At 65.8% G+C, this 454,980-nt stretch carries 407 protein-coding genes, 5 tRNA genes, 3 pseudogenes and 1 riboswitch (2 of these 416 only partly in view); of the genes and pseudogenes, 263 read left to right on the top strand and 152 right to left on the bottom strand.

The window, feature by feature from the left end; genetic code table 11:
• Positions 1-881, bottom strand: partial view of a DNA topoisomerase IV subunit B gene (locus tag NDB2M1_RS09835; protein ID WP_072381859.1) — the start only. 1,138 nt of this gene lie to the left of the window's left edge; 881 of the gene's 2,019 nt are visible here — the first part of the coding sequence; the start codon lies at positions 879-881; its stop codon lies off the left edge, out of view.
• Positions 882-962: 81 nt separating this feature from the next.
• Positions 963-2,126: a penicillin-binding protein activator gene (locus NDB2M1_RS09840; RefSeq protein ID WP_253185834.1), complete on the bottom strand. Its 1,164-nt coding sequence runs from the start codon at positions 2,124-2,126 to the stop codon at positions 963-965.
• Between the two features lie 40 nt (positions 2,127-2,166).
• Between NDB2M1_RS09840 and rsmI the strand changes: the two genes are divergently transcribed.
• The 5 genes from rsmI to NDB2M1_RS09865 all read left to right on the top strand — a co-directional run bounded on the left by rsmI (position 2,167) and on the right by NDB2M1_RS09865 (position 5,644).
• Complete coding sequence (gene rsmI / locus NDB2M1_RS09845; protein ID WP_083554777.1) at positions 2,167-3,003, top strand: 16S rRNA (cytidine(1402)-2'-O)-methyltransferase; 837 nt, start codon at positions 2,167-2,169, stop codon at positions 3,001-3,003.
• Positions 3,000-3,350: a YraN family protein gene (locus tag NDB2M1_RS09850; RefSeq protein ID WP_072381863.1), complete on the top strand. Its 351-nt coding sequence runs from the start codon at positions 3,000-3,002 to the stop codon at positions 3,348-3,350. The genes rsmI and NDB2M1_RS09850 overlap by 4 nt, the downstream gene beginning before the upstream one ends.
• A gap of 151 nt (positions 3,351-3,501) precedes the next feature.
• Positions 3,502-4,449: a glutathione synthase gene (gene gshB, locus NDB2M1_RS09855; RefSeq protein WP_072381865.1), complete on the top strand. Its 948-nt coding sequence runs from the start codon at positions 3,502-3,504 to the stop codon at positions 4,447-4,449.
• Positions 4,450-4,507: 58 nt separating this feature from the next.
• Complete coding sequence (locus NDB2M1_RS22015) at positions 4,508-5,074, top strand: hypothetical protein (protein ID WP_143146708.1); 567 nt, start codon at positions 4,508-4,510, stop codon at positions 5,072-5,074.
• A 249-nt stretch (positions 5,075-5,323) separates the two neighbouring features.
• Positions 5,324-5,644: an endonuclease domain-containing protein gene (locus NDB2M1_RS09865; protein ID WP_143146709.1), complete on the top strand. Its 321-nt coding sequence runs from the start codon at positions 5,324-5,326 to the stop codon at positions 5,642-5,644.
• 73 nt (positions 5,645-5,717) lie between these two features.
• Here NDB2M1_RS09865 and accC read toward each other — a convergent pair whose 3' ends face one another.
• From accC to NDB2M1_RS09890, 5 genes are all read right to left on the bottom strand, one after another.
• A complete protein-coding gene (gene accC, locus NDB2M1_RS09870; RefSeq protein ID WP_072381872.1) occupies positions 5,718-7,064 on the bottom strand; it encodes an acetyl-CoA carboxylase biotin carboxylase subunit in 1,347 nt (448 codons plus the stop codon).
• A 13-nt stretch (positions 7,065-7,077) separates the two neighbouring features.
• Positions 7,078-7,581, bottom strand: coding sequence for an acetyl-CoA carboxylase biotin carboxyl carrier protein (gene accB / locus NDB2M1_RS09875; protein ID WP_072381874.1), 504 nt, complete (start codon positions 7,579-7,581; stop codon positions 7,078-7,080).
• A gap of 123 nt (positions 7,582-7,704) precedes the next feature.
• A complete protein-coding gene (aroQ, locus tag NDB2M1_RS09880; protein WP_054123464.1) occupies positions 7,705-8,139 on the bottom strand; it encodes a type II 3-dehydroquinate dehydratase in 435 nt (144 codons plus the stop codon).
• Positions 8,140-8,216: 77 nt separating this feature from the next.
• A complete protein-coding gene (locus NDB2M1_RS09885; RefSeq protein WP_143146710.1) occupies positions 8,217-8,558 on the bottom strand; it encodes a hypothetical protein in 342 nt (113 codons plus the stop codon).
• Positions 8,559-8,614: 56 nt separating this feature from the next.
• A complete protein-coding gene (locus NDB2M1_RS09890; RefSeq protein ID WP_072381879.1) occupies positions 8,615-8,875 on the bottom strand; it encodes a 3TM-type holin in 261 nt (86 codons plus the stop codon).
• 267 nt (positions 8,876-9,142) lie between these two features.
• Here NDB2M1_RS09890 and NDB2M1_RS09895 point away from each other — a divergent pair, with 267 nt between their 5' ends.
• From NDB2M1_RS09895 to NDB2M1_RS09915, 5 genes are read left to right on the top strand one after another with little or no spacing between them, the layout of a single operon-like run.
• A complete protein-coding gene (locus NDB2M1_RS09895; RefSeq protein ID WP_253185835.1) occupies positions 9,143-11,599 on the top strand; it encodes a DUF1592 domain-containing protein in 2,457 nt (818 codons plus the stop codon).
• Positions 11,596-12,933 (top strand): DUF1552 domain-containing protein, encoded by a 1,338-nt coding sequence (locus tag NDB2M1_RS09900; RefSeq protein ID WP_072382595.1) that lies wholly within the window; start codon positions 11,596-11,598, stop codon positions 12,931-12,933. Before NDB2M1_RS09895 ends, NDB2M1_RS09900 begins: the two co-directional genes overlap by 4 nt.
• On the top strand, positions 12,926-14,251 hold the full coding sequence (locus tag NDB2M1_RS09905; RefSeq protein ID WP_171955362.1) for an ankyrin repeat domain-containing protein: 1,326 nt from the start codon (positions 12,926-12,928) through the stop codon (positions 14,249-14,251). Before NDB2M1_RS09900 ends, NDB2M1_RS09905 begins: the two co-directional genes overlap by 8 nt.
• 16 nt (positions 14,252-14,267) lie before the next feature.
• Positions 14,268-14,729: a c-type cytochrome gene (locus tag NDB2M1_RS09910; RefSeq protein ID WP_072381883.1), complete on the top strand. Its 462-nt coding sequence runs from the start codon at positions 14,268-14,270 to the stop codon at positions 14,727-14,729.
• Between the two features lie 7 nt (positions 14,730-14,736).
• Positions 14,737-15,411, top strand: a complete 675-nt coding sequence (locus NDB2M1_RS09915) for a cytochrome b/b6 domain-containing protein (protein WP_072381885.1) — start codon at positions 14,737-14,739, stop codon at positions 15,409-15,411.
• On the opposite strand, the gene NDB2M1_RS09920 is transcribed toward NDB2M1_RS09915, so the two are convergent.
• Both NDB2M1_RS09920 and NDB2M1_RS09925 read right to left on the bottom strand, forming a co-directional pair.
• Positions 15,408-15,941, bottom strand: a complete 534-nt coding sequence (locus NDB2M1_RS09920) for a phosphoribosyltransferase (protein WP_072381887.1) — start codon at positions 15,939-15,941, stop codon at positions 15,408-15,410. The genes NDB2M1_RS09915 and NDB2M1_RS09920 overlap by 4 nt on opposite strands.
• Before the next feature lie 80 nt (positions 15,942-16,021).
• On the bottom strand, positions 16,022-16,954 hold the full coding sequence (locus NDB2M1_RS09925) for a LysR family transcriptional regulator (protein WP_072381889.1): 933 nt from the start codon (positions 16,952-16,954) through the stop codon (positions 16,022-16,024).
• A 148-nt stretch (positions 16,955-17,102) separates the two neighbouring features.
• On the opposite strand from NDB2M1_RS09925, the gene NDB2M1_RS09930 reads away from it, so the two are divergent.
• The 27 genes from NDB2M1_RS09930 (at position 17,103) to NDB2M1_RS10055 (ending at position 50,802) form a co-directional block, all read left to right on the top strand.
• The gene (locus tag NDB2M1_RS09930) at positions 17,103-18,632 is read left to right on the top strand and encodes an adenosine deaminase family protein (protein WP_072381891.1); all 1,530 of its coding nucleotides are present in this window, start codon (positions 17,103-17,105) and stop codon (positions 18,630-18,632) included.
• Positions 18,633-18,878: 246 nt separating this feature from the next.
• The gene (locus NDB2M1_RS09935; RefSeq protein ID WP_072381894.1) at positions 18,879-21,263 is read left to right on the top strand and encodes a TonB-dependent siderophore receptor; all 2,385 of its coding nucleotides are present in this window, start codon (positions 18,879-18,881) and stop codon (positions 21,261-21,263) included.
• Between the two features lie 76 nt (positions 21,264-21,339).
• Positions 21,340-22,452 (top strand): purine nucleoside permease, encoded by a 1,113-nt coding sequence (locus NDB2M1_RS09940; protein ID WP_083554780.1) that lies wholly within the window; start codon positions 21,340-21,342, stop codon positions 22,450-22,452.
• Positions 22,453-22,467: 15 nt separating this feature from the next.
• On the top strand, positions 22,468-23,829 hold the full coding sequence (locus tag NDB2M1_RS09945) for an 8-oxoguanine deaminase (RefSeq protein ID WP_072381896.1): 1,362 nt from the start codon (positions 22,468-22,470) through the stop codon (positions 23,827-23,829).
• 13 nt (positions 23,830-23,842) lie between these two features.
• On the top strand, positions 23,843-25,219 hold the full coding sequence (locus NDB2M1_RS09950; RefSeq protein ID WP_253185836.1) for a uracil-xanthine permease family protein: 1,377 nt from the start codon (positions 23,843-23,845) through the stop codon (positions 25,217-25,219).
• A 99-nt stretch (positions 25,220-25,318) separates the two neighbouring features.
• A complete protein-coding gene (locus NDB2M1_RS09955) occupies positions 25,319-26,458 on the top strand; it encodes a bile acid:sodium symporter family protein (protein WP_072381900.1) in 1,140 nt (379 codons plus the stop codon).
• Positions 26,455-27,789 carry an AtzE family amidohydrolase gene (locus tag NDB2M1_RS09960; RefSeq protein WP_072381902.1) on the top strand — a complete coding sequence of 445 codons (1,335 nt, stop codon included), beginning with the start codon at positions 26,455-26,457 and terminating at the stop codon, positions 27,787-27,789. The genes NDB2M1_RS09955 and NDB2M1_RS09960 overlap by 4 nt, the downstream gene beginning before the upstream one ends.
• Positions 27,786-29,141, top strand: a complete 1,356-nt coding sequence (locus NDB2M1_RS09965) for an NCS2 family permease (protein WP_072381904.1) — start codon at positions 27,786-27,788, stop codon at positions 29,139-29,141. The genes NDB2M1_RS09960 and NDB2M1_RS09965 overlap by 4 nt, the downstream gene beginning before the upstream one ends.
• A complete protein-coding gene (locus NDB2M1_RS09970; protein WP_072381906.1) occupies positions 29,138-30,064 on the top strand; it encodes a 5'-methylthioadenosine/S-adenosylhomocysteine nucleosidase in 927 nt (308 codons plus the stop codon). Before NDB2M1_RS09965 ends, NDB2M1_RS09970 begins: the two co-directional genes overlap by 4 nt.
• Complete coding sequence (locus tag NDB2M1_RS09975) at positions 30,064-31,647, top strand: gamma-glutamyltransferase family protein (RefSeq protein WP_072381908.1); 1,584 nt, start codon at positions 30,064-30,066, stop codon at positions 31,645-31,647. Before NDB2M1_RS09970 ends, NDB2M1_RS09975 begins: the two co-directional genes overlap by 1 nt.
• On the top strand, positions 31,641-32,870 hold the full coding sequence (locus NDB2M1_RS09980; RefSeq protein ID WP_072381910.1) for an allantoate amidohydrolase: 1,230 nt from the start codon (positions 31,641-31,643) through the stop codon (positions 32,868-32,870). Before NDB2M1_RS09975 ends, NDB2M1_RS09980 begins: the two co-directional genes overlap by 7 nt.
• A gap of 43 nt (positions 32,871-32,913) precedes the next feature.
• On the top strand, positions 32,914-34,098 hold the full coding sequence (locus NDB2M1_RS09985) for a pyridoxal-phosphate-dependent aminotransferase family protein (RefSeq protein WP_083554827.1): 1,185 nt from the start codon (positions 32,914-32,916) through the stop codon (positions 34,096-34,098).
• Entirely contained in the window at positions 34,095-34,982 is an 888-nt protein-coding gene (puuE, locus tag NDB2M1_RS09990) for an allantoinase PuuE (protein ID WP_072381914.1), read from the top strand. The genes NDB2M1_RS09985 and puuE overlap by 4 nt, the downstream gene beginning before the upstream one ends.
• Entirely contained in the window at positions 34,979-35,359 is a 381-nt protein-coding gene (gene hpxZ, locus NDB2M1_RS09995) for an oxalurate catabolism protein HpxZ (RefSeq protein WP_072381916.1), read from the top strand. The genes puuE and hpxZ overlap by 4 nt, the downstream gene beginning before the upstream one ends.
• Positions 35,356-35,796, top strand: a complete 441-nt coding sequence (gene uraD, locus NDB2M1_RS10000; RefSeq protein WP_072381918.1) for a 2-oxo-4-hydroxy-4-carboxy-5-ureidoimidazoline decarboxylase — start codon at positions 35,356-35,358, stop codon at positions 35,794-35,796. Before hpxZ ends, uraD begins: the two co-directional genes overlap by 4 nt.
• Entirely contained in the window at positions 35,793-36,983 is a 1,191-nt protein-coding gene (locus NDB2M1_RS10005) for a urate hydroxylase PuuD (protein ID WP_216233992.1), read from the top strand. The genes uraD and NDB2M1_RS10005 overlap by 4 nt, the downstream gene beginning before the upstream one ends.
• Positions 36,983-37,312 (top strand): hydroxyisourate hydrolase, encoded by a 330-nt coding sequence (uraH, locus tag NDB2M1_RS10010; protein ID WP_171955363.1) that lies wholly within the window; start codon positions 36,983-36,985, stop codon positions 37,310-37,312. Before NDB2M1_RS10005 ends, uraH begins: the two co-directional genes overlap by 1 nt.
• 3 nt (positions 37,313-37,315) lie before the next feature.
• On the top strand, positions 37,316-38,737 hold the full coding sequence (gene xdhA, locus NDB2M1_RS10015; RefSeq protein WP_072381922.1) for a xanthine dehydrogenase small subunit: 1,422 nt from the start codon (positions 37,316-37,318) through the stop codon (positions 38,735-38,737).
• Positions 38,737-41,043, top strand: a complete 2,307-nt coding sequence (gene xdhB, locus NDB2M1_RS10020; protein WP_072381924.1) for a xanthine dehydrogenase molybdopterin binding subunit — start codon at positions 38,737-38,739, stop codon at positions 41,041-41,043. Before xdhA ends, xdhB begins: the two co-directional genes overlap by 1 nt.
• Positions 41,044-41,045: 2 nt before the next feature.
• Positions 41,046-41,981, top strand: a complete 936-nt coding sequence (xdhC, locus tag NDB2M1_RS10025) for a xanthine dehydrogenase accessory protein XdhC (RefSeq protein ID WP_143146741.1) — start codon at positions 41,046-41,048, stop codon at positions 41,979-41,981.
• Positions 41,978-43,273, top strand: a complete 1,296-nt coding sequence (gene guaD, locus NDB2M1_RS10030) for a guanine deaminase (RefSeq protein ID WP_072381928.1) — start codon at positions 41,978-41,980, stop codon at positions 43,271-43,273. Before xdhC ends, guaD begins: the two co-directional genes overlap by 4 nt.
• Positions 43,260-44,270 (top strand): adenosine deaminase, encoded by a 1,011-nt coding sequence (locus NDB2M1_RS10035; RefSeq protein ID WP_072381930.1) that lies wholly within the window; start codon positions 43,260-43,262, stop codon positions 44,268-44,270. Before guaD ends, NDB2M1_RS10035 begins: the two co-directional genes overlap by 14 nt.
• Before the next feature lie 70 nt (positions 44,271-44,340).
• Complete coding sequence (locus tag NDB2M1_RS10040) at positions 44,341-46,401, top strand: S9 family peptidase (RefSeq protein ID WP_072381932.1); 2,061 nt, start codon at positions 44,341-44,343, stop codon at positions 46,399-46,401.
• Positions 46,402-46,404: 3 nt separating this feature from the next.
• Positions 46,405-47,496 (top strand): nucleoside hydrolase, encoded by a 1,092-nt coding sequence (locus NDB2M1_RS10045; protein ID WP_371328196.1) that lies wholly within the window; start codon positions 46,405-46,407, stop codon positions 47,494-47,496.
• Positions 47,497-47,588: 92 nt separating this feature from the next.
• Complete coding sequence (locus NDB2M1_RS10050) at positions 47,589-49,097, top strand: AMP-binding protein (protein WP_072381934.1); 1,509 nt, start codon at positions 47,589-47,591, stop codon at positions 49,095-49,097.
• Between the two features lie 351 nt (positions 49,098-49,448).
• Positions 49,449-50,444: a hypothetical protein gene (locus tag NDB2M1_RS22020; protein ID WP_143146711.1), complete on the top strand. Its 996-nt coding sequence runs from the start codon at positions 49,449-49,451 to the stop codon at positions 50,442-50,444.
• The gene (locus NDB2M1_RS10055) at positions 50,437-50,802 is read left to right on the top strand and encodes a hypothetical protein (protein ID WP_143146712.1); all 366 of its coding nucleotides are present in this window, start codon (positions 50,437-50,439) and stop codon (positions 50,800-50,802) included. The genes NDB2M1_RS22020 and NDB2M1_RS10055 overlap by 8 nt, the downstream gene beginning before the upstream one ends.
• Before the next feature lie 141 nt (positions 50,803-50,943).
• Here NDB2M1_RS10055 and NDB2M1_RS10060 read toward each other — a convergent pair.
• Positions 50,944-51,020 (bottom strand) — tRNA-Pro (locus tag NDB2M1_RS10060).
• A gap of 169 nt (positions 51,021-51,189) precedes the next feature.
• On the opposite strand from NDB2M1_RS10060, the gene yajC reads away from it, so the two are divergent.
• The 3 genes from yajC to secF all read left to right on the top strand — a co-directional run bounded on the left by yajC (position 51,190) and on the right by secF (position 54,199).
• On the top strand, positions 51,190-51,537 hold the full coding sequence (gene yajC / locus NDB2M1_RS10065) for a preprotein translocase subunit YajC (RefSeq protein ID WP_072381939.1): 348 nt from the start codon (positions 51,190-51,192) through the stop codon (positions 51,535-51,537).
• Between the two features lie 63 nt (positions 51,538-51,600).
• A complete protein-coding gene (secD, locus tag NDB2M1_RS10070) occupies positions 51,601-53,208 on the top strand; it encodes a protein translocase subunit SecD (protein WP_072381941.1) in 1,608 nt (535 codons plus the stop codon).
• Positions 53,209-53,221: 13 nt separating this feature from the next.
• Positions 53,222-54,199, top strand: coding sequence for a protein translocase subunit SecF (secF, locus tag NDB2M1_RS10075; protein WP_054121209.1), 978 nt, complete (start codon positions 53,222-53,224; stop codon positions 54,197-54,199).
• Between the two features lie 112 nt (positions 54,200-54,311).
• Here the strand turns inward: secF and NDB2M1_RS10080 are convergent, their stop codons facing one another.
• Positions 54,312-55,502, bottom strand: coding sequence for a glycosyltransferase (locus tag NDB2M1_RS10080; RefSeq protein ID WP_253185837.1), 1,191 nt, complete (start codon positions 55,500-55,502; stop codon positions 54,312-54,314).
• Between the two features lie 31 nt (positions 55,503-55,533).
• Positions 55,534-56,103 carry a helix-turn-helix domain-containing protein gene (locus NDB2M1_RS10085; RefSeq protein WP_054121211.1) on the bottom strand — a complete coding sequence of 190 codons (570 nt, stop codon included), beginning with the start codon at positions 56,101-56,103 and terminating at the stop codon, positions 55,534-55,536.
• 135 nt (positions 56,104-56,238) lie between these two features.
• On the opposite strand from NDB2M1_RS10085, the gene NDB2M1_RS10090 reads away from it, so the two are divergent.
• The 3 genes from NDB2M1_RS10090 to NDB2M1_RS10100 all read left to right on the top strand — a co-directional run bounded on the left by NDB2M1_RS10090 (position 56,239) and on the right by NDB2M1_RS10100 (position 59,194).
• Positions 56,239-56,724 (top strand): DUF6456 domain-containing protein, encoded by a 486-nt coding sequence (locus tag NDB2M1_RS10090; protein WP_072381947.1) that lies wholly within the window; start codon positions 56,239-56,241, stop codon positions 56,722-56,724.
• An 89-nt stretch (positions 56,725-56,813) separates the two neighbouring features.
• Positions 56,814-58,628: a DUF885 domain-containing protein gene (locus NDB2M1_RS10095; RefSeq protein ID WP_072381949.1), complete on the top strand. Its 1,815-nt coding sequence runs from the start codon at positions 56,814-56,816 to the stop codon at positions 58,626-58,628.
• A gap of 239 nt (positions 58,629-58,867) precedes the next feature.
• On the top strand, positions 58,868-59,194 hold the full coding sequence (locus tag NDB2M1_RS10100) for a GIY-YIG nuclease family protein (RefSeq protein ID WP_072381951.1): 327 nt from the start codon (positions 58,868-58,870) through the stop codon (positions 59,192-59,194).
• A gap of 558 nt (positions 59,195-59,752) precedes the next feature.
• On the opposite strand, the gene NDB2M1_RS10105 is transcribed toward NDB2M1_RS10100, so the two are convergent.
• Positions 59,753-61,546 carry an ABC-F family ATP-binding cassette domain-containing protein gene (locus NDB2M1_RS10105; RefSeq protein ID WP_072381953.1) on the bottom strand — a complete coding sequence of 598 codons (1,794 nt, stop codon included), beginning with the start codon at positions 61,544-61,546 and terminating at the stop codon, positions 59,753-59,755.
• A gap of 166 nt (positions 61,547-61,712) precedes the next feature.
• Between NDB2M1_RS10105 and NDB2M1_RS10110 the strand changes: the two genes are divergently transcribed.
• The 3 genes from NDB2M1_RS10110 (at position 61,713) to NDB2M1_RS10120 (ending at position 64,251) form a co-directional block, all read left to right on the top strand.
• A complete protein-coding gene (locus NDB2M1_RS10110; RefSeq protein WP_143146713.1) occupies positions 61,713-62,015 on the top strand; it encodes a PepSY domain-containing protein in 303 nt (100 codons plus the stop codon).
• A gap of 116 nt (positions 62,016-62,131) precedes the next feature.
• Complete coding sequence (locus NDB2M1_RS10115; protein ID WP_054121216.1) at positions 62,132-62,809, top strand: response regulator transcription factor; 678 nt, start codon at positions 62,132-62,134, stop codon at positions 62,807-62,809.
• 119 nt (positions 62,810-62,928) lie between these two features.
• On the top strand, positions 62,929-64,251 hold the full coding sequence (locus NDB2M1_RS10120; protein WP_083554829.1) for a sensor histidine kinase: 1,323 nt from the start codon (positions 62,929-62,931) through the stop codon (positions 64,249-64,251).
• A gap of 7 nt (positions 64,252-64,258) precedes the next feature.
• On the opposite strand, the gene NDB2M1_RS10125 is transcribed toward NDB2M1_RS10120, so the two are convergent.
• Positions 64,259-65,152 carry a tyrosine recombinase XerC gene (locus tag NDB2M1_RS10125; protein WP_072381955.1) on the bottom strand — a complete coding sequence of 298 codons (894 nt, stop codon included), beginning with the start codon at positions 65,150-65,152 and terminating at the stop codon, positions 64,259-64,261.
• A complete protein-coding gene (gene hemW / locus NDB2M1_RS10130; protein WP_054121218.1) occupies positions 65,149-66,300 on the bottom strand; it encodes a radical SAM family heme chaperone HemW in 1,152 nt (383 codons plus the stop codon). Before hemW ends, NDB2M1_RS10125 begins: the two co-directional genes overlap by 4 nt.
• A gap of 170 nt (positions 66,301-66,470) precedes the next feature.
• Here hemW and NDB2M1_RS10135 point away from each other — a divergent pair, with 170 nt between their 5' ends.
• Positions 66,471-67,010 carry a CAP domain-containing protein gene (locus NDB2M1_RS10135; RefSeq protein ID WP_072381957.1) on the top strand — a complete coding sequence of 180 codons (540 nt, stop codon included), beginning with the start codon at positions 66,471-66,473 and terminating at the stop codon, positions 67,008-67,010.
• Here the strand turns inward: NDB2M1_RS10135 and rdgB are convergent.
• Complete coding sequence (gene rdgB, locus NDB2M1_RS10140) at positions 66,955-67,584, bottom strand: RdgB/HAM1 family non-canonical purine NTP pyrophosphatase (RefSeq protein ID WP_072381959.1); 630 nt, start codon at positions 67,582-67,584, stop codon at positions 66,955-66,957. The genes NDB2M1_RS10135 and rdgB overlap by 56 nt on opposite strands.
• Positions 67,581-68,297, bottom strand: a complete 717-nt coding sequence (gene rph, locus NDB2M1_RS10145; RefSeq protein ID WP_072381961.1) for a ribonuclease PH — start codon at positions 68,295-68,297, stop codon at positions 67,581-67,583. The genes rdgB and rph overlap by 4 nt, the downstream gene beginning before the upstream one ends.
• Positions 68,298-68,426: 129 nt before the next feature.
• Here rph and hrcA point away from each other — a divergent pair, with 129 nt between their 5' ends.
• Positions 68,427-69,491: a heat-inducible transcriptional repressor HrcA gene (gene hrcA, locus NDB2M1_RS10150; RefSeq protein WP_054121221.1), complete on the top strand. Its 1,065-nt coding sequence runs from the start codon at positions 68,427-68,429 to the stop codon at positions 69,489-69,491.
• A complete protein-coding gene (locus NDB2M1_RS10155) occupies positions 69,488-70,051 on the top strand; it encodes a nucleotide exchange factor GrpE (protein ID WP_054121222.1) in 564 nt (187 codons plus the stop codon). The genes hrcA and NDB2M1_RS10155 overlap by 4 nt, the downstream gene beginning before the upstream one ends.
• A gap of 130 nt (positions 70,052-70,181) precedes the next feature.
• Here the strand turns inward: NDB2M1_RS10155 and NDB2M1_RS10160 are convergent, their stop codons facing one another.
• Positions 70,182-70,850 (bottom strand): cysteine hydrolase family protein, encoded by a 669-nt coding sequence (locus NDB2M1_RS10160; RefSeq protein ID WP_072381963.1) that lies wholly within the window; start codon positions 70,848-70,850, stop codon positions 70,182-70,184.
• Positions 70,851-70,994: 144 nt separating this feature from the next.
• On the opposite strand from NDB2M1_RS10160, the gene NDB2M1_RS10165 reads away from it, so the two are divergent.
• Entirely contained in the window at positions 70,995-71,252 is a 258-nt protein-coding gene (locus NDB2M1_RS10165; protein ID WP_054121224.1) for a YMGG-like glycine zipper-containing protein, read from the top strand.
• Positions 71,253-71,258: 6 nt separating this feature from the next.
• Here NDB2M1_RS10165 and NDB2M1_RS10170 read toward each other — a convergent pair whose 3' ends face one another.
• Both NDB2M1_RS10170 and NDB2M1_RS10175 read right to left on the bottom strand, forming a co-directional pair.
• Entirely contained in the window at positions 71,259-71,753 is a 495-nt protein-coding gene (locus tag NDB2M1_RS10170) for a vgr related protein (RefSeq protein WP_072381965.1), read from the bottom strand.
• A complete protein-coding gene (locus tag NDB2M1_RS10175; RefSeq protein ID WP_083554783.1) occupies positions 71,750-72,292 on the bottom strand; it encodes a copper chaperone PCu(A)C in 543 nt (180 codons plus the stop codon). Before NDB2M1_RS10175 ends, NDB2M1_RS10170 begins: the two co-directional genes overlap by 4 nt.
• Before the next feature lie 168 nt (positions 72,293-72,460).
• On the opposite strand from NDB2M1_RS10175, the gene dnaK reads away from it, so the two are divergent.
• Together dnaK and dnaJ are read left to right on the top strand one after the other, a co-directional pair.
• Positions 72,461-74,368, top strand: a complete 1,908-nt coding sequence (gene dnaK / locus NDB2M1_RS10180; protein WP_072381971.1) for a molecular chaperone DnaK — start codon at positions 72,461-72,463, stop codon at positions 74,366-74,368.
• Between the two features lie 76 nt (positions 74,369-74,444).
• Positions 74,445-75,578, top strand: a complete 1,134-nt coding sequence (gene dnaJ / locus NDB2M1_RS10185; protein ID WP_072381973.1) for a molecular chaperone DnaJ — start codon at positions 74,445-74,447, stop codon at positions 75,576-75,578.
• Positions 75,579-75,773: 195 nt separating this feature from the next.
• Here dnaJ and NDB2M1_RS10190 read toward each other — a convergent pair whose 3' ends face one another.
• Positions 75,774-78,092, bottom strand: coding sequence for a patatin-like protein (locus NDB2M1_RS10190; protein ID WP_072382605.1), 2,319 nt, complete (start codon positions 78,090-78,092; stop codon positions 75,774-75,776).
• 379 nt (positions 78,093-78,471) lie between these two features.
• Between NDB2M1_RS10190 and NDB2M1_RS10195 the strand changes: the two genes are divergently transcribed.
• The 5 genes from NDB2M1_RS10195 (at position 78,472) to NDB2M1_RS10215 (ending at position 86,227) form a co-directional block, all read left to right on the top strand.
• Positions 78,472-79,857, top strand: a complete 1,386-nt coding sequence (locus tag NDB2M1_RS10195) for a TIGR03013 family XrtA/PEP-CTERM system glycosyltransferase (RefSeq protein ID WP_072381975.1) — start codon at positions 78,472-78,474, stop codon at positions 79,855-79,857.
• Positions 79,858-79,864: 7 nt separating this feature from the next.
• Complete coding sequence (gene prsK, locus NDB2M1_RS10200) at positions 79,865-82,006, top strand: XrtA/PEP-CTERM system histidine kinase PrsK (protein WP_072381977.1); 2,142 nt, start codon at positions 79,865-79,867, stop codon at positions 82,004-82,006.
• Positions 82,003-83,394 (top strand): PEP-CTERM-box response regulator transcription factor, encoded by a 1,392-nt coding sequence (prsR, locus tag NDB2M1_RS10205; RefSeq protein WP_231624919.1) that lies wholly within the window; start codon positions 82,003-82,005, stop codon positions 83,392-83,394. The genes prsK and prsR overlap by 4 nt, the downstream gene beginning before the upstream one ends.
• Positions 83,395-83,418: 24 nt before the next feature.
• Complete coding sequence (locus tag NDB2M1_RS10210; RefSeq protein ID WP_253185838.1) at positions 83,419-85,089, top strand: tetratricopeptide repeat protein; 1,671 nt, start codon at positions 83,419-83,421, stop codon at positions 85,087-85,089.
• A gap of 70 nt (positions 85,090-85,159) precedes the next feature.
• Positions 85,160-86,227, top strand: a complete 1,068-nt coding sequence (locus tag NDB2M1_RS10215; protein WP_072381979.1) for a CaiB/BaiF CoA transferase family protein — start codon at positions 85,160-85,162, stop codon at positions 86,225-86,227.
• 132 nt (positions 86,228-86,359) lie between these two features.
• On the opposite strand, the gene NDB2M1_RS10220 is transcribed toward NDB2M1_RS10215, so the two are convergent.
• Positions 86,360-87,427: a DUF475 domain-containing protein gene (locus tag NDB2M1_RS10220; protein ID WP_072381981.1), complete on the bottom strand. Its 1,068-nt coding sequence runs from the start codon at positions 87,425-87,427 to the stop codon at positions 86,360-86,362.
• A 44-nt stretch (positions 87,428-87,471) separates the two neighbouring features.
• Entirely contained in the window at positions 87,472-88,341 is an 870-nt protein-coding gene (gene panB, locus NDB2M1_RS10225; protein WP_072381983.1) for a 3-methyl-2-oxobutanoate hydroxymethyltransferase, read from the bottom strand.
• Positions 88,342-88,581: 240 nt separating this feature from the next.
• On the opposite strand from panB, the gene NDB2M1_RS10230 reads away from it, so the two are divergent.
• The 6 genes from NDB2M1_RS10230 (at position 88,582) to NDB2M1_RS10255 (ending at position 97,166) form a co-directional block, all read left to right on the top strand.
• Positions 88,582-90,102 (top strand): amino acid permease, encoded by a 1,521-nt coding sequence (locus NDB2M1_RS10230; RefSeq protein ID WP_054121235.1) that lies wholly within the window; start codon positions 88,582-88,584, stop codon positions 90,100-90,102.
• 110 nt (positions 90,103-90,212) lie between these two features.
• Positions 90,213-90,974 (top strand): hypothetical protein, encoded by a 762-nt coding sequence (locus tag NDB2M1_RS10235; RefSeq protein WP_253185839.1) that lies wholly within the window; start codon positions 90,213-90,215, stop codon positions 90,972-90,974.
• On the top strand, positions 90,883-92,457 hold the full coding sequence (locus NDB2M1_RS10240) for a DNA polymerase Y family protein (RefSeq protein ID WP_253185840.1): 1,575 nt from the start codon (positions 90,883-90,885) through the stop codon (positions 92,455-92,457). Before NDB2M1_RS10235 ends, NDB2M1_RS10240 begins: the two co-directional genes overlap by 92 nt.
• Positions 92,450-95,923 (top strand): error-prone DNA polymerase, encoded by a 3,474-nt coding sequence (locus NDB2M1_RS10245; RefSeq protein ID WP_072381989.1) that lies wholly within the window; start codon positions 92,450-92,452, stop codon positions 95,921-95,923. Before NDB2M1_RS10240 ends, NDB2M1_RS10245 begins: the two co-directional genes overlap by 8 nt.
• A 47-nt stretch (positions 95,924-95,970) precedes the next feature.
• Entirely contained in the window at positions 95,971-96,462 is a 492-nt protein-coding gene (locus tag NDB2M1_RS10250; RefSeq protein WP_072381991.1) for a GNAT family N-acetyltransferase, read from the top strand.
• 38 nt (positions 96,463-96,500) lie between these two features.
• Entirely contained in the window at positions 96,501-97,166 is a 666-nt protein-coding gene (locus NDB2M1_RS10255) for a phytanoyl-CoA dioxygenase family protein (protein ID WP_072381993.1), read from the top strand.
• Here the strand turns inward: NDB2M1_RS10255 and NDB2M1_RS10260 are convergent, their stop codons facing one another.
• Positions 97,167-99,854, bottom strand: a complete 2,688-nt coding sequence (locus NDB2M1_RS10260; RefSeq protein ID WP_072381996.1) for a coiled-coil domain-containing protein — start codon at positions 99,852-99,854, stop codon at positions 97,167-97,169.
• A 72-nt stretch (positions 99,855-99,926) separates the two neighbouring features.
• On the opposite strand from NDB2M1_RS10260, the gene NDB2M1_RS10265 reads away from it, so the two are divergent.
• The 4 genes from NDB2M1_RS10265 (at position 99,927) to NDB2M1_RS10280 (ending at position 103,968) form a co-directional block, all read left to right on the top strand.
• Entirely contained in the window at positions 99,927-100,232 is a 306-nt protein-coding gene (locus tag NDB2M1_RS10265; protein ID WP_054120905.1) for a hypothetical protein, read from the top strand.
• Positions 100,233-100,333: 101 nt separating this feature from the next.
• Positions 100,334-101,554 (top strand): hypothetical protein, encoded by a 1,221-nt coding sequence (locus NDB2M1_RS10270; protein WP_072381999.1) that lies wholly within the window; start codon positions 100,334-100,336, stop codon positions 101,552-101,554.
• 90 nt (positions 101,555-101,644) lie between these two features.
• Entirely contained in the window at positions 101,645-102,562 is a 918-nt protein-coding gene (locus NDB2M1_RS10275; protein ID WP_072382001.1) for a hypothetical protein, read from the top strand.
• Positions 102,559-103,968, top strand: coding sequence for a sensor histidine kinase (locus NDB2M1_RS10280; protein ID WP_083554784.1), 1,410 nt, complete (start codon positions 102,559-102,561; stop codon positions 103,966-103,968). The genes NDB2M1_RS10275 and NDB2M1_RS10280 overlap by 4 nt, the downstream gene beginning before the upstream one ends.
• 3 nt (positions 103,969-103,971) lie before the next feature.
• Here NDB2M1_RS10280 and NDB2M1_RS10285 read toward each other — a convergent pair whose 3' ends face one another.
• The 3 genes from NDB2M1_RS10285 to gltX form a co-directional block, all read right to left on the bottom strand.
• Entirely contained in the window at positions 103,972-104,163 is a 192-nt protein-coding gene (locus tag NDB2M1_RS10285) for a hypothetical protein (RefSeq protein ID WP_072382003.1), read from the bottom strand.
• A 30-nt stretch (positions 104,164-104,193) separates the two neighbouring features.
• Positions 104,194-105,480 carry a citrate synthase gene (locus NDB2M1_RS10290; protein WP_072382005.1) on the bottom strand — a complete coding sequence of 429 codons (1,287 nt, stop codon included), beginning with the start codon at positions 105,478-105,480 and terminating at the stop codon, positions 104,194-104,196.
• Positions 105,481-105,561: 81 nt separating this feature from the next.
• Entirely contained in the window at positions 105,562-107,034 is a 1,473-nt protein-coding gene (gene gltX, locus NDB2M1_RS10295; protein ID WP_072382611.1) for a glutamate--tRNA ligase, read from the bottom strand.
• Positions 107,035-107,062: 28 nt separating this feature from the next.
• Between gltX and NDB2M1_RS10300 the strand changes: the two genes are divergently transcribed.
• On the top strand, positions 107,063-109,297 hold the full coding sequence (locus NDB2M1_RS10300) for a ComEC/Rec2 family competence protein (RefSeq protein WP_083554785.1): 2,235 nt from the start codon (positions 107,063-107,065) through the stop codon (positions 109,295-109,297).
• On the opposite strand, the gene lexA is transcribed toward NDB2M1_RS10300, so the two are convergent.
• The 9 genes from lexA to NDB2M1_RS10345 all read right to left on the bottom strand — a co-directional run bounded on the left by lexA (position 109,291) and on the right by NDB2M1_RS10345 (position 118,158).
• The gene (lexA, locus tag NDB2M1_RS10305) at positions 109,291-109,983 is read right to left on the bottom strand and encodes a transcriptional repressor LexA (protein WP_072382007.1); all 693 of its coding nucleotides are present in this window, start codon (positions 109,981-109,983) and stop codon (positions 109,291-109,293) included. The genes NDB2M1_RS10300 and lexA overlap by 7 nt on opposite strands.
• Positions 109,984-110,059: 76 nt before the next feature.
• Positions 110,060-111,268, bottom strand: coding sequence for a molybdopterin molybdotransferase MoeA (locus NDB2M1_RS10310; RefSeq protein ID WP_253185841.1), 1,209 nt, complete (start codon positions 111,266-111,268; stop codon positions 110,060-110,062).
• A complete protein-coding gene (gene moaC / locus NDB2M1_RS10315) occupies positions 111,265-111,735 on the bottom strand; it encodes a cyclic pyranopterin monophosphate synthase MoaC (RefSeq protein WP_072382009.1) in 471 nt (156 codons plus the stop codon). Before moaC ends, NDB2M1_RS10310 begins: the two co-directional genes overlap by 4 nt.
• Before the next feature lie 168 nt (positions 111,736-111,903).
• Positions 111,904-112,284 carry a reverse transcriptase-like protein gene (locus NDB2M1_RS10320; protein ID WP_253185842.1) on the bottom strand — a complete coding sequence of 127 codons (381 nt, stop codon included), beginning with the start codon at positions 112,282-112,284 and terminating at the stop codon, positions 111,904-111,906.
• On the bottom strand, positions 112,277-113,065 hold the full coding sequence (gene trpC / locus NDB2M1_RS10325; protein ID WP_072382013.1) for an indole-3-glycerol phosphate synthase TrpC: 789 nt from the start codon (positions 113,063-113,065) through the stop codon (positions 112,277-112,279). The genes NDB2M1_RS10320 and trpC overlap by 8 nt, the downstream gene beginning before the upstream one ends.
• The gene (trpD, locus tag NDB2M1_RS10330) at positions 113,062-114,057 is read right to left on the bottom strand and encodes an anthranilate phosphoribosyltransferase (protein WP_072382015.1); all 996 of its coding nucleotides are present in this window, start codon (positions 114,055-114,057) and stop codon (positions 113,062-113,064) included. The genes trpC and trpD overlap by 4 nt, the downstream gene beginning before the upstream one ends.
• Positions 114,054-114,650 (bottom strand): anthranilate synthase component II, encoded by a 597-nt coding sequence (locus NDB2M1_RS10335; protein ID WP_072382017.1) that lies wholly within the window; start codon positions 114,648-114,650, stop codon positions 114,054-114,056. The genes trpD and NDB2M1_RS10335 overlap by 4 nt, the downstream gene beginning before the upstream one ends.
• A gap of 12 nt (positions 114,651-114,662) precedes the next feature.
• Positions 114,663-116,192, bottom strand: coding sequence for an anthranilate synthase component I family protein (locus tag NDB2M1_RS10340; protein ID WP_072382617.1), 1,530 nt, complete (start codon positions 116,190-116,192; stop codon positions 114,663-114,665).
• A 25-nt stretch (positions 116,193-116,217) separates the two neighbouring features.
• Positions 116,218-118,158, bottom strand: coding sequence for a SurA N-terminal domain-containing protein (locus NDB2M1_RS10345; protein WP_072382020.1), 1,941 nt, complete (start codon positions 118,156-118,158; stop codon positions 116,218-116,220).
• Positions 118,159-118,376: 218 nt separating this feature from the next.
• On the opposite strand from NDB2M1_RS10345, the gene tpiA reads away from it, so the two are divergent.
• From tpiA to NDB2M1_RS10370, 5 genes are all read left to right on the top strand, one after another.
• A complete protein-coding gene (gene tpiA, locus NDB2M1_RS10350; protein WP_072382022.1) occupies positions 118,377-119,141 on the top strand; it encodes a triose-phosphate isomerase in 765 nt (254 codons plus the stop codon).
• A gap of 91 nt (positions 119,142-119,232) precedes the next feature.
• The gene (secG, locus tag NDB2M1_RS10355; RefSeq protein WP_072382024.1) at positions 119,233-119,664 is read left to right on the top strand and encodes a preprotein translocase subunit SecG; all 432 of its coding nucleotides are present in this window, start codon (positions 119,233-119,235) and stop codon (positions 119,662-119,664) included.
• A gap of 174 nt (positions 119,665-119,838) precedes the next feature.
• Complete coding sequence (locus tag NDB2M1_RS10360; RefSeq protein WP_072382026.1) at positions 119,839-121,470, top strand: CTP synthase; 1,632 nt, start codon at positions 119,839-119,841, stop codon at positions 121,468-121,470.
• Between the two features lie 44 nt (positions 121,471-121,514).
• On the top strand, positions 121,515-122,198 hold the full coding sequence (locus NDB2M1_RS10365; RefSeq protein WP_072382028.1) for a Crp/Fnr family transcriptional regulator: 684 nt from the start codon (positions 121,515-121,517) through the stop codon (positions 122,196-122,198).
• Between the two features lie 52 nt (positions 122,199-122,250).
• Positions 122,251-123,570: an alpha-amylase family glycosyl hydrolase gene (locus tag NDB2M1_RS10370; RefSeq protein WP_072382030.1), complete on the top strand. Its 1,320-nt coding sequence runs from the start codon at positions 122,251-122,253 to the stop codon at positions 123,568-123,570.
• Positions 123,571-123,604: 34 nt separating this feature from the next.
• Here the strand turns inward: NDB2M1_RS10370 and NDB2M1_RS10375 are convergent, their stop codons facing one another.
• The gene (locus tag NDB2M1_RS10375) at positions 123,605-124,072 is read right to left on the bottom strand and encodes an Hsp20 family protein (RefSeq protein ID WP_054120925.1); all 468 of its coding nucleotides are present in this window, start codon (positions 124,070-124,072) and stop codon (positions 123,605-123,607) included.
• Positions 124,073-124,217: 145 nt separating this feature from the next.
• Here NDB2M1_RS10375 and grxC point away from each other — a divergent pair, with 145 nt between their 5' ends.
• From grxC to NDB2M1_RS10400, 5 genes are all read left to right on the top strand, one after another.
• On the top strand, positions 124,218-124,496 hold the full coding sequence (grxC, locus tag NDB2M1_RS10380) for a glutaredoxin 3 (protein WP_072382031.1): 279 nt from the start codon (positions 124,218-124,220) through the stop codon (positions 124,494-124,496).
• An 8-nt stretch (positions 124,497-124,504) separates the two neighbouring features.
• Positions 124,505-125,323, top strand: coding sequence for a carbon-nitrogen hydrolase family protein (locus NDB2M1_RS10385; RefSeq protein ID WP_072382619.1), 819 nt, complete (start codon positions 124,505-124,507; stop codon positions 125,321-125,323).
• A gap of 5 nt (positions 125,324-125,328) precedes the next feature.
• Positions 125,329-125,808, top strand: coding sequence for a DUF1178 family protein (locus tag NDB2M1_RS10390; RefSeq protein ID WP_072382033.1), 480 nt, complete (start codon positions 125,329-125,331; stop codon positions 125,806-125,808).
• Positions 125,809-125,848: 40 nt separating this feature from the next.
• Positions 125,849-125,925: transfer RNA gene (locus tag NDB2M1_RS10395), tRNA-Arg, on the top strand.
• Between the two features lie 67 nt (positions 125,926-125,992).
• Entirely contained in the window at positions 125,993-126,520 is a 528-nt protein-coding gene (locus NDB2M1_RS10400; RefSeq protein WP_072382035.1) for an iron uptake porin, read from the top strand.
• Between the two features lie 14 nt (positions 126,521-126,534).
• Here NDB2M1_RS10400 and NDB2M1_RS10405 read toward each other — a convergent pair whose 3' ends face one another.
• Positions 126,535-127,398: a response regulator gene (locus tag NDB2M1_RS10405; RefSeq protein WP_072382037.1), complete on the bottom strand. Its 864-nt coding sequence runs from the start codon at positions 127,396-127,398 to the stop codon at positions 126,535-126,537.
• A 249-nt stretch (positions 127,399-127,647) separates the two neighbouring features.
• On the opposite strand from NDB2M1_RS10405, the gene NDB2M1_RS10410 reads away from it, so the two are divergent.
• From NDB2M1_RS10410 to NDB2M1_RS23110, 3 genes and pseudogenes are all read left to right on the top strand, one after another.
• The gene (locus tag NDB2M1_RS10410) at positions 127,648-127,893 is read left to right on the top strand and encodes a hypothetical protein (RefSeq protein WP_054120930.1); all 246 of its coding nucleotides are present in this window, start codon (positions 127,648-127,650) and stop codon (positions 127,891-127,893) included.
• A gap of 15 nt (positions 127,894-127,908) precedes the next feature.
• A complete protein-coding gene (locus tag NDB2M1_RS10415) occupies positions 127,909-128,463 on the top strand; it encodes a heme NO-binding domain-containing protein (protein ID WP_072382039.1) in 555 nt (184 codons plus the stop codon).
• 1,308 nt (positions 128,464-129,771) lie between these two features.
• Positions 129,772-129,891 (top strand): annotated as a pseudogene (locus NDB2M1_RS23110) (response regulator); the annotation flags it as partial.
• 56 nt (positions 129,892-129,947) lie between these two features.
• On the opposite strand, the gene NDB2M1_RS10425 reads toward NDB2M1_RS23110, so the two are convergent.
• The 4 genes from NDB2M1_RS10425 to NDB2M1_RS10440 form a co-directional block, all read right to left on the bottom strand.
• Positions 129,948-132,272 (bottom strand): GAF domain-containing protein, encoded by a 2,325-nt coding sequence (locus tag NDB2M1_RS10425; protein WP_171955364.1) that lies wholly within the window; start codon positions 132,270-132,272, stop codon positions 129,948-129,950.
• 459 nt (positions 132,273-132,731) lie between these two features.
• Positions 132,732-133,373 (bottom strand): LuxR C-terminal-related transcriptional regulator, encoded by a 642-nt coding sequence (locus NDB2M1_RS10430; protein ID WP_072382046.1) that lies wholly within the window; start codon positions 133,371-133,373, stop codon positions 132,732-132,734.
• Between the two features lie 193 nt (positions 133,374-133,566).
• Complete coding sequence (locus NDB2M1_RS10435) at positions 133,567-133,962, bottom strand: PilZ domain-containing protein (protein ID WP_143146715.1); 396 nt, start codon at positions 133,960-133,962, stop codon at positions 133,567-133,569.
• 362 nt (positions 133,963-134,324) lie between these two features.
• A tRNA-Arg gene (locus NDB2M1_RS10440) sits at positions 134,325-134,401 on the bottom strand.
• 75 nt (positions 134,402-134,476) lie between these two features.
• On the opposite strand from NDB2M1_RS10440, the gene NDB2M1_RS10445 reads away from it, so the two are divergent.
• On the top strand, positions 134,477-135,265 hold the full coding sequence (locus tag NDB2M1_RS10445; RefSeq protein ID WP_072382051.1) for a queuosine precursor transporter: 789 nt from the start codon (positions 134,477-134,479) through the stop codon (positions 135,263-135,265).
• Entirely contained in the window at positions 135,265-135,663 is a 399-nt protein-coding gene (locus NDB2M1_RS10450) for a DUF1761 family protein (protein WP_072382054.1), read from the top strand. The genes NDB2M1_RS10445 and NDB2M1_RS10450 overlap by 1 nt, the downstream gene beginning before the upstream one ends.
• Before the next feature lie 59 nt (positions 135,664-135,722).
• Here the strand turns inward: NDB2M1_RS10450 and NDB2M1_RS10455 are convergent, their stop codons facing one another.
• The gene (locus NDB2M1_RS10455) at positions 135,723-135,944 is read right to left on the bottom strand and encodes a PspC domain-containing protein (protein ID WP_054120938.1); all 222 of its coding nucleotides are present in this window, start codon (positions 135,942-135,944) and stop codon (positions 135,723-135,725) included.
• Positions 135,941-136,087, bottom strand: coding sequence for a hypothetical protein (locus NDB2M1_RS22610; protein ID WP_171955365.1), 147 nt, complete (start codon positions 136,085-136,087; stop codon positions 135,941-135,943). The genes NDB2M1_RS10455 and NDB2M1_RS22610 overlap by 4 nt, the downstream gene beginning before the upstream one ends.
• A gap of 335 nt (positions 136,088-136,422) precedes the next feature.
• Between NDB2M1_RS22610 and rimP the strand changes: the two genes are divergently transcribed.
• The 6 genes from rimP to rbfA all read left to right on the top strand — a co-directional run bounded on the left by rimP (position 136,423) and on the right by rbfA (position 143,144).
• Positions 136,423-136,983 (top strand): ribosome maturation protein RimP, encoded by a 561-nt coding sequence (gene rimP / locus NDB2M1_RS10460; RefSeq protein WP_054120939.1) that lies wholly within the window; start codon positions 136,423-136,425, stop codon positions 136,981-136,983.
• A 3-nt stretch (positions 136,984-136,986) separates the two neighbouring features.
• On the top strand, positions 136,987-138,627 hold the full coding sequence (gene nusA, locus NDB2M1_RS10465) for a transcription termination factor NusA (protein ID WP_054120940.1): 1,641 nt from the start codon (positions 136,987-136,989) through the stop codon (positions 138,625-138,627).
• Positions 138,608-139,360, top strand: a complete 753-nt coding sequence (locus NDB2M1_RS10470; RefSeq protein WP_072382056.1) for a DUF448 domain-containing protein — start codon at positions 138,608-138,610, stop codon at positions 139,358-139,360. Before nusA ends, NDB2M1_RS10470 begins: the two co-directional genes overlap by 20 nt.
• A gap of 5 nt (positions 139,361-139,365) precedes the next feature.
• On the top strand, positions 139,366-141,951 hold the full coding sequence (gene infB / locus NDB2M1_RS10475) for a translation initiation factor IF-2 (RefSeq protein ID WP_171955366.1): 2,586 nt from the start codon (positions 139,366-139,368) through the stop codon (positions 141,949-141,951).
• 243 nt (positions 141,952-142,194) lie between these two features.
• Positions 142,195-142,731, top strand: a complete 537-nt coding sequence (locus tag NDB2M1_RS10480; RefSeq protein ID WP_072382060.1) for a DUF1697 domain-containing protein — start codon at positions 142,195-142,197, stop codon at positions 142,729-142,731.
• A 17-nt stretch (positions 142,732-142,748) separates the two neighbouring features.
• Entirely contained in the window at positions 142,749-143,144 is a 396-nt protein-coding gene (gene rbfA, locus NDB2M1_RS10485; protein WP_072382062.1) for a 30S ribosome-binding factor RbfA, read from the top strand.
• On the opposite strand, the gene NDB2M1_RS10490 is transcribed toward rbfA, so the two are convergent.
• Positions 143,141-143,734, bottom strand: a complete 594-nt coding sequence (locus tag NDB2M1_RS10490) for a YceI family protein (protein WP_083554787.1) — start codon at positions 143,732-143,734, stop codon at positions 143,141-143,143. The two genes, rbfA and NDB2M1_RS10490, sit on opposite strands and share 4 nt — an antisense overlap.
• Before the next feature lie 138 nt (positions 143,735-143,872).
• On the opposite strand from NDB2M1_RS10490, the gene NDB2M1_RS10495 reads away from it, so the two are divergent.
• The 7 genes from NDB2M1_RS10495 to NDB2M1_RS10525 all read left to right on the top strand — a co-directional run bounded on the left by NDB2M1_RS10495 (position 143,873) and on the right by NDB2M1_RS10525 (position 151,767).
• Positions 143,873-144,424 carry a GNAT family N-acetyltransferase gene (locus NDB2M1_RS10495; RefSeq protein WP_072382064.1) on the top strand — a complete coding sequence of 184 codons (552 nt, stop codon included), beginning with the start codon at positions 143,873-143,875 and terminating at the stop codon, positions 144,422-144,424.
• A complete protein-coding gene (locus NDB2M1_RS10500; protein ID WP_054120947.1) occupies positions 144,424-145,122 on the top strand; it encodes a site-2 protease family protein in 699 nt (232 codons plus the stop codon). Before NDB2M1_RS10495 ends, NDB2M1_RS10500 begins: the two co-directional genes overlap by 1 nt.
• Positions 145,119-146,018: a tRNA pseudouridine(55) synthase TruB gene (gene truB / locus NDB2M1_RS10505; RefSeq protein WP_072382066.1), complete on the top strand. Its 900-nt coding sequence runs from the start codon at positions 145,119-145,121 to the stop codon at positions 146,016-146,018. Before NDB2M1_RS10500 ends, truB begins: the two co-directional genes overlap by 4 nt.
• A 5-nt stretch (positions 146,019-146,023) precedes the next feature.
• The gene (rpsO, locus tag NDB2M1_RS10510; RefSeq protein WP_054120949.1) at positions 146,024-146,293 is read left to right on the top strand and encodes a 30S ribosomal protein S15; all 270 of its coding nucleotides are present in this window, start codon (positions 146,024-146,026) and stop codon (positions 146,291-146,293) included.
• Between the two features lie 171 nt (positions 146,294-146,464).
• On the top strand, positions 146,465-148,774 hold the full coding sequence (pnp, locus tag NDB2M1_RS10515; protein WP_072382068.1) for a polyribonucleotide nucleotidyltransferase: 2,310 nt from the start codon (positions 146,465-146,467) through the stop codon (positions 148,772-148,774).
• 117 nt (positions 148,775-148,891) lie between these two features.
• Complete coding sequence (locus tag NDB2M1_RS10520) at positions 148,892-151,027, top strand: PA5441 family protein (protein ID WP_072382070.1); 2,136 nt, start codon at positions 148,892-148,894, stop codon at positions 151,025-151,027.
• Positions 151,024-151,767, top strand: a complete 744-nt coding sequence (locus NDB2M1_RS10525; protein ID WP_253185844.1) for a DUF3142 domain-containing protein — start codon at positions 151,024-151,026, stop codon at positions 151,765-151,767. The genes NDB2M1_RS10520 and NDB2M1_RS10525 overlap by 4 nt, the downstream gene beginning before the upstream one ends.
• Here the strand turns inward: NDB2M1_RS10525 and NDB2M1_RS10530 are convergent.
• Both NDB2M1_RS10530 and NDB2M1_RS10535 read right to left on the bottom strand, forming a co-directional pair.
• Entirely contained in the window at positions 151,724-152,911 is a 1,188-nt protein-coding gene (locus NDB2M1_RS10530; RefSeq protein WP_253185845.1) for a GGDEF domain-containing protein, read from the bottom strand. The two genes, NDB2M1_RS10525 and NDB2M1_RS10530, sit on opposite strands and share 44 nt — an antisense overlap.
• Positions 152,912-153,036: 125 nt before the next feature.
• Positions 153,037-153,771, bottom strand: a complete 735-nt coding sequence (locus NDB2M1_RS10535) for a GcrA family cell cycle regulator (RefSeq protein WP_072382076.1) — start codon at positions 153,769-153,771, stop codon at positions 153,037-153,039.
• A gap of 122 nt (positions 153,772-153,893) precedes the next feature.
• On the opposite strand from NDB2M1_RS10535, the gene NDB2M1_RS10540 reads away from it, so the two are divergent.
• Positions 153,894-154,778: an ABC transporter permease gene (locus NDB2M1_RS10540; protein WP_054121047.1), complete on the top strand. Its 885-nt coding sequence runs from the start codon at positions 153,894-153,896 to the stop codon at positions 154,776-154,778.
• A 31-nt stretch (positions 154,779-154,809) separates the two neighbouring features.
• On the opposite strand, the gene hspQ is transcribed toward NDB2M1_RS10540, so the two are convergent.
• Entirely contained in the window at positions 154,810-155,190 is a 381-nt protein-coding gene (hspQ, locus tag NDB2M1_RS10545; protein WP_054120953.1) for a heat shock protein HspQ, read from the bottom strand.
• Positions 155,191-155,355: 165 nt separating this feature from the next.
• On the opposite strand from hspQ, the gene NDB2M1_RS10550 reads away from it, so the two are divergent.
• Positions 155,356-155,445: transfer RNA gene (locus tag NDB2M1_RS10550), tRNA-Ser, on the top strand.
• Positions 155,446-156,024: 579 nt separating this feature from the next.
• Here the strand turns inward: NDB2M1_RS10550 and NDB2M1_RS10555 are convergent.
• Positions 156,025-156,813, bottom strand: coding sequence for a phosphatase PAP2 family protein (locus tag NDB2M1_RS10555; RefSeq protein ID WP_072382078.1), 789 nt, complete (start codon positions 156,811-156,813; stop codon positions 156,025-156,027).
• 135 nt (positions 156,814-156,948) lie between these two features.
• Here NDB2M1_RS10555 and NDB2M1_RS10560 point away from each other — a divergent pair, with 135 nt between their 5' ends.
• From NDB2M1_RS10560 to NDB2M1_RS10575, 4 genes are all read left to right on the top strand, one after another.
• Positions 156,949-157,491, top strand: a complete 543-nt coding sequence (locus tag NDB2M1_RS10560; protein WP_072382080.1) for a heme NO-binding domain-containing protein — start codon at positions 156,949-156,951, stop codon at positions 157,489-157,491.
• Positions 157,492-157,664: 173 nt separating this feature from the next.
• Positions 157,665-158,201 carry a heme NO-binding domain-containing protein gene (locus NDB2M1_RS10565; RefSeq protein ID WP_072382082.1) on the top strand — a complete coding sequence of 179 codons (537 nt, stop codon included), beginning with the start codon at positions 157,665-157,667 and terminating at the stop codon, positions 158,199-158,201.
• A 35-nt stretch (positions 158,202-158,236) separates the two neighbouring features.
• The gene (locus NDB2M1_RS10570; RefSeq protein WP_072382085.1) at positions 158,237-160,159 is read left to right on the top strand and encodes a hybrid sensor histidine kinase/response regulator; all 1,923 of its coding nucleotides are present in this window, start codon (positions 158,237-158,239) and stop codon (positions 160,157-160,159) included.
• An 87-nt stretch (positions 160,160-160,246) separates the two neighbouring features.
• Positions 160,247-160,522 (top strand): hypothetical protein, encoded by a 276-nt coding sequence (locus NDB2M1_RS10575; protein ID WP_143146717.1) that lies wholly within the window; start codon positions 160,247-160,249, stop codon positions 160,520-160,522.
• Here the strand turns inward: NDB2M1_RS10575 and NDB2M1_RS10580 are convergent.
• Entirely contained in the window at positions 160,516-161,892 is a 1,377-nt protein-coding gene (locus NDB2M1_RS10580) for a WecB/TagA/CpsF family glycosyltransferase (protein ID WP_072382088.1), read from the bottom strand. The genes NDB2M1_RS10575 and NDB2M1_RS10580 overlap by 7 nt on opposite strands.
• Positions 161,893-162,277: 385 nt before the next feature.
• Between NDB2M1_RS10580 and NDB2M1_RS10585 the strand changes: the two genes are divergently transcribed.
• Genes NDB2M1_RS10585 through NDB2M1_RS10600 form a run of 4 tightly spaced genes read left to right on the top strand, consistent with a single transcriptional unit; the run spans position 162,278 to position 166,490 of the window.
• Positions 162,278-163,507 (top strand): oligosaccharide flippase family protein, encoded by a 1,230-nt coding sequence (locus tag NDB2M1_RS10585; RefSeq protein WP_083554791.1) that lies wholly within the window; start codon positions 162,278-162,280, stop codon positions 163,505-163,507.
• Entirely contained in the window at positions 163,504-164,433 is a 930-nt protein-coding gene (locus NDB2M1_RS10590) for a glycosyltransferase family 2 protein (protein WP_072382090.1), read from the top strand. Before NDB2M1_RS10585 ends, NDB2M1_RS10590 begins: the two co-directional genes overlap by 4 nt.
• A gap of 27 nt (positions 164,434-164,460) precedes the next feature.
• Complete coding sequence (locus NDB2M1_RS10595; protein WP_072382092.1) at positions 164,461-165,450, top strand: glycosyltransferase family 2 protein; 990 nt, start codon at positions 164,461-164,463, stop codon at positions 165,448-165,450.
• The gene (locus NDB2M1_RS10600) at positions 165,447-166,490 is read left to right on the top strand and encodes a glycosyltransferase family 4 protein (protein WP_072382094.1); all 1,044 of its coding nucleotides are present in this window, start codon (positions 165,447-165,449) and stop codon (positions 166,488-166,490) included. Before NDB2M1_RS10595 ends, NDB2M1_RS10600 begins: the two co-directional genes overlap by 4 nt.
• Here the strand turns inward: NDB2M1_RS10600 and NDB2M1_RS10605 are convergent.
• Genes NDB2M1_RS10605 through NDB2M1_RS10615 form a run of 3 tightly spaced genes read right to left on the bottom strand, consistent with a single transcriptional unit; the run spans position 166,432 to position 170,299 of the window.
• A complete protein-coding gene (locus NDB2M1_RS10605) occupies positions 166,432-167,736 on the bottom strand; it encodes a capsular biosynthesis protein (RefSeq protein ID WP_072382096.1) in 1,305 nt (434 codons plus the stop codon). The two genes, NDB2M1_RS10600 and NDB2M1_RS10605, sit on opposite strands and share 59 nt — an antisense overlap.
• Complete coding sequence (locus NDB2M1_RS10610) at positions 167,691-169,115, bottom strand: GumC domain-containing protein (RefSeq protein WP_072382099.1); 1,425 nt, start codon at positions 169,113-169,115, stop codon at positions 167,691-167,693. Before NDB2M1_RS10610 ends, NDB2M1_RS10605 begins: the two co-directional genes overlap by 46 nt.
• Positions 169,112-170,299, bottom strand: a complete 1,188-nt coding sequence (locus tag NDB2M1_RS10615; protein WP_072382101.1) for a polysaccharide biosynthesis/export family protein — start codon at positions 170,297-170,299, stop codon at positions 169,112-169,114. Before NDB2M1_RS10615 ends, NDB2M1_RS10610 begins: the two co-directional genes overlap by 4 nt.
• 429 nt (positions 170,300-170,728) lie before the next feature.
• Here NDB2M1_RS10615 and NDB2M1_RS10620 point away from each other — a divergent pair, with 429 nt between their 5' ends.
• Complete coding sequence (locus tag NDB2M1_RS10620) at positions 170,729-172,156, top strand: sigma-54-dependent transcriptional regulator (protein ID WP_171955367.1); 1,428 nt, start codon at positions 170,729-170,731, stop codon at positions 172,154-172,156.
• Positions 172,157-172,165: 9 nt separating this feature from the next.
• On the opposite strand, the gene NDB2M1_RS10625 is transcribed toward NDB2M1_RS10620, so the two are convergent.
• On the bottom strand, positions 172,166-173,299 hold the full coding sequence (locus NDB2M1_RS10625) for an aromatic ring-hydroxylating oxygenase subunit alpha (protein WP_216233995.1): 1,134 nt from the start codon (positions 173,297-173,299) through the stop codon (positions 172,166-172,168).
• Between the two features lie 95 nt (positions 173,300-173,394).
• Between NDB2M1_RS10625 and NDB2M1_RS10630 the strand changes: the two genes are divergently transcribed.
• From NDB2M1_RS10630 to NDB2M1_RS10650, 5 genes and pseudogenes are all read left to right on the top strand, one after another.
• Positions 173,395-175,008 carry a phytoene desaturase family protein gene (locus NDB2M1_RS10630; RefSeq protein WP_171955368.1) on the top strand — a complete coding sequence of 538 codons (1,614 nt, stop codon included), beginning with the start codon at positions 173,395-173,397 and terminating at the stop codon, positions 175,006-175,008.
• Complete coding sequence (locus tag NDB2M1_RS10635; protein ID WP_072382103.1) at positions 175,008-176,411, top strand: APC family permease; 1,404 nt, start codon at positions 175,008-175,010, stop codon at positions 176,409-176,411. The genes NDB2M1_RS10630 and NDB2M1_RS10635 overlap by 1 nt, the downstream gene beginning before the upstream one ends.
• Positions 176,412-176,413: 2 nt before the next feature.
• Positions 176,414-176,563: pseudogene (locus tag NDB2M1_RS23410) on the top strand (hypothetical protein); the annotation flags it as partial.
• Between the two features lie 356 nt (positions 176,564-176,919).
• Positions 176,920-177,039, top strand: a complete 120-nt coding sequence (locus NDB2M1_RS22620) for a TetR family transcriptional regulator C-terminal domain-containing protein (RefSeq protein WP_371328200.1) — start codon at positions 176,920-176,922, stop codon at positions 177,037-177,039.
• A 164-nt stretch (positions 177,040-177,203) separates the two neighbouring features.
• Positions 177,204-181,193, top strand: a complete 3,990-nt coding sequence (locus NDB2M1_RS10650; protein WP_072382105.1) for a non-ribosomal peptide synthetase — start codon at positions 177,204-177,206, stop codon at positions 181,191-181,193.
• Here the strand turns inward: NDB2M1_RS10650 and NDB2M1_RS23350 are convergent.
• Both NDB2M1_RS23350 and glpD read right to left on the bottom strand, forming a co-directional pair.
• A complete protein-coding gene (locus tag NDB2M1_RS23350; RefSeq protein ID WP_072382106.1) occupies positions 181,190-182,938 on the bottom strand; it encodes a M10 family metallopeptidase C-terminal domain-containing protein in 1,749 nt (582 codons plus the stop codon). The genes NDB2M1_RS10650 and NDB2M1_RS23350 overlap by 4 nt on opposite strands.
• 185 nt (positions 182,939-183,123) lie before the next feature.
• Positions 183,124-184,623, bottom strand: coding sequence for a glycerol-3-phosphate dehydrogenase (gene glpD, locus NDB2M1_RS10660; RefSeq protein WP_253185846.1), 1,500 nt, complete (start codon positions 184,621-184,623; stop codon positions 183,124-183,126).
• 251 nt (positions 184,624-184,874) lie between these two features.
• On the opposite strand from glpD, the gene NDB2M1_RS10665 reads away from it, so the two are divergent.
• The gene (locus tag NDB2M1_RS10665; RefSeq protein ID WP_072382110.1) at positions 184,875-186,179 is read left to right on the top strand and encodes an alpha/beta hydrolase family protein; all 1,305 of its coding nucleotides are present in this window, start codon (positions 184,875-184,877) and stop codon (positions 186,177-186,179) included.
• Positions 186,180-186,326: 147 nt separating this feature from the next.
• Here the strand turns inward: NDB2M1_RS10665 and NDB2M1_RS10670 are convergent, their stop codons facing one another.
• On the bottom strand, positions 186,327-187,337 hold the full coding sequence (locus NDB2M1_RS10670; RefSeq protein WP_083554794.1) for a LysR family transcriptional regulator: 1,011 nt from the start codon (positions 187,335-187,337) through the stop codon (positions 186,327-186,329).
• 97 nt (positions 187,338-187,434) lie between these two features.
• On the opposite strand from NDB2M1_RS10670, the gene NDB2M1_RS10675 reads away from it, so the two are divergent.
• The 5 genes from NDB2M1_RS10675 (at position 187,435) to NDB2M1_RS10695 (ending at position 192,538) form a co-directional block, all read left to right on the top strand.
• The gene (locus NDB2M1_RS10675; protein WP_072382112.1) at positions 187,435-188,391 is read left to right on the top strand and encodes a LysR family transcriptional regulator; all 957 of its coding nucleotides are present in this window, start codon (positions 187,435-187,437) and stop codon (positions 188,389-188,391) included.
• 138 nt (positions 188,392-188,529) lie between these two features.
• Positions 188,530-189,666, top strand: coding sequence for a TauD/TfdA family dioxygenase (locus NDB2M1_RS10680; RefSeq protein ID WP_072382114.1), 1,137 nt, complete (start codon positions 188,530-188,532; stop codon positions 189,664-189,666).
• A complete protein-coding gene (locus NDB2M1_RS10685; protein ID WP_072382116.1) occupies positions 189,663-190,382 on the top strand; it encodes a class II aldolase/adducin family protein in 720 nt (239 codons plus the stop codon). The genes NDB2M1_RS10680 and NDB2M1_RS10685 overlap by 4 nt, the downstream gene beginning before the upstream one ends.
• 111 nt (positions 190,383-190,493) lie before the next feature.
• The gene (locus NDB2M1_RS10690; protein WP_072382118.1) at positions 190,494-191,579 is read left to right on the top strand and encodes an alcohol dehydrogenase family protein; all 1,086 of its coding nucleotides are present in this window, start codon (positions 190,494-190,496) and stop codon (positions 191,577-191,579) included.
• 5 nt (positions 191,580-191,584) lie between these two features.
• Positions 191,585-192,538 carry an NAD(P)-dependent oxidoreductase gene (locus tag NDB2M1_RS10695; protein WP_072382120.1) on the top strand — a complete coding sequence of 318 codons (954 nt, stop codon included), beginning with the start codon at positions 191,585-191,587 and terminating at the stop codon, positions 192,536-192,538.
• A 139-nt stretch (positions 192,539-192,677) separates the two neighbouring features.
• On the opposite strand, the gene NDB2M1_RS10700 is transcribed toward NDB2M1_RS10695, so the two are convergent.
• The 6 genes from NDB2M1_RS10700 to NDB2M1_RS10725 all read right to left on the bottom strand — a co-directional run bounded on the left by NDB2M1_RS10700 (position 192,678) and on the right by NDB2M1_RS10725 (position 203,229).
• Positions 192,678-194,297, bottom strand: coding sequence for a GMC family oxidoreductase (locus tag NDB2M1_RS10700; protein ID WP_072382122.1), 1,620 nt, complete (start codon positions 194,295-194,297; stop codon positions 192,678-192,680).
• A 13-nt stretch (positions 194,298-194,310) separates the two neighbouring features.
• The gene (locus NDB2M1_RS10705) at positions 194,311-195,498 is read right to left on the bottom strand and encodes a mandelate racemase/muconate lactonizing enzyme family protein (RefSeq protein WP_072382124.1); all 1,188 of its coding nucleotides are present in this window, start codon (positions 195,496-195,498) and stop codon (positions 194,311-194,313) included.
• The gene (locus NDB2M1_RS10710; protein ID WP_072382126.1) at positions 195,495-196,937 is read right to left on the bottom strand and encodes an aldehyde dehydrogenase family protein; all 1,443 of its coding nucleotides are present in this window, start codon (positions 196,935-196,937) and stop codon (positions 195,495-195,497) included. The genes NDB2M1_RS10705 and NDB2M1_RS10710 overlap by 4 nt, the downstream gene beginning before the upstream one ends.
• On the bottom strand, positions 196,930-198,240 hold the full coding sequence (locus NDB2M1_RS10715) for an MFS transporter (protein ID WP_072382128.1): 1,311 nt from the start codon (positions 198,238-198,240) through the stop codon (positions 196,930-196,932). The genes NDB2M1_RS10710 and NDB2M1_RS10715 overlap by 8 nt, the downstream gene beginning before the upstream one ends.
• 29 nt (positions 198,241-198,269) lie before the next feature.
• Positions 198,270-200,252, bottom strand: a complete 1,983-nt coding sequence (locus tag NDB2M1_RS10720; RefSeq protein WP_143146720.1) for a tetratricopeptide repeat-containing sulfotransferase family protein — start codon at positions 200,250-200,252, stop codon at positions 198,270-198,272.
• A gap of 205 nt (positions 200,253-200,457) precedes the next feature.
• The gene (locus tag NDB2M1_RS10725; RefSeq protein WP_083554797.1) at positions 200,458-203,229 is read right to left on the bottom strand and encodes a TonB-dependent receptor; all 2,772 of its coding nucleotides are present in this window, start codon (positions 203,227-203,229) and stop codon (positions 200,458-200,460) included.
• A gap of 551 nt (positions 203,230-203,780) precedes the next feature.
• Here NDB2M1_RS10725 and NDB2M1_RS10730 point away from each other — a divergent pair.
• From NDB2M1_RS10730 to NDB2M1_RS10765, 8 genes are read left to right on the top strand one after another with little or no spacing between them, the layout of a single operon-like run.
• The gene (locus NDB2M1_RS10730; protein WP_072382132.1) at positions 203,781-204,992 is read left to right on the top strand and encodes an aromatic ring-hydroxylating oxygenase subunit alpha; all 1,212 of its coding nucleotides are present in this window, start codon (positions 203,781-203,783) and stop codon (positions 204,990-204,992) included.
• Positions 204,982-206,247 carry a cystathionine gamma-synthase family protein gene (locus NDB2M1_RS10735; RefSeq protein WP_083554798.1) on the top strand — a complete coding sequence of 422 codons (1,266 nt, stop codon included), beginning with the start codon at positions 204,982-204,984 and terminating at the stop codon, positions 206,245-206,247. The genes NDB2M1_RS10730 and NDB2M1_RS10735 overlap by 11 nt, the downstream gene beginning before the upstream one ends.
• A 3-nt stretch (positions 206,248-206,250) precedes the next feature.
• Positions 206,251-207,711, top strand: coding sequence for an FAD/NAD(P)-dependent oxidoreductase (locus tag NDB2M1_RS10740; protein WP_072382136.1), 1,461 nt, complete (start codon positions 206,251-206,253; stop codon positions 207,709-207,711).
• A gap of 1 nt (position 207,712) precedes the next feature.
• Positions 207,713-208,924 (top strand): NAD(P)/FAD-dependent oxidoreductase, encoded by a 1,212-nt coding sequence (locus NDB2M1_RS10745; protein ID WP_253185847.1) that lies wholly within the window; start codon positions 207,713-207,715, stop codon positions 208,922-208,924.
• Entirely contained in the window at positions 208,921-210,180 is a 1,260-nt protein-coding gene (locus NDB2M1_RS10750) for a sarcosine oxidase subunit beta family protein (RefSeq protein ID WP_072382138.1), read from the top strand. The genes NDB2M1_RS10745 and NDB2M1_RS10750 overlap by 4 nt, the downstream gene beginning before the upstream one ends.
• A 13-nt stretch (positions 210,181-210,193) precedes the next feature.
• Entirely contained in the window at positions 210,194-210,457 is a 264-nt protein-coding gene (locus tag NDB2M1_RS10755) for a sarcosine oxidase subunit delta (protein ID WP_072382140.1), read from the top strand.
• Positions 210,454-213,225, top strand: coding sequence for a 2Fe-2S iron-sulfur cluster-binding protein (locus NDB2M1_RS10760; RefSeq protein ID WP_072382142.1), 2,772 nt, complete (start codon positions 210,454-210,456; stop codon positions 213,223-213,225). Before NDB2M1_RS10755 ends, NDB2M1_RS10760 begins: the two co-directional genes overlap by 4 nt.
• Complete coding sequence (locus NDB2M1_RS10765) at positions 213,218-213,712, top strand: aminomethyltransferase family protein (RefSeq protein ID WP_072382144.1); 495 nt, start codon at positions 213,218-213,220, stop codon at positions 213,710-213,712. Before NDB2M1_RS10760 ends, NDB2M1_RS10765 begins: the two co-directional genes overlap by 8 nt.
• A gap of 48 nt (positions 213,713-213,760) precedes the next feature.
• Here the strand turns inward: NDB2M1_RS10765 and NDB2M1_RS10770 are convergent, their stop codons facing one another.
• The 3 genes from NDB2M1_RS10770 to NDB2M1_RS10780 form a co-directional block, all read right to left on the bottom strand.
• Positions 213,761-215,125: an FAD-dependent oxidoreductase gene (locus tag NDB2M1_RS10770; RefSeq protein ID WP_072382146.1), complete on the bottom strand. Its 1,365-nt coding sequence runs from the start codon at positions 215,123-215,125 to the stop codon at positions 213,761-213,763.
• A 103-nt stretch (positions 215,126-215,228) separates the two neighbouring features.
• A complete protein-coding gene (locus NDB2M1_RS10775; RefSeq protein ID WP_072382148.1) occupies positions 215,229-215,627 on the bottom strand; it encodes a PilZ domain-containing protein in 399 nt (132 codons plus the stop codon).
• A gap of 192 nt (positions 215,628-215,819) precedes the next feature.
• On the bottom strand, positions 215,820-216,527 hold the full coding sequence (locus NDB2M1_RS10780) for a pirin family protein (RefSeq protein WP_072382150.1): 708 nt from the start codon (positions 216,525-216,527) through the stop codon (positions 215,820-215,822).
• A gap of 128 nt (positions 216,528-216,655) precedes the next feature.
• Here NDB2M1_RS10780 and NDB2M1_RS10785 point away from each other — a divergent pair, with 128 nt between their 5' ends.
• Positions 216,656-217,585 carry a LysR family transcriptional regulator gene (locus tag NDB2M1_RS10785; RefSeq protein ID WP_072382152.1) on the top strand — a complete coding sequence of 310 codons (930 nt, stop codon included), beginning with the start codon at positions 216,656-216,658 and terminating at the stop codon, positions 217,583-217,585.
• Between the two features lie 3 nt (positions 217,586-217,588).
• Here the strand turns inward: NDB2M1_RS10785 and NDB2M1_RS10790 are convergent, their stop codons facing one another.
• The gene (locus tag NDB2M1_RS10790) at positions 217,589-218,782 is read right to left on the bottom strand and encodes an acyl-CoA dehydrogenase family protein (RefSeq protein WP_072382154.1); all 1,194 of its coding nucleotides are present in this window, start codon (positions 218,780-218,782) and stop codon (positions 217,589-217,591) included.
• A 147-nt stretch (positions 218,783-218,929) separates the two neighbouring features.
• Here NDB2M1_RS10790 and NDB2M1_RS10795 point away from each other — a divergent pair, with 147 nt between their 5' ends.
• Positions 218,930-220,201 carry an HD-GYP domain-containing protein gene (locus NDB2M1_RS10795; protein ID WP_072382156.1) on the top strand — a complete coding sequence of 424 codons (1,272 nt, stop codon included), beginning with the start codon at positions 218,930-218,932 and terminating at the stop codon, positions 220,199-220,201.
• Here NDB2M1_RS10795 and NDB2M1_RS10800 read toward each other — a convergent pair.
• Together NDB2M1_RS10800 and NDB2M1_RS10805 are read right to left on the bottom strand one after the other, a co-directional pair.
• Entirely contained in the window at positions 220,177-221,817 is a 1,641-nt protein-coding gene (locus tag NDB2M1_RS10800; protein WP_072382159.1) for an NAD(P)/FAD-dependent oxidoreductase, read from the bottom strand. The genes NDB2M1_RS10795 and NDB2M1_RS10800 overlap by 25 nt on opposite strands.
• Before the next feature lie 38 nt (positions 221,818-221,855).
• Positions 221,856-222,170, bottom strand: coding sequence for a PilZ domain-containing protein (locus tag NDB2M1_RS10805; protein ID WP_054120993.1), 315 nt, complete (start codon positions 222,168-222,170; stop codon positions 221,856-221,858).
• A 71-nt stretch (positions 222,171-222,241) separates the two neighbouring features.
• Between NDB2M1_RS10805 and maiA the strand changes: the two genes are divergently transcribed.
• Together maiA and NDB2M1_RS10815 are read left to right on the top strand one after the other, a co-directional pair.
• Complete coding sequence (gene maiA, locus NDB2M1_RS10810) at positions 222,242-222,919, top strand: maleylacetoacetate isomerase (RefSeq protein ID WP_253185848.1); 678 nt, start codon at positions 222,242-222,244, stop codon at positions 222,917-222,919.
• A gap of 35 nt (positions 222,920-222,954) precedes the next feature.
• Complete coding sequence (locus NDB2M1_RS10815) at positions 222,955-224,178, top strand: dipeptidase (RefSeq protein ID WP_072382161.1); 1,224 nt, start codon at positions 222,955-222,957, stop codon at positions 224,176-224,178.
• Here the strand turns inward: NDB2M1_RS10815 and NDB2M1_RS10820 are convergent.
• Both NDB2M1_RS10820 and NDB2M1_RS10825 read right to left on the bottom strand, forming a co-directional pair.
• The gene (locus tag NDB2M1_RS10820; protein ID WP_072382163.1) at positions 224,175-225,650 is read right to left on the bottom strand and encodes a Ppx/GppA phosphatase family protein; all 1,476 of its coding nucleotides are present in this window, start codon (positions 225,648-225,650) and stop codon (positions 224,175-224,177) included. The two genes, NDB2M1_RS10815 and NDB2M1_RS10820, sit on opposite strands and share 4 nt — an antisense overlap.
• A gap of 14 nt (positions 225,651-225,664) precedes the next feature.
• Complete coding sequence (locus NDB2M1_RS10825) at positions 225,665-227,827, bottom strand: RNA degradosome polyphosphate kinase (RefSeq protein ID WP_072382165.1); 2,163 nt, start codon at positions 227,825-227,827, stop codon at positions 225,665-225,667.
• A gap of 437 nt (positions 227,828-228,264) precedes the next feature.
• Here NDB2M1_RS10825 and NDB2M1_RS10830 point away from each other — a divergent pair, with 437 nt between their 5' ends.
• From NDB2M1_RS10830 to NDB2M1_RS10855, 6 genes are all read left to right on the top strand, one after another.
• A complete protein-coding gene (locus NDB2M1_RS10830) occupies positions 228,265-229,299 on the top strand; it encodes a sulfate ABC transporter substrate-binding protein (protein ID WP_054120996.1) in 1,035 nt (344 codons plus the stop codon).
• Between the two features lie 12 nt (positions 229,300-229,311).
• Positions 229,312-230,154 carry a sulfate ABC transporter permease subunit CysT gene (gene cysT, locus NDB2M1_RS10835; RefSeq protein WP_072382168.1) on the top strand — a complete coding sequence of 281 codons (843 nt, stop codon included), beginning with the start codon at positions 229,312-229,314 and terminating at the stop codon, positions 230,152-230,154.
• Positions 230,151-230,987: a sulfate ABC transporter permease subunit CysW gene (gene cysW / locus NDB2M1_RS10840; protein WP_072382170.1), complete on the top strand. Its 837-nt coding sequence runs from the start codon at positions 230,151-230,153 to the stop codon at positions 230,985-230,987. The genes cysT and cysW overlap by 4 nt, the downstream gene beginning before the upstream one ends.
• Positions 230,984-231,976, top strand: a complete 993-nt coding sequence (locus tag NDB2M1_RS10845) for a sulfate/molybdate ABC transporter ATP-binding protein (RefSeq protein WP_253185849.1) — start codon at positions 230,984-230,986, stop codon at positions 231,974-231,976. The genes cysW and NDB2M1_RS10845 overlap by 4 nt, the downstream gene beginning before the upstream one ends.
• Positions 231,973-232,143 carry a YezD family protein gene (locus NDB2M1_RS10850; RefSeq protein WP_072382174.1) on the top strand — a complete coding sequence of 57 codons (171 nt, stop codon included), beginning with the start codon at positions 231,973-231,975 and terminating at the stop codon, positions 232,141-232,143. Before NDB2M1_RS10845 ends, NDB2M1_RS10850 begins: the two co-directional genes overlap by 4 nt.
• Before the next feature lie 82 nt (positions 232,144-232,225).
• Positions 232,226-234,721, top strand: a complete 2,496-nt coding sequence (locus NDB2M1_RS10855; RefSeq protein ID WP_072382176.1) for a TonB-dependent receptor — start codon at positions 232,226-232,228, stop codon at positions 234,719-234,721.
• Positions 234,722-234,776: 55 nt separating this feature from the next.
• Here the strand turns inward: NDB2M1_RS10855 and NDB2M1_RS10860 are convergent, their stop codons facing one another.
• From NDB2M1_RS10860 to NDB2M1_RS10870, 3 genes are all read right to left on the bottom strand, one after another.
• Complete coding sequence (locus NDB2M1_RS10860) at positions 234,777-235,613, bottom strand: AIM24 family protein (RefSeq protein ID WP_072382178.1); 837 nt, start codon at positions 235,611-235,613, stop codon at positions 234,777-234,779.
• A gap of 74 nt (positions 235,614-235,687) precedes the next feature.
• Entirely contained in the window at positions 235,688-237,724 is a 2,037-nt protein-coding gene (locus tag NDB2M1_RS10865) for a putative bifunctional diguanylate cyclase/phosphodiesterase (protein WP_083554802.1), read from the bottom strand.
• A complete protein-coding gene (locus tag NDB2M1_RS10870) occupies positions 237,721-238,281 on the bottom strand; it encodes a heme NO-binding domain-containing protein (protein ID WP_253185850.1) in 561 nt (186 codons plus the stop codon). The genes NDB2M1_RS10865 and NDB2M1_RS10870 overlap by 4 nt, the downstream gene beginning before the upstream one ends.
• A gap of 266 nt (positions 238,282-238,547) precedes the next feature.
• On the opposite strand from NDB2M1_RS10870, the gene ahpC reads away from it, so the two are divergent.
• The 4 genes from ahpC to NDB2M1_RS10890 all read left to right on the top strand — a co-directional run bounded on the left by ahpC (position 238,548) and on the right by NDB2M1_RS10890 (position 242,033).
• A complete protein-coding gene (gene ahpC, locus NDB2M1_RS10875; RefSeq protein WP_072382182.1) occupies positions 238,548-239,111 on the top strand; it encodes an alkyl hydroperoxide reductase subunit C in 564 nt (187 codons plus the stop codon).
• Positions 239,112-239,296: 185 nt separating this feature from the next.
• A complete protein-coding gene (gene ahpF / locus NDB2M1_RS10880; RefSeq protein WP_371328201.1) occupies positions 239,297-240,847 on the top strand; it encodes an alkyl hydroperoxide reductase subunit F in 1,551 nt (516 codons plus the stop codon).
• Between the two features lie 181 nt (positions 240,848-241,028).
• Complete coding sequence (locus NDB2M1_RS10885) at positions 241,029-241,544, top strand: MarR family winged helix-turn-helix transcriptional regulator (RefSeq protein WP_054121006.1); 516 nt, start codon at positions 241,029-241,031, stop codon at positions 241,542-241,544.
• 84 nt (positions 241,545-241,628) lie between these two features.
• Entirely contained in the window at positions 241,629-242,033 is a 405-nt protein-coding gene (locus NDB2M1_RS10890; RefSeq protein ID WP_072382186.1) for a c-type cytochrome, read from the top strand.
• A 146-nt stretch (positions 242,034-242,179) separates the two neighbouring features.
• On the opposite strand, the gene NDB2M1_RS10895 is transcribed toward NDB2M1_RS10890, so the two are convergent.
• A complete protein-coding gene (locus tag NDB2M1_RS10895; protein ID WP_072382188.1) occupies positions 242,180-242,749 on the bottom strand; it encodes a phosphate-starvation-inducible PsiE family protein in 570 nt (189 codons plus the stop codon).
• A gap of 425 nt (positions 242,750-243,174) precedes the next feature.
• Here NDB2M1_RS10895 and NDB2M1_RS10900 point away from each other — a divergent pair, with 425 nt between their 5' ends.
• The 3 genes and pseudogenes from NDB2M1_RS10900 to NDB2M1_RS10910 all read left to right on the top strand — a co-directional run bounded on the left by NDB2M1_RS10900 (position 243,175) and on the right by NDB2M1_RS10910 (position 245,874).
• Complete coding sequence (locus tag NDB2M1_RS10900) at positions 243,175-244,473, top strand: sugar MFS transporter (RefSeq protein ID WP_072382191.1); 1,299 nt, start codon at positions 243,175-243,177, stop codon at positions 244,471-244,473.
• A 64-nt stretch (positions 244,474-244,537) separates the two neighbouring features.
• Positions 244,538-245,006: pseudogene (locus NDB2M1_RS10905) on the top strand (Rrf2 family transcriptional regulator).
• Between the two features lie 61 nt (positions 245,007-245,067).
• On the top strand, positions 245,068-245,874 hold the full coding sequence (locus tag NDB2M1_RS10910; protein ID WP_072382193.1) for an outer membrane protein assembly factor BamD: 807 nt from the start codon (positions 245,068-245,070) through the stop codon (positions 245,872-245,874).
• A 24-nt stretch (positions 245,875-245,898) separates the two neighbouring features.
• Here NDB2M1_RS10910 and NDB2M1_RS10915 read toward each other — a convergent pair whose 3' ends face one another.
• Together NDB2M1_RS10915 and NDB2M1_RS10920 are read right to left on the bottom strand one after the other, a co-directional pair.
• On the bottom strand, positions 245,899-246,963 hold the full coding sequence (locus NDB2M1_RS10915) for a glycosyltransferase family 4 protein (protein ID WP_054121011.1): 1,065 nt from the start codon (positions 246,961-246,963) through the stop codon (positions 245,899-245,901).
• A complete protein-coding gene (locus NDB2M1_RS10920) occupies positions 246,960-247,871 on the bottom strand; it encodes a UDP-2,3-diacylglucosamine diphosphatase (protein WP_253185851.1) in 912 nt (303 codons plus the stop codon). Before NDB2M1_RS10920 ends, NDB2M1_RS10915 begins: the two co-directional genes overlap by 4 nt.
• A 192-nt stretch (positions 247,872-248,063) precedes the next feature.
• Here NDB2M1_RS10920 and recN point away from each other — a divergent pair, with 192 nt between their 5' ends.
• The 5 genes from recN to NDB2M1_RS10945 are packed head-to-tail and all read left to right on the top strand — an operon-like array spanning position 248,064 to position 253,325.
• Complete coding sequence (gene recN / locus NDB2M1_RS10925; protein ID WP_072382197.1) at positions 248,064-249,740, top strand: DNA repair protein RecN; 1,677 nt, start codon at positions 248,064-248,066, stop codon at positions 249,738-249,740.
• Positions 249,737-250,420 carry a GNAT family N-acetyltransferase gene (locus tag NDB2M1_RS10930; protein ID WP_072382199.1) on the top strand — a complete coding sequence of 228 codons (684 nt, stop codon included), beginning with the start codon at positions 249,737-249,739 and terminating at the stop codon, positions 250,418-250,420. The genes recN and NDB2M1_RS10930 overlap by 4 nt, the downstream gene beginning before the upstream one ends.
• Positions 250,420-252,525 carry an NAD-dependent DNA ligase LigA gene (gene ligA, locus NDB2M1_RS10935; protein ID WP_072382201.1) on the top strand — a complete coding sequence of 702 codons (2,106 nt, stop codon included), beginning with the start codon at positions 250,420-250,422 and terminating at the stop codon, positions 252,523-252,525. Before NDB2M1_RS10930 ends, ligA begins: the two co-directional genes overlap by 1 nt.
• A gap of 3 nt (positions 252,526-252,528) precedes the next feature.
• Positions 252,529-252,834, top strand: a complete 306-nt coding sequence (locus tag NDB2M1_RS10940; protein WP_072382203.1) for a hypothetical protein — start codon at positions 252,529-252,531, stop codon at positions 252,832-252,834.
• Positions 252,831-253,325: a CinA family protein gene (locus NDB2M1_RS10945; RefSeq protein ID WP_072382205.1), complete on the top strand. Its 495-nt coding sequence runs from the start codon at positions 252,831-252,833 to the stop codon at positions 253,323-253,325. The genes NDB2M1_RS10940 and NDB2M1_RS10945 overlap by 4 nt, the downstream gene beginning before the upstream one ends.
• On the opposite strand, the gene NDB2M1_RS10950 is transcribed toward NDB2M1_RS10945, so the two are convergent.
• The 3 genes from NDB2M1_RS10950 to NDB2M1_RS10960 are packed head-to-tail and all read right to left on the bottom strand — an operon-like array spanning position 253,303 to position 255,795.
• Entirely contained in the window at positions 253,303-254,202 is a 900-nt protein-coding gene (locus tag NDB2M1_RS10950; RefSeq protein WP_072382207.1) for a 50S ribosomal protein L11 methyltransferase, read from the bottom strand. The two genes, NDB2M1_RS10945 and NDB2M1_RS10950, sit on opposite strands and share 23 nt — an antisense overlap.
• Complete coding sequence (gene bla / locus NDB2M1_RS10955; RefSeq protein WP_253185852.1) at positions 254,199-255,074, bottom strand: subclass B3 metallo-beta-lactamase; 876 nt, start codon at positions 255,072-255,074, stop codon at positions 254,199-254,201. The genes NDB2M1_RS10950 and bla overlap by 4 nt, the downstream gene beginning before the upstream one ends.
• Positions 255,075-255,081: 7 nt before the next feature.
• Entirely contained in the window at positions 255,082-255,795 is a 714-nt protein-coding gene (locus tag NDB2M1_RS10960; protein ID WP_072382640.1) for an SDR family NAD(P)-dependent oxidoreductase, read from the bottom strand.
• A 158-nt stretch (positions 255,796-255,953) separates the two neighbouring features.
• On the opposite strand from NDB2M1_RS10960, the gene sdhC reads away from it, so the two are divergent.
• The 5 genes from sdhC to NDB2M1_RS22625 all read left to right on the top strand — a co-directional run bounded on the left by sdhC (position 255,954) and on the right by NDB2M1_RS22625 (position 259,872).
• Positions 255,954-256,379 (top strand): succinate dehydrogenase, cytochrome b556 subunit, encoded by a 426-nt coding sequence (gene sdhC, locus NDB2M1_RS10965; protein ID WP_072382212.1) that lies wholly within the window; start codon positions 255,954-255,956, stop codon positions 256,377-256,379.
• A gap of 34 nt (positions 256,380-256,413) precedes the next feature.
• Positions 256,414-256,797 (top strand): succinate dehydrogenase, hydrophobic membrane anchor protein, encoded by a 384-nt coding sequence (gene sdhD / locus NDB2M1_RS10970; RefSeq protein ID WP_072382214.1) that lies wholly within the window; start codon positions 256,414-256,416, stop codon positions 256,795-256,797.
• Positions 256,798-256,800: 3 nt separating this feature from the next.
• Entirely contained in the window at positions 256,801-258,624 is a 1,824-nt protein-coding gene (sdhA, locus tag NDB2M1_RS10975) for a succinate dehydrogenase flavoprotein subunit (RefSeq protein WP_072382216.1), read from the top strand.
• Positions 258,625-258,656: 32 nt separating this feature from the next.
• Positions 258,657-259,031 (top strand): cupin domain-containing protein, encoded by a 375-nt coding sequence (locus NDB2M1_RS10980; protein WP_072382218.1) that lies wholly within the window; start codon positions 258,657-258,659, stop codon positions 259,029-259,031.
• Between the two features lie 421 nt (positions 259,032-259,452).
• A complete protein-coding gene (locus NDB2M1_RS22625) occupies positions 259,453-259,872 on the top strand; it encodes a hypothetical protein (protein ID WP_171955360.1) in 420 nt (139 codons plus the stop codon).
• Between the two features lies 1 nt (position 259,873).
• On the opposite strand, the gene NDB2M1_RS10990 is transcribed toward NDB2M1_RS22625, so the two are convergent.
• Both NDB2M1_RS10990 and NDB2M1_RS10995 read right to left on the bottom strand, forming a co-directional pair.
• Positions 259,874-260,473, bottom strand: coding sequence for a hypothetical protein (locus NDB2M1_RS10990; protein ID WP_072382220.1), 600 nt, complete (start codon positions 260,471-260,473; stop codon positions 259,874-259,876).
• 37 nt (positions 260,474-260,510) lie between these two features.
• Entirely contained in the window at positions 260,511-261,389 is an 879-nt protein-coding gene (locus NDB2M1_RS10995; protein WP_072382223.1) for a KPN_02809 family neutral zinc metallopeptidase, read from the bottom strand.
• Between the two features lie 252 nt (positions 261,390-261,641).
• Here NDB2M1_RS10995 and NDB2M1_RS11000 point away from each other — a divergent pair, with 252 nt between their 5' ends.
• The 4 genes from NDB2M1_RS11000 (at position 261,642) to NDB2M1_RS11015 (ending at position 266,450) form a co-directional block, all read left to right on the top strand.
• Positions 261,642-263,150: a M28 family metallopeptidase gene (locus NDB2M1_RS11000; protein ID WP_072382225.1), complete on the top strand. Its 1,509-nt coding sequence runs from the start codon at positions 261,642-261,644 to the stop codon at positions 263,148-263,150.
• A gap of 79 nt (positions 263,151-263,229) precedes the next feature.
• On the top strand, positions 263,230-264,687 hold the full coding sequence (gene guaB, locus NDB2M1_RS11005; RefSeq protein ID WP_054121029.1) for an IMP dehydrogenase: 1,458 nt from the start codon (positions 263,230-263,232) through the stop codon (positions 264,685-264,687).
• 9 nt (positions 264,688-264,696) lie between these two features.
• Positions 264,697-265,878: an RsmB/NOP family class I SAM-dependent RNA methyltransferase gene (locus tag NDB2M1_RS11010; protein ID WP_072382228.1), complete on the top strand. Its 1,182-nt coding sequence runs from the start codon at positions 264,697-264,699 to the stop codon at positions 265,876-265,878.
• A 65-nt stretch (positions 265,879-265,943) separates the two neighbouring features.
• On the top strand, positions 265,944-266,450 hold the full coding sequence (locus tag NDB2M1_RS11015; RefSeq protein ID WP_143146723.1) for a tetratricopeptide repeat protein: 507 nt from the start codon (positions 265,944-265,946) through the stop codon (positions 266,448-266,450).
• A gap of 4 nt (positions 266,451-266,454) precedes the next feature.
• Here NDB2M1_RS11015 and NDB2M1_RS11020 read toward each other — a convergent pair whose 3' ends face one another.
• Together NDB2M1_RS11020 and NDB2M1_RS11025 are read right to left on the bottom strand one after the other, a co-directional pair.
• Positions 266,455-266,940, bottom strand: coding sequence for an RNA pyrophosphohydrolase (locus NDB2M1_RS11020; protein ID WP_072382230.1), 486 nt, complete (start codon positions 266,938-266,940; stop codon positions 266,455-266,457).
• Positions 266,940-267,893 (bottom strand): alpha/beta hydrolase, encoded by a 954-nt coding sequence (locus NDB2M1_RS11025; protein ID WP_083554807.1) that lies wholly within the window; start codon positions 267,891-267,893, stop codon positions 266,940-266,942. Before NDB2M1_RS11025 ends, NDB2M1_RS11020 begins: the two co-directional genes overlap by 1 nt.
• Positions 267,894-268,127: 234 nt before the next feature.
• Here NDB2M1_RS11025 and NDB2M1_RS11030 point away from each other — a divergent pair, with 234 nt between their 5' ends.
• Genes NDB2M1_RS11030 through NDB2M1_RS11040 form a run of 3 tightly spaced genes read left to right on the top strand, consistent with a single transcriptional unit; the run spans position 268,128 to position 272,465 of the window.
• Positions 268,128-270,017 (top strand): 2-oxoacid:acceptor oxidoreductase subunit alpha, encoded by a 1,890-nt coding sequence (locus tag NDB2M1_RS11030; RefSeq protein ID WP_072382234.1) that lies wholly within the window; start codon positions 268,128-268,130, stop codon positions 270,015-270,017.
• Between the two features lie 13 nt (positions 270,018-270,030).
• Positions 270,031-271,044, top strand: a complete 1,014-nt coding sequence (locus tag NDB2M1_RS11035; RefSeq protein WP_072382642.1) for a 2-oxoacid:ferredoxin oxidoreductase subunit beta — start codon at positions 270,031-270,033, stop codon at positions 271,042-271,044.
• A 56-nt stretch (positions 271,045-271,100) separates the two neighbouring features.
• Positions 271,101-272,465, top strand: coding sequence for a cryptochrome/photolyase family protein (locus tag NDB2M1_RS11040; protein ID WP_072382236.1), 1,365 nt, complete (start codon positions 271,101-271,103; stop codon positions 272,463-272,465).
• Between the two features lie 138 nt (positions 272,466-272,603).
• Here NDB2M1_RS11040 and NDB2M1_RS11045 read toward each other — a convergent pair whose 3' ends face one another.
• The 3 genes from NDB2M1_RS11045 to purF all read right to left on the bottom strand — a co-directional run bounded on the left by NDB2M1_RS11045 (position 272,604) and on the right by purF (position 275,269).
• Positions 272,604-272,966 carry a PilZ domain-containing protein gene (locus NDB2M1_RS11045; protein WP_054121035.1) on the bottom strand — a complete coding sequence of 121 codons (363 nt, stop codon included), beginning with the start codon at positions 272,964-272,966 and terminating at the stop codon, positions 272,604-272,606.
• Positions 272,967-273,035: 69 nt separating this feature from the next.
• Positions 273,036-273,782 carry an SDR family NAD(P)-dependent oxidoreductase gene (locus tag NDB2M1_RS11050; RefSeq protein ID WP_072382238.1) on the bottom strand — a complete coding sequence of 249 codons (747 nt, stop codon included), beginning with the start codon at positions 273,780-273,782 and terminating at the stop codon, positions 273,036-273,038.
• Positions 273,779-275,269, bottom strand: coding sequence for an amidophosphoribosyltransferase (gene purF, locus NDB2M1_RS11055; RefSeq protein WP_072382240.1), 1,491 nt, complete (start codon positions 275,267-275,269; stop codon positions 273,779-273,781). The genes NDB2M1_RS11050 and purF overlap by 4 nt, the downstream gene beginning before the upstream one ends.
• A 185-nt stretch (positions 275,270-275,454) precedes the next feature.
• Here purF and NDB2M1_RS11060 point away from each other — a divergent pair, with 185 nt between their 5' ends.
• The 9 genes from NDB2M1_RS11060 (at position 275,455) to NDB2M1_RS11095 (ending at position 286,685) form a co-directional block, all read left to right on the top strand.
• Positions 275,455-276,696 carry a lipoprotein-releasing ABC transporter permease subunit gene (locus NDB2M1_RS11060; protein ID WP_072382242.1) on the top strand — a complete coding sequence of 414 codons (1,242 nt, stop codon included), beginning with the start codon at positions 275,455-275,457 and terminating at the stop codon, positions 276,694-276,696.
• On the top strand, positions 276,689-277,363 hold the full coding sequence (locus NDB2M1_RS11065) for an ABC transporter ATP-binding protein (protein ID WP_072382244.1): 675 nt from the start codon (positions 276,689-276,691) through the stop codon (positions 277,361-277,363). The genes NDB2M1_RS11060 and NDB2M1_RS11065 overlap by 8 nt, the downstream gene beginning before the upstream one ends.
• A gap of 110 nt (positions 277,364-277,473) precedes the next feature.
• Entirely contained in the window at positions 277,474-277,962 is a 489-nt protein-coding gene (locus NDB2M1_RS11070; RefSeq protein ID WP_072382246.1) for a glutathione peroxidase, read from the top strand.
• A 19-nt stretch (positions 277,963-277,981) separates the two neighbouring features.
• Complete coding sequence (locus NDB2M1_RS22040) at positions 277,982-278,392, top strand: hypothetical protein (RefSeq protein WP_143146724.1); 411 nt, start codon at positions 277,982-277,984, stop codon at positions 278,390-278,392.
• A 162-nt stretch (positions 278,393-278,554) separates the two neighbouring features.
• The gene (dnaE, locus tag NDB2M1_RS11075; protein ID WP_072382248.1) at positions 278,555-282,145 is read left to right on the top strand and encodes a DNA polymerase III subunit alpha; all 3,591 of its coding nucleotides are present in this window, start codon (positions 278,555-278,557) and stop codon (positions 282,143-282,145) included.
• A 23-nt stretch (positions 282,146-282,168) separates the two neighbouring features.
• On the top strand, positions 282,169-283,773 hold the full coding sequence (locus NDB2M1_RS11080; RefSeq protein WP_072382250.1) for a long-chain fatty acid--CoA ligase: 1,605 nt from the start codon (positions 282,169-282,171) through the stop codon (positions 283,771-283,773).
• Between the two features lie 3 nt (positions 283,774-283,776).
• Positions 283,777-284,202, top strand: a complete 426-nt coding sequence (locus NDB2M1_RS11085; protein WP_072382251.1) for a DUF1330 domain-containing protein — start codon at positions 283,777-283,779, stop codon at positions 284,200-284,202.
• Positions 284,203-284,278: 76 nt separating this feature from the next.
• On the top strand, positions 284,279-284,917 hold the full coding sequence (locus NDB2M1_RS11090) for a LemA family protein (protein WP_072382253.1): 639 nt from the start codon (positions 284,279-284,281) through the stop codon (positions 284,915-284,917).
• Positions 284,918-284,921: 4 nt separating this feature from the next.
• Positions 284,922-286,685: a M48 family metalloprotease gene (locus NDB2M1_RS11095; RefSeq protein ID WP_072382255.1), complete on the top strand. Its 1,764-nt coding sequence runs from the start codon at positions 284,922-284,924 to the stop codon at positions 286,683-286,685.
• Here NDB2M1_RS11095 and NDB2M1_RS11100 read toward each other — a convergent pair.
• From NDB2M1_RS11100 to NDB2M1_RS11115, 4 genes are all read right to left on the bottom strand, one after another.
• Entirely contained in the window at positions 286,682-287,764 is a 1,083-nt protein-coding gene (locus NDB2M1_RS11100; RefSeq protein ID WP_072382256.1) for a PA0069 family radical SAM protein, read from the bottom strand. The two genes, NDB2M1_RS11095 and NDB2M1_RS11100, sit on opposite strands and share 4 nt — an antisense overlap.
• A gap of 51 nt (positions 287,765-287,815) precedes the next feature.
• Positions 287,816-288,343, bottom strand: a complete 528-nt coding sequence (gene moaB / locus NDB2M1_RS11105; RefSeq protein WP_072382258.1) for a molybdenum cofactor biosynthesis protein B — start codon at positions 288,341-288,343, stop codon at positions 287,816-287,818.
• Positions 288,333-290,096 carry a lytic transglycosylase domain-containing protein gene (locus tag NDB2M1_RS11110; RefSeq protein WP_072382260.1) on the bottom strand — a complete coding sequence of 588 codons (1,764 nt, stop codon included), beginning with the start codon at positions 290,094-290,096 and terminating at the stop codon, positions 288,333-288,335. The genes moaB and NDB2M1_RS11110 overlap by 11 nt, the downstream gene beginning before the upstream one ends.
• Before the next feature lie 74 nt (positions 290,097-290,170).
• Positions 290,171-290,929, bottom strand: a complete 759-nt coding sequence (locus tag NDB2M1_RS11115) for a uracil-DNA glycosylase family protein (RefSeq protein ID WP_253185853.1) — start codon at positions 290,927-290,929, stop codon at positions 290,171-290,173.
• Between the two features lie 127 nt (positions 290,930-291,056).
• On the opposite strand from NDB2M1_RS11115, the gene NDB2M1_RS11120 reads away from it, so the two are divergent.
• The 7 genes from NDB2M1_RS11120 (at position 291,057) to NDB2M1_RS11150 (ending at position 299,198) form a co-directional block, all read left to right on the top strand.
• Positions 291,057-292,703 carry an electron transfer flavoprotein-ubiquinone oxidoreductase gene (locus NDB2M1_RS11120; RefSeq protein WP_072382264.1) on the top strand — a complete coding sequence of 549 codons (1,647 nt, stop codon included), beginning with the start codon at positions 291,057-291,059 and terminating at the stop codon, positions 292,701-292,703.
• Positions 292,704-292,760: 57 nt separating this feature from the next.
• Positions 292,761-293,090, top strand: coding sequence for a hypothetical protein (locus NDB2M1_RS11125; protein WP_072382266.1), 330 nt, complete (start codon positions 292,761-292,763; stop codon positions 293,088-293,090).
• A gap of 6 nt (positions 293,091-293,096) precedes the next feature.
• Entirely contained in the window at positions 293,097-293,912 is an 816-nt protein-coding gene (locus NDB2M1_RS11130) for a 4-(cytidine 5'-diphospho)-2-C-methyl-D-erythritol kinase (protein WP_072382268.1), read from the top strand.
• Complete coding sequence (locus NDB2M1_RS11135; RefSeq protein WP_072382269.1) at positions 293,909-294,637, top strand: N-formylglutamate amidohydrolase; 729 nt, start codon at positions 293,909-293,911, stop codon at positions 294,635-294,637. Before NDB2M1_RS11130 ends, NDB2M1_RS11135 begins: the two co-directional genes overlap by 4 nt.
• Positions 294,638-294,740: 103 nt before the next feature.
• On the top strand, positions 294,741-296,609 hold the full coding sequence (ilvD, locus tag NDB2M1_RS11140; RefSeq protein ID WP_072382271.1) for a dihydroxy-acid dehydratase: 1,869 nt from the start codon (positions 294,741-294,743) through the stop codon (positions 296,607-296,609).
• Positions 296,599-297,996, top strand: a complete 1,398-nt coding sequence (locus tag NDB2M1_RS11145; RefSeq protein WP_072382273.1) for a bifunctional ADP-dependent NAD(P)H-hydrate dehydratase/NAD(P)H-hydrate epimerase — start codon at positions 296,599-296,601, stop codon at positions 297,994-297,996. Before ilvD ends, NDB2M1_RS11145 begins: the two co-directional genes overlap by 11 nt.
• Complete coding sequence (locus NDB2M1_RS11150; protein WP_072382276.1) at positions 297,993-299,198, top strand: class I SAM-dependent RNA methyltransferase; 1,206 nt, start codon at positions 297,993-297,995, stop codon at positions 299,196-299,198. The genes NDB2M1_RS11145 and NDB2M1_RS11150 overlap by 4 nt, the downstream gene beginning before the upstream one ends.
• On the opposite strand, the gene NDB2M1_RS11155 is transcribed toward NDB2M1_RS11150, so the two are convergent.
• From NDB2M1_RS11155 to NDB2M1_RS11165, 3 genes are all read right to left on the bottom strand, one after another.
• The gene (locus NDB2M1_RS11155; protein ID WP_072382278.1) at positions 299,188-299,628 is read right to left on the bottom strand and encodes an MAPEG family protein; all 441 of its coding nucleotides are present in this window, start codon (positions 299,626-299,628) and stop codon (positions 299,188-299,190) included. The genes NDB2M1_RS11150 and NDB2M1_RS11155 overlap by 11 nt on opposite strands.
• Before the next feature lie 25 nt (positions 299,629-299,653).
• Complete coding sequence (locus NDB2M1_RS11160; RefSeq protein WP_072382279.1) at positions 299,654-300,082, bottom strand: MAPEG family protein; 429 nt, start codon at positions 300,080-300,082, stop codon at positions 299,654-299,656.
• 71 nt (positions 300,083-300,153) lie between these two features.
• On the bottom strand, positions 300,154-301,152 hold the full coding sequence (locus tag NDB2M1_RS11165) for a threonine ammonia-lyase (protein ID WP_072382644.1): 999 nt from the start codon (positions 301,150-301,152) through the stop codon (positions 300,154-300,156).
• Between the two features lie 71 nt (positions 301,153-301,223).
• On the opposite strand from NDB2M1_RS11165, the gene NDB2M1_RS11170 reads away from it, so the two are divergent.
• The 4 genes from NDB2M1_RS11170 (at position 301,224) to NDB2M1_RS11185 (ending at position 306,330) form a co-directional block, all read left to right on the top strand.
• Positions 301,224-302,429: a saccharopine dehydrogenase family protein gene (locus tag NDB2M1_RS11170; protein ID WP_072382281.1), complete on the top strand. Its 1,206-nt coding sequence runs from the start codon at positions 301,224-301,226 to the stop codon at positions 302,427-302,429.
• Positions 302,430-302,469: 40 nt separating this feature from the next.
• A complete protein-coding gene (locus NDB2M1_RS11175) occupies positions 302,470-303,666 on the top strand; it encodes a carboxynorspermidine decarboxylase (protein ID WP_072382283.1) in 1,197 nt (398 codons plus the stop codon).
• A 39-nt stretch (positions 303,667-303,705) separates the two neighbouring features.
• Positions 303,706-304,932, top strand: a complete 1,227-nt coding sequence (locus NDB2M1_RS11180; RefSeq protein WP_072382285.1) for a serine hydrolase domain-containing protein — start codon at positions 303,706-303,708, stop codon at positions 304,930-304,932.
• Positions 304,933-305,106: 174 nt separating this feature from the next.
• Complete coding sequence (locus tag NDB2M1_RS11185) at positions 305,107-306,330, top strand: type III PLP-dependent enzyme (protein ID WP_072382286.1); 1,224 nt, start codon at positions 305,107-305,109, stop codon at positions 306,328-306,330.
• A gap of 123 nt (positions 306,331-306,453) precedes the next feature.
• On the opposite strand, the gene NDB2M1_RS11190 is transcribed toward NDB2M1_RS11185, so the two are convergent.
• The 4 genes from NDB2M1_RS11190 to murI all read right to left on the bottom strand — a co-directional run bounded on the left by NDB2M1_RS11190 (position 306,454) and on the right by murI (position 312,773).
• Positions 306,454-309,390, bottom strand: a complete 2,937-nt coding sequence (locus NDB2M1_RS11190) for a TonB-dependent receptor domain-containing protein (RefSeq protein ID WP_143146726.1) — start codon at positions 309,388-309,390, stop codon at positions 306,454-306,456.
• A gap of 209 nt (positions 309,391-309,599) precedes the next feature.
• Positions 309,600-310,820, bottom strand: a complete 1,221-nt coding sequence (gene hemA, locus NDB2M1_RS11195) for a 5-aminolevulinate synthase (RefSeq protein ID WP_072382290.1) — start codon at positions 310,818-310,820, stop codon at positions 309,600-309,602.
• Positions 310,821-311,001: 181 nt separating this feature from the next.
• A complete protein-coding gene (locus NDB2M1_RS11200; protein WP_072382292.1) occupies positions 311,002-311,943 on the bottom strand; it encodes an MBL fold metallo-hydrolase in 942 nt (313 codons plus the stop codon).
• 26 nt (positions 311,944-311,969) lie between these two features.
• The gene (gene murI, locus NDB2M1_RS11205) at positions 311,970-312,773 is read right to left on the bottom strand and encodes a glutamate racemase (protein ID WP_083554808.1); all 804 of its coding nucleotides are present in this window, start codon (positions 312,771-312,773) and stop codon (positions 311,970-311,972) included.
• 82 nt (positions 312,774-312,855) lie between these two features.
• On the opposite strand from murI, the gene plsY reads away from it, so the two are divergent.
• From plsY to topA, 4 genes are all read left to right on the top strand, one after another.
• Positions 312,856-313,452 carry a glycerol-3-phosphate 1-O-acyltransferase PlsY gene (plsY, locus tag NDB2M1_RS11210; RefSeq protein WP_072382295.1) on the top strand — a complete coding sequence of 199 codons (597 nt, stop codon included), beginning with the start codon at positions 312,856-312,858 and terminating at the stop codon, positions 313,450-313,452.
• Complete coding sequence (gene dprA, locus NDB2M1_RS11215; RefSeq protein ID WP_072382297.1) at positions 313,449-314,588, top strand: DNA-processing protein DprA; 1,140 nt, start codon at positions 313,449-313,451, stop codon at positions 314,586-314,588. Before plsY ends, dprA begins: the two co-directional genes overlap by 4 nt.
• A gap of 93 nt (positions 314,589-314,681) precedes the next feature.
• On the top strand, positions 314,682-315,680 hold the full coding sequence (locus tag NDB2M1_RS11220) for a hypothetical protein (protein WP_083554809.1): 999 nt from the start codon (positions 314,682-314,684) through the stop codon (positions 315,678-315,680).
• A 122-nt stretch (positions 315,681-315,802) separates the two neighbouring features.
• A complete protein-coding gene (gene topA / locus NDB2M1_RS11225) occupies positions 315,803-318,382 on the top strand; it encodes a type I DNA topoisomerase (RefSeq protein ID WP_072382302.1) in 2,580 nt (859 codons plus the stop codon).
• A gap of 162 nt (positions 318,383-318,544) precedes the next feature.
• On the opposite strand, the gene NDB2M1_RS11230 is transcribed toward topA, so the two are convergent.
• The 5 genes from NDB2M1_RS11230 to lepB are packed head-to-tail and all read right to left on the bottom strand — an operon-like array spanning position 318,545 to position 322,467.
• On the bottom strand, positions 318,545-319,216 hold the full coding sequence (locus NDB2M1_RS11230) for a spermidine synthase (RefSeq protein ID WP_072382304.1): 672 nt from the start codon (positions 319,214-319,216) through the stop codon (positions 318,545-318,547).
• 12 nt (positions 319,217-319,228) lie between these two features.
• Entirely contained in the window at positions 319,229-319,975 is a 747-nt protein-coding gene (locus tag NDB2M1_RS11235) for a bestrophin-like domain (RefSeq protein ID WP_143146727.1), read from the bottom strand.
• A gap of 23 nt (positions 319,976-319,998) precedes the next feature.
• Positions 319,999-320,922 (bottom strand): GTPase Era, encoded by a 924-nt coding sequence (gene era, locus NDB2M1_RS11240; RefSeq protein WP_143146728.1) that lies wholly within the window; start codon positions 320,920-320,922, stop codon positions 319,999-320,001.
• A gap of 7 nt (positions 320,923-320,929) precedes the next feature.
• Positions 320,930-321,649 (bottom strand): ribonuclease III, encoded by a 720-nt coding sequence (gene rnc / locus NDB2M1_RS11245; RefSeq protein ID WP_072382646.1) that lies wholly within the window; start codon positions 321,647-321,649, stop codon positions 320,930-320,932.
• Positions 321,604-322,467, bottom strand: a complete 864-nt coding sequence (lepB, locus tag NDB2M1_RS11250) for a signal peptidase I (RefSeq protein WP_371328197.1) — start codon at positions 322,465-322,467, stop codon at positions 321,604-321,606. Before lepB ends, rnc begins: the two co-directional genes overlap by 46 nt.
• A gap of 154 nt (positions 322,468-322,621) precedes the next feature.
• On the opposite strand from lepB, the gene pgi reads away from it, so the two are divergent.
• From pgi to NDB2M1_RS11270, 4 genes are all read left to right on the top strand, one after another.
• Positions 322,622-324,145 carry a glucose-6-phosphate isomerase gene (gene pgi, locus NDB2M1_RS11255; protein ID WP_072382310.1) on the top strand — a complete coding sequence of 508 codons (1,524 nt, stop codon included), beginning with the start codon at positions 322,622-322,624 and terminating at the stop codon, positions 324,143-324,145.
• A 93-nt stretch (positions 324,146-324,238) separates the two neighbouring features.
• Complete coding sequence (gene gorA / locus NDB2M1_RS11260; protein WP_072382312.1) at positions 324,239-325,594, top strand: glutathione-disulfide reductase; 1,356 nt, start codon at positions 324,239-324,241, stop codon at positions 325,592-325,594.
• Between the two features lie 58 nt (positions 325,595-325,652).
• Positions 325,653-326,375: an SDR family oxidoreductase gene (locus NDB2M1_RS11265; RefSeq protein WP_072382314.1), complete on the top strand. Its 723-nt coding sequence runs from the start codon at positions 325,653-325,655 to the stop codon at positions 326,373-326,375.
• A gap of 12 nt (positions 326,376-326,387) precedes the next feature.
• Complete coding sequence (locus NDB2M1_RS11270; RefSeq protein ID WP_072382316.1) at positions 326,388-327,404, top strand: SDR family oxidoreductase; 1,017 nt, start codon at positions 326,388-326,390, stop codon at positions 327,402-327,404.
• 27 nt (positions 327,405-327,431) lie between these two features.
• On the opposite strand, the gene NDB2M1_RS11275 is transcribed toward NDB2M1_RS11270, so the two are convergent.
• The 5 genes from NDB2M1_RS11275 to NDB2M1_RS11295 form a co-directional block, all read right to left on the bottom strand.
• Positions 327,432-327,836: a cytidine deaminase gene (locus tag NDB2M1_RS11275; protein ID WP_072382317.1), complete on the bottom strand. Its 405-nt coding sequence runs from the start codon at positions 327,834-327,836 to the stop codon at positions 327,432-327,434.
• Between the two features lie 59 nt (positions 327,837-327,895).
• Positions 327,896-328,693, bottom strand: coding sequence for a molybdopterin-binding protein (locus NDB2M1_RS11280; protein WP_072382319.1), 798 nt, complete (start codon positions 328,691-328,693; stop codon positions 327,896-327,898).
• A complete protein-coding gene (locus NDB2M1_RS11285) occupies positions 328,690-329,538 on the bottom strand; it encodes a cytochrome b/b6 domain-containing protein (RefSeq protein ID WP_072382321.1) in 849 nt (282 codons plus the stop codon). Before NDB2M1_RS11285 ends, NDB2M1_RS11280 begins: the two co-directional genes overlap by 4 nt.
• Positions 329,539-329,662: 124 nt before the next feature.
• On the bottom strand, positions 329,663-330,793 hold the full coding sequence (locus tag NDB2M1_RS11290) for an ATP-grasp domain-containing protein (RefSeq protein WP_072382323.1): 1,131 nt from the start codon (positions 330,791-330,793) through the stop codon (positions 329,663-329,665).
• 4 nt (positions 330,794-330,797) lie between these two features.
• The gene (locus NDB2M1_RS11295) at positions 330,798-332,189 is read right to left on the bottom strand and encodes a cytochrome P450 (RefSeq protein WP_072382325.1); all 1,392 of its coding nucleotides are present in this window, start codon (positions 332,187-332,189) and stop codon (positions 330,798-330,800) included.
• 92 nt (positions 332,190-332,281) lie between these two features.
• Between NDB2M1_RS11295 and NDB2M1_RS11300 the strand changes: the two genes are divergently transcribed.
• Positions 332,282-333,040, top strand: a complete 759-nt coding sequence (locus tag NDB2M1_RS11300) for a hypothetical protein (protein WP_072382327.1) — start codon at positions 332,282-332,284, stop codon at positions 333,038-333,040.
• 15 nt (positions 333,041-333,055) lie between these two features.
• The gene (gene crtD, locus NDB2M1_RS11305; RefSeq protein WP_072382329.1) at positions 333,056-334,567 is read left to right on the top strand and encodes a 1-hydroxycarotenoid 3,4-desaturase CrtD; all 1,512 of its coding nucleotides are present in this window, start codon (positions 333,056-333,058) and stop codon (positions 334,565-334,567) included.
• Here crtD and NDB2M1_RS11310 read toward each other — a convergent pair.
• The 4 genes from NDB2M1_RS11310 to crtY are packed head-to-tail and all read right to left on the bottom strand — an operon-like array spanning position 334,536 to position 338,801.
• On the bottom strand, positions 334,536-335,519 hold the full coding sequence (locus NDB2M1_RS11310) for a phytoene/squalene synthase family protein (RefSeq protein ID WP_371328198.1): 984 nt from the start codon (positions 335,517-335,519) through the stop codon (positions 334,536-334,538). The two genes, crtD and NDB2M1_RS11310, sit on opposite strands and share 32 nt — an antisense overlap.
• A gap of 7 nt (positions 335,520-335,526) precedes the next feature.
• Positions 335,527-336,108 carry an LOG family protein gene (locus NDB2M1_RS11315; protein WP_072382333.1) on the bottom strand — a complete coding sequence of 194 codons (582 nt, stop codon included), beginning with the start codon at positions 336,106-336,108 and terminating at the stop codon, positions 335,527-335,529.
• Positions 336,109-336,114: 6 nt separating this feature from the next.
• Positions 336,115-337,599: a phytoene desaturase gene (locus tag NDB2M1_RS11320; protein ID WP_072382335.1), complete on the bottom strand. Its 1,485-nt coding sequence runs from the start codon at positions 337,597-337,599 to the stop codon at positions 336,115-336,117.
• 8 nt (positions 337,600-337,607) lie between these two features.
• The gene (gene crtY, locus NDB2M1_RS11325; protein ID WP_371328199.1) at positions 337,608-338,801 is read right to left on the bottom strand and encodes a lycopene beta-cyclase CrtY; all 1,194 of its coding nucleotides are present in this window, start codon (positions 338,799-338,801) and stop codon (positions 337,608-337,610) included.
• Positions 338,802-339,241: 440 nt separating this feature from the next.
• Here crtY and NDB2M1_RS11330 point away from each other — a divergent pair, with 440 nt between their 5' ends.
• Positions 339,242-340,750 (top strand): flavin-containing monooxygenase, encoded by a 1,509-nt coding sequence (locus NDB2M1_RS11330; protein WP_072382650.1) that lies wholly within the window; start codon positions 339,242-339,244, stop codon positions 340,748-340,750.
• An 80-nt stretch (positions 340,751-340,830) separates the two neighbouring features.
• Here NDB2M1_RS11330 and NDB2M1_RS11335 read toward each other — a convergent pair whose 3' ends face one another.
• The gene (locus tag NDB2M1_RS11335) at positions 340,831-342,144 is read right to left on the bottom strand and encodes a flavin-containing monooxygenase (protein WP_072382339.1); all 1,314 of its coding nucleotides are present in this window, start codon (positions 342,142-342,144) and stop codon (positions 340,831-340,833) included.
• A 1-nt stretch (position 342,145) separates the two neighbouring features.
• Positions 342,146-343,375 (bottom strand): cytochrome P450, encoded by a 1,230-nt coding sequence (locus NDB2M1_RS11340; RefSeq protein ID WP_072382341.1) that lies wholly within the window; start codon positions 343,373-343,375, stop codon positions 342,146-342,148.
• A 120-nt stretch (positions 343,376-343,495) separates the two neighbouring features.
• A riboswitch (TPP riboswitch) is annotated at positions 343,496-343,610 on the top strand.
• Between the two features lie 36 nt (positions 343,611-343,646).
• Between NDB2M1_RS11340 and thiC the strand changes: the two genes are divergently transcribed.
• Both thiC and NDB2M1_RS11350 read left to right on the top strand, forming a co-directional pair.
• Entirely contained in the window at positions 343,647-345,536 is a 1,890-nt protein-coding gene (gene thiC, locus NDB2M1_RS11345; protein WP_072382344.1) for a phosphomethylpyrimidine synthase ThiC, read from the top strand.
• 148 nt (positions 345,537-345,684) lie between these two features.
• Positions 345,685-345,939: a DUF5654 family protein gene (locus NDB2M1_RS11350; RefSeq protein ID WP_072382346.1), complete on the top strand. Its 255-nt coding sequence runs from the start codon at positions 345,685-345,687 to the stop codon at positions 345,937-345,939.
• A gap of 10 nt (positions 345,940-345,949) precedes the next feature.
• Here NDB2M1_RS11350 and NDB2M1_RS11355 read toward each other — a convergent pair whose 3' ends face one another.
• The 3 genes from NDB2M1_RS11355 to NDB2M1_RS11360 all read right to left on the bottom strand — a co-directional run bounded on the left by NDB2M1_RS11355 (position 345,950) and on the right by NDB2M1_RS11360 (position 347,069).
• On the bottom strand, positions 345,950-346,417 hold the full coding sequence (locus NDB2M1_RS11355) for a YaiI/YqxD family protein (protein WP_072382348.1): 468 nt from the start codon (positions 346,415-346,417) through the stop codon (positions 345,950-345,952).
• A gap of 46 nt (positions 346,418-346,463) precedes the next feature.
• Positions 346,464-346,601: a hypothetical protein gene (locus NDB2M1_RS22630; protein ID WP_171955371.1), complete on the bottom strand. Its 138-nt coding sequence runs from the start codon at positions 346,599-346,601 to the stop codon at positions 346,464-346,466.
• A 177-nt stretch (positions 346,602-346,778) separates the two neighbouring features.
• Positions 346,779-347,069 (bottom strand): hypothetical protein, encoded by a 291-nt coding sequence (locus NDB2M1_RS11360; RefSeq protein ID WP_072382350.1) that lies wholly within the window; start codon positions 347,067-347,069, stop codon positions 346,779-346,781.
• Positions 347,070-347,211: 142 nt separating this feature from the next.
• Between NDB2M1_RS11360 and NDB2M1_RS11365 the strand changes: the two genes are divergently transcribed.
• A complete protein-coding gene (locus NDB2M1_RS11365) occupies positions 347,212-347,535 on the top strand; it encodes a cystatin domain-containing protein (protein ID WP_072382352.1) in 324 nt (107 codons plus the stop codon).
• Between the two features lie 3 nt (positions 347,536-347,538).
• Here the strand turns inward: NDB2M1_RS11365 and NDB2M1_RS11370 are convergent, their stop codons facing one another.
• Genes NDB2M1_RS11370 through NDB2M1_RS11385 form a run of 4 tightly spaced genes read right to left on the bottom strand, consistent with a single transcriptional unit; the run spans position 347,539 to position 349,802 of the window.
• Complete coding sequence (locus NDB2M1_RS11370) at positions 347,539-347,841, bottom strand: alkylphosphonate utilization protein (protein WP_072382354.1); 303 nt, start codon at positions 347,839-347,841, stop codon at positions 347,539-347,541.
• Entirely contained in the window at positions 347,838-348,239 is a 402-nt protein-coding gene (locus NDB2M1_RS11375; RefSeq protein WP_072382356.1) for a DoxX family protein, read from the bottom strand. Before NDB2M1_RS11375 ends, NDB2M1_RS11370 begins: the two co-directional genes overlap by 4 nt.
• 3 nt (positions 348,240-348,242) lie before the next feature.
• Positions 348,243-349,079, bottom strand: coding sequence for a 2,3,4,5-tetrahydropyridine-2,6-dicarboxylate N-succinyltransferase (gene dapD, locus NDB2M1_RS11380; RefSeq protein WP_072382358.1), 837 nt, complete (start codon positions 349,077-349,079; stop codon positions 348,243-348,245).
• Between the two features lie 33 nt (positions 349,080-349,112).
• Positions 349,113-349,802: a pyrimidine 5'-nucleotidase gene (locus NDB2M1_RS11385; RefSeq protein WP_072382361.1), complete on the bottom strand. Its 690-nt coding sequence runs from the start codon at positions 349,800-349,802 to the stop codon at positions 349,113-349,115.
• Between the two features lie 98 nt (positions 349,803-349,900).
• Between NDB2M1_RS11385 and NDB2M1_RS11390 the strand changes: the two genes are divergently transcribed.
• From NDB2M1_RS11390 to folP, 3 genes are all read left to right on the top strand, one after another.
• Positions 349,901-350,524 carry a ribonuclease HII gene (locus NDB2M1_RS11390; protein ID WP_072382652.1) on the top strand — a complete coding sequence of 208 codons (624 nt, stop codon included), beginning with the start codon at positions 349,901-349,903 and terminating at the stop codon, positions 350,522-350,524.
• A 215-nt stretch (positions 350,525-350,739) separates the two neighbouring features.
• Complete coding sequence (locus NDB2M1_RS11395; protein WP_054123421.1) at positions 350,740-351,894, top strand: site-specific DNA-methyltransferase; 1,155 nt, start codon at positions 350,740-350,742, stop codon at positions 351,892-351,894.
• A gap of 127 nt (positions 351,895-352,021) precedes the next feature.
• Positions 352,022-353,122 carry a dihydropteroate synthase gene (gene folP / locus NDB2M1_RS11400; protein WP_072382363.1) on the top strand — a complete coding sequence of 367 codons (1,101 nt, stop codon included), beginning with the start codon at positions 352,022-352,024 and terminating at the stop codon, positions 353,120-353,122.
• On the opposite strand, the gene NDB2M1_RS11405 is transcribed toward folP, so the two are convergent.
• Positions 353,115-354,287: a CaiB/BaiF CoA transferase family protein gene (locus NDB2M1_RS11405; RefSeq protein ID WP_072382365.1), complete on the bottom strand. Its 1,173-nt coding sequence runs from the start codon at positions 354,285-354,287 to the stop codon at positions 353,115-353,117. The genes folP and NDB2M1_RS11405 overlap by 8 nt on opposite strands.
• 91 nt (positions 354,288-354,378) lie before the next feature.
• Complete coding sequence (locus NDB2M1_RS11410; RefSeq protein WP_072382367.1) at positions 354,379-355,797, bottom strand: sigma-54-dependent transcriptional regulator; 1,419 nt, start codon at positions 355,795-355,797, stop codon at positions 354,379-354,381.
• 157 nt (positions 355,798-355,954) lie between these two features.
• Here NDB2M1_RS11410 and NDB2M1_RS21770 point away from each other — a divergent pair, with 157 nt between their 5' ends.
• The 7 genes from NDB2M1_RS21770 to NDB2M1_RS11445 are packed head-to-tail and all read left to right on the top strand — an operon-like array spanning position 355,955 to position 361,936.
• Positions 355,955-356,089, top strand: coding sequence for an aa3-type cytochrome c oxidase subunit IV (locus NDB2M1_RS21770; protein WP_143146730.1), 135 nt, complete (start codon positions 355,955-355,957; stop codon positions 356,087-356,089).
• Between the two features lie 8 nt (positions 356,090-356,097).
• Entirely contained in the window at positions 356,098-357,228 is a 1,131-nt protein-coding gene (locus tag NDB2M1_RS11420; protein WP_072382369.1) for an NAD(P) transhydrogenase subunit alpha, read from the top strand.
• A 10-nt stretch (positions 357,229-357,238) separates the two neighbouring features.
• Positions 357,239-357,523 carry a proton-translocating transhydrogenase family protein gene (locus NDB2M1_RS11425; protein WP_072382371.1) on the top strand — a complete coding sequence of 95 codons (285 nt, stop codon included), beginning with the start codon at positions 357,239-357,241 and terminating at the stop codon, positions 357,521-357,523.
• On the top strand, positions 357,523-358,998 hold the full coding sequence (locus NDB2M1_RS11430; protein ID WP_083554814.1) for an NAD(P)(+) transhydrogenase (Re/Si-specific) subunit beta: 1,476 nt from the start codon (positions 357,523-357,525) through the stop codon (positions 358,996-358,998). Before NDB2M1_RS11425 ends, NDB2M1_RS11430 begins: the two co-directional genes overlap by 1 nt.
• Positions 358,999-359,039: 41 nt before the next feature.
• The gene (locus NDB2M1_RS11435; RefSeq protein ID WP_072382373.1) at positions 359,040-360,383 is read left to right on the top strand and encodes an APC family permease; all 1,344 of its coding nucleotides are present in this window, start codon (positions 359,040-359,042) and stop codon (positions 360,381-360,383) included.
• Positions 360,380-360,712, top strand: coding sequence for a hypothetical protein (locus NDB2M1_RS11440; protein WP_072382375.1), 333 nt, complete (start codon positions 360,380-360,382; stop codon positions 360,710-360,712). Before NDB2M1_RS11435 ends, NDB2M1_RS11440 begins: the two co-directional genes overlap by 4 nt.
• Positions 360,713-360,769: 57 nt before the next feature.
• A complete protein-coding gene (locus NDB2M1_RS11445) occupies positions 360,770-361,936 on the top strand; it encodes a deoxyguanosinetriphosphate triphosphohydrolase (protein ID WP_072382378.1) in 1,167 nt (388 codons plus the stop codon).
• On the opposite strand, the gene NDB2M1_RS11450 is transcribed toward NDB2M1_RS11445, so the two are convergent.
• Positions 361,933-362,067 (bottom strand): entericidin A/B family lipoprotein, encoded by a 135-nt coding sequence (locus NDB2M1_RS11450; protein ID WP_072382381.1) that lies wholly within the window; start codon positions 362,065-362,067, stop codon positions 361,933-361,935. The genes NDB2M1_RS11445 and NDB2M1_RS11450 overlap by 4 nt on opposite strands.
• Before the next feature lie 129 nt (positions 362,068-362,196).
• On the opposite strand from NDB2M1_RS11450, the gene NDB2M1_RS11455 reads away from it, so the two are divergent.
• On the top strand, positions 362,197-363,753 hold the full coding sequence (locus tag NDB2M1_RS11455) for a long-chain-fatty-acid--CoA ligase (RefSeq protein ID WP_072382656.1): 1,557 nt from the start codon (positions 362,197-362,199) through the stop codon (positions 363,751-363,753).
• Here the strand turns inward: NDB2M1_RS11455 and NDB2M1_RS11460 are convergent.
• Both NDB2M1_RS11460 and NDB2M1_RS11465 read right to left on the bottom strand, forming a co-directional pair.
• Complete coding sequence (locus tag NDB2M1_RS11460; RefSeq protein WP_253185854.1) at positions 363,750-364,652, bottom strand: DMT family transporter; 903 nt, start codon at positions 364,650-364,652, stop codon at positions 363,750-363,752. The genes NDB2M1_RS11455 and NDB2M1_RS11460 overlap by 4 nt on opposite strands.
• A 56-nt stretch (positions 364,653-364,708) precedes the next feature.
• Entirely contained in the window at positions 364,709-366,226 is a 1,518-nt protein-coding gene (locus NDB2M1_RS11465; RefSeq protein ID WP_171955372.1) for a CpaF family protein, read from the bottom strand.
• Positions 366,227-366,447: 221 nt separating this feature from the next.
• On the opposite strand from NDB2M1_RS11465, the gene NDB2M1_RS11470 reads away from it, so the two are divergent.
• On the top strand, positions 366,448-367,467 hold the full coding sequence (locus tag NDB2M1_RS11470) for a glycosyltransferase family 2 protein (RefSeq protein WP_072382387.1): 1,020 nt from the start codon (positions 366,448-366,450) through the stop codon (positions 367,465-367,467).
• On the top strand, positions 367,464-368,171 hold the full coding sequence (locus NDB2M1_RS11475) for a class I SAM-dependent methyltransferase (RefSeq protein WP_171955373.1): 708 nt from the start codon (positions 367,464-367,466) through the stop codon (positions 368,169-368,171). Before NDB2M1_RS11470 ends, NDB2M1_RS11475 begins: the two co-directional genes overlap by 4 nt.
• Here NDB2M1_RS11475 and NDB2M1_RS11480 read toward each other — a convergent pair.
• The gene (locus NDB2M1_RS11480; RefSeq protein ID WP_216233998.1) at positions 368,168-369,679 is read right to left on the bottom strand and encodes a hypothetical protein; all 1,512 of its coding nucleotides are present in this window, start codon (positions 369,677-369,679) and stop codon (positions 368,168-368,170) included. The two genes, NDB2M1_RS11475 and NDB2M1_RS11480, sit on opposite strands and share 4 nt — an antisense overlap.
• Before the next feature lie 104 nt (positions 369,680-369,783).
• Here NDB2M1_RS11480 and NDB2M1_RS11485 point away from each other — a divergent pair, with 104 nt between their 5' ends.
• The 3 genes from NDB2M1_RS11485 (at position 369,784) to NDB2M1_RS11495 (ending at position 371,425) form a co-directional block, all read left to right on the top strand.
• Positions 369,784-370,167 (top strand): GtrA family protein, encoded by a 384-nt coding sequence (locus NDB2M1_RS11485; protein ID WP_171955374.1) that lies wholly within the window; start codon positions 369,784-369,786, stop codon positions 370,165-370,167.
• Between the two features lie 77 nt (positions 370,168-370,244).
• On the top strand, positions 370,245-371,153 hold the full coding sequence (locus tag NDB2M1_RS11490; protein ID WP_072382393.1) for a DMT family transporter: 909 nt from the start codon (positions 370,245-370,247) through the stop codon (positions 371,151-371,153).
• A 2-nt stretch (positions 371,154-371,155) separates the two neighbouring features.
• Complete coding sequence (locus tag NDB2M1_RS11495) at positions 371,156-371,425, top strand: HNH endonuclease (RefSeq protein ID WP_072382396.1); 270 nt, start codon at positions 371,156-371,158, stop codon at positions 371,423-371,425.
• A 118-nt stretch (positions 371,426-371,543) separates the two neighbouring features.
• Here the strand turns inward: NDB2M1_RS11495 and NDB2M1_RS11500 are convergent, their stop codons facing one another.
• From NDB2M1_RS11500 to NDB2M1_RS11520, 5 genes are read right to left on the bottom strand one after another with little or no spacing between them, the layout of a single operon-like run.
• Positions 371,544-372,386: an HAD-IIA family hydrolase gene (locus tag NDB2M1_RS11500; protein ID WP_072382399.1), complete on the bottom strand. Its 843-nt coding sequence runs from the start codon at positions 372,384-372,386 to the stop codon at positions 371,544-371,546.
• The gene (locus tag NDB2M1_RS11505; protein ID WP_072382402.1) at positions 372,383-373,855 is read right to left on the bottom strand and encodes a biotin carboxyl carrier protein; all 1,473 of its coding nucleotides are present in this window, start codon (positions 373,853-373,855) and stop codon (positions 372,383-372,385) included. Before NDB2M1_RS11505 ends, NDB2M1_RS11500 begins: the two co-directional genes overlap by 4 nt.
• Positions 373,852-375,186 (bottom strand): acetyl-CoA carboxylase biotin carboxylase subunit, encoded by a 1,335-nt coding sequence (locus tag NDB2M1_RS11510; protein ID WP_072382405.1) that lies wholly within the window; start codon positions 375,184-375,186, stop codon positions 373,852-373,854. Before NDB2M1_RS11510 ends, NDB2M1_RS11505 begins: the two co-directional genes overlap by 4 nt.
• 4 nt (positions 375,187-375,190) lie before the next feature.
• Positions 375,191-375,640: an acetyl-CoA carboxylase biotin carboxyl carrier protein gene (locus NDB2M1_RS11515; protein WP_072382408.1), complete on the bottom strand. Its 450-nt coding sequence runs from the start codon at positions 375,638-375,640 to the stop codon at positions 375,191-375,193.
• 12 nt (positions 375,641-375,652) lie between these two features.
• Complete coding sequence (locus NDB2M1_RS11520; RefSeq protein ID WP_072382411.1) at positions 375,653-376,882, bottom strand: Tm-1-like ATP-binding domain-containing protein; 1,230 nt, start codon at positions 376,880-376,882, stop codon at positions 375,653-375,655.
• A gap of 146 nt (positions 376,883-377,028) precedes the next feature.
• On the opposite strand from NDB2M1_RS11520, the gene NDB2M1_RS11525 reads away from it, so the two are divergent.
• From NDB2M1_RS11525 to NDB2M1_RS11610, 18 genes are all read left to right on the top strand, one after another.
• A complete protein-coding gene (locus NDB2M1_RS11525) occupies positions 377,029-377,856 on the top strand; it encodes an IclR family transcriptional regulator domain-containing protein (RefSeq protein ID WP_072382660.1) in 828 nt (275 codons plus the stop codon).
• Positions 377,857-377,967: 111 nt separating this feature from the next.
• Complete coding sequence (locus NDB2M1_RS11530; protein ID WP_072382413.1) at positions 377,968-378,981, top strand: zinc-dependent alcohol dehydrogenase family protein; 1,014 nt, start codon at positions 377,968-377,970, stop codon at positions 378,979-378,981.
• Positions 378,982-379,038: 57 nt separating this feature from the next.
• Positions 379,039-379,617: a VOC family protein gene (locus NDB2M1_RS11535; RefSeq protein ID WP_072382416.1), complete on the top strand. Its 579-nt coding sequence runs from the start codon at positions 379,039-379,041 to the stop codon at positions 379,615-379,617.
• Entirely contained in the window at positions 379,614-380,855 is a 1,242-nt protein-coding gene (locus NDB2M1_RS11540) for an MFS transporter (protein ID WP_072382421.1), read from the top strand. The genes NDB2M1_RS11535 and NDB2M1_RS11540 overlap by 4 nt, the downstream gene beginning before the upstream one ends.
• Before the next feature lie 25 nt (positions 380,856-380,880).
• Complete coding sequence (locus NDB2M1_RS11545) at positions 380,881-381,813, top strand: helix-turn-helix domain-containing protein (RefSeq protein ID WP_143146731.1); 933 nt, start codon at positions 380,881-380,883, stop codon at positions 381,811-381,813.
• A 129-nt stretch (positions 381,814-381,942) separates the two neighbouring features.
• On the top strand, positions 381,943-384,468 hold the full coding sequence (locus tag NDB2M1_RS11550; RefSeq protein ID WP_072382428.1) for a TonB-dependent receptor: 2,526 nt from the start codon (positions 381,943-381,945) through the stop codon (positions 384,466-384,468).
• Positions 384,469-384,530: 62 nt separating this feature from the next.
• Positions 384,531-385,064, top strand: coding sequence for a 2,4'-dihydroxyacetophenone dioxygenase family protein (locus NDB2M1_RS11555; RefSeq protein ID WP_072382431.1), 534 nt, complete (start codon positions 384,531-384,533; stop codon positions 385,062-385,064).
• A 26-nt stretch (positions 385,065-385,090) separates the two neighbouring features.
• Positions 385,091-385,627, top strand: coding sequence for a 2,4'-dihydroxyacetophenone dioxygenase family protein (locus tag NDB2M1_RS11560; protein WP_072382435.1), 537 nt, complete (start codon positions 385,091-385,093; stop codon positions 385,625-385,627).
• A 13-nt stretch (positions 385,628-385,640) separates the two neighbouring features.
• Positions 385,641-386,174: a 2,4'-dihydroxyacetophenone dioxygenase family protein gene (locus tag NDB2M1_RS11565; RefSeq protein ID WP_054120233.1), complete on the top strand. Its 534-nt coding sequence runs from the start codon at positions 385,641-385,643 to the stop codon at positions 386,172-386,174.
• 13 nt (positions 386,175-386,187) lie between these two features.
• Positions 386,188-387,258, top strand: a complete 1,071-nt coding sequence (locus NDB2M1_RS11570; protein ID WP_072382438.1) for an aromatic ring-hydroxylating dioxygenase subunit alpha — start codon at positions 386,188-386,190, stop codon at positions 387,256-387,258.
• Positions 387,259-387,290: 32 nt separating this feature from the next.
• Positions 387,291-388,130, top strand: coding sequence for an SDR family NAD(P)-dependent oxidoreductase (locus NDB2M1_RS11575; RefSeq protein WP_072382439.1), 840 nt, complete (start codon positions 387,291-387,293; stop codon positions 388,128-388,130).
• Positions 388,127-388,444 (top strand): c-type cytochrome, encoded by a 318-nt coding sequence (locus NDB2M1_RS11580; RefSeq protein ID WP_253185855.1) that lies wholly within the window; start codon positions 388,127-388,129, stop codon positions 388,442-388,444. Before NDB2M1_RS11575 ends, NDB2M1_RS11580 begins: the two co-directional genes overlap by 4 nt.
• Entirely contained in the window at positions 388,441-390,060 is a 1,620-nt protein-coding gene (locus NDB2M1_RS11585) for an FAD-binding oxidoreductase (protein ID WP_083554816.1), read from the top strand. Before NDB2M1_RS11580 ends, NDB2M1_RS11585 begins: the two co-directional genes overlap by 4 nt.
• Positions 390,060-390,944, top strand: coding sequence for an MBL fold metallo-hydrolase (locus NDB2M1_RS11590; protein WP_072382443.1), 885 nt, complete (start codon positions 390,060-390,062; stop codon positions 390,942-390,944). Before NDB2M1_RS11585 ends, NDB2M1_RS11590 begins: the two co-directional genes overlap by 1 nt.
• Positions 390,932-391,690, top strand: a complete 759-nt coding sequence (locus NDB2M1_RS11595) for an SDR family NAD(P)-dependent oxidoreductase (RefSeq protein WP_072382446.1) — start codon at positions 390,932-390,934, stop codon at positions 391,688-391,690. Before NDB2M1_RS11590 ends, NDB2M1_RS11595 begins: the two co-directional genes overlap by 13 nt.
• A gap of 12 nt (positions 391,691-391,702) precedes the next feature.
• On the top strand, positions 391,703-392,710 hold the full coding sequence (locus NDB2M1_RS11600) for an alcohol dehydrogenase catalytic domain-containing protein (RefSeq protein ID WP_072382452.1): 1,008 nt from the start codon (positions 391,703-391,705) through the stop codon (positions 392,708-392,710).
• A 23-nt stretch (positions 392,711-392,733) separates the two neighbouring features.
• Entirely contained in the window at positions 392,734-393,369 is a 636-nt protein-coding gene (locus tag NDB2M1_RS11605; RefSeq protein ID WP_072382455.1) for a hypothetical protein, read from the top strand.
• Positions 393,370-393,391: 22 nt separating this feature from the next.
• The gene (locus NDB2M1_RS11610) at positions 393,392-394,228 is read left to right on the top strand and encodes an SDR family NAD(P)-dependent oxidoreductase (RefSeq protein ID WP_072382457.1); all 837 of its coding nucleotides are present in this window, start codon (positions 393,392-393,394) and stop codon (positions 394,226-394,228) included.
• On the opposite strand, the gene NDB2M1_RS11615 is transcribed toward NDB2M1_RS11610, so the two are convergent.
• Positions 394,225-395,697, bottom strand: a complete 1,473-nt coding sequence (locus NDB2M1_RS11615; RefSeq protein ID WP_072382459.1) for an MFS transporter — start codon at positions 395,695-395,697, stop codon at positions 394,225-394,227. The two genes, NDB2M1_RS11610 and NDB2M1_RS11615, sit on opposite strands and share 4 nt — an antisense overlap.
• A gap of 141 nt (positions 395,698-395,838) precedes the next feature.
• Positions 395,839-396,873, bottom strand: a complete 1,035-nt coding sequence (locus tag NDB2M1_RS11620) for a LacI family DNA-binding transcriptional regulator (protein WP_072382461.1) — start codon at positions 396,871-396,873, stop codon at positions 395,839-395,841.
• A 310-nt stretch (positions 396,874-397,183) separates the two neighbouring features.
• Here NDB2M1_RS11620 and NDB2M1_RS11625 point away from each other — a divergent pair, with 310 nt between their 5' ends.
• The 13 genes from NDB2M1_RS11625 (at position 397,184) to NDB2M1_RS11685 (ending at position 416,037) form a co-directional block, all read left to right on the top strand.
• Positions 397,184-399,982 carry a TonB-dependent receptor gene (locus tag NDB2M1_RS11625; RefSeq protein ID WP_072382463.1) on the top strand — a complete coding sequence of 933 codons (2,799 nt, stop codon included), beginning with the start codon at positions 397,184-397,186 and terminating at the stop codon, positions 399,980-399,982.
• 193 nt (positions 399,983-400,175) lie between these two features.
• Positions 400,176-401,726 carry a tryptophan halogenase family protein gene (locus tag NDB2M1_RS11630; protein WP_072382464.1) on the top strand — a complete coding sequence of 517 codons (1,551 nt, stop codon included), beginning with the start codon at positions 400,176-400,178 and terminating at the stop codon, positions 401,724-401,726.
• A gap of 23 nt (positions 401,727-401,749) precedes the next feature.
• The gene (locus NDB2M1_RS11635; protein WP_083554817.1) at positions 401,750-403,570 is read left to right on the top strand and encodes an alpha-amylase family glycosyl hydrolase; all 1,821 of its coding nucleotides are present in this window, start codon (positions 401,750-401,752) and stop codon (positions 403,568-403,570) included.
• Positions 403,567-405,195: an alpha-amylase family glycosyl hydrolase gene (locus NDB2M1_RS11640; RefSeq protein WP_072382468.1), complete on the top strand. Its 1,629-nt coding sequence runs from the start codon at positions 403,567-403,569 to the stop codon at positions 405,193-405,195. The genes NDB2M1_RS11635 and NDB2M1_RS11640 overlap by 4 nt, the downstream gene beginning before the upstream one ends.
• Before the next feature lie 17 nt (positions 405,196-405,212).
• Positions 405,213-407,270, top strand: a complete 2,058-nt coding sequence (locus NDB2M1_RS11645) for a glycoside hydrolase family 97 protein (protein WP_143146732.1) — start codon at positions 405,213-405,215, stop codon at positions 407,268-407,270.
• A gap of 4 nt (positions 407,271-407,274) precedes the next feature.
• Complete coding sequence (locus NDB2M1_RS11650; RefSeq protein ID WP_072382469.1) at positions 407,275-408,789, top strand: tryptophan halogenase family protein; 1,515 nt, start codon at positions 407,275-407,277, stop codon at positions 408,787-408,789.
• Entirely contained in the window at positions 408,789-409,697 is a 909-nt protein-coding gene (locus NDB2M1_RS11655; protein ID WP_072382663.1) for an alpha/beta hydrolase, read from the top strand. Before NDB2M1_RS11650 ends, NDB2M1_RS11655 begins: the two co-directional genes overlap by 1 nt.
• A gap of 122 nt (positions 409,698-409,819) precedes the next feature.
• Positions 409,820-411,268 carry a glucose-6-phosphate dehydrogenase gene (zwf, locus tag NDB2M1_RS11660; protein WP_072382471.1) on the top strand — a complete coding sequence of 483 codons (1,449 nt, stop codon included), beginning with the start codon at positions 409,820-409,822 and terminating at the stop codon, positions 411,266-411,268.
• Positions 411,261-411,872: a 6-phosphogluconolactonase gene (locus NDB2M1_RS11665; protein ID WP_072382472.1), complete on the top strand. Its 612-nt coding sequence runs from the start codon at positions 411,261-411,263 to the stop codon at positions 411,870-411,872. Before zwf ends, NDB2M1_RS11665 begins: the two co-directional genes overlap by 8 nt.
• Positions 411,872-413,692: a phosphogluconate dehydratase gene (gene edd, locus NDB2M1_RS11670; RefSeq protein ID WP_072382474.1), complete on the top strand. Its 1,821-nt coding sequence runs from the start codon at positions 411,872-411,874 to the stop codon at positions 413,690-413,692. The genes NDB2M1_RS11665 and edd overlap by 1 nt, the downstream gene beginning before the upstream one ends.
• Positions 413,693-413,820: 128 nt before the next feature.
• Entirely contained in the window at positions 413,821-414,789 is a 969-nt protein-coding gene (locus NDB2M1_RS11675) for a glucokinase (RefSeq protein WP_072382476.1), read from the top strand.
• Positions 414,790-414,882: 93 nt separating this feature from the next.
• The gene (locus tag NDB2M1_RS11680) at positions 414,883-415,665 is read left to right on the top strand and encodes an enoyl-CoA hydratase-related protein (protein ID WP_083554818.1); all 783 of its coding nucleotides are present in this window, start codon (positions 414,883-414,885) and stop codon (positions 415,663-415,665) included.
• On the top strand, positions 415,666-416,037 hold the full coding sequence (locus NDB2M1_RS11685; RefSeq protein ID WP_072382479.1) for a tRNA-binding protein: 372 nt from the start codon (positions 415,666-415,668) through the stop codon (positions 416,035-416,037).
• A 241-nt stretch (positions 416,038-416,278) separates the two neighbouring features.
• Here NDB2M1_RS11685 and aroB read toward each other — a convergent pair whose 3' ends face one another.
• Together aroB and NDB2M1_RS11695 are read right to left on the bottom strand one after the other, a co-directional pair.
• On the bottom strand, positions 416,279-417,388 hold the full coding sequence (aroB, locus tag NDB2M1_RS11690; protein ID WP_072382480.1) for a 3-dehydroquinate synthase: 1,110 nt from the start codon (positions 417,386-417,388) through the stop codon (positions 416,279-416,281).
• Positions 417,379-417,960, bottom strand: a complete 582-nt coding sequence (locus NDB2M1_RS11695; RefSeq protein ID WP_072382481.1) for a shikimate kinase — start codon at positions 417,958-417,960, stop codon at positions 417,379-417,381. Before NDB2M1_RS11695 ends, aroB begins: the two co-directional genes overlap by 10 nt.
• A 93-nt stretch (positions 417,961-418,053) precedes the next feature.
• Here NDB2M1_RS11695 and NDB2M1_RS22635 point away from each other — a divergent pair, with 93 nt between their 5' ends.
• The 5 genes from NDB2M1_RS22635 (at position 418,054) to NDB2M1_RS11715 (ending at position 423,541) form a co-directional block, all read left to right on the top strand.
• Positions 418,054-418,194, top strand: coding sequence for a hypothetical protein (locus tag NDB2M1_RS22635; protein WP_156309699.1), 141 nt, complete (start codon positions 418,054-418,056; stop codon positions 418,192-418,194).
• Complete coding sequence (locus NDB2M1_RS11700) at positions 418,191-420,080, top strand: hypothetical protein (protein ID WP_072382482.1); 1,890 nt, start codon at positions 418,191-418,193, stop codon at positions 420,078-420,080. Before NDB2M1_RS22635 ends, NDB2M1_RS11700 begins: the two co-directional genes overlap by 4 nt.
• 4 nt (positions 420,081-420,084) lie before the next feature.
• Positions 420,085-420,993 carry a tyrosine recombinase gene (locus tag NDB2M1_RS11705; RefSeq protein ID WP_072382484.1) on the top strand — a complete coding sequence of 303 codons (909 nt, stop codon included), beginning with the start codon at positions 420,085-420,087 and terminating at the stop codon, positions 420,991-420,993.
• 10 nt (positions 420,994-421,003) lie between these two features.
• Positions 421,004-421,948: an acetyl-CoA carboxylase carboxyltransferase subunit alpha gene (locus NDB2M1_RS11710; protein ID WP_072382485.1), complete on the top strand. Its 945-nt coding sequence runs from the start codon at positions 421,004-421,006 to the stop codon at positions 421,946-421,948.
• A 117-nt stretch (positions 421,949-422,065) separates the two neighbouring features.
• Positions 422,066-423,541, top strand: a complete 1,476-nt coding sequence (locus NDB2M1_RS11715; RefSeq protein ID WP_072382487.1) for a M48 family metalloprotease — start codon at positions 422,066-422,068, stop codon at positions 423,539-423,541.
• A 79-nt stretch (positions 423,542-423,620) separates the two neighbouring features.
• On the opposite strand, the gene NDB2M1_RS11720 is transcribed toward NDB2M1_RS11715, so the two are convergent.
• The 3 genes from NDB2M1_RS11720 to NDB2M1_RS21775 form a co-directional block, all read right to left on the bottom strand.
• Positions 423,621-423,803: a Flp family type IVb pilin gene (locus tag NDB2M1_RS11720; protein ID WP_072382489.1), complete on the bottom strand. Its 183-nt coding sequence runs from the start codon at positions 423,801-423,803 to the stop codon at positions 423,621-423,623.
• Between the two features lie 346 nt (positions 423,804-424,149).
• Positions 424,150-424,338 (bottom strand): Flp family type IVb pilin, encoded by a 189-nt coding sequence (locus tag NDB2M1_RS11725; RefSeq protein WP_072382491.1) that lies wholly within the window; start codon positions 424,336-424,338, stop codon positions 424,150-424,152.
• A 214-nt stretch (positions 424,339-424,552) separates the two neighbouring features.
• Positions 424,553-424,729 (bottom strand): Flp family type IVb pilin, encoded by a 177-nt coding sequence (locus tag NDB2M1_RS21775; protein ID WP_171955375.1) that lies wholly within the window; start codon positions 424,727-424,729, stop codon positions 424,553-424,555.
• 64 nt (positions 424,730-424,793) lie between these two features.
• Between NDB2M1_RS21775 and NDB2M1_RS11735 the strand changes: the two genes are divergently transcribed.
• From NDB2M1_RS11735 to NDB2M1_RS11760, 6 genes are all read left to right on the top strand, one after another.
• Positions 424,794-425,237, top strand: a complete 444-nt coding sequence (locus NDB2M1_RS11735) for a (deoxy)nucleoside triphosphate pyrophosphohydrolase (protein ID WP_253185857.1) — start codon at positions 424,794-424,796, stop codon at positions 425,235-425,237.
• 55 nt (positions 425,238-425,292) lie between these two features.
• Positions 425,293-425,369 (top strand) — tRNA-Arg (locus NDB2M1_RS11740).
• 224 nt (positions 425,370-425,593) lie between these two features.
• Entirely contained in the window at positions 425,594-426,706 is a 1,113-nt protein-coding gene (gene pdhA / locus NDB2M1_RS11745) for a pyruvate dehydrogenase (acetyl-transferring) E1 component subunit alpha (RefSeq protein ID WP_054122526.1), read from the top strand.
• A 1-nt stretch (position 426,707) separates the two neighbouring features.
• Entirely contained in the window at positions 426,708-428,069 is a 1,362-nt protein-coding gene (locus NDB2M1_RS11750) for a pyruvate dehydrogenase complex E1 component subunit beta (RefSeq protein ID WP_072382492.1), read from the top strand.
• A 41-nt stretch (positions 428,070-428,110) separates the two neighbouring features.
• Positions 428,111-428,641, top strand: coding sequence for a hypothetical protein (locus NDB2M1_RS11755; RefSeq protein ID WP_143146733.1), 531 nt, complete (start codon positions 428,111-428,113; stop codon positions 428,639-428,641).
• Positions 428,642-428,725: 84 nt separating this feature from the next.
• Positions 428,726-429,190 carry an EF-hand domain-containing protein gene (locus NDB2M1_RS11760; protein ID WP_072382494.1) on the top strand — a complete coding sequence of 155 codons (465 nt, stop codon included), beginning with the start codon at positions 428,726-428,728 and terminating at the stop codon, positions 429,188-429,190.
• 178 nt (positions 429,191-429,368) lie between these two features.
• On the opposite strand, the gene trmFO is transcribed toward NDB2M1_RS11760, so the two are convergent.
• On the bottom strand, positions 429,369-430,739 hold the full coding sequence (gene trmFO, locus NDB2M1_RS11765) for a methylenetetrahydrofolate--tRNA-(uracil(54)-C(5))-methyltransferase (FADH(2)-oxidizing) TrmFO (RefSeq protein ID WP_072382496.1): 1,371 nt from the start codon (positions 430,737-430,739) through the stop codon (positions 429,369-429,371).
• Between the two features lie 71 nt (positions 430,740-430,810).
• On the opposite strand from trmFO, the gene NDB2M1_RS11770 reads away from it, so the two are divergent.
• Positions 430,811-431,467, top strand: coding sequence for a lysoplasmalogenase family protein (locus NDB2M1_RS11770; protein WP_072382497.1), 657 nt, complete (start codon positions 430,811-430,813; stop codon positions 431,465-431,467).
• A 3-nt stretch (positions 431,468-431,470) separates the two neighbouring features.
• Here NDB2M1_RS11770 and NDB2M1_RS11775 read toward each other — a convergent pair whose 3' ends face one another.
• A complete protein-coding gene (locus NDB2M1_RS11775) occupies positions 431,471-431,815 on the bottom strand; it encodes a DUF952 domain-containing protein (RefSeq protein ID WP_072382498.1) in 345 nt (114 codons plus the stop codon).
• On the bottom strand, positions 431,812-434,529 hold the full coding sequence (gene gyrA / locus NDB2M1_RS11780) for a DNA gyrase subunit A (protein ID WP_072382499.1): 2,718 nt from the start codon (positions 434,527-434,529) through the stop codon (positions 431,812-431,814). Before gyrA ends, NDB2M1_RS11775 begins: the two co-directional genes overlap by 4 nt.
• 340 nt (positions 434,530-434,869) lie before the next feature.
• On the opposite strand from gyrA, the gene NDB2M1_RS11785 reads away from it, so the two are divergent.
• On the top strand, positions 434,870-436,201 hold the full coding sequence (locus tag NDB2M1_RS11785; RefSeq protein WP_072382666.1) for a hypothetical protein: 1,332 nt from the start codon (positions 434,870-434,872) through the stop codon (positions 436,199-436,201).
• An 80-nt stretch (positions 436,202-436,281) separates the two neighbouring features.
• Here NDB2M1_RS11785 and NDB2M1_RS11790 read toward each other — a convergent pair whose 3' ends face one another.
• Complete coding sequence (locus NDB2M1_RS11790; RefSeq protein ID WP_072382667.1) at positions 436,282-436,935, bottom strand: carbonic anhydrase; 654 nt, start codon at positions 436,933-436,935, stop codon at positions 436,282-436,284.
• A 66-nt stretch (positions 436,936-437,001) separates the two neighbouring features.
• Between NDB2M1_RS11790 and lipA the strand changes: the two genes are divergently transcribed.
• Together lipA and NDB2M1_RS11800 are read left to right on the top strand one after the other, a co-directional pair.
• The gene (gene lipA / locus NDB2M1_RS11795; RefSeq protein WP_072382501.1) at positions 437,002-437,943 is read left to right on the top strand and encodes a lipoyl synthase; all 942 of its coding nucleotides are present in this window, start codon (positions 437,002-437,004) and stop codon (positions 437,941-437,943) included.
• A gap of 6 nt (positions 437,944-437,949) precedes the next feature.
• Positions 437,950-438,411, top strand: a complete 462-nt coding sequence (locus NDB2M1_RS11800; protein WP_054122515.1) for a type II toxin-antitoxin system RatA family toxin — start codon at positions 437,950-437,952, stop codon at positions 438,409-438,411.
• Here NDB2M1_RS11800 and NDB2M1_RS11805 read toward each other — a convergent pair.
• From NDB2M1_RS11805 to NDB2M1_RS11815, 3 genes are read right to left on the bottom strand one after another with little or no spacing between them, the layout of a single operon-like run.
• Positions 438,372-438,875, bottom strand: coding sequence for a CinA family protein (locus tag NDB2M1_RS11805; protein WP_072382503.1), 504 nt, complete (start codon positions 438,873-438,875; stop codon positions 438,372-438,374). The genes NDB2M1_RS11800 and NDB2M1_RS11805 overlap by 40 nt on opposite strands.
• 4 nt (positions 438,876-438,879) lie before the next feature.
• Positions 438,880-439,437: a hypothetical protein gene (locus NDB2M1_RS11810; RefSeq protein ID WP_072382505.1), complete on the bottom strand. Its 558-nt coding sequence runs from the start codon at positions 439,435-439,437 to the stop codon at positions 438,880-438,882.
• Positions 439,438-439,450: 13 nt separating this feature from the next.
• Positions 439,451-440,608 (bottom strand): bifunctional 2-C-methyl-D-erythritol 4-phosphate cytidylyltransferase/2-C-methyl-D-erythritol 2,4-cyclodiphosphate synthase, encoded by a 1,158-nt coding sequence (locus NDB2M1_RS11815; protein ID WP_072382506.1) that lies wholly within the window; start codon positions 440,606-440,608, stop codon positions 439,451-439,453.
• A gap of 74 nt (positions 440,609-440,682) precedes the next feature.
• On the opposite strand from NDB2M1_RS11815, the gene dusB reads away from it, so the two are divergent.
• The 7 genes from dusB to hflX all read left to right on the top strand — a co-directional run bounded on the left by dusB (position 440,683) and on the right by hflX (position 450,185).
• Positions 440,683-441,723 (top strand): tRNA dihydrouridine synthase DusB, encoded by a 1,041-nt coding sequence (dusB, locus tag NDB2M1_RS11820; protein ID WP_072382507.1) that lies wholly within the window; start codon positions 440,683-440,685, stop codon positions 441,721-441,723.
• Entirely contained in the window at positions 441,720-442,832 is a 1,113-nt protein-coding gene (locus tag NDB2M1_RS11825; protein WP_072382509.1) for a two-component system sensor histidine kinase NtrB, read from the top strand. Before dusB ends, NDB2M1_RS11825 begins: the two co-directional genes overlap by 4 nt.
• Complete coding sequence (locus NDB2M1_RS11830) at positions 442,829-444,262, top strand: sigma-54-dependent transcriptional regulator (protein WP_072382510.1); 1,434 nt, start codon at positions 442,829-442,831, stop codon at positions 444,260-444,262. Before NDB2M1_RS11825 ends, NDB2M1_RS11830 begins: the two co-directional genes overlap by 4 nt.
• A gap of 162 nt (positions 444,263-444,424) precedes the next feature.
• The gene (locus NDB2M1_RS11835) at positions 444,425-446,611 is read left to right on the top strand and encodes a sensor histidine kinase (RefSeq protein ID WP_253185867.1); all 2,187 of its coding nucleotides are present in this window, start codon (positions 444,425-444,427) and stop codon (positions 446,609-446,611) included.
• A 26-nt stretch (positions 446,612-446,637) separates the two neighbouring features.
• A complete protein-coding gene (locus tag NDB2M1_RS11840; RefSeq protein WP_054122507.1) occupies positions 446,638-448,023 on the top strand; it encodes a nitrogen assimilation response regulator NtrX in 1,386 nt (461 codons plus the stop codon).
• A 225-nt stretch (positions 448,024-448,248) separates the two neighbouring features.
• The gene (gene hfq, locus NDB2M1_RS11845) at positions 448,249-448,824 is read left to right on the top strand and encodes an RNA chaperone Hfq (protein ID WP_072382514.1); all 576 of its coding nucleotides are present in this window, start codon (positions 448,249-448,251) and stop codon (positions 448,822-448,824) included.
• 23 nt (positions 448,825-448,847) lie between these two features.
• On the top strand, positions 448,848-450,185 hold the full coding sequence (hflX, locus tag NDB2M1_RS11850; RefSeq protein ID WP_072382515.1) for a GTPase HflX: 1,338 nt from the start codon (positions 448,848-448,850) through the stop codon (positions 450,183-450,185).
• Here the strand turns inward: hflX and mazG are convergent, their stop codons facing one another.
• The 6 genes in view from mazG to NDB2M1_RS11875 are tightly spaced (at most 56 nt apart) and all read right to left on the bottom strand, a layout consistent with a single transcriptional unit that may run on beyond the window.
• The gene (mazG, locus tag NDB2M1_RS11855; RefSeq protein WP_054122505.1) at positions 450,186-450,989 is read right to left on the bottom strand and encodes a nucleoside triphosphate pyrophosphohydrolase; all 804 of its coding nucleotides are present in this window, start codon (positions 450,987-450,989) and stop codon (positions 450,186-450,188) included. It lies immediately after the preceding gene.
• Between the two features lie 56 nt (positions 450,990-451,045).
• Entirely contained in the window at positions 451,046-451,216 is a 171-nt protein-coding gene (locus NDB2M1_RS22640; RefSeq protein WP_156309696.1) for a hypothetical protein, read from the bottom strand.
• A complete protein-coding gene (locus tag NDB2M1_RS11860) occupies positions 451,213-451,980 on the bottom strand; it encodes an MBL fold metallo-hydrolase (protein ID WP_054122504.1) in 768 nt (255 codons plus the stop codon). The genes NDB2M1_RS22640 and NDB2M1_RS11860 overlap by 4 nt, the downstream gene beginning before the upstream one ends.
• Positions 451,977-452,753 (bottom strand): TatD family hydrolase, encoded by a 777-nt coding sequence (locus NDB2M1_RS11865; RefSeq protein ID WP_072382516.1) that lies wholly within the window; start codon positions 452,751-452,753, stop codon positions 451,977-451,979. Before NDB2M1_RS11865 ends, NDB2M1_RS11860 begins: the two co-directional genes overlap by 4 nt.
• Complete coding sequence (metG, locus tag NDB2M1_RS11870) at positions 452,753-454,315, bottom strand: methionine--tRNA ligase (RefSeq protein ID WP_072382518.1); 1,563 nt, start codon at positions 454,313-454,315, stop codon at positions 452,753-452,755. The genes NDB2M1_RS11865 and metG overlap by 1 nt, the downstream gene beginning before the upstream one ends.
• Before the next feature lie 36 nt (positions 454,316-454,351).
• Positions 454,352-454,980: the 3' portion of a DNA polymerase III subunit delta' gene (locus tag NDB2M1_RS11875; protein WP_072382520.1), read on the bottom strand. It continues 334 nt past the right edge of the window; only the last 629 of its 963 coding nucleotides appear in the window; its start codon lies beyond the right edge, outside the window — the gene reads right to left on this strand; its stop codon occupies positions 454,352-454,354.

The following is a 454,980-nucleotide window of genomic DNA, read 5'->3' on the forward strand; positions in this document are numbered from 1 at the left end:
CACAGCGGCCAGGCGATCGCCCACTCGGCGCGGCCCATTTCCTCGCCGTTCGGCCCGGCCGGGAAGTCCTGCCGCCCGGTGAATGGAACGGAGGTGACGCATTCGCGGCCCGCGACTTGTTCGGCGAGGTGATCGCCGAGGCCACCGGGAAACTGGAACACCGCCTCGGTGGGAATGTCCGTCCCCGCGATGAGCGAGGGCGCGCACTTCCAGCGGATTTCGACGCCAGCAAAGAGGTAGGCCTTCGAGCGGACGAGCCGGAACAGGCGCGCGGGCTTGAAGCGCGCGTCCTCACCGAAGATTTCGCCGTCCGGGATGAAAGTGACGCTGGTTCCGCGCCGGTTGGGCGCCGCTCCGATGCGTTCCAGCTTCGTGGTGGGAAGCCCGCGCGAGAATTCCTGCGCGTAGAGTTCCTTGTTGCGCGCCACTTCGATACGGGTCAGCACCGAAAGCGCGTTGACCACCGAGATGCCGACGCCGTGGAGGCCGCCCGAGGTGGCGTAAGCCTTGCCCGAGAACTTGCCGCCCGAGTGGAGCATGGTGAGGATGACTTCGAGCGCGGACTTGCCCGGATACTTCGGGTGCTCATCCACCGGCATGCCGCGGCCGTTGTCGGTGATCGTGATCTTGCCCGCGGTGCCGTCCGGGCCTTCCTCGAGCGTGACCTCGATGCGGTTGGCATGGCCGGCAACGGCCTCGTCCATCGCGTTGTCGAGCACTTCGGCGGCGAGGTGGTGCAGCGCGCGTTCGTCGATACCGCCGATGTACATGCCCGGGCGGCGGCGGACGGGCTCCAGCCCCTCCAACACCTCGATCGCGGAACCGTCGTAGGTTTCCTCGGGGCTTCGGCCCGGCAGCTTGTCGAACAGGTCATCGGACATGGGAACGGCTATAGAACACGCCCGATTCCCGGAGCAATGGGGGGATGGTGCTTATCCGGGAATATCCCCGGTTTTGCGGGGTCAGGGATTGAACTTCGCCGGGGCCGGGCTTGCGGTCACGAAAGTGCCTGCGCCCACCTCGCGCACTTCCATCGCGCGTTCGGCGACACCGTTGGGATCGAAGCGGAACACGCCGTCTAGCCCGATGAAACCGTCGCGCGCGTAGAGCTTCGCGGTCGGGAACAGCGTGCCCGGCTTCCACGTCCGCGCGACGTTGAGCGTGAGCAGTACGGAATCGTAGCCGAGCGTCGCCAGCCGCGAGGGCGCGGCGCCGAAGCGGGTGCGGTAAGACTGCTCGAACTGGCCGAAGCGCTTGTCCGAAACGGCGGCGAACCACGCGCCGCGCATCGCGGGGCTCTTGGCGATCGCGGCGTCGCCGTTCCACAGCTCGGTGCCGAGCAGCTTCGTGCCATTGGCGGCCGGCGCGGCCATGAGTGCGATGCGGCCGCTGTCACCGATCAGCAGCGCGCCGACCGGGCCCTTCGTCAGCACGCGGCGGACCGCGCTGGAGACCGAGGTGTTCGAACGGTCATAGCTCTCGACCGAGGTCACCGTGATCCCGCGTGAACGGGCCGCGACCATCAGCGCTGTGGACACACGCTGGCCGTAGGCGCCGGTCGGGATAATCGCGCCGATCGACTTGATGCCCTTCTCCTGCGCGTAGCCGACGACGCGGGTGATCGCCTGCGACGGGACCTGGCCAAGCACGAAGACATCGCGGTCCGCAACGTTGGCGTCGTTCGAATAGGTGATCATCGGCACCTTGGCGGGCCGCGCGACGCTGGCGACCGCGACCACTTCGTCCGCCAGCAGCGGGCCGAGGATCAGGCGGTTGCCATCGAGGATCGCCTTGTTGGCGGCAAGGCCCGCGCCGAGCGCGGTGTCGTAGGTCGTGATGCGCACGTTGTCGGCATTGGTATCTAGCAGCGCCATCGTCGTCGCATTGGCGATAGCCTGCCCGACGGGAGCGTTCGGCCCGCTCATCGGCACGAGCAGCGCTACGCGGTGGCGGTCCGCGTCGGTCGGCAGAACGTTGGCGTCGGGCGTCACTTCAGCGGGCTTTGGCGGCGGCGGCGCCTCGGTCGGTTTGGGGATGACAGCGCAACCCGCGAGGAGTGCGATCCCTGCGCAGACCACTAAATGCCGGAGGCGCCCGAGTGCTGCCCCACCGCTTCCGAACATCATTGGCTTGCCGCTCCCTGGTAGCCGGTCCATGGGTACGCCTATGGATGCGCCCCTACTTGACCCCGGTCTCTATATAGTTGCGACCCCGATTGGCAATCTCGGTGACGTCACGCGGCGGGCAATCGACGTACTTTCACGCTGCGCTGTGATAGCCTGCGAGGATACGCGGGTGACCGGCAAACTCTTGCACCACCTTGGAATCAAGCGCCCGCTGCACCGCTACGATGATCACGCGAGCGATGCGGCGCGCGAGGCGCTGCTGGGCGAGATGACACGCGTGGCCGTGGCGCTGGTCTCCGATGCGGGCACGCCGCTGATTTCGGACCCCGGCTACCGCCTGGTGCGCGAGGCGCGGGCGCGCGGCATTGCGGTGACGACGATCCCCGGCGCGAGCGCGCTGCTGGCGGCGTTGACTTTGGCGGGCCTGCCGACCGACCGGTTCCTGTTCGCCGGGTTCCTGCCGAGCAAGGACAAGGCGCGCGGGGACGTGCTGGCAGAGCTGGCGGCGGTGCCGGCGACGCTGGTGTTCTACGAGACCGGGCCGCGGCTGGTGGCTTCGCTCGAGGCCATGATGCGCCTGATGCCGGGGCGCGAGATCGCGGTGGCGCGCGAGCTGACGAAGCTGCACGAGGAGTGCCGGACGGGCAGCGCAGCGGAACTGGCGGCATACTACACCGCGCATCCGCCCAAGGGTGAAATCGTGCTGCTGGCGGGGCCTCCCGGCGCACCGGAGAAGCCGGGCGAAGCGGATGTCGATGCTGAACTGCTCGCGGCGGTGGCGGAGATGCCCGCGTCGAAAGCGGCGGGTCTGGTTGCCAAGAAGCACGGGCTTGATCGCAAGACGCTCTATGCGCGGCTGATGGAATTGAAGGGGTGAGCAGGGCGGAAGCCGAACGGCAGGGGCGGCGCGGGGAGAGCCTTGCGGCGTGGTACCTCTGGCTGACGGGCTGGCGCATTCTCGCCAGACGCCAGCGGATCGGGGCGGGCGAGGTGGATATCGTCGCGCGCAAGGGCCGCACCGTCGCCTTTGTCGAGGTAAAGTGGCGCGCCACTGCCAGAGCGCTGGATGAGGCTATCGATGCAAGGCGGTTGCGGCGCGTGGCGCGGGCGGCGGAAGCCTTGGTGCCGCGCTTTGCCAAGCCGGGCGATGATGTGCAGATCGATGTGATCCTCCTTGCGCCGGGACACTGGCCGCGCCACATGGCCAACGTCTGGCAGCCTTAGGTTGGCCCTTCGGTTCTGTCTGGATAAAGAAACACCGCTCATGCTGAGCTTGTCGAAGCATCAACCGCGACGGCCCAGCCAGCACCCTTCGACAAGCTCAGGGTGAGCGGGGTAAGTGTAAGTTCGTCGCGTCCAGAGGATTTTCGAGCCCATGACCCTTCGCGTTGCCGTCCAGATGGACCCGCTGCATTCGATCAATATCAACGGCGATTCCACCTTCGCGCTGATGCTGGCGGCGCAGGCGCGGGGGCATGAGGTCTATCACTACGACGTCGGCGCGCTTTCGCTCGACGAGAACGACCGGCTGATCGCGCGCTGTGTGCCGGTGACGGTGCAGCATGTGGCGGGCGATCACTACCAGGCGGGCGAGGCGCGGCGGCTCGATCTGGGGCGCGATGTGGATGTCGTGCTGATGCGCCAGGATCCGCCGTTCCACATGGGCTACATCACCGCGACGCACCTGCTCGAGCGGATCGAGGGCGAGACGCTGGTGGTGAACAACCCGCGCAGCGTGAGGAATGCGCCCGAGAAGGTGATGGTGCTCGATTACCGGCGCTTCATGCCGCCGACGCTGGTCACGCGGTCAGTGGAAGAGGTGCGCGCGTTCCAGAAGCGGCACGGCGCGATTGTGGTGAAGCCGATCCACGGCAACGGCGGCAAGGCGATCTTCCGCGTTTCGGAAGAGGGCGAGAACCTCGGCGCGCTGCTCGAAGTGTTCAACCAGACCTGGCCCGAACCGCACATGGTGCAGGCCTTCCTTCCCGACGTGGCCAAGGGCGACAAGCGCATCGTGCTGGTGGACGGCGAAGTCGCGGGCGCGATCAACCGCAAGCCCGGCGAGGGCGAGTTCCGCTCCAACCTTGCGGTGGGCGGCTATGCCGAGAAGACCGAGCTGACCCCGGAAGAACAGGAAATCTGCGCCGCGCTGGGGCCGGAGCTGAAGCGGCTGGGGCTGATCTTCGTCGGCATCGACGTGATCGGCGGCAAGTGGCTGACCGAAATCAACGTGACTTCGCCGACGGGGATCGTGGCGATCGACCGGTTCAACGGGACCGATACGGCGGGGATGATCTGGGATGCGATCGAGGGGCGGGTTTAGGGGCTAGCCGAAACGCCGAGGCCTTCGTATGCATTAGCAGCAGTCTTGTGCTTGCCTGATGCTGATCTTGGAGGTTTCGGTGCTGAACATCTTGACCCAGATAAGTCTGGTGTATTTGGCCTCAATTGGAACCGATCCGGTCTTATCTCAAGAGAACTTGGATGATCTTGCGGCCTTTACGCAGGGTTATGGGGCGCCTGGTCATATTGCCGCACGGGCTAGCCGATTGGATGCCTCAGCATCGCCAAGCCTAGCAGCTGATGCAGGTAGCGATCAGGGGGCGCCATCTTCAGGTCATGTTACTCAAGCTGATCTTGAGCGCGGCATTGAATTGATGAGGGAGGATACTCGCCGACTCAAAGAGAAAAGCCGCAGAACAGAAGCAGAAACTCGCCAGATTGAAGCGCGTATTGCCGAAAAGGAAAAAAATATACGTATCCTTCAAGCACGACTGCAAGAAACATCTGCGTGCCTCGCTGCCTTGGACAATTTTATGATGAAATACAAGGCGAAGCATTCGTCTGGTGAAACTAGCTCCAAGGCAAAACAACTCATCGAGGACTACAGAAAGTTTTATGATAATCCTGGACTGCCATGTCCGGTAAATGCGGGTACTCCTTGGTAGTTTGCGATTTCTAGGGGGCCTGCTGGGATGCCGGACTCGGCTTTTGCTGGCGGTTTCCCCCTCCGACCCGCCTGCGGCGGGCCACCTCCCCATTTGTGCCTGCGGCAAAAATGGGGCGGACCTTGCCATATCGGATGTTTCTCCTTCAGGTCCTCCCTGTTTTGCGCAGCACAAACGGGGAGGTGGCATTGGCGCAGCCAATGACGGAGGGGTTTCTTGCCGAGGTCGAGACAACCGCGCAACGTACCCTTGGCGCGCAAGCTGCGCGCAGAGCCGAGTTTGCCGGAGACGCTGCTGTGGCGGCATTTGCGGCTTCAGCCGGATGAGGTGAAGATCAGGCGGCAGCATCCGGTTGGTGAGTGGGTGCTGGATTTCTATTGCGCTGCGGCCAAGGTGGCGTTCGAGATTGATGGCATTGCGCATCATATGGGGGATCGGCCTGCGCGGGACCAAGATCGCGATGAAGCGATGAGAGCGCTCGGGATCGAGGTGGTGCGGATAGCGGCGGCGGAAGTGTTGCGGTCGCCGGAGGATGTTGCGGAGGCGATTGTGCGCTATTGCAGGCGTTGATTACCCCTCCGTCAGCCCTGCGGGCTGCCACCTCCCCATTTGCACTTCGTGAAAATGGGGAGGACCTAGGTTGTCACCCCTGCTCCGAAAGCCACTGCTCCAGATACTTGATCGAGTAGTCCCCATCGAGGAAGTGGGGGTCGCTCAGGAGCTTCTGGTGCAAGGGAATCGAGGTCTTGACACCGCCGATGACCATTTCCTCCAGCGCGCGCTTCAGGCGCATGATGCAGCCTTCGCGGGTGCGGCCCGAGACGATGAGCTTGGCGATCATGGAGTCGTAGTAAGGCGGGATCTTGTAACCCGCATAGAGCCCGGAATCGACGCGCACGTGCATGCCGCCTGCCGCGTGATAGCTGGTGACGAGGCCGGGCGAGGGGGCGAAGGTGAACGGGTCTTCCGCGTTGATGCGACACTCGATCGCGTGGCCCTTGAACTCGATCTCTTCCTGCTTGACCGAAAGCGGCTTGCCGTCGGCGATGCGGATCTGTTCGCGCACGAGGTCGACGCCGGTGATCGCTTCGGTGACGGGATGTTCCACCTGCAGGCGGGTGTTCATCTCGATGAAGTAGAACTCGCCGTTTTCCCAAAGGAACTCGATCGTGCCCGCGCCGCGATAGCCCATGTCGGCCATGGCCTTGGCGACGATGCCGCCCATGCGATTGCGTTCTTCGGCCGAGATGACGGGCGAGGGGGCTTCTTCGAGCACCTTCTGGTGGCGGCGCTGGAGCGAGCAGTCGCGCTCACCCAGATGGATGGCATTGCCGTTGCCGTCGCCGAAGACCTGGAATTCGATGTGGCGCGGATTGCCGAGGTACTTCTCGATATAGACGGTGGCATCGCCGAACGCGGCCTTCGCCTCGCTGCCGGCCTGCTGCATCAGCGTCTCGAGCTGGTCGGGGCTGTTGCAGACCTTCATGCCGCGACCGCCGCCGCCCGAAGCCGCCTTGATGATCACCGGATAGCCGGCGGCCTCGGCGATTTCCTTGGCTTCCTTGATATCCGAGACCGCGCCGTCCGAGCCCGGCACGAGCGGCAGGCCGAGCGCGCCGGCGGTGCGCTTGGCTTCGATCTTGTCGCCCATCGTGCGGATATGCTCGGGCTTGGGCCCGATCCACGTGATGTCGTGCGCCTCGACGATATCGGCGAACTTGGCGTTTTCCGAAAGGAAGCCGTAGCCGGGATGGATCGCGTCGGCATGGGTGATCTCGGCCGCGGAGATGATCGCGGCCATGTTGAGATAGCTGTCCTTCGCGGCCGGCGGGCCAATGCAGACGGCATGGTCGGCCAGGCGCACGTGCATCGCGTCGGCATCGGCGGTGGAGTGCACCGCGACCGTCTCGATCCCCATTTCGTGCGCGGCGCGGTGGATGCGCAGCGCGATCTCGCCGCGGTTGGCGATCAGCAGTCGGGAAATGGCCATGGGAGGCGCGTCCTCAGGCGATGACGACGAGCGGCTGGTCGAATTCGACCGGCTGCGCGTTCTCGACCAGGATCGCGGTGATCTTGCCGCCGGTGGGCGCGGTGATCGGGTTCATCACCTTCATCGCCTCGACGATGAGCAGCGTGTCACCCGCCTTGACCGTGGAGCCCACCGAAATGAACGGCGCGGCGCCCGGTTCGGGGGTAAGATAGGCGGTGCCGACCATCGGCGAGCGCAGCGCATTGGTGTGCGTTTCGGCGGCGGGAGCTTCAGCAGCAGCGGCAGGCGCGGCGGCGGGCGCCGGAGCCGGCGCGGCGACCGGCGCTGGTGCATAAGTCGCCACCGGCGCGGCGGTCACGGTGCGCGCGACGCGGATCTTGCGCTTGCCGTCCTCAACTTCGATCTCGGTCAGGCCGGTATCGGAAAGGAGTTCGGCCAGTTCGCGCACGAGTGCGCTGTCGATGGCCATAGCCTTGTCGGCGTTTTGGGCGCTCTCGTCGCCGTGGTCATGCCCCATTTTATTGTCCTCGCGGGTGTGCCCAATCAAAGCGGGTTCCATGCCCGCCGCGCTTCGCAGTGGCAAGGAAAACCCGCAAGCGCGGCGTGGAAAAGCCCGATCTGGCCCCTTCGGGCCGAGGTCTCAAAGCTTGTGCGCGCCTTCGAGCGCGAGGAGGTAGCTGAGAGGGCCGAAGCCCGCGATTGTCGCCTTGGCGGCCATGCCGACATAGGACTTGTGGCGGAACGCCTCGCGCGTGTGCGGGTTGGAAAGGTGGACCTCGATCACCGGCGTGCGGATCGCCTTGATCGCATCATGGAGCGCGATGCTGGTGTGCGTGAAGGCGCCGGCATTGAGCAACACGGCCTTGGCACCTGTGGCCTGCGCTTCGTGAAGCCAATCAATAAGATGACCCTCGTGGTTCGACTGCCTGAGATCGATCTCGAGCCCGAGTTCGCGCGCTCGGTCCTCCAGCATCCCGGCAATATCGTCGAGCGTGGCCGAGCCGTAGATCTCCGGCTCGCGCGTGCCGAGCAGGTTGAGATTGGGGCCGTTGAGGACAAACACGGTCTGGGGCATGGCGGGCTCCGCGGAGGCAAGAACGCTTGTTCCAGCCCTGATAGAGCGTGGGCCTGCCTGCGCAAGCCCGCGCGAATTCAACCCTTGCCGTTGTCCGCCATGGGCGGCGGTGCTCCGGGCTCACCGCCATCATCAATAGACGCATTGGGGTCTTCGCCGTCCGGATTGTCGTTGGTCTGCACCACCGGTTCGGGCTGCGAGATCGCCGGCGGCTGGTTGGTTGCAGCAAGCGATTCGGCAGCCTTGGCCTTCTTTTCCGCCGCCTCGGCTTTCGCTTCGACAGCGGTCATGCGCTCTTCGAGCGCGCTCACGCGGTCTTCGCAGCCGCCGAGCAGGACCGACAGCACCGCAGTGGCGCTGACGAGGGCAAGGCGGCGAACTGCGGGCCGATGGGCAGGATTGTGGCGGTGTGCGTCCATGTTGCGCATCGTCTTAGCAGGTAAAGATTACCCGAAACTAACCAAGCGGGTGCTTTTCAGTGATCCGTGCCCCGCGCTTTGCCATACTGCCGCGCTGCCGTGTAGCCGAGGTAGGCCGCGCCGAAGAGCGCATAGAGCGGCTGAGGCAGGCCAGTGAAGTAGGCCGTCATCGCATCGGTCATCGAGCGGGCGGCGGCGGGGCGCACCGCGGCCAGCAAGCCAAGCGGAATTGCCCAGAGGATCATCGCATACATCACATAGAGGAAAGTCGGGCGGGCCAGCGCGACATAGCGGCGCAGTGCAGCAGTAGGGGTCATAAGCGTCCTTTCGGGGATGGAGGGACGCCGGACCAGATAGCGGCAAGGATCGATGTAGGAAAATGGTTTGGCGGCATCGCTTGCAGCCGCAGTCGGGCCCCAAGCGATAAATCGCGACCCCCTGTCCGGTTTATGGCAATGGACGTGCTGCACTGCGGTCAATAGGGCAGTGGCCATGCTGTCACGCTGGTGTAAGCAAGCGCGGCAGGACAGGTCAGGGGCAGACATTTGGTCGAGGTTTTGCGGCGGATTTCCTTTGGACGCGGCTTGCTGGCGCTGAGCGCGCTGGTCTCCGCCTCGTGCCTTTACGCCGCTGCCGACGATCCGGTCACGACGACCTCCGTTCCCGAATCCGGGCCTTCGCTGGGCGAGCGGCGGGCCGCGCTGGTCGAGCCGATGCTCGCGGACTATTGCTCGCGCTGCCACAACGATTTTGATCATGTCGCGGGGCTTTCGGTCGAGGGGCTGAAGGCGAGCGACGTCGCGGAAGGCCGCAATGCCGAGGCGTGGGAGAAGATCCTCCGCCGGGTGGCAGCGGGCGAGATGCCGCCGCATTCGAAGAAGCAGCCCGATCCCGCCTTGCGCGCCGATTTCGTTTCGTGGCTCGATGAGGGCCGCGCGCAGTATGTCATGGCGCATCCAGACCCGGGCGCTGCACCGGTGCGGCGCCTGAACCGGCGCGAATATGCCAATGCGGTGCGCGATCTGCTCGGCGTCGAAGGTGATTTCGCGGCCGCGCTGCCGCCTGACAATTCGGGCTTCGGCTTTGACAATATCGCCGACGTGCTGAGCGTCTCGCCCACCTTGATGGAGCGCTATGTCGCCGTGGCGGGCAAGGCGGCTCGGCAGGCGACAGGGCTGGTGCCGAAGCGCGATTTCGTGACGACCTGGCAAGTGGCCAAGGACGGTTCGGTGATGAACTCGGGCATTCCGGCGTTCAACGAGCGGGCCGCAACGGACCTGCCGCTGGGTTCGCGCGGCGGCACGGCGGTGCGCTACACCGCGCGGTGGGACGGGGCCTATGACGTCGCCGTCTGGCTCAATTCCAACACCAACAACGAAAGCGACCGCCTGCCGGAGGATCGCTATGCGCTGCGGGTGCCGATGAAGGCGGGGGTGCACAGCGTGGCCGTCTCGTTCCGGCGGCAGACCTGGCCGGACGAGGCGGTGCAAACCGTCCGCAACACCACCGATTATGTGCCGCTACCGCTCGAAAAGCCCGTGGACCTGCCGCTTGATGTGTGGGTGGACGGCCAGCGTGCGGGGACGATGACGGTGCCTTCGTTCCGCGTCCATCCGCGCTATTCGCAGCACAATTTTCCGCGCGACGTGCTCCAGCTCGATGTGGCGGGGCCGTTCGATGCGGGCGGGAATGCGGACCTTGCGAGCCGCAAGGCGGTCTTCGTGTGCCATCCGAAGCGTACGGTCGAGGAAGCGCCCTGCGCCAAGCGCATCCTTGGCGGCCTTGCCAGGCGGGCTTGGCGCGGGCCGGTCAGCGAGGCGGAACTGGCGCCGCTGCTCGAGATCTATGCCGACGAGCGCGCTGCGGGCGGGTTCGAGAGCGGCGTCGAGGCGGGGATCGAGGCGCTGCTGGTCTCGCCGCGCTTCCTGTTTGCTGTGGAAACGCCGGCGGCCGGGCCTGCAGGCAGCGTGGCGCGGCTATCGGACTACGATCTTGCGACGCGCCTCTCGCTATTCCTGTGGAGTTCGATCCCCGATGACCGGCTGCTAGCACTGGCCGGGCAGGGCAAGCTGCATCTGCCGGTGGTGCTCGCTGCCGAAATCGCGCGCATGCTAGCCGACAAGCGCGCCGAAGCGCTGACCGAGAACTTTGCTGGCCAGTGGCTCTATCTGCGCAATCTCGACCAGCAGCGGCCGGACATCACCGAGTTTCCGCAGTTCGATGTGCCCCTGCGCAGTGCGATGGCGACCGAGACGCGGATGTTCTTCAGCCATGTGCTCTCGGCCAACCGTCCGGTGACCGACTTCATCCGCGCCGACTATACCTTCCTCAACGAGCGGCTGGCCCGGCACTACGGGATAGAGGGAGTGCGCGGTCCCGCCTTTCGCAAGGTCGCGCTCGGCGCTGATCTGCCGCGCGGCGGATTGCTGGGGCAGGCGAGCATCCTCACCGTTACCAGCTATGGCAACCGCACCTCGGTGGTGAAGCGCGGCAAGTGGATCCTCGACAATATGCTCGCCTCGCCGCCCCCGCCGCCGCCCGCCGATGTGCCAGCGCTCAAGGCCGAGCATGACGGAAAGAAGCTCACCGCGCGCGAGCAGCTCGAATTGCACCGCGCCAACCCGGCCTGCGCTTCCTGCCACCAGCGCATGGATCCCTTGGGCTTTGCGCTGGAAAACTTCGACGCGGTCGGCGCATGGCGGACGCAGGATGCCGGGCAGGTGATCGATGCGGGCGCTGTGCTGGCGGACGGGACCGCGTTCAAGGGCTTTGCCGGGCTGCAGCAGATACTTCTCGACCGGCGCGAGGAGTTTGCGCGCGCCTTCACCGAGCGGCTGATGACTTATGCGCTGGGCCGGGGCCTCGGGCCGCAGGACATGCCAACGGTTCGTGCCATCGCGCGCGATGCGGCCAAGGATGATTGGCGGGTGCAGACGATCATCAAGGGCATCGTGATGAGCCCCAGCTTCACCTTGCGCCGGGTGCCTGCGCCGCCCACGGCCGTTGCACTCGCCGCCAGCGGATGGAGACCGCACCGATGATCGTGAAGCGTCCCGCCCTCAGCCGCCGCACCGTGCTGCGCGGGCTTGGCACCACGCTGGCGCTGCCGTTTCTGGAAGCGATGATCCCGGCGGCGCGCGCGGCGGACGGGGCTGCGCGGCCCAAGCGGCTTTCAGTGTTCTACACGCCCAATGGCATGACCATGGACGCCTATCGCCCGGCCACGGCGGGTGCCGACTATGTCCTGCCGCCCACCCTTGCGCCGCTGGAGCCGTTCCGCAGCGACATGATTGTGGTGAGCGGGCTGGGGCATCCGCAGGCGGCGGCGTTCGGGGACCGGCCGGCGGGGCACGGCCGCTCCTGCCCGGCGTTCCTGACCGGCGCGCATGCCCGGCAGACCGAGGGGCCGGACATTCGCTGCGGGGTGTCGATGGATCAGGTGTTCGCGGCGCATCTGGGCGAGACGACAACGATCCCTTCGCTCGAGCTGGGCATCGATCAGGCGAGCCTGCTGGGCAGCTGCGACATCAACTATTCGTGCGCCTATACCAACGGCATCTCGTGGTTGACGCCGACCGTGCCGCTGCCCGTCATGGCAAACCCGCGCGATGTGTTCGAGCGGCTGTTCGGCGACGGCGAGGCGCTCGATCCTGCCAGCCGGCTGGCCCAGGCGCGGCGGCAGGCCTCGATCCTCGACTACGTGCGCGAGGACGCGGCGCGGCTTTCGCAGGCGCTCGGTGCGGAGGACAAGCGCAAGCTCGACGAGTACCTCGATGCGACCCGCGCCATCGAAAAGCGCATCCAGCGCGCGGCGACGGGGCCGCAGGCGGAAGCGGGCAACTTCGCGCAGCCTTCGGGCATTCCGGCCGACTTTGCCGAGCACGTGCGGCTGATGATCGATCTGCAGGTCCTCGCCATGCAGGCTGACCTGACGCGTGTCGCGACCTTCATGCTGGGCCGGGAAATCTCGAACCGGACGTATCCCGAGATCGGCGTGCCGGATTCGCACCACATGCTCAGCCACCACGGCAAGAACGCCGACAAGATGGCCAAGCTCGCGCAGATCAACCGCTACCACATGGAATTCTTCGCCTATGCGCTGAAGCGGCTGAAGGAGGCCAAGGACGGGTCGGGATCGCTGCTCGATACGACGCTGGTAATCCGCGGCAGCGCGTTCGGCGATTCCAACGAGCATGATTTCATGGACCTGCCGGTCATTGTCGCGGGCGGGCTGGTGAAGGGCGGTCGCCATCTGGCCTTCGACAAGGGCACGTCGATGTCGAATCTGCTGCTGGCGGGGCTCAACCTGCTCGATGTGCCTGCCACGACGTTTGGCGACAGCACCGGTCCTCTGGCGGGGCTGGCCAGTGCGTAGGCTGGCGGCGCTGCTGCTGGCATTTTTGCCGCTGCCTGCATTGGCGCACGGAGTCGAGGATGTCGCCCGCCCGATTGCCGAGGATGATCCGGCGGCACTCGCGGCGGCGCTGGCGCATGGTGCGAGTGCCAATGCCGCGTTCGAATATGGCGAGACACCGCTGGCCCGCGCGGTCGAGACGCAGGACCCTGCGCTGGTGGACGTCCTGCTCAAGGCGCGCGCCCAGACCGACCGGGCCGATACCTTGGGCGTGACGCCGCTGCTGCTGGCCTGCGAGCGCGGCAACAGCGCAATCGTGGCGGCGTTGGTCGCGGCGGGCGCGCCCGTCGATCAATCCAATGCCGATGCGGTGACGCCGCTTGCGATGTGCTCGCGGTTTTCCGATGCGGACGCGCTGCGGGCGCTAATGGCGCGCGGCGCGGCGGTCGAGAGCGTCGATGTGCGCGGGCAGACGCCGCTGATGTGGGCGGCTTCGGCGGGCAAGCTCGAAGCGGTATCGGCGCTGCTGGCGGCAGGCGCGCAAGTGAACCGCGAGACGCCGAATGGCTTCACCCCGCTGTTCTTCGCATTGGCGAGCGGGAAAGCCGAAGTCGCCTCGGCACTGATCGCGGCGGGGGCGGACGTCAGGCATCGCGGGCCGGAGAACACCAGCGCGCTGCAGATGGCGCTTTACCAGAAGAACTGGGCGGCGGCCGAGCAACTCGTGCGGCTTGGCGGCGGCGATGTTGCCGAACTCGACCGCGAGGGGCGGCGCCCTTTGCATGTGGCGGCGGCAGCGGGCCAAGGCGCGCTGGTGGCGGCGCTGCTGGAGCGCGGGGCGGAAGTCGATGCGCTGTCCGGTCCCTCGAAGATCACCTGGGTGACCGAAGCCAATTTCGGCTTGCCGCCACCACCGGTCCAGCCGACGACCGCGCTGATGGCGGCAGCGAGGGCCGGGCAGGCCGATGTGATGTGGCAACTTGTGCGCGCCGGGGCCAATGAGCACTTTGTCGATGGGGCTGGGGTAAACCTCGTGCTGGCCGCCGCGCAGGGGCGCAATGCGTCGGCACTGGGTCTCGCCATTGAGCTGGCCGGCGATGCCAATGTGGCGGACAAGGACAAGACGACTGCGCTGCACATGCTGGCGGGTGGTCCCTACTTCACCGAGCTTCCGGCGATGCTGCGCGTGCTCGCCTCGCACGGGGCCAAGGCGGACCTGCCCAACGCCAAGGGCAAGACCGCGCTGCAGGTCCTTTCAGACGGGCTTGCCACGGTGCAGGCCGCATTCCATGAAGTCTATCCGGACAAGACTCCTGCCAACCTCGCGCTCTCGCACTGAAGAAGGACCGCAGCCGATGACCCGAGCGAAACCGATGCTCCTGACCGCCCTCGCCGCCGCGCTGGTTGCCGGCAGCGCGATTGCCAGCGCCGCTTCGCCCGCCGAGACAATCGCGACGCGGCAGGCGAACTTCAAGAAAATGGGCGGCGCGATGAAGGCGCTCAAGGACGAGCTTGGCGCCGGGGCGGACAAGGCCAAGCTGCTGGCCGCGGCACGCACTTTGGCGGCCACTGCAAGGCTGCAGGGCGGGTTGTTTCCGGCGGGGACCGGGCCGTCTTCCGGTGTGAAGACCGACGCGCTCCCTGCGATCTGGACACAGAAGCCCACTTTCGATGCCGCTGCCGGCAAATTGGTCGCTGAAGCAGACAAGCTGGCCGGGATAGCGGGTTCGGGGAATACGGCAGCAGTGCTGGCGCAGTTCAAGGTTGTTGGCGGCACCTGCGCGGCCTGCCACCGGCAGTTCCGCGCCGAGGAATAAGCGCCCGATGAGCACCGAAAGCGAGACCGTAAAGGTGTGGGACCCGTTCGTGCGGGTGTTCCACTGGAGCCTGATTACGCTGTTCTTCTTCGCCTGGTGGAGCGGCGAGAACCACGACATGGATCGCCACCGGCAAGCGGGATACGCCATCTTCGCGCTGGTCGTGTTCCGGATTTTCTGGGGCTTTGCCGGTGGCCGCACTGCGCGCTTTGCTCAGTTTCTGAAGGGGCCGGGCGCGATAATGGCCTACCTCAAGACCCACGATCCCGAAGCTCCATCTGACGGGCACAATCCGCTCGGCGGTTGGAGTGTGGTGGCGCTGCTCGCCGTGGTGCTCACCATCACGCTGGCAGGCCTCTTTGCGGTCGATGTCGACGGGATCGAATCCGGGCCGCTGGCCGATTGGGTGAGTTTTGATCAGGGCCGCATGGCATCCGAATGGCACGAAGGCGTGTTCAAGGCGGCGCTGGCGGTGATCGGCCTGCATGTGCTGGCCATCGGGTATTATCAGGTGCTCAATGCGCAAAACCTGATCGGGCCGATGATCACCGGCAAGCGCGACCGTGCGAAGGGTGAGGCGACGGCGGACGTGAAGTGGTCGCCAGTCGCAGCATTGGCCGGGATCGTGGTGGTCGCTGCGCTGACGTGGGCAGTGATGAACGGGTTCAAGTTCGGCGGTTAGCCGCCCAGCCGCTCCGGCACCGCCTGCGCTTCCTCGGCCAGCGTTTCGGCAGTCATCACCGCTTCCCACGGGAAGACGAACCAGCGCTTGTCCTCGGCGCGGTCGATCACTTCGGCGGTGTAGTCGACGCGCGCCTTCGAGCGGCAGTTGTCCTTGAGCACGGCGAAACGCAAATTGTCAGGATTGCAGCCGTTTTCGGCAAGTAGATTGCGGATGTAGACGATCGTGCCGCCGCTGTCGTTGATGTCATCGACGAAGAGCAGGCGCGTGCCGGTGGTGGACTTGTCCGCCACTTTGCCGAGCAGTTCGTCGGCAAAGCCGGGAACCTTCGATGAATGGTCGATCGAAAGCATCGGAACTTGCAGTTCGTGGCTGATGTAGACTGCGGGGACGAGACCGCCGCGGCCGATGCCGATGATGAAGTCCGCCTTCCAGCTGTCCTCGGAAAGGAGCCGCGACAGCTTGCGCACGCTGCTGAGAAAATCCTCGTAAGCGATGTAGTTGAGCACGGGAGCGGCAGCTTCGGTCATGGCGGGTCCGTTTGTCGGGCGGCAAAGCAGAGCCGTTACCGGTTCACCGCGCGGACCGCAATTGCGCCAGGGGGGCGTTTTCAACCGGAAATGCTGGCGCTCGGTCCGGGCCATGCCAGCAGACCGAAGGCGCTCTGGATTTCGCCGAGCACGATATCGGCGGCATAGCTCGGCGGGCGGGCAGAGGCAGTGCACAGCGCGAGCGTCATCGGGCGCAGCACTGGATCGGAAATGCGGGTGAACGAAAGCAGGCCTGCGCGCACTTCGGTCACCACGTCGAGCGAGGTGAGAATGCCGATGCCGACACCTTCCATCACGAGGCTGGTGATCATCTGGATGTTGTTGCTGGCCGCCTTGCGCTCCAGCGTCAGCCGCGTGGTGCCTTCGAGCACGGCGATCTGCTGGTTGACCGCCAGCGGGCTGGAAGGCACCACCACGGGCGAACCGACGCAGGCGGAAAACCGCGCCTCGGCCTGCTCGCCGAAGGGGTGGCCGGCGGGCGTGATGAAGCCGAGGTGGACTTCCACGAAGGCGCGCACCGTGATGTCACGATAGGATTCCGGGCCGAAGAACACGCCGAAATCGACTTCGCCCGAGGCAATCATGCGGCGCACCTGATCGTTGGATGCGACCTTGAGTTCGATGGTGATGCCGGGGTAGCGGCTCTGCAGGGCGTGGACTGCGGCGGGGATCACGCCCTTGGCCAGCGCATCGATCACCGCGATCTCGACATGGCCGCGCTTGAGCCCGCGCAAGTCCTCGATCTGCGCGCGCACCTCGGCAAGGCTTTTCTGCCAGCGTCCGCCGGCGGCCATCATGATCTCGCCCGCTGCGGTAAGGCGCAGGCCGGTGGGCAAGCGCTCGAACAGCGGCATGCCGATTTCGGCCTCGACGTTGAGGATCTGCCGGTCGATCGCGGAGGCCGAGACATTGAGCTCGTCCGCCGCCTTGCGGATCGAGCCGAGACGGCCGACCGCGAGGAAATAGCGCAGAAAACGGGAGAATGCCGGCACTCGTTATACCCTGCCTAATTTTCGCAACACCTTGCGCGATTCATTGCATTTGCGCGATACACGTCAAGGCCATAGTCACGCTGCAGTGCAAAAAATGGCGCAGTGCAAAGAACGGGGTTTTGAGTTGGGTCGCTGGGCAGGGGGATGGTTGGCAACGACAAGCTGCGCGCTCGGCGCGGGACTGTCTGCTGCGCCTGCCTTGGCCCAACCTGTCCTCAACGACACGGCGCGCGAGGCCGCCGTCGCCAAGCTCATCGAGGCTGCGCGCGAAAGCCCGCCGACGCTGCGCGTGCTGCTGCGCGGCATGCCCAAGGGCGGCGATCTCCACAATCACCTCGGCGGCGCGATCTATGCCGAGGATTACCTGACCTGGGCTGCGGCCAAAGGCTTCTGCGTCGACGGGACGGGTCTCAGCGTGGAACCGCCGCCGTGCCCGGCCGAGCGCGCGATCGCGACGTTCGCCGCCAATAACGAATTCGGCATGGACCGCCTGATCGACGCGATGTCGACGCGCGGCTTCCAGCGCGGAGTGGGGCAGAACGATGCCTCTGGCCACACCCAGTTTTTCCGCTCGTTCGATCGCTTCGGGAAAATGGGTGGTGAGACCGCGCAGATGCTGTCCGCCACGCGGCGCATCGCAGCGGGGGACAACGTTTCGTACCTCGAGCTGGATCACAATACGGTGACGCTGGTTTCCGTGGTGCGTGCGGCGGGTGATGCACCGATTGCAGAGGCTGAACTGTCGGCGGTCTATGCTCGCGAAGCGAAGCAATTTGCCCCGCTGATTCCGAAGGCGAGGGCCGAACTCGATGCTGACGAGGCGGCTTCTGCCAAGGCCATGGCCTGCGGCACGCCTGCTGCCGAAGCCGCCTGCAACGTCGCGGTGCACTACCTGTTCCAGGCGCTGCGGGCGTTGCCGCCCCGGCAGGTCTACCGCTCGCTCGTCCTGGGCTTCATGATGGCGCATGCCGATCCGCGCTACGTCGGCGTCAACATCGTGATGCCTGAAGACGCGTGGCTGGCGCGGCGTGACTATGCGCTCCACATGGCGATGATCCGCTTCCTTGCCGCGAAGTACCCGCGCGTGAAGCTCACGCTCCATGCCGGCGAAGTGACGCTGGGTCAGGTGCCGCCGGCCGACCTCAAGGACCATATCGCGCAGGCCGTGGCGGTGGGAGCGAGACGGATCGGTCACGGCACCGGCATCGCCTTCGAGGACAAGGCCGAAGACACCATGGCGCGCATGGCGCAAGAGGGGATCGCAGTCGAGATCAACCTCACCAGCAATGCAGTGATCCTCGGCGTGAAGGGTGCGGATCATCCGCTGAACCTCTATCGCGCGCATGGTGTCCCGGTGGTGCTTTCTACTGACGACGAGGGCGTCCTGCGCTCGGACATGACCAACGAATATGTCCGCGCGGTGCGCGAACAGGGACTGACCTATCCGGAGCTCAAGCAGATTGCGCGGGCAGGATTGCAGTATTCCTTCGTGCCCGGCGAGGCGCTATGGGCTGATCCGGTCAAGCTGGTGCCCGTGCTCGTCTGTGCTGATTTTGCCACACCTTCTTGCGCCAAGTATCTGGCGGGCAACGAGAAGGCGCGGCTGCAAGTCAATCTTGAACACCAATTTGCAACGTATGAGGCCGAGCGTCTGGCGCGGGCAAAGAAGGTGTCTTAAGAGCGTAATACGAATTGCCGCTTCGGTGGCGTCATAAAAAAAGCGGGCGCGCCCGGCCGAGGGGATGCTGCGAACAGCGGCATGACGGCGGGGAAGATGCCCGGTGGTTTGCGGGAGAGGCGCGGTTCAACCACGCGCATGGCAGCCTTCACGGCAGGTGAAGGCAGTGCGCCTTTTGCGTCCCAGGGGGTCTATTCGATGCTTCACCCGAACAATTCAGCGCGGTTTTCTGCGCCCCGTCACTTTATGAAAGGCCTTGTGGCGCTGCTTGGTTGCACCGCGCTCACCGCGCCCGCCTTCGCGCAGGAAGCGCCTGCAGCCGATGAGCCCAAGAAGGAAGAAATCGTCGTTGTCGGCTCGCTGAACGCGCTGCCGGTCAAGGACGTCGGCTCGATCTTCGGTTTCGACAAGAACCTCGTCGAGACCCCGCGCTCGGCCTCGACCGTCTCGAAGGAGCAGATCGAGCGCTTCGGCATCACCGAAATCTACGACCTCGTTTCGCAATCGCCGGGCGTGTTCACCAACTCGTTCTTCGGCGTCGGCGGCGCGCTCGACATTCGCGGCACCCCTGGCGAAGTCTACTTCCGCGGTATCCGCCGCCTCGACAACCCCGGCAACTACCCGACCCCGATCGGCGCGTCCGACCGCGTCGACATCGTGCGTGGGCCGGCTTCGCCGATCTATGGTCCGTCGAAGACCGGCGGCTACATCAACTTCGTGCCGCTGACGGCGCGTGCGGCCGGCGGCAAGTTCCTCGACAGCCCCGAGGGCCAGCTCTCGTACACCAGCGGCAGCTGGGCCCGCAACGTGCTCAGCGCGCAGGTGCGCGGTCCGGGCAAGATCGGCAATCAGGAATTCGGCTACAGCCTCTACGCCCAGATTGAAGACTCGGGCAGCTACTATCGCAACATGTCGACCCGCCAGACGATCCTGCAGGCGGCCTTCGATACCGACCTCACGCCCAATCTGCGCCTCGAGTTCGGCGGCATGCACCACAACTTCAAGGGCCAGCAGAACGGTGGCTGGAACCGCCTGACCCAGGACCTCGTCGACAACGGCAACTACATCACCGGCGATGCGCAGCCGCTCGACACCAATGGTGACGGGCAAATCTCGCATGCCGAAGCGCGTGTTGCCAACCTCAACCCGTTTGGCGGCTTCGCTTGCGGCGGCAACCCGTTTGCTTCGTCGATCACCGCGGCATGCTTCACGAATCCGGCGATGCGCCTCTCGAATGTCGGCACTGCCAAGCTCAGCCGCCGCGATACGCTGACGGCAGAAGACGACAAGCTCAACAACATCGCCAACACAGCCTACCTCGATCTTATCTTTGATGCTGGCAATGATTTCGAGATCAAGAACCAGTTCTTCTACGACGGTTACCGCAATGAGAACGAGAATCAGTACGGCTTCTCGCAGTTCCACAACTCTTATGTGATTGAAGATCGCATCGTCGTCTCGAAGGTTTTCAAGAACGATGTTGGTAAGTTCTCGCTCGAGTTCTCGCCATCCATTCGCTACACGAACTTCAAGCATGGCGAGGACTTCAACTACGAATACTTCAATCGCGTCGATCTGACCAAGGGCTACAACGCGCTTTCCGATCGCCTGCTGTCGACCGAGTGTGACTGCAACTACACCGGATATAATGTGGGCCATTACACCGACTATGGTGTTGCCGGTCTCGCCAACCTTGACTTCAACTTCGGTCTCGATCTGACGCTTGGCGCGCGTTACGACCATGTCAAGGTTGTCACGACAGATGTGGCCTCCAAGCTTGAAAATCCAGGCGGTGCGCGCTCGGCAGACACCTCGAAGGGCGGGTGGTCGTGGTCGGCCAGCGCGAACTACAAGCTGCCCCTTGGTCTGATCCCCTATGCGACCATCTCTCGCCAGTCGACGATCATCGCCGGGCAAGGCGCCGAGATCACCGCAGGTGATGCGCTGTCGGGCGCGTTCATCAGCGCTTCGAAGCTCTATGAAGGCGGCATCAAGGGTTCGTGGCTCAACAACCGGCTTTACGCGTCGGTCTCGGTCTACAAGCAGACCCGCGTGGATCGGAACGCGCAGGCCATCGTGACAAACCAGGCGGTCGAGACCAGGGGTATCGAGGCCGAACTGCGCTGGTCGGTCGACAAGCACTTCCTTGTCTCGGCCAACTACACGAAGACCAAGGTCGAGAACCTCACCGCGATCGGCAGCGGCGTGCTGTTCAGCTTCTTCGGCATCGAGGACCTGAAGGGCATTGATCCGGCGCTCTTCCTCGGCGGTCAGCCGATCGGTCTGGTGCCGATCCCCAACCGCAATGCTTCGCGCCGCGCCGGTATCCCCGAGGATCTCTACTCGGCGACCGCGACCTACTCGTTCGACAACGGCCTCGCGTTCGCCGGCAGCATCACGCATGTGCCGTCGGTGTTCTCGGGTCAGTCGCAGGTTGTCAGGCTCCCTGCCTACACGCTGGTCGATCTCAGCGCGTCTTACACCACCGGCCGGTGGCTGTTCCGCGCGGTCATGAAGAACGCGACGGATGCAAAGTACTTCCGCGCCAACTTCACGGAACTCTTCGGCAGCACGATCGCGCTGCCCGAGCGTCCGCGCAACTGGCAGGCCTCGGTCGTCTACAAGTTCTGACCGGGCGCAATGGGCGAGGGGCGGCAGGTGCCGTCCCTCGCACCTTCTCTGACATGATTTCAGGGTGATCCGACCCATGCGCTTTCTTGCGCCTCTCGCAAGCTTTGCCGCCGCCTTGCTGGCTCCCACAATTGCCAAAGCGGCGCCCGTCGCAGACGCCGCTACGCTTTCGGCGGTCAAGGCCTGCATTCCGGCCCGGCCCTGCGCGGCAAAGCTTCCGGTGCGCGTGGTCGTCGTCACCATGTTCGAGATCGGCAAGGATACCGGCGACAAGCCGGGCGAATTCCAGCTCTGGAAAGAGCGCCGCCACCTGACCGAAACGCTGGAGTTCCCGCAAGGTTGGCATAATCTCGCCTATGATCCTGAAACAGGCGTGCTGGCGATCGTGACCGGCATGGGTTCGATCAAGTCGGCGACCGCCACGCTGGCGCTGGGGCTTGATGACCGGCTCGATCTGTCCGAGGCGTATTGGCTGGTGGCCGGGATTGCCGGGATCGATCCCGAGGATGCCTCGGTCGGTTCGGCTGCCTGGGCGCGCTATGTGATCGACGGCGACATCGCGCACGAGATCGATGCGCGCGAAATTCCCAAGGATTGGACGAGCGGCTACTTTGCGCTCCACAGCAAGGGCCCGATGGACCCCACGCCGCTGGAGCCGGTCAATGGCGAGATGTTCGAACTCAATCCGGCGCTGCAGGACTGGGCCTTTGCACTGACCAAGGGCATGTCGCTGCCCGACGACGCGCGGATTGCCGAGGCGCGCAAGGCCTTCAGGGGCTACCCCAATGCGCAGAAGCCGCCGTTCGCGCTCAAGGGCGACAATCTGGCCGCGATGACCTTCTGGCACGGCGCGAAGATGACGCGGTGGGCCAACGATTGGACGAAGTTCTGGACCCGTGGGAAGGGTGAGTTCGTGACTTCCGCGATGGAGGAAACAGGGACGTTCCAGTCCATCGAATACCTGACCAAAGTGGGTAGGGCGGACCGCGACCGGGTGCTGGTGCTGCGCGCGGGTAGCAACTTCACGATGCCGCCGCCGGGAATTGATCCCGCGCCCTATCTGCTCGGCGAGAACCAGGGTTATGCCGGGATGACCGCGGCGCTCGAGAGCCTCTATGCGGTGGGCGGAAAGGTGGTCGACGAGATCACCACGCACTGGGACAAGTACGAAGCGAGCCCGCCGAAATGACGGGGCGCAGCTGACATGGCGCTGACGCTGATCCGCAATGCGGCGGTGGTCGCCGCGATGGACGATGCGGGCAGCGAAATTGCCGGCGGTGCGGTGGCGCTGCGCGATGGGGTGGTTCTCGCGGTGGGCACGACGGCGGAACTGGCGCCGCTGGCCGGCCATGCCGACGAGATCGTCGAAGCGGCCGGCTGCGTGGTGACGCCGGGACTGATCAACACGCACCACCACTTGTATCAGACGCTGACCCGCGCTTTGCCGGGGGCGACCGAGGCTTCGCTGTTCGGCTGGCTGAAGCGGCTCTATCCGGTCTGGGCGCGCTACACGCCCGATGACGTGTTCGCTGCGACGCAGTTGGGGCTGGCGGAACTGGCGCTATCCGGCTGCTCGCTGAGCAGCGACCATCTCTACCTGTTCCCCAATGGCGTGACGCTCGACGACACCATCCATGCCGCCGCCGGGATCGGGGTGCGCTTCCACGCGACACGGGGGAGCATGAGCGTGGGCGAGAGCGCAGGCGGGCTGCCGCCCGACAGCCTCGTCGAGCGCGAGGATGCGATTCTTGCCGACTGCATCCGCGTGATCGACCGGTTCCACGATGCCGCAGATGGCGCGATGGTGCGCGTGGGCGTGGCGCCTTGTTCGCCGTTTTCGGTGAGCCGGGAACTGATGCGCGATGCGGCGCTGCTGGCGCGCGACAAGGGCGTGATGCTGCATACGCACCTCGCCGAGGATGCCGATGACGTTGCCTTCAGTCTCGAGCGGTTCGGCTGCCGGCCGGGGCAATATGCCGAGGAACTGGGCTGGACCGGGTCCGATGTGTGGCATGCGCACTGCGTTCAGCTCGACCACGGCGAGATCGATCTGTTTGCGCGGAGCAAGACCGGCGTCGCACATTGTCCCGGCTCCAACTGCCGCCTGGGTTCGGGCGTGGCCCCGGTAAGGGCGATGGTTGATGCGGGTGTTCCGGTGGGGTTGGGAGTCGATGGTTCGGCTTCGAACGATACCGCGAACCTGCTCGGCGAAGCCCGGCAGGCGCTGTTGCTCCAGCGGGTGACCCATGGCGCGACCGCGTTTGCCGCGCGCGAGGCGCTGCGGCTGGCGACGCGCGGCGGTGCGGCGGTGCTGGGGCGGCCTGATCTGGGCCAGCTGAAGCCGGGCCTGCGCGCTGACGTGGCGGTGTGGGACATGGCCGATGTCGCCTCGACCGGCGCGTGGGATCTCGTTGCAGGGTTGGTGCTTGCGCCGCCTGTGGGCGTGCGCGACCTGTTCGTCGAAGGGCGCGCCGTCGTGCGCCGGGGCGACCTCGTGCAGACGCCGCGTGCGTCCATTCTTGCGGCGGCGCGCCGCTCGCTCGATCGGCTGATCGCAACCGGATAGGAGACTGCCTGCCGTGCCATTGCCTGTTTCGGTCAGCCGCTCCCAGGCCCGTGACCCGGACTTCTTCCCCGGCATGGCTCTCGCGCTTCCTCTGGGCATCCAGCACGTGCTGGCGATGTTTGTTTCGAACCTCACCCCGCCGATTATCGTCGCAGGGGCGGCGGGCTTCGGGTTTGGTTCGGCGGACCCTTCGGAACTCATCTACATGATCCAGATGGCTATGCTCTTCGCCGGGATCGCCACCTTGATGCAGACGGTCGGCTTTGGCCCCATCGGCGCGCGGCTGCCATTGGTGCAGGGAACGAGCTTTGCATTTATCCCGGTGATGATCCCGATTGTGGCGGGGCGCGGCGTCGGCGCGATGGCGGAATTGACCACGGCGGCGCTCATCGGCGGGCTGGTACATGGCGCGCTCAGCGTCTTCGTCGGGCGCGTGCGGTTTGCCTTGCCGCCGATGATCACCGGGCTTGTCGTGCTGATGATCGGTCTCTCACTGATGCGGATCGGGGTGCAATATGCGGCGGGGGGTGTGCCTGCGGTGGGTACACCCGCGTTCGGTGCAGGGACAAGCTGGCTGCTGGCCGGGGTGGTGGTTTTGGCGACGCTCGGCCTCAAGTTCTTCGCGCGAGGGATCTGGTCGACGGCATCTGTGCTGCTAGGGTTGCTGGCGGGCTATCTTGTCGCACTGGCGATGGGGCGGATTTCGTTTGCTGCGGTGGGCGCCGCGCCGCTGGTCATGGTCCCGCAGCCGTTTCACTTCGGCTTTGCTATCTCAGCTTCGGCGGTGCTGGGTTTCGTGCTCACGGGGTTCGTGTCCTCGATCGAGTCCATCGGTGATGTCGAGGCGATCTGCGAGGGAACGGCGGGGCGCCCTGCCACCGATGCCGAACTCAAGGGCGCTGTGGCGGCGGACGGTGCGGGGACGGCGCTGGCCGCGATCTTCGGCGCGATGCCCAACACCACATTCAGCCAGAACGTCGGCCTGATCGCGATCACGGGGATGATGAGCCGCCACGTGGTGACGCTTGGCGCGCTGTTCCTGATCGTCTGCGGACTGGTGCCCAAGATCGGCGCGGTGATCACCACGATCCCCATCGAAGTGCTGGGCGGCGGGGTGATCGTGATGTTCGGCATGGTCGCTTCGGCGGCGCTTTCCATGCTCTCGGGCGTCACGTGGAACCAGCGCAACATGCTGGTGTTCGGGGTGAGCCTGTCACTGGCGCTAGGCCTGCAGCTTGAGCCGACCGCGCTGGCGCACTTGCCGGAGACAGCGCGGATGCTGCTGTCTTCGGGCGTGCTGCCGGCGGCGATCATGGCGATCGTGCTCAACCTGATCCTGCCGCACGAAACGGCGGACGAGGAGCCGGTGCTCGCCGGGGATGGAGCATAGCCAAGTGGTGACGAGCGCTCTCTTTTTTGCAACAAACCGTCCGGTTCATTGCGCTCGCTCGGTAGGGTGCGGCGCGGCATAGCGGCGGGACCCATGGCCATGCGCATCACGATACCCAAGGTCGATCCGTTCCTGCTGTGGCTGGTGGGCTGTGTCGTGGCGGCCAGCGTGCTGCCCGCACGCGGGGCTGTGCTGACGGCGTTCGACGTTGCGGCGGACGGTGCGATCGTGCTGCTGTTCTTCCTCCACGGGGCCAAGCTATCGCGCGAAGCGGTCCTTGCGGGGATCGGGCACTGGCGGCTGCATCTGATGGCGCTGGCCTTCACCTACATCCTGTTTCCGGCGCTGGGGTTGGCGGCGGCGGCGCTGACGGGGCGGGTGATCGATCCCTCGCTGGCGGTGGGGCTGCTGTTCCTCGCGCTGCTGCCCTCGACGGTGCAAAGCTCGATTGCTTTTACCGCGATGGCGGGCGGCAATGTCGCGGCGGCAGTGTGCAGCGCATCGCTCTCGAACCTGCTCGGCATCGTGCTGACGCCGCTGCTGGTGGCGGTGTTCATCCATTCGGGCGGAAACGCCGGGATGGACGAGTGGGCCTCTGTGCAGAAGATCGGGACGCAGTTGCTGCTGCCGTTCCTGGCGGGGCACTTGCTGCGGCCGGTGATCGGCACCTGGATCGACGGGCACAAGAAGCTGCTGCAGCCCGTTGACCGCTCTTCGGTCCTGCTGGTGGTATATTCGGCGTTCAGCGCGGCGGTCGTGAACGGGGTGTGGCAGCGCGTCGGGCCGTTCGATCTCGGTGTGCTGCTTCTGGCCTCCGCCGTGATGCTCGCCATCGTGATCGCGGTGAACGGTGTAGCCGCGCGGGCGGCGGGCCTGAAGCGCGAGGATGCCATTGTCCTGCTGTTCTGCGGCTCGAAGAAGAGCCTCGTTTCCGGCGTGCCGATGGCGGGGGCACTGTTTGCTCCGGCGCAGGTGGGCATGGTGATCCTGCCCTTGATGATCTTCCACCAGTTGCAGCTGTTCGTCTGCGCGTGGCTGGCAGGGCGCTGGCGGCAGGAACTGGATGCGGCGGCTGCGGCTGCGGCACTGCCGCTCCCGCCGCAGGATGAAGCCGCAATGCTGGCGCGGGCCGGGGAGATCGATCTGCCGGTGCCGGAAGAATGCCGTCCGGGCGTGCAGGCCAACCTTGCACTTTTGACGCAGCATGCGCGGATCGCGCTGGGCGAGGGCGGCGCATGAGGACGGCGACTGCCATCGCGGCAGCGGTGCGTTCGGGCGACATCAGCGCTGCATCGGTTGCAGCGCGCACGCTCGATGCCTTGCGCGCCGACAGGCATGTGGCGGTGACCCGCGTACTGGCCGAGCGGGCGATGGCGGAAGCATCGGCGGTCGACGCCAGGATCGCGCGGGGCGAAGACGCCGGGCAGCTGGCGGGCGTGCCCTATGTGGTGAAGGACTTGTTCGACGTTGAAGGTTTGCCGACCACTGCGGGCTCGGCGGCACGGGCCAAGGGGCCTGCGGCTGCGGCAGATGCCGAATCGGTGCGACGGTTGCAGGCAGCGGGCGCGGTGCTTTGTGCGACGGTCAATATGGACGCCTTTGCCTATGGTTTTGCCACGGTGAACGCGGATTATGGGACGACGCGCAATCCGCATGATCCCGCGCGTCTGGCTGGTGGATCTTCCGGCGGATCAGCGGCAGCCGTGGCGGCGGGGCTGGTCCCGCTGGCGTTGGGGTCGGACACCAACGGTTCGGTGCGCGTACCCGCAAGCCTGTGCGGGCTCTATGGCCTGCGGCCAGCACGCGGCGATCTGCCGGTGGCCGGAACGTTCCCGTTTGCCGAAAGCTTTGACGAGATCGGGCCATTTGCGGCTGATTTGGGTGATCTTGCGATGGTCTGGGAGGTGCTGCGCGGCGGCGCCGTTGCGCCCAGCGCCGCCGCTCCAAGGATCGCTCGGCTCGGGGGGCGTTTCCGCGAGAATGCCGATCCGGCGCAGCTTGCCGCGATTGATGCGATTGCTCCCGATGCCCCGCTGCTTGTCCTGCCGGACGTCCCGAGGGCGCGCAGTGCGGCCTTCGTGATCACCGCGTATGAAGGCGGCCATTTGCACCGCGAGGCGCTCAAGGCCGATCCGTTCGGCTATGATCCGGCGGTACGCGACAGGCTGATCGCGGGAGCATTGCTGCCCGATGCGCTGTACGAGCGCGCCCTGGCGTTCCGGACCGAGTATGTGGCGCGGATCGAAGCACTGGTATCGGACTTCGATGTACTGCTCGCACCGTCCGCGCCTTGTTCCGCCCCGCTGATCGCGGATCCCATGATCCTGATCGACGGCGAGCCTAGCCCGGCGCGGTCCAATCTGGGCATCCATACCCAGTCAATCACGTTTACGGGCCTTCCTGTGCTGGCGGTGCCGCTCAAGCGTCCGGGCGCGCTCCCGTTGGGCTTGCAACTGATCGGCATGCGGGGCGGGGAAGGCGCGCTGCTGCGGCTGGCGCATGAACTTGAAGAACGGGGCGTGACCGGCGTGAGCATGCCGGCCGGGGCTTATGCGGGGGAAATGACATGACGGGCGAAGCGGCCACGGCCGAAAACACTGGGGGAATGCTGGAGGCCCGGTTCAAACTCAGCGAGCGCGGCACCGATGTGCGCACCGAAGTGCTGGCAGGGTTCACCACCTTCCTGACGATGGCCTATATCGTGCTCGTCAATCCGGCGATCCTTGGGCAGGCGGGGCTGCCGGTGGCTTCGGTAGCGGCGGCGACATGCTTTGCCGCGGCCTTTGCCTCGATCCTGATGGGCATGGTGGCGAACACCCCGCTGGCGCTGGCGCCGGGCATGGGGCTCAACGCCTATTTCAGCTTCACCGTGGTGCAGCAGATGGGCGTGCCCTGGCCGGTGGCGCTCGGCTGCGTGTTCATCTCGGGCGTCGCCTTCCTGATCCTGACGTTGACGGGCGTGCGCCAGCTGATCGTCTCGGTGATCCCGCAGCACCTGTTTGCGGCGGTGGCGGGCGGCATCGGGCTGTTCATCGGCTTTATCGGGTTGAAGGATGCGGGGATCGTGGTGGCCAATCCCGCAACGTTCGTGGCGCTGGGCAGCGTGACGCAGCCGGGGCCGGCGCTGGCGCTGTTCGGCCTCGTGATCATCGGCACCCTCAGCGTGTGGAACGTGCGCGCCGCGATGCTGATCGGGATCGTGCTGACGACGCTGGCCGGCTGGGTGATGGGCCAGGTCCATGCGCCGACCGAGCCCTACAGCCTCGCTGCACTGACGGCGACGGCGTTCAAGCTCGATATTCCGGGCGTTTTCGGGCTTTCTGGGAAGGCCGGGCTTGGGCTGCTGGAAATCCTGTTCGTGTTCCTCTTCGTCGATTTGTTCGACAATATCGGCACCTTGGTCGCGGTGACCAAGCGTGCCGGGCTGATGGACGCGGCGGGCAAGATCCCGGGGCTCAACCGCATCCTGATGACGGATGCGGTGGCGACGATGGTCGGCGCGATGGCGGGCACGTCCACCGTGACGAGCTATGTCGAAAGCGCGGCGGGCGTGCAGGCGGGTGGCCGCACGGGGCTGACGGCGGTGGTCTGCGGGCTGCTGTTCCTCGCGACGATGTTCGTGGCGCCTTATGCGAGCTTCGTGCCGCTGGCGGCGACCGCGCCTGCGCTCGTCGTGGTCGGCGGGCTGATGCTGCTGCCGCTCACCGAAGTCGACTGGGAGGATCCGATGGCGGCGATCCCGGCGTTCCTCACGGTCGCGATGATCCCGCTGACCTTCTCGATCGCCAACGGCCTAGCCTTCGGCATCACTGCCCATGCCTTGCTCAAGCTGCTCAAGGGTCAGGCCACGACGAAGGACTGGTTTCTCTACACGCTCGCCGCGCTGTTCGTGGCGCGCTTTGCCTGGATGGCTGCTGCATGATCCGTCTTGTTTTTCTGATGTTCGCCGCGCTGCTGGCAACGCCGGCGTGGGCGCAAAAGCTCGATGACACCCCGCGCACGGTGGTCATGACGGCGTTCTATCCCGAATGGCACTCGCTCGTGCCGACGATCAAGGATGCCAAGGAACACACGATCAACGGCAATACTTTCCTGACGGGGACGCTTGAGGGCAAACCGGTCGTGTTGATGCAAAGCGGCGTCAGCGTGGTGAACGCGGCGATGAGCACGCAGCTGGTGCTCGACCGGTTCAACGTGAAGCGGATCGTGTTTTCAGGCATCGCGGGGGGCGTCGACCCGGCGCTGTCCATCGGCGATGTTGTTGTGCCGGAAAACTGGGGACAGTATCTTGAAGGTTCGTTCGCGCGGAAGACCAAGACGGGATGGATGCCGCCGGACAAGGGCGATGCGGAGTCGCCCGCCAACTGGAACTTCATCTTCCCGCGCGGGACTTTGATCACCACGCCGAGCGCGCCGATGCAGCGGGTGTACCGCATTCCGGTCGACGCCGATTTGCTGGCGCTGGCGAAGAAGGTGGTGCCCACGATCACGCTCGAACGTTGCGTGCCCCCATCGGACAAGATGCGTGCGGGCTCAGCGCTGTGCCTGCCGCGCATGCCCAAGGTGCAGGTTGGCGGAACAGGCGTGACCGCGGGCATCTATGCCGACAACGCCGCGTTCCGCATCTACCTGCAGCGCGCGTGGAAGGCGCGGGTGCTTGATATGGAAAGCGCCGCGGTGATGCAGGTGGCGATGAGCAACGCGGTGCCGGCGATCGTGTTCCGGAGCCTGTCCGACCTCGCCGGCGGCGATCCGCACAAGAACATGGAATATGTCTTCGAGCACCTCGCCTCGGCCAATTCGGCGCATGTTGTGCGCGCCTTTGTCGCAGCGCTGCCAAACTGATGGGGCTGACAACCGTCTCGGGCCGCAAGGGCATCGTCACCGCGCCGCATCGGCTGGCGGCGGAGGCGGGGCTGTCCGTGCTGCAGGATGGCGGCAATGCGGTGGAGGCGACCGTGGCGGTCGCGGCGTGCCTTGCGGTCGTCTATCCGCATATGACCGGGATCGGCGGGGACGGGTTCTGGGTGATCCATGAGCCGGATGGCGCGGTGCATGGCATCCATGGCTGCGGCGGGGCGGCGGGGGCGATCTCGCTTGCGATGTACGCCGGGCTGGAGGCAGTGCCGTTTCGCGGACCGCTCGCGGCCAATACGGTCGCAGGGACGATTTCGGGCTGGGCGGCGGCGTTGGCGGGCGCGGGCGGCTCGCTGCCGCTGGACCGGCTGCTGCGCGATGCGATTGCCTATGCCGAAGCAGGTGTTGCAGTTACCGCGGGTCAGGCTGCTATCGCCGAGGCGAAGGGCCCGGAACTGCGTGTCCAGCCGGGTTCCTACGCAGCGATCTTCGAGCCTGAAGGGCGCCCGCTGCGCCGCGATGATGTGCTGCGCCAGCCTGCACTGGCGGAAACCTTGCGGCGGCTTTGTGACGAGGGCCTGGAGAGCTTCTACACCGGCGCGCTCGCGGCGGACATTGCGGCGGATCTTGTAGCGCTTGGTAGCCCGGTCTCGGCAGCGGACCTTGCGGCGCATGTCGGGACGCGGCCCGAACCGCTGACGGTGCGGTTTAAGGATGCGCGCCTGTGGAACTCGGCGCCGCCGACGCAGGGGTTTGCCTCGCTGGTGATCCTCGCGCTGTTCGATCGGCTGGAAGCGGATGTGGCGGACGGGTTTGCGCATGTCCATGGGCTGGTCGAGGCGACCAAGCAGGCCTTCCTGCTGCGCGACCGGCATGTCGGCGATCCGGCCTTTGCAGCGTTCGATTTTCAGGGCCTGCTGGACGATGCGGCGGCGCTTGATGCGCTGGCGGCCAAGATCGATCCGGCGTGTGCCCTGCCGTGGCCGCAGCCGCCGCAGTGGGGCGATACCTGCTGGTTTGGCGCCGCTGACGGCGAGGGGCGCGTCGCAAGCGCGATCCAGTCGACCTATTTCGAGTTCGGCTCGGGGCTGGTGCTGCCGAAGACCGGAATCACGTGGCAGAACCGGGGCAGCAGCTTCCGGCTGGCAGAGAGCGGCTGGAATGCCCTCAAACCCTATCGCAAGCCGTTCCACACGCTCAATCCCGCGCTGGCGAAGTTCGATGATGGGCGGGTGATGGCCTATGGCACGATGGGCGGGGAAGGGCAGCCGCAGACGCAGGCGGCGCTGTTCAGCCGGTACGCCCGGTTCGGCACAGACTTGCAGGAAGCGATCAGCGCGCCGCGCTGGCTGCTGGGGCGAACCTGGGGCGATCAGTCGACCACGCTCAAGCTGGAGGATGGCTTTTCGCCTGAGCTTTATGCTGCGCTCGAAGCGGCGGGGCATGCGGTGGAGCGGGTCGGGCCGCTGACCGCGACAATGGGGCATGCCGGGGCGATCGTGCGCCATCCGGATGGGCGGCTGGATGGCGCGACCGATCCGCGCAGCGATGGCGGGGTGGCGGCATGGTGAGCGGCGGCGCCCGGGCCGTTGCGCGCTGCGATGCGCTTGCCGTTCAGCCTTTCAGCGACAGTGCCGAGGGGCTGACGCGCACGTATCTCTCGCCTGCCTACCACGCGGCGCAGGAGCAGATTACGGCGTGGATGGCCGAGGCGGGCATGACCGTTTGGCGCGATGCAGCTGCGAACCTGATCGGGCGTTATGAGGGGCGTGAGCCTGGCGCTCGCACATTGGTGATCGGCAGCCATATCGATAGCGTGCGAAATGCCGGGGCCTATGACGGGCCGCTGGGGGTCATGCTGGGGATCGAAGCGGTTGCGGCGTTGGCCGCGAGCGATGTGCGCCTGCCGTTCGCGATCGAAGTCTACGCTTTCGGCGATGAGGAGGGGAGCCGCTTTCCTGCCGCCATGCTGACCAGCCGCGCCGTTGCGGGCACGCTTGATCACGCGACGCTGGACGTGGCCGACCGCGATGGCGTGCGGCTGGGCGATCTGCTCGATCTTGCGGCTTACCCATCGGCGAGACGCGAGGCGGGCGAGATCCTTGGCTATCTTGAGGCCCATATCGAGCAGGGGCCGGTGCTGGAAGCCGAAGGGCTGGCGCTGGGCACCGTGACCGGGATCGCGGCGCAATTGCGGTTCGAGATCGGGCTGTGCGGCACTGCGGGCCATGCGGGAACCACGGCGATGGCCCTGAGGCGCGATGCGGTGGCAGGCATGGCGGAAATGGTGCTCGCTGCTGAAGAGGTGGCGACGGCGGGGCCAGCCGATCTCGTCGCCACGGTGGGCGTGGTCGAGGTGCCTTCGGGCGCGGCCAACGTTATCGCGGGGCGCAGCCGGTTCACGCTTGATGTGCGCGCGGGCGATGCGGCGGTGCGGGACCGGGCGGCGGAAGATATCCTGCGCAGGTTCCGTGGGATTGCTGGGCGGCGCGACCTGGGGCTGTCGGTGCGGCAGGTACACGATCTGCCAGCAAGCCCTTGCGATCCGGCGCTGATGGACCTGCTCGATGCCGCAACGGCAGAAGCGGGGCACCGTCCGTTCCGGCTGGTGTCCGGCGCGGGGCACGATGCGATGATCATGGCTGCGCTCTGCCCCACCGCCATGCTGTTCCTGCGTTGCAGGGGCGGAGTGAGCCACAATCCGGTCGAGCATGTCGAGCCAGCGGATGCCGAAGCGGCGCTGGCGGTAATGTCCGGCTTTATCAGACTTTTGGGAGCGAAATGTGACGCTTGATCCCACCTTGTTCGGCGAGATCGATCCGCCGCAGCGCCTGCTGATGGGGCCGGGCCCGGTCAACGCCCACCCGCGCGTGCTGCGCGCGATGTCAGCGGACCTGCTCGGCCAGTTCGATCCGGAAATGACCGGGTTCATGAACCAGGTCATGGCGCTTTATCGCCCGGTGTTCGGGACCGCGAACCAGTGGACGATGCTGATCGACGGTACCGCGCGCGCGGCCATCGAGGCGTCGCTGGTGAGCCTTGTCGAGCCCGGTGACACGGTGCTGGTGGTGAACTTCGGGCGCTTCGGGCTGCTCCTGACCGAAATCCTCACGCGGCTGGGCGCGAAGATCGAGCAGGTCAGCGTACCGTGGGGCGAAGTCGTCCCGCTGGAGGCGATCGCCGAGACGATTGAGCGGTATGGCCCGAAGGTGGTCGCCACAGTGCACGGCGATACCTCGACCACGATGGCGCAGCCGCTCGATGGGCTGGGCGATTTGTGCAAGGCGGCGGGGGCCTATCTCTACGTCGATGCCTGCGCGACGTTGGGCGGCATGGAGATCGCGGCGGACCGGTGGGGCGTCGATGTGGTGACCGGGGGCCTGCAGAAGTGCCTTGGCGGGCCGTCGGGCAGCGCGCCGATCACGATTTCGGACCGCGCCGCGGAGCGCATCTTCGCGCGGCGGCATGTCGAGCAGGGGATCAGGCGCGCGGACATCGCGGACGGTGCGGGGCCGCGCATTCCCTCCAACTACTTCGATCTGGCGATGATCATGGACTACTGGTCGGAGAAGCGGCTCAACCACCATACCGAGGCGACTTCGATGCTCTATGCCGCGCGTGAATGCGCGCGGGTGGCGCTGGGCGAGGGGCTTGAAGCGCGCTTCGCCCGGCACCGCAAGGCGGGCGCGGCGATGACGGCGGGGGTGCGCGCGATGGGCCTCACCGTCTATGGCGATGACGCGCACCGGATGACCAATGTGACGGGCGTTTACATCCCGGCGGGCGTGGATGGCGAGGCGATCCGAACTGCGATGCGTGGGCATTTCGAGATCGAGATCGGGACCGCGTTCGGCCCGCTGCAAGGCAAGATCTGGCGGCTGGGCGCGATGGGCTACAACGCGATGAAGCACAAGGTGCTGCTGACGCTGGCGGCGCTGGAGGCCTGTCTTACGGCGGCTGGACATGCGGTTCCGCTGGGCGCGGCGGTACCGGCGGCGCTGGCGGCGTGGGAGGCGGCATGACCTCCGAGCGGGACCTCGCCGGCTATGGGGCGACACCGCCGGACGCGCGCTGGCCGGGCGGGGCCAAGGTCGCCGTGCAGTTCGTGATCAATTACGAGGAAGGCGCGGAAAACTCTGTCCTCAATGGCGACAAAGGTTCGGAATCGTTCCTTTCCGAAATGGTCGGCGCCGCGAGCCATCCGGCGCGGGCGATGGCGATGGAAAGCCTCTATGAATACGGCAGCCGCGCCGGTTTCTGGCGGCTGCACCGGCTGTTCAGCGAGCGGGGCGTGCCGGTGACGGTATTCGGCGTGGCAGCGGCGATGGCGGCCAATCCCGCGGCGGTCGAGGCAATGCTTGGGGCCGACTGGGAAGTGGCGAGCCACGGCTATCGCTGGATCGACTACCAGTATGTGCCGGAAGACGTGGAGCGCGAGCACATTGCCAAGGCGATTGCGCTGCATACCGAGCTGACCGGGGAGCGGCCGCTGGGCTGGTATCAGGGGCGGACATCGCCGAACACTGCTCGGCTGGTGGTGGAGGAGGGCGGCTTTCTCTACGATGCGGACAGCTATGCCGATGATGTGCCCTACTGGGACCGGCGGCATGGCAAGCCGCAGCTGATCGTGCCTTATTCGCTCGATGCCAACGACATGAAGATCGTGGCGCTCAATGGGTTCACCGAAGGCGAGCAGTTTTTCAGGTACTTGTACGATACCTTTGAGCAATTGCGCGAGGAAGGTGGCCGGATGATGTCGATTGGCCTGCACGGGCGGATCGCGGGTCGTCCGGGCCGGGCGCGTGCCGTGGCGCGGTTTGTCGATCATGTCATGGCGAGCGGCGACGCGTGGATCGCGCGGCGCGTCGATATCGCGCGGCACTGGCTGACGGAGCATCCGGCATGACGGTGAACGATCCGGTGCTGCTCGCCGAAGTGACGGCGGCGTTCCACGAGTACGAGCGCGCGCTGATGGCCGACGATCTGCTCGCGATGGACGCGCTCTTTCACGATTCACCGACAACCAACCGCTTTGGCGTGGGCGAAGTGCTGTGGGGGATCGAGGCCATCCGCGAGTTCCGCAAGGGGCGCGGCGGATCACCGCAGCGGCGGCTGGGGCATGTGGCGATCACCGTTTACGGCGATGCTTTTGCCACAGCGGATGCGGAGTTTTTCCGTGAGGGCTCTGAACGGCGCGGACGGCAGAGCCAGAGCTGGGTGAAGTTTTTCGACGGTTGGAAGGTCGTCTCTGCCCATGTCAGCCTTGAGGGAGCAACCTCGTGACGGCGTTGTTCGAGCATAGCCCCTGGATCGAGGCGCGTGCGGATGCGCTGCCTTCGAGCGGAGACCGGCATGCGGATCTTATGGCGGTTGTATACGCGGCAACGCCCGAGGAACAGCTCGCCCTGATCCGTGCGCACCCGGAGCTGGCGGGGAAGGCCGCCATCGACAAGACGCTGACCGAGGCCTCGGCGGCGGAACAGGCGAGTGCAGGGCTGGATCGGCTGACCGAGGCGGAGTTTGCGCAGTTCCATGCGCTGAATGCCTCTTATCGGGAGCGCTTCGGCTTCCCTTTCATCATCTGCGTGCGGCTGACCGACAAGGCGGGCATCCTCGCGGCGATGGAAGCGCGGCTGGCGCATGATCGTGAGACGGAGATCGCGACGGCCATTGCGCAGATCGGCGAGATCGTGCGGCTCCGCTTGGAGGATGCGCGATGAATATAGCCCTGAACATCGATCTCGCGGAATGGCTGAATCTGGCGATCCGCTGGTTCCACCTGACGGCGGGCATCGCGTGGATCGGCTCATCGTTCTACTTTGTCTGGCTCGACAACCATCTGGTGACGCCCAAGGCCGGTGAGGCTTCCGGCGAGGTGTGGTCGGTCCACGGCGGCGGATTCTATCACAAGCAGAAGTATCAGGTCGCGCCCAAGCAGATGCCGGAAGACCTGCACTGGTTCATGTGGGAGGCTTACACCACGTGGATCACCGGCTTTTCGCTGCTGGTGCTGGTCTACTGGGTGGGCGCCGCGAGTTTCCTGATCGACCCGGCCAAGGCGGCGCTGACGCCGCTGCAGGCCTCCGGAATCGGCGCGGCAGCGCTGGTCGCGGGGTGGCTGGTCTATGATGGCCTGTGCCGTTCGCCGCTCGGGCGCGATGACCGGACGCTGGGGGTGGTCTGGTTTGCGGTGCTGGTGGCTGCGGCGTGGGGGCTGTGCCAGATCTTCAGCGCACGCGGCGCCTATCTGCATGTGGGTGCGATCATCGGGACAGCGATGGTCGGCAACGTGTTCTTCGTGATTATCCCCAACCAGCGCAAGGTCGTGGCGGCGCTGGTCAAGGGCGAAGTGCCCGATCCGGCGCTCGGCAAGGCGGCCAAGGCGCGGTCCTTGCACAACAATTACATGACGCTGCCGGTGCTGTTCATCATGATCAGCCACCACTACGCGATGACCTTCGGCGCGGACCGGCCGTGGCTGGTGCTGGCGCTGCTGGGCGCGACGGGCGTGGCGGTCCGGCACGTGTTCAACTTGCGGCACAGGGGGCAGCCGCTGGGGCGGGCGATCCTCGTTGCGGCGATCTTGGCACTGGCAAGCGTGACCTATGTTTCGGCGGAGAAGGCGGGTGCCGCGAAGGCTACCGGCGGCTCGGCGGACTGGGCCAGCGTCGAGCCGATCTTCCAGAAGCATTGCGTATCTTGTCATGCCGAGAAACCGACCAGCGATCTCGTGACCGCACCGCCGCTGGGCGTGATGCTCGACAGCCATGAACACGCCCGCCAGTTCGCGGCGCGGGTGAAAAAGGTCGCGGTTGATGCCGAGATCATGCCGCTGGGCAACACGACCGGAATGACCAAGGCCGAGCGTGAGGCGCTGGGCCGCTGGATCGAAGCAGGAGCACCCTGATGACGACGCTTTCGACGCATGTGCTCGATACGATGCACGGCAGGCCTGCCGCGGGCATGCAACTGTGGCTGGAAGACGCGGATGGCGAGGCGCTGTTCGCGGGCGAAACCAATGCTGATGGGCGCTGTCCGGGCCTGCCGGACCTCGCGCCGGGGCGCTATGCGCTGACTTTTGCGGTGGCGGAATACTTTGCGGGCGAGGGGGTCACGCTGCCCGATCCGCCGTTCCTGGGTGACGTGCGTATCGCGTTCGGCGTCTCGGAAGAGGGGCACTATCATGTGCCGCTGCTCGTCTCGCCCTTCGCCTATTCGACCTACCGAGGGAGCTGAACCGTGGCCTTGCGCTTCCTGCTCGATGGCGAAGTTGTCGAACTGACGGCGCCCGATCCTGCGGGCACGCTGCTCGACCTGCTGCGCGGGCCGCTGCGGCGGACGGGCACCAAGGAAGGCTGCGCGGAAGGGGATTGCGGGGCTTGCACGGTGCTGGTGGGTGAGGCAAGCGAAGACCGCGTGCAATGGCGGGCGGTGAATGCCTGCATCCTGTTTCTGCCGATGGTGCACGGCAAGGCGGTGATGACGGTCGAGAGCCTTGGCGCCAAGGACAAGCTCAATCCACTGCAGGCGTGCATGGCGGCGAACGGAAGTTCCCAGTGCGGGTTCTGCACGCCGGGCTTCGTGATGTCGCTGCATGGGCGCGCGATCGGGGCGCTGGGGAGCGACCTGCCGGTGGCTGATGCCATTGCAGGCAACTTGTGCCGTTGCACCGGTTATGGACCGATTCTGGAAGCGGGAGAGGCGGTGTCCTCGCTCGCGCAGGATGATGCCGCAGTGCTGGCCGGACTGGCAGGGCTGGCAGGTGATGCGATGACGAGCGGCGTTTTCGAGGCTCGGCAGTGGTTTGTGCCGCGTAGTTCGGACGAGCTTGTCGAAGTGCTGGCGGTGCATCCCGATGCGCGGATCGTGGCAGGGGCGACCGACGTCGGCTTGTGGGTGACCAAGGGGCTGCGGGATTTGCAGACCGTGGTCTTCATCGGCGATGTGGCGGACCTGAAGGCCATCGAGGAAACGCCGGACGGCGTGCGACTGGGCGCTGGCGTGCGCTATGCCGAGGCGCATGGGGCGCTCGCGCGGCTGCATCCGGATCTGGGCGAACTGGTGCGCCGGATCGGGGGGCTGCAGGTGCGCTCTTCGGCCACGGTCTGCGGCAATATTGCCAATGGCTCGCCCATCGGGGATGGGCCGCCGGCGTTGATCGCGCTTGGGGCGGAATTGACGCTGCGGTCGTCCGCGGGGCGGCGGACAATGCCGCTGGAGGCCTATTTCCTCGATTACGGCAGGCAAGACCGGATGCCGGGCGAGTTTGTCGAAAGCGTGTTCGTGCCGCGTCCGGCGACGGGCACGGTGGTGCATGTCTCGAAGCTTTCGCGGCGGTTCGACAGTGATATCTCGGCGGTTCTGGGCGCATTTGCGCTGACGGTGGAGACGGGGGTGATCACTGCCGCACGGGTCGCGTTCGGCGGCATGGCGGCAACGCCTCGGCGCGCTGCGGGATGCGAGGCGGCGCTGGTCGGCCAGCCATTAAGCGAGGCGACCATAGCGGCGGCAGCGGAGGCCCTTAAAGGTGATTTCAGCCCGCTGACCGATGTGCGCGGCAGCTCGGCTTATAGGATCGAGGTAGCCTCGGCACTGCTGTGGCGGCTGTGGCACCGCGAGCGGGGCGTCGCGACGTCGGTGCTCGACGTGGAGGCCTGCTGATGGCCGAAGGGAACCCGCTCTGGCCCGAAGCGGCCATGCCGGCACTGGCGCATGACAGCGCGCACCTGCACGTCGCTGGGATCGCGCGCTATGTCGACGACGAGCCTGAGCTGCCGGGGACGCTGCATCTCGCGTTCGGGCTTTCGAGCGAAGCGCGGGCGCGGATTGTCAGCATCGATCTGGAGGCGGTGCGGGCCTATCCGGGCGTCGTTGCGGTCTACACGGCGGCGGATATTCCGGGCGAGAACAACGTCGGGCCAATTGCGCATGACGATCGTGTGCTGGCCGACGGCGAAGTGGTGAGCCATGGCCAGCCGGTGTTTCTGGTGGCGGCGGAGACGCGGATGGCGGCGCGCAAGGCGGCGCGGCTGGGCAAGGTAACCTACGAACCGCTCGAGGCCGCGATTACCGTCGAGCAGGCCCGCGCGGCGGGTTCGCGGATCGAGGCGGACCAGTGCATGGCGCGCGGTGATGCAGACGCTGCGCTCGCGGGGGCAGAGCACCGGCTGGCAGGTTCGCTGAAGATCGGCGCGCAGGATCACTTCTATCTGGAGGGGCAGGTCGCGCATGCGCGGCCGGGGGAGGACGGGCAGATCCATGTCGTCTCTTCCAGCCAGCACCCGAGCGAAGTGCAGCATCTGGTGGCGCATCTGCTGGGCAAGAGCAGCGCTGACGTCACCGTCGAAGTGCGGCGCATGGGCGGGGCATTTGGTGGCAAGGAAAGCCAGGCGGCACTGTTTGCGGCGGCGGCGGCGCTGGTGGTGCACCATACCGGGCGGCCCGCAAAGTTCCGCTGCGACCGCGACGACGACATGATCGTGACGGGCAAGCGGCATGATTTCGAGGTCGATTACGAGGTTGGGCATGACGCCGAGGGGCGGCTGACAGCGGTCAAGCTTCGCTTCGGCGGGCGCTGCGGCGCGACGATGGACTTGTCCCCGGGGATCAACGACCGGACGATGTTCCATGCCGACAACTGCTATTTCCTGCCGGATGTCGAAATCCTTTCGGAGCGGCTGAAGACGAACACGGTATCGGCGACGGCGTTCCGCGGTTTTGGCGGGCCGCAGGGGATGCTGGCGATCGAGCGCGTGTGCGACCATGTGGCGGCGCGGCTGGGGCTCGATCCACTCGAAGTGCGGCAGCGCAATCTCTACGGGCCGGGGCGCGATATGACGCCTTATGGCATGACAATCGAGGACAACATTGCCCCGCAAATGATTGCGCGGCTTCGGGAAACCTCGCGCTACGATGCTCGGCGCGAGGCGATTGCCGCGTTCAATGCGGGCTCGCCGCTACTCAAGAAGGGTATCGCGCTGACGCCGGTGAAGTTCGGCATCAGCTTCACCACCACGCACCTCAATCAGGCGGGTGCGCTGGTCCATGTCTATGCCGATGGTTCGATCCAGGCGAACCATGGCGGGACCGAGATGGGGCAGGGGCTGCACATCAAGATCGCGCAGATCGTAGCCGATGTGTTCGGCGTGGGTGTCGATACGGTGCGGATCACCGCGACGCGGACCGACAAGGTGCCCAATACGTCTGCGACGGCGGCCAGTTCGGGCGCGGACCTCAATGGCATGGCGGCATGGCGCGCGGCCATGGCGATCCGGGAGCGGATGGCGGATTTCCTCGCCGGGGCGTTCGGATGCGCGGCGGACGAGGTGCGGTTCACTGCTGAGGGCGTGATTGCGGGTGAGACGCGGCTTTCGTTTGCCGAAGCGGCGCGCAAGGCGTGGCTGGGTCGGATTTCGCTCTCGTCGACCGGGTTCTATGCGACGCCGGAGATCGAATACGATCGCGCCGCACACCGGGGGCGCCCTTTCTACTACTTCGCTTATGGTGCGGCGGTTTCGGAGGTCGTCGTCGACAGGCTGACGGGTGAGCACAAGGTGCTGGCTGTCGATATTCTGCATGATGTCGGTCGCTCGCTGAACCCCGCGATCGACCGGGGGCAGATCGAAGGCGGCTTCGTGCAGGGGCAGGGCTGGCTGACGACCGAAGTGGTGGAGTGGGACGCCAAGGGCCGCCTGCTCAACCATTCGCCCGCGACCTACAAGGTGCCGACCGCGTCTGACCGGCCCAAGCGGATGCGGATCGACTTGTGGGACGGCGAGAACGTTAAGCCAACGATCCACCGCTCGAAGGCGGTGGGCGAACCGCCGCTGATGCTGGCGAACTCGGTATTCTGCGCGATCTCGGCGGCGATTGCGGCGACGGCTCCGGAGGTGCGCGAACTCCCGAAGCTGGATGCGCCGGCAACGCCCGAGGCGGTGCTGCGCGCGCTTGCGAGTTTGCGTGCGTGACCATGTGGCTGAGCGATCTTGCGCGTCTGGCGGGGATTGGGCCGGTCGCGATGGTCAGCGTGCTGGCGACCGAAGGTTCCGCACCGCGCGGGGCCGGGACGCGGATGCTGGTGACGCCGGACGCGCTCTTTGGCACCATCGGCGGCGGCGCGCTGGAGTTTCGCGCGGTGGAGCAGGCGCGGGCGGTGCTGGACCATTCGCCGGGCACGTGGCGGGTGCAGGACTATCCGCTGGGGCCGCTGCTGGGCCAGTGCTGCGGCGGCCGGGTGCGGCTGCTGGTGGAGCATGTGGACCGGGCGGCGCTTGGCTGGCTGGCCGAGGCGGCGGAAGGCCGGGTGCTGGTGAGCATGCTGGGCGAACAGGGGATTGCCCGGCAGGTCGATGATTGCCCGCCGATTCCGGTTTCAGCGCGTGGTGACAAGCCTGGCGTGGGCGCGCGGATCGCCGAAGTGATCGGGGGGTATCGGCGGCCGGTGTACCTGCTTGGCGCGGGGCATGTCGGGCAGGCGATTGCGCGGCATGTCGAGGGGCTGCCGATCCGGCTGGCGTGGTTCGATGTGCGGGATGAACTCGCCAACATTGCAGGCGTGACGGTGGTGGCTGACGAGGCGATCGCAGGCTGCGTCGCGGATGCGCCGGACGAGGCGGCGGTGGTGATCCTGACCCATGATCATGCACTTGATTATCGCCTCACGTTGGCGGCGCTTTCGCGCGCACCACTGGCGTTCACCGGCTTGATCGGTTCGCTGACCAAGCGCGCGCGGTTTCTGGCGCGGCTGGAGCGGGACGGGGTTTCGGCGGAAGCGCGGGGGCGGCTGGTTTGTCCGATCGGGCTGCCGGGGGTGACGGGCAAGGAGCCTGACGTCATCGCGGTCGCGCTGCTGGCGCAAGTGCTGCAACTGCCGCAGGTGGCTGCGGTTCAGGCAGCGGCGGCATGAAGGGCTTTCGCGGGGAACTCCTGAGCTTGGCTCATGATCCGGCGGAAGGACCGGATGCTGTGCGCCATGAGGCTGATGGGCTGCTGGTGATTGACGGCGGGCGGATCGTGGCGCGAGGAGCGTACTCGAATATGGCGCCGCGCTTTCCCGGGCTTGCAGTGGAGCGGCTGGAGGGCCTGATCGTCCCCGGCATGATCGATGCGCATGTGCATTATCCGCAGTTTGGCCGGATCGCGAGCCATGGGGAACAGCTGCTCGACTGGCTGGAGCGGCATATCTTTCCGGCGGAAAAGGCCTTTGCCGACCCGGTCCACGCGGCAGCTGTGGCAGAGGAATTCCTCGATGAGCTGCTGCGGCATGGCACAACGAGCGCGCTGGTGTTCGGCACCGTGCACGCCGCTTCGGTCGAGGCGTTCTTTGCGGCGGCGGAGGCGCGCGATTTGCGCATGATCTGCGGCAAAGTGTTGATGGACCTTGGGCCGGATGGTCTGCGCGATAGCGTTCGGGAAGCGAGGACCGAGAGCGCGGCGCTGATCGCCAAGTGGCATGGGCGCGGGCGCTTGGGCTATGCGGTGACGCCGCGTTATGCGCTGACTTCAAGCGACGAGCAGTTGGCTGTCGCAGGGGAATTGCTGGCAGCGCATCCGGGTGTGTTGCTGCATACCCATCTGGCCGAAAACAAGGCGGAGATCGCAGCCGTGGCGGTGCGGTTTGCCGAGGCGGTCGATTATCTCGATGCCTATGACCGCTTCGGGCTGGTCACGGATCGCTCCGTGTTCGCGCATGGCGTGCATCTGCCGGACCGGTCTTGCGCTAGGCTGGCGGAGACGGGCGCGGGGATCGCGGTATGCCCGAGTTCCAACTTCTTCCTCGGCTCCGGTATGTTCGATTTCGGGCAGGCCGAGCGGCATGGGGTGCGGCTGGGTCTGGGCAGCGATATCGGCGCGGGAACATCGCTTTCGCTGCTGCATAATGGTGGTCTGGCGTATCAGGCCGGATTGCCGAACGGCTATGTGCTCGATCCATTCCGCGCGCTCTGGCTGGCGACAGGCGGGTCGGCGCGGCTGCTGCATATCGATGGCGAAGTGGGCATGCTGGCGGAGGGTCAGGAAGCCGATTTCGTGGTACTCGACGATGCCGCGACGCCGCTGATGGCGCGGCGGACGGCCGGGGCTTCACTGGCGGAGCGGTTGTTTGCACTGCAGGTACTGGGCGATGACCGGGCGGTGAAACAGACTTATGTTCTGGGTCGCTGCGTTTGGGACAGGGATGCGGGCCATGGACAAGCTTGAAGACTTCATCCGGAAGCTGCCCAAGGCGGAGCTCCACCTCCATATCGAGGGGAGCCTCGAGCCGGAGCTGATGTTTGCGCTGGCGGAGCGCAACGGAGTGCGCATTCCCTTCGCCAGCGTCGAGGACGTGCGGGCTGCCTATGCCTTTTCGAACCTGCAAGACTTTCTCGACATCTACTATGCAGGCGCGGGTGTCCTTCAGACCGAGGCGGATTTCCGCGATCTGGCGATGGCCTATTTCGAGCGGGTGGCAGCGGACGGCGTTGTCCATGCCGAGATCATGTTCGATCCGCAGACGCACACCGACCGGGGAATCGCGTTCGGTACAGTGATCGAGGGTCTGCTAGCCGCGATGGCCGATGCGGAGGCGCGGCTGGGGATCACATCGCGGCTGATCATGAGCTTCCTGCGGCACCTGAGCGAGGACGCGGCGTTCGAGACGCTGGCGATGGCCGAACCATGGCTCGACCGGATCACGGCGGTGGGGCTCGATTCCAGCGAGCTCGGCCATCCGCCGAGCAAATTCGCACGCGTGTTTGCGGCGGCGCGGGCCAAGGGCCTGAAGCTGACGGCGCATGCGGGGGAGGAAGGGCCTCCCGACTATGTCCACGAGGCGCTCGATGTGCTGGGGGTCAACCGGATCGATCATGGCAACCGGGCGCTTGAGGATGGCGCGCTGGTCGAGCGGCTGGCGCGCGAGGGGATGACGTTGACGGTCTGCCCGCTCTCCAATCTCAAGCTGTGCGTGGTGAACGATCTGGCGGCGCATCCGCTCGACCGGATGCTGGCGGCGGGGCTGAAGGCGACGGTCAATTCGGACGATCCGGCCTATTTCGGCGGCTATGTCCTCGACAACTTCAAGGCTGTGGCCGAGGCGCGGGGGCTTTCGCACGGGGATCTGGCTCGACTGGCGCGGAACAGCTTCACCGGCTCGTTCCTGCCGCCTGAAGCAGTCGCGCGGCATCTTGCTGCGATTGAAGCTGTTGCAGGCGAGTAAAACACCTCTTGCGCCGGTGCGGCCCGGCGGGCCAAGGGTGGCGCATCGCTTCATCACATGGGAATTATCCATGCTTCGCCAGACGCTTGCACTCCTGCTGCTATCGACTTCGCTGCCCGCTGTGGCCCAGAACGCACCAGCTGCAACAACCGAGCAGCCTTCGCGGCTGTTCACCGGTTCGGACCTGTTCGGGCTGGAAATGGCCTCCACCCCGCAGATCAGCCCGGATGGGTCGCGCGTGGCTTATGTCCGCAAGTCGGGTGATGTCATGGCCGACAAGATGCGTTCGGCGATCTGGCTCGTCGATGTGAAGAGCGGCGAGCAGGTGCCGCTGGCGGGGGCGGGTTCGCAGTTTTCTCCGGTCTGGTCGCCTGATGGCAAGCGGCTCGCCTATGTCGGCGCGGAGGAGGGCGGATCGCCGCAGCTCTATGTACGCTGGATGGAGAGCGGCGCGACGGCGCGGATCACCGGACTGCCTGATTCGCCGGCGAGCCTTGCATGGTCGCCCGATGGCAAGCAGATCGCTTATGTGATGCGCGTGCCCGGTGAGGCGACCAAGCTCGGCAGCGCGCCGGCCAAGCCCGAGGGCGCGAAATGGGCCGAGCCGCTCGAGGTCATCGATCGCGTGACGTACCGCGCCGATGGCGGGGGGTATCTCAAGCCGGGGTTCGATCAGGCTTTCATTGTTGCGGCTGACGGCGGCGCGCCGCGCCAGCTGACCTTTGGCAAGTTCGACGTTTCGGGGCCGCTCTCGTTCTCGCCGGACGGGCGCACGCTGGTGCTCTCCTCCAATCGCCGCGCAGACTGGGAGCGCGAGCCGAATGACAGCGAGGTGTTTGCGGTCGATGTGGCGAACGGGACGCTCAGCCAACTGACCAAGCGCTATGGGCCGGATCACAACCCGGTGCTCTCGCCCGATGGCAGCAAGATTGCCTATCTGGGCTACGACGATACGCGACGGAGCTATCAGGAAGACGTGCTCTATGTGATGGACCGTGACGGCTCCAATCCGCGCGCGCTGACGGCCTCGCTCGATCGCAGCATCGAGGATGTGCAGTGGGCGGCGGACGGGCGCGCGCTGCTCGTCTCGTATGACGACAAGGCGGTGCGCAAGGTGGCGCGGGTGGACCTTGCGGGCAAGCTGACGGTGCTGGCGGAGGGTCTGGCTGGTGGCGGGATCGACCGGCCCTACACCGGCGGCGAGTTCAGCGTTTCCAAGGGCGGGGTCATCGCCTGGACCGGCGATGCGAGCGGCGGCGCGCGCCCGGCGGACTTGTTTGTCGGCAAGCGGCAGGTAACGCAGCTGGACGCGACGCTGATGGCGGGCAAGACAATGGGGCGGGTCGAACCGCTTGAGGTGACGGCGAGCGACGGGCGCAAGATCGGCGCCTGGCTGGTGCTGCCGCCGGGCTACCAGCCGGGCAAGCGGATGCCGCTGATCCTCGAGATCCACGGCGGGCCGCACAGCGCCTATGGGCCGGTGTTCTCCTCGGACGATCAGCTTTATGCCGCGCATGGCTATGCGGTGCTGTTCACCAATCCGCGCGGGTCGACTTCGTATGGTAGCGAATTCGCCAACACGATCGACAAGAATTATCCGAGCGACGACTACGGCGACCTGATGAGCGCGGTCGATGCGGCGATTGCCAAGGGCGTGGCCGATCCCGACAACCTGTTCGTGACGGGCGGCTCGGGCGGCGGCGTGCTGACGAGCTGGATCGTCGGCAAGACCGACCGGTTCAAGGCAGCCGTGACGCAGAAGCCGGTGATCAACTGGATCAGCGAGGCGCTGACGATGGACGGCACCGGGTTCACCTCGCGCTACTGGTTCCGCAAGCAGCCGTGGGAGGATCCGATGGCGTATTGGAACCGCTCGCCGCTTTCGCTCGTCGGCAACGTGAAGACGCCGACGATGGTGGTGGTCGGCAGCGAGGACTACCGCACGCCGGTGAGCGAATCCGAGCAGTACTACGCCGCGCTGCAGATCCGCGGCGTGCCGACGGCGCTGGTCAAGGTGCCGGGAGCGAGCCATGGCGGGTTCACCGCGCGGCCTTCGCAATCGGCGGCCAAGGCTTCGGCAATCCTGGCGTGGTTCGACAAGTACCGCACCGACGCGAGCAAGGCGCAGTAAGGCGTGGGGCGGGTCCTTCTCGCGCTGGCGCTGCTGTTTGGGGTGATGGCTCCTGCGTGGGCAGCGAAGCCGAAGCGGCAGGTGATCATCGATGACGAGGGGTTCGCGATCCCGCATCTGATGCTGCTGGAGGATCCCCGCGTCGAGGTGCTGGGGATCACGACGGTCTCGGGCAATGTCTGGGCGAACCGGGCGACCGCGATGGTGCTGCGCGGGCTTGAACTGCTCGGACGGACCGAAGTGCCGGTGGCGGAAGGGGCGACCCTTCCGCTGCTCAACAGCGAGGCGCGCACCGAACGGTGGGAAGCGCTCTACGGCAAGCTGGTCTGGAAAGGCGCATTCATGAAGCAGTGGGCCGAGCCTACTGCGCAGTCCACGCCGCCTTATCACGGTCCGTTCGAGCCAGTGGACCTGCCGTGGGTCAATCCCAAGCTCAAGGCGCTGGACGAACCGGCCGCGCAGTTCCTGATCCGCACGGTGCGCGCACATCCGCACGCGGTGACGATCATTGCCTCTGGGCCGCTCACCAATCTGGCGCTGGCGCAGCGGCTCGATCCGGAGTTCGCCTCGCTGGTCAAGGAACTGGTGATCATGGGCGGGAGCCTGGCGCCGCGGCAGGTGCTGGAGGGCAAGTCCGCCTCCGACTTCGCGCGCGAGTTCGTGAATACGCCGCGGCGCGAGTTCAACATACGCTTCGATCCGGAGGCGGCGAGCATGGCCGCGCATGCGCCTTGGCCCAAGGTGACGATCATTCCATCCGATCCTTCGACCGCGACGCAGCTTTCGCCGACGCTGCTGGAGCGGCTGGCGAAGGCCTCGCGCCCACCGGTGGCGGCATTCCTGCGGCGGATGGAGCCGGGCTTTCCGATGTGGGACGAGATTGCGGTGGCGGTCTGGCTGGATCCTTCGATCGTCACGAAGTCCGAGCGGCTGTGGTATGATTTCAATACCGATTTCGGCGCGGGCTATGGCGACATGCTGACATGGCACGATGCCTATCGCCCGCACCTTGATGAGGGGCAGGCCGAGGTTGTGCTGTCAGTCGATGTGGCGCGGATGGAAAGCTTGATGGCGAAGGCGCTGGGAGAGCACTGATCGCGACCGAAAAGCGGGCCCCCCATGAAGTCCGGGGTGACGGGTGTTCGCACCGGCTCTAAGGACGCGAGAAATCTCCGGGAGCCGCCGCCATGAATGCCAATCTTGTTGCCGTCTTCCTCAGCCGCCATGCCGGGCATGAGGCAAAGCCCGCATGGCTGTGGCAGGGGGAAACGGTCTGCACGTTTGGCGAGCTGCCCGCGGCCATCGGTCGCTACCGCGCGGCGCTGGCACGGCTTGGTGTCTCGCGCGGCGACAGGGTGATGATCAAGGCGGAGAACTCGCCGGCATTTGCCCTGACCTATCTGGCCGTGCTCGCCTCGGGCGCGATCGCGGTGCCGGTGAATCCGGCCTATACCGCAAGCGAACTGGCCATGCTGATCGAGGATGCCGAGCCGGTGCTGCTGGTGCATGGCTCAGCGACGGCAGTACCCGAAGGCGGCACTCCCAAGCGAATGACGCTGGAGCCCGATGGCTCTGGCTCGCTCCCGGCGCTGGCCGCGGGGCTGGAGCCTGATCTCGCGGTAGAGGTCATGGAAGAAACCGACCTTGCTGCGATCCTGTTCACTTCGGGCACGACGGGGCGGCCGAAGGGCGCGATGCTGATGCACCGGAACCTGTCTTCGAATGTGGCGGCGCTGTTCGAGACCTGGCAGTTCTCGCACGCGGATTCGATCCTGCACAGCCTGCCGTTGTTCCATGCGCACGGGCTGTTCGTCGCGCTGCATCTGGGGCTCTACAGCGCCGCGACGGTTCACCTGCTGGGCAAGTTCGAGGCGGCCAGGGTGGTCGCCCTTCTGCCCACAGTCAGCGTCTTCATGGGTGTGCCGACCTTCTACACCCGGCTGCTGGAGCGGGCGGACTTCGGGCGTGAGGCGGTGCGGGCCATCCGCTTGATGATCTGCGGTTCGGCGCCGCTGCTGCCATCCGTCTTTGCCGAGATCGAGGCGCGCACCGGACACCGCATTCTGGAACGCTACGGCATGACCGAGGCGGCGATGATCACCTCCAATCCCTATGCGCCGGAAGGCCGTATTCCGGGGACTGTGGGCTTTCCGCTGCCGGGCGTGGAACTGCGCGTTGTCGGCGGTGAACCCCGCGTCGAACTGCCCGCCGGCGAGGTGGGCGAGATCGAGATTCGCGGACCCAACTTGTGTGCCGGATACTGGCGGCGGCCCGAGGCGACAGCGGAAGCGATCGGACCGGACGGGTTCTTCGTGACGGGGGATACCGGGTTCAAGGACGAGACTGGGCGCGTCACCATCGCGGGGCGCTCGAAGGACCTGATCATTTCGGGCGGGTTCAATATCTATCCGGCCGAGGTCGAGATGGTGCTGGCCGAAGTCGAAGGCGTGGCAGACGTGGCGATCATCGGCGTGCCCCATCCCGATTTCGGCGAGGGCGTCGTCGCCGTGGTGACGGCGGCGCGGGATGATCTCGATCCGGCGGCGATCGAAGCCGTGGCGCGGGAGAAGCTGGCGCGCTTCAAGCAGCCCAAAGCGATCCGCATCGTGCCCGAATTCCCACGCAATGCGATGGGCAAGGTGCTGAAAGCCGAGCTGCGGAAGCAGTTTGCTAGGCTGTTTTCGAAGGAAAGATAAGCTTGGTCGGGACGAGAGGATTCAAATCCGCCCGAAGCGCTGCCCGAACCGGATATTGATACCGAGGAGTCGTTGGCAAAGCGCGATGAAGAAGCGGTGCAGGCATTCTTGGCGTCACGGCGCGGGGAGGCCAGACCACATAGCGGCAGTACGCTGTCTCCTTTCCCGCGTCCAGCAGCTCGAACAGGCTCGCACCGCCCCTCGTTCACCCTTCGAGGCAGCTTAAGGCTCGTTCGATGCCTTCGCCGCCGAGACGCAGGTGGGCATCGAAGCGGGTCAGTTCGACAGCCGGGAAATGCCGCTGGTGCTGAACTGCATCCGCCGTTGGCACGATGATGGGGTTTCGGGGGTGTGGCATCGGGACAGGATATGAGAAATGGCGCGGCGACATGCGATTCACTATTAGCAGTTCAGCCCGACCATGATAGCATCAATCCTGAGATGAGAATTTCAGCAGCATCGGGGGGCGGTATGTTGGCAATTCGTTTTAAGAAAAGAAACGCAATAATCGGTGGAGCTATATACCTGTATATAGCATTTATGATTGTTGGTTTGGCTTTTCTATCTGGCATAGGCGCTATCTTGGCATTGGCGTACATTGGCGGGTGTATGTATGCTATTCACGCTATGATTGAAGGGGCTCATGCTAAGGAAAATAGCTCTACCTTCGAATTTAAGCGCTATTATGGCCTTGACGCCTTTGGCGTTGAGTGGTCGTCTTTTTTTCATGTCTTTAAATCGAAAGATTTGGTTTCAGAGGCGGCAATATCGCGGATTGGTGCAAGTTTAAATTCTGATCTGGTGAAGCATAGTTTGAAAAAAATTGATGTTGTTGATAAAGACTCTGATTTGTCTCAGCCAGAATTGCGCAGTTTTTTTTGCACAGATGGAATTAAAACTAGCCGTGGTGCTGTTGTTACATTTGTCATGTATTCCTCGCGGGTGGGTGACGTTCAAGGCTTGCGCTGGTGGATTATGGCGAGAGGCGTGTATGATCCAAATAAGAAATTTTGGTCAATTTTATATAGTCCAATTACACTACCATTTCTAATTGTTCCATACATAACTGGAAAATTAAAGCCTCTCAATTGGATAAGATCAACAGATCTTGGATTTTATAATGGTTTGGATATGCTGTCATTTTCAAGAAAGATGCAGTTTGTTGCATTCTATGCACTTGTCGATACACTCGAATCGTATGGCTTGGACGTCTCCGACCTTAAATCTCAAGTTGGAAGCGTTCTCAATATAAACGTTTCTGGAGGAAGCGCCAACTTTGGGAATGTTGTCCAAGGTGCTTTTAACAAAATTGGTGGCGGCGTCGGTAAAGGTAAAGGACATGAATAAGGGTATTTCTATAAATATAAATGGCGGCAATGCTGCAATTGGAACTGTTGTCCAGGGAGATTCCAACGAAATACGCGACAATCATCAGACTTCGTCGAATTACAGTCTCGAAAATAGCTTAACCGAGATTGCGGATGATCTCGCTAAATTGAGAGTATTTCTCAAGGAGAGAGCGAAGACGGTCGAAGAAGACCGTGCTGTTGTTGCTGTCGGTGAGGCCGAGGATGCCGCGCGCAAGGGGGATCGGCAAACCCTGCTAACCCTCCTGAAAAAGGCAGGCGAATGGTCGTTGAAAGTGGCAACCAATGTCGGAATGCCTGTTGCGCAAAAAGCGATCGAGGCAGCGTTGGGCTTGTAACCTAACTAGTGGGGTTTGGTTCGGGCTGAATCGGAAGGTTCAACGTTTTCACGTAGGCTATAAATGCGCTAGAAATTGACGCACATGCGGGGGTGGGCAGCTTTCGACACCCGCGTAAGCCATTGAAAATATTCGTTATTTTGGTCGGGACGAGAGGATTCGAACCTCCGACCCCCACACCCCCAGTGTGATGCGCTACCAGGCTGCGCTACGTCCCGACCGGAAGGCGCGCCTATAGGCAGGGCGTGGCGGGAGCGCAAGGCTTCTTGATCGCTGATTGCAGATGGCCCGCGCAAAGTTGCCTAACCCATGCCAAACTGCTAGCGCGCCTGCGATTGCTGGCCGCCTGCGCCAGACCTGCTCTTAGCGAAAGTTTCCGTGTCCGCCATGACTGGTCCTGCCCTGCTTTCCCTCCTTGCCGCCGCTGCCCCTGCTGCCGCTCCGGCCGAGCCGCCGGCTTACCTGCAGTTCCTGCCGCTGATCGCGATGGCGGGCATCTTCTACTTCCTGATCCTGCGCCCGCAGATGCGCCGTCAGAAGCAGCAGCAAGAGAAGATCGCGGCGCTCAAGAAGGGCGACCAGGTGGTGACCGCCGGCGGCCTCATCGGCAAGGTGATCAAGGTCGAGGACCAGACCGTCGATCTCGAGCTCGGCCCCAATGTGCGCGTCCGTGCGGTGCGCGCGACGCTCGGCGATGTGCTGCCGCCTGCCGGTTCGGCGCCTGCGAACGATTGATGCTGCGGCCCGCGTTCCCATCTTGGCGGACGCGTGTGGCCCCCTTCAGGAAGACTTCTTTCGATGCTTGAATTCTCGCGCTTGAAGGCGATCTGGCTCTGGGTGATCACGCTGGTGGCCGCCGCCGCCGCCATCCCCTCGATTACCGCCACCATGGGCCTCGCGCTCCCCGCCGGCATCTATGCGCCCAAGGTCAATCTCGGGCTCGACCTTGCAGGCGGCAGCCACATCCTGCTCGAAGCCGATCCCAGCCAGGTGCGCCAGCAGCGCATCGAGGGCATGGACGAGTCGGTGCGCAACAAGCTCAAGCAGGCCAATCCGGATATCCGCATCAGCGACATTTCCAACCGCGATGGCGCGCTGACGTTCCTCGTCGAGGACCCGAGCAAGGTCGACGCGGTGCGTGAGGCGATCCTGCCGCTGACCAATGGCGCGGGGCTGACCGGCGCGCGCGACTGGACGATCAACGTGATCGACGGCAACCGCTTCGTGCTGACGCCGACGCCTGAAGGCATCGATCTGGCCGTTGCGCAGGCGATGGAAACTGCCGTGGAAGTGGTGCGCAAGCGCATCGACGCGCTCGGCACGCGCGAGCCGACGATCATTCGTTCGGGCCCCAATCGCATCGTGGTGCAGGTGCCGGGCCTGCAGGACCCGCAGGCGCTCAAGAACCTGCTGGGCCAGACCGCCAAGCTCGAGTTCAAGCTGGTCGATACGACTGCTCTGCAGAGCGATATCCAGCGCGGCGTGGCGCCTCCCGGCAGCGAGATCGTGCCTTATGCGGCGGGCAAGGACGGCGCGCCGGTCGGCTCGATCGCGGTCAAGCGGCTCGGCGGTATTCGCGGCGATCAGCTGACCAACGCGCAGGTCACCAACAACCAGCAGACCAACGAACCGCAGGTGGCGATCACCTTCAACACCGAAGGCGGTGCGCGCTTTGCCAAGCTGACGACGCAGAACGTCAACAAGCCTTTCGCGATCATCCTCGATGGCAAGGTGCTGTCTGCGCCGAATATCAACGAGCCGATCCTTGGCGGCAGCGCGGTCATCTCGGGCAACTTCACCACGCAGGCGGCTAGCAACCTTGCGATTTCGCTGCGGTCGGGTGCGCTGCCGGTGGACCTCAAGGTTGTCGAGGAGCGCACCGTCGGGCCGGACCTTGGCGCAGACTCGATCCGCAAGGGCATGATCGCGATGGCGGTCGGCACGCTGGCGCTCGTCGCCTTCATCCTCGCGGTCTATGGCCGGTTCGGGATGTATGCCTGCATCGCGCTGGTGTTCAACGTGCTGATGATCCTTGGCATCATGGCGCTGATCGGCACCACGCTGACCCTGCCAGGCATTGCCGGCTTCGTGCTCACGATCGGCGCGGCGGTGGACGCCAACGTCCTGATCAACGAACGCATCCGCGAAGAGCGGCACCGCGGCCGACGCGTGTTCCAGGCGGTCGAGATGGGCTACAAGGAAGCCAGCCGCGCGATCTTCGATGCCAACATCACCAACGTGATCGCGGCGGTTTCGATGGCGGCGTTCGGCACCGGCCCTGTGCGCGGCTTCGCCATCGTGCTCCTCATCGGTATCGCGACCTCGGTGTTCACCGCGGTGACCATGACCCGCATGTGGGTCGCCCAGTGGCTGCGCAAGGCGCGGCCCACCGAAATCGCGCTCTAAGGAACCAGCCGCCATGAAGCTCCTCAAGCTTGTTCCCGACAACACCAACATCAAGTTCCTGCGCTGGCGCGGTCCGTTCTACGTGATCAGCCTGCTGCTGATGGCGGCGAGCCTTGGCCTCGTGTTCACCAAGGGGCTCAACCTCGGCGTCGATTTCATCGGCGGCCAGATGATCCGCGTGACCTTCACCCAGAGCGCGGAAGCCCCCGTTGCGCCGCTGCGCAGCGAGATCGAGGCGCTTGGTTACGGCGAGCCGATCATCCAGCGGTACGGCAAGCCCAACGAAATCTCGATCCGCATGAAGCTGCCCGAAGGCGCGGACCACGACAGCGGCCTATCGGACAAGATGGCGCGCACGATCACGGCGGATATCAAGGCCAAGCATGCCGATGCGCGCGTCGACGGTGTGGATTCGGTTTCGGGCAAGGTTTCGGGCGAGCTGTGGCACAGCGCCGTGCTCTCGCTCGGCCTCGCGGCGCTGGCGGTGGCGGCCTATATCTGGCTGCGGTTCGAATGGCAGTTCGGCGTGGGCGCATTGTTCAGCCTCGTCCACGACGTGACGCTGACGCTCGGCATGTTCGCGGTTACGCAGATCGAGTTCGACCTCACGATTGTCGCGGCCCTGCTGACGCTGATCGGTTACTCGCTCAACGATACCATCGTCGTCTACGACCGCATCCGCGAGAACCTGAAGAAGTATCGCAAGATGCCGATGCCGGAACTGCTCGATCTTTCGGTCAACGAAACGCTGCACCGCACCTTGGCGACCTCGCTTTCGATGCTGATCACGCTGACGGCGCTGCTGCTGCTGGGGCCGGGGGTGATCTTTGGCTTCACCGCGGCAATCACGCTGGGCATTTTCGTCGGGACCTACAGCTCGATCTACATGGCCGCGCCGATCCTGATCTGGCTGAAGGTCACCTCCAAGAGCTTCGTGCCGACCGAGAGCGCGCTCGACAAGCAGGAGCGGCTGGCGCGCGAGGGGGCTTGAGCTCGACCCTCGTGCGGACATCCTTCGACAAGCTCAGGATGAGCGGGGGTTGGGGGTGTTTTCCTCTACCTGCACCGCTCGTGCTGAGCCTGTCGAAGCACTTCGCGGGGCGTCAGCTTCCTGAAGCAGCCTTCTCGTAGATCGCAGCAAGCGCTGCGGCATTCGCATCCCAGCTGAAGCGGGCCGCGGTGGCGGCGGTTTCGGTCTGGGCCGGCGGGGCTGCCAGCAGGTCGGTTATGGCGGCAGCTATGGCGACCGGAGTGCGTTCGGCAAGTCGGCCGGCGGCGAGGCGGTCTACCACTTCGGGGGCGCCGCCGACGGGCGGGATGACCAATGGCGCGCCGCAAGCCAGTGCCTCGATCCACGCGTTCGCAAGGCCTTCGCGTTCCGAAGGCAGGACCATGACATCGGCGGCGGCGAGCAGCACCGGCAGGACATCGTGGCTGACGTTGCCGAGGAAATGCACGCGGGTGGCGACACCATGCGCGGCGGCGTGGGCGCGCAGTGCGGCTTCGTCGGCGCCGGTACCCGCGAGCGCGAGGTGGATATCGCCCGGCAGGCTGGTGAGTGCTTCGATGGCGAGGGCCTGGCCCTTGATCGCGATCAGCGCGCCGACGCAGACGGCAAGGCGGTCGTTGGGCCGCAGCGCGAGGCCGGGAAGCTGATCAGCCAGCCGCGCACGGGCTTCGGCTCGGGGCAGCGGCTGGAAGCGCGCGTGGTCGAGGCCGGTGTAGTGGACGGTGATGCCGCCGGGCGGTTCGAGGCCAAGCGTTTGCATATCGCGCGCAAGCGCGCCTGATACCGAAAGAACGGCGGCGGCGCTGCGGGCAGCGCGGCGCATCTGGGTGAGGGCGGGCGGGCGCTCGCCCCAGAGGTGGATGTCCGAACCGCGCGCCTTGATCGCGTGGGGGAGGCCCAGTGCTGCGGCGACTGCGGCGGCGGCGGGGCCATCGGGATAGAAGAATTGCGCATCGACGAGGTCGAACGCGGTTTCTGCGTGAAGCCGGCGCGCGAGTGGCAGGACCGCGCGGGTGATGGCCCAAGGATTGAAGCGACCCGAAAGGCCGGGGATCAGCAGAAAACGGGGATGATGAACGGTAACCGGTCCGCTTGCCTCGACCGGCGGGACCGCGGCGAGCGGCTTGTAGCGGCCCATCGCGCTGAAGGGTGCGGGCGGCAGGCCGATGGGGTTGATGATAGTGACGTCCCAATCCCCGCGTGCTGCGAGCGTTTCCATCTGGCGCGCCACGAAGCGGCCGAAACCCGTGCGACCGGGCGCGGGATAGAGCGTCGAAATCGACAACAGGCGGCGCTTCACCGGCAATGCGCGAAGTTCAGAGCGAGCGGACGAGCAGCTCGGCCACGCCGATCCAGGCGGGGTGATCGATCACCACTTGCCGCTGGCCGACGCCGGGGGGGAGTAGTGCGACGCGGTCGCCGTCGCGGTCGATCATGCGGCCGAAAGCGAAGCGGCCGCCGGGGCGGGGCGCGAGCACATCGCGGTTGAGCGCGCGGGCGAAATCATCCGGGCCGACTTGCCGCAGCCAGACCTGATCGCCAGCGCGGTACTCCCCGGCACTCGCTTCGACCGTCATGACCACCAGCTGCGCAGATCCGGGGCCGACCGGAAAGACGGCGGACATCGGCTTGCTGAGCGCTTCCGCACCGGTTGCGGCGAGGCGGGCGATGATCTGCGGCTCGCTGTCAACCTCTGCCTTCACCAGCAATTGCGGATCGACATCGAGCGCGGCGGCGATGCGGTTCATCCAGCCGAGCGAGAGCGAGCGCATGCCCGTCTCGAGACGGCCGATGGTTTGAGCTGTTGTCGGCGGCGCACAGCGCGCGGCGACATCGGCCAAGGTCAGGCCCTTTTGACGGCGGATATCGCGGATGCGGTTGATCATCTTGGGGGCACTTTCAGAGGCCTCATGCGTACTTTTACAGCTTTTGTGCGCTGCGGCAAGTTTTGTGCTTTCCTACAGCAACGACTCTCCGGCAATAACACGCTTGTTCCTGATTTGTTTCTTGGGGAGAGTGCCATGGCGCAGTTTCTGGTGGAGCGTGAACTGACCGAGGAAGGGCCGCGGCGGGTGGATGGGGTGCGTCCCGGTGCCAAAGGCGCTGCGGTGCGCAGCGTCAAGGTCAATCTCGCCGAATCGCCGCTGTCGTGGCTCCATGCGCGCGGGCATCTGAATGACCGCCAGTTTGCTGCGGGCGAACGGCTTCGCGCGGACTGGGAGCGGGCGGACCTGGCGCCGTCGGTCACGATGCGCTGGGATCCGGTGCGCATCGCCGGGGGCGAGCGGGGCCTGACGCCGGGCGAACGACAGCTTGCTGCAAAGCGGCGCTTCGATGGCGCGATTGCTGCGGCTGGGCCGGGGCTGGCGGATATCCTCTGGCGCGTGGTCTGCGCGGGCGAGGGCGTCCCGGCGGCCGAGAAGGCGCTCGCGTGGCCGGCGCGCAGCGGCAAGCTGGTGCTGGAGCTGGCGCTGGACCGGGTGGCGGGGTTCTACGGCATGTTATGAGGATTTCCCCAGAACGGCAGGACTTGTACCTTGTCTCTCTCGTGGGGGATGTGCGAGCGATCGGATGAGCCGATACGGGAGCCTAATCCATGGAAAGACGCGAATTTCTGGCCGGTGCAGCAACGGCAACGCTGGCCGCTTGGCTTCCGCCGAGGGCGTTTGCAGCAGGTGCTGCGGCTCCGGGTGACGCGGCCTTTGCTGCGCTGGCGGACAAGCTGTTTTACGACAACCTGCTGCTGACGCCGCAGCATGCCACCGGCTTGGGACTCGATACGGGTGTTCGGGCCGCGCTGCGTTCGCGGCTTGATGACAAGAGCGAGGCGGGCCGCGCGGCGGGAGAAGCGTTCGACCGGGCAGGGCTAGCGGCGATGAGGGGCGTTGATCCCGCTTCGCTCAGCCCCGCGGTGCGGCGGCAGCGCGAGATTCTGGCCTATATGTTCGAGCGGCGGCTGGCGGGCGTGCCCTTCGGGATTGACGGCGTACAGCAGCCCTATCCGATCACGCAGCAGCAGGGCGTCTATTTCGATGTCCCTGACATGCTCGACAGCCAGCATCCGGTGGAGACCGCGGCGGATGCAGAGGCCTATCTGGCGCGGCTCAAGGCGTTTGCCTTTGCGCTCGATGAGGACAGCGCCGGGCAGAAGCGGCTGGCGGCGCGCGGGCTGATCGCGCCGCGCTGGTCGCTTGAACTGGCGCTGGGGCAACTGGCCAAGCTGCGTTCGCCGGCGCCCGAGGCAAGTTCGCTGGTGCTCTCGCTGTCGCGGCGGACGACGGCCAAGGGCATTCCCGGTGACTGGGCCGGGCAGGCGGCGAAGATCGTGAAGGACATGGTCTATCCCGCGCTCGACCGGCAGATCGCGCTGATCAAGGCGCTGCGGCTGAAGACCCCGGCGGGCGATGGCGCATGGCGCGTGAAAGGCGGCGATGCGATTTATGCCGCGGCGCTGGCCGAGGCGACGACGACCAAACTAAGCCCGGAGGAAGTCCACAAGATCGGGCTTGAGCAAGTGGCCGACATTACGGCCAAGCTCGATGCGACCCTCAAGGCGGCGGGCTATACCAAGGGCAGCGTGGGCGAGCGGCTGACCGCGCTCAACCATGCGCCGGATCAGCTTTATCCCGATAGCGATGCGGGGCGCAGCGACCTGATTGCTTCGCTCAATGCCGGGATCGCGGCGATGGCGAAGAAGCTGCCGCAGGCCTTTGCGAACTATCCGAGCGAGCCGCTGGAAATCCGCCGCGTGCCGGTGGAGATTCAGGACGGGGCTTCGAACGGCTATTACTACAGCGCCAGCCTCGATGGCTCGCGCCCGGCGATCTATTGGATCAACTTGAAGTCGGTTGGCGACTGGCCGCGCTATTCGCTGCCTTCGCTGACCTATCACGAGGGCATTCCGGGGCACCACCTGCAGGGTGGGTATGCGCAGAAGGGCGGTGCGCTGCCCTTGTACCTCAAGGATTATTTCCTCTCGGCGCATGGCGAGGGCTGGGCGCTCTATGCCGAGCAACTGGCGGATGAACTAGGCGGCTATTCGCCGCTCGAGCGCGCCGGGTATCTCCAATCGTTCCTCTTCCGCGCGGCGCGGCTGGTGGTCGATACCGGCATCCACCACTACCGCTGGAGCCGCGAGAAGGCGACGGCCTACATGGTGGCGACGACGGGCTTCGCGCAGCCGCGCAGCCAGCGCGAGGTGGAGCGCTATTGCGTGCTGATCGGGCAGGCGTGCAGCTACAAGATCGGCCACACTGCATGGGTCGGCGCGCGGGCCAAGGCGCAGGCGGCGCTGGGCGACAAGTTCAGCCTGCCGTGGTTCCACGGGATACTGGAGGAAGGCACGATGCCGCTGTTCATGCTGGAAAAGCGCATCGAGGAGCGGACGGCGGAGCGGTTGGCGGCGGGGTGAGGGGCTGGTGTCTGGGGCCAGTAGCACCCGGCGGGCGCCGTGCCGGGCGGTGAGGCCCAAAGGTAGCCAAGCCCCGTGTCAAGCACGGGGCGACGGAGAAGGTGATTGCAGGAATGTCCGGAACCCACCCACTTTCAGCCATCATGGCGCATCAATTCGCCATCTAAAACCGACCGTCGCCCCGTGCTTGACACGGGGCTTGGCTTCCCTCGCAGCCTCGCGTTTGGCATGAGGAAGCGATGGAAAAAGGCGGCTGGGTCTACATCATGGCGAACCGCTACCGCGGCGGGACGTATGTCGGCGTCACGTACGATTTGATCCGGCGGGTTTGGCAGCACCGCGAGGGGCTTGGCTCGATCCACGTAAAGGATTTCGACAAGACCAGGCTCGTCTACGCCGAACGGCACGAGGAAATCGAACCAGCCATCGCACGGGAAAAGCTCGTCAAAAAATGGCGCCGGGAATGGAAATTCGCGCTGATCGAGGCAGACAATCCCGCTTGGCTCGACCTTTGGGACCAGTGGTACCCGGCAGGAGGCAGGCCGCTGGGCAACGCTGGTAAGTAGCCAAGCCCCGTGTCAAGCACGGGGCGACGTTGGGTTTTAGGTGGCGATTTGATGAGCCATGATGGCTGGGATTGGTGGAAAGCGGACGTTGACCCAGTATCGCCGAGGAGTATCTTAGGCAGATGAGACCGTCCCTCAGTGCGCTGCTGTTGCTCCTCGTTGGCGGATGCTCGGAATCCTGCACAAACACCCTTGTCACAAGTGCAATCGCTCCAGATGGAAGACTCAGCGCTGCATTGTTCCAACGTGACTGCGGGGCGACCACTGGCTTCTCGACACAGATTTCCGTATCTGCTTCCGGAAATCAGCCCAGCAGCGCTGGAAATGCATTCCGTGCAGATGATGATCATGGGGCAGCCGCAGCGGGTGCATGGGGCGGCCCTTGGGCCGAAGTGAAGTGGTTGGCCCCAGACCACCTGCATGTCCGGTATGCCGTCAAATCTCGCGTATTCGAGAAGGCTGATCAAATAGACGGCATTCGTCTGACATATGAGGCGGTGAAGCGCTAAGCGTCCGTTTGTGGTGCGATTGCTCTCCACCCGACCGAACCCAACGTCGTTACCCCTCCACCATCTCCGCCAGTTCCAGCCAGCGCTCTTCCGCCGCATCCTTCTCCGCGCGAGCCTTGTCGATTGACGCGGTGAGGGCAGCGAAGCGGTTGGGGTTCTTGGTGTAGAGGTCGGGGTCCGCCAGCGCGGCTTCGTCGCGGGCGATGGCTTTTTCCAGCTCGGCGATGTGGTCTGGCAGCAGCTCGTAGTCGCGCTGGTCCTTGTAGGTCAGCTTGGCCTTCTTGGGCGGCGGAGGCGGGGGCGGTGCGGCGGCGGGTTTGTCCGCCGTTTCGCGCGCGACGGGCTTGCCGGCCAGCCGTGCCTTGCGCTGCTTTTCCCAATCGGCATAGCCGCCCGCGACCACATCGACCTTGCCCGAGCCGTCCATGCCAAGCGTGATCGTGACGGTGCGATCGAGGAAATCGCGGTCGTGGCTGACGATGAGGACGGTGCCGTCGTAGTCCGAAATCACTTCCTGCAGGAGGTCGAGCGTTTCGAGATCGAGGTCGTTGGTCGGCTCGTCGAGCACGAGGAGGCTTGAGGGGCGGGCGAATTCGCGTGCGAGCAGGAGCCGCGAGCGTTCGCCGCCGGAGAGCGTGCCGACGCGCGCTTCGACCATGCCGGGATCGAACAGGAAGTCCTTGAGGTAGCCGTGGATGTGCTTGCGCACGCCTTGTACGTCGATCCAGTCACTGCCTTCGGCGACCACATCGCGGATGCGCTTTTCGGGGGACATCAGGCTGCGCTGCTGGTCGATGATGACGGGGGTGAGCGTTTTGGCCAGCGTAACGGTGCCGCTGTCCGGCTCCAGTTCGCCGGTGAGGAGCTTCAGGAGCGTGGTTTTCCCCGCGCCGTTCGCGCCGACGAGGCCGATGCGGTCCTTGCGGGTGATGCGCAGGGAGAAGTCCTTGACGATCACCCGTTCGTCGAAGCGCTTGGTGATCTTGTCAGCGACGATCACCGCCTTGCTCTTGGCATCGTCGCTGGCGAGGGTGAGCTTGGCCGCGCCTTGCGGGCTGAGCATCGCAGCGCGGGTGGCGCGCATCTCCCAGAGCTTTTCGAGGCGGCCCATGTTGCGCTTGCGCCGCGCGGTGACCCCGCGTTCGAGCCAGTGGGCCTCGATCTTGAGCTTCGCGTCGAGCTTGTCAGCCGCGCGGGCTTCCTCGGCGTAGACCGCTTCCATCCACGCTTCGTAGCCGCCGAAGCCGATCTCGCGGCGGCGGATCGCGCCGCGGTCGAGCCACAGCGTCGCCTTGGTCAGGCGTTCGAGGAAGGTGCGGTCGTGGCTGATGACGACGAAGGCGCCGGTGTAACGCTGCAGCCAGCCTTCGAGCCATTCGATCGCGGCGAGATCGAGGTGGTTGGTCGGCTCGTCGAGCAGCAGGAGGTCGGGTTCGCTGGCAAGCGCGCGTGCAAGCGCGGCGCGGCGGCGTTCACCGCCCGAGGCGCTGTCGGCCTTGCGCGACAAGTCGATGCCGAGCTGGCCGGCGATGGATTCGACTTCGTGGCGCGGCGGGGCGTCCTTGCCCGAAAGGGCGAAGTCCATCAGCGTGTCGTAGCCGGTGAAGAACGGGTCCTGCTCCAGCGTGACGACGCGCGTGCCCGGCTGGACCGAGCGGGTGCCTTTGTCAGCATCGATGAGGCCCGCGATCAGCTTGAGCAGGGTCGTCTTGCCCGCGCCATTGCGGCCAATGAGCGCGAGCCGGTCGCGCGGGCCGATCTGGAGATCGAGGTCCTTGAACAGCCAGCTGGTGCCCTGGTTGAGGCCGAGGCCTTCCCAGCTGAGGATCGGTGCTGCTGCCATGATGGAGGCGCGCTTAGCGGGGAGGCGCGGCGAGGTCCAGTATGAGCTTGGCACCGGCGCGCCTGATCTGCCATAACAGCGCAACAGGGAAGCGGTCATGGGGTGGGGACCTCGCACCGCGCGTTCACAAGCTATTCAAAGGCCTCAGGCTATGGCGCTTCGCATCATGCGTTGGACTTCCACACTTTTCGCCCTTGGCCTTCTGGTTTCATTTGCCCCAGCAGCGGACGCGCAGCAGCGCCGTGCCGACGAGCAGCGCGAGGCACGGCTCGATCTGCGCAATGGCAGCGTGCGCTCGCTGCGCGAGATCGAGGCGCGCGTGCTGCCGATGAAGCGCGGCATGCAGTACCTCGGGCCTGAATACGATCCGACCGCGATGGCCTACCGCCTCAAGTTCATTCAGGACGGACGGGTCGTATTCGTCGATGTGGACGCGCGCACCGGCCAGATACTGGGCGAATCGCACTGATTCCCCCAGTCTTGCGCGAAGCAGAACGGCCCGTTCCTTGACCGTTCAGGTTTGCCGCTCCATCACTTGGGGCGAATAGTGGTCCCGCCCGCAGCGGGCGCAGCAAGGGGCAAGCGATGCGCATTCTGATCGTCGAGGACGAACCCACCCTCGGCAAGCAGCTCAAGTCCACGCTCGAAGCCAATGGCTATGCCGTCGATCTTTCGGTCGACGGCGAGGATGGGCACTTCATGGGCTCCACCGAGGACTACGACGCGGTGATCCTCGATCTGGGCTTGCCGGAGATCGACGGGCTGACCGTGCTTGGCATGTGGCGCAAGGAGGGGCGCAAGTTCCCGGTGCTGGTGCTGACCGCGCGTGACAGCTGGTCCGACAAGGTGGCGGGCCTCGATGCGGGGGCGGATGACTATCTTGCCAAGCCCTTCCAGAGCGAGGAACTGATCGCCCGCCTGCGCGCGCTGATCCGCCGCGCTTCGGGCAATTCCTCGTCCGAACTGATCGCGGGCGGCGTGCGGCTCGATACGCGTTCGGGCCGGGTGACGCTGGACGGCGAGCCAGTGAAGCTGACCGCGCAGGAATACAAGTTGCTCTCGTACCTGCTCCACCACAAGGGCAAGGTGGTGAGCCGCACCGAACTGATCGAACATATCTACGATCAGGATTTCGACCGCGATTCCAACACGATCGAAGTGTTCGTCACGCGCATCCGCAAGAAGCTGGGTCCTGATGTGATCACCACGATCCGCGGGCTCGGCTACAGCCTCGACGATCCCGCGCAAGGCGGGCGCGGCTGATCCGGCCGGGGGCGCACGGCGTGGAGCACAGCGTGATTGCCCCCGGGGAAGATACTGCCGCCGTGCAGGCCGAGGCGCCGCGCTCGACTGCGCCGCATACAGGCTCGCTCTCGCGGCGCATGCTGCTGATTGCGGTGGCGTGGATTTCGGTGCTGTTGCTGGGCGGTGGTCTGGCGCTCGATCGGACGATGACCGGCCTCGCCACGCGCAACTTCGACGATCAGCTGGGCTATATGCTGACCGCCATGGTCGGTTCGGCAGAGCTAGGGCCGGACGGCGAAGTGTTCTTCAACCGCGCTTTGGGGGACCAGCGGTTTCTGGAGCCGAACAGCGGGCTCTACTGGCAGATCAGCGGCAAGGGGCATGAGGACTTCCCCTCGCGCTCGCTGTGGGACCGCACGCTGAAGCTGAAAGGCGACCACTTCGACGGCAATCCGCACGTCTATGACAGCGAGCAGTTCGGCGAGGAACGGCTGCGGATCATCGAGCGTTCGGTGATCCTGCCGGGGAGCCCGATCAAGTGGCAGTTTGCGGTGGCTGCCAGCCGCAGCGATCTCGACGCGCAGATCCGGCGCATCCGGGCGATCCTGATCTGGTCGTTCGTGGTGCTGGGGCTGGGCCTGATCGCGATGGCGGCGATGCAGACCTACTACGGCCTCGGCCCGCTGCGCCGCGTGCGCCGCGCGATTGCCGACATGCGCGAAGGGCAGGCGCGGCGGGTGGACGAACCGCTGCCGCTGGAAGTCCAGCCGCTGGTGGAGGAAATCAACGGCCTGCTCGAACATTCCGAGCGGCAGGCCGAGGAAGCGCGCACCCATGCCGGCAACCTCGCCCATGCGCTCAAGACCCCGCTGACTGTGGTGATGAACGCGGCGACGGCCAAGGCCGATGACCTCTCGGACACGGTGATCCGCGAGGCGGCGGTGATGCGGCGGCAGGTCGACCACCACCTTGCGCGGGCGCGTGCTGTTGGGCGCCGCGCGACGGGGCTGGCGCGCGCCAGCGTGGGTGAAAGCGCCGAGGCGGTCGAGCGCGCGGTGGTGCGGCTCTATCCGCATGTGCGCTTCGATATGGATGGCAACCGCGAGGCGAGCGTCGCGATCGAGCGGCAGGACCTCGACGAGATCCTCGGCAACCTGATCGAAAACGCGGCGAAATATGGCGGCGGCTCGGTCTTTGTGACGATCGATGCGGTGCCGGATGATCCCAGGCATTGTGAGATCTGGATCGAGGATGACGGGATGGGCATTCCGGCCGAAGCAAAGGACAAGCTCTTCGCGCGCGGCGCGCGGCTGGATACGGGCAAGCCGGGAACGGGTCTGGGGCTCGCCATCGTGCGCGATGTGGCGGAGCTCTATGGCGGCTCGATCACGCTGGGTGAGAGCGAAGATCTGGGCGGGCTGCTTGCGGTGCTGCGGCTGCCGCGCGCGGCAGGGAAGTAGCGGCGTTTCAGGCGCGCGGATGTGCTGAGCGGTAGACATCAAGCAGCGTTGCGGCATCGACTTTGGTGTAGATCTGGGTCGAGGACAGGCTGGCGTGGCCGAGCAGTTCCTGCAGGCTCCTGAGGTCTGCGCCAGCGCCCAGCAGGTGCGTGGCAAAGCTGTGGCGCAGCGCGTGGGGTGTGGCGGTAGGCGGCAGACCAAGGGCCACGCGGGCCCGGGCGACGGCGCGCTGGATCATCGCCTGCGCCAGCGGGCCGCCTTTGGCACCGCGGAACAGCGGAGCGCTGCGCTCGAGCGGGTAGGGGACCTTCGCGGCGTAGTCCTCCACTGCCGCTTGCACGATGGGCAGGATGGGGACGACCCGCTGGCGGCCGCCCTTGCCGGTGACGGTGAGTGCATCGCCCAATGGCAGGACGGCGGCGGTGAGCGAGAGCGCTTCGGCTATGCGCAGGCCTGCGCCGTAGAGCAGCAGCAGGACGGCGCGGTCGCGGGCGCCGATCCATGGTTCGGCGCCTTCGTCCGCAACCATCGCGGCGAGGTTCACCGCGTCGTCGGGCGTGACGGGGCGGGGCAGGCCCTTCTTGATGCGGGGGCCGCGCAGGCGGGGCGTAGCCGCATCGGGCGCGCCGGTTTGCGTGCGGGCAAAGGCGAGGAAGGCCTTGAGCGCTGACAGTTCGCGCGCGGCTGATACGTTGCCGAGCCCATCGGCGCGGCGCTCAGCGAGCTGGCGGCGAACGTCGCCGACTTCCAGCTTCGCAAGTGTGGACCAGTCCTGCGGAGGCGGCAGAACTTCCAGAAAACGCGCCGCAGTGGCGACATAGGCGCGGACGGTGTGCGGGGAGCGGCGGCGGGCGAGGGCGAGGTGGTTGCCCCAGGCTTCGAGCAAGTCAGCGACGCTCATGCCGCCACGAGTCCGGCCGGGACGAGCTCGCCGAGTAGGCCATCGAGCAGCGGCATGCCGGCATCGGTCACGACAAGGCGGTCGCCGCGCTCGGTGAGCAGGCCTTGCGTGATGTAGAACGCGCGCTTGGCGGGGGCGATCAGGTCAGTTTCGGCAAGCCCGAAGCGCTGCGCCAGCACAGCCGAGGCGATGCCTTCGCCAAGCCGCAGCCCCATGAGGATCGCTTCGGCGGCCTGCTCGCGGATACCCAGTTCGCGGATTTCGGCAATGCCGTGGAGCTGGGCGGCGACAGCTTTGAGATAGTTTTCCGGTTTCTTGTGGCGCACCGTCGCGAAGCCGCCGCGCCGGCCGTGGGCACCGGGGCCGATGCCGACGTAGTCCTGATAGCGCCAGTAGACGAGGTTATGGCGGCTTTCCTCGCCGGGGCGGGCGTGGTTGCTGATCTCATAGGCGGGCAGTCCGCCGGCAGCGGTCCGCTCGCGGGTGAGGGCGAAGAGATCGCCCGCCATGTCGTCGTCGAGCGGGGTAAAGCGGCCTTCGCGCACCAGCGTGGCGAAGCGGGTGCCGGGCTCGATGGTAAGCTGATAGAGCGAGAGGTGACCAGTGCCAAGCGAGAGCGCGCGGGCAAGTTCGGCCTCCCACAATTCGGGCGTGTGATCGGGCCGGGCATAGATCAGATCGAAGCTGACGCGGGCGAAATGGCGCTGCGCCAGGTCCAGCGCGGCGAGGCCTTCGGAGGCATTGTGGAGGCGGCCGAGGAAGGCGAGCGCCTTGTCGTCGAGCGCCTGCAGGCCGAGCGAGACGCGGTTGATACCGGCACCTGCCAGCGCCGCGAAGTTGGCCGCTTCAACTGACGAGGGATTGGCCTCCAGCGTGATCTCGATGTCATCGGCAAAACGCCAGTGGCGGCTTGCGGCTTCGATCAGCGCAGTGACCAGCGCTGGCGGCATCAGCGAAGGCGTGCCGCCGCCGAAGAAGATCGAGGTGAGCTCCCGCCCGCCGGTCAGCGCGGCTTCATGGGCCATGTCGGCAAGCAGCGCATGCTGCCACTCGGCTGCGTCGATGCCCTCACGGACATGGCTATTGAAATCGCAGTATGGGCACTTGGCGAGGCAGAACGGCCAGTGGATATAGAGGGCAAAGGCCATGCTTCTTTCCAGCCTGAGTCGGGCGGGCAAAGTCAAGGGCCAAAGCCTTGGGGACAGCGGTTATGCCAAAACATGCAGCGCTTGGGCTCGTTACTTTCGTTTGCCTTGTTGCCGCATCGCCAGCGGCGGCGCAGGTTGCCGTCACTCCGATGGAAACAGTGGGACCTCGCTTGCTCGTAGCCCATAACGCCGAGCGAATTCGGCTGGGACTGAAGCCGCTTGTGTGGAGCGCGAAGCTTTCCGAGCATGCGAAGAAGTGGGCGCAGACGCTCGCAACCTCCGACATGTTCGAGCACGCCCCGGTCGGGGCTGATGGCGGCGAGGGGGAGAACCTCTGGACCGGGACCAAGGACGATTACACGCCCGAGGAGATGATCGGCTTCTTCATCGACGAGGGGAAGCTGTTCAGGCGGAGCAAGTTCCCCGACGTTTCGACCACCGGCCAATGGACAGATGTGGGCCACTACACGCAGATCGTGTGGAAGGACACGCGCGAGGTGGGCTGCGCGATCGCCAGCAATCCGCGCAGTGATTATCTTGTCTGCCGCTACTTGCCGGCGGGCAATGTCATCGGCCAGCAGGTCTACGACTACAAGGCGGCGGATCGGCTGGCCAAGGCCGCGACTGCTCCAGCCGGAGCGGCTCCGGCGACGGTCAGTCCGTCAGCGCCGAAGAAACGAGCTTCGAAAAAGCGTCGGCGCGGTGGCTGATCCTGTGCTTCTCGGCGGGGTCGAGCTCGGCGAAGGTGCGCGTATCGCCTGAGGGCACGAAGACGGGATCGTAGCCGAAGCCCATCGTGCCGCGTGGCGGCCAGGTGAGCGTGCCCATGGCACGGCCTTCGAACACGGCCTCGCGGCCATCAGGCCATGCGATCGCTAGGACGCAGGCGAACCAGCAGTTGCGCGGGGTATCCGGGCCGAGCTCGGCGAGTTTGCCCTCGACTTTGCCCATGGCCATGTACCAATCGCGGCCCGGACCGCCTTCGAAGGGCGCGGCTTCGGCCCAGTCGGCGGTGTAGACGCCGGGGGCGCCATTGAGGGCCGCGACGCAGAGGCCGGAATCATCGGCGAGTGCGGGCAGGCCTGCCGTGCTTGCAGCGGCATGGGCCTTGATGAGCGCGTTCTCGGCGAAAGTCGTGCCGGTTTCGGCAGGCTCGGGCAGGCCGAGTTCGCCGGCCGAAATGCAGTCCATGCCGTAAGGTTCAAGCAGGGCCCGGATCTCGCGCAGTTTGCCCGCGTTGTGTGTGGCGATGACGAGTTTTCCGGGCTCCAGCAGGCGTGTCACCGCGAGACGGCCTTTTCCTGCGCGGCGAAGATTTCGGCGCAGCCGATGCGGGCGAGGCGCAGGAGGCGCAGGAGGCCTTCCTCGTCATAGGTCGCGCCTTCGGCGGTGGCCTGGACTTCGGCGATTTGGCCGCCCTCGATCAGCACGAAATTGGCATCGGCGTCGGCCGAGCTGTCCTCGATGTAGTCGAGATCGAGCACCGGGGTGCCCTGATGGATGCCGCAGGAAATCGCGGCGACCTTGCGGGTGAGCGGGTCTTCGGAGATCGCACCCGCGTCCATCAGTTTCTGCACGGCAAGGCGCAGCGCGATCCATGCGCCGGAGATCGAGGCGGTGCGGGTGCCGCCATCGGCCTGGATGACGTCGCAGTCCAAGGTAATCTGGCGTTCGCCGAGCTTCTTGAGATCGGTGACGGCGCGCAAGGAGCGGCCGATCAGGCGCTGGATTTCCTGCGTGCGACCCGATTGCTTGCCCTTGGCCGCTTCACGGCTGCCGCGCGTGTGGGTGGCGCGGGGGAGCATCGAGTATTCCGCCGTGACCCAGCCTTCGCCCTTGCCGCGCATGAACGGCGGCACGCGCTCTTCCACCGAGGCCGTGACGAGCACCTTGGTATCGCCGAAGCCGATCAGCACGGAGCCTTCGGCGTGCTTGGTGAAGCCGGTTTCGACAGTGATGGCGCGCATTTCATCTGCGGCGCGGCCTGAGGGACGCATGGGAACTTCCTTTGCTCAATGTTTCCGCAGCCTTTAGCCAGCCGGTAGCGGAAGGGAAGGCCCCTCCTCACGAAAAGGCGGGGACGCCGATCCCTTTCATGGCCGGCGAATCTGCCCTAGATATGGGGCATGGCAGGACCCGGTCTGACCGAACTTTCCACGCGCGCTCGCGAAATCTTCCGGCTGGTGGTCGAGGGCTATATCGCCAGCGGCCATCCGGTCGGTTCGCGCACCTTGGCGGGGAGCGGCGGCGTGGCGCTTTCGCCTGCCTCGATCCGTTCGGTCTTGCAGGAACTGCAGGATGCGGGGCTCCTGGCGGCGCCGCATACCAGCGCGGGGCGGATGCCAACGGAGGTGGGCCTCAGGCTGTTTGTCGACGGGATCATGCAAGTGGCTGAGCCATCTGCGGCCGACCGCGCGCAGATCGAGCGGGGGCTGGCGGAAGGCGGCACGATCGAGGCGGCACTGGCGGCGGCTAGTTCGGCGCTGTCCGATCTTTCGGCGGCGGCGGGCGTGGTCATGGTGCCGCGGCGCGAGGTTCGGCTGGCGCAGGTTTCGTTCGTGCCACTGGGGCAAGGGCGCGCACTCGTCGTGCTGGTGGGCGATGACGGGAGCGTCGAGAACCGGGTGATCGATCTGCCCGGCTCGGCCAGTGCGGTGACGCTGGAGCAGGCGGGGAATTACCTGACGGCGCGCGTGGCAGGCCGTACGCTGGGCGAGGCCCTGCAGCTCATCCGCGCGGAGATTGCGGGTGGGCGCTCGGCGCTAGATACTGCGAGTGCTGCGCTGGTGGAGAGAGGGCTTGCGGTGTGGAGCCGCGACGCGGCGCAGCGGCCGGTGCTGGTGGTGCGCGGGCAGGCCAACTTGCTTGATGAAGCCGCGCTTGGAGATATCGAGCGGGTGCGGCAATTGCTCGACGAACTGGAAAGCGCGGAAGCCATCGCGGGCGTGCTCGATGCTGCGCGCGAAGCGGACAGCGCGCGCATTTTCATCGGCAGCGAGAACCGGCTGTTCTCGCTTTCGGGCTCCTCGGTGATCGCGGCGCCGTGGCGCGACGGGGAGGGGCGCGTGGTGGGCGTTGTCGGCGTTATCGGACCGACGCGGTTGAATTATGCGCGGGTTGTCCCCATGGTTGATTTCACGGCTCAATCCTTGAGCAGGATCATCACCCAGGACGGATTTGGTAGAAAATGACTGAGAACGACACGCGCCCGCAGGATGCCGAAGTGGCTGCCGAGCTGGAGGGTGTGCCCTCTGAACTGACGGAGGGTGGCGATGCGCTGGCCGATGTGGTGGAGGCGCTGAAGAGCGATCTCGAGGCGGCCAAACAGGACGTACTCTATGCCAAGGCCGAGACGCAGAACGTACGTCGCCGCATGGAAAAGGAAGTGGCCGATACGCGCGCCTATGCCGCGACCTCGTTCGCCCGCGACATTCTGTCGGTCGCCGACAACCTCTCGCGCGCGCTCGAATCGATCCCGGCGGAGCTGCGCGAGGACGACAAGATGAAGAACCTCGTGGCGGGGCTGGAAGCCACGGGCCGCGAGATCGAGAAGGTGTTCGCCAGCCACGGCATCAGCCGGATTGCCGCCAAGGGCCTGCCGCTCGATCCGCACCAGCATCAAGCCATGCTGGAGATTCCGTCGGCCGATGTGGAGCCGGGCACGGTGCTGCAGGAACTGCAGGCCGGCTACATGATCAAGGACCGCCTGCTGCGCGCAGCGATGGTGGCGGTGGCGAAGAAGCCGGATTGAGGCTGATTTCCGTTTGATCCAATCCCCCAATCCGCTCACCCTGAGCTTGTCGAAGGGTGCTGGCGCTGCCGTTGTGCTTGATGCTTCGACAAGCTCAGCATGAGCGGGTTGGTGTAAAAACTTTGGTTATTCAGCGCAGCAGCGCCACGACCTCGTCCGTATCGTAAAGATCAGCGAACACGAACGCCATGCTGTGCAGCGTGGCGGCGTGTTCGGCGTCGGTCAGCGCGGCATTGGCATCGCCTGCAAACAGCACGCGGTAGTTGAATTGCATCGCATCGCGCGCAGTGCTTTCGCAGCAGCAGTTGGTGAGCGTGCCGGTGATCACCACGGTATCGATCCCGCGCGCCTTGAGCACGGCGTCGAGGTCGCTGGTGCCGGGGGTGAAGCCGCTGAAGCGGTGCTTGTCGACGACTGCATCGCCGGGCTGAACATCGAGCGCGGGCCAGAAATCGTGGTAGTGCGCGCCTGGCGTGAAGGCGGCACGGTGGGTGGCGGCGCCTTCACCGAGGCGGCGGACGAAAACCGACCAGCTTGCTGCATCGGGCGTGGTGAAGCGCAGGAACACGTTGAGTCCGCCTGCTTTGCGGACGGCGTCGCTGATGCGGTTGATGTTGCCGACGATCTCCCGCGCCATGGGGACTTCGACCGGCGAGCCTTCCTCCATGAACCCGTTCTGCATGTCGACACAGATGTGGGCGAGGCGTGTCGGGTCGATGTCGTCAAACACATTGCGCACGCCCCCGCGCGCGGCGGCGGCGGCATCGAGAATGGTGTGGGTGTCGACGGCGTGGGGCATTTCGGCGGTCCTTCTCCTGCGCGGCAAAAATGCCACGGCTGGGCGCATTCGCGCCAGATCCGGCCAGACGGGCTTTCGCGTGGCGGAACCGGAACTGCGGGCAGGCGTTTGTGACCTTGAGGCGGGCCTTGAGGAGACCGAACGATGAACCGCAAGTTCCTTCTTCCAGTCATGGCTCTTGCCGCGCTTTCCACGGCGGGCTGCGCGCGCAACTATGCCGGGGAGGGCGCGCTGGGTGGCGCCGCAGCCGGCGCCTTGCTGGGCGGCGCGAGCGGCGGCGATGTCGGCACCGGAGCCGCGATCGGCGCGGCGGCGGGCGCGCTGGGCGGCTCGCTGATCAAAAAGCACGGCCGCTGCTATCGCCATGACCGCTATGGCAACGAGTACGAGGTCCGCTGCTGAGGCTGGTCAGGCGAGGCTAATTGGGAACGGCAGGACGGATTGCAGTGACGCAAGCGGGGGCGCCGCCGGGTGCGGTGCCCCTTGGGCTGCGAGAAAGGCGTGCGCGACCAGTTCAGCCTGCTGTTCGATACCGTAGGCGGAGAAGCGCCGTGCCGGATTGAACTGGTACTCGTAGCGGCACAACGGGTGGCGCATCAGCGGCAGGTAGAAACGGCCGCGCTGCTGGCTCTGCCAGACGTGGACGAGTTCGTGGATGAACAGGCTTTGCAGGCCGAGCGGAGCCGAGCTGAAATCGTCACGATAATGCGGCCCGGCGGGATGGAAATGGATGTGCCCCATCGGCGCCATGACGGTCCCGCGCGGCTGGAACGGGAACCAGCGCCAGCGGCGGATGCGCACCGGCGCGAGATCGATGGCATCGCCGAAGACGCTGTGCGCTAAGACCAGCTCGCCCGGCGTGAGGGACCGTTCGGCGCCGGGCGGAAGCGTGTGGACGCTCACATGTGGTCCATCATGCCTTCCATTGCGCCGGTTTCCTCAACCTTGGCGAAGGTGCTGACCTTGTCGCCGTTGGCGAGGGTGAAGGTGACTTCGACATCCTTGCCCGGCTTTACCGTATTGGCGAGATCGAACAGCATGACGTGATAGCCACCGGCCTTGAACTCGGCGGGCTGGCTTTCGCTGAATTCGACCGCGTTGACCGGTTCCATCGTGGAGACTCCGTTCTCGGTCTTGCTTTGGTGCATCTGCGCGCGGCCGGCGCCGTCGACGTGGACGGCGACAAGGGTGTTGGCCTTGCCCGCCGTCTGCTGGATGGTGAAATAGAGCACGCCCGGGTTGCCGGGCACTGCGGGCAGCTTGATCACCGGTTCGATCACGCTGACATTCGGCGCGTTGTCGGGTGCGGCAGGGTTTGCTGCGCCTCCGGGGGCGGCTGCGGTGCTGGCACCGGCTTCGGGCGCGCTACCGCTGCAGGCCGAGAGCATCATGAGGCTCGCGGCGGCGGCAGAGGCAAGGGCAAGGGAACGAACGGGGGGCATCGAGGCGCTCTCCAGTCTTGAATCGAGACGTAATATAGGCGCAGGCGCAGGCCTTGTCCCGGAAAGAAGGCGACCTATATCGCCCTGTGAAGGAGCTGCATAGACGAAGGCTTGCCCGGTTCGGGGGGCCGCACCCGCAGCGTCCAAAGGGCAAGGAAACAGGACGACATGGCTAAAGTTATCGGTATCGACCTCGGCACGACCAACAGCTGCATCGCGGTGATGGACGGCGGCACTTCGAAGGTCATCGAAAATTCCGAAGGCGCGCGCACGACGCCCTCGATCGTCGCTTTCACCAAGGATGGCGAGCGCCTGATCGGGCAGCCGGCCAAGCGCCAGGCCGTGACCAACCCTGACAACACGATCTTCGCGGTGAAGCGCCTGATCGGTCGCCGCTTTGAGGATCCCATGACCCAGAAGGACATGGCGCTGGTTCCCTATGGCATCGTCAAGGGCAAGAACGGCGACGCCTGGGTCAAGGCGGGCGGCGAAGACTACAGCCCCTCGCAGATTTCGGCCTTCATCCTGCAGAAGATGAAGGAAACCGCCGAAAGCTACCTCGGCGAGACCGTGACGCAGGCGGTGATCACCGTACCCGCCTACTTCAACGACGCGCAGCGCCAGGCGACCAAGGATGCCGGCCAGATCGCGGGCCTTGAAGTGCTGCGCATCATCAACGAGCCGACCGCGGCCGCGCTCGCCTATGGCCTCGACAAGCAGGACGGCAAGACCATCGCGGTCTACGACCTTGGCGGCGGCACATTCGATATCTCGGTGCTCGAGATCGGCGACGGCGTGTTCGAGGTGAAGTCCACCAACGGCGACACCTTCCTCGGCGGTGAAGACTTCGACAACGTGCTGGTCGAGTACCTCGCGGACAAGTTCAAGTCGAAGGAGAACATGGATCTCCGCACCGACAAGCTGGCGCTGCAGCGCCTGAAGGAAGCGGCCGAAAAGGCCAAGATCGAGCTTTCGAGCGCACAGACGACCGAGATCAACCTGCCGTTCATCACCGCGCGCATGGAAGGCGGCAGCACCACCCCGCTGCACCTCGTCGAGACGGTGACGCGTTCGGATCTTGAAAAGCTGGTCGCCAAGCTGATCGAGCGCACGCTTGAGCCCTGCCGCAAGGCGCTGGCCGATGCGGGCGTGACCGCGAAGGACATCGACGACGTCGTGCTCGTGGGCGGCATGACCCGCATGCCGCGCGTGCGCGAAGTGGTGAAGGAGTTCTTCGGCAAGGATCCGCACACCGGCGTGAACCCGGACGAAGTCGTCGCCATGGGCGCGGCGATCCAGGCCGGCGTGCTGCAGGGCGACGTCAAGGATGTGCTGCTGCTCGACGTGACCCCGCTTTCGCTGGGCATCGAGACGCTTGGCGGCATCATGACCAAGATGATCGACCGCAACACGACGATCCCGACCAAGAAGAGCCAGGTCTACTCGACCGCCGAGGACAACCAGCAGGCGGTGACGATCCGCGTGTTCCAGGGCGAGCGCGAGATGGCGCAGGACAACAAGCTGCTAGGCCAGTTCGATCTCGTCGGTATTCCGCCGGCGCGGCGCGGCGTGCCGCAGATCGAAGTCACCTTCGACATCGACGCGAACGGTATCGTGAACGTAAGCGCGAAGGACAAGGGTACCGGCAAGGAGCAGCAGATCCGCATCCAGGCCTCGGGCGGCCTTTCGGACAGCGACATCGAGCAGATGGTGCGCGATGCCGAGAAGTTTGCCGAAGAGGACAAGAAGCGCCGCGAGGCGGCCGAGGCGCGCAACAACGCCGACAGCCTTGTCCACGCGACCGAGTGCCAGCTGGAAGAGAACGGCGACAAGATCGACGCTTCGCTGAAGGCCGAGATCGAGGAAGCCATTGCCGACGCCAAGAAGGCGATCGAGGGCGGCGACCCGGCCGATATGAACGCCAAGACCCAGGCGCTCACCGAAAAGGCGATGAAGATGGGCCAGGCGATCTACGAGAAGGAGCAGGCTGCTGCGGCTTCTCCGGGCTCCGAGGCTCCGAAGGGTGCCGAGGACGTGGTCGACGCCGAGTTCTCGGAAGTCGACGACACCAAGTGATGTTGCGCTGAGCCGGCCCGCTGCCTGCCTCGTATGAGGCATGGTGGCGGGCCGGTCGCCTTGAGGTGGGACCGCAATGTCGGCAGAGATTGATTTCTACGAGCTGCTCGAAGTCGAGCGCACCGCGGACGAGAAAGTCCTCAAGTCCGCCTATCGCAAGCTGGCGATGAAGTATCACCCGGACAAGAATCCGGGCTGCCAGGACAGCGAAGCCAAGTTCAAGCAGATCAACGAGGCCTATGCCTGCCTCTCCGATCCGCAGAAGCGGGCGGCCTATGATCGCTATGGCCATGCCGCGTTCCAGCAGGGCGGCGGTGGGGGCGGCGGCGGCTTTGCGGGCGGCGGCGATTTTGGCGATCTCGGCGATATCTTCGAGACCATCTTCGGGGGCGCATTCGGCGGCGGCGGGCGCCAGCAGGCGCGGCGCGGCGCGGACCTGCGCTACGACATGGAAATCACGCTCGAGGACGCGTTCCACGGCAAGTCGGCGGAGATCGCGGTCGAAGTGGCGCAGAGCTGCCAGCCTTGCGGCGGCACCGGCGCGACGCCCGGTACCTCGGCAAGGCGCTGCAACTTGTGCGGCGGACACGGCAAGGTGCGCGCGCAGCAGGGCTTCTTCATGGTCGAGCGCACCTGCCCGACCTGCCACGGCCGCGGCGAAGTGATCGAGAGCCCCTGCAAGAGCTGCCGCGGCGAGGGCCGCGTCGATGCCGAGCAGAAGCTCGAAGTCCAGATCCCGGCAGGTGTCGACAACGGCACGCGCATCCGCGTTGCGGGGAAGGGCGAGGCCGGGCCGTTCGGTTCACCGGCGGGCGACCTCTACATCTTCCTCCATGTGAAGCGCCACCGCATGTTTGAGCGCGAGGGCACGACCTTGCTCACGCGCTGCCCGATCAGCTTCACCAAGGCGGCGCTGGGCGGCGAGATCGAGATTCCGGGCCTCGACGGGGCGCGGCACAGGATCGAGATCCCGGCCGGCATCCAGTCCGGCAAGCAGCTGCGCAAGCGCGGGGCAGGCATGCCCGTGCTGCAGGGCCGGGGCGCTGGCGATCTGGTGATCGAGATTCAGGTCGAGACGCCGACGAAGCTCTCCGCGCGCCAGCGGGAGTTGCTGCGCGAGTTCCAGGCGACCGAGACGGGCGAGGAAACCCCGCAATCAAAGGGGTTCTTTGACAGGATCAAGGATGCGTGGAACGATCTGACGGAGTGAGCGCTCAGGTCAGGCGCACATTGGTCGCTGAGTCTTCACGAGGTTCGGCTGCGCTTCCGACCCCAGTTCCGCTCACCCTGAGCTTGTCGAAGGGTGCTGGCGCGACCGTCGAGGATGATGCTTCGACAAGCTCAGCATGAGCGGTCCGGGGCAGGCGGCACGGGATAGGGTGAGCCACAGCGGATCTGGCTGAACTCAGCTCTCGGCAAACATCGCGTGCACTTCCGCAATCACGCCATCGACCATGCCTGCCTCAGCGGTCAGGCGCGGCTTTTCCTCTTCAAGGATGGCGAGGAATACGTCGCGCTTGAAGCTGCGGATCACACTGTATGCCAGCGGCGGCTCGGCAGTCGAGGCGATCAGGTCCACCGTGCGTTCAGCGCCGTGGAGGCGGCCCCAAAGGTAGTCGTTCTCGCGGTAGGCCCGCGCGAAGAACGCGCCGAAGTGGAAGAATTCGATGCCCTTGAGGCAGGCGCTCGTGCCGCCGGTGCGGATCGACATCGCGTCTTCGGGCGAAATGCGGTCGACCTTGACCGGATCGAATTCGCCCATGCCTTCGCCTTGCAGCAGCGGCAGGGTGGCGACATCGTAGAACGGGAAACCGAGATAGGCATAGAGGAAGCGGCGGCGCAGCGGCTTGCTCATTGCGGCAAGGCCTTCGACGATCATCGCATCGACGACAAGATCGATGCCGGTGAGATCGCGGCGAGCGGCGATCTCCTCAAGGACGGCGGCCGGGCGGACCAGTGCCTTGGCGGCAACATCGGCAAAATCCTCGCCAAGACCCGCCGCGGTCTGCTTGGCCTGATAGAGTGCCTGCGCGTGGTAGACGATATCGCGCGCAGCCTCGCGTTCGGCGAGCGAGATGCCTTCGGCTTCTTCCCAGTCCTGCGTCAGCCGCCGCGCCAGCAGCTTGAGGCGCCGCACCCGGAAGGCAAGGTCATGCGCACGGAAGAAGGCGATGGCCTCCGTCGTCGCGCCGCCCTTGGCTTCGGCCAGGCGGTCGAACCCCAGCATGGCGAGGTGCGTCCAGAGCGCGGCTTCCACGGCGCCGCGCTCGGGCACCTCGATCATTGCTTCCTCGACGACTTGCGCCAGGTCCGCGACCACGCCGGCGAGCTTGACTTGCGCATAGCCGTGGAACGCGAATCCGGCCTGTTCGGCGGCGGCCTGCTGGGCCTTGGCGCGCCATGCGGTAAGGCGCTTCAGGTTCGGTTGATCGAAGAAGAACGTGTAGCCGAACAGGCGCTCGACCGCCGTATCGATCTCGCCGCGCAGGGTATCGACGATGAGCCGGAGGCGCGCGCGTTCACGCGATTGGGCTTCGAGCGCTTCGAGGTTGTCGCGGATCGGCTGTTCGCGCGGGATCGAAGACAGCGAACCGAAGATCGCCGAGAAGAAGCCGACCGAGCGCTCCATGTGATCGGGCATGCGCATGCGGTCGGGGCTGGGGTCGATGTATACGAAGCGCCGGTCCACCTCTCGCTGGGCGGGGCGATCGCGCAGCACCGCCATGGCGGGGGCAAACGGGCGGTTGACGAGCACTGCACCATCCACCAGCGCGACTTCGGCAAGCTGGCCGCGCTTCCAGCGGCTCGGCATCACGCGCTTGAGGAAGGCTTCGCGGCCATACCACGCAAGGTCGCGCTCGTGGGTCAGCTGGTCCATTTCCGCGAGCATCAGCGGGGGGAAAGCGCCCGGAAAGCTTGCGGTGGAGCGCGCTGCAAAGACGAGTTCGGGGCGCTCGGCGATGTCCTCGCCCGCGCCGGAAGCTGCATTGCGGCGGAAACCGATGGCGAGGCGGTGTTCGCTTTCCTCGACCACTGGGGGGCTGTTGAGCCTGAGGTCTTCGAGGTGGCCGTTGAAGTCGGTCGCGGTTACGAGCAAGTCGAGCGGGTGGCCGGCGGGGAGCAGCGGCGGCGTGTTGCCTCCGGTTTCCGCCATGGCATCGAGCGCTTCGGCGAGCAGGCGCGAGAAGCCGATGCCGCTGAAGGGCGGCGCGAACCAGCGCGCGCGGATCAGATGCGAGAGCTTGAGGCGCACTTCCTTGCGGGTCCTGGCCGAACCCACTGTGCGGCTGACGACATTGCCGGGGCGCTTGAGCAGGAACCACACCAGCGGCTGCGCCCAGAACTTGGCGAAACGGCTCCATGGCCGCGCATCGGGATCGAGCAGGATCTCGACGTCGGCCCGCTCCAGCCATAGCGTCGTCAGCGGCTCAAGGCTCTGCCCGCTGGACAAGGCCTGCGCAAGGAAGACCCCGTTGATCCCCCCTGCGCTTGCACCCGAGATGATGTCGGGCAGGATGCGCAGCTTGAGGTCGCGCGTGGAAACCAGCGTGTCGAGCATGCGGCGATAGACCGCCTCCGCCCCGGAACTCGGCGGGCTTTCCTCATGAAACGCGCGGCTGGCGCGCGTGGCGTACCAGATTTCCTTGGTGACGCCGTGCATGTAGACCGCAAGGCTGATGCCGCCGTAGCAGACCAGTGCGAGCCGCAATTCCTTCTCCCGCATGGCCGGCAACATGACACCGCACGGCAGCGGGCGCCAGTGCGATGTGCGCCTTTTGGCGGAACATCGGTGCGCCCCAGTGGATTACTCCCATGCGGTGGGTGCAATGGAAGGAAGCTGTCATGAGCGATGCGCGCTAGAACAACGCCGTCGCCGAAGCCGCGCATGATGTCGGCAAGGCTGCATCAAAGGCGGGCGACGCGGCGGAGAAGGCGGCTGACAAGACTGCACCGCAGAACTGACCGGATTTGTAAAACGCGCCGACAAATCGGCAGTGCGCGAGGCCGCGGCGGCACGTTTTCCTTGATTTCGGGCGCTTGGATGCCTTCGGAGAGGTGTCAAGTTTACCGACGGTTTACGCCTTTGCGCGTATGTCTTCCGCATGATCCGGCTGTTCAAACTCTACATCCCGAACGCGGTGTTCCTGCTGGCACTGCTGGATTTCGTTCTGCTGATCGCCTCGGGAGAGCTTGGCTGGTCGGTCCGCGCGCACCAGATCGGGATCGACAGCGGCGTGCTGGCCGACCGGTGGATGCCGCTGCTCATCTTTGCCGGCCTGGTCCAGCTGGCGATGATCGCGGTCGGGGTCTACGGATCGGACGCCCTGCGCTCGATGCGCTATGCCACCGCGCGGCTGCTGGTGGCGATCAGCCTTGGCATCATTGCGCTCTCGGTCGTCTACTTCCTGCTGCCCGGCCACACCTTGTGGCGATCGAACCTGTTCTACGCGATGTTCATCGCAATGGTGCTGCTGGTGTTCATCCGCATCCTGCTCGGCGGCCTGCTCGGCACGGCGGTGTTCCGGCGGCGCGTGCTGGTGCTGGGGGCAGGCGACCGGGCGGAGCGGCTGCGCCAGCTCGGTGAGCGGATCGAGGCGGGTTTCGTCATCGTCGGCTTCATCGGCATGAGCGACAGCGCCCCGGTGATCAAGGAAGCGATCAACCGCAATGCGATCCACAACCTGACCCGCTATGTCGAGAACCTCGGCGTCAGCGAAGTGGTGCTCGCGCTGGAGGAGCGGCGCAATGCGCTGCCGCTGAAAGATCTGCTGCGGATCAAGACCACCGGTGTCCACGTCAACGATTTCTCGACGTTCATGGAGCGCGAGACGGGACGCGTCGATCTCGACACGGTCAATCCCAGCTGGCTGATCTTTTCGGACGGGTTCTCGTCAGGCCGGATGATCTCGAGCGCGATGAAGCGCATTTTCGATATCTGCGCCAGCCTTGCGCTTCTGCTGCTGACCGCGCCTGTGATCGCGCTCTTCGCACTTCTGGTGAAGCTCGACAGCCGCGGCCCGGCCTTCTTCCGCCAGACCCGCGTCGGGCTCTATGGGCAGAATTTCAGCCTGATCAAGCTGCGTTCGATGCGCACCGATGCCGAGAAGGCGGGTGCGCAGTGGGCCGCCAAGGACGATCCGCGCGTGACCCGCGTCGGCCGCCTGATCCGCAAGTTGCGCATCGACGAGCTGCCGCAGGCGTGGACCGTGCTCAAGGGTGAGATGAGCTTTGTCGGCCCCCGTCCCGAGCGGCCGGAGTTCGTCTCCGACCTCGAGGAAAAGCTGCCCTACTACGCCGAGCGGCACATGGTGAAGCCGGGGATCACCGGCTGGGCGCAGATCAACTATCCCTATGGCGCCTCGATCGAGGATTCGCGCCACAAGCTCGAATACGACCTCTACTATGCCAAGAATTACAGCCCGTTCCTCGACCTGCTGATCCTCCTCCAGACGCTGCGCGTGGTGCTCTGGAACGAAGGCGCACGCTGAGCAGGCCATGCACAGCCCGCTCGAATGGACCGGCCTCAGCCAGTGGAGCAATCTCATCGCGGCGTTCGCGGCGATGCTGCTCACCGTGTGGCTGGTTGACCGGCACCGGCGAGGCAAAGAGACCAGCCGGGCGCTGATCGCGGCCCTGGCGTTGACAACGGCCTGGTGTCTCCTCGCCTCCTCGTTCGGGCAGAACGTGGCGATCACGCAAGTCTTCGAGCTCATCCGCAACCTCGGCTGGCTGGGGATCGTCTACTCGCTGTTCGCGCGCGACAATCGGCATACCAGCGTGGTGCAGGTGCGTCCGGTGCTGGCGGTACTTGCGATGGTCGAGCTGCTCCAGGTCGTGCTGCTCGTCCTGGCGATCCGCTTTGCCGGGATCGACTCCGCTGCCGCGATGATCTTCCAGCTTTCGGTGATGTTCCGCCTGCTGTTGACGACGGGCGCGCTGGTGCTGGTGCACAACCTCTATGTCGGCGCGATCAGCGGGCAGCGCGATGCCGTGCGCTGGACTGCGCTCGCGCTCGCGCTGATGTGGGGCTATGATCTCAATTTCTACACGATCGCCTATCTCGGGCATCTTATCCCGCAGGAAATGGTGGCGCTGCGGGGCCTGATCCAGATCGGCGTGGTTCTGCTGGTTTCGGTCGGGGCAATGCGCGGAGGCTCGGCGCTGCGGTTCTCGCCCAGCCGCTCGGTGGCGTTCCAGTCGCTTTCGCTGCTCGTGATCGGCGGTTACCTGATCCTGATGGTGGCGGCGGCCCAGTCGGTCGCATGGCTGGGCGGCGATGTCAGCCAGCTGGCGCAGCTGGGCTTTGCCTTTGCAACAACGGTGGTGATCCTCGCGCTGGTGCCATCGGGGCGGCTGCGCGGCTGGCTCAATGTGATGCTGGCCAAGCACTTCTTCCAGCACCGCTATGACTACCGCGCCGAATGGCTGCGCTTCACCCGCACGATCGGCCGCGGCGGGCCGGGTGCTGCGCCGCTGCACGCGCGCGTGGTGCAGGCGCTGGCGGACATCACCGACAGCGCCAGCGGCCTCATGCTGATACCGGGCGAGGGCGGCGATCTCGTGCTGGCCGCGCGCTGGCAGTGGCCGACGGCCGAAGTGCCGGCTGAGGCAATGCCGGTGGAAACCGCGCAGTTCTTCGAGCGGCGCGGCTTCATCGTCGACCTGGATGAAGTGCGCGCCGGGACCGACCATGAAGGCGAGGCGGCGCTGATGCCGCGGTGGCTGGTTGAGGAAACCGGAGCCTGGGCGCTGGTTCCGCTCGTGCATTTCGACAGGCTGGTGGGGCTGGTCGTGCTCGGCCGCCCGCCGCTCGCACGCAAGCTCGATTGGGAGGACTTCGACCTCCTGCGCGTCGTCGGCCAGCAGCTTGCAAGCTACATCGCCGAGCACAACGGGCAGAGCGCGCTGCTCGAGGCAAGCCGGTTCGACGAATTCAACCGCCGCATCGCTTTCGTGATGCACGACATCAAGAACCTCGCCAGCCAGCTCGCGCTGCTGGCGCGCAATGCCGAGCGCCATGCCGACAACCCGGCCTTCCGCAAGGACATGCTGGTGACGCTCACCAACTCGGCGGACAAGCTCAACGCGCTGCTGGCGCGGCTATCGCGTTACGGCGCTGGCGGCGTGCAGCGGCTGGAAGCGATCGATGCGGCTGAAGTGATCGAAGCCGTCGCCGCGCGTTATCGCGAGGCCGGGGGCGAGTGCCCGGTCTATGCAACTCCGGGCCAGCCATGCCTCGTCACGGCGAGCCGCGAGACGCTCGAACAAGTGCTCGCGCATCTCGTTCAGAACGCGATCGATGCCAGTCAGCCCGGCATGGCGGTGCTGCTCCAGACCCGGCTCGACGGCTTCAATGGCGTCATTGAGGTGGCCGACACCGGCAGCGGGATGAGCGCGGACTTCGTGCAGAGCCGGCTGTTCACGCCCTTCGTCTCGACCAAGGCGGGCGGCTTCGGCATCGGTGCATTCGAAGCGCGCGAATTGGTGCGGGCGATGAACGGGCGCCTTGAAGTGGAGAGCCGCGAGGGGCTCGGCAGCCGGTTCTCGGTGCGCCTGCCGCTGGTGGTGGCGACCGAACTCGAAACACATCCTGACGTTGCGTCAGACGACAAGCCCAGTGACAAGAAAGTGGCATGATGATCCAGGACCGCCCCCCGGCGCCCGCGAAGGCGCTCCCCAAGCTCCTCATCGTCGAGGATGATCCGGGCCTGCAGGCGCAGCTCAAATGGGCCTACGAGGATTTCGAGGTGCTCATCGCGGGCGACCGCCAGACCGCGCTCGCGCTGCTGCGGTCGGAAGAGCCGGCGGTGGTGACGCTTGACCTCGGCCTGCCGCCCGATCCGGATGGCACCAGCGAAGGCTTTGCCGTGCTCGATGCGATCATGGCGCTGAAGCCCGATACCAAAGTGATCGTCGCCAGCGGCCATGGTGCACGGGAAAGCGCCCTCAGGGCGATCCAGCAGGGCGCCTATGATTTCTACGCCAAACCGGTCGATATCGATGCGCTGGGCCTGATCGTGCGCCGCGCGCTGCATCTCCACAAGATCGAGGCGGAGAACCGCCAGCTTGCCGAGCGGGCGCCCGAAGGCAACAAGGTGCTGGGCCGGATGATCACCGGTGCGCCGGAAATGGTGAAGGTCGCGCGCACGATCGAACGCGTGGCGGGCACCAATGTCTCGGTAATGCTGCTGGGCGCGAGCGGGACCGGCAAGGAACTCCTTGCGCGCGGGCTGCATGAGGCGAGCCCGCGGCGACAGGGTGCGTTCGTTGCGATCAACTGCGCGGCGATCCCGGAAAACCTGCTCGAAAGCGAGCTGTTTGGCCACGAGAAAGGCGCGTTCACCGGCGCGGTCAAGACCACCGAGGGCAAGATCGAGCAGGCGAGCGGCGGCACGCTGTTCCTCGACGAAGTGGGCGACATTCCCTTCCCGCTGCAGGTCAAGCTGCTGCGCTTCCTGCAGGAGCGCACGATCGAACGCATCGGCGGGCGGCGTTCGATCGAAGTCGATACGCGCATCGTCTGCGCGACGCACCAGAACCTCGAGGCGATGATCACTGACGGTCGGTTCCGTGAGGACTTGTTCTACCGCCTTGCCGAGATCGTGATCCGCATCCCGAGCCTCGCCGAGCGGCCGGGCGATGCAGCGCTGCTGGCCAAGGCCTTCCTCACGCGGTTTGCCGCCGAGATGAACCCCTCGGTCAAGGGCTTCGCGCCCGATGCACTGGCCGCCATCGACGCGTGGACCTGGCCCGGCAACGTGCGCGAACTCGAGAACCGGGTGAAGCGCGCGGTGATCATGGCCGATGGCAAGCTCGTCTCCGCGAGCGACCTCGACCTTGCCGAGCCGGGCGAGGACGAGGCCAACCCGCTCAACCTCAAGTCCGCGCGCGAGGCGACCGACCGCAAGATGATCCGGCATGCTCTGGCGCGCAGCGAGGGCAATATCTCGAACACGGCGCGCCTGCTGGGGATCAGCAGGCCGACGCTCTATGATCTCCTCAAGCAGTACGACCTCCAGCACTAAGCGGGCATGCAGTTTGCCGGTCTCATGCCCCAAGTTCCGCTCATGCTGAGCTTGTCGAAGCATGCCTGCACAGCGGTTGCGCGGGCACCCTTCGGCAGGCTCAGGGTGAGCGGTGTGGGGGGACGCGGTATTCTTGTGGTTGCGGTGGGCGTGCTGCTGCTGGCGGGCCCGGCCGTCGGCGCCTCGCGGCTCGACGATCTGCGTGCCAAGGCGCAGGCGGCGATCGAGCGGCGCGATCCGGTCTCGGCCGAAGTCATGCTGCGCGCGGCAATCAAGAACGGTGCGCGCGAAGACGAACTGCGCGCGCATCTGGGCGAGGCGCTGCTGGCCGAGGGCGACCGGGCGGAAGCGCGCAAGGTGCTCGAAGGCGGAAGCTTTGCTCCCGGCACCGAAGCGCTCGGCTGGCGTGTGCGTGGCCAGATTGCGCTGGCCGAGGGCAATCTGCGCGGTGCGGCGAATGCCTTTGATGCGGCGCTGAGGGCCAATTCCAAAGATTCCGACCTCTGGGTCGCGATTGCCGCGCTGCGTTTCTCGGGCGGGGAACAGCTGCAATCGATCGAGGCTGCGGACCGCGCCGTCGCGCTCGATCCGAAGAATGCCCGAGCGCTCGCCTTCCGGGGCCTGCTGATCCGCGAGCAGTATGGCCTCGCCGCCGCGCTGCCATGGTTCGAGGCGGGGCTCAAGGTGCGGCCTGATGATCCGGCGCTGCTCGGCGAATATGCCGCGACGCTGGGCGACATGGGTGACTACCGCGCGATGCTGATCGTCTGCCGCAAGCTGGCGCAGGTCGATCCCAAGAACCCGCGTCCGGCGTTCCTGCAGGCGGTGCTGGCGGCGCGGGCCGGGCAGACCGACCTGGCGCGCACGATCCTGCAGCGCACCGGCAATGCCTTCCGCGACATGCCGGCGGCGATCCTGCTGACGGGCGTGCTCGAATACCGCGCGGGGAACACCAACGTGGCGGTCGAACAGTTCGACCGGCTGGTGCGGCTGCAGCCCGACAATCTGGAGGCGCGGCAGATCCTGCTGCGCGCGATGGCGCGGCAAGGGAGCGACCAGCCGCTGGTAGCCCGGTTCGACGGCGACGCCGACAGGGCCTTCGCGGTGCCCTATACGCTGCGGCTGGTCGGCCAGAGCTGGCGGCGGCTGGGCAACAAGGCGCGGGCCGATGCGCTGTTTGCCCGTGCTGCCCATCCCATGGCGCATGGCCCGGTGCCGCTGCCGACGCAGTTCAGCGCGTCCGTGCTGGGCGCGGCCTATATTGACGCGCCGGGTCAGGCGCAGACGACAGTGCCCTATATCCGCGCGCTGCTGAAGGAAGGACGCAAGGACGAGGCGCAGGCTGCTGCAGACCGTTTGCGCGATGCCAATCCCGGCGCGGCGGAAGCGCACCTGCTGGCCGGGGATGTGCGCACCATGCGCGGCGACATGGCGGGCGCCCTGGCCGACTATCAGAACGGCGCATCGATCCGCTTCAACGAGCAGGTGCTGCGGCGGATGGACGCCACACTACGGGCGCTCGGCCGCATCAGCGACGCTGATTCCATGACCTCGCGCTATCTCGCGCAGAACCCGCAGAGCGTGCTGGCGATGAAGCTGCTGGCCGCCTCGTGGGCCAAAGGGCCGCGACGGGATGCTTATGTTGCCGTGTCGCGCGCACTCGCAGCGCGCGGTCAGCCCGAAGCGGTGCAATAAGGCTCGACAGCGGCGCGATCGCGCGGCAAACCTCGTTTCAACCGATCGGTTAAAACATAAGGGGTGAGAGATGGCTGGTGCGCTGGAAGGTCTGACGGTTCTCGAGTTTGCGGGCATCGGCCCCGGTCCCTTCGCCTGCATGATGCTGGCCGACCACGGCGCCAAGGTCATCCGCATCGACCGTCCCGGCAAGCCCGGCCGCACCGGCGATGCCGGCAACCGCGACATCCTGAACCGCAACCGCATGCGGATCGAGCTCGACCTCAAGGATCCCGCCTCGATTGCCCGCATCCGCGAGCTGGTGAAGACCGCCGACGCACTGATCGAAGGCTACCGCCCGGGCGTGATGGAGCGGCTCGGGCTCGGGCCGGACGTGCTGCTCGCCGACAATCCGCGCCTTGTCTATGGCCGCATGACCGGCTGGGGACAGGATGGCCCGATGGCGCCGCTGGCTGGGCATGACATCAATTACATCGCGCTGGCTGGCGCGCTGCACACTTATGGCGCGGCGGGCGGCAAGCCGCAGTTCCCGGTCAACGCGGTGGGCGATTTCGGCGGCGGCGGCATGGTCATGGCGTTCGGCGTGCTGGCGGGCGTGCTTTCGGCCCAGCGCACCGGCAAGGGGCAGGTGATCGACTGCGCGATGGTCGATGGCGCGGCGGTGCTTTCAGCGATGACCTGGACGTTCTTCGGCAACGGCCAGTGGAAGGATGAGCGCGGGGTCAACTTGCTCGACGGCGGCGCCCACTTCTATGACACGTACGAAACGAGCGACGGCAAGTGGATCGCGCTGGGTTCAATCGAGCCGCAATTCTACGCGCTGCTGATGGAGAAGTCGGGGCTTGGCGCCGATCCCGCGATGGCGGCGCAGCACGATCAGTCACAGTGGCCCGCGCTCAAGGCCAAGGTCGCGGGGCTGATCAAGACCAAGACGCGCGCCGAGTGGGAAGCGATCATGGACGGCACCGACATCTGCTTCGCGCCCGTCCTCAGCCTCAAGGAAGCGCCACATCACCCGCACAACGCGGCGCGCGGCACCTTCGTGGAGGATGGCGGGATGACGATGCCCGCGCCCGCGCCGCGCTTCCTCGGCACGCCTGCGCCTGCGCCGAAGCTGGCGTCCGTGCCGCTCGATTGAGGGGCGGAACCTCGGACAGGTCCCAAGTCCGCTCACCCTGAGCCTGTCGAAGGGTGGTGGCGCGACCGCCGGGCATAATGCTTCGACAAGCTCAGCATGAGCGGGTTTGGGGGGAGTGCATTCGAAGGCGGCTCACTCCGCCCGCAGAGCTTCCTCGATCTCGCTATCGGGGAAGCGGCGCTTGTGGCGGACCGACCACAACAGCGAGAGGCCGATGAGCACCGCGCCGATGAGGCCCGTGACGGTCTCCGGAATCTCCACATGCGCCGAGATCAGCATGATCGCGGCCAGCGCCACGATCGCCCAGAATGCGCCGTGTTCGAGGTAGCGATATTCCGACAGCGTACCGTTGCGCACAAGCATGAGCGTCAGCGACCGCACGAACATCGCACCGATGGAAAGACCGAGTGCGATGACAACCATGTTGTTGGAAAGCGCAAACGCCCCGATCACTCCGTCAAAGCTGAACGAGGCATCGAGCACGTTGAGATAGAGGAACCCGCCAAGGCCCGAGCGGACGACCTGCCCGGCCGCCTTCTGCGCCGCTTCCTGCATTTCCAGCAGCGTGCCGATGGCTTCCACCGCGATGAACGTCACGATCCCCAGCGCGCCCGCGCCGAGGAACGTCAGCGCCTCGTCCGCCGGGAGCAGCAGCGACACGCCGTAAAGCGCGAAGAGCAGGATCGCGATTTCCGCCGCCTTGATATCGGCAAACCGCGCCAGCACGCGCTCGATGCCGGTGATCCAGTGCACGTCCTTTTCGCCATCGAAGAAGAACGAAAGGCCGACCATCGCCAGGAACGCTCCACCAAAACCTGCGATGCCGACATGTGCGCTGGAAACAATGGCTTCATAGCGCGCCGGCTCGGTGAGCGAGATGCGCAGCGCGTCCATCGGCCCCATGCCCGCCGCAATCGCGACAATGGCGAGCGGGAACACGATGCGCATGCCGAACACCGCGATCACCATGCCCCACGTCAGGAACCGGCGCTGCCAGATCTCGTCCATCTCGCGCAGCACGACGGCGTTCACCACCGCGTTGTCGAACGAGAGCGAGACCTCGAGCACCGAGAGCATCACCACGATCCACAGAACGCTGAGGGTCGCGGGCAACGATGCGGTCTGGAACCAGCCGTAGACGGCCGCCAGCGCAAGGCAGACAAGCGTGAAGGCGATCGAACCGCCGAAGTTCTTGAGCAAGTTGTGGTCCCGTGGTGGCCAGGTGATACCGGCCGGTTCGTCCCTTACTTCGGCTGATACGTCTGTTCCACCCCCGGAAAGGTGCGGGCGCGCACTTCTTCGGCATAGGTCGCGGCGGCGGCGGAGATCGTTTCGGCGAGGTGTTCGTAGATTTTCACGAAGCGCGGGGTGCGCTCGAACATGCCGAGCATGTCGTCGGTGACCAGCACTTGTCCGTCGCACTGCGCCGAAGCGCCGATTCCGATGGTGGGGCAGGGGACGGCCTGCGTGATCGTCACCGCCAGCGGCTCGACCACGCCTTCGACGACGATGGCGAAGGCGCCTGCCTCGGCAATCGCGCGCGCATCGCCGACGATCTTTTCCGCTTCCGCTGCGCTGCGCCCGCGCGCGTTATAGCCGCCGAGCACATTGACCGCCTGCGGAGTGAGACCGACATGGCCCATCACCGGGATGCCGCGCTGGGTCAGGAACGCTACCGTTTCAGCCATCGCGACCCCGCCTTCGAGCTTGATCGCATCGCACCCGGTTTCCTTGAGCACGCGCGAGGCGCTTTCGAACGCGTGCTGCGGCGAGCTTTCATAGGCGCCGAATGGCATATCGACCACGACCGCCGCGTGATACGAGCCGCGCACGACGGCGGCGCCGTGGGCGCACATCATGTCGAGCGTTACCGGCACGCTGGAGGGCAGGCCGTAGATGACCTGACCGAGCGAATCCCCGACGAGCAGCAGGTCGCAATGCGCATCGAGCAGCTGGGCCTGGCGCGCGGTATAGGCGGTCAGCATGACCACCGGCTGCGCCGTCACTCCGTCCACCTTGCGCTGGCGGATGCCGGGAATGTTGAGCCGCTTCATCGGCGCCGGCGTCGGGTGCGCGCGGCTGGTCGAGGTGTCGAGAACGTAGGTCGTGGACATTCGCGAGGTTCCCTGTCGCTGGGCTTGCGCTTTTAGACCAATGTCACGAAGCCGCAAGGCTAGGTCCGTTTCGGTTTATGACTGTTCCGCGGCGATCCACGGGCCCGTGGAAAAAGCGCTTTGCGGCGGCGATTGGCGGCGCTAGCACTTGTGTCAGCAAAACCTGGTGATCGGCAGCCGCGCCCGCGCAATGGGTGGGCAGGGCGCATGTGGCATGCCGGACCAAGGCGGGAGATATCAATGTTCGGTCGCGTCAAACCTCTCGACGCCATTCTTGCAACTGCCGAGAAGAAATCGCTGCATCGTTCGCTCGGCGCGTTCCAGCTCACCATGCTCGGCGTCGGCGCCGTCATTGGCACTGGCATCTTCGTGCTGACCGCAGAGGCGGCGCAGAAGGCGGGGCCCGGCATGATGATCAGCTTCATCATCGCCGGTTTCGTCTGCGCGGTGGCGGCGCTGTGCTACGCGGAAATGGCCGCGATGGTGCCGGTCTCGGGCTCGGCCTACACCTACAGCTACGCCGTGATGGGCGAGCTTGTGGCGTGGATGGTCGGCTGGGCACTGATCCTTGAATACGCGATCGCGGCAGGGGCGGTCTCGGTCGGCTGGTCGGGCTACATGGTCGGCTGGCTCAACACGAGCTTCCATCTCGACATACCGCTGACACTTGTGCGCGGTCCGTTTGATGGCGGGGTGATCAACCTGCCGGCGATGGCTATTGCGGGCCTGATCACTTGGTTGCTCGTGCTTGGTACCAAGGAAAGCGCTACGGTGAACGCTGTGCTCGTGGCGATCAAGATCACCGCACTTTCGCTGTTCGTCGCGCTCACGCTGCCGGTGATCCACACTGGCAAGTTCGTGCCTTTCGCGCCCAACGGTTTCAGCGGGATTTCGGCGGCCGCGGCTTCGATCTTCTTCGCTTACGTCGGCTTCGATGCGGTTTCCACCGCAGCGGAGGAAACCAAGAACCCGCAGCGCAACATGCCGATCGGCCTGATCGGCAGCCTCGGTATCTGCACCGTGTTCTACATGCTGGTCGCCGCCGGGGTGATCGGCACAGTCGGTGCGCAGCCGATGGCCGGCCCCAATGGCGAGATTCTCTCGCCGGGTACGCCTGCACTGTCGGCCGCCTGCGCCGCGATCCAGGACAATGCCGTCGTCTGTTCGAAGGAAGCACTGGCCTGGACGCTGCGCATCGTCGGCTATCCCTTCGTCGGCTGGTTGGTCGGCGCGGCGGCGATCCTTGCGCTGCCTTCGGTCATCCTGATGATGATGTTCGGCCAGACCCGCATCTTCTTCGTGATGAGCCGCGACGGGTTGCTGCCGGAGTTCTTCTCGAAGATTCACCCGCGCTTCCGCACGCCGCATGTGATCACGATCATGACCGGCGTGTTCGTTTCGGTTTTCGCCGCTTTCTTCCCGGTGGGCCTGCTGGCCGACGTGTCGAACTCCGGTACGCTGTTTGCTTTCGCTGCGGTTTCGGTGGCGGTGATCGTGCTGCGCCGGACCGAGCCCAACCGGCACCGTCCGTTCCGGACCCCGGCGGTGAACATCGTCGCGCCGATCTCGATCGCGGGCTGCATCTATCTGTTCTTCAGCCTCTCGGCGGTGACGATCCAGCTGTTCTTCGGCTGGGCGATTGCGGGCCTCTTCGTCTATTACACCTATAGCCGCAGCCGCAGCCATGTCGGGCGCGGCACGGTCGAAGTGCACGAGGGAGACAGCGACGTGCCGCCGCAGCCGGTGCCTCCGGTCGCCTGACCGGTTGCGCCAGCGCCTTTCAGAAGGGCCGCTTCCCCCGGGGAGGCGGCCCTTTTGCATGGAGGGGCAGGGGCGCTTGCATGGCGGGAGAATAAGAACATAATAGGAACATGAACCGAATCGAAGCCTGTTCCGAAGTCCATGTTCTTTCCCCGCCGCTCCCTGCCGGATTGCGGCGCGGGTCTGCGCCGCGTGTGCTGTCCAAGTCCGCACGCTGGAAGCCGGGGATCGCCGCCTCCTGCCGCCATACCGAAGTCTTCGCATCCGGCGGAGAGGCGACCGGCGCGGCGCTTGCATTGGCTCTGGCGCGTGATGCCCTGCATGCAGAGGCGGAGGATCAGCGCCCTTGGCTCTGGGTGCAGGACAAGGCGGCGCTGCGGCTTTCGGGCCGTCCCTATCGCCCGGGCCTGCCGGAGCATCTGCGCCACCGCCTGATCCACGTCGCCGCCAACACGCCAGAGGATGCACTTTTCGCGCTGGAGGAAGGGCTGCGCTGCCGCGATCTTGCCTTCGTGATCGGGGAGATCGCGGGCAATCCGCGCGCGCTCGATTTCACCGCCTCGCGCCGCCTCAGCCTGGCGGCGGAAAAGCACGGCACCGCGCTGTGGCTGGTGCGGCTCGATGCGCGGACCGATCTCGGCTCGGCACGGATGCGCTGGCGCGCCGCTGCTGCCGCCTCGCCGCCGCCGCGCTGGAACCCGCAAGCGCCGGGCCAGCCTGCATGGCAGGCCGAGCTTTTCCGCGCGCACACCTTTCAACCCGGACACTGGACCTTGCGTGATGACGGCAATGCTCTCGTCGCAGCCCCTGTCGCGCCGGATCATGGCGATCTGGTGCGCGGATCTGGCGCTCGATCGCTGGCGGCTGGCTGAAGGCTGCAGGCGGGGGCAGGGGAGCGACGCCGCCCCGCTCGCGCTGATTGCCGAAACCGCCCACGGCCCGCGCATCGCGGCGGTGAACATTGCGGGCGCTGAGCAAGGCGTGCGGACCGGTGCAATGCTGGCGGACGCGCGCACGCTTTGCCCTTCGCTTGCCGTGCGCCCGGCCGATCCCGCCGGAGACCTCGCCTTCCTCGAAGCCCTCGCGCTCTGGGCGCAGCGCTGGGGGCCGTGGTCTGCGCTCGATCCGCCCGATGGCCTGATTGTCGACACGACCGGCGCGGCGCACCTGTTCGGCGGAGAAGCGGCATTGCTGGCGGACGCCCGCGCACAGTTGCGGCGGCGCGGCCTTCTTGCGCGCGTGGCGATGGCTCCTACGGCAGGCGCCGCTTGGGCCCTGGCGCATTATGGCCCCGATGGCGCGGTGCTGGAGGGCGAGGCGATGCTCGAGCGCCTCGGCCCGCTCCCGGTCGCGGCGCTGCGGCTCGATGACGAGGTGCTTCTCCTGCTGCGCCGCCTCGGCCTCAAACGGATCGAGGACTTGGCCGGTATCGGCCGCGAAGCGCTCGCCCGCCGTTTCCGCACCCGCCGCGCGCCTGCCGCCAATCCGCTGGTGCGGCTCGACCAGCTCCTTGGCCGCGTTCCCGAGCCGCTGCTGCCGGTGATCGGCCAAGAGCAGCCGATGGTCCAGCGCCGCCTGATGGAGCCGATCCGCCACCGCTCCCTGCTTGACCGCGTGCTGGCAGACCTTGCCGAGGACATGGCGCGCGCGCTGGAGGCAAGGGGGGAGGGCGCGCGCAGGCTCGAGCTGGCGGCATGGAAGGTCGATGGTGATGTCCTCGCGCGGCGGCTGGAGATGGCGGCTGCCACGCGCGATCCCGCGCATGTCTGCCGCCTGTTTGCAGCGCGGCTCGATGATCTCGACGCCGGCTTCGGGATCGAACTCGTGCGCCTCATCGCACCGTGGACCGAACCGCTGGCCCTCGCGCAAGCCGATCTCGATGCCGCTGCCGAGCGCCACGGCACCAGCCTTGCCGCCTGCATGGACCGGCTGACCGTGCGGCTGGGCGAGGGGGCGGTGCGCCGCCCGCTGCCGCGCGCCAGCCATCTGCCCGAACGCGCCCAGCGCTGGACACCGCCGCTGGCGCCGCAGCCTGGCCTGCAGGAAGACTTCGCGTTCCACGAACGGCCTCTGAAGCTGCTTGATCGGCCCGAACCCATCGCGGTGATCTACGAGGCACCAGACGGGCTCCCGCGCCTGTTCCGCTGGCGCGGCGGCGTCCACGAAATCGCCCGCGCCGAAGGACCGGAACGCATCGCCCCCGAATGGTGGCGCGAACGGAGTACCGTGCGCCTGCGCGATTATTACCGCATCGAGGACAGCACCGGCCGCCGCTACTGGATCTACCGCCACGGCCTTGCCACCGATGGTCGCGGCGACGCACCCGAATGGTTCCTGCAGGGGTTTTGTGCCTGAAGGCCCGCTCACCCCGGGCAGGCGGCATGTTTCGCCCGATCAATTCTCGGCAGCGCCTGTCCGCGCGCCTTTCGTCGAACTCGGCCTTGTAACCTGCTTCTCGTTCCTGCGCGGGGCTTCCGACCCGGTCGATCTCGTCCTCGCTGCCCACCGCCTCGGCTACGATGCCATGGGCGTGGCCGATGCCAATTCGATGGCCGGTGTTGTGCGCGTGCATGGTGAGGCAAAGGCGCTCGGCCTGCGCCCGGTGATCGGCTGCCGGATCGAGACGGTCGAAGGCCTCGCCTTCCTCGCCTATCCGACCGACCGGGCCGCTTATGGCCGCCTCTGCCGCCTGATTTCCGCCGGTCGCATGGCCCGCCCCGATGGCGAGTGGCAGGCCAAGGGGGTGTGCGAGATCGACCTTACGATGCTCGCCGCGCACAGCGAGGGGGTGCATCTCGTGCTGCTGCCACCCGATGATCTGGAGCAGACACTCACGATCGCGGCCGAGAGCAACGTGATCCCCCTCCCGCTTGCGGGAGGGGTTAGGGGTGGGCAGGCGGCAAGCGCTACGCCCGAACAGCCCACCCCCGACCCCTCCCGCAAGCGGGAGGGGGGAAGTCACAGGCTTTCCCTGCCTTTTCCTGCGCTTGTGCCCAGACTTGTCCACAGCCTGCCGAGCCTGCGCCACATGGCCGCGAGCTACCTCTACAGCGGGGACGACATCGCCCGGATCAACGCGCTCGATGCCATGGCCCGCGAGCATGGCCTCAGCCTGCTCGCGACCAACGACGTACATTACCACGAGGCTGCGCGGCGTCCCCTGCAGGACGTCATGACCGCGATCCGGCACAAGACCACCGTCGCGCGCGCGGGGCACCTGTTGCATCCCAATGCCGAGCGGCACCTGAAGTCGCCCGACGAGATGCTCCGCCTGTTCGAGCGCTGGCCCCACGCCATCACGGCTGCCCGCGACCTCGCCGACGCCTGCACCTTCAGCCTCGACGAACTGCGCTATGAATATCCCGAGGAAATCTGCCCCGAAGGCCGCACCCCGCAGGAATGGCTGGAGGAGCGGACCTGGGTGGGGGCAGATGGCCGCTACCCCTCCGGCGTACCCGAAAGCGTGCGCACCACGCTGCAACGCGAACTGGCGCTGATCGGCAAGCTGAACCTCGCAACCTACTTTCTGACCATCAAGGATATCGTTGATTTTGCGCGCAATCAGGATCCACCGATCCTGTGTCAGGGGCGCGGCTCGGCGGCCAATTCGGCGGTCTGCTACTGCCTCGGCATCACGGCGGTGGACCCGGCGCGCCACGCCCTGCTGTTCGATCGTTTCATCTCGGAAGAGCGCAAGGAACCGCCCGATATCGACGTCGATTTCGAGCACGAGCGGCGCGAGGAAGTGATTCAGTACATCTACCGCCGCTATGGCCGCCAGCGCGCCGGGCTCTGCGCGACGGTGATCCATTACCGCCCGCGCATGGCGATCCGCGAGGTGGGCAAGGCGATGGGCCTCACCGAAGACGTCACCGCTGCGCTTGCGCGCACCGTCTGGGGCGGGTGGGGCAGCGAGGTGGCGGAGAAGAATGTCGCGCAGGCTGGGCTCGATCTTTCCGATCCACACCTCAAGCGGGTTCTCAAATTAACCGAGCAGATGATTGGCATGCCACGCCATCTTTCGCAGCATGTCGGCGGCTTCATCCTCACGCAGGGGCCGCTGACCGAGACGGTGCCGATCGGCAATGGCGCCATGGTGGACCGCAGTTTCATCGAGTGGGACAAGGACGATATCGACGCGCTCGGCATCCTCAAGGTCGATGTGCTGGCGCTCGGGATGCTCACCTGCATCAGGAAATGCCTCGATCTCCTCGGCGAGCATCATGGCCGCACCCTCACGCTTGCCACGGTCCCGCGCGAGGATCCGGCGGTCTACGCCATGCTGTGCAAGGGCGATTCGCTGGGGGTGTTCCAGGTGGAAAGCCGCGCGCAGATGAACATGCTGCCGCGCCTGCGCCCGCGCGAGTTCTACGATCTCGTGATCCAGGTCGCCATCGTGCGCCCCGGGCCGATCCAGGGCGACATGGTCCACCCCTACCTCCGGCGGCGGCGGGGGGAGGAAGCCGTCAGCATCCCCGCGCCGGGCCCCGCCTTCGGCCCGCCGGACGAACTGACCTCGATCCTCGGCCGCACGCTCGGCGTGCCGATCTTCCAGGAACAGGCGATGAAGATCGCGCTCGATGCGGCGAAGTTCTCGGGCGCCGAGGCCAACCGCTTGCGCAAGGCCATGGCGACCTTCCGGCGGCGCGGGATGGTCGAGGAACTGCAGGACATGATGGTAGAGCGCATGACCGCGCGCGGCTATGACCGCGACTTCGCGCAGCGCTGCTTCAACCAGATCCGGGGCTTCGGTGAATACGGCTTTCCCGAAAGCCATGCCGCCAGCTTCGCCCATCTCGTCTACGTCTCGTCATGGATCAAGTGCCACTACCCGGCAGCGTTCGCCTGCGGCCTGCTCAATTCGCAGCCGATGGGCTTCTACGCGCCGGCGCAGATCGTGCGCGATGCAGTGGAGCATGGTGTCATCGTGCTCCCGGCCGATGTGAACCATTCGATGTGGGACTGCACGCTGGAGGAGGACGGCGCGGCGCTCCGGCTTGGCCTGCGCCAGATCGATGGCCTCCCTGAACATGTCGCCGCCGCGCTCGTTTCGGCGCGCGAGGCGGGCGGGAGATTTGCCGATGCCGGAGCGCTCAAGGCGCGCGCGGGGCTTTCGCCCGCGATGATCGAGCGGCTCGCGGCGGCCGATGCGCTGGGCTCGCTCGGCCTCTCGCGGCGGCAGGCGCTGTGGGATGCGCGCAGCCTGGTCGCCGCACCGCCGCTGCCGCTGTTCGCCGCCGCCGATGCGCGCGATCAGGGCGAGGAACGCGTGCGAACCCGTCTGCCCATGATGCCGCTCTCCGAGGAAGTCGTTGCCGACTACCAGACGCTGCGGCTCTCGCTGAAGGCGCACCCGATGGCCTTCCTGCGCGCCGAGCTCGCCGAACGCGGCTTCGTGCGCGCGGCAGACCTGCGGATGCGCAAGGTGCGCTCGATGGTGCGCGTGGCCGGCGTCGTGCTGGTGCGCCAGCAGCCGGGCAGCGCCAAGGGCGTGTGCTTCATCACGCTGGAGGACGAGACCGGGGTGATCAACCTCGTGATCTGGCCCGATCTCAAGGAAAAGCAGCGCAGCGTGGTGATGGGGGCGCGGCTGATGGAAGTGCGGGGCCGCGTGGAATACGATGACGAGGTTATCCACGTGATCGCCCAGCACCTGACCGACGCCAGCGAAGGCCTCGCGCGTCTGTCAGACGATGCGCTCCAGCCTGCGATGGCACGTGCCGACGAGGTCAACCGACCTGTCGTCGGCCGGATGGGGCCGCCCGCGCGCAGCCATCCACGCAACGTGCGGGTGATCCCCAAGTCGCGCGATTTCCACTGACGGAAGTTGCCACAATTGCGCCGTGAGAAGCCCTTAGGCCCCGCCGCATGGAAATCGTGAGACTGACCCCCGATGATGCGCCGCGCTTCCTCGCGCTGCGCCGCGCCATGTTCGATGCCGAAGCGATGAGCTTTCGCGGTGCCGCCGCGGATGATGCGGCACTGGGCGAGACCGCCTGGCGCGACCGGCTGGCGCGCGATCATGTCTATGCCGTGATGCAGGAAGACGGCCCGTGGCTCGCCGTCGGCGGGCTCAGCCGTCTTGCGGGCGAAAAGCTCGATCACAAGGGCCTCGTCTGGGGCATGTACGCGGTGCCTGCCGCACGCGGTACCGGTGCTGCCGCGCGCATTCTGGATGCCTTGGAAGAAGCTGCCCGCACTATCGGCCTGCGCCAGCTGCAACTCACCCTGATGGCCGACAACGCGCGGGCGAAAGCGCTCTATGAACGCCACGGCTATGAGCTCTATGCGATCGAGCCGGAATCCGTGCGGCGCGGCGACGTCTATGCCGACGAAGCGCTGATGTGGAAGCGGCTGTAGCGCTTCATCTTCTGGTCTGACAGTCGTACAAACCCAGCATGATGCAATTGGAACGGGACGGAGCAGAGCATTGTCCGGGGTCGGCCTTGTCCGTGCTGCCGCGGTTGCTCGATGCATTGCATGACCTGCAAGAAGGCAGAGCAGGCGTCAGGCTTTCCCATGCCTGCGGTCTTGCTGATGTCCTGGCTTCGTGTGGTGCCATCGGTGCTATAGCCGCTCGTTTCTGCCACACGGACGTCAAGCCGGTCCGCGCCGTTCTCTTCGACAAGAGCGCAGAGCGAAACTGGGGGCTTGGATGGCATCAGGACCGGACGATCTGCGTGAAGGCACGCCATGATACACCCGGCTTCGGCCCATGGACGACCAAGGCAGGTCTGACCCATGTGGCGCCGCCCTTCAGGTATATCGAGCGGATGATCACGCTCCGCGTTCATCTTGATGACGTTACGATCAACAACGCGCCGCTGCTGGTTGCGCCGGGCTCGCACAAGCTGGGTTTCATTCCTGTCGGCCGGGTCGGGTCTGTCGTCGCTGCATGTGGCCGTGAAGCCTGCCTTGCCCGGTCTGGCGACATCTGGGCCTACGCAACGCCCATCCTTCATGCGTCCGATCCAGCGCGCCAGCCCGCCCGTCGGCGGATCCTGCAAATCGACTATTCGGCAGACGAACTGCCAGAGGGCCTCGACTGGCTAGGCGTCAACTGATCAGGTCCGCAGCCGCTCGATGCCCTGCGCGAGAGCGACGTAGAGCTTGCCCATGTCGGACGACAGCAGCGTCACGCCCAGTGCGTGACCGTCTCGCGTCGAGAGCAGCTGGCGCAGCATCGCTTCGAAATCGTGAATATAGCGGTTCACGTGGCCGCGGAATTCGCCGTCGCTCTCGTAGTGCTGCTGCACCGCGCGGGCTTCGCCGGTTTCGAGCAGGCTGACCGCGCGGCGGGTGAAGATGCCGCGGTCACCGCGCAAGTACGAAGCCCAGGCGGTTTCGGAAACGTCCGCCGAGAGCACCTTGGCGATGTCGATGGCCGCGGAATTGAGCGATTCGGTGATCAGCGCGGTGCGGCGCGCGAAATCGTTGTCGACTTGCTCCTCGGCGCGTTCGCGGGCGCGGGCAACGCGGTTCTCGAGGTTGCCTGCGAGTTCGTCCACCTTGGCGAGCTGGTCGCGCATCTGGATCGCGGTCTCACGGCTGGCGGCCGCAGCGCTGTCGATCGCTTCCTCAAGCCGGGCGACGAGTTCGGCGCCGCGTCCTTGCAGCACGCGCACGATGGCGCCCGAAAGCTGGCCGTCGATATCGCGCGAGAGCGCCTCGCTGTCCTCGCGCGCGGCGGCAAGGAGGGCGCGCAGTTCGCCGAGGCGCGCTTCCTGCTCGGCGGCCTGGGCAGTGAGCGTCTTCTGCATGCGCGCGGTATCGGCCATGGCTGCCTTGAGGCCGCTGCGCGTGCTTTCCACGTCCTGCGCCAGCGCGTGGCTCGATTCGCCTGCTTCACCGAGTGCGGCGCGCATCTGCCCGACCCGGTCTTCGAACGCGGCGAGGCCGGCTTCGGCGCTGCCCAGCGCGGCGGGCAGCACGGTTCCGGCATGGTTACCGCCTGCCTGAATGAGCTCCAGCAGACGCACGGCCGAATCGGTCAGGGCGCCGATCTGCCCGTCCGTGCCGGTCAGCGCTTCTCGCATGTCCACGAGGTGCTGGGTGAGCGTGGCGAGGGCGCGGTCGATGGTCGCCGCGCTCGTGTCGCCCGCCTCGCCCGATGTCTTGAGCGTCGCGCTGAAGGCCGCAACCTTGGCGGCAATCGCATCGCACTGCTGGCCGAGCGCCCGGGCTTCCTCCAGCTGGCGCTGGCGCTGCGCTTCGACGGCGGTGTCGAGATCGGCAAGCTTGCGGGCCAGCGCCTCGGCGGCTTCGGCCCCGGCGGCAGCCATGGCAGCACGACGTTCGCGGATCGCGCTGTCCAGATCGGCAAGGCTCTGCGTCAGCGCGGCGCGCTGTTCGGCGGAAGCGACCTCGAGATTGGCACGGCGGGCGGCCAGCTGTTCGTCGAGCAGGCTCGCGTCCTCTGCAAGGCGGCGGGCAAGTTCGGCGGCATTGGCCTCGAACGCGGCGAGCCGGTCGCGCGAAGCGGAGATCAGTGCCTCGTGGTCGCTGCCGATCGTTTCCACCGCATGGCGCAGCGCGACCAGCTGGGTCTCCGAACGTTCGGCAAACTGGCGCAGTGCGGTATCTTCCGCGCTGCTCAGCGATCGGCTGAACGCGCCGCTCTCCGCCCGCATCGCGGCAAAGCGCGCGCCAAGGGCCGCGAGCGTATCCTCTTCGCTGCGAATGATCGCCTCGCGCTGGCTGGCGAGCTCCTCGTTCAGCGTCTCGGCGCGGGCGCGGATGGCGGCGAGGGCAGCGACTTCCTCGGCATCGAGCTTTTGGCGATGGGCCTGCGCACCTTCCTCCAGCGCGGCAAGGCGAGCCTCGCTATGCGCGGTGATGCGCGCCGCGCTCTCCTCGAAGGCGGCAAGCGCAGCGTCCACGCGCTCGCGCACAAGGTCGACCTGCCGCTCGCTGGCCTGACCGAACTCGTTCAGCCGCAGGAACCCGGCAACAAGGTCTTCCAGCTGGGCATGGGCGGTGCGCCCGGCGTTGGCGATGGTGTTCGTGACGTCCTTTGCGGAATTGGCGATCACCGGCAGCTGGCCGCGCAGCTTTTCCATGTTTTCAAGCGCATGGTCGGAAACTGTGGCGATCTGCTCGACCTGCGCGCCGTTGCCCGCGATCAGCGCCTGCAATTGCGCCGCGTTGCTGCTGATCCGCTCCACCGCGATGCGCCCCAGCGATTCGAGATCGCGGCCTTGCGCTGCCAGAAAATCGCGCGCGAGCGAGAGTTCGGTGTTCACCGCCGCGAGCCGCCGCTCAAGCTGCTGCGATTCGATGCGGAGCAGCTGCGCGGCATCGCCGAAGCGCGCGGCCTCGCGCCGACTGCCGCGCCGCACAAGGAGCAGCGCCACAAGCACCACCAGCACCGGGGTCGACCAGGCGGAAAGCAGTCCGGTCCACACGCCCAGCGGCTGCGCCTGTCGGAACATGGCGAGATTGCCTGTGATGAAAGCGCCGGTCCACGCTGCAATCAGCGCACCGCTTACGGCAAGACCGAGCCACTCGCGTTCGAGCTTGACCGCTTCGCCTTCGTCGTCGTCCCAAACTGCCATGCTGTCTTCCGGGGTCGGCGCGACCGGCCAGCCGCCGTCCGCCGTGTCTTCGCTCGCAGCCATCAACGCCGCGCCGCCATCAGCGTCTTCCACCAGCGCTTCGCCGGCAAGGCGCTTGCCCAGCCGCACGGCGGCCGCCTGCGTAGCATCGTCATCCATGCCGCCTTCGATGGCGATGATCTTTCTTCCCCCGGCCATGTCTAAGGCTTTAACACACTTGTGACCGCCGCTTAAAGCGTGGGTTAACTGAATGACGATAATCCTGTGGCCATGGCTTACCTTGGCGATGCGATCGATGCCCATCTGGCTGCGGCAACCGGCGACGATGCGGAGCTGTTCCGCGAGCTGCGGGCGGCGTTTGTCGAAGCTGCGCGCCGACAGCTCGATCTGCTGGGCCGCGCGCGCTGCGACGGGAACTGGGAAATGGCAGCGCTGCGCTTGAAAAGCCTCGCCGCGACATTTCATGCCGAGGAACTGATCGCGCTCGCCGACGAAGCGCTGCAGGGCGCACCAGGAGAGCCTGCTGTGCTGCGAAACATCGCGGCGGCGCTTGATTCCATAGAACCAACCGACTGATTCGCCGCCGCACTTGGGCCACACCCTTGGCATCGCGGTCTTGCCGCCCTAGCATAGGGGAAAGGGAGGTCGCCGCCTTGCGGGTCGCATTGCTGTCGTTGATGGACGCCTTTCAGGGCGAGCCACAGGCCCTTCGCGGCCTGCTGTCGATTGGTGGCCGCTCGATCCTGCGCCATCAACTCGGCCTTGCCATGGCGCTTGGCTGCGCGAGGGTGGTGGTCCTGGCGGAAACGCTGACCAATGATCTCGTGATGCTCCAACATGCGGCAGAGGCAGGCGGGGCGCGGTTTCACGTGATCGCGTCTGCGCGGGCGCTTGCACCGCTGGTCGCTGCCGAGGATGAACTGCTGGTACTGGGCGAAGGCCTGCTTGCCATGCCGGAAGACGCGCTGCGGTTGCTCGGTGATGGACCGGTGGTGCTCACGCTTCCGGTCGAGACCGGCCTGCCGCTCGGTTTCGAGCGCATCGATATCAATAGTGCCGGCGCGGGGGCGATGCTGCTGCCCGGCAAATTGATCGCAGCACTGAGCGATCTGCCCGGGGACTGGAACCCGGGCTCGGCTCTGCTGCGGATCGCTTCGCAAGCGCGGATTGTTCAGCGCGAATTGCCCGCAATGCTGCTCGATCAGGGCCGCTGGCGCCTGATCCGCGACGAGGGCGAGGCGCATCGGGCAGAGCCGGGCTGGGTGCGGCTGCACACGGCAAGTGCACAAGTCCGTTCGCCGGGATCGTGGCTGGCCGCCGGAGTGGTGCGCTCGCTTGGACCGGCGCTGCTCCATGCGGGGACGCGGCCCTATGTCATCGCGCTTGGCGCAGTCATCACCGCGCTGCTGGGCACCGGCGCGGGGTGGTTCGGCTGGTGCGGCCCGGGCTTTGTTATGCTGGCGCTGGCGTGGCTGGTGCAGCAGGTGGCCGGGTTGCTCGCGCGGGTCGAGCGGGATTCGCTGATCGGATCGTCCGGCGGCGCGCCGCTCGACCAGCTCGCCGACTGGGTGCTCGACGGGATGTTGATCACACTCTGTGCGTGGCGGACCGAGATTCCTGCGGTTGTCGGGGTTCCCTGGGGCATCGCCTGGTTTCCACCGGTCGTGCTGATCCTCCTGCTGCGCCTGCTCCAGCGCCTGCAGCCCGATGAAGCCTGGATCTGGTGGCTCAACGATCGCTTCGTCGTCGGGGCAATGCTGGCGCTGGCGAGCATTCTGTTGCCATTCGATTTCGTGCTGCGGCTGCTCGTGGTGACGCTGATGGTCGCCGGACTGCTCCTTGCGGGGCGCGGCGAGGGGCCGGGCAGCACTCTGCCGAGCGGAGGGCGGCCCGCGTGACGGCCAACCGCCTAACCCCGAATTAACCAGCCCGGGCCTAAGTTGGTGAGGATGGCCATCCCCGCATCTTCCGGCGCTCCGGCAAGCGCGATGTCTTCGCCGCTGGCGGACGACGTGGCTGCCGCGCGCGGTGCGGTGGCCCATGTCGTGCCGATCCTGCGCCATCTTCTGCGCAGCGACAACAACTCCATCTTCAGCGACGAGATCGTCGCGCGCGTGCGCGGCATGTTCGTCGATGTCGCGCGGCAGCTGGTGATCGCGCTGGCCGAGGCGGCTGGCCATGCCGAACCGGAGGGATGGGCGCACGAGGCGGCGGAGGAGCTCGCCCATGTACTGGCGGAAAATCCGGCCTTCCTCGAGCATTTCCACACGCTCGCGCTCGAATGGCAATGGACTGTCAGACTGGAGCGCAGTCGCGGGGTCGATCCGGTGCTCCCGCCGCTCCTGCAGTCGCGCATGGCCGATCCCGATGCGCAGGCGTCTGCCGGCGCGATGAACTTGCTCGCGGCTCAAGCGCGCTTCTGCCAGAGCCAGCGGCGCATGCAGCTGCCGCTGGGCGAACTGCCCGGCGATCTCGTGCACATTGCGCTCGTGACCCTGCGCGCTCATGTCGGCCTCGATGGTTCCGCCGAAGCTTATGCGCTCATTGCCGAACGCGGCGTCCGCGCGCGGATCGACGAGACGCGTTCGCGCCTCGCGCAGATGGGCCATGTGCTCGATGCCATGGGGGAAAAGGCAGCCGCCGCGCTTGAGGTGGACAAGGCTGGAGTCGCGCTGTTTCTCACCGCGCTTGCGCGCGGCTCCGGGCTCAGCCGCGAGGCGGCGATCATGGCAACGGTCGAAGGCCAGCTGCCGCGTTTTGTGCTCGCGCTGCGGGCTTGCGGACTGGTACCTGCCGCGGTCACACAAGCGGCGCTGGTGTTCCATCCCGAAGCCAACTTGCCGCAGGGCTTTGCGGACATCACGCCCGCCAAGGCCGCCGCGCTGCTCGCGCAGGCCGGCGCATGAGCGCGCTGCGCGAACGGGGCGCGGCGCCGAGTACGCCCGGCGGCGGCCTGATCCGTGCCCGCACCGACGGCGGAGACCGGCTCATCGCGGCTGACGAACCGCTCGCTGGTCTGCAACTGCGCTGCGGCAGCGCGATCCCCGGCCTGATCGCGGTCCCGGCCCTGCTGGCGCTGGTCCGCCGCGTCCGCCGGACCGGCCAGGCTGCCTCGCGCATGATCCTCTCGGTTGATGAAGGGCACTTCGTCACCGCGCTCGCTTCGGTCACGCCGCATGGCGAGGGCACAGCAATCGAGCTCACGCATTGGCAGCGCGGAGAGGAAACCGCGACCGACTTGCCCGTGCCCGAAGCGCTGCTGCATCATGTCGCCGAAGCTGAGATCCTGCTGGACGACGAGCAACGCGTGATCGTCGCCGATGTCCGCGCGGCCGATCTCTCCGGACTGGCCGCAGCTCTCGAGGCTGGTCGGGGGCGCTTCTGGACCGATTTCGTGACCATCGACCGGGTGAGCGATCTGATGACGGCGCGGCAAGGGCCGCTCCACTGGCGCTTGCTCGATGATGCGCCGTTCACGGTCGAGGGCTCGAAGCGCGGCTGGCGCGCTCGGATCATCCCGCGCGGGCAGGGCGGTTTCTCGCTGCTTGCGATCCCCGATGTGATCGAGACTTTGCCCTCCAGCTCCGCAGCCAGCGACGAAAAGGCGGATGCGGCGAACGCGCAGCCCGGATGGAACCGCCTGCTGGGCCGAGATCTCGCCCCCGCCCTGCGCCAGCCGATCACGCGGATCATCGCCAATGCCGAGACGATCCGCACGCGCCTCGCCGGACCGCTGGCAGAGGAATATGCCAGCTATGCGCGCGATATCGCCGATGCTGGACGCCACCTGATGAGCCTGATCGAGGACCTTGCCGATCTCGAAGCGGTCGAGGCTCCCGGTTTCTCTCCGGCGCCCGACCACATCGATCTGGCCGATTGCGCCCGCCGCGCTGCCGGCATCCTTTCGGTCCGCGCGCAGGAGCGCGGGATCACGCTGGTAACGCCGGATGCCGCTGCGTGCGTACCCGCAATCGGCGAATTCCGCCGCGTATTGCAAGTGCTGCTCAATCTCGTCACCAATGCGATCCGCTACAGCCCGGAGGGTACGCGCGTAACGCTCGAGACCGGCGAGGACGCGCGCTGTGCATGGATCGCAGTGCAGGACGAGGGCCAGGGCCTCGATGCCGAGCAAGCGGTTCGCGTGTTCGAGAAGTTCGAGCGGCTGGGCCGCAGCGGTGATGGCGGGACGGGCCTCGGCCTCTATATCTCGCGCCACCTCGCGCGGGCGATGGGCGGGGATCTCGTGGTCACCAGCGCCGCGGGCGAAGGCGCGCGCTTTGAACTGACCCTGCCGCCCGACCGGACGGCCTGAAGCTCAGCCTCGGCGCTGCGCCAGAAACAGCAGCCCGGCGCCTACCAGAGCCAAACCGCCGCCCCACAGAATCCAGATCTTCTGCTCCAGCATGAAGCTGGATGCCGGCCACATGATCAGGCCGGCGCCCTGGCCCATCCACAAGAGGCCCATGAGGAGCGCAAGCACGCCCAGGATACGCAGGATCAGGGTCATGTCACTCTCCTCACGATGTCTGCTCGCGCCTCAGCGCTCGCTGACGGGCACGTAGTCGCGCTGCGCCGGGCCGGTGTAGAGCTGGCGCGGACGGCCGATCTTCTGGCCGGGATCGCTGATCATTTCGTTCCACTGCGCGACCCAGCCCACGGTGCGGGCAAGCGCGAAGAGCGCGGTGAACATCGCGGTCGGGAAGCCGATCGCCGAAAGGATGATGCCTGAATAGAAGTCGACGTTCGGGAACAGCTTCTTCTCGATGAAGTAGGGATCGCTCAGCGCGATCTCTTCCAGCTGCAGCGCCGTCTCGAACAGCGGGTCAGTAACCTTCAAGGAGGCGAACACCTCGCGCACCGTCTGCTGCATCACCGTCGCGCGCGGGTCGTAGTTCTTGTAGACGCGGTGGCCGAAGCCCATCAGGCGGAACGGATCGTTCTTGTCCTTGGCGCGCGCGATGTAGTGCGGGATGCGGTCGGGCGTGCCGATTTCCTTGAGCATGTTGAGCGCGGCTTCATTCGCGCCGCCATGCGCCGGGCCCCACAGACAGGCGATGCCCGCCGCGATGCAGGCGAACGGGTTGGCGCCCGACGAACCCGCCAGACGCACCGTCGAAGTCGAGGCGTTCTGCTCGTGGTCGGCGTGGAGGATGAAAATGCGATCGAGCGCGCGCTCGACGATCGGGTTCACCTCGTATTCCTCCGCCGGGACCGCGAAGGTCATGCGCAGGAAGTTGCCGGTGTAGGAGAGGTCGTTGCGCGGATAGACGAAGGGCTGGCCGACCGAATACTTGTAGGCCATCGCCGCGATCGTCGGCATCTTGGCGATCAGGCGGTGCGCCGAAATCTTGCGCTGTTCCGGATCCGAGATGTCGGTCGAGTCATGATAGAACGCCGAGAGCGCGCCGACGACACCGCACATGATCGCCATCGGATGCGCGTCACGGCGGAAGCCGCGGTAGAACACCGAGAGCTGCTCGTGGACCATCGTATGGCGGGTGATCGTGCGGGTGAACTGTGCCAGCTCGTCCGCCGAAGGCAGTTCGCCGTTGAGCAGGAGGTAGCTCACTTCCATGAAGCTGGAGTGCTCGGCCAGCTGGCCGATCGGATAGCCGCGGTGCAGCAGCACGCCTTCATCGCCGTCGATGTAGGTCAGCGCGCTGTCGCAGCTTGCCGTGCTGGTGAAGCCCGGGTCGTAAGTGAACTTGCCCGTTTCGGCATAGAGCTTGCGGATATCGACCACGTCGGGGCCGATCGTGCCGCTCTTGATCGGCATCGTGACGGTCTTGTCGCCATCATTCAGGGTCGCCTGGTTGTCGCTCACGATCTACCCTCCTGTTCTGCTCATACTTCGGCGGCGCTGTGCCGGCCTGGTTGGGTTCGGGCCGGGGCCCGGAAAGTTACATCACGTGGTCTGCGCAGCCTGGTCTTTGACCCGGGCGAGCGACTCGTCTCGTCCCAGAAGTACCAGTACGTCGAAAATGCCCGGCGAGGTAGTCGTGCCGGTCAGCGCGGCGCGCAGCGGCTGTGCCAGCTTGCCCAGCCCGAGCCCGCGTTCTTCCGCCATCGCCTTGAGGGAAGCTTCCAGCGCAGCGGCTGTCCATTCCTCGGCGACAAGCCGCTCAGCCATCGCGCCAAGCAGTGCACGCGCATCGTCCGTCAGCAGGCCCGCTGCCTTTTCGTCGAGCGCCAGTGGCCGCTGCGCAAACAGGAACCGCGCGCCGGCGGCCAGTTCCATGAGGTCCGCCGCGCGCACTTTCAGCACCGGCATAGCGGTGGTGAGCAGCGCAAGGCCAGCTTCGTCCAGCCCTCCCAGCCGCTGCGCGACAAGCCCCGCCAGCCGCGCGTCATCGGCTTCGCGGATATAGTGCCCGTTGAAATTCTGCAGTTTCTTGAGATCGAAGCGCGCGGCGCCCTTGCCGACATCGCCGATCTCGAACCACTCGACCGCCTGCTCGCGGCTGATGATCTCGGCATCGCCGTGGCCCCAGCCGAGCCGGAGCAGGTAGTTGAACACGGCTTCGGGCAGCAGCCCCAGTTCGTCGCGATAGGCATCGACGCCAAGCGCACCGTGGCGCTTGGAAAGCTTCGCCCCGTCCGCGCCGTGGATCAGCGGGATATGGGCATAGGCCGGGTCTTCCCAGCCCGAGCCTTCGACCGCCTGCATCGCGCGGATCACCACCAGCTGGCGGAAGGCGTTGTTGATATGGTCATCGCCGCGGATCACGTGGGTCACCCCCATGTCGTGATCGTCGACCACAACCGCAAGCATGTAGGTCGGTGTGCCGTCCGAGCGCAGGATCACGTAGTCGTCGATCTCGACGTTCTGGACGGTGATCGGGCCTTGCACGAGATCGTCGATCGTGGTCGCGCCGTCACGCGGCGCCTTGATGCGCACGACCCACGGCTGGCCTTCGGGCCATGTCGACGGATCGGCATCGCGCCATTCGCTTTCGATGCGGAACGGGCGGCGTTCGGCCTGCGCCGCGGCGCGGCGGGCGGCGAGTTCTTCCTGCGTCAGGTAGCAGCGATAGGCGTGCCCGGCCGCCAGCAGCTTATGCGCGATTTCCGCATGCCGATCAGACCGCGCGAACTGGAATACCGGTTCCTCGTCACCGCCGATGCCCAGCCAGTTGAGCCCGTCGAAGATCGCCTCGATCGCCGGCTCGGTCGACCGCGCGCGGTCGGTATCCTCGATGCGCAGCAGGTAGGTGCCGCCGTGATGGCGGGCGAACAGCCAGTTGAACAGCGCGGTGCGCGCGCCGCCGATATGCAGGTAACCGGTGGGGGAAGGCGCAAACCGCGTCACCACACCCTTGCGAACAGCGGCAGTCCCCGCGCCCGATCCTGCAGAAACGGTGTCACTGGCGCTTGCCATTATGGGCGCAATCCTTCCTAATCCGGCCATGCCGCCGACTTTGGCCCAACCTCTTGGCGAACCTGCGACGCTGCGGACACGCCTCTGGGACAAACTCGCCGCCTTGTCCAGCATGCACCGCACCATGGAAGCGTTCCTCGCCGCCCGTTCGTTCGAGCGCGGACCGTGGCTTGCGGTGGGCTTCGGCCTTGGAATCGCTTGCTGGGCGGTGCTGCCGGGGCCCTGGCAATGGGCGGGCTTCGTCGCATTGTGCGGTGCGGCGGCGATGGGCGGCCTGCTCATCGACGCCGAGGGCGATATGGGACACTTGCGCGCTGCGCTGATCGGCATGGCGCTGATGCTCGCGGCAGGCTGCACCACGATCTGGGTGAAGTCCGAGCTGGTGGGCGAGCCGGGCATTGCGCGGCCCGAAGTCGCCATGATCCAGGGCCGGATTATCGACCGGCAAGTCGAAGGTGCGCGTGATCGGGTGAGGCTGCTCATCCGCGCGGAAATCGAGGGCCACGCCGAGCCGCTTCAGCTGCGGCTCAACCTGCCGGACGAGAACGACCAGCCCGGGCTTGTCGAAGGAGCCGAGGTCCGCCTGCGCGCCCGGCTCATGCCGCCGGCGCCGCCAATGCTGCCGGGCTCCTACGATTTTGCCCGCGCGGCATGGTTTCAGGGGCTCGCCGCCACGGGGAACGTGGTGGGTCCCGTGATGGTCGTCAGGCCGGCGAACGAGGGTTGGTCACTCCGGCAATGGCAGCAGGAACTGGCCGACCATGTCCGCGGGCAGCTCTCCGGTTCTCCCGGCACGATTGCCGCCGCCTTTGCCAGCGGCGACCGCGGCGCCATCGCACAGGGCGACGAGGATGCGATGCGCGATGCGGGCCTCACGCACTTGCTTTCGATCAGTGGCCTGCATGTCAGTGCTGTGATTGCGGGTGCCTATTTCCTGTCGATTAGGGTGCTCGCTCTATTTCCGTTCATCGCACTGCGCGTGCGTCTGCCTTTGCTGGCCGCAGGGGTCGGAGCGGCGGTGGGGCTATTCTACACCCTGCTCACCGGCGCCGAAGTGCCGACCGTCCGCTCGGTCGCGGGCTCGCTGCTGGTGCTCGCGGCGCTGGCGCTGGGCCGCGATCCGCTCTCGCTACGGCTGCTGGCGACGGCGGCGCTGATCGTCATGCTGCTCTGGCCCGAAGCCGTGCTGGGGCCGAGTTTCCAGATGAGCTTCGCCTCGGTCATCGCCATCGTCGCCTTCAGCACGTCCGCGCCGGCCAAGGCGTTTCTTTCACACAGCCACGAAGGGCGCATGACGCGGTTCGGCCGTCATCTGGCGATGCTGCTCATGACCGGCGTTGTGATCGAGCTTTCACTCATGCCGATCAGTCTGTTCCATTTCCACCGCGCCGGCATCTACGGCGCGGCGGCCAACGTGGTCGCCATCCCGCTGACCACAGTGCTGACGATGCCGCTGATCGCACTTGCGCTGGCGCTCGATCTGTTCGGCCTCGGCGCGCCGGCGTGGTGGGCGGTGGGCAAGTCGCTCGAGCTGCTGCTGTGGCTCGCCCATCTGGTGGCGGGTCAGCCGGGGGCGGTGACGATGATGCCGGGGATGACGGGCGGGATGTTCGCACTGTTCGTCGCCGGGCTGTTGTGGTTCGCGCTGTGGAGCGGGCGGGTGCGGCTGTGGGGCCTGGTGCCGATCGGGTTGGGCATGGCCGCGCTGCTGGTGACGCGCACGCCCGATGTGCTTGTCTCAGGCGATGGCCACCATGTCGGGATCACGGGGGAGGGGCCGGACCTGCTGGTCCTGCGCGCGGTGCGGGAGGAGAGCTACACGCGCACCGCGCTGCTGGAAAACGCGGGGATGACAGGCGATGCTGTGGCGCTGGAGGACTGGAAGGGCGCGCGCTGCAATCCGGACTTCTGCGCGATCTCGCTGGTGCGCGGCGGGCGCAAGTTCGACCTGCTGATGGCGCGGGGGAAAGACCTTGTCGCGATCCCGGTCCTGGCGGCGGCGTGCGCGCGGGTGGATATCGTGGTGGCGGACCGCCGCCTGCCCTCTGCCTGCAAGCCCCGGTTGCTCAAGGCGGACCGGGCCATGCTCGGCCAGACGGGCGGACTGGCAATCGATCTCGTCTCGGGCCGGGTCCGCACCGTGGCGGAAACCCAAGGCGAACATGGCTGGTTCCGCCGTCCACCACCGTGGCAGCCAAGGGCGAGGCGGCAGGGTCCGGCTCCAGCTGCTACCGGAGCGCCGAACCCCACACCCAGTCAGTGATAGCGGCGCAGCAGGCCTGCGAGCTTGCCCTGAACCTGCACTTCATGCGGCTGGTAATACTGCGGATCATAGGCCGCATTGGCCGGATCGAGCCGCACCATGCCGCGCTCGCGCCGCAGATACTTGAGCGTCGCTTCCTCGCCGCGCACCAGCGCCACCACGATCTCGCCATCTCGCGCCGTGTCGGTGCGGCGCACGAGGGCATAATCGCCATCGAGAATGCCGGCCTCGACCATCGAGTCGCCGGAGACTTCCAGCGCATAATGCTCGCCCGAACCGAGCAGCGCGGCGGGGACTGGTAGGGTGGAGGTGCCCTCAAGTGCTTCGATCGGCACACCCGCGGCGATGCGGCCGTGGAGCGGGATCTCGATCACATCGTTCGCAGGTTCGCGCGCCGGAGCGGGATTGCGCAGCGGGGCAAGCGCACTCGGCGCATTGGCCGCAGCGCGGCTGGCAGGCTTGGCGCCGCCGGCATCGCTGTCACGGATCACTTCCAGGGCGCGGGCGCGATTGGGCAAACGGCGGATGAAGCCGCGCTCTTCCAGCGCCGAGATCAGCCGGTGCACCCCCGACTTCGACTTGAGGTCGAGAGCTTCCTTCATTTCCTCGAACGAGGGGGAAATGCCGGAATCCTCAAGGCGGGTCTGAATGAAGGTCAGCAGTTCATGCTGCTTGCGCGTGAGCATCCGTGCGCACTCCTATGGTGAACGAATGCGGAACGAATAAGCAACGAATATTCACGCGTCAAGCAATTCCGTGCATTTACAGCAGGTATACTGGAACAAACGTACCAGCAGGCGTTTCGGCTTCGTTCGCTGGGCGGACTACAAGGGCGTTGGCGCGGGAAAGCGAGGACAGCGCGCCGCTGTCCTGCAAGCCGTCGAGCGAGACTTCGCCGCCATCCCAGACTGCGCGCAGGAATTCCATGCGGCTGCCTCCTGCCGGCATCGCTTCGCGCAGCCGGGCCGGAATGGGGCGCGGCATCGGGTTTCCGGCACCGAGCGCGGCGCGGATCAGGGGCAGGAGGAACAGGAATCCGGTGACGAAAGCAGCGGCGGGATTGCCGGGCAGGCCGAGGATCACCTGCGCACCCCGCCGCGCGACAAGGAGCGGCTTGCCCGGCTTGATCGCGACGCGCCAGAACGCAAGGTCCGCGCCGAGTTCGGCAAGCGCCGGGCGGACAAGATCGTGGTCCCCGACCGATGCACCGCCGCTGGTGACGATAACGTCTGCGTCGTCGGCGGCCTCGAACGCGGCTTTCAGCGCTTCGAGCCTGTCCGGGACCGGGCCGATGCGGGTGATGCGGACGGCGGGCTGGGTGGCGAGTGCCGCCAGCATCGCGCTGTTGCTGGCGGGAAGCTGGTGCGGGGCAAGGTCTGCGCCGGGCGCCGCCAGTTCATCCCCGCCATCGATCACCGCGAGTTCGAGCGGGCGGCGGACCGGGAGGTGGGCGTGCCCAGCCGTGATGGCGAGCGCGATCTGTGCGGCGCCGATCTTCGTCCCGGGTGCCATGAGGACATCGCCACTGCGGAAGTCCATGCCGGCGGGGCGGATGTGGCGTGCGCGCGGCTCCGGCGGCGTTCCGGTGAGGGTGAGCACCTCGCCGTCGCGGGCTGCATCCTCCTGGATCAGGACCATGTCGGCGCCGGCGGGGACAAGCGCGCCGGTGCTGATGCGCGCGGCCTCGCCGGGTCCGACAGTGCCGGCGAAGGGGCGCCCGGCGGCACTTTCGCCGATGACGCGCCACGGGCCGGGGAGATCGGCGGCGCGCAGGGCGTAGCCGTCCATCGCGGAGACATCGGCGGCGGGCTGGGTGCGCAGCGCGGTCAGTGGCTCGGCGAGGTGGAAGCCGAGGCAGTCGGCGGTCGCACGGTGCTCGATCGGCAGCGTGGGCGCCAGCTCCATCAGGCGGCGCTGGGCTTCCTCGAGCGGGAGGGGCGGGTTCGGGCGCGCAGGAGTCTGTTCGGTCAAGGTGCGCGCCAATCGCCCGATTTGCCGCCGCGCTTTTCGATCAGGCGGATGCCCTCGAGCACCATGCCTTTGTCGATCGCCTTGGCCATGTCGTAAATGGTGAGCAGCGCGACCGAGACCGCGGTGAGCGCTTCCATCTCGACCCCGGTGCGCCCGGTGAGCGAGGCAGTTGCGCGGGCTTCGACACCGTCCTCAACGAACGCGAATTCGACGCTGACGGCATCGAGCGCGAGGGGGTGGCAGAGCGGGATCAACTCCCCGGTGCGCTTCGCGGCCATGATCCCGGCAATGCGAGCGACGGCAAGGACATCGCCCTTGGGTGTCTTGCCATCACGCAGCGCTGTGAGCGTGGCGGCGTTCATGCGGATGCGACCGAGGGCCACGGCGAGGCGCTGCGTCTCCGGTTTGCCGCCGACATCGACCATGCGCGCGCGGCCTTGCGAATCGAGGTGGGTGAGCTCGCTCATCGGGCAAAGGCGACACAAGTTGACACGGTTGACACAGTCCTGAGTGAAAACTCCGGGCCTGGCTTTCTGGCGGGATCAGGCAGGGAGGAGACGAAGGAAAAGCGCGGTTTCATGCGGCGTTGATGCCATACCTCGGCGGTGTAGGACAGATGGCAATGCTGATAGCCCTCAGCGCGGCCATCCTTTGGCGAGGGCTATCCCGGCGAGGTTCTGCGCCCGCTTGATGCGGCGGATGCGGACGCGGGTGAAGGCGGCGGCCTTGGCCAAATAGCTTGCGTGGAAGCTGGCGAAGGGACCGGGTTTCGCGGTGCCGCTGGCCTGCGCGACGATCAGTGCGGAATCGCCGAGCAGGACGATGTTTCGTGCGCCGAGCTCGCTGGCCACGTCGAGCGCGCCAAGCAGGGCCTGCCATTCGGCCTCGTCGTTGGTGCCGTGACCGATGTCGCAGCGGTGCCAGACTTGCCCGCGCGTGGCGACGGCGGTTTCCATCGGGCCGGGATTGGGGCGGCAGCCGCCGTCGAAGAACAGCTTGAGCGGTGCTTCAGGCACCGAGCAGCGCGCGGGTGGCGGCGGTGACATCCGCATGGCGCATCAGGCTCTCGCCGACGAGGAAGGCCCTGGCGCCGGATGCAGCCAGCGAGACGACGTCCGCATGGCTGTTGATGCCGCTTTCCGCCACGAGGAAGGCGCCTTCGGGCGCCAGCGGAGCGAGGCGCGCGGTGGTGCCGAGATCGGTGACGAAGCGCTTCAGATCGCGGTTGTTGACCCCGATAAGGCGCGAGTGGAGGCGGGCGGCGCGCTCCATCTCTTCCTCGTTGTGGACTTCGACGAGGACGTCCATGCCGTGCTCGCGCGCGGCGGCCTCGATCTCGGCCATCTGGCCGTCATCCAATGCCGCGACGATGATGAGGATGGCATCCGCCCCGATGGCGCGCGCTTCGGCGCACTGCCAAGGATCGACCATGAAATCCTTGCGCAGAACCGGCAGCGCGCAGGCGGCGCGGGCGGCGACGAGGTAGTCCTCGTGGCCTTGAAAGTACGGCGCGTCGGTGAGGACCGAGAGACAGGTGGCGCCGCCAGCCTCATAGGCGCGGGCGTGGGAAGGGGGATCGAAATCGGCGCGGATCAGGCCCTTGGAGGGGCTGGCCTTCTTGATTTCGGCGATGAGGGCGAAACCGGTTTCGGCGCGGCTGCGGAGCGCTGCTTCGAAGCCGCGCGGGGCGGATTGCTGCGAGGCGCGCGCGGCGAGATCGGCGAGAGAGGACGCGGCCTTGCGGGCGGCGACTTCCTCGCGCTTGGTGCCCATGATTTTGGTGAGCGTGTCGGTCATTTGAGGGCAGCGATCCAGCAGTTGAGGAGCGCGTTGGCAAGCCCCTTGTCGATGGCTTCGGCGGCTTCCTCTACCCCTTCGTGCCAATCGGCAGCTTCGCCCGCGACGATCAGCGCGGCGGCGGCGTTGAGGAGAACGGCGTCGCGGTAGGGGCCGGGCTCGCCCTGGAGGAGCGCGCGCAGGGCGGCCGCGTTGTAGGCGGGATCGCCGCCGCGCAGGGCATCGACCGGAGCGCCGGGGAGACCGGCGTCTGCAGGTGCGATACGGCGCATGAGGACGTTGCCGTCCTTCACTTCGGCGAGTTCATTGCCGCCCGCGAGGCTGAGCTCGTCGAGGCCTTCATCGCCCGAGACGACGAGGCTGTGATCGGTGCCAAGGCGGCGGATGGCTTCGGCATAGATCGGCACATAGGCCGGGCGCGCAATGCCGACGAGCTGGCGGCGCACGCCCGCCGGGTTGGCGAGCGGGCCCATCAGATTGAAGATCGTGCGGCGACCGAGCGCCTTGCGGATCGGGGCGATCCGCGCGAGCGCGGGATGGTGGCGCTGCGCGAAAAGGAAGCAGATGCCGAGATCGGCGAGGGTGAGTTCGGCGGTTTCGGCGGCGCGGTCGAGGTTGAGGCCGAGCGCTTCCAGGGTGTCTGCCGCGCCTGCCTTGCTGCTGGCAGCGCGGTTGCCGTGCTTGGCGACGGGGATGCCGCAGGCGGCGACGACGAGGCTGACGGCGGTGGAGACGTTGAGCGTGTGGTGCCCGTCACCTCCGGTGCCGCAGACGTCGATGGCATGGGCGGGGGCGCTGATCGGGATCATCCGGGCGCGCATGGCGCGGGCGGCCCCGGCGATTTCGGAAGCGGTTTCGCTGCGTTCGGCGAGCGCGATCAGGAACGGCGCGATGGTCTCGTCCGGCACCGTGCCATCGAGGATCGCGGCGAAGGCGGCTTCGGCTTCCGCCTCTTCCAGCGGGGCTTCGGTGACTTCGGGAAGGACCTTCATGCCGCGAGGTGCGTGGGCATCTTCGCGGTGATGCCGCACATCTTGAGGAAGTTGGCGAGGAGGGCGTGGCCGTGCTCGGTCGCAATCGATTCGGGATGGAACTGCACGCCGTGGATGGGGAGCGTCTTGTGGCGGAAGCCCATGGCGTGGCCGTCGTCGGATGTCGCGTTGACGACGAGGCTCTCGGGCACGTTCTCGACCACGAGGCTGTGATAGCGCGTCGCGGTGAAGGGCGAGGGGAGACCTTCGAACAGGCCGGTGCCGTCATGCGTCACGGGCGAGGTCTTGCCGTGCATCAGCCCGCCGCGCACCACTTGGCCGCCGAAATGCTGGCCGATCGACTGGTGGCCGAGGCAAACGCCGAGCAGCGGCACCCCCGCATCCGCCGCCGCGCCGACGAGATCGAGGCTGATGCCCGCTTCGTTGGGCGTGCAGGGGCCGGGCGAGATCAGAAACCCCTGCGCGCCGGTGGAGATGGCCTGCCCGGCGGACATCGCATCATTGCGCACGACATCCACCTTCGCGCCCATTTCCATGAGGTAGTGGACGAGGTTCCAGGTGAAGCTGTCGTAGTTGTCGATAACGAGGATCATACAGGGGGTGCCTTATTGGCCGAAGCGGGGTTCGGAGGCGACGCGCAGGGCTTCGCGGGCGGCGGCGAAGAGCGCGCCGGACTTGGCTTCGCATTCGCGCTGTTCGTAGGCGGGATCGCTGTCTGCGACGATGCCCGCGCCGGCCTGGACGTGGAGCACGCCGTCCTTGAGGACGCCGGTCCTGAGGACGATGCAGCTGTCGACCGAGCCGTCGGGAGCGAAATAGCCGACGCCTCCGGCATAGGCACCGCGGGTTTCGGGTTCGAGTTCGGCGATCACCTCGCAGGCGCGGACCTTGGGCGCGCCGCTGACGGTGCCGGCGGGGAAGCCTGCGAAGAGCGCGTCCACGCTGTCGGCCCGGGCGGTATCGAGCTTGCCGACCACGTTCGAGACGATGTGCATGACGTGGCTGTAGCGCTCGATCGTGTAGCTCTCGGTGACCTTGACCGTGCCGGCGGCGGCGACGCGGCCGACATCGTTGCGGCCGAGATCGAGCAGCATGAGGTGCTCGGCGCGTTCCTTGGGATCGGCGAGGAGGCTCTGCGCATTGGCGCGGTCTTCGGCTTCGGTACGCCCACGGGGGCGGGTCCCCGCGATTGGGCGGATCGTCACTTCGCCGTCGCGGATGCGCACGAGAATCTCGGGGCTCGAGCCGACGATGGCGAAGCCGGGGAGATCGAGGAAGTAGAGGAACGGCGAGGGGTTGATCCGGCGCAGCGAGCGGTAGAGCGCGGCAGGCGGCAGCGGGAAAGGCACGGTGAAACGCTGGGCGAGCACGACCTGGAAGATGTCACCGGCCTCGATGTAGTCCTTGGCGCGCAGGACCATGCGTTCGTAGTCGGCGGGGGCCATGACCGGGGTGCGTTCGGCGGGCTCGGCGGCGTCGAGGCGCGGGTCGGCGGGGACCGGGTCGGCGAGGCGGGCGAGCGCGGCGTCGATGCGGTCGGCCGCAGCGGCAACAAGGCGCTCGGGCGCGCTGCCGGTTGGCCAGACGGGGGCGACTGCGATGAGTTCGTCGGAAAGGCGATCGAACACGAGGACGACGCTGGGGCGCACGAACAGCATGTCCGGCAGCTGGAGCGGGCTGGCGGGCGCGCGGGGGAGCTTTTCGACGAGGCCGATGGTCTCGTAGCCGAAGTAGCCGACGAGGCAGGCGAGCGACTTGGGCAGGCCTTCGGGCACGTCGATGCGGCATTCGCCGACGAGGTTGCGCAAGGCGGTGAGCGCGGTTTCCGGATGCGGGGCGAAGGCCTCGCGGTCGGTCTGCCAATTGCGGTTGATCTCGGCAGCGGCTCCCTCGGCGCGGAACACGAGATCGGGATCGAGGCCGAGCAGGCTGTAGCGCCCGCGCACTTCGCCGCCTTCGACGGATTCGAGCAGGAAATCGCCGCGGCCGGGCTGCATCAGCTTGAGCGCGGCGCCAACGGGTGTCTCGGTATCGGCGATCAGCCCCCGCCAGACGAGCGCGGGGCGGCCAGCGGCGAGGGCAGTGCGCGCCGACGCGCCGCCATCGGGCAGGAGGCCGGCGATTCCGGGCTCCATCGTGTCCACTGCCGCCGCCACGGGCTTACTGGCCGCCGGTGAGCTGCGTGCGCAGCGCGGCGATGGCGGCGTCGTTGCGCTTCACGCCGACGGCGTCGCGCACCGCCATGCGCAGTTCGTCGACATATTCGCGGCCGGTGATCTGCCCAAGTTCGAACTTGGCGCGGCCGATGAACGGGTCGTCCGCCTTGAGCACGCCGGGGGTGATCCTGGTCAGCACGACCACGAGGAAACCGGCCTTGTCCGGCGCATCGAGCTTCTTGGCGGTGCCCTGCGCCATCTCGAACATCAGCGAGAGCGGCGCGGGGATCTTGGGCTGCATCGCATTGAGCTGCTCGCGCGGCATGTTGACCGCCTGGGCCGCCGGGACCGCGACGCCGAGGGTCTTGACCGCCTCGGCCAGCGGAACCTTCTTGGCGAGGGCGGCGAGGAGCTTGTCGGTGGCAGCCTTGGCAGCGCCGTAGCCGCGCGAGGTCTGGAGGTCGGCGGCGACCTTGTCCTTCACTTCGGCAAGCGGCGGCGGGGCGGCGGGGGTGATCTGGCCGACGTCGAAGATCACGAAACGCTCGCCGGGCTTGAGTTCGGCGACCTGCGGCTGGCCCTCGCGCTCCATGCCGAAGGCGGCCGGGAGCAGCGGGGTGACATCGGCGTTGGGCTTGATGTCGGGACGGCCCGGGACAGTGCCGTTGGCTTCGAGCGGATCGGTGGTGATGATCGTGAGCCCGGCGCTCTTGGCCACATCGGCAAGGCCGGTGCCGCTGCCGAAAGCATCGTCGAACTTGGCCGAGAGGTCGGACAGTGCGGCCTTGCGCTTTTCGGCGGTGATCGCGGTGACAATCTCTGCGCGCGCCTGCTCGAGCGACTTGCCGGGGACCTGCGTGACGCCGTCGAGCCGGATCACGTACCAGCCGAGCGCGCCCTTGGAGGGCTGGGCAAGCTTGCCCTGCGCGGCGCTGAACACCGCGTCGGCCACGGCGGTCGAGCCCTGGCTGGCGAGGTTCGCGCGGGTGATCGCCGGCACCTTGCGCGCCGTGAGCCCCTTGGCAGAAGCAGCCGCATCGATGGCCTTGCCGCCCGCGATTTCAGCCGAAAGCGCCTTGGCGGCGGCTTCGGTCGGCACGATCACTTGCGTGAAAGTGCGTGTTTCGGTCGGCGCATAAGTCGCGGCGTTGAGCTTGTAGCGCGCGGCGATCTCGGCATCGCTCGGCGCAGGGACGTTCTTGAGCGAGGTCTCGTCGAAGATCGCATAGCGGATCGTGCGGCGTTCGGGGCGCTGATAGCGCGCGCCATTCGCCTTGTAGTAGGCAGCGACATCGGTGTCCGTCGGCGGTGTCTTGGGCGCAAAGGCGGAGGAGGGGATCAACTGGATCTGGCCCTCGCGGCTTTCCTTGAGCACACCGGCGTAACGCATCGCCACGCTCTGCGGCATCGAGGAGCCGATTCCGGCGGGAATCAGGACCTGCCGCGCCATCAGCCCCTTGGCGAGATCATCGCGCAGAACCGCATCGGAAATGCCCTTCTGGCCGAGCAGCGCCTTGTAGGCAGTCTGGCTGAACTTGCCGTCGGCGCCCTGGAACGCGGGCATCTTGGCGATTTCGCTGTCAACCAGACGGTTGCTGACACCCATGCCGACGCTGCTCTGGCGCGCCCATTCCATCAGCGCGGCGCGGTCGATCAGGCTGTCGACGACCTGCTCGAGGGCGCCTTGCGCGACGAAGTCCTTCATCGTCACGGCGGGGCTGTCTGCGCGGGCGTTTTCCAGCGCGTTGGTCATCGACCGCTGCACATCGACCGTGCCGATATGAGCCGAACCGACAGTGGCCGCGCGGTCTGCATTGCCCGCGCCGCCGAACTTGGCGTTGGAAAGGTCAGCCCCCGCGAACGAGAGTGCGATGAGCCCCAGGAACACCAGCGCGAAGGCGACGCCGATACGGGACTTGGTCATGGAACGGATAAAGCCGAGCATCGGGGCCTGTCATTAGCAGTGATAGGTTCGGAGCAACTCCTTGGGGCGCATTAGGGGGCAATGCCAATTCCCGCAATGCCCTGCTCTTTGTGCGGGTTGGCTTCCTCCCGGAAGTTAACCACCAACTTTGCGTAACGCGCGCTTTGCAAACCGGGCTGCGGTTTGATAGCGGCCCGGGACATGAGGAGGAATCGCATAGTGATAGCGTGCAAGGTCCTATGAGCCAGCGTCCCTACATCGTCGGCAACTGGAAGATGAACGGCAGCCGGGCCATGCTCGCTGAAGCGCGCGCCATCGACCGTGCGGCGCAGCGCTATCCCGATGTGGAAATCGCGCTTGCGCCGCCGTTTCCGTTTTTGGGGCCGGTGCGCGAGGCGGTCTCGGCAATCGGCGTCGGCGGGCAGGATTGCCACACTGCGGCCAAGGGCGCGCATACGGGCGACGTATCGGCTGCCATGCTGGCGGACATCGGCGCGGACTTCGTGATTCTGGGCCACAGCGAGCGCCGCCGCGACCATGGCGAGACCGATGCGCTCGTGCGCGCCAAGGCCGAAGCCGCGCTGGCGGCGGGCCTGAGCGTGATCATCTGCGTGGGCGAGACGCTGGACGAACGCGATGCGGGCAAGGCCGAGGCGGTTGTTTCCGCGCAGGTCGACGGTTCGGTGCCTGCTGGCGAAAGCGCCGCCGTTGCCGCTGGTCGGCTCGCGCTGGCCTATGAACCGGTCTGGGCGATCGGCACGGGCCGTGTGGCGGCGGTGGAAGACGTTGTCGCGATGCACGCCGCTGTCGGCGCGCGGCTGGCCGCGATCTTCAGCGAAGATGCGGACAAGGTGCGCATTCTCTACGGCGGCTCGGTCAACGGCGAAAACGCGGCGGGCCTGCTTGCAGCAGACGGCGTGCGCGGCGCGCTGGTGGGCGGCGCGAGCCTGACTGCCGACGCCTTCCTGCCGATCGTGGCGGCGGCTTCGCAGCCGGAAGGCTGATCCCTTCCGGGTTGTGCCGGGCCCTCCTGCGCCCTTGCACGCGGAGCCCCTACGCCCTAGATGCGGCCCATTCTTTTCAGGTTGACCCGCGATGTCTCTCTTCATTTTCCTTACCGTCGTGCAGGCGCTGGTGGCTGCCGCGCTCGTCGGCGTGATTCTCATCCAGAAGTCGGAAGGCGGCGGCCTCGGCGTGGGCGGCAGCCCGGCGGGCTTCATGTCGGCGCGCGGCGCTGCCGATTTCCTGACCCGCGCCACGACGGTGCTGGCGACCCTGTTCGTCGGACTCAGCATCCTGCTGGCCGCGCTCGCGGTGGGTACGACTTCGGGCCGCGAGATCGATACGTCGCTGCAGCGGACCGCGCCGGCCATTCCGGCAGACCCGCTGGCGCCGGCGCAGGGCGTTCCGGCGGCTGGTCCGGCTGAAACGCAGCCTGCTCCTGCTGCGGCACCGGCAGCACCCGCCAAGAGCGCCCCGGCGAAGGGAGCGGCGGCCGATCCGCTTGCGGGCGGCGCCAAGCAGTAAGGCATAGACGCCGGACTTTCCGGCACCATTTCACCTGTGCTCCTGGCCGCTCGCGTGGCGGACGGGAGCACGTGTTTGTTTTCAAGAGCTTCCGCTCCGCCTGTGGATTGCGACCGGGAATCCGGCGCAGACCGCTTGCGCATGCAGAGCCTAAGACGGTAAGGCCCACCTCCCATGGCGCGGTTCATTTTCATCACCGGCGGCGTGGTTTCCTCGCTTGGCAAGGGCCTCATGGCAGCGAGCCTCGCGGCGCTGCTGCAGGCGCGCGGCTTCCGGGTGCGAATCCGCAAGTTCGACCCCTATCTCAACGTCGATCCGGGCACGATGAGCCCCTACCAGCACGGCGAAGTCTTCGTGACCGACGACGGCGCTGAGACGGACCTCGATCTGGGGCACTACGAGCGCTTCACCGGCGTTTCAGCGCGCCAGTCGGACAACATCACTTCGGGCCGCATCTACCGCGACATCATCGCCAAGGAGCGCCGCGGCGATTACCTAGGCGCGACGGTGCAGGTGATCCCGCACGTGACCGACGCGATCAAGACCTTCGCCAAGGACGAGACCGACGACCTCGACTTCGTGCTGTGCGAGATCGGCGGCACGGTGGGCGATATCGAGAGCCTGCCGTTCATCGAGGCGATCCGCCAGCTGCGCAACGAACTGGGCCGCGAGGCGACCTGCTTCGTCCACGTGACGCTGGTGCCCTATATCGCCGCGGCGGGCGAGCTGAAGACCAAACCGACCCAGCATTCGGTGCGCGAGCTGACGGGACTTGGCATCCAGCCCGATATCCTGCTCTGCCGCTGCGAGAAGCCGCTGCCGGACAACGAGCGGGCGAAAATCGCTCTGTTCTGCAACGTGCGCAAGGAAGCGGTGATCCCGGCGCTCGATGCGAGCAGCATCTATTCGGTGCCGCTGCAGTACCATGGCGAAGGGCTCGACTCGGAAGTGCTGCGGCATTTCGGGCTTGGTAGTGCGGAGCCTGTGCTGTCGCGCTGGACCGACATCGTCGACCGCCACCAGAACCCCGAAGGCGAAGTGACCATTGGCGTCGTCGGCAAGTATGTCGGCCTGCAGGATGCCTACAAGTCGCTGAACGAGGCGCTGGTGCATGGCGGCATGGCGAACCGGGTGAAGGTCAATATCCGCTGGATCGACGCCGAGATCTTCGAGAAGGACGACGCCGAGATCGCGGCCTATCTGGAACCGATGCACGGCATTCTGGTGCCCGGCGGCTTCGGCGAGCGCGGAACCGAAGGCAAGATCGCCAGCGTGCGCTTTGCGCGAGAGCGGGGCGTGCCGTTCTTCGGCATCTGCCTCGGCATGCAGATGGCCTGCATCGAAGGCGCGCGGAACCTTGCCGGGATCGAAGGCGCCAGCTCTACCGAGTTCGGGCCTTCGGAAGAGCCTGTGGTCGGCATCATCACCGAGTGGATGACGCCCGAGGGCCTTGAAACGCGCGCGGCAGGCGGCGATCTGGGCGGCACGATGCGGCTTGGCGCCTATGAGGCGCAGCTTTCGGGCAACAGCCATGTCGCGCAGATCTACGGTTCGAACGCGATCAGCGAGCGGCACCGCCACCGCTACGAAGTCAACGTGGCCTACCGCGAGCGACTGGAGGCGAAGGGCCTCGTCTTCTCGGGCATGTCGCCCGACGGCCTGCTGCCGGAAATCGTCGAGCGGCCGGACCATCCGTGGTTTATCGGGGTGCAGTTCCATCCCGAGCTGAAGAGCCGCCCGTTCGAGCCGCATCCGCTGTTCAAGAGCTTTATCACCGCTGCCGTGAAGCAGGCCAGATTGGTCTGAGGGCCTCGTCTGATCGGGCGGGCGGCGCCAGAGGGGGACTTTGCATGGACGCTGCCACACTCGCCCAAATGCTCAGCGCGCAGAGCCTGCTGGCGGGATGCGCTGCAGAGGAGCTGGCCGATATCGCCGCGCGGGGCACGGTGCGCAGCTTCAAGCCCGGCACCTCGATCATCCTGCAGGGCGATCCGGGCGACACATTGTGGATCGTGCTGAAGGGCCTCGCGCGGGTGAGCATGGTGGCCGCCAATGGCCGCGAGATCGTGCTCGATTATGCCGAGCGCGGCGCGGTGCTGGGGGAGATCGCGTTTCTCGATGGCGGCGAGCGGACGGCGACGGTCGAGGCGATCGAGCCGGTCGAGGCGCTGGGGCTGACGCGCGCGGCCTTTGGCGAGATCGTCGGCAAGCATCAGGGCCTCGCGATGCGGCTGCTGCAGGCGATGGCGCGGCGGCTCAGGCAGAACAACACGGTGATCGAGGCAGACCGCGCCTATACCTCGGGGCCGCGGCTGGCGCGCTTCCTGCTGCGGCTGATGATGGGCGGCGAGGATGAGACGCGGCTGAAGATCGCGCTGAGCCAGGGCGAACTCGGCAACTTCGCCGGCATGTCGCGCGAGCAGATCAACCGCCAGCTTTCGGCGTGGGCGGACGGCGGGATCGTCGCGCTCAAGAGCGGGCAGGTGACGGTGCTCGACCGCGAGGCGCTCGTCGATATTGCCGAGGCTTGGTAAGCGTATACGAATACACAGTTTCCGTCGGGACGGTGCACGGTACCATGGCGGCATGATCCGCCATCTCACGCTCGCCGCGCTGCTTGCGCTACCCGGTCTCGCTCATGCCGAGCAGCCCCTGCCGATCACCGACGGGGTCAGCGCGGTCAAGCATCCCGCATGGTCGAAGCGGGCGACGATCTACGAAGTCAACATCCGGCAATACACGCCGGAAGGCACCTTCCGCGCCTTCGAGCGGCACTTGCCGCGCCTGCGCAAGATGGGGGTGGATGTGCTGTGGATCATGCCGGTCAACCCGATTGCGAAGAAGGAACGCAAGGGCTCGCTCGGCAGCTATTACGCGGTGAGCGACTACCTCGCGGTGAACCCGGAATACGGCGACATGGCCGACTTCAAGCATCTGGTGGCGCAGGCGCACCGGCAAGGGTTCAAGGTGATCCTCGACTGGGTGGCGAACCATACGGGGTGGGACCATGTCTGGACCCGCGAGCATCCTGACTGGTACAAGCGCAACGCGGCGGGCGAGCTTGAGGGGTATCACTATACCGACCTCAGCGACCACCACGAGGAAACCTGGGCCGATGTGATCGGGCTCGACTACAGCAAGCAGGCCGTGCGCGACGGGATGATCGCGGCGATGGCGTTCTGGCTGAAGGAAGCCGATATCGACGGGTTCCGCTGCGATGTGGCGTGGACCCTTCCGGTAGCGTTCTGGGAGCAGGCGCGGGCCGAACTCGATGCGGTGAAGCCGGTGTTCATGCTGGCCGAGGCCGATACGCCCGAAATGCAGGCGCGCGCCTTCGACATGACCTATGACTGGAAGCTCTATCACCTGCTGATCGATGTCGCGAAAGGCAAGGCGGATGCGCGCGATCTGGCAAAGCACTATACGGCGCCGGCGCGGGTCTATCCGGCGGGTGCGATGCGGATGACTTTCACCAGCAACCACGACGAGAATTCGTGGAACGGCACCGACAAGGAGCTTTATGGCGACGGTGCCGACGCTATGGCCGTGCTGGCGGCGACGCTGCCGGGCATGCCGCTGGTCTATTCAGGACAGGAAGATGGGCTGAACAAGCGCCTCAAGTTCTTCGACAAGGATCCGATCGTGTGGGGCAAGCATGCCCGCGCGCCGTTCTATGCCTCGCTGCTGGCGCTGAAGCACGCGCATCCGGCGCTGACGAGCGAGCATGTGCCGGGCAATCTCGAACTGATCGAGACGGGCAACCCCAATGTCTTCGCGTTTCGCCGGATCAAGGGCGCGGACCGGGTACGGGTTGAGGTCAACGTCTCGGGTGAGGCGCAGCGCTATACCGTGGCGGGGAAGGCGCGCAGCCTCGCGCCCTGGCGCTGGGTGATAGCGGCCAAATAGGGGGCGGCCCCGCGGGACCGCCCCTCTGTTCGGCTTACGCGGCGGCGCTGCTGTCGCCTTCGACGACGGTGAGCGGCTTGGCGTTGCTGCCGCCGATCAGCACCTTCTTGGGCTTCATCGCCTCGGGCACTTCGCGCACGAGATCGATCACGAGCAGGCCGTCAGCAAGGTCAGCGCTTTCGACGCGGACGAAATCGGCAAGCTCGAACCGGCGCTCGAACGCGCGGTTGGCGATGCCGACGTGGAGGAAGTGGCCGTCCTGCGCCTCGGTACGCTGGCCCTTGATCACCAGGAGGTTCTGCTGCGCGGTGATGTCGAGGTCGTGCGGCTTGAACCCGGCGACGGCGAGCGTGATGCGATATTCGTCATCGCCGCGGCGTTCGATGTTGAACGGAGGGTAATTGTCGCCGGCATTGGCACGGGCCTGGCGTTCGAGCAGGTCGAACAGGCGGTCAAAGCCCACGGTGGAGCGGCGATAGGGGGTGAAGTCGAAACGTTCCATGGTTGCAATCCTCGTGCTTGAGCAATTGGCATTCGGGCCGGACCCGAAATGGCGCCCGGCGGTTCTCTTGTGGCCATGCCCGCCTTGCGGCGCATGACACGAACAACCATGTGTGTTAGCGATTTTGCGTTTTCAAGAGGTCCCCATGAGCGAAGCTGCCAACCCCACTGCCACTGTCGAGATCTACACCAAGTGGGGCTGCCCCTATTGCAGCCGCGCGCTGGCGCTGCTCGGCCGCAAGGGCGTGAACGTCACCGAATACGACATCACGTTTGGCGGCGAAAAGCGCAAGGAGATGCTCGAGCGCGCGCCGGAAGCAATGACCGTGCCGCAGATTTTCATCAACGGCCGGCATGTCGGTGGTTCGGACGATCTGGCGGCGCTGGACGCGGCGGGCGAGCTTGATCCCATGCTCGCGGCATGAGCGCTGACATGCGGCGCGTCGCGCTGCTGCAGATGACGACGGGGATCGACCCCGTTGCCAATGCATCGACCATGGCGCGCGCGGCGGAGCAGGCGGCGGGTGAGGGGGCACTGATGCTGTTCACGCCCGAAATGTCCGGCCTGCTCGATCGGGACCGCGCGCGTGGCAGCCGCCATGTGGTGGCGGAAGACGAAAGCCCGGTGCTGGCCGAAGTCCGCAATGCGGCCACAAAGGCGGGTATCTGGGTCCATATCGGCAGCCTTGCGGTGCAGGCGGACGGCACGCGGTGGGCCAACCGGGCCTTCGTGATCACGCCGACGGGCGACATTGCGGCGCGCTATGACAAGATCCACATGTTCGATGTCGATCTGGCAACGGGCGAGACCTGGCGCGAATCCGCCGCCTATCAGCCGGGCGAGGCGGTGGTGACGGTGGACGACACGCCGCTGGGGCGGCTGGGCCTTGCCATCTGCTACGACATCCGGTTCCCTGCGCTGTTCGAGGCGCTGGGGCAGAAACGCTGCGATACCATCGCCATCCCGGCCGCTTTCACCGTGCCGACGGGCCGCGCGCATTGGCATCTGATGCAGCGGGCGCGGGCGGTCGAGGCCAGCGCTTTCGTGGTATCAGCTGCACAAGTGGGCCGGCACGAAGATGGGCGCGAGACCTATGGGCACAGCCTGGTGGTCGATCCTTGGGGCGATGTGGTGCTCGACATGGGCGGCGAGGGCGGTCTGGGTTTCGCCGATGTGGACCTTGCCCGAATTGCCGAGGTGCGCGCGCAGGTGCCCAGTCTTGCCAACCGGCGGCCGATCCCTACATCCTGATCAAGATGATTGTATTCGATCTTGAATGCCGTGCGGGCGGACACCGGTTCGAGGGGTGGTTCGCCAGTTCCGAGGACTTTGCAAGCCAGCAGACACGCGGGCTGGTGACGTGCCCGACGTGTGGCGCGCCCGAGGTGGAGAAGGCGCTTTCCGCGCCGCGCCTGACGCGCAAGAGCAACCAGCTGCCCGCAGTTTCCGCCAAGCCGCGAGCCGAACCGGCGCAGCCTGTTGCCTCCGGGCCGCTGCCGCCCGAGGCGGTGGCGATGCTCAAGGCCGTCGCGGCAGTGCAGACCGAAATGCTCAAGTCTTCGACCTGGGTGGGCGAGAACTTTGCCGAGGACGCGCGGGCGATGCACTATGGCGAGAAGGATCACGCGATGATCCACGGTCGCGCCAGCCCCGCCGAGGTGCAAGGCCTGATCGAGGAAGGCGTCCCCGTTGCGCCGGTGATCGTGCCGGTCGTGCCGCCGGGTGAGGTCAACTGATTGCCAGCGGCGCCTGCCGTGCGTAAAGGGCAGGGCAGGGGCGCCCGTAGCTCAGCAGGATAGAGCACCAGATTCCTAATCTGGGGGCCGTGGGTTCGAATCCCGCCGGGCGCACCACACTTCATCGATTGTTCTTGCCGCAGCCTTCCCGTACCTTCGCCGGTCGAATTGTCGGGGAAGCGAGATGCTGAAGCGGTTGCTGCCTGGGTTCCTGCTCGTCGTCTCAGTGCCGCTTTCGGCGCAGGTTACCTCGTTGGGCCAGCAGGGTGATGTCAGGCCGACCGATCCGGCGTTTCTCGCCCTGCAGCGGCTGGTGGAACACAATGGCTGCATTACGGGCTATCCCGATGCCACCTATAGGGGCAACCGTCCGCTGAGTCGTTACGAGTTTGCCGCCGGGCTCAATGCCTGCGCTGACCGGGTGCGGCAATTGACCGCTTCGGGGCAGGCGGTGGGCAGTCAGGATCAGGCGGATCTGGCAATGCTGGAGCGGGAGTTTGCATCCGAGCTTGCGACGCTGCGCGGTCGGGTCGGCGCGCTTGAGGAGCGGACGGGCAAGCTTGAGAAGCAGCAGTTCAGCACGACGACGAAGCTCACCCCGCCCGGCGACTTTCAGTTTGGCCAACCCGGCACTCCGCCGGCCAATCCGCGCAAGTTTCAGAAGCGGAAGCGCAAACAGCCGCCCGTGGCGGACGGTTCGGGCGGGAACTGACCGCGCAGAGAGGATCAGACGCCGACGCGGTCCCTCAGATAGGTCAGGTACTGGCGCATCGCGTCCATCGCCTCGTCGTTGATGGCGAGGAGATCGCGGCGGCGGTCGAGCGGGTCGGACCAGCGGCGGATAAGGCCCATGTCGACGAGGCTGCGGATCTGGCGCAGTGCGGTGCTCATCGGCACGCCGGCGGCCTGGCACACGCTGGAGACGGGGACGGTCTTCTGCTCGAGTCGCGCCGAGGTCAGATCGAGGAGAATATCCCACATCGGATCGGAGAACAGCGCCGGGTTGAGGAACTGGCCGCGCTGTTCGCGCATGCGCACCAGCTTGCGGGTGATCTTGAGCAGTTCAGCATCATCGACCGGGGCGAGCGGCGTGGACGGAGAGGCCGGCTGGCCCAAATCGCCAGGCGGCGCGCGCAGGCTGGCGCTGAGCGCGGCCAGCGAGCGTTCTCCGCACAGCCGCAGCCACTTGCGCATGGCGCGGCGCAGCGCGGCGGCAAGATCATCGCGGGAGACGGGTTTGGTGAGAAAATCAGCTGCTTCGTTGCGCATGGCGGCGACGGCGACATCGATGCTGCCGAAGCCGGTGATGACCAGCGTGACCAGCGGGCGCTGCGAAGCAAAACGGGAAGACAACTCGTCAAGCAGCGACAGGCCGGTCATGCCCGGCATCTGGACGTCCGTCACCACGATGCCGATGGTCTCGTCCTCGGCAATCGTGCGCAGGGCGGAGGCCGCATCGAGCGCATAGCCGCACTGGTATCCGAGCAGGTGCGCCGCTTCGACGACCTCCTCGGCCGTCGCCCGGTCGTCATCGACAACCAGGATCCGGCACTGTGCGTTGTCCCGCTCTGCAATTGCTTTCGCGTTCATGATCCTGCGTTGTATATCGTTTGTAACGGAGAATTACATCCGGTTTGAATTTTGTTCCCGTCAATTCAGCGCATGTCGAATGCAATCGCATCAATCAACGCCGGATTGGTGCCAATGTGGCACCGATGCGTGTCGATTGGATCACGGTAAATGCCTAGAACTACCGCCAAACTACCGTCCATGCTTAGTATTCGGTAATCAGTGCGATTTATGTGGGAGAACGGTAGCTTGGCGGGGGCTCAAATAGACATGGCGATTGAGAACGTTTCCAAGGTTTCGGACTGTCTGCATGAGCTGCGCCAGCCGCTCAATGTGATCGGGCTTGCCACCGGCAACTTGCGATCGGCGCTGTGCCCCGGCCTCTCGCGAGAGCAGGCCGACTACCTGAGCGCGAAGCTCGACCGGATCGACGAGCAGGTCACGCGGGTTTCGGCGCTGGCCGACCAGTTGGCGGCGGCGGCACAGGATGCGATTGCTGCGAAGCTGCAGGCCTGAGACGGAGCGCCCCTCATGTACGGAATGGCACACCGCGCGCTGCGGCAGATGATGCTGGATCGACTGGGTCCCTCGGCCTGGGCCAAGATCGAGCGCGAGACCAACACGGGGCCCGCCGACCTTATCAGCCTGTGCGTCTACGATGATTCCAAGACGATCGCGCTGATTTCCGCCTCGGCGGCGCATCTCGGCATGGCCGTGGAGGACGCGCTGCGCGTGTTCGGGCGCTATTGGGTGCGTTTTGCGGAACTCAGCTCGTTCGGTCCGATCATGGACTTCACCGGGCAGGACCTCGTCACCTTCATCAACAACCTCGACCGGATGCACCGTTCGGTCGTGCTGGCGATGCCCGATGCGCGGGTGCCTTCGTTCGAGCTGCTCAGCGAGACGCGCCAGCGGCTGCTGGTGCGCTACCGCTCGGATCGAAGCGGGCTCGAGATGTTCGTGATCGGGCTGCTCGAAGGCGTGATGGACCGGATGGGCGAGACGGGTACGGTCGACGTGGCCGCGCGCTTCGAGAACGGGCCGGGGACAGTGATCGATTTTGCCATCCTGCTCGACAGGACCTGAGCGGCGATGAAGCCCGCCGTCACCATTCGCGAATCGCAGCTTGGGGCGCTGTTCCGCGCCTATATCAAGGTCGATGCGGCGCTCGTGGTGCGATCTGCCGGGCCGTTCTTCCTCAGCCGCGAGACGGAAGTTGTGCCCGGCGCACGGCTGGCCGAGCTGTTTTCGCTGCGACATGACCGGCTGGACGAGCAGGCGGTGCGGATGGAGACCGCGATTCCGGCCATGGCGGACACGCCCGAGCGGCTGGAATTGTTCTGCAAAAGCAAGAACATCCGCCTCGCGGGCATCGTCTTCTCGACCGAGGATGGCGGCTTCCTGCTGGCGCTCAACATTGTGCCCGAGGACTTCATCATCGAGGGCCAGGGGCTCCACATCTCGGACTTTTCGCAGATCGATGCCTCCGTTCCCGCGCTGACGCTGATCGGCATGCAGCGCGCGCTGCTGGCCGAGGCGCGGCAGGCGGCGATCGATCTTGCCAATGCGCAATCGGAAGCGCTTGAGCTGCTGGATCGCACGCAGAGGCTGGGGCGCTACATCGTCCATGATCTGACCAACTATCTCTCGATCATCCGGCTCAACGTGGCCAATCTGGCGCAGTCTGGCGGGAACGCCGAGACGAGCCGCGCGGCGATCGAGGCGGCGACGCGGCATGTGAGCGACCTCGTGCTCTCGCTCGAGCGGCTGACCGGGCATCGCGACGTGGAAGCGACGCCGATCTCGGTCGATCAGACCATCCGCTCGAACCTCGCGTTCCTGTCTGCCGCGCTGCCGAGCGACTTTACGCTCGATTTCATCGGCGGCGCGGCGCAGGCGGCGGTACGGGTCGGGCGGACCGAGCTGGTGACGATGCTGACCAACGTGATCGTCCACGCGCGCGGGGCGATGCCGGATGGCGGCTCGATCACGATTTCCAGCTATCGGACCAGCGAGCCGCCCGAGCGCCATGCCGCAGCGGCCGCGCAGGATTGGGCGGTGATCAAGGTGATCCACGACGGTCCGGCGATCGATGATGAAACCGTTCGGCTCATGCTCGATCCGCAGACGCTGACCCCGCCGGAGGGCACCGACTTTCCGCTTCGTTCGGTGCGGACCTGGGCGCGCTCGGCGGGGGGGGACGCACGGATCACGGCGCTCCCTGCGGGAACCGACATCTGCATCCATTTGCCGATCAGCGGCGACGCAGACGAGCTGGAGCTTGCCCCGGCGGCTGGACCGGGGACCGCGTTGCCCCGAATGTCTCGGAGCGCCCGGGTGCTGGTCGTCGAGGATGAAGTCCATGCGCTCGACGCGGTGGTCGAGATTCTGCGCATGGAAGGCTATGCGGTGACACCGGCGCTGAATGCGGCGCAGGCGGTCGAGGCGCTGGCGGAGGCCGACTTCGACATATTGCTGACCGATGTGGTGATGCCCGAACGCAGCGGCGTGGAACTCGCTCACGAGGTGGAGGCGCGGCATCCGCGCATCGGGATCATCCTGATGAGCGGTTACCTGCCCGATGAAAGTCTGCTGCAGCCGCACTGGCCCATGCTGCGCAAGCCGCTTGATCTCGGTCTGCTGTCACAGACGCTCGCCTCGACCCATGCAAGGCTTGAAGGCACCGCGTTCAAGGCAGCTCTCGTCTCGGCCTGCCGGGTCTCGAGCTGGCCGATCAGCGTATCGACCGAGAAGGGCTTTTCCAGCAGCGGCCAGACGAGATCGGATTCGGCATGGCGCGCGGCATTGCCGGACATCACGATCACGCGCATGTCCGGGTTGGCCAGTGTGGCCTGACGGGCAAGCACGGTGCCGTCCTCGCCATTGTCGAGCAGCAGGTCGCAGATCAGCACATCGAACTTCTGCCGGGCCAGGGCGTCCAGCGCATCGCGCGAGGTGGTGAAGCCGGTCGGTTTGTGACCTGCGAGGCTGAGCGTCTCTAGCATGCCGCTGAGCAGATCGGGCTCGTTGTCGACGATCAGCACGCGCAGGCTGACGGGCTTCGGGGGCGGGAGCGCGACCAGACGGCGGGTGGCGCTATCGAGCGCGCCGGTGCTCGCAGGGAGCACGATCTGGACGGTGGTGCCCTCAGGGCTGCTGCTGAGCACGCGCGCTGTGCCGCCGTGGTGGACGGCGAAACGCAGCACTGCCGAGAGGCCAAGCCCCGTGCCCTTGTTGGGACCCTTGGTCGAGAAAAACGGCTCGAAGGCGTGTTCGCGCACGTCTTCGGTCATGCCCGAACCGGTATCGGCCACTTCGACGACGACGAGCGGCGTGCTGCGCAGGCTGGCGGGCAGGCCTTCGCGGCTGGGGCAGCCTTCGGGCGTAGCGCTGAGGAACGTGCGCAAGGTCAGCACGCCATGTTCGCCCATCGCATCGCGCGCATTGATGGCGAGGTTGACCAGCGCGTTGTTGAAGCCCGCGGGATCGATCTCGACCAGCAGCGGGTTGTCCCACAGCTGGACCTGCACGTCGATCCCGGGGCCGACGGCGGCGCGGATGAGCGCGACGAGGCGCAAGGTCAGGCTGTTGGCGTCGGCGACTTCAGGGATGCCGCGCGGGTGGCGGGCAATACCGAGCAGCGAACGGGTGATATCGACACCGCGCAGCGCGGCCTGGGCGATGAGCGAAAAGCGGTCGCGCGCGGCCTCGCTCTCGGCCTCGCGTCCGCCGATTTCGGCGTGGGTCGCGATGATGCCGAGGATGTTGTTGAAGTCGTGCGAAAGCTCGCCCGAGATCTGGCCGATAAGCTCCATCTTGCCGCTGTTGACGAGCCCGGCCTTGGCTTCGATCATGACGAGGCCCTGTGCGAGGCTGACACTCATTTCCTCGAGAATGCGCAGCTCGTCCTCGGCAAAGGCGCCCGGCTCGTCGGAATAGAGCGTAAGCGTGCCGAACGCACGGCCTTCATTGAGCAGCGGGAAGGCGGCAATCGCCTGGAAGCCCTGCCGGAGTGCTGCCTCCCGCCACGGCGCCAGTTCGGGGTCTTCGGCGACCGACTGGCAGACGGAGACCTTGCCGTCGCGCATCGCCCTTGCGGTGGGACCTTGGCCGAGCACCGGATCGTCGGGGCGGATATCGAGCGCGGTGATATAGTCCGTATGCGAGGCGGCGTGGGCGGTGACCCTGATTTTGGCCACCGGGCCCATCTCGCGCAGGCCGATCCAGGCGGCGGCATAGCCATCGCCTTCGATCAGGCTCTGGCAGACCAGCTTGTGGAGCTCCGAGCGTGACTGCGCCCGCGAAATGGCGGCGTTGACAAGCGCCAGCGCGCGCAGGGCCCGGCGATTGCGGATCATGCCGGCATGGGTGCGGCGTTCCTCGGTAACGTCGGTGGCAAACCCGATCCAGTACCCGGCGCGCTTGCCCTTCACCTCATGGGGATGAAACTTCACATGCATGATGCGCTCGTCGCCCGAGGCGGTCTTCATGCGAAATTCGGTGCGGAATGTTTCGAGCCCGGCCTGCCCGGCACGGATTTCGCGGCGCACGCGCTGGCGGTCTTCGGCATGAACGGCATCGAGCCGCGACTCGGCCGCCTGGAACAGCGTGAGCGCCTCGTGGCCCCAGACCTGCTCGTAGGTGCCGGTGACAAAGGCGGTTTCGCCCGAAGGGTAGCGCTCGATCCAGATGATCTGATCGATGGCATTGGCGGCAATCCGCGCGACGTCGAGTTGACCGAGCAGTTCCGCGCGGACAACGAGGAGATGGACGACAGCCCAGACAATCGCGACGAAAATCAAGGTGGTCACGGCAAGGGCGGGGAATGCGACGACCGCATGCAGTTCGGCGATCACCAGCACGGCGGCGACTGCTGCTGCTACTGGTGCCCACATCCGCGCTTTGCTGCGCAAGTCCGCCATTGTCCCCATGCCCCTTTTGCCGCAGCGACGACCGGCACTTGTTCTTGTGGACCGGAGCTTCCGGTTCGAGGTGCCTTGCCCCCCGGCAGGACGCCCCCTTCCATCACAGTACGCGTGTCAGGATTGCGACGCAAACCTCTGATAAGTGTTAACGGAACTTGGAGTATAGCGCCGGAACGGGCTGGGAACTCGCCCGTCCCGGCGCATAGGTCGAAACCTGGCCGATCTCCGCTCGCAACGGATGTGATCATGGCGGGCATCCTCTGGCAAAGGGTGAAGCCCGCTGGCAGGTCGATGACGGAGGTCTCTCGCCCGGGCATCTGATGCCCGGGCGCCTCTTCTGTTCTTGGCGCGCAAGACTTGGGGACGTTGCGCGCAATCCCTCGGCAGATGAAATCTGTGCGACCCGAAGGGAGTTAACGGTTCCCGCTGTCAGGCGTAGGCCGGGCTCATCGCGAATTCGGCGTTGGCCGGCTGGAACTCGCCCGAGCTGAGCGCGATCACGATCGCCTGGGCGGTGTTGCGGACATTGAGCTTGGACAGCACGTTTCGGCGATGGATGTCGACCGTGCGCGGGCTGATCGCCAGCTTGGCGGCGATGCGTTCGGTGGTGCAGCCGTTGATCACGTCGTTCAGTACCTGGCGCTCGCGCGAGGTGAGCATGGCGACCCTTTCCTTGGCGCGGCCACCCATGACCTTGGCCGGCTGGTTGCGGCGCAGATCGTCTTCGGCGCGGTGGATGGCGCGGTCGAGCAGGCTCGGCTCCGACGGCCAAACCACGAAATCGGATGCGCCTTCGCGGATCGCGGCAACCGCCTTTTCAAAGCCGGCGTTGCACGAAAACTCGACCTTGGCCGAAACCGGGGCGCGCTCGGTGCGATACTTGTCGATCTGCGCGCGGCAGGCAGACTCGTGCCGAATCATGAATACGACGGCGCGATCGATCTTGGCAGGAAGCTCCTCGACATCGTTGAACACCACGCTGCGAATGCCCAGCGAGCTCAGATTGTGCGAGATCTCGGCGCGCAGATGAACACTGTCTTCAACGACGTAAACAACTGTTCTATCGTTCATTTTTCCCGACCCGTGCAGAAGTTCGTTAGTGGAGCTTGCCTAGTTGGGATTTGCCCGTGCCGCCATCGATAACGGTGCCATTGCGGCAGCGAGTTTGGTTAAATTCGTACCACCGAAACCAAAGCTGCCATTTTGGTTTTAACTTGGGATCGCCCGAAGGCCGGGCATCTACAGCAGGAACAGCTGGTTAGTTTCAGATGCGACGAAGTGCGGCAAGGTCAGGCCGGCGATCGCTGACACGGTGCTTGGACTTGACCTCCCAGCTCGCGTTGCGCTCAGCAAGATCACGTAGCCGCTGCAGCGTGTCCATCATGATCTCGAGATTGATCGATTCGTCGAATTCAACGCCGAACACCTGATCGTTGACCCAGCGCACGGTGGCGGTGACGGTGCGGTTGTCGGGCAGCAGAATCTCGGCGAATTCGCCGCGGATAGGCGGCAGGCCCTTGCAGGTGCCGCACAGTCCGCGCGCGGAAATGTTGCGGATGACGATTTCGAACGAGGCGAGGCGCTCGGTCTGCATGTAGCCGCGCAAAAGGCGGCGTTCGCGCGGCTCTCGCGGGTGTTGGGGCAGGCTTTCTTGCTTCACGGCTCGCTCCATGGGACTCTTGTGCAAACTGTTGACTGTAGCTGGCGATCGGCTTGGACAGCGCGAGGATTGTTTATTATCCCGATATACCCGTAGTCAGCCGAGTATCGAGGCAGAGACAGTCTGCTTATTCTCGGGTTGGACACGGCAGCTCTGGCAATTGCGATCGGGCAGGGCCCACCGCATGACTGGCGCTGTTGTTAGGACAATTCAGGTGATTACAGCAGTGCTGCATCTTCATGGCATTCCCCCATTGATCAGGAGAATCTACGTGGCAGGTGTTAACGCGCGTTTGGAACCCGGGTAACCAAATAGACCGAGTTCATGCAAAAAAGGGCAGGACCGTCGGGGAAGGGGGAGGTTGGCGCGCCCTGCAGGATTCGAACCTGCGGCCACCGGCTTAGAAGGCTGGTGCTCTATCCAGCTGAGCTAAGGGCGCGCACGACGTGTTGCTCTGACCGTGCCTCATAAGGCCGCTTTGCCTGCCGTGCAAACCGCGTTAGCAACATGGTCCATGAACCAGCACCGCTTAGCCCGCATCGAAGGCAGCGCCGGCGCGCGCCGCCATTTCCGCTTCTTCGACTACCTGATGGCGGCATTCGTCGCGATCCTGCTGCTGTCCAATCTGATCGGGGCGGCCAAGCTGACGACGGTGTGGGGCTATACCTTCGGCGCGGGCATCCTGTTTTTTCCGGTGTCCTATGTGCTGGGCGACGTGCTGACCGAAGTCTACGGCTACGCCCACGCACGGCGCTGTGTGTGGGTGGGCTTCTTTGCCCTGCTGTTCATGGCGTTCATGAGCTACGTCGTGGTCGCGATGCCGCCGTCGGACGGCTGGGGCTGCGCGTCGAGCGGCGATCCGCGCTTTGCCGAAGTGGTGGCGAAGACCTCGGCCGGCGCGGTTTGCCAGACGACCTATGATTCGGTTTTCGGCAGCACCTGGCGCATCGTGATCGCCTCGGTTGTGGCGTTCTGGGCGGGCGAGTTCGTCAATTCCTTCGTGCTGGCGCGGATGAAGGTCTGGACCGGGGGCAAGTATCTGTTCACGCGCACCTGGGGCTCGACGATCTTCGGTCAGGCCGTGGACAGCGCGCTGTTCTATCCGATCGCCTTCCTGGGCACCTGGGCAACCACCGACGTGCTCCATGTGATGTGGACCAACTGGGCGCTCAAGGTCATCTGGGAGATCGTGCTGACGCCGGTGACCTATGCGGTTGTCGGCTTCCTCAAGGAGAAGGAGGGCGTCGACGTGTTCGACACCGACATCGACTTCTCGCCCTTTGCAACAACCGACGACGCCTGATGATCTACATCGTCCTCAATGGCGGTGCCATTCTGGCGGCGACCATGGTGGGGTTGCTGCTGGGGATGATCTGGCAGGTGCTGGTGGATCGTGGACGGACCGGCGGACCGGGCGTTGCGGGAACCCTCTTGCTCGCGTTTGTGGCCGAAGCATGGCTTTGCGCGATTCTGGCCGGAGCGCTGATCCTCGCGCCGCCCAAAGGCAGCGTCTGGACAATGACGATCGGCAGCGCATTTGTGATCTGGCTGGGCTTCGTGGTGCCGAGCCTTGCCGCGTCCTACCGCATGCGGTCCTTGCCCGTGCGTTCGGCGCTGGTCGATAGCGTTTACTGGCTGGTGGTGATGCTGGCGCAGGCGGTGGTGTTGCGCCTCATCGGGCTGGTGCCGCCGCCAGTTTAAACGACCATGGCCCTCCCCGGGGTGCGGGAAGGGCCATGTGGGGGGCAGGGCAGGCGGGCTCAATCGGCGATCAGGCCGATGGCGAGGTAGATCAGGATCAGCGAGCCGAAGCCGACCAGCGTGCCGACGACCCAGGCAACGCGCACCAGCGTGACATCGAGACCGAAGTAATCGGCGATCCCGGCGCTGACGCCCATGATCTTGCCGCGCTGCTTGTTGAGACGGAAGCCCCGAGGGGCCGGCGATTGGACCCCATGGTCCTCGAAGCGCAGGTCGCTCATGCTGCGTACACCGAGCTGACGGTGGCGGTGTGGAGCGGGCTCTGCACCGGGCTGGTGACCGCGGCGCCGACCATGGCGAAGGTGAGGGCGATCGCGGCGACTGCGCTGAAGATCGGGGCTGTGAAGTTGCGGATGGTGGTCATGTCGTGGTTCCCTTCTTTGGTTCGAGTGTGGCGCCGTCCAGTTCGTCCGGCGTATGCCAAGGTCTTTGCATAGCGCGTGCCAAATGCTCGAAATGGCGGAATTCTGCGGTTTGGCGTTCTTGATCTAGTTGGTTTCGCCTAATCACTTGCCAAAGAGTGGGAAATTTCACCGACTTTCGGGAGCGAATGGTCGGGCAATCTTGGTGCTTGCCTTTTCTGGCTCGTCAGCCTAGGGGCGATGCATCCCGACATTGTGAAGGCAAAGTCTGGGCTGGCGCCAAACGGGGCCGGCACCAAACCCGCTGCCTTTGCTGCGTTGGCCCCATGGAGCACGCATGAACGATATCGCACGGATTACCGAGATCGCCGGAGAAGAGGCTGCCAGCCTCGGCTTCGATCTCGTGCGCGTGCGCTATTTCAAGGGCGGCGAGATCGGGGACGAAGAGCACACGCTCCAGATCATGGCCGAGCGGCCCGAGACCGGGCAGCTGGTGATCGAGGATTGCGCCGCGCTGTCGCATCGCATTTCGGACCGGATCGATGCGCTGGAAGAGGCAGGCGAGGTGCTGATCGAGGATGCCTATCGGCTCGAGGTCAGCTCACCGGGGATCGACCGCCCGCTGACCCGCGCGAAGGACTTCGCCGCGTGGACCGGGCACGAAGCGCGGATCGAGCTTGCCGAACTGCAGGACGGGCGCAAGCGCTTCCGGGGTGATCTTGTCGGCTTCGATGCCGATGCAGAGATGATTTCGATCAACGACGACGGCGTGGTATATGCCGTACCATTCAGCCTCGTCGCCAATGCCAAGCTTATCCTGACCGATAAGCTGATTGCCGCTTCCCGGCCGCTGGATGTCAGCGGCGTGGACGACCTAGTTGAGGAACAGGAAGACTAAGCCATGGCCAGTGCGATTTCCGCCAACCGCGCCGAGCTGCTCGCGATTGCGAACTCCGTCGCGACCGAGAAGATGATCGACAAGTCCATCGTCATCGAGGCGATGGAAGAAGCGATCCAGAAGTCCGCGCGCAACCGCTATGGCGCCGAGAACGACATCCGCGCCAAGCTCGATCCGCGCACCGGCGACCTGCGCCTGTGGCGCGTCGTCGAGGTGGTCGAGCATGTCGAGGACTACTTCAAGCAGGTCGATCTCAAGGCCGCGGAAAAGCTGCAGCCGGGCGCCAAGATCGGCGACTTCCTGGTCGATCCGCTGCCGCCTGTCGATCTCGGCCGCATCGACGCGCAGTCGGCCAAGCAGGTGATCTTCCAGAAGGTCCGCGATGCCGAGCGTGACCGCCAGTACGAAGAATTCAAGGACCGCGCGGGCGAAGTGATCACCGGCGTGATCAAGTCGGTCGAATTCGGCCACGTGATCGTCAACCTCGGCCGCGCCGAGGGCGTGATCCGCCGCGACCAGCAGATCCCGCGCGAAGTGCCGCGCGTCGGCGAGCGCGTGCGGGCCTGGATCATGAAGGTGGAGCGCCAGAACCGCGGTCCGCAGATCTTCCTGAGCCGCGCACATCCCGAGTTCATGAAGAAGCTGTTCGCGCAGGAAGTGCCCGAGATCTACGACGGCATCATCGAAATCAAGGCCGCTGCCCGCGATCCGGGTTCGCGCGCCAAGATCGGCGTGATCAGCCGCGACAGCAGCATCGACCCGGTCGGCGCCTGCGTCGGCATGAAGGGCAGCCGCGTGCAGGCCGTCGTGCAGGAACTGCAGGGCGAGAAGATCGACATCATCCCGTGGAGCGAGGACACCGCGACCTTCGTGGTGAACGCGCTCCAGCCCGCAACCGTCAGCCGCGTGGTGATCGACGAGGAAGAAAGCCGCATCGAAGTCGTCGTGCCCGATGACCAGCTGTCGCTCGCCATCGGTCGCCGCGGCCAGAACGTGCGCCTTGCTTCGTCGCTGACGGGTTCGGCGATCGATATCATGACCGAGGCGGAAGCATCGGAGAAGCGCCAGAAGGAATTCGCCGAGCGCTCGAAGATGTTCGAAGAAGAGCTCGACGTGGACGAGACGCTTTCGCAGCTGCTCGTGGCCGAAGGCTTCAGCGAGCTGGAAGAAGTTGCCTACATCGACATCGCCGAACTGGCGGCCATCGAAGGTTTCGACGAGGAGCTGGGCCAGGAGCTGCAGAGCCGCGCCGTTGAAGCGCTGGAACGCCGCGAGGAAGCGCAGCGCGAGGAGCGCCGCGCGCTGGGCGTCGAGGACGACCTTGCCGAACTGCCGCACCTCACCGAGGCCATGCTGGTCACGCTTGGCAAGGCGGGCATCAAGACGCTCGACGATCTGGCCGACCTCGCCACCGACGAGCTCATCGCCAAGAAGCGCGGAGGCGAGCAGCGACGCCGCGGCAACAACAATGAAACCCGCCGCGACCGCGAGCGCAGCGAGCGCGCCGAGGACAAGGGCGGCGTGCTGGGCGAATATGGCCTGAGCGAAGAGCAGGGCAACGAGATCATCATGGCTGCGCGTGCGCACTGGTTCGAGGACGAGCCAGCAGCTGAGGAGGCCGCCCATGCGGAATCCTCACAATGAAGCGCTAAGCTCCGACATCTCTGGCGCCAAGCCGGCCGGGACTTCCGCAAAGGAGGCCCAGCCGGAGCGCAAATGCGTGCTGACCGGGCGCCACGACGCGCGCGGTGAGCTCGTGCGGCTGGCGCTTTCGCCCACCGGCGATGTGCTTCCCGATGCCCTGGCGCGCGCGCCGGGGCGGGGGGCGTGGATCGGTGTGAGCGAGGACGAGCTGGCGGCTGCTGTCGCGGGCGGCAAGCTGCGCGGCGCGCTGGCGCGGGCCTTCAAGGGCGCGCCGCTGACCATTCCGGCAGACCTTGCGGAAAAGACGCGCGCTGCGCTGACGCGCGCCTTGTTGGACCGGCTCGGCATCGAACTGCGCGCGGGCAACATGGTGCTTGGCACGGAAAAGATCGCGCAGGCTGCACGGGCCGGAGCGGTGACGTGGCTTGCCCATGCCAGCGACGCCGGAACCGATGGCCCGAACAAGCTTGCCCAGGCCTGGCGCGTGGGCGAGGAAGCGGAAGGCAGCGGTCTCAAGGGTGTCATCTTGCCGCTGGACCGCGCGGCGCTGTCTGTGGCATTGGGCCGCGACAACGTGGTTCATCTGGCGCTGATCGATGCCGCCGCGGCCGAACGAGTCGCGGTGCCGCTGCAGCGCCTGCTCCATTTTCTCGGGTCTGAGCATGATCGTGCTGGGGACTTGACCGCCGCTGCTCCGGCAGCGCGCGATACTGTTGATACGAAGGGTGTGTGAATTCGATGAGCGATGACAAGAAGCCGACGCTCGGCCGCAGGCCGCTGGGCCTCAAGACTTCGGTCGAGGCGGGCGAGGTCAAGCAGACCTTCAGCCACGGGCGGACCAACAAGGTCGTCGTCGAGGTCAAGCGGCGCAAGCTGATGCCGCGCACACCGGGTGAGGGCGCACCTGCTGCGCCCGAAGCGGCTCCGGTCGCAGCCGCGCCGGTCGCGCCTGCGCCGCAGCCGGTCCGCGCGCCCGCGCCGCCCCCGCCGCCGCCCGCCGCTTCGCGCGAGACGCGTCAGGAAATGCAGACCCGTCTTCTGCGTGAAGCCGAAGAGGCCCGTCTGCAGGCGCTTGAAGCCGCCAACCGCCGCGAGCAGGAAGAACGCTTGCGCGCCGCCGAGGAAGCACGCCGCGCTGCTGACGCGCGCAAGGCTGGTGAGGCCGCCGAAGCGGCTGAGCCCGTCGAAGCACCGGCTCCCGCGCCTGCTCCGGTCGAGGCACCTGCTGCCGAAGCGCCGGCCCCGGTTGAAGCGCCGGTGGCTGCTGCTCCTGCCGCGCCTGCCGAAGTCGAGGCGCCTGCTGCTGCTGCCGAAACAGTAGCACCGGCGCCGCGCCGGTTTACTCCGGTCGTTGCGCCCAAGCGGCCCGAACCGCCGGCCAAGAAGCCCGCGCACGCCCCGCGCGACAAGGGTGCGGGCGACCGCCGTCAGGCCGGCAAGCTTACCGTCACCCGCGCGCTCAACGAGGACGAAGGCGCCCGCGCCCGCAGCCTCGCCGCGCTCAAGCGCGCCCGCGAGAAGGAGCGCCGTGCGCACTTCGCCGGGCAGTCGCAGCCGCGCGAGAAGCAGGTGCGCGATGTCGTGGTGCCCGAGGCGATCACGGTGCAGGATCTCGCCAACCGCATGGCCGAAAAGGCGGCGGACCTGGTGAAGGCGCTGTTCAAGATGGGCATGATGGTCACCATCAACCAGACCATCGACCAGGACACCGCCGAACTGCTCGTCACCGAATTCGGCCACAATATCAAGCGCGTGTCCGAATCGGATGTCGACATCGACACTGCGGCGGACGTCGATGAAGAAACCTCGCTGCAGCCGCGTCCGCCGGTGGTCACGATCATGGGCCACGTCGACCACGGCAAGACCAGCCTGCTCGACGCGCTGCGCGGCACCGACGTGGTGCGCGGCGAGGCCGGCGGCATCACGCAGCATATCGGCGCCTACCAGATCAAGACGAAGAGCGGTGACCACATCACCTTCCTCGATACGCCGGGCCACGAAGCCTTCACCGAAATGCGCCAGCGCGGCGCCAACGTGACAGACATCGTCATTCTGGTGGTTGCGGCGGATGACGGGTTGATGCCGCAGACGATCGAGGCGATCAACCACACCAAGGCGGCCGGCGTGCCGATGATCGTGGCGATCACCAAGGCCGACAAGCACGAGGCCAACCCGCAGAAGATCCGCGAGCGTCTGCTCGAACACGAAATCGTGGTCGAGGAAATGTCGGGCGACGTGCAGGATGTCGAGGTTTCGGCCAAGACCGGGCAGGGCATGGACGAGCTGATCGAGAAGATCCTGCTCCAGGCCGAACTGCTCGAACTGCGCGCCAACCCGGACCGTGCGGCGGAAGCCACCGTGATCGAGGCCAAGCTCGACAAGGGCAAGGGTCCGCTCGCGACCGTGCTGGTCAATCGCGGCACGCTCAAGGTGGGTGACATCCTCGTGGTCGGCACCCAGTCGGGCCGCGTCCGCGCGATGCACGATGACAAGGGCCGCCAGATCAAGGAAGCGCCTCCGTCGTTGCCGGTCGAAGTGCTTGGCCTCGGCGGTGTGCCGATGGCGGGCGATACGCTGACGGTCGTGGAGAACGAGGCGCGTGCCCGCGAGGTCGCCGCCTACCGCCAGGAGCGCGCAACCGCCAAGCGCACCGCGCAGGCGCCGACGAGCCTCGAGAACATGTTCTCGGCGCTCGCCGCGAAGCAGACTGTCATCGAATACCCGGTGGTGGTGAAGGCCGATGTGCAGGGTTCGACCGAGGCGATCGTCAATGCGCTCAACCGCATTTCGACCGACGAGATCAAGGTCCGCATCCTCGCTTCGGGCGTGGGCGCGATCACCGAAAGCGACGTCAACCTCGCGCAGGCGAGCGGCGCGCCGATCATCGGCTTCAACGTCCGCCCGAACGCCAAGGCACGCGAGCTGGTCGAGCGCTTCAAGGTGCGCATGAAGTACTTCGACGTGATCTACCAGCTGACGGACGACATCCGCCTCGAAATGGCCGGCCAGCTCGGGCCGGAGCGGATCGAGACCGTGGTCGGCCGTGCCGAGGTCAAGGAAGTGTTCCCCGCCGGCAAGCGCGACAAGGCCGCCGGTCTGCTCGTGGTCGAAGGCTTCATCCGCAAGGGCATCAATGCGCGCCTTACCCGCAACGATGTCATCATCTCGCAGACGCTCATCCACTCGCTGCGCCGCTTCAAGGACGACGTTCCGGAAGTGCGTGCGGGCCTCGAGTGCGGTGTGGTGCTGGCCGATACGAACGACGTGAAGCCGGGCGATCAGCTTGAAGTCTTCGAGGTCGAGGAGCGCGTGCGCACGCTGTGAGGGTTCCCCTCCCGCTTGCGGGGGGGGCTAGGGGTGGGCACGTGGCCGCAAGGCCGCGTCGGTCCATGCCGCGGCGTCGCAAACCCACCCCCAACCCCTCCCGCAAGCGGGAGGGGGGAGACTGAGTCATGGCGTACCGTGAAAGCACAATCACCAAGGCCTTGGCGGCTTGGCTGATTTTGATTGGGCTCGGCTTCATGGCCGCAGTTCCGGTTTTCATTTGGCTTGTCGCTCGGAACTGAAATGCCCCGCTACGTCGCCCTGCTTGGCTCAATCAATGTCGGTGGCAACCGCCTCTCGATGGCGGAGCTGCGCGAGGCGTTCGAGCGCGAGGGGCTCGAGCAGGTCGAGACGGTGATCGCCAGCGGCAATGTGCTGTTCGAGCATGAGGAGCGCCCGACCGAGGGCCTTGCCGAAATGCTCGAATGGATCGTCATGGACCGCTTCGGCTTCCGCTCGATGGTGGCAGTGCTGAGCGCGGACGAGCTGCGCCAGGCCATCGAAGGCAATCCCTTTGCTGCCGATGGCGATGAAGCCAAGGTCCATACGCTGTTCCTTGATGGCGAGGTCGATCAGGCGCAGTTTCGCGTGCTGGTGGAGGATCACGAGGGGCGCGGGCGCGAAAGGCTCGCGATCGGGCCGCGCAGTCTCTATATCGATTACGTAGACGGTGTCGGGACAAGCCGGCTGACGGGCGCGTTCCTCGAACGCCGGCTCGGACGGCGCGGGACGGCACGAAACATGCGCTCGCTCGCCCGCATTCTGGCGAAGATGGGCTGAAGGATAGACGTACGACGATGGCCAAGCAGCCTGCATCCCCGGAAACGCGCTCGGTCCGCCTGCTCAAGGTGGGCGAGCAAGTGCGGCACATCCTTTCGGAACTGCTGATGCGGCAGGAAGTGCATGACGACGTGCTCACCGCGCACAGCGTCTCGGTGACCGAAGTGCGCATGTCGCCCGATCTTCGCCACGCGACGGCCTATATCAAGCCGCTGCTGGGGGCGAACGAGGAAGCGGTGCTCAAGGCACTGCGCACCAATACAGCCTATTTCCAGAAGGAAGTGGCCCAGCGGCTGCGGCTGAAGTACGCCGCCAAGGTCAAGTTCCTGGCGGACGAGAGCTTCGATGTGGCGGGTCATATCGACAAGCTGCTCGCCGATCCGCGCGTGGCGCGGGACATCGCGCCGGACTAGTTCGGCACCATCCGGGCGCGGATGGTGACCTTGACCATCGAACCGATGATGAAGGGATAGGCCGTCATCCCGAACTGGCGCCGGTCGATCACCCCGGTGCCGACGATCGAGATCGGCTGCGTGCCGCCGGTGGAGTAGGGCGGAACCGAGAAGGTGACCGCCAGCTTGATCGGCCGGGTGACGCCGCGCGCGGTGATCCGGCCTTCCACATCGGCGGTCTTGTCGCCGGTCATCTTGATGCGCTGCCCGACGAATCGCACGGTGGGGTAATGCGCGACGTCGAAAAAGTTCTTGCCTTTCAGCGTCTTGGCTTGCGAATCCCCGGTCGTGAGCGTGCGCGCGTCGATATCGACGACCATGTCGAGCGCCTCGAGATCGGCGAACGAGAGATTGAACGTGCCGGACATGTCCGGAAAGCTCGCCGTCTTCGAGGCGATCCCGAAGAACGCGACTTTGGCATCGACGCGGCTGGCGGCCTTGTCGACGACGTAGCGCAAGTCGCCGGCCATTGCCGCCATTGGTGACAGGAATAGCGCGAGGGACGCAAAGGCGGCGAGCAGGCGGGTCAGCGCGGAGAGCATGCCGGTCATTCTTGTGGACCTTGTATGAATGGACCGTGACGGACAGGAATTCGGCACAGGCGCTTGGCTTTCCCGGTGCAATGCCTATGTCACCGTGAGCATGACAAGCCTCCCTTTCCGCCACGTCGCCCTTGGCCGCCGCGCACGATGAGCATCGATGCGCTCTATGTTCCGCTTGAGGACGGCAATCTGCGTATCGAGCCGCTGCGCGAGGAGCACCGCGAGGCGCTGCGCAGTGCCTGTGCCCAAGACAGCGAGATCTGGGCGATCTATCCGTTCTGCTATGTCGGCGAGCATTTCGATCCGCAGTTTGACAGCCTGCTGGCAGGCCCACCTGGGCGCTGCGTCTATGTCGTCCTGCAGGATGGCGTGGTGGTCGGCATGACCGCGTGGATCGGGTTCGGCGATCCGGGCTGGTCGATCGAGATCGGCAACAGCTTCATCGTGCCGTCGCTGCGCAGCACCGGCTTCAACGGGCAATTGAAGCGGCTGATGATCGACCATGTGTTTGCTTGCGGGCTGGAGCGCGTGGTGTTCAAGGTAGACGTGATCAACACTCGCAGCCGTGCTGCCGTGCGCAAGCTGGGTGCGGTCGAGGAAGGGATCATGCGGCGCGAGCGCAAGACGTGGAACGGGCGCGTGCGCGATACCGCGATCTACGGTTTGCTGCGCGAGGACTGGCAGGCGACCCGCGCGTGATGAGCACACCCTATCTGATCGCCACGCTGGTGGTGCCGATGGTGTTCGCCATCGTGCTGCACGAGATCGCGCATGGCTGGGCGGCGCGGATGCTGGGGGATCCGACCGCCTATGAGCGCGGGCGGCTGAGCCTCAATCCGTTGAAGCATGTCGATCCGATGGGCACGCTGATCCTGCCTGGCACGCTCAAGCTGCTTGGCCTGCCGGTGTTCGGCTGGGCCAAGCCGGTGCCGGTGAGCTATGCCCGGCTGCGTAACCCCAAGCGCGACATGGCGTTCGTCGCGGCGGCGGGGCCGCTGACGAATTTCGTGCTGGCGGCGCTGTCTGCTGTCGCGTTCGGGCTGCTGCTGCGTGGGGTCGATCCGCAGGGGACGCCGGGCTGGGGCACGCTTTTCGTCGCGGACAACCTCAAGAACTTCATCGCGATCAACGTGTTCCTCGGCACATTCAACCTGCTGCCGCTGCCGCCGTTCGATGGTTCGCGCATCGTGCGCGGGCTTTCTCCGGCCGCTGGGGTGCGGCTGCTCGACCGGATCGAACCGGTGGGCATTCCGCTGTTCATGATCGTGTTCATCGTGCTGCCCTGGGCCTTTCCGGGGCTGCACATCGTCGACCGGCTGGTCGGCCCGCCGATGGAATGGATGCTCTCGCAGTTCGAGCACATCATCGTGCTGGTGGCGGGACCTGAACTCGATTGACCAGCGGTTGGATCATTCTGGACAAGCCACACGGCCTCGGTTCGACGCAGGCCGTGGCGGCAGTGAAGCGCAACTTGCGGCAGGCGGGTTACGGCAAGGTCAAGGTTGGCCATGGCGGCACGCTCGATCCGCTGGCGACGGGCATTCTTCCCATCGCGGTGGGGGAGGCAACCAAGCTTGCGGGGCGGATGCTTGATGCCAGCAAGGAATATGCGTTCACCGTGCGATTCGGTGAGGAGACAGATACGCTCGATCTGGAAGGCAAAGTCATCGCGACAAGCGATGTGCGGCCTGCGCCGGAAGCAGTCACCGCCATTCTGACGTGCTTTACCGGCCCGATCGAGCAAGTGCCGCCAGCCTATTCGGCGATCCTCATCGATGGCGAGCGGGCCTATGACCGGGCCCGCGCGGGCGAAGCGGTCGAGATGAAGAGCCGTTCGGTGACGGTCCATTCGCTCACCGCCGGGCACGTCGGCGAAAGCGAGATTACCCTGATCGCCCATGTTTCCAAGGGCACCTATATCCGCAGCCTCGCAAGGGACATTGCATATGCCCTCGGCACGGTCGGCCATGTCACCATGCTGCGCCGCCTGCGCGCGGGTCCGTTCGGCCTCGCTCAGGCGATTTCGCTGGACAAATTGAACGATGTGGGTAAGGGCGCACCCCTTGAACATATCCTCTTGCCGCTGGAGGCAGGGCTGGTCGACATCCCGGCTCTTGACCTCACGCCCGAGCAGGCAAGGGCGGTCCGCCAGGGCCGCGTTCTTGACGGGCTGCCCCATAACGACGGGCTTTACTGGGTGCGCTCCGGTACTGTTCCGGTCGCCTTGGTTCAGCTTTCAGGCATGAGCCTGACCGTTGTACGGGGTTTCAATCTTCCCGATGTCGCGGAGTAAGTACAATGTCGGTTACCGCTGAAAAGAAGCAGGCCATCATCGCGGACAACGCCCGCGCGGCCAATGACACGGGTTCGCCGGAAGTGCAGGTCGCCATCCTGACCAGCCGCATCCAGACCCTGACCGAGCACTTCAAGGCTCACCACAAGGACAACCATTCGCGCCGCGGGCTGCTGATGATGGTCAACAAGCGGCGCTCGCTGCTCGACTATCTGAAGAAGAAGGATGTGGAGCGCTACAATGCCCTCATCCAGAAGCTCGGTCTGCGCAAGTAACCAAGCAGGAAGCGGCCCCAAGGCGGGCCGCTTTTTGCATGTGGCGACTGTCCGGCAATCCGGCCGGCGGACGCATCCCATGGGGCCAGACCAGCGCCCCGCACCGGACCGGGACGGCACACCCGGCAGCAAACCCCGCGCGCAATAGGGCGGCGGGCTGAAGGAAAACACATGTTCGACGTCAAAACCGTATCGCTGGAGTGGGGCGGGAAGACCCTCACTCTGGAAACCGGCCGCATTGCCCGTCAGGCTGACGGCGCGGTCCTCGCCACGTATGGCGAAACTGTCGTGCTTTGCGCGGTGACTGCCGCCAAGTCGGTGAAGGAAGGCCAGGACTTCTTCCCGCTGACCGTGCACTACCAGGAAAAGTTCTCGGCCGCCGGGCGCATCCCGGGCGGCTTCTTCAAGCGCGAACGCGGCGCGACGGAAAAGGAAACGCTGGTTTCCCGCCTGATCGACCGTCCGGTCCGCCCGCTGTTCCCCGAAGGCTTCTACAACGAAATCAACGTCATCGCCCAGGTGATGAGCTATGACGGCGAGACCGAGCCCGATATCGTCGCGATGATCGCCGCTTCGGCTGCGCTGACCATTTCGGGCGTGCCGTTCATGGGCCCGATCGGCGCCGCGCGCGTCGGCTTCAAGGATGGCGAGTACCAGCTCAACCCGTCGATGGCGCAGGTTGCCGAAGGCCGCCTCGATCTCGTCGTCGCCGCGACCGACCAGGCCGTGATGATGGTGGAATCGGAAGCCAAGGAACTGACCGAGGACGAGATGCTCGGCGCGGTAATGTTCGCGCACGATGAATGCCGCAAGGTTGTCGGCGCGATCATCGCGCTGGCCGAGAAGGCCGCGAAGGATCCTTGGGAAATTGACCTTTCGGACAACACCGCCGACATCAAGAAGAAGCTCAAGGACATCGTCGGCGCCGACGTTGCCGCCGCCTACAAGCTGACCGACAAGTCGGCGCGTTCGAACGCGCTGAACGAGGCCCGCGCCAAGGCGAAGGCTGCGTTCGCGGACGAGACCCCGCAGACCCAGATGGTTGCGATCAAGACCATGAAGAAGGTCGAGGCGGACATCGTGCGCGGCGCCATCCTCAAGGACGGCACGCGCATCGACGGCCGCTCGGTCACGCAGGTCCGCCCGATCGAATCGATGGTCGGCTTCCTGCCGCGCACCCACGGTTCGGCGCTGTTCACGCGCGGTGAGACGCAGACGATCTGCACCACCACGCTGGGCACCAAGGATGCCGAGCAGATGATCGACGGGCTCGACGGCCTCTCGTATCAGCGCTTCATGCTGCACTACAACTTCCCGCCGTACTCGGTTGGCGAAGTTGGCCGTTTCGGTGCGCCGGGCCGCCGCGAAGTCGGCCACGGCAAGCTGGCATGGCGCGCGCTGCACCCGGTGCTGCCGAGCAAGGAAGACTTCCCCTACACGATCCGCGTTCTCTCGGACGTGACCGAATCGAACGGCTCATCGTCGATGGCCACCGTCTGCGGTGGCTGCCTTTCGATGATGGATGCGGGCGTTCCGATCGAGCGTCCGGTTTCGGGCATCGCGATGGGCCTTATCCTTGAAGGCAAGGACTTTGCGGTCCTTTCGGATATTCTGGGCGACGAGGACCACCTCGGCGACATGGACTTCAAGGTTGCGGGCACCAGCGCCGGCATCACCACGATGCAGATGGACATCAAGGTAGCCGGGATCACGAAGGAAATCTTCGAGGTCGCGCTCAAGCAGGCCAGCGAAGGCCGTGCGCATATCTTGGGTGAGATGACCAAGGCGCTGGGTTCTGCCCGCAGCGAGCTTTCGGCGCATGCTCCGCGCATCGAGACGATCCAGATCGACAAGTCGAAGATCCGCGAAGTGATCGGCACCGGCGGCAAGGTGATCCGCGAGATCGTCGCCGAGACCGGCGCCAAGGTGGATATCGACGACGAGGGCGTGATCAAGATCAGCTCCTCGGACATCAACCAGATCGAGGCGGCGAAGAAGTGGATCCTCGGCATCGTGGAAGAGGCCGAAGTCGGCAAGATCTATGATGGCAAGGTCGTGAACATCGTCGATTTCGGCGCGTTCGTGAACTTCATGGGCGGGAAGGACGGCCTCGTCCACGTCTCCGAGATGCGCAACGAGCGGGTCGAGAAGCCCACCGATGTGGTCAAGGAAGGCCAGGCCGTGAAGGTCAAGGTTCTCGAGATCGATCCGCGCGGCAAGGTTCGCCTTTCCATGCGCGTTGTCGATCAGGAGACCGGCGCCGAGCTCGAAGATACCCGTCCGCCCCGCGAACCGCGCGAGCCGCGTGGTGATCGCGGCGATCGCGGTGGTGACCGCCGCGGCCCCGGTGGCCGTGATCGCGGTCCGCGCCGTGATGGCGGCGGCGGTCGCGACGGCGGCCGTGATCGTGATCGCGGCCCGCGTGGCGGCGGCGAAGGCGGCGGCGATCACATGCCGGCGTTCCTCAAGTCTGACGACTGATCGTCCGGCTTCAGGCCAAACCGAACGAGGGGCTCGCAGCTGGCTGCGGGCCCTTTTTTCTTGCCTCGGCGCGGGCGGCGGGAGAGCATTGGCCGGACTGGATTCGGGAGAGAGACGATGCGGCTGCGGCTCACCAAGGGCGCAATTCTGGCGGGGCTGCTGGCCTCATCGGGCGCGGCGCTGGCCTGTGCGGATGTCGGCTGCGATCCCAACTGGTCGCTGTTCGGCGGGGCGCAGGTCTGCCACAATCGCGTAGTGATCGCGCCGGGGAATGACAGCCGGGTGAACCTGCTGGCGCTGTTGCGGGATTCTGCGGGGTTGGGCCTGACCGGCGCAGTGACGGGCGGGGGTGATTATCCCAAGCCGGAGTACGACGAGGAGGGCTTTGGCCACACGTTCCTCGATTGGGGCATGGTGACGCGTACCTGGGTGCCGGAGCTCGATCCCAACGCGGCGGCCGCGGCGGAGGTGATAAGCGGCCCTTGCGACTGGTTTCGTAGCGGGGCGCCGGACTTTGCGGCGGCTCTCGGCGCCAATCGCGCGCTGCCGGCGGCGGAGCGCAGCACGCTCACCGCCGCGCGCGAGAAGATGGTCGCGCGGTGCAGCGACAGCACGCTGCCCGAAGTGCTGCCGGGGATCGCGGTGAGCAGCGCGCCGGGCAAGGCGTTCCTCGGCTACCTCGCCGCCTCGGATGCCTTTTACGCCGAACGCTATGCAGACGCCGCCAAGGCTTATGCCGCGCTGACCGGTGCGCCCGACCCGTGGGTGGCGGAGACCGCGCGCTACATGGTCGCGCGCGCGGAGCTGCGCCTGGCTCTGGCAAAGAGCATTGATCAGTATGGCTTTTTTGATGGCCTCAAGTCTGTCGACAAGGCTGCGGCCCAGCGCGGCCGGACGGCGCTCGCTGACTATCTGAAGGCCTGGCCCAAGGGCCGCTATGCCGAATCCGCGCGGGGGCTGGAGCGCCGCGCGATGTGGCTGACCGGCGATTTCGCGGCGCTCGGCGAGCGCTACGAGAGCCTGCTCGCGGCGGTGCTGACCGACGGCGAGGTGCTCGTCGGCCTGATCAACGAGGCGGACGGCAAGTACCTGTCCACCAGCGACAACCCCAACCCGCGCGGGGGAGGGCTGTTGCTGCTGGCGGCGGCGGACCTCACGGCCATGCGGGTTGCCAATCCGGATGACCGCTACGACATGGGAGGCGGGGAGAACCCGCTCGGCGCCGACGTGCTGGCGAGCCAGCAGGCAAGCTTCCTGCGTGCGCCGCAGCTCTATGCATTCCTGCAGGCCAACCACGCGTTCTATGTCGCCAAGGACTATGCGCGGGTGCTGCAGCTAATCCCGGACGATGCGAAGCGGCCCAGCTACACGCCGCTCGCGTTCAGCCGGCAGGTCCTGCGCGGGCAGGCGCTGGCGGCGAAGGGCGATCCCAATGAGGCGGGTTTCTGGCTCGAACTGCTCGGTGGGGCCAAGGCGCTGTGGCAGCGGCCGACGGTCGAGCTGGGCCTTGCAATGAACTGGGAGCGGCATGGCAGGTTGGGGGCAGTATTCGCCCCCGGGTCGCCGATCACCGACCGGATGATCCGCGATATCCTGATGACTCACTCGGCCGGTCCCGCGCTGCTGCGCCGCGTGGCGCTCGATGTCGCGAACCCGCAGGAGCAGCGCGATACGGCGCTGTTCACCTTGCTCTACAAGCAGCTCAGCCGGGGCGACTACGCCGGGTTCCGCGCCAACCAGTCGCTGGTGCGTGCCGATGCGCCAACCGACGGGCTGTGGGGCTTTGCGCCGGGTACGACGGCGCCGCTCGGCCTGTTTGCCAAGGGCAGGACGGCGCAGGCCGGGTTTGCCTGTCCGGCGCTGTTGGGGACAGTTGCCACGCTGGCGGCGAACCCGCAGGATATCCATGCGCGGCTGTGCCTCGGCGAGTTCTGGCGGCTCAACAATTTCGACGGGTTCACCACACTCGATACGACGCCGTCCAAGGGACTGCTCGGCGGGGCGGCGAACGACTTTCCCGGCCGGCCGCTGGCGCGCGGTGCGATCTACGCTGGCGTCATCGCCGATCCGCGCAGCACGCCGGGAGACCGCGCCTATGCGCTCTACCGCGCGGTCAACTGCTATGGGCCCTCGGGCTACAACAGTTGCGGCGGCGATGACGTGGACAAACCGGTGCGCAAGGGTTGGTATGATCGGCTGAAGCGCGAATTCCCGAAGAGTCCCTGGGCGCAGAAGCTGAAGTATTATTGGTGAGGCGCGGCTGGGCGGCGCTGCTGGCTGCGCTCGCGCTCGGGGCGTGTCGAGGCACCGAGGCGCCGCAGCCGGTCGATCCGGCGCGCTTTGACCGCTTCTTCCTCTGGGCCGGGGTGCCGCCGCCGCCTGCGGTCGGCAGGGCGCGCGAGCTCTACATTCTCGGCGGCGAAATCCGGCGCGGCGGAACGGCGCAGCTTGTCGATATGCGGGCGGGTGTGCCGCATGTGCGCCTCGCCAGGGTCTGGCTGACCGTCAGGGCCGAGCGGCTCGATTGGAATGCGCAGGTGTGGGATGCGTTACGCGCGATGCTGGCGCGGTGGCGGGCGGCGGGCAACCGGCTCGAAGGATTGCAGATCGATTTCGATGCGGCGACGCCGGGGCTGGACCGCTATCGCGCTTTCCTCGGGCAGGTCCGGCGCGAATTGCCGCCCGGCACGCGGCTCTCGATCACCGGCTTGCTCGACTGGAGCGCGAACGGCGATCCGGCGGAATTGGCGCGGCTTGACGGGCTGGTTGATGAAGTGGTGATCCAGACCTATCAGGGCCGCACCACGATACCCGGCTATGCCGCGTGGTTCCGCCGGATCGACACACTGCCGCTGACCCACAAGATCGCGCTGGTCGAAGGCGGCGAGTGGACTCCGCCCGCCGCGCTGGCACGGGACCGGCGCTTTGCGGGCTATGTCGTGTTCCTCCTCAGGCCGCCTTCACCAGCGGGCCCGGGTCCTCGCCGGCCTTGAGAATACGGTTGCGGCCCGATTGCTTGGCAAGATAGAGCGCCTCGTCCGCCGCCTTCAATGCCGCACTCTTTTCCGGATAGGCAAAGACATCGGCGATGCCGCCCGAAAAGGTGATCTTGCCGAACGGCGTGTCATTGGCACGGTTGATCAGTCGGCGGTCCGCGATATCTTCCCGTGCCGCATCAAGCTTCTTCCACGCCTTTTCAACGGTGTGGTTGCGCCAGATGACGGCAAACTCCTCGCCGCCGTGGCGGGCGACGAAGCAGCGCGCATCGGCGATGCGGTTGAGCGTCTCGCCGACGAACTTGAGCACGCGGTCCCCGGCGGGATGGCCGTGGGTGTCGTTCACGCGTTTGAAATGATCGATATCGACGAATGCGACGCAGAGCGTTTCCCCGGCCTCGCGCGCCTCGCGCATTTCGCGGTCCAGCATGTGATCGAAGGCTCGGCGGTTGGGCAGGCCGGTCAGGTGGTCCATGTCGGCCATCCGGCGGGTTTCCTCGAGCGAGCTTTGCAGCACTTCGGCGCGGCGTTCGCTGCAGGCGAGTTCGTTCTCGATGGCGATGCTGCGTTCCATCATCGCCCGGGTCAGTGCGGCAAGTTCGGTGATGACGACACCGGCACGACCGACGCCTTCGAGTTCATCGACATGCTGCTTGAGTGCACTGCTGTACTCGCTCGTCGCATTGCGAGCGCCGCTGGTGGTCTTGCTGAACTCGTCGAGGCTGTCCTCCAGCCGGCTCATCAGCACGGCCAGTGCTTCGCCGTTCTTGTCGTGCGTGCTTTCGCCGCGCTGCTCCTCGATCCAGCTCAGCGTGATCGGGAGGCCCTTCTCGGTGCGCTCCAGGATCAGCTGGGCGAGGCGGGGGGCTCCGCCGGTGACGCATTCGTAAGCCACCGTCAGCGTCATCGGCAGGACTTCGAGATCGTGATCGATTAGGAAATCGGCAATTTTGCTGATCATCCGCCGTTTGGCCGGAAGCCACACCTCGCGTGCGGTAAGCTCACGCGAAATCTGCGGCTCCATGCCCGGTTCATCGGCGTCTGCTTCCGCGCTCCCGCTGAACCACTGCCACCAGCGCGACTTGCGCGCGTTCTCGTCTGATGTCTGTTCGCTCATGCCGGGAAGAACGGCCGTATCCACCCGAGGTTAACCACGGGTGGGAGCTGAAAGTGAGGCAAATCTGCGGTTTTTAGACCGGAACGGACTTATGGCGCTGCCCAAACCTATCGGACGGGGCTTGCCCCATTGGCCATTCCGAACTGGATCTATCGCACTCGCGGCCCGCCGAACGGCATCGGCGGCGGCGGACGGCGATGGCCGCGCGGCAGCTGCGCCTGATAGGCGCGGCCGCAATGTTCGACGCAGTAGGGGAAGCCGGGGTTCACCTTGTCGCCGCAGAAGTGGAAGTCCGGCTCGCCGGGATGGCCCATCGGCCAGCGGCAGATGCGGTCGTTGAGATCGAGCAGGCTGGTCTTGTCGGCAACTTCCTGGCTCGGGCGCGCAGGCACGAGGCGGCGCGGCGGGGCAGGGGGAATCGGCGCCTGCTGGTCACCGGGGCCCTGTCGCAGAAAGCCGCCGGGGCCGACCGAGACGATGCGCGGCTGCGGCGGGGCGGCGGGAGCATCAGCCGATGCGGCAGGTACCGGCGCGGCGGGAGCCGGTGCGGCCTCGACCGGCGCGGCAGGCGCGCGGGGCGCAGGCGTAGGGCTGGCTGGCGCTGGCTGGGCCTGGGCCGAGGCCGGGCGCGGCGTGGCGGCGCGCGGTTCGGCGGGCGCGGCGGCAGGTTCAGGCGCTGGGCGCGGGGCCTTGGCAGCAGGCGCAGGCTCGGCCTTCTCGTTCGGCTTGACCGGGGATGGGCGCGCCTTGAGGCCAAGGCGATGCGCCTTGCCGATGACAGCGTTGCGGCTGACCCCGCCCAGTTCTTCGGCGATCTGGCTGGCGGTGGCGCCGCCTTCCCACATCTTGGTCAGCTTCTCGATCCGCTCGTCCGTCCAGCTCATGCCGTCTCAAATCCTTCAGTACTTGGTCCTGTCGGCACCGTCGCCGCAGGACAGGGCCTGCCCTGTGAAGCAAACCGTGCAATGCCTTGCCTTGATCCGGCATGCGCGATACCGCACCGATCATGGCCGATCAACCGATCCCCCACGACGGGGCCGCATCCTTCCGTGAACAACCCAGCCGTTCGGGCGATTTTCCGCCGCCCGGGCAACTGCGCTTCCGCAGCTTCAATCGCTTGGGGCTGTGGACCCTCTATATGAAGGAGGTGCGCCGGTTCTTCAAGGTGCAGACCCAGACGATCTGGGCGCCGGCGGTGACGACGCTGCTCTATCTGATGATCTTCACGCTGGCATTGGGTGGCGGCGGCCGCTTGGTGCTCGGCGTGCCCTTCGCCACTTTCGTCGCGCCGGGCCTGATCGCGATGGGGATGATCAACAACTCCTTCGCCAATTCGAGCTTCGGGCTACTGGTGGGCAAGATCCAGGGCACGATCATCGATTACCTGATGCCGCCGATTTCGAACGCGGAACTGATTCTGGCGCTGGTGGCAGCCGCGGTGACGCGGGCGATCCTCGTGGGCCTGGCGGTCGCAGGCGCGATGCTGTTCTGGCCAGGGGTTGACCTTACGGTGCATCACCCGTGGGCTGTCATCTGGTTTGGCCTCATGGGATCGATCCTCCTCGGCCTGATCGGCGTGCTGACCTCGCTCTGGGCGGAAAAGTTCGATCACAACGCCGCGATCACCAACTTCGTGATCACCCCGATGTCGATGCTTTCTGGCACGTTCTACGTAATCAGCAACCTCTCGCCGACATTCCAGATGATCAGCCGGTTCAACCCGATCTTCTATGTGATATCGGGATTCCGCTTCGGTTTCCTCGGCCAGAGCGATATCGGCACGACCAATGAGGCGGTGCTGCACGGCGCGATCGGGCTCGGCGTGCTGAACCTCGTGCTGTGGGTGGCGATATACGCCATCTTCCAGTCGGGCTGGAAGCTCAAGAACTGACGGCAGGGCGCGCCGCCGTCAGCGCATCGGATCAGTGCGAGAGGCCGCGGCGCAAGCGGTAACGCCCGTCGCGGAACGCATCGAACATCTCGTGCACCGAAGGGTGGTCCACCGGGCCGCCTTCCGCATCAGCCATCAGGTTCTGCTGGCTGACATAGGCGACATAGCTGTTCTCGTCGTTCTCCGCGAGAAGGTGGTAGAACGGCTGCTCGCGCGGGGGGCGGATCTCGGCCGGGATCGATTCGTACCACTCTTCGCTGTTGGCGAAGACCGGATCGATATCGAAGATGACGCCGCGGAAATCGAACAGCTTGTGCCGCACGACATCACCGATGCCGAACCGAGCTTTGGCGACGTGGGGAGCCGTGATCTCCCGGCCAGCCTGAGGCGAAAAGAAAATCGCTCTATCCATACGCGCGAATATAGGGCGCTGCCTGAGGGAAACAAGCGAGCCGTGCTGCGGAGCCGTGGATTGTAGGGCAGGTGTAACATGTTTCCCCTTGGCAAGCGGGAGACCATGCGCTAACGGCGCTCTTCCTCGACCGGGACGGCGCTTGCTGGCTCATCGACACTTCGCGGAGAGGTGGCAGAGTGGTCGAATGCACCGCACTCGAAATGCGGCATACGGGTGACCGTATCCAGGGTTCGAATCCCTGCCTCTCCGCCAAGTGCCTTTGAATTTGGTCAGTAAATCGGGGCTGGCTGGCCTTGGCCAACCACTAGGCCCACGATAGCATTATCGATCAGGCCTCATGCGCTTCACAAGAACCGACCCGGTTGCGAGGAAAGCCCGCAAAGCATCTGGCATAGTCGCCATCGGCGTAGGGTGAGCGCCTGCCCGCGCACTTGGGAAAGCCGGGAAGTTCGGGGGCATCGACATTGGGAACGCGGATACATGCGGCCCCGCAGCGGAGTGAATCGCCATCATGTACCGCTGGCGCTGCGCAGATCGCCGCGGCGGCGAGGATCGGGGGCAGGGCCATGGGCATGCCATATCGGAAAAAGCGGGTTAAGCGATAACTCCAAGAAGGCGTCGTGGTCCCGGCTCGGGATCCCAGATTGCCCCCCACCACAGGACCAAGCTGGCGATGAAAGGCTAGGCATCGCGCGTGCTGCCGGGCTCTCGCTGCGTTCGTCCGGCTTCTTTATCGATTGGCGCCATGCTGCGATGAGAGTGGGGCCGACCGGGGAACACGGTGCCGCGTCTCCGCCCCTGTGTCGCTACACATGATGCGGCTGGCACCGGTTACAGCGCGTGCGTCGCCCCGGTCGCCGCCGTGTTCATCGCGCTAAGTTGCGGGGTGTCGTTGTCCAGCCCGGTCAGATGCCCGGCAAGGTCGGCAAAGTCGCGCAAATCGCTCAGCATGGTCGCGATCTGGAAGGTGATCAGCATCAGGATCGGATTGACCAGCACCGGGCGCTCGAACGTCTGCGCCGAAAGCCAGCGCATCGGCGTGCTGTCGGCCATCACGCGGACACCCGCCAAGACCACGACCACACCGATCATTGCGCCGACGATGAGGTCTGAGGCGAAATGGAGGCCGAGGTAGAGGCGCGGCAAGGCGATCACGGTGGCGACGTAGCCGAAGGCGAGCCAGCCGGCGCGGCGGTTCACCAGCCACAGGCCGGTCGCCATAGCGAAGAACAGCACGGCGTGATCGCTGGGAAACGAGCTTTGCTCCATCATCTTCGGCGCCAGTGCCTGCAAGCCCTGCGGAACATGCATGCCGAAGTCTTCATTAAGAAACGGACGCAGGCGGAACGGCGCGAGCTTGGCCATCGCGAGCGCGATGATTTCGCCGACGCAGCTTGCCAGCATGGCCGAGGCGAGGATCGCCCGATCCGCCGCGAGGCCGATGCGGTTGCCCGGCGTCGATCCTTCGGTCGGGGCAATCCAGAAGCAGCTCGCCGCCGCGATCAGCACGGCGCCCTTGAGCAGATTGCTGCCCGACACCGTCAGCATGAACGCATCAAAGCCGGGTGCGTGGCCCAGCAACAGGCCCATGAAACGCGAAATGCTCTCGTCGATGCTCATTGTGTCCGGTCCTTGAAATGGTCTGCTCCGCCTGCGGCTGGGTGCGTGGGAGCCTTGTGGCGCCACCTCAGCACCAACCGTGCCAAATCGAACGAACCGCTTGTCTCGTAACGGCCGCCATGGCATCAAAGGCGCATGAAGGGGCTGGTTTTTTCGGAATTGATGGCCTGGGCGGAGGATGTGTACTCTCCCGCGCTGGTCGATCAGATGATCGTGCACTCGGGCGTGCCCAATGACGGCGCCTATACGTCGGTAGGCAATTACCCGCATGGCGAAGCGCTGGCGCTGCTTGGCGCGCTCGCAGACCTTACCGGTGAACCGGTGGGCGAACTGGCGCGGGCCTATGGCTATTGGCTAGCGGGACGATTTGTCACGCTTTATCCCGAAATGGTCGGAATCTATCCCGATGCGGAAAGTCTTCTCGCCGGGGTGGGGCCGCATATCCATGAAGAAGTGACCCGGCTCTACCCCGAAGCGCAGCCGCCGCGGGTGCAGGCCAACCCGCTGCCTGATGGAATGCAGCTCGAATATGCCTCGCACCGCCCGTTCGCGCTTTTGGCACATGGCTTGATCGAGGGTTTTGTGGCCTACTTCGGAAACCGCCACACGATCGCGCGCGAGGATCTCGACCCGGCCGGCACGGCGGCGCGCTTTACGATTTTGCAAATTACAGCCTGATTGGTTGTTTCGCAATTTGCGAAGAATACTTTGCAAAATGCAATGAAGCTCTGTGCAGAATGCAACGTTGCTTTGCACTTGGCAAAGACCTTTCGCCATTGCAGCAAGGCTTTCCAACTCATGGCATACTCCTTGCTTCAAACCCGGTGCTAGCATGGACCCGGGGATACCAAATGAAGGGCGTTATCTTCTCCGAACTCATCTATTGGGTTGAGGAGACTTATTCCCCGAGCATTGCCGATCAGATGATCCGGCAGGCCGACTTGCCCGGGGACGGCTGCTATACCAGCGTCGGGAGCTATCCCCACGAACAGGCGCTCGCCATGATCGGGCAACTGGTGGAGATCACCGGTGAGCCGGTAAACGACCTCGCCGATGCATATGGCTACTGGCTTTCGGCGCGCTTCGCCCAGCTTTATCCGGAAGTCTTCATGGGGCACACCAATGCTATCAACTTCCTGAGGGCCATCGATGGCATCCACAAGAAGGAGGTGGCCCGCCTCTATCCCGATGCGCTGACCCCCAGCGTGATCGCGGAAGTCGATGGGGAGGACCTGCTCGTCAGCTATGCCTCGCACCGCCCCTTCGCCGAAGTCGCGCATGGGCTCATCCGGGGCTACATCGATTACTTCGGCGACGATCTTGTGATCATACGGGACGAAGGCACGCCGGGACCGCACGCCGCACGGTTCATCGTCCAGCGCAAGTAGGGCATTAACCGCATGCTTGTAGTAAGCATTGCGCAATGGATGGCACAGGCTGGGATGCGGCGGCGGCAATGACGGCGGAGGAGATGGAGGCGGAGCTGGCGCTGGTGCGCCGCAGACTGGCTCGTTCGGAATCAGCGCGGAAACAGGCCGAGGCCTTGCTTGAGTTCAAGAGCCGTGTGCTGGCGCAGGCCAACGAAGAACTCAAGGAGAACCGCGAGCGCCTGCGGATCGAACTCGGCCAGCGTACACGCCAGTTGCTCGAAGCCCAGCGCGTGGCCGGCTTCGGCACGATGATCTGGGATGCAGAAGCATTCAAGGCGGAGCTTTCGCCGCATTGCCAGGATTTGCTCGGCCTTCATGGGCTTGCCGAGATCGAGGGTGCGAAGACGGCGGACAGTCCGCATCCGATCCTGGACCGCGTTTCCCCGGAAGAACGCGAGAAGGTCTTCGAATGGTCGCGGCGTCTGACGACCGGCGCGCTCCAGCTCAAGCATAACCGCGTCGCGCTGATGCAAGCGGGCGCAGGCCGGACCTGCAAGGCGGACGACTGCCGGACCTGCGAACACCTCGCCGATTGCGACCGCATGCTGGAATTCCGCATTGTCGGCCGGAACGCGGGCGAAGCCAACCGCATGATCCGCGCGCTTGCCGAGACGTCGGTCGATGAGGATATTGGCCGAGTGCTGGTGTTCATTACCGTGCAGGACATCACCCGCGAGATCGAGGCGGCGAACGAAGCCGAAGCGCTGCACCAGCGTGACCAGCGCCGCATGCGCGAGCTGGAGCAGCTCGCGGTGGAACTGCGCGCCGCGCGCGAGGCGGCCGAACGGGCCAATGCTGCCAAGACGCGCTTTCTGGCGATGATGAGCCACGATATCCGCACTCCGATGAACGGGGTGATTGGCATGCTCGAGCTGTTCGACGCCGCCGGGCTCAGCGAAAGCCAGCACGAAATGCTGGGCCTGATGCGTGCGAGCGGTGACCAGCTGCGCATGCTGCTTGACGATATCATCGATCTGGAACAAGCCGAATCCGGAAAGCTCACTTTGGCGGCTTTCCCGCTCGAAGTGGGAACGTTCCTCAGCACCTCGATCGGCTTCTGGACCCGCGCGGCACGCGGCAAGGGGCTGACGCTGGAGCTGGAACGGGCTGCATTCGGCTGGCGCGGGTCGCTGGTCGAATGGATCGTGGCGGACCGCTACCGCCTGCGCCAGATCATCGACAACCTCGTCAGCAATGCCGTCAAATTTACCAAGCGCGGCGGTATCCGTGTGCGCGTCGGGCCGATTGCCGAAGATCGCTTCCGCTTCGAAGTCATCGATACCGGCATCGGCATTCCGCCCGAGCGCCGTGCCGAAATCTTCGAGGATTTCGGACAGTTGCACACGGTTGACGTGCAGGCCGGCGGCTCTGGCCTCGGCCTCGCGATCTGCCGCCGCATTGTCGATCTGATGGGCGGCACCATCGGCGTGGAGGCCGGCCCCGAGGGCGTCGGCTCATGCTTCTGGGTCGAATTGCCGTTCGTCGAAGTGGACGGTCCGACCGCCGCCAAGCAACGCGACGAAAGGCGCCTCCTCCGGTTCGACGGCGGACGGCTGCGGGTATTGGTGGCCGAGGACGTGGAGACCAACCGGATCGTCGCGCGCGGCATGTTGAGCAAGCTGGGCTGTGATGTCGAACTGGTGACCAACGGCGAGGAAGCGGTCGAGGCCCTGCGGCGCGATGCCTTCGACGTGGTGTTGATGGACATGAGCATGCCCGTGCTTGACGGACCTGAAGCCACCCGGCGGATCAAGGCGTTGCCCGGCGCAGTCAGCCGAACGCCGATCATCGCGCTGACCGCCTATTCCGGACGCGCCGAGCTTGCGCCGATGATGACAGCGGGCGCGATTGGCGTGGTCAAGAAGCCCATCGTGCTCGACGAACTCTATCGCGCAATCAAATCGGTCTGCCGCTGACCGCCTTTTTCGGAGCTGCCCGCAATGTTCTCTGATGCACCCGCTCAACTTGTCGATTCGCAGGCCGTGGACGCCCTGTTCGGGGGCATGGATTCCGACACGTGCGATCTGCTTCTCGATGCAGCTGCCGCCGATACCACCGAATGGACCGAGCGGCTGGCGCTGGCGTGGCAGCAGGGCAATGCCGAAGAACAGAGCCGGGCGCGCCATTCGCTCAAAGGCATTTGCGGCAATTTCGGCATGACCCTGCTGTTTGATCGCTGTGCCGGCACTCTCGCCGCCGACGAGGCCCTTCAGGATCTGCGCGACTGCCGCGACGCGAGCCTTGCGGCCCTGCGCGCGGCAGTGAGCGGTCTTCAGTAGGCTCCGCGCGCAGTCAGTACCGCCGGCACCGTGCGCAGGATCAGCGCGATGTCCTTCAGCAGCGAGCGCGTGCGCAGATATTCGATGTCGAGCCGCACCTGCTGCTCGAAGGGAATCTCGGCGCGGCCGGAGACCTGCCATGTGCAGGTCAGTCCCGGCTGGCCCGCGAGCCGCTCGCGCTGATCGGGCTTGAGCGCGAGCACTTCGCGGGGCAGTCCCGGGCGCGGACCGACGAGCGACATCTCGCCCGAAAGCACGTTGAACAGCTGCGGCAGCTCGTCGAGCGAGAGCCGGCGCAGCAGCGCGCCGACGCGGGTGACGCGCGGATCGCGGCGCATCTTGAAGCAGGTGCCGTCGCGCTCTGACTGCGCCACCAGCGTGGCAAGACGGGCTTCCGCATCGGGAACCATCGAACGGAACTTCCACATGCGGAAAGGCAGGCCGCGCTGGCCGATGCGGGTCTGGCGGAAGAACACCGGGCCGCCGTCCTCGAGTTTGATGGCGAGGGCGATCAGGGCGAAAAGCGGCATGAACATCATCAGTGCGCCCAACACGGCGGCAAGATCAAAACCGCGCTTGAGCCGGGCGGAGAGCGCCGCGGCATGGCCGCGCGCCTGCCATGCGTAAGCTGCGGCAGCCATCAGGAACAGCGGATTGCCCAGCACATAGCGCACGAACAGGCGGCGCGGTTCGAGCAGCAGGCGCCAGGCCCATTCGCAGCCCAGCTTGCGAATGGCGAGCGGCGCGCGCTGGACGGCACCGGAGTAGTAGTCGAACAGTCCGCCGACCCCCATCACCACGGGCGCGGCGAGGCGGCTGCGCACGCGGGCAATCCACTTTTCCTGCAGCGGCACGCCCAGCCCGACCATGACGATCGCCGCGCCCGAGGCGTTGATCTCGGCGATCACGCGGTCCTCTTCGGCAGCGGACCAATAACCGTCGCGCGCGCCGGCAAAGCGAAGGCCCGGATAGGCGTCCATCATCCTGGTGGCGGCGGCATCGGCGATGCCGGGCTTGCCGCCCGGCAGGAAGATCGACTGGCCGCCTTGCGCGGCGCGGCGGCAAAGTTCGGGAAAAAGATCGGTGCCGTTGAGGTTCTCCCCCATCGGCTCACCGGCAAGACGCGCGGCGATGGCCATGCCGCTTCCGTCGGGCAGGAGATAGTCGGCCCGCGCCAGTGCGGCGCGATAGCCCGCGTCGCGGTGCAGGGCGTTGACGCAGTGGGCATTGATGAACTGGATCGTCATGGGAGTAAGCCCATCTGCCATGGCGACGATTGCATCCGCGGCATTGGCCAGCGAGCCGTTGACCAGATCAAGGCCGAACAGGCGCGTCGCCAAGGCGGAAAGGCGCAGGGGCAGCGGATGCACGGACCGGCCAGAAGCTGTCCTGGAGAGTATCGAAACGTTTGAGCATGGAAGCCTCCATCGAGAATGGGGGCAGCCTGTGCAGACGCTGTGCCAAAAGGGTTCAAAGCCGCGGAAATCCGCCATTGGTGCGCCTGCGCTGATTCTGAAATTCGGGTTCCGGCTTGCATTCCGGCATGATTTCTCCGGGCCCTTTGCAATTTGCATAGGCATTTCGCGAACTTGGATTGATAGAATTGACAAAAATACAATAAAAACAATCTTATATGGAAGTGGCACGAGCATTGAAACTGCCTAGGCATCTCTCGCAGTTGCACAGGTCGATTTCGTGTCTCACCCGTTTGCCTCAACCTTGTTCCGGCTTCGTGCTGTCCTGGCCGGGCCGCTGATGCGTGGCTTTGGTGCCTATGGGGGCGCCGAGCTCGCAAACCGAGTGGTGCGCGTTGTCACCACAGTGGTTATTGCGCGGCAGCTGGCGCCGGAGATTGTCGGCGAGGCTGCACTTGCGCTGACCCTGTTCGAACTCGTCCGCGTGCTCAACGGGATCGGCGTCGGCCAGCGCATCATCTCGGCTTCGGAGCGTGAACTGGGCGCAGTCTGCAACACCGCGCGCCGCCTGTTCTGGATCTGGGCGCTGGTGCTTGTGGCGATCCAGTGGACCGTTGCCGTCGTTCTAGCATTCGGTTTCGGCGCGGCCGCCCCCGCCGCGATGCTGGCGCTGCTTGCGCTGGTCTATCTGGTCATGCCCGCCGGCCTTGTCCAGTGCCATCTCGCGATGCGCGAAGGCCGCAATGCCGCGATGGCCCGCACCGTGGCGAGCCAGGCCATTGCCGACCATGTGTTGACCGCGCTGCTGCTCCTCGCCTGGCCTAGCCCATGGTCGGTTGTCCTGCCCAAGCTGCTGACCGCGCCGATCTGGCTGGTCATGACCCGCCGCAATCGTCCGTGGCGGCCCGATCCGCATGCCGGCATCGCCTGCTGGCGCGGCATGGTCCGTTTCGGCGGCGGTGTGCTCCTCGCCGAGGGCCTCACCGCGCTGCGCCAGCAGGGTGACAATCTGGTCATTGTGGCCACGATGGGCAGCTCGGCGCTCGGCGCCTACTACTTCGCCTACAATGCCGGACTCGGCATCGTCACCTCGCTTGTCGGTGCGTTCGGCACCGTCTCGTTCCCGATGCTCTGTGCCGCGCCGGCCGGGCTGCCCCGCCGTGCCATGCTGCGCAGCATCGTGATCGGCGGCGCGGCGCTGTTCGTGCCGCTGGTGGCCGTGCAGGCGTTGCTGGCGCCGCTCTATGTGCCTATCGTGTTCGGCGCGCACTGGGCTTTCGCGGCGCCGCTCATCGCCATCATGTGCCTTGCGGGTCTGGCCCAGCTGGCCTCCGTCCTGACCGCCAACTGGCTGCGCGCCGAGGGCCGCGTCGGCAGTGATGCCGGGCGCAGCCTGCTGGGCCTGACGCTGGCGCTGGGCGGTCTCGCCATCGGCGCCCGCACCGGCAGCCTGACCCTTGCCGTCATCGGCCTCGTCAGCGGCACAGTGCTCGCCGCTGCGATTTCCGCCGCGATAACCCTCGTACCGGCCCTGCGCCGGACCGTCCCCGCCATGGAGCTGCCCGCATGAGCCAACCATCCGTCTCTGTTGTTCTGCCGGTTTACAATGCCGCGCAGACTGTCGCGCAGACCATCGCCTCTGTCCTTGCGCAGAGCTTCACAGCGTTCGAATTGGTCATCGTCGACGATGGTTCGACCGACGACACGCTCGCCCGGCTGATGCCTTTGGCCGAAGCCGATGCGCGCATCCATCTCGTGTCGCGCGGAAGCGGCGGCGTCTCCAGCGCGCGCAATCTCGGCGTCGAACTGGCGCGGGGCGGATTGATCGCCTTCATCGACGCCGATGATCTCTGGGCCGCCGACAAGCTGGCCGCGCACGTGGTGCGCCATGCCCGCGATATGCGGCTGGCGGCCAGCTATGCGCGGATCGGTTTTCTGCCGCAGCATGCCACCTCGCTCGATGCCTGCCGCACGCTGTCCTCGGTTGGCGAGGGTTCGCTGCGGCTGCTAGACGTGCTGGGCGAAAATCCGGTCTGCACGATGTCGAACCTTGTGGTCCGGCGCGATGTCTACCTCGCTGCGGGCGGGTTCGATACCGGCCTTTCGCACGCCGAGGATCAGGAGTTCGTTGCACGCCTGCTGTCGCGTGGGAGCCGGATCGAGGCGATCGATGCGGTGCTCGTCGGCTACCGCTTCAGCCCGGACGGCCTCTCGATGGACTTCGACCGGATGAAGGCGGGTTGGCAGCTGCTGGCGCGGCGCCATCTGGAAGGCCCGGCGCTGACCGGGCTCGAGGCGCTCTACCTGCGCTATCTCGCCCGGCGCACGCTGCGCTCGGGCGGGTCGCCATTCAAGGCGTTGTCATACGCGTTCGAGGGCCTGCGCACCGATGCCCGCGCCTTCCTCGCTGAGCCCCGCCGCGGGTTCGGCACGCTCGCCGGAGCGCTTGCCGCCCCCATCCTGCCGCGCGCGATGCGCCGTCACGTCTTCGCCTGAACACGCTGTTTTATAGAGGATATTGCCATGAATCCGACCGTTTCCGTCGTCATGCCGGTCTACAATGTCGAAGCCTATGTGGCCGAGGCAATCGATTCCGTGCTCGCCCAGACTTTCACCGAATTCGAACTCATCGTGGTCGATGATGGTGGCACAGACCGCAGCATGGAGATCGTGCGCGGCTATGATGATCCGCGCATCCGCATCGTCACGCAGGCCAATCGCGGCCTGGCCGGCGCGCGCAATACCGTCATCCTGGAAGCGCGCGGCATCTATATCGCGCTGCTCGATTCCGATGATCGCTGGCTGCCTGAAAAGCTGGCCCTGCACGTGATCCATCTCGACAACAATCCCGATGTCGGCGTGAGCTTCTCGCCCTCGCGCTTCATCGACCGCGATGGCCGTCCGATGCGCCTCATGCAGACTCCGAAGCTCGACGGTATCGAAGCGGCGGATATCTTCTGCCGCAATCCGGTCGGCAACGGCTCGGCCCCGGTGATCCGCCTTGCCGCGCTGCAGTCGGTCGCGTTCCGCCATCCCGAGGAGCCGGAGCGCCTGTGCTGCTTCGATGAAAGTCTGCGCCAGTCCGAAGACATCGAGATGTGGCTGCGCCTCTCGGTCGCAGGCAGCGTGCGTTTCGCCGGGATCGAACCCGCACTGACCGAGTACCGCGTCAATGGAGGGGGCCTCTCATCGCAGGTCGTGCGCCAGTACCAGAGCTGGGAGCAGGTCGTGGCGCGGCTCAACAGCTATGCCGCCGAATTTGCCGGCAAGCATGTCAGCCGCGCCCGTGCCTACCAGCTGCGCTATCTTGCGCGGCGCGCGGTGCAGCTCGGCGATCCGGGCATGGCGCTGGCCTTGCTGCGCGAGGCGATGGCGAGCAACCGCCGTCCCTTGCTGGAGGAACCGGTCAAGACCATGGTGACAGTCGTGGCCGCACTGGCCGGGCGGATCATCGGGCCGGATCGCTTTGCGCGCCTTGCCGGTCTGGCCGCTGGCGGGAGGCTGGTGGCATGAGCGCGTTCCGCAGCAAACCTCGCCTCGTCAACCTGCTCGACGACTTCGCCCTAGGCGGCGTCTCGCGCGGGCTTGGGATATTCTCTTCGCAGCCGGTGCGCGATGTGGCCGATTGCAGCACCATGGCGGTCCGGCCTGATGCCGTGATCGCGCCCGCGCTCAATGCCGATATCATTGTGCTGCATTTTCCGCCCAACTGGCGGCGCCTTGCTTTCCTGCTCTCGCTGCGCGCGCGCAATCCGCGGGCGAGGATCGTGCATGTCGAGCACAGCTATACCCGCGCGTGGGAAGCGCGGAATGTCGAGCACAAGGGCCGCTTCCGCCTGATGCTTCGTCTTGCGCTGCGGCTGGTCGATCAGGTGGTCTGCGTCTCGTGCGGCCAGGCGGACTGGCTGCGCGAAGTGACACGCCTTGCCTGGCACAAGGTCGACGTGATCTATCCCTATTCGGAAAACCCGGGTCTCGACGCGCTGGCCTATCCCGATTTTGCGGCGGACCGCCCGCTGGTGATCGGCGCCTATGGCCGGTTCCACGAAGCCAAGGGGCTGGAAAACCTGATCGGTGCCCACCGCGCTGGTGCTCTGCCGGGGACGCAGCTGCTGATCGGCGGCTTCGGCGCGCTGGAGGGCGATCTGCGCCGACTGGCCGGCAATTCGCCCCTTATCGAGTTCGTCGGCAAGATCGACAATGTCGCCGGCTTCCTCGAGGAATGCGACGTGATTGCCGTGCCTTCGCGCTGGGAAGCTTATGGCCAGGTCGCCTGCGAGGCGCGCGAGGCCGGGCGGCCGATCCTCGTCTCGCCGGTCGACGGCCTTCCCGAACAGGTCGGCGCGGCGGGGCTGGTGATCGATTTCACCAATCCCGATGCCATTTCCCGCGCGTTTGCCAAGCTCGATGGGCCGCGCCTTGCCGAAATGGCGCGTGCGGCGCGTCGCTCGACGCAGGACTGCGGGCTGGATCGGCAGCGCGAATGGGCGCGGCTCATCCGGCGGCTGGCTCCGTATCAGGCGGTTCCGGTGCGCGTGCTGGCCCCGGCTTGAGCGCGATGCCGATGGCCAGCAGCGCGGGCCAGGCGATATAGGTGAGGACCTCGAGGTTTTCCCCGAAGCTGTAGAGCCAGTAGGTCAGCGCCATGGCGAAGCCGAGGCGCCCGACCTTGCTGTCCATCGCGGCGCGGAAAGTGGCGACAAGCATCCACATCATCGGTACCGCCAGCGCCATGGCGCCCGCCAGCCCCTTCACGAAGAGGAGGCCGTACCAGGTATGGTGGCTGCCGATCGGCATGTATTCCACCATGTGCGGCCCGCGCTCGACGATGCCATGGCCGAACCAGTAGGCCTCCGACTGCCAACGCTGCACCGCGATCCGGCCGAGCGCGGCGCGCACGCGCGAGGAATCGGCGCGTGCGCTGGAGAAATCGCTGCTCATCTTGTCGACCAGCGCTTGAAGCTGGGGCGAGAACCATGATCCGATCAGGACGAGCGCGGCTGTGCTGAGCCACAGCGCCGGGCCCCTGACTTTACCCGCCAGCCATGCCAGCGGCATGATCACCGCGAGCGCGTTCAGGGCGAGGCGGCTTTGAGAGAGCAGCGCGACGAGGATCGAGGCGGTATAGCCGGTCCAGCGCCACTTCGCGTCCGGCTCCATCCGCGCGAGCAGGAAATGGATCACCGCGACCATGCCGGCCGCCGGCGACCACGGCGCGAAGAACTGCCAGCGGGCGGTGCCGACGCCGGGTTCGATAGTGTAGAGAATGGCGGCGAAATACTCGTCGCCCGAACCGCCGAGCACGGCGAGCGGCGAGACCCACAGTTTCTGGGGCAGGCCGACGAAGGGCGCGGCAAGGAACAGCGGCAGCAGGATCAGCGTCTGCAGGCCGAGCTTGCACACCGCGCGTGACAGCGTCTCGACGCGGATGGGGAGCGCGAAGCCGGCAAAGGGGAACAGCGCGAGCAAGGCCCAGCCCTTGGCCCAGCCGACCGCCGACTTGATCGTCTGGGCGGTGCCGAGGCCGAAATCGGCGTGACCGATGAGCAGAACCACCAGCATGACCGCCATGCCGATCAGCCATGCCCACAAGCTGCGCGGCAAGTGGGCAGGGCGCTCCGCTTCGGGAAGGACCGGAGCAAGATACCACGCCCGAACGGCAAGCAGGGCCAGCGCCCATCCGAGCACCGGCCCTGCAAAGTAGAGGCCGCCTGTGATCCACAGGATCCAGGTCGCGCCGATCGTCCCGGCGGTCAGCCTTTCCGCAACATGCGCTCGAGAAGGGGTTGCCGCAGCCATGCCAGCGCGAACGCTAGCAGGACCAGCAGGCTTGCCGCCAGTGCTCCGGCGAGAGCTATCACCAAGGACGGGCTCGAAGGCCGCTTGGGCAGCGAGGGCGGGGCCAGCGTCTGGACGAGCGGATAGGATGCGAAGGGATCCTGCTTGTTGGTGTCGATGCGGGCAAGGGCAGAGGAGAACACTGCCTCGGCGACGCGGTGATCGCGCTGGAGATCGGCGAGTTCCGAGGCCTGTGCGATGAGTGCGGGCGACTGGGCCTGCGCACGTGCCAGATCGCCGCGGATTTCGGCGAGCGCGGCGCCTGCACCGGCAGCCTGCGCATCGTTCACGGTCATCGCCTGCATGAGGTTGGACCTGCCGTCGGCAACCTGCAGGTCGATCCCGGCCATGATAGCATTTTCGGAGAGCCCGGTCAGCTGGCGCCCGCGCAGGACGAGCGCCGCGCGCAGGGCATCGCGTTCGCCGTTGGCCTTGGCCATTTCAACATGGCGCGTGCCCAATGTGGCCGACTTTTCGCTCGCCTGCGCATTGCTCGTGGCATAGCGATCGGCGAGCTGCTGGAACACCGGATCGCCGCGCAGCCGCATGGCGATGTCCGCCGCATGCGGATTGCTGCCAAGGCTGCCCGAAAGGCGCCCGGCGGTTCCGGAGAGCTGGCGCAACTGCATGCGCACTTCGCGCTCCTTGTCGTGGAGCGCATCGACCGCGGCGATCCGCGAGTTGAACTGCTCCAGCGTGGCAAGGCCGTGGCTCGCCTGGAAGGCGATCAGCTTGCGCTGCGCGGTCTGCACCTTGTTCGACAGCTCGACGAGGTGCTTCACGTCCGATTCTTCGCGCTTGTGCGCTTCATCGGCGCGCAGCACATCGAGCCGCGCAAGAAAGGCGTTCTGAAGCGCATCGGCGCGCGCCTTGGCCTGGGCTGCGGTCCTCCCGGTGATGTGCACGTGGATCAGGTTGGTCTGGTCGACGAGCTTGATCACCGGATCGGGAAAGCGGTCGCCGTCCTCGCCGGTCAACTTTGCCGCGGCGCGCCGGGTGATGTCCGCCGAGAGCAGCTGCTTGTAGTTCTCGGTCGGGCTCAGGGTGGGACTGGAGAAGGCCGAATTGGAGGAGGACTGCGCCTGCCCGATCGATTCCACGTTGAGCGAGCTGCCCACGCCCGAACCCGGCACGATCAGGCTGAACTCGCTGGTATACGTGCGCGGCACGAGCAGCAGGTAGGCGGCGGTCGCCAACCAGATCGCGCCGAGCACAGGGGCGATGCTGCGCACATAGCGCTGATAGCGGTTCACCTTGGGCAGGTGGGGAAGGACAAGGAGGAGCAGCCGATCCAGCCACTCGTGGCGGCGGGCAGGCATGCGGGTGTGCGACCTGCTCATTTGCGGAGGCCGTTTGCCAGCACGGCGGGACCAAGCAGGTTCCCGGCAAGGCTGAGTGCATCGACGAAGGTCATCGCGTCGCTGTCGTAACAGGCCATGGCGTCCCCGGGCATGAGCATGGGGTTGAGGTCATCGCGATCCGCGCCGCGGACAAGGCCTTCGACCGAGCGGGCGATAACGATCGAACGGCCGGTGAGCGGATTGCGCGAGATCAGCACCGCCTTGCGCCCTGCGTTCATTGCCGAACCACCGACGCAGTTGGCTGCAACAAGGCCCTGCAGCATGCGGGTGCCATAGGGGAAGCTGGTTGAATCCTTGTTGATGCCTGATGCTGAATTGCTCGTGGCCGGACGCGAGAGGTTCGAGAGGTAGACGCGAACGCCCGGTGCCGTGACGCTGCTGGGCCGGACGTAATCGGCCTGGAAGCATCCCGCAGTCGGCACGATGATGCGATCCCCGGCTGCCAGTTGCGGATCGGCAGGTACGCCGCCCGTAAACGCCGGGGTCACGTCGATCACCGCATAGCGATCCCCGCGCAGGAGATAGACCGATTGCGCCGCCGCATCGGGGCGGATGCCGCCCGCCGCGCGCAGGGCGGACGAAAGCGAGCGGCCGGAGTTGAAGTCACCCGCAGCGGGATGGTTCACCGTGGTCGCGCGCGCTTCCGCCGCGCGCTCACCGGCGCGGACGAGGCCGGGCTCGAAAACCGCGCCTTCGACCGAGACTTGCACGCCAGCAGCCTCGACCTGGGTCAGCTTCACCCCGCCGGCCACTTCGCGGACGAGCGCGGCGGCAAGGAGACGCCCCCGCACTTCGGTCTCGACTGCGCTCACCAGACGTCCGGCGGCGACGATTTCACCGACAATAGGGATCGTCAGGCGGCCATTGGCAGCCACGACATAGCCGCCAGTCAGCGTATCAGTATCGCCCGCGACGGCAAGTTTCATGCGGTCACCCGGGCCGATCAGGTCGGCGCTCTCCGAAAAGGCGCCGGCGTCGACCCGCGCAAGACCGGCGGTGATGGCGGGCGTCCCTGGAACACTGCAGGTGGCGACCGGCTGGTCCTCAAGTTGCTGCTCGCGCTGGTAGCGGGCGCCGGGCAGATTGCCCGGAGGCGGCATTGTCGCGCAGCCGCCGAGCAGGGCGGTGCAAAGCAGCATGCTGAGGAACTGGCGGGACTTCATGATATTCTCCTGATCTGTGCCAGGAGAGAGCAAGGCGCGTGCCAGTGTCGCATTTTGCAGGTTAACCAGCGGAAATCTGCGCCATATGCTTGGATCTGCTGCAGGTGACGCCGGTATGCACTTTGCAAAATGCGTAGAATTGCTTATGCATTTGGCGAAGGTTAATCTTCGCGAAATGCAAATCGGGGTATGCAGCATCTCCAGAATGCAAGCATTTTCGCGCTTGGCATGCTTCCTGCGTTATATTGGACACTAGTATAGTACGGGTCCTTGCGCAAAGCGCAAAGGACGTGGCGCCTCCCTAAGGGGGCGCATCGGTCGACCGTCTGAACGGGCTGCTCGCACAGCTTCGAGCCGGCCGGCCGCTTACACATGGGAACGAAGCGCTGCTCGCATCTTGCAAAGCAGCAAAATAGATTGGAACAGCGTATGGCACGCGCAAAAATTCTGATCGTCGAGGATCTGGCCTCGCTGGCCATGGCCTATGCGGCCCAGATCGAGAAGGCTGGGCACCAACCGATTGTCGCGTATTCGGCCGCGGCCGCGCTAAGTGCGCTGGGTGAGACACCGGATTTCGCCGCCATCCTGCTCGATCTCCAGCTGCCCGATGCCGACGGGCTTGACTGGCTGCGCGCCAATCCTGCCATCTGCGAGAGCCATCCGGTGATCGTCGCCACGGCGGACGGCTCGCTTTCGCGCGCGATCGAGGCAATGCGGATCGGGGCGTTCGATTTTCTGGTGAAGCCGATCGCGGGAACGCGGCTGCTTTCGGTGCTGGCAAGTGCGATCGAGCTGGGCAAATCCGCCAGCAAGGCAGCCCCGGCAGGCGCATCGCGGCCAGCGAAGAAGGCCAAGCCCGGCACGTTCATCGGCAATTCGCCGCAGATGCAGGAAATCTACCGCCAGATCGAATGCGTCGCTTCCAGCCGGGCGACAGTGTTCATCACCGGCGAGAGCGGCACCGGCAAGGAAGTCTGCGCCGAGGCGATCCACGGCTCCAGCGGGCGCGCCAACGGTCCGTTTATCGCGCTTAACTGCGGTGCGATCCCGGAAAACCTGCTGGAATCCGAAATCTTCGGCCACCTTAAGGGCTCGTTCACCGGCGCGGTGAGCGACCGGGTCGGTGCCGCGCAAGCCGCGCACAAGGGCACGCTGTTCCTCGACGAGATTTGCGAAATGGCCCTGCCGCTGCAGGTCAAGCTGCTGCGGTTCCTGCAGACGGGGACGGTCCAGCGCGTCGGCTCGAACCGGGTCGAGGAAGTCGATGTGCGTATCGTCTGCGCGACCAACCGCGATCCGGCGCGCGAAGTGGCGGAAGGCCGTTTCCGCGAGGACTTGTTCTTCCGTCTCGCCGTGGTGCCGCTGCACATGCCGCCCTTGCGCGAACGCAGCGGCGATGTCCGCGACCTCGCCGAAGCGTTCCTCCAGCGGTTCGCGCGCGAGGAAAGCAAGACGTTCGCTCCGCTCGGCGCCGCGCAGCTGGCCGCGCTCGAGCACTATCGCTGGCCGGGCAACGTGCGCGAATTGCAGAACGTGATGCGCCGTGCCGCCGTGCTCCATGCGGGACCTGATCTGCCGGCCTCGGCATTCCCGCTGACAAGTGATCAGATGGCGCCGCTGTCTGCCTCCATGCCTGCGCTCGTGGTTTCCCAGACCCCGGCACTTGGCGGTCAGCCCACTGATGTCCTCGCGGTGGTCAATGCCGTGAAGGGCCTCACGCTCGATGAATTGGAGCGCATCGCCATCGAGGCCGCGATCGACAATGCGGGCGGCAGCCTGCCATCGGCTGCAAAGGCGCTCGGTGTCAGCCCGTCGACGCTCTATCGCAAGCGCGAGCGGTGGATGGCGGCGAGCTGAGCTTGCGCCTCAGGGCTCGCCGCAGCGTTCGATATAGCGGCGGATATCGAGGCTGAGGTCTTCGATCGGGGCGTAAAACCCGTGGGTGTGGACGCGCGCGGCGATGCCCGACTGCACGCGTTCGCACACCGCCCAGTCCTGCCGGTTGACGAGGTCCCAGAAATCGACCGCGTCCGACGGGTCGAAATCCCCCTTGGCCACCTCGTCCGGGTGAAACAGGAACCGGCACTCGATCAGCGTACGGTCTGCTGCCAGCGGCCAGAGCACGAAAGCGGCGGCGTGGTCGCACGATACGCTGAACATGAGGTTCGGGTAGATCAGCTCGCCCTTGTGGCGCACTTTCTCTTCCTCGGAGAGACCGGGGAAGGGCGCGCGCCTGGTGGTGCCGTCCCAGGTGTAGGTATAGGCGCCCTCGCGGTGCGGAATGCCGGCTTCCCAATCGAGATCGATGCCGCCGCGCACCTTGAACGCGGGGACAATCGCGGTCAGCTCCGGATGCACGCCGGGGCAGTGGTAGCACTCGTTGTAGTTTTCGAGGATCAGCTTCCAGTTGGCGTTGACCTCGTAATTGATCGTCTGCGCCGTCACGAGATCGGCGAGCGGATAGTTGGCAAGGCGGCGCGAGGGTTCGGCAAGGTCCGCTGTGAAATCGGGTGCGGTATCGGGTGAGAGATTGAGGAAGACAAAGCCGCCCCAGGTCTGGACCGCCACAGGATGCAGGCCGAACGCGGCCTTGTCGAAACCCGGCGAGTCCTGCAGCTGCGGTGCGGCGAGCAGGCGGCCGTCGAGCGCATAGGACCAGCCGTGGTAAGGGCAGCGGATCATCGTGCGGCCGACCACGCCTGCGTCCAGCTTAACGCCCCAGCGCGCGTCGCTCACGGCGTCGCACATCCGGGCGCCGCGGTGGCGGCAGACGTTATAGTGGGCGTGGATAGCGCCTTCCTTGCCGCGCACCACGATCACGCTTTCACCGGCGATATCGAGGATCTTGTGGTCGCCGGGGGCGGGCATGTCCTCTTCGCGGCCGGCGCAGAACCATTGCCTGTGGAAGATGGCGGCCTTGTCACGTGCAAAGGCATCCGCTGTCAGGTAGGCGGCGCTGTCGAGCGATTTTTCCATTCCGCCATTGGCCTTGTCGCTCATCACCAGCACTCCGCACCGCTTATTAGACGCTTGCCTTATAAGTGGCATTGAGGCACTCAGCGAGCCAGAATGCAAGGGGGAAATCGGGCGCAGTGGTGGATGTGACGACCAAGGTCTGGGATGCGGTCATCGTCGGGGCCGGGCACAATGGCCTGACCGCTGCGGCCTATCTTGCCAAGGCCGGACGCTCGGTTCTGGTGCTCGAGGCGCGGCCCATCGTCGGCGGTGCCTGCGTGACCGAAGAGGTGATCCCGGGCCACCGCGTGTCCTTCACGTCCTACATCGCCTCGATGCTGATGCCGACGGTCATCCGCGATCTCGATCTTGGCCGTCACGGTTTGCGGATGGTGGCTTGCGATCCGATCCTGACCGTGCCGCTGGGCGAGGGTGAGATCATCCGCTGGTGGGCTGATCCTGAACGGACAGCGCAGGAGATTGCGCGCTTCTCCGCGCGCGATGCCGAGGCCTTCCTCGAAGTCGACCGCAAGCTCAAGGCGCTTGCCGCCTATCTCCAGCCGTTCTTCCTGGAATCGCCGCCGGACCTTGCCGCGCGCGGGCTCGACCGCATCCGCGAGGGGCTGCGGATGATCCGCCGCTTCCGCCGCATCAAAGGCAGCGAGATCGGCGAGATGGTGCAGTTCCTTACCGGCAGTCTCGGCGAGTTCCTTGACCGGCACTTCGAGTCCGAATCGGCCAAGCGGATGATCCTTGCCAACAACGTCTACGGCAAGCACGGCGGGCCTTACGAGCCGGGCTCGGCAGTCGGGCTGCTGTTCCACCTGCTCGCGGGCGGCGATCACGCGGTTCAGGGCTTCAACGGCCATGTGATGGGCGGCATGGGTGCGGTTTCCGGCGCCATTGCGGCCTCCGCGCGCGGCTTCGGCGCGGTGATCGAGACCAGCGCACCGGTCGGCAGCATCGATGTCTACCAAGGCCGCGCGACCGGTGTGACGCTGCTCGACGGGCGGCAGGTGCGCGCGAAAGTCGTGCTCTCCAACGCCGATCCCAAGCGCACCTTCCTTGCGCTGCTGGCCAAGGCCGATCTGCCGGACGATTTCCGCCGCGATATCGCCGCGATCAAGATGAGCGGCCCGGCGGCCAAGCTCAACATCGCGCTTTCCGGCGAGCCGACCGTCATCGGTCGCAGTCCTGACGCGACGCCGCTGGAGCGGGCACTGCTGACCATCGCGCCGACGCTCGAAGGCGCGCAGCGCTGCGCTGATACCGCGCGCTTCGGCGATGTGCCTGACGAGCTGTGGATCGACTGTGTGATCCCCAGCCTCGTCGACGACAGCCTGTGCCCCCCGGGGCATCACATGCTGACCTGCTTCATCCAGTACCTGCCCTACGAGCTGCGTGAGGGCACCTGGGACGAGAAGCGCGAGGCGCTGGCGGAGACGATCATCGACCAGATCAGCCGCCACATGCCGAACCTGCGCGAACTGATCATCGGCCGCGTCATGCTCACCCCGCTCGATCTGGAACGGATCTACGGTCTGACCGAAGGCAATATCTTCCACGGTGACCTGCATCCCGGCGCGCTGTTCTCGATGCGCCCGGTGCCGCGCTGGTCGCAATATCGGACGCCGGTCGAGGGGCTCTATCTCTGCGGTGCGGGCGCGCATCCCGGCGGCGGGGTGACGGGGGCGCCGGGGCATAACGCGGCGATGCAGGTGCTCAAGGATACCAAGAAGCAAGGTCGTCGCTGATGGCCGGCGGCGCGCCTCAGCCTCACAAGGTCATGGGCGTTGCCGATCTCGCGATGTTCTACATCGTAACCGGCGTCAGCCTGCGCTGGATCGCGACCGCCGCCGCCTTCGGGCCAAGTTCAATCGTGGTCTGGGTGGGCGCACTGCTGTGCTTCTATCTGCCGTTCGTCCTTGCCATCGTCGAGCTGTCCTCGCGCTACCCGCAGGAAGGCGGGCTCTACATCTGGACGCGCGAGGCATTTGGCCCATATGTCGGCTTCATGGCAGGGTGGAGCTACTTCACCTCGAACCTCCCCTATTTCCCCAGCGTGCTCTATTTCGATGCCGGCAATGCGCTCTACATCGGCGGGACGAGCCTGCTGTTCCTGCGCGGCAATCCGCTGTTCTTCATGGGTTTTGCGCTGACGGCCCTCGCGTTCATCACCGCGATCAACATTTTCGGCATGCGCTTCGGACGCTGGCTGCACAATCTGGGTGCGGTCGGGATGTGGGGGCCGGCGCTGATCGTGATCGTGCTGGGCGGAATCGCGTGGTCGCAGTTCGGTTCCGCAACCGAGTTCACGTCGCAATCGTTCGTGCCGGTGTTCGATCTGCAGCACATGATCATGTGGGCCGCGATCGCCTTCGCGCTTTCAGGCGCGGAGACCGCCTCGTTCATGAGCGGCGAGATCAAGGACCCGCGCCGCACCATCCCCCGCGCGCTGCCGATTGCGGGGCTGGTGATCGTCTCATGCTACATCATCGGCACGTTCGCAGTGCTGCTGGCGATGCCTTCGAGCGAGGTCAACACGCTGCAGGGCCTCGTTCAGGCAGGCGCGGTGGCGGCTGAGAAAGTGGGGGCAGGGTGGATCGTCGTGCCCCTCGCGCTCCTCATCACGCTTGGCAATCTGGGCGCGGCTAGCGGCTTTCTTTCCTGCGCTGCACGCATCCCGTTTGCAGTCGGCATCGACCGGTTGCTTCCTCCCGTTTTCGCCAAGGTCCACCCAAAATGGGGCACGCCTTATGTCGCCATCCTGGTGCAGGGCGGGCTTGGTGCAGTCCTATGCATACTTGGACAGGCTGGTACTGGCGTGAAAGGCGCCTATGATGTGCTCGTCAGCATGGGAATCATCGCCGCCTTTCTTCCGTTCGCGCTCGTCTTCCTCGCGGTGATCCGGCTGCAGGGCGTGCCGAGCGACGTGCCCCTCACGCGCCTGCCGGGCGGTCGCGTCACCTCGACCGCATTCGCCTGCATTGGCTTCGCCACGACGCTGACCGCCTTGGTGCTGGCGGGATTTCCTGCGCCGGATGAGCCGAACAAGCTGCTCGCCGTGATCAAGATTCTCGGTCTCACCACGATCCTTCTCGGCAGTGGATCAGTCGTCTACCTCCTTGGCCAACGCGCTGCCAGGCGGTCGGCATGAACATGGCCAGCCCACCTGGGGAGGAGGCAACGCCGCGCCGCCGCCGGGCTTCGCCTGTAGTGCGCCGGGCAGACCTTGTCGCCGCGACGGTCAACTGCCTCGCCCGGCTGGGTGCCAAGGGCGCAACCGGGCGCGAGATCTGCCGGCAAGCCGGGGTCAGCCATGGCCTGCTGCGCCACTATTTCCGCAATCCGGACAATCTGCTGCTCGAAACCTACGAGCAGCTCTGCGAGGACATGCTGATCCAGCTCGAAGCGGCGGCAATGCCCGGTGAGGGCGCGCCAGGCGAGGCGCTGCACCGCTACTTCGTCGCGGTTTTCTCCGACGACTGGGCCGGGCCGGACATTATCGGCGCGTGGATGGTGTTCTGGCAGCTGGCGCGCAGCCGGGACGATTTCGCGGCTGTCTCCACACGGTTCAACTTCCGCCAGCGTGATTTGCTCGAACGGCTTGTCGCGCAACTGCCGCAGGAGGAGAGCGCAAGCTGCCGCTTGCGGATGGCATTGCGCTGCTGTCTGCCGTGCTTGATGGCCTGTGGATCGAATTCTACCTCTCGGACCAGCGCACCCCGCGCGAGCGCTGCGTTGCGCTGTGCGATGCTGCGGCGCAGCGGCTTTTCGGGAGCTGATCGCCCTCAGTGCGGAGGAGGGTGGTTGCCGCAGTGTGTGCTGCCACATGCTCTTTGCACTGCACACTGGGTCCCTCAAGAGGCCTATGGCAACGGGAACTTCCTGCACGGAATCGGGGCGAACACCGGCTTGACCGCAATTGCCGCAGCGATAGAGGGGCGCGATGCTGACCGCGCCCGAAGTCCGTCCTGCCTTGCTGCACGCTTTCCTTGCGGAGGCCGCTGCCCGCTATCCGGACCAGACCGCGATCGAGGTGCCGCCTGCGCGCAATCGGCCGGACCGGCAGGCGATCAGCTATGCCGAACTTGTGTCCCTTACCGACCGGCTCGCTCACCATCTCGCGCCGCGGCTGGAGGCGGAGCGGATTGTCGCGCTGCTGCTACCGCGCACCTCGCCAATGCTCTATGCGGCGCAGATCGCGGTGCTCAAGGCGGGCGGGGCCTACACGGCGATCGATCCTTCGTTTCCGGATGATCGCATTGCCGAAGTGCTGGAAGACGCCAATGCGGTCGCGGTCCTGACCGATGCGGCTGGTGCCGCGCGGCTCGGTTCCGTCGCGGGCGAGGTGCCCCTGCTGCAAGTGACGGAGCTGGCGGTGCAGGAGCCGCCTGCGGGCGCAGCATTGCCGGATGAAATCCGCCTGGAACAGCTCGCCTACGTGATCTATACCAGCGGCACGACCGGCAAGCCCAAGGGCGTCATGGTCGAACATCGCAACGTCGCTAACCTTGTTGCGTCCGATCTCGCCGAATTCGGTCTCGGCCCGTCAGATCGCGTCATTCAAGGCTCGTCCGCCGCCTACGACAGTTCCATCGAGGAAATCTGGCTGGCGCTCGCCTCGGGCGCGACGCTGGTGGTGATGGACGACGAAGCCGCGCGGCTTGGGCCCGACATCGTCGAATGGCTGCGTAACGAGCGTGCCACGGTGTTCTGCCCGCCGCCGACGTTGCTGCGCAGCAGCGGCTGCCGCGAGCCGGAAAGCGCCCTGCCTGAACTCAAACTGCTCTATGTCGGTGGCGAAGCCCTGCCGCGCGATATTGCGGACCGCTGGGCCAAGGGGCGGCGGATGGTCAACGGCTATGGCCCGACCGAATGCGCGGTCACTTGCCTGCGCGGCGATATCGTGCCCGGCGGCCCGATCACTATCGGCCGCCCGGTTCCGGGTATGGCCGCTTATGTGCTCGATGATGCGCTCCAGCCGGTGCGCGAGGGCGAGCAAGGCGAGCTGTGCATGGGCGGGGCAGGGGTTGCGCGCGGCTATCGCCACCGCGAGGACCTGACCGCCGAAAAGTTCGTCGACCACCCGACTTGCGGGCGGATCTATCGCACCGGCGACCTCGTCCACCGCGAAGCTGACGGCAGCCTGTTCTATCACGGCCGCATCGATGCGCAGGTCAAGATCCGCGGCTACCGTGTCGAACTGGGCGAGATCGAGGCCCGCCTGGCCGCACTTCCCGGCGTGCGCGCAGCGGCGGCGCGGCTGCAGGATGCAGGCGGGGTGCCGGAACTGGTCGCCTATGTGGTGGCGGGGGAAGGCGTCACGGCGCTCGATCTCGACGACTTGCGCACCCAGCTCGCCAGCACCGTGCCGGGTTACATGGTGCCGCGCCGGATCGGCCTGCTCGATGAACTGCCCACGACGGTCGGCGGCAAGCTCAACCGGGCCGCATTGCCGCCGATGAGCTTTACGGCGGATACCTTGCCGGACCGCGACATCTTACCGCCCGCAACGCCGCACGAAACCGCATTGGCCGCCGCCTTTGCCGATATCCTGACGCGGCCGGGCGGCGTGTCGGTCGACGACGATTTTTTCGAAGACCTTGGCGGCGATTCCCTTAGCGCCGCGCTGCTCGTCACACTGCTGCGCGAAGCCGGCGCGGCAGACTGGATCACAGTCAGCGATATCTATTCCGCCCGCACCGTGCGTGCGCTGGCCGCGATGGGCGAGGAGGCCAATGCGGCCACTGCCCATGCTGCGCAGCATAAGGCGCCCGAATTGGAGCGCGAGGGCAAGGCGCAGCCGCTGCTCGCCAACATTGTGCAGCTGGTATGGCTGGCCGGCGAGCTTGCCTTTGGCGGCTGGGTCAGCTGGTGGGTGGCGTGGGAACTGTTCCCGGCACTGTTCGACAAGCTTGATCTCGTCGGCTTCGTGCTGCTGACGCCGTTGATTACCGTGGCCGGTGTCGCGCTATACCTGCCGGTGTCGGTCGGCTTCACGTTGCTGGTCAAGGCGATCGCAATCGGGCGCTATCGTGCGGTGCGGGCACCGGTGTGGAGCCCCTATCACCTGCGGCATTGGGTTACTGTCCAGTCGGCGCGGCTGATTCCCTGGCCGATGCTGTCCGGCACTGTCTTCCAGAACGCCGTGCTCCGGCTGCTGGGCGCAAAGATCGGGCGCGGCGTGCATATCCATCGCGGCGTGCACCTCCATCGCGGCGGCTGGGACCTGCTCGAGATCGGCGACAATGTGACGCTCGGGCAGGACGCGCATATCGGGCTCGCCGAATATGACCGGGGCGATGTGGTGTTCGGCCATATCGTGATCGAGGCCGATGCCACGTTGCAAACCCGTGCGACAGTGGAGCACGATTGCCGCATCGGCGCGGGCAGCGTGATCGCGCCGCTCTCGGTGATCAATCCGGGCACCACGATTCCAGCGGGCGAGCTGTGGGACGGCGTACCCGCCCGCCGCGTCGGCCCGGCGCCGGACGCACCGGCCTTCACCATGCATGGCCGCCACCTCCATCCGGTCACCCACGGCTTCGCCATGCTCGCGGCCGAGGGCGTCGCCACCATGTTTGGTGCACTGCCGACGGGGCTCCTCGCGCTGCTGCTGTGCGGCCTCCTCGGGGTCGGTTCGGAGGAAATCTGGGTCTGGATCTACGAGCCCAAGCTCGATCCGCATGTCCTCGCGGTCGTGTTCGGCGTGACTGTGATCAGCGTCCCTGTCAGCCTCGTGTGGAGCGCGCTGATGGTGCGCGCGATGGGCCGCGTCAAGCCCGGCGTGATTGACCGCTGGAGCCTTGCCTATATCCGCGTCTGGCTCAAATCCGCGACGACCTTCAACGCGGGCCAGTGGCTTTCAGGCACACTGTTCTGGAAACAATGGTTGCGGCTGGCGGGTGCGAACATCGGCGAAAAATGCGAGATCAGCACGATCTTCGACGTGACGCCCGAACTCGTCACCATCGGCGCGGAGACCTTCTTTGCCGATGGCATCTACCTTGGCGGACCGGAAATCTCGCGCGGCACGGTGCGACTTGCGCCCATCGTGTTGGGCCGCAACACGTTCCTTGGCAACCATGCGGTGATCCCGGCGGGGGAAGTGCTGCCGGATGATATCCTGATCGGCATCAGCACGGTGGCAAACTCCCAGGAAATCGCGGCCGGCCAATCGCGCTTCGGCCGTCCGAGCTTCGATCTGCCGCGCCGTCAGGTGGTCGAGATGGACCGCAGTCTGACCCACGATCCCTCGCCGATCCGCTACTGGAACCGCGTGTTCTGGGAATTGCTGCGCTTCGTGCTGCCGGTCGGCCCGTTGCTGGCGACAGTGCTGTGGTACAAGCTGCTGGTCGAAGGCGCGCCGGAAGCGACCAATCTCGAGTTCGCGTTGATCATCATTCCGCTGGCGACATTGGCCCCGCTGCTCGCGCTGCTGCTGGCGGTGACCGTGCTCAAATGGACGCTGATGGGCCGTGTCAAGCCCGGCCAGCACGCGCTTTGGTCATGCTGGGCGAGCCGGTGGGACTTCGTCTTCGTCGCCTGGGCGCGCTATGCCAATGCGATCCTGCAGCAACTGGAAGGCACGTTCCTGCTGACGCTCTATTTGCGCCTGATGGGCCTCAAGATCGGAAAGCGCGCGGTGCTCGGGCCGCAGTTCTCGCAAGTCGTCGATCCCGACATGATCGAGATCGGCGACGGGGCGACGGTCACGGCGTTCTTCCAGGCGCACACTTTCGAGGACCGCGTGCTCAAGGTCGACAAGGTGCGGATCATGGCGGGCGCGACGATCAGCGCCGGGACCGTGCCGCTCTACGGCTGCGTGGTGGGCGAGGGCGCGCATGTCGGCGCCGGCAGCGTGATCATGAAGCAGGAGAGCCTGCTGCCGGGCCTTGCCTATCAGGGCGTGCCGCTCAAGGTTGTTCGGAACTAGAGGATGAAATCGAGGCCGGTGAGGGCAGGAGCTTTCTCGATCCGGATCGCGAAATCGGCCACGCCGTTGCCATCGATATCGCCGCTGACGAGGCCGACGCCGCTGGCCACGACATAGCGCAGTTGCCCGGCGACTTTGGTGAAGGCGCCGTTGCCGATCCAGGTGAAAGCATCGTTCACACCGGAGGTCGACTTGACCGCGTCGATTGCGGAAAGATCGATGCGGTCGCCCTGGCTGCTGCTGAAATCGAGGATCGTGTCTGCCGTAGTCGCGGTGGTGCCGGGAAGGTCGCCCAGTTCGGCAAAGCGGAACACGTCGCCGCCGAGGCCGCCCTGCAGCGAGTCGCGTCCGCCGCCGCCGATGAGGATGTCCGCGCCGCCGCCGCCGGACAGCTGGTCCGCCCCGCCGCCGCCGTTGATCAGGTTGGCGCCGTCATTGCCGGTCAGGATATCCGCACCGGTGCCGCCGATCAGGTTTTCGACGCCTACCAGCGTGTCGTTCCCCGCACCTGTGTTCTGCGCGCCTGAGATGGCGAGGCTCACCCGCAAGGAGGCACTGACTGCGGCGAAGCTGGCGGTATCGGTACCGGCGCCGCCGTCGAGCAGATCATTGCCGGCACCGCCGATAAGCACGTCGTCGCCGTCACCGCCGCTCAGCGTGTCATTGCCGACGCCGCCGTCGAGCTGGTCGTTGCCCGTGCCGCCACGCAGAATGTCGTCGCCGCCGTTGCCCTGCAGCCTGTCTGCCCCGGCTCCGCCATCGAGCAGGTTGGCGAGTTCCGAGCCGATCAGCGCATCGCCGCCACTGCCGCCCAACGCGTTTTCGATGTTGCAATTGAAGGCGATGCCGATGTTGTTGGTAAGCGCGACGCTGTCATAGGCAAGCGAAGAATAGGCCCCCGGCCGGAGGTCCACGGTGCAGCCCTGGCTGAACGCGGCGACGCTGAAGGTGTCCGTCCCGCCGGCATCCCAGATCGTCTCGAACGAAGGTGCTGCGGGGTCGAAGGCGTAGGTATCGGCGCCGGTGCGATACGTCATGTTCGCGCCGTAGAGCTTCTGGATCGCAAGTATGTCGTAGACCATCGGTGTCTTGATCAGCCACTCGGTACGGCTTGTCGCCGGATTGCGCCACCACACCTGCTCGGGCGAGGTATAGGACATGATCGAATAGCGCTGGTTGTCGAACCCCGCCGGGATTTTCGGCGCCTCGAACGTGTGCTTGAGCCCAAGGCTGTGGCCGATCTCGTGCAGGATCGCCATGTAGTTGTAGGTGCCCGGCGCAAAGGATTGACCAATGATGCCTTTGTCGATCCAGATATCGCCGTGCGCGTTGGCGCGTCCGTCCGAGACGCCGAGCGAATAGCCCCAGTATCCGGCCGAGATCGCCGAGGAGAAGGCGATACGGATATCGCCGACCGTTCCATCGGCGGTCTCGGTGACGGGTGTGAATTTGATGTTGGCGACATTCGACCAGGCCTCGAAGGCCTTTGCGATCATCGGCGCCTGATTGGCATTTACCGCGCCGGTGACCGCGGCGGTGTTCTCGGCGCGGCCATAGGGCGTGGTGAACTGGCTGGCGACACCGCCCGCCCAAGGGAAGCTGTAGCTGATCTGCGTCGTACCGCCGACATCCTTGGTCGACCAGATTACCCGGAACATCGCGTCGGCGGGAAGCAGGGCTCTGATGAACGGGTCGGTGCTCGCGGCGGCGCGGGTTACGACGGACAGGTCTGAGAACCGGGGCATGGCAGAAGGCTCGCGCTGCTGAGTGGCAGCTACGACAATGCCAGTGCCTGCTGAATCCCTTCTAAACGCCCATGCCGACTATTTCGCAGCGATAATGAAGTCGCTGGTCGTGTCCCAAGCGTCACAGCCGTCATCTACCGCAGAATTGCGGTGCACACAGTGGTTAAGCGAACAGGCCTTCGATTTTAGAAGTTTTTACGCGCCAGATAAGTTTCAAGCGCTTCAGCTGTGCCCGGCGGCACATGGAGGCCGAGCTTGCTGCGGCGATAGAGCACATCTTCCGCACTGCGCGCCCATTCCTGATCGACCAGATAGTCGACTTCCGCTTGGGTCAACCCGCCGCCGAAGTCGGTTCCGAGCATATCCATCGTCTGCGCGGTTCCGAGGATCGCCTGCGCGCGGGTGCCATAGGCGCGGGCGAGGCGGGTCAGCAGCGGACGGGGAAGGTCCGGATGCGCGGCGGCAAGCCGCGCGACAAACGCCGCGAAGTCATCACCCGGAATGTCACCGCCGGGAAGATCCGCACCGGCCGTCCAGTGACCCTTGGCGCCGGGGTAGAACGGCACCAGCTTTTCCAGCGCATGTTCGGCCAGCTTGCGGTAGGTCGTGATCTTGCCGCCGAACACGCTGAGCAGCGGGGCCTTGCCGTTTCCGCCATCGAGATCGAGCACATAGTCGCGCGTCACCGCCGACGCGCTCGCGGCATGATCATCATAAAGCGGGCGGATGCCGGCGTAGCTCCACACGACGTCTGCCGGATGGATCTCGCGTGCGAAATAGCGCCGCACCGTCTCGCACAAGTAGTCGGTTTCCTCGGGCGAGATTTGCGCCTTGCCCGGTTGGCCTTGCCACGGTTCGTCGGTCGTGCCGATCAGCGTGTAGTCGTGCTCGTAGGGGATCGCAAAGACGATGCGGCGATCGGGGTTCTGCAGCATGAAGGCGTGGTCGCCCTCATAGAGCTTCGGCACCACGATATGGCTGCCCTTGATCAGCCGCACGCCGCGGTCCTGGCTGGCGCTGGCGGCGCGCTGGAGCACGTCTTCCACCCACGGACCCGCTGCGTTGACGAGGCCCTTGGCCATCACGCTCCGCGTGCCGCCGCTGCCGGTGATCTCGGCCTTCCACAGTGCGCCCTCCCGCATGGCAGAAACCAGCCTCGTGCGCGTTTCGATCCTTGCGCCGCGTTCCGCCGCATCGCGGGCGTTGAGCACGACGAGGCGGCTGTCTTCCACCCAGCAGTCGGAATAGACGAAGGCCGTCTTCGCGCCGGGCTTGAGACCATTGCCGAGCGCCGAGCGGGCGAGGTTGACCGTACGGGTGGCGGGCAGCTTCTTGCGTCCGCCGAGGTTGTCATAGAGGAACAGCCCCAGCCGCACGAGCCAGGCGGGGCGCGGTGAATTCATCTGCGGCAGCACAAAAGCGAGCGGCCAGATGATATGCGGCGCCATGCCCAGCAGTCGTTCGCGCTCGATCAGCGCCTCGCGCACCAGGCGGAACTCGTAATATTCGAGATAGCGCAGCCCGCCATGGATCAGCTTGGTGCTGGCCGAGGAGGTGTGGCTGGCGAGGTCTTCCTGTTCGACCAGCAGCACCGAAAGCCCACGTCCGGCGGCATCGCGGGCAATCCCTGCGCCATTGATCCCCCCGCCGACGATCAGCAGGTCATAGGTTTCCGGATCCGGCACGTGGTTGCTCCTGCCTGCCATTGCGGCGTGTGTGGTGGCGCCCGCTCCTTAGCCACGCGTGCGTGGTCGGACAAATGCAGCTAGCGCAAGGTGGGATGCGAATACAAGATAGCGCGCGCCAAGGTAAATGCGGTAACAGGGGCCATGCGAGAGGACAGGACTAACCCGGCACATGATCGGGAAACCCCGGATAACCACACCGATTGCGCGGACATTCGCGTCTGCGATCGCGCCATGCGGATGATTCGCGCTTGAAGCCGCTGTCCGTTTTTGCCGCGATGCTCAGCGCGTCGTCGGTCGCCGCCGCGCCAGCCGAGGCCGCGCCGCCGCCCAGCATTCCCGAAGTCGGATCGCCTGCGCTTGCTGCAGTCGGCCCGAACGGGGTGGGCGTGATCGAGAAAACGGTGGTGGACAAAGGCGCGGTCGATCCGCTTGGTACGCTGGCCAAGGGTGAACTGGTCCGCGCCGACCGCACGATGCCATTGGTCATCTGGTATCCCGCGCAAGTCGGCCCCAAGGACCGCCGCGCCACCTACCGTGCCAGCCTTGTCTCCGAACCGCCCAAGCCGCCTGCCTACTTCACCGTGCCCGCGCTCGCGGTCGCCGATGCCAAGCCGGCGGGGCAGGGCTATCCGATCGTGCTGCTCTCGCATGGCTACAACAACGATCCGGTCATGCTCTCGTGGCTGGGTGAGAACCTTGCCACCAAGGGCTTTGTCGTCGTTGCGATCCGCCACCGCGATCCGGCCATCACCGATACCGCGCAGACGCCCGCGACGCTGATCCGCCGCCCGCTAGATATCACCTATGTGCTGCGGCGCATCCGCGGCGGCCTGCTCGGGCCGCTCGGCGATACCACACGCATCGCGCTCGCCGGCTATTCGTTCGGCGGTTATGGCGCGCTGACTGTGGCGGGCGCCGAGCTTGATACGGCGAGCCCTGCGGTGAAGCGTCTGCCCCCCGCATTGGTCGACCGCTACACCGGCGGCGGTCCGGACGCGGCCGCGCTCCACGATCCTGCCATCAAGGCGGTCGTTGCTATCGCCCCCGCGGGCGGCGCGCCTTGGGCCGCATGGGGCGCGAATGGACTCTCGGCCATCAAAGCTCCGCTCCTTGTGGTGGCAGGTACTGCGGACCGCACCGTCGGTTACGATCCCGGCCCCGCCGCCATCTTCCGCGATGCCAAGGGCTCGGACCGCTGGTTGCTCGCGCTCAAGGGTGCGGGCCATGCCATCGGCACCAATCCTGCACCGGCGGAAATGCGCGGCACCGTGTGGGACTTCGACTGGTTCGAAGACCGTATGTGGCGAAAGCCCCGCGTGAACTCCATCGCGCTCCACTTCATCACCGCGTTCCTCGATGTGCAGCTGAAGGGCGAGACAGCGAAGGCCGAGTATCTTGCGGTGCCGTCAGAGGAGTCCGACGGCGCCAAGTGGACCAGCGACGACACTCGCTACGATGCGGTGAGTGAAGGCGGCGCGAACCCGACGTGGAAGGGTTTCGTCAAGGATCACCAGGACGGGCTGCTGCTCAAGCACCTGCCACCGGCGCCCTGACCACACCTTCGTCATTGCGAGCGCAGCGAAGCAATCCAGAGCCGCGCAGAACCGCCCTGGATTGCTTCGCGCAGTTTATCCTGAGCGGCTGCTGCAAGCAGCCAGCCGAAGGGCTCGCAATGACGATGTAATGGGACGGCGCAGCCCTTAGCCCCGCATCTCCGGCACCATCTCGGTCGGCGCATTGGCATCCCGTCCCATTCCGCCGGAGAAGTGCCGGATGATCCATTCGCGCAGCAGGAAGATTGCCGGATCGCCAAGGTCTTCGGCGTGGGTCTTGAGATAGTATCCGAAGCCGTCCGCCGAAACGCGGTCATAGGGCATTACCAGTTGCCCGCTGGCAATTTCCTGCGCGAACATGTCGATATCCGCCAGCACCACGCCCGAAGCGCCGATCGCATAGCGCACGGCCGAAAACGCAGTATCGAACGCAAGGCCATCATTGGTCTCGATCGCGAGGCGCTGCTGCGCGGCGTAGCTTGACCAGAGCAGCCCGCGCGGTTCGCCTTCCAGCTTCACGTGCAGCAGCTCGTTGTCGTGCAGGAACTGCTCGAAGCTCTTTCCGACATGCGCCGCTGCCGTCTCGGGCGAGCACAGCGGGGCGACCCGCACCATCCACAGCAGATCGGCCACGCTGTCGTCGACATTGGGCCGGTCGAACACCACCGCCATGTCGACATTGTCGCGGGGGGCGCCGGTGACATTCGAGGTCACCACATCGATGCGGATTTCCGGATGCTCCTTGTGGAACTTCGCCAGCAGCGGCAGTGCGTTCTGATAGAGCAGGGAAGGAGGGATATGCAGCCGGATCGGACGGCTTTCGAGATCCTTGTTGCGGATGGTGTTGATCGTCTGCTCCATCCGGTCGAGGCACTTGCTCACGACCGGGAGAAGGATCGAACCCGCAGGCGTCAATTTGAGGCCGGTTGGCCCACGCTCGAACAGCGGGCGGCCGATGAGATCCTCGAGGCTGGAGACATGGCGGCTCATCGCGCTTTGCGACACCGTCAGCGCATGGGCACCGGCGGTGAAGCTCATATGCCGCCCCACCGCCTCGAACGCGCGCAACGCGTTCAGCGGCAGCCAGCGGCGGTTGATGAGGCGATCGGGCGCGATCTCGGTATCTCCCTTGCGATGTGGACATTTTGCGCCCCGCATTGATCTACGTCAATCCGCGAAGCCCCCCACGAACATTCTTGCCCTACGATAACAGTTTATAATATGACGCTTCAGTCATTTTTATCGTGAGGCGCTGATGCTGCTCCCCGCCGAGTTCGATTTTCATGCGCTGGAAGTCTTCGTCCTCACGGTCGAGCTGGGCGGGATGACCGCGAGCGCACAGCAGCTGCGCATAACCCAGTCTGCCGTCTCGCAGACCATCGCGCGGCTGGAGCAGGGCATCGGCGCGACCTTGTTCGACCGCACCTTGCGGCCTCTCGGCCTGACGCCCGCGGGCAGGGCGCTCTACGAACGTGCGACGCACCTGCTCGCCACTGCGCGCACGATGGTCGATGAAGTGCGCGAAGGCGCCAACCAGCCGATCGACAAGGTGACCGTGGCCATGGCGGAATCGCTTGCGATCCTGCTCACCGGCCCGCTGCTCAGCCGGCTCGGGCCCCGCGTCGCGCGCTGGCGTGTGCGCTCGGGCATCTCGCTCAACCAGCAGCAGGATTTCCTTGCACGGCGGGTCGATCTGCTGATCACCGGCAGCAGCGTGCTCGAAAAGCAGGAAGGCGTCGTCCATCACGACGTGCTCGACGATCCCTTTGTGCTGGTGTTCCCGCCGAGTTTCCGCGGCGCTGCCGATCCCATCGCTGCGGCCGAGGGCCTGCCGTTCGTGCGCTATTCGCTTGATACCGGCATGGGCCAGCGCATCGAAAGCCAGCTTACCCGCATGCGGCTGCGCCTGCCCAATGTGATCGAAGTCGATATCGTGCCGCAGCAGCTCAACGCGGTCGCCCTCGGTATCGGTTGGTCCATCACCTCGCTGCTCTGCCTCGCCGCGATGCCCGCGCTGATCCAGAACCTGCGCATCGAGCCGCTGCCGCGCGCCCGCTTCGCCCGGCGCATCCAGGTTGTCAGCCGCGCCGGCGAACTCGGCGATCTGGCCATGGAAACAGCGACCCTGGCCGGCGAGACAATCCGCAGGGAAAGCCTGCCGCCGATCCTCGCGCAGCTGCCCTGGGCGGAAGACTTGCTCGGCGTCGCCTGATCCATCGATGCGAGTGCATTACACGCATTGATACGATATATGATTCTTGATGATGCACTGCTGAGCCGGTCCATTCCGGGCTAAAGTCGCAATCGAGAGCGGCAGGCAGGCCGCCGCACATCCCAGCGGGGGAAGACAATGACGCTGACCACCTCGTCCACCGCACCGGTCACGCTGACCGACACCGGGCTCGAAGTCCTGCTTCCCGGCGGCAAGACCGCCTATTTCAACAACTACTGGCTGCGCGACAACTGCCCGACTTCGTTCGACAGCCAGACGCGCGAGCGGGTGTTCGATATCTTCCATCTGGACGCTGCCCCGCGACCCCGCCGCGCCGAAGTGGTGGACGGTGCGCTCGAGATCGCGTGGGACGGCGAGAACCACACCAGCCGCTACCCGCTCGAATGGCTGGCAAGCTACGCCGAAGGCAAGCGCCGCCACGATCCGTCCGATCTGCCGCGCCGCGCCTGGTATGCCGATCATTATCCGAATGTCGCGCGCTTCCCGCAGGCCGGGCTGATGGCGGACAAGGCCAAGGTCGCCGAATGGCTGAAAGCGCTGATCGTCGAAGGCGTCGCGCTGGTGACCGACATGCCCGACAGCGACGAGGCGCTGACCGATTTGGTCAAGCTGATGGGCCACGTGCGGCCGACGTTCTTCGGCGAATACTTCGACGTGATGACGCATATCGAGCCGACCAACCTTGCCTACACCGCCAAGGCGCTCGAGCTGCACACCGATACCCCGGCCGAGGACATGGCCCCTGGCGTCCAGTTCCTCCACTGCCGCGCCAACAGCGTGGAGGGCGGGGCGAACCTGTTCCTCGACGGCGTGGCGGTCGCGAACGACTTCCGCGCGCTTTACCCCGAGGACTTCAGGCTCCTCGCCGAAACCGAAGTGCCCTTCTACTGCGAGCACGACACCTACGACGTCCGCTCGCGCCAGCGTGTGATCGAGCTCGACGCGCATGGCGAAGTTTCCGGCGTCACCATCAGCCAGCACATGGCCGATGTGTTCGATCTGCCGCAGGACGTGCTCGACCGCTATTACCCCGCGTTCTGCCGCTTTGGCCGGATGCTGCAGTCCGACAAGTACCTGATGCGCTTCCGCATCAATGCCGGCGAATGCATCGTGTTCGACAACCACCGCATCGTCCACGGGCGCGAGGCCTATTCTGCCACCAGCGGCGCGCGCTATCTGCGCGGGACTTATGCCGATCGCGGCGAGATGCGCAGCACTTACCGCGCGCTCACCAGCGAAGGCCGCTTCAAGTGACGGAGGCCGAAGTCGCGGCGCTGCGCGAGGACCTCGCTGCGGCGTTCCGCATCACCGCGCAGATGGGCTGGTCCGAATCCGTCGGCAATCACTTCAGCGCGGCGGTTTCGGCGGATGGCAAGCAGTTCCTCCTCAACCGCAAGTGGCAGCATTTCGCCAGCATCAGGCCGGATGACCTGATGCTGCTCGATGCCGATGATGCAGACGTGATGAACCGCCCGGATGCGCCCGATGCCTCGGCCTGGACGATCCACGGCACCGTGCACCGCCAGTGCCCTGCCGCGCGTGTGATCATCCACTGCCACCCGCCGCACGCCACCGCGCTCGCCACGCTTGCCGATCCGCGCATGCTGCCGCTCGACAACAACACGGCGCGCTTCTTCAATCGGCTGGCGATCGATCAGGGCTTTGGCGGCATTGCCGACGAGGCGGAGGAGGGCGAGCGTCTTGCCGCCGCGCTGGGGGGCAAGAAGACGCTGCTGATGGGCAATCACGGGATCACCTGCACCGGCACGACCGTCGCCGAAGCCTTCGAGGACCTCTACTTCTTCGAAAAAGCCGCGCAGACCCTGCTGCTCGCCTATGCCAGCGGCCAGCCGCTCAATGTGTTGTCGGACGAAGTCGCGGAAAAGACCGCGCGCGGTTGGGACGACTATCGCGGCATGTCCTACGCGCATTTCGACTGGCTCAAATCGCAACTTCCGGCGCTGGCCTGAACACCATGCCAAACACACCCCATCCGTTCGTGTCGAGCGAAGTCGAGACACCATGCGCGGCGCTAGGTGTCTCGACTTCGCTCGACACGAACGGGCGGTAGGAGCGGTTCGATGGCAGAAACACCCGCCACGATGGAAGCCGTGCTGCTCACCGGCAGCGGCGGTTTCGAGTGCCTGTCGCACCGCATGGACGTACCGGTGCCGCAGCCTGGCCCGGGCGAAGTGCTGATCCGCGTCGGTGCCTGCGGGGTCAACAATACCGATATCAACACCCGCACCGCCTGGTATTCCAAGGCGGTTACGGTGGCCACAGAAGCAGGCGGCGGCGACGGATTTGCCGAGGCGAAAACCGAAGATTCCGGCTGGACCGGCGCTGTCCCGCAGTTTCCGCGCATTCAGGGTGCAGATGCCGCCGGACGGATCGTTGCCGTGGGAGAAGGCGTCGATCCCGCCCGCGTTGGCCAGCGCGTGCTGGTGGAGCCGGTATTCCGCGGTGCTACGCGTTTCGCGGCGACCTATTTCGGCTCCGAAGTCGATGGGGCCTTCGGGCAATTCGCGCGCGTCCCCGCACCCCACGCGCACGCCCTTGAAACAGCACTGACCGATGTGGAGCTTGCCTCGTTCCCATGTGCCTATTCGGCAGCGGAGAACATGCTCACGCGCACCGGGCTTGCGCCCGGTGAACGCGTCTTGATCACCGGGGCTTCGGGCGGGGTCGGTTCCGCCGCTGTACAGCTGGCCAAGCGCCGGGGTGCCGAAATCACCGCGCTGGCGGGCGCCGACAAAGCCGATGGGGTGCGCGCCTTGGGTGCAGCCTGCGTTGAACCACGCGATGCCGATCTTGTCGCTCTTTTCGGGCAGGAGCACTTCGATGTGGTGATCGATGTGGCGGGCGGCGCAGGCTTTCCGGCCTTGCTGCAGGTGCTGAAGCGCGGTGGGCGCTATGGCGTTGCAGGCGCGATATCCGGCCCCATAGCCGAACTCGACTTGCGCACGCTCTACCTCAAGGATCTGACGCTCTACGGCTGCACGATCCTTGAACCCGAGGTATTCCCCAATCTCGTCGGCTACATAGAGCGCGGTGAAATACGCCCCGTCGTGGCCGCGACATATCCGCTTTCGCAAATCGTAGAGGCGCAGCGCGCATTCCTTACAAAGAAGCACATCGGCAAGATCGTGCTGATCCCCGGAGAATGACCCAAATGAAGATCGGTTTCATCGGCCTCGGCAATGTCGGCGGCAAGCTGGCGGGCAGCCTCATCCGCAACGGTCATGACGTCACCGTGCGCGATCTCAATCCCGAGCTCGTTGCCGAATATGTTGCACGCGGCGCCAAGGAAGCGGCGAGTCCGCGCGAACTGGGCGAAGCGGTCGATGTGATCATCACCTGCCTGCCGTCGCCCGCCGCCAGTGCTGCCGTGGCCGAAGGAGAGGACGGATTCCTTGCCGTCATGCGCGCAGGCCAAGTCTGGATGGAAATGAGCACCACCGACTATGCCGAAGTCCTGCGCCTTGGTCCGCTGGTCGAAGCGCGCGGCGGCCTGTTCATGGAATGCCCCGTTTCGGGCGGCTGCCACCGCGCGGACACCGGCAATATCTCGATCTTCGCGGCCGGCCCGCGCGCCGGTTTCGAGCGGGTGCTTCCGGTGCTGACCACGCTCGGCCGCCGCGTGCTGCATACCGGCGATTGGGGCACCGCCTCGCAGCTCAAGGTCATGACCAACTTCCTCTGCACCGCGCACCTTGTCGCGCTCGCCGAGGCGCTGACGGTGTGCAAGGCGGTCGGGCTCGACATGAACACGACCTACGAGGCGATCCGCATTTCCTCGGGCAACAGCTTCGTCCACGAGACCGAGAGCCAAGTCATCCTCAACGGCAGCCGCGACATCAACTTCACGATGGACCTCGTCTCGAAGGACGTCGGCCTGTTCGACAAGATCGCGCAGGAAACCGGCGTGCCGGTCGAAATGTCGCCGCTGATCGTGCGCCTGTTCAAGGAAGGCGAAGCGGCGTTCGGCCCGCGCGAACATTCGCCCAACATCATCCGCCGCTATGAGGAGCCGCTGGGCATCAAGGTGCTCGGCACCGGCTTCCCTGAGCAGATGGTCGATGATGAACCCGAAGAGCAGGGCTACGAAGTGGTGGTGCGCCGGTAAGGCCCGGCTTGTATTGATCTTTCCCCGTCACCCCGTGCTTGACACGGGGTTGGGCTGTTCCTCCGGCGCGGCGCCCGAAGTAGAAAGCCAAGGCCCGTGTCAAGCACGGGCCGACGATCTCACGGGGTAACGGCTGACCTCACGGCCGCGCATCCTCGAGGATCATCGCCGCGCCCTTTTCCGCCACCATCACCGTCGGCGCATTGGTATTGCCGCTGGTGATGTTGGGGAAGATCGAGGCATCGATCACGCGCAGGCCTTGAATGCCGTGCACGCGCAGCTGCGCATCGACCACCGAAGTCGCCACATCGGGCCCCATCGCGCAGGTGCCGGTCGGGTGATAGACCGTATCCGCCCGTTCGCGGAAATCGGCGAGCTGGTCTTCCTCGGTGCGCACCTCGGGGCCGGGGATCAGTTCCTCGGTGATCATGTCCGCTAGCGGGCGGCTCTGCGCGATCCGGCGCAGCAGGCGGTTTCCGGCCAGCACTTCGGCGATGTCGTTCTCGGTCGAGAGGTAGTTCGGCTGGATCAGCGGATGCTCCAGCGGATCGGCCGAGCGTAGTTCCAGATGCCCCCGGCTCGTCGGGCGACAGGGATTGAATGAAAGCAGGAACGCCGAAAACGGGTCAGGATTGAGCAGCTTGCGCGCGGCCAAGGGCGTCTTGGTATAGCTGACCGGGCTGAAATAGAGCTGCAGATCGACGTTCGGCGCGTCCGGCCCGCTGCGCACAAAGCCGCCGCTCTGGTTCACGCTGAGCGACAAGGGCCCGCGCCGGTCGAACGCGAACCGCAGCGCGGCCTGTGCCTTGCCGAGCAGCGGATGCAGCTCATCGTTGAGCGTGGCCGTGCGAACCTTGTAGAAGTACGAGACCGCCAGATGGTCCTGCAGGTTCTTGCCCACGGCAGGCAGGTGCTGCTGCACGGAAATGCCATGCTGCGCCAATGCTGCACCATCGCCGATGCCCGAAAGCATGAGCAGCTGCGGTGAATTGATCGCGCCGCCGGAGAGGATCACTTCGCGCCGTGCCCGCACCTGGTGCAGCTTGCCGCCACGCCGGTATTCGATGCCGACCGCGCGATTGCCTTCGAACAGCACACGCGTCGCATGCGATTTGGTCTGCAGCTTCAGGTTCTTGCGCTTTAGGGCGGGGTGCAGGAACGCATTGGCAGTCGAAGCGCGCCACCCTCCGCGCGTGTTGATCTGGTAAAAGCCGACCCCTTCCGGGTTGCTCCCGTTGAAATCGCTCGTCACCGGGAAACCGAGGCCTTCCGCCGTTTCGATGAAGCTGTGGCACACCGGGTGGACGTGCGGGGTTATCTCGGTCACGTGCTGCGGCCCGCCGCGCCCGTGGTGTGCACTGAAGCGGTCGAAGTCCTCGGACTTGGTGAAGTAGGGCAGCACGTCGCTCCAGCTCCAGCCCGGATTGCCCGCCGCCTGCCAATCGTCGAAGTCGCGCGGCTGCCCGCGCACATAGACCATCGCGTTGATCGAGCCCGAGCCGCCGATGACCTTGCCGCGCGGCCAATAGCTGCTGCGTCCGCCGAGGCCCTCGACGGGTTCCGTATCATACATCCAGTTGATCCGGCGGTCGAAGAAGGTGCGGCCATAACCGATCGGCATCTGGATCCAGATCGAAAGGTCGCTGCCGCCTGCTTCGAGCAGCAGCACGGTCGACTTGCCGTCCTCGGTGAGGCGATTTGCCAGCACGCACCCTGCGGTGCCAGCACCCACCACGATATAATCAAACATTTCGTTCATAGGATTCTTGGCATCAGAATACCGGGTGCTGTGTCATCTCGAGGTGCAGCATATCCCCGGTATAGGGATGGTTTCGCGCCACATATTCGTTGAGCTCGACACCGAGGCCCGGTTCCGTCGGCGGGATGACATGGCCCTCCTCGAAGCGGATCGGCTGCTTCAGGATCGCGGTATGGAAGCCGCCCCAATCCTCGATGCTTTCCAGGATCAGGAAGTTGGGCGTTGCCGTCGCCAGCTGGATGTTGGCAGCGCCCACCACCGGTCCGCAATAGAGATGCGGCGCGATCTGCGCGTGGCGCACTTCGGCCATGCCGGCGATCTTCTTGGCCTCGAGCAAGCCGCCGACGCGCCCGAGATTCATCTGCAGGATCGCTGCGCCGCCGGCATCGAGCAGCCGCGCAAAGTCGTACTTGGTGGAGAGCCGCTCGCCGGTTGCGATGGGGATCGAGGTCGCACGCGCAACCTTGGCCATTTCCTCCGGCGCATCGGGTGGAACCGGTTCTTCAAGCCAGAGCGGATCGGCCGCCTCAAGCCGCTTCGCCAGCCGGATCGCCCCTGCCGCCGTCATCTGGCCGTGGGTGCCGAACAGGAGGTCCGCCTTGCTGCCGACAGCCTCGCGCAGGATCTTCGCGAACCGCTCAGACAGATCAAGCGCCTCCAGCGAAAGCTGTCGCCCGTCGAACGCCGAATAGGGCCCTGCCGGATCGAACTTAAGCGCGGTGAAGCCCATGGCGAGGTACTCTGCCGAGCGTTCCGCGGCGAGATCGGGATCATGGTAGACGTCGGTCTGGTCGCCCGGGCGCGGATAGATATAGGTGTAGGCGCGCAGGCGTTCGTGCACCTGTCCGCCAAGCAGCTTGTAGACCGGCTGACCCGCGGCCTTGCCGACGATATCCCAGCACGCCATTTCCAGCGCGCTCAGCACGCCCATCAGCGAGAGGTCGGAATGCTGGGTGAACCCGCTCGAATAGACCCGCCGCCACAGGTTCTCGATATCGTGCGGATCGCGCCCCGCTGCATAGCGCGCGAAGACATCCTCGATCATCTTCGCCACAAGGAGCGGTGAGAAGGGGACGCAATAGGCCTCCCCGATCCCGCTGATCCCGCAGGCCGTCGTCAGCTTGACGAACACGAAATAGCGCCCGCCGAAATGCGGCGGCGGGTTGCCGACGACAAACGTCTCGATATCGGCGAGCTTCATGCCGCCTCGAAGCCGTTGATCACCTTGATCTCGAGGTAGTCGTGGAGGCCGAACTCGCCCCACTCCCGCCCGTTGCCGGACTGCTTGTAGCCGCCGAAGGGCGAGCAGTAGTCCTGCCCGGCGCCGTTCACATAGACGCTGCCCGCGCGGATCTTGCGGGCGACGCGGCGGGCGCGCTCGACATCGCCGCTCTGGACGTAGCCGGCAAGGCCATAGGGCGTGTCGTTGGCGATGCGCACTGCGTCCGCTTCATCCTTGAACGGGATCATCGCGAGCACCGGCCCGAAGATTTCCTCACGGGCGATCGTCATGTCGTTGTTCACGTTGGCGAACACCGTCGGCTTCACATAGTAGCCCCGGTCAAAGCCGTCAGCGCGGCCGGGACCGCCGGTTACGAGCGTAGCGCCTTCGGCAATACCTGCCTCGATCAGACGCTGGATCTTGTCGTAGTGCACCTTGCTGACGACTGGGCCGATATGCGGGCCCTTTTCCATCGGATCGCCCAGCGTAACGCTTTCGGCCACCTTTTTGGCTATGGCGACGGCTTCGTCATAGACCGCTTCTTCGACCAGCATGCGCGTCGGCGCGTTGCAGGACTGGCCCGAGTTTCCGAAGCAGTGGCGCACCCCGCGCGTGACGGCGGCTTCGAGGCCGCTATCGGCAAAGACCACGTTGGCCGACTTGCCGCCGAGTTCCTGGCTGACGCGCTTGACCGTCTCGGCGGCCGACTTCGCCACCTGGATGCCCGCACGGGTCGAGCCGGTGAACGAGACCATGTCGGCTTCGGGATGGCTGGTCAGGTGATCGCCGATGCCGGGGCCGGTGCCGTGGACCATGTTGAACACGCCCGCCGGGAAGCCCGCCTCGTGGATGAATTCGGCAAACAGCTGCGCGGAAAGCGGGGCGATTTCGCTCGGCTTGAGCACCATCGTGCAGCCCGCGACGAGCGCCGGGCCGATCTTGGCGGCCAGCTGGTTGATCGGCCAGTTCCACGGCGTGATCAACGCGCAGACCCCGACCGCTTCGTGCACCAGACGGCCGCGGCCGCCCAGCGGACGTTCCCACACCATCTCGCGCGCGGCCTTGACCGTTTCCTTGAGGTGACCGGGCCCGCATTCTGCCTGCGCGTTGTAGGAAAGGTCGTAGGGCGCGCCCATTTCGGTGCTGATCGCGGTGACCATCTCGTCATAACGCGCTTCGAACACGGCAATCAGCTTCTCGACGAGGGCAAGGCGCTCTTCGAGGCTCATCGAAGAGTAGCCGTCGAACGCCGCGCGTGCTGCCGCCATCGCCTTGTCGACATCGTCAGGCCCGCATAGCGCCACGCGCGCACAGACTTCCTCGGTCGCCGGATTGATCGCCTCGAAGACCGCAGAGGACGTGGCGGGGAGGACCCATTCGCCGTTGATATAGGAGGGGAGGGGAGAAAGCTCAGACATGACCGATAGCCCGCTGCTGGTCCTCGACGATCGTGCGTGCGGCGAGGAAATAGTGGAGCGCCGCCCAGAACCCGGTCGGCGCGAGGATGAGGAGCGCCGAGCGCAGCGAATTGGCGTCAGGCCCCGCCGGACCCGCGAACCAGTCGCTCAGCATGCCGACGCCCTGCGGCGCGACGATGAGGTTGAACACGTTGGCGATAAGGAGCGCGATCGCGCTGAACATCGCGCGCATCTTCGGCGGCGCGAGGTTCTGGCCGAGCGCGAAGGCGGGGCCGATGTAGAAATAGATGCCCGGGATGAACAGCCAGAGCGAGACGGTCGCCAGCGTCAGGTTGTGCGTGTAGATCGCGATGATGCCCGGCACCGTGGCCACGGCGGTGACGCCGCCGAGCAGGTACACGATCTTGCGCGGATCGGTGTAGGACGGGCGGGCCAGGATCCACGCCGTCAGCAGCGAGGCGCCGATGCCCATGACGAGATGGATCGGCCCGACGATCGCGCCGGCCTGGCCCACGTCGATCTGATAGGTGCGCTGGAGGAAGGTCGGGATGAACCACATCAGGCCCCAACCCCACAGCGCGCCGACGCCGCTGCCCATCATCACATGCACCGCCGATTTCTGCGACATGCAGAAGCGCAGCGTGTCCATCAGGGTCGGATCATCGTCGCTCTTGATCACGTCGAGGCAGCCGCGCTTGGGTTCGCGGATCGTTGCCATGATGAGCAAAGCAAGGAGCAGTCCCGGCACGCCGAGCACGAGGAACGCCGCGCGCCAGCCATAGGCATTGGCAACCGCACCCGCCATGTCCGCGCCGATCCAAGCGCCGATCGGTGCGCCGAGGCAGAAGATCGTCAGCGCCATCGGGCGCCGCGCGGCGGGGAAGTAGTCGCAGATGATCGAGTTGCACGAAGGCGTGCCTCCCGCCTCGCCGATGCCCACGCCCATGCGCGCCAGCAGCAGCTCGATATAGCCGCGCGAGAGGCCGCACAGCGTGGTCATCAGCGACCACAGGGTGATCGAGATCGCCAGCAGATTGCGGCGGTTGTAGCGGTCCGCGATCCACGAAAGCGGAATGCCCATGCTGACGTAGAACAGCGCCAGCGACACGCCGGTGAGGAAGGCCACGCCGCCATCGCTGAGGTGCAGGTCGAGCCGGATCTGCTCCAGCACGGTCGACATCACGTAGCGGTCCGCGATGTTGATCGTGTAGGCCAGCATCATGATGAACAGCACGTACCAGCGCAGCGCTACCGAAGCATTCTCCTCGCCCGCCGGGGCTGCCGTTGCGCCTATCGCTGCCATTGGCCGATCCTGTCCCTTTTCCTGATGTCTTATCGTGGTGCCAGCTCGGGTCCCAGCGCCTCGCGCAGGGGTTCGAGCCAGGGTTCGAACTTCTTCCACTGGTCGAGCCCGTCGCGGAAGATCGGCTGGCGAACCTGTTCCGAACTCGGCGTGCGCACGCTGCGCTTGGTCTTGTGGAACTCGATGCAGGCCTCCTCGAACGGGAGGCCGCAGTAGTCGAGAATGCGGCGCACGCTGCCTTCGAGATCGTCTACCACATCCTCGTGCTGCACGCGCAGCACCCTGCCGGGAAGCACGGTGTCCCAGTGGTCCATCAGCTCGACGTAGGTCTTGTAGTAGCGCGCGATGTCCTCGATGCCGTAGGTGAATTCCTGCCCCTGCGCGAAAAGCTGCTTGAGATTGCTGAAGCAGCACGACATCGCATCGCGCCGCGCATCGATGATCTTGGCGTTCGGCAGAATCAGGTGGATCAGGCCGACGTGCCGGAAATTGTTCGGCATCTTGTCGATGAAGAACGGCCGGCCAAGGATGCGGTTGGGCATCGTATCGGCGATGTACTGCTCGCCGAACTTGCGGACGGCCTCACGGTCCAGATCCGCCATCGACCCGGGATAGAGCGGCTTGTCGAAGTTGAGCTCGCGGCCCTGCAACTCGTGGACGATGCGCTGGATGTCCGGCAGTTCCTGCGTACCTTCGACCATCGAATGCGAGGCGAGGATCTGCTCGAGCAAAGTCGAACCCGAACGCGGCAGGCCAAGCACGAAGATCGGCGAGGGATCATCCAGCCCCCAGCCTTCGCGCGCGGCGAAGAAGGCGGGGGTGCACACCCGCTTCTGTTCGCGCGTGTTGGTCTCGAACACCTCGGGCACGTAGCCGTTGCTGGCGCGGTGCATCGTGTTGCCGCGCGAATAGGCGGCCCACGAACCTTCGTAATCGCCCGCATCCTCGAGCGCCTTGCCGAGCGCGAAAGCAACGTGGACGCGGTCGACATCTGCGATCGTCGGGCTTTCCAGCTGTTCCTTGAGGATGGCGATGGACTCGGCGGAAAACCGGTAGGTCTTGAGATTGGCGAGGCTCCACCAGGCATCGCCGAAATCGGGTCGGTTTGCCGTCGCCGTCATATAGGCATCGATGGCCTCGGCCGTGCGCGCCTCTGTCTTGAGCGCATGGCCCAGCCAGAGGTTGAGATCGGCACGCCGTACGCGGGCGTCAGGAGTATCGCCTTCGATCTCCGCGATCATCGCGCGGTATTCGGGGATCACGCTCTCGAAATCTCCGAGGCCGACCTTGATCGTCGCAGCCTGGATGCGGTGCGCGTGATTGCGCGGATCGCGCTTCAGCAAGGGCTCCAGCGCCTCGCGCGCCTGCGGAAACTTGTGCCGCGCGATCAACACCTGCACATACTCGTGCCGTGCCTCGTCATGATCGGGCACCATCGCCAGCACGCCTTCGTAAAGCGTCTCGGCGTCATCGAGCACATTGCGCTGGTGGCCGATCTGGCCGAGCAGGCGCATCGCTTCGGGGTGATCGCCCGCCTCAAGCAGGAACCGCCGGATCAGATCTTCGGCAACATCGATCTCGCCGTCGCCAAACAGGACTTTGGCCTGAACGACTTGCGGCGGGATACTGGCAAGATGGGCGAAATGCGCGGCAGCGAGTTCGGCGCTGCGCATGTCACCGGTCATGCGGTAAAGCCCGTCGAGCATGCGCCAGCCCATCGCAAGGGCCGGATTGAGCGTCACGGCGGCGCGCAGATCGAATATCGCAGCAGGCGCATCGCGGCGGGCGACATGGCACAGGCCGCGCTCCAGATGCATCTGGCTGAAACGGGGATGGCTGGCTGCCAGTCGGCCCAGTGCGGCCAGCGCGGCGTCGGTCTGCTGCATCATGCGCAGCGAATGCGCCTCGATCAGCAGGAGATCGCGGTTGTTCGGCTCGGTCTTGAGAAGCTGCCGTGCGCCGCTGACGGCGGCTGCATAATCGTCTTTCGCCTGCAATGCATGCAGCGCCATGATCTTTGACGCGAGCGATGTTTCTGAATTTGCAGCAGGAGAGGCAGTCATGGAGCGGGTCAGGTCTGCTTGGGTGGCCATTTAAGATTGGTCCTGTCGGCCATCGCCATGCGTGTCCATCAACCGTGCCCGTCCGTCATCTTGCATCACCGAAAGGATGGGGGTGGCCCTTGCGGAGCCACCCCTTTCCTTCAGCGGTATCCGATCACAGCTTGGCAGCGATCTTGATACCATAGGTCCGCGGACGCACGATCGTCGAAGTCTTGATGTACTGCGACGAGTTGGTGAACGTCGAGGCGTGCGAGTTGAAGATGTTGTCGCCGAAGATCGTAACCGTCCAGTTGTCCTTGGTGAAGCCGATCTGGCTGTCGACAAGGCCATAGCCGGGCATCTTGTAGCGCAGCACGGTCGTTGCGGGAACGATGATCCCGTTCGGACCCGCCACGTTGCCGTTGCCCGGGACGTTACCGTCCGGATAGGTCGCGGGCTGGTTGAACTGCGCGCTGATGTAGTTGCCACCGACCGCCGCGAACCAGTCCATCCCGTTCTTGCCGGCCCACTCGTAGCGGAAGCGGATGTTGCCCTGGAACTTCGGGCTGAACGGCGTGATGCTGCCGACGGTGCCGAACGGGCTCTGCACGGGCAGAGTCAGCGGGTTGCCTGCCTGATCGTAGCCGTTGCCGAAGCGCTCGGTAATGCAGTTCCCGAAGCTCGACGCCGTCGGGTTGTTGGCGATGAAGCAAGGCGCGTTGGATTGCTTGCTGCTATTGTAGGTTCCCGAAGCGTTGATCGTCAGACCCTCATAAGGACGCGCGAAGATCTGCGCTTCAACACCCTTGATGTTGTAGCTCGGACCGTTGGTCGCGAACGCGGTGTTGCCGAAGCCGGCCGCCGGGTTGAAGAACCCAATCTGGATGTTCTTCCACTGCATGATGTAACCGGACAGGTTGAAGGTCACCTTGCGGTCGAACAGGTCGGTCTTGAGGCCCACTTCGTAGTTGATCAGGTTGTCCGGCGCATAGGCGGCGGGAACCAGCAGCTGGAAGTTGCGTCCGTTGCCGGTGTTGGTCACCGAACCCTTGCCGTCGGCGCCGATGAACGGCAGGCGCGGATCCTGCACGCGGGCCGAAGGACCGCGGTTGAACGCACCCGGACGGAAACCTTCGCTATAGGTGAAGTAGAGCAGCGTGCCCGGCTTCGGCTTCCAGGTGATCGTGCCCTTGCTACGGAAGCCCTTATAGGTCGTCTTCAGGCCGAGCGCGTCGAGGTTCGAGCCCGTCGTGCAAACGGCCACCTGATAGCAGGATGCGCTGAACGACGAGTAGACCGAGCCCTTCTGGTAGTTGTCGTAGTAGTAGTAGCGCGTTCCGCCGGTGAGGGTCAGGTTCGGTGTGATGTCGAAATCGACCGAGCCGAACGCCGCATACTGCTTGTAGCCGCGGGTGATGTCCTGGCCGAAAGCATCACCGATATCGCGCGGGCCGGGACGATTGAGTGTGGCATTCGGGTTGGGTGCAACGCGGCCGAGGCAGACCGGGTTCGGAGCCGCGCCAGCAGCGATCTGTGCCGCCGTTGCCGGTACAAAGTCGAGGCCGCAGTCAGGAATGGTCTTGTACGCCCAGTTCATGTCGTCCTGGATCTTGAAGTTCTCGTAATAGCCACCGACGATGGCCCGGATCCGGCCCGTGTCGGGCGTCGATATGCGGATTTCGTGGCTCTCGTGCGTATTGCGGACCTTGTCCTTCCAGTAGCTGTTCGGCTCGTAGCAATAGGGCGCCGCGCCGACGTTCCAGTAGTAGTTGCCGGCACCGGTGCACTGGTAAAAGATGCCGTAGGTCGCGCGCGCGTAGTTGGTGTAGTCGCCCTGCTGCGTGATGTGGCGGGTCAGGTACGAACCGGTGTAGACCACCTTGAAGTCGCCGACCTTGCCGTTCAGCGTCCAGGCGGTGTTCCAGTAATCGTCCTCGTTGTACTGGGGCGAGAACAGCGTCGACGAAAGACCCGTCAGCGGCGCGTAGTCATAAGTGTAGGTCTGGACGGCGAATGTGCCGCGCGACTTGAGCTTCTGATAGGCCTGCGTGACGAGCAGATCCCAGTCCGGCGTGACCTGCCAGGCCAGCGCCGCGCGCGCGCCAGTGTAGTCGACCGGGTTGAAGTTGTCTTCAACCAGAGCCTGGTTGTTGTACTGGCCCTGACGGCTCTGCTGGTCCGGGGTCAGCTGGTTGCCGTTGCCCTGGTACGACAGGTAGTACGAACCAAGGTCAGTCGGCCGACGCGTGAAGGTCGAGAACTTGTTGTCGATGTAGCCGCCGCGGTGATCGGTATAGGCCACCACGCGAACCGCCAGCTTGTCCTCGATGATCGGCACGTTGATCATCGCATTGAACGAGCCGTTGGTGCTGCCACCGGAGGTGCCGCCAAAGCTGCCTTCGAAGCGGCCTTCGAACTTGCTCAGCTTGGGCTTGTTGGTGATGTAGCGAACCACACCAGCCTGCGCGCCGCCGCCGAAGAGGGTGCCCTGCGGACCTTCGAGCACTTCGACGCGCTCCATGTCCGCGACATAGACGTCGACGTTGCGCGCCGGGAACTGCAGCGCCTGGTCATCGAGATAGACGGCCACGTTCGGGAAGCCGCCGATCGTCGCCGAGGACTGCTGGCCTGCGAAGCCCGCCGAAAGACCACGCAGGAAGATCGCGCCCTGGCCCGGACCGTTGTTCGAGAAGGTGACGTTCGGGGTGTACTTGAGCAGGCCTTCGATCGACGTCACGTTGAGCTTGCTCAGCGTGTCGGTGCTGAACGCCTGCAGGGTCAGCGGCACGTCCTGGATCGACTGGTCACGGCGCTGCGCCGTCACGATGATCACATCGGAGCTGGTGGAGTCGGCCTCGGCCTGCGGCGCGGACTGCGCCAGCGCCAGTTCGCCCGAGCCGAGCGCGACTGCAGCAGCAGCGCACGACAACATAAACCGTGATTTCATGTGTACCCCCATCTTTCTCATTTCCCGCCCGGCACCTGACCGGGGCCCTCAAAACCACGCCGACGGCGCGTGCATGTCGCGGAAAGGATCAGAGACATCCTGCAGGAAACTGTGTGAAGGGCACTTCACTTGGCCGCTTTCACTGGTTCTGCCTCATCCGGCCGAACCATCCCCGAGCAGGCAATTCCCTGATTTTACTCCCCGTTTTCAGCACGCTCATCGTCGCGTTTGGACAAGCCTAGGTCAAAGCAAGGCCTAAATCCACCCCAAGATTGCGGCGCTGCAACGTCGCGGGCGATTGTGGCTTTTTGGTCCTCCTTGCCGTGCATAGGTTTGCGCACGCGCACAAAGCACTGATATTGCTGAAATTTGCTCGAAATTGGACGAAATCGTAACCATCCGCCGGTGCCGTATGGGCGTTCACGGCGCCCGCGAGCCATGCCTTTTTGTCAATTTTCCATGGCGGCATAAGGAAATCCGATTGGCTGCATTGGCCTGCTTGGTCCACCCGATGGCATATTCGTTCCTCGTCTCATCGGGACAACCCACACATGATCGACCTCAGCCGGATCGGCTCGCTTCTGGACCAGCGGCCGGCAGGCCACTGCCTCCCCCAGGCTCTCTATAACGACGCCGAGGTCTTCGACTTCGACATGGCCGCCATCTACGGCACCAGCTGGCTCATGGCCGGTTACGAGTGCGAGCTGCCTAAGGCCGGCAGCTACATCTCGCAGATGGTCGGCAAGTGGCCGGTGCTCATCGTCAAGGGCCGCGACGGCGAGATCCGCGCCTTTCACAACACCTGCCGCCACCGCGGCTCGATCCTGTGCGCCGCCGGCAAGGGCGCGGCGCCCAAGATCGTGTGCCCCTACCACCGCTGGACCTACGAGCTCGACGGCTCGCTGCTGTCCGCCATGCGCATGGAAGCCGATTTCGACAAGGCGAGCCACAGCCTGCGCCCGATCCAGCTCGAACGCGTCGCCGGCTGCCTGTTCATCTGCTTCGACGACAATCCGCCGCCGTTCAACGAGTTCGCGCTTCGGCTCGAGGAGTACCTCGCGCCGCATGACCTCAAGAACGCCAAGCTCGCGTTCGAGAGCACGATCATCGAATACGCCAACTGGAAGCTGGTGATGGAGAACGGGCGCGAGTGCTATCACTGCGCAACCGGTCACCCGGAACTGGCCCGCACCTTCCCGGTCGGCATGTCGAAGCATTTCGAGATCGATGGCGATACCCAGGTCCAGACCTTCCACGAAACGATGGCCGCCGTGGGGCTTGCCACCGAGGCAATCGAAGGCGAGTGGTGGCAGCTCGCGCGCTTCCAGCTCAATCCGCAGGTCGTCTCGCTGTCGATGGACGGCAAGCATCTCGTCAAGAAGCTGATGTGCGACCTCAATGGCGGCGATATCGGTTCGATGCGCCTTGCCGTCGATCCGCACTGCTTCACCCATTCGACCGCCGACCACACCTTCATGTTCAGCGCGATGCCCATCGGTCCGCACGAGACCGCGGTGACCGGCAAGTGGCTCGTCCACAAGGATGCGGTAGAGGGCGTCGACTACTCGGTCGAGGAACTGGCGGACCTGTGGACGCGCACCAACCTGCAGGACAAGGAACTGGCGGAAAACAATCAGCTCGGCGTGAACAGCCCCGGCTACGTCCCCGGTCCCTATTCGCAGGAGGCCGAGATGCTCGCGCTGCGCTTTACCGACTGGTACTGCGACACCGCCCGCAAGTATGTCGAGACGCATGGCCGCTGATTCTCTCAAGGGGTTACGCCCCGAAACCCTCGCCGTCGCCTTCGGTTATGATCCCGCCGAGGCGCTCGGCGCGGTCAAGCCGCCGGTCTACCTGACCTCGACCTTCATCTACCCCAGCGCCCAGCACGCCAAGGACGTCCACGAGGCGTTCTTCGACGGCACCGGGCCGCTGGCGGGGAAGAAGGGTGAGGGACATATCTATTCGCGCCTTGGCCATCCGGGGCTCGACATTCTGGAATCCCGCCTTGCCGCGATTGACGGGGCGGAGGCGGCTGCCGCGTTCTCGTCAGGGATGGCAGCGCATTCCTCCATCGCGCTCACGTTCGTGAAGCCGGGTGACAGCGTTCTCCATGGCCGCCCGATCTATGGCGGGGTGGACATGCTTTATGGCTCGGTGATGCCGGGCTTTGGCACCCACGTCGAAACCTATACCGACGGCTGCGATCCCAATGCCGTGCGCGCTGCTGCCCGGGCTGCGCTGGCCAAGGGGCCGCTGGCGCTGATCGTGGCGGAAACCCCGGCCAATCCGACTGCTGCCATGGTCGATCTTGACCTCATGGTCGCGGTTGCCGACGAGATCGGCCGCGAGACGGGGCGGCGGCCGCTGGTCGTGGTGGACAACACCTTGCTCGGTCCCTTCGCGCAGCGTCCGATCGAGCATGGTGTCGACCTGTGCATGACCTCGCTCACGAAGTACTGCGCCGGGCACAGCGACCTGCTGGCGGGCGGGGTCAGCGGCAGGCTGGAGCTGATCCACCAGCTGCGCACCTTGCGCACCACCTGGGGCAACCATCTCGATCCGTTCACGGCATGGCTCGTCGTGCGCAGCCTCGAATCCGCCGCCGTGCGGATCGAGCGGGCCATGAGCAATGCGCGGCAGGTGGCGGAGTTCCTGCGCGATCATCCCAAGGTCGCGGGCGTCACCTATCTCGGCTTCCTGCCCGAAGGCAGCCCGGCCAAGGCGGTCTATGACCGCCAGTGCAAGGGCGCGGGCTCGACCTTCTCGTTCCACCTCCACGGCGGCGAAGCAGAATCCTTCCGCATGCTCGATGCGCTGAAGCTCCTGAAGCTCGCGGTCAGCCTCGGTGGATCGGAAACGCTGATCTGCCATTCGGCGACGACCACCCATTATGCCGTCCCGCGCGAAGGGCGTCTCGCGGGTGGCATCACCGACGGCACGATGCGCCTGTCCGTCGGGCTCGAACACGCCGATGATATCATCGCCGACCTTTCCCAGGCACTAGAGGCTGTCTGAACCATGCACCTGAACAACGGCACCGATCCCCACGCGATCGGCACGAAGCTCCCTGCGCCCGAAGCGCGTTATGACATGGTCGTCGTCGGCGCGGGGCCTGCGGGCCTTGCCGCCGCGCTCGCCGGGGCAGGGGAGGGCAAGTCGGTGCTCCTCGTCGACGAGAACCCGATCCCGGGCGCGGCGATGGGCAACGACGTGCCGCTGCTGTTCGGCGGCCGCATGACCACCGCCACGCAGAGCGCTGTGCGCATGCTCGAGACCGTGTTCATGAGCGAGCCGCAGCTTGAGGCCGCGATGGAAGCGGGTGTCGAAGTGCTCCTCGGCACCAGCGCCTGGGGCGTCTATCGCAATGGCCCCGGCATGACAGGACTTCCGGAAAGCGTCGTCGCGCTGGCGGACAAGGATCGCGGCTGGATCGTCGGCTACAACGAACTCGTCCTCGCCACCGGCGCGCGTGATCTCGCCATCGGTTTCCCGGGCTGGAACCAGCCCGGCGTGATGGGCGCCGCCGCGCTCGAACGCCTGCTCGCACATTACGAAGCTTTCGCGGGCAAGCGCATCCTGATCGTCGGCAGCCACGATCTCGCGCTCGAAACCGCGCTGCTGGCGCGCGACAAGGGCGTCGAGGTCGCCGGCCTCGTCGAAGTGCGCAGCGCGCCGCAGGGCGATGCCGCGCTCGCCGAAGCCGTCCGCGCCGCGCAGATTCCCTTCTTTCTCGAAGACGCCCCAGCCGAGGCCATCGGCGGTATCGACGGCGTAGAGCGCGTCCGCCTGCGTTCGGGTGCCGAGATCGCGGTCGATACGATCGTCCTCGCCATCGGCCTTGTCCCTTCGATCGAGTTGATCGACGCGATGGGCGGCAAGCGCGTGCTTGATGGTGCGCGCGGCGGCTATATTCCGGGCGAAAACGAGGGCGTCACCTGCGTCGGCGACTGCGCCGGCCTTGCTGACACCGGCTTCGACCATGTCGAATACCGCATGGAATGGGCGCGTGAACTCGGCGCGCTCTCGAAACCCGACACCATCGTCTGCCAGTGCGAGGAAGTGACCCGCGCCGACCTGCTCGGCGTCCAGCCCCCGCGTTACCTCGAGCGCCCCGCGCCGATGCAGGCCCGTTCGCTCGATACGCTGATCAAGGACGGCCCGCCGAACCCGGATCAGATCAAGCGCCTCACCCGCGCCGGCATGGGTGTGTGCCAAGGCCGCCGCTGCCGGGATCAGGTGGCGATGATGCTGGCGATGGCAGCAGACGGCCCCTTCGGCTCGGTTCCGCTTGCCACGCACCGCGCGCCGGTCCGCCCGCTGCCGCTGCGCATCCTCGCGGACTGGGAGGAAAGCGAAGAGATGCGCGCCGGGTGGGACGTCTGGTTCGGCATCCCGACGCAATGGGTGCCCTACCGGGACATCGACACGCCGCGCGAGCGCGAGCACCAGACTGCCATTGCCGAAGGGTGGAGCCTCTAAGATGACCTACGTCGGTATGCCCACTCCGAAGGAAACCCCGCAGGAAACCATGGCGAAGATCGCCGGGACTGCGGCTGGTATGAAAGTCGTCATTGTCGGCGGCGGTGTCTCCGGCCTCAGCGCCGGCTGGTGGCTCGCTCGGTCCGGTGCGCAGGTGACGGTGCTCGACAAGGGCATCGTCGGCTGGGAAGCCTCGGGTCGCAACGGCGGCGGCGCCTCGCACTACCAGAGCCCGCTGTTCGAGGAAGAGCAGCGCATGTGGCCGCACATGGACGAACTGCTTGGCTATCCCACCGAGCACCAGCAGGAACGCCTCGTCATCGCGGTCAGCCCCAAGCAGTTGAATCAATACCATTATCTCGCCAAGATGAACAACGACATGGGCTACCGTGTCGATCTGCTCGATGGCGATCAGGTGCGCAGTATGGTGCCGCTCGCCGGGGACAACTGCCTTGGCGGGATGCACTACCGCTTCGGGGGCCACGCCAACCCACAGCGCAGCGTGCAGGCCTATGCATGGGCGCTGCAGGACCTTGGCGGGCGCATTTACCAGCACAACCCCGTCACCGGGTTCGAGACCGAAGGCGGCAAGGTCGTCGCTGTCCACGCCACCAGCGGTCGCCACGAATGCGATGCGGTCGTCGTCGCGGCTGGCCCGCAGATTCAGGGCCTTATGGCCAAGCTCGGAGTCGTAGTTCCGCTCGCCGCCGCACGCGCGGAGATGATCGTGACCGAACCCGCCCCGATGATGCCCATCGGCGGTGTCGACGGGAACGGCCTCTATGGCCGCCAGACCCTGCGCGGCAATCTCGCTTACGGCGGCGGCCCGCACGAATGGCTCGAAACCTTCGAGGCAGGCCCGCCCGCGCGTCCGTCCTCGCCGCTCACGCGCAACCTCGCGCGGCGCGTGGCCGAATTGTTCCCCAAGGCCGCGCATCTCAACGTGATCCGCTCGTGGGCCGGTATCGTCGAGAACACGCCCGACGGCCGTCCGATCATCGACCGGATGAAGGACCCCGAGAACGTCACCGTCATCACCATGTCCGGCGTCGGCTTCGGCCTCTCGCCCGCCTCGGGCCACGCGGTGCGCGATCTTGTCGTCGACGGGCAGTGCAGCTTCACCGACATCAAGAAGCTCAGCCTCTCGCGCTTTGACGGCATCGGCGCGGATTGGCGCGAACAGCGCGGCTGGCAGGCCCCTCAAGCCGCATGAAGACTCCCTATTCCGCCTTCAGCCTGCTGCGCGGCGCGCTGAACGGGCAAAAGCATTGGGAACCGGCGTGGCGCGATCCGGAGCCCCGCGCGAGTTATGACGTCATCATCATCGGCGGCGGCGGGCATGGGCTTGCCACCGCCTATTACCTCGCCAAGGTGCACGGCATCCGCAACGTCGCGGTGCTGGAGAAGAGCTGGATCGGCGGCGGCAATGTCGGGCGCAACACTACGCTGGTGCGCTCGAACTACCGCCTGCCGCAGCTGCACAACTTCTTCGAGTTCGGCCTCAAGCTCTGGCACAATCTCAGCGACGATCTCAATTACAACGTCATGTTCAGCCCGCGCGGCGCGATGTTCCTCGGCCACAACGATGGCGACATGATCAAGCTTGCCGAACGCGGCGATGCCATGCGCTGCGACGGGATCGACGCGGAACTGCTCACCCCGAAGCAGATCGCCAAGATCGAGCCGCTGCTCGATCTTTCGCGGGGCGCCCGCTTCCCCATCGACGGCGCGCTGATTCAGTGGCGCGCCGGCACCGCGCGGCACGATGCTGTCGCCTGGGGCTATGCCCGCGCGGCCGATGCGCTGGGGGTCGATATCATCCAGAAGTGCGAGGTCACCGGCTTCGTTAAGGACGGCAATCGGATCACCGGCGTCGAGACCACGCGTGGCCGCATCCTCGCGGGCCGCACCGGCATCTGCGTCGCAGGCCACAGTGGCCATGTCGCGGGCCTCGCCGGCCTGCGCCTGCCGATTGAATCGCAGACCTTGCAGGCACTCGTCACCGAAGGCGTCAAGCCGATGGTGCAGTCGGTCATCATGTCGCAGTCGCTCCACTTCTACGTCAGCCAGTCCGACAAGGGCGGCATCGTCATGGGCGGCGATCCGGACAACTGGCCGAGCTATGCCCGCCGCGGCCAGCCGACGATCAAGGAGCATGCCATCGCGCAGGCCGTCACCTGCATGCCCGCGCTCTCGCGTCTCCGGATGTTGCGCACCTGGTCGGGCGTGACCGACATGAGCTTCGATGGTTCCCCGATCATAGGTCCTTCGCCCATCGACGGGCTCTATCTCAACGCTGGCTGGTGCTACGGCGGCTTCAAGGCAACGCCCGCTTCGGGCTGGACGTATGCCCACACGCTCGCCACTGGCAAGCCGCACGAACTGAACGCGCCCTTCAGCCTCGAACGATTCATGACCGGCGCCACGATCGACGAAACGTCCGTCGGTCCTTTCCCGAACCACCGCTGAGACGGGCAACGCGATGTACCAGATCACCTGTCCCCACTGCGGCCCGCGCGCCCAGACCGAGTTTACTTACGAGCGCACGACCGACTCCGTCGTCGATCCCGCCGGCGATACCCACGCCGCGATGCAGGCGCTCTACACCCGCGCCAATCCGATGGGCCTTGACGATGAAATCTGGCGCCACACATATGGCTGCCGCGCGTGGATGGTGCTCACCCGCCACCGCGTGACGCACGAGATCCGTGCCGTCAAAGCCATCGGTCCGGAGGCGCTGCCATGAGCGGTCCTTCGCGCAGCGCGACGGGTGACGAGACGATCCCGTTCACCTTCGACGGCAACACTTATCATGCCCGCCCCGGCGACACGCTCGCCGCCGCGCTGCTCGCCAATGGCGTCGGCCTCGTCGGCCGCAGCTTCAAATACCACCGCCCGCGCGGGATCATGACGGCCGGGATCGAGGAGCCAAACGCGCTCGTCACCGTTGGCACCGGTGGCCGCACCGAGCCCAACACGCGCGCGACCGACGTGTTCGTCTATCCCGGCATGGTGGCGAAGAGCCAGAACCGCTGGCCCAGCCTGTCTTTCGACGTCGCCTCGATCTTCGGGCTCGCCGCGCCTGCGCTAGGCGCCGGGTTCTACTACAAGACATTCTTCGGCCCGGCGAAGCACTGGATGCTCTACGAGGGCTTCATCCGCCGCGCCGCCGGCCTCGGCAACGCGCCGACCGAGGCGGACCCGGATAACTTCTCGCACAAGGCCGGGTTCTGCGACGTACTTGTCGTCGGCGCCGGTCCAGCTGGCCTCAAGGCCGCACTCGCCGCGGCCGAAGCAGGCAAGCGCGTCATGCTCGTCGAGCAGGATGCCGTCCCCGGCGGTTCGCTGCTGCGTGATCCCGATCCCGCGATCGATCCTGCCGCCATGATCGCGCGGATCAAGGCGCTCGGCGGTGAAGTCCTGCTGCGCACGACCGCGTCGGGCTATTGGGACCACAACTTCCTTACGCTAACCCAGCGCCTCGTCGAACCCGGCGCGGTGCCGCCGCACGGTTTCGCCCAGCGGCTCTGGCACGTGCGGGCAGGGCGGGTGATCCTCGCCACCGGCCTGATCGAGCGCCCGGTGCCCTTCGCCAACAACGACCATCCCGGCGTGATGCTCAGCCAGGCCGTGCGCAGCTATGTCCGCCGCTGGGGCGTACTGCCCGGCAAGCGCGTCGTCATCGCCACCAACAACGACGATGCCTACCTGACTGCCGAGGCGCTCGTCGCAGCGGGTGCAGAGGTCGTGGCGCTGCTCGATGCCCGCGCCCCCGGCAGCGGTCCTACCGCGCCTGCCGGTGTTCAGGTTTTCTACGATGCAAAGCCCGCGAAGGTCATCGGCCGCAAGCATGCGCTGCGCAAGGTCACTGCCGTCATCGGCGGCAGCGAGCACAGCTTCGACGCCGATCTGATCGCGGTATCGGGCGGCTTCGTCCCGGTCGCGCACCTCCACATGCAGGCGGGCGGCAAGCTGACATGGAACGAGGCTGCGCAGGCCTTCATCCCGGGCGAGACGCCGCAGGCTTGCGAGACCGTCGGCGCTGCGCTCAATCCGCCATCCGCGCCCGCCATCGCGCCCGCCGGGAAGGCCAAGACCAGCTTCGTAGACTTCCAGAACGACGTCAGCCTCGCGGACATCGATCTCGCCTGGCAGGAAGGCTACCGCTCGGTCGAGCACCTCAAGCGCTACACCACGCTCGGTATGGCGACCGATCAGGGCAAGACCAGCAACATGGTCGCGCTCTCGCGCCTTGCCGAAAAGCAGCATGTAACCGTGCCCGAGGCCGGTCTCACTACGTTTCGCCCGCCGTTCACGCCCGTCACCATGGGCCTCATGGCGGGCGCCGGCGCACGCAATGCGGGGGCACACGTGCGCCGGATCCCCTTGCACAGTCTGCACGAGGCGCACGATCCGATCTGGCAGCCGCTCGGCTACTGGTTCCGCCCGCGCGCCTATCCGGTGAACGGCGAGAGCTTGCAGCAAGCCGCCCTGCGCGAAGCCCGCACCGTGCGCACCGTGGCGGGCCTCAGCGACGTTTCCACGCTCGGCAAGTTCGAGGTCAGCGGCCCCGACGCCGCCGCGTTGCTTGAACTGGTCTGCGCAACCACAGTCGGCAAGCTCGCCGTCGGACGCGGCCGCTACACCTTCATGTGCCGCGAAGACGGCTTCGTGAACGACGATGGCACCGTCTGGCGCCTCGCCGAAAACCGCTACCTGCTGACAAGCTCGACCGGCGGCGCGGACCGCATGGCGCACTTCATCTCCTACGTGCGCAACTCGCTGCGGCCGGACCTCAAGTGCTCCGTCGTCAACGTGCAGGAGCATTACGCCGGGATCGCGCTCGCCGGACCCCAGGCGCGCGCCATCCTTGCGTCGCTGATCGGCGCCGAACCCCCGCGCCACATGGGCTATGCTCCCGGCGTGCTCGCAGGCGTTCCGGTCCATGTTCTCGCCGCCAGCTACAGCGGCGAACGCGCCTTCGAAATACATGTCGAGGCGACGCATGCCGCACCCGTCTGGCAGGCCATCGAACACGCAACCCGCGCGGCAGGCGGCGCGCCCTATGGCCTCGAGGCCATGGAACTGCTGCGGATCGAGAAGGGTCACGTGGTCGTCGGCGGCGAAGTCGATGGTCGCAGCACGCCGCACGATCTCGGCCTTGGCGGCATGCTCAACAAGGCGGGCGGCTTCATCGGCGCGGCTGGCCTGACGCGGCCTGCACTCAGCGCGCCGGATCGCAATAACCTCGTCGGCCTCGTCAGCCTCGATGGCCCGATCCCCGAAGGCGGCATGCTGATCCAGCGCGCGGGTCAGTCGCCGCAAGGCCATGTCACCGCCGCCGCGCGCCGCATCCTCGAAGGCGGCGCCATCGCGCTCGCTTTGCTTCAGGGCGGGCATAAGCGGCACGGCGAGGAATTGATCGTCACCTCGCCCACGCGCGGCGAAAAGGCGCGCGTCCGCGTGACCGCACCGCACTTCTATGATGCCGCCGGGGAACGCTACCGTGACTGAACCGACATCGATCACCATGCTCCCGGCTGCACCGCTCCACGCGCTGGAGATCTGGAGCAACCCGCAGGCCGTCGCCACGCGCATCGAGAAGGCGCTGGGTTTTGCGCTGCCGGTGATGAACCGCAGCGCGGGCAATGATGCCATCACCTTGCTGCGTTACGAGCCGACCGTCTGGCTCGTTGAAGGGGATGTGGCCGTGATCGCGGATACCCTTGGCGATGACGGCGCATTGACGGCGATCGGTGGCGGGATCGTCCGCATGCGCCTTGCCGGGCCGCACTGGCGCGACCTGCTGCTCGAAGGCGGCTTCTTCGATACCAGCGCCGCCGCGTTCCCGGCGGGCGCCACGGCCGCGACAGTCATCGACCACGTCGGCGTGCGCCTTTGGGCCGAAAGCGACGATGCTTGCATCGCCTACGTGCCTGCCAGCTATGCGCTCAGCCTGCACCACTTCTGGGATGAGGCCCTGCCGCTGCTGGGGGCATAACCTTCCTCGTCACCCCGGGCTTGATCCGGGGTCCCGCTTCGTTCCGTCTCAGTGAATCCGCGCGCCCTGCCGCTTGAGCTCGGCCTGCACCGCCGCGATATCCACCTGCGCGAAATCCCGCCCCGTCTTCACCGAAAGCGCCGCGGCCACGCCCGCGCCCTGGCCTGACACCGCGCAGCACATCATGTTGCGCACCGCGGCATGGCTCACCTTGTCGCCGCCGATCACCCGGCCCGCGACGATCAGGTTCGTGATCCCCTTGGGTACGAGCGAACGGTAGGGCACGTGGAAATAGCGCCCGGTCGTCGGCAGGATCAGCAGCCCGTAGCCATCGATGAACTCCGGGAAGATCCCGATGGAATCGTCGAACCGCGCCTCGCCCCGCACGTCGCCGCCGGTCATGTTGTAGAGCGCATCGATCTTGCGCGTGTCGCGGATGCCGAGGGTCATCCCGAAATTGCGCAATTTGGCCCCTTCGCACCCCGGCATGAACGCGCGCAGCGCCGCGATGGCGTGCATTGCATCGGCGCGGCCGTCCATCTCGCCGCGCGTCAGGCTGTCGGGATCGGTGCCGTCGAGGTAATGGTGGACGAGGTTGAGGTAGGTGAGATCGCCTTGATCCGAAACCGTGCCCCACGTACCCGCGATGGTCGCAAGGTTCTCCGGCAGCAGTCCAGCCTTGAGCGCCTGCCGGAACGGCTTCCTCAGGAACGGCGAGAACATTGCGTCTTCCTTGCCGCTCGTCGTGATGTCCCACTCGCCGCCGCCGGACCAGTCGCCATAGGTCTGCGGATCGGCCTTCACCGCCTCGATGAAGCGCGCCTTGTTCACCCCGCTCATCGAGAACATCACCGAGACGGACATCATCTCGTCGACCGGATGCTTGATCGTCGGCGCGCCGCCGCGATAGGCAAGGTCCGCATCGCCGGTGGCGTCGATAACCCGCTCTGCTAGGATCGCCTCGCGCCCAGCCTTGCTTTCGACGATCACGCCCCTGATCACATCGCCTTCCATGATCGGAGCGACGACGAGCCGGTGCAACATCGGGATGACGCCGGCTTCCTTCACCAGCACGTCGGCCACATGCTTGAAGGCTTCGGCATCGAGCGCATGGCTGATCGATTGCGGCTCGGGCAGCGCGGCGTCCATCGCGATCGCGCGGTCCTCGAATTCGCGGCCGATGCCTTCGCTGTCGATGGTCGTCGGGTGGCGATACCAGGCAAAGCCTTCGACGCCGACTTGCGTGATATTGCCGCCAAAACAGCCATAGCGTTCAACCAGAGTCGTCTTCACCCCCGCGCGCGCCGAAGCCAGCGCCGCCGCAAGGCCGCCCGGGCCGGAGCCCACCACCAGCACGTCGGTCTCGTGGATCACGTCGATCCGGCGGGCGGGTTCTTCGATCTGTCTGGTCATGGCCGCGCAGCATGACGCCTGCGCAAGTCCGGTCAACCGGCGCGGCGAACGCTGGTTCCCATCAAGAAAAACTGATGCAGGGCTTCAGTCCGGCTGATGCAAGTCAGACGCGGCGGATGCGCGAAGGGTCGGTCATCGGCGTGACGACACGGTGCCGTGTCTCGACCTTCCATTCGCCGGAAACCTGCGCGACATGCGCCTGCCGCTGCAGCGCGCGGCCAAGTGCTTCGAGATCGAGCGGCGCATCAAGCTGCATGCCGAACGTGTGACCGCTGAACCAGCGGACGATCCCGGTCGCTTCCTGTTCGCCCGGCAGCACCACCAGCACCCGCTCTCCGCGCACCGGCGCCGGCCCGCGCGCGCTCGCGCCAAGTCCGGTCTCGGAGACGTTGCGGATGACGATATCCTGAACTTCGCCGTCGCGGTGGATCAGGCGAGCGCGGATGATCCGCGGCTGGCGCTGGGCCCGCACGACCTGATCCGTCGGTGGAATGGGAGCCATGAATGACATCTACCGCACCATCACCTTGCAACGAGCCTCTTGGCGCTGGTCCGGCGCCACCAGCCCATTGTGGACCAAGAACGGTAAATGATCCGTTATGGATCGTCTTTCAGTCATTCGAATTGAGCAATAATTCCTGACAAATGCCATTGCAGGGAGCCCGGAGCAGGTCCGAAACTCCCCGCTAACGCTTCAGGCAGCGTCAACCATGACGATCTCGCTGTCTTCCAGCGCGGTCACGGTCAGCACTTCGAGATCGCGAATCGCCGCGCCGTCGCGGGCGTTCACGGTCACGTCCGCGATCTTCACCGCACCGGTGGCGGGGACGAGGTAGGCCCTGCGGTCCTTGCCCAGCGGATAGCTCGCGGTTTCACCGGCGCGCAAGGTCGCGCCGAGAACGCGGGCATCGGTGCGGATGGGAAGGGCATCGCCGTCGGTCTGGTCATTGGCATAGCCCGAAGCGAGCGCCACGAATTGCCCGGCGCGCTCGCCCTTGGGGAAGGGACGGGCACCCCAGCCGGGGGCTTCGCCGCTGCGGGTCGGCATGATCCAGATCTGGAAGATGCGCGTGGTCACGTCCTCCATGTTGTATTCCGAATGGCGGATGCCGGTGCCCGCGCTCATCACCTGCACATCGCCCGCTTCGGTCCGGCCTTTGTTGCCAAGGCTGTCCTGGTGGGTGATCGCGCCTTCGCGGACGTAGGTGATGATCTCCATGTCGCGGTGCGGGTGCGGCGGGAAACCGCTCTTCGGCGCGATCGTATCGTCGTTCCACACGCGCAGGTTGCCCCAATGCATGCGCGCCGGATCGTGGTACTCGGCGAACGAGAAGTGATGCTTGGCATCGAGCCAGCCGTGGTTCGCACCGCCGAGGCTGGCAAAGGGGCGCAGTTCGATCATGACCTGTTCTCCTGTCATGCGCCCGCCACGGGAACGGGCAGGGCGCCTTCGTTGGAGCCGATATAGCGGTTGCCTGCTTTCCTGTTCAGTGGGATAAAGTGCACCGATTTGTTCGATGGAGCTGAACAGTGGCTAATCCCGGTACGCCCACGCTTGATCAGTTGCGCATCTTTCTCACGATTGTCGATACCGGCAGTTTTGCGGGTGCGGCACGCCAATTGGGCCGGGCCGTTTCCGTGATCAGCTACGGTGTTGCCAACCTGGAGGCCCAACTGGGCGTCATCCTGTTCGACCGCGAGGGCACGCGCAAGCCGCAGCTCACCACCGCCGGCCGCGCGCTGCTGGCAGAGGCGCGCGCCATTGCGCAGGGCGTCGATGGCCTTCGCGCGAAAGTGAAGGGCTTGCTCGACGGGCTGGAAGCCGAAGTCGATCTTGCGGTCGACGTCATGGTCCCACCCGAACGCCTCGCAACCGTGCTGCGCGGGTTTGCGACGGAGTTCCCAACGGTTCAGCTGCGGCTTCACGTCGAGGCGCTGGGCGCGGTCAGCGCGATGGTGCAGGCGCGCACGGCCACCATCGGGATTTCCGGCCCGCTGGCCGCCGAAATGGCCGAGATCGACGGCAGAGTGGCCGGAGCGACGTTGCTGGTGCCGGTCGCGGCGCCCGATCACCCCCTCGGCCGCATGACCGAGATCCTGCCCGGCGCCGGGCGCGACTACATCCAGCTGGTGCTGTCGGACCGCTCGGGCACCACTGCGGGGCGCGATTTCGGGGTGGTCAGTCCCAAGACCTGGCGTCTTGCCGATCTCGGCGCCAAGCATGCCCTGCTGCGCGAGGGGATCGGTTGGGGCAACATGCCGCTGCCGATGGTGGAGGGTGATCTGGCGGCGGGCACGCTCACCCGCCTTGCCATGCCCGATCACCCCGGCGGCGCCTATCGCTTTACCGCGATCTGGCGCCGCGATACCCCGCCGGGGCCAGCCGCGCGCTGGCTGCTCGATCAGTTCGTGGCGCTTGCCGAGGGCGACGGCGAGGTGTGCAACATGCCTGAGGTCTGAGGTTCAGCCGACGCCTGCGGCAAAGTCCTTCAGCATCTGCTTGGCGATCACCAGCTGCATGATCTGGGTGGTGCCTTCGTAGATGCGGTAGATGCGCGCATCGCGGAAGAACCGCTCGGCCTCATACTCGGCGAGGTAGCCCGCGCCGCCATGGATCTGCACGCAGCGGTCCGCCACGCGTCCGCACATCTCCGAGGCGAACATCTTGAAAGCGGCGGCTTCCATCAGGATCTTCTGCCCCGCATCCGCCTTGGCGATCGCATCGCGCATCATGCACTGCGCGGCGTAGATTTCGGCCTGGCTGTCCGCCAGCATCGCCTGGATCAGCTGGAACTGCGCGATCGGCTCGCCAAAGGCCTTGCGCTCGTTCGCATAGCGGATCGCCGTATCGAGGAACCGCCGCGCCTGCGCCGTCGCTGCCGCGCCCACCGAAAGCCGCCCGTTGTCGAGGCTCTGCATCGCGGTCGCAAAGCCCTTGCCTTCCTCGCCGCCCAGCAATGCCTCGCCCGGCACATAGACATCCTCGAGGATGATGTCGCCGATATGGCTGCCTTGCTGGCCCATCTTCCTGTCGGACTTGCCGCGCGTCACCCCCGGCGTGTCGAGCGGCACGAGGAAGGCCGAGACATGCGCATTCCTCGGCAGGTTCTCCTTGCTCGTGCGCGCCATGATCAGGCCCACTTTCGCATAGGGCGCATTGGTGATGTAGCGCTTGGTGCCGTTCAGCACGTAGCCATTGCCCGAACGCACAGCCATCGTCGCGAGCCCTGCGGAATCCGAGCCCGAACCCGGCTCGGTCAGCCCGAACGCGGCTATCTCGCCCGCCGCCAGCCGTGGCAGCCATTCGGCCTTCTGTTCCGGCGTGCCCGCATTCTTGATCGCCGAACAGACCATGCCGATGTTGATCGAGATGATCGAGCGGAACGCCGGCATCGCGTAGCTGATCGCGTGGATTGTCTCGATATACTGGCTGATGTTCATGCCCGCGCCGCCGTATTCCTCGGGCATCGTCAGGCCGAACAGCCCCATCTCGCGCATTTCGGCAAGCAGGTCCTCGGGGATCGCATCTCCCGCGATGACCTGCGCCTCGGCCGGAATCAGCCGCTCGCGCACATAGCGCTGCAGCTGTTCGAGGAACTGGGCGAAAACCTCCGGGTCCATGCCGGGATTCAGGCCTGCGCCGCTCGCATTGCTCATCAGGTCGTCCTCATCGTTTTGCTTTTCTTTCCAACGCTAGCCAAGAATCCGGCGCGGGGGAATGACCCTTTGCGCACCCTATCAGGGCGAATGCGTAGCTGTGTGGTCAGCCGGTTTCAGCCACACCGGTGCCATGTTGTCCGGACCATGCTGAAACGCGTCGAAACCTCCGAGCTCCGCCTCGGCATGTTCATCCAGAAGCTGGAGGGGAGCTGGTTCAAGCATCCCTTCTGGAAGAGCAAGTTCCTGCTGGAAGAACAGTGGATGCTCGATGCGCTGCTGGGCAGCGATGTGGATGGGGTCATCATCGATACCGAGCGCGGGCTGAGCAACGTGCCCCAGCGCGAGGTGGCAACCGTCGGCGCCCCGCCACCCCCACAGCGCGGCATGCCGCTGGTGCCGCCGCGCCCCGCGGCCAACAAGTTCGCCACCGCACGGGTCGCCACTGCCCGGGAATTCGGCACCGCGCGCAAACTTGCCGAACGCCATTCCAGGCTCGTCAGCCGCGTGTTCATCGAGGCCCGCCTCGGCCGCGGCATCAGTGCGCGCACGGTCGATCCGCTGATCGACGACATCTACGCTTCGGTGCAGCGCAATCTCTATGCCTTCAACGGCCTCCTGCGCTGCCGGGAGGACAGCGAGGAAACCTATCGCCACGCGCTCGCCACCAGCGCGCTGATGATCGCGCTGGCCCGCCAAATGAACCTCTCTGCCGCAGAAACCCGCGAGGCCGGGATGGCGGGGCTGCTGTTGGACATCGGCGCAAATCAGGAAACCGGCGGCCCGCCCCACCCGGAAGACGCGTGGTCCGGCAGCACCGCCGATCCCGAGATCGATGTCCATTGCCAACACGTGCTTTCCGGTCACGCCCTGCTCAAGGCGGCGGGTGACATTCCTGACGCCGTGCTCAAGGTCTGCATGCGCCATCACGAGCGGCTCGACGGCTGCGGCTATCCCAACCGCCTGTCCGGGGACGAGATCGACCAGCTCTCGCGCATGGCTGCGATCTGCGACACCTATGATCTGCTCGTCGCGGGCAAGGGCCATCGGCCCGGCCTCGATCCGGCCGAGGCGATCCGCCACATGGGCGAGCATTGCGAGGGGCTCGACCCGGCGATCATGGTCGATTTCATCGAGATGGTCGGCATCTTCCCGATCGGTGCCTTCGTCGAACTGCGCTCGGGCCGGCTCGCCATGGTCGTGGACGAGGACCCCACCGAGCGCGCGCTGCCGACAGTCTTAACGTTCTGGTCAAGACCGCTTGGAAAGAAGATCAAGAGCGAGGCGATCATGCTCTCGCAGTGCTACGGCGCGGACGAGATCGTCGGCATTGCGCAGCTCGGCGGGCTCAACCTGCCGCCGCTCGGCGCGCTGCGACAATCGCTGCTGAATGCCTATACCCGCGCTGCGGCAGACTGACCCAGCAAATCGAGCGCCAGCGCTTCGGCAACGCGGATGCCGTCCACCGCTGCTGACAGAATGCCGCCCGCATAGCCTGCACCTTCACCCGCCGGATAGAGGCCGTGCGTATTGAGGCTCTGGAAGTCGCTGCCCCGGTTGATCCTTACCGGCGACGATGTGCGCGTCTCGACGCCCGTCAGCACCACATCCGGATGGTCGTAGCCGGGCATCTGGCGGCCGAACACCGGCAGAGCCTCACGCATCGCGGCAACGGCAAAGTCCGGCAGGCACTGGGCCAGATCGGTCGGCGTTACCCCCGGCTGGTATGATGGGGTAATCGAACCGAAGCGGGTCGATGGGCGCCCGGCGAGGAAGTCTTCGAGGCGCTGGCCCGGCGCGCGGTAGTTGCTGCCGCCCGCCACGTAGGCCAGTTCCTCCCACTTGCGCTGGAACGCCACACCCGCCAGCGGCCCACCCGGATAATCGCGCTCCGGACTGATATCGACGACGAGACCGGAGTTCGCGTTGAACTCGGCGCGCGAATACTGGCTCATGCCATTGGTCACCACGCGCCCCGGCTCCGAAGCCGCCGCCACCACGCGCCCGCCCGGGCACATGCAGAAGCTGTAGACCGAGCGGCCATGGCTCGTCTGATGCGCCAGCGAATAGGCCGCCGGGCCAAGGATCGGATGGCCCGCGCCGGGGCCATAGCGCGCCACGTCGACCAGCCGCTGCGGATGCTCGATACGCACGCCCACCGCGAAAGGCTTGGCCTCGATATGCACCCCTGCAGCGTGGAGCACCGCAAAGGTATCACGCGCCGAATGGCCGACCGCCATGATCACGCGCTTTGCCGGCAGGACTTCTCCGGTTGACAGGACGAGGCCCTCAAGCTGCCGCTCGCCGCGCTCGTCCTTGCCAATGACAAAGTCCTCGACCCGTGTCTCGAACCGGTACTCGCCGCCCAGCGCCTCGATCGTCTCGCGGATCGACATGACCATCGTGACCAGCCGGAACGTGCCGACATGCGGATGCGCTTCGGTCAGGATTTCCGGCGGCGCGCCCGCCTTGACGAACTCGGTCAGCACCTTGCGCCCCAGATGGCGCGGGTCCTTGATCCGGCTGTAGAGCTTGCCATCCGAGAACGTGCCCGCGCCGCCTTCGCCGAACTGGACGTTCGATTCCGGCGTCAGTTCGCTCCGCCGCCACAGGCCCCAGGTGTCCTTGGTCCGCGCGCGCACCGCCTTGCCGCGCTCGATGATGATGGGTTTGAGCCCCATCTGCGCAAGGATCAGCGCCGCCAGCAGCCCGCACGGCCCCGCACCGATCACTACCGGACGCGGGCCCTGCCAGCCCTCGGGCGCCATGACCGGAAAGCGGTAGGACGTATCGGGAGAAGGGCGGACATGCGCGTCCCCGGCATGGCGTGCCAGCACGGCGGCCTCGTCCGTCACGCTCGCATCGATGGCGTAGACCAGCTTGATGGCTGATTTGCGCCGCGCATCATTCCCGCGCTTCGCCACGCTGTAGCGCAGCAGTTCGGCAGGCTCGATCTCCAGCCGCTCGGCAATCGCGGCTTCAAGTTCGGCAGTCGTGTGATCGAGGGGAAGCTTGAGTTCGGTGAGGCGAAGCATTCCTGTCCCCTACCCACTCGCGGGGCGGGGGGAAAGCGTCAGTGCATGTGGCCCGCAACAATCGCGTCGAAGACCGCCTGGTGCAGCGGCTCGACGAACGCGCAGCCGGCTTCGAAGCGGTCCACCCAGACCACCTTGGCCTGGCGCGGCGGCAGGCCGGGGAGGGTGATCCACACGCATTCGCCGACGCGCAGCCGCTCCATGCCGGCAAGACGCAGGCCGTGGCACGAAAGGTCGAGGATCTGCGCTGCAAGCCGCACGATCGTGCGCCGGTACTGCACGCGCACCATAAGCGGGCGGCGCTCGGACTGGCGCTCCTGCTGGGGACGTTGCTCGGGCATCTCGGCGGACATGCGAACTCCGGAATGGGCGGACCCGCATGATATATATCCACAATGACTACGATTCCTTTAACTCGATAGAAATGATGACAAGCGGCGGATTTCCGCGCTATCCGCCGGGCATGGATCTCGTCCTCCACACCTACTGGCGTTCTTCTGCGGCTTGGCGGGTGCGCACAGCGCTCGCGCTCAAGGGGCTGCCATGGGAGGCGGCACCGCACGATCTGCGCACCAACGAGCAGACCGCGCCGGACTATGTCGCGCGCAATCCGCAGGGGCTGGTACCCGCGCTCGAAGTCGAAGGCGCCGTGCTCACGCAGAGCCTCGCGATCATCGAATACCTCGAGGAACGCTTCCCGGAGCCTGCGCTGCTCCCCGCCGATCCGCTCGAACGCGCCCGCGTCCGCGCTTTCGCGCTCGCCATCGCCTGTGATATCCACCCGGTGCAGAATCTTCGCGTGCTGCGGATGCTGCGCGCGCGGGGGCTTGATCAGGCCGCGGTCGATGCCTGGGCACGCGAAGTGATCGAGGGCGGGCTCGAAGCCTGCTCGCGCCTGATCGCGGATCGCAGCGGCCCGTTCTGCTTCGGGGACATGATCACGCTGGCGGACATCACCCTGATCCCGCAATTGGCCAATGCCCGCCGTTTCGGTGCCCGGACCGACTATCCCCGGCTTGAAGCGATCGAAGCCGCCGCCCTCGCGCATCCGGCTTTTGCATCTGCGCGTCCCGCCGCACAAGTGGATGCCGACCCCGCCTGATTGACTTTCGCGGGCGCAGCGCGAAGGTTGCGGTCATGCGCATCAGAACGATCCTTCTCGCCGCCTCTGCCCTTGTCCTCGCTGCCGGCCCTGCGTTCGCCGCGCCCAAGAAGGTCGCTGACCCTGCGGCCGCGCTCCAGCAGCGCCTGCTGACGCTCGATACCCATCTCGATACGCCCGCTTCGCTCGCCTTTCCCGGCTGGTCGATCATGGACGCACACACTGTGGCGCAGGATTACACGCAGGTCGATCTGCCGCGCATGAAGCAGGGCGGGCTCGATGGCGGCTTTTGGGCGATCTACACGCCGCAGGGGCCTCTCGATGCGGAATCCACCCGCAAGGCGCGCGATTTCGCGTTCCTGCGCGCTTCTGCCATCCGCGAAATGGTCGCCGCCCATCCCGAAAGCTTCGCGCTCGCCAGCAAGGCCGCCGATGCCGCCGCGATCAAGGCCAGCGGCAAGCGCGTGGTCTATCTCTCGATCGAGAATGCCTGGCCCTTGGGCGAGGACTCGACGCTCCTGCGCAGCTTCTACGCGATGGGCGTACGCATTGCCGGCTTTGCGCATTTCCGCACCAACCAGTTTGCCGATAGCTCGACCGACAAGGCCAAGTGGGATGGCCTCAGCCCGCTCGGCGTGCAGCTCCTGGCAGAGATGAACCGCCTCGGCGTTGTCCCCGATCTCTCGCACAGCTCCGACCGCGCGCTCGATGATGCGCTGCGCCTCTCGAAAACGCCGCTGATCCTCACCCATTCGGGCTGCAAGGCGGTGTTCGATCACCCGCGCAATATCGACGACGCGCACCTCAAGGCGCTCGCCGACGCAGGCGGGGTCATCCAGATCAATTCGGTCTACGTGAAAGGCCTCAAGCAAAGCCCGGAGCGCGCAGCGGCGATGAAAGCGCTCGAGGAAAAGTATCCCGAGGACAAGACGTTGACCGCAGCCGAGCGCCAGTCGATGCTCGCCGAACGCCATGCCATCGATGCCAATTACCCGGAAGTTCGCGCCACGTTCGATGACGTCATGGCCAATCTGCTGCATGCCCTGAAAGTCGCGGGCGCCGATCACGTCGGCATCGGGCTCGATTGGGATGGCGGCGGTGGTGTGGTCGGTCTTGAGGACATTGCCGACCTGCCGAAGATCACCAAGGCCCTGCTTGCGGCGGGCTATACCGAAGCGGATGTCGCCAGGATCTGGTCAGGCAACGTGCTGCGTGTGCTGGCGGCGGCGGAAGCCGAGGCCGAGCGCGAGAAGCGTTAGCGCACGTCCGCCTTCAGCCCCAGATGTGCCGCTAGGGTCCGGAGGTCGCGTTCCACGCCTTCGTTGACCAGCACCGCGATCTGCGGCTGCACGTTGAGCACCAGCGTACCCTCTTCTACCCGCAAGCCACTGCCGCTGATCCCTTGCGCGGTATTGCCGCTGAAGCGCCGGCACAGCCGTGTCGCAAAGCCCCAGGCTTGAGCCGTGCGCAACTGCTCGGGTGCGGCGAGCAGGCTGAGGTCTGGCGGCAGATCGGTTTGCCCGGTGTTGGCGATCATCGCCCCCGCCAGCATCGCGCGGTCAGCGGGCGAGGCGCCGATCCAGCGCTTGCGCAGGGCCCAGTCCCGCGCGAGGTCACTGCGCAGATTGGGCTCGACCATCGCGGTGGCAAGGCACAGCATCGTCGCTGTCAGTCGCAGGTGTTCGGAACTGGCAACTCCATCGGGGAGCCGCGCTGCGGCAGTCCAGCCGGTGACCATCGCTGCGGTCCCTGCGGCAATCCCGTATTCGGTCGCGAACGCAGCCGCGCCCGCCACCAGCGGGTCCTGCATGCGCACGCCGTCCGCCATGTGCTCCCACAGGAGTCCCTCGCGCAGGCCCCACGAGGAGAACACGAGCCGCCCCGGCTGCAGCGCGCGGATCAGTACGAAGAGAAGGGCCGCCGTATCGGGCAGCGCGGCAAGGCGCGAGCTCGAAAGCCCGGGAACTAGCAGCAGCGCCTCGGGTTTGCGCTTTGCCAGCGCCTTCGCGAGGGCCTGCGCGGGCGCCGCGTCGATCTCGAATCCGTGCGGATCGTCGATCGGCCAGCCGGACGTCGTCATCGCATACCGGGCAAATGCACGCAGCGATCCACCGACCAGGTAAAGCGTCGAGCCCGGAGCCGCCCGCCAATCCGCGCGCTTGAGCATCTTGGCGACCGTCTGCCCGAACGCCCGCTCGCCCCCCGCTCGCAGGCCCGGCAGCCGCAACGTGCCGAGCGGGAGCGAGGTGCCATGCCGGCAGCCATCCGCATCGACATCAACCAGTTCAAGACTTCCGCCGCCGAGATCGCCGACCACGCCCTGCGCGCGGGGGAACGCGCCGATCACGCCGTGCGCGCTGGTGATCGCTTCCTCCTCACCGCTCAGCAGCCGCGGCGTGAGGCCCAGCGCGCGGATCTGCGCGAGAAAGTCCTGCCCGTTCACTGCATCGCGCGCCGCCGCAGTCGCGACAACATCGACCTCGGCAATGCCCTTGAGATCGAGCAGGGTGCGATAGCGGGCAAGGCTCGCGAGCGCGGTGCTCATCGCGCGCTGGCCCAGCTTGCCGTTCTCCGCCACGCCCTTGCCGAGCCGCGCGGTCACTTTCTCGTTGTGCAGCACTTCGGGCGCGCGCGCCGGTCCGCCATAGATGACGAGGCGCAAGGTGTTCGAACCGATGTCGATGATCGCCCGGGTGGGCACGTAGGCAGGGGCGCGGGTATAGCGGGTCATTCAGTCCGGTCGGGTCAAGTGGTTGCCATCCCGCCGCGTCGCAGGGCGAGCTTGGGTACCTTGCTGCCTTTGGTGAGCGCCGCGCCGCGCCCGGACAGCGAAGGATTGGTCATGAAATAGCGGTGTACGTTGAACGGCTTGGGCCCGGGATCGGCGCGGTGATAAGTGCCGTCGCTCTCCAGTATCCAGCTCTGCTCGGTATCGAGCAGGTTTGCCAGCATCACCTGATCGAGCACTTGATCGTGCACCGTCGGGTTCTTGATCGGCACCAGCACTTCGACACGGCGATCAAGGTTGCGGGTCATCCCGTCGGCCGAGGAAATGAACACCTTGGCGCGGCGGTTGGGCAGCGGTGCGCCATTGCCGAAGGCCCAGATGCGGCTGTGCTCAAGGAAGCGGCCGATCACCGACTTGACCCGGATCTTCTCAGAAAGCCCCGGAACGCCGGGCCGGAGGCAGCAGATGCCGCGCACGACGAGATTGATCTCCACCCCCGCCTCGCTTGCCGTGTAGAGCCGGCTGATCAGCTGGCTGTCGGTCAGCGCGTTGAGCTTGGCCCAGATCGAAGCCGGCTTGCCCGCTGCCGCAAAGGCGATCTCGCGTTCGATGCATTCATAGAGCTTGCGGCGCACACCGATGGGCGCGATCGCCAGCATTTCGGTAGCCTTGGGCTCGATGTAGCCGGTGATGAAGTTAAACAGCAGCCCTGCATCGCGCCCGAACTTGGGGTCGGCGGTAAAGAAGCTGAGGTCGGTATAGATGCGCGCCGTCACCGGGTGATAGTTGCCCGTACCGAAGTGGCAGTAGGTGCGGTAGCCATCGCCCTCGCGCCGCACGACCATGCTCACCTTGGCGTGGGTCTTCCAGTCGACGAAGCCGTAGATCACCTGCACGCCCGCGCGTTCGAGCTGGCTCGCCCAGTGAAGGTTCTGCTCCTCGTCGAAGCGGGCCTTGAGCTCCACCACCGCGGTCACCGACTTGCCCGCCTCCGCCGCCGCGATCAGTGCTGCGATGACGGCCGATTGCTTGCCGGCGCGGTAGAGCGTCTGCTTGATCGCGACGACGTCCGGATCGGAGGCAGCCTGGCGCAGGAAATCGACCACCACATCGAAGCTTTCGAACGGGTGGTGGATCACAAGATCCTTGGTGCGGATGGCCGCGAAGCAATCGCCGTCATGCTCGCGCACGCGTTCGGGATAGCGCGGGATATAGGGTTCGAACTTCAGCTCCGGCCGGTCGGTGTCGACGATCACCGAAAGCCCGTTCATTGCGAGCAGGCCGCCTGCCTTGATCACCATCGCGTGGTCGAGCCGCAGCTTGTCGCGCAGCAGCGCCTCCGCCTCGGGATCGAAGTCTTCCTGGACCTGCAGCAGGATCACCTTGCCGCGACGGCGCCGCTGGATCGCGGTGCGGAAGTAGCGGACCAGGTCTTCGGCGTCTTCCTCGATCTCGATGTCGCTGTCGCGCAGCACGCGGAAGGTGCCGTGGCCGTGGATGCGGAAGCCCGGGAAAAGCTTGCCCGCGCCGCGCAGGATCAGTTCCTCGATGCTGATCCAGCTCGCCGGGGCTCCCGGCAGGCGGACGAAGCGGGGGAGCGCGGGCGGCACAAGAATCATCTCGGTCACCGCCTCGCTGTCCGCCAGCCGCGTCAGCGTGAAGAGAATGCCGGTGCCCTGATTGTTGATGAAAGGGAACGGGTGCGCCGGGTCAATTGCCTGCGGGGTCAGCGCCGGGAACACATGTTCCTCGAAGTACTGCGCCACCCATTCGGACTGGGCCTTGTCCAGCTTGCGGTCGCCGACGATGCGGATTCCGGCCTCGTCGAGCTGCGCGGTGAGATCGGCAAGGATCGCCTGCTGCGCGCGCACCAGTTCCTCGACCCCGCGATAGGCGGCGTGCAGCTGCTGCGCCGGGGTCAGGCCGTCGATCGATAGCTCGTCGATCCCCTGCCGCACTTGCGCGGCAAGGCCGGCAACGCGGACCATCATGAATTCGTCGAGGTTGCTGCCCGAGATCGAGAGGAAGCGCAGCCGCTCGAGCACCGGATAGTTCGGGTTCTGCGCCTCGGCCAGCACGCGGCGATTGAAGGCCAGCCAGCTCAGCTCGCGGTTGAAATAGCGGTGCGGCGGCGGGGCTTGCAGGCTTTCTTTGGCTGCCAACGGCTGCGGTTCACTCATGGCCCATGATCCCCCCTGCGCCCGCCGGATTGCGGCGGAACGCGGCGCGGAATGCTGGCCGATTGCGACAGAGCGATGACATGGCCGCTCGCATAGCACGAGGCAGTGCGGGGCATGCAAGGGGAGCGGCACCCTTATGCCCGATCACCTGAGGGCCGTTCGAAACAAACTATGTCTACTCATTTAGTCGACAATTTCCCTCACTTCGGCGCTGACCTATTCTCTACTCATTAGGTGGAGATAAGCTTCCTCGCGACAGATGCGCGCTGATTCGGGGCAAAGTGCGGGGGTGGGGCATGCGCGCGAGGCGCATCACCCATAGCTTCTCTTTCCGGCCACGAAGCAGAACTCTAATGTCTATCGTATTAATTGAGTTTAGGGACGACCCGACGCCGCAGGCCACACGCCTTCGGTCGACGCAAACGGGAGTACGATGCATGACTGAAGGCCGATCCAAGTCCCGCCGCGCATTTCTCGCCGGCTCGCTCGTGATGGGCCTGCTGCTGGCGGGCTGTTCAGGCAGCGGCAGCAAGTCGGGTGCGATCGAGCTGACCAACGTGTCGTACGATCCCACGCGCGAACTCTATCAGGCGATCAACCCGGCCTTCGCGGCGTTCTGGAAGCAGAAGACCGGCAAGGACGTCACCTTCCGCATGAGCCATGGCGGCTCGGGCAAGCAGAGCCGCGCGATCATCGATGGTCTGGAAGCGGACGTCGCCACGCTCGCGCTCGCCTACGACATCGATGCCATTTCGGCCAAGGGCAAGCTGCTCGATGCCGGCTGGCAAAAGGCCCTGCCTGACAACAGCGCGCCCTATACCTCGACGATCGTGTTCCTCGTGCGCAAGGGCAATCCCAAGGGAATCAAGGACTGGGGCGATCTCGTGAAGCCCGGCGTCGAAGTGATCACCGCCAATCCCAAGACCGGTGGCGGCGCGCGTTGGAACTTCCTCGCCGCCTGGGCCTATGGCCGCAAGGCGGGCGGCAGCGATGCGGCAGCCGAAGCCTATGTGAAGCAGCTGTTCCAGCATGTTCCCGTGCTCGACAGCGGCGCGCGCGGCTCCACCACCACGTTCGTCGAGCGCGGCATCGGCGATGTGCTGATCTCGTGGGAAAACGAGGCCTTCCTTGCCGAGAAGAAGCTCGGTGCGGGCAAGTTCGAAATCGTCGCGCCCTCGATCTCGATCCTCGCCGAACCCTCGGTCGCGGTCGTTACCGCCAATGCCAAGAAGCACGGCACCAGCGAAGTGGCCGACGCCTACTTGCGCTACCTCTACACCCCCGAAGCGCAGACCGCGATCGCGCACAACTTCTACCGCCCGCGCGATCCGGCTATCGCGCAGCAGTTCAAGGCGCAGTTCCCCGAGATTCCGATGGTGACCATCGACAAGGATTTCGGCGGCTGGGCCAAGGCGCAAAAGACCTTCTTCGACGATGGCGGCGTGTTCGACCGCATCTACACGAAGAAGTAGGCGCGGCGCCCCATGTCCACTTCCACTTGGCGATGGCGGCAGCCTTCCGTGCTGCCCGGCTTCGGCCTCAGCTTCGGCTTCACGCTCGCGTGGCTGACGCTGATCGTGCTGATCCCGCTCGCCACGATCTTCCTCAAGGCGGCAGGACTCGGCTGGGCGGAATTCGTCGAAGTCGGCTTCAGCGAGCGCGCCATGGCCGCCTATCAGTTGAGCTTCGGCACGGCCGCCGCCGCCGGCCTCGTCAACGTGGTATTCGGCCTCGTCGTGGCGTGGGTGCTGGTGCGCTACGATTTTCCCGGCAAGCAGGTGGTCAGCGCGCTCGTCGATCTGCCCTTCGCACTCCCCACCGCCGTCGCAGGCATCGCGCTCACCGCGCTCTATGCGCCGCAGGGCTGGATCGGGCAGTTCCTCGAACCGCTTGGGATCAAGGTTGCCTTCACCTGGATCGGCATCACCATCGCGCTCGTCTTCATCGGCCTGCCGTTCGTCGTCCGCTCGGTCGAGCCGGTGCTGGCGGACCTTGGCCGTGATGTCGAGGAAGCCGCCGCCACCTTGGGGGCAACGCGCTGGCAGACCTTCACGCAGGTCATCTTCCCGGCCATCGGCCCCGCGCTGCTCACGGGCTTCGCGCTCGCCTTCGCGCGGGGTGTGGGTGAATACGGCTCGGTGATCTTCATTTCGGGCAACATGCCAGGCCGCACTGAAATCGCGCCGCTGCTGATCGTCACCCAGCTTGAGCAGTACGCCTACGCCGGTGCCACCGCGATTGCCGTGGTGATGATGCTGGCCTCCTTCGCGGTGCTGCTCCTGATCAATCTGATCCAGGCCGCCAGCCGCCGGAGGATGGGTGCATGAGCACGCGCGCCACCACCGAAAGCCCAATCATGCGCGCAGTGCTGATCACCGTCGCGCTGGTGTTCCTCGGCTTCTTCCTGCTGCTGCCGCTGCTGGCAGTGTTCAGCGAGGCCCTGCGCGAAGGGGCGGGGCCGTTCCTCGATGCGCTCCACACCCCCGATGCGCTTGCCGCGATCCGGCTGACGCTGCTGATCGCCGCGATCTCGGTGCCGCTCAACATGGTCTTCGGCATTGCCGCAAGCTGGGCGATCACCAAGTTCCAGTTCCCCGGCAAGGCACTGCTGATCACCTTGATCGACTTGCCGTTCTCGGTCTCCCCGGTCGTCTCGGGCCTCATCTTCGTGCTGCTGTTCGGCGCCAACGGCCTGTTCGGCGCGTGGCTGGCCGAGCACGACCTCAAGATCATCTTCGCGGTCCCCGGCATCGTCCTCGCGACCGTGTTCATCACCTTCCCATTCGTCGCCCGCGAGCTGATCCCGCTCATGCTGGAGCAAGGCAAGGACGACGAGGAAGCCGCGATCTCCCTGGGCGCAAGCGGCTGGCAGACCTTCTGGCACGTCACCCTGCCCAACATCCGCTGGGGCCTGCTCTACGGCGTGCTGCTCTGCAACGCTCGCGCCATGGGTGAATTCGGCGCGGTCTCGGTCGTCTCGGGCCATATCCGGGGCGAGACCAACACGATGCCGCTCCATGTCGAGATTCTCTACAACGAGTACGATTTCGTCGGCGCCTTCGCGGTCGCCTCTCTCCTGGCGCTGCTCGCCCTGGTGACGCTTGTCGCCAAGACGGTGCTCGAATGGCGCTTCGGCCTCCATGCAGGAGCACGGCATTGATCCACCTTCGCGGCATCACCAAGCGCTTCGGCGACTATCCGGCGCTTCACGGCATCGATCTTGATGTCGCGCCGGGCGAGTTCATCGCGCTGCTCGGCCCCTCGGGCTCGGGCAAGACGACGCTCCTGCGCATCATCGCCGGCCTCGAATTCCAGGACAGCGGCACCGTGCTGCTCGGCGGCGATGACGTCTCGCGCACCCCGGTGGCTGACCGCCATGTCGGCTTCGTGTTCCAGCATTATGCGCTGTTCCGCCACATGACCGTGGCCGACAACGTCGCCTTCGGGCTCAGCGTGCGCCGGGGCAAGGGGCGCCTGCCCAAGGCCGCGCGCCGCGCCCGCGCCGAGGAGCTGCTGCGCCTCGTCCAGCTCGAAGGCCTTGGGCCCCGCTATCCGGGCCAGCTTTCCGGCGGCCAGCGCCAGCGCGTCGCGCTCGCCCGCGCGCTCGCGATCGAGCCGCGGCTGTTGCTTCTCGACGAGCCCTTCGGCGCGCTCGACGCCAAGGTCCGCAAGGACCTGCGCCGCTGGCTGCGCGATCTGCACAAGGCGATGGGCCTCACCTCGATCTTCGTGACCCACGATCAGGAAGAAGCGCTCGAACTTGCCGACCGCGTCGTCGTCATGAACCAGGGCCGCATCGAGCAGGTCGGTGCGCCCGACGCGGTCTACATGAACCCGGAGACGCCGTTCGTCTCGCATTTCGTGGGCGAGACCAACCGCTTGCCGGCACCCGGCGGGGAGATCCACTTCCGCCCGCACGAGATCACACTCGCAGCGGACGGCGCGGAGGCGCTGCTTGTCGACAACGTGTTCCGCAAGGGTGCGGTGTGGCGCGCCGAAGGCCTGCTCGAAGGCAGCGGCCAGTTCGTCGAGCTCGATCTGCCGAGCAGCGGCGATGCTCCGCAGCTCGGCCAGACCATCCGCTTTCATCCCCACCGCGCCCGCATGTTCAACGCAGCTGGAGACCATACCCAAGGAGAAACTCGATGACCACACAACCGGCGCCTTCCGACGCGGAGCGCCACCTCGAAGAAAGCCTCGCCAGCGTGCGCGAGGCCCTGACCGGGCTGCGCTTCGGCACCGTCGCGCTCACCGTGCACGAAGGCCGCGTCGTTCAGATCGACGTGACCGAGAAGAAGCGGCTCAAGCCGAGCTGACCTGATCCACTACCCATAACTTCATTCACAATCGCCCACCGGACCACCGGAGGCATCGTGACCCTAATCCAAAGGATTGACGATGACTTTGCGTGTCCTGCTCCTCGGCGGAGCGGCGATCCTGCCGCTTGCCGCCGCCACTCCGGCCTTTGCTGCCGAAACCGCTCCTGCAACCGACGCTGCCGCGCCCGCTGACCAGACCACGTCGGTCGGCACCGGCCAGTCCGACAACGACACCATCGTGGTCACCGCGCGCCGCCGCGCCGAAACCGCGCAGGATGTGCCGCTTGCCATTTCCGTCGTCGGCGGCGATCACATCGACGCGACCGGCGCGTTCAACGTGGGCCGCCTCCAGCAGCTGACCCCCACGCTGCAATTCACCTCGTCCAACCCGCGCAACACCTCGGTGAACATCCGCGGCCTCGGCGCGCCGCTCGGCCTCACCAACGACGGCATCGAGCAGGGCGTGGGCATCTATGTCGATGACGTCTACATGGCGCGCGTCGCGTCCTCGACCTTCGACTTCCTCGACGTCAAGCAGATCGAAGTGCTGCGCGGGCCGCAGGGCACGCTCTACGGCAAGAACACGACCGCCGGCGCGATCAACATCACCAGCCGCCAGCCTTCGTTCGACACCGAAGGCCGTGTCGAACTGAGCGGCGGCAACTACGGCTTCTTCCAGGGCAAGGCGGCGGTCAACACCCCCTTGTCCGATACCGTCGCGGTGCGTCTGGCTGGCTCGTACACCCGTCGCAATGGCACGATCTACAACGTCACCTCCAAGCTCGACGTCAACGCGCAGGACAACCTCGGCCTGCGCGGCCAGATCCTGTGGAAGCCGTCCAACGGCGTCGAGTTCACCCTGGCAGGTGACTTCAGCCGGCAGAATCCCGCTTGCTGCACCCAGCTCTACGTGCGTGTCGGCGCCACCCAGCGGCCGCTCAACCGCCAGTACGAGGCGCTCGCCGCCGCCCAGAACTATGCGGTGCCCAGCACCAATCCGTTCGACCGAGTGACCGACGTCGACTCGCCGCTGCGCGCCAAGAACAAGATCGGCGGTGTCTCGCTGAGGGCAAAGATCGATACGGGCATTGGCACGATCACCTCGGTGACGGCATGGCGCTTCTGGGACTGGGACCCCTCGAACGATCGCGACTTCACCGGCCTGCCGATCACCTCGAAGTCGAACAATCCCTCGCAGCAGAACCAGTATTCGCAGGAACTGCGCCTTTCTGGCGAAACTGGCAAGCTCGGCTACACGCTGGGCGCATTCGGCTTCTACCAGAAGATAACCACGCAGGGCATCCAGCAGCAGGGCGCTGCCGCCAGCCGATGGCTGATCGCGCCGAGCAATGCTCTCTCGCGTGATCCCAGTGTGCTCAATGGACTGACCGCGAACAACGACATCAGTTTCAAGAACACCAGCGCCGCGATCTTCGGCAAGTTCACCTACAAGCTGACCGACACGTTCTCGATCCAGCCGGGCTTCCGCGTGAACTACGACAAGAAGGAAGGCAACTACAACTCGGTCGTCACCGACGGCGCGGGCAATCTCGTGGTGTTCGAATTTGATTCGGCTGGAAGGACGCTCAACAGCGCCCGCGAACGCGCGCAGCTGGCGGTGCTTGCCCCGCAATCGTTCAAGGCGAACTTCAGCGACTGGAACTTCTCGGGCGACGTCACCGCCGCGTGGGATGTCACCCGCGACATCCACCTCTACGCAACCTATGCGAAGAGCTTCAAGACGGGCGGCATCAACCTCAACGGCGTGCCTGCCGATGCCGTGACCGGCGTGCCGCTGCTCGATCTTGCCACGATCAAGCCGGAATCGGTCAATCACTACGAAGTGGGCATCAAGACCCAGTGGTTCGACCGCAAGGTGACCTTCAACCTTTCCGCCTTCCGCACCGATATCGGCAACTATCAGGCGCAGGTCTCGAACTTCGCGGTCGGCCTGATCCGGGGCTACCTCGCCAATGCCGACAAGGCGCGGTCGCTGGGCGTGGAATTCGACGCCTCGTTCCGCCCGAGCGAGCGCTTCAACGTCTACGGCAACGGCGCCTATACCGATGCCAAGTTCGTGAAGTTCACCAATGCGCCGTGCCCGCCGGAGCTTTCGGGCGGCACCGCGCAGCCGCTCGATGCGAACGGTGTGCCCACCGGCCCGACGGCCGCGCCCGGTACGCCCGGCATCAGCCCCGCACAGTGCGACATTTCGGGCTCGCGCCTCCCCGGTGTCTCGAAGTGGGCGTTCTCCTATGGCGCCGAAGGCAACGTCCCGGTCACGCTGCTGGGCAAGGAAGGCCAGGTCTACCTCGGCTTCGACGGCAGCTACCGCTCGTCATGGTCGTCGAACGCCAGCCCCTCGGCCTACACCAATGTCGATGGCTATGCGCTGTCGAACTTCCGCCTCGGCTTCCGGACGGACAGCGGCATCGATGTCTTCGGCTGGGTCCGCAATGCGTTCGATGTGAACTACTTCGATCAGCTCGCGGTCGCGCCGGGCAGCACCGGCCTGATCGTCGGCAATGTCGGCGATCCGCGCACGTTCGGCGGGACGGTCAAGCTCACGTTCTGACCAAGGCGGGTGAGGGGAGGTGCCCGCAGCGCCTCCCCGCATCGCTGCACGATGCTCAGTTGTTCCCCTGAATGAAGTCCCCCAGCACGCCCAGCGCGGAGCCTTCACCCCGGTTCTGCCCGCCGCCCGGCATGGCCGCCGCCAGCATCCGCCCGGCAAGGCGAGCAAACGGCAGCGACTGGATCCAGACTTTGCCCGGCCCCGTCAGCCGCGCGAAGAACAGGCCTTCGCCGCCGAACAGCACGCTTTTCACACCGCCCGCGCCGATCAGGTCAAAGGTCACGCCCGGCGTATAGGCGGCAAGGCAGCCCGTATCGACATGGAGCTCTTCGCCCGGCGCCAGCGTCCGCTCGGTCAAGGTGCCGCCCATCTGGACGAAGACCCAGCCATCCCCTTCCAGCTTCTGCATGATGAAGCCTTCGCCGCCGAACAGCCCGGTCATGATCCGGCGCTGGAACGCGATCCCGATGCTCACCCCGCGCGCGGCGCACAGGAAGCTGTCCTTCTGGCAGATCAGCGTGCCGCCCAGATCCGAAAGCTTGAGCGGCAGGATCGCGCCGGGGGTGGGGGAGGCAAACGCCACGCGCGCCTTGCCGTGGCCGGTATGGGTGAACACGGTGGTGAACAGGCTCTCGCCCGTCAGCAGGCGCTTGCCCGCGCCGAGCAGTTTGCCCATGAAGCCGCCGCCTTGATCCGCGCTGCCGTCGCCGAACACGGTGGTCATCTCGATCGAGCCGTCCTTCCACACGAAGGCCCCGGCTTCGGCCACCGCGCTTTCGCCGGGATCGAGCTCGATCTCGACGAATTGCAGCTCCTGACCCTTGATCTCGAAATCGATATCGTCGGCAATGCCCGCACTGCGGGTGTGGCTCCAGGGACTGTTCATGGCCATCGGCGGCTCCTTGCTGCGGCGGGTGACGGTATTGGCGCCATCATAGCCGGTCCCGCCGCCTCCGCAGAGGACTTTTACGCAGCCGATGCAGTTCCTTCAGGCCAGACGAGGGCGAAAGCGCTCGCCTCATCCAGCGGCCGACCGAGATGATAACCCTGGCCATATTCGCAGCCCATCTCGCGCAGCGAAGCGCCCTGTTCCATCGTTTCGATTCCTTCGGCCACCACCGAAAGGTTGAGATTGCTGGCGAGGTCGAGGATCGCGCGGATGATCTTGCGGCTCTTGGGATCGTCCATCGAGGCGATGAACGAGCGGTCGATCTTGAGCGTGTCGAACGGCAGGTTCTGCAGATAGCTCAGCGAGGAATAGCCGGTGCCGAAATCGTCGAGGCTCGTCTTCACCCCCCAGCTGCGGACCTGTTCCAGCACCTGCCGCGTCTGGTCGGGATCGATGATCGCCACACCCTCGGTCACCTCGAGGCGCACCAGTTCGGGGGGCACGCCGGTCTCCAGCAGAACGCGCTGGACGTGCGCGGAAAACGTGGGGTGGAGGAACTGCTGCGGCGCGATGTTGATGCTGATGTAGGGCAGCTCGCCGGGATCGAGGCCCTGCGCGGTCATCTCGGCATGGAGCCGCGCCATCGCGTTGCAGGCCTGCCGCAATACCCAGTCGCCGATGAACACGATAAGCCCGCCCGCTTCGGCCGCCGGAATGAACCGCCCCGGCTCGACCAGACCGCGATCCGGGTGATTCCAGCGGATCAGCGCTTCGAAACCGCGCAGCTTTCCGGTGTTCGTGCCCGCCTTTCCCAGCGCGAAGATCGGCTGGTAATAGAGCGTGAACTGCTTCTCGCGGATCGCATCGCGCAGCTCGCTTTCCAGCGCCATGCGGTTGCGCCGCTCGTTGCCGAGGCTCTCCGAGAAAGTCACCACGCCGCCGTGGCCGCCAGACTTGGCCTCGTACATCGCAAGGTCCGCATCCTGCCGCAGCTGCTCCACCGAGCAATAGCTCCTGCCGCTGTGGGCGATGCCGATCGAAAGCCCGACGTTGACGTATTCGTCCGCCACCAGGATCGGTGCTTTCAGCGCATCGATCAGCGCACCCGAAAGGTCCATGGCGATGGCCGGATCGGGCAGGGCATCAAGCATCACGACGAATTCGTCACCGCCCACTCGCGCCAGAGTTGCTCGCCAGCTCGCCTGATCGCCGCGTCTCCGCCCGCCCATCCGCGCGGTGATCACGCTGTCGAAGCGCCGCGCCGTCTCGATCAGCACGATATCGCCGGCATGATGGCCATACTTGTCGTTGATCGCCTTGAACCCGTCGAGGTCGATCACCAGCACCGCAAGGCCCTCGCGGCTTTCCGGGAGGCGCTCGAACGCCGCGCGCGAGCGTTCGTCGAGCAGCGTACGGTTGGGCAGGCCGGTCATCGCATCGTGCAGCGCATCATGAAGCAGGGTCGCGCGCGCGCGCGCGCGCTCGATCACCCGGGCAAGCTGCGTCGCGGCTTGAGTCACCGTCAAAAGGATCGCGTCCTTGTCCAGCATGGACGTATGCGAGAAGAATTCGAGCACGCAGACGATCTCGTCGCCGATCAGCACCGGAAAGCCGCAGGCGGAACGTACCCCGCAACAGGCTGCGGCGATCCGGCGGCAGGCATGGGCGGCAAGTTCGGTCTCGTCGATCCAGTGCGGGTGGCCATCGCGCAGCACGCGGCCGGGCAGGCCTTCGCCGCGGGGGAACGTCCGATCCCGCGTCGCTTCTACCAGTGGGAACAGCTTCGCCGGTTCCGCAGTATACCACGCGTCGCAGGAAACCGCCGCGCCGCCGCCCTCGACGCGGTAGGCCGTGCCGAAGGCCCAGTTCATGTGCTCGCAGATTTCCTTGAGCACTTCGCCGATGGCTTCGCTGAAATCGTTTGAACGATTGGCGCAATCGGTGATCCGCTGCAGCAGCGCGAGCCGCACCTGGCTTTCGTACAGTTCGCGCAAGCCTCGCTCGGCGATCGCCTCGGCCTGCAGCCGCCCCTCGCGTTCGCGCTGGACGAGGCGTTCGAGCCGCTCGACGGCCATCGCCGCATCATCGGGGAGGGGGATCGCTTCCTGCTTCACGGGTTCCAGTCCAGCGCGATCCGGCACACGGGATGGCCATCCAGCATGCAGGAGAGGTGCTCTATGGCCACCCGGTCGCCGTAGTGATCCGCCGCGCCCTCGATGAAGCCGTGCGCCAGTCGGCACATGCGCCGCGGCGACTTGTAGGCAAGGCCGGTGCGGCCATCGTCCAGATCGTGGAAATGGAAATGCGGGCAGCCGGCTCCGGCATTGAGCTTGCGGATTTCGGGATGGATGATGTCGTTGATGCTCGCCACGAACGATTGCGCGCTCTTGTGCGGCGTGAAGAACATCTCGTAGCGTTCGTGGAGCAAGGGAATGGCGCTGCGCCCGAACCAGCGCAGGACCTCGCCCGCGCTCAGCCCCAGCGCGGTGGAGGCGGCGTCGACAAGCTGCACCACCTCGCTGTCAGGATAGCTGCCAAGGGACGTATAGGCGCCTTCCAGCCCCGCCATTTCGAGCAGGCTGTCCCACGCGAGCAGGCCATGCTCGCGCACCACGGCATCCTCGAGGAGGTTGAACACGACGCCCTTCATCGCTGCACAGACTTTCCGCACGTTTGTTGGGTGCGGGAGATGCCATCAGGCCGGTGCGCGGCGTGTGAAACGGGCTATCGGGCGCTTTGCCTATTGCCGAACACGAAGGCGCTAACCATCTTTGCGGCGGGCGGAAGCGCGGTCGTGATTGATCGATCCAATCAATCAATACGCTCAGGATTGATCATTAGCGCCGCGCACCGACTCGCGCTAAAGGCGCGCCAGCCACACCGGCTAACCCCATTCATGCGGACCATTCCGGCCCGCGATCACAAGGAAGCGAGCGCATGTCCCTGCTGAGCACCCCGATCAAGCCCTTCGCCAACACCGCGTACAAGGAAGGCAAGTTCGTCGACATCACCGAGGCCGATATCGCCGGCAAGTGGGCGGTGTTCTTCTTCTACCCGGCCGACTTCACCTTCGTCTGCCCGACCGAGCTCGAAGACCTCCAGGACAACTATGCCGAGCTGCAGAGCATGGGCGTCGAGGTGTTCGGCGTCTCGACCGACACCCACTTCAGCCACAAGGCCTGGGCAGACAGCTCGCCGGCCATCGGCAAGATCACCTATTACCTCGTCGGTGACCAGAACCACACGCTGACCAACGCGTTCGACAACCTGCGCCCCGGCGTCGGCCTTGCCGACCGCGGCACCTTCGTCGTCGATCCCGATGGTATCATCCAGCTGATCGAGATCACCCCCGAGGGCGTGGGCCGCAACGCTGCCGAGCTCGTCCGCAAGATCAAGGCCGCCAAGTACTGGCGCGAGCACCCCGGGCAGGTCTGCCCGGCCAAGTGGGAAGAAGGCAGCGAAACGCTGGCTCCCTCGATCGACCTGGTCGGCAAGATCTGATGACCTTTTGCGAGAGCGCCGGCACTCCCCCCGCACGGCCTCTCGCAACCCGCCGGGCGGCGGTTTCTCCTCCCCCCTCCACCGCCGCCCGGCCCCTCGTTTCCATGCAGCTCCCCTTCGCGCGCCGGTGATGCCACCCCCGCGCCGTACGCCGCACGCCTCCTCAAGGACCATCCGCCATGTCGCTGCTCGATGCCGCCACGACCGCCCAGCTCAAGACCTATCTCGGCAATCTGCGCCGTCCGATCGAGCTCGTCGCTTCGCTCGGGGAAGGCCAGAAGAGCGCCGACACGAAAAGCCTCGTCGAGGAGATCGCCGCGCTCTCCGACAAGGTGACCGCCCGCTTCGACGGCACCGATGCCCGCAAGCCCAGCTTCACCATCGGCGCCGTGGGCGAAGAAGCCCGGGTGCGCTTTGCCGGCCTGCCGCTCGGCCACGAGTTCACTTCGCTGATCCTCGCGTTGCTCCATGTCGGCGGCCATCCGCCCAAGGAAGAAGCGGACCTGCTCGACACCGTGCGCGGCCTCGAAGGCCCGCTGCACTTCGAGACGTTCTTCTCGCTGACCTGCCAGAACTGCCCGGACGTGGTGCAGGCGCTCAACATCATGGCCGCGCTCAACCCCCAGGTCACGCATGTCGCCATCGACGGCGCGCTGTTCCAGAATGAAGTCGAAGCCCGCAAGATCATGGCCGTGCCGCAGGTGTTCCTGAACGGCGAACTGTTCGGGCAGGGCCGCATGGATCTCGCGCAGATCGCCAGCAAGATCGACACCGGCGCGGTCGCCCGCGCGGCGGAGAAGATCGCGGCCAAGGAGCCGTTCGATGTGCTCGTCGTCGGCGGCGGCCCGGCCGGCGCGGCAGCGGCGATCTACGCCGCGCGCAAGGGCATCCGCACCGGCGTCGTCACCGAGCGTTTCGGCGGGCAGGTGCTCGACACCATGGGCATCGAAAACTTCATCTCGGTCCAGCACACCGAAGGGCCGCGTCTCGTCGCCCAGCTCGAGAGCCACGTGAAGGACTACGATGTCGACGTGATGAACCTGCAGAAGGCGGTGGCCTTGAGGCCCGCCAACGGCGACGGGCTTGCCACGATCGAGCTCGAAAGCGGCGCAAGCCTGCGCGCAAAGACCGTCATCCTCTCCACCGGCGCGCGCTGGCGGCAGATCGGCGTGCCGGGCGAGGAGGAATACCGCAACAAGGGCGTCGCCTATTGCCCGCACTGCGATGGCCCGCTCTACAAGGGCAAGCGCACCGCGGTGATCGGCGGCGGCAACTCGGGCGTCGAGGCGGCGATCGATCTTGCCGGTATCGTCGCGCACGTCACGCTGATCGAATATGACAGCGAACTGCGTGCCGACGCCGTGCTCCAGACCAAGCTGCGCAGCCTGCCCAACGTCACCGTGATCACCTCGGCGCGCACCACCGAAGTGACCGGCGACGGCGAGAAGGTCACCGGCCTCGTCTACCGCGACCGCACCACCGACGTGGAGCACCGCGTCGACCTCGAAGGCGTGTTTGTCCAGATCGGCCTCGTCCCCAACACCGAATGGCTGCAGGGCGCGCTCGCCATGACCAACTACGGCGAGATCGAGATCGACAGCCATCTCGCGACCAGCCTGCCCGGCGTCTTCGCGGCGGGTGACGTCACGACCGTGCCCTACAAGCAGATCGTCATCGCCATGGGCGAAGGCTCGAAGGCCGCACTCTCCGCCTTCGACTACCTGATCCGCCATTGAGGTTGACCTGAGGCCCCTCCCGCATGCGGGAGGGGTTTGGGGTGGGCAAGGGCCAAGCACAGCACCCACCCTGTAAATCCCCCGCGTTTCACGCTGCACTGCGACAAAAGTTTGCGTCCGGACTTCCGCCAACGTAAGGAAACCGTCGCAATCCGCCTCAGCGAGACAGAAAGGCCACCCCTTGTCGATCGAGACAACGCGGTCCAATGACACTGCGACGCGCCCGGTGCCGCTCAGTCGGCAGGCCGCCACGCCCGAACTAGACCTCGACGGGCTCGACCGCATTCTCGGCATCCACGTCGGCTCGATCAACACGCTGCTCGTCTCGCGGATCGAGCGCCAGCTTGAACCGTTCAAGGTCACGCCCAAGCAGGTCGCGATCCTCTGGCTGGTCAACGCCAATCCCGGCGTCAAGCAGTCCGACCTGTCGCGCTTCTTCAAGATCGAGCGGCCGACCGTGCACCAGTTCGTCCGCCAGCTCACGCTCAACGGCCATCTCGTCTCGGAACCCTCGAAGCTCGACCGCCGCGCCGGGGGCCTGTGGATCACCGAGACCGGCACGGCCACGCTCACCGCCGCGCGCGAGATCATCTTCACCGATGAAGCCGATCTGCTCAGCCCGCTGACGGCCGACGAGCAGGCCGAACTCTACCGCCTCATCATCAAGGTCTATCTTTCCGCACCGAACCGGACCTGAACCTTTCGGGCCGGCGAACAACACATTAAGCTCGGATACAGGACGCCGGTCCTAAAAGGTCGGGGTCAGACAGGGGAGTTTCTCATGGCAATTTCGAAGACTGGTCTTGGTTTCACGGCTTTCGGCGCGGTCACGCTCGCGGCACTCGCCGCAGCCACGGCGGCGCAGGCCGCCCTTCCGGCGGGCGATGCGGCCCGCGGCAAGACGGTCTTTGCCCGCTGTGCCGCTTGCCACGATCTCAACACCGGCGCGATCCGCCTCGGCCCCAGCCTCAAGGGCGTGATCGGCCGCAAGGCAGGCACGTTCGCCAACTTCAGCTACTCGGCCGGGATGAAGAGCAAGGGCGTGACCTGGGGTCCGGACACGCTCGACCAGTTCCTCACGGCGCCGATGAAGTATGTCCCCGGCACGCGCATGGCTTTCCCGGGCCTCAGCAACCCGCAGGACCGCGCCGACGTGATCGCCTACCTCAAGGCTTCGGCGAAGTAAGAGTTTCGGAGCACCTCCCTGAGTGTCTCTTTGGGTAGGTGGTCCCGAGCGGACAACCGGGTCCGCCCCATGGGTGCGCGCGCTCAATGCTCTTGAATGTCGGTGCTTTGCAGGCGGAGAGGCAGAAGAAATTCAGGCTAGGTAAGTTAGCTTCTCGACAATTTATGGGTGCTGTTAGATTGCTGAACTCGGTCAAGAACCCATACCGAGCAGCACAAGATTGTGACGCCAACTGTCGCGGCGAGAATCATAGTGGGCTCAGAAACTTGACGAGGTTTGATAATTTCCCGAATGAGAGAGGTTATCGCTATTGCAATTGGGTAAGTTGTTGTCAATTTTTCTTCGCTTATACTTGCTTTTATAAGTGAAATTAGTTCCACTAGAATAAGTAGGTATAGTAAATCATCAATGGAACTCTGAATGAATTTGAAATGATCATCGATTTTATCTTTTGTGATTTCAGGACTAGATAAAATTCGTCTTTGAAATTCAAGATTGCCTTCCTTATATATTGCTAGGCAGGCAAAGAAAGTTATGATCAGAAATCCGATCTGTTCTATGGTACCTAATAAACATACTATAGCTTCTTTCCAAAAAATGCGCAGCTTACGTAGCGTCGTTCGGCAATCTGATCGCCGTGGATCCGAAGGTTTGTCGCTGGGCGGGGCCGGATCTATTTCAGTCGTCATGGCGTGGCTTTCCGTGTCGGTGATCATCGACGAAATTCCGCCGATGAAGATACAGCCAAATTAGTTTCATTATCAATACAGGTATAGTAATACTAGCAGTGTATGCGTGTAATAAAGAGTGATCAAGATTTGTCGGATATGACCAACATAAAATTCTGAATTTTCAGCAGACATTTGTACTAAGCTGACATTTTTCTTGATACTTGCGCTGCGGAATCTGCCTTTCCCGTTGAAGGCATGCGGCGTCAAACTTCGGCTTGCATGCAATCGACTGCTCGGTGTCGTTGAGGTTCACATCCCCTTTCCTCATATAAGCGTGCGTCTTCCGCCCTAGTTTCTCCACCACGGCGATACGTATGCGCCGCATATGCAGGTGGACTTTCCCCCCACGCTTGGCACAAACAGGGCCAGCAAGGCCGGCGGATAATCGGCTGCAAGGAGAGTTAGACCCCATGGCCATGGCCCCGACAGCCGCTGCTGAATCCGCTTCCGCGTCCGATTCCGGCAATATCGATGCCCCCGAACTGCGCGTCTTCGTCATGGCGCTGTTCTTCCTGTTCGGCGGAATCACGTCGCTCAATGATGTGATCATCCCGAAGCTCAAGGACCTCTTTACGCTCAACTACACCCAGGCCATGCTGGTGCAGTTCTGCTTCTTCACCGCCTATTTCGTGGTCGGCGTCCCCGGCGCGGCGCTGGTCAAGCGGATCGGGTACATGCGCGGCGCGGCGGTGGGCTTGCTGACGATGATGGCGGGCTGCCTGCTGTTCATTCCCGCCTCGCAAAGCGCGCTCTATGTGCTCTTCCTCCTCGCGCTGTTCATTCTCGCCAGCGGCGTCGTGCTGGTGCAGGTGGTCTCGAACCCGCTGATCTCGCTTCTCGGCCCGGCAAAGACTGCCAGCAGCCGCCTGACCTTCGCGCAGGCGTTCAACTCGCTCGGCACCGTGCTGTTCCCGCTCGTCGGCGCCAGCCTCATCCTCGGCCAGATCAAGGACGTGAAGGCCGATCAGCTCGTTGGCCCGGCGCTCGACGCCTACCGCGTCACCGAGAGCCAGCTGGTCGTCAACACCTACATCGGCCTCGCCGTCAGCCTCGCGCTGGTCGCCGCTGTAGTCTGGGCCAATCGCAACCGCCTGAAGGGCGAGCGCCACGAGGAAAGCTCGCTCTCCGCCAGCTTCGCGCTCCTTTCGCGGCCCCGCTTCGGCTTCGGTGCGCTGTGCATTTTCCTCTACGTCGGTGCCGAAGTCTCGATCGGCTCGATCATCGTCAACTATCTCGCGCAGCCCACCGTCATGGGCCTCACGCACGAGGCGGCGGGCGGCGAGATCTGGAAGTACTGGTTCGGCGCAATGGTCGGCCGCTTTATCGGCTCGGCGCTGCTGCGGGTCGTCAGCCCGGGCAGGACGCTCGCGGGCTGCGCGGCCGGTGCGATCGCACTGCTGGCGATCTCGACGCACACTTCGGGCCTCGTCTCGGCCTACAGCCTGCTCGCCATCGGCCTGATGAACTCGATCATGTTCCCGACGATCTTCACGCTCGCCTGCGAAGGCCTCGGCAAGCGCGCGGCGGACGGGTCAGGCATCATCAACGTCGCGATCTTCGGCGGCGCGGTCGTCCCGCTCGCTACCGGCGCGCTCGCCGATGCGACTGGAAGCCTCACCCTGGCGCTGGTGCTGCCCGCGCTGTGCTATGCGGTGATCGTGGCGTTCGGGCTCTATGCGGTGCGTCCGGTCGAGCCGCTTGAAGGGTAAACGGCGGCGGGGGTAATTCTACTCCCGGCGTTGACATTCGGCAGTCCCCGGCCAAATTGGGGACATGCTTTCGCAGAAGACGCGATACACGATCCGCGCTCTCCAGCACCTTGCCGATACTTTCGGGCAAGGGCATGGCCCGGTGCGGCCCGGTGCGGCTCGATGCGATCGCCGAAGCGCAGAACATCCCGCGCAAGTTCCTCACCGTCATCCTCTCGGAAATGGCGCGCGAGGGCATCGTGATCTCGCACCGCGGGCGGGAAGGGGGCTATGAACTCGCGCTCCCGCCCGTCGACATCCGCTATGGCGATATCATCCGGCTCACCCGCGGCAGCCTTGCGCTCACGCCTTGCGCCAGCCGCAACGCGCACGAGACGTGCAACAACTGCCTGCCCGAAGCCGAATGCCGTCTGCGCGGGCTGATGCTCCAGCTGCGCGACGAGATGGCGGCGATGCTCGACCGCATCACGCTCGCCGATCCGATCACGCTCGAACCGCCGTTCGAGGAAGCCCCCACAGAAGCTGCGCAATAGGTCCGGCAAAAGCCGCGAACTTCACTTGGCGTTCATTCGCGTGCTGGCTATAGCACCCGGCATGATCTCGCCTGTCACCGGTCGCAGCCCTTTGCGCCTTCTCGCACTAGCCTCCGCCACCGCCTTGCTCGGACTGACCGCAGGCTGCGCCGGTACCAAGGCCAAGAAGGACGTGGCCTACGTCGCGCGCGACGTCGATACGCTCTACGCCGCCGCCAAGGAACGACTGGACAAGGGCGACGCGAAGCAGTCCGCCGCGCTGTTCGATGAAGTCGAACGCCAGCACCCCTATTCGCCCTGGGCCCGCCGCGCGCAGCTGATGAGCGCGTTCAGCTATTATGCCGCGCGTGATTACGCAAAGTCGGTGCAGTCGGCGCAGCGCTTCCTCTCGATCCATCCGGGCAACAAGGACGCGCCTTACGCCTACTACCTCGTCGCGCTGTGCTATTACGAGCAGATCAGCGACGTGACGCGCGACCAGAAGATCACCCAGCAGGCGCTCACCGCGCTGACCGAAGTGATCCGCCGCTATCCCAACACGACTTACGCCATCGACGCGCGGCTCAAGCTCGATCTCGTCAACGATCACCTTGCCGGCAAGGAAATGGAGATCGGCCGCTTCTACCAGCGCAGCGGCAAGTGGCTCGCCTCCGCGCTCCGCTTCCGCACGGTGATCGACAAATATCAGTCGACCAGCCACACGCCCGAGGCGCTCTACCGCCTTGTCGAAAGCTATCTCGTGCTTGGCCTGCCAGAGCAGGCGCAGAAGTCCGCCGCCGTGCTCGGCGCGAACTATCCCGGCAACGAGTGGTACGAGCGCGCCTACAGCCTGATGAACAAGAAGGCGCCCGGCACGACCGCCAGCTGAGCCCCGGCTCCAACGCGGGCCTGATCAGGCCGCCTTGCTCGCGGTACGATTTCGGGCGGCGCTGCCCAGAGCACCGAGGAACTGATCGGTCGCGCATTCCCAGCTGTAGCTGCCGCCGTAAGCCGCAGCCGCCTCGCGGTTGCAGGTGAGCGCGGCAGAGATCGCCTTCGCCAGATCCTCGTCCAGCGCGCCGACCGGTTCGGCCAGACTGCCGTCCGGCCCAAGGCCGCCGGGGCCGACCACGTCGATGGGGCCGGGCACCGGATAGGCGGCAACCGGCAGCCCGCAGGCCATCGCCTCGATCATCACGAGGCCGAAAGTGTCGGTCCGGCTCGGGAAGACAAAGACGTCCGCCGAGCAATAGGCCTGCGCCAGCGGCGCGCCGGAAAGCGCGCCGAGGAACTTCGCATCGGGGTAGCGCGCGCGCAGCTGCGCGAGGTCGGGGCCGTTGCCGACGATGACCTTGGTGCCGGGCACATCGGCATCGAGGAACGCGCCGAGGTTCTTCTCGACCGCGACGCGGCCGACATTGAGCAGGATCGGGCGCGGCAGATCGGCGAGCACGTCGAGCGGCGCATGCTGCGGATGGAACAGGCTTGCATCGATTCCGCGCGACCACAGCCTTGCCTGGGTCAGTCCGTGCCCGGCCAGCTCGGTCAGCAAGGTCTGGGTCGAGGCCAGCACCGCGTGGCTCGAGGAATGGAAACGCCGCATGATCGGCCAGAAGCGGTCCGGGCTGAGGCCGGTACGCACCGCCGCATATTCGGGGAAGCGGGTGTGGAAGGCGCTGGTGAACGGCACGCCGTTCGCCTTGCACCAGCCGCGCGCCGCCCAGCCGATCGGGCCTTCGGTGGCGATGTGGACGATGTCCGGATCGAAATCGCGCAGCATCCGCCGGGTGCGGAAGCGCGGCAACATGGCGAGGCGGATTTCCTTGTAGCCCGGCAGGCCGAAGGTGAAGAACTGGTTCGGCGTGACCAGCATCACCTCATGGCCGCGCGCGGTCACATGCTCGATGGTGGTGGCCAGTGTCCGGACAACACCGTTGACCTGAGGATGCCAGGCATCGGTGCACAACGCTATCTTCATGCCTCTTCCTTGATCCGCGCGGCTTCGGCGGCGCTGTCCTTGGCGGTCTTGGCGAAGGCTTCCTCGAAGCAGATCGCCGCCCAGTCGACGATGGTGATCGCGCCGGCATGGTCCTCGACCAGCGCGGTGCAGCTTTCGACCCAGTCGCCGTCGTTGTAGTAGGTCACCTCGCCGATCTGGCGGATTTCCGCGCAGTGGATGTGCCCGCAGACCACGCCGTCGACGTCCATGTCGCGCGCCGCATGGGCAACGGCTTCCTCGAACGCGCAGACGAACTGCACCGCGTTCTTCACCCGCTTCTTGAGGTAGGCGGAGAGCGACCAGTAGGGCAGCTTGAACCAGCGACGGACTTTGTTGAACCAGCGGTTGGCGCGCAGCAGGAAGGCGTAGGCCTGGTCGCCGAGGAAGGCGAGCCAGCGCGCATAGAGCACCACGCCGTCGAACTTGTCGCCGTGCGTCACGAGCAGGCGGCGGCCGTCGGCGGTCGTGTGCACCGCCTCCAGCGCGATCTCCACCCCGCCGAAGCTCATGCCCGCATAGGGCCGCAGCATCTCGTCATGGTTGCCCGCGATCAGCACCACGCGCGTGCCGCGGTGCGCCATCTTGAGCACGCGGCGCACCACTTCGTTGTGCGCATCGGGCCAGTACCACCCGCGCGAAAGCCGCCAGCCGTCGACGATGTCGCCTACCAGATAGAGCGTCTCGCACTCGATCGAGGCGAGGAAATCGAGCAGCATGTCGGCATTGCAGCCGCGCGTGCCGAGGTGGATGTCCGAAACCCAGACCGTGCGCACCTTGCGCTTGGGCCGGAAACCGCGCGGCTCGGGCAGGTCGAGCCAGGCAGGAATGGACTTGGCAAGTTCGGTCGCCGGGGAGGACATTCCCCAGGCCTGTGCGCGGCGTGTCATCCCGAAATCCCTATCAGTTTGCTAACTGAGCCGAATCCCTGTCACAATCCCGTGTCGCTCACGTTGCACTCTGTCACACCAATGTCATGCCGGGGCCTGTTTCCCGGGCTTATCCACAAGTTTGCCAACATCGTGGGTTCTCTTTGCGAGCATGGTGACGCGGCGCGGCGGACTGGGTAAGGATCGCTGACGATGCTTACCGGGCTTTCCATCCGCAATGTGGTCCTGATCGAAGCGCTCGACCTTGCGTTCGGGCGCGGGCTCGGCGTGCTGACCGGCGAGACCGGCGCAGGCAAGTCGATCCTGCTGGATTCGCTCGGCCTTGTGCTGGGCGACCGCGCCGATGGCGGCCTGATCCGCGCGGGCACCGATGAGGCAAGCGTCACGGCGACGTTCGAGTTCGCCGCACTGCCCGATGCGCTGCGCACTGCGCTGGCCGATGCCGAGATCGCGGTGGAGCCGGGCGAGCCGCTCATCATCCGCCGCCGCCTGCGGGCCGAAGGCGGCAATGCGGTGGGCAGCCGGGCTTTCGTCAACGATCAGCCGGTCAGCGTCGCCCTGCTGCGCGAGCTCGCGCGCAGTCTCGTCGAACTCCACGGCCAGCACGATGACCGGGGTCTCGTCAACGCACGCGGCCACCGTGCCCTGCTCGACCGCTATGCCCGCGCCGATGTGGCGGACGTCACCGCCGCATGGGACAAGTGGCGCGCCGCCGAAAACGCGCTTGCCGAAGCCGAGGCACGTCTCGCCGCCGCCTCGGCCGAACAGGACCTCCTCGTCGCGCATCTCGCCGAACTCACCTTGCTCGCGCCGGAAGTGGGCGAGGAGGCGGAGCTGGCCCAGCAGCGCGCGGGCATGCAGAAGGGCGAGCGTCTGTCCGGCGATCTGGCCGAACTCCAGCACTTGTGGTCCGGCTCGGATTCCGCGCTTGCCTCGCTGCGCAGCGCCTCGCGACGGCTTGATCGCATCGCGCACGAACACCCGCTGCTCACCGAGGCCATGGAAGCGCTTGACCGCGCCGTGATCGAGGCCAGCGAAGCGGAGGACAAGCTCGAGAAGGCCGCCGAAGCCCTCGCGCACGATCCCATGCTGCTCGACCGGATCGAGACCCGCCTGTTCGATCTGCGCGCCGCCGGCCGCAAGCACGGCTGCAGCGTCGACGAACTGCCCGCCCGCATGCTAGAAATGCGCGCCGCGCTCGACCAGATCGAAGGCGGCGAGGCGGCCATCGCGGGCCTCACACGCGCCGCACAGGACGCCGGGCTCGACTACCGCGCCAAAGCCGAAAGCCTCTCGGTCGCGCGCGCCGAAGCCGCGCGGCGGCTCGATGCGGTAGTCGCGGCGGAACTCGCGCCTCTCAAGCTCGATGCCGCCCGCTTCCGCACCGCGGTTGTCCGCCTGCCGGAAGACCGCTGGGGCCCGCAAGGCGTCGATGCGGCCGAGTTCCTCATCTCCACCAACCCCGGCGCGGACTTCGCCCCGCTCGCCAAGATCGCCTCGGGCGGCGAACTTTCGCGGTTCATCCTCGCGCTCAAGGTCGCGCTGGCGGAAGAAGGCGGCGCGGCCACGGTGATCTTCGACGAGATCGACCGCGGCGTCGGCGGTGCGGTGGCCAGCGCCATCGGTGAACGTCTGGCGCGGCTCGCATCAAACGGCCAGCTTCTCGCCGTCACCCACAGCCCGCAAGTCGCCGCGCGCGGCACGGCGCATTACCTCATCGCCAAGTCCTCCGAAGGCACCGTCACGCGCACTTCGGTTGTCCAGCTCGATGCCGAGGGGCGGCAGGAGGAAATCGCCCGCATGCTGTCCGGCGCCGAAATCACCCCCGAAGCGCGCGCACAGGCCGAACGTCTGCTCGAACAGGCATGACCTTCCACCCGCTCGACCGCCCGATCTGGTCCCTGCTCAATGGCCTGCAGGCTTCGCTTGCCGTGGCCACCGGCACGGTCTGCCGCATCGATCCGACCTACGGCCCTTTCGCCGCCGCCGCGCCCGGCCATGAAGCCGAACTTGCCGGCCTTCTCACCGGCGCTGACGACGAGATCTGGCTGGTCGAGGCCGAAGAGCAGGCCCCGCCGCCCGGCACCCGGACCTTGCGCACCGCCCCGCTGCTCCAGATGATCGCCGACGGTCCGCTCGAATCGCACCCGATCGATCCCGAGCTCATCCTCATGACCGAAGCCGATGCGCCGGAAATGACCGCGCTCGCGCTGGAAACCCAGCCCGGTCCCTGGCGCTCGCACACCCATCGCTACGGCCCCTACTACGGTTTGCGCGAAGAAGGCCGCCTCATCGCCATGGCCGGCGAGCGCATGCGCCCCGCGCCGGGCCTCGCCGAACTGAGCGGCGTCTGCACCGCGCCCGACCGCCAGGGCAGGGGCCTCGCTGGCCGCATGATCAAGCGCGTGCTGGCGGGCTTCCTTGAATGCGGCGACACCCCGTTCCTGCACAGCTACGCCCACAACACCCACGCGATCCGCCTCTACGAAACGCTCGGCTTCCGCGCGCGCATTTCGCTGGTGGTGACCGTGCTGGGGAGAGCAGAGTGATGCCTGATATCTCCGAAGCCGATGCCGCCAACGAACTAATGCGCCTAGCGAGGCAGATCGCGCATCATGACCGGCTCTATCACGCGCAGGATGCGCCCGAGATCAGCGACGCCGAGTACGACGCGCTCGTCCGCCGTAATGCGGAGCTCGAAGCGGCGTTCCCGCACCTCATCCGCGCGGACAGCCCCAGCCGCAAGGTGGGCCATGAAGTCGCCGCCTCGCCGCTGAGCAAGGTCACCCACGAGGTTCGCATGATGAGCCTCGACAACGCCTTCTCCGACGAGGAAGTCGAGGAATTCGTCGCCCGCGTCCGCCGCTTCCTTGCCTTGCCGCCCGAGGCCGCAGTGGCGATGACCGCCGAGGACAAGATCGACGGCCTCTCCTGCTCGCTGCGCTACGAGAACGGCAGGCTGGTGCGCGCCGCCACCCGCGGCGACGGGCAGGTGGGCGAGGACGTCACCGCCAATGTCGCCCATATCGCCGATATCCCGCAGACCCTCAGCGGCGATGCCCCCGCCGTGTTCGAGATCCGCGGCGAGGTCTATATGGCCAAGGCTGATTTCGCCGCCCTGAATGCCGCGCAGGAAGAGAAGGGCGACCGGCTCTTCGCCAACCCGCGCAATGCCGCCGCCGGATCGCTGCGCCAGAAGGACGCGAGCGTCACAGCCAGCCGCCCCTTGCGCTTCCTCGCCCATGGCTGGGGCGCGGCGAGCCATGTCCCGGGCGCCACGCAATTCGACGTGATGCAGCAGATCGCCGCGTGGGGCGTGCCCGTCTCGCCGCTGCTGGTGCGCTGCCATTCGGTCGAGGCGATGGTGGAACACTACCGCAGCATCGGCACGCAGCGGCCGGGTCTGCCCTATGATATCGACGGCGTCGTCTACAAGGTCGACCGGCTCGACTGGCAGGAGCGCCTCGGCTTCGTCGCCAAGGCGCCGCGCTGGGGCCTTGCGCGCAAATTCCCGGCGGAACGCGCCGAAACGGTGATCGAGGCGATCGACATTCAGGTCGGCCGCACCGGCAAGCTGACACCTGTCGGCCGCCTCCGTCCGGTGCTGGTCGGCGGTGTCACCGTCACCAATGTCACGCTGCACAACCGCGACGAGATCGGGCGGCTCGGCCTGCGCGTGGGCGACCGCATCGTCCTCCAGCGCGCGGGCGATGTGATCCCGCAAGTCGTCGACAACCTGACGCGGGAGGAACCGCGCGAGCCCTACGCGTTCCCCGATCACTGCCCGGAATGCCAATCCGAAGCCGTCGCCGAGGAAGGCGAAGTCGATGTGCGCTGCACCGGCGGCCTGATCTGTCCGGCCCAGCGGGTCGAACGCCTGCGCCACTTCGTCAGCCGCGCCGCGCTCGATATCGAGGGGCTGGGCGAGAAGACGATTGTCGAGTTCTTCTCCCTCGGCTGGCTGGAAAGCCCCGCCGATATCTTCCGCCTCCACCAGCGCCGCCAAGAGATCGTCGGACGCGAGGGGTGGAAGGACAAGTCTGTGGACAACCTGTTGGCAGCCATCGAGGCCAAGCGCAGTCCCGATGCCGCGCGGCTGCTGTTCGGCCTCGGCATCCGCCACGTGGGCGCGGTGACCGCGCGCGACCTGATGAAGCGCTTCACCACGCTGCCCACGCTGCGCGCCGTAGCAGAAGCCGCCCATTCCTCCCCGGAACGGGGAGGGGAACCACCGAAGGGGGGGGGGGGGCACGATGAGACCGAACACGCCCGCGCCGAGCTCCTTTCCATCGAAGGCGTCGGCCCCGTCGTGGTCGAGGCGCTGGGCGACTTCTTCCACGAGCCGCACAACGTGGCGGTGTGGGACGACCTGCTCTCCGAAGTCACCCCGCCCGACTACATCGTCGAAACCAAGGCCAGTGCGGTCGCCGGAAAGACGGTGGTCTTCACCGGCAAGCTGGAAACGATGAGCCGCGACGAGGCCAAGGCACAGGCCGAAGCCCTCGGCGCGCGGGCGGCGGGTTCGGTATCCGCCAAGACCGATCTCGTCGTGGCCGGGCCGGGAGCTGGCTCCAAGCTCAAGCAGGCGGCCGCGCTCGGTATTGAAGTGATCGACGAGGCGGCGTGGGCCGAAATCGTCAAGGCAGCGGGGTAGGGGATGTTGCTGCTGCTCGCCGCTGCCACCATGATGTCGGCCTATCCTGATGAGGGCCGTGTCCGGCGCGAGATGCGGGCAGCCCCGCGCCCGGTGCGCGAATTCCTTGTGAGGCGCGCCGGTTGCAACCATTGGGGCGGCGAGGAAGCCTACGACGCCGATCGGGCGAGGCAGATCGCGGAAGCCGCCCGCATGTTGCGGTGCAATTGGATCGATCTCGACGAGCGGCGTCTCAAGCGGCGATACGCGAAATTGCCGCGTGTGATCTGGCTGCTGAAGAAAACACGCGATTGGGACACCATGAGATGACCTTCGAAGACCTCACCCCTATCGGCACCGAAGCCGGCAAGCTCCTCAAGGCGCGCGGCCAGTCCATTGCCGTCGTCGATGGCGCGACCGGCGGGCTCATTTCCGCCGCGCTCCTCGCGATGCCCGGCGCTTCGGCCTACTTTCGCGGCGGCGGGGTGATCTACACGCTCAAGGGCCGCCGCATGGTGCTGGGGCACGAGCCTGGCTCGCTGCGCGGGCTTACTTCCGCCACCGAAGCCTATGCCCTCGCGCAGGCGCGCCTCATCCGCGCGCGCTATGAAAGCGATTGGGGCGTCGCGGAAACCGGCGCCGCGGGGCCGGGCGTGCATCCGCTGGGCGTCGCCTCCGGCACCAGTGCGGCAGCCGTGGTCGGGCCAGACTACGAAGCGGCGCTGGTGATCGAGACCGGCCACGACGACCGCCTCGCCAACATGATCGCCTTCACCCGCAATGCGCTGCAATTGCTCGTCAGCGGCCTGAACGCCGTCTGAGCCACAGGATCGACCAATTGCCGCGCTGCATCCGCGCGCGCAGCGAAAATCCTGCGCGGGTATAGGCGGCCCGCACGGTCGGCTCCTGCGCGGTGAGCAGCCCGGCCAGCAGCACGCTCCCACCCGGCGCCACCGCCTTGCCAAAGTCGCGCGACAACTCGGCGAGCGGCCCGGCCAGAATGTTGGCGATCAGCAGGTCATAAGGCGCAGCGGCCCGGAGCAGCGGATGCTCCATGCCCGGCGCGATCACAATGGCGAGCTTGCCCGGCCCATCACCCAGCGCGATGCCGTTGAGATCGGCGTTCTCCGCCACGACCGGCCCGCACACCGCATCGATATCGCTGGCCGTCGCCCGCGCGCGCGGCCACAGGTGGAGCGCGGCGAACGCCAGCAGCCCGGTCCCGGTGCCGATATCCGCCAGATTGCGCACGACGAGGCCCTTGGCCTTCATATGCCCCAGCATGGCAAGGCAGCCCGAAGTCGTCTCGTGATGACCTGTTCCAAAAGCCTGGCTCGCCGGGATCACGAAATCGCGAAAGCCGGGAGCCGGACGGTGATCCGGCGTGCGGACATGGAAAGGGCCTGCGGTGATCGGCTCGACATTCTGCTGGCTCAGTGTCACCCAGTCCGCGTCGGCCAGTTCCTCGATGATCAGCTTGGGTGCGCCCTCGGCGAACAATGCCGAAATCGCCGCCGTGTCCGCCGCCGTCGGCTTGCGCTCCAGCCAGGCTTCCAGCTGCCACGCGTCGGGCTCGGCGGGATCGGTCTGCCCGCCACCCAGAACAATGGAGAAATCCCAGTCCTGCGCATCCTCATGCGCCACAAGCGCCGCGCGCACCACGTCGGCGGGCGCGCGGACGGTGATCTTCCAGCTCACTTGACGGTTTCCCGCACCAGCTGCGCATTGAGATTGCGGCGGCCCATGGCGGCGTAGTCGCGGCAAGCCTTCGGCGAGGCGAGCGGCTGCTCGCCCAGCATCCGTTCGAACAGATCGCTCACCGAGGGATGCGGCGTCACAAGGATGCCGCAGTTCAGCGCGGCGATTGCGGAAAAGGTGCGCTGGAACCGGGCGACAACGTCGGCATGATCGGTGAAGCGGTAAGGTCCGGCCGCAAGCGCGGAAATGCTGTCGATGTAGCTGACCGTCTGGCACTGCCGCTCGGCGCAGCTCTGCCACGACCAGCTGCTCGAACCGGTGGTGTGCCCCGGCGTCGCCATCATGGTGAGCCGCAGCGGTCCGACTTGCACGACATCGCCGGTCTTGACGATCCGGTCCGCCGCGACCGGTGCGAAGTCGTGATCCTTGAGCACGGCTGCCTGCGAATCCGCCGGATCGACCTTGCCGCTGGCAATCACTACCGCCGCCGGAGCGCTCAGCGCCACTTGCGCACCCGTCGCCTTCGCCAGCGCCGCCAGCCCGCCGACATGATCGAAATGCTCATGGCTCGTCACGATCCAGCGCACGTCCTCCGGCCGGAACCCCAGTGCGCGGATATTGGCGAGGATCGACGGGGCTGCTTCCTCGGTCGCGGCATCGACCATCACATGCCCCTGCGGAGAGGTCACCAGCAGCACCGAGACCGTGCAGGTGCCCACATACCAGGTGTTGCCATAGAGCCGTGCGGGCGGGGCAGGGGCGGAGAAGTCCTCCTTGCCCTCGCACTGCTTCACCACCGCCTGCGTGGCCGCGCGGTCCGGTCCGGCCTGCGCGAAGGCGAGGCCCGGTGCTGCTGCCAGGGCAAGCGCCATCAGCGCCCTAGCGAACAAAGCTCGCTCCATTCGCATCGATCACCGCTCCCGTCATGCTCGCAGGCGCATCGAGCGCGCAGAACACGCCGATGGCCGCGATTTCCTCCGGGCTCGCCACCCGGCCCAGCGGAATGTCCGCCAGCAGCCCCGGTCCGCCCCGGCTGGCGAGGTAATCGCCCGCCATGTCGGTATTCGTGAAGCCCGGCGTCACCGCAAAGCTCAGGATGCCCTGCGCGGCATACCCCCGCGCGATGGTCTTGTGCATGGCGATCATCCCGCCCTTGGCCGCCGCATAGTGCCAGTGCGCGGGCGAATCCCCGCGGTAGGCCGCCCGGCTCGCGACATGGACAATCCGTCCGCCCACGCCGCGCGCCTGCCAGTGCCGCACCGCCAGCCGCGAAAGCTGCGCGGCGGAGGTGAGGTTGATCCGCAGCGTTTCCTCCCAGCCGTCCAGCCACGCGATGTCCGAGGCATCGATGGGATTGGCGGCAAACAGGCCCGCATTGTTGACGAGGATGTCGATTGCCCCGCCCGCCATTTCCAGCGCCTGTTCCCACAGCATTTCCGCCGAGGCCGGCTCGCCCAGATCAGCGCCGACCACGCCCGGTGCCTCCTTGCGCCCATGGCGAATGACCGCCGCGCCGCGCGCGCCGAGTGCTTCGGCGAGCGCTGCTCCGATGCCCCGGGTCGAGCCGGTGACTAAAATGACAGGTGCTTGCATCATCACGCGCTCTACCAGCGAATATGGGCCGTGCAACAGGGGCAGGGGAATTGCCCCGTCGCGATAGTTGCACACCCGGCCATTTGGGCTAATACGAATCGCACTCGCTTCATGCTCCACAGGCATGAGAGGTTTTGGTAATCAATTTAGGGGGTTCTATGGCGCAGGCGCCCGGCAAGAGGCCACTTTCGCCGCATCTCGAAATCTGGCGCTGGGGTCCGGCCATGCTGGTCTCGATCCTGCACCGCATCACGGGCGAAGGCTTGGCCTTTGTGGGCCTTTCGCTGTTCCTCTGGTGGGTCGGCGCGATTGCCGGTGGTCCGGAAAGCTATCAGACCTTCCTCGACTGGGTCTGGCTCGCCCCCGATGGCGGCTTGCAGACGGCAACCGCGCTGCTCGGCAAAGTCGTCCTCGTCGGCCTCACCTGGGCGTTCTTCCAGCACATGGCGAGCGGCATCCGCCACTTCGTGCTCGATATCGGCGCGGGCTACGAGCTTGAAACCAACGCGCGCTGGTCCTTGCTGACGATCCTGTTCTCGGTCGCGGCCACCAGCGTTTTCTGGGCCGCCGTGCTGCTGCACTGAACCCTTCACCCCATACCTTTCTCAAGGACATTCCATGGGTAACGGAACTTCCATCGGCCGCGTGCGCGGTCTCGGCTCCAGCCACCACGGCACCGGCCACTTCCTGTCCTCGCGGCTGACCGCGGTCGGCAATCTCGTGCTGATCCCGTTCCTGATGATCAGCCTCGCGCTGATGCCCTCGCATGACTACGCGACGGTTCATGCCTGGGCGGCCAAGCCGCTGCCCGCCACCGCGCTGATCCTCATCCTGATCAACACGTTCTATCATGCGCGTCTGGGCATCCAGGTCATGCTGGAGGACTACGTCCATGAGAATGGCGGCAAGATCGCCGCCTGGCTGTTCGTCAATTTCGTGCCGTTCGCGGGCGCTGCCTTTGGCATCGTCTCGGTCGTGCGCATCGCTCTCGGGGGCGCCTGAGCCATGGCTTCCACTGCCTACAAGATCATCGACCACACCTATGACACCGTCGTCGTCGGCGCCGGCGGTTCGGGCCTTCGCGCCACGATGGGTTCGGCCCAGGCCGGCCTGCGCACGGCCTGCATCACCAAGGTCTTCCCGACCCGCTCGCACACCGTCGCGGCGCAGGGCGGTATCGCCGCCAGCCTCGGCAACAACAGCCCGGACCACTGGACCTGGCACATGTACGATACCGTCAAGGGTTCCGACTGGCTCGGCGATCAGGACGCGATCGAATACATGGTCCGCGAAGCCCCGGCGGCGGTCTACGAACTCGAGCACGCGGGCGTGCCCTTCAGCCGCAACGCCGAAGGCACGATCTACCAGCGTCCGTTCGGTGGCCACATGCAGAACATGGGCGAAGGCCCGCCGGTGCAGCGCACCTGCGCTGCGGCGGACCGCACCGGCCACGCCATGCTCCACGCGCTCTATCAGCAGAGCCTGAAGTACGACGCGGACTTCTTCATCGAGTATTTCGCGATCGACCTCATCATGGAGCCCGGCGCGAACGGCGTCCCTGAATGCCGCGGCGTCATCGCCATGTGCATGGACGACGGCTCGATCCACCGCTTCCGCAGCCATGCCGTCGTGCTGGCGACGGGCGGCTATGGCCGCTGCTACTTCACCGCCACTTCGGCGCACACCTGCACCGGTGACGGCGGCGGCATGGTGCTGCGCGCAGGGCTCCCGCTGCAGGACATGGAATTCGTCCAGTTCCACCCCACCGGCATTTACGGCGCGGGCGTGCTCATCACCGAAGGCGCGCGCGGCGAGGGCGGCTACCTCACCAACTCCGAAGGCGAGCGCTTCATGGAGCGCTATGCGCCTTCCGCGAAGGACCTTGCCAGCCGCGACGTCGTCAGCCGTTCGATGGCGCTCGAAATCCGCGAAGGCCGCGGCGTCGGTCCGCACAAGGACCACATCTACCTCCACCTCGATCACATCGATGCGAAGGTGTTGGCCGAGCGCCTACCGGGCATCACCGAAAGCGGCAAGATCTTCGCAGGCGTCGACTTGACCCGCCAGCCGCTCCCGGTCGTGCCGACCGTCCACTACAACATGGGCGGCATCCCCTGTAACTACCACGGCGAAGTCGTGACGATCGGCCCGGACGGCAATCCGGAAACCGTCGTCCCCGGCCTCTTCGCGGTGGGCGAGGCGGCCTGCGTTTCGGTCCATGGCGCGAACCGCCTCGGCTCCAACTCGCTGATCGACCTCGTCGTGTTCGGTCGCGCCACCGGCCTGCGCCTCAAGGAGATCATCAAGCCCGGCTCGGCGCACAAGGCCCTGCCCAAGGACAGCGCCGACATGGCGCTCACCCGCATCGACACGTTCCGCCACGCCAATGGCGGCTCGCCGACGGCGCAGGTGCGCATCGAGATGCAGCGCACGATGTCCGCCCACGCCGCGGTGTTCCGCACCGACGAGCTCATGGCCGAAGGCAAGACCAAGCTTGCCGCGACGTATGAGCGCATGGGCGACATCAAGGTTTCGGATCGCTCGCTGATCTGGAACTCGGACCTGATCGAGACGCTCGAGCTCGACAATCTGATCGCGCAGGCCTCGGTCACGATGCATTCGGCCTTCAACCGCAAGGAAAGCCGCGGCGCCCACGCGCACGAGGACTTCCCCGATCGCAACGATGGCGAATGGATGAAGCACACCGTCAGCTGGTTCGACGGCTGGGGCGGCAAGGGCGGCGGCGTGAAGCTCGATTACCGCCCGGTCCACGAATATACGCTCACCGACGACGTCGAGTACATCAAGCCGAAGAAGCGCGTGTACTGAACGTGTCCGCACTCAGCGGGTTTCGGCTTCTGATGGCCGGGCTTGTCCTCGTGGCAGGCCCGGCCATTGCCGTTGCGGCGCCGGAAGCCGGCACTTTGCCCGATCCGCTGCGGGCAGGCTGGAAGGGCCAGCACGTCTGCGAACTGCTCAAGGACAATGCGCAGATGCGCGTCCTGCGCTGCACGTTCCCGCCGGGCTGGGGGCACGAGCGCCATTTCCACGCGCCGCACTGGGGCTATATTTTGCAAGGTTCGACCATGCGGATCACCACGGCGAAAGGTACTGTCGTGCGCGAACTCAAGGCTGGCGACAGCTGGTGGAGCGACGGGATCGAGTGGCACGAGGGGGTGAACATCGGTACGACCACCGGCGTCTACCTGATCGTCGAGCCGAAGAGCCAAGGCTGACATTCCATGCCTGTCACCCCGGACTTGATCCGGGGTCCCGCTTGCCCCGCTGCACTGGCGCGGCCGATGGTGGATTTTCCTACACAAGCGAAATCTGTCATGGCTGCGACTTTGGGCGGCTCCCGCCTTTGCGCTCTTTGCCATCGTCGTATCAATCGCCGCCAAGCGTGCACGCCAGATCTGTCGCCGTGTCGCTTTTTTATGCATTTTATATCATGATATCAATTAATTGAGGGGCTTTCTCAAAAGCGACACGGTGTCGCTTTTGTCGCTTTTCGCAAGGGCCAAGCCGTCGCGCGGCGGGGTGCCGAACCTGTCGTTGATCTGCATGCAGTCTGCTGTTCGCAGAAGCCCGGCTGACGGCGACGTCGGCAAGGGGCAGGTGCATCTTATGGGACAGCCCACGGAAAGGATCCCCTTGATGCACCTTCGCACTTTGCCGACCCGCGCCATGCTGATTGCCGGCGCCGCACTTCTCGCCCTTGCCGGAACGGCCTCGGCTCAAGGCACTTACGCTAGCAATGCGGCCCATCCCGCGCCGCCGGCTCCGCCCGCCCCGCCTGCACCCCCCGCGCCCCCCGCGCCCCCCGCGCCGCCTGAAGCGCCGACGCCGCCGGACGCTCCCCTCGTCGACCGCGCCGAGATCGATCGCGAGGTGGCCGAAAGCATGGCCGAAGCACGCGAAGCCATCGCCGAGGCCCGCATGGAAATCGCTCAGGCCCGCAAGGAAATCATGCGCGAGAAGGATATGCCGGCCAAGGCCCGCGCCCAGGCGCTCGCCGCGCTCGACAAGGCCGAACGCAACGTGGCGCAGGCTCTGTCACAGCAGCGGGCAGACTGACCTAGCGGCGCCTGCGGGCGTTCCGTTTCTTCTTCGGGGGTGGCGGGGGCGGCGGCGTGCTGCCGGTCTCCGCTGCCGCCTGCATCGCGGCCGCCTGCGCTGCGGTGGCCGCGCGCGCCGGATAGCGGCATCCGCGCGCCTGGCCATAGCCCTTGAGGAACGCGCGGCGGCTTGCCCCGGCATAGAGCGCCACCTGCCATTGGCGTTCTCGCGCAGCCGCGCCGGTCACTTCCTTGATCACGCCGCCGAACGGGATGAAGCTGTTGACCACGGACTTCGCGACCGAGCCCACCGCGTTCCCGCGCTTCTCGGCTTTGGTCTTGTCGGCGGCGATATCGATGTCCGGCCCCAGCACGGCATCAAGCTCGCCAATCTCGGCCCCGATCGCCTTGCAGGACCTCATGCCCTTGACGGTATAGGTGTCCTCCCGCGCCGCGATCAGGATCGGCGGGATTTCGTCCTTCTTGAGGTTCAGCGTATCGAGCGGCGCGGTCGCCACATCGCCCGCCGTCACATTGGGCGGCGCGACGACGGTTTGCGCCGCAAGCGGAGTGGCCGCAGCGCCGATCAGGAAGGTTATGGCCAGGCGGTAGTGGTTCATGCGGATTCCCCTCCAAGCCATGACAATGTCGCCCGCACTATTCGGTTCCCCTGCGTGAGCGTGCGCTGAACGTATCGCAAGCGTCTTCGTTGCCGGTCTCCAGCCCCTTGCGCAACCACGCCATGCGCTGGGCGCTGCTGCCATGGGTGAAGGCGGCTTCTACCGGCGTCCGCCCGGCCGAGGCCATCAGCGTATCGTCGCCGATCTGGTGCGCGGCGCGCAGGCCTTCCTCGATGTCGCCGGCCTCGATCTTGTCCTTGTTCCGCGCGGCCCAGACCCCGGCGTAGCAATCGGCCTGGAGTTCGAGTGCGACCGAGAGCCGGTTGGCCATCGGCGGATTGCGCCGCTGCGCCTCGGTCACCTGCTCCGAGGTGCCGACAAGGTTCTGCACATGGTGGCCATATTCATGCGCCATCACATAGGCCCGCGCGAAGTCCCCGCCCGCGCCAAGCTGCTTGTCCATCTCGGTGTAGAAATCGGTGTCGATGTAGATGCCCTGGTCCGCCGGGCAGTAGAACGGCCCCATCGCGCTCTGCGCCTCGCCGCAGCCCGATTGCCCTTCGCGCGAATAGAACACCAGCTTGGGCGCGCGGAACTCGATCCCCGCTTTCTGGAACAGCGGGCTCCACGTCTTGTTGAGCGAGGCGAGCGCATTGCAGCTTTCGCGGCTGAACGCGTTCACCGAGCAGCTCTCGGCCAGGCTGCCGGGCCGGCCGGGCAGGGCCTGCGGCGCGGAGGAACCTTGCATTGATTGCAGCGTCCCCAAAGTCTGCATCGGGTTGATCCCGAAGACCAGCGCACCGACGAGCGCGATGATCAGGCTGCCGCAGCCGATCTTGCCGCCCGGTCCGCCAAGGCCGCCGCCGCCGCGCTGGTCCTCGACATTGATCGAACTGTCAAAATCGTCGAGCAGCATGCAGTGTTCTCCTGTCCCCGCTGCCGGTTTGCCCGAGGCTGGGCCAGACCTGCAAGAGCCAACCGCGGCGTCCGTTCCGCATCAGACGGAACTTGCGCGGGGGCTTGGCATTTGCCAGCAAGGTGACTGCGTCGGGGCGTTCGAGGATGGCGATGAGTCGTTGTGAGTGAACCGGTTACCATGATCCTCCCTCCGGTTCCCCGTCGGTGGTCTCGGCCGCGCATCCGGTTCGCCCGAGTTTGCCTTGCCGTGATGGCAGCCTGCGCGCTTCCCGCTTCCGCCGCGGCCCCCACCAAGCGCCAGTTGCAACAGATCGAGGCGCAGCTGCGCCAGCACGTCACCACCTTGTCCAGCGACGAATACGGCGGTCGCGAACCCGGTACGCCCGGCGAGACGCTGACCCTGCGCTACCTTGCGCGCCAATGGTTCGATATCGGTCTGGAATCGGGCACCAACGATCCCGGCAACGCGTGGTTCGCCCCTGTCGAGCTGGTCGAACGCGTGCCGCAAGGCTCGCGCGCACAGTTCATGCACGGCAAGCGGCGGGTCATGGTGCCGGAAGGCGGTTCGTTCGTCGTCACCTCGGGCCTGCGCAGCCTGATCGAGAACGCGCCGCTCGTGTATGTCGGCAAGTCAACCGGCGGGGATGGCGCGCGAACCGAACTGGCAGGCCGCGTCGCGGTGATCCTCGACAGCGAGGCCCCGCCACCAGAATCTGCCAAGCTCAGCCCCGGCGGCGCTGCGGCACGGCCGGTGGACCGCGCGGGCAGGTTGCTTGAAAGCGGCGCGGCGGCGGTCCTCACCGTGCTCGACGGTGATCGCAGCCTCGAAGACGTGATGGCCCGCCGCCGCCGCGCCGGCTATGCCTTGTCGGGCGAGAAGCTGGGTGGCGATCTCGAGGTTTTCCTCTCCGCCGATGCTGCCAGCCAGTTGCTCGCCGCGTCCGGTGCGCCCACGCTGGCCAGCCTCCGCACCGCCGGGGCTGTGCCCGGCTTCAGCGCCAAGCCGCTCGGCATCACCGGCTCGTTCGAGGCGACCAACCGCGAGACGCGGATCAAGACGCACAACCTGATCGGCAAGCTCGAGGGTCGCCGCCCCGGCTCCGGCGCGGTCGTGCTTATGGCGCACTGGGACCACTTCGGCAAATGCGCCCAGCCGCCTGCCGAGAAGCAGATCTGCCCCGGCGCGGTGGACAATGCTTCCGGGCTGTCGGTCATCACCGAAGTTGCCCGGCAGTTGTCATCCGGCAAGCCGCTGGAGCGCGATGTCTACTTTGTGGCCACCACCGGCGAGGAACTGGGCCTGCTTGGCGCGATGGCCTTCGCCGAGAACCCGCCGTTTCCGCTGGGGAGTATCGTCGCTGCCTTCAATGTCGACAGCACCGGACTGGTCCCAGCTGGCCTTCCCGTGAGCGTCATCGGGCAGGGCATGACCGAGCTCGATGCCGGTATCGCCAAGGTTCTCAAGGCGATGAAGCGCAAACTCGCGCCTGGTGACAGTGCCAATGCCTTTGCGCGCCGCCAGGACAGCTGGGCGCTGATGCAGCACGATGTCCCTGCGGTCATGGTCAGCACGAGCTATTCGGACCCGGCGCGCCTTCAGGCCTTCATGGATACCATCTATCACCGGCCCTACGACGAGGCGGCGCGCGTCATCTACGGCGGGATGGTCGACGACGTGCTGATCCAGACCGAACTTGTGCGATTTTTCGCGGATATGAAGCTTTGGCCCGGCGCGGGGGCGGCCGCAGGTGCAAAGTAGGGAGCGGGGCTAGCCTAAACCGCCCCGCTTGATTACATGGGCCGCCACGATTCTCCCCCAACGGCAAGTGGCGCACCCCATGGATATCCCTCTCGGCCTTACCTTCGACGACGTCCTGCTGCGTCCCGGCGCATCGGACATGGTGCCGACGCAGGCGGATACGCGCACCCGGCTGACCAGCTCGATCACGCTCAACATCCCGGTCATCTCGGCCGCGATGGACACGGTGACCGAAGCGGACATGGCCATCGTCATGGCGCAGCTCGGCGGTATCGGCGTGCTCCACCGCAACCTGACGGTCGAGCAGCAGGCCGCGGCTGTCCGCGCGGTCAAGCGCTTCGAGAGCGGCATGGTGGTCAACCCGATCACCGTGACGCCCGATGCGACGCTGGGCGACGCGCAGGCGATCATGCGCGCCAACAAGATCAGCGGCATCCCCGTGGTCGAAGCGAGCGGCAAGCTCGTCGGCATCCTCACCAACCGCGACGTGCGCTTTGCCGACAATCCCGCGCAGCCCGTGCACGAGCTGATGACGCGCGAGAACCTTGCGACGGTAAAGCTCGGCACCTCGGGCGATGAAGCGCGCCGCCTGCTCCACCAGCGCCGGATCGAGAAGCTGCTGGTGGTCGACGATGCCTTCCGCTGCATTGGCCTGATCACGGTGAAAGATATCGAGAAGGCTGTGACCTATCCGGATGCGACCAAGGATGCGGGCGGACGCCTGCGCGTAGCTGCTGCGACCACGGTGGGCGAGAAGGGCATGGAGCGCACGCGCGCGCTGGTCGACGCGGAATGCGACGTGATCATCATCGACACCGCGCACGGCCACAACCGCGATGTCGCCCGCGCGGTCGAGGCGGTCAAGGCCATGTCTAACACAGTGCAGGTGATCGCTGGCAATGTCGCCACCGCGGAAGCCACCCGCGCGTTGATCGACGCGGGGGCGGACGGCGTGAAGATCGGCATCGGGCCGGGTTCGATCTGCACCACGCGTATTGTCGCCGGTGTCGGCGTGCCGCAGCTGACGGCAGTGCTCGAATGCGCGGCGGAAGCGGCGAAGTCCGGTGTGCCGGTGATCGCTGACGGCGGCCTGCGCACCTCGGGTGACGCGGCCAAGGCGCTGGCGGCTGGCGCAAGCACGATCATGGTCGGCTCGATGCTCGCGGGTACCGAGGAAGCGCCGGGCGAGACGTTCCTCTATCAGGGCCGCGCCTACAAGTCGTACCGCGGCATGGGCTCGGTCGGCGCGATGGCGCGCGGTTCGGCGGACCGCTATTTCCAGCAGGACATCAAGGATTCGATGAAGCTGGTGCCTGAAGGCATCGAAGGTCAGGTGCCCTACAAGGGTCCGGCCAAGGACGTTGTCCACCAGCTCGTCGGCGGCATCAAGGCGGCGATGGGCTATACCGGCAGCCCGACGCTCGAGGCCCTGCGCGAGAATGCGCAGTTCGTGCGGATCACCAATGCGGGTCTGCGCGAGAGTCATGTCCATGACGTTGCCATCACCCGCGAGGCGCCGAACTATCCCTCGCGCTGAGGCAAGATCGTGACTCCCGCCGCGCGGGTGCAATCCGCGATTGAGGTGCTCGACGCGGTGATTGCGGCTGCCCGGCGCGAAGGCGCGTCGGCAGAACGCGTCGCCGCCGAATGGCTCAAGGCGCGCCGCTTCATCGGATCCAAGGACCGGCGCGCGATTCGCGATCTGGCGTGGAGCGCCATTCGGCTTTGCGGTGAAGTGCCCGAGAATGGACGCGCTGCCATGCTGGCGGTGGCCAAGAATGACCCCGCGGTTGCATCGCTGTTCGACGGCTCGCGTTATGGGCCCGAGCCGATCCGGAGCGACGAACCCGCCGCCGCTACCGGCTTCGCACCGGCCTGGCTGGAGGAGGGGCTCGCCGCATCTGGTATCACCCGCGAACAAGCCGCCGCCCTGCTCGGTCGCGCCCCGCTCGACCTGCGCGCAAACCGCCTGAAGACGACCCGAGACCGGCTCGCCATGACCCTGCCTGTCGCCACTGAACGGACACAGGCGCCGGACGCCCTGCGCCTTCCCGGCGGCACCCCGGTCGAGAGATGGCCCGAGTTCGCTGACGGACTGTTCGAAGTGCAGGATACCGGCAGCCAGCTGACCTGCAACGCACTTGAGGTTCGTCCCGGCGAAGCGGTGGTCGATCTCTGCGCCGGGGCTGGGGGCAAGACGCTCGCGCTCGCCGCAGCGCTGCAGGGGGAGGGACAGCTACTCGCCTGCGACATTGACCGTCCGCGCCTCTCGCGCCTTGCCCCCCGCGCCGAGCGGGCCGGGGCGAAGGTCGAGACACGCCTGCTCGACCCCGGCCGCGAGGCGGAGGCGCTGGTGGACTGGAAAGCCAAGGCCGATGCGGTGATGGTCGACGCGCCGTGTTCGGGCACCGGCACATGGCGGCGCGGGCCTGAAGCGCGATGGCGGCTCACGCCTGCGGGATTGGCGCGCTATGCACAGATGCAGGCCCATGTGCTGCGGATTGGTGCCGACCTCGTCCGTCCCGGCGGGCGCCTGACTTATGTCGTCTGCTCGCTGCTCGACGCCGAAGGACCCGATGTGGTCGCCGCCTTTCTCGCGCGTAACCCGGACTGGCGCGCTGCCGAACAGCTGGTCGGTGCGGGAACCCCGCGCGGTGCTGGCCTCAGGCTTACCCCTTGGGACGATTCGACCGATGGGTTTTTCTTCGCAACACTGCACCGGCTATGATACGCAAGGCAATCATGGACGCCGGGGGACCACGCGCGCCGCATGGCCGGCTCTGGGAGTATTTGATGCGCTACATGCCTTTGGGGGTTGCCTTGTCTCTTCTCGTGCTGGTCACGGGAAGCGCCGGAACGGCCGGCGTCTCGCTGCCGAACGACCCCCGCGCAAAGGCTCTCGTCGAATCCGGACGTGAATTGCTTGGGCGCGGCGATATCGACGGCGCGACGGACAGTTTCGAAGCTGCGCTCGCTGTCGATCCGGGCAATCCCGCGACCTATCTCGCGCTGGGCGATGCCGCCCGCGCTGCCGGCATGCAGGGCAAGGCGATCCACTACTACCGCGAAGCGCTGGAGCGCGATCCCAACAACCTCGCCGCGCTCGCCGGTGAAGGTGGCGCGATGGCCGAGAAGGGCGCGCTCGAAAAGGCCAAGGGCAACCTGGCGCGGCTCGAAGGCCTGTGCGGACGCAATTGCCCCGAGGCGCAGAACCTTGCGGGCGTGATCGCCAAGGGCCCGGTTGCCCGCGTGGTCTCCGCCGATGCCGTCAAGCCCGAGCCGAAGGTTGAGGCGAACTGAGCGCTCAGATCAGCGCGCGGAATTCCTCGACGACCTGCCGGTAGACGCGCCTCTTGAACGGCACGATCAGATCCGGCAACTGCTCCGGCTCGACCCAGCGCCATGCCAGGAACTCCGGATGTGAATGCGCATCGAGGCGGATCTGCTCGTCGGCCCCGTTGAAGCGCACCAGCAGCCACTTCTGCCGCTGGCCTCGATAACGGCCGCCCCACAGCTTCCCGATCAAATTGTCCGGCAGGTCGTAAAGGTATTCCTCGCGGCTTTCGGCAAGGATGGTGACGAGGTCGGCCGTGACGCCGGTTTCTTCCTCAAGCTCGCGCAGTGCGGCGGGGTGAAGGTCCTCGCCGTCGTCGATCCCGCCTTGCGGCATCTGCCAGGCGTCCCCCTCCTTGCTGTCGATGCGCTGGCCGACGAAGACACGGCCCTCGCCATTGACGAGCATGACGCCGACGCAAGGGCGGTAGGGAAGCCCGGCAGGATCCTTGCTCATCAGGCGCGGTCCAGCAGCAGGCGGACGGCGGCGAAAATGCGCTGCATGTCACTATTGGCGCTGGGGAAGGCCTTGCGCAGCTGGGCGAAAGCATGGGTCGTGCCCTTCATCTCGAGGAACACGACTTCGGCGCCCGCGCGGATCAGCTCGGCGCCATAGACGCGCCCGCTGTCGCGGATCGGATCAAGGCTGGCGGTGACGAGCACGGTCGGCGGCGTATCGGCATGGTTGCCATAGATCGGATAGGCGCGCGGATTGCCGAGCTCGGCTTTGTAGGCGTCGGAGAACCAGGCCATTGTCTCGGCGGTCAGCACGAAGCCGTCGGCGAACTGGAAGAACGAGGCGTGGTCGGGCTTGTCGTCGCTCAGCGGATAGATCGGCACCTGCAGCACGACCGGCACGTTGGCGGGCTTTTCGGCAAGCGCCTGCGTGATGACGATGGTGAGGTTGCCGCCCGCCGAGTCGCCCATCGGGATCAGGCCGGTGATCTGGCGGCCGAGCGCTTCGGGGCTGGTCGCAACCCAGCGCGTGGCGGCTTCGCAATCATCCGGCGCGGCGGGGAAGGGGTTCTCCGGCGCAAGGCGATAGTGCACCGCGATCACCGGCAGATCGAGCTCCGCCGCGATTTCGGTGCAGAGCGAATGGTGGCTGTCGAGATCGCCGATGACGAAGCCGCCGCCGTGGAAGAACATCACCGCCGGGCCGGGCTCTCGCTCCGCGCGCGCATCGTAGAAACGCAGCGGAATGTCGCCCGCCGGCCCGGGGCAGGTGAGGTCCTTGATCACCGCCAGTTCGCGCGGTTCAGCCTCTGCGAGCACGCCCATCTGCACATAGTTGGCCCGCGCGCCCTCAGGGCCGAGCTCGGCCATCGAGGGGCCGGGGACCGAGGCCATGAAGTCGAGAAAGGCCTTCACATCGGGCCGGACATAGGGGCTGCTGGCAGTGTCGGACATCGGCTTCCTCATCCTTGCAAGGTGTCTTCTCGTGCTGAGTCGGCGCGGGCGCCAACTGACAGCATTGTTATTTGCGGGGCTTGACGGGCGGGGGCAATCGGAATCAAGAGCAAGTGCAAGATTTGCGGTGCATCAGTTTTTCTTCTTTGCGCACCGCTAGATGAGAGCATAGGCGCTAGTTGCGCAAGAGGACGCGAGGGCCGGAACGGGGCCGCGCGGATAGCAGAGGAATCTATGGCGACAGTTCTTGAGAGCGAACCCGAAGGCCACACCGGCGGGAGCGTTGGCTCCTCTGCGCCCGACGCGGTCGTGGTGCGATTTGCGGGCGATTCGGGCGATGGCATGCAGCTCACCGGCGGCCAGTTCACGCTCTCGACGGCGCTTGCGGGCAACGACCTCGCGACATTCCCGGACTTCCCGGCCGAAATTCGCGCGCCGCAGGGCACTCTGTTCGGTGTCTCCGCTTTCCAGATCAACTTCGGTTCGACAGAGATCGACACCGCGGGTGACGCGCCCGATGTGCTCGTCGCGATGAACCCGGCTGCACTCAAGACCAATGTCGGTGCCTTGAAGCCCGGCGGCCTGATCATCGCGGACACCGGCGAGTTCAACAAGCGCAACCTCGAGAAGGCCAAATACGACGTCAGCCCGCTCGAAGATGGCAGCCTCGAGAAGTGGCAGGTGCTCGCGTTCGACATTTCGGCGCTGACGCTGGAAGCGGTGAAGCCCTTCGGCCTTGGCAACAAGGAAGCGCTGCGCTGCAAGAACATGTGGACGCTCGGCCTTGCCCTCTGGATGTTCGACCGTGACCGGCAGCCGCTGATCGACTGGCTCAAGGGCAAGTTCGCCAAGGCACCGGTGCTCGCCGATGCCAATATCGCCGCGCTCAATGCCGGGCACGCTTATGGCGAGACGGCGGAACTGGCAGGTCCGCTCAAGCAGTATCATCTTGCGCCGGTCGAGAGCGAGCCGGGCCTTTATCGTACCGTCACCGGAGCCGAGGCCGTTTCGTATGGTCTGGTTGCCGGCGCGCAGCTTGCGGGTCTCGACCTGTTCTTCGGCGGCTATCCGATCACCCCGGCCTCGGCGATCCTGCACAACCTTGCGCGACTCAAGGAGTTCGGCGTCACGACCTTCCAGGCGGAAGACGAGATTGCCGCGATTGCCGCCGCCATCGGCGCCTCGTTCGGCGGGCAGCTGGGCGTGACGTCGTCGTCCGGACCCGGCATCGCGCTCAAGGGTGAGGCGATGGGCCTTGCGATCATGACCGAGCTGCCGCTCGTCATCGTCAACTCGCAGCGCGGTGGCCCCTCGACCGGCCTACCCACCAAGACCGAGCAGTCGGATCTCTATCAGGCGGTCTATGGCCGCAACGGCGATGCGCCGATGCCGGTCATCGCCGCGCGCAGCCCCTCCGATGCCTTCGAGTGCGCGATCGAGGCCTGCCGCCTCGCGGTGCAGTACATGACCCCGGTCATGCTGCTGACCGATGGCTACATCGCCAACGCTGCCGAGCCTTGGAAAGTGCCTGATCCCAAGGGCTTCGAGCCGTTTCCGGTCAAGTTCCTCGAAGAGCCGAATGGTCCGGACGGTGCGGTTCTGCCCTATGCACGCGACGCGAAGGGCGCACGGCCGTGGATCAAGCCGGGCACGCCCGGTCTCATGCACCGCATCGGCGGCATCGAGAAGAACCCCGGCACCGGCAATATCGATTATGCGCCCGCCAGCCATCAGGCGATGACCAACGCGCGCAAGGACAAGGTCGACGGCATCGCCGCCGGCATTCCGCCGCAGGAGGTAACCCTCGGCGATGCCGGTGGCAAGCTCGCGCTCGTCGGCTGGGGCTCGACATATGGCCCGATCCACCAGGCCGTCAGGCGCGCCCGCCGCAAGGGTCTGGATGTCAGCCACATCCATGTGCGCCATGTCTGGCCGCTGCCGGAAAACCTCGGAAAGATTCTCAAGAGCTATGACCAAGTGCTTGTTCCGGAAATGAACACTGGACAGTTAAAGACCGTGCTGCGCGACCAGTATCTGGTCGATGCCAAGCCGCTCAACAAGACGAGCGGGCAGCCGTTCACCATTGCCGAAATCGAAGCTGCGATTGCCGCAGCGCTGGCCTGAGGGAAGCGAAGCCATGAACGACATGACCCCCATCCAGACCAGCCTCAAGGACTGGGAAACCGATCAGGAAGTGCGCTGGTGCCCCGGCTGCGGCGACTACGCGATCCTCAAGGCGGTGCAGCGCACGCTGCCGGAAATCGGCGCGGACCCGGCCAAGACCGTGTTCATCTCAGGGATAGGCTGCTCGAGCCGGTTCCCCTATTACGTCGAAAGCTACGGCTTCCACACCATCCACGGCCGCGCCCCTGCTTTTGCGACGGGCTTGAAGCTTGCCAATCCGGAGCTCGATGTCTGGCTGGTGACGGGTGACGGCGATGGCATGTCGATCGGCGGCAATCACACGATGCATGTGCTGCGCCGCAATCTAAACACGCAGATCCTGCTGTTCAACAACGAGATCTACGGCCTCACCAAGGGCCAGTATTCGCCGACGAGCCGCACCGGCACCGTCTCGCCGACCACGCCGCTTGGTTCGGTGGACCGTCCGGCCAGCCCCTGCGCCTTTGCGCTGGGCGCGGGCGGGCGGTTCATTGCGCGGGCCTATGACGTCAGCAAGGAACTGCCCGCGGTGCTCAAGGCTGCTCACGCCCACCAGGGCGCGGCTTTCGTCGAGATCTTCCAGAACTGCATCGTCTACAACAAGGACGTCTTCGCCGATTTCACCGAGAAGGCGAACGCCGCGACCGGCCAGCTCTGGCTGACCCACGGCGAGCCGATGCTGTTCAACAAGGGCACCAAGGGCATCGCGCTCGACGCCGAGACGCTGAGCCTCAAGGTTGTCGATGTGGTCGATGGCGACTGGCAGGCGGCGGGTGTGCGCGTCCACGACGTCAAGAACCGCGCGCTGGCGCATCTGCTCGTCGAGATGCCGTTCGGCCCGTTCCCGATGGCGCTTGGCGTGATCTACGACGATCCGCGCCCGACCTTCGAGGCGGCGGTGATCGAGGAACGCGCGCGCGCGTCGGCGGGCAAGACAGCGAACCTCGCGGCCCTGCTGAGCAAGGGCCAGACCTGGACGGTCGAGTAACGCTTCCCTTGGGGGAGAGTGGGCGGGGTCGGCGGCCTGTGCAATAGGCTGCTGCCATGTCCACGCCCTCCATTGTCTGGCTCCGCCGCGATCTGCGCCTTGCCGATCAGGCCGCCTTTGCCGCCGCTGCCGCCGCGGGGCCGGTGATCCCGGTCTATGTGCTTGATGATGAAACGCCCAAGCACCGCCGCATGGGGGCCGCCTCGCGCTGGTGGCTGCATCACAGCCTTGCCAGCCTCGATGCCGATCTGCGCAAGCTGGGTTCCCGGCTGATCCTGCGGCGCGGACGCTGCGAGGCGGTGCTGGCGGAACTTGCGCGCGAGACCGGCGCGACCACTGTCCACTGTCTGCGCCATTACGAGCCGTGGTGGCGCAATGCCGAGCGGGCGGTGGGCGACGTTCTCGACCTGCAACGCCATGACGGCAACTATCTCGCCCCGCCGGGGTCGGTGACGACCGGTAGCGGCGGTCCGTATAAGATCTACAGTCCGTTCTGGCGCGCGCTCGAAGCCCGCATGCCGCCCGCGGCCCCGCTGCCGGCGCCTGAGCGGCTGCCTGCGCCCGAAACATGGCCTGCTTCGGATGCGCCGGCAGATTGGGACCTCCTGCCGACCAAGCCGGACTGGGCTGGTGGCATGCGGGCCGAGTGGACCCCTGGCGAGGCAGGAGCGGCCGAGCGGCTCGAAGCCTTCCTCCCGCGCGCTCGCGTCTATTCCGAGCGCCGCAATCTACCCTCGGTTCCCGGCACTTCGCGCCTCTCGCCGCACCTGCATTTCGGCGAGATCTCGCCTGCAACGCTGTGGCACGCAGCCGCGGAGCGCGGCGGTTCGGTCAACACCTTCCTCGGCGAGCTGGGCTGGCGGGACTACGCGCAGAACGTGATCCTGGAGATGCCGGACTACGGCGGGAAGCCCGCGCGCGAGGCCTTTGCCGACTTCCCCTGGCGCGACGACCCTGAAGGTCTCAAGGCATGGCAGCAGGGCCGCACCGGCTATCCCATCGTCGATGCCGGCATGCGCGAGCTCTGGGCGACGGGCTGGATGCACAACCGCGTGCGCATGATCGCGGCGAGCTTCCTTATCAAGCACCTGCTGATCGACTGGCGCGAGGGCGAGCGATGGTTCTGGGATACCTTGGTCGACGCCGATTACGGATCGAACGCGGTCAACTGGCAGTGGAGCGCGGGGACAGGCGTCGACAGCAACATGTTCGTGCGGATCATGGCGCCGCTCACGCAGAGCCCGAAGTTCGATGCGGCGGCCTACATCCGCCGGTGGGTGCCCGAGCTTGCCCATCTGGATGACACGCGCATCCATGATCCCGATGTCCGCCCGCGTGCCTATCCGCCGCGGATCGTCGGCCATGCCGAAGCCCGCGCCCGCGCGCTGGCGGCCTATGCGGACTGGAATGAACGCGGTTGAGCACGCAATCGCAGCTCACGGTGCCGACAGGGTGGCGCCCCGGTGGTCCTGCACGGCATTACGTAACGCGCCTCAAGGCGACTTGAGGTTTGTTGAAAACATTAAGGAAAAATTTACCACGCCATGCCGCCGAGATCGTCAGGCGACGGGACGGTAGACTCCATCGCCGCGATAGCGCTGAAGGATGTTGTCGTGGACAATCGGGCTGAGCAGATTGGCGAAAGCGCAGCCGACCTGACCGCGCAGCCACCACACGACTTCAGCCTGCTGCGCCTCAAGACCGGGCAGCGTGAGCCAGCACATCGAACCAACGTGCATGCGGTTCAGCGCTGTCGCCGAGAACCCGCCAAGCGAGAGATCGTGCACCACGGTGTGGAAAGCCTTCGATCCTGAGACGCGCAGGCTCGCCGGAATGTTGACCTTGCTGCGCGGCGCGCAGCGGTCTTCCTGCGTAGCCTGGAAATAGGCCTCGTTCGCGTAAGGATCCCAGTCCTGATGCATGGCGGTTGTCCTGAGCCGAGTCGACATCCCCCGCACGGGACATCGTCACCGGACTATCGCCAGACGCGCTTAACCGTTTGCTAGGACTTGTGGTTCGCGGGGCTGGTTAACCGAAAGGCGCGCCGGGCTGGCAAACGATTCACCAAGCAGACCCACGATGTAGTCGCCAACCACTTCCGGCTTCTTAACGCTGGCGGGGTCTTCGCCCGGGTAGGCCTTGGCGCGCATCGCTGTGCGCGTCGCGCCGGGATCGAGGATCGCGACACGGATGGCCGAGATGTTGCGCACTTCCTGCGCATAGGCATCGAGCATGTTCTCGAACGCCGCCTTGGTCGCGCCATAAGCGCCCCAATAGGCACGCGGCGCCGAGCCGACGCTGGAGGTGACGCCGATCACGCGGGCGTCCTTGCTCTTCTTGAGCATGGGATCGAAGCCCGCGATCAGCGACTGGGTCGCCAGCACGTTGAGCGTCATCGCGCGGCTGAGGTCCTTGGGTTCGATCTGCCAGACCGGGGTCAGTGTGGGCAGCACCGCCGCGTTGATGACCAGAATGTCGAGCGCATCCCAGCGCCGTCCAATGGCGGCGGCGAGGCGGGCAATGCCATCGGGTTCGGCAAGATCCACCGGCGCGATCGTGGCGTTGCCGCCTGCTTCGTAGATCGCCTGCTCGACGGCTTCGAGGTCCTTGCCTGCGCGGGCGGTGAGGATGACGTGCGCGCCCGCCGCGGCGAGTGCCTTGGCCGTCGCTGCACCGATGCCGCGGCTCGCGCCGGTGACCAGCGCGAGCTGGCCGGAGAGGGGGCCTGCGATGCTCATGCAACCTTCCCGACCGGAAGCGGCAGCTGGTCGGCGCCGTCACGACCGACGAGATCGGTCAGGCGCGTCGGGTATTCGCCGGTGAAGCAGGCATCGCAATATTGCGGGCAGGCCTTGTTGCGGCTCGCTTCGCCCACCGCGCGGTAAAGGCCATCGATCGAGATGAAGGCAAGGCTGTCGGCGTGGATGAACTTGGCCATCGCCTCGACATCCATCGTCGCCGCCAGCAGCTTGGAGCGCTCGGGCGTATCGACGCCGTAGAAGCACGAGTGCTCGGTGGGCGGGCTGGCAACCCTGAAGTGCACTTCACGTGCGCCGGCATCGCGCATCATCTGCACGATCTTCATCGAAGTGGTGCCGCGCACGATGGAGTCGTCGATCAGCACAATGCGCTTGCCCGAAACGAGCGCGCGGTTCGCGTTGTGCTTGCGCTTCACGTCGGCATGGCGCGCGCCGTCGGAGGGCTGGATGAAGGTGCGCCCGACATAGTGCGAGCGGATGATACCGAGCTCGAACGGAATGCCCGAGGCCTGCGCGTAGCCGAGTGCGGCGGGGACGCCGCTGTCGGGCACCGGGATGACGAGATCGGCCTCGACTTCGCCTTCGCGCGCGAGTTCTGCACCGATCGCCTTGCGCACTTCATAGACCGAACGGCCGCCCATCAGCGAATCCGGGCGGCTGAAGTAGACATGCTCGAAAATGCAGGGGCGGGGGCTGGGATGGCCGAACGGGCGGTGGCAGCGGATTTCGCCGTCGAAGCCCACCTGGATCATCTCGCCCGGCTCGACCTCGCGCACGAAGTCCGCGCCGATCACGTCGAGCGCCACGGTCTCGCTGGCGAAGACCACCGCATCGCCCAGCTTGCCCATCACGAGCGGACGGATGCCGAGCGGATCGCGGCAGGCGATCATGCCTTCGTTGGTGAGGCAGATCAGCGAGTAGGCGCCTTCGACCAGCCGCAGCGCATCGATGAAGCGGTCGAGCAGAGTGGGGTAGCGGCTCGTTGCGACGAGGTGGATGATCACCTCGGTGTCCGAGGTCGACTGGAAGATCGCACCCTTGGCTACAAGGTCGCGCTTCAGCGTCATCGCGTTCGAGATGTTGCCGTTGTGCGCGATGGCAAAGCCGCCGGTGGCGAGATCGGCAAACAGCGGCTGCACATTGCGCAGGCCCGAACCGCCGGTCGTCGAATAGCGGACATGGCCGGCCGCCATCGTGCCGGGCAATTCGGCAATGGCCTGACCGCTCGAAAAGTTCTGCGCGACATGGCCGAGCCCGCGGCGCGAGTAGAATTCCTGCCCGTCGAAGCTGGTTATGCCGACGGCTTCCTGACCGCGGTGCTGCAACGCATGGAGGCCAAGCGCTGCAATCGCAGCCGCATCGCGCGCGCCAAGCACGCCGAAAATGCCGCATTCCTCGCGGAGTTTGTCGCCATTCTCGTCAAAAAAAGGATGGGCCGCGCCGCAAAGGGGATCGGTGTGGTTCATGGGCGTTCCGGATTCTGCGCTGCGGCGCCCGTACCGACGCCTTCAGCGCGCCATGTGGCGAGCTTTGGGGCGTAACGCAAGTGTCTCCAAACCGCCGTTGCGCCCAATGACAAGGCATTGGACACGGTTGCCACGCCGCGTGCATGCGCCTAGATGGCCGCACACATGCTGAAGCGAGCCCGCACTTGATCCTCTCGCCCTTCGAATGGACGATCGCCAAGCGCTATATGCTGCCGGGCCGGGGCGAAGCATTCATTGCCATGGTGGCGGGCATCAGCCTCGTCGCGGTCATGCTCGGCGTTGCCGCGCTGGTCATCGTGATGAGCGTGATGAACGGCTTCCGCGCCGAACTCCTCGACAAGATCGTCGGCCTCAACGGCCATGCGATCATCCAGGCCTATGGCGGCCGGCTCGATGACTGGCAGGATATCCTCAAGCGGGTGGAAGCCACGCCCGGCGTCACCCGCGCCAGCCCGCTGATCGAGCAGCCGCTACTTGCTACGTTCAACGGCCGGGTCGAGGCGATCCTCGTGCGCGGCAATACCAATGCCGACCTCAATCGCCTCGCCGCCAAGCGCCTCGTCGGCAGTTTCTCGGACTTGCGGCCCGGCTCGACCAATGTCGCCATCGGTTCGCGCCTTGCCGAAAGCCTCGGCGCGCAGCTAGGCGATACGATCACCATCATCAATCCGCAGGGCCGCTCGACGCCCTTCGGCACCGTACCGCGCCAGATCGGCTACAAGGTGGCCGCCATCTTCGAGATTGGCGTCTACGACTACGACAACGCCTATGTCGTGATGCCCATCGCCGACGCGCAGACGCTGCTGCTGACAGGCGACACGATCGGCATGATCGAGGTGACCACCACGAACGCCGATACCGCCGCGCAGACGCTCGCCCCGATCAAGCAGGCGCTCTTGGGCCGCGCGCAAGTCACCGACTGGAAGACGATCAATGCCAGCCTGTTCGAGGCCCTGGCGGTCGAGCGCGTGGCGATGTTCGTTGTGCTTTCGATCATCGTGCTGGTGGCAGTGTTCAACATCCTTTCGTCGCTCATCATGCTCGTTCGCGCCAAGACGCGCGATATCGCGATCCTCAGGACGATGGGAGCGACGCGGAAAAGCCTGCTCAAAGTCTTCGTGACCATCGGTTTCGTTATCGGCGCGCTGGGGACGGCGGTCGGGCTGGGGCTTGGCCTTGTGTTCCTCTACTTCCGCCAGAATGTCGTGGACGGCGTTCAGTACATCACCGGCCAGCCGCTGTGGGACCCGCAGATCCGCTTCCTTACCGAACTGCCGAGCCGCAGCGATCCGGTCGAGATCACCGTGATTTGCGGGATGGCACTCGTCCTCAGCTTCCTCGCGACGCTCTATCCCGCGCTGACGGCTGCGAGCACCGATCCCGTGCAGGTGCTGCGTTATGAGTGAGCCCTTCGTCCGTCTGGCAGGCCTCAAGCGCAGTTTCAGCCAGGGCGGCGAGACCATTGAAGTCTTGCGCGGCATCGATCTCGAGATTCGGCCCGGCGAGATCGTCGCGCTGCTCGGTCCGTCGGGCTCCGGCAAGTCGACCATGCTGCAGGCGGTGGGCCTTCTCGAAGGCGGCTTTACCGGCCAGATCGAAATTGCAGGTGTGGAAGCGAGCGCCCTTTCGGCGGATGCGCGCACAACGCTGCGGCGGGATCACCTTGGTTTTGTCTACCAGTTCCACCACCTTTTGCCCGATTTCAACGCGACTGAGAACGTCGTGTTGCCACAACTCGTCGCGGGCAAACCGGCTGCGGAAGCCAAGGCGCGGGCGGAAGAGCTGCTGACAGCCCTCGGCCTTGCGCACCGCCTGTCGCACCGGCCCAGCCAGCTGTCCGGCGGCGAACAGCAACGCGTAGCAGTGGCGCGCGCCTTGGCGAACCGTCCCGGCCTCGTGCTGGCGGATGAGCCCACAGGCAACCTTGACGAGGCCACGGCGGACAAGGTTCTGGAAGAGTTTCTCAAGCTGGTGCGGGGGGAAGGCAGCTCCGCGCTTGTCGCAACGCACAACGAGCGCCTTGCGCTGCGCATGGACCGCGTGGTGCGGCTGCACGAAGGCCTGCTCGCTTAAAGCCCTCTCCCCTTGAAGGGGGAGGGTTGGCAGGGGGAAATGCGCAACCCTTGATCCCCGCGCCCCGCCGTGCCAGCCTGCGGGCAAAGCACATCAGGGGAGCACGACGCATGACCAGCCCGCAGACCATTGCCGATTTCACCGTCAAGATGCCCGGTGGCAAGGACCTCAGCCTCGCCGACAAGGCAGGCAAGGTCCTCCTTGTCGTCAACACCGCCTCCAAGTGCGGCTTCACGCCGCAGTACGACGGGCTGGAGGCGCTATGGAAGAAGTATGGGGATCGCGGCTTCGAAGTGCTGGCCTTCCCCTGCAACCAGTTCGGCGGGCAGGAGCCGGGCACGGCGGACGAGATCGAGAGCTTCTGCAAGGTCAACTTCGGCGTGAGCTTTCCGCTCATGGCCAAGATCGAAGTCAACGGCGACGGCGCCGAGCCGCTCTACCAATGGCTCAAGGCCCAGGCGCCGGGCGTGCTCGGCACCAAGGGCATCAAGTGGAACTTCACCAAGTTCCTGATCGGGCGGGATGGCAAGGTCGTTCGCCGTTACGCGCCGACGGACAAGCCGGAGAAGCTAGCGGCGGACATCGAGGCTTTGCTTTAAGGGGGCGCGGAAAGGCTTTATGCCTGATGCAACAGATTGGCATTGGGGCTTGTCCAATTGCGGACCTTGTGAGCTGCTGCTCTGGCTTGAGCCGTGGGCGGACGAGGTCAAAGTCCCCAGCATGTCGACAGTAACGATGCGTATCCGGGCGTCCGATCCAGATAATCAGCTGGTCGAGATTGAGCATTCCGAAAATCATCTTGTTGTTTGGGGTGCAGGTGGCCAATCTATCGAAGTTTTTGTCGATAGAGTTTTGCAACGCACAGGATCAGCATTAATCGAGGTGCCAGAAGCTTTCGGCTTGTCGACGAAAGAGTTCTTGGGCATCGTTTTTGACAATCGACCAAGTGCTCGCCTTGCCGGATCACATGCGTCGGCCGCATCAAAGTCTCTGTGGCAAAGAATCAAGTCTCGGTTGAAGTTTTGGTGAGAGGCTCCTGATCCGTTCGTGTCGAGCGAAGTCGAGACACCAAGCGCGGTATGTGGTGTCTCGACTTCGCTCGACACGAACGGGGTATTAGGGGCTTATTCCCGGTTGATAATACCCGTCCGAACCCTCGCAGAATCACCCCCCAGGTCCTAGCTTGCCCAAATGCCCCACGCCCCCTTTGTCCCGCTTCGTGTCTTCTCCTCCTACACGATGCTCGACGGCGCGATCGATCCCAAGGCGATTGCCAAGACGGCGGCAGAGCGGGGCTTTCCGGCGGCGGCGATCACCGATCGCAACGGGCTTTATGGCAGCGTCGCCTTTGCCAAGGCCTGCCTCGATATGGGCGTCCAGCCGGTCATCGGCACCATGCTCGCGGTCGCCCGTCCGGCGCGGGAAGGCGCGGCCAACACCGGCTTCGGGGCCAGCGCGCCCACCATCGACTGGCTCGCGCTCTATGCGCAGGATGCGCGTGGTTATGACAGCCTCTGCCATCTCGTCAGCCAGGCGCACCTTGCCCGACCGCTGGAATTCGCGCCGCACGTGCCGCTGGCCGAACTTGCCGGGCACACCGACGGCCTGCTCTGCCTGACGGCGTCGGGGGAAGGGGCGCTCACCCGGCTGCTCGCTGATGGTCAGCAGACCGCTGCCGAGGCCTATCTCGCCGAGATCGAAGCGCTGTTTCCCGAGCGGCTCTATATCGAACTCGCCCGCCGCAACGATCCCGTGGAAATGGCCGCCGAGGAGGCGCTGATCGATCTCGCTTATGCGCGTGATCTCCCGCTCGTCGCCACCAACCCGGCCTGCTTTGCCGAGCGCGCGTTCTACGATGCGCACGATGCCATGCTCTGCATCGCCAGTTCCACCCACGTCGATTCCGCCGATCGCCCACGTTCCTCGAAGGAGTGGTGGATCAAGCCTGCGCCAATGATGGAAGAGATCTTCGCCGATCTCCCCGAGGCGCTCGCCAACACGCTCGTTATCGCGCAGCGCACCGCGTTCAAGCCGCCCAAGCGCAGCCCGATCCTCCCCAGCCTTGCCGGTGACAAGGAAGGCGAGGCGCGGATGATGGCCGAGGATTCGCGGCATGGCCTCGTCGCGCGGATGAAGCCCTACTACTCCGAAGCCGTGTGGGACGAACTCGTCGAAGCGCTCACCGCACCCTTCGACGAGATCGACGGCCGGCCCTTCACGCTGCTCAAGACCGAAGGGCACTGGGACGAGGTGCGCGCCTATCGCGAACGCCTCGAGTTCGAGATCGGCATCATCAACCGCATGGGCTTCGGCGGCTACTTCCTGATCGTGGCCGACTTCATCAAGTGGGCCAAGGAACAGGGCATTCCGGTGGGGCCAGGGCGCGGTTCGGGCGCGGGTTCGCTGGTCGCCTGGGCGCTCACCATCACCGATCTCGATCCGATCAAGCTGGGCCTCCTGTTCGAACGCTTCCTCAATCCCGAACGCGTCTCGATGCCCGACTTCGATATCGACTTCTGCGAAACCCGGCGAGGCGAGGTGATCCGCTACGTCCAGCGGAAGTATGGCGATGATCACGTCGCGCAGATCATCACCTTCGGCAAGCTCAAGGCCCGCGCCGTGCTGCGCGATACCGGCCGCATCCTGCAGATGAGCTACGGGCAGGTCGACCGCCTGTGCAAGATGGTGCCCAACCATCCGACCGATCCGTGGCCGCTGCCCCGCGCCTTGAACGGCATTGCCGACCTCAAGCGCGAATACGACCGCGACCCCGAAGTGCGCCGCCTGATCGACCTTGCGATGCAGCTCGAAGGCCTGCCGCGCAACAGCTCGACCCACGCGGCGGGCGTGGTGATCGGTGACCGTCCGCTGGCGCAGCTCGTCCCGCTTTATCGCGATCCGCGTTCGGACATGCCGGTCACGCAGTTCGACATGAAGTTCGTCGAGGAAGCGGGCCTCGTGAAGTTCGACTTCCTCGGCCTCAAGACGCTGTCCGTGCTGCGCAAGGCCGTCGACCTCATGGCCAAGCGCGGGATCGAGATCAATCTCGACCGCCTCGCCTGGGATGATGCGCAGGTCTACAAGCTGCTCCAGTCGGGCGATACCGTCGGCGTGTTCCAGCTGGAATCGGAGGGCATGCGGCGCACGCTGGCGGCGGTTAAGCCGACCAACTTCGGCGACATCATCGCGCTCGTCTCGCTCTATCGCCCCGGCCCGATGGACAACATCCCGCTGTTCGGCCGCCGCAAGAATGGCCTCGAAGAGATCGAGTACCCGCACGAGAAACTCTCGGGCATCCTGGCCGAGACCTACGGGATCTTCGTCTATCAAGAACAGGTCATGCAGGCCGCGCAGATCCTTGCGGGCTACTCGCTCGGCGATGCAGACTTGCTGCGCCGCGCGATGGGCAAGAAAGTCCAGGCCGAAATGGATGCGCAGCGCCAGCGCTTCGTCGATGGCTGCAAGGAAGTCTCCGGCATCGACGCCAAGAAGGCCAACGAGCTGTTCGACTTGATCGACAAGTTCGCAGGCTACGGCTTCAACAAGTCCCACGCCGCCGCCTATGCGCTGCTGGCCTACCAGACCGCGTGGCTCAAGACGCACTACCCGCACGAGTTCTACGCCGCCTCGATGTGCTTCGACATGCACCAGTCGGAAAAGCTGGCCGTGTTCGTCGACGACATGCGCCGCTCCGGCATCGCGCTGCATGGGCCGGACATCAACCGTTCCGAGGCCGAGTTCACCGTGGAGCGCACCGAGGACGGCTATGCCGTACGCTATGCGCTCGCAGGGCTTCGCAATGTCGGCGAGAAGGCGATGGATGCCATTGTCGCCGAGCGTGAGGCGAACGGCCCTTACACCAGCCTCGACGACCTGTTCCGCCGCTTGCCCGCAGGCGCGATGAACCGGCGCGGACTGGAGGCGCTCGCGGCGGGCGGTGCATTCGACAGCCTTGAGCCCAACCGCGCGCAGATCACCGCCAATGCGGAATTGCTGATGGCGGTCGCGGACGAAGCCGTTCGCTCGCGCACGTCCGGGCAAGGCGGCCTGTTCGGCGGTGACGACCATGCCGCGCCTGCGACGCGTCTTGCCGAAACCGCGCCGTGGTCGCGCGCAGACCAGATGGCAGCTGAACGCGATACCTTCGGCTTCTATTTCGCCGCGCACCCCGTCACCGAATATCGCGCCGTCGCCTCGGCCAATGGCGCGCGGACTTATGCCAGTCTGATGAGCGGGGAAGGCGATGCGGCGGGCCGCAGCGGCGCAGTCATGGCGGCGCTCGTCGAGAACGTGAACCGCCGCAAGACCAAGAAAGGCAATGACTTCATCGCCGCCGATTTCTCGGACAGCAGCGGTCAGTTCTCGGCTTCCTGCTTCGAGGAGAGCCTGGTCGAACCGTTCCAGCAATGGGCACGCGAAGGCACCTGCGTGCTGCTCAATGTCGAGCTTGACCGCCCGAACCCCGACGAGCCGCCACGCATCACTGTGCGCGGGGCGCGGCCCTTGGCGTCGGTCAGCAGCGCGGCGCGCATGCTGCTCAAGCTCGATGTCACGAAGCCCGAGGCGATGTCGGAACTCGCGCTCCTCCTGCCGCGCGCGCAGGGCGCTCGGGGCGAAGTGATTGCCCGCCTTCGCACGGGGACTGGCAGCGAACCGGTCATGCGGCTCGGCAATGATTTCTCACTTGATTCCGATGTAATCGAGCGATTGATTCCGGTGGAAGGGCTTGCCAATGTGGCCCTTACCGCGCGGGCCGACCGGCACTTGCGGCTCGTCGAATAGAACAACGAACAGGGGAGTAGGGGATGCATCTGGGCGCCATGCAGGATTGGTCCCTGCGCGTGACGCGTTTTATCGATCATGCCGCGCGGGAGCATGGCAGCCGCGAGATCGTCTCGCGCTGGGCTGACGGCAGCGAGACGCGCACCACCTGGGCCGGCATCCGCCACGATGCCATGCGCATGGCGCAGAAGCTGGCGAAGCTGGGCATCAAGCCGGGCGACCGCGTGGCAACGCTTGCCATGAACCACCACCGCCACCTCGTCACCTGGTACGGCGCGGTCGGCGTCGGCGGCGTGCTCCACACGATCAACCCGCGCCTGTTCGATGATCAGCTCGATTACATCGCCAACCATGCCGAAGACCGCGTCCTGCTCTTCGATGCCGCCTTTGCGCCGCTGGTTGAGCGGATGAAGCCGCGCTGGAAGACGATCGAGCACTACATCTGCTTCGACAGCAGCGGCCCTGCCGAACACTTCGAAGACTGGATCGCCACCGAAGACGGGCAGGGCGAATGGGCCGATGGCGACGAGCGCGATCCGTGCATGCTGTGCTACACCAGCGGCACCACCGGCAATCCCAAGGGTGTGCTCTACGAACACCGCTCGACGGTTCTGCACGCGATGACGGCGCTGACCCCGCAGGTCTTCGGCATGGACTGCCGCAGCGTGGCCCTGCCCATCGTGCCGATGTTCCACGCCGCGAGCTGGGGCCTGCCCTGGGCGGGCGCAGCGGCAGGCGCGAAGTTCGTCTACAGCGCGGTGAACGAGGCGTCGGTCCTGTGCGAACTGATGGAGCGCGAGAAGGTGACGACCTCGGCGGGCGTCCCCACCGTCTGGCTCAGCCTGCTGCAATACATTGACGCGCACGGGAAGGACATTCCGGCGCACCTCCACACCGTCGTCTGCGGCGGCTCGGCCATGCCGCGCGCGATGATCGAACGGTTCATGAAGAAGGGCCTGCGCGTCGCCCACGCCTGGGGTATGACCGAGACTTCGCCCATCGGCACGACTGGTACCGAGACCTCAGACTGGGATGAGCTCTCGTTCGACGAGCAGGTCACGATCAAGGCGATGCAGGGCCGCGTGCCCTTCGGCGTGGAGCTGCGCTGTGTCGATCTTGACGATCCCACCAAGGTGCTCCCGCGCGACGGCAAGACCTCCGGCGCGCTGCAGGTGCGCGGGCCGTGGGTGGTCGGGCGCTACTTCAAGGCGGAAAGCCTGGCGACGGATGCCGAAAACTGGTTCGATACCGGCGACGTGGCATTGCTTCATCCCGACGGCACGCTGCAACTGACCGACCGCACCAAGGATGTCATCAAGTCTGGCGGCGAGTGGATCAGCTCGGTCGAGCTGGAAAACGCGGCCATCGGCTACCCGGGCGTGGCCGAGGCCGCCGCCATCGGTGTCCATCATCCCCGCTGGGACGAGCGCCCCCTGCTCATAGTGGTCAAGAAGCCGAACGCCGATGTCTGCCCCGATGGCCTGCGGGAGTATCTTGGCACCCACGTCGCCAAGTGGTGGCTGCCCGATGCCGTCGTCTTCGTGGACGAGATCCCGCACACCGGCACCGGCAAGATCAGCAAGAAGGACCTGCGCGATCAGTTCCGCGATTGGAAGTGGAGCGCCTGAACGATGGACGAAGCCTATATCGATCCGAGCCGCGAGAACTTCGACAAGTTCAAGGCCCTGCCGCGCGACACGCCTATCCACATGCTCAATCTCGTCCGCTTCAAGGACATGGCCACTTATCCCGAAGGCCATGAGCTCGCGGACAAGGGGCTGACCGGGGCTGACGCCTACCGCGAGTACATGCGCACGATTCAGCCGGTTCTGGAGCGCGCGGGCGGGCACATCGTGTGGGCAGGCGAGTTCGAGGCGATGGTCACTGGCCCTGCCGAATGGGAATGGGACGAGACTTTCGTCATGGCCTATCCCGATGCCGCATCGTTCATGGGTATGGTCAAGGATCCGGACTATGCGCCGGTTGTCGTCCATCGGCAGGCGGCAGTTGCAACTTCGCGCCTCGTGCGATTTGCACCGAAACGGTCTATTTCGTGACTATGCCGGTTAGCGGGTTCTAAACCAGCCCAAGCGTACTTTTCATGGGTCAGTGCAGTAGCGATGGATTGGACCCATGCCGAATTCGCAGCCCGAGACTTTCTGGCAAGCTATTGATCTGTGGGAGCGGGCGGTCGCAGCCGCCAATACTCTGCTGGATCTGTGGTGGCTATGGCTCGTGCTCGGCTTTGTGCTGTGGCTGGCTTTGCGTATCCGCGCGCAGCATGCGCTGATCGCGCAGCTTGATGAGCGCGCCGATGCGGCCTTCGGCGATGTCGATGCGCTGCTGCTCGAACGCAAGACGCTCATCGGCAATCTCGTCGAGGTTGTCCGCGCCTATGCCGCCAAGGAACACGAAGTGATCCGCGATGTCCTATCCGCGCGGGTCGAGGCGATTTCGGACCTCGGCGAAGGGGCGATGATTGGCCAGCAGAACGCGGCCTTCCTGCAAAACCTCGTCTCGCTCGGCGAAAACTTCCCCGAACTTGAATCAGGCAGCCACTTTGCTGCGCTGCGCACCGATCTGGTCCGCATCGAAGACCGCATCACCGCCGCCCGCAAGTTCTACAACCTCGCGGTCGAAGAGCTCAATTCGGTCGCCCGCGCGTTTCCTGGCAACCTGATCGCGTCGTTCAGCCGCCTGCCGCTCCGCGAGAAGTTCTCGCTCGGCGAACGGCGCGGCGCCTACGAAGAGACCGCGCAGATCGCGTTCTGAGCCGATGAAACAGAGTTCCCCGCCGCTGGGCTATGTCACGCACGCGGCGGAGAACCGGCGCCGCCTCACGCGGTACATCGCCGCATATATTGCCGCGTTTCAGCTGATCGGAGCCTTCGTGCTCACCGTTCCGCTGCTGATGTTCGATCCGCTGCACACGATCCTGTCCAATCCGGGCGGGTATGCGCTGCGCTATGCCTTGCCGCTCGCCCTGCTGAGCGCCCTGATCTTCTGGTCCATATACCGCGGCCATGCCGACTCGGTCCGCGCAAGTGTCGACATCCGCGATGTCACCCGCGCCGACGAGCCGCGCTTCGTCGCCATTGCCGAGGAGCAATGCACCGCGCTCGGCGTGCGCTTTCCGCGCTTCGGGTTGATCGAAGTCGATGCGCTCAACGCGCTTACGGTGGGTGAAGGTCCGACGCGCGGCCTCATCGCAGTTACGCGCGGACTGTTAGACCGGCTCGATGATGACGAGCTTGCGGCGGTTCTGGCGCATGAAGCCTCGCATATCCGCAATGGCGATACGCGCGTGCTCTCGGCCAACCATGCTTTGATGCGCACCGCGGTCATGCTGCAGGTCAACAATCCGCTGCGGATCGAAGACCTTCGGCAAATGCTCATTCCGCTATTGATGCCGCCGTTCCTCATCATCCTGCTCGCGGGCAATGCGGCGACCATGCTGGCAATGCGGCTGGCCTTCGGCGCGCGTCGCGAAGTCAAGCTCAGCCGTGATCATATTGCTGACGGTGAGGCCGTCCGCGTGACGCATTTCCCCGAGGCCCTCGTCAGCGCGCTGCAAAAAATCCGCGGGCAGGGCCGGTTCGATGGCAGCCGCCGGATCGAGGCATTGCTGTTCGATGGACCTTCGGACCATGAAGGCGGCACGCACCCGCCGATCGCGGACCGTATCGCCGCGATTACCGCGCTGGGCGGCGACATGATGGCGCCGGGCCGCCTGCGCAAGGATACGCGCACGCCGGCTTCCTTTCGCCCGCGCTTCGGCGTTCGGCCCAAGCAGGCCCGCGAGCAGGAGTACCCGTGCGACGAGGAGGGCCGCCCGCTGGAGGAGCCACCCACGCCGACATGGGCGCTGCAGATGTTGCGCTTCACCGATCCGCCCGCATTCCGACGGTGGAACGAGGCCTGCATCGCGTGGCTCGAATGGCGCGCGTCCGACGAGCGCAATGCGCTGGGGCTGACGCCGAAGATGCTGATACCGGTGGTCGCGGTGACGGCCTTCCTGCTGGTGTTCCACTGGCCGGCGGACAATGATCCGGTGAAGTTTGCCAACACCTTCAATCCGGCTTTGATTGCCGGCGAATTCGGCAGGACCCAGACATCAGGCACGTTCTGCCACGGCTCATCCTCTCCGGATGGCAAATGCAACGCCCCAGTCAGCCAAGGCCCATACATATCAGCGCGGCCGCGCGTCCCTCACCACAATCCCTGGTCAAACACCACGCCCGAGGAAGAAAAGGCCGAAGCCGCCGCCGCACGCCGCGCGTCGGGCGCTGGTCCGAAGACCGCCCTGATGTTGCCGCTCCTGCTTCTCGGCGTGATCATCGTGGCTACTCTGGCGCCCGAACAGCTCAAGCGGTTCCTGGGCATCGTCGACGCAAAACCCCAGCGGACCACACGGGCCGAGGACGAGCCGGTTGCGCCGCTTGTCAGCGTCAGCCAATTCGAGCGGCGGGCGTTGCCACCTTCCGCCGCGCCGCCGTTCCAGCGTCCGCCCGGCGGCGGCTTTGGTCGCAAAGGCCTTTAAAGCAGCGCCAATTGGCCATCTCGACTGGGCGGGCGGAACTGGCTGCAATCGAGCACCGGCTTGGCCTGCGGGATGCCGGCGCGCTTCATGCCAAGCCGGAAGCGGTTCCGCACCAGATCGGCCCAGACGCCGCTGGGCTTCATCCGGCTGAAGAAGCGCGCATCGTTGTCTTTTCCGCCGCGCACTGATTGCACGATAGCCATCACCTTGGCGGCGCGGTCCGCGAAATGGACATCCAGCCATTCCCGAAACAGCGGCGCGACTTCGTGCGGCAGGCGCAGCATGATCCAACTGGCGGACTGCACCCCGCGCGCGCCCGCCTCGGCAAGGATCGCCTCGATAAAGCTGTCCGTGATCGCGGGAATGATCGGCGAGACCGAGACATTGGCATGCACGCCCGCCTTGGCCAGCGCCTCCAAAGCCGCGAGCCGCTTGGCAGGCGCCGAGGCACGCGGTTCGAGTTTGCCCGAGAGCCGGGGATCGAGGCTCGTCACCGAGATCGAAACGGCAGTGAGGTTCCGCCTTGCCAGTTCTGCTAGAAGATCGAGATCATCCAGCACCCGCGCCGACTTGGTCGTGATCGTCACCGGATGCCCGACCTCCAGGCACAGCTCCAGCACCGCACGGGTGATCCGGTAGCGCGCCTCGATCGGCTGATAGGGATCGGTATTGGTGCCCAGGGCAAGCGGGGCAGGGCTGTACCCTCGCGCCGCAAAGGCCTTGCGCAGCAGCGCGGGCGCGGAAGGCTTGGCAAACAGCTTTGTCTCGAAATCGAGCCCCGGGGAAAGATCGTGCCAGGCATGGGTCGGCCGCGCATAGCAATAGACGCAGCCGTGCTCGCACCCCCGATAGGGATTGAGCGAGCGGTCGAACGGGATGTCCGGCGAGGCGTTGTAAGCAATCGCCGTCTTGGGGAACTCTTCAGTGACGGTGGTGCGCAGCTTGGGGCCGGGACCGTCGATGGTTTCCACCCCGTCAAGCCAGTCGCCATCAGCCTCGCGCGTGTTCAGCCCGAAGCGCGTGGGCACCTGCGCCGATTGCGCGCCGCGGCCGCGAATGATGGAATCGGACGTTCCCATGTATAGGAACATAATAAGAACGCGTAGTGAGCACCAGCCCGTTCGCCTGACTTATTTCTCCAGCAGGCGCGGCATCAGCTCGACGAAGTTGCAAGGCCGGTTGCGGCTGTCGAGCTGCTCGGCGAGGATGCCGTCCCAGCCATCCTTCACCGCGCCGTTCGAGCCGGGCAGGGCAAAGATGTAAGTCCCGCGCGCCACCACCGCGCAGGCGCGCGACTGGATCGTGCTCGTGCCGATGGTCTTGAAGCTCAGCCAGCGGAACAGCTCGCCAAAGCCCGGAATGTCGCGCGTCTTCACCCGGTCGAGCGCTTCCGGCGTGACGTCGCGACCGGTCAGCCCTGTGCCGCCGGTGATCACCACGGCATCGACATTGCGATCGTCGATCCAGTTGTTGAGCCGGCTCGCGATGCGCCCGGCATCGTCCTTCTCGATCGCGCGCGCGACGAGGTGATGCCCGGCACCCTTGATTCGATCCGCCAGAATATCGCCCGAGGTATCATCCTCCGGCCCGCGCGTGTCCGAAACAGTCAGCAGCGCGATATTGATCGGCTTGAACATGCGCGAGGTGTCAATTGCCACGTGAGGCCATCCTTACGCTTTCCGCGCCGGTCAGGCCCGGGAACTTGGGCCACATCCCCTGCGCGAGGCCAATGCGGCTTTCCGAAGGGCCGCCGGCTTGGCGTTCATACATCCAGTAATTGCGCATCACGATCGAGACGTAGCCGCGCGTTTCCCAATAGGGGATCGATTCCATCCACAGCAGCGGATCGCCGTTGTCGCGGATTTCGGTGTTCCAGCGCCCGATCGGCATGGGACCCGCATTGTAAGCGGCGATGACCTTCGGCAGCAGCCCACCCGTCACACCGGAATCGCGCAGGCGGACGAGGTAACCCTGTCCGAAGGCCATGTTCACGTCGGGCAGATCGAGCTGGGTCTCGCGGCCTGCCATAGCCGGTTCGTCGCGAACAAGACCGCGTGCGGTGCCGGGCAACACCTGCATCAAACCGCGTGCGCCTGCCGGGCTGACCACCGCCGTGCGGAAGTTCGATTCCTGCAGCGAATGCGCGAAAAGCAGCGCAGGGTCGACTTTCCAGCCCGTCGCCGGGACCCAGCGCGGTGCGGGGAAGCGCGCGGCGGCATCGGCCTTGGCGCCGGAGGGCGCATTGTAGGCCATCCACAACTGCGTCGCAGGCAGGCCGAGATCGCGGGCGAGCCGCGACAGCGGCGCATAGAGCGAAGGATCGCCGATCCGTGCCTGGTGGCGCAGCAGTTCGTCGGCAAGGCCGTCCTCGCCGATTTCCGCGAGTTCCACGGCAAGGCGCACATTACTCACCTGCCGCAGCTGCTGCCAGTCGTCGGAGGTGAAGTCCGGCGCCGAGGCGACCGTCGTTTCCTTGAGGCCCAGCGCTTCGCTGGCGATCATGCCGTAAAGGGTATCGCGCAGCCGCGCCGCATTGCGCAGGGCATTGGCGACCTTCTCCGGTGCGCGGCAGCGCATCCACGCGCGGCCGGCCCAGTAGTTGGCGGCGGCGGTCAGCTCGTCGTTCTGTGCCGCACTGGCGGCCTGCTCGAAGCTGCTGGCAGCATTGGTGCAGTCGTTGAGGCGCCACGCCGCAAGGCCCGCCGTCCACAATGCTTCGGCCACCCACGGCCCGCTCGCGCCCTGCAGCGCGCCGAGCGAGACATTGCGCGCGTTGGCGTCGTCGTTCTCGATGTAGAAGGCCCAGCCCACGCGCTGATGCCATTCGGCCCGCGCCTCCACCGAGAGACTGGACTCGATCCCGTCGAGCAGCACCCGCGCGCCGAGCGGATCGTCGTTCTTGATGCGGTCCTGGATGGCGAGCGCCACGCTGTCGGGCATCGTGCCATCGGCCACCGGACGCGGCTTGATGCGCTTGGGCAGCCCGGGCAGCGTCATCATCGGCTGCGCGCTGGGGAGGGCGGGCAGCTCGGTCGCACCGCGCTTTAGCGCAAGGCGGCTCAGCTGTTCGGCCCAGGGCAGCTCAGGAGCGGTTGACAGCACCTGCGTCAGCGGCGCCAGTTCGGCCTTCGGGGACGTCGCGGCGAGGTAGTATTGCGCCTTTGCGACGGCATGAAGCGGCCCATCAGCGCGCTGGGCGAGCAGCGACTGCACCGTGGTCCAGTCCTGCCGCTCGATCGCGCCGAACATCTGCTTGTAATAGGCGCGGTCTTCCTGGCTCAGCAGCGATGGGACCGCAGTCCGGTCAGTCCGTGCACGGAAATACTCGGCAGCAGCGCTGTTGGCGGAGGCAGGCGCAGCAGCGCCGACGGCGAGCACGGCAGCAACGGCAAGCAAGGCGGTGCGGTGCATGTTCACGAAAGATTGGCCCCGCACGAACGTTCCACTTCGGATCTCTTCCCGTTCACATCTGCCAGTCGCTGCGGTCATGCCGGGTTGGCCTTCCCGGCCGTCCCGTCCAACCAGCGCTGCCAGACCCCCGATTTCCAGCCCGGTTTGGCCAGCAGGGTTTCGAGGTCATATTCAAAACCTGCCGGAACACTGCCACTCTCATGGTTAAGCGCGCGTAAATGATGAGCATTTTGCGCTGAGTCGTGCCCGAGAAGCGCCAGAATGTCGCCCCGGCCAAACACCAGGATCCGCTCCGGCGCAGCAAGCGCAATGTGGCGTTTAAGCACGTCGCCGAGGCCCGCAGCACCCAGGCCTGCCCAATCGGGCATGGCGATTCGGGCCGGGAGCGCCGAAGCGCGGTAGACCGAGGCCGGATCGAGCCCCATCGCGGCGAGCATGGCATCGACTAGCTTGCCGCTGCGCCCCGACAGCAGTGTCTCGCCGTCGTCCTCTGTCGGCATTGGCACCAGCACCATCAGCTTCGCGTGCTGCGGCCCCATCGGCGCCAACCGACGCGCGCCTTTGGGTGCGAGTGTCGGTTCGGACAGCCACCAAGCGGCAAAACTGCCGAAATCTCCGGGCCATGCACTGCGATCTTCGGCAACTGGTGGAGCAGCGGCGGGCTGCGCGGACACCCGCGGCGCGCGCTTTTCGACCGGCGGAAGCGCGGGAGCGGCCTTGGCCGGGCGGGCCGGAGCAAGGCCTGCCAGCCAGTCCTGCGGCGCGTCGACGAAAGCCATGTCGACACCGGCTTCGGCCCACCAGCCAAGCGCTGCTTCGAGGGCTTCCCCCAAGGACCTGTCATTAGTGTCTGGCAATCCCATCGCCTTGTGGTCTTGACCTTGCTTGCGCCAGCTTTCAAGGCAAGGACATGAGCTTTCGGGGCACAGCGTGCCCGATATGGGGTCGGAGCGAGAGAAAATGAGCGAACGGGAATCGATGCCTTATGATGTCGTGATTGTCGGTGGCGGGCCTGCGGGTCTGGCTGCGGCGATCCGCCTCAAGCAGGTCAATTCCGATATATCGGTCTGTATCCTCGAAAAAGGCTCGGAAATCGGGGCGCACATCCTGTCGGGCGCGGTGGTCGATCCCAAGGCGCTCGACGAATTGCTGCCCGAATGGCGCGAACAGGGCTGCCCGATGGCGGAAACGCCGGTGACGGACAACTGGCACTGGGTTCTGACCCGCAGTGGCAAGACCGCGCTGCCGCACTGGCCGATGCCTCCGTTCATGTCGAACCACGGCAACTACACCGGCAGCCTCGGCAACCTCTGCCGCTGGCTGGCCGAGCAGGCGACCGAGCTCGGCGTCGAGATCTTTCCCGGTTTCCCCGCCGCCGAGATCCTCTATGACGACATGGGCGCAGTGCGCGGTGTCGCGACCGGCGACATGGGCATTGCCAAGGACGGCAGCAAGAAGCCCGATTACCAGCCGGGCATGGAACTCCTTGCAAAATATACCCTGTTTGCAGAGGGTGCGCGCGGACACCTCACAAAGCAGCTGAAGGCCAAGTACGACCTCGAGCGCGATTGCCAGCCGCAGGTCTACGGTATCGGCATCAAGGAACTGTGGGATATCGATCCCGACAAGCATGTTCCCGGCCGCGTGATCCACACGCAGGGTTGGCCGCTGTCGGAAAGCAATTCGTGGGGCGGCGGCTTCCTCTACCACCAGGCCAACAACCAGGTCGCGCTTGGTTTCGTGACCGCGCTTGATTACGCGAATCCCTATGTCTATCCTTACGAGGAATTCCAGCGCTGGAAGCAGCATCCCGCGATCCGCGAGATCCTCGAAGGCGGCCGCCGCGTCTCCTACGGTGCGCGCGCGATCAACGAAGGTGGCTGGCAGTCCGTGCCGCGCCTCGCCTTCCCGGGCGGCGCGCTGATCGGGTGCTCGGCCGGTTTCGTCAACGTGCCGCGCATCAAGGGCAGCCACACCGCGATGAAGAGCGGCATGCTCGCCGCCGAAGCCATTGCTGCCGCGATGGCGAATGGCCGCGAGCAGGATGAGCTGGGCGAATATGACAGCGCCGTCCGCGAAAGCTGGATCGCCAAGGAACTGAAGCTCGTCCAGAACGCGCAGCCGCTCGTCGCCAAGTTCGGCGGCTCGCTCGGTACCGTGCTGGCGGGCGCGGACATGTGGGCGCGCGTGCTGAAGATCAATCCGCTGAAGGGCATGAAGCACCACAAGGACAGCGAGCACACAATGCGCGCCGACCTGTTCAAGCCGATCGAATATCCCAAGCCCGACGGCGTGATCAGCTTCGATCGCCTGACCTCGGTTTCGTTCTCCTACACCAACCACGAGGAGGACCAGCCGTGCCACCTCGTGCTCAAGGACCCGACTGTCCCGACGCGGATCAACCTGCCGCTTTATGCCGGTCCCGAAGCACGCTTCTGCCCGGCGGGCGTCTATGAGTTCCTCACCGGCGAGGACGGCAACCCGCGCCTCCAGATCAACGCCCAGAACTGCGTCCACTGCAAGACCTGCGACATCAAGGACACGACGCAGAACATCGAATGGGTCACGCCCGAAGGCGGCGGCGGCCCGAACTATCCGAACATGTGACGCATTCTTTGAGCGTAGAGGGCTAACCGAATGCCAAGGTTCGCAGCAGTGTTGTCGATGTTGGTTGCCGCTGCTGCCTCGCAGCCGGTCCTTGCGCAGTCGAGCAACATCCCGGGCGTGACAGAGGCCGCGCCCGGTGTGCAGCGCATCGACGGCGCCAAAGTCCCTTCGACCCGGCTGAGCGTGTCGGCCCTCAAGGCGGCTATCGAAGGCGACCGGTCGTATTCCAAGATCAAGCGGCTGTTCACTGTCGCCGGAATTGCCTCGCCTGGACCGGCGGGGACGACGACCTACATGTTCAAGGTGCACGACACGGACACGGACAAGGACATCGTGGCGATCCTGTTCGTCAAAGGCGGCAGCATCCTGAACTATATGATCAGCTGACTCTGGATGCCTGCTATCGCTGCCGGTCGGGAAACTGCGTACGCCAAGATCAACCTCGCGCTGCATGTCCGGCGGCGGCGCGAGGATGGCTATCATGAGCTTGAGACACTGTTTGCCTTCGTCGATTCGGGGGATGAGCTGGTGGCCGAACCGGCGAATGCGGACAGCCTGCATGTGGTTGGTGAGTTCGCCACCGGTCTTGACGATCCCTTCGGAAATATCGTCGCCAAGACTCTGAATTCGCTGCCGCATGGTAAAGGTTGGACAGTAACACTCGAGAAGCGCCTGCCGGTAGCTGCCGGACTTGGCGGTGGTTCAGCCGATGCGGGCGCGGTGTTTCGCATGATCGAGCGCGCGCATGGCCTGCCGGATGATTGGCGCGACCGCGCCGCCAAGCTCGGTGCCGATGTCCCTGCCTGCGTACTCAGCCAGGCTTGCATCGGACGCGGCACCGGGACTGAACTCGAACCCGTCGCCAATGATTTGGCCGGAACGCCTGTCCTCCTTGTCAATCCACGCATTCCGCTCGCAACCGGCCCCGTGTTCAAGGGCTGGGATCAGATTGACCGCGGCCCCATGCCGTCAGGGAACTTGCGCACGATTGCGCTCGAGGGCCGCAACGATCTTGAACCCAGTGCCATCGCGCTTGTGCCGCAGATTGCTGACGTCATCGCGGCGCTCAGCGCAAGCGGCGCCTGGCTCGCCCGCATGTCCGGCTCCGGCGCGACGTGCTTTGCGCTCTATGACAGCGCCGAAGCCCGCGATGCTGCCGCTGCCGCCTTGCCGCCAGCATGGTGGCGTCTTGCGGGAGCGCTGCGATGAGCGAAGCCTACCAGATCATCGGCACGCCGCGTTTCGGCGGCATTCTCGTCGTCTCCGATCACGCCTCCAACCGCGTGCCGGATGACATCGATCTCGGCATCGACCCGGCGCTGCTCGAACAGCACATCGCGGTCGATATCGGCGTAGCGGGCGTTGCTGCCCGGATGGCCCAGCGCCCCGGCATCGCCGCGTTTCTCGGGGGGGTGAGCCGCCTTGTCTGCGATTTCAACCGCGACGAGCATGGGCCGACCGTCTGCCCCATCGCCAGCGACGGCCATGCCGTTCCCGGCAATGCTCTTGATCACGCCGGCCACGAAGCCCGCCTCGCGCGGTTCTACCGGCCTTATCACGAAGCACTGGCGCAGTTGCTCGATGCAGCGCCGCCTGCGCTGATCCTCTCGCTCCACAGCTTCACCCCGCAGCTCGCAAGTGATCCGTCGCAGCAGCGCCCCTGGCAGGTCGGCGTGCTCTACAACGAAGACGACCGCGCCTCCCGGCTCGCGATCCCTCTGCTCGAAGCGGAAGGGCTGATCGTCGGCGATCAGGAGCCTTATTCCGGCCGCCTCCTCAACGCCACGATGAACCGCCATGCCGAGGACGAAGGGCGGCCCTATTTCGGCGTTGAAGTGCGGCAGGACCAGATCGCCGATCCCGCGGGCCATGCGCTCTGGGCCGAACGGCTCGCGCGCATCGCCAATCAGGTGGCCATCGCTCTCGGCGCTTAGCCGGATGGTTGCGGAGATTACTTTCGACCGGAAAGCGCTCTTGCGCTAGGTGCACGGCATCGTCGCCGTGGAGGCGAGCTCACAAGTTCAAGAGAGAATGCCAATGCCGGTCTATCGTTCCAGAACCACCACCCACGGCCGCAACATGGCGGGCGCGCGCGGATTGTGGCGCGCCACGGGCATGAAGGACAGCGATTTCGGCAAGCCGATCATCGCGGTCGTCAACAGCTTCACCCAGTTCGTGCCGGGCCACGTCCACTTGAAGGACCTCGGCCAGCTCGTCGCGCGCGAGATCGAGGCGGCAGGCGGCGTCGCCAAGGAATTCAACACGATAGCGGTCGATGATGGCATTGCCATGGGCCACGACGGGATGCTCTATTCGCTTCCCAGCCGCGACCTCATTGCAGACAGTGTCGAGTACATGGTCAACGCGCACTGCGCCGATGCGATGGTCTGCATATCGAACTGCGACAAGATCACACCCGGCATGCTGATGGCCGCGATGCGCATCAACATCCCCGCCGTGTTCGTCTCGGGCGGACCGATGGAAGCGGGCAAGGTTGTCCTCAATGGCAAGGAAGTCGCGCTCGATCTCGTCGATGCCATGGTGGCTGCGGCAGATGACAAGTACACCGACGAGGAAGTCACGGCGATCGAGCGGTCCGCGTGCCCGACCTGCGGTTCGTGTTCGGGCATGTTCACTGCCAATTCGATGAACTGCCTCACCGAAGCGCTTGGCCTCTCGCTGCCCGGCAACGGTTCGGTGCTCGCAACCCACGCCGATCGCGAGCGCTTGTTCCGCGAGGCCGGACGGCTCGCTGTCAGCCTCTGCCGCCGCTACTACGAGGAGGACGATTCGAGCGTCCTTCCCCGCGAAGTTGCCAGCTTCCGGGCTTTCGAGAACGCGATGAGCCTTGATATCGCGATGGGCGGCTCGACCAACACCGTGCTGCACCTGCTTGCTGCCGCGCATGAAGCGGGCGTCGATTTCACCATGGCCGATATCGACCGCCTTTCGCGCCGCGTGCCCTGCCTCTCCAAGGTCGCACCGGCCAAGTCCGACGTGCACATGGAAGATGTCCACCGCGCGGGCGGCATCATGGCGATCCTTGGCGAGCTGGAGAAAGCGGGCCTGCTCCACACGGACCTCCCCACAGTGCACAGCCCGACCATGGGCGATGCGATCAACAAGTGGGACATTTCCCGCAGTAACGATCCGGCGGTGCACGAATTCTATAAGGCTGCACCCGGCGGCGTGCCGACTCAGGTCGCTTTCAGCCAGTCTCGCCGCTGGAAGGAGCTCGATCTCGACCGCGAGACCGGGGTGATCCGTTCGGCCGAATATGCTTTCAGCCAGGATGGTGGTCTTGCCGTTCTTTTCGGCAACCTCGCCAAGGACGGCTGCATCGTGAAGACGGCCGGGGTCGACGACAAGATCCTCAAGTTCAGCGGCCCGGCCAAGGTCTACGAAAGTCAGGATGCTGCTGTCACCGCCATCCTCACCGGGCAGGTCGAGGCGGGTGACGTCGTTCTCATCCGCTACGAAGGCCCGCGCGGCGGCCCGGGCATGCAGGAAATGCTCTACCCCACGAGCTACCTCAAGTCGAAGGGCCTCGGCGCGGCTTGCGCGCTTGTCACCGACGGGCGCTTCTCGGGCGGCACGTCCGGTCTCTCGATCGGCCACTGCTCGCCCGAAGCGGCGGAAGGCGGGACAATCGGCCTCGTCGAAACCGGTGACCGCATCGAGATCGACATTCCTGCCCGCTCGATCCACCTCGCAGTGGATGACGCCACGCTTGCCGAGCGCCGCAAGGCCGCCGAAGCGCGCGGATGGCAGCCGGTGAAGCCGCGTCCGCGCAAGGTCAGCCTCGCGTTGCAGGCCTATGCCCTGATGACGACAAGCGCCGCGCGCGGCGGCGTGCGCGATCTCTCCGGCATTGTCCGCACGAGCGGCACGCAGGATGCCGGCTGACCTGACACAGGTCCTCGATGTCGCGTCGATGCGCGCTGCCGAAGCGGCGCTCATCGACGGCGGCACCCCTGCGCAGGATTTGATGGAAGTAGCCGGCCGCGCGCTCGGCGAATGGGTGCGGCGGCTGGGGGCAGGGCGGCCTGCCACGGTGCTCTGCGGCCCCGGCAACAATGGCGGTGATGGTTACGTTGCCGCGCGGTATCTCGCCGAGCACGGCGTGCCGGTCACCGTCATCGCAGCGCGTCAAACGACTACGCCGGAAGCCTTTACGGCGCGCTCGCTCTACAAGGGCGAGGTGCAAGGTGCAGGCAGTCTCCCCGGCGGCGGCGTGCTCCTTGATTGCCTGTTCGGCAGCGGCCTGTCGCGGCCGCTGCCGAACGACTTGTTCGATCTCCTCAGCGGCCTTGCGGAACGGCATGCGCTGCGTATCGCGGCCGATCTCCCCAGCGGGATCGAGGCGGACAGCGGCGCCGTGCTGAACCCCGGCTTGCCCGTGTTCGATCTGACGGTCGCACTTGGTGCCTGGAAGCATGCGCACTACGCCATGCCAGCCGCTCCGCTGATGGGCGCGCTTCGCCTCGTCGATATCGGCGTGAAGTCGGTTCCCGGTGCCGCGCGCGTTATCCAGAAGCCGCATGTTAGGTCGCCCGCACCCGATGCGCACAAGTACCGGCGCGGCCTGCTGGCGGTGGTTGCAGGTGCCATGCCCGGTGCCGCGCTGCTTTCCGCCGAGGCTGCGCAGCGCTCCGGAGCAGGCTACGTGAAGCTGTTGGCCCCCGCGCAGCCTCAGGGTGTGCCGCCGTCATTGGTCTGTGACGTCACGGACCTTGCAGCTCTCACCGACCCGCGCATCGCCGCAATTCTTGTCGGCCCGGGACTGGGACGCAGCGCGGAAGCCGCTGCCCGGCTCGATGCAGCGCTCGGGGCGAATCGTCCCGTCGTGATCGACGCCGACGCACTCACGCTCTTGCGGCCTGACAGCCCCGGCACGGCTCCGCGCGTTCTTACGCCCCACGAAGGCGAGATGGCCGCGCTGGAAGCCGCATTCGGACTCGCTGCCACCGGGACCCGCCGTGCCCGCGCGCTGGCACTGGCCGAGACGGGGCAGGCGGTTGTTCTCCTCAAAGGCCCGGACAGCCTGATCGCCACTCCAAGCGGTGACGTAACGGTCAGCCCGCGCGCATCGGCATGGCTTTCGGTTGCCGGCAGCGGCGATGTGCTCGCCGGAATCATCGCCAGCCGACTTGCTGTGCACGGCGACGCCCACCGTGCCGCGCAGGAAGGCCTGTGGCTCCACGGCGAGGCCGCGCGGCGCTGCGGACCCGCCTTTACTGCCGGAGACCTTGCGGGCGCGACGGGTTCTGCCCTAAGCGCCGCACTTCCATGAGCAATCCCGGCCTGATCATCCGCGTCGCCGCCAAGGGCGAAGGGCAGACCGCCGACGGGCGTTACGTCGCGCTCGCCGCGCCGGGCGATGTGCTGGAAGCCGATGGCATGCTGACGCCGGGGCCGGACCATGCCGCGCCGTCATGCCGCCACTTTCCGGCCTGTGGCGGGTGCCAGCTTCAGCACCTCTCCGAGAGCGCATTGGCTGCCTATGTCGCGGGCCGTGTCGAAGGCGCGGCGCGGGGGCAGGGGCTGGATCCGGGCCATGTGTCGCCGCCGCATCTCTCTCAAGCACATACCCGACGCCGCGCCACGCTCCATGCGCAGGCCATCGGCAAGCGCGTCGTTCTCGGCTTCCGTGAGGCAGGCTCGCACAAGATCGTCGACCTCAGGGAATGCCCGGTCCTCGCACCCGAACTCGCCGCGCTGGTCCCGCCGATCCGCCTCTTGCTGGAGGCGCGTGGGAGCCGCAGTCTCGCCGCCGATATCGCACTGACGCTGGCCGATCAGGGCCCAACCGTCGATCTCGCCGGGCTGACGATGGAAGGTCTTGCCCAGACCGAAGCCCTGCTCGACTTCGCGCGCGACAACCGGATTGCCCGTCTGACCCTTGATCAGGGCGACGGACCCGAGACAGTGTGGGAACCCGACCCCGTTACGGTAACGCTCGGCGGCGTGCCGGTCGGCCTGCCGCCGGGCGCTTTCCTGCAGGCGACGCGCGATGGCGAGGAGGCCTTGGTTGCCGCCGCGCGCGAATGGCTTGCGGGCGCCAATACGGTGGCAGACCTGTTTTCGGGCCTCGGCACATTCGCCTTTGCCCTCGCAGGGCCCGGCACCAAGGTACTTGCCGTGGAAGCTGCCCGCGACGCGCATCTCGCCTGCCAGGCGGCTGCCCGCATGCACGGCAAGCCGGTCCATTCGCTGCATCGCGACTTGTTCCGCAATCCGCTGCAGAAGGCCGAACTCGACCGCTTCGCCGCGGTCCTGCTCGATCCGCCCCGCGCGGGGGCGCGCGAACAGGTTCTGCAACTCGCGCAGTCGGTCGTCCCGCGCGTGGTCTACATCAGCTGCAACCCGGCCAGTTGGGCCAAGGATGCCGTCACCCTGATCGAAAGCGGCTACAGGCTCGCCGGGCTCGTGCCGGTGGGCCAGTTCCGCTGGTCCACCCACGTCGAGCTGGCGAGCCTGTTCGTCAGGCCGTGAACACCGCCATCGCGGCGTGGAGCACGAGCGCCATCAGCGCCACGCTCGACAGCGCAAACAGGATGAAGCGCGGCGCGACCTTGTTCACGGTCGACTGGAAGATCGAGTGGATCACGCGCAGGCCCACATAGGCCCATGCGATCATCATGTTGACCCCATCGCCCTGGCCGATGATCGCCAGAACGATCGCCACTGCATAGAACACCGTAGGTGCTTCATGCAGATGATTGTAATTGTGCGCTTTCCACTGGATATGCGGCGCGATCAGACCTTCGAGCTTGGCGCCCGTCCAGCCAACATCGGCCTTCGGATCATCGGACTTGGGCAGCGCGTTTATCGCCGGGATACGCGTGGCGTACATCCATATCCACATCACCATCGTCCAGGCCGTCAGCGCCACTACCGGTTTCAGAATTTCCATGCCCGTCATTGCGGTCCCCTCCATTTTTGGTTGTTCAAGGTAAAAGCGTGTTCTCCGCGGCGCGGATCGCCAGCGCCAGCAGCAGACCGGTCGACACCACGAAGAGCGTGAGGCGCACCGGGATCGTGTTGACGAGCGCCTGCCACAGCGAGTGGATGATCCTGAGACCCGCGTAGCCCCATGCCAGCACCACATCGATCTTCGTCGCGCCGGTCAGGGCAATGATGATGCTCACCGCATAGAACAGCGTCGGCTGCTCAAGCAGGTGGGTATAATTGTGCGACTTCCAGTTGATCTGCGGTGGAATCACGCCTTCGAGATCCTGTCCGCGTCCACCCGGCTTTGCATCGGCGAGCCCGCCCATCCGCTTGAGCGCGGGAAGGCGGCTGGTGGCAAGCCAGGTCAGCATCACGAATGTCCACAGCACCAGCACGGCGGCCGGCGCCAGCATTTCCTTCTGCATGGTCAGAACACCCCGCTGCCACGTTTGTGACAGGAGTGACGGCCCGGAGATCGATTGTCAAATGCAACCGATCAGGTGTCCGCGATCACTTTGGCAAACGCGGCCGGATCGACGTTGCCGCCGGAGAGGATCACCGCCGTCCGCCGGTCCGCCGGAACCTTGCCCGCCAGCACCGCCGCCAATGCCGCCGCGCCGCCCGGCTCGACCACCAGCCTCAGCTTGCGGAAGGCATAGACCTGCGCCGCGCGTACCTCTGCCTCGCTCACCGCTACGCCCTCCATATGGTGTGACGTCATGACGGCGAAGTTGATCGGGAAGGTCGCCATGGTCTGCAGCGCATCGCAGGCTGTCGGCGGAGGATTGGCGCCGACGCCGACGATCTCGCCGCCCGCCAGACTGCGCGCGATATCGTCCCAGCCTTCGGGCTCCACCGGTACGACCTCGGCATCGGGACAGGCGAGCGCGAGGCCGGATGCCAGACCACCGCCACCGCAGGGCGTCACGATACGGGTCGGTCCGCCGCCCGCAAAGCACTCCATCTGGCTCGCCAGCTCGATACCGGTGCTGCCCTGGCCCTCGATCACCCACGGATCACCATAGGCATGGACGAGCACGCTGCCCTGAGCCGCGCAGATATCCGCCGCGATCGCATCGCGCGACTGTGTCAGCCGTTCATAGAGCACGACTTCGGCGCCGAGCCGTTTCGTTTCCGAGAGTTTCACTTGCGGCGCATCGGACGGCATCACGATCGTCGCCGCGATCCCCAGCCGCCGCGCCGCCCAGGCGACGCCTTGCGCATGGTTGCCACTCGAAACGGCTACGACGCCGCGCGCGCGTTCTTCTTCAGTCAGATCGGTCAACCGGTGCCATGCCCCGCGGATCTTGAACGCGCCCATCGGCTGCAGGCATTCGGCTTTGCACCATACGGTGCCGCCATCCGGCAATTCCAGTGCCAGCAGCGGCGTATGCGGCACGAGCGCGCTCACTTTGGCTGCGGCGCGCAGCACGCCTTCGCGGGTGGGCTCGCGCACCGAAGGGGCAGGGCTCAATTGGGGACTTGGGTTTGTCATGCCCATACCCTAAAGGCACCGCTTTCGAAGCGCCAGCATACGCTGCGCGGGTCCGGTTTGGAGTTTCCCCTATGGCCAAGGTCCTTGTCATCGGCGCAGGTGGCGTCGGCTCGGTTGCCGTTCACAAGATGGCGATGAACCCCGATATCTTCAGCGAAGTCGTGCTCGCCAGCCGCACGCTGTCGAAATGCGAGGCGATTGCCGCTTCGGTGAAGGAGCGCACCGGCCGTGATGTCGCGACCTACGCACTCGATGCCGACGACGTCGCCGCGACGACTGCACTGCTGAACGAACTCAAGCCCGCGCTCGTCGTCAATCTCGCGCTGCCCTATCAGGACCTCAACATCATGGAGGCCTGCCTCGCTGCCGGGGTGAACTACATGGACACCGCGAACTACGAGCCGATCGACGAGGCCAAGTTCGAATACAAGTGGCAGTGGGCCTATCAGGAGCGCTTCAAGCAGGCTGGCCTCACCGCGCTGCTCGGCTCAGGCTTCGATCCCGGCGTCACCAGCGTCTTTGCCACCTGGCTCAAGAAGCACAAGCTCGATACCATCCGCACGCTCGACATCCTCGATTGCAATGGCGGCGACCACGGCCAGCCCTTCGCCACCAACTTCAATCCGGAAATCAACATCCGCGAAGTGACCGCGCCTGCGCGCCGCTGGGAAAAGGGCGAATGGGTGGAAACGCCCGCGCTGACGATCAAGCAGACCTTCGATTTCGAAGGCGTAGGCCCCAAGAACATGTACCTGATGTACCATGAGGAGCTCGAAAGCCTCGCGCATCACCTGCCCGAGATCGAGCGCATCCGCTTCTGGATGACGTTCGGCGATGCCTATATCACGCACCTCACCGTGCTGCAGAACGTGGGCATGACGCGGATCGATCCAGTGATCTACGAGGGCAAGGAAATCGTCCCGCTCCAGTTCCTCAAGGCCGTGCTGCCCGAACCCGCCAGCCTCGGCGCGCTGACCAAGGGCAAGACCAATATCGGAGATATCGCCACGGGCCTGAAGGACGGGGTGGAAAAAACCTTCTACATCTACAACATCTGCGACCACGAAGAGGCCTATGCCGAAACCGGCAACCAGGCGATCAGCTACACCACCGGTGTGCCTGCCATGATCGGCGCGGCGATGCTGGTGACGGGGACGTGGAGCGGTGCGGGCGTGTTCAACATCGAACAGTTCGATCCCGATCCCTATATGGACATGCTGAACAAGCACGGCCTGCCCTGGCAGGTGAAGGAGCTTGAGGGGCCGCTGGAGTTCTGATGGTCGAGACGTCCCCGGTCAGGGAGGCAAGAGGGAAACAATGGAAACCAGAGCCGGCGATCCGGGCGCCTTCGCCTATTTCGACCTGAACCGCGTCGACAGCCCCGCCTTTGTCGTCGATGCCGCACGCCTCAGGCAGAATCTCGCCATCCTCGCCGATGTGCGGGACCGCGCCGGGATCAAGGTCCTCGCCGCGCTCAAGGCCTTCTCGATGTGGCGTGTTGCCCCGCTGATCGGGGAATACCTCGACGGCGTCTGCACCTCGGGCCTGTGGGAGGCGCGGCTCGCGGCGGATCACTACGCCGGTGAGATCGCGACCTACTGCGCGGCCTACAAGGCGGAGGACTTGCCCGAGATCCTCCAGCACTCCGATCATGTGATCTTCAATTCGCCGGGACAGCATGCGCGCTTTGCCGAACAGATCGCGGCAGCGCGTGCTGCCGGTGAACCCTTCGATATCGGCCTCAGAATCAATCCCTTGCACGCCGAAGGTGAAGTGCCGCGCTATGATCCCTGCGCGCCGCATTCGCGCCTCGGCTTCCCGGTCGACCAGCTGAAACCGGAGCATCTCGAAGGCGTTTCCGGCCTCCACTTCCACACCCTATGCGAGCAGGATTTCGAGCCGCTCCAGCGCACGTGGGAAGCGCTGAGGTCGCGCATCGCGCCGTTTTTCGGCCAGCTCAAGTGGCTCAACTTCGGCGGTGGCCACCACATCACCCGCGCCGATTATCAGCGCGAAGATCTCATCCAGTTTCTGAAGTCCGTGCGCGAAGAGACCGGCTGCGAGATCTATCTCGAACCCGGCGAGGCCGTTGCGCTCGACGCCGGCATCCTTGTCGGCACCGTGCTCGACACGCATTGGAACGGCATGCAGCTCGGGATCACCGACATCTCGGCCACCTGCCACATGCCCGATGTGATCGAGGCGCCCTATCGCCCCGCGATGCTCGGCGAACTGCCCATCGACGAATACGAAGACGGTGAGGGCGACGTGCCCGTCCGCCTTGGCGGCCCCTCGTGCCTCGCCGGTGACGTCATCGGCGATTACCGCAAGCCCGGCCTCGCCGAGCCCGGCACGCGTTTCGCCTTTCTCGATCAGGCGCACTATTCGATGGTCAAGACAACGACCTTCAACGGTGTGCCACTTCCCTCGATCTGGCTGTGGGACAGCGAGACCGACACGCTCGAATGCGTGAGGCGTTTTTCATGGGAGGCCTTCCGCGACCGCGTTTCCTGAGGCAAGCTGACCGCCATAAAAGCAAGGCGGAGAGTGCAGATGGCAGGCGAAGTGCTGGACGGCGTTACAAGCGACCCGGTGACGATGGGCTGGATGGTCGGTGCGCCGCCGCCGCCGGAGAAACGCATCCTGGCCGCCCGCGCCGATCACATGCGCTTCCCGATGATCCGCTGGTCCTATTCGAACATGCGCAGCTTCGTCGCCAGCGCCAATGTTGCGGCAGGCGGCACCGGCACCCCCTATCCCCGCGCGCTGCGGCCTGAGCTTGCGGAGGTGCGCTTCACGCCCATCGGCGCCAGCGAGACGATGAGCATCGAGGAAGCGCTCATCCGCAACTTCACCGACGGTATCCTCGTGCTGCACAAGGGCACCGTGGTCTTCGAGCGCTGGTTCGGCGTTACCGGCCCGCTCACCCGCCATATCGCCTTTTCGGTGACCAAGAGCTTCGTCGGCACCCTGCTCGAAATGCTTGTGGGCGAGGGACGAGTCGATCTGGCCGCCCGCGTCGATGAAGTCATTCCTGAACTCGCCCCCAGCGGTTTCGGCAGCGCCACCATCGCGCAGGTCCTCCACATGACGACCGCGCTGGACTATTCCGAGGACTATACCGACCCCAATTCGGGCATCGGAGCCTACAGCGCCGCACTGGGCCTCACGCCGCGCCCCGCAGGCTATGGCGGCGCGCGCAATCTCTGGGACTATCTGGCAACTGTACCCGGAGCTGGCGTGCATGGCGAGAAGTTCACCTATCGCACGCCCAACACCGATGTGCTCGCCTGGATCATCACCCGGATCGAGGGCAAGCCGCTTCCCCAAATCCTCAGCGAACGCCTGTGGCAGCCGCTCGGCATGCTGGGCGATGCCGACCTGATCGTCGACGAGATCGGCACGCCATTTGCCGGTGGCGGGCTCAATCTGCGGCTCGAGGACCTGCTGCGCTTCGGTGAGGCAATGCGCCTTGGCGGTCTCGGCGTGATCCCCGAGGCGGACGTTGCCCGCGTCCGCACCGGCGGCAATCCCGCACATTTCCCGAAGGCGACCTATCCCGATCTGCCGGGCTGGAGCTATGGCAGCCAGTGGTGGCACGCGCACGACAACCACGGCTGCTTCACCGCGCGCGGAATCCACGGACAGACCTTGTGGATCGATCCTGTCGCCGAAATGGTCGTCGCGCGATTCGCCTCGCACCCCATTGCGACGAGTCTCGCCAACGATCCGCACTCGGTCCCAGCCTGGGGCGCTTTGGCGCAAGCCTTGATGGCGTAAGGATTTTGGGCGCCTCGGCGTAAGAATGTTTCATGTTTGTGACATCAACATGAGGTGCCCATTTTTTCACTTGATGTTCAGGGCGGGGGGGCTATTTACCCCCTCGCTGCCCCATGGGGACTTCCAAACCGCAAGGCAGCTTTGTCTCAATTTTCCGTTTGGGGGTCCCTTGAGTTGCACATCCATCCTGACGCATTGGCTGTAGCGGGCGCCTTCGCGCCTGACCAACCCGCCATTCTGAACCGACCGCACGCTGCTGCGCGCGCTGCCCGTTTCTTCGTCGAGAAGTTTCCGGGGCGCTCGCTCTATGCGGTAAAGGCCAATCCTTCGCCGGAGCTGCTCCGCGTGCTGTGGGATGCCGGGATCACGCATTACGACGTGGCCTCGATCGCCGAAGTGCGCATGGCGCGCGCAGCGGTGCCTGCGGCGACGCTGTGCTTCATGCACCCGGTCAAGACGCCGAGCGCGATCACCGAAGCGTACCGCGACCACGGCGTGCGCGTGTTCAGCCTCGATTCGGTCGAGGAACTGGAAAAGATCCGCGATGCCACGACGGCTGCCAACAACGGCGTGCTGCCCGAAGACCTGACGCTGTGCGTGCGCCTGCGCGTCTCGTCGGAGTATTCGGAGCTCAGCCTTGCCTCGAAGTTCGGCTGCGATCTCACGGGCGCGGCAGAGCTTTTGCAGGCCACCCGCCAGGTCGCCGATTCGCTCGGTGTCTGCTTCCACGTCGGCAGCCAGTCGATGAGCCCGCACGCCTATGTCCAGGCGCTCGAGCGCGTCCGCGCGGCGATCGTCGATGCGTCGGTCACGGTCGACATCATCGATGTCGGCGGCGGCTTCCCGTCGATCTACCCGGGCATGGAACCGCCCCCGCTGGAGGATTACTTCGGCGTGATCGACCGCACCTATGAATCGCTGCCGGTCTCGTACTCGGCGGAACTGTGGTGCGAGCCAGGCCGCGCGCTCTGCGCCGAGTACAATTCGATGATCGTGCGCGTCGAACGCCGCCGCGGCACCGAGCTGTTCATCAACGACGGCGCCTATGGCGCACTGTTCGATGCGGCGCATGTCGGCTGGCGCTTCCCTGTCCGTCTGCTGCGCGAAAGCGCGGCCAACGAGGACGGCGAGACCGAAACCGAGGACTTCAGCTTCTGGGGCCCGACCTGCGACGACATGGACCGCATGGAAGGGCCCTTCGCGCTTCCGGCGGACATCAAGGCGGGCGATTTCATCGAGATCGGCATGCTCGGTGCCTATGGCGCGGCAATGAAGACCGCGTTCAACGGCTTCGGCGCAACCGATGTCTACGAAGTGTCGGACGAGCCGATGGCCAGCCAGTACCGCGGTGACCGCCGCGATCCGCGCGTGTCAGACAACGTGGTGTCGCTGCGTTGAAACTTTAGGAAGCCGGATGAAGTCCGGGTCGCAAGCGAAAGGCCCCGCAAGCAATTGCGGGGCCTTTCTTTTTGTCGGGTCGAGATGGGGGAGGGGCAGGATGCCCGCTCCCCTCGCAGCTCGTCAGAACTTGGCGCGGAAGCCGGCGTAGAACGACGTCCCGCTTGTCTCGGTCGGATAAGTGTATGAGCCGATGTCCGGCTGCTGGTTGAACAGGTTGTTCACGCCGCCGTAGAACTCCATCGTCTTGTTGACAGTGAAATTCGCCGAGACGTTGTGCACCCAGCGCTCCTTGTACCAGGCGTACTTGGGGTCGACGTAGTTCGGGTTGCCGTTGGTGCGGTCAGCCGAATAGCGCCGGGTCTTGTCCCACCACGAAACGCTGTAGTTGAAGCCGAACGGACCGGTCTGATAGCTGAGGTTCACGAAGGCCTGATACTGCGGCTGATAGGTCTCGCCCAGCGTGCTGCGCGGCGCGGCGCCCGGCGAATCAACAAAGGTCAGCGTATTGAGGTAGTTGCCGACAAACTTCAGCTGGAAGTCACCGATCTTCTCGAGGCGGAAGCCATAGTTCACATTGAGCTCGAGGCCCGAAGTGCGGAACGCGGCGACGTTCTGCGGCTGCACCGTGTAGTCCACAATCAGGCCACTGCCCGGTGCACGCACCAGCGAGGCGCAGAACGGATTGTTGATCGTCGGCTGATCAACGCAGAGTTCGGCGAGCTTCTGGGCATCGACAGTGTTGATCGCTTGCTTGAGCTTGATGTCGTACCAGTCGAGCGCAATCGCGAGGCCTCGCACAAAGCTCGGCTGGATGACCACGCCGGCTGTCCACGTCCGCGCCTTTTCGGGCTGGAGGTTGGGATTGCCGCCGCTGGTGCCCGAGATGTTGACCGTGCGGGTATCCTCGAAGTTGGCTATCTCGGTGGGCGAGAGGCCGGCAGCCGTCAGCAGCGCCGTGCAGTTGGCCGCCCGGCTAGCAGTGCCGAGGCCGATGTTGGAGGGCAGGCAGGGATCGTCGAAGAACGTGAAGGTCTGCCCGGCCGCGCCATAAAGCTCGCCGATGTTGGGCGCGCGCACCGCTTGCGAGATCGTACCGCGGAACCGTATATCCGGAATTGGGGACCAGGCTGCATCGACCTTCCAGGTTGTCGCGCCGCCGGTCGAGGAGTAGTCCGCATAACGCACCGCGCCGCTCACATCGAGCACGTGGAAAAACGGCTTGTCCTTCAGCAGCGGCAGATCGAGCTCGGCGAAGGCTTCCTTCACATCGAACTTGCCGCGCGTGATCCCCAGCTTGTTGGAGAAGGTGAGGCCCTGCTGCTCCAGCGGATCGGGTACGAAGCTCGAGCTTTCCTTGCGGTATTCGCCGCCGACCACGAAACCGACCGGGCCGCCGGGCAAGTTGAAGAAGCCGCGCGTATCCCCCGAGAGCGAAGCGTTCACCACGTGCTGGGTGATGCGCGAGCGCTCTGTCGTATTGGCGCGCACGAAATCCACCCCCGCCGGATCGCTGCGACCTTCGCCGAAGAGATTGATCGGACGGCATTCACCCGGCTTGAACGTCACCGCGGCAGCCGCTGTCGGATCCAGATTGACGCGGCAAGTGATCTGCCCCGTCGCCGGATCGAGCACAGCATCGAGCGCGGCGTTGAAGCGGTCGGTGTAGCGGTCGTTGACGAAGCGGTTGGTCACATCGGTGCGACCGAAGACGTAGGAAACTTCGTAGTGCAGCGACGAGGATAGATCGCCTTCCGCGCCGATAACCGAGCGGAACGTCTCGCGCTTGATGTTCTCGCCGCGCTGACCGAGGTCGAAGTTGTCGCGCGTAACGAGCACGCCGCCATTGGCCGGATCGATCGCTGCCTGGATGCTCGCGGGGATATAGGGGTTATCCTGCGGCACGAAGATGTAATAGTCGAACGTCGGCTGCCCGAGCGAATAGGACTTCGTGTTCGCGTACTTGGTCTCGACAAACAGCTTGAGCGCCGGCGAGACTTCGAAGCGGGCGTTGAAGTTCACCACATGGCGCTTGATCGAGGGCAGCAGGTCGTTGCCGTAGTCTGAAACCAGTGTGTCGTCGCTGCCGCGTGAATAGCCGCCGGGGATCGAGGTGCCGAGGTTGTAGGGCGTGCCATCGCCGCGGAAGTCGGGGATGCCCTCAAAGGTCACGTCGACCGCTCCCTGCCGCGAAGACCACTCATAGCGGATGTCATCAAGCGGGATGCGGCTGTACACGCCCGGCGTGTTTGGCGTGTAGTCCGGGTTGCGGACGAACGTGATCGCGCGCGAGCCGGTGAACTGCGGGCGGTCGCGCGTCTGCAGGCGGTCGCTGGCGCCATATTCGTAGGCCAGCGTCACATTGCCGCGCCCGCCGGCGAAGTTCTTGCCAACGGTCAGTGCAGCGAAGCGGTCGCCGGCATCGCCATACTTGCTGATCCCGGCCTGCGCCTGCGCGGCGACGCCTTCGAAGTTCTGCTTGAGCACGAAGTTGACCACGCCGGTCACGCCATCCGCACCATAGATCGCCGAGGCCCCGCCGGTGAGCACGTCGACCCGCTCGATCAGGCTGACCGGGATCGTATTGATATCGACCGCCTGCGAGCCTTGGACGCCGGACACCTGGCGACGCCCGTTGATCAGGACCAGCGTGCGGTCGACACCCAGATTGCGCAAATTGAGGAGGTTAAGGCCGGTATAACCTATTCCGGCGCGATCGCCCGAATTGTCGCGCGAGGTTTCCGAGCCGACCAGTGCGGGAAGGCTGGCGGTCAGGAAGGTGGTCACATTGGTGACGCCCTGCTTCTCGAGCAGATCTCTGCCGAAAGAAACCGTGGGGCTCGCGGTCTGGTAATCAGTCCGGCGCAGGCGCGTACCTGTGACTACGATGTCGGCCGTATCCGGTGCCGGGGTCGTAGCGGTCGCATCGGGCGTTGAAGAACTCTGCGGCTCGGCCTGCGCCCATGCGGAGGTCGGAAGGTAAGTAGTTAGCGCAAGGGTCGAAGCAGCAACAAACAGGGCTGAGCGATGCGGGCGATTGAGCAACATAATTTCCCCCATACGGAAGATTCAAAACTGACCGGGTCATACCAACCGTGCAAGTTCTTGAATCTACGAAAGTGTGTTATCTTACGTAAGTGATGCTTCTCGGTAACAGTGCCGATTGCATTCAACACACGAAGCAACACTTTGTTGCAGTGGGGATGTGTCGCAGCCACCCGACCTTAGGTGCAAGCGCTGACCTGCTCGCGCTGGTATTCGGTCGAGCTTCACGCCGCCTTGCGCATGTCCAGTTCAAGCCGCTGCCAGATCTCGACCAGCGCATCGGTCAGTTCGATCATCATCGCTTCGGTATGCGCCGGACCAGGCGTGAAGCGCAGACGCTCGGTGCCGCGCGGCACGGTCGGATAGTTGATCGGCTGAACATAGACGCCGTATTCGGCGAGCAGGATGTCGCTGACCTTCTTGGCGCGCACCGGATCGCCCACCATCAGCGGCACGATGTGGGTGGTGGAAGGCATCACCGGCAGACCGGCCTCGGCAAAGGCCTTCTTGAGGAACGCCGCCGCTGCCTGCTGGCCCTCGCGCTCGACGCTCGAGGCCTTGAGGTGGCGCACCGCCGCCAGCACGCCGGCCGCCAGCACCGGCGAAAGCGAAGTGGTGAAGATGAAGCCCGGCGCATAGCTGCGGATCACGTCGACAATCCGGGCATCGGCCGCGATATAGCCGCCCATCACGCCAAACGCCTTGCCCAGCGTGCCTTCGATAATGTCGATGCGGTGGGCCGCCTCGTCACGCTCGGAAATGCCGCCGCCGCGCGCGCCGTACATGCCCACGGCGTGGACTTCGTCGATATAGGTGAGGGCGTTATACTTTTCGGCCAGATCGCAGATCGCGTGGATCGGGGCGACGTCGCCGTCCATCGAATAGACGCTTTCGAACGCGATGAGCTTGGGCAGCGCCGGATCGGTCTCGGTCAGCAGCTCTTCGAGATGGTCCACGTCGTTGTGGCGGAACACGCGCTTTTCAGCGCCCGAATTGCGGATGCCCGCGATCATGCTGGCATGGTTGAGCTCGTCCGAGAAGATCACGCAGCCGGGCAGGATCTTGGCGAGCGTCGATAAAGTGGCATCGTTCGAGACATAGCCCGAGGTGAACAGCAGCGCGCCCTGCTTGCCATGGAGGTCCGCCAGTTCGGCTTCCAGATCGACGTGGTAATGCGTATTGCCGCCGATGTTGCGCGTGCCGCCCGAGCCGGCGCCGACATCGTGCAGTGCTTCTTCCATCGCGCCGATGACCTTCGGGTGCTGGCCCATCGCGAGGTAGTCGTTCGAGCACCACACAGTGATCGGCTTGGGGCCATTGTGTCCGGCGAAGCAGCGCGCGTTGGGGTAGGCGCCCTTGTTGCGCAGGATATCGATAAAGACGCGGTAACGACCTTCAGTATGCAGACGCTCGATCGCGGAATCGAAAACCTGATCGTAATTCACCCGCGGCTCCTCATGAACCAGTTGCCACAACCCTGTGCGCAGCGCGCTCACGGAACCGGGGGTCCTTGGGGCGCTGTGACTGTCTTCGAACCGACGCAAGCCCGAAGCGAGCGGCGCTTTACGCCGCTTGTCCGGGCAACGCCAGCGGCATTTCGGTCATTTCCCGGGAGGGCACAACGCCCTATTGCGGGCTCTTGTGCTCTCTCACGGGAAGCCGGGTGGGTGGCGCAGCGGCAAAACGTGGCCCCTCTGCCTGATCCTGCAACCAGCCGAGGTCGTGGCCGTAGACAATCTTCAGCCCCGGTTCGCGTTCTCTGAGCCTCGCCAGCCCCTTGATCCATGCCAGCGTCTGCCGGCGATCTTCATGGCCGGTCCATTCCGCCGCGTAGCGTGACCGGGGGCGCTGCCATTCGACATTGCGCCGCATCGGGGCCGTGTCGCCAGCAAACAGATACTCGCGGCCATCCTGCAGGCGGACGTAGACCATCTGCGCGCCATCCATAAAACCCGGGGTGCGGACAATCGCGATGCCCGGCGCGATGGCGGCATAGGCGTAAGGGGCCATAAGGCCGGCAGGGGCAGGAGTGATGGTCTGCGTGAAGCTGGGAAAGAGCGCCTTGATGGTCTCCAGCTGCTGCGGATTGCCGATCAGCTTTTTTGCAACCGAACGATCTTCGACCAGCAGGGTCACAAGTCCGCCAATATGGTCGAGATCCTCACTGGTGAAGATGACACGCCGCGCCGCGAGCAGCCAGCTCTCGGCGGTCTTCTGGATTTCCGGACGGTAGTTGTCATAGCCCGAGGTCGCGGCCTGGTCCTTGGTCAGGCCGACGTTGATGATCGTATCCCCGCCCGGCGTGAGCAGGCGCCACACGAACACGCCGGTCTGCTCGCTGCGCAACCCGCCGCCTGCAATGAGGTACGTGCCGGGCTCGGAATTGGTTGCGACGGCGGCATATTCGATCGCGACCGGACGCGGCCCCTTCTGGCTGTCGGCGAGTGTGCGCAGACGCGCAATGTCGATATCGCGCGGCGCGACGGACGTGGGGCCCGGATCCATCAGGAGCCAATAGTATGGCACCGCCACGATCAGGATCAGCAGCAAGGCAATCCGGTTCAGCATGGTGCGGTGCAATAACCCCGATCCGGTCAGAACACCAGCCGCTGGCGAAGGCCATAGCGAGCCAGTGCCGGCATCAGTTTCGCATCGTCCGGATCGTCCTTCGTGAACAGCGCAAGGTCCCCGGTCTTGCCCGGTGCCCAGGCTTGCCCCTCGGTAAGGAAAGCGATTCGCCGCGCGATCCCGTCCGACCCGTCGACGAAGCGCACGCCCGGCCCGAAGGCCTCGACGAGCTCCGCCTCCAGCAGCGGGAAGTGCGTGCAGGCGAGCACCACGGTGTCGATTCGCGCCCCGTCGGGCATCGCGCACAGTGCTGCTGCAGCACGCGCGAACACGGCCGGATCGACCGGTTCGCCGCGCAGCTTGGCTTCGGCAGCGGCAACCAGTTCGGGCGCGCCATGGCGCAGCAGGCGCTTGTCGGCGGCGAACTCGGCTTCGAGCCGGTCGACATAGCCCTGCCGGATCGTCGCTTCCGTCCCGAGCAGGCCGATCACGCCCGTTTGCGTCATCGCCGCCGCCGGCTTGATCGCGGGCACCGTCCCCACAATCGGCACTTCCAGCACTTCGCGCACCGATGCGAGCGCGATCGTGCTTGCGGTGTTGCAGGCGATGCAGACGAGGCGAGGGTGATACCGCTCGGTCAGCCGCCCCAGCAGCCCCGAAACGCGCGCCGCGATCTGCGCCTCGGTCTTGCTGCCGTAGGGAAGGCCCGCATTGTCCGAGACGTACATGACCGGCGCCTGCGGCAGCACCTCGCGCACCTTGCCAAGCACGGAAAGCCCGCCGACGCCGGAATCGAACATCAGGATCGGGGCGGCAGGATCAGGTGTCATCGTCCGCCTTTCTATCGGGAGTGGCGGCAAAAAGGAAAGCATGCCTCTCCCCTTTGTGCCCGGCGGCGGTTAAGACCGAGGCATGAACATCGCTTCACCGTCCATCGTCGGCGTTCTTGTCGCGGCCTATCTGCTGGGGTCGGTCCCGTTCGGTCTGCTGCTGACCCGCCTGTTCGGCGCGGGCGATCTGCGTAGCATCGGCTCCGGCAATATCGGCGCGACGAACGTGCTCCGCACTGGGCGCAAGGGCCTCGCGGCGGCGACGCTGCTGCTCGATCTTGCGAAAGGCGCGGCGGCCGTCCTGCTGGCGCGGGCGTACGTCCCGGGCACTGAAGCGCTCGCCGCCTTCGCCGCCGTCATCGGCCACTGCTTCCCGGTCTGGCTGCGCTTCAACGGCGGCAAGGGCGTAGCAACCACGATGGGTGTCTCGCTCGGTCTCGCCTGGCCGATCGGGCTTGCCTATGCCGTGGTCTGGCTGGGCATGCTCGCGGCAACGCGCATTTCCTCGCTCGGCGGCCTTTGCGCGGTGATCGCGGCGCCGATCGCGGCTAAGGTGCTCGGCTATTCGGCTTACGCTCCGGTGCTGGCCGCCATCGCGCTGCTGGTGATCTGGCTCCACCGCGCCAACATCGCCCGCCTTCGCGCCGGGACCGAACCGCGCATCGGCAGCAAGGGATGAACCTCGCCGCGCCTGTGCTGTCCCAGGCCGAAGTGTTCGCGCGGCTCAGCGTCTTGCGCTCCGCCGGTATCGGCCCGGTCAGCTACTATCACCTCATGCGCCGCTTCGGCGGTGCAGCGAAGGTGCTGGAAGCGCTGCCCGATATCGCCGGGCGCAGCGGCGCGCTCTATCGCCATGTCCCGCGCGAGCGGATCGTGGCTGAAATGGAGCGGTTGCAAGCAGCGGGCGGCCATTACCTCTTCCATGACTCCCCGGCCTATCCCCGCCTGCTTGCCGCGCTCGAAACCCCACCGCCGGTGCTTACGTATCGCGGTGACCTCTCGCTGCTGGGGCAGGGCGCCGTCGCTCTTGTCGGCGCGCGAAACGCCTCCGCCGGCGCCTGCCGCCTTGCCCGCGAATATGGCGCTGCGCTCGCGGCGCGCGGCTACGCGGTTGTCTCCGGCCTCGCGCGCGGGATCGACGCAGCCGCCCATCGCGGTGCGCTCGCGGCCATGGACAAAGGCGGCGGCACCATCGGCGTGATCGCCAGCGGGATCGACGTCACCTACCCGCCGGAACATGCCGAGTTGCAGGAAGACATCGCCCGCCGCGGCCTGCTCCTCGCCGAAATGCCTCCGGGCACCGAACCGCTCGCGCGCCATTTCCCCTTCCGCAACCGGATCATTGCCGGGCTCGCCGCAGGCACTGTCGTGGTGGAAGCCGCCCCGCGCTCGGGCTCGCTGATCACCGCGCGGCTCGCGGCGGAAGCGGGCCGCGAGGTCATGGCCGTTCCCGGCTCCCCGCTCGACAGCCGCTCGCGCGGCTGCAACGAACTGATCCGCGACGGCGCGATTCTCGTCCAGTCGGCGGACGACATCGCCGAACTGCTCGAGCGCTTCGAGGGTCCCTCCCGGCTCAAGCTGCGCGAGCCGGTCTGGGCCGGGCTGGACGAAGAGCAGCCGGAACGGGCCGACGATACGGACGCTGACGACCGCCCCGCAGACATCGCCCACCTGCTGGGCACCGCTCCTGTCGCCACCGACGAACTGATCCGCCAGAGCGGCGCCAGCGCAGGCGCCGTGCAGATGGCACTGATCGAACTCGAACTTGCCGGGCGACTGGTCCGGCATGCCGGCGGCCGCGTCTCGCTCGGCTGAACCACCAATACGGTTACAATTGACGCTACCGATTTTTACCTATTATGGTCCGATCCGGACCTCGCAGGGGGCGAGGGGAGAGGGGACCTGACCATGAAAAGCCGCAAATCCATTGCCTTGGCGCTCGCACTATCTGCGCTCGCGCTGCCCGGCGCCGCCTATGCGGGCGACTCCGCGCCCGTTAAGGTTTCCGGCAAGGAAGCCGTCAAGGGCGCGACCGGCGCTGCGGTGGCGGCTTTCAACGTCGGTTTCATTTTTGAATCGACCGACCAGACCAAGGCCACCGGCGGCCTGATGGGCGCTTTCGGCGGCACCACCAAGGCCAAGTCCTCGCTCGTCGGCGTGACGCCCGAGATGATGCAGAAGATCGCCGACGCCGCCTATGCCGATTTCACCGCCAAGCTCGCCGCTGCTGGTCTTTCCGTAAAGGACGCCGCGTCCGTCTTCGCCGCGCCCGAAATGGCCAAGCCGCATGGCCAGACCTCGCCGCTCGATATCTCGATCGCGCTCGAGAAGAACAGCAAGGGCAAGGCGACCTATGTGAAGCCCTCGGCACTGCCTACGCTGATCATGGTCGCGGGAGATTTCCAGGGCAGCGGCTTTTCGAGCATGGGCCTTGCCATGGATGCGGGGCAGGCGGGCTCCGCTCTTTCGCAATATGCCAAGGCGGCCGGCGTGCCGGTGATTGACGTCACCTACCTCATCGACTTCTCCGACCAGAAGCGTCCGGGCGCCTTCAGCTTCGGCGGTCTTGAGGTGAACGCCAATCTCTCGGTCGTGCCGGGATACAGCCGGATGACGGTGTTCGGTCCCAACGGCAAGACGACAACGGTCACGCTCAACCAGTCCGTCTCGGTCGACGGCGATTTCATCGACAAGCACGATGCCTCCAGCGGCACGGCGAAGACGACGCAGGCTGCGGCGAACGTGGCGGGCGGCGTCGCTGCGGCAATGGGCTTCGGCGGCATGCGCTTCGGCAAGACGCGCAAGTTCGAATTCGACGCCAAGCCCGGCAACTACGAGGAAGGCGCCGCCAAGGCCGCCGGTCTCGCCAACGATGTGCTGATCGGCCAGATCAACGCCCTGAAGTGAACCAGCAGCCTTAGGGCTGGACTTTCCTGCCAACCTGCGCAGAAACGCGGCGCTTGACGGTGGGGGCAAAACCTCCCCACCCTCGCGCGTACGTGTAAGGCCTCGAAAGTCCATCCTCGCCCATGCAGCTTGTCATCGTTGAATCCCCGGCCAAGGCCAAGACCATCGAGAAGTATCTCGGCCCCGGCTTCAAGGTCCTCGCGTCCTACGGCCATGTCCGCGACCTGCCTGTGAAGGACGGCTCGGTTCGCCCGGACGAGGACTTCGCGATGGATTGGGAACTCTATGGCGACAAGGCGGCGCGGGTGAAGGCGATCGTCGATTCGGCCAAGGCCGCCGACCGACTGATCCTCGCCACCGACCCCGACCGCGAGGGCGAGGCGATTTCTTGGCACGTGCGCGAGCTGCTGGCGAAGCGCAAGGCGCTGCCCAAGGAAGTCGAGCGCGTCACCTTCAACGCGATCACCAAGGCGACCGTTACGGACGCCATGAAGCACCCGCGCGAACTCGATCAGGACCTCATCGACGCCTATCTCGCCCGCCGCGCGCTCGATTACCTGTTCGGCTTCACGCTTTCGCCCGTCCTCTGGCGCAAGCTGCCCGGCGCCAAGTCCGCCGGCCGCGTCCAGTCCGTCGCGCTGCGCCTGATCGTCGAGCGCGAGCGCGAGATCGAGACCTTCAAGGCGCAGGAGTATTGGTCGGTCGTCGCCACGCTTGAGCAGGGCGGCACCCCGTTCAAGGCCCGCCTCGTGCGCTTCGAGGGCGAGAAACTGGAGCGCCTTTCGCTCGGCAATGAAGGCATTGCCCAGCGCGCCAAGGCGACCGTCGAGGCCGCGACCTTCCGGGTCGAGGATGTCGAGACCCGGCCGACCCGCCGCAATCCCTATCCGCCGTTCACCACCTCCACGCTCCAGCAGGAAGCCGCGCGCAAGCTCGGTTTCTCCGCCAGCCACACCATGCGCGTCGCCCAGACGCTCTACGAGGCCGGCGCGATCACCTACATGCGGACCGACGGCGTGCAGATGGATTCGAGCGCGATCAGCGCCGCGCGCGCCGCGATCAGCAAGCGCTATTCCGGGCACTACCTGCCGGAAAAGCCCCGCCACTACGAAACCAAGGCCAAGAACGCGCAGGAAGCGCACGAAGCGATCCGCCCGACCGATTTCGGCAACGACCGCTACGGCAGCGGTGACGAAGCCCGGCTCTACGACCTCATCTACAAGCGCGCGATGGCGAGCCAGATGGCTTCCGCGCTCATCGAGCGCACCACCGTCACGTTGCGTGAAGGCACCGGCAAGCACGAGTTGCGTGCTACCGGCCAGGTCGTGAAGTTCCCCGGTTTTCTCGCCGTCTACGAGGAAGGCCGCGATCAGAAGGCCGACGGCGCTGACGACGGCGACGACGAGACGAGCCTGCTCCCGGTGATGAACCCCGGCGACACCCCCGCCAAGCGCGGCGTCGAGGCCACCCAGCACTTCACCCAGCCACCGCCGCGCTATTCAGAGGCCAGCCTCGTCAAGCGTCTGGAAGAGCTCGGCATCGGCCGTCCCTCGACCTATGCCGCCACGCTGCAGGTGCTGAAGGACCGCAACTACGTCCGCACCGAGAAGAACCGCTTCTTCGCCGAGGAAAGCGGGCGCCTGCTGACGGCCTTCCTCGAGCGCTTCTTCGACCGTTACGTGGCGTATCAGTTCACCGCGGGCATGGAGGACGAACTCGACGACGTCTCCGGCGGCCGCGCGGCGTGGAAGGCGGTGCTCGAAGCCTTCTGGCGCGATTTCAAGCCCAAGTCCGACGAGGTCATGGAGAAGAAGCCGAGCGAGGTGACCGCCGAGCTCGACACCTTCCTCGAAGACTATCTCTTCCCCAAGCGCGAGGACGGAGCCGATCCGCGCTTGTGCCCCAAGTGCCAGGCTGGCCGCCTCTCCCTGCGCGGCGGGCGCTACGGCGCCTTCGTTGCCTGCTCGAACTACCCCGAGTGCAAGTTCACCCGCAAGTTCGCGCAAGGCGGCGGCGAGGGTGAGGGGGGCGATGGCGATGAGGCAGGCCTTGGCAAGGACCCGGTGACCGGCCTCGAAGTCACCCGCCGCTCGGGCCGCTTCGGTCCCTACATCCAGCTCGGCGATGGCAAGGAAGCCAAGCGCGCCTCGATCCCCAAGGACATTCCCGAGCTTGATCTCGAATGGGCGCTCAAGCTCCTATCACTCCCGCGCGAGATTGGTCCGCACCCGGAAACGGGCAAGATGATCACTGCAAGTATAGGACGTTACGGCCCATACCTCGCACACGATGGCAAGTACGGCCGACTTAAGTCTACGTCCGAGGTGTTCGAGACGGGCATGAACGCTGCGGTGGTCAAGCTGGCCGAAGCCGCCTCAGGTGCAGGCGCGCGCGGCAACCGCACTCCGGTCGAACCGCTCAACACCTTCGGCACGCACCCGACTTCCGGCGGCGAGATGAAGCTGCTGGCGGGCCGCTACGGCGCCTATGTCACCGACGGCACGACCAATGCGACCCTGCCCAAGGACGTCAAGCCCGAGGACCTGACCCTCGAACAGGCCATCGCGCTGATCGACGCCCGCGCGGCTGCTGCCCCCGCCAAGGGCAAGAAGAAGAAAGCCGCGCCCAAGAAGGCTGCCGCCAAGGCTCCGGCCAAAAAGCCTGCCGCCAGGAAAGCACCTGCCAAGAAGGCGGTAAAGTAGGTCTGTTGCCCCAGATCATGCTGGTCTCGTCGCCCCGTGCTTGACACGGGGCTAGGCTGTTCTTCGGGCGCGGCGGCTGAAGAAAAGCCAAGGCCCGGATCAAGTCCGGGCCGACGATTGCAGCTTATGCACTCTCCCAGCCGTACGTCTCGTAACGCGCCCTCAATTCGGCACGGCAAACCAGATCGTGTGCTTCGGCCCCTTGCCGTTAGTCCGCGCGGCCACGCGGATTTCCTCCACCGCAAACCCGTTCTTTTCCAGTCGCCGCGTGAATGCCGGATCGGGGGCTGCCGACCACACCGCCAGCACACCGCCCGGTGTCAGCGCCCGCCGCGCCGCACGCAGGCCCGAGGCGCTGTAGAGGCTGTTGTTGCCCTCGCGCACCACGCCGTCCGGTCCATTGTCCACATCGAGCAGGATCGCGTCGAAATCCCCGTGCGCCCCGTCGATCACGCTGCCGACATCGCCCATGATCAGCCGCACACGCGGGTCATCGAGACAGCCGGCTGCCAGCTCCGCCATCGGCCCGCGCGCCCATTCGATGATTTCCGGCACGAGTTCCGCCACGACCAGTTCGGCTCTCGGCCCCAGCACCTCCTGCGCCGCACGCAGCGTGAAGCCCATGCCATAGCCGCCGATCAGCAGACTGGGTGCAGGGCGGCCCTTCAGGCGCAGAATCGTTTCGGTCGCCAGCGCCACTTCCGAGCCGCTCATCCGGCTGCTCATCAGCTCGTTGTGGCCCATCACGATCATGAAATCGCGGTCGTGGCGATAGAGCTTGAGGTCGGTCCCGCCCGGCACATGCGCCGTGCCCAGCAATTCGCGCGCAATCATCTTGAAATTCCTTCAGCCAAGGCTCTGCGCCACTTTGTCGAGTTCTTCCTGCGGCACGATGATCGCGCCGCTGCGCGGGCTGTCGAGATCGAGGATCGTCCCATAGGCCGCCGCCAGCAGCGTGAAAAACAGCACGGACGAGATCGCTGAGCGCCAGTCGGCTCGCCCGGTGGTGAAGCCCAGCAGTGCGGTGCAGGCACAGCAATAGAGCGCCAGCAAGCCCAGCACCTCGCTCGGCAGCCGCGCCGAACGCGCGGCGTGGCGCTCGGTCGTTATGTCACACATCGCGTTGTAGGCGGTGACGAGCGTCGGCCCGCGCGTATCGGGCGGCATGGAGCGCAGCACCGCGAACAACTGGTCGCCAAACTGTCCGCAACTGCGCGAACTGGCGTCGTGTGCGGCCTGCCATGCGTCCTCGCCGGCATTCTTGCCCACAGCCGCCCGCTCCGCCGCATAGTGCTTCAGCGATGCGGCAAGCGGCTGGCGCTGGCTGTCCTCGAGCAGTGCGAGCCGTGTCGACATCGTGCCGATGGCATTGGCTTCCTCGATCACCAGCAGCCGCCGCGTCTCGTAACGGCCAATCGCGAGGCTGAAGGCAAAGGCCATCAGCAGCGCCAGCAGGCCGAATGCGCCTGATAGCACATAGCTCTCGCCGCCCGCCTCGCCGCCCGCGCCCGCCCGCCGGTGCAGCGCCACGCCAAGCCGCCACAATGCCGACATCGCCACCAGCAGACCCAGACCCGGTAGCACTATCGACAAAGCCGCTCCCATCGCCCAGTCTCCTACTTCACCCAGTCGAGCCCGATTTCCTCATAGATTTCACGTGCCTCGGCCCAGCCTTCCTCCACCTTCACATGGAGGAACAAATGAACCTTCATGCCCAGCAGCTCCGCCAGTTCCTTTCGCGCCGCCTCGCCGATGGCTTTCAGCTTAGATCCGCCCTTGCCGAGCACGATCGCCTTCTGGCTCTCGCGCGCGATCACGATCTGCTGGTGGATCTCGACCGAACCGTCCTTGCGCGTCACGTAACTCTCGGGCCGCACCGCGCTGTCGTAGGGCAGTTCGTCATGCAGTTGCCGGTAAAGCTGCTCGCGGGTGATCTCGGCCGCCAGCAGGCGCTCGCTGGCATCGGAGACCTGATCTTCCGGATAGTGCCAGGCCCCCGCCGGCATCCGCTCCGCCAGCTTCATCTTGAGGTCCGCCACCCCGTCTCCCGTCAGCGCCGAGACGAAGAACACCTCGTCGAACCCGCCCTCGGGCGCCAGCGCCGCCGCCATGTCGAGCAAGGGCTCCTTGGCAATCGAATCGACCTTGTTGAGCACGAGGATCTTGGGCTCGCTGCGGCCCTTCAGGCTCTCGAGGATCGGCTCGAGATAGTCGCGCTTCTTCTTGCGCGCATCGACCACCAGCAGGATCGCGTCGGCCCCTTCCGCGCCTTCCCACGCGGCATGGACCATCGCGCGGTCCAGCCGCCGTTTGGGCTCGAACAGCCCCGGCGTATCCGCGAGGATGATCTGCACCCGCTCACCGCCCGGCAGGTCCTGCAGCGCGATCCCCATCAGCCGTGCCCGCGTCGTCTGCGCCTTGTTGGAGACGATGGCGACTTTCTGTCCGACCAGCGCGTTGACCAGCGTCGACTTGCCCGCATTGGGCGCGCCGATCACCGCCACCAGTCCGCAATGTTCGGGCGTTTGGGGTTCCGTCATCTCGATCTCATCCATATCGCGTCATGAAGGCGGCCGCCGCACCGCGCTCGGCTTCCTGCTTGCTTGATCCCGTCGCCTGCTCGCTGCCCACGCCCGGCACTTCCACCTTCACCGTGAACACCGCCGCATGGTCCGGCCCGCTGCGATCCACCAGCGTGTAGACCGGCGGCTTGCGGCGATTGCCCGCAGCCCATTCCTGCAGCGCCGCCTTGGGGTGCTTCCTCTGCCCCGCGCCTCCCGCCATCGCCGGCTCCCAGGCGCTGCGCACGAAATCGCGCGCCGCATCGAAGCCGCGCTCAAGGAACAGCGCTCCGATCAGCGCTTCCATCACGTCGCCCAGCACATTGTCGCTCTGCCCGGCGCCATCGCCGCGCGCCTGCTTGCCGAGCCGGATATGCGGCGCCACGCCCAGCCGCCGTGCAACATCGGCGCAAGTCTCCCGGCTCACCAGCGCATTCAGCCGCTGCGACAGCTTGCCTTCCGCCGCCTCGCTCTGTGCATGGAGCCATTCGGCAATCGCAAGGCCCAGCACCCGGTCGCCCAGAAATTCCAGCCGCTGGTAATCGCGCGCTTCGCCCATCGAGCCGTGGGTCAACGCCTCATGCCAAAGCCCATCCTGTTCCGGGGCCTTGCCGGTCAGCGCGGCGATGAAGCCCGCGGTCTCTTCCGAAAGTGAGCCGCTCAGAACGTGCCCCCGATCCGGTTCGCCCGGAGCGCGGTGAACCAGGTCCACGGCAGGAACCAGTTGGCGCTGCCGTCGGTCGACCACATCACGATCGTGGCGCGGCCGATCAGGTTGTCCTGCGGCACAAGGCCAATCCCGCCACCTTCGACTGCCGGGAAACGGCTGTCCATCGAGTTGTCGCGGTTGTCGCCCATCAGGAAGACATGGCCCGCGGGCACCACCACCGGCGGCGTGTCGTCCTGCGGCCGGTAGCCCAGATCGAGCACGTTGTAGGTTTTGCCTCCGGGCAGTGTCTCGCGGTACTGCGGATAGTGGCAGCTCTGGATCCCGTTCGGCTCAACCGCCTCGAACTCGGGTGCGACGCAGGTGGTGTTGGACGATTGCCGGATCACGAAGTCCGCGATCTTGACCTTGGGCACCGGCACGCCGTTCAGGTGCAGCTGGCCGCCGATCATCTGCACCGTATCGCCCGGCAGGCCGATCACGCGCTTGATGTAGTCGACATCGTTGCCCGGCGGCGCCTTGAAGATCACCACGTCGCCGCGCTGCGGCTGGCCCGCGAAGATCCGGCTCGGCAGCAGCGGAAGGCTGAACGGCAGCGAGTAGGACGAGAAGCCATAGGGCCACTTCGCGGCGAGCAGGTAATCCCCGTTCTCCAGCCGCGGCAGCATCGATTCCGAGGGGATGTTGAACGGCGAGAACACGAAGCTCCGGAAGAAGGCCACGATCAGCACCAGCTTGATCACGAACACCGGGAAGCTGTCTTCCTTGCGCTCTTTCTTGTTCTTCGCGGGCGGCACAGGCGCATCCTGCGCCGTCGTGGCCATGGTCTCGGGCGTATTTTCAGGGGTCTCTGTCATCGCAGCGGTCATGTGGAGGGGCCTCGCATCCGTCAAGCGCAGACTGCATCGATAGCGCCGTGCAGACGAATTTTGCGAGGCCGTCCGTCGGCCCTGTCTTGCACTTGATCGAATGGGCAGGGTACGTCCGCCGCATCCCCCAGGAGACAAACCGATGGCCGCCACCGCAACCGCCCCGCTCTGGACCGCGCTCGAAAACCTCCCGCGACCCGCGCTGACGGAGCTATTCGCCGATCCTGGGCGGCTCGATCGTTACGCGGCGGTGCTCGATCTTCCCGGCGGACCGATTCGCTTCGACTGGTCGAAGACGCACCTTTCTGCCGATGTCGAAGCCGTGCTCGGCCAGATCGCCGACGCCGTCGATCTCGCCGGCAGCCGCGACGCGCTCTTCGCCGGTGCCCTCATCAACAACACCGAGGGCCGCGCCGCCACGCACATGGCCGAACGCGGCGCCGGCAATCCCGCCGCAGCGGAGGAAGCCGAGCGCTTCCACGAACGCATGCAGGCTCTCGTCGAGGCAATTCACGAAGGCTTGCTGGGCGAGGTGAAGAGCCTCATCCACATCGGCATCGGCGGCTCCGCCCTCGGCCCGGCACTCGCCATCGATGCGCTGGCCCGTGAGGATGCCAGGGTCGCCGTCCATGTCGTCTCCAATGTCGATGCCGCCGCGCTTGCCGCCGCCACAGCGCAGTGCGACCCGGCCACGACCCTGATCGCGGTTGCCTCCAAGACCTTCACCACCACCGAGACGCTGATGAACGCCGTCAGCGCGCTCGACTGGCTGCGCGAAGGCGGCGTCGAAGATCCCTTCGGCCGCGTCGTTGCGCTTACCGCCGCGCCGGACAAGGCCGTCGCCTGGGGAGTCGATGAAACCCGCGTCCTGCCTTTCGCGGAGACGGTCGGCGGGCGCTATTCGCTGTGGTCGTCGATCGGCTTCCCCATCGCGCTCGCGCTGGGCTGGGAGGGCTTTGCCGCATTCCTCGCGGGCGCGGCCGCCATCGACCGCCACTTCCTCGAAGCCGCGCCGTCCGATAACGTCGTCATCCGCGCCGCCTTCGCCGATCTCTACTACACGCAGGCCCGCCACTGCGGCAGCCGCGCCGTCTTCGCCTATGACGAGCGGCTGCGCCTGCTCCCCAGCTATCTCCAGCAGCTCGAGATGGAATCGAACGGCAAGCGCGTCCTCGCCGACGGCACCCCGCTCAGCCGGCCCAGCGCACCCGTTACGTGGGGCGGGGTCGGCACCGATGCCCAGCATGCCGTGTTCCAGCTGCTCCACCAGGGCACGCACCTTATCCCGGTCGATTTCCTCGCGGTCAGCGTCCCCGGCCACGATTTCGACCCGGCGCATCACCGCATCCTGCTTGCCAACTGCTTCGCGCAGGGCGCCGCGCTGATGGCCGGCAAGGCCGGCGGCGATGACATGGCGCGCGACTATCCGGGCGACCGTCCTTCCGTCACGATCCTGTGCGATGAACTCGGCGCCGCCACATTGGGCAGCCTCATCGCCTTCCACGAACACCGCACCTTCGTCTCGGCGATGATGCTCGGCATCAATCCATTCGACCAGTTCGGGGTCGAGCTCGGCAAGGCCATTGCCAAGTCGATCGAGGCAGGCGATGCCCAGTTCGATCCCTCGACCACCGCGCTGCTTGCCGCCGCCGGGATCGACGGCTGAACCAGTCGTAACGTCACGCGAAACAGCACCGAATTGCCGCTGGCGGGGAAGGGGTGGCATCCCCATATAGGCCGTGCGCAGCAGGAGCCCGAGATGACCGACGCCCAGTACGACTACGACCTTTTCGTCATCGGTGCCGGTTCCGGCGGCGTCCGCGCCAGCCGCGTGGCCGCCAGCCACGGCGCCCGCGTCGCGGTGGCGGAGGAGTTCCGCGTCGGCGGCACCTGCGTGATCCGCGGCTGTGTCCCCAAGAAGCTCCTCGTCTACGGATCGCACTTCGCCGAGGAACTGCAGGACGCGGCGAACTACGGCTGGACGGTCGAGAAGACCACGTTCGACTGGCCAACCCTGCGAGACGCGGTGCTGCGCGATGTCGACCGCCTCAACGCCGCCTACACCTCGACGCTCGAGACCCACAAGGTTGAGCGCTTCCTCGAGCGCGCCGTGATCACCGGCCCACATTCAGTCCGCCTCGCCTCGGGCCGCGACATCACCGCCAAGCATATCCTCGTGGCGACGGGCGCCTGGCCAATCATGCCCGAGTTTGAAGGTTCCGAGCACTGCATCACCTCCAACGAGGTGTTCCATCTCGAAAAGCTGCCGCGCCGCGTGGTCATCGCTGGCGCCGGTTATATCGCGATGGAATTCGCCGGCATCTTCAACGCGCTCGGCAGTCACGTAACAGTGATCAACCGCTCTGAAACGCTCTTGCGCGGCTATGACGAGTCGCTGCGTGACCGCCTGCTCCAGATCACCATGGCGCGCGGCATCCAGTACCGCTTCAATTGCCCCTTTGAGAAAGTGGTCAAGCGCGAGGACGGGGTGCTCGAAGTCTGGCTGAAGGGCCAGCCCGATCCGGTCCTTGCCGATCAGGTGCTCGTCGCCGCCGGGCGCAAGCCCAACACCGTCGGTCTCGGCCTTGAAAACGCCGGCATCGCGCTGGGCGAACGCGGCGAGATCGTCGTCGACGAACGCGCGCAGACCTCGTGCCCGAGCATCTACGCCGTGGGTGACGTAACGGACCGCGTCCAACTCACCCCCGTCGCCATCCGCGAGGGGCAGGCCTTCGCCGACCGCGTCTTCGGCGGCAAGCACGTGACGATCGACTACAGCTGCATCCCGAGCGCTGTCTTCTCGCAGCCGCCGCTCGCCGGTGTCGGTCCCACCGAGGGCCAGGCGCGTAACAAGTACGGCTCGATCAAGGTCTATTCGTCGGATTTCCGCCCGATGAAGAACATCTTCGCGCATCGGCCCGAGCGCGGGCTCTACAAGATGATCGTCGACGCCGCGACCGACCGCGTGCTCGCGATCCACATGATCGGCCCCGAAGCGCCTGAAATCCTGCAGGCCGCCGCCATCGCGGTGAAGGCCGGGCTGACCAAGGCCGATTTCGACGCCACAGTCGCGCTGCACCCCTCAATGGCCGAAGAGCTCGTGCTGATGAAGTAAAGGTTGCAAGTTGCAACTGGATTGCTAGTCTCCCCGCAAACAGACCGGGGAGCACCGCGTGAAGCTGCAAGGCAAGACCATCCTTCTCACTGGCGGGACCGACGGCATCGGCCTGCGCCTCGCCCGCCAGTTGCGTGCAAAGGGTGCACAGCTCATTGTTACGGGACGGACGCCTGAGCGCATTGCCGCCGCGCAGGCGGACGGCTTCGAAGTGATCGCGGCGGACTTGGCCGGGTCCGAGGGCGTCGAGGCCGTGCTCGCTGGCCTTGGCGGTCGTTCCATCGACATCCTGATCAACAACGCCGGCATGGGCACCGCGCATGATTTTCGCGAAGCGCCGCCGGTGGAAGCTGATGACGAGCGCACGCTCTGGCTCAACGTCCACGCCCCGATCCGGCTGATCGGCCGCCTGATGCCCGTGTTGCGCAGCCGCTCCGAAGCGATGATCGTCAACGTGACGTCAGGCCTCGCCATCGCGCCCAATGCCGGATCGCCGCTCTATTGCGCCACCAAGGCCGCGCTGCGCAGCTACACCATGGCCTTGCGCGAACAGCTCAAGGGCACCGGCATTCACGTGCTCGAAGCGCTTCCGCCCCTTGTCGATACCGCGATGACCGCCGGGCGCGGCAGCAACAAGCTCGCGCCCGAAGAATGTGCGCGCCAGATCATTGCCGCGATGGAAAGCGGCGCCAACGAGGCCAATGTCGGCATGGTGAAGGTCCTGCGCGCGGTCTATTCGCTCTCGCCCGCGCTCGCCCGTTCCATCATGCTCCGGTTCTGAAGGGAGTTCTCCATGAGCAATACAGTCCTTGTCTCCGGCGGCAGCGGCTATATCGCCGGCTTCATCATCCAGCAGCTTCTCGCCGAGGGCTGGACGGTCCACACCACGGTGCGCAGCCTCAAGCGTGAGGCCGAACTCCGGCCGCTGCTCGGCGGCACCCCAGAAACGCTGAGGTTCTTCGCCGCCGACCTGATGACCGACGCAGGCTGGGCCGAGGCCATGGAGGGCTGCAGCCATATCGCCCACGTCGCCTCGCCGTTTTCCAGCATTCCGCCACGTAACGAGGATGATCTGATCATCCCCGCGCGCGAAGGCGTGCTGCGTGCGCTGCGCTTTGCCAAGGGCGCCGGGGTCACCCGCTTCGTCCAGACGTCGTCGGTCGCCGCCATCGCCTATGGCCATGGCAAAGGCACGCACCACTTCACCGAGGCGGACTGGACCAATGTCGCAAGCAAGGACGCCTATGCCTACGTCAAGTCCAAGACCATCGCCGAACGCGCCGCGCGCGACTGGATGGCCACGGACGGCTCAGGCATGGAGTTCCTCTCGATCAATCCTGCCGCGGTGCTCGGCCCGGTCTGGTCGAAGGACTTCTCCGCCTCGATCGAGATCATCAACCAGCTCCTGTCCGGCGCGCTCCCCGGCTGCCCCGATCTCGGCTTCGGGATCGTCGACGTGCGCGATCTCGCCGATCTCCACGTCCGCGCGCTGACCGAACCCGGTCTCGACGGCGAGCGCTTCATCGCCTCCGGCCCCTTCCTCAAGATGAAGGACGTCGCCGCTATCCTGCGCGAGCGGATGCCTCTGGAGGCGCGCAAGGTGCCGACACGCGGCCTGCCGGACTGGCTTGTGCGCCTCGGCGCGAAGTTCAATCCCGTGGTCAAGCAAGTCGTCGGCGAACTCGGCAACGTGCGCGATGCCAGCGCTGCGCATGCCTTCGAACGCCTCGGCTGGAAGACCCGAGACCCCGCCGACTCCATCGTCGACTGCGCGAAAAGCCTGATTCAACAAGGCGTCGTGAAGGTCTGAGGATGATCGTGCAACCCGCCCGAGGGATTATTCGAGCGCGCCTCGCCAATAGTGCGGTTGTAGCTCTCCCAGCTTGACCTTAGTCCACTGCGTCGGATCGTCCTTTCTGGCGACCGCTATGGAGACGTCGGGCCCATAAAGGAAAAGACGCTCCTGACAGACCCCGCATGGGGCCAGGATCACGTAACGATCGGTCGCTTCGCGATAAACGCAGGCACTGGCAGTAACCGGATCGTCCAAAGTGTATGCCTCGCAGAGGCAGCCGGTTTCGTGACATAACGAAACCGCATCGTTCAGAGTGTCTGGCGCGGTGCTCAAAATGAGCCGACCCGAGGCGGTGTACATACCGGCTGCGCCTTCCGATTCCTCGCCCGGAAAGCGCCGGGCGATGAATGCGATGATGCTATCGACGAGGGCTTGATCGACTTCCACGCGCGGGAGCTTGCACCGGCATCGATGCCGTTACAAGCTCTCCCCGATTGCCGTCGCGACTAGATCCCTGCAAACCACTGGTAGCCGCGGTGATCCTCCCAGTATCCACCGCCGCCGCCATGGATTCCTGCCAGCGACGATACGGCCTCGACACGCATCACGTACTTCGCTTGCTTGTAGCCCAGCTGCCGCTCGACCCTGAGGCGCAGCGGCGCGCCGTGGCCGACGGTCAGCAGCTCGCCGTTCATGTGCGTGGCGAGGATCGTCTGCGGGTGGAAGGCATCGATCATGTCGATGCTCTCGTAGTAGGGCACGCCGCCCGTGCTGTCCGCGCAATGGAACACCACGTATTTGGCGTTGCTCGACATGCCCGCGCGCTTCAGGATCAGTCCCAGCGGCACGCCCGACCATTCGCCGATCGCGCTCCAGCCTTCGACGCAGTCGTGCCGGGTGATCTGCGTGCGCCGGGGCGCCGCCATCATCTGCGCCAGGCTGATCCGCAGCGGATGCGCCACCATGCCGTCCACGCTCAGCGTCCAGTCGGCAAACTTGTTCGCCGCCAGCGCGTTATACTCCGCCGTATTGGGGTTCTGGTTGCCGTTCTGGCGGAACACCGGCGACATTTCGGACCGGCTGAACTCCTGCGCCAGCGCATTCCGGTTCGTTACGAGACGCTGCGCGCCATGCGTCGCCTTCTCGCCAAGGCTGAGGAACGACTTCACCGACGGCGAGGCGTTGATCTGGTCGCAGCCCGCCAGAAGGAGGCCCGCTCCGCCGATCAAGGCGTTACGCCGCGTGACGAGCGAGGAGGGGCGTTCGGCCGGGAGAATCAGGCCGGAGGTCTTTTCGTTGCTCATTTCGAACGCTCCTTGGGCAGACGGTACCAGCCCGTGATGATCGAACGCAGCTCGTTGAAGGGCCCGGCTAGCACAACCGCCAGCAGATGCACCGCGATGAACAGCGCGAACCCGAATGCGCAGAGGAAGTGGATCGAGCGCGCGGAGGGCCGCCCGCCGAACAGCTCCGCCAGCCACGGGAACGCGGCGTTGAGCGTGGGAGACATCGTGCAGCCGGTCAGGATCACCACCGGGATCAGCACGAAGAGCACGCCGAGGTAAGCGATCTTCTGCAGCGGATTGTAATGCCGCGCCGCTTCGCCGGTGGGGAAGCGCAGTCGGGCATGCTCCTTGATGTCGTGCCACAAGTGCGAAAGGCTGCGCTCTTCAGGCTTCAAGGCAAGATCACGCCGCAAGTGTCCGGAAACAATATTGTATGCCATGATCAGTGTTGCGCTGATCAGCAGTACCCAGGCAAACGCGAAATGCCATTGCCGCGCATCGGCGAGGCTGTAGGTCGAAGGGATCGTGACCAGCGGCGGGAAGGCATAGGCCACGCCTTGTGCATAGCCGAGAAAGCCTGTCGTCGCGATCTCGAAGCCGCCGATCTGCACGAAGCCGCTCGTTCCGCGGTGGCTGATAACCAGCCATGGATGATCGAGGTTTGCGCCATAGACGCCCCAGTAGAGCCGCGGATGCGCATTGAAGATCATCATACCGCTCATCAGCATCACGAAGATGCTGAGGGCATTGACCCAGTGCCAGATCCGTACCGGTAACTTGGTTCGGTAGATCAGCGGCGAGGCATCGGCCTCCGCCCGCCCCGCAGAGCCTTCTGCCCCGCCTTCTGCAAATTGTGTCGCCATCGTCCCGCTCCGCCAAGCTGTGCGCACACGGCGAGCATGCGCTTCCCACACGGAAGCGCAAGCGCCGCAAACACCGGTTCGGACCAAACGCGCAAATCGTTACATCACGCGGAAAAAATTTCTGTCAGCCCTCATACCAGCCCACATCCTGCGTCGCCACCTCGCCAAAGCGCGCGCCCTTGGTGATCGATTGCCAGATAATCGGCCACGAAGTGCCGATCATGCTGAGGAACGGCCAGGGATCGCGCCAGTCCCAGCTGACGTCACGCGTGGTGGCGAGGCTCTTCAGGCTCGGCCAGAACCCTTTGCCCCGCAGCATCGCGCCCTGCGTCTCGGTCAGGCAGGCGTAGAACTGCTGCAGCGTCCGGTGCCGCCTTACCCGAACCGGGCCTTGCCAGCCGGGCTCGAGCACCGCGCGGGCGATGTCCTCGCCCTCCCAGAAATGCACCCCGCTTGTCGCGCGCGGATTGCACTCGATGGCATAGGGCACGCCGCCCGCATCAATGATGAAATCGAACGAAATGAACCCGCTCCAGCCGGTTTCCGCCACGAACCGTTCGACCCACGCACTGATCGCCGGCACGTCCACCCGCTCGAACGCCACCGCGACCGAGCCCGACATCACCGCCCCGCGATAGACCATCGTCGCCACCACGCGCCCGCCTTGCGCGATGGTGCAGGTGCTGTGTTCTCCCCCCTCCACGAACCGCTGCACCACCGCGGGCGCGCCCGCATCAGCCGGCGGCAGCGGCTCCCTGCCGCGCAGGATCGAAAGGCCATTGCCCGAGCATGAGAACACCGGCTTCACCACCACCGGTCCGCTCCGCGCTAAGGCCTCCGCCTCGGCCGAGCCAAGCGGCGCACTCACCGGTACCGTCAGCCCCATCGCCGCCGCCGTCTCTACGAACCGCGCCTTGTCGTGCAGCGCCAACACCTGCTCTGGCGGCATCGTGAACAGCCCCGCACTCTCCGGCAGCAACCCCGCGAGATGAGCGACATGCATCGTCTCTTCCGAAACCGGCACGACGAGGTCGACACCCTCGCGCCGCACGATCTCTGCGAGTGCCGCCAGATAGGCCACCTTGCCTTTGACTGGCGGCGGCACCTTGAACTCGCGCGCCACATGCCGCGATGCGCCTGCCAACGTCCACCCGTAAGGCTCCGCGACGAGGACCCGGCACCCCGCCTTGGCGAACCCCCGCGCCAGATCGAGCGCCTTAGGCAGTCGCCCCAGTGTGAGCAGGACCGTCGTCATGACGTCATGCTCCAAGGGGCACTGGCGACACCCTGACCATGACTTGCTTGGCCGGCCGCGTCGTCAGCCTTGCGGCCGGACGGACCGCGCCCGCATCCTCGATATGGAAATCGAACCGGCGGAACAGCCGCGCGATCAGCAGCACGGCCTCGGTCAGCGCAAACGCGGCCCCGGCGCAGACGCGCGGCCCCTGACCGAAGGGAATATAGGCCCCCGGCGTCAGCTCGCTCTCCCGCGCGGGCAGGAAGCGGTCCGGATCGAACACGTCGGGGTCCTTCCAGAACCGCTTGTGCCGGTGCAGTACCCACGGCGCCACCATTACCAGCGCCCCGCGCTTGACCCGCTTGCCCCCGATCGTGTTCGCCTCGGTCGCCACGCGCGGCAGGAACGTGATCGGCGGATAGAGCCGCAAGGTCTCGCGAAACACGTTGCGCACGGTCAGGAGGTGCTTGGTCTCCTCGAACCCGATAGCGCCATCCTCGCCCGCCACTTCGCGGATTTCGCGCCGCACCCGCGCGACTAGTTCCGGCTGCATGGCCAGCAGATAGAACGCCCAGGTCAGCGCGCTCGCGCTCGTCTCGTGCCCGGCCAGGAACAGCACGCCCAGCTGGTCGATCAGTTCCTCGCGCGTGAACGCCGTCTGCGTGAAATCATCGCGCGCGGCGATCACGGCAGCGGCGATATCGTCGAAGTTCTCGCCGTTCGGCCCCACATGCGTATCGAGCAGATCCCCGAGATGCCCGCGAATGCGCCGACAGGCCTCCAGCACGAAGTCCTTTTGCGGTACCGGAGTCCACGCCGGGTCCATGATCAGCCGCCGGATCTCGACTTGCGCCACGCTGTGCTCGAACACGGTGAAGGCGTCGAACACGTCGTGCGCGGCGCCCGTTTCCAGACCCGTGCTGAACACCGTCCTGCAGATGATGTCCGCGGTCAGATGGCTCATCGTCAGATCAAGCGAAAACGCCGCGCCGTCCGCCGCCCGCGCCGCCAGCGTCTCCTCGCAGGCCTCCGCGCCTTCCTGCATCGCCGGGAACGCCCGGTTCACCCGCATCATCGTGAAGGCGGGATCGATCATCCGCCGCTGCCGCTGCCACACCTCGCCGGAGGAGACGAAGATCGAATCGCCGATGAGCGGCGCCAGCGCGTCGACCATCAGGTCACTCTTGGGGAAAATTCCTTCGGGATCAGAGAGTACACGGCGAACTTCATCCGGCCTGTTCACAATCAGGATCGACCGCCGCGAATAGCCCAGCGGCCCGACATCGCAGCGATAGGCGCTTGCCGGCAGCAGGCTGAGCAGATCGCCGTCCCCCCGCAGCGCCACGCGCAGCAGCGCCATGACAGCCCCCAGCGAGTTGGGGCGCGGCGGGCGATAGGCGGCATTCTGGGTCAAGCGTGGATCCCGAAGAGTTCCCGGGTGTCATCTTATGTTTACACGAGGCCTGTCCAGTGAAATAGTCGTCATGACGAGAACCGGGGGATGCGATGGAACTGCTGGTGTTCCGCTGCCTGATTGCAGCCCACATCGCCGCCGGGGCGACCGGCGCGATCGCGTTCTGGGTGCCGGTGGTGGGCCGCAAGGGTGATGTCAATCACCGCAAGTGGGGCCGCGTGTTCACCAGGGCTATCCTGATCACCGGCTGCCTTGCCCTCGCGATGAGCCTGTTCACGCTCTACGATCCGATGACGGTCCATCCGCACCTCGTCGGCAAGTTCGATGCCGATTTCGTGCGCGGGATGTTCGGCGTGATGATGCTCCACAACGCGATCCTCACGCTCAATCTCGCGTGGTACGGCTGGCTCTGCGTGCAGAACCGCCGCAATGTCGCGGCGGGTCGCACCCCGCTCAACATCGCGCTGCAGTTCGCGGTGATGGTCGCCGCCGTGGTCTGCGCGTGGGACGGCGCGCGCATCCATCAGCCCTTGATGATGCTTATTTCGGTCGTCGGCATGGCAACCGGGATCACCAATCTCATGTTCCTCTATTCCCGCAATCCCTCGCCGGTCATGTGGCTCAAGGAGCATGTGAAGGCGCTCGTGGGCGCGGGCATCTCGGTCTACACCGCGTTCCTTGCGTTCGGCTCGGTGCGCCTCATGCCTTCGCTCGCGCTTCACCCGGCCATGTGGTCGGTGCCGCTCGTCACCGGCCTCATCATCCTCATCTACCACCGTATCCGCATCGACATGAAGGCCGGGATCAGCATCATTCCGCAGTTCCGCCGCCGCGCTGCGGCGTCTGACTGATCGCTGGGGGCGGACGTGGCGCGCAAGGTCGTTGTCGTCGGGGCCGGGATGGGCGGCCTGTCCGCCGCCGCCGATCTCGCCCGGCAGGGGCTTGACGTCACCGTCGTCGAACGCGCCGCCCATGTCGGCGGCAAGATGCGCCGGGTGGAAAGCGGCGGTCTTTCCATCGATGCCGGCCCCACGGTCTTCACCATGCGCTGGATCTTCGATGGCCTGTTCGGCGATGCGGGCGAGCGGCTCGAGGACCACCTTGGCCTCATCACCGCAGAGACGCTGGCCCGCCATGCATGGAGACAGGGCGGCAATCTCGATCTCTTCGCCGACGTGGACCGTTCCGCCGACGCCATCGGACACTTCGCCGGTGCCGCCGAAGCCAAGGCCTACCGCGATTTCTGCGCCCGCAGCGCGGATATCTACAAGACGCTTGCCGCCTCGTTCATCGCCGCCGAACGCCCCTCGATTCCCGGCCTCGTCGCCCGGCTCGGTCCTTTTGGCATCCCCGCGCTGATGCGGACCGTGCCCATGCGCACGCTGTGGGGCGCGCTCGGCGATCACTTCAAGGATGCCCGTCTGCGCCAGTTGTTCGGGCGCTATTCGACCTATGTCGGCTCCTCGCCCTGGGCCGCGCCTGCCACGCTGATGCTGATCGCGCATGTCGAGCAGGACGGCGTCTGGCTTGTGCGTGGCGGCATCCACGAAGTCGCGCGAGCCATTGCGGGCCTCGCTGAAAAGCACGGCGCCCGGTTCCGCTTCAACACCGAAATGGAGCGCATCGTCGTCGAAGGTGGGCGTGTCACCGGCGTCGATCTCGCGGGTGGTGAACGCCTTGCGGCCGATGCCGTAGTCTTCAATGGCGACATCTCGGCGCTCACCGATGAAGTCCGCCCGGTCCCCGCCACCGCACCGCTCAAGCGCTCGCTGTCCGCCGTCACCTGGTGCCTCGCCGCGCGTACATCGGGCTTTGACCTTGCGCACCATAATGTCTTCTTTGCAGAGGATTACGGGGCAGAGTTCCAAGCAATCTTCAAGGATCGCCGGATCACCGAAACGCCGACCGTCTACCTGTGCGCGCAAGACAGGGGCGAGGGGAGCAACCACCCCGCAGGCACCCCCGAACGCCTTCTCGCGCTGATCAACGCACCGGCTGATGGCGACAAGGGGCCACTGCCCGATGCCCAGCTCGCCGATCTCGCTCGCCGCAGCGTCGGCCTGATGCAGGATTGCGGCCTTGACCTTACCGCCGTCGGCGAACCCGTGGTCACCGATCCCGCGGGCTTCCACGCGCTGTTTCCGGGAAGCGGCGGCGCGCTCTATGGCCGCGCCAACCACGGCATGATGGGCAGCTTCGCGCGGGCCGGAGCGAAAGGCAAAGTGCCGGGGCTCTACCTCGCCGGCGGCAGCGTCCACCCTGGGCCGGGCATCCCGATGGCGACAATGTCCGGCCGCATCGCCGCCGCGCGCCTCGTCGCCGATCTCGCCGGCGACCGCCGCACGGTCATGCTTCCTGCCGACGTGCCCTGGCCTTGAGGCTGGTACGCGACCAGCGCGGATGCGGGCAGGGCGCAGGCCGTCCCAGCGCCTGAAGTCCGGCGCGCAGTACCCAGCCAAGCTTCTCGCTGCGCGAGGTGAACACGCGGGCATCCCACACGCGCGGGCCGCCTGCCGCCACTTTGCGCGCAATGGCGCCGTAGATGCCCGCCGCGGACAGAATCGCCCAGCGCTGGCGGAACCCCAGACGCGCCGCGCCGACCCGCGCCGAAGCCTCGTAGTCCGCCGCCAGCGCCGCGAGCCGCTTCGCCACGCCGACCAGGGCTGCGCGGTAGCTGGGCCGCAATTGCTCGCCCGGCGGGATATCCGCTTCCGCCAGCCATTCGGCCGGGAGATAGCAGCGCCCGCCGCGATCATCTTCCGCCATGTCGCGGGCGATATTGCCGAGCTGGAAAGCCAGTCCAAGGTCGCAGGCGCGGTCCAACGTGTCGTCGTCGTCCGGCGCCACGCCCATGACAACCGCCATCATGACGCCGACAGCGCCCGCAACGTGGAAGCAATAGCGCAGCAGGTCCGCCTCGCTGCGCGGCGTCCAGTCCGCTGCATCGAGCGCGAAGCCGTCGATCACGTCTTCGGCCATCGCGCGCGTCAGTCCGCATTCCTTCGCGACCACACCGAGCGCATCGAAACTGGGATTGCCCGTCGGGATTCCCGCCATCGCAAGGTCTGTCAGCCGCCGGATCTGCGCCAGCCGCTCGTCCGCCGCTGCGCCGGGCGTCGTGCCCAGTTCCCCGCCGAGGTCCTGCTCGTCGGCAATGTCGTCGCAGGCGCGGCACCAGGCATAGAGCAGCCACACCCGCTCGCGCGTCGTCCGGTCGAACAGGCGCGAGGCGGCGGCAAAGCTTTTGGACCCTCGCGCGATTGTATCGCGGGCGTGGGCAACAAGGGCAGCGCGGTCCGGTCCGGTCGGCACGGCGCGAGGGTCGCTCACGCCAGCCTCACAAGTCCTTGGCGGACATCTGGATGATCGGCGTGTGCGGCACATGCGCCGCCATGCGCGGCAGCAGCACATCAAGCGAATGCTCGGCGAGGATGATCCCGCCATGGACCGGGCGGATGAAGCCCACCTCGATCATATGCGCCTGAAACGCCAGCAGCTTGTCGTAGAAGCCGAAGGCATTGAGCAGGCCGACCGGCTTGGCGTGATAGCCCAGCTGCGCCCAGCTCACCGCTTCCCACAGCTCGTCCATCGTGCCGACCCCGCCGGGCAGGGTCAGGAACCCGTCCGAAAGGTCGGTGAAGGCCTGCTTGCGCTGGTGCATCGTGTCGACCACCGTCAGGCTCGTGCAATCGGGATTGGCGACTTCCGCTTCGGCCAGCGCGCGCGGGATCACCCCGATCACTTCGCCGCCCGCTTCCAGCGCCCCCGCAGCGACCGCGCCCATCAGGCCCAGCCGCCCGCCGCCATAGACCACGCCGATCCCGCGCGAGGCTAACTCGGCGCCGACTTCGCGCGCCAATGCCACATAACGCGGGTCCGCCGGCGATGCCGAACCGCAATAGACCGCCAGCCGTTTCACGCGCGCTTACCTTTCCAGCAGGTCCTCGATCATGATCCGCGCCGTCGCCTTCGCGCTGCCGACCACGCCGGGGATGCCCGCACCCGGATGAGTGCCGGCGCCCACCAGATAGAAGTTCTTGATCGCATCGTCACGGTTGTGCGCGCGGAAATATGCGGATTGCGTGAGCAGCGGCTCAAGGCTGAACGCGCTCCCCTGGTGAGCCGAAAGATCGATGGAGAAGTCCTTCGGCGTATAGTGGAATTTCGTCACAACCCGGCTGTGGATGTCCGGGATCAGACGGCGTCCCACTTCATCGAGCACGCGCCTTTCGAGCAGCGGGCCCACTTCGTCCCAGTCGACCGGCAGCTTGCCCATGTTCGCCACCGGCACCAGCGCGTAGAACGTGCTCATGCCTTCGGGCGCCATGCTCGGGTCGGTCACCGAGGGGTGGTGCAGGTAGATCGAGAAGTCCTCCGGCAGCACGCCGTGGTTGTAGATGTCGTCAAGCAGTCCCTTGTAGCGCGGTCCGAACAGGATCATGTGGTGCGCGATTCCCGGCCAGGTGCCTTCCACGCCGAAGTGCACGACGAACAGGCTGGGGGAAAACTTCTTGCGCTTCAGACTCTTGGCCCGGCGCTGCGCATGGCCGTTGTCGGGCATCAGGTCCTGATAGGAATGGACTATGTCGCCGTTGGAGGCGACCGCGTCGAAGTTTTCCTGCCAGCCGCTCTTGGTCCGCACGCCCTTCACCCGGTCGCCCAGCGACTGGATGTGCTCAACCGCATCGCCCAGCCGCACAGTGCCGCCCAGCCGCTCGAAGTGCCGCACCATGCCTGCGATCAGCTTGTTGGTGCCGCCCTTGGCCCACCACACACCGCCGTCTTTTTCCAGCTTGTGGATCAGGGCATACATGGCGCTCGCGGTCATCGGGTTGCCGCCCACCAGCAGCGAATGGAAGCTGAACGCCTCGCGCAGCTTCTCGTTCTGGATGTAGCTGGAAACGATCGAATAGACCGAACGCCATGCCTGATAGCGGATCAGCGGCGGTGCCGACTTGATCATCGAGGCAAAATCAAGAAACGGCACTGAGCCGAGCTTGACGTACCCTTCCTCGAACACGCCGGCCGAAAACTTCAGGAACTCGGCATAGCCGGCCACGTCGCGCGGGTTGAGCTTGGCGATCTCCGCGTTCAGGATCGCCTCGTCGTTGGTGTAATCGAAGTTCGTCCCGTCCGCCCAGTTCAGCCGGTAGAACGGCTTGACCGGCACGAGTTCGACGTCCTCGGCAATCTCATGGCCCGAAAGCGCCCACAGTTCGTTGAGGCAGGGCGGATCGGTGATCACTGTCGGCCCGGCGTCAAAGGTGAAGCCGTCCTTTTCCCAGTAGTAGGCACGTCCGCCAGGCTTGTCGCGCGCCTCGATCACGGTGGTCTGGATCCCCGCCGACTGCAGGCGGATCGCCAGCGCCAGTCCGCCGAAACCGGCCCCGATGACAGCGACTTTCTTCATGATGGAACTCAAACTCCTGAAAACTTCAACGGCGCCGGTTGCCGGCCGAAACCGGTAATCGTGCCCAGTGCCCGAGGGATCGGGATCGGCGGTATTCCCGCCAGAATGCGGAACTTGTCGTAAGAGGTCGAACGCCCCGAATAGAACCGCTCGATCAGCTGCGGCTTCATCGTGTAGAACCGCTCCAATATGCGCAGCCGTTCTTCCGGAAAGGCACCGCCAAACAACAATGCCGAGAGCATGCGGTAGTAGGACTGGTTTTCCCAGTGCCCTTTAGCCCACTTGGCAGAGAAGGCTTTCAATCCCGCACCATCGAGCTTGTCGTGATGCGCCAGCGCCAGCGCAAAGCGCACGGCATCGGGCACCGAGTAGCTGGTGAGCGAATGGAATAGCCCGGCGCGCGAACCAGCCCGCGCGGTATCCTCGCCGGCACCCTGCCAGAACCCGGCAAAGTCGCCGCCGGCCACCACCGGCAGCACGCCGTGCTCCTCGTTGATCAGCGCCTCGACTTCCCACCCGCGTGCCGCAAGGTATGCGTCGATCCGCTTTTCCAGCAGCGGCCGGTCCAGCACGCTGCTGTCCGAGTAGTAGGTATCCTCGAGGAAGATCACATCGGGCGCAAAGGGCAGGGCGTACATGAAGCGGTAGCCGTCGATCTGCTCGACCGTCGCGTCCATCACGATGGGCCGTTCGAGCCCATGCGGCGCCTTCAGCTTGAACTTGCGGCCGACGAACTTCTGCCACCCGCCGGTGAAGTGCGAGACATCGCGCAGCCCCCGCGTGTCGATCACGCCGCCGGCCTGCACCGGCGTGCCATCGCCCAGCATGACTTCGGTCTCGCTGCAGCTCTTCACGGCCTGCCGGGTGAGGATAGCATCCTCTGGCAGCGCCGCGCGCAGCGCCGCATCGAACTTTTCCGATGTCATCGCGCTATAGCGGGTGGCGAGGTGGCGGCTGTGGCGCGGAAAGTGGACGTTGTAGTCCGGCCAGCTCGCCTCGATCATCGGCGCGAGTAGCTCGGTCGCCTCGGGATCGGTGTCGGTCGCAAAGAACGACCACACGTGATTGCCGCCCAGACACTCGCCCTGTTCCACAATGAGCAGCGAAAGATCGGGCCGGTAGCGGGCCAGCGCAAGCGCGATCAGGCCGCCTGCCAGGCCCCCACCAAGGATCGCGATATCGCAGCGCCGTGCATTCATCATGCATGGCGATAGGCGCTGGACCGAAGTCGCGCAACCTGTGCCCGCGTGCCCGTTTGTGAAGATGGGGGATCGGGAGGGGAGTGGGGCCCCGGGGATGGCGGTGAAGGCTGCCATCCCCGGAGAACTTGCAAAGGGCGACTGGGGGGAGTTGCCCTTCTCCCAGGGATTGTCGCGGCGACCGGCCCCTGAAGTGTGGAGTAAAGGGGTGGTCGGGGCGACGATCTCAACATGCCGAAGTCCATCTGTCGCCGAGCGGTCCGCACCATGAACAATCGGTAATGTTGAGTTGCCGTGCGGAGCAATGCCTCCAGATTCCTGTTGCGTTTTGATGCGGATCAAGGCCTCCTTGCACCGGCAAGGCGAGAACCGCCACAACCGGACCAATCGGCTCCCCGCTGCGGTGGAGAAGGGCCGCGGCCGGGCAAGATGGAGAGAGAATGATGGCAGAGCAGGCTGAGCAGCACGTCGACGTCCTGATCATCGGAGCCGGAATTTCCGGGATCGGATCCGCCAAGCATCTGCAGGACCAGTGCCCCGGCAAGAGCTACGCCATCCTCGAAAGCAAGGACACCTTCGGCGGAACCTGGGAAACCCACAAGTACCCCGGCATCCGCTCCGATTCCGATCTCTACACCTTCGGCTACCGCTTCAAGCCGTGGACCGGCACGCCGATCGCCTCGGCCGACGCGATCCTCAAGTACATGGGCGAGGTGATCGAGGAAAACGGGATCACGCCGCACATCCGCTACGGCCACACGATCACCGCCTGCAGCTGGTCTAGCGCCGACAACCTGTGGACCGTCAAGGCGCGCCGCAAGGATGGCAGCGAGGTCGTCTACATCGCCGGCTTCCTGTGGATGTGCCAGGGCTACTACGACCACAAGACGCCCTACATTCCCGAATGGCCGAACATGGCCTCCTACAAGGGCCACTTCGTGCATTCCCAGCTGTGGGACCCCAAGACCGACGTGGCCGGCAAGCATGTCATCGTGATCGGCTCGGGCGCCACCGCCGCCACCATCGTCCCCGCGCTGTGCGAGGCCGGCGCCACGGTCACCATGGTCCAGCGCTCGCCGACGTGGTTCTACTGCGCGCCCAACGTCAGCGAACTGGCCGACCGCCTGCGCACCATCGGCGTCGACGAGCCTACCATCCACCGCGTCGTGCGGCAGGACTACATCTACAACTTCTACGAGATGGACCGCCGCAGCCGCGAGGAGCCCGAGGCCATGGCCGAGGACCTGCGCGCGCTGATCCGCGGCTATGTCGGCGAGGACTTCAACTTCGAGCCGCACTTCACGCCCAGATATCGCCCGTGGCAGCAGCGCCTGGCCCAGCTCCCTGATGGCGACATGTTCAAGGCGGTCGTCGCGGGCAAGGCGAGCGTCGTCACCGACACGATCGACACCTTCACCGAGAAGGGCCTGCGGGTCAGCTCCGGGCAGGAGATCGAAGGCGACATCATCGTCGCCTGCACCGGCTTCCGCCTTTCGGTGCTCGGCGAAATCCCCTTCGAGGTCGACGGCAAGGCGGTCGATTGGTCCGAGACGATCAATTACCGCGGCATGATGTTCACCGGCGTGCCCAACCTCGTCTGGGTTTTCGGCTACTTCCGCGCCTCGTGGACCCTGCGCGTTGATATCGTCGGCGATTTCGTCTGCAAGCTCCTGAATCACATGGATGAAGCGCATGCCAGGAAGGTCGAGGTCGCGCTGCGCGAGGAAGACAAGGACATGAAGATCCTGCCATGGATCGACGCCGACAACTTCAACCCCACCTACCTGATGCGCGATCTGGACCGCATGCCGAGGCGCGGCGAAAAGCCCGAATGGCAGCACAACCAGGACTACTGGAGCGAGCGCGAACAGATCCCCTTCATCGATCCTGCCGCCAGCGAGTTCGTCTACGACAACCAGCGCGCCGAAGCCGCGCTGGAAGCTGCGGAATAAGGCCTTTCAGGTCCTCCCCATTTTTCCGAAGGACAAATGGGGAGGTGGCCTGCCGAAGGCAGGTCGGAGGGGTAAAGGCGCTACGCCGCTTTCGCCCGCCGCGTCCCCGCCGCGATTTCTTTCAGCAAATCCCGCACATAAGCATCGAAATCGAGCTGGATCGTGTGCCGCCGCGCCGCATAGTAGTGCCCGGTGTGATATTCCTCGTCGGCCTTGATGATGCGGTGCATCTCGCCCAGCGGGGGAGGGGTGTAAGCCCCCGCCAGATAGGCCGCGATCAGCTTCGATTGCTGCTCGGCGAAGTTGACCAGCGTCGGCAAGGGCTGCCCTAATCCTGCATAGAACAGGTCCGGCACTTCGGGCTTCATGATCCGCTTGAACAGCGGCGGCGGCCGGTTGTCGGCATCGGCGCAGAGCGAGGGATCGTCGAAGAAGGGGAAGCGGATGTCATAGCCGGTCGCCCAGACGATCACGTCGATCTGCTCCCGGCTGCCGTCCTTGAACACCACGCCGTCACCGTCCAGCCGCTCGATGGCGCCCTTCATTGTCAGGTCGCCTGAACCCGCGCGCAGCAGGAACTCGCCCGAAACCGTGGCATGGGCATCGAACGGGCCGATCTCCGGCTCGGGCAGGCCATAGTCGCTCATCTTGCCGACCAGGCTCTTGATCATCCGCGTGCCGAGCGCCGTGCGCACCGAACGGGGCATCCACGCCGGAGCCGGGTTCTTGTCGATCGGCTGGCCCTTGTAATACTTCGGCAGCACCCAGACCCCGCGCCGGGTCGAAACGAACAGCTTCTCGGCAATTGCGCGCTGCGAAAGCTCGGAGGCGATATCCATCGCCGAATTGCCCATGCCGACCACGAGCACGCGCTTGCCGACGCAGTTCACCGGCTCGAACGCGCTGCGGAACGAATGGCTGTGGAGCTGTTCGCCATCGAAGTGCCCGGGATACTCGGGAATGCGCGCCGCCCAGTGGTGCCCGTTTGCCACCACCAGCGCCTCGTATTCGCGCGTCTCGCCGGTCGAAAGCGTCACCGCCCAGCCGCCACCGGGCTTGCGCTGCGCCTTCTCGACCTTGGTGTTGAAGGTGATGTCCTCGCGCAGGGCGAACTGCGCGGCATAGTCGCGGAAGTATTGCAGGAGCTGCGAATGGTGCGGAAAGTCCGGCCAGTCCGCCGGCACCGGATAGTCCTCGAAGGCCAGCCGCCACTTCGAGGTATCGATATGCAGGCTCTGATAACAGGCCGACAACCCGTTGGGATTGTTGTAGTACCAGTTCCCGCCGATATCGTCCGAGGCGTCGAACTGGTCGTAGCTGATCCCGTAGTCCTTGAGCCGCTTGGCGACCGTGATCCCCGAACAGCCCGCCCCGATGATGCAGACGCGCTTCATGTCAGGCACGCTCTAGCCGCACCGGCATGGCATTGAACCCATGCAGGAACGGGCTTGCCAGCCGCTCCGGCTTGCCGACCATGACTGGCCGCAGCCCGCGCCCCACGATCTCGTCGATCACCGCCGCGATCTGCACCTCAGCCAGCCGCGCGCCCACGCAGCGGTGGATGCCGTGGCCGAAACCGATATGCCGCCGCGCATTCTCGCGCCGCACGTCGAACCGCTCGGCATCGGCAAACACGCTCTCGTCGCGGTTGCCCGAAATGTACCACATCACGATCTTCTCGCCCTTGCGGATCAGTTGCCCGCCCATCTCGACATCCTGCGTCGCCGTGCGCCGCATATGCGTCACCGGCGTCTGCCAGCGGATGATCTCCTGCGCGGCATTGGCGGACAGCGTCGGATCGGCGCGCAGCACGTCCAGCTGCTCCGGATAGAGCGTCAGCGCCTCGATCAGCCCGGCAATCGAGTTCCGCGTCGTGTCGTTCCCCGCCACGATCAGCAGGGCGATATTCGCCAGCCGCTCCAGCGGCGGCAGGTTCCCCATCGCTTCGGAATGGACCATCCGGCTGAGCAGATCGTCCGTCGGCGGCAGTCCTTTCCGCGCATCCAGTTCCCGGTCGAACCGCGCGAGCATTTCGCCCATCTGCTTCATCCACTCGGCGCGGTACTCCGGTGTCAGGTTATCCGCCGAAACCCCGCTGCCGTAGTCCGACCAGCGCTTGAGATCGCGCCACTCCTCGAACGGAAAGTCGAACAGGCTGCACAGCATCCCCAAGGTCTGCGGGATCGCAAGTTGCTCCACCCAGTCGAACGTCTCGCCAATCGGCAGCGTATCGAACAGCATCTTCGCCCGTTCGCGCACCTGCGCTTCCAGCTTGATCATCTGCCCCGGGCTGAACGCCGGCGCGATCACCTTGCGCTGCGCGGTGTGGATCGGCGGATCCTGCGCGATGAAGTTCGGAAACTCCGCCTCGTTGATCGATTCGGCGATCGTGATGTTCCCCAGCTTCCACGAGGAGGAGAACACCTCCGGCATCAGCTCGATCTGCTGGATCGTCTCGTGCGTCACCGCCGACCAGTAGCTGCCAAACGGGCTTTCCGGCCGCCAGCTCACCGGCATCTCGCGCCGCAGCGTGGCAAACGGCTTGCGCCACGTGTCCTCGGTGTAGAGCGCATCCGCGCTCACGTCATAGGGATTGATTGCCCGCTCAAGGGTCTGGCTCGCCATGTCCTGCTCCGCTTGTCCCGCTCGGCACACGGCGGGCCTTGGCACGACTATGTTTAAGCGCCCGCTTAAAGTCCAGTCCCAATGGTGGCTGGACGACGCCGCGAGACCGGACTAGAACCGTCCCATTCCCCGGGGAGCCAGTGAGCACGCATGGCTGAGAGGGGCTGGTCACGCAGCCCGACCCGTCGAACCTGAACCCGTTAGCACGGGCGGAGGGAGCGGTCAGTCTGCACGCCAGCGCCCGCCATCCGTCTGTTCAAAGGAGCGCAAGATGGCTGATATCAATTCCCGCCTCGAAAATGGCCCGCAGGCCACGCCCATCGGCGTCACCACCGGCCCGATCCGCGGCAGCCGAAAGATCCACGTCGAAAGCCCGCGCTTCCCCGGCATGACGGTCGCCATGCGCGAGATCGCGCTCGAACCCAGCTCGGGCGAGCCCCCGCTGCGGGTCTACGACACCTCCGGCCCCTACACCGACGCGAACGCCCAGATCGACATCGCCAAGGGCCTTCCCCAGCTGCGCCGCGAGTGGATCATGGGCCGCGGCGACGTCGAGGAATACCACGCCCGCGAAGTGAAGCCCGAAGACAACGGCCAGCTCGGCCCGGATCGCTCGGGCGGCGTCCCCGGCTTCCCCAACGTCGTCCAGAAGCCGCTGCGCGCCAAGGCCGGCGGCAACGTCAGCCAGATGCACTATGCGCGGCAGGGTATCATCACGCAGGAGATGGAATACGTCGCCGTCCGCGAGAACCTCGGCCGCCGCCAGCTCAAGGAAGCCTTGGCGCGCGACGGGCAGGACTGGGGCGCCAGCATCCCCGACTACGTCACCGCCGAATTCGTCCGCGATGAAGTCGCCCGCGGCCGCGCGATCATCCCCAGCAACATCAACCACCCTGAATCCGAGCCGATGGCCATCGGCCGCAACTTCCTCGTGAAGATCAACGCGAACATCGGCAACTCCGCCGTCGCGTCTAACGTCGCCAGCGAGGTCGAGAAGATGGTCTGGTCCGTCCGCTGGGGCGCCGATACCGTCATGGACCTCTCGACGGGCCGCAACATCCACGACACCCGCGAATGGATCCTGCGCAACAGCCCCGTGCCCATCGGCACCGTGCCGATCTACCAGGCGCTCGAAAAGGTCGGCGGCATCGCCGAGGAACTGACCTGGGAGATCTTCCGCGACACCCTCATCGAGCAGGCCGAGCAGGGCGTCGACTACTTCACCATCCACGCCGGCGTGCGCCTCCCCTACATCCCGCTCACCGCCAAGCGCGTAACGGGCATCGTCAGCCGCGGCGGTTCGATCATGGCCAAGTGGTGCCTCGCGCATCACAAGGAATCGTTCCTCTACGAACACTTCGACGAGATCACCGAGATCATGAAGGCCTACGACATCGCCTACTCACTCGGTGATGGCCTGCGCCCCGGCTCGGTGGCGGATGCCAACGACGAAGCCCAGTTCGCCGAACTCTACACCCTCGGCGAACTCACCAAGCGCGCGTGGGAGCAGGACGTGCAGGTGATGATCGAAGGCCCCGGCCACGTGCCGATGCACAAGATCAAGGAAAACATGGACAAGCAGCTCGCCGCCTGCGGCGAAGCCCCGTTCTACACGCTCGGGCCGCTCGTGACCGACATTGCCCCCGGCTACGATCACATCACCAGCGGCATCGGCGCCGCGATGATCGGCTGGTTCGGCACCGCGATGCTCTGCTACGTCACCCCCAAGGAGCACCTCGGCCTGCCCGACCGTGATGACGTCAAGGTCGGCGTCGTCACCTACAAGCTTGCCGCTCATGCCGCAGACCTTGCGAAGGGCCACCCGGCGGCGAAGCTGCGCGACGATGCCCTCAGCCGCGCCCGCTTCGAATTCCGCTGGCGCGACCAGTTCAACCTCTCGCTCGATCCCGACACCGCCGAGCAGTACCACGACCAGACGCTTCCTGCTGAAGGCGCCAAGACCGCGCACTTCTGCTCGATGTGCGGCCCCAAGTTCTGCTCCATGAAGATCACGCAGGAAGTGCGCGATTTCGCCGCCAAGCAGAACGCCGGCATCGAAACCTTCGTCGCAAGCGAAGCCGATGCCGAAGCCGGCATGGCCGAAATGAGCGAGAAGTACCGCGAGGCTGGCAGCGAACTTTACCTCCCTGCCGCGGAGTAAGACGCGGACCCTCTCCATTCACGCAATGCGAGGATGGGGAGGGTGGCCGCCCGTTGACCGGGTGGGGGAGAGGGTAGTCACAAGTCTTGCAATCGCGATTCCGGCGCGTCACCCATTGGTTCACTACAACCAAGGGGAATGACCCGAAATGACCGACGCGAAAGCCATGATCCAGACGATGATTGCATTAGCCTCCGCCTCGCTCGGCCTTGTCGCCGCGCTGGCGTGGAACGAGGCGATCAAGGCAACGCTTGCGCTGCTGGGCATGGGGGACAGCCTTGCCGGGCTCTACAGCTACGCCATCCTCGCTACGGTACTTGCCGTCACCGTTCTCACCATCTTGGGCCGGATCAGTTCCCGCATCGGTGCCGAAGCCGTAATCCAGCGCGAGGCTGAGGGGTGAACCTGCGAGGCTAACCTCGCTTCAGCCGAACCAGCGCTGCATCCAGAGATGACAGAAACCGTGACCGGTCAGCCTTCGCGAAAGGGGCCGGCCCACCTATCACGTCGCCGCCCGCGCGCAGGTCCGCCATGATCGCGCGGGTAGCGATCTGGCTGCCGATGGAATTGCCGGTGAAGGGCTTGCCGGTGGGGGATAGCACTTGGGCGCCGGCCTTGATGCAGCGGTCCGCGAGCAGGATATCAGCGGTGACCACCACTGAGGTCGGGCCCGCGTCCTCCGCGATCCAGTCGTCTGCCGCATCGAAGCCGTCGCTCACCACCACGCGCCGCACCAGCGGATGCACGGGCACACGGAAGGGCGCATTGCTCACCACCACGACCGCGACCTCATGCCGCCACGCGACCTTGTAGATCTCGTCCTTGACCGGGCAGGCATCACCATCGACGAGGATGCGGATAGGGGCAGGGGGCTCGTTCATCGCCAGCCCTTGCCACAGCTATCCCGCCGGAAACAGATCCTGTCGTTCAGGTGCTCCGCTTCATGTTTTCGAGCCCGGCGACGACCCCCGGCTTCTGGCTGGGATTGGAAGCGTTCTGTTTCTTGGGACCTTCCGCCTTGGGCTTGCGCACTTCGCGGTTCGATTTCTTCTGGCTCTTGGCCATGCTCGCTCTCCGTCCGGACAGTATGGCCGGATGCCAGCCCTAGGCCCTTGGCGGGGGGATAGCCAGCGATCCTCGCCTGACATGGAGAACAGGGCACGAAAAAGCCCCCGCAAAGCGCTAGACGGGCGCTTGTCGGGGGCTCTGTCGTCAGGGCAGCCGGATGACTGCCTGCAGGAGTCAGTTCGAGGCGACCTGAATGCCCAGCGCGCGGGCTTCGGCCTGCGTGAACTCGACAGCCTGGTTGTTGAACGTGCCGGTCACATAGCGGCCGCGCACGTGGAGTTCGAACGGCGCCTTGCCGTTGAACGCAGTGCCCTTGATCACGCGCTCGCCACCCGAGACTTGCGTGGTGTAGACGTACGTGACACCCTCGTGGGTGAACTTCGCACCTGCTTCTTCGGCCTGAGCCATCGCCGGAACGGCGATCAGGGCAGCAGCGGCAGCGATCTGGAAGGACTTGAGAAACATGGCAATATCTCCTTTGAAACCGGAAGAAATTGCCTTCGAGCACCCCTGTTTTCTTGTTGAGCCAGATATGGTGCGGCGCACAATGACCCGCAAATGTAATGATCGCATTGCCAGTTGCAAAACGCGCAATCGTCGCGTCAGCTTGCTGGTCCTCACGCTTGCAACCGCCTTTGCGGCCTGTGCGCCCAAGGCTTCCGGGCCATCGCCGGCGCCGCTTGTGGTCGGTGGCTGGCGGGCGGCTGATCCAAGCGGAGAAGGGGTGCAGGCAGCCGCGCGCTATGCTGCAGCGCACCTTCCGCAGTCGCACGGTGCACTGGTGGAGGTAACGTCAGCGCAGACGCAGGTGGTTGCAGGCACCAACCGGCGGATGGCGCTGCGCATGGCCGATGGCACGCGCTGGTCGGTTACCGTCTGGCACAGGCTCGACGGCTCGTTCGAGCTGACCGATGCGCAGCAAATGCCCTGAAAGTCAGCGCTTTCTGACGAATTCGGCGCGCAGGACGAGGCCCTTGATGCCGTCGAACCGGCAATCGATTTCCTGTGCATCGCCAGTGAGGCGGATCGATTTGATCAGCGTACCGCGCTTCAGCGTCTGGCCTGCGCCCTTGACGTCGAGGTCCTTGATCAGCGTGACCTGATCGCCATCGGCAAGGAGATTGCCTACCGCATCGCGCACTTCGACCTTGCCCTCCGCCGCGCGCCTGGCCGCAAGTTCGGACGCCGGCATCCACTCGCCGCTGTCCTCGTCGAACACGTAGTCTTCATCGCTCATGCCGTGCCGCTTGCCCGAAAGGGCAGGACCTGTCCAACCCACAACGCCAGCCACACCAGCACCGGCTGCAGAAACATGCGAGGGACGTGATAGCCGAGCCCCAGCCCATGATCCGGCCGCGCCATGTCGCGGATAAAGTGCACGATGTTCGCCGGGAACACGCAGACCGCATAAGCGGCAAGGCCCCAGCCCGCCGCGCGCCGGAGCGCTGGGGACCACGGCTGCAGCAGCCCCGCGGCACCCGCCAGCTCGGCTACGCCGGTCAGCGCGATGACCAGTTCAGGCTGCGGCACCCAGGTCGGCATGATGCCAAGGAACGGGCGGGGCAGCAGCAGATGCAGCACGCCTGCCAGTGCGTAGAGCAGGGCCAGCACCCAGCGGGTAACGGCCCGTGGCACTGGTTAGTCGCGCAGGAGTTCGTTGATCCCGGTCTTGCTCCGGGTCTGCGCGTCGACGGTCTTCACGATCACCGCGCAGTAGAGCGAGGGACCCGGCGTACCATCGGGCAGGGGCTTGCCCGGCATCGCGCCGGGAACAACGACGGCGTAGGGCGGCACGCGGCCCATGTGGACCTCGCCCGTCGCACGGTCGACGATCTTGGTCGAGGCGCCGAGGTACACGCCCATCGAAAGCACTGCGCCTTCGCCGACGACCACGCCTTCCGCCACTTCCGATCGCGCGCCGATGAAGCAGCCGTCTTCGATGATGACGGGGCCAGCCTGCAGCGGCTCCAGCACGCCGCCGATGCCCGCACCGCCCGAGATATGCACGTTCTTGCCGATCTGCGCGCAGGAGCCGACCGTCGCCCAGGTGTCGACCATCGTGCCTTCATCGACATAGGCGCCGATGTTGACGAAGCTCGGCATCAGCACCACGCCCTTGGCGATATGCGCCCCGCGCCGCGCGACCGCGCCGGGCACGACCCGGAAACCGGCCTCGCGGAAGCGGTTCTCGCCCCAACCGGCGAACTTCGAAGGCACCTTGTCGTAAGCCGGAGCACCGCCCGCGCCCTGCTCGATCACTGCGTTGTCGTTGAGGCGGAACGAGAGCAGCACGGCCTTCTTGAGCCACTGGTTGACGGTCCATGCGCCATCGACCTTCTCCGCCACGCGCACCTTGCCGCCGTCGAGCAGTTCGAGCGCGGCTTCGACCACTTCACGCACGGATGCGCTGGCAGGCGTGACGTTGGCGCGGTCTTCCCACGCGGCTTCGATGGCGGCCTGCAGGTCTGCGGTCATGGCGTATGCTCCCCGAAAATCAGAGCGCGGGGCCTAACCGAGCGAAAGGCTGCCCGCAAGCTCCGCGCAAACCAATTCCAGCCACTGCGGCAGATCATCGATCACGAGATCGATCGCGGCATCGTCCTTCGCACGGTCACCCCACTCACTGGCGCAGTCGAGCCACACCGTCTGCATGCCGAGTGCCTTGGCGGGCGGCAGGTTGCGCGCCGAGTCCTCGACAAACACCGCGCGCTCCGGCTCGAAGCCGAACGCCGCGATCAGGCTGTGGTAGGCGGACGGTTCCGGCTTGGGCTTGTAGTCCATTGCGATGACGTCCCACATGCCCTCGAAGCAATCCTCGAGCCCGAGCGCCGCCAGCACCCGCTCCGCATAGGGCTGGTCGCCATTGGTGAAGATCAGCCGCCGCCCGGGAAGTGCCTTGATCCGCTCCGCGAGGCGAGGCGCTTCGGCCAGCACGCTCATGTCGACATCGTGGACGAAGTCGAGAAACTCGCGAGGATCGATGGCGTGGTAGTGCATCAGGCCCGCGAGCGTGGTGCCGTGATCGTGGAAATACATCTTCTGGATGCGCTTGGCCTCGGTTGCATCACAGCCGAGCAGATCGGCAATGAACTGCCCCATGCGTTGGTCGATCTGGCCGAACAGGCCGCAGGCCGGCGGGTAGAGCGTGTAATCGAGGTCGAAGATCCAGCAATCGACGCGGGTCGGATCAAACGCCACGGGACAAGCTCCCGTACAGCTTGTGATTGCCGGGCATTTCGGAGATGAGGTCGGCCATGGCGAAACGCGGTGAGACTGATCTGTTCATGGCCGCCACCATGGCAGCGAACGGCGCGGCTGTCAGCGCCCGAAACGGGGGCCTGGTCGTCGGCGTCGATGAAGCGGGGCGGGGGCCGCTGGCGGGGCCGGTGGTCGCGGCGGCCGTCGTATTGGGCGCGCAGCCGCCGGAGGGTCTTGCGGATTCCAAGGTGCTCAGCGGTGCGCGCCGTGCGAAGCTGGAGCCGCTGATCTGCGCAAGCTGCCACTGGGCGCTCGGCATCGCCGAAGTCGAGGAGATCGATCGGCTCAACATCTTCGCCGCCACCATGCTCGCGATGACCCGCGCCGTGGCTGCGCTGGAGCGGCAATTGGTTGGAAGCGCGATCCGCATGGCGCTGATCGATGGCAACATCACCCCGGCAAAGCACTGCGCGGAGTGGCGCTGGCAGGCCCGTGCCATCGTGAAAGGCGATGCGATCGAGCCTTGCATTTCCGCCGCTTCGATCCTCGCCAAGGAGCACCGCGACCGGCTGATGCGGGCGGCGGCGGCGGAGTTCCCGCACTATGGCTGGGACCGCAATGCGGGCTACGGCACCGCCGAGCATCTGGCAGCGCTGCGACAGCACGGCGCCAGCCCGCACCACCGCCGCAGCTTTGCGCCGGTGGCGGCGGTCATCGACTAGGCCGCACGAAAACTTTTTTCGCGAGTGAATCCGCCCGGTCACACCTACAAGATATGGAGTCCGATGGCCCGCGCAGACTCCAGATGTAGACGCGGACTCGTTCCGTTCTCACCCCTTCAGGCGCTGCGACTCGGCGGAATCCGGCGAGTCGCGGCTTGACGGCGAGTCCCGGATGATTCACCTGTCGGGCTGCATCAGCAGGGGACAAGGCGGACATGGTGGCTCTGGCAAAGGAACGTCAGGCAAAGACGGCAGCGCGCGCGCTGCGCGGCGCGGTTGCGCCGGCGGTGAGCAAACTTGCGCTCCCGCTCGGGCAGATCCTGCGCGGCGATTGCATCGAGCGGATGCGGGAGCTGCCCTCCGCCTCGATCGACCTGATTTTCGCCGACCCGCCTTACAACCTGCAGCTCGGCGGCGACCTCGCGCGGCCCGATGGCAGCCATGTCGACGCCGTGACCGACGACTGGGACAAGTTCGACAGCTTCGAGCGCTACGACAGCTTCACCCGCGAATGGCTGACCGAGGCGCGCCGCCTGCTCAAGCCCGATGGCGCGATCTGGGTGATCGGCTCCTATCACAACATCTTCCGCGTCGGCGCGTTGCTGCAGGATCTCGGCTTCTGGATCCTCAACGACATCGTCTGGCGCAAGGCCAATCCGATGCCCAACTTCAAGGGCACCCGCTTCACCAACGCGCACGAAACACTGATCTGGGCCTCGCGCAGCGAGAAGGCAAAATACACCTTCAACTACCGCGCGATGAAGACGCTCAACGACGAGCTGCAGATGCGGTCGGACTGGGTGCTGCCGATCTGCGGCGGGCCCGAACGCATCCGCAAGGATGGCGTGAAGGCGCATCCGACGCAGAAGCCCGAGGCACTGCTTTACCGCGTCATGCTGGCGACGACCAATCCGGGCGATGTCGTGCTCGATCCCTTCTTCGGCACCGGCACGACTGGTGCGGTTGCGCGCCGCCTCGGCCGCGAATTCATCGGCTGCGAGCGCGAGGAAAGCTACATCGCGGTGGCCGAGGAACGCATTGCCGCCGCGCTGCCGCTTGATGAAAGCGCGCTCACCACGATGATGAGCAAGCGCAGCGCCCCGCGCGTCGCGTTCGGGCAATTGATCGAAAGCGGCATGATTGCGCCGGGCGCTCAGCTGTTCGACCGCAAGCGCCGCTGGTTGGCGAGCGTGCGCGCCGATGGCTCGATCATGGCGGATGCCGCCACCGGCTCGATCCACAGCGTCGGTTCGGCGGTGCAGGGCGCGCCTTCATGCAATGGCTGGACGTTCTGGCACATCGAGCACGAGGGCGAGGTCAAGCCGCTCGATGCGCTGCGCCAGCTCTATCTCCTCGCGGTCGAGGACTGACGTGCTGCCGCTGCTGGGCCTGATGCCCGATCCGCTGGTGCTGCGCTGCCATGCGCGCTGGACCAAGGCGATGATCCTGCAAGCCGTGCGTCTCGCTGCGCGGCGCCGGGTGCGCTAGAACGCGGCCATGGCGCAGAAGCTCTACATCCGCCCGATCGGCCTTGCCGAGAGCCCGCAGAGCGAAGAGGGCGGAGCGATCCGTCTGGCGGGCGGGCTGGTCTATGCGGCGCGGTTTGCGCTGATTGTTCGGGATGGCGCGAAAGTGGTCTCCCGCCGCCGCTTCGGTGCGGACGAGGCGAATGACGTGCTGGGCGCGCTTCCCGATGCGCTGGCCGCCGAGGCGCAGGCGCAATGGGCCAATCTCAAGGCCGTGCACGGTCCGCTGATGTGCGGCGCGCGCACGCTGCGGGTCGATCAACCGCAAGTGATGGGTATCCTCAACGTCACGCCCGACAGTTTTTCCGACGGCGGCCAGTTTCTCGACAAGCCGGAAGCGGCACTGGACCATGCCTACGCGATGCTCGAAGCCGGCGCGGCGATCATCGATGTCGGTGGGGAATCCACCCGTCCCGGCGCCCCTGCTGTCTGGGAAGGCGACGAAGTCAAGCGCGTCGTCCCGGTGATTGCGAAGCTTGCCACCAGCGGCGCCGCGATATCCATCGACAGCCGCCGCTCGACTGTCATCGCCGAAGCGCTCGCGGCAGGTGCGCATATCGTCAACGATGTTTCCGCGCTGCGCCACGATCCACGCTCGGTGGAAGTCGTCGCGGCAAGCGGTGCGCCGGTCGTGCTGATGCATGCCCCCGGCGGGGAGAAGGACTTGCATGCCGACGGCCACTATGCCGATGTCGTACTCGATGTGTTCGATGCCCTGCGCGAGCGGCGCGATGCGGCGGTGGCGGCGGGGATCGCGCGCGAGAAGATCCTGCTCGATCCGGGCATCGGCTTCGGCAAGTCACTCGCGGAGAACCTCGCCCTGATCAACGCGCTGCCGCTGTTCCATGCGCTGGGTCAGCCGCTGCTGCTCGGCGCGAGCCGCAAGCGCATGATCGGTGCGCTGTCCGGCGAGGCGCCCGCCCATCAGCGGCTCGGCGGATCGCTGCTGTTGGCGGCCAAGGGTTTCGAATCCGGTGCGCAGATGGTGCGAGTGCACGATGTCGCCGATACCGTGCAGGCCCTGCGCGTCTGGCGCGGCCTGCGCGACGCGGCCCTGATGGATTTCAGCTAGCTCGAGACTTGACCGGAAGCGCGGGCGCGCCAAGCTCCTCGTTGTGCTCGCCGATATGCGGCGTCGGCCGGACTTCAAAGCCTCCGACGGAAAAGCTCACCGGACTGCGCATCTTGAGGTACTCGCCCTCGGTCGGGTGCGTGCGCTGCTGGAAGAAGTCGACCGCCTTGAGGTGCGGATCCTCGGTGATGTCGTCGAGATCGCGCACCGGCATGCAGGGAATCTGATGCTCGGCCATCTTCGCCGCCCATTCCGCCATGGTCAGCTTGGGCGTGCGCTTGGCCATCTCCTCATAGAACGCGCTGAAGTTGCGCATGCGCGAGGGGTAGTCGATAAAGCGCGGATCCTCGGCAAGTTCCGGCGCCTCGAGCAGCTCGATCACGACATCCATGGCATCCAGCGTATAGGGCACGATCACCACGTAACCGTCCTTGGCCGGGAAGGGCTGGCGCAGCGGATCGAGCTGGCGCGGATAGCCCGCCGGTTCCTTGGGCGGCACCAGCGCCAGCCCGTAGAGATGCTCCTGCATCATGAAATGGGTGAAGCTCTCGAACATCGGGACTTCGACGAACTGCCCTTCGCCGAAGCGCAACTTGTGGATGATCGCGGCCATGACCGCCCAGGTGCCGTGCAGCCCGGAGACCTTGTCGGCGATCAGCGAGGGCAGGAAGCGCGGCACGGGATTGCCATCGACCCGCGACAGCAGATTGGTTGTGCCCGTGGCGGCCTGGATCACGTCGTCATAGGCCTGCAGGTCGCCATACGGTCCGCCCGAGCCGAAGCCGGTGCAGTGGACATAGATGATGTCGGGCTTGATGGCCTTGACGGCGTCATAACCGAAACCCAGCCGCTCGATCGCCTTGCCGCGCACGTTGTGGATGAACACATCGGCTTCGGCGAGCTGTCTCGCGAGTGCGGCCTTGCCCTCCTCGCTCTTGAGATCGAGCGCGAGGCTGCGCTTGCCCTTGTTGAGATTGAGCGTGCAGGGGCCCATCCCGGGTGTCGCCGCAACCTTTCCGGCGTGGCGGAACATGTCGCCAGCAGGCACCTCGACCTTGATCACGTCCGCACCAAGATCGGCCAGTGTCTCGGTGGCGTAAGGTCCGAACACCACGCTGGTCAGATCAACGACACGGATACCTTCCAGCAGCTTCTGACCGGCCATTCTGGTCTCTCCTCCCGGCGGCGCACGAGCCGTCCGGCGAGAGACTTAACAGCACCGCGCGAGGGAGCAACGCTGCCATTATCGAGAGGGCTCAGGCGACGTTGTCGATCCCGAGCTCGGAGAGCTTGCGGTAGAGCGTCGAGCGCCCGATGCCGAGCCGCCGCGCGACTTCGGTCATGCGGCCGCGGTAGTGGCCGATGGCAAGGCGGATGACGTCGGCCTCGATCTCTTCGAGCGGGCGCAGGTTGCCGTCGGGCGAATAGAGCATCACGCCCGCGCCTTCGGTGCCGCTGGGCGCGGTGCGCGGGGCTTCGCCGAGCATGTTCGAAAGATTGGGGAAGTCCTGCGCGGTCAGCGCCTCGCCGTCGCAGAACACCGCCGCGCGGAACAGCGTCGCCTGCAACTGGCGGACATTGCCCGGCCAATCATATGCCGCCAGCAGCGCCAGCGCGCCGTCGGTGATGCCGAGCGGACGCAGCCCCGGCTGTTCGCCGATGCGGGTGAGGAAGTGGCGGGCCAGCGCCGGAATGTCGCCCGCGCGCTCGCGCAGCGCCGGCAGATGGACATGGACGCCGCTCAATGCATCCAGAAGGCCGCGATCAAACAGCTGCGCCTCGACAAGATCACCGAGGTCGGCATTGCTGCACACGATCACGCGCACATCGAGGCGAAAGCTGTGGCGCGCGCCGATGGGCTGGATATCGCCGCGCTGCAGGAACTGGGCGAGCCGGTTCTGTGCGGCGAGGCAGAGGCGGTCGATTTCGTCGATCACCAGGGTGCCGCCGTCGGCATGCTGGAGCGCGCCGACATGGCGTTCGAAGGCGCCGGGGAAGGCACCCTTCTCATGGCCAAACAGCACCGATTCGATCTGGTTGGCCGGAATGCCGCCGGCGTTCACGATCCGCAGCGGCGCCTTTGCGCGCGGGCTGGCGGCATGCATCGCTCGCACCAGCATTTCCTTGCCGGTGCCGGATTCTCCTTCGATCAGCACGGTGTTCTGCGTGCGCGCGGCCTTGGCGGCGACGGCGAGCGCAGCCCGGAAACCGGGGGCGGCGCCGATCATCGAATCGAAATCGAGCGTGCCGGAGAACTTCTCGGTGAGCGGTTGCAGTTCCTCCGGCGATTCCTCGCGCCGGGTTGCGGTGCGCAGCGCCTGGAGCAGCCGATCGGGCGCGACCGGCTTGATCAGGTAGTCCGAAGCTCCGGCGCGCATCGCCTCGACGGCGAGCAGCGGCGAGGCGCTTGTGGTGATCATGAGGATGGGAAGCGCGGGGCGGCGGGCCTTGAGCTCGGCGATCAGCGCGCAGGCTTCGTCGCCGGGAACCCATTGATCCAGAATGATTGCATCGAGCTGCATGCCCTGCCGCGTGCCGAGCGTGGCGATCGCCGTCTCGGAATCGCGGGCGATGATCGTGCGCCAGCCTTCGCGCGCCGCGAGCGCCGAAATGAGGCGGCACTGCGCCGGTTCGTCATCAATCAGCATCAAAAGCCGATCTGTGGGCTCAGCCATGGGTTCCCCGGTCCTTTTACATAGTGCCGGGGTCTAGCCCATTTGGGTAAAGGTCAGATTAAGCGCAAAACCGCCGGTAACGCTTGAGCCGGGGTGGCGCGGTCGCTAGAGCATGCGGTCAACCGCACGTTTAAAACGCAATCAGGAAGGGTTTGTCATGGGCGCGAGCAACAATGCCGGGAACAACATGAAGGCAGCGACGGCCACCTACGAGGGCTTCGTCGGCATGATCAAGATCGCCACTCCGGTGATCGCGCTGATCGTGCTCTTCGTCATGTACCTGATCGCCTGAGTCCTCGAATGGGGGCGGCAACAACGATCGCTGTCCTGCGCGAGCGGGCCAGCGGCGAGCACCGGGTGTCGGCGACGCCTGAGACGGTGAAGAAGTTCATCGGTCTCGGCGCAGCCGTGCGCGTGGAAGCGGGGGCGGGCATGACCGCCTCGATCAGCGACGAGGCCTATCAGGCGGCGGGCGCGGAAATCGTGGGCGAAGGCGTGGCAGCCGGCGCGGATATCGTGCTTGGCGTGCAGGGGCCCGAGGTCGATCTCCTCGCCGGGGCCAATCCCGGCGCATGGGTCGTCGCGGGGCTCGATCCCTTCGGCAAGCGCGCGCGCGTCGATGCCTATGCGGCAGGCGGGTTCGAGGCGCTGGCGATGGAGTTCATGCCGCGCATCACCCGCGCGCAGTCGATGGACATCCTGTCCTCGCAGTCGAACCTGGCCGGCTACAAGGCCGTCATCGTCGCGGCGGACCTCTATGGCCGCGCTTTCCCGATGATGATGACCGCGGCGGGCACGGTCTCGGCGGCCAAGGTCTTCGTCATGGGTGTCGGCGTCGCGGGTCTCCAGGCCATCGCCACCGCGCGCCGTCTCGGCGGGCAGGTCTCGGCGACGGACGTGCGTTCGGCGACCAAGGAGCAGATCCAGTCGCTCGGTGCCAAGCCGATCTTCGTAGAAAACGTCGCGGGGATCGAGGGCGAGGGCGCTGGCGGTTATGCGACCGAGATGAGCCCCGAGTATCAGGCGGCACAGGCCGAACTGGTCAGCTCGCACATCGCCAAGCAGGACATCGTGATCACCACCGCGCTGATCCCAGGCCGTCCGGCACCGCGCCTGATCACCGATGCGCAGATCGCGACGATGAAGCCCGGCTCGGTGATCTTCGACCTTGCGGTTTCGGCCGGTGGCAATGTCGAAGGCTCGGTCGCAGACCAGGTGGTCGAGAAGCACGGCGTCAAGATCGTCGGCTATTCCAACACCGCCACGCATCTTGCGGCAGACGCCTCGGCACTGTTCTCGCGCAATCTGTTCAATTTCCTGTCCGCGTTCTGGGACAAGGAGCAGGGCAAGCCCGTGCTCGACGAGGAAATCGGCAATGCGATCCGCCTGACGCAGGGCGGCAAGGTCGTCAACGAACGACTGCTCGGCTGAGGGGGCTGACATGGACTTCATTTCAATTCTGAGTGTGTTCGTGATGGCCTGCTTTGTGGGCTATTACGTTGTCTGGTCGGTCACGCCTGCGCTGCACACGCCGCTGATGGCGGTCACCAACGCAATTTCCTCGGTCATTGTCGTCGGCGCGCTGGTCGCTGGCGCTGCTGAAGGTTCGGTCATTTCGAAGTGGCTGGGACTGCTCGCGGTGGTGTTGGCTTCGGTCAACATCTTCGGCGGCTTCGCCGTCACCGAGCGCATGCTGGCGATGTACAAGAAGAAGGAGAAGAAGTGATGATCCTCTCCCTTCTTGCTGCCGCCGCACCTGCTGCAGCTCCGGCAAACGCCTTTCCTTACCCGACTGCAGAGAACAGCCCGATCGTTCCGCTCCTCTATCTCGTTGCGGGCGTTCTGTTCATCATGGCCTTGCGCGGGCTTTCTAGCCCTGCCACGTCCCGCGCGGGCAACCGCTACGGCATGATCGGCATGACCATTGCCATGGTCACCACGCTGCTAACGCATGGCCTCGCCAGCTTGCCTGAGATTGCAGGCGCCATCGCCATCGGTGGCGGCCTAGGCTTCGTCACGGCCCGGCGGATCAAGATGACCGACATGCCGCAGCTCGTCGCGGCCTTCCACTCGCTGGTCGGTTTCGCCGCGGTGCTTGTCGGTCTTGCGGCCTACCTAAACCCCATCGCGTTCGGCATTGCCGGGCTTGACGGGATCATCGAGCCGCAGAGCCGGATCGAGATGGGCCTGGGCATCGCCATCGGTGCGATCACCTTCTCGGGCTCGGTCATCGCGTTCCTCAAATTGAACGGCAACATGAGCGGCGCGCCGATCATGCTGCCAGGCCGCCATGCGATAAACCTCGGCACGCTCGTCGCGATCCTTGGCCTTGTCGGCTACTTCACGCAGGATCAGGCGCCGTGGGTGATCGCGGTGATCACCGCGCTGAGCTTCATCATCGGCTTCCTGCTGATCATCCCGATCGGCGGCGCGGACATGCCGGTGGTCGTCTCGATGCTCAATTCCTACTCGGGCTGGGCCGCGGCGGCGATGGGCTTCACGCTGCACAACACCGCGATGATCATCACCGGCGCGCTCGTCGGCTCGTCGGGCGCGATCCTCTCGTACATCATGTGCAAGGCGATGAACCGGAGCTTCATCTCGGTCATCGCGGGCGGTTTCGGCGCGGCGCCGGAAGCGGCGGCCGGCGGCGGCGCCAAGGTGCAGCGCCCGTGGAAGCGTGGCTCGGCGGAAGACGCGGCGTTCCTGATGAAGGAAGCCGAAAACGTCATCATCATCCCGGGCTATGGCATGGCGGTGGCGCAGGCCCAGCACGTGCTGCGCGAGATGGGCGATCTGCTCAAGAAGGAAGGCGTCAACGTCAAGTACGCCATCCACCCGGTCGCGGGACGCATGCCCGGCCACATGAACGTGCTGCTCGCCGAAGCGAACGTGCCCTACGATGAGGTCTTCGAACTCGAGGACATCAACGGCGAGTTCGCGCAGGCCGACGTCGCGTTCATCATCGGCGCGAACGATGTGGTCAATCCGGCGGCGAAGACCGACAAGTCCTCGCCGATCTACGGCATGCCGGTGTTCGATGTCGACAAGGCCAAGACGGTCATGTTCATCAAGCGCTCGATGGGCGGTGTCGGCTATGCCGGTGTCGACAACGACGTGTTCTACATGGACCAGACCATGATGCTCCTCGCCGACGCCAAGAAGATGGTCGAGGACATCAACAAGGCGCTTGCCCACTGAGCGAGGAACTTTCGTCAGCACACAAGGGAAGCTTCGTCCGGGTGCTCTCACCCGGCGAAGTCTTCCTGCTGACGATCTCGGCGCTGTCTCCCGTCCTTTCGGTCTTTATCGGCGGCAATGCCATCATGCACCTGGCCGGTACCGGTGCGGCGCTCGGCTTTATCGGCGGAGGGATACTCGCAGCCACGATGGCTCTGCTGTTCGCCGAGCTTTCGGCGAGTTATCCCGGCGCGGGCGGCGTCTATCCCGCGCTCAATGCGATCCTCGGGCCGCGCTGGACCTTTCCTTTCGTCATCCTGCGCACGGTGATCATCTTCCCGCTCATCGCATTCGGTGCGGTGGGAGCAGTTCCCTACATCCGCTTGTTTCTGCCATGGCTGCCGCCAGACGCGGCGGCGCTTGGCACGCTGGCCTTGGCGGCACTGATCGCCTCGTCGCAAATCCGCCGGGGAGCGCAGGTGATCGCGGCGTTTCTGGTGGTGGAACTGCTCGCGCTGGCCGTGCTCACCGGCGCGGCCGTCATGCATTTCAACGCCGCGAACCTCGGCCTCGTCCTCAGCCCGGTGATGACGGCCGGGCGAGACAGCCTCGCCGCGACACCGCCTGCCAGCGTGGCGCTGGCCGTTGTCGCTGGCGCGTTCATGTCCGCAGGAGCTGACTGGGCGACGTTCTTTGCCGAAGACATGCGCGACGCCAAGCGCCGCATGGGGCCGGTCGTCGCCTGGACCGGCCTTGTCGCGGCGCTGTTCATTGCCTTGCCGACGGTGCTGATGATCCTCGCGATGGACGATGTGCCCGCGACGCTGTCCGCCGAGGCGCCGATGGCGCATTTCCTTGACCGGGCTACCAATCCGTTGGTCAGCTCGCTCGTGTCGCTGGGCATCATCGCGGCGATCTTCAACAGCGTCATCGCCATCCTGATGGCACTATCGCGGCAGCTTCACGCCATGGGCCGCGACGGGGTGTTCGTGGAGCCGATCAACCGCGTGCTGCGCATCGTGCATCCCCGCACCCGAGCGCCGACCGGGGCACTCCTCCTGCTGCTGGTGATCGGCGGGCTTTGCACGTTTCTGGGCGAACGGCGGCTTGTTCTGCTTACCAGCGGCAACTTTTCCGAATGCCTGCTGCTGGGCCTTGCCGTGCTGGCGGGGCGCAAGGCGGGCTGCCTCACCGGGCACTTCCACATCCGGCTGCACCCGCTGGCCCCGGTCATCGCGCTGCTGCTCAGCGTCTCGATCGTCGCAGCAAGCTGGGCTGATGCGGATACCGGGCGGGTCTCGATGGCCTTGCTCGTTTCGGTGTTTGTCGCGGCGTTTCTGTGGCATGAGTGGGCGCATCGGACGGGCCGGGCCACGGTCCGCCTCACCGGGAGCGATCTGGAATGACTGTCCGCGCCAGTGCCGCCGCACTTGCCGCCCTTGCCATTTTGGTCACCGCCTGCACACCGGCCAAGCTGGCCGAGGGGCGAGTGCGTTCGGCGCTGCTCGATGCCGGGCTTTCCGAACCCAATGCCGCCTGCATGGCCGAGCGGATGACTGATCGCCTGACCTTGGGGCAGTTGCGCAAGCTGCAGGCGCTCCAGTCTCCCAAGCGTTCCATTGCCGATTACGTGATGACCGTCCGCCGCGTGGGAGATCGCGAACTGATCGAAGTCACAGTCGGTTCGGCGCTCCTCTGTGCCAGCGGTCTGGCGCCGGAGCGCAAGCCCGGCTAGGGCGCGCTCATCCCGTTCCGGCTTGAGGTTCCATTCCCGCATGCAGGCCCGTTTGCCATGACCCGCGCACCTTGGGCCTGCGATCCCGAACGCTCGCGCGGGCGCGAATTCGCCGTCGCGGGTGAGACGATGCGAGGCCCGCGCAGCATGTTCCAGCGCGACCGCGACCGCATCATCCATTCCATCGCGTTCCGCCGTTTGCGCCACAAGGCGCAGGTATTCATCGCGCCCGATGGCGATCACTACCGCGTGCGGCTGACCCACAGTCTCGAAGTCGCGCAAATCGGCCGCGTGATCGCGCGTGCGCTGGGGCTCGACGAGGACCTTACCGAAGCGCTCTGCCTCGCGCACGATATCGGCCATCCGCCTTTCGGCCATGCGGGGGAGGATGCGCTCGAAGAGGCCATGGCCGACTGCGGCGGCTTCGATCACAACGCCAATACCTTGCGCGTGCTGATGCGGCTCGAAAGCCCTTATCCTCGGCACGACGGCCTCAACTTGACTTGGGAACTTCTGGAAGGCCTCGCGAAACATAATGGCCCGGTCTACCAACCGACCTGGGCCTTGGCCGAACTCGACGCCGCGTTCCCGCTTGAACTGGCGCAGCACGCTTCATTGGAGGCGCAAGTCGCGGCGATTTCCGACGATATCGCCTACGACAACCACGACATCGACGATGGGCTGCGCGCCGGGTTCCTGACGCTCGACACGCTGCTGTCGCTGCCCTCCCTCGAAGCACAGTGGCGCGACATCGAGGCCCGCTTCCCCGGCGCGCCACGCGACCGGCTGCTGCGCGAGCTGGTGCGCGGGCAGATCGGGCGCATGGTCAACGACGTCATCGGCGAAACGCGGCTGCGGCTAAAGGACAGCGGCGCCTTGAGTGCGGACGAAGTGCGGGCAGCAGGCCGGTCGCTGTGCGGTTTCTCTCCGGCGATGGCGGCGGAGGAGCGTACGCTCAAGGCCTTCATGTACAAGACCCTGTATCTCCATCCCGAACAGGTCGAGACGGCGAACCGGGCGCGGGCGGTGATCGCGCGTCTCTTTGCGGCCTATCGTACGGCGCCGGAAAACCTGCCGGAAAGCTGGCGGGATTGTCTTCCGTCGCACGATCCCGCGCGCAGCCGCCACATCGCGGACTTCCTCGCAGGGATGACCGACAAGTACGCGATGGACTGCTATGCCAAGCTGTTCGGCGAGCGGCCCGAGGGCCTCAGCAACGTCTAGTGGTTGATGGCATCGTCCCCGGCCTTGCCGACCGATTCGATATCCCGGCCCGCGCCCTTCACCGTGTTGCAAGCGGCCGTGCCAAGGAGCAGGCCGGCTAGTGCGACGGAAAAAATCACCTTGCGTACCATGGTCGTTGTCCCTTTAATCACCTGATTAAGCCGCGCGTCCCGACCGGGTCCGCACGTCCTCTGCATCACGCGGGATAACGTGCGCAGGCCCTCAAGGTTCCGATGCGGCACAAGGGTGAGGACAGGTTGATGCGCGAGACGGCGGGTTTCGAGACATTCGATGCGTTTTTCCGGCACTGGGCGGAAGTGAAGCCCGATGCTGTCGCGCAGGAGCAGGATGGCCGCATCACGACCTATGCCGATATCGAGGCCTTTTCGCGGCGTTTTGCCGCCTTTTTGGCCGCGCATGGGGTGGTGAAGGGGGACCGCGTCGCGTGGATCGGCAAGAACTGCGATCTCTATTTCCAGATGCTGCTCTCGTGCGGGCGGATCGGCGTGGTCATGGTGCCGATCGGGTGGCGTCTGGCCCCGGCGGAGATGGCCTATATCCTCGAAGACACGCGCGCGAAGCTGGTGTTCGCGGGCGAGGGGTTCGAGGCCGTCTCGCACCAGCTTGCCGCCGAGGCGCCGCAGCGTCCGCAGGTGATCGAGGAAGCTGAGGCGCGGGCGGCCATTCCGACCTGTCCGGCTGGTCCTGTCACGGCGGCAGAACCGGAAGCGGCGTTCCTGCAGCTATATACGTCCGGCACGACCGGCAGGCCCAAGGGGGCGGTGCTCTGCCAGCGCAATTTCATGGGGCTGCGCGCGCCGGCACTCGATGCCGGGCTGCCCTGGGCGGAATGGGACGACGACGAGGCGATCCTCGTCTGCATGCCTTGCGCGCATATCGGCGGTACGGGGCTCGGCACGATGGCCTTCTGCGCGGGCGTGCGCGCGATCGTGCAGGCTGAGTTCACCGCGGACGGCGCGCTGACGGCGATCGGGCAGGGGATCACCCGCTTCTTCATCGTCCCTGCCGCCCTCCAGATGCTGATCCAGCATCCCAAGGCGACCGAGACCGATTTCACCCACCTCAAGTACGTGATGTACGGCGCCGCGCCGATCCCGCTCGAACTGTTGCGGCAGGCGGTGACGACGATCCCCAACGCTTCGTTTATGCAGTGCTATGGGATGACCGAGACGACCGGCACGATCGCCGTGCTGCCGCCTTCTGACCACGACCTTGAAGGGAACGCGCGCATGCGTTCGGCGGGCAAGGCTTCGCCGGGGGTCGAGATCCGCATCGTCGACAGCGAAGGCAACGAGGTACCGCGCCGCACCGTGGGTGAAATCCAGACGCGCTCGGCGGCGAACATGCTCCACTACTGGCAGCTGCCCGAAGCCACCTCCAAGACGATGACTGCCGATGGCTGGGTCTGCACCGGGGACGCCGCCTATATGGACGAGGACGGCTATGTCTTCATCCAGGACCGCATCAAGGACATGATCATCTCGGGCGGCGAGAACGTCTATCCGGCGGAAGTCGAGAGCGCGATCTATGGGCACCCGCAAGTCGCCGAAGTCGCGGTGATCGGCGTGCCGGACGCGCGCTGGGGTGAGGCGGTGAAGGCCTGCGTTGTCCCTCGCGAGGGCTGCGAGGTGGACGAGGCGAGTGTCATCGCTTGGGCGCGCGAGCGGATCGCAGGGTTCAAGGTGCCCAAGTCGGTCGACGTGATCCCGGCACTGCCGCGCAATCCTTCAGGCAAGATCCTGCGGCGCAACCTGCGCGAGCCCTACTGGGAAGGCATGGACCGGCAGGTCAACTAGGCAGCGGGCGACCGCTCGCCCGTACGGCTGCCGCGGACCTGCTCTCGCCACGCGATGATCAGGCCTGCGGCAATGATCGCGGGCGTACCGATCCACGTCTGCGGGCCTGGGACATGGGCGAAGAACAGCCAGCCCCACAGCGTTGCCCAGCCGAACTGCGAATAGTCCATCACGATCACGCTGGCGACGCTGCCATAGCGCAGGGCAGCGGTCATCAGCAGCTGGGCGGCCAGCCCGGTTGCGCCGATCCCGAGCAGCATGGCCCAGCCTGCCAGATCATGGTGAGGCAGGCCGATGCTCAGGAAGACCAATGCAAACGCCGGTGTACAGAACGCGGAGAACCAGAACACCACGCTGACGGGCTCCTCGGTGCGGCCAAGATCGCGCAGCTGGATCGAGATAAGCGCGACCATGAAGGCCGCCCCGATGCCGGTGGCAAGGCCGTTGAGCGGCAGATGCGCGCGGTCAGGCCCAGCGATGATGACGATACCGACGAGGCCGAGCGCCACCGCCGTCCAGCGCCACAAGCCGACCTTCTCTCCGAGCAGCACGACCGCGAGCAGCACGGCGAAGATCGGTGCGGTGAAGCCGAGGACGGTGGCTTCGGCCAGCGGCAGGATCTGCACCACGCCGAGCGTCAGGAACATGCCCAGCCCGCCAATGAGCGCGCGGCGGGCGTGGATGAGGGGGCGCTTGGTGTAGAGGCGCCCGATCTCGCCGCGCGCGGCCAGCCAGCCCAGCAGTGCGATACCGGGCAGAAACTGCCGCCAGAACAGCGTTTCGGGGAGGCCAATGCCGTGCTCGCCGGTGAGCTTCACCAGCAGCAGCATGACCGACAGCGCCAGCATGGCCGCAAGGCGCAAGCCCAGCGCGTAGATCGGTCGTTGGCGGGGCGGCATGCCTCCCGCCATAGGGCAGGGGGCATGCCGATCAAGTGATTAGATCAGAGGCACTATCAGAGGCAGGCCTCGAGGTACGCCTGGTCGAACCCGAACTGGCGCGCCTTTTCGAGGGTATAGGGGCGCAGGCCCGAGGGGCGGAATTCGCCGATGATCTTGCCGTCCTCGTTCTCGTCGAGATACTCGAACTTGAACAGTTCCTGCGTCACGATCACATCGCCTTCCATCCCGATCACTTCGGTGATGTTGGTGGTGCGGCGCGAACCGTCGCGCAGGCGCTTCACCTGCACGATGAGATCGACCGATTCGGCGATCTGGCGGCTGATGGCTTCCTTCGGGATCTTGATGTCGCCCATCAGGATCATGTTTTCCATACGGCCAAGGCATTCGCGCGGGCTGTTCGCGTGGAGCGTACACATCGAACCATCGTGGCCGGTGTTCATCGCCGCGAGCAGGTCGAAGCACTCCGCGCCGCGAATTTCGCCCAGGATGATGCGGTCAGGACGCATACGCAGGGCGTTCTTGACGAGGTCGCCGATGGTGATCGCGCCCTGGCCTTCGAGGTTCGGCGGACGCGTTTCGAGCGGCAGCCAGTGCGGCTGCTGCAGGCGAAGTTCGGCGGCGTCTTCGATGGTCAGCACGCGCTCGCCCGGGTCGATCATCTTCGACAGGGCGTTGAGCATGGTGGTCTTACCCGAACCGGTACCGCCCGAGATCACGATATTCATGCGGCAGGCGCCCGCGATCTTGAGCGCGGTGCACATCTTGTCGGACATCGAACCGAAATCGCGCAGCATGTCGAGCGTGATCGGCTTCTCGGAGAACTTACGAATCGAGATCGCGGTGCCGCGCAGCGAGAGCGGCGGGACGATGACGTTGACGCGGCTGCCGTCCTTGAGGCGGGCGTCGGCGAGCGGGGTGGTCTGGTCGACGCGGCGGCCGACCTGGTTCACGATGCGCTGGGCGATCTGGAACAAGTGGCTTTCATCGCGGAACCGGATCGGCGCGATAACGAGGCGACCCTTCTTTTCGATGTAGGTCTGCTCGGGGCCATTGACCATGATATCGGAGATTTCGGGATCGTTGAGCAGTTCCTCGAGCGGGCCGAAGCCGAGCAGCTCGTCGATCAGCACCTTTTCCAGCGCGAACTGTTCGCGCCGGTTGAGCGTGACCTTGAGCTCGGCCAGCACTTCCATGATGATCGGGCGGAATTCCTCGGAAAGCTCTTCCTTGGTCAGCGTGGCGGCCGCTTCGGGATCGACGCGTTCGAGCAGGCGCGGGAGCACCTGTTCCTTGATCTTGTGGACCGAGGCTTCAAAGCCTTCCGCCTGATAGTTTGGCTCGTTGATGCCGTTTATGCGGTCAGCCAGACGCGTCATCGCGTCGTTCTTGTCCTTGCCGCCGGCATCGGCGACATCCATGTTCGGCAGCGGCGGGAACTGCTCGCCGCCCATCGGCATCGGAACCGGCGCGGCCGAACCTTCGCCCGCCTTCATCGGACGCGCCACGCCGAACGACGGACGCATCGCAGTGCTTCCCCCGCTGACTCCGGACTTGCGGCCAAATGCGCTCATGCAGATTTCCCTGTTCTCGTGACGGAGATGTGTGGACTGACAATGGTCAGCACGACCTTCCGATGCGTGGTGAATAGCGCCGAAACCTTCAGGAAATCTAAATCACGGCGCCGGGGCCGCGAATTGCCCGGATTATGGCGTTTTTGGCGGCGGCCAAGGCTGGGCAGGTTACCAATGATTAACTACAGTTGCATAGAACTGAACGCGGAGACGACGATCCGATGCACCTTTCCATCATCATCCCCGTGCTCAATGAAGAGGACAGCATCGACACCTTCGTCGAGGCAATCCAGCCGCATCTGATGCGCGCACTCGCGGCAATCGGGCCGGGCGCGCAGGCCGAACTGCTGTTCGTGGATGATGGCAGCACGGACCGGACGCCTGAAATCCTGACGGAACTGGCGGCGCGCGATCCGATGATCCGCTTCGTGCGGCTTTCGCGCAATTTCGGCAAGGAAGCGGCGCTGGCGGCCGGTCTGCGCCGTGCGCGGGGCGATGCGGTCGTGCCGATGGACGTCGATCTGCAGGATCCGCCCGAAGTCCTGCCGCAGCTCGTGCGCGAATGGCTGGCGGGTGCCAAGGTGGTCAATGCGCGCCGGGTCGACCGTTCGACCGATGGCCGGTTCAAGCGGCTGACGGCCAACGGCTTCTACCGCGCGATCAACATGGTCTCGGAAACGCCGATCCCGGAAAACGTGGGCGATTTCCGCCTGCTCGACCGGACGGTGGTCGATGCGGTCAACAGCCTCGGTGAGACGGCGCGGTTCAACAAGGGCCTGTTCGCGTGGGTCGGCTTCAAGGTCGCGACGGTCGATTACTCGCGTGCAACGCGGGCGGCCGGGGAGACCAAGTGGCGTTTCCGCCGCCTCTGGGGCCTCGCCATCGACGGCATCACCGCCTCAACAACCGCGCCGCTGCGCATCTGGACGTACATCGGCGGGGTGACCGCGCTGATCGCGTTCGCCTATGCGGGGTTTCTGATCTTCCATACGCTCAGCACCGGGATCTACGTGCCCGGTTATGCGTCGATCATGGTAAGCGTGCTGATGCTCGGCGGAATCCAGCTGCTCAGCATCGGCATTCTGGGCGAATATGTCGGCCGCATCGCCAAGGAAGTGCGCCAGCGGCCGCTCTATATCGTCGAGGGCGAAAGCGATTCCGCAGGGACCGGTGGCAATCCCGGTCCTTCGACCACAGTACATGAGGACAAGGCGTGGACCCCACAGCGTATGAGAGCATGAGCGCAGTCGAGGACAAGCACTGGTGGTTTGTCGCTCGTCGCCGCATCATTGCCAGCCTGATCGAACGGTTCGTCCGTCCGCCAGCGGGTGCCAAGGTGCTCGAGGCCGGGTGCGGCACGGGCGGCAATCTGGCGCTGCTGGCGCGGTACGGGAAGCTTGATGCGTTCGAATATGATCCGACCGCGCGCGCCAAGGCGGCGGCGAAGCAGGTGGCGGAGATCGATTTCGGCGCTCTGCCCGATCAGGTGGCGCGGGCGGACGGCAGTTATGACCTGATCGCGCTGCTCGATGTGCTGGAGCATATCGAAGAGGACGAGGCCTCCCTCCAGCGGCTTGGCGGCCTGCTGCGCGATGATGGCAAGCTGCTGTTGACGGTACCGGCGGTGCCCTCGCTGTGGTCCGAGCATGACGTCATCCACCATCACCACCGGCGCTATACGCGGCGCTCGCTGGAGCAGTGCATCGCTAAAGCGGGGCTGAAGGTCGAGCGGATCGGCTATTTTAACAGCCTGCTGTTTCCGATTGCCTGGGTGCAGCGACATGCCCAGCGGCTCACCGGCCGTCATGCGCCGCTCGATGCCATTCCGGGCAAACTGCTGAACGGGGCGCTGGAAAAGGTGTTCGGGCTGGAGCGGCATATCCTCGGCAAGGTCGACATGCCGATCGGGCTGTCGCTGTTCGCCGTGGTTTCGCGCAAGGGCTAGGCGCCGCTTGGACTGATCCATTCGCGGTCCCAGCAGCGCGCCGGTTCCCTGATCGGTACAAGCGTCAGATCCTTGCCGACGAGCCAGCGCGGTGTCTTTGGCAGGGGCGCGAGGTAGCTGTTCTTGGGGTAGTGAGCGAATTCCTGATCCCACGCCTTGAAGAAGGTGCAGGTGCCGCCGCCGACCGCTGGAAGAGTGAGCGCGCGGCGGATTTCGTGCAGGCCGGTGACCGAGGCAAGGGCGAGCATCGCGGCGATGAACCAGTGCCAGCCGGGCGTGAGCCAGCGGGTGGTGCGGACGAGATGGTCGGCCATCACGATGCCGAGCACGGTCTGCGCCGGGATCGCCGCGCGCATCATGAAGTCGATCGACCAGCCGATCTGGATGAAGGGGACGATCACCAGCACCGCCGCAGCGAGGAGCGGCGCGGATAGGCCGAACGGCGAGCGCTTGTGGAGTGCGAAGGCCGGGATAACCCACGGCAGGACTTCCACCACGATGCATAGCGCGTAGAGCACCGGAACAACGGGATAGGCGCGAAGGCCCACGTCATCCCCGGCTGCGGCGAGGAAGGCGAGGCCCGGAAGCACCAGCGCTGTGGCAAGGGCTGGGATGAGCACGTCAGCCAGACTGAGGCGGCGCGCGAACAGGGTGGCGAGACCGGCAGACGCAGCCCAAGGCAGCGCACCGATCAGCGCGAGCGGTGACCACAAGGCCGTCAGCGGGATCAGCGCGAGGAACGTGCCCAAGCGGATTCGGCCCGTCCGGTTCAACAAGTACATCAGCCCCGCCAGCCACCCGGCAAAGGCATGCTGCGGTACCCAGAACGCGAGCGTGAGCATCGAAGTGAACTGCAGGCCCGGGTCCCAGCTTTCGAGGTGGTCCGTCATCGGCAGACGGCTGATCGCCTGGCCGACAATGTCGAGCCCGCCGAATGCAAGTAATGTGAGCAAGGCCAGCACCCGAGCGCGCGCGGTCTCGAACAGCACAGAGCCGAGCGCAAGCAGGCTGCCGATCAGGATCGTGTTCTGCGCGACGAGCACCGCTGTCCCGAACGCGGCGCCGCCGGCCTTCCACGCCAGTGCGGGGAGGAGGTACATGCCGATGGGGGCGCGCAGCAGGGTCGGGGTGCCGCCCACCACATAGGCGAAGGGCCAGCGATTGACCGCCATGTCGCGCAGCACCGCGTCGCGCACCTGCCAGTCGATATTGGCGTAGAACAGCCGCCCTTCGCCGCCGAGCACGAGCACGACCAGCGCGGCCAGCAGGCACAGCGCGAGCCGGGTGAGGGGGATGCGGCCGAGCGCTGCGCCGCCGCGCCGCACAAGCACGGTCAGCCAGGCCACGCCGACAAGGCCCGGGATGATCAGCCAAGACGAGGCGATGCCGAGATAGACCAGCAGGAGCAGTTGATCGCAGGCAAGCCACGCCGCGATCATCGCAAGAACGGTACCGCCGCCGACGGCCCGGTCGGGCTGCGCCTGCGGCATGGCGATTGCGCCTGACATCAACCCGTTCATCCCCGCTGGCTAACGCAACCCGTTTGGTCTTGCCAGTCTAGCCGGGGAACCATTAACGGATAATTTGCCGTGTTCGGCCAAGGGTGATGTTCATGTTCGGAAGGCTTCCCTGCTGGCTTCGCTTCATTCTGGTCGGCGTGCTCAACACGGCCTTCGGCTACCTGCTGTTCGCGATCTTCATCCTCGCCGGCGCTCCCAAGTTCTGGGCTGTGGTCGGCATGACGGCGCTGGGTGCGCTGTTCAATTTCCGCTCGATCGGCCACCTCGTCTTCGCCCGCAGCGAGCTCGGCCTGCTGCCCCGCTTTCTGGGCGTCTACGCCGGGCAGTGCGTGATCAATTCGGTCGCGCTAGAACTGCTGGCGCGGGCCGGTTTCACGCCGCTTGTGGGGCAGGCGATCCTCGTGCCGTTCCTTGCCGCGGGCGTCTACTTCGCCATGCAGACCCTTGTGTTCCGCGAGCTCAAGCCGGCAAATTGAAACTGCGCATAAAGCTGCGTTGACAAGCCCGACCGCCGCGCACAACCGTCTGCGCCGCAACCGGGGGCTAGAGACACTTGGCAGAAAAGCGCAGCGAAGCGACGGCACTGCTGCTGGCCCTGGGCGGTTTCGCATTCCTTTCAACGGGTGACACGCTGGTCAAGTCGATGGCCGGGATGTGGCCGGGCCCCGCCATTGCGGCGCTGCGCTATGTGTTCGGCACCCTGGGGCTCGGTGCGATCCTGCTCTGGCGCGAGGGCTGGGCCGGGTTTGCCATGAGCAAGGTGGGCTGGCACGCCGCGCGCGGGTTCGGTGTCGCGTTCTCGGCCACGACGTTCTTCACCGCCGTGCAGATCATGCCGATTGCCGAGGCGACCGCGATTTCCTTCACCAGCCCGATGGTCACCGCGCTGCTCGCCGCCGCGCTGATCGGCGAACCGATGCGGCGCGAGACCTGGATCGCCAGCATTGTCGCGTTCATCGGCGTGCTGATCGTGCTGCGGCCGAATTTCGTGGTGATCGGGCCTGCCGCCGTGCTCCCGCTGCTGGCAGCAATGGGCATGTCGCTGCTGATCATCGGCAACCGCGCGGTGCTGGGGCAGGGCTCGGCGCTCTCGATGCAAGTGAACGTGGCGATCTTCGCGACCTTGTTCCTGATTGCTTTCACCCTCATCGGCCATTTCAGCGGCATCGCGATCCTGCACGTCGGCGCACCGCCGATGAGCGTCGTCGCCAAGAGCGCGATGATCGCCGTGACGGGCAGCAGCGCCCATGCCTTGATCTACATGGCAACCTCGCGCGCAGGGGCTGCGACCGTGGCGCCAATGACCTATTTCCAGCTGATCATGGCCGGCTTCTATGGCTGGATGCTGTTCCGCGAAACGCCCGACGCGACGGCGCTGCTGGGGGCGGCGATCATTGTCGGCGCCGGGCTTTACCTGTGGCGGGCAGGGCGCGTGACGGACGAGCCGCAGGGCACCGAGTAGGCATGACCGAGGCCTGCTGGCTCTGCGAGCGGCCGCTCGGGCGCATGGTTGAATGGCATCATCCGGTGCCCAAGAGCCGCGGCGGGCGCGAGACGGTCGCGGTCCATCCCATCTGCCACCGCACGCTGCATGCGCAGTTCAGCAATGGTGAGTTGGCGCGGATCGGGGCCGATGTCGACGCGCTGCGGGCAGATCCGGTGATCGCGAAGTTCGTCGCGTGGGTTTCAGGCAAGCCGCCCGATTTCCACGTGCCGACGGCAAAGCGGCGCTAGCTTCAAAAGCCTCAAACCAGTACCGCTCATGCTGAGCTTGTCGAAGCATCATGCGCGAACTGCGTCTGCACCCTTCGACAGGCTCAGGGTGAGCGGGGTGGGACAAGATCGGCGACGCCTACAGGATATCGAGCAGCGGCTGCAGGCTGTCGAGCAGCACCGCCGGCTGGTCCTTTTCTGGAAGTTTCGCGCCCTTGGCCATGATCCCCGTCGCCATGCCGACCGAGAGCGCGCCGACTGTATTGGCCATGCGCATTTCGAGCGCCGGGTCATCGCCGACCACGACCATCTGCTGTGCCGCGCTCTTCGGCAGCCCCATCAGCAGCCGCGCGGTATCGAAGGCGACGCGCGAGGGCTTGCCGAGAATGCGCGGGCGCTTGCCGGTCATCGCCGTCAGCATCGCATTGATCGGATAGCTCGCGCCGATGGCGCGGCCGTTTGCCGTGGCGAAGAACGGCACGTTGCTCGCGGTGAGCAGCCTGGCGCCCTTCCACAGCGAGTCGCAGGCGGCTTCGAGCGCGGGAAAATCGAACTCGCGAAACCAGCCGGTGTAGACGGCTTCCACGCCGTCCGCCTCATCCGATGGTCCGACCACATCGAGCCCCGCATCTTCGAGCGGCGCGCGGCAGCCGGGATTGCCGAGCACGCGCACTTTGCCGTAGCCAGTGCGCTTGAGCCAGTCCGCAGCCGACGATGACGGCGTCAGCATCTGCGCGTCCTCCACCGGGAACCCGGCCTTGCGCAGCGAGGCGGCATAGGCGGCGGGCGGCTTGGCGGTGCCATTGGTGAAGATAACAAAGGGCGTGCCGCGCGCCTTAAGCGCCTCCAGCAGCGCGACGGCATAGGGCAGCGCATTGTGGCCGCCGCTCTGCGCATCGCCGAGCGCGATCGTGCCGTCCATGTCGAAGATGAAACCGGCGGCGTGCTTGAGCCGCGCGGCATATTCGGTGGAAATGCTCACAAACCGGCTCCGGCATGAAGGGCGAGGCGGAACGAGCCACGTTCGATGACAAGGTCGCGCGCGGCGGGCTTGGCCGCGAGCTTCTTCAGCAGCGCGATCACCGGTGCGGCTTCGGGGGTATAGGTCGCGCGCGAGGGACCGGCGGCCAGCATCGCGTCGACCTGCTCGGGCGGCATCACCGCGCGCAGCAGGAATTCCTCGTCTGGCAGATGGTAGCCGAACTGCTTGCGCAGGTCGCCGAGCGCAGGGAAGGTGGGTTCGTTCTCCAACTCCCGCGCGCGGGGACGGTCCATGATTGCCGCAAGCACATGCTTGTCGATGGGCGAGGTCGGCTTGCCGAACTTGCCGAGGCAGTAGCGGATCACCTGATCGGAAACCTGCGCATAGCGGCGCTCGCCGATCACGTTGAACAGCGCCTGGCTCATGACCATCTGCGGGAACGGCGTGACCATGATCGGATAGCCAAGCTCGGCGCGGACCTGCTCGGTTTCGGCGATGACGGCGGGAAGGCGGTCCGAGAGGCCGAGTTCGGCGAGCTGGCGCGCGGTCGTCGTCATCACCCCGCCTGCAATCTGGTGGCGCAGGAAGCTCGCGTCGAAGTTCTGCGGCTGCCCGAACGGCAGGTTTTCCGCGAGCGCGAGGCGGTTCCAGTAGGATGTGAGTTTCGCCAGCGCGGCGCGGTCGATCTCGACGGTGTGGCCCGCTTCGTCCAGATTGGCCAGCATGCGGTTGGCTTCGGGCAGCGAAGAGCCATCCCCCGCCGCACCAATGCCGACATGGATCGCCGATATGCCGAGCTTCGCTGCCTCAAGGCTGGAGAGCATGCCTTGGCCGATCGTGGTGTGGGCATGGATTTCGAGCGGGCGATTGCCGATGGCGGCCTTCACGGCGGGCACAAGCGTTCGCACGCGGTCGACCGAGAGAAGGCCCGAGGGGTCCTTGATATAGAACAGGTCGATGTCCGCGCTCTGGCCGACGGCGCGGGCGAAATCGGCATAGAACTGGTCGGTGTGGAATTCGGAGAGCGTGAAGGTGAGGGCGCACATCACCTCGGCTTCGCCCTCTTCCTTCACCAGCCGCGCGGCCTCGATCACGGCAGGCACTTCGTGCATCGGATCGAGCAGCACGAAGCGGCCGACGCCGTTCACCTGCAGCGCGCGGTAGACGAGGCGCATGAACTCCGGGTCTGCCTGCTGCCAGGCGATAAAGCGCAGCCCGGTGGTGATGAACTGCAGCGGCGTCGTCGGCATCGCGGACGACATGCGGCGCAGGCGCTCCCACGGGTTGTTCCGGAAGTAGCGCACCGCCACCGCCATGTGGCTCGACGAGGTGAAGTCGATGGCGCGAAAACCGCAGGCTTCGGTGAGCGCAGCGGCCTGCAACATGTGCGCGGTGTTGAGCCCGGTGGCGCCCCAGAGGCTCTGGTTGCCATCGCGCATGGTCACGTCGACCAGTTTGAGGCTCGTCATGATGCAAGTCCCGTGAGAAATCCGGTGTCGACGCCGCCTGCAGCAAAGCGCGGATCGGCGGCGATGCGGGCATGGAGCCCGGCGGTGGTCGGCACGCCTTCGATCCGGACAAGCGCCAAGGCTGCCTGCAGGCGGGCGACGGCTTCCTCGCGGGTGGCGCCGTGGACGATCAGCTTGCCGAGCAGCGAATCGTAGAACGGCAGGACTTCGCCGCCTGCCGCAATGTGTGTGTCGACGCGGACGCCCGGGCCGGCGGGCCAGGCGGCGCGGGCGATGCGGCCCGGGGCGGGGCGGAAATCAGCGTCCGGATCCTCGGCGTTGATGCGCACTTCGATGGCGTGGCCGACGGGGCGCACCATCGCCTGCGTAAGCTTGAGCGCCTTGCCCGATGCGACCAGCAATTGCTGCTCGACCAGATCGACGCCGGTGATCGCTTCGGTGACCGGATGCTCGACCTGGATGCGGGCATTGAGCTCGAGGAAGTAGAACGAGAAGTCGGTCGCATCGACGAGGAACTCCGCCGTTCCTGCGCCGCGATAGCCGATATGCTGCGCGAGGCGGACCGCAGCATTTTCGATTCCCGCGCGCGCTTCCTCGGGCATGGCGGGGGCAGGGGCCTCTTCCACCAGCTTCTGGAAGCGGCGCTGGATCGAGCAATCGCGCGTGCCGAGGTGGATGGCATGGGTGCCGTCGCCAAGCAGTTGCACTTCGACATGGCGGCCCTTGGCGACGAAGCGCTCGACATAGACGGCATTGTTGCCGAACGCGGCCTGCGCTTCGGCCTGCGCCATATCGAGTGCACTGTCGAGGTCTTCGGCGCGGTCGACGCGGCGCATGCCCTTGCCACCGCCGCCGGCCACGGCCTTGAGGAGGAGCGGATAGCCGGTTTCCGCAGCGCGTGCGTGGATGGCCTCGCGCGTCGCCGCCTCGCCGCCCGGGAGGACGGGAAGGCCTGCTTCGAGCGCCAGCGCGCGGGCCGCGAGTTTGTCGCCCATGCCTTCCAGCGTCTTGATGTCGGGGCCGACGAAGCGGATGCCTGCCTCTGCGACAGCCTTGGCGAACGCGGCGTTCTCGGAAAGAAAGCCATAGCCGGGATGCACCGCGTCGCACTTGGCGCCGACCATGGCGACGACGACCTTGTCGATCGCAAGATAGCTCTGCGAGGAAGGACCGGGGCCGAGCAGCACGGTCTCGTCCGCCATCAGCGCAGGCAGCGACGTGGCGTCGGCGCTCGAAACGCCGAGGACCGTGGTGATCCCCATGGCCTTGGCCGTGCGGATGACGCGCAGCGCGATTTCGCCGCGATTGGCTATGAACAGTCGGCGGATCATAGGGTCAGGCCAGCTTGAGCAGGGGCTGGCCCTTGGCGACCATCGTCGCATTGGGCACGAGAACTTCCGCGACCTTGCCGCTGCGACCGGCATGGACCGGGTTCATGAGCTTCATCGTTTCGACAATGCCGACGACCGTTTCCGGACCGACGTCATCGCCCACCGCCACGAACGGCGGCGCGCCGGGCTGGGGCGCATGGTAGAACGTGCCGGGCAGTGGTGCCGCGACGGCGTCGGGGTCGGCGCTGTGCTCGTCATCTGCCGCAGCAGCCGCTTCGGGCGCGCTGCCGGCCCATTGCCATTCCTGCGTCAGGCCTGTTTCCGCGCCGTCACCGCGTGCGAGCCGGAGGCGGAAGCGGCGGGTCGATAGATCCAGTTCGCGGTAGGGTGAGGCCTCGATGATCGCTGCGATTTCGGCGATGTCTTCGGCAGTCAGCGGCAGATCGTCGCTCATGATCGGTTCCGTTCAGGCCTTGGCCGCGGCCAGCATCTCGCGCGAGGCGGCGATGATCGCGTCCGAGAAGGCAGTGTCGTTGAAGTGCGCATCGACGGCGGTGACCGGCACATGCGCGGGCATGACCGCGCGCAAGTATTCGGCAAACGGCGGCGGCACGCTCGGGTCCATCAGGTGCCCGGCGGGGCTGTCGTGGTTGGAGAAGCCGTGGAGCGGGGTGAACACCCGCACCGGCCCCGTGGCATCGCGCACATTGGCGGCGAGATGGTCGGCGAGCTTCTTGAGATCCTCGAAAGTCGTGCGAACCGCCGTCAGCTGCGGATTGTGCTCGTGATAGCGCCGCCCGGGGAACTGCGCGCGGGAGACATCGATGGGGCCGCCGATGATGAAGTCCGCATTGCCCGGCGCGAGGATCGTCGGAATGCCCTTGAGGAGGGCAGGGCGGCCGCGATCGGGCCCGGTATCGGCAAGCCCGCCGAAGATATGGTCGATGATCTCGGTCTGCGAAAGATCGAGCACGAGCGCGACATCCTTGCCCGCAGCAAGCCCATCGAGCGTCGGTCCGCCCGCGCCGGATGAGTGGAACACCATGACCTCGCAGCCATCGCTTTCCAGCGCCTCGCGGATGCGCTTCACGCTCGCTTCGGTAGTGCCGAGCGTGGTGATGAGGACGAGCGGCTTCTCCGCCGCCGCTTTCGGATCATAGCCCTTGGCCATGCCAGCGACGGCATTGGCAGCGTTGCGGAACACGTCGCGGCTGATCGAATTGAGGCCGGAAATGTCGGTCACCGCGTTCATCATCGCGATGTCCTGCACGCCCATGTAGGGCTTGGTGAAACCGGAGGCCATGGTCGAGACGATCATGCGCGGCAGGCCATAGGGGAAGCTCTGCATGAGCGCGCCGGCGAGCGCCGAACCCATCGAGCCGCCGACCGCGAGGATGCCGGAGATCGGGTCCCTGGCGTTCCACGCGTGCGCTGCTGCGATTGAACCGCGGATCATCGCGTCCTGGCACTTGCCCTCGTGGCCGAGCGCGCGGACCTGCTCGATGGTCATGCCGGCCGCCGCCGCGACGTCCTCGGGCGAGATTTCCGCCCCGCCGACGGTCCGTCGCACGCTGGGATCGAGATGCACCACGCGCACACCCGCCGCTTCCAGTGTGGCGCGAACGAAGCGCGCTTCCTCTTCCTTGGTGTCCTGCGTCACGATGAGCATGACGCTCGGCTTGATCGTATCAGCCATGGTTGTCCCTCGCTCTCCCTGCTCCAAGAGTGCGACATCGCGGTTGACTTTGCATCCCGGTATGCAATGTGCGCGTTGCATAAGGTGAAACACGCGGACGTGCCGGTTGGCGCCGAGACGCGAAAGAGAAGCACCGGGAAACGATGATGCTGGAACGCAAGGTAAAGACCGTCCGCGCGCTGGAGCGGGGGCTCGATGTGCTGGTCGAGGTGCAGGCGCGCCGCGCGGTCAGCCTCCATGAGCTGCATCAGGCGCTGAAGCTGCCCAAGGCGACTTTGCTGCGCATGCTGCTGACCTTGGGGCGCAAGGGGCTGATCTGGCAGCGCCTTGCCGACGGCGCCTATCTGCCGCATCTCGGCCCGGCAGCGCGCGGCACCGGCAGCGCGGTCGAGCATATCGCCGAGATCGCCTCGCCCTACATGAAAGCGCTCTCGACCAAGGTGGCATGGCCTTCGGTGCTGGGCGTTCCGCGCCTTGATCACATGGAGATTCTGGAGACCAACAGCCCGCTGTTCCGGCTCGATTCCGCCATTCTCGGACCCGTCGGCGTCAAGCTTTCCTATATCCATACCGCCACTGGCCGCGCCTATCTCGCAGCATGTGATGAGCAGGAGCGCGAGGCGATCATCGCGCGGCTGCGGCCGAAGGATGCGGCGCCCGGCAGCGAGGAAGACCTGCGCGCGATCCTCAAGGAAACCCGCGAGCGCGGCTATGCGCTGCGCGAGCCGCTGCACCCGTGGCCGGACCGTTCCAAGCAGCTCGTGCTGCGCGACGGGCGGCGTTCGATGGCGGTGGCGATCATGGCAAACGGCGCACCCATCGCGACGATCAACCTCACATGGCCGGCCAAGCGCGGGACCGACGAAGCGGTCATGCACCGCCACCTCGAAGCGCTGCAGCAGACGGCGCAGGCGATTGGTCTTGCGGTTGCAGCGCAGTCGGTCAGCGCGCCTATCGCTGGAAATGCCGCCTGATCAGGCGCCCTTCGAGGGCCATTGCACCATGTGAAATCCGTTTGTGTTGCTGATTAAATCGGCGCCTTCCTGTGCGACACTCCCTCGCAGAACAAAGGGGAGGTTTTAAGCATGCGGCAGTGGGTGATCCGGGCGGGCGCGTCGTCGCTGGACGACATGGCTTTGCGCGATGTGCCCGAACCGCAGGCGGGCCCGGGCGAAGTGCTGGTGCGGGTGCGCGCCTGTTCGCTGAACTTCCGTGACCAGATCATCCCGCAAGGGCTTTACATGGGCGGCACGGTGGCAGTGGATACCGTTCCCCTGTCCGATGGCGCGGGCGAGGTCGTTGCTGTCGGCGATGGCGTCACTTTGGTGAATCCTGGCGACCGCGTGGCCGGAACCTTCTTCCAAAACTGGCTCGATGGCCCGCCCAACCCGGCGGCCGGCCCTGCGCTCGGCGCGCCGCCCGCCGCGGGAATGTTGCAGGACCTCGTCGTCCTGCCCGAACACGGAGTCGTGCCGCTGGCCGAAAGCCTGTCGTTCGAGGAGGCGGCCTGCCTCCCTTGCGCCGGTGTCACGGCGTGGAACGCGCTGATGGAAGGCCCGCATCCCGTGCGCGCTGGGGAAAGCGTGCTGGTGCTTGGTACGGGCGGTGTTTCGCTGCTGGCACTGCAGATTGCGAAGGCGGCAGGCGCGAAGGTCATTGCAACGAGCTCGTCCGACGAGAAACTGGAGCGGGTCAAGGCACTCGGGGCGGACGAGATCATCAACTACCGTGAAGTGCCCGAGTGGGGCGCGGCGGCAGCGAAGCTCGCTGGCGGCGGTGTCGATCATGTCGTCGAAGTCGGCGGCGCCGGTACCCTTGCGCAGAGCATCGCGGCGGTCGGCTTCAATGGCGAGATCGCGCTGATCGGCGTGCTGACGCGCGAGGGCAATACCAACCCGCATGGCCTGATGTTCAAGGGCGGCTCGATCCGCGGCATCTTCGTCGGCTCGCGCGGAATGGCAAGCCGCCTGCATTGCTTCATCGATGCGCATGGCATCAAGCCGGTGATCGACCGCACGTTCGGCATCGAACAGGCGCTCGACGCCTATCGCTATCAGTCATCGAGCGCCTTGTTCGGCAAAGTCGTCATCACGCTTTAGCGTTTGTTCGCCCGACCGGAAGAAACGGCGGGCTTGAGGGAAGAGGACAGGAAGGCAATGGCGCAGGTTAGGGGGGCGCAGGTTAGGGGGGCTCAGGTTCTGGGCTTTGGACAGCGCATCGGGGGCGTGGTGCAGACCGCGTTTGTCGTTGCGGATATCCATGCCGCGATATCCCATTTCCAGCGCGACCTCGGTGCAGGGCCGTTCTATCTGCTCGAGCATTTCCTGGGCGAAGGGCAAGTCTATCGCGGCGCGCCGTCGCAGGCCGATGTGGCCATTGCGATGGGCTTTGCCGGGCACATGCAGATCGAGCTGATCCAGCCGCTCGACGATCACCCGTCCGTCTACCGCGAGACGATCGAGCAGCGCGGCTACGGCTTCCACCATTTCGGGATCGCGTTCGAGGACGTCGATGCCGCGCTGCCCGGCTATCTGGAGGGCGGCCACACGCTGGCCTTCCGCGCACCGGTGCCGACCGGCGGATCGGTCGCCTATCTCGACAACGCCGATCCGATGGGGCCGGGTTTCCTCGAGCTGATCCCGGCGACCGAAGGCATGGACACATTCTTCACCGCGCAGTGGCAGGCGGCGCAGGACTGGGATGGCAAGACCGATCCCGTAAGGCCGTTCCTGTGAGCGGCGCCACAAAGCGCGCCAGCGGCGGCTATCAGGCGTGGATCGTCGGGCTGCTGAGCCTCAACTTCGGCATCCTGTTCTTTGACCGCAACGCGCTCAATTTCCTGATGCCCTATGTGCAGCCCGATCTGCACTTGTCGAACACGCAAGTGGGCATGTTCAGTTCGGCGCTCTCGCTGACATGGGCGCTGTCTGGCCTCGCCGTCGGGCGGATTTCGGACAAGCTCGGCTCGAAGAAACCGGTCGTGGTGGTGGCGACGATCGCGTTCTGCCTGTGCTCGTTCGCGTCAGGTATGGCGTCCTCGTTCTTCATGCTGCTCGGCGCGCGCCTGCTGATGGGGGCAGCGGAAGGCGGCGTCATGCCGGTAAGCCATGCGATGATCGTCAGCGAAGTGGCGCCGGAACGGCGCGGGCTGGCGATGGGTGTCGCGCAGAACCTCGGCTCGAACCTGCTGGGATCGGGCCTCGCGCCGCTGCTCCTCGTGCCGGTGGCGGCGGCTTATGGTTGGCGGGAAGGCTTCTATCTGGCGGCGGCGCCGGGCCTGATCACGGCGGTCCTGATCTGGTTCACCCTGCGCGAACCGCCCGCCGAGGCGCACTATCTCGCATTTGGCGAGAAGCCAACGGTCCCGCTCTCCGAAGCCTTCCGCCACCGCAACGTGGTGCTCTGCGCGATCATTTCGGTGCTGCTCGTTTCCTACCTCGTGGTGTGCTGGGCGTTCATGCCGCTCTACCTCACGACGGTGCGCGGCTTTGCGCCCGAGACCATGGGCTGGCTGATGGCGACACTCGGCCTTTCGGCGGGGCTCGGCAGCTTCGTCGTGCCCGCGATCTCGGACGCGGTGGGTCGCCGTCCGGTGATGATCGGGTTCGCCTTCCTCGGCGTGATCCTGCCGCTGGGCGGGCTCTACTACACCGGTTCGGCATGGGTGCTCGCGGCGATCTTCTTCTTCGGATGGGGGCTCAACGGCCTGTTCCCGATGTTCATGGCGACGATCCCGTCCGAGTCCGTCGATCCGCGCCTGACGGCAACGCTCACCGGCGTCGTCATGGGCACCGGCGAAGTGCTGGGCGGCGTGCTGAGCCCCTTCCTCGCTGGCGCGCTTGCCGATGTCTACGGCCTGTCCGCCGCGCTGTGGCTGATGCTCGCCTTGTGCATCCTTGCCGGGATCTGCGCACTCGGCCTTGTTGAATCCGCCCCGCGCGTTGTTGCCCGCCGCGCGCCTGTTCCCGCCTGACTTCGCTGCAAAGGACGCCCCCGCCATGACCGCAGTGCAGAAGTTCGCCACCGACGGAATTGCCCCGCCCGAACGGCTCGCATTCTGGAACGAGCTGGTCGACCGGGTCTACAGCGGCACCTACGTGAAAAGCGCCAGCGGTGACTTCAGCGGCGAGATGTGGACGTGGCAGGTCGGCGATCTGGCGATGATCAGGCCGCGCTCGACCGCCTCGTTCGTGGGCCGCGATCCGCGCTATACGGCAGAGGAACGACTGATCCTCCACCTCCAGTGCCGTGGCTCGAGCCTCCACCGGCAGAACGGCACCGAGACGGCGCTTGGTGCGGGCGACTTCGTGATCGGTTCGCCGCACGAGGCCTATGCGATCGATCTGGCCGCTCATGAACTGCTGGTGGTCGAGTTTCCGCGCGCGCCGCTTGCCGAGCGTTTCCCCGGGATCGACGATGCCCTGCGCCAGCGGATGAGCGGCGAGACGCCCGGCGCGCGGGTGTTCCACGACTTCCTGCTCTCGCTGTGGCGGCAGAGCCAGCAGGGCTTCAGTGATCCTGACTGGCAGGAAGGCGTGAGCCAGGTCTTCTACGATCTCGTCGCGCTCGCCATGCGCGGGGCCACCCGTCCTGATGCCGCCGCACCTGCTGCGGACAATGCGCTGCGCCGCCGGGTGCTCGGCATCGTCGAAGCCCAGCTGGTCGATCCGGGCCTGCGCACGCTAGGCCTTGCGGCGGCGTGCGGTGCATCGGTCCGCACGATCCAGAACCTGTTCGCCGGGATGGGTACGACGCCCAGCGCCTATATCCTCGAACGCCGCCTCCTGCGAGCAGCCGAACGGCTCGCAGCCGCGCCGGAAGCCAGCATCACCGAAGTCGCCTTCGAGCTGGGCTTCAACGACAGCGCCTATTTCGCGCGCGCCTTTCGGCAGCGATTCGGCGTTTCACCACGTGAATGGCGCCGCAAATAGCCGGAATTGCGCTTCAGTCCTGATCGCGTTGCGCTCCAGTGCAAGTCGGTGGGGCTGATGCGGAGTATGAATTCGAATGCGCATGCCCGTGATCAAAGCGGGCAGTGACACTCTTGAAGGGAGAGCAACATGAGACGAACAACGGTATCGCTTGCCGTGCTCGCCGCGGCGATGGCCACTCCGGCCCTCGCGCAGAATGCACCGCAGGCCCAGGCGGAAGCCGCCCCCGAAGGCGGCATCGCGGAAATCGTGGTGACCGCGCAGAAGCGCGCCGAAAACGTGCAGGACGTGCCGATCGCCATTTCGGCCTTCACCGCTGGCGCGCTGCAGGAACGCGCGGTGACGAGCGTCGCGGCACTTTCGAACCTCGCGCCGAACGTCACTCTGGACGCCGGTACGCCGTTCTCGGGCTCGACCGCAGTGCTTTCGGCCTACATCCGCGGCATCGGCGCGAACGACTTCGCGTTCAACATCGATCCGGGCGTGGGTATCTACCTCGACGGCGTCTATCTCGCCCGTTCGGTCGGTGCGAACCAGGACCTGCCCGACGTGGAGCGCATCGAAGTGCTCAAGGGGCCGCAGGGTACGCTCTTCGGTCGCAACACCATCGGCGGCGCGATCTCGATCGTCACGCATGATCCGGGCAAGGAATTCAGCTTCAAGGGCGACGTCACCGTCGGCCGCTTCAGCCTCGTCCAGACGCGCGGCACCGTCGACCTGCCGATCACCGATGGGCTCGGTGCGTCGGTCAGCTTCTCGACCAAGAACCGCAATGGCTACCTGAAGCGCATTCCGTTCCCGGGCGCGACCAACTTCGCCTCGACCAGCATCAACAACTACAAGGCCGCCGGTTACAACAACGCAGGGTATGGCACCGAAGGCGGTGACAACAACTGGAACCTGCGCGGCAAGCTGAAGTTCGATCGCGGTCCGTTCACCGCGACGCTTTCGGCCGACTACACCAATGTCGACCAGAGCCAGATCGCCAACACATTGATCAAGACCACCCCGGCGGTCTTCGCAGGCACCTACAATTGCGCGATCATCGCCTCGTCGACCGACTGCGGCGGCGGCCCGCCCGCGTTTGCCTATATCGGCGGCATCGGCGGCCTCAACACGATCTTCGACAACCCGACTGTCTACGGCGTCAATGTCGATGCGGATCCGCGCAACAACCGCCTGCCCTATGACGATCGCTTCCTGACCGGCGACATCGACAAGAGCTATGCCAACGGCAACAACTACTCCAAGCTCAAGTCCTACGGCGGCTCGCTGACGCTGCAGTATGACCTCAGCGACAACATCGCGCTGAAGTCGATCACCGGCTACCGCGAGCTGCACTGGAACGTGGGCACCGACCTTGACGGGTCGCCGCTCAACTTCCTCCACACCAGCTTCACCACCGATCAGTGGCAGTTCAGCCAGGAGCTCCAGCTCCTCGGCAACGCCATGGACAAGAAGCTCAACTACGTCCTCGGCGCCTACTTCTTCAAGGAAGCCGGCAACCTGCATGACTACGTGACCTTCGCCGAAGGCCTGCTTCAGGTCGATGGACCGAACGATCTCTCGACCAAGAACTACGCGTTCTTCGGGCAGATCGACTACAAGTTCAACGATATGTTCGGCATCACCGTGGGTGGTCGCTACACGCACGAGGACAAGGAATTCGAAGGCTTCCAGTCCGACGCCAACGGCCTCACCTACAAGATCCTGAACTTCCTTGCCGGGATCAACGCGGGCCCGCCGGCCTGTGCCAACATCAACCCGATCAGCGACGCTTGCCGTATTGCTGCCGGGTTCCCGAATGCCGGACAGCCGCTCCGCTACTACGTCGCGGGCACGCAGAAGAAGAAGTTCAACAACTTCGCGCCGAAGATCGGCCTCCAGTTCCACCCCAACGACGACACGATGGTCTATGCCAGCTGGTCGAAGGGCTACAAGACCGGTGGCTGGACGACGCGTCTGTCCAACCCGCTGCCCACCGCGCCGGGCTTCGGCGAGGAAACGGCGACCACTTATGAACTGGGTGTCAAGTCGACCTTGCTCGACCGCCGCCTCCAGATCAACGCGGCGATCTTCCAGACCGACTACAAGGGCATCCAGCTGAACTTCCAGCAGGGCGTCTCGCCGACCATCCAGAACGCGGGTGATGCCAAGATCAAGGGCTTCGAGGTCGAAATGACCGCAGCGCCGGTCGATGGCTTCACCATTACGGGTTCGGTGGGCTACCTCGATGCCAAGTACACGTCGGTCCTCGGGCCGGCGCAGGTTGCGCCCAACCCGTTCCAGGCCGGTGTGCTCCCCGGCGGCGAGCTGCCCAAGACGCCGAAGTGGAAGTTTAACATCAGCCCGCGCTACGAGGCGAAGTTCGCCAATGGCGGCAAGCTGATCTTCCTCGCGGACTTCACCCACTCGACTTCGCTGTGGAACGATACCGAACGCGCGTATCTGCTGCAGCGCGCCGCGACGGACATCCTCAACGGCTCGATCACCTACAGGGAGCCGGGCGAGCACTGGGATGTCACCGTCGGCGGGACCAACCTCACCGATACGCGCTATCTGGTGACCGGTCAGGCGCAGATTGCGGGTGGCCAGTTCTACGGCACCTACAGCCGTCCGCGTGAATGGTACGCTCGGCTTGGCGTGAAGTTCTGATCGCAAAAAACGAGAGGGCGGGCTTCGTGAAGAGCCCGCCCTTCTCACCCGGGGAGAGAAAAATGCCTGAAACCGCCCATTCCGAATTCTGGAAAGGCATCAAGCCGGTCGAGAAAGTGTTCCGGGAAGGCGGGCTTCCCGAAGTCTACATGTCAAAGATCGCCGAGGGCGACGAGCGCTACTGGGTTCCGATCAGCGAAACGGTGAGCTCCAAGCCCGTCTGGATCAGCCCGACCAAGAACATGTGGGCCGATGTGCTGATGTCGAAGTCGGCGGGCCTTGTGAACCGCCATTATCACCCGCATCCGATCTGGGCCTACACGATCAGCGGCAAGTGGGCTTACCTCGAGCATGAATGGACCGCGACCGCAGGCGACTTCATCTACGAGACGCCGGGCGAGAGCCACACGCTGGTCTGCTACGAACACGAAGATCCGATGAAGGTGTTCTTCGTCGTCTCCGGGCCGCTGATGTGGCTGGACGAGGAAGGCAACACGATCGGGCACTTCGACGTGTTTGACTACATCAAGAACGCGCGCGAGCATTACGACCGCGTCGGCATCGGCGCCGACTACGTCGATACGCTGATCAGGTAACTGGCATCCGCCAAAGGAGCGCACCCATGAACGTGATGACCGCACCGCCTTCGTCGAAGAAGGAAATCGTCGATGTCGGGTTCGCCCACAAGGACCTCGTCGCGCGGCTGAGCCCCGGCGGCCGCTACATCGATGCGGAGACCGACGTCGACAGCCCCTGGGTACCGTTCGGCGACAATGCCGCGATCAAGCACCTCGCCTTCGATGTGCGGCAAGGCATCTTCTCCAACATCCTGTGGGTGAAGGGGCCGGGCACCATCGGCACGCACCTCCACCGGGGCACCATCGTCATGGTCTGCCTCGAAGGCAGCGTGCGCTATCTCGAGTACGACTGGGTCGCCTCGCCGGGCGGGCTCATCCTCGAAGTGCCGGGCGAAAGCCATACCCTCGTCACCGAGCATCCCGCAGGCGTCAAGCTGTTCGGATGGATGCAGGGCCCGATCGAGTTCTACGACGAGAACGGCAACTATGCCGATACCTCGGACGTCTGGTGGTTCATCAACCACTACGAGACCTACTGCCGGGAAAACGACATCCCGATCAACCCCAAGCTCTATCTCTGAGAGGCCGCCAGCCATGGCAACCATGACCGCCCCGCCGTCCGGGGCCTACAAGATCGTCGATGTGCCGGAGCTTTACGGGGCGCTGATCAAGTCGAAGGGTGTCGAAGGCACCTATGTCGGCGCCTCCGAAGCCGAAAGCCCGTGGGTTCCTTTCGGCGACAATGCCGCGATCCGGCATCTGGCGTTCGACGTGCGGGACAACGTCTATGTCAACATCCTGTGGATCAAGGGCCCGGGCGTGATCGGCACGCACAAGCACCGCGGCCGCGTCTGGGCGATCGGGCTCGAAGGCTCGTTCCGCTATCTGGAATATGATTGGGTGTGCCGCCCGGGCGAATTCATCACCGAAACGCCGGGCACGGCGCACACGCTCGTCACCGATGATCCGAACGGGATGAAGGCGCTGTTCCACATGCAGGGCGCCAACGAGTTCTTCGACGAGCACGGCAACCACGTCGAGACGCTCGATGTCTGGTGGTTCATGAACCACTACGAGACCTACTGCCGGGAGCACGGCATTCCGATCAACAAGCAGCTCTATCTCTGACGGGGGAGCTAACATGAACGCTGCGGGGGTCCCCAAACTTGCTCCGGAGCCGCAGGGCACATACTTGCGCCATTGCTGGTATGTGGCGGGTTGGGCCAGCGATCTGGGCGACACCCCGCAGCAGCGTGTTTTCCTCGAAGAGCCTGTCGCGCTGTTTCGGGATGCGGAGGGCAAGGCCAATGCGGTTTCGGGCCGCTGCCCGCACCGCTGGGCGCCGCTGGGGCAGGGCAAGGTGGTGGATGGCGCGCTGACGTGCCCCTATCATGGCCTGCGGTTCGACGGCACCGGGGCCTGCGTCCACAATCCGCATCCCGGCGGCCAACTTCCGGAGAGCCGCCTCGGCGTCTATCCGCTGGTGGAGCGCCACGCGCTCCTGTGGATTTGGATGGGCGACGCGGACAAGGCCGATCCCGCGCTGATCCCGGATTTCAGCTGGCTCGCCGATCCCAAGTGGGAAGCCGTGCGCGGGGCGACGGTCGCGGAAGGGCACTACGAGCTCTACAGCGACAATATCCTCGATCTCAGCCACGCCAATTTCGTCCATCCCGCGCTGGTCGCGGCGGCCTTCACCGAGGGGACACGCAAGTTCTGGCAGGACGGCGAGACGGTCAACGCCGAATATATCCGCCTTGACGATTACCTTTCGGAGGGCATCGGCGGGATGCTCGGCCGCATCGGCGTCAAACAGGATTTCTATGGCTGGGTCGTCTGGCACGCGCCCGCCGTGCTCTATTTCGATTTCCGCGCTGGCCCGCCGGGCACCCCGCGCGAAGATTGCACGCTGCTCCCCTCGCTCCACGCTTTCACGCCCGAAACATCTGATACCACACACTATTTCTGGGCCACCGCACGCGATTTCGCGCTGGGCGATGCCGAGTTCACCGCAGGGATGCGCGCCGCGCTCGAGTTCGCCTTCGAGCAGGAAGACATGCCGCTGATCCGCGACAGCCACCGCCTGATGCGCGGGGGCGATTTCTGGGAGCTGCGCCCGGTCATCCTGAATGGAGACGGCGGCGGCGTGCGCGCGCGGCGCATGCTGCAACGGCTGATAGACCGCGAACGACAAGAGCAGGCCGCCGAATAGGGCCGCTGCAGCAGGAGAGGACAAGATAAACAATGGCAATTCTGGACCGCTTTGACATCAAGGGCCGCTCTGCGCTCGTCACCGGCGCGGCATCTGGCATCGGCCTCGCTTATGCCGAAGCGATGGCGGAAGCCGGCGCGATGGTCACGCTGACCGATATCGACGGCGAAGGCGCCGAGCGCGAAGCCGCCCGCCTCAAGGAAGCGGGTCATGAAGTCCGCAACGACCGCCTCGATGTGTCGGATTTCGATGCCGTAACCGCCGCCTTTGATGCCCATGCCAAGGCCTACGGCGGTCTCGACATCGCTTTCGCCAACGCAGGCATCGATACCGGCGCGGGCTTCTGGAACCCCGCCGGGCACCGCAATCCCGATGGGCAGGTCGATACCTACGACCCCAAACGCTGGGACAAGTCGATCTCGGTCAACCTTTCGGGCGTGTTCTACACCGTGAGCAATGCCGTGCGCGTGATGAAACAGCCCGGCCGCGCCAATGGCCGCAGCGGCGGCTCGATCATCTGCACCGCGTCTAACGCCGGCCTCGTCACCGAGCCCATCGTCGGCCTGCCCTATATGCCGGCCAAGGCGGGCGTGCTGCACATGGTGCGCGCGCTGGGGCTGGAACTCGCCGAGTTCCGCATCCGCATCAATGCCATCGCGCCCGGGCCCTTCGTCACCAACATCGGCGGAGGCTGGCTCAAGAAGGACCCCGTGGCGCGCAAGGCCTGGGATGCCATCGTGCCGCTGGGCTCGGTGGCGGAGACCGACCAGCTCAAGCCACTCGCGCTGCTGCTCGCCTCCGATGCGTCGGATTACATGACCGGAAGCCACGTCGTGATCGATGGCGGCATGATGCTGGGGAAATATCAGTGAAGCGAATTGCCCTCCTCGCCGCGGGCCTCGCGCTCGCTGGCACTGCCAATGCGGCCCAGAAATTGGGCGAAGTGCAGGCCCAGCGCAGCCCCGAACAGGTCTATGGCGCCGTCTGCGGCTATTGCCACGGCAAGAACGTCGGCCCGGTGATCCGGGGCAGGGCGCTTCCCGCCTCGGCGGTCGAATACATCGTCCGCCATGGCCAGAACGCGATGCCCGCTTTCCGCCCCACCGAAGTCTCCCCCGCCGAACTCAAGGCTCTGGCCGCATGGGTCGAAATGAGCAGCGCTGACCCCAAGGAAAAAGGCCAATGACCGTCAATGTCGATCGCCGCTCGCTGCTGGGCGGCGCAGCTGCAGGCGCCGCCGCTGTCGGTCTCGGGACCGGAGCCAAGGCCAAGGCCGTCCTCGCCCCCGGCGTGAAGAAGCGCGATTTCGCGGGCGCTGTCGCCGCCATGCGCAAGGTCGTCGGCGCGGAGTGGGTCTTCGCCGATCCTGAAGCCGTGTCGCCGTGGAAGAAGTCCTACACCCCCGATCCTTATGGCAAGCACGTCCCTGTAGGCGCGGTCTGCCCGGAGAGCGTGGAGCAGGTGCAGGCCATCGTGAAGATCGCCAACCAGTTCCGCCAGCCGATCTGGCCGGTCTCCACCGGCAAGAACATGGGCTACGGCCAGACGACCACCGCCGCCCCTGGTCAGATGGTGCTCGATCTCAAGCGCATGAACCGCATCCTCTCGGTCGATACCGAGCTGTGCACCGCGCTGGTCGAACCAGGCGTCACCTACCGCCAGCTCAAGGACTACCTCGTCGAGAACAACATCCCGCTGTGGATCGACGTGCCGACCGTCGGCCCCATCGCCAGCCCCGTCGGCAACACGCTCGATCGCGGCGTCGGCTATACGCCCTATGGCGAGCACTTCATGGTCCAATGCGGCATGGAAGTCGTCCTCGCGGACGGCGAGATCCTGCGCACCGGCATGGGTTCGACCAAGAACCCCTCCGCCTGGCAGGCGTTCAAGTGGGGCTACGGACCCTACCTCGACGGCCTGTTCACCCAGTCGAACTTCGGCGTGGTGACCAAGATGGGCATGTGGCTGATGCCGCAGCCCCCGGTCTACAAGCCCTTCGTCGTCCGCCACAAGAAGATGGAAGACGTCGCCCGCATCGTCGAAGCCATGCGCCCGCTGCGCATTGCCAACATCGTGCCCAACGTGGTGTTGATGATGGGCGGCGCCTACCAGCTCGCCATGTTCAAGCGGCGCAGCGAGGTGTGGGACGGAGCGGGACCGATTACCGACGAAGCGGTTTCCAAAGCCGCGACGGCCAACAACCTCGGCATGTGGAACACCTATATCGCGCTCTACGGCACCGAAGGGATGATCGCCGAAAGCGAGAAGATCATCCGTGCCGCCTTTGCAGCGATTGACGGCGAGGTGCTGACCGAGGCCGAAATGGGTGACAACCCCTGGTTCCACCACCACGCCACGCTCATGCAGGGCGGGCTCAACCTCGACGAAATTGGCCTGGCACGCTGGCGCGGAAACGGCGGCGGCCTTGCGTGGTTTGCGCCCGTTGCGCCCGCCAAGGGCAGCGAGACGCAAGGACAGGTCGAACTCGCCAAACAGATCCTGGGCAAGCACGGTTTCGACTATACCGCCGCCTTCGCCATCGGCAGCCGCGAACTGCACCACATCATCGCGCTGCTCTACGACAAGTCGGACCCCGCCGAGGAAAAGCGCGCCGACGATTGCTACCGCGAGCTCGTGACCGGCTTCGGCGAACGAGGCTGGGCCAGCTACCGCACCGGCGTCCACGCCATGGACCTTGTCGCCGAGCAGTTCGGCACGGTGAACCGCGCCTTCAACGCCAAGCTCAAGCACGCGCTCGATCCCAACCACATCCTCGCCCCCGGAAAGTCAGGAATTCTGTGATGATCAGGAAAACGCTTCTCGCGCTTGGCTGCGCCTTGCTTGCAACCACCGCGCATGCGCAGGAAAAGCCGCTCACGGTCGAAAGCCTTCGCACCAGCGGCGGCTCGCTCTTTGCCAATATCGCGCTGATCAAGGGCGAGAAGGATGCGGTGCTGGTCGATGCGCCGTTCACCCGGGCCGATGCGCACCGCGTCGTCGCGATGGTGCTCGACAGCGGCAAGCACCTCACCACGATCTTCATCACGCACGACCATCCCGATCACTTCTTCGCGATGGAAGTGCTGCAGGATGCCTTCCCCGATGCCAAGATCGTCGCGCACCCGGTCGTCGCCGCCGATATCTGGCGCTCGCTGCCCTATAAGGTGAAGCGCTGGTATCCGGTGCTCGGCGTCAATTCGCCCCGCCACCCCACCGCGCCTGCCGCGCTGGAGGGCGACACGATCATGCTCGAGGGCAAGGAACTCAAGGTCCTCGGCCCGGTGCAGGGCGACCATGTCCATGCCACCGCGCTCTGGGCGCCTTCGATCAAGGCGCTCTTCCCGGGCGATCTCGTCTACAACCAGATGTTCCTGTGGATGGGCGAACATGACGCCGCCGCCATCGCCGCCTGGGGCAAGGCCAATGACAGCTTCATCGCGCTCAAGCCCGAGATCGTCGTTGCCGGGCACAACAAGCCGGGCCTGCCGGACGATCCCTCGGGCCTCGAGTTCACGCGGCGCTATATCGCCGAGTGGCCCAAGCTGGTCGCCGCCTCGAAGGACAGCGCAGACCTTGCCGCCCGCGTGAAGAAGGCCTTTCCGGACGCGGTCGACGTGCTCGGCGATTTCCTGCTCGGCAATTCCTCGCGCGTTGCCAAGGGGGAGCAGGCGGCATGGACGGAATGACGTTCAGGGATAAAGCCATTCTCGTCACCGGCGGCGCGACCGGCATCGGCCGCGCCGCCTGCATCGCTCTCGCCGGCAAGGGCGCCAAGGTCATCATCGGCGATGTCGACCAGCGCGCCGAGGAAACCGTCGCGATCATCAAGCAGGCTGGCGGCGAGGCCTCGTTCTGCCAGGCCAACGTGACCGACGCTGCCGCGATGGACGCGCTCGTCGCCGCCTGCGTCCAGCGCTACGGCCGGATGGATGCGGCGTTCAACAACGCCGGCGTTCTCCCCCCGCAGCGCCCGATCCATGAAGTCACGCCGGAGGAAATGAACCTCGCCATCGACGTCGACTTCAAGGGCGTGTTCTTTGCCATGCAGGCGGAAATCCGCCATTTCCTGAAAGTCGGCGGCGGCGCGATCGTCAACACCGCCTCGGTCGGCGCGCTGATCGCGGACCCGAACATGAGCGTCTACTGCGCGATGAAGCACGCCGTATCGGGCCTCACCAAGGCGGCGGCGGTGGAGTACGCGCAAGCGAACATCCGTGTGAACGCCATCGCGCCGGGCTTCGTCGTCACCCCGATGACGCAGCACTGGGCCGATGACCCGAACTTCCGCGCTGCCTTCTTTGCGGGCAACGTCAGCGGCCGCGCGGCGCAGCCTGAGGAAATCGCGGGCACCGTGCTGCACCTTCTCTCGGATGCCGCAAGCTTCATCAATGGCGCGACCATCGCAATCGATGGCGGCCAGACCGCGCACTGAGGAGCAACGACCATGCGCGCCGCCGTCATGCAGGGCCTGCACAAGCCACTCGTCATCGAAACAGTGGCCGATCCGGTGCCGGGCGCGGGTGAGGTCGTGGTCAAGGTCGGTCGCTGCGGCATCTGCGGTTCCGATCTGCATATGACCGAAGACCCGGCCTACGGGCAGGGCGCGGGCTCGATCCTTGGCCATGAGTTTGCAGGCGAAGTGGTCGAACTCGGGAAGAGCGTTGAAGGCCTCGTCAAGGGCGATCTGGTTGCTGTCAGTCCGCTTAAAAGCTGCGGCACATGTCCGGCCTGTCTCGCCGGCAACGTCTCGTGGTGCGACAGGTTTGGCCTGCAGGGCGGCGGCTATGCCGAATATGCGCTCACCTTGCCGAACCAGTGCGTGAAGCTCCCGAAATCCGCCAGCCTCGCCGATGGCGCGATCATCGAGCCGCTGGCGGTGGCGCTCCACGGCGTGGCAATGGCGGGCCTGCGCATCGGCGACAAGGTGCTGATCCTCGGCGCCGGCCCCATCGGCCTCGCGACCGCGTTCTGGGCCCGGCGCATGGGCGCTGGGCGCGTCGTCGTGCAGGATGTCGCCACCTGGCAGCAGGAGCGCGCGCTGAGCATGGGCGCGCACGATTTCATCGCCGATCGCGATGATCCGCTGGGCGCTGCAGAACGTGCCCTCGGCGGCAAAGCGGACGTGGTATTCGAATGCGTAGGTGTTCCGGGCCTTATCGCGCAGGCGGTCGAGCAAGTGCGCGCGCGCGGCTCCATCGTGCTGCTGGGCCTGTGTACCGTGCCCGATACCTTCAACAGCTTTGCGATGCTTTCCAAGGAAGTGCGCCTCATCACCTCGGCGTTCTTCACGACCCACGAATACCAGGCGGCTCTGGATGCGCTCGACCGGGGCGCGGCCGAACCGCGCCTGCTGATCACCGAAACCATTTCGCTCGCCCAGACCCCCACCGTGTTCGAAGCGCTCCGCCGCCGCACCGAACAATGCAAGGTGCTGATCGAACCCGGCGCCTGAAACGATAGTGTGAGGACAACCCGATGAACCTCGTCACCACGATCCCGACCAACGCCATCGAGCGCGCGGTATTCGAATGCATGAACCCGACCGAGGCGCTCTACAACGCAACCAAGAACCCGCTGCACCGCGCGATCCTGCTCAATTTCTGGCGCCATGTGCACCTCGAAGGCGCCGGGCTCTATGACGATATTACCGCCAGCGACATGATGGTGGACCACCCCGTCTACCGCGTGACCTGGGGCGCCAACCCAGCCGTGATCGAAGGCAAGGACGGCGTGAAGGGATTCTACAACAGCGTCGGGCAGGCCGTGCTGTGGCATTCGGACGACCGCCTCGCCGTGAACGACTGGGGCATCTGCGACGAGATCACCTTCCACCAGCTCGCCAAGGGCGCCGACCTTGCCGCCATGGGCTATGACGCGCCCAAGGCGGACGCGCTCTACCACGTCTCCAGTCGGCAGGCCTTCATCTGGCCCTATGACGACAAGGCGCGGCTTGCCGGCGAACACCTCTATGAAGACCCAACCAGCGTGAAACTGGAGGAAGTCTCGCCCGACGAAGCGACAACGCCTGCCGCGATCCAGGCCATCCACAAGGCGAAGCTTGCCCAGCTCGAGGCGCGCTTCGGGCCGCGCTACTGGATCTATCGGGGCTGAGGCGAGGGGAGGCTTTTTCGCAATGCGCACCTTCCACGACAAGCGCGCCTTCGTCACCGGCGGGGCCAGCGGGATCGGCTTCGGTGTGGTCAAGGCCCTCGCCAAGCGCGGCGCTTTCGTGGTGATCGCGGACCTCAGAACCGACCATATCGACCGCGCGCTGCGCGAAGTCCGGGAGGCCGGGTTCGCCAGCAGCGTCGCGGCGCTTCAGCTCGACGTCACGGACCGCGCCGCCTTCGCCGCCGTGGCAGAGCGCATGGATATCGAACTCGGCGGGGTGGACGTACTCGTCAACAATGCCGGGGTAGGCGTCGAAGGCCCGGTACTCGAAGCAGGCTATGCCGATTGGGACTACGGTCTCGGCGTCAATCTCGGCGGGGTGATCAACGGCTTGCAGAGCTTCCTGCCGCGCATGATCGCGCATGGCCGGGGCGGGCATGTCGTCAACGTCTCGTCGTTGGCAGCGGCGGTGCGCATGCCGGCCAACTTCGCGATCTATGCGGCCGGCAAGGCCGCCGTGCTCAACCTGTCCGAGAACATGCGCGAGGAACTGGCGGGCAAGGGCATCGGTATGTCCGTCCTGTGCCCGGCCTTCGTGCGCTCGAATATCCACGAGGCGGCGCTCAATCGCCCGGCCCACTTGCGGCAGGGCAGTGGCTTCACGCTGAGCGAGGCGACCTTGCTCGACCGTCCGCCGGGTGACGACTGGATGGATCCCGAAGTGGTCGGCGAAATTGTCGCGGACGGCATTCTCGCCAACCGGCTCTACATCATGACCCACGGCGAATTCCGCGACAAGATGCGCGAGCGCCATGAGCTTTTGATGAGCGCCGTGCCCGAAGCCGCCTTCCAGTACTAGGCGGGCTTGTCCTCCCGCACGCGCAGCATGGCAAATGCTGCGGCTGCCATGACGACAGCGCCGACCAGCATGGTCCACTTGGGATCGGTGGGGAAGAAGCTGCGGATCACCCCGCCCATGATCGTTGCGACCATCAGCTGCGGGACGACGATGAACACGTTGAACACGCCGATGTAGATGCCGAACTTGTGCGGCGGCAGCACGCGGGTGAGGATCACATAGGGCATGGCGAGGATCGAAGCCCAGGCCACCCCGACGAAGATCATCGGCAGCAGGAGCGACCACTGGTCGCGCAGCACGAGCAGCAGCAGGAACCCCACACCGCCGCCGAGAAGGCAGAGCGCATGCGTGCGCGCATTGCCGATCCGCTTCGCCAGCACCGGCAGCAGGAACGCGGCCAGTGCAGCAACGCCGTTGTAGAAGGCAAACATCACGCCCACCCAGTCGGCCCCGGCATTGTAGGCCGCACCGGTCGTATCCGTCGCGCCGAAAGCATATTTGGTCACCACCGGCGTCGTGTAGATCCACAGGATGAACAGCGCGGTCCAAGTGAAGAACTGCGCCACCGCCAGCTGCCGCATCTGCGCGGGCATCTGCGCCAGGTCGCTCATGATCTCGGCCAGCGCGCCCTTGGCCTGCAGCGCGCGCAGCACGATCTGGGCAAGACCGAACGCCACGAGCCCGCCGCCCAGCACATAGAGCTGCTTGTCGAGTTCCAATTCGCCGACGACCGCGAGCAGCATTGCACCGAGCGCAAGCCAAAGCGGTCCGCGCGAAGAATAAACGAGCGGCTGCGATCCGGGCGCAGCATGGCTCTCGCCGCCGAATGCCGCCATTTCCTCGGGGCTGTATTCGCGCACGGTAAAGGCTGTCCACGCCACGGCCAGCACCATCGCCGCCGCCCCGATAAAGAAGCTGAGCCGGACTGAATCCGGCACCACGCCTTCGGGCGCTGTATTGGCAATGCCGAGGTGCGCGAAAACCGCCGGCAGCACGCTGCCGATCACCGCACCCGCGCCGATGAACCAGGTCTGCAGCGCAAAGCCCTGCGCGCGCTGGTCGTCCGGCGTCATGTCGCCGACAAAGGCACGGAACGGCTCCATCGCGACATTGAGCGAGGCATCGAGCAGCCAGAGGAATCCCGCGGCGAGCAGCAGGACTCCGGCTTGGGGCAGGCCCAGCAGTGCGAGCGCGGAAAGCACGGCACCTGCAACAAAATAAGGCCGCCGCCGCCCGAACCGGCCCCAGGTCCGGTCGGAGTAATGCCCGATCAGCGGCTGCACGATGAGGCCTGTCACCGGCCCGGCGATCCAGAGGAAGGCGAGATTGTCGACACTGCTGCCGAGCGACTGGAAAATCCGGCTGACATTGGCGTTCTGCAGCCCGAACGCGAGCTGGATGCCGAAGAAGCCGAAGCTCACGTTCCACAGTCCCCAGAAGGACTGCTGCGGTTTTGGGCGGGTTGTCACGCGGTTTTCAGCTCCCCCATGCGCTGCAAAGCGCAGGCCTTTGCCTTGTTTTCTCGGGCCAACCCTAGGCCAGCATCGCAGCGCGGGCAGCAATGCATACGAATGTCATCCATTTGCTGCGCATAAATATGCTGCGCAGGATCACCCGCCGGTGCTGCCGCGCACGACCAGCCGCGTGGGCAGGAAGGGCGAGGGGCGGGGCTTGTCCTCGACCTGCGCCATGACCGTTTCGACCAGCGCGACCCCGGCGTGGCGCATGTCCTGCATCACCGTCGTCAGCGGCGGCGAGGTCAGGCTGGCGGCCGGAATATCGTCAAAACCGACCACCGCGACATCGCCCGGAATGCTGAGGCCCGCTTCTCCCAGTGCGCGCATGGCGCCGATGGCGATGAGGTCGCTTGCAGCAAAGATCGCATCGAACGGTTTGCCGCCGGCGAGCAGCTTCTTCGCAGCCTGATAGCCCAGTTCCTCGGAGGAAATGGCAGGCACCACCAGTTCCGGATCATGCGTCAGCCCCGCCGTCTCGACCGCGCGGACAAGGCCTTCGTAGCGGTTCTTGAACTCGGGATAGTGGCTGTCCGCCTGGCCCAGAAACGCGATTTTCCGCCGTCCGCGCGCCAGCAGATGCTCGCCGGCCAGCCGTCCCGCGCCGAAATTGTCCGAGCCTACCGTCGCGCCGATCGTATCGGGCTCCACCGCGCCCCAGCGCACGAAATGCGCGCCGCTGCGCACCAATTGTCGCAGGCGGCTTTCGTAGAGTGTATAGTCGCCGTAGCCGAGCAGGATCAGCCCGTCGGCCCGGTGGCTGTCCTGGTAGCGCTTGTGCCAGTCGTCATCGAGCCGCTGGAACGAGATCAGCAGATCCAGCCCGCGCGCCGCACAATGCCGGGTGATCGAACCGAGCATCGCGAGGAAGAACGGATTGATGCCGGATTCGTCCGGCGTCGGATCCTCGAAGAACAGCAGCGCCAGCGTATTCGAACGCTGCGAGCGCAAGGACGAGGCGTTCTTGTCGACGGTGTAGCCGAGCTGGCGGGCGATCGCCTCGATCTTCTGGCGCGTGGCGAGGCTGACCGACTTGCTGCCGCGCAGGGCACGGCTCACGGTCGGCTGCGAAACGCCCGCCAGATAGGCGATGTCGAAACTGGTCGGCTTGTTGGACGGCCTGCGGCCCATCGCTTGCAACCTCCTCCCGCGCCGCCGTGGTTTTTCCCAACGATCAGCTAGCGGCGTAACCTACGCATGAAAATGCATGGACGCAATTGCCCCCAAGGACTCAGCTGTTTGCATCGATTTTCGGAGCTTCGACCGTGGCAATTCGGTGTCACTTCAAGGCGCTAAGCCCGCGGAATCCCGATGGTATACGTATGCCATATTCGTATCCATCAACGCCGGTTCTACCCAGCACCCCGTACTGAACCCGGAAAAACCGTGTTCCGACAACGTCGAGGCCACGATCCGGCCGCATGGGGGAGATCTGATTTCCATGGCTAAGCACACCCTTTTTGCATTTGGCAGTTCGGCGATCGCGCTGACCGCTGCTGCTCTTGCTGCACCTGCCTTCGCGCAGGAAGCCGCGCCGCAGGCTTCGGCCGAAGCACCCGCCGCCGACGATGGCGCCATCGTCGTCACCGGCTACCGCGCCTCGCTGAACGCCTCGGCCTCGATCAAGCGCGTTGCGCCGACGATCGTCGAAGCGCTGTCGTCCGAAGACATCGGCAAGCTGCCCGACGTGTCGATCGCGGACTCGCTGGCCCGCCTGCCCGGCGTCACCTCGCAGCGCCTTGAAGGCCGCGACCAGCGCCTCTCGATCCGCGGCCTTGGCCCGGACTTCGGCACCACCCTGCTGAACGGCCGCGAGCAAGTCACCGTGGGTGACAACCGCGGCGTGGAGTACGACCAGTACCCGGCCGAATTCTTCAAGAACGTCGTCGTCTACAAGGCCCCGACCCCGTCGTTGGTTGCTGCCGGTATCGCCGGTACGGTCGACCTGCGCATGCTGCGCCCGCTGGCGCAGAAGGACCGTATCATTGCGCTGCAGCTGCGCGGCCAGCTGAACGAGCAGCAGAAGCTCAACCCCGATGGCACCCGCTATGGCTATCGCGCCACGGCGACCTATGTCGACAAGTTCGCCAATGACACCTTCGGCATCGCCATCGGCGTTTCGGCGACGAGCGCGCCGACGCAGATCGAGCGCTACAATGCCTGGGGCTTCCCGAACGAAGGCAGCGCGGGCGGCAACCTGTTCCTCGGCGGCGCCAAGCCCTACGTCCAGTCGAACAAGCTGCAGCGCTACGGCGCGGTGGCGACCCTCGAGTACCAGCCGAGCGACAACTTCCACTCGACCCTCGACGTGCTCTACGCGAAGTTCAAGGAAACCCAGCTGCTGCGCGGCATCGAATTCCCGATCGCCCCGGCCTGGGGTTCGGGCGCAACCGTGCAGCCCGGCTACACGGTCAATGGCGGCTTCGTCACGAACGCGACCGTCACGGGTGTTCATGCCGTCCAGCGCAACGACCGCAACTTCCGTGATGCCGACAACTTCTCGGTGGGCTGGAACAACCAGATCAAGCTGAACGACAAGCTGAACCTGACGGTCGACGCGGCCTACAGCCTCGCCAAGCGCACCGACGACCTGCTCGAGACCTACACCGGCACCGGCTACGGTGCGACCGGCCCGTCGGACACGCTGCGCATTTCGGCCAATCCCAACGGCACCTTCAATATCGTGCCGACGCTCGATTACACCGACCGCAACATCTTCGGCATCACCGATCCGCGTGGCTGGGGTTACAACGGTACGCGTGCCGTGGTTCAGGCGGGCTTCCTCAACCGTCCGAAGTTCAAGGACGACCTCATCTCGCTGCGCGCCGACCTCGAAGGCAAGATCGACGATGCGGGTGTGCTCTCGGGCTGGCAGATCGGCGGCAACTACAGCCGCCGCAAGAAGGTCTCGGCGTTCACCTCGTTCTTCCTGTGCCCCAAGGGCGCCGGCAGCAACTGCTCGGTGGACAGCGGTACGCCGCAGTTCGCGCCGATCCCGGACCAGGCCGTCATCGGCACCGTGCCGCTTGCCTACCTCGGCGTGCCGCAGATGCTCGCGCTCGATCCGATCTACCTCGTCAACAACTCGCTTGCATCGGTCTTCGACAACCGCCCGGTCTCGCTGGTGCGTGACAACACCGTCACGGAAAAGGTGTGGACCGCCTACGGCATGATCAAGCTTGACGGCGATGTCGCCGGCAAGAAGCTGACCGGCTCGATCGGTGTGCAGGCGGTCTATACCGACCAGAGCTCGAGGGGTTCGATCTCGCGCTTTGACTCGGCGACCGGCGATGTGCTGGTGGTTCCCGCAACCGGTGGTGACAAGTTCTGGCGCATCCTGCCCAGCGCCAACTTTGCGCTGGAAGTCGCCAACTCGACTTATGTGAAGTTGGCCGCGTCGCTCAGCATGGTTCGTCCGCGCCTCGATCAGGAGCGCGTGAACCAGGAACTGAACTTCAACTTCCAGAACATCGGCTCGAGCGATCCGACCCGGCCGTTCTTCCAGTCGACCGGCGGCAATGCGCAGCTGCGGCCGTATCGTTCCGCGAACGTGGACCTCTCGGTCGAACACTACTTCCCGAAGGGCGGCTATGTGTCGCTGGCCGGTTACTACAAGCGGCTTACGGATTTCGTGAACCCGCAGCGCAACCTGCCGTTCGACTTTGCCGCCGTGGCGGCCTCGTTGCCCGCCGCGATCCGCAACCAGCTTGCGACGACGGTCGGCGTGGTTTCGCAGCCGCTCAACGACGGTCGCGGCTCGCTCAAGGGTGCGGAACTCACCGTTTCGCTGCCCTTCTCGCTGCTCACGCCTTCGCTTGACGGCTTCGGCTTCTATGGCAGCGGATCCTATACCGACAGCACGATCCGTCTCGGCGACAACAGCAACCCGATCACGTTGCCGGGCCTTTCGGACTGGGTGGCGAACGCTTCGATCTACTACGAAAAGCACGGCATCCAGGCGCGTGCTTCGTATCGCTACCGCTCGAAGTTCCTCGCCGAAGTCGCGGGTCTGTCGGCCAACCCGACCTACCGCACGGCGAAGGCGGAAGGCATCCTCGACGCCCAGATCGGGTATGACTTCCAGCCCGGTACGACGCTCGAAGGCCTCTCGGTCCTGTTCCAGGCGCGCAACCTTACCGATCGTCCGTTCATCACCTATCAGAACGACGACGTGCGCCAGGTGATCGACTATCAGCGCTACGGCCGCGAGTACTATGTCAGCGTGAGCTACAAGTTCTAATACCTATGCGGGGTTCGGGCGGATGGCTTGCTGCAAGACCATCCGCCCGGTACCTTCGCCCGATGCCTGATACCCCTACCAAGCACTGGCAGGCTGATCGCGGGTCGGTCAGCCGCGCCCGAACCGCCGCGCCTGCCACGTTCGGCCCTGGCCGCCCGGCGTCCCCTTTCTACCCTCACGCGAGGAGCCTGCGATGAGCAGCACTGAGACCAGCGGTAGCGCCAGCACCCCTGGCCCCGTGCGCATCGTCGTGGCTGGTGGCGGGACCGCTGGCTGGATGGCTGCATCCGCCTTGGGCCATTTCCTCGATACCGGCTTCACCGTCACGCTTGTCGAATCCGAGGAGATCGGCACCGTCGGCGTCGGCGAGGCGACGATCCCCCAGATCCGCATGTTCAACCAGGCGCTGGGGATCGACGAGGACGCGTTCATCCGCGCCACGCAGGCCACCTTCAAGCTGGCGATCGAGTTCGTGGGCTGGGGCGCTCCCGGCGAGCGCTACATGCATGCCTTCGGCGATGTCGGCCGCGATGTCGGGCTCTGCGCGTTCCATCATTACTGGTCGCGTGCGCGCCGTCTCGGCCTTGCCGGGCCGCATGGCGATTATGCGATCAATGATGTGGCCGCACATGCCGGCCGCATGCATCGCGGGGCACCGCTGACCAGCCGCAATGTTCCCGAGATGCCGCACGCGTTCCACTTCGATGCGGGGCTCTATGCCGCCTTCTTGCGCCAGTTCGCGGAAAGCCGGGGAGTGACGCGCCGTGAAGGCAAGATTGCCGAAATCCGGCACGATCCGCTCAGCGGTGATATCACGCAGCTGGTGCTGACCTCCGGCGAGGAAATCGCCGGCGATCTGTTCATCGACTGCACAGGTTTTCGCGGCCTGCTGATCGGCGGCGCCATGGGCAGCGGCTATATCGACTGGACGAACTGGCTCCCCTGCGACCGCGCGCTGGCGGTGCCGAGCGGCCGGGTCGAGGATTTCACTCCCTATACCCGCGCGACCGCGCATGACGCAGGCTGGCAGTGGCGCATTCCGCTGCAGCACCGCACCGGCAATGGCCGGGTCTATTGCAGCACGTTCACTTCGGATGAGGCGGCGGCGGAAAGCCTCCTTGCGCATCTCGACGCGCCCGCGCTCGCCGATCCCAGGCCCATCCGCTTCACCACCGGCCGCCGTGCCGAGGCGTGGCGGGGCAACGTGATCGCGGTGGGGCTTTCGAGCGGATTCCTCGAGCCGCTGGAATCGACCAGCATTCACCTGATCCAGTCCGCGATCTCGCGCATTCTCAAGTTCCTGCCCGGCAAGGACCAGACGCAGGCCGCGCGCGATGAATACAACCGGCAATTCACCTTCGAGATGGAGCGCATCCGCGATTTCATCGTGTTGCACTATCACGTGAACCAGCGGCTCGATCCGTTCTGGCAGGCCATGCGCAACATGGCGCTGCCGGACAGTCTGGCCGAGCGGATCGAGCTGTTCCGCGCGAACGGCCATATCTTCCGGCATGGCGACGAGCTGTTCAGCGAAGTGGGCTGGTTTCAGGTCATGGCCGGGCAGGGGATTGTCCCGGAGCGCAGCCACGCGCTGGCGGAAACGATCAGCGAGGCCGATCTCAAGGGCTATCTCGAGACGCTGAACGGGCTCTATCGCCGCGAAGTCGAGCGCTATCCGGGCCATGCCGAGTTTATCGCGCGCCACTGCGCCGCCCCGCCGCTCAAGATGGGTGCTGCGGCGTGAAGCGCCGGGCCCGCCTTGCCGTGATGGCTGCGCTGGCGGCTGCAAGCGCGCCGGTCCATGCGCAGGTGTCGTTCGATGCGGTGCGCGCGCGCCCCGCGGCGGGTGAGCTCATCTATTTCCTGCTGCCGGACCGGTTCGAAAACGGCGATCCGGCCAATGATCGCGGCGGGCTCAAGGGGGATTGGCTCAAGACCGGGTTCGATCCTGCCGCCAAGGGTTTCTACCACGGCGGCGATCTCAAGGGCCTGATCCAGCGGCTCGACTACATCAAGGGGCTGGGCGCGACGGCGGTCTGGGTCGGCCCGGTGTTCAAGAACAAGCCGGTGCAAGGCGCGCCCGGGCAGGAAAGCGCCGGGTATCACGGCTACTGGATCACCGATTTCACCCGCGTCGATCCCCATTTCGGCACGAACGCGGACTTCAAGGCGCTGGTCGATGCCGCCCATGCCCGCGGGCTGAAGGTCTACATGGACATCATCGCCAATCACACGGCGGATGTGATCCAGTACCGCGAGCGCGCGGCGGACGGCGGCTTTCCCTATCGCAGCCGCGCCGACTATCCCTACTCCCGCAAGGGCGGCACCGCGGGCACAGCGATCAATCCGGGTTTTGCGGGCGACGAGGATTCAACCGCCGACAACTTCGCCAGGCTGACCGATCCCGCCTTCGCCTACACGCCCTTCGTTCCTGCGGACGAGAGCCATGTGAAGGTGCCCGAGTGGCTCAATGACCCGGCGTTCTATCACAACCGCGGCAACACCACCTTTACCGGCGAGAGCAGCCGTTTCGGTGATTTCGTCGGTCTGGATGATCTGTTCACCGAACATCCCCGCGTCCGCGAGGGCATGATTGCTATCTACCGGCAATGGATCGAGGATTTCGGCATCGACGGCTATCGGATCGACACCGCGCGGCATGTCGATCCCGGCTTCTGGCAGGCGTTCATCCCGCCCATGCTTGAAGCGGCCAAGGCGAGGGGCATCCCCAACTTCACGATCTTCGGCGAAGTCGCGCGCGAGGAGCCGGGGAACGGCTACATTGCCCAGTACACCCGGCGCGACGGTTATCCGGCAGTGCTCGATTTCGCCTTCGAGGGCTCGGTCCGCGCGGTTCTGGCGCAGGGCAAGGGCACGAACGTGCTGGCCGAACTGTTCGACGGCGACGTGCTCTACGAAGGCGGCGAACAGGCTGCGCTGGCGATGCCGACCTTCCTCGGCAACCACGACATGGGGCGGTTTTCCTCGCTGATCCGCCACGATATGCCGGGGATCGGCCAGGCCGAACTCGAAGCGCGCGTGCGCCTTGCCCATGTCATGCTGCTCACGCTGCGCGGCTCGCCGGTGATCTACTACGGCGATGAACAGGGCTTCGTCGGCGACGGCAACGACACCGACGCGCGCGAGGACATGTTCCCGTCGCGCACGGCGAGCTACCTCGACAATCCGCTGCTCGATGCGGCGCGCCCGGCGGCCGCTGATCACTTCGATCCGGCGCACCCGTTCTACCGCATGATCCGCGCGCTTGCCGCCTTGCGCACGGCCCATCCTGCCTTGGCGCGCGGGCGGCAGATCGTGCGCGGGTATGCGGAGAAGCCGGGCCTGTTCAGCGTTTCGCGCTTCGATCCCGCGACCGGCGCGGAATATCTGATCGCGTTCAACACCTCCAATGCGCCGATCCAAGCCGCCACCGTGGTCGGCACATCAACCGAAACGCTCGAAACGCTGTTCGGCGCGTGTCCGGCGCGCGTTTCCGCGCCGGGCAGCGTCACGCTCGATCTCCCCGCGTTCGGCAGCGCGGTGTGCCGCCTTCTCCCTTCCTCCCCAGGGACCCAGACTACCAGATGACCAAAGCGAACGCCAAAGCCCACCCTGCTCCTGCCGCGCAAGAATTGCCGTGGTGGCGCGGCGCGGCGATCTATCAGATCTATCCGCGCAGCTTCTGCGATGCGAACGGCGACGGCATAGGCGATCTCCCCGGCATCACCGCGCGGCTTGATCACGTGGCGGCGCTGGGTGTCGATGCGATCTGGGTCTCGCCGTTCTTCACCTCGCCGATGCGCGATTTCGGCTATGACGTGGCCGATTACTGCGACGTCGATCCGATTTTCGGCACGCTCGCCGATTTCGATCGCATGGTCGAGCGCGCGCATGAACTGGGCCTCAAGGTCACCATCGATCAGGTCTATGCCCATACCTCGGATCAGCATCCGTGGTTCGAGGAAAGCCGGCAGAGCCGCGACAACCCGCGCGCCGACTGGTACGTCTGGGCCGATCCGCAGAAAGACGGCTCACCCCCCAGCAACTGGCAGTCCGTCTTCGGCGGCCCGGCGTGGACGTGGGACGCGCGCCGCTGCCAGTATTACCTGCACAATTTCCTGAGCAGCCAGCCGCAGATCAATGCGCATAACCCGGCGGTTCAGGACGCGCTGCTCGGCGTGATGAAGTTCTGGCTGGACCGCGGTGTCGACGGCTTCCGCATCGATGCGCTCAACTTCCTGATGCACGACCCGGCGCTGCGCAACAATCCGCCTGCGCCCTATGACGGGCGCCGCAGGACTCGGCCGTTCGACTACCAGCTCAAGATCTACAACCAGTCGCACCCGGGCATTGTCGGCTTCATCGAGCGCGTGCGTGCGCTGTGCGACCGCTATGGCGCGGTGTTCACAGTGGCTGAAGTCGGCGGCGATCTGGCCGAGACCGAGATGAAGGAATTCACCGCGGGGGATGACCGCCTCAACAGCGCCTACGGCTTCGATTTCCTCTATGCCGACCGCCTGACGCCGCAGCTGGTGGCGGATACCCAGGCCAAGTGGCCCGATGTGCCGGGGATGGGCTGGCCGAGCTGGGCGTTCGAGAACCACGATGCGCCGCGCGCGCTGTCGCGCTGGTGCTCGCCGGAGGATGTCCCGGCGTTTGCGCGGATGAAGGCGATGCTGCTCGCATCGCTGCGCGGCAATATCATCGTCTATCAGGGCGAGGAACTAGGCCTCACGCAAGTCGAGATCCCGTTCGAGCAGATCCAGGATCCCGAAGCGATTGCCAACTGGCCGCTCACGCTTTCGCGCGATGGCGCGCGCACGCCGCTGCCGTGGCAGGCGCAGAGCGAGCAGGGCGGCTTCACCACCGGCCAGCCGTGGCTGCCGCTGGGCGCGGACAACCACGCCCGTGCGGTCGATCTGCAGGACGCCGACCCGGCTTCGCTGCTCAACCTGACGCGCGCGCTGCTGGCGCTGCGCAAGGAGAATGCGGCGCTGCGGGCAGGGGATTTCACGGTCCTGCACGCGGCCGGTGATGTTCTGGCCATCCGCCGCAGCGCGGCAGGTTCGCGCGTCACCGCCGTGTTCAACATCGGCCATTTCGCCGCGCCATGGCCGGCTGCCGCGTCGCCTGCCGGCCGCGTGCTGTCCGCCGTCAATGGTGCCGCACCCGGCACGCTTCCGCCATTCGGCGCCCTGCTCATCGAGGAATGATCCCGATCATGTTGCAAATGTCCCGCACGGCCATGCTCGGCGCACTGGTCGCCGCCGCCTTGTTGCCTGCGTCCGTGCAGGCGCAGACACCGCCGCAGCGTCCTCTCGTCACCGCAGCGTCGCCGGATGGCTCGCTGGTTCTCACCGTCACCACCGACAACGATGGCCGCGCGACCTACTCGCTCTCGCGCAAGGGCAAGCTGCTGATCGGCGCCTCCAAGCTGGGCTTCACGCTGACCGACGGCCTCGCCATGGTGCGCGGGTTCCGCATCACCGGCTCCGAGACGGCCAGCGCGGACAGCACCTGGGAGCAGCCGTGGGGCGAGCGCCGCTTCGTGCGCGATCACCACAACGAGCTGCTCGTCCGGCTCGAACAGAATGCCGACTATGGCGCCCGCCGCATGAACGTGCGCTTCCGGCTGTTCGATAACGGCTTCGGTTTCCGCTACGAGCTGCCCGAGCAGCCGGCGATGAAGACGATGAAGATCGCCGACGAGTGGACCGAGTTCAGCGTCGCACAGCCGGGTACGGCCTGGTGGATTCCGGGCGGCGAATGGAACCGCTACGAGCAGGTCTACCAGAAGACGCCGATCGACGCTGTTTCCACCGCGCACACACCGATCACCATGCGCCTCGATGACGGCACGCACCTTGCGTTTCACGAGGCCGCGCTGGTCGGCTATTCCGGCATGTGGTTCAAGCGCGCCGACGGGCAGCTTTTCCGCTCGACGCTGGCGCCGTCGTCGCGCGGGGCGAGGGTGATCCGCGACCTGCCGTTCAATACGCCGTGGCGCACGGTCCGCGTGGCTGACAATGCGGCGGGGCTGGTCGAGAACGACCTCGAGCTCAACCTCAACGAACCCAACAAGATCGGCGACGTCAGCTGGTTCAAGCCGATGAAGTACATCGGCATCTGGTGGGGCATGATCCGCGGTGACTGGACCTGGGCCGAGGGCCCGCGCCATGGGGCCACCACTGAGCGCACCAAGCAGTACATCGATTTCGCCGCGAAGAACGGCTTCGGCGGCGTACTGGTCGAAGGCTGGGACAAGGGCTGGAACGGCGACTGGTTCGGCCACGGGCAGGATTTCAGCTTCACCGCGCCGACCCCCGACTTCGATCTCAAGGCCGTGACGGCCTATGCCGCGAAGCAGAAGGTCCAGCTGATCGGCCACAACGAGACCGGCGGCAACATCGCCAATTACGAAGCGCAGCTGGAAGACGCGATGAAGCTCTACCAGTCGCTTGGCATGCATGCGGTGAAGACCGGTTACGTGGCCGATGCCGGCGGGATCATCGCACCTGGCGACAAGCGCGGCGAGACCCGCATGGAGTACCATGACGGCCAGCGTCAGGTGGAGCATCACCTCAAGGTGGTCGAGACGGCCGCGAAGTACAGGATCGCCATCAACGCGCACGAACCGGTCAAGGATACCGGTCTTCGCCGGACTTATCCCAACTGGATCGACCGCGAAGGCGCGCGCGGCATGGAATACAACGCATGGGGCCAGTTCGCCAACGGGCCGGACCATGAACCGACGCTCGTCTATACCCGGATGCTGTCCGGCCCCATGGACTACACGCCCGGAATCCTGAGCCTTGAAGGCGCGAACCACGTGCCGCTGGCGTCCACGCTGGCGAAGCAGCTCGGGCTCTACCTCGCGCTCTATTCGCCGATCCAGATGGCCTCGGATTTCATCGAGAGCCTTGCCGCGCATCCGAAGGAGCTGGAATTCATCCGGCAAGTCCCCGCGGACTGGTCGGAAAGCCACCTGATCGCGGGCGAAGTGGGCGATTTCGCGATCTTCGCGCGCAAGGACCGGGGCAGCCAGGACTGGTACGTCGGCGGCGTGAACGGCCATGCGGCGCGCGATGTGACGCTGGCGATGGACTTTCTCGATCCGGGGAAGACCTATACCGCCACGGTCTGGAAGGACGGGGAGGGCGCGACTTACGAAACCGACGCCCGCCACCGCATCGCCTATGCCACGCTCACGGTGAAGAAGGGCGACAAGCTGCCGCTCTGGCTCGCGCCCGGCGGCGGCGCTGCGATCCGGCTTCATCCGGGCAAGTAGGCGCATGACGGCAGCGCGGCGTTTCGTCATCCTTGGCGGCGGCACTGCCGGATGGATGGCGGCCGCGCTGATTGCGCACCGCTGCCGGGATCATCCGATATCGGTCACGCTGGTCGAGAGCCCGGAAATCGGCATCATCGGGGTGGGTGAGGGCTCCACCCCGCAGCTCAAGGTCTTCTTCGATGAACTCGGCATCGCCGAGCGCGAATGGATGCCCGCCTGCCATGCCACCTACAAGACCGGCATCCGCTTTGCAGGCTGGTCCGATGCGCCGGGGTTCGAGAGCTACTTCCACCCCTTCCAGTCCGCGCTCGATGGGCATACCGCGCCGACCTTCTATTTTCACACCCGCGCCCGCCGCACCGGGCGCGACGTGGCGGCCCATCCTGACCGCTTCTTCCTCGGCGCACGCCTCGCCGAGGCGCGGCTCGGCCCGGTTCCGGGCGAAAACTTCCCGTTCGATCTGGGCTATGGCTACCATTTCGATGCCACGCTGGTCGGCCAGTTCCTCGCCGCGCATGCGACAACGAAGCTCGGCGTCCGGCATGTCCCGCGGCGGGTTGCCGGCGTGCGGCGCGATGCTGGGGGTGCGATTGCGGCGCTCGTGCTCGATGGCGGCGAAGAGGAGATCGCCGGCGATTTCTTCATTGATGCCTCGGGATTTCGCGCCAGCCTGATCGGCGAAGCGCTTGGCGAGCCATTCGAAAGCTTTGCCGGGAACCTGTTCAACAATGCCGCCGTCGCGTTGCCCGGTGCGCGGGACGAAGGTGCAACCTCGTGCGAGACCGTCTCGACCGCGCTGTCCTGCGGATGGGCCTGGCGCATCCCGCTGACCGGCCGGACCGGCAACGGCTACGTCTATTCCAGCGATTTCATCAGTGCCGACGCCGCCGAGACCGAGCTGCGCCGCCATCTCGGCCTGCTCGATGCGGATGTCGAGGCGCGCCATCTCTCGATGCGGGTGGGGCAGGTGCGCCGTTCGTGGGTCGCGAATTGTCTCGCCATCGGGTTGGCACAGGGCTTCATCGAGCCGCTGGAGGCGACCGCGCTGCATATTGTCCATGCCACGCTTTCGGGCTGGATCGAGGCGCTGCTGGCGGATGGCTTCGGCCCAGCGCATCGCGACCAGTTCAACGCGGCGATCCATGCGCGCTATGAAGGCATTCGCGATTACATCGTCTGCCATTACCGCATGAACCGGCGCGATGGCGATTACTGGCGGGCGAATGCCGAGCATGACGTGCTCTCGGACAATCTCAAGGCGGTGATGACCTATTGGTTCCGGGGCGGCGAGCTTGATGCGGAAGTCGCCCGTCTCGGGATCGACCGGTACTACGCGCCGCTTTCCTGGCATTGCCTGCTGGCGGGGTATGGCCAGTTTCCCGAAGCTGCCCGCCTGCAGCCGCCCGAGCCCGACCTGCCGCTGGCGGACATGGCGAAGATCGATCGTTTCATCGCGGGCTGTGCGCTGAACTTCCCGGCGCACGACGACTTGCTGGCGCAGCTCGAGGAGGCATGATGCGGCGTTTTTTCCGGGTGCTGGTCGCCTTGATGGTCCTGCTGTCTGCCCCGGCACGTGCGGAGGATGGCGGGCGGCTGATCGAATACGAAAGGGTGGAAGCCGCAGGCCTGCCGCCGCAGCGCCTCACGATCTGGCTGCCGCCGGGTTACGAGACATCCGGCAAGCGCTACCCGGTGCTCTACATGCACGACGGGCACAACCTGTTCGAGCTGAAGAACAGCAACTTCAACAAGATCTGGGCGGCGGACAAGGCCATGCTCAAGGTCGCGGCAGAGCAGGGGATCGAGCCGCGCATCATCGTCGGCGTGTGGGCGCCGGGCAAGGACCGCTTCCGCCAGTATCTGCCGCGCCCGGCCTATGATACCGCACCGCCGGCGCTCAAGGCCAAGATGGACGAAATGGCGGATGGGCCGGTGATCTCGGACGCCTATCTGGCGTGGCTGGCCGGACCGCTCAAGACCTGGGTCGACGCTTCCTTCCGCACACGTCCGGGGCGTGCCGATACCGCCATTGCCGGCTCGAGCATGGGCGGATTGATGAGCTGCTATGCGATTGCCGCGCGGCCCGACGTCTATGGCCAGGGCGCGTGCATCAGCTCGCACTGGCCGGCCATCGGCCCCGATACCGTCAAGGGCTTCAACCCAGAGACGCTGGCCGTCTGGACCGGCTTTTTCGACCGGACCCTGGGTGCGCCTGCCGGGCGGCGGATCTGGATGGACCACGGCACCGGCACGCTCGATGCGTTCTACGCGCCCTATCAGGAGCCGATCGACGCCGAGTTCGCCAAGCTGGGCTGGCAACGCGGCAGCGATTTCGAGAGCCGGGTCTATCCCGGCGCCGAGCACGAGGAAAACGCCTGGGCCGCGCGCCTTCCTGAAATCTTCGCCTGGCTTCTGCGGCGCTGAGCAGCAAGGTTGGCAAGTGCCTGCCAACTCGCATACTTATGCGTGCTGAACCCCTTCGCAATCAGGTCTAGGGGAACTCTCGGGCCTTGCATGAAGAAGCCCGGATGAGGAGTATGCCGCCCATGGCCGCCACCAGCTGTTCCGCCCTGCTTCTGTTCGGCGCGACCGGTGATCTTTCGCGGCGCATGCTGCTGCCTTCGCTCTATGCCTTGCATGAGGATGGCCTGATCGATCCCACCTTGCGCATCGTCGGCACCGCGCGTTCGGTCCACGACGATGCAGAGTTCCGCGCGATGGCCCGCGCCGCGCTTGACGAGTTCCTCCCCGCGGACCGCAAGGACGATACCAAGCTCGCCAGCTTCCTCGAGCGGCTCGAGTACCAGACGCTCGATGCCTCGAAGCCCGAAGGCTTTGCCGGTCTCGCGAAGAAGCTCGGCGACACCTCGTGCGGTCTCTCGATCTTCCTCTCGACCGCGCCCGCGCTGTTCGAGCCGACTATCGAAGGCCTGCGTCTTGCCGGCCTCGCGCACGAAGGCGTGCGGATCGGTCTTGAAAAGCCGCTGGGCAACGATCTCGCCTCCAGCCGCCGCATCAACGACGCGGTGGCGGCAGGCTTCAGCGAGCGCCAGATCTTCCGCATCGACCACTATCTCGGCAAGGAAACGGTCCAGAACCTCCTCGCGCTGCGCTTTGCCAACATGATGTTCGAGCCCTTGTGGAACAGCGCAGGGATCGATCACGTGCAGATCACCGTGAGCGAGACGGTGGGCCTCGAAGGCCGCAAGGGCTTCTACGACGACACCGGGGCCCTGCGCGACATGGTGCAGAACCACATGCTCCAGCTTGTCGCGCTGACCGCGATGGAGCCGCCGCTCGATTTCGACGCGACCTCGATCCGCGACGAGAAGGTCAAGGTCCTGCGCGCGCTGCGCCCGGTGAAGGCCGAGGAAATGGTGCGCGGCCAGTATCGCACCGGCGCGGTCGGCGGCAGCGCGGTCGCCGGCTATCTCGACGATCTGGGCGCGCTCTCGGACACCGAGACCTACGTCGCGATCAAGGCGCATGTCGACAACTGGCGCTGGCAGGGCGTGCCGTTCTACCTCCGCCACGGCAAGCGGCTCGCCGAGCGGCGCAGCGAGATCGTCGTCCAGTTCAAGGGCGTGCCGCACAACATCTTCTCGCAGCGCGGCGGCAAGCTGGCGGCCAACCGCCTCGTCATCCGCCTGCAGCCCGAGGAATACGTGCGCCTGCAGGTCATGGCCAAGGAACCGGGGCTCGATCGCGGCGGCGTGGTGCTGCGCGAGGTCAACCTCGATCTCTCGCTCACCACCGCCTTCGCCAAGGCCCGCCGCCGCATCGCCTACGAGCGCCTGCTGCTCGATCTGATCGAGGGCGAGCAGACCCTGTTCGTCCGCCGCGACGAGGTCGAGGCGCAGTGGACCTGGGTCGATGCGATCCGCCGGGTCTGGGCCGATACGGGGATGGAAGTGAAGCCCTATGCCGCCGGCAGCTGGGGTCCTAACGCGGGCATTGCGCTGACCGAGCGCGACGGGAGAAGCTGGAATGACTGACGTTACCTGGGCCGAACCTGGCGATCTGGCGGCGGTCGCCGCGCATATCACCCGCATCGTCGCGCGCCCCGGGCCCAAGCGCCTCGCCTTTACCGGCGGTTCGACGCCGCCGCGCGTCTTTGCGCTGCTCGCGGGCAAGGGGCTGGACTGGTCCGAGGTGACCATCGCGCTGACCGACGACCGCCGCGTGCCCGACGATCACCCGGCGAGCAACTTCGGCAAGCTCCATGCGGCGCTCGGCGATTGCGGCGCCGCGTTCGAGCGTCTCGAGGAAGGCATGGATGTCGCCCCGTTCGATCTCGTCTGGCTGGGCATGGGCGAGGATGGCCATATCGCCTCGCTGTTCCCGCACATGCAGGCGCTGATCCGTCCCGGGCCGAGCGTGATCGCCACCACCCCGATCCCGCTCCCGCCCGAGGCACCGTTCGACCGGCTTTCGCTCAACAAGCGGGCACTCAAGGCGACGCGCGAGATTATCCTCGTCATCACCGGCCCCTCGAAGAAAGCGCTGGTCGAGCGCGTTCTGGCCGGTTCCGATGCCTATCCGGTTTCGGACATCCTGCGCGGCTACGGGCCGCCCGTCACGATCTACTGGAGCGAATAATGGCCCTCAATCCCGTCGTCGCCAAGGTCACGGACCGCATCATCGCCCGCAGCGCCCGGACGCGCGCCGCCTATCTCGATCTCATCGCCCGCGCCCGCGATGCCGGGGTGAACCGCGACGTGCTCTCCTGCGGAAATCTGGCCCATGGCTTCGCGGCGGCGGGCGAGGACAAGATCGCGCTGCGTACCGGCAAGAGCACCAATATCGGGATCATCACCGCCTACAACGACATGCTCTCGGCGCACCAGCCCTATGGCCGCTACCCCGAGCAGATCAAGGTCTTCGCCCGCGAAGTCGGCGCGACGGCGCAAGTCGCGGGCGGTGTCCCCGCGATGTGCGACGGGGTGACGCAAGGGCAGGCCTCGATGGAGCTCTCCCTGTTCAGCCGCGACAACATCGCGATGGGCGCGGCGGTGGGCCTCAGCCACGGCATGTATGAAGCCGCGCTGCTGCTCGGCATCTGCGACAAGATCGTGCCGGGCCTCCTCATCGGCAGCTTGCGCTTCGGCCACCTGCCGACGATCCTCGTGCCCGCCGGACAGATGGCGACCGGCCTCGCCAACAAGGAAAAGCAGCGCATCCGCCAGCTCTATGCCGAAGGCAAGGTGGGCCGCGACGAGCTTCTGGAAAGCGAAAGCGCGAGCTATCACAGCGCCGGCACTTGCACCTTCTATGGCACCGCCAATTCCAACCAGATGATGATGGAAATGATGGGCCTCCACATGCCCGGCGCCAGCTTCATCCAGCCCGGCACCAAGCTGCGCCAGGAACTGACCCGCGCGGCGGTCCACCGCGTGTCGCAGATCACCTGGGATGGCGACGACTACCGCCCGCTCGGCCACTGCGTCGATGAGAAGGCCATCGTCAATGCCGTGGTCGGCCTGCTCGCGACGGGCGGTTCGACAAACCACGTGATCCATCTCCCCGCCATCGCGCGCGCGGCGGGCGTGCAGATCGATTGGGACGACATGGACGAGCTCAGCCGCGCCGTGCCGCTGATCGCCAGCATCTATCCCAACGGTTCGGGTGACGTGAACGGCTTCGCCGACGCGGGCGGCATGCCCTTCGTCATCCGCGAACTGGTCGAGGCGGGGCTGGCTCATGGCGATATCCTCACCGTCTACGGCACCTCGCTGCTCGAAGGGGCGCAGCAACCGGTGCTCGATGGCGAGGCGCTGCGCTGGGATCCGGCGCCGCGCGAAAGCCTCAACCCGGCGATGCTGCGCCCGGTGGCGGAGCCTTTCCAGAACGAAGGCGGTCTGCGCCTGCTGCAGGGCAATCTCGGGCGCGGCACTATCAAGGTCAGCGCGGTCGATCGTTCGCGCTGGACGATCGAGGCGCCGTGCCGCGTGTTCTCGGACCAGAACGATGTGCTGGGGGCGTTCAAGGCAGGCGAGCTCGAGCGCGATGTCGTCGTTGTCGTGCGCTTCCAGGGTCCGGCGGCCAACGGCATGCCCGAACTGCACAAGCTGACGCCCTCGCTCGGCGTGCTGCAGGACCGGGGGTTCCGCGTCGCGCTCGTCACCGATGGCCGCATGTCGGGCGCCTCGGGCAAGGTCCCGGCGGCGATCCACGTCTCGCCCGAAGCCAAGAAGGGCGGCGCGCTGGCGCTGCTGAGGGACGGCGATCTGGTCCGCGTCTGCGCCGAGACGGGCGAGCTGGCCGCGCTGGTCGATGCGGCGGAGTGGGCCGCGCGCACGCCTGCCGAGGCTCCGGAAGAGGCCATCGGCGTGGGCCGCGAACTCTTCGCGATCATGCGCCACTTCGCCGATCCGGCCGAGCGCGGCGGTTCGGCCATGCTGGCGGTCGGCGGGTTGTAAATCTCCCCAAACCGCTCATGCTGAGCTTGTCGAAGGATCATGCACGGCCGATGTGCCAGCACCCTTCGACAAGCTCAGGGTGAGCGGAACAGGGCTGACAAGAGATTACGGGGCAGGGGAACAGACACATGCAACTGGTCGCGGTCGATATCGGCGGAACGCACGCCCGCTTTGCCATGGCGGAAGTCGAAGCAGGCCGCGTGACCTCGCTCGGCGAGGCGGTGACGCTCAAGACGGCCGATCATCCCAGTTTCCAGCTTGCCTGGGAGGAATTCGCGCGCCTTTCCGGGGGCACCTTGCCGCCTGCCGTCGCGATTGCCGTGGCAGGCCCGGTCGGCGGCGAACTGATCCGCTTCACCAACAATCCCTGGATCATCCGCCCGGCGCTGATCCCCGAAAAGCTCGGCGCGCCGGACTATGTCGTGGTCAACGATTTCGCCGCCGTCGCGCATGCTGTGGCGCAGGCGGGCGACGAGCATTTCCTGCACCTTTGCGGCCCCGAAACGCCGCTCCCCGAGGAAGGCACGATCAGCGTGGTCGGCCCCGGCACTGGTCTTGGCGTCGCGCACTTCTGGCGCGGGGGCGGCGACTACCGGGTCAACCCCACCGAAGGCGGCCATATCGACTATGCCCCGCTGGACCGTATCGAGGACGCCATTCTCGCCCGCCTGCGCGGCCGCTACCGCCGCGTCTCGGCGGAGCGCGTGGTATCCGGCCCCGGCATCGTCGATATCTACGAGACGCTGGCCAGCATCGAAGGCCGCGCCATCGTCTCGCTCACCGACAAGGAACTCTGGACGCTCGGCACGTCCGGTGAAGACAGCCTTGCCGCCGCCGCTGTCGACCGCTTCTGCCTCTCGCTCGGCAGCGTCGCCGGCGATCTCGCGCTGGCGCATGGTGCAAGCGCGCTGGTGATGGCGGGCGGTCTGGGCCTCAGGATCAAGGACACGCTGGTCCGCTCCGGCTTTGCGACACGCTTCACCGCCAAGGGCCGGTTCGAGAGCATGATGGCGGGCATCCCGGTCAAGCTGATCACCCATCCGCAGCCCGGCTTGTTCGGCGCCGCCGCCGCCTTCGCGCAGGCGCACACGGGGTAGCTGTTGCTTTTATGAGGACCGGCTGAACCCGCTTGCCAAGGCGGCAAGGCTGGCTTAGCCATGCCCTTAACCGAGCGATTAAGGGAAAGAGCGATGTCCTACGAAACGATCCGTGTCGAAAATCTGGGCCTTGTCCGCCGCATCGTGCTCAACCGGCCCGAGCGGCTCAATGCCTGCCCGCCCAACATGGCGGTCGAAATCGGCGACGCGCTCTATGATCTCGAAGGTGCGCGTGCGGTCGTGATCACGGGCGAGGGCCGGGCGTTCTGCTCTGGCGCAGATCTGGCGGCGACCGGCAAGCGCAGCGTTGCGGGCGGTGCGGGCAGCTACAAGGCGCTGACCGAGCACTACAACCCGATGATCGCCAAGCTCTCGCGCCTCGGCGTGCCGCTGATCACCGCGGTGAACGGCCCCGCTGCCGGCGTCGGATGCTCGATCGCGTTGATGGGTGATTTCGTTCTCGCAGCGAAGAGCGCCTACTTCCTCCAGGCCTTCGTGAATATCGGCCTCGTGCCCGATGGCGGCGCCAGCTGGGTGCTGCCGCGCCTCATCGGCAAGTCGCGCGCGCTGCAGATGATGATGCTCGGCGAACGCGTCGGTGCCGAAAAGGCCGAGGAATGGGGCATGATCTACAAGGCGGTCGACGATGCCGCGCTGATGGACGAGGCCATGGCGCTCGCCGAACGCCTCGCCAATGGCCCCACCGTGGCGCTTGGTGTGATGCGCCAGAACGTGGCCCGCGCGCTTGAAACCGATCTGCCTGCCGCGCTACTGATCGAGGCTGAAGGCCAGTGGAAGGCCGGTGACAGTGCCGACGCGGCTGAGGGCATCAAGGCCTTCCTTGAAAAGCGCAAGGCCGATTTCAAGGGCGTCTGAATGCATCTCGAACATGATCCGGCGGCCCCTGCGGCAGACCTCATCGGCTTTGATGATTTCCTCAAGGTCGATATCCGCATGGGCACGATCGTGAGCGCCGAGCCCTATCCCGAAGCGAGGAAGCCCAGCCTCAAGCTGGCGATCGACTTCGGGGAGGGCATCGGTATCAAGCGTTCAAGCGCGCAGATTGCCGCACTTTATACGCCGGAGGAATTGGTCGGCCGGCAGGTGGCGGCGGTGGTGAACTTCCCGCCGCGCCAGATCGGCAAGTTCATGTCCGAGGTGCTGACCGTCGGCTTTCCGGACGAGGAGGGCCGCGTCGTGCTCTTCGCGCCGGACGGCAAGGTCCCCAACGGCGCGCGGCTGTTCTGACCGCGCAGGCGGTGCCTGCCGCCATTTTCCTACATCGCGGGTTTGTGGCATGGCCGCAGCAAGCCGACCTCGCGTCAGCTGCGCTCTTTGACATCGTTCGCAGCGCGTCAGCGCCTTTTTGCGCAAATGCGTCAACTTGTCGCTTTTCGCGAAGATAGCATAGCAAATTCAAGAGTTTGAGGGGCTCTCACAAAAGCGACACACTGTCGCTTTTGTCGCCTTTCGCAAGGTTCCGGCCTCGTCAGCCCCGCGCCAGTTCCGCATCGAGAAACGCGGCGACATCCGCCAGATCGACGTCCTTGGCGAGGAACGTCTCGCCGATCCCGCGCATCAGCAGGAAGGGCAGGGTGCCCGCGTCCATCTTCTTGTCGTGCAGCATGTGCGCGGTGAGCTTGCCTCCATCACAGTCCATGCCGAGCGCCGGGAGCGAAGCAGGGAGGCCCGCCGCCGCGATATGCGCCGCCACGCGCTCCGCGTCCTGACCATGCATCAGCCCGCGCCGCACCGAATAGCGCGCCGCCAGCACCATGCCGAGCGCGACGCCTTCGCCGTGGAGCAGGCGGTCCGAAAATCCCGTTTCGGCCTCGAGCGCATGGCCGAAGGTGTGGCCAAGGTTGAGCAGCGCGCGCAGGCCCAGCGTTTCCTTCTCGTCTGCCGCGACGATCCGCGCCTTGGCCGCGACGCTCGTGGCAATCGCATGCTCGCGCGCCGCCGGGTCGCCAGCGAGCAGCGCGGTGCCGTGCGCCTCGCACCAGTCGAAGAACGCCGCGTCGTCGATCAGGCCGTACTTCACCACTTCGGCATAGCCCGCGCGGGTCTCGCGCGGCGGCAGCGTATCGAGCGCAAGCGGATCGGCCAGCACCAGCACCGGCTGATGGAATGCACCGACCAGGTTCTTGCCCGCGCCGGTGTTGATCGCGGTCTTGCCGCCGACGCTCGAATCGACTTGCGCGAGCAAGGTCGTCGGCATTTGGATGAAGCCGCAGCCGCGCTTGACCATCGAGGCGGCGAAACCGGTCAGGTCGCCGATCACCCCGCCGCCCAGCGCGATCACGCTGTCCTTGCGTTCGACGCCTTGCTCGAGCAGCCAGTCCACGGTCCGGGCGAGGTATTCCCAGCTCTTGGTTGTTTCGCCCGCCGGAAGGACCAGCCACGCGCTGGCGATGCCCTCGGCAGCTAGCGAAGCCTTGACCGTCTCACGCCACGCTGCAGCGACGCGCTCGTCGGTGACCACCGCGACCTTGCCGCCCCGGATGAACGGGCGGCAGTGCCGGCCGGCAGCGGCCAGCAGTCCGGTTTCGATCCGCACCTCGTAAGGCGCACCGGCGATGTTGACGGGGATCACAGCCATGCGTCGATTGCCTTCAGGATGGTCATCGCGGTCGCCTGATGAGGCTGGTTGCCGCTCTTCACGTGGATCGGCGCCTCGGCATAAGCCGGTCCGCGCTCGGCCTTGAGCTTGGTCAGGATCTCGCGCGGGTTGCCGTTCTTGAGCAGCGGACGATTGCCCTTGCGCCCGACGCGCGCGACCAGCGTATCGACATCGCTGTCGAGCCAGACCGCGATGGCGCGGCTGAGGATCAGGGCGCGGGTCTCGGGATCGACGAAGGCGCCGCCGCCGGTCGCCAGCACGCGCCGTTCGTGCGCGCCGTCCTCGCCGACCAGCCGCGCGATCACCCGGCGCTCGCCGCTGCGGAAATAGGGCTCGCCGAACTGCGCGAAGATCTCGGGGATCGACATCTGCGCCGCCCTCTCGATCTCCTCGTCGGCATCGCAGAACGGCACGTTCAGCATCGCGGCGAGGCGGCGGCCCACGGTCGTCTTGCCCACGCCCATCATCCCGACCAGCACGATCGGGCGATCGATGCGGGCCGCCAGCCGCTGGATTGCGGCATTCGGAGAGGCGGGTTCGTCGTGGTCCATTGCCGCGCCGCCTATAGTTGCGCTAGTGCCCAGTGCAAGAGCCGTCGCCCTCCCGCTTTTGCGCGCGGAGCAAACGGCCGCGGGAGCGAATTGGTGAAGGCACGAGTTCTGGCAGTCTGCGTCCTCTTGGTGGTGGTGGCGATATTGGCTTTGGCATGGATCATGGGGGATACGCAGCCGACGCGCTGGATCGAGACGCCCGTCGCGGCGCCGAGTGCAAAGGCTCCCGCATGACAATTCGCGGCGTTCGCCTTGCGGTGCTGACTTGCGCGGCGATCGGTGCGCTCTCCGCCATCGCTGTCACGGCGCAGGAATCGCTGCTGCCGCCGGGGTTTGACGACAAACCGGCTGCTTCGTCGCGCAAGCCGCAGACCGCGCCGCGTCCGGCCGCGAGCAGCGCGGCGCCCTCGGCCAAGCCATCGGCGCCCGCCACGATTACCGTGCAGCGCCCGTCGTCCTCGCCCACCCCGCAGGTCGTTGCGGTTCCGCAGGTGCAGCCTGCGCCGGGCGCGCCCGCACCGGCGGTTCCGGTCGCAGGGAACAGCCTTGCGGACATCGATCCGGCGCTGATCGACCAGCTCATCGCCAGCGCCAAGCCCAAGGCCGATATTCCCCCGCAGGCCCAGCGCAGCCTGTCGCGCGTCGGCTTCTTCGATCAGGCGGACGGCGGTTTCCCGGCGGTTTCGAGCCACTATCTCAACGGCCCCTTCGTTGCCGGGCTGTTGACCGCCATGCGCGGCGATTTCGTCTCGCGCTGGGGGCACATCCTGCTCCGCCGCGCGCTGGCGAGCCGGCTTGATACCCCCGTCGGGATGAACGGGGCAGACTGGGCGGCGCTCCGGGCCAACGTGTTGCTGCGCATGGGCGAGGCCGATGCCGCGCGCGCGCTGGTGCAGGAAGTCGACAGCGGGTTCTACAGCAGGACGCTGGAAGACGCCGCGATGGGCAGCTTCCTCGCCACCGCCGATCCGGTGGGCCTGTGCCCGATCACCGCTTTGACGGCGGCGGGAAGGCCGGGCTGGGATTGGACACTGACCCGCGCGATCTGCACCGCTTTCACCGGCGGGGAGGGCGCGCCCGCGCTTGCGGTGCTCGACAATGCGATGCGCAAGGGCACTGCGCCCAAGATCGATATCCTGCTGGCCCAGAAGTTCGCGGGAGCAGCCAGTCAGGGCCACCGCGCGGTGAAGATCGAGTGGGCGGGCGTAGACAGCCTGACACCGTGGCGTACGGGGCTCGCCCTCGCCACCGGGCTCGAGCCGCCCGAGGCGCTGCGCAGAAAAGCTGGCGCGGCCTATGCCGTCCTCGCGGTGCGCGCGCCGATGCTCCCCCTCGCTGCCCGCGCCGAGGCCGCCGATATCGCCGCCGAACGCGGAATTCTCTCGGCCGCCGCGATGGTCGATCTCTACAGCGAGATCCACGCGCTGGACGAGCCCGACAAGACCTGGGGCCCGCTCGCCGATACGCTGCGCAGCGCCTATCTCGCCGCCGACGTGGCCGACCGCCTCTCCGCCATCCGCAGTCTGTGGGGCGATGCGAGCGATCCGGACCGCGCCTATTCGCGCCTCGTGCTGACCGCCTACGCCTCGGCCCGGATCACCCCGAGTGCGGACCTTTCGGGCGATGCCAAGGGTCTGATCGCCTCGATGCTGACGGCAGGGCTTGATCGCAATGCGGTTCGCTGGGCCAGTATGGTTCCCGTCGGCAGCGAGGCCTGGGGCCTGCTCGCCCTGTCTGCACCCGCGAAGTCTGCCGCGATCAGTGCCGATACGCTGGCTACCTTCCAATCGGATGATACCAGCACCGGCGGTCTGCGCTCGCGCTTCCTGTTGGCGGGGCTGATGGGGCTTGGCCGGGTCGATCCGGCAACGGCGCGCCGGGTTGCCGGTGACCTCAAGGTCGATTTCGCTCGTCAGACCCGGTGGACCCGCGCCATCGATTCCGCCGCCGCCTCGCAGAACCCGATGCTGGTGGCTTTGCTCGCCGGGTTCGGCATGCAGGGGACGGGCTGGGACAAGATGACGCCGCTGCATCTCTACCACATCGTCGCCGCGCTGCGCCGGGCGGGCCTTGAAGGCGAAGCGCGGATGATCGCGGCGGAGGCCGTGGCGCGGGTCTGATCGGGTGAGCGATCCGATCGCCGCCTTTCTCGCCATGCTTGCCGCCGAACGCGGTGCCGCCGCCAATACCATCGCCGCCTATGGCCGCGACCTGCACGCGGCGCGCGAGGTCATCGGCGATCTCGTGATGGCTGACAGCGATGCGCTGGCCGGTCTTGCCGAAGCCTGGCGTGATCTGGCTCCCTCCAGCCTCGCCCGCAAGTCCTCTGCGCTGCGGCAGTTCTACGGCTTCCTTGCCGACGAAGGCCTGCGCGACGACGACCCTTCTGCCGCGCTCCCGCGACCGCGCACCCGGCGTCCCCTGCCGCGCTTGCTGGGGCACGGCGAGATCGGTGCGCTGTTTGCGCTTGCCGAGCGCGAAGCCGCATCGGGGGAGGGCGCGCGCATGCTGGCGCTGCTTGAATTGCTCTACGGTTCCGGATTGCGCGCAACCGAACTCGTTTCGCTCCCGCTGGCCGCGGTCCCGCGCGATGCGCCGTTCCTGATGATCACGGGAAAGGGCGGGCAGCAACGCATGGTGCCGGTCAGCGCGCGGGCCAGTGCGGCGCTGTCGGCTTGGCTGGCGCTGCGACCCAAGGGTGGGCGCTGGGTGTTTCCCAGTCCGCGCGGCGGCCATTTGACCCGCGTACGCCTGTTCCAGCTGCTGCGCGGTCTGGCGCTCAGGGCCGGGCTCGATCCGGAAAAGGTCAGCCCGCACGTGCTGCGCCATGCCTTTGCCACCCACCTTCTGGAGGGCGGGGCGGACCTGCGTGTACTGCAGACCCTGCTCGGCCATGCCGATATCGCAACGACCCAGATCTACACCCATGTCGACGCCGCGCGGCTCGTGGCGCTGGTGAACAGCCGCCATCCCCTTGGCCAAGTGGCGCAAAACCCGGCGCCAGAGGTTGACCCGGCGGCCTGCCAGTCCTAGCGCGGCGCGGATGATTTCCTATCTCGAATTCGAAAAGCCGATCGCCGCGCTCGAGGCGCGCATCGCCGAGCTGCGCGAAACCGCGCAGACGGGTGCGCTCGACATCACGTCCGAGATCCGCCGGCTCGAGGCCAAGTCCGCCGAGCTTCTTGCCAGCACTTATCGTTCGCTGACGCCGTGGCAGAAGACGCAAGTCGCGCGCCATCCTTCGCGCCCGCATTTCCGCGACTATGTGAGCAAGGCCTTCACCGATTTCATGCCGCTGGGCGGGGACCGCAAGTTCGGCGAGGATCACGCGATTGTCGGCGGGTTCGCCACGCTCGAAGGCCGCGCGGTCATGCTGATCGGGCACGAAAAGGGCCACGACACGCAGAGCCGCATCCGCCACAACTTCGGCATGGGCAAGCCCGAAGGCTACCGCAAGGCGGTGCGCCTGATGGAGCTGGCGAGCCGGTATGGCCTGCCGGTCGTCACGTTGGTCGATACGTCGGGCGCATTCCCGGGCGTCGAGGCGGAAGAACGCGGCCAGGCAGAAGCGATTGCCCGCAGCACCGAAGCCTGCCTTGCGCTTGGCGTGCCGATGGTCGCTGCGATCGTCGGTGAAGGCGGTTCGGGCGGCGCGGTGGCGCTGGCGAGCGCCGAGCGCGTGCTGATGTTCGAGCACGCGGTCTACTCGGTGATCTCGCCCGAAGGTTGCGCCTCGATCCTCTGGCGCACAGCCGAGAAGGCCCCCGAAGCGGCTGAGGCCATGCGGATGACGGCGCAGGACCTCCTGGGGCTCGGCGTGATCGATCGCATCGTGCCCGAGCCGGTCGGCGGCGCGCATCGTGATCCGGCTGCGGCCGCGATGGCGCTGGGCAGCGCGATTTCCGCAGAGCTGACCGCACTGGCCGGCAAACCCGCCGATACGCTGCGGGCCTTGCGCGCCGAACGGTTCCTCCGCATCGGCGGCTGACCGGCACAGCCTGCTCTCTTCTCGAAATGCCTCTGGCCTTGCCGCTCCCTGCAAGGCTAGGTTAGCGTCGCGTCACCGCGGCGCGCGATGCGGCGCTGCGGGCACTGGGGAGAGATCATGAACAACCGCTCGTTCCGCGCCATTCTGCTTGCCGCCGGTGCCGGAAGCCTCGTTCTGGCAGGCCCTGCCGTGCCAACTTCGCGTGTCGATGCGCAAGGGACAGTCGCCACGATAAGCGCGGCTGACAAGGCGGAAGGAGCCAAGGCGCACCCGCAGCTGCTGGCCGAGTTCGGCGGCGCGGTCACCGGCCCGCAGGCGAAGTATGTCGAAGGCGTCGGCAAGACGATCGCGTTCCAGTCCGGCCTCGGCAACGCGCGCAGCGACTTCACCGTCACGCTGCTCAATTCCCCTGTGAACAATGCCTTCGCGATTCCGGGCGGTTATGTCTACGTGACGCGCCAGCTGACCGCGCTGATGAACAACGAGGCGGAGCTGGCGGGTGTGCTCGGCCATGAAGTCGGCCACGTCGCCGCCCGCCATTCGCAGAAGCGGCAAAGCGCGGCGACGCGCAACACGATCATCGGCGTGCTCGGCTCGGTGCTGGCAGGCGCGGTGCTGGGCAATTCGGCGCTGGGCCAACTGGGCCAGAAGATTTTCTCGACCGGCAGCCAGCTGCTGACGCTCAAGTATTCGCGCGGGCAGGAGACAGAAGCGGATTCGCTTGGCGTGACTTATCTCAAGCGGGCCGGCTATGATCCGCGCGCGATGGGGACAGTGCTGCGCAGCCTTGCCCAGCAGACCGCGCTCGACGCCCAGCTGACCGGCAGCACCGACAAGGTACCGGAATGGGCCAGCACCCACCCCGATCCCGCCTCGCGCGTCACCGCGGCGCTCGCTCTGGCCGGGGCCAATGCGCGCGGCATGACCAACCGCGATGTGTTCCTGAGCAGCGTTGACGGCCTGACCTACGGCGATGATCCCAAGCAGGGCGTGGTCGACGGGCGCAAGTTCATCCACCCGGGTTTCCGGATGAGCTTCCAGGCGCCGCAGGGCTTCTACCTTGTCAACGGCACGCGCTCGGTTTCGATCAGCGGGCAATCGGGGAAGGGCGAGATGACGACGGCGCCTTACTCGGGCAACCTTGATGCTTATGTCCGCTCGGTTTTTGCCGGTTTGTCGGATCAGCAGCGCATCGTGCCGGATGATGTGCGCACGACCACCGTCAATGGCATTCCGGCGGCCTATGGCATGACGCGGGTCAACACCAGCGACGGCGCCCGTGATGTCGTCGTGTTTGCCTATGCCTGGGGGCCGGGACAGGCGTTCCACTTCACCACGATCAGCGCGGCCGGGCAGGCGAATGCATTCGACCCGATGTTTTCCTCGATGCGGCGGATCACCATTGGCGAGGCCGGGGCCGTACGCGCGCGGCGGCTGATGGTGGTGACTGTAAGGAAGGGTGACACCGTTCAGTCGCTCGCCCGCCGCATTGCCTACGATGATCGGCCGCTGGACAGGTTCCTTGTGCTCAATGCCCTCGATGCCAAGGCGGCGCTGGTGCCGGGTTCGCGGGTCAAACTGATCGTGTATTGATACAAATCACTTCGCCGAACACGAAAAAGGGCAGACTTGCGCCTGCAAGTCTGCCCTTTTCTGTTTCTGGCCTGTAAGCTTAGAGCTTGCCGTCCGACGAGTTGTTCATCTGGGTCGAAACCAGGTTGAACGTGTTGGAAAGCGAGTTGCCGAGCGCGCCCATGGCGGTGATGGCGGCAACAGCGATGAGCGCGGCAATCAGGCCGTATTCGATGGCGGTGGCGCCGGCTTCATCAGCGAGGATCAGGCGAATCTGCTTCATTGTGTAGGTTCCTTCAAATAGTTTTCGGGTGACGCCTGTCGCGTGATCCGAACCGGTGCCCTGCCTTGGCAGCAAAACCATCCGATATCTGTGGTCTACGGTGGAACACTTATCATTCTGTAAATGCAGAACCGGATCGATCGGAATAAAAATTGCCGACCAAGGGCTTTGGGCCACCATAAAAGCGAGACATGGTCGCCGGTGCGCTAATGATCTATCAAAAAACGCGATTGCAATAGAGAGGACTGATTAATCCAAAAGAACTATCGCTATGCCCTCGCGCACGAAATAGGGGGCGTGGAATACCACGCCCCCATTCCGTGTCTTGTTCGCAGTCGGGTCGGGCTTAGAACGGACCCTTGCCGTCGGCGGCATTGTTCATCTTGGTCGAAACCTGGGTGAACGTGTTCGACAGGGAGTTGCCCAGCGCGCCCATGGCGGTGATGGCGGCAACCGCGATCAAGGCAGCGATCAGGCCATACTCGATGGCCGTGGCGCCTTCTTCATCGCGCAGAAGTGTCTTGATAGTCGTCATGCGAATGGTCCTCCACCTGGCAGCTGTCGCCGCCGTCGTGCTCTTTCGCTCCACACGACCCCCCGGTCGTACGAAATTGCGAGTGTCAAAATATCCGGCATTCCCTGACGAATCGTAAACGGCCCTTACCTTTGATTTAAGTACCGGCCGTGCGTGGGCAATTGCGCGGCGGAAAGGCGCATCCGCGCCGGTGCCCGCATGTGATGAAGCCAGCTTACTTCTTCGCCTTGGTGAAGTTTGCATCGATCGTGTTGTACATCGTGAACAGCGAGTTCACGAACGCGCTCATCCCGAAAAACATCGTCATTGCAATGACGCCGATGAGCAAGCCATACTCGATGGCGGTAGCGCCGGTGTCATCCAGCAGTGGCTTTCGGACAAAGTCCCACATCAATCGGAGTTCCCCTGTCCGCATCTAGGTACATTCTAGGATAGGCAGGGCTAACAAAGTATAAATGGAAACTACCGGCATGGAAGCGCCGCCGACATTGCTGACCGTCGTGGCGCTGGCCTTGGTCGACAGCGCGGATCGCGTGCTGATGCAGCGCCGTCCGCATTCCCGCGCGCACGGTGGACTGTGGGAGTTTCCCGGCGGCAAGGTCGAACCGGGCGAGGGGCCTGCCGCCGCACTCGTTCGCGAGATTGCCGAGGAACTGGCGATCAGCGTCGATGCGGTGGATATGGTGCCGCTGACCTTTGCTGCAAATCCTGCAAGCGAGGGGGGCAGGCCACTTGTCCTTCTGCTCTATACCTGCCGGCGCTGGCAGGGCGATCCGGTCCCTGAGCCGGGGGCGGAACTGCAATGGGTGAATGCGCCGTCACTCTCTGCACTTCAGATGCCGCCGCTCGACGTCCCGCTCGCAGCCGCATTGCAGCGTCATCTAAAAAAGCTTGATTAGGACCGGATAGGGGGTTGCCAAGCCCGGAAGGCGCTTCTAAAGGCGCCACTCCAACGCACCCGTAGCTCAGCTGGATAGAGCATCAGACTACGAATCTGAGGGTCGGACGTTCGAATCGTTCCGGGTGCGCCATTTTCCTTCATCACCGTGATTTTGCACTTTGTTGCAGCGCTTTGGTGCGCACGTAACCGTGCGGCATTTTCTGTCGAATAGGTATACGCAAGCCGCAAGGCGCAAGCCTTGGGCGTTGCGGATTTCAGGCACTTGGTCCTATAGCGGCGCTTGCAGCGCGCCGTTGAACCGGTGTGCCGCTACGACATCTGCCCTCCCCAGGCTGCCAGACAAGGAACACCGCATTGGCCCAACCTGCCAAGCCGCGCGCAACCAAGGCGACGAAGCCCAAAGCTGCGCCCGCCGCCGCTCCTGCAACTGCACAAGAGGATGAAGCGACCTTCGCGCTGCGCAGCCTCCAGCAGGCCCACGCGAACAACAAGCGCTTCGACGCCAGCGACGAGGAACTGCTGCACTTCTACGAGCAGATGGTGCTGATAAGGCGATTCGAGGAGAAGGCTGGCCAGCTCTATGGCCTCGGCCTGATCGGCGGCTTCTGCCACCTCTATATCGGGCAGGAAGCCGTTGCCGTCGGCCTGCAGTCGGCGCTCAAGGAAGGCCACGACAGCGTCATCACCGGCTACCGCGACCACGGCCACATGCTGGCCTACGGCATCGATCCCAAGGTGATCATGGCCGAACTGACCGGGCGCGGCGCGGGCATCAGCCGCGGCAAGGGCGGCTCGATGCACATGTTCTCGACCGACCACAAGTTCTACGGCGGCCACGGCATCGTCGGCGCGCAGGTGCCGCTGGGTGCGGGGCTTGCCTTCGCGCACAAGTATCGCGGCGACGGCGGCGTGTGCATGGCCTATTTCGGTGACGGTGCGGCCAACCAGGGCCAGGTCTATGAAACCTTCAACATGGCCGCCCTGTGGCAGCTCCCCATCGTCTTCGTGGTCGAGAACAACGGCTATGCGATGGGCACCGCGGTCAAGCGCGGCTCCGCTGAAACCCACTTCCACCGCCGCGGCACGGGCTTCCGCATCCCCGGCATGGACGTCAACGGCATGGACGTGCTTGAAGTGCGCGCCGCCGCCGAGGTTGCGCTGAACTATGTCCGCGCGGGCAATGGCCCGGTGCTGATGGAGCTCAACACCTATCGCTATCGCGGCCACTCGATGTCCGACCCGGCGAAGTATCGCAGCCGCGAGGAAGTGCAGGAAATGCGCGACCATCACGATCCGATCGAAGGCGCCAAGCGCGACCTCCTGCTGCGCGGCGTGAGCGAGGACCGCATCAAGGAGATCGACAAGCGCATCCGCCAGGTCGTCGCCGAAGCCGCCGATTTTGCCGAAAGCTCGCCTGAGCCGGCCCCGGCCGAACTCTATACCGACGTGCTGGTGGGGACCTACTGACATGGCGATCGATCTGAAGATGCCCGCGCTTTCCCCGACAATGGAGGAAGGCACCCTCGCCAAGTGGCTGGTGAAGCCGGGCGACACCGTGAAATCTGGTGACATCATCGCGGAGATCGAGACCGACAAGGCCACGATGGAATTCGAGGCGGTCGACGAAGGCGTGATCGGTGAGCTCAAGGTTCCGGAAGGTACCGAAGGGGTGAAAGTCGGCACGGTGATCGCTACGATCAGCGGCGATGATGAACCGGCTGCCCCCGCAGCGGCACCGGCTCCCGCTCCGGTCGCCGCCCCGGCACCCGCGCCCGTTGTCGTGGCTGCTCCGCCGCCGCCTCCGGCGCCGGTTGCCGCGCCCGTCGCTGCGGTTCCCGCCGGCACCGCGATGGTCGCCACCACGGTTCGCGAAGCCTTGCGCGATGCGATGGCCGAGGAAATGCGCGCGGACGAGCGCGTCTTCGTGATGGGCGAGGAAGTCGCCGAATATCAGGGCGCCTACAAGGTCACGCAGGGTCTGCTCGAGGAATTCGGGCCGCGCCGCGTGATCGACACTCCGATCACCGAATACGGCTTCGCCGGCATCGGCACTGGCGCCGCGATGGGCGGCCTGCGTCCGGTCATCGAGTTCATGACGTTCAACTTCGCCATGCAGGCGATAGACCACATCATCAACTCGGCAGCCAAGACCAACTACATGTCCGGCGGCCAGATGCGCTGCCCGATCGTGTTCCGCGGCCCCAACGGTGCGGCCAGCCGCGTCGGCGCGCAGCACAGCCAGAACTATGCGCCGTGGTACGCCTCGGTCCCCGGCCTCGTGGTGATCGCGCCGTACGACTCAGCGGATGCCAAGGGCCTGCTCAAGTCCGCGATCCGCAGCGAAGACCCGGTCGTCTTCCTCGAGAACGAGCTGGTCTATGGCCGCACCTTCGATGTCCCGGCGCTTGATGATTACACCGTGCCGATCGGCAAGGCCCGCACCATGCGCGCTGGCCGCGATGTGACCATCGTCAGCTATTCGATCGGCGTCGGCCTCGCGCTCGAAGCCGCGGAGAAGCTCGCGGCGGAAGGTATCGAGGCTGAAGTCATCGACCTGCGCACGATCCGTCCGCTCGACAAGGCGGCGGTGCTCGAAAGCCTTTCGCGCACCAATCGCATGGTCGTGGTCGAGGAAGGCTTTCCGGTCTGCTCGGTCGCCTCGGAGATCATCAGCATCGCGATGGAGGAAGGCTTCGATTATCTCGACGCCCCGGTCCTGCGCGTCTGCAACGAAGACGTGCCGCTGCCTTATGCCGCCAACCTCGAAAAGCTCGCGCTGGTCGATACCGCGCGCGTGATCGCGGCGGTCAAGAAGGTCTGCTACCGCTGAGTTCACTGGATCTCGAGCTTAGCCCACCCGAAAGGCTCGCGGTGCTCTATGCGCCGCGGGCCTTTCAGGCTTTGTGGGAGGGGTTCCTCCTGCTCGACAGGCGGCTCGCCGATGCCGCGAAGGAAGGGCGCGATCCGCTGATGATCCAGCTGCGCCTTGCCTGGTGGCGCGACCGGTTTGATCAGCCTGCTACCGAATGGCCGCAAGGCGAACCGCTGCTGGCCAAGCTGACAGCGTGGGATGACGAACGCGCTGCGCTGCGCGGGATTGTCGATGGCTGGGAAGCGCGCATTGTTGGTGAGGATGGCGGGGTCGAACTGGGCCGCGCGCGGATCGAAGCCGTTTGCGCCTTGGCCCGGTTGAGCGGCGCGAAGATCGATGATGACCTCCGGCAAGCCGCTGCCGAGTGGCTGGGTATCGTGCCGCCCAAGCGCCGCACGCCGATCCTTCCCGGTGCGATGCGCCCGCTCGTGATCCTGCGCGGCATGGCGCTGCGCGAAGCGGCGGGTCGTCCGGGCGGGCCATGGCGCGATTTCCTTGCGATCCTGCGCCTAGGCCTGCTTGGCCGCTAGAACTCCCGCCAAATCGGCAGGACTTGCCCCTGCCGCGCCCGCGCATTGCAGCCTAACCTAGGAGTATTACCTGGGAGGCTCGGCATGAACCGAATGCTCGTTGGCGCGCTGGGCGCCTTGTTGCTCGTGGCGTCGGGCCTGTTTTGGTGGCAAGGACGTGCTGCGGTCACCCCGCCTGCTGCGCCGAGCCAACTTGCGCTTGCATCTGCGGCCCCTGCCGAGGAAGCGCTCCCGGAGTCCGAGGCAGGCGATGCGGTCGGTCCGGGCCTGCCCGAAGCCAGCGAGCAGACGCGCGAGCAGAAGCGCTTCGACCGGTTCGACAAGAATCGCGATGGGAGGATCACCCGAACCGAAATGCTCAGTCCGCGCGTCAAGGACTTCCGCAAGCTCGATGTCGACGGCAACAACCTGCTGACTTTCGACGAGTGGTCCGTCGGCACCGACAACCGCTTCAAGGCTGCGGACAAGAACGGCGATGGCAGCCTGACGCGCGAGGAATTTGCGACGACCAAGCAGAAGAAGGCGAAGAAGCCGGCCTGCAAGTGCTGATTGGGCTCACGCAGAGACGCGGAGGAAGCAGAGAGGCGCGGAGTGGTTGCGTTCGCGGCGAAGCCGCTTCCTTTCATCGATCTGTTGTGGGGTGAACCGGATTACAGAAGGCCTTCGGCGCTTGCCTCTTTCCTTCTCTGCGCCTCTCTGCTTCCTCCGCGTCTCTGCGTGAACCCTCCTAAACCACCTCAGGCAGCCACGCCGCCAGGTCGGCCTTGGCGCGTGCGGTATAGGCTTCCTTGCGCTGCTTCTTTTTCGTCGAGGGGTCCGGCGGCGGGAAAAGGCCGAAGTTGACGTTCATCGGCTGATAGGTCTCGGCTTCCGCATCGCCCGTGAGATGCGCGAGCAGCGCGCCGAGCGCAGAGGTGCGCGGCGGGGCGGACCACGCGCGTCCGGCCACCTCAGCCGCCGTCATCAACCCCGCCAGCAAACCCACCGCACCGCTTTCGACATAGCCCTCGCAGCCGGTGATCTGCCCGGCAAAGCGAATGTGCGGCGCTGATTTCAGCCGCAGTTGCCGGTCGAGCAGCGTAGGCGAATTGAGGAACGTGTTGCGGTGCAGGCCCCCAAGCCGGGCAAATTCGGCCTGTTCCAGCCCGGGAATCGTGCGGAAGACGCGGACTTGTTCGGCATGCTTCAGCTTGGTCTGGAAGCCAACCATGTTCCACAAGGTGCCGAGCTTGTTGTCCTGACGCAGCTGCACCACGGCATAGGGCCAGCGCCCGTTCGGATGCTCCGCCGTTGCCCAGTGGGGATTGTCGAGGCCCACCGGCTTCATTGGGCCGAAGCGCAAGGTTTCCACCCCGCGCGCTGCCATGACCTCGATCGGCATGCAGCCGTCGAAGTAGGGCGTGTTCGCTTCCCACTCCTTGAATTCGGTCTTGTCTCCGGCGAGCAGTTCCTCGCGGAAGGCTTCGTACTGCGCGCGCGTCATCGGGCAATTGATGTAGTCGCGCCCGTCGCCGCCCATGGCCAGCGAGGCCTCCGCGCCCTTGTCCCAGCGCGAGGCAATCCAGGCGATGTCCATGTCGATGCTGTCGCGGTAGACGATGGGGGCGATGGCATCGAAGAACGCGAGGCTCTCCGCGCCGGTCGCCGCGCCGATGCTGGAGGCGAGGCCGGGGGCCGTCAGCGGACCAGTGGCGACAATGGTGAGGACGTCCGTCGGCAGCAGGTCGACTCGCTCGCGCACGATCTCCAAGGTCGGCTGCGCGGCGAGCATGGCCTCGACTTCTGCCGAGAACATATCGCGGTCCACCGCCAGCGCGGACCCTGCCGGGACGCGCGCCTTCTCCGCCGCCGCCATGAGCAGGCTGCCGCATTGGCGCATCTCGTAGTGGAGCAGGCCGACAGCGTTCTTTTCGTGATCGTCGGAACGGAACGAGTTGGAGCAGACGAGTTCCGCCAGCCCTGCGCCGTTGTGCGCCGCCGTGCTGTCGCCGCCGCCCCGCATTTCCGAAAGCCGTACGCGAATGCCGCGCCGCGCGAGTTGCCATGCGGCCTCGCTCCCGGCCATGCCGCCGCCGATGATATGAACCTGATGCGTCATGCAACGCGCATTGGCATTGCGTCACCCGCGCGGCAAGTCCTAGGGGAGTGGCAGGTAGGGAAGGGGAGAGCATGCCGCAGCGCGCCTTGATCGAACAACGCCCCTGGCTGCTGGCCAGCCTCATTGCGGGCATCAGCTACTGGTTCGTTGCGGGCAGCGCGATCCCGGGCCTTTACCTGATCTTGTGGAAGGGCGCCGGCGTCGGCCTGCTCGCCGTTTACGCCTGGCGCCATCACCCGGTGCCCGACGCGCACCGCATTGCGCTCGTCATGGCCTGCGACGCACTCGGTGACATGATTCTTGAAGTGGACTTTACCTTCGGCGCGATGGCGTTCCTGCTCGGGCACCTCGTCGCCATTGCGCTTTACCTAAAGCACCATCGCCGCGTGATGAACCCGGCGGAGCGCTTTGCAACCGCCGGTCTGCTGCTGGCCATCCCCATCGTGAGCTTCGCGCTGACCCGTCGCCCGGAGGTCGCTCTGTACGCTCTGGGCCTCGGCGGCATGACAGCGGCGGCCTATGCCAGCGACTTCCCGCGCAGCCGCGTGGCGCTGGGCGCGACGATGTTTGCGGTGTCCGACCTGTTGATCTTCGCGCGCATGGGGCCAATGGCGGAAAGCGCGGTGCCGCACCTGCTGGTCTGGCCACTCTACTATTTCGGCCAGTTCCTGATCACTGTCGGCGTGATCGGCGCGCTGCGGCAAAAAGGCGCGTTCACCGCGCCCTAGGCATCAGGGCAGGATCACCGCCCCATCCGCATCGCGCGCCAGCGGCCTATGCGCCGTCACCGCGGAAAGCGGCAGGGGCGCGTAGATATGCGGAAACAGCTGCCCCCCGCGCGATGGCTCCCATTTCACCGCAGTGCCCAACGCTGTCAGGTCGACCGCAGCGACATGCAGTCCGGTCTGCCCGGCGAAGTGCTTGTTTACGGTTTCGGTAACCTGTTCTGCGGTAGAAAGGTGAATGTAGCCGTCCGCCAGATCGATCGGCGCGCCGAGGAACACGCCGTCCGTGAGCAGCACGTTCATCTGCTCGGCGGTCAGGACCTTGTAGGCAAGAACCTCAAGCTCGCTCACGCTTCAGCTTCCCCTTCCGGCTCGCCTTCCTCCTCGGCGAGCCGCACCGCACTCACCACATGTTCACCGCCCGAGACGTTGAACAGGCGCACGCCCGCGCTGCCGCGCCCGATAACGCGCAGCGATCCCAGCGGCAGGCGGATGAGCTTGGCCTGATCGGTGACGAGCATGAGCTGGTCGGCCTGTGTCGCCGGGAAGCTCGCCACCACCGGCCCGTTGCGGGCGATGTTGTCTATATTGGTAATGCCCTGGCCGCCGCGACCGGTCCGGCGATACTCATAGGCCGAAGAAAGCTTGCCATAGCCATTGGCGCAGACGGTGAGGATGAATTGCTCGCGCGCCTGCAGTTCGGCCATACGCTCGGTGCTGATTGAAGGTTCGCCCTCCTTCTCGCCCTTCCACGGCGCGAAGCGGACGTATTCCTCGCGCTCCTCGGCGCTGGTGCCGACGCGGTGGAGGATCGAAAGCGAGATGACCTCGTCGTCGCCCTTCAGCGTCATGCCGCGCACGCCGGTCGAGGTGCGGCTCGTGAATTCGCGCACTTCGTCGCCGGCAAAGCGGATCGCCTTGCCGCTGCGGGTCGCGAGCAGCACGTCGTCGCTGGGTTCGAGCAGCGCGACACCGATCAGCCGGTCGTCGTCGCCTTCCTCGAACTTCATCGCGAACTTGCCGTTGGTCGGGATATTGGCGAAGGCGTCCATCGCGTTGCGGCGCACGTTGCCCTTGGCCGTGGCGAACACGACCGAAAGCTTGCCCCATTCCGCCTCGTCTTCGGGCAGCGGGAGCACGGTGGCGATGGTTTCGCCCGCGTCCAGTGCCGGGAGCAGGTTGATCATCGGCCGCCCGCGCGTGGTCGGCCCCCCTTCGGGAAGGCGCCAGACCTTGAGACGATAGACCTTGCCTGCGGTCGAGAAGAACAGCACCGGCGTGTGGGTGCTGGTGACGAACATCGTCGCCACCGCATCCTCTTCCTTGGTCGCCATGCCACTGCGGCCCTTGCCGCCCCGGTTCTGCGCGCGGAAGGTGGAGAGCGGGGTGCGCTTGATATAGCCGTCGAGGGTGATCGTGACGACCATGTCCTCGCGCTCGATCAGGTCCTCGTCTTCGATGCCATCGGCCGCCGCCGCGATTTCCGAGCGGCGTGGCGTCGCATAGGCATCGCGCACCGCGACGAGTTCCTCGCGCATCACCGCATAGAGCTTCTCGCGGTCGGCGAGGATCGCGAGGTATTCGGCGATGGCTTTCGCCAGAACCTCAAGTTCACCTCCGATTTCATCGCGGCCCAGCGCGGTGAGGCGATGGAGGCGAAGATCGAGGATCGCTCGGACTTGCGTCTCGCTCAGGCGGTAGCTGCCGCCTTCGCCTTCCAGCGCTTCGTCCTCGATGGCTTCGACGAGGCGGATATAGGGCGCGATCTCGCCGATCGGCCATTCGCGCGCCAGCAGTGTTTCGCGGGCGAGGGCAGGGTTGGCCGAAGCGCGGATGATCCGCACCACTTCGTCGAGATTCGAGACCGCAACGACAAGGCCAAGCAGGATATGCGCCCGGTCGCGCGCCTTGTTCAGCTCGAACTTGGTGCGGCGGGAGATGACCTCCTCGCGGAACTGGACGAAGGCCTCGATGATATCGCGCAGGCCAAGGATTTCCGGTCGGCCACCACGAATCGCCAGCATGTTCGCCGGAAAGTTCGACTGCGCCGGCGTGTTGCGCCAGATCTGGTTGAGCACGACTTCGGGCGTTGCATCGCGCTTGAGGTCGATGACCACGCGCACGCCTTCACGGTTCGATTCGTCGCGGATGTCCGAAATGCCTTCGATCCGCTTGTCCTTGGCCGCTTCGGCGATCTTCTCGACCAGACTGTTCTTGCCGACCTGATAGGGGATCGAGGTGAGCACGATCGACTTGCGGCCATCGCCGCGCCCGCCCTTGGTATCCTCGATCTCGTGCCGCGCGCGCATGACGATCGAGCCGCGGCCTTCGATATAGGCCTTGCGCGCGCCGCTGGCGCCGAGGATCAGCGGCGCGGTCGGGAAGTCTGGCCCCGGGATGATCTGGATCAGCTCGTCTGTGGTGATCGCCGGGTTCGCCATGTAGGCAAGGCAGCCGTCGATCACTTCGCCGAGGTTGTGTGGCGGAATGTTGGTCGCCATGCCGACCGCGATGCCGCCCGCGCCGTTGACCAGCAGGTTGGGAAAGCGCGCCGGCAGCACCTGCGGCTCGTTCTCCGAACCGTCGTAGTTGGGTTGGAAATCGACCGTGTCCTTGTCGATGTCCGCCAGCAGGCTATCTGCCACCTTGGCAAGGCGCGCTTCGGTGTAGCGCATCGAGGCCGGGGGATCGGGGTCCATCGAGCCGAAGTTGCCCTGGCCGTCGATCAGCGGCAGGCGCATCGACCAGTCCTGCGTCATGCGCGCGAGCGCGTCGTAGATCGCGCTGTCGCCATGCGGATGGTACTTGCCCATGCAATCGCCGACGATGCGCGCGGACTTGCGGTATGCCTTCGTGGAAGTGAAGCCGTTCTCGTGGCTGGTCCACAGGATGCGGCGGTGGACGGGCTTCAGGCCATCACGCACATCGGGCAGCGCACGGCTCACGATCACGCTCATCGCGTAATCGAGGTAGCTCGTCTTCATTTCATCGACGATGTCGATCCGCTGGAACTCGTGGTCCGGCAGCGGAGCAGGCGGGTCGATCAGGCCAGTATCATCGCTCACGTCGGTTGGTTTTTCGCTTCGTTACGGGAATGTGTCCGCACTAGGCCAAAGCCCCGCCAAACGCCAGAAAATGGCCTCCGCGCAGCCGCCTTATCCACATATGTAAGCGCGGATAGGCGGCTTTCCTGAACAATGAGACGAATTGGTATTCAATCGGCGTTCAACCGGTGGGTTCCATAGCAGCAAGGCGTTGCCAAGGCGCCGATTTCGCGCCAGAGGTTCCGCGCGGTGGAAGTGTGAAACAAGTCCGTTCTGCCGGTGTTTTGGGATATGGCCCATGGCAGGACGAAGCAGGGGACCGATGCGGTCCGATGCGGTGTGGCCAGGAGGAGATGAAGTGATGCGGGGTAATGCAATGAAGTTTGTGGCTGCACGGGCTGCGCTGGCCGTCGCGCTTTCGACGGGTCTTGCTGCAGGTGGCGCGCTGCTGGGCGCTGCGCCCGCCATTGCAAAGGAAAAGGAAGCGCCCAAGGGCGGCACCTATTCCAAGGAATTCATCGCGGTTGCCGGCCCTGTCCAGAAGCTGGTGCAGGACGCGCAGGCCGCCAAGGCCAAGGGTACGCCCGACGCGCAGATCAAGGCGACGCTCGGCGGCGCAGCCGATGCGGTCGCCAAGGCCGAGGCTGCGGCCAAGACCGGCCAGGACAAGCTTGCCGCCGGTCAGTTCGCGGTCCAGCTCGGCGGCTTCCTGGAAGACAACGCGATGCGCTCGCGCGGCATCAAGAACATGATCGACAGCGGCCTGCTCGAGCCGGAAAAGATCCCGACTTTCAATTTCTATCTGGGCAATTTCGCCTATTCGGCGAAAGACTACCAGGGTGCGCTCGATCCGCTGACCAAGGCGGTGCAGGCCAATGTCTCGGAAGATGCCGCGGCGGAAATGCTTGCCGATTCCTACACGCAGCTCGGCAAGCCAGCTGAAGGCATCGCTGCGCTCAAGACGGCCTACGATGCGCGCAAGGCGGCCAACGGCACCGTTCCGGACAACTGGTACACCCGCGCCAAGATTATCGCCTACAAGGCGAAGCTCGGCCCGCAGGCCATCGAATGGTCGACGCTTGAAGTGGCTGCGCAGCCCACATCGCTCAATTGGCTGGGCGCCGGCCAGCTCGCGCGTGAGTTTGGCGGCTTCGGCAAGGAAGAGTCGCTTGATCTTGGCCGTCTGTTCCTGCGCAGCGGCGCGCTTGACAACGACAAGCAGTACGTCACCCGCGAATTCATCGAATACATACAGGCTGCCGACCCGCGCCGTCTGCCGGGTGAGACGGTGAAGATCATCGAGCTCGGCCTTTCGAAGGGCGTGCTCGAGCAGAGCGACGTGTTCGTCAGCGACTCGCTGTCACAGGCCAAGGGCCGCATCGCAGCGGACAAGGCCTCGCTGGTCGGTCTCGAAAAGGACGCCCGCGCGGCAGCCGACGGCAAGCTCGCGGTCGCGACGGCGGATGCCTACCTTTCGTACGACAACCCGGCCAAGGCCGAGGAGCTTTATCAGCTCGCGCTCACCAAGGGCGGCGCATTCGACATGGACCGCGCCGAGACCCGTCTCGGCATCGCACAGTTAGATCAGGGCAAGTTCGACGCGGCCAAGGCGAGCTTCGCCAAGGTCGGCGGTGTCCGCGCGCCGCTTGCCAAGCTGTGGTCGGTTCTCGCGGATCAGAAGGCAAAGCCATGATCGGCTGAAGCCTTGAGGCAAAACGGAAAGGGCGGCCTCGCAAAAGGCCGCCCTTTCTGCATCCGAATGGCATCGTGGCCTCACTGCACTTCGAGAAACTCGCCCGAGTCTTCATCAAGAACGTGCAAGATGCCATCCGAGATCGCGAAGAACGCGCCGCGCAGGCGCAGCTCTCCGGCTGCTTCCTTGCGCCGCACGCAGGGGAAGGTACGCAAGTTGGCGAGACTGACCTTGACGCCGGCCTGCTCCATCGCCCGCTCGGCATTCCGGCCGCTGGCACCGTGGGCGTGGACAACGCCGTCTCGCGCCGGGCCGAGCAGACCGATCCAGTCGTTGATGAAGCCGCCTTCGCCGGGTTCGGTCCCTTCGAGTTCCTGCGTCAGCGCGGCGCGGCAACCGCCGCACATGCCGTGGCCGAGCACGACGATCTTGCGCACCTTGAGCACCTGCACCGCGAATTCGAGCGCGGCGGAGACACCGTGGTAGCCCGGCGAGGTCTCGAATGGCGGCACCAGCGCGGCCACGTTGCGCACCACGAACATCTCGCCCGGATCGGTATCAAAGATCTGTGCCGGATCGACGCGGCTGTCCGAACAGGCGATCACCATGACCGGCGGTTCCTGCCCTTCGCGCAACTGGTGCCAGCGTTCCAGCCGCGGGGTCCAGCCGTTCGTGCGGAAGCGGCGATAGCCATCGATCAGATGGTCGAGCTCGGGGGAGAAAGGTCTGGCCATGCCCGACCTGTTGCCGCCTACGAATGCATCTTTCAAGTCAAGCTTCATGCGCCTATCTGAACCGCCATGAACGATCAGTCCCCGATTGCCGCGCCGGAGCGTCCGGCGCGCATCCGCAAGCCCGATTGGATCCGGGTCAAGGCGCCGACCAGCAAGGGTTACGAGGAAACGCGTGGGCTGATGCGCAGCCTCGGCCTCAACACCGTGTGCGAGGAAGCGGCCTGCCCGAATATCGGCGAATGCTGGACCAAGAAGCACGCCACGGTGATGATCCTTGGCGATGTCTGCACCCGCGCCTGTGCGTTCTGCAACGTCAAGACCGGCATGCCGCGCAAGGTCGACCCGCTCGAGCCTGCGCATGTGGCCGAGGCCGCCGCCAAGTTGGGACTCGAGCACATCGTGATCACCTCGGTCGACCGCGATGACCTGCCCGATGGCGGGGCAGGGCAGTTCGTGAAGGTCATTCAGGCCTTGCGCGCGGCCACGCCGAACACCACGATCGAAATCCTCACCCCCGATTTCCGCGGCAAGATGCGCGCTGCGGTCGAGGCGATCATGGCCGCCGGGCCGGACGTCTACAACCACAACCTCGAAACCGTGCCCCGGCTCTACCCGACGATCCGCCCCGGCGCGCGTTACTACGCCTCGCTGCGGCTGCTGGAAGAAGTGAAGCACCACGATCCCCGCGTGTTCACCAAGTCCGGCGTCATGCTTGGGCTCGGCGAGGCGCGGCTTGAAGTCCACCAGGTGATGGACGACATGCGCTCGGCCGGGATCGATTTCCTGACGATGGGCCAATACCTCCAGCCGACGCCCAAGCACGCGCCGGTGGTCGACTTCGTGACCCCGCAGGCTTTCGCGGCTTATGGCGCGATCGCCCGCGCCAAGGGCTTCCTGCAGGTCGCTTCCAGCCCGCTCACGCGCTCCAGCTACCACGCGGGCGAGGACTTCGCCGAAATGCGTGCCGCCCGCGAAGCCCAGCTCGCCAAGGCGGCCGCGAGGGTCTGACGCCCAGTGCCGGTCATCAACCAGCAGCGCCATCTGCAGTGGTCGGCCGAGGAGATGTACGACCTCGTCGCCGACGTGAAGCGCTACCCGGAATTCCTGCCTTGGGTCGTGGCGACGCGGATCAAGTCCGACAGCGAGACCGAGATGGTGGCCGACATGATGGTCGGCTTCTCGGCGCTGCGCGAGAAGTTCACCTCGCGCGTCCACAAGGACCGCCCGCACCGCATCGCGGTCGAGTATCTTGACGGTCCGCTCAAGCGGCTGTCCAACACATGGCATTTCAACGTGGCAGAGGACGGGGGATGCGTGATCGACTTCAATGTCGATTTCACCTTCCGCAGCGCGCTTTTCGAAAAGCTCGCCGGCCAGTATCTCGACCGCGCCTTCCGCAAGATGGTCGCCGCGTTCGAGACGCGCGCGGAAAAGCTCTACGGCAGCAAGAGCTCGAGCGCGACGAGCGCCGCCTGAAGCCGCACTTCGGCGCGGGTCTTCGCCGTTTCGAACACTTTCAGTTCGGCATTCACCGCCTCGGGGTCTTCACCGCGCTCCGCCTTGGCGAAGACGACCGTGCCCACCGGCTTCTGTTCGCTGCCCCCATCGGGCCCGGCAATTCCGGTGATCGCGACCGCAACCTGCGCGCGCGAATGCTTGAGCGCGCCCTGCGCCATCGACCACGCCACCGCCACGGAAACCGCGCCAAAGGTGTCGATGAGGTCGGTCGAGACGCCGAGCATCTCGTTCTTGGCCTCGTTCGAATAGGTAACGAAACCGCGGTCGACAACAGCGGACGAACCCGCGATCTCGGTCAGCGCCGCCGCGACGAGACCGCCGGTGCAACTTTCGGCCAGTGCGACCATGCGGCCCGCTGCCTTGTTCTCGGCAATCACCCGCGCGGCAAGGGCGGTGAGTTCTGGGGGGAGCAGCGTGTCCATGGGTTCAGGCTGCCGGGCAGATAGGAAGGTTGGACTTCTTGGTGGCGCCTACCGCACCGCGCACCTTGGGCTTGTCCGCCAGCACGAGGATGAAGGTGACGAGTTCCGCCGTGTTTTCCGGCGGCAGCGGCGAGAGAAGGCGCGCGCCTCGTTCGATGGCCTTGCACTGGCCGGGCTTGATCCCCTTCATCACCATCGCCGAGACGATGCCTTCCGCAAAAGGCTGCAAGGCCTCGTCGGAGAGGTTCGCGACGACATCCTTCATCTTGTCATCGTTGCCGCCCAGCTTGATGAGGGCAGCCTTCGCTTCCGGCCAGGCCGCACTCTTGCGGGCGGCATAGCGCTGCACCAGCGAGGGGCCTTGCACTGAAAGATACCCTTGCGGCGACAGCTGCGGGCTGCATGTCTTGATCGCCCCTTCCATCACGACCGGCAGCGCATAGGTTACGAGGCTCGTGACTTCCCGCTCGCTCAGGCACACGGGGTCCTGCGCGGCAGCAACTTCGGCCATCCCCAACGACGCAAGTGCGGCGCCACACACGATCTTGCGAACCAGCGGCATGCCCCGCGCTCCTTCAAGCCTTGGCGATGACGGTGGCCACCGCCTGCGCCGCAATTCCCTCGCCGCGACCGGTGAAGCCGAGCCGCTCGGTGGTTGTCGCCTTGACGCTCACGGCAGCGATGTCAATCGCGAGAATCGCCGCCAGCCTTGCCCGCATCGCCGACTTGTGCGGGCCGATTTTCGGAGCCTCGCAGATGATCGTGACGTCGATGTTGCTGATCGTATAGCCAGCCTCGGCGACCAGCGTTGCGGCATGGGCAAGAAAGCGATCGGACGAAGCCCCGCGCCACTTGGCATCGGAAGGCGGGAAATGATCGCCGATGTCGCCCGCCGCGACTGCGCCGAGCAGCGCATCGACCAAGGCATGAATTGCGACGTCGGCATCACTATGGCCCGCAAGCCCCTTTGTATGCTCGATTTTCAGTCCGCAGAGCCAGAGTTCCTCACCTTCGACGAGGCGGTGGACGTCGTAGCCCATGCCGGTGCGCACGGCGGCAGGTGTCATGCTGTCATCCTTCAGATCTTCGGCAAAGGTTACCTTCTTGAGCCGCTCGTCGCCGGGAACAAGCGCAACGGCGAGCCCGGCCGTTTCAGCCACAGCGGCATCATCGCCCGCATCGGCGGCGCCACCCCAGGCGCGATGGGCGGCAAGGATGGCATCGAAGCGGAAGGCTTGCGGCGTCTGGACGCGATAGAGCCCGTCGCGGTCGACAAAGGCGCCGCGCAGGCCGTTAGCGCCGCGCACGACGCTGTCGACTACCGGCAGCACCGGAATGGCGCCGGGTTGGCTGACAAGCGCCGCGACCAGCGCGGCGATGACCGCTTCAGGCAAGTCAGGGCGCGCGGCATCGTGGATCAGCACCGAGGCGGGGGCGTCATCCGCCAGTGCCTCAAGTCCGGCGCGCACCGACCCTTGCCGGCTCGCCGCACCATGGACAAACCGCACGCCGGGCACGCCGGTCAGCACTTCGACCGCAGTCTCTTCCCAATTCGCGGGGATCACGACCACGATCGGTGCAACGCCGGCCTTCGCCAGCGCCTCCACTGAGTGGCGGACCAGCGGCTTGCCGCGCCAGATCGCGAACTGCTTGGGTACCGTTCCGCCGGCGCGCAGACCCTGGCCAGCGGCGACAACAACAGCGGCGACGGAAGCAGGTTTGGGCAGATTCATGGCTCGCCCCTTACAGTCCTTGCCGCAAACCGCGCAATCGACTAAGCGCATGCCTCTTTTTTAGGCAGCCTCTTATGCGTGAACTTCCCGTCCCGCCGCAGCTCCCGCCAATCATGGTCGGCCCCGTGCGCATCGCGCAGCCCGTGGTGCTCGCGCCGATGACGGGCGTCTCGGACCTGCCGTTCCGCACGATGGTCCGCCGCTTCGGTTCGGGTCTCAACGTGACCGAGATGATCGCCAGCCCCGCCGCGATCCGCGAGACGCGCCAGTCGATCCAGAAGGCGGCGTGGCACCCGACCGAAGAGCCTGTCTCGATGCAGCTGATGGGCAACGAACCGGCGCAGATGGCCGAAGCCGCCCGCATTTCCGAGGACAAGGGCGCCGCGATCATCGACATCAACATGGGCTGCCCGGTGCGCAAGATCGTCAGCGGCGATTGCGGCTCCGCGCTGATGCGCGACATCCCGCTCGCAACGGCGCTGATCGAGGCGACGGTGAAGGCGGTAAAGGTGCCGGTCACGGTCAAGATGCGCATGGGCTGGTGCCATGACAGTCTGAATGCTCCCGAACTTGCCCGCATCGCGCAGGACCTCGGCGCGCAGATGATCACGGTCCACGGCCGCACCCGCAATCAGATGTACAAGGGCTCGGCGGACTGGGCCTTCGTGCGCCGTGTGAAGGACGCGGTCTCGATCCCGGTCATCGTCAATGGCGATATCTGCGGGATCGATGATGCCGCCAAGGCCATCGAGCAGAGCGGCGCGGACGGTCTGATGATCGGGCGCGGCGCCTACGGCAAGCCGTGGCTGCTCGGCCAGGTCATGCACTGGCTCGACACCGGCGAGGAGCGCTCCGAGCCGTCGATTGCCGAGCAATATGCCCTTATCACAGAGCATTACCACGCAATGCTCGAGCATTATGGCACAGTGACCGGCGTCAACATGGCGCGCAAGCATTTGGGCTGGTACACCAAGGGTCTGCCCGGATCGGCCGAGTTCCGCAACCGCGTGAACTTCATCGACGATCCCAAGGTGGTGCTCGCTTCGCTTGCCGAATTCTATGGCCGCGCGATCGCAGCCATTGGGGCAGCCCCCGCAATCCGCGCGGCTGCATGAGCGGTCCCGGCGACTGGCGCAAAACCGGTGACGGGCGGCCCGATCCCAAGCGCATCGTCGCCAGCCTGCCGATGGCGGTGTTCACGCTGGCACCGGATCTGACCATCGCCGCTGCCAATCCTGCCGCCGAGCAACTGGCCGGGCAAGGTGCCCGCAGGCTGGTCGGCAAAGCGGTCGAGGATGTCTTCGTCTTCGAGGAACCGCTGATCCTGCGCCGTCTTGCGGAAGGCGAAGCACAGTTGCTGGCGCGCGACTCGCTCGTCCGCATCCTCGGTGCGCCCGCGCGCCGGATCGACGTCATGACCTCGCCGGTCGCCTATTGCCCGGGCTGGCAACTGCTGGCGCTGAGCGAAGGCGTCGGGGTGGAGGCACTGTCCGGCGACGGCGGCGGCGCGGGGGCGGGGGAGGGCACGCCGCTGCGCGCGCCCGAAGTCCTCGCGCACGAGATCAAGAACCCGCTCGCCGGCATTCGCGGCGCCGCCCAATTGCTCGGCCGCAAAGTGGGTAATGCGGAGCGCGCGCTGACCGACCTGATCACCGGCGAAGTCGACCGCATTGCCAAGCTGGTCGACCAGATGCAGTCGCTTTCCCGCCGGGGCCGCGAGCCCGACAGCCCCTGCAATCTGCACGAAGCCGTGCGGCGCGCACAGGCGGTCGTGGCGGCGGGGCATGGCGGGTTCGTGGTCGAGGAAGAGTTCGATCCCTCGCTCCCGCCGGTCATGGCCAATCCCGATGCTCTGGTGCAGGTCTTGCTCAACCTGTTCACCAATGCGCGCGAGGCCTGCGAAGCGGCGCGCGAGCCGCGCATTGCCGTGCGCACCCGCTTTGCCAGCGGCATCCAGCTTCACGCCGGGCCGGGCGGCAAGCCGCTGCGCCTGCCGATCGAGTTGCGCGTGAGCGACAACGGCCCCGGCATCGATCCGGCGCTCCGCGACCACATCTTCGATCCTTTCGTGACGGGCAAGAAGAACGGGCAGGGCCTTGGCCTCGCGCTCGTCCAGAAACTGGTGCGCGAGATGAATGGCCGTGTGACGCACGATCGCGATGAAGTCCGCGGGTGGACGCATTTTCGCCTGCACTTGCCTGTCGCCGGAAGCTCAAAGCTATGAAACGCCGCATCCTGCTCGTCGAGGACGATGCCTCCATCGCGCTCGTCATCACTGCCGCACTCGAGGCCGAAGGGTATGACGTCACGCGCTGCGCTTCGATTGCAGATCGCGATGCCGTGCTGGCGGAGAAACAGTTCGGCCTGATGCTGACCGACGTCGTTCTCACCGATGGCGACGGCATGGAAACGCTGGGGCGCGTCCGCGAGGCGGCACCGACTATGCCGGTCATCATCCTCTCGGCGCAGAACACGCTCGATACCGCCGTGCGCGCAAGCGATACCGGCGCCTTCGAGTATTTCCCCAAGCCCTTCGATCTCGATGAACTGGTGCGCACCGTGCAGCAGGCGATCGGCTCCAGCGAGAGCGCAGGGCTCGACGATGTGGCCGATGACGTTGCGCCGGGGCTGCCACTGGTTGGCCGCAGCCAGGCCATGCAGACGGTCTACCGCATGATCACGCGCGTGCTGCGCAACGATCTGACGGTGCTGATCCTCGGCGAATCCGGCACCGGCAAGGAACTGGTGGCCGAGGCGATCCACCAGCTGGGCAAGCGCAGCGCGGGGCCGTTCATCGCGGTCAACACGGCGGCGATCCCCGGCGATCTCATCGAAAGCGAGCTGTTCGGCCACGAGAAGGGGGCTTTCACCGGCGCCGTCACTCGCCGCATCGGCAAGTTCGAGCAGGCGCGGGGCGGTACGCTGTTCCTCGACGAAATCGGCGACATGCCGCTGGAAGCGCAGACCCGGCTGCTGCGAGCGCTGCAATCGGGTCGCATCCGCCGCGTCGGCGGGACCGAGGAGATCACCCTCGACTGCCGCATCGTCGCCGCGACAAACCGCGATCTCGAGCCCATGATCGCGGCGGGCACGTTCCGCGAGGACCTCTACTACCGCCTCGCCGTCGTGCCGATCTCGCTGCCCCCCTTGCGCGAGCGGTCGGACGACATCGAGGCGCTGGCCCGCCATTTCCTGGTCCGCGCGGCGGGTGAGGGGCTCCCGCGCCGCCAGCTCACTGCGGCCGGCGCAGCGCTGCTCTCCCGTCAGCCATGGCGCGGCAACGTGCGCGAACTGCGCAATTTCGTCTACCGCCTCGCACTCCTCGCCCGCGACGAGGTGATCGACGCCGGCGCCATCGAACCGCTGCTGGCGCAGGACCGTGCGCAGCCGCAGCCCGGCCTCGCCGCTCCGGTTCCCGCAGCCGATTTTGCCGAGGCGCTTTCAAGCTGGCTCGCCGAAGAGCAGCCGGGCGAAGGCGAGCTCTACAGCGCCGCACTCGCTGCTTTCGAGCGCCCGCTGTTTCTCCACGCGCTGGCCGTCACCGGTGGCAACCAGCTGCGCGCCGCGCGTCTGCTCGGGATCAACCGCAACACATTGCGCAAGCGGCTCTCGGAACTGGCCATCGATCCTGATGAGGCCGGATCGAGAGGCTGACGTCACTCCAGGCGCCCATGTTGTCTGCCGCACGTAGTTGCCCTTTCGTCGAATCGGCTTGCATTCCTGCAACAGCAGTGTTGTAGATCAGCAACGATGGTTCAGGCTGGCAAACGCGGCATGCGGCGCTCTCCCAGGTGGTATCGCCGCCTGCTGGTGACCATGCGCCGCGCCAACGTATTCCTGCTGCTGGAAATGACCGCGGTCATGGCGCTTGCGCTGATGGTGTCGGTCACCTGGATGGCGCTTTCGACGAGCGGCAATACCAACCAGCTGCTGCCTTCGCGCCTCACTGCCAGTTTGCTGATCGGCACGCTTGTTCCGGCGATGGCGCTGATCGTCCTGATCGGTCGCCGTCTGGCTTTGCGTCGCGCGGCGCGCAGCGTGCTGGGCAGCAGCGGCCGGCTTCACGTGCGGCTCGTGTGGCTGTTCTCGCTGATCGCGGCGATCCCGACCCTGCTGGTGGTGGTGTTCGCCTCGCTGCTGTTCCAGTCCGGTGTCGAATTCTGGTTTTCCGACAACTCGCGCGGCATGCTGGAGAACGCCAACAGCCTCGCGCGCGGGTACTATGCGGACAAATTGCGCGATGTCGGCAACGAAAGTGTCGCCATGGCCGGCGACTTGCGCGACTACCTCGGGCAGGCACCGATCACCAGCCAGGACTTCGCCGAGGGTTATTCGTGGCAGGTCATCAACCGCAAGCTCAACGAATCCGCCCTGATCGAGCGTGGCCCGGACGGGACCTTGCGCACGGCCGCCATCGTCGATCCCGCCCGCAGCGAACAGCGCGAACGCGTGACCCCGGCCGAGCTGGCGCGGCTTGACGGCGGCGAGCCTGTCGTCGTGACCGCGTCGGCCGCCCGGATCGAAGCCGTCACCCCGGTCGACCGCCAGCGCGGCATCTACCTCTACGTCGCCCGCAATTCCGATGCTCTGGCGCTCAATCAGTGGCAGCGCGCGCAGAGCGTGCTCAAGGCTTATGACTTCCTCACCCGCCGCGCCCGCGCGCTGCAGCTGCGCTTCAATATCGCGCTGCTGGTGATCAGCCTCATGCTGGTCGCGCTGGCAGTGTGGGTCGCATTGCGCTTTGCCGACCGGCAAGTCGCCCCGCTGGTCGAGCTGGTCTCGGCGGCGCGCAACGTCGGCAGCGGCAATTTCGCGATGCGCGTGCAGCCCGGCAACGGGACCGACGAGGTCGGCCTGCTTGCCCGCGCGTTCAACCGCATGACCGCGCAGCTCGAAGCACAGACGCAGGCCCTAGTCAGCGCGAACGCCCAACTTGCGGTTCGCCGCGCGTTCATCGAAGCCGTGCTGGAATCGATCACCGCCGGGATCGTTTCGGTAGACCGCGAAGGGAGCATCCGCCTCATGAACAGTTCGGCGCAGGCGCTGCTCTATCCCGCGCGTGAAGACGATGTCGCACGCGATCCGGTCGGTGCGCCGCTGGCGGACGTCGCCCCGCAGCTGGCGCAGTTCGTCGCGGGCGGCGAGCGCAGCGGCGTGGTCCACTATGCGCAAGGCGGCGATCTGTTGACGCTTGCGGTCAAGGTCACCGCGGACCGCAACGGCCACGTGATCACCTTCGAGGACATCACCCGCCAGCTGCTCGACCAGCGCCGCGCGGCCTGGTCCGACGTCGCGCGCCGCATCGCGCACGAGATCAAGAACCCGCTGACCCCGATCCAGCTCGCGACGGAGCGCCTCAAGCGCCGTTATCGCCGCCAGATCGAAACCGACCCGGAACTGTTTGAGGAACTGACAGCGACGATCATCCGACAGGTCGGCGATCTCAGGCAGATGGTCGACGAGTTTTCCTCATTCGCTCGCCTGCCCAAGCCGGTGTTTCGTCCGGAAGATGCCAGCGACCTCGTCCGCCAGGCCCTGTTCCTGCAGGAAGTGGCACACAGCGACATCACCTTCACCTTTGATGGCGAGGCGCAGGTTCCCGTCGAGGCGGACCGCCACCAGATCGGTCAGGCCATGACCAACGTGCTCAAGAACGCCATCGAAGCGATCGAGCAGCGCGGCAAGGCCGAGGACATCGCCTACCGCGGTCGGATTGCGGTGAGCCTTGTCGCAGACCGTCATGCCGTCACCGTGACCGTGGCCGACAACGGCGTCGGCCTGCCGGCAGAGCGCGACCGCATTCTCGAACCCTACATGACGACGCGCGAGAAGGGCACCGGGCTCGGCCTCGCCATCGTCAACAAGATCGTCGAGGAACACGGCGGCACCATGGCGTTTGCTGCCAATGAAGCCGGTGGCACTTCGGTGATCTTGCGCCTCGCGCGCAATCCGATGGCCGCCGAAGTTCCCGCCGATACGCCCACGGTTCCCGCCAACAGCTAGACCAGACCCTCAGGACCACCCGACCAATGGCACTCGACATCCTCATCGTGGACGACGAACGCGATATCCGCGAGCTTGTCGCCGGCGTGCTCAGCGACGAAGGCTATGGCTGCCGCACGGCGGCCGACAGCACCGCGGCGCTGGCAGCAGTCGACGAGCGGCGGCCGAGCCTCGTTCTCCTTGACGTCTGGCTCCACGGCAGCCCGATGGATGGCCTCGAAGTGCTTGACGAGATCAAGAAGCGCGAGCCGGAACTGCCGGTCATCATCTTCTCGGGTCATGGCAATATCGATACCGCCGTCTCCGCCATCGGCCGCGGCGCGATGGACTTCCTCGAAAAGCCGTTCGAGGCCGAGCGCCTGCTGCTCCTTGTCGAGCGCGCGACCGCCACAGAACGCCTGCGCCGTGAGAATGCGCGCCTCAGGCAGGGTCTCTCGATGGCCGACGGCTTCACTGGCAATTCTAGCGCGATCAATGCCGTGCGCGCGACCCTGAAGCGCGTCGCCAATACCGGCAGCCGCCTCCTCATCACCGGTCCTGCCGGTTCGGGCAAGGAAGTCGCCGCGCGGCTGCTTCATTCGTGGAGCCCGCGTGCCGACCACGCCTTCGTCACCGTCAATTCCGCGCGCATCACTCCCGAACGCTTCGAGCAGGAACTGTTCGGCGAGGAGATCGACGGCAAGCTGGTGCGGGCAGGGCTGCTCGAGATGGCCGACGGCGGCACGCTGTTCCTCGACGAAGTCGCCGAGATGCCGGCCTCCAGCCAGGCCCGGATCCTGCGTGTGCTGACGGAGCAGTCGTTCGTGCGCGTCGGTGGCCACCGCCAGATCCGCGTGGATGTGCGGGTCGTCTCCTCCACCTCGCGTCCGCTGGAGAAGGAAATCGCCGAGCGGCGGTTTCGTGAGGACTTGTACTATCGGCTCAACGTCGTGCCGGTCTCGATCCCCTCGCTGATCGAGCGGCGCGAGGACATCCCGGCGCTCGCCGACCACTTCTTCTCGCGCTATGCCAACGAGCAGGGCGTGCAGCCGCCTGCGATCTCGCCCGAAGCCATCGCGGCGATGCAGAGCTACGATTGGCCCGGCAACGTCCGCCAGCTGCGCAACGTGGTCGAACGCACGATCATCCTCGCCCCGCGCGAACGGCTGACCCGGATCGATGCGGACATGCTGCCGGCCGAAATCGTCACCACACGGCTCGGCGGCGATACCAGCACGTCGGCGCTGATGGGCGTGCCGCTGCGTGAGGCACGGGAGAACTTCGAGCGCGAGTACCTCAAGGTCCAGATCCGCCGCTTCTCCGGCAATATCTCGAAGACCGCGAGCTTTATCGGCATGGAGCGCTCGGCGCTGCACCGCAAGCTCAAGCTCCTTGGCATGGCCGAGCGGCGGGAGGACGAAGAGCTGGACTGAGCGCCAATTCGTTACGTAACTGGGCGCTTAACCTATTTTGCCCCTGTACGAAGCTGCGATCCTAACTTAGGATCATTCCCGCTGACCGGCTGTGGCGCCGCGCGAAACCTAGATCAGATTCGGCCTTGGGCCGTTGAAGAAAAGGGTGAGTGCGGGCCCTGCCAGATCGTGTCCGCCTTCCGCGAGGAAATCGGGCACCAAAAAACGAAAGGAAAACACCTCAAAATGAACGGTAGAACCCTCTCCGCGCGCCCGCGCGCCAAGGTTGAACCCACTCCCGCAGAGGAAGCCGCCGCACCACCACCGGTGGCGCTCGTTGCAGGGAAGGGGCAGAACCTTCAGGACGTGTTCCTCAACTTCCTCCGCAAGAACAAGATCCCTGTCACGATGTTCCTGGTGAAGGGCGTCAAGCTGCAGGGCATTGTCACCTGGTTCGACAACTTCTCGATCCTCCTGCGGCGCGACGGCCAGTCGCAGCTGGTCTACAAGCATGCGATCTCGACGATCATGCCCGGCCAGCAGCTCGCGGCGGCCCACTTCGCGCCCAGCAACGACGATTCCTCCAAGAAGCGCCTGCTGCAGGACGTGTTCCTCTCCAGCGTCCGCGATGCCGGCGTACAGGTGACGATGTTCCTGGTGAACGGCGTAATGCTGCAGGGCCGCGTCGCAGCCTACGATCTGTTCTGCATGCTGCTGGAACGCGAGGGCTATGTGCAACTCGCCTACAAGCATGCCGTCTCGACCATCCAGCCTGCCGGTCACGTCGACCTGTCCGGTGAATGGGACGGCGAGGCGAACTGATTGAAACCCAAGGCCGAATCTGGATGAGCCAATTCGAATTCGGCCGTGAGACCGAGCTTGTCGGGGAAGTCACGCGCGGCGCCCGAGCCGTCGTCGTGCTCCCCGACTTGCGCCAGAAGGGGGGGCTTGATGCCGATTCCCGACTGGAAGAAGGGCAGGGCCTCGCCCGCGCCATCGGTATTGACGTCGTTGACGCCTTTGCGCTCCCCATTCGCAACGTCCGCCCCGCCACCCTGTTCGGCGAAGGGCAGGTGCAGAAAATCGGCGTGGCGATCAACCAGTCCGATGCCGAACTCGTCATTGTCGATGGTGCACTGTCCGCGATCCAGCAGCGCAACCTTGAAGACAAGCTCGAGCGCAAGGTCATCGACCGCACCGGGCTGATCCTCGAAATCTTCGGCGAGCGCGCCGCGACGGCGGAAGGCCGTCTGCAGGTCGAACTCGCGCACCTCGATTATCAGGCCGGCCGCCTCGTGCGCAGCTGGACCCACCTCGAGCGCCAGCGCGGCGGCTTCGGCTTCCTTGGCGGTCCCGGCGAAACGCAGATTGAGGCGGACCGCCGCCTGATCCGCGGACGCATGGCGCGCATCCGCCGCGAGCTCGAACAAGTCCGCCGCACCCGCAGCCTCCACCGCGAACGGCGCCAGCGCGCGCCTTGGCCGGTGATCGCGCTGGTCGGCTATACCAACGCCGGAAAGTCGACACTGTTCAACCGGATGACCGGCGCCGACGTGATGGCGCAGGACCTGCTCTTTGCCACGCTCGACCCGACGATGCGCGCGATCCGCCTGCCGGGGCTCGACAAGGCGATCCTGTCGGACACGGTGGGGTTCATTTCCGAATTGCCCACCCAGCTTGTCGCCGCCTTCCGCGCGACGCTGGAAGAAGTCACGGCGGCTGATGTCATTGTCCACGTGCGCGATATCGCCAATCCCGCGACCTCGGCGCAGAAGATCGAGGTCGAGGAGATTCTCGCAGATCTCGGGGTGATCGGGGAGGGCGGCAGCCTCGTCCCCATCATCGAAGCGTGGAACAAGTGGGACTTGCTCCCGGAAGAAGACCGCGCGATGCGCCGCGACCTGATCGCTGCCGGCGTGCCAGACCGCAAGGTTGTCCCGATTTCGGCGCAGACCGGCGAGGGTGTCGACGATCTCGTCACACTTTTGAGCGACTTGCTGACGGGCGGGGCGCAAGTGCTCGAACTCGCGCTGCCGATGAGCGAAGGGCACAAACTCGCCTGGCTCCATGCCCACGGTGAAGTCCTGTCGGAAACCGCAGGGACCGACGCGGCGGGAGCGCCTGTGCAGCGCCTCACGGTCCGGCTTACGCCTCGCGAATTCGGGCGTTACTCTCGTATGTAATCAGCGCTCGGCGGTCTTGACCTGTTGCCAGAGCGCTTCCTGCTCGTCGAGCGAGAGCTTCGGAAAGTCGTCACCTGCGAGCGCTTCCATGGCCCGAAACCGCCGCTCGAACTTGGCGTTGCCGTGGCGCAGCGCATCTTCCGGCGCAATGCCATAACGGCGCACCAGATTGACCGCCGCGAAGAGCAGGTCGCCCGCTTCATCAAGCTTTTCGGCTTCGGTCTCGGCGGCGTCCAGCTCCGCGATTTCCTCGATGACCTTGGCGCGCGGGCCTTCCGTATCCGGCCAATCGAAGCCGACCCGTGCCGCACGCTTCTGCAGCTTCTCCGCGCGCATCAGCGCGGGGAGCGCCAGCGCGACGCCGTCCAGAGCACTCGTTGCGCCCTTGGCTTCGCGCTCGGCGGCCTTCTGTGCCTCCCAGCGCACTTCGCGCGATTGGCCCTGATCGGCTTCGTCTCCGAAGATATGCGGGTGCCGCTCGGTCATCTTGTCCGAAATCGCCTGCGCTACCGCATCGAAATCGAATGCGCCAAGTTCCTCGGCCATCCGCGCATGGAACACGACCTGGAGCAGCAGGTCGCCCAGTTCCTCTCGCAGCGCAGGAAGGTCCTCGCGTTCGATCGCGTCGGCAACCTCGTAGGATTCCTCGATCGTGTATGGCGCGATGGTCGCGAATGTCTGCGCGACATCCCATTCACAGCCGCTGTCCGGATCACGCAGCCGTGCCATAATCGTGAGCAGCCGCGCAATCCCCGATGCCTCGGGCGCTTGCGCAGCGGGGGAGACCTCGGGTGAAGCGCTCATACAGCTCGATCCTTGAGTTCGATAATATTTATTATGTTAAATGAAGCCTGGGCCAGTCAGCGTCGAAACCCCGCAAACGCGACTGCCACAGCGAGAATGATAACCACCCACGCCCCCGCCATCATCATGCCCGACGAAAGCTTCAACCCGCGCAGCCTGCCGTTTGCCAGCACGAGCACCAGCGCCATCACGATCCCGATCACGGCGACCACCTTGTCGGGCGTCACAGCTCGATCTCCATGCCATCATAGCCCGGCTCGACATGCGCCGGTGTCTCGTCGCAGAGTGTCCGGTAATCCATGCTCTTGTCGAGATGCGTAAGCACGGCGTGTCCGGCCCTGCATGCTTCGATCAGTTCGAGCGACATCGCCAGATGCGCATGCGTCGGATGCGGTTGCCGCCGCAACGCATCCACCACAAGCACGTCGACGCGGTCGAACAGCGCGACCATTTCCCCAGTAATTGCACTAAAGTCCGTCGCATAACCGATTGATTTACCATCTTGATCGAAACGGAAAGCAGTCGTCTGCGCAGGGCCATGCGGCATCTGGCAATGCGAAACGCCGATCCCGGCAACCATCCGCACACGGTCCAGGTTATCGAGATTGCAGATCGTCGGATAGCCATGTTGCCCGGCAAAGACATAACCGAAACGCTGGCGCAGCCGTCGCACCGTCTCGTCCGCCGCATAGCCCGGGATCGGCGCGCCGCGGCCCATGCGCAGCGGCCTGAGATCGTCGATGCCATGCGTATGGTCGGCATGGTCATGCGTCCACACGACACCATCGATGCGCCCAATACCTGTCGCCAGCAACTGGTGCCGAAGATCCGTCGGCGTATCGACCAGAATGCGCCCGCCATCGGCGCCTTCCACCATGATGGCCACGCGCGTCCGCCGATTGCGTGGCTCCTCCGGGTCGCAATCGCCCCAGTCATTGCCGATGCGCGGTACGCCGGTCGATGTTCCGGAACCGAGGACGGTGAGCTTCATGCCCACGCCTTGGTGAACAGGCGGAAGAAGTTCGCGCCAGTCTGCTCGGCCAGCGCTTCCCCCGTTGTCCCCCGCAAGTTCGCGACAAAGGCGCAGGTGTCGGAAACAAACGCGGGCTCGCAGACCTTGCCCCGATGCGGCACCGGCGCGAGGAACGGTGCATCGGTTTCGACCAGCAGCCGGTCATCAGGCACTTCGGCAGCAAAGGCCTGCAAGTCCTTGGCATTCTTGAACGTGACAATGCCGGAGATCGAGATCGTCAGCCCCAGATCGAGCACCCCGCGACCGAATTCGGCACTGGCGGTAAAGCAATGGATCAGCGCCGGAAACGCGCCCTTGGCCATTTCCTCGCGAAGAATTCGCAGTGTGTCATCCTCCGCATCGCGCGTGTGGATCACGATAGGCAGGCCGGTTTCGCGCGCCACGCCGATGTGGACGCGGAACAGGTCCTGCTGCACCTGCCGGTCCGAATGGTCGTAGTAGTAGTCGAGCCCGGTCTCGCCGATCGCGATCACTTTGAGGTCGGCCGCAGCCTGCCGCAGCGCCTCTGCGCCGAGGTCGGCGTGGGCGTCGGCCTCATGCGGGTGAATGCCGATGCTGGCCCAGACGTCCGGCTCGCGGTGCGCCGTGGCAACCACGGCTTGCCATTCGCTCTGCCGCGTCGAGATATTGAGGAAGCCCTGCACCCCGCGCGCCCGCGCCCGCGCCAGCACGTCGGCCTGCGTTTCGATCAGGCCCTTGTAATTGAGGTGGCAATGCGAATCGATCAGCATCAGCCGGCCTCGTCCTCTGCGAGTTCGAGCCGCGGGAATGCCGGACTCGGCGAGGCGAGCCGTTCGCCGGTTGCCACGCGCGCAAGAAACCAGTCCGCCTTGGGCAGTGCCGTGATGCCGCGCTCGTCACCCGGAATCCCAAGCTGGTCCAGCACCTTGTCGGCCGCAGTTGGCACAACCGGACGGATCGCAATGGTCAGATCGCGGATCGCCATGAACAGCGTCATCAACACGGCGCGCATCCGCTCGGGTTCGCTCTTGCGCAGTGCCCAAGGCGCCTGCTCGTCGACATACTGGTTGCAGGCGAACACGGCGCGCATCCACGCGTCGATCCCGGCCGAGAAGTTCAGCGCGGCGAACTCGCGCGGCAGTTCGTCGTGGCAAGCCTCGAACACGGTCGCAAGCAGCTTGTCGTCGGCTTCTGCGCTCGTAAACTTCACCAATTCACCGTCCATGTTCTTGAAAATCATGGAAAGTGTGCGCTGCACCAGATTGCCGTAACTGTTGGCAAGCTCGGCATTGCAACGCGTGACGATGGCTTCGGGGGAATAGGATCCGTCCTGCCCGAACACCACATCGCGTATCAGGAAGTAGCGCAGCGTATCGACCCCGAAGCGCTCGGCGAGTGCCAGCGGATCGGTCACATTGCCCAGCGACTTCGATTCCTTCTGCCCCCGGTTGAGCAGGAAGCCGTGGCCGAAAACCTGCTTGGGCACCGGCAGGCCAGCGCTCATCAGGAACGCCGGCCAGTAGATCGTGTGAAAGCGCACGATGTCCTTGCCGATCAAGTGCAGATCGGCAGGCCAGTATCTCGCGTAATCGCCTGTTTCGTCGGGGAAACCGAGGCCGGTGATATAGTTGGTCAGCGCATCGACCCAGACGTACATCACATGGTTGTCGCTGCCCGGCACCTTGACTCCCCAGTCAAAGCTCGTGCGCGAAACCGACAGATCGCGCAGTCCCTGGCTGACGAACGCGATCATTTCGTTGCGGCGGCTTTCCGGGCGGATGAAGTCAGCGTTCTCGCGGAACAGCGCCAGCAGCGGTTCCTGGTACTTCGAGAGGCGGAAGAACCAGCTTTCCTCAACCGTCCATTCGACAGGAGTGCCCTGCGGGGAGAGCTTCTCCCCCCCTTCCCCGTCGATCAGTTCGCTCGCGTCGTAATAGGCCTCGTCGCGCACCGAGTACCAGCCCTCGTAGCGGTCAAGATAGAGGTCACCGTTCGCTTCCATCCGCCGCCACAGCTCCTGCGTGGAGGCATGATGGCGGGGTTCGGTAGTCCGGATGAATAGGTCGTATTCGACATTGAGAGCATCAGCCATCGCAATGAAATGACTGGTCATTTCGTCAGCCAGCTCGGCGGGCGTGATGCCGAGTTCGCGCGCCTTCTGGGCCATCTTCAAGCCGTGCTCGTCGGTCCCGGTCTGGAAGCGCACGTCGCGGCCCATCGCCTTCTGGAAGCGCGCGATGACGTCGGCGGCAATCGCCTCATAGGCATGGCCGATATGCGGCTTGCCGTTGGGATAGCTGATCGCGGTCGTGATGTAATAGGGCTCGCCCATGGGCTGCGATTGTCCTTGGCTGATGGGAGGCCGATCTCAGGCCGCGTTCTCCCTAGTGCGCGCCACCGATGCCAGCAAGCCGCCGATTTCCAGAAGCAGCAGCGCGGGTTCGAAGTTGTAGGTCGGCGCTTGCCCGGCGAGCGTCGCCAAGGCGGCATGTGCCTCGACGATCCGCAACCGGGCCGCATCGTCGCTGCGCGCCATGGCGGCCACCAGCACACGGCGCGCGACCTCGATAGCTGCCAGCAAACGCTCGCGATCAGGCCGCATGCCGAGCGATGTAGACAACTCCCCGCGCAGTGCCAGGTCCAGATCACCCTCGGCCACCAGCCGCGCCATGATCTGCCACGCGCCGCCGAGGTCCATTTCGGCAAAGGCAAGGGCCGTACCGGGCGCGCCGCTTCCCGCCGCGATGGCCGCTTCAAGCGCGCCGCCGCTGAGCTCCGGCGCTGCCTCCCGCAATGCCCGCGCCATCTCCTCCGGCTCCAGCGGATGAAACCGCAGTACCGTGCAGCGCGAGCGCACGGTGGGCAGGAGCCGCCCGATCTGGTGCGTCACGAGCAGGAAGAACGTGCCCGCCGGCGGCTCCTCAAGGCTTTTGAGCAGCGCGTTGACGGCGCCTTTTTCAAGGTCGTCCGCGGCATCGATGATCACCGCGCGGCGCG

Origin of the sequence: Novosphingobium sp. NDB2Meth1, from assembly GCF_900117425.1 — a bacterium.
In the GTDB taxonomy this organism is placed as follows: Bacteria; Pseudomonadota; Alphaproteobacteria; order Sphingomonadales; family Sphingomonadaceae; genus Novosphingobium.

Excerpts from the sequence above, each read along its gene's own strand:
- NDB2M1_RS10945 (WP_072382205.1), top strand. The coding sequence starts at position 252,831 with ATGACCTTCGAAGACCTCACCCCTATCGGCACCGAAGCCGGCAAGCTC.
- NDB2M1_RS11040 (WP_072382236.1), top strand. The coding sequence starts at position 271,101 with ATGTCCACGCCCTCCATTGTCTGGCTCCGCCGCGATCTGCGCCTTGCC.
- NDB2M1_RS11735 (WP_253185857.1), top strand. The coding sequence starts at position 424,794 with ATGGAAACTACCGGCATGGAAGCGCCGCCGACATTGCTGACCGTCGTG.
- NDB2M1_RS11475 (WP_171955373.1), top strand. The coding sequence starts at position 367,464 with ATGAGCGCAGTCGAGGACAAGCACTGGTGGTTTGTCGCTCGTCGCCGC.
- NDB2M1_RS10740 (WP_072382136.1), top strand. The coding sequence starts at position 206,251 with ATGCACCTGAACAACGGCACCGATCCCCACGCGATCGGCACGAAGCTC.
- NDB2M1_RS10760 (WP_072382142.1), top strand. The coding sequence starts at position 210,454 with ATGAGCGGTCCTTCGCGCAGCGCGACGGGTGACGAGACGATCCCGTTC.
- NDB2M1_RS10690 (WP_072382118.1), top strand. The coding sequence starts at position 190,494 with ATGGCAGAAACACCCGCCACGATGGAAGCCGTGCTGCTCACCGGCAGC.
- NDB2M1_RS11470 (WP_072382387.1), top strand. The coding sequence starts at position 366,448 with ATGCACCTTTCCATCATCATCCCCGTGCTCAATGAAGAGGACAGCATC.
- NDB2M1_RS11395 (WP_054123421.1), top strand. The coding sequence starts at position 350,740 with ATGGTGGCTCTGGCAAAGGAACGTCAGGCAAAGACGGCAGCGCGCGCG.
- NDB2M1_RS10410 (WP_054120930.1), top strand. The coding sequence starts at position 127,648 with ATGGCGATTGAGAACGTTTCCAAGGTTTCGGACTGTCTGCATGAGCTG.
- NDB2M1_RS10490 (WP_083554787.1), bottom strand. The coding sequence starts at position 143,734 with ATGACCGGCATGCTCTCCGCGCTGACCCGCCTGCTCGCCGCCTTTGCG.
- NDB2M1_RS11110 (WP_072382260.1), bottom strand. The coding sequence starts at position 290,096 with ATGCACCGCACCGCCTTGCTTGCCGTTGCTGCCGTGCTCGCCGTCGGC.
- NDB2M1_RS11640 (WP_072382468.1), top strand. The coding sequence starts at position 403,567 with ATGACCAAAGCGAACGCCAAAGCCCACCCTGCTCCTGCCGCGCAAGAA.
- accB (WP_072381874.1), bottom strand. The coding sequence starts at position 7,581 with ATGGGGCATGACCACGGCGACGAGAGCGCCCAAAACGCCGACAAGGCT.
- NDB2M1_RS11100 (WP_072382256.1), bottom strand. The coding sequence starts at position 287,764 with ATGGGAACGTCCGATTCCATCATTCGCGGCCGCGGCGCGCAATCGGCG.
- NDB2M1_RS11150 (WP_072382276.1), top strand. The coding sequence starts at position 297,993 with ATGAGCAATCCCGGCCTGATCATCCGCGTCGCCGCCAAGGGCGAAGGG.
- NDB2M1_RS11585 (WP_083554816.1), top strand. The coding sequence starts at position 388,441 with ATGACCGTCAATGTCGATCGCCGCTCGCTGCTGGGCGGCGCAGCTGCA.
- dusB (WP_072382507.1), top strand. The coding sequence starts at position 440,683 with ATGCGTGAACTTCCCGTCCCGCCGCAGCTCCCGCCAATCATGGTCGGC.
- NDB2M1_RS11695 (WP_072382481.1), bottom strand. The coding sequence starts at position 417,960 with ATGGACCACGACGAACCCGCCTCTCCGAATGCCGCAATCCAGCGGCTG.
- NDB2M1_RS11285 (WP_072382321.1), bottom strand. The coding sequence starts at position 329,538 with ATGGCGACACAATTTGCAGAAGGCGGGGCAGAAGGCTCTGCGGGGCGG.
- NDB2M1_RS11620 (WP_072382461.1), bottom strand. The coding sequence starts at position 396,873 with ATGGGCCGCAGGCCGTCCAACAAGCCGACCAGTTTCGACATCGCCTAT.
- NDB2M1_RS11805 (WP_072382503.1), bottom strand. The coding sequence starts at position 438,875 with ATGGACACGCTGCTCCCCCCAGAACTCACCGCCCTTGCCGCGCGGGTG.
- grxC (WP_072382031.1), top strand. The coding sequence starts at position 124,218 with ATGAGCGAAGCTGCCAACCCCACTGCCACTGTCGAGATCTACACCAAG.
- NDB2M1_RS11595 (WP_072382446.1), top strand. The coding sequence starts at position 390,932 with ATGGACGGAATGACGTTCAGGGATAAAGCCATTCTCGTCACCGGCGGC.
- mazG (WP_054122505.1), bottom strand. The coding sequence starts at position 450,989 with ATGAGCGCTTCACCCGAGGTCTCCCCCGCTGCGCAAGCGCCCGAGGCA.
- hfq (WP_072382514.1), top strand. The coding sequence starts at position 448,249 with ATGAACGGTAGAACCCTCTCCGCGCGCCCGCGCGCCAAGGTTGAACCC.
- NDB2M1_RS11750 (WP_072382492.1), top strand. The coding sequence starts at position 426,708 with ATGGCGATCGATCTGAAGATGCCCGCGCTTTCCCCGACAATGGAGGAA.
- NDB2M1_RS10675 (WP_072382112.1), top strand. The coding sequence starts at position 187,435 with ATGCTGCTCCCCGCCGAGTTCGATTTTCATGCGCTGGAAGTCTTCGTC.
- NDB2M1_RS10385 (WP_072382619.1), top strand. The coding sequence starts at position 124,505 with ATGCGGCGCGTCGCGCTGCTGCAGATGACGACGGGGATCGACCCCGTT.
- NDB2M1_RS10400 (WP_072382035.1), top strand. The coding sequence starts at position 125,993 with ATGCTGAAGCGGTTGCTGCCTGGGTTCCTGCTCGTCGTCTCAGTGCCG.
- folP (WP_072382363.1), top strand. The coding sequence starts at position 352,022 with ATGGCGCAGAAGCTCTACATCCGCCCGATCGGCCTTGCCGAGAGCCCG.
- NDB2M1_RS11330 (WP_072382650.1), top strand. The coding sequence starts at position 339,242 with ATGGCAGAGCAGGCTGAGCAGCACGTCGACGTCCTGATCATCGGAGCC.
- NDB2M1_RS10650 (WP_072382105.1), top strand. The coding sequence starts at position 177,204 with ATGCTGACCGCGCCCGAAGTCCGTCCTGCCTTGCTGCACGCTTTCCTT.
- NDB2M1_RS10390 (WP_072382033.1), top strand. The coding sequence starts at position 125,329 with ATGATTGTATTCGATCTTGAATGCCGTGCGGGCGGACACCGGTTCGAG.
- NDB2M1_RS11520 (WP_072382411.1), bottom strand. The coding sequence starts at position 376,882 with ATGGCTGATACGATCAAGCCGAGCGTCATGCTCATCGTGACGCAGGAC.
- NDB2M1_RS11080 (WP_072382250.1), top strand. The coding sequence starts at position 282,169 with ATGCATCTGGGCGCCATGCAGGATTGGTCCCTGCGCGTGACGCGTTTT.
- NDB2M1_RS22610 (WP_171955365.1), bottom strand. The coding sequence starts at position 136,087 with ATGACCACCATCCGCAACTTCACAGCCCCGATCTTCAGCGCAGTCGCC.
- NDB2M1_RS11725 (WP_072382491.1), bottom strand. The coding sequence starts at position 424,338 with ATGACGACTATCAAGACACTTCTGCGCGATGAAGAAGGCGCCACGGCC.
- NDB2M1_RS11035 (WP_072382642.1), top strand. The coding sequence starts at position 270,031 with ATGAACGACATGACCCCCATCCAGACCAGCCTCAAGGACTGGGAAACC.
- sdhC (WP_072382212.1), top strand. The coding sequence starts at position 255,954 with ATGGCGCAGGCGCCCGGCAAGAGGCCACTTTCGCCGCATCTCGAAATC.
- NDB2M1_RS10625 (WP_216233995.1), bottom strand. The coding sequence starts at position 173,299 with ATGAGCGACAAGGCCAATGGCGGAATGGAAAAATCGCTCGACAGCGCC.
- NDB2M1_RS11810 (WP_072382505.1), bottom strand. The coding sequence starts at position 439,437 with ATGCCGCTGGTTCGCAAGATCGTGTGTGGCGCCGCACTTGCGTCGTTG.
- NDB2M1_RS10915 (WP_054121011.1), bottom strand. The coding sequence starts at position 246,963 with ATGAAGATAGCGTTGTGCACCGATGCCTGGCATCCTCAGGTCAACGGT.
- NDB2M1_RS10125 (WP_072381955.1), bottom strand. The coding sequence starts at position 65,152 with ATGAGCGTCGCTGACTTGCTCGAAGCCTGGGGCAACCACCTCGCCCTC.
- NDB2M1_RS11045 (WP_054121035.1), bottom strand. The coding sequence starts at position 272,966 with ATGCATCAGGACTGGGATCCTTACGCGAACGAGGCCTATTTCCAGGCT.
- NDB2M1_RS10600 (WP_072382094.1), top strand. The coding sequence starts at position 165,447 with ATGAGCGCGTTCCGCAGCAAACCTCGCCTCGTCAACCTGCTCGACGAC.
- NDB2M1_RS10750 (WP_072382138.1), top strand. The coding sequence starts at position 208,921 with ATGAAGACTCCCTATTCCGCCTTCAGCCTGCTGCGCGGCGCGCTGAAC.
- NDB2M1_RS11355 (WP_072382348.1), bottom strand. The coding sequence starts at position 346,417 with ATGAACGAGCCCCCTGCCCCTATCCGCATCCTCGTCGATGGTGATGCC.
- NDB2M1_RS11680 (WP_083554818.1), top strand. The coding sequence starts at position 414,883 with ATGTCCTACGAAACGATCCGTGTCGAAAATCTGGGCCTTGTCCGCCGC.
- NDB2M1_RS10995 (WP_072382223.1), bottom strand. The coding sequence starts at position 261,389 with ATGCTGCTCGACGATTTTGACAGTTCGATCAATGTCGAGGACCAGCGC.
- NDB2M1_RS11560 (WP_072382435.1), top strand. The coding sequence starts at position 385,091 with ATGAACGTGATGACCGCACCGCCTTCGTCGAAGAAGGAAATCGTCGAT.
- NDB2M1_RS11710 (WP_072382485.1), top strand. The coding sequence starts at position 421,004 with ATGATTTCCTATCTCGAATTCGAAAAGCCGATCGCCGCGCTCGAGGCG.
- NDB2M1_RS11175 (WP_072382283.1), top strand. The coding sequence starts at position 302,470 with ATGGAAACCAGAGCCGGCGATCCGGGCGCCTTCGCCTATTTCGACCTG.
- NDB2M1_RS10480 (WP_072382060.1), top strand. The coding sequence starts at position 142,195 with ATGCCCCGCTACGTCGCCCTGCTTGGCTCAATCAATGTCGGTGGCAAC.
- NDB2M1_RS10210 (WP_253185838.1), top strand. The coding sequence starts at position 83,419 with ATGCCCCAAGTTCCGCTCATGCTGAGCTTGTCGAAGCATGCCTGCACA.
- NDB2M1_RS11570 (WP_072382438.1), top strand. The coding sequence starts at position 386,188 with ATGAACGCTGCGGGGGTCCCCAAACTTGCTCCGGAGCCGCAGGGCACA.
- rimP (WP_054120939.1), top strand. The coding sequence starts at position 136,423 with ATGAACGATATCGCACGGATTACCGAGATCGCCGGAGAAGAGGCTGCC.
- xdhC (WP_143146741.1), top strand. The coding sequence starts at position 41,046 with ATGTGGCTGAGCGATCTTGCGCGTCTGGCGGGGATTGGGCCGGTCGCG.
- NDB2M1_RS10860 (WP_072382178.1), bottom strand. The coding sequence starts at position 235,613 with ATGGCCATGAACAGTCCCTGGAGCCACACCCGCAGTGCGGGCATTGCC.
- NDB2M1_RS10605 (WP_072382096.1), bottom strand. The coding sequence starts at position 167,736 with ATGGCTGCGGCAACCCCTTCTCGAGCGCATGTTGCGGAAAGGCTGACC.
- trmFO (WP_072382496.1), bottom strand. The coding sequence starts at position 430,739 with ATGACGCATCAGGTTCATATCATCGGCGGCGGCATGGCCGGGAGCGAG.
- NDB2M1_RS10250 (WP_072381991.1), top strand. The coding sequence starts at position 95,971 with ATGGAAATCGTGAGACTGACCCCCGATGATGCGCCGCGCTTCCTCGCG.
- NDB2M1_RS11320 (WP_072382335.1), bottom strand. The coding sequence starts at position 337,599 with ATGAAGAAAGTCGCTGTCATCGGGGCCGGTTTCGGCGGACTGGCGCTG.
- NDB2M1_RS11700 (WP_072382482.1), top strand. The coding sequence starts at position 418,191 with ATGACAATTCGCGGCGTTCGCCTTGCGGTGCTGACTTGCGCGGCGATC.
- NDB2M1_RS11645 (WP_143146732.1), top strand. The coding sequence starts at position 405,213 with ATGTCCCGCACGGCCATGCTCGGCGCACTGGTCGCCGCCGCCTTGTTG.
- NDB2M1_RS10375 (WP_054120925.1), bottom strand. The coding sequence starts at position 124,072 with ATGGAACGTTTCGACTTCACCCCCTATCGCCGCTCCACCGTGGGCTTT.
- NDB2M1_RS11790 (WP_072382667.1), bottom strand. The coding sequence starts at position 436,935 with ATGGCCAGACCTTTCTCCCCCGAGCTCGACCATCTGATCGATGGCTAT.
- NDB2M1_RS10895 (WP_072382188.1), bottom strand. The coding sequence starts at position 242,749 with ATGATCACCGACACGGAAAGCCACGCCATGACGACTGAAATAGATCCG.
- NDB2M1_RS09965 (WP_072381904.1), top strand. The coding sequence starts at position 27,786 with ATGACGGGCGAAGCGGCCACGGCCGAAAACACTGGGGGAATGCTGGAG.
- NDB2M1_RS10680 (WP_072382114.1), top strand. The coding sequence starts at position 188,530 with ATGACGCTGACCACCTCGTCCACCGCACCGGTCACGCTGACCGACACC.
- NDB2M1_RS10230 (WP_054121235.1), top strand. The coding sequence starts at position 88,582 with ATGTTCGGTCGCGTCAAACCTCTCGACGCCATTCTTGCAACTGCCGAG.
- puuE (WP_072381914.1), top strand. The coding sequence starts at position 34,095 with ATGACCTCCGAGCGGGACCTCGCCGGCTATGGGGCGACACCGCCGGAC.
- ahpC (WP_072382182.1), top strand. The coding sequence starts at position 238,548 with ATGTCCCTGCTGAGCACCCCGATCAAGCCCTTCGCCAACACCGCGTAC.
- sdhD (WP_072382214.1), top strand. The coding sequence starts at position 256,414 with ATGGGTAACGGAACTTCCATCGGCCGCGTGCGCGGTCTCGGCTCCAGC.
- NDB2M1_RS09900 (WP_072382595.1), top strand. The coding sequence starts at position 11,596 with ATGATCGTGAAGCGTCCCGCCCTCAGCCGCCGCACCGTGCTGCGCGGG.
- NDB2M1_RS10495 (WP_072382064.1), top strand. The coding sequence starts at position 143,873 with ATGAGCATCGATGCGCTCTATGTTCCGCTTGAGGACGGCAATCTGCGT.
- NDB2M1_RS11720 (WP_072382489.1), bottom strand. The coding sequence starts at position 423,803 with ATGAAGCAGATTCGCCTGATCCTCGCTGATGAAGCCGGCGCCACCGCC.
- NDB2M1_RS10085 (WP_054121211.1), bottom strand. The coding sequence starts at position 56,103 with ATGATCAACCGCATCCGCGATATCCGCCGTCAAAAGGGCCTGACCTTG.
- NDB2M1_RS10820 (WP_072382163.1), bottom strand. The coding sequence starts at position 225,650 with ATGACCCGCTATACCCGCGCCCCTGCCTACGTGCCCACCCGGGCGATC.
- NDB2M1_RS11270 (WP_072382316.1), top strand. The coding sequence starts at position 326,388 with ATGAGCAATACAGTCCTTGTCTCCGGCGGCAGCGGCTATATCGCCGGC.
- NDB2M1_RS10415 (WP_072382039.1), top strand. The coding sequence starts at position 127,909 with ATGTACGGAATGGCACACCGCGCGCTGCGGCAGATGATGCTGGATCGA.
- rph (WP_072381961.1), bottom strand. The coding sequence starts at position 68,297 with ATGCGTCCCTCAGGCCGCGCCGCAGATGAAATGCGCGCCATCACTGTC.
- NDB2M1_RS11425 (WP_072382371.1), top strand. The coding sequence starts at position 357,239 with ATGGACTTCATTTCAATTCTGAGTGTGTTCGTGATGGCCTGCTTTGTG.
- hrcA (WP_054121221.1), top strand. The coding sequence starts at position 68,427 with ATGGCAGGACCCGGTCTGACCGAACTTTCCACGCGCGCTCGCGAAATC.
- xdhB (WP_072381924.1), top strand. The coding sequence starts at position 38,737 with ATGGCCGAAGGGAACCCGCTCTGGCCCGAAGCGGCCATGCCGGCACTG.
- NDB2M1_RS10535 (WP_072382076.1), bottom strand. The coding sequence starts at position 153,771 with ATGAGCTGGACGGACGAGCGGATCGAGAAGCTGACCAAGATGTGGGAA.
- bla (WP_253185852.1), bottom strand. The coding sequence starts at position 255,074 with ATGGCGCTTGCCCTGGCAGCAGCACCGGGCCTCGCCTTCGCGCAGGCC.
- NDB2M1_RS11830 (WP_072382510.1), top strand. The coding sequence starts at position 442,829 with ATGAAACGCCGCATCCTGCTCGTCGAGGACGATGCCTCCATCGCGCTC.
- thiC (WP_072382344.1), top strand. The coding sequence starts at position 343,647 with ATGGCTGATATCAATTCCCGCCTCGAAAATGGCCCGCAGGCCACGCCC.
- NDB2M1_RS10960 (WP_072382640.1), bottom strand. The coding sequence starts at position 255,795 with ATGCAAGCACCTGTCATTTTAGTCACCGGCTCGACCCGGGGCATCGGA.
- NDB2M1_RS10575 (WP_143146717.1), top strand. The coding sequence starts at position 160,247 with ATGGATTCCGACACGTGCGATCTGCTTCTCGATGCAGCTGCCGCCGAT.
- NDB2M1_RS10540 (WP_054121047.1), top strand. The coding sequence starts at position 153,894 with ATGGCCGATCAACCGATCCCCCACGACGGGGCCGCATCCTTCCGTGAA.
- NDB2M1_RS10175 (WP_083554783.1), bottom strand. The coding sequence starts at position 72,292 with ATGCCCCCCGTTCGTTCCCTTGCCCTTGCCTCTGCCGCCGCCGCGAGC.
- NDB2M1_RS09840 (WP_253185834.1), bottom strand. The coding sequence starts at position 2,126 with ATGATGTTCGGAAGCGGTGGGGCAGCACTCGGGCGCCTCCGGCATTTA.
- nusA (WP_054120940.1), top strand. The coding sequence starts at position 136,987 with ATGGCCAGTGCGATTTCCGCCAACCGCGCCGAGCTGCTCGCGATTGCG.
- NDB2M1_RS11340 (WP_072382341.1), bottom strand. The coding sequence starts at position 343,375 with ATGGCGAGCCAGACCCTTGAGCGGGCAATCAATCCCTATGACGTGAGC.
- rpsO (WP_054120949.1), top strand. The coding sequence starts at position 146,024 with ATGTCGGTTACCGCTGAAAAGAAGCAGGCCATCATCGCGGACAACGCC.
- NDB2M1_RS11815 (WP_072382506.1), bottom strand. The coding sequence starts at position 440,608 with ATGAATCTGCCCAAACCTGCTTCCGTCGCCGCTGTTGTTGTCGCCGCT.
- NDB2M1_RS11445 (WP_072382378.1), top strand. The coding sequence starts at position 360,770 with ATGACCCGCGCACCTTGGGCCTGCGATCCCGAACGCTCGCGCGGGCGC.
- NDB2M1_RS11675 (WP_072382476.1), top strand. The coding sequence starts at position 413,821 with ATGCAACTGGTCGCGGTCGATATCGGCGGAACGCACGCCCGCTTTGCC.
- NDB2M1_RS10430 (WP_072382046.1), bottom strand. The coding sequence starts at position 133,373 with ATGAACGATAGAACAGTTGTTTACGTCGTTGAAGACAGTGTTCATCTG.
- NDB2M1_RS09945 (WP_072381896.1), top strand. The coding sequence starts at position 22,468 with ATGGCGCTGACGCTGATCCGCAATGCGGCGGTGGTCGCCGCGATGGAC.
- NDB2M1_RS09935 (WP_072381894.1), top strand. The coding sequence starts at position 18,879 with ATGAAAGGCCTTGTGGCGCTGCTTGGTTGCACCGCGCTCACCGCGCCC.
- NDB2M1_RS10405 (WP_072382037.1), bottom strand. The coding sequence starts at position 127,398 with ATGAACGCGAAAGCAATTGCAGAGCGGGACAACGCACAGTGCCGGATC.
- NDB2M1_RS10235 (WP_253185839.1), top strand. The coding sequence starts at position 90,213 with ATGAACCGAATCGAAGCCTGTTCCGAAGTCCATGTTCTTTCCCCGCCG.
- NDB2M1_RS11715 (WP_072382487.1), top strand. The coding sequence starts at position 422,066 with ATGAACAACCGCTCGTTCCGCGCCATTCTGCTTGCCGCCGGTGCCGGA.
- NDB2M1_RS11370 (WP_072382354.1), bottom strand. The coding sequence starts at position 347,841 with ATGAGCGATGAAGACTACGTGTTCGACGAGGACAGCGGCGAGTGGATG.
- NDB2M1_RS09980 (WP_072381910.1), top strand. The coding sequence starts at position 31,641 with ATGGTGAGCGGCGGCGCCCGGGCCGTTGCGCGCTGCGATGCGCTTGCC.
- crtY (WP_371328199.1), bottom strand. The coding sequence starts at position 338,801 with ATGATGAATGCACGGCGCTGCGATATCGCGATCCTTGGTGGGGGCCTG.
- NDB2M1_RS11180 (WP_072382285.1), top strand. The coding sequence starts at position 303,706 with ATGGCAGGCGAAGTGCTGGACGGCGTTACAAGCGACCCGGTGACGATG.
- NDB2M1_RS10255 (WP_072381993.1), top strand. The coding sequence starts at position 96,501 with ATGATGCAATTGGAACGGGACGGAGCAGAGCATTGTCCGGGGTCGGCC.
- NDB2M1_RS11825 (WP_072382509.1), top strand. The coding sequence starts at position 441,720 with ATGAGCGGTCCCGGCGACTGGCGCAAAACCGGTGACGGGCGGCCCGAT.
- NDB2M1_RS10165 (WP_054121224.1), top strand. The coding sequence starts at position 70,995 with ATGAACCGCAAGTTCCTTCTTCCAGTCATGGCTCTTGCCGCGCTTTCC.
- hspQ (WP_054120953.1), bottom strand. The coding sequence starts at position 155,190 with ATGGATAGAGCGATTTTCTTTTCGCCTCAGGCTGGCCGGGAGATCACG.
- aroQ (WP_054123464.1), bottom strand. The coding sequence starts at position 8,139 with ATGCCCCAGACCGTGTTTGTCCTCAACGGCCCCAATCTCAACCTGCTC.
- NDB2M1_RS11200 (WP_072382292.1), bottom strand. The coding sequence starts at position 311,943 with ATGCTGAACCGGATTGCCTTGCTGCTGATCCTGATCGTGGCGGTGCCA.
- NDB2M1_RS10445 (WP_072382051.1), top strand. The coding sequence starts at position 134,477 with ATGAACCAGCACCGCTTAGCCCGCATCGAAGGCAGCGCCGGCGCGCGC.
- NDB2M1_RS10570 (WP_072382085.1), top strand. The coding sequence starts at position 158,237 with ATGGATGGCACAGGCTGGGATGCGGCGGCGGCAATGACGGCGGAGGAG.
- cysT (WP_072382168.1), top strand. The coding sequence starts at position 229,312 with ATGTCCACTTCCACTTGGCGATGGCGGCAGCCTTCCGTGCTGCCCGGC.
- NDB2M1_RS10370 (WP_072382030.1), top strand. The coding sequence starts at position 122,251 with ATGATCCGCCATCTCACGCTCGCCGCGCTGCTTGCGCTACCCGGTCTC.
- aroB (WP_072382480.1), bottom strand. The coding sequence starts at position 417,388 with ATGGCTGTGATCCCCGTCAACATCGCCGGTGCGCCTTACGAGGTGCGG.
- NDB2M1_RS11655 (WP_072382663.1), top strand. The coding sequence starts at position 408,789 with ATGCGGCGTTTTTTCCGGGTGCTGGTCGCCTTGATGGTCCTGCTGTCT.
- NDB2M1_RS11630 (WP_072382464.1), top strand. The coding sequence starts at position 400,176 with ATGAGCAGCACTGAGACCAGCGGTAGCGCCAGCACCCCTGGCCCCGTG.
- NDB2M1_RS10735 (WP_083554798.1), top strand. The coding sequence starts at position 204,982 with ATGGCCGCTGATTCTCTCAAGGGGTTACGCCCCGAAACCCTCGCCGTC.
- NDB2M1_RS11480 (WP_216233998.1), bottom strand. The coding sequence starts at position 369,679 with ATGTCAGGCGCAATCGCCATGCCGCAGGCGCAGCCCGACCGGGCCGTC.
- NDB2M1_RS10240 (WP_253185840.1), top strand. The coding sequence starts at position 90,883 with ATGACGGCAATGCTCTCGTCGCAGCCCCTGTCGCGCCGGATCATGGCG.
- NDB2M1_RS10160 (WP_072381963.1), bottom strand. The coding sequence starts at position 70,850 with ATGCCCCACGCCGTCGACACCCACACCATTCTCGATGCCGCCGCCGCC.
- NDB2M1_RS11015 (WP_143146723.1), top strand. The coding sequence starts at position 265,944 with ATGCGCTACATGCCTTTGGGGGTTGCCTTGTCTCTTCTCGTGCTGGTC.
- NDB2M1_RS09920 (WP_072381887.1), bottom strand. The coding sequence starts at position 15,941 with ATGACCGAAGCTGCCGCTCCCGTGCTCAACTACATCGCTTACGAGGAT.
- NDB2M1_RS10335 (WP_072382017.1), bottom strand. The coding sequence starts at position 114,650 with ATGATCCTCGTTATCGACAACTACGACAGCTTCACCTGGAACCTCGTC.
- dnaJ (WP_072381973.1), top strand. The coding sequence starts at position 74,445 with ATGTCGGCAGAGATTGATTTCTACGAGCTGCTCGAAGTCGAGCGCACC.
- hflX (WP_072382515.1), top strand. The coding sequence starts at position 448,848 with ATGAGCCAATTCGAATTCGGCCGTGAGACCGAGCTTGTCGGGGAAGTC.
- NDB2M1_RS11835 (WP_253185867.1), top strand. The coding sequence starts at position 444,425 with ATGCGCCGCGCCAACGTATTCCTGCTGCTGGAAATGACCGCGGTCATG.
- NDB2M1_RS09985 (WP_083554827.1), top strand. The coding sequence starts at position 32,914 with ATGGGGCCGGGCCCGGTCAACGCCCACCCGCGCGTGCTGCGCGCGATG.
- gorA (WP_072382312.1), top strand. The coding sequence starts at position 324,239 with ATGACCGACGCCCAGTACGACTACGACCTTTTCGTCATCGGTGCCGGT.
- gltX (WP_072382611.1), bottom strand. The coding sequence starts at position 107,034 with ATGGCAAGCGCCAGTGACACCGTTTCTGCAGGATCGGGCGCGGGGACT.
- secD (WP_072381941.1), top strand. The coding sequence starts at position 51,601 with ATGCTTGAATTCTCGCGCTTGAAGGCGATCTGGCTCTGGGTGATCACG.
- NDB2M1_RS10700 (WP_072382122.1), bottom strand. The coding sequence starts at position 194,297 with ATGAACGAAATGTTTGATTATATCGTGGTGGGTGCTGGCACCGCAGGG.
- metG (WP_072382518.1), bottom strand. The coding sequence starts at position 454,315 with ATGGGCGAGCCCTATTACATCACGACCGCGATCAGCTATCCCAACGGC.
- NDB2M1_RS10790 (WP_072382154.1), bottom strand. The coding sequence starts at position 218,782 with ATGAGCAATGCGAGCGGCGCAGGCCTGAATCCCGGCATGGACCCGGAG.
- secG (WP_072382024.1), top strand. The coding sequence starts at position 119,233 with ATGTCTCTCTTCATTTTCCTTACCGTCGTGCAGGCGCTGGTGGCTGCC.
- yajC (WP_072381939.1), top strand. The coding sequence starts at position 51,190 with ATGACTGGTCCTGCCCTGCTTTCCCTCCTTGCCGCCGCTGCCCCTGCT.
- NDB2M1_RS10280 (WP_083554784.1), top strand. The coding sequence starts at position 102,559 with ATGAGCGCGCTGCGCGAACGGGGCGCGGCGCCGAGTACGCCCGGCGGC.
- NDB2M1_RS11650 (WP_072382469.1), top strand. The coding sequence starts at position 407,275 with ATGACGGCAGCGCGGCGTTTCGTCATCCTTGGCGGCGGCACTGCCGGA.
- NDB2M1_RS10590 (WP_072382090.1), top strand. The coding sequence starts at position 163,504 with ATGAGCCAACCATCCGTCTCTGTTGTTCTGCCGGTTTACAATGCCGCG.
- NDB2M1_RS11525 (WP_072382660.1), top strand. The coding sequence starts at position 377,029 with ATGCTGGAACGCAAGGTAAAGACCGTCCGCGCGCTGGAGCGGGGGCTC.
- lepB (WP_371328197.1), bottom strand. The coding sequence starts at position 322,467 with ATGACAGAGACCCCTGAAAATACGCCCGAGACCATGGCCACGACGGCG.
- NDB2M1_RS10745 (WP_253185847.1), top strand. The coding sequence starts at position 207,713 with ATGACCTACGTCGGTATGCCCACTCCGAAGGAAACCCCGCAGGAAACC.
- NDB2M1_RS11545 (WP_143146731.1), top strand. The coding sequence starts at position 380,881 with ATGACCGCAGTGCAGAAGTTCGCCACCGACGGAATTGCCCCGCCCGAA.
- NDB2M1_RS10805 (WP_054120993.1), bottom strand. The coding sequence starts at position 222,170 with ATGTCCGCCGAGATGCCCGAGCAACGTCCCCAGCAGGAGCGCCAGTCC.
- NDB2M1_RS11465 (WP_171955372.1), bottom strand. The coding sequence starts at position 366,226 with ATGAGCGCATTTGGCCGCAAGTCCGGAGTCAGCGGGGGAAGCACTGCG.
- uraH (WP_171955363.1), top strand. The coding sequence starts at position 36,983 with ATGACGACGCTTTCGACGCATGTGCTCGATACGATGCACGGCAGGCCT.
- NDB2M1_RS23350 (WP_072382106.1), bottom strand. The coding sequence starts at position 182,938 with ATGCCCCGGTTCTCAGACCTGTCCGTCGTAACCCGCGCCGCCGCGAGC.
- NDB2M1_RS10055 (WP_143146712.1), top strand. The coding sequence starts at position 50,437 with ATGAATAAGGGTATTTCTATAAATATAAATGGCGGCAATGCTGCAATT.
- NDB2M1_RS09975 (WP_072381908.1), top strand. The coding sequence starts at position 30,064 with ATGGGGCTGACAACCGTCTCGGGCCGCAAGGGCATCGTCACCGCGCCG.
- lipA (WP_072382501.1), top strand. The coding sequence starts at position 437,002 with ATGAACGATCAGTCCCCGATTGCCGCGCCGGAGCGTCCGGCGCGCATC.
- NDB2M1_RS11575 (WP_072382439.1), top strand. The coding sequence starts at position 387,291 with ATGGCAATTCTGGACCGCTTTGACATCAAGGGCCGCTCTGCGCTCGTC.
- NDB2M1_RS10980 (WP_072382218.1), top strand. The coding sequence starts at position 258,657 with ATGGCCGGGCTTGTCCTCGTGGCAGGCCCGGCCATTGCCGTTGCGGCG.
- NDB2M1_RS11590 (WP_072382443.1), top strand. The coding sequence starts at position 390,060 with ATGATCAGGAAAACGCTTCTCGCGCTTGGCTGCGCCTTGCTTGCAACC.
- NDB2M1_RS21775 (WP_171955375.1), bottom strand. The coding sequence starts at position 424,729 with ATGTGGGACTTTGTCCGAAAGCCACTGCTGGATGACACCGGCGCTACC.
- NDB2M1_RS10425 (WP_171955364.1), bottom strand. The coding sequence starts at position 132,272 with ATGTGGGCACCAGTAGCAGCAGCAGTCGCCGCCGTGCTGGTGATCGCC.
- dapD (WP_072382358.1), bottom strand. The coding sequence starts at position 349,079 with ATGACCGCAGACCTGCAGGCCGCCATCGAAGCCGCGTGGGAAGACCGC.
- NDB2M1_RS10715 (WP_072382128.1), bottom strand. The coding sequence starts at position 198,240 with ATGGCAGCGATAGGCGCAACGGCAGCCCCGGCGGGCGAGGAGAATGCT.
- rbfA (WP_072382062.1), top strand. The coding sequence starts at position 142,749 with ATGGCCAAGCAGCCTGCATCCCCGGAAACGCGCTCGGTCCGCCTGCTC.
- NDB2M1_RS11125 (WP_072382266.1), top strand. The coding sequence starts at position 292,761 with ATGTTGGTTGCCGCTGCTGCCTCGCAGCCGGTCCTTGCGCAGTCGAGC.
- NDB2M1_RS11090 (WP_072382253.1), top strand. The coding sequence starts at position 284,279 with ATGCCGAATTCGCAGCCCGAGACTTTCTGGCAAGCTATTGATCTGTGG.
- NDB2M1_RS10555 (WP_072382078.1), bottom strand. The coding sequence starts at position 156,813 with ATGAGCATCGACGAGAGCATTTCGCGTTTCATGGGCCTGTTGCTGGGC.
- NDB2M1_RS11130 (WP_072382268.1), top strand. The coding sequence starts at position 293,097 with ATGCCTGCTATCGCTGCCGGTCGGGAAACTGCGTACGCCAAGATCAAC.
- NDB2M1_RS10360 (WP_072382026.1), top strand. The coding sequence starts at position 119,839 with ATGGCGCGGTTCATTTTCATCACCGGCGGCGTGGTTTCCTCGCTTGGC.
- NDB2M1_RS10500 (WP_054120947.1), top strand. The coding sequence starts at position 144,424 with ATGAGCACACCCTATCTGATCGCCACGCTGGTGGTGCCGATGGTGTTC.
- NDB2M1_RS10095 (WP_072381949.1), top strand. The coding sequence starts at position 56,814 with ATGGAAAGACGCGAATTTCTGGCCGGTGCAGCAACGGCAACGCTGGCC.
- NDB2M1_RS10265 (WP_054120905.1), top strand. The coding sequence starts at position 99,927 with ATGGCTTACCTTGGCGATGCGATCGATGCCCATCTGGCTGCGGCAACC.
- NDB2M1_RS11360 (WP_072382350.1), bottom strand. The coding sequence starts at position 347,069 with ATGTTTCTCAAGTCCTTCCAGATCGCTGCCGCTGCTGCCCTGATCGCC.
- rsmI (WP_083554777.1), top strand. The coding sequence starts at position 2,167 with ATGGATGCGCCCCTACTTGACCCCGGTCTCTATATAGTTGCGACCCCG.
- dnaK (WP_072381971.1), top strand. The coding sequence starts at position 72,461 with ATGGCTAAAGTTATCGGTATCGACCTCGGCACGACCAACAGCTGCATC.
- NDB2M1_RS10300 (WP_083554785.1), top strand. The coding sequence starts at position 107,063 with ATGCCGCCGACTTTGGCCCAACCTCTTGGCGAACCTGCGACGCTGCGG.
- NDB2M1_RS10585 (WP_083554791.1), top strand. The coding sequence starts at position 162,278 with ATGCGTGGCTTTGGTGCCTATGGGGGCGCCGAGCTCGCAAACCGAGTG.
- NDB2M1_RS11070 (WP_072382246.1), top strand. The coding sequence starts at position 277,474 with ATGACCAGCCCGCAGACCATTGCCGATTTCACCGTCAAGATGCCCGGT.
- NDB2M1_RS10615 (WP_072382101.1), bottom strand. The coding sequence starts at position 170,299 with ATGAAGTCCCGCCAGTTCCTCAGCATGCTGCTTTGCACCGCCCTGCTC.
- NDB2M1_RS22630 (WP_171955371.1), bottom strand. The coding sequence starts at position 346,601 with ATGGCCAAGAGCCAGAAGAAATCGAACCGCGAAGTGCGCAAGCCCAAG.
- NDB2M1_RS11510 (WP_072382405.1), bottom strand. The coding sequence starts at position 375,186 with ATGATCCGCCGACTGTTCATAGCCAATCGCGGCGAAATCGCGCTGCGC.
- NDB2M1_RS11460 (WP_253185854.1), bottom strand. The coding sequence starts at position 364,652 with ATGCCGCCCCGCCAACGACCGATCTACGCGCTGGGCTTGCGCCTTGCG.
- NDB2M1_RS11170 (WP_072382281.1), top strand. The coding sequence starts at position 301,224 with ATGGCCAAGGTCCTTGTCATCGGCGCAGGTGGCGTCGGCTCGGTTGCC.
- murI (WP_083554808.1), bottom strand. The coding sequence starts at position 312,773 with ATGACACCTGATCCTGCCGCCCCGATCCTGATGTTCGATTCCGGCGTC.
- NDB2M1_RS10115 (WP_054121216.1), top strand. The coding sequence starts at position 62,132 with ATGCGCATTCTGATCGTCGAGGACGAACCCACCCTCGGCAAGCAGCTC.
- NDB2M1_RS10565 (WP_072382082.1), top strand. The coding sequence starts at position 157,665 with ATGAAGGGCGTTATCTTCTCCGAACTCATCTATTGGGTTGAGGAGACT.
- prsK (WP_072381977.1), top strand. The coding sequence starts at position 79,865 with ATGCACAGCCCGCTCGAATGGACCGGCCTCAGCCAGTGGAGCAATCTC.
- NDB2M1_RS10730 (WP_072382132.1), top strand. The coding sequence starts at position 203,781 with ATGATCGACCTCAGCCGGATCGGCTCGCTTCTGGACCAGCGGCCGGCA.
- NDB2M1_RS11505 (WP_072382402.1), bottom strand. The coding sequence starts at position 373,855 with ATGACGAGCCTCAAACTGGTCGACGTGACCATGCGCGATGGCAACCAG.
- NDB2M1_RS10940 (WP_072382203.1), top strand. The coding sequence starts at position 252,529 with ATGTTGCTGCTGCTCGCCGCTGCCACCATGATGTCGGCCTATCCTGAT.
- NDB2M1_RS11515 (WP_072382408.1), bottom strand. The coding sequence starts at position 375,640 with ATGAGCGACGATCTGCCGCTGACTGCCGAAGACATCGCCGAAATCGCA.
- NDB2M1_RS10595 (WP_072382092.1), top strand. The coding sequence starts at position 164,461 with ATGAATCCGACCGTTTCCGTCGTCATGCCGGTCTACAATGTCGAAGCC.
- NDB2M1_RS22015 (WP_143146708.1), top strand. The coding sequence starts at position 4,508 with ATGCTGATCTTGGAGGTTTCGGTGCTGAACATCTTGACCCAGATAAGT.
- recN (WP_072382197.1), top strand. The coding sequence starts at position 248,064 with ATGCTTACCGGGCTTTCCATCCGCAATGTGGTCCTGATCGAAGCGCTC.
- NDB2M1_RS11350 (WP_072382346.1), top strand. The coding sequence starts at position 345,685 with ATGACCGACGCGAAAGCCATGATCCAGACGATGATTGCATTAGCCTCC.
- NDB2M1_RS11135 (WP_072382269.1), top strand. The coding sequence starts at position 293,909 with ATGAGCGAAGCCTACCAGATCATCGGCACGCCGCGTTTCGGCGGCATT.
- NDB2M1_RS10365 (WP_072382028.1), top strand. The coding sequence starts at position 121,515 with ATGGACGCTGCCACACTCGCCCAAATGCTCAGCGCGCAGAGCCTGCTG.
- moaC (WP_072382009.1), bottom strand. The coding sequence starts at position 111,735 with ATGAGCGAGCTCACCCACCTCGATTCGCAAGGCCGCGCGCGCATGGTC.
- NDB2M1_RS11050 (WP_072382238.1), bottom strand. The coding sequence starts at position 273,782 with ATGAGCATCGCAGGCCCCCTCTCCGGCCAGCTCGCGCTGGTCACCGGC.
- NDB2M1_RS10050 (WP_072381934.1), top strand. The coding sequence starts at position 47,589 with ATGAATGCCAATCTTGTTGCCGTCTTCCTCAGCCGCCATGCCGGGCAT.
- era (WP_143146728.1), bottom strand. The coding sequence starts at position 320,922 with ATGACGGAACCCCAAACGCCCGAACATTGCGGACTGGTGGCGGTGATC.
- guaB (WP_054121029.1), top strand. The coding sequence starts at position 263,230 with ATGGATATCCCTCTCGGCCTTACCTTCGACGACGTCCTGCTGCGTCCC.
- NDB2M1_RS10285 (WP_072382003.1), bottom strand. The coding sequence starts at position 104,163 with ATGACCCTGATCCTGCGTATCCTGGGCGTGCTTGCGCTCCTCATGGGC.
- NDB2M1_RS11030 (WP_072382234.1), top strand. The coding sequence starts at position 268,128 with ATGGCGACAGTTCTTGAGAGCGAACCCGAAGGCCACACCGGCGGGAGC.
- NDB2M1_RS21770 (WP_143146730.1), top strand. The coding sequence starts at position 355,955 with ATGGGCGCGAGCAACAATGCCGGGAACAACATGAAGGCAGCGACGGCC.
- NDB2M1_RS11485 (WP_171955374.1), top strand. The coding sequence starts at position 369,784 with ATGTTCGGAAGGCTTCCCTGCTGGCTTCGCTTCATTCTGGTCGGCGTG.
- NDB2M1_RS10815 (WP_072382161.1), top strand. The coding sequence starts at position 222,955 with ATGCGCATCAGAACGATCCTTCTCGCCGCCTCTGCCCTTGTCCTCGCT.
- NDB2M1_RS11440 (WP_072382375.1), top strand. The coding sequence starts at position 360,380 with ATGACTGTCCGCGCCAGTGCCGCCGCACTTGCCGCCCTTGCCATTTTG.
- NDB2M1_RS10770 (WP_072382146.1), bottom strand. The coding sequence starts at position 215,125 with ATGACCAGACAGATCGAAGAACCCGCCCGCCGGATCGACGTGATCCAC.
- NDB2M1_RS10110 (WP_143146713.1), top strand. The coding sequence starts at position 61,713 with ATGCGTTGGACTTCCACACTTTTCGCCCTTGGCCTTCTGGTTTCATTT.
- NDB2M1_RS11190 (WP_143146726.1), bottom strand. The coding sequence starts at position 309,390 with ATGGGGGAAATTATGTTGCTCAATCGCCCGCATCGCTCAGCCCTGTTT.
- NDB2M1_RS10720 (WP_143146720.1), bottom strand. The coding sequence starts at position 200,252 with ATGGCGCTGCATGCATTGCAGGCGAAAGACGATTATGCAGCCGCCGTC.
- tpiA (WP_072382022.1), top strand. The coding sequence starts at position 118,377 with ATGAGCCAGCGTCCCTACATCGTCGGCAACTGGAAGATGAACGGCAGC.
- NDB2M1_RS10345 (WP_072382020.1), bottom strand. The coding sequence starts at position 118,158 with ATGCTCGGCTTTATCCGTTCCATGACCAAGTCCCGTATCGGCGTCGCC.
- NDB2M1_RS10800 (WP_072382159.1), bottom strand. The coding sequence starts at position 221,817 with ATGCTTCGCCTCACCGAACTCAAGCTTCCCCTCGATCACACGACTGCC.
- NDB2M1_RS10900 (WP_072382191.1), top strand. The coding sequence starts at position 243,175 with ATGGCCATGGCCCCGACAGCCGCTGCTGAATCCGCTTCCGCGTCCGAT.
- NDB2M1_RS10775 (WP_072382148.1), bottom strand. The coding sequence starts at position 215,627 with ATGGCTCCCATTCCACCGACGGATCAGGTCGTGCGGGCCCAGCGCCAG.
- NDB2M1_RS09890 (WP_072381879.1), bottom strand. The coding sequence starts at position 8,875 with ATGACCCCTACTGCTGCACTGCGCCGCTATGTCGCGCTGGCCCGCCCG.
- NDB2M1_RS10105 (WP_072381953.1), bottom strand. The coding sequence starts at position 61,546 with ATGGCAGCAGCACCGATCCTCAGCTGGGAAGGCCTCGGCCTCAACCAG.
- NDB2M1_RS11220 (WP_083554809.1), top strand. The coding sequence starts at position 314,682 with ATGAAAAGCCGCAAATCCATTGCCTTGGCGCTCGCACTATCTGCGCTC.
- NDB2M1_RS10705 (WP_072382124.1), bottom strand. The coding sequence starts at position 195,498 with ATGAAGCTCGCCGATATCGAGACGTTTGTCGTCGGCAACCCGCCGCCG.
- NDB2M1_RS10780 (WP_072382150.1), bottom strand. The coding sequence starts at position 216,527 with ATGATCGAACTGCGCCCCTTTGCCAGCCTCGGCGGTGCGAACCACGGC.
- NDB2M1_RS11000 (WP_072382225.1), top strand. The coding sequence starts at position 261,642 with ATGGCAGCCTGCGCGCTTCCCGCTTCCGCCGCGGCCCCCACCAAGCGC.
- NDB2M1_RS11760 (WP_072382494.1), top strand. The coding sequence starts at position 428,726 with ATGAACCGAATGCTCGTTGGCGCGCTGGGCGCCTTGTTGCTCGTGGCG.
- lexA (WP_072382007.1), bottom strand. The coding sequence starts at position 109,983 with ATGCTCACGCGCAAGCAGCATGAACTGCTGACCTTCATTCAGACCCGC.
- NDB2M1_RS10195 (WP_072381975.1), top strand. The coding sequence starts at position 78,472 with ATGATCCGGCTGTTCAAACTCTACATCCCGAACGCGGTGTTCCTGCTG.
- NDB2M1_RS11335 (WP_072382339.1), bottom strand. The coding sequence starts at position 342,144 with ATGAAGCGCGTCTGCATCATCGGGGCGGGCTGTTCGGGGATCACGGTC.
- NDB2M1_RS10215 (WP_072381979.1), top strand. The coding sequence starts at position 85,160 with ATGGCTGGTGCGCTGGAAGGTCTGACGGTTCTCGAGTTTGCGGGCATC.
- ilvD (WP_072382271.1), top strand. The coding sequence starts at position 294,741 with ATGCCGGTCTATCGTTCCAGAACCACCACCCACGGCCGCAACATGGCG.
- NDB2M1_RS11025 (WP_083554807.1), bottom strand. The coding sequence starts at position 267,893 with ATGTCCGACACTGCCAGCAGCCCCTATGTCCGGCCCGATGTGAAGGCC.
- NDB2M1_RS10155 (WP_054121222.1), top strand. The coding sequence starts at position 69,488 with ATGACTGAGAACGACACGCGCCCGCAGGATGCCGAAGTGGCTGCCGAG.
- NDB2M1_RS10830 (WP_054120996.1), top strand. The coding sequence starts at position 228,265 with ATGACTGAAGGCCGATCCAAGTCCCGCCGCGCATTTCTCGCCGGCTCG.
- NDB2M1_RS10825 (WP_072382165.1), bottom strand. The coding sequence starts at position 227,827 with ATGAGTGAACCGCAGCCGTTGGCAGCCAAAGAAAGCCTGCAAGCCCCG.
- NDB2M1_RS10120 (WP_083554829.1), top strand. The coding sequence starts at position 62,929 with ATGCTGCTGATTGCGGTGGCGTGGATTTCGGTGCTGTTGCTGGGCGGT.
- NDB2M1_RS10910 (WP_072382193.1), top strand. The coding sequence starts at position 245,068 with ATGATCTCGCCTGTCACCGGTCGCAGCCCTTTGCGCCTTCTCGCACTA.
- NDB2M1_RS10470 (WP_072382056.1), top strand. The coding sequence starts at position 138,608 with ATGCGGAATCCTCACAATGAAGCGCTAAGCTCCGACATCTCTGGCGCC.
- NDB2M1_RS11450 (WP_072382381.1), bottom strand. The coding sequence starts at position 362,067 with ATGGTACGCAAGGTGATTTTTTCCGTCGCACTAGCCGGCCTGCTCCTT.
- NDB2M1_RS11860 (WP_054122504.1), bottom strand. The coding sequence starts at position 451,980 with ATGAAGCTCACCGTCCTCGGTTCCGGAACATCGACCGGCGTACCGCGC.
- NDB2M1_RS11300 (WP_072382327.1), top strand. The coding sequence starts at position 332,282 with ATGGAACTGCTGGTGTTCCGCTGCCTGATTGCAGCCCACATCGCCGCC.
- NDB2M1_RS11605 (WP_072382455.1), top strand. The coding sequence starts at position 392,734 with ATGAACCTCGTCACCACGATCCCGACCAACGCCATCGAGCGCGCGGTA.
- NDB2M1_RS10275 (WP_072382001.1), top strand. The coding sequence starts at position 101,645 with ATGTCTTCGCCGCTGGCGGACGACGTGGCTGCCGCGCGCGGTGCGGTG.
- plsY (WP_072382295.1), top strand. The coding sequence starts at position 312,856 with ATGAACATCGCTTCACCGTCCATCGTCGGCGTTCTTGTCGCGGCCTAT.
- NDB2M1_RS10990 (WP_072382220.1), bottom strand. The coding sequence starts at position 260,473 with ATGAACCACTACCGCCTGGCCATAACCTTCCTGATCGGCGCTGCGGCC.
- NDB2M1_RS11530 (WP_072382413.1), top strand. The coding sequence starts at position 377,968 with ATGCGGCAGTGGGTGATCCGGGCGGGCGCGTCGTCGCTGGACGACATG.
- NDB2M1_RS11020 (WP_072382230.1), bottom strand. The coding sequence starts at position 266,940 with ATGAGCAAGGATCCTGCCGGGCTTCCCTACCGCCCTTGCGTCGGCGTC.
- NDB2M1_RS10855 (WP_072382176.1), top strand. The coding sequence starts at position 232,226 with ATGACTTTGCGTGTCCTGCTCCTCGGCGGAGCGGCGATCCTGCCGCTT.
- NDB2M1_RS10190 (WP_072382605.1), bottom strand. The coding sequence starts at position 78,092 with ATGCGGGAGAAGGAATTGCGGCTCGCACTGGTCTGCTACGGCGGCATC.
- dprA (WP_072382297.1), top strand. The coding sequence starts at position 313,449 with ATGAACCTCGCCGCGCCTGTGCTGTCCCAGGCCGAAGTGTTCGCGCGG.
- trpD (WP_072382015.1), bottom strand. The coding sequence starts at position 114,057 with ATGAAGGTCCTTCCCGAAGTCACCGAAGCCCCGCTGGAAGAGGCGGAA.
- NDB2M1_RS11290 (WP_072382323.1), bottom strand. The coding sequence starts at position 330,793 with ATGACGACGGTCCTGCTCACACTGGGGCGACTGCCTAAGGCGCTCGAT.
- NDB2M1_RS11430 (WP_083554814.1), top strand. The coding sequence starts at position 357,523 with ATGATCCTCTCCCTTCTTGCTGCCGCCGCACCTGCTGCAGCTCCGGCA.
- NDB2M1_RS10100 (WP_072381951.1), top strand. The coding sequence starts at position 58,868 with ATGGAAAAAGGCGGCTGGGTCTACATCATGGCGAACCGCTACCGCGGC.
- hemW (WP_054121218.1), bottom strand. The coding sequence starts at position 66,300 with ATGGCCTTTGCCCTCTATATCCACTGGCCGTTCTGCCTCGCCAAGTGC.
- NDB2M1_RS11085 (WP_072382251.1), top strand. The coding sequence starts at position 283,777 with ATGGACGAAGCCTATATCGATCCGAGCCGCGAGAACTTCGACAAGTTC.
- NDB2M1_RS11635 (WP_083554817.1), top strand. The coding sequence starts at position 401,750 with ATGGCTGCGCTGGCGGCTGCAAGCGCGCCGGTCCATGCGCAGGTGTCG.
- trpC (WP_072382013.1), bottom strand. The coding sequence starts at position 113,065 with ATGACCGACACGCTCACCAAAATCATGGGCACCAAGCGCGAGGAAGTC.
- NDB2M1_RS11785 (WP_072382666.1), top strand. The coding sequence starts at position 434,870 with ATGCGGGGTAATGCAATGAAGTTTGTGGCTGCACGGGCTGCGCTGGCC.
- NDB2M1_RS09955 (WP_072381900.1), top strand. The coding sequence starts at position 25,319 with ATGCGCATCACGATACCCAAGGTCGATCCGTTCCTGCTGTGGCTGGTG.
- NDB2M1_RS10710 (WP_072382126.1), bottom strand. The coding sequence starts at position 196,937 with ATGTCTGAGCTTTCTCCCCTCCCCTCCTATATCAACGGCGAATGGGTC.
- NDB2M1_RS11685 (WP_072382479.1), top strand. The coding sequence starts at position 415,666 with ATGCATCTCGAACATGATCCGGCGGCCCCTGCGGCAGACCTCATCGGC.
- NDB2M1_RS10090 (WP_072381947.1), top strand. The coding sequence starts at position 56,239 with ATGGCGCAGTTTCTGGTGGAGCGTGAACTGACCGAGGAAGGGCCGCGG.
- NDB2M1_RS10270 (WP_072381999.1), top strand. The coding sequence starts at position 100,334 with ATGGACGCCTTTCAGGGCGAGCCACAGGCCCTTCGCGGCCTGCTGTCG.
- NDB2M1_RS11160 (WP_072382279.1), bottom strand. The coding sequence starts at position 300,082 with ATGCAGAAGGAAATGCTGGCGCCGGCCGCCGTGCTGGTGCTGTGGACA.
- NDB2M1_RS11145 (WP_072382273.1), top strand. The coding sequence starts at position 296,599 with ATGCCGGCTGACCTGACACAGGTCCTCGATGTCGCGTCGATGCGCGCT.
- NDB2M1_RS10695 (WP_072382120.1), top strand. The coding sequence starts at position 191,585 with ATGAAGATCGGTTTCATCGGCCTCGGCAATGTCGGCGGCAAGCTGGCG.
- hpxZ (WP_072381916.1), top strand. The coding sequence starts at position 34,979 with ATGACGGTGAACGATCCGGTGCTGCTCGCCGAAGTGACGGCGGCGTTC.
- NDB2M1_RS11390 (WP_072382652.1), top strand. The coding sequence starts at position 349,901 with ATGGCAGCGAACGGCGCGGCTGTCAGCGCCCGAAACGGGGGCCTGGTC.
- guaD (WP_072381928.1), top strand. The coding sequence starts at position 41,978 with ATGAAGGGCTTTCGCGGGGAACTCCTGAGCTTGGCTCATGATCCGGCG.
- NDB2M1_RS11865 (WP_072382516.1), bottom strand. The coding sequence starts at position 452,753 with ATGCTGATCGATTCGCATTGCCACCTCAATTACAAGGGCCTGATCGAA.
- NDB2M1_RS10795 (WP_072382156.1), top strand. The coding sequence starts at position 218,930 with ATGCTGAAACGCGTCGAAACCTCCGAGCTCCGCCTCGGCATGTTCATC.
- panB (WP_072381983.1), bottom strand. The coding sequence starts at position 88,341 with ATGTCCACGACCTACGTTCTCGACACCTCGACCAGCCGCGCGCACCCG.
- NDB2M1_RS09960 (WP_072381902.1), top strand. The coding sequence starts at position 26,455 with ATGAGGACGGCGACTGCCATCGCGGCAGCGGTGCGTTCGGGCGACATC.
- pgi (WP_072382310.1), top strand. The coding sequence starts at position 322,622 with ATGGCCGCCACCGCAACCGCCCCGCTCTGGACCGCGCTCGAAAACCTC.
- NDB2M1_RS10560 (WP_072382080.1), top strand. The coding sequence starts at position 156,949 with ATGAAGGGGCTGGTTTTTTCGGAATTGATGGCCTGGGCGGAGGATGTG.
- NDB2M1_RS11095 (WP_072382255.1), top strand. The coding sequence starts at position 284,922 with ATGAAACAGAGTTCCCCGCCGCTGGGCTATGTCACGCACGCGGCGGAG.
- NDB2M1_RS11565 (WP_054120233.1), top strand. The coding sequence starts at position 385,641 with ATGGCAACCATGACCGCCCCGCCGTCCGGGGCCTACAAGATCGTCGAT.
- NDB2M1_RS11120 (WP_072382264.1), top strand. The coding sequence starts at position 291,057 with ATGAGCGAACGGGAATCGATGCCTTATGATGTCGTGATTGTCGGTGGC.
- NDB2M1_RS11770 (WP_072382497.1), top strand. The coding sequence starts at position 430,811 with ATGCCGCAGCGCGCCTTGATCGAACAACGCCCCTGGCTGCTGGCCAGC.
- NDB2M1_RS10610 (WP_072382099.1), bottom strand. The coding sequence starts at position 169,115 with ATGAGCAGGTCGCACACCCGCATGCCTGCCCGCCGCCACGAGTGGCTG.
- NDB2M1_RS11495 (WP_072382396.1), top strand. The coding sequence starts at position 371,156 with ATGACCGAGGCCTGCTGGCTCTGCGAGCGGCCGCTCGGGCGCATGGTT.
- dnaE (WP_072382248.1), top strand. The coding sequence starts at position 278,555 with ATGCCCCACGCCCCCTTTGTCCCGCTTCGTGTCTTCTCCTCCTACACG.
- pnp (WP_072382068.1), top strand. The coding sequence starts at position 146,465 with ATGTTCGACGTCAAAACCGTATCGCTGGAGTGGGGCGGGAAGACCCTC.
- NDB2M1_RS10725 (WP_083554797.1), bottom strand. The coding sequence starts at position 203,229 with ATGAAATCACGGTTTATGTTGTCGTGCGCTGCTGCTGCAGTCGCGCTC.
- secF (WP_054121209.1), top strand. The coding sequence starts at position 53,222 with ATGAAGCTCCTCAAGCTTGTTCCCGACAACACCAACATCAAGTTCCTG.
- NDB2M1_RS10850 (WP_072382174.1), top strand. The coding sequence starts at position 231,973 with ATGACCACACAACCGGCGCCTTCCGACGCGGAGCGCCACCTCGAAGAA.
- NDB2M1_RS11550 (WP_072382428.1), top strand. The coding sequence starts at position 381,943 with ATGAGACGAACAACGGTATCGCTTGCCGTGCTCGCCGCGGCGATGGCC.
- NDB2M1_RS11555 (WP_072382431.1), top strand. The coding sequence starts at position 384,531 with ATGCCTGAAACCGCCCATTCCGAATTCTGGAAAGGCATCAAGCCGGTC.
- NDB2M1_RS11410 (WP_072382367.1), bottom strand. The coding sequence starts at position 355,797 with ATGGCTGAGCCCACAGATCGGCTTTTGATGCTGATTGATGACGAACCG.
- NDB2M1_RS10890 (WP_072382186.1), top strand. The coding sequence starts at position 241,629 with ATGGCAATTTCGAAGACTGGTCTTGGTTTCACGGCTTTCGGCGCGGTC.
- edd (WP_072382474.1), top strand. The coding sequence starts at position 411,872 with ATGGCCCTCAATCCCGTCGTCGCCAAGGTCACGGACCGCATCATCGCC.
- NDB2M1_RS10755 (WP_072382140.1), top strand. The coding sequence starts at position 210,194 with ATGTACCAGATCACCTGTCCCCACTGCGGCCCGCGCGCCCAGACCGAG.
- NDB2M1_RS22040 (WP_143146724.1), top strand. The coding sequence starts at position 277,982 with ATGCCTGATGCAACAGATTGGCATTGGGGCTTGTCCAATTGCGGACCT.
- ligA (WP_072382201.1), top strand. The coding sequence starts at position 250,420 with ATGCCTGATATCTCCGAAGCCGATGCCGCCAACGAACTAATGCGCCTA.
- zwf (WP_072382471.1), top strand. The coding sequence starts at position 409,820 with ATGGCCGCCACCAGCTGTTCCGCCCTGCTTCTGTTCGGCGCGACCGGT.
- infB (WP_171955366.1), top strand. The coding sequence starts at position 139,366 with ATGAGCGATGACAAGAAGCCGACGCTCGGCCGCAGGCCGCTGGGCCTC.
- NDB2M1_RS10005 (WP_216233992.1), top strand. The coding sequence starts at position 35,793 with ATGAATATAGCCCTGAACATCGATCTCGCGGAATGGCTGAATCTGGCG.
- NDB2M1_RS11155 (WP_072382278.1), bottom strand. The coding sequence starts at position 299,628 with ATGACGGGCATGGAAATTCTGAAACCGGTAGTGGCGCTGACGGCCTGG.
- cysW (WP_072382170.1), top strand. The coding sequence starts at position 230,151 with ATGAGCACGCGCGCCACCACCGAAAGCCCAATCATGCGCGCAGTGCTG.
- NDB2M1_RS09970 (WP_072381906.1), top strand. The coding sequence starts at position 29,138 with ATGATCCGTCTTGTTTTTCTGATGTTCGCCGCGCTGCTGGCAACGCCG.
- topA (WP_072382302.1), top strand. The coding sequence starts at position 315,803 with ATGCAGCTTGTCATCGTTGAATCCCCGGCCAAGGCCAAGACCATCGAG.
- accC (WP_072381872.1), bottom strand. The coding sequence starts at position 7,064 with ATGGCCATTTCCCGACTGCTGATCGCCAACCGCGGCGAGATCGCGCTG.
- NDB2M1_RS10340 (WP_072382617.1), bottom strand. The coding sequence starts at position 116,192 with ATGGAGCCCGGAATCGCCGGCCTCCTGCCCGATGGCGGCGCGTCGGCG.
- NDB2M1_RS11420 (WP_072382369.1), top strand. The coding sequence starts at position 356,098 with ATGGGGGCGGCAACAACGATCGCTGTCCTGCGCGAGCGGGCCAGCGGC.
- NDB2M1_RS10620 (WP_171955367.1), top strand. The coding sequence starts at position 170,729 with ATGGCACGCGCAAAAATTCTGATCGTCGAGGATCTGGCCTCGCTGGCC.
- NDB2M1_RS10930 (WP_072382199.1), top strand. The coding sequence starts at position 249,737 with ATGACCTTCCACCCGCTCGACCGCCCGATCTGGTCCCTGCTCAATGGC.
- NDB2M1_RS09940 (WP_083554780.1), top strand. The coding sequence starts at position 21,340 with ATGCGCTTTCTTGCGCCTCTCGCAAGCTTTGCCGCCGCCTTGCTGGCT.
- NDB2M1_RS11065 (WP_072382244.1), top strand. The coding sequence starts at position 276,689 with ATGAGTGAGCCCTTCGTCCGTCTGGCAGGCCTCAAGCGCAGTTTCAGC.
- NDB2M1_RS10040 (WP_072381932.1), top strand. The coding sequence starts at position 44,341 with ATGCTTCGCCAGACGCTTGCACTCCTGCTGCTATCGACTTCGCTGCCC.
- NDB2M1_RS10920 (WP_253185851.1), bottom strand. The coding sequence starts at position 247,871 with ATGACACGCCGCGCACAGGCCTGGGGAATGTCCTCCCCGGCGACCGAA.
- NDB2M1_RS11610 (WP_072382457.1), top strand. The coding sequence starts at position 393,392 with ATGCGCACCTTCCACGACAAGCGCGCCTTCGTCACCGGCGGGGCCAGC.
- gshB (WP_072381865.1), top strand. The coding sequence starts at position 3,502 with ATGACCCTTCGCGTTGCCGTCCAGATGGACCCGCTGCATTCGATCAAT.
- NDB2M1_RS11665 (WP_072382472.1), top strand. The coding sequence starts at position 411,261 with ATGACTGACGTTACCTGGGCCGAACCTGGCGATCTGGCGGCGGTCGCC.
- NDB2M1_RS09915 (WP_072381885.1), top strand. The coding sequence starts at position 14,737 with ATGAGCACCGAAAGCGAGACCGTAAAGGTGTGGGACCCGTTCGTGCGG.
- NDB2M1_RS10455 (WP_054120938.1), bottom strand. The coding sequence starts at position 135,944 with ATGAGCGACCTGCGCTTCGAGGACCATGGGGTCCAATCGCCGGCCCCT.
- NDB2M1_RS10635 (WP_072382103.1), top strand. The coding sequence starts at position 175,008 with ATGGCCGGCGGCGCGCCTCAGCCTCACAAGGTCATGGGCGTTGCCGAT.
- NDB2M1_RS09885 (WP_143146710.1), bottom strand. The coding sequence starts at position 8,558 with ATGGACGCACACCGCCACAATCCTGCCCATCGGCCCGCAGTTCGCCGC.
- sdhA (WP_072382216.1), top strand. The coding sequence starts at position 256,801 with ATGGCTTCCACTGCCTACAAGATCATCGACCACACCTATGACACCGTC.
- NDB2M1_RS11165 (WP_072382644.1), bottom strand. The coding sequence starts at position 301,152 with ATGACAAACCCAAGTCCCCAATTGAGCCCTGCCCCTTCGGTGCGCGAG.
- NDB2M1_RS11455 (WP_072382656.1), top strand. The coding sequence starts at position 362,197 with ATGCGCGAGACGGCGGGTTTCGAGACATTCGATGCGTTTTTCCGGCAC.
- NDB2M1_RS11535 (WP_072382416.1), top strand. The coding sequence starts at position 379,039 with ATGGCGCAGGTTAGGGGGGCGCAGGTTAGGGGGGCTCAGGTTCTGGGC.
- NDB2M1_RS11600 (WP_072382452.1), top strand. The coding sequence starts at position 391,703 with ATGCGCGCCGCCGTCATGCAGGGCCTGCACAAGCCACTCGTCATCGAA.
- NDB2M1_RS11405 (WP_072382365.1), bottom strand. The coding sequence starts at position 354,287 with ATGGCCGGTCAGAAGCTGCTGGAAGGTATCCGTGTCGTTGATCTGACC.
- prsR (WP_231624919.1), top strand. The coding sequence starts at position 82,003 with ATGATGATCCAGGACCGCCCCCCGGCGCCCGCGAAGGCGCTCCCCAAG.
- NDB2M1_RS10260 (WP_072381996.1), bottom strand. The coding sequence starts at position 99,854 with ATGGCCGGGGGAAGAAAGATCATCGCCATCGAAGGCGGCATGGATGAC.
- NDB2M1_RS10670 (WP_083554794.1), bottom strand. The coding sequence starts at position 187,337 with ATGCGGGGCGCAAAATGTCCACATCGCAAGGGAGATACCGAGATCGCG.
- NDB2M1_RS09910 (WP_072381883.1), top strand. The coding sequence starts at position 14,268 with ATGACCCGAGCGAAACCGATGCTCCTGACCGCCCTCGCCGCCGCGCTG.
- NDB2M1_RS22625 (WP_171955360.1), top strand. The coding sequence starts at position 259,453 with ATGCACCTTCGCACTTTGCCGACCCGCGCCATGCTGATTGCCGGCGCC.
- NDB2M1_RS11280 (WP_072382319.1), bottom strand. The coding sequence starts at position 328,693 with ATGAGCAACGAAAAGACCTCCGGCCTGATTCTCCCGGCCGAACGCCCC.
- NDB2M1_RS10035 (WP_072381930.1), top strand. The coding sequence starts at position 43,260 with ATGGACAAGCTTGAAGACTTCATCCGGAAGCTGCCCAAGGCGGAGCTC.
- NDB2M1_RS11625 (WP_072382463.1), top strand. The coding sequence starts at position 397,184 with ATGGCTAAGCACACCCTTTTTGCATTTGGCAGTTCGGCGATCGCGCTG.
- maiA (WP_253185848.1), top strand. The coding sequence starts at position 222,242 with ATGATGACAAGCGGCGGATTTCCGCGCTATCCGCCGGGCATGGATCTC.
- NDB2M1_RS11230 (WP_072382304.1), bottom strand. The coding sequence starts at position 319,216 with ATGATTGCGCGCGAATTGCTGGGCACGGCGCATGTGCCGGGCGGGACC.
- NDB2M1_RS10450 (WP_072382054.1), top strand. The coding sequence starts at position 135,265 with ATGATCTACATCGTCCTCAATGGCGGTGCCATTCTGGCGGCGACCATG.
- NDB2M1_RS10520 (WP_072382070.1), top strand. The coding sequence starts at position 148,892 with ATGCGGCTGCGGCTCACCAAGGGCGCAATTCTGGCGGGGCTGCTGGCC.
- NDB2M1_RS11840 (WP_054122507.1), top strand. The coding sequence starts at position 446,638 with ATGGCACTCGACATCCTCATCGTGGACGACGAACGCGATATCCGCGAG.
- purF (WP_072382240.1), bottom strand. The coding sequence starts at position 275,269 with ATGAACCACACCGATCCCCTTTGCGGCGCGGCCCATCCTTTTTTTGAC.